At 67.3% G+C, this 460316-nt stretch carries 417 protein-coding genes, 7 tRNA genes, 1 other RNA gene and 13 pseudogenes (2 of these 438 cut by a window edge); 225 read left to right on the forward strand and 213 right to left on the reverse strand.

The genetic code is table 11. The features are described from left to right. A protein-coding gene (locus tag BN2156_RS21960; RefSeq protein ID WP_090517008.1) for a CPBP family intramembrane glutamic endopeptidase crosses the window boundary here: on the reverse strand, window positions 1-209 show its 5' end (the start). 556 nt of this gene lie to the left of the window's left edge; 209 of the gene's 765 nt are visible here — the first part of the coding sequence; it begins with the start codon at window positions 207-209; the stop codon falls past the left edge of the window. Window positions 210-255: 46 nt separating this feature from the next. Continuing rightward, on the reverse strand, window positions 256-1050 hold the full coding sequence (locus BN2156_RS21965) for a DUF2470 domain-containing protein (RefSeq protein WP_090517009.1): 795 nt from the start codon (window positions 1048-1050) through the stop codon (window positions 256-258). Between the two features lie 145 nt (window positions 1051-1195). Here BN2156_RS21965 and BN2156_RS21970 point away from each other — a divergent pair. Further along, a pseudogene (locus BN2156_RS21970) lies at window positions 1196-2067 on the forward strand (prephenate dehydratase). Next, window positions 2064-2753, forward strand: coding sequence for a histidine phosphatase family protein (locus BN2156_RS21975; protein ID WP_090517010.1), 690 nt, complete (start codon window positions 2064-2066; stop codon window positions 2751-2753). Before BN2156_RS21970 ends, BN2156_RS21975 begins: the two are co-directional and overlap by 4 nt. On the opposite strand, the gene BN2156_RS21980 is transcribed toward BN2156_RS21975, so the two are convergent. From BN2156_RS21980 to BN2156_RS21990, 3 genes are read right to left on the reverse strand one after another with little or no spacing between them, the layout of a single operon-like run. Then, entirely contained in the window at window positions 2750-2953 is a 204-nt protein-coding gene (locus tag BN2156_RS21980) for a hypothetical protein (protein WP_090517011.1), read from the reverse strand. The genes BN2156_RS21975 and BN2156_RS21980 overlap by 4 nt on opposite strands. A gap of 45 nt (window positions 2954-2998) precedes the next feature. Beyond that, window positions 2999-3349: a metallopeptidase family protein gene (locus BN2156_RS21985; RefSeq protein WP_162490913.1), complete on the reverse strand. Its 351-nt coding sequence runs from the start codon at window positions 3347-3349 to the stop codon at window positions 2999-3001. 3 nt (window positions 3350-3352) lie between these two features. Beyond that, window positions 3353-4768 carry a septum formation family protein gene (locus tag BN2156_RS21990; protein WP_090517012.1) on the reverse strand — a complete coding sequence of 472 codons (1416 nt, stop codon included), beginning with the start codon at window positions 4766-4768 and terminating at the stop codon, window positions 3353-3355. A gap of 155 nt (window positions 4769-4923) precedes the next feature. On the opposite strand from BN2156_RS21990, the gene serS reads away from it, so the two are divergent. Genes serS through BN2156_RS31235 form a run of 3 tightly spaced genes read left to right on the forward strand, consistent with a single transcriptional unit; the run spans window position 4924 to window position 9515 of the window. Next, a complete protein-coding gene (gene serS, locus BN2156_RS21995; RefSeq protein WP_090517013.1) occupies window positions 4924-6180 on the forward strand; it encodes a serine--tRNA ligase in 1257 nt (418 codons plus the stop codon). 33 nt (window positions 6181-6213) lie between these two features. Next, on the forward strand, window positions 6214-7713 hold the full coding sequence (locus BN2156_RS31230) for an AfsR/SARP family transcriptional regulator (RefSeq protein WP_235625437.1): 1500 nt from the start codon (window positions 6214-6216) through the stop codon (window positions 7711-7713). Next, window positions 7656-9515: an ATP-binding protein gene (locus BN2156_RS31235; RefSeq protein ID WP_235625438.1), complete on the forward strand. Its 1860-nt coding sequence runs from the start codon at window positions 7656-7658 to the stop codon at window positions 9513-9515. The genes BN2156_RS31230 and BN2156_RS31235 overlap by 58 nt, the downstream gene beginning before the upstream one ends. On the opposite strand, the gene BN2156_RS22005 is transcribed toward BN2156_RS31235, so the two are convergent. Then, window positions 9505-10194 (reverse strand): hemerythrin domain-containing protein, encoded by a 690-nt coding sequence (locus BN2156_RS22005; RefSeq protein WP_090517014.1) that lies wholly within the window; start codon window positions 10192-10194, stop codon window positions 9505-9507. The genes BN2156_RS31235 and BN2156_RS22005 overlap by 11 nt on opposite strands. Window positions 10195-10316: 122 nt before the next feature. On the opposite strand from BN2156_RS22005, the gene BN2156_RS22010 reads away from it, so the two are divergent. Continuing rightward, window positions 10317-11132 carry a DUF5718 family protein gene (locus BN2156_RS22010; protein ID WP_090517015.1) on the forward strand — a complete coding sequence of 272 codons (816 nt, stop codon included), beginning with the start codon at window positions 10317-10319 and terminating at the stop codon, window positions 11130-11132. Here BN2156_RS22010 and BN2156_RS22015 read toward each other — a convergent pair. Both BN2156_RS22015 and BN2156_RS22020 read right to left on the reverse strand, forming a co-directional pair. After that, a complete protein-coding gene (locus BN2156_RS22015) occupies window positions 11129-11464 on the reverse strand; it encodes a hypothetical protein (RefSeq protein ID WP_090517016.1) in 336 nt (111 codons plus the stop codon). The genes BN2156_RS22010 and BN2156_RS22015 overlap by 4 nt on opposite strands. Beyond that, a complete protein-coding gene (locus tag BN2156_RS22020; protein WP_090517017.1) occupies window positions 11461-13017 on the reverse strand; it encodes a Rieske 2Fe-2S domain-containing protein in 1557 nt (518 codons plus the stop codon). The genes BN2156_RS22015 and BN2156_RS22020 overlap by 4 nt, the downstream gene beginning before the upstream one ends. 90 nt (window positions 13018-13107) lie before the next feature. On the opposite strand from BN2156_RS22020, the gene BN2156_RS22025 reads away from it, so the two are divergent. From BN2156_RS22025 to BN2156_RS22035, 3 genes are read left to right on the forward strand one after another with little or no spacing between them, the layout of a single operon-like run. Next, entirely contained in the window at window positions 13108-13860 is a 753-nt protein-coding gene (locus tag BN2156_RS22025; protein ID WP_090517018.1) for a lysophospholipid acyltransferase family protein, read from the forward strand. A gap of 7 nt (window positions 13861-13867) precedes the next feature. Further along, a complete protein-coding gene (locus BN2156_RS22030; protein ID WP_090517019.1) occupies window positions 13868-14629 on the forward strand; it encodes a lysophospholipid acyltransferase family protein in 762 nt (253 codons plus the stop codon). Continuing rightward, window positions 14626-15450: an HAD family hydrolase gene (locus BN2156_RS22035; protein ID WP_090517020.1), complete on the forward strand. Its 825-nt coding sequence runs from the start codon at window positions 14626-14628 to the stop codon at window positions 15448-15450. Before BN2156_RS22030 ends, BN2156_RS22035 begins: the two co-directional genes overlap by 4 nt. Window positions 15451-15462: 12 nt before the next feature. On the opposite strand, the gene BN2156_RS22040 is transcribed toward BN2156_RS22035, so the two are convergent. Continuing rightward, window positions 15463-17067, reverse strand: a complete 1605-nt coding sequence (locus BN2156_RS22040; RefSeq protein ID WP_090517021.1) for an N-acetylmuramoyl-L-alanine amidase — start codon at window positions 17065-17067, stop codon at window positions 15463-15465. A 129-nt stretch (window positions 17068-17196) separates the two neighbouring features. Continuing rightward, window positions 17197-18141, reverse strand: coding sequence for a hypothetical protein (locus BN2156_RS22045; protein WP_090517022.1), 945 nt, complete (start codon window positions 18139-18141; stop codon window positions 17197-17199). 241 nt (window positions 18142-18382) lie between these two features. On the opposite strand from BN2156_RS22045, the gene glf reads away from it, so the two are divergent. The 14 genes from glf to BN2156_RS22115 all read left to right on the forward strand — a co-directional run bounded on the left by glf (window position 18383) and on the right by BN2156_RS22115 (window position 40709). Beyond that, window positions 18383-19621 carry a UDP-galactopyranose mutase gene (glf, locus tag BN2156_RS22050; RefSeq protein WP_090517023.1) on the forward strand — a complete coding sequence of 413 codons (1239 nt, stop codon included), beginning with the start codon at window positions 18383-18385 and terminating at the stop codon, window positions 19619-19621. Then, window positions 19618-21555 (forward strand): glycosyltransferase, encoded by a 1938-nt coding sequence (locus BN2156_RS22055; protein ID WP_090517024.1) that lies wholly within the window; start codon window positions 19618-19620, stop codon window positions 21553-21555. Before glf ends, BN2156_RS22055 begins: the two co-directional genes overlap by 4 nt. Window position 21556: 1 nt before the next feature. Further along, a complete protein-coding gene (locus BN2156_RS22060; protein ID WP_090517025.1) occupies window positions 21557-22090 on the forward strand; it encodes a phosphatase PAP2 family protein in 534 nt (177 codons plus the stop codon). Next, window positions 22087-23028, forward strand: coding sequence for a decaprenyl-phosphate phosphoribosyltransferase (locus BN2156_RS22065; RefSeq protein WP_090517026.1), 942 nt, complete (start codon window positions 22087-22089; stop codon window positions 23026-23028). Before BN2156_RS22060 ends, BN2156_RS22065 begins: the two co-directional genes overlap by 4 nt. Continuing rightward, window positions 23006-25051, forward strand: a complete 2046-nt coding sequence (gene zomB, locus BN2156_RS22070) for a terminal beta-(1->2)-arabinofuranosyltransferase (protein ID WP_407661737.1) — start codon at window positions 23006-23008, stop codon at window positions 25049-25051. The genes BN2156_RS22065 and zomB overlap by 23 nt, the downstream gene beginning before the upstream one ends. A 97-nt stretch (window positions 25052-25148) precedes the next feature. Beyond that, window positions 25149-26126 carry an alpha/beta hydrolase gene (locus BN2156_RS22075; RefSeq protein ID WP_090517568.1) on the forward strand — a complete coding sequence of 326 codons (978 nt, stop codon included), beginning with the start codon at window positions 25149-25151 and terminating at the stop codon, window positions 26124-26126. Between the two features lie 135 nt (window positions 26127-26261). After that, complete coding sequence (locus BN2156_RS22080; RefSeq protein WP_090517027.1) at window positions 26262-27269, forward strand: esterase family protein; 1008 nt, start codon at window positions 26262-26264, stop codon at window positions 27267-27269. A 170-nt stretch (window positions 27270-27439) separates the two neighbouring features. Beyond that, on the forward strand, window positions 27440-28351 hold the full coding sequence (locus BN2156_RS22085) for an alpha/beta hydrolase-fold protein (RefSeq protein WP_090517028.1): 912 nt from the start codon (window positions 27440-27442) through the stop codon (window positions 28349-28351). A gap of 76 nt (window positions 28352-28427) precedes the next feature. Continuing rightward, on the forward strand, window positions 28428-28877 hold the full coding sequence (locus tag BN2156_RS22090; protein ID WP_090517569.1) for a hypothetical protein: 450 nt from the start codon (window positions 28428-28430) through the stop codon (window positions 28875-28877). Between the two features lie 40 nt (window positions 28878-28917). After that, window positions 28918-29931 (forward strand): carboxylesterase Culp6, encoded by a 1014-nt coding sequence (gene culp6 / locus BN2156_RS22095; RefSeq protein WP_090517029.1) that lies wholly within the window; start codon window positions 28918-28920, stop codon window positions 29929-29931. Between the two features lie 242 nt (window positions 29932-30173). Beyond that, complete coding sequence (gene fadD32, locus BN2156_RS22100; protein ID WP_090517030.1) at window positions 30174-32066, forward strand: long-chain-fatty-acid--AMP ligase FadD32; 1893 nt, start codon at window positions 30174-30176, stop codon at window positions 32064-32066. 61 nt (window positions 32067-32127) lie between these two features. Beyond that, window positions 32128-37545: a polyketide synthase Pks13 gene (gene pks13, locus BN2156_RS22105; RefSeq protein WP_162490914.1), complete on the forward strand. Its 5418-nt coding sequence runs from the start codon at window positions 32128-32130 to the stop codon at window positions 37543-37545. After that, complete coding sequence (locus BN2156_RS22110; RefSeq protein WP_090517031.1) at window positions 37542-39095, forward strand: acyl-CoA carboxylase subunit beta; 1554 nt, start codon at window positions 37542-37544, stop codon at window positions 39093-39095. Before pks13 ends, BN2156_RS22110 begins: the two co-directional genes overlap by 4 nt. A gap of 201 nt (window positions 39096-39296) precedes the next feature. Further along, window positions 39297-40709, forward strand: a complete 1413-nt coding sequence (locus tag BN2156_RS22115) for a phytoene desaturase family protein (RefSeq protein ID WP_090517032.1) — start codon at window positions 39297-39299, stop codon at window positions 40707-40709. A gap of 14 nt (window positions 40710-40723) precedes the next feature. Here BN2156_RS22115 and BN2156_RS22120 read toward each other — a convergent pair whose 3' ends face one another. Further along, window positions 40724-41332: a TetR/AcrR family transcriptional regulator gene (locus tag BN2156_RS22120; RefSeq protein WP_090517033.1), complete on the reverse strand. Its 609-nt coding sequence runs from the start codon at window positions 41330-41332 to the stop codon at window positions 40724-40726. A gap of 40 nt (window positions 41333-41372) precedes the next feature. Between BN2156_RS22120 and BN2156_RS22125 the strand changes: the two genes are divergently transcribed. Further along, window positions 41373-41816, forward strand: a complete 444-nt coding sequence (locus tag BN2156_RS22125) for an SRPBCC family protein (RefSeq protein ID WP_159402860.1) — start codon at window positions 41373-41375, stop codon at window positions 41814-41816. 97 nt (window positions 41817-41913) lie between these two features. Here BN2156_RS22125 and BN2156_RS22130 read toward each other — a convergent pair whose 3' ends face one another. From BN2156_RS22130 to BN2156_RS22150, 5 genes are all read right to left on the reverse strand, one after another. Next, on the reverse strand, window positions 41914-45108 hold the full coding sequence (locus BN2156_RS22130; RefSeq protein WP_090517035.1) for an arabinosyltransferase domain-containing protein: 3195 nt from the start codon (window positions 45106-45108) through the stop codon (window positions 41914-41916). Then, window positions 45105-48371: an arabinosyltransferase domain-containing protein gene (locus tag BN2156_RS22135; RefSeq protein ID WP_235625439.1), complete on the reverse strand. Its 3267-nt coding sequence runs from the start codon at window positions 48369-48371 to the stop codon at window positions 45105-45107. Before BN2156_RS22135 ends, BN2156_RS22130 begins: the two co-directional genes overlap by 4 nt. Window positions 48372-48439: 68 nt before the next feature. After that, on the reverse strand, window positions 48440-51718 hold the full coding sequence (locus tag BN2156_RS22140; RefSeq protein WP_407661738.1) for an arabinosyltransferase domain-containing protein: 3279 nt from the start codon (window positions 51716-51718) through the stop codon (window positions 48440-48442). Then, on the reverse strand, window positions 51708-53579 hold the full coding sequence (locus BN2156_RS22145) for a galactan 5-O-arabinofuranosyltransferase (protein WP_090517038.1): 1872 nt from the start codon (window positions 53577-53579) through the stop codon (window positions 51708-51710). The genes BN2156_RS22140 and BN2156_RS22145 overlap by 11 nt, the downstream gene beginning before the upstream one ends. Next, window positions 53579-54343 (reverse strand): decaprenylphospho-beta-D-erythro-pentofuranosid-2-ulose 2-reductase, encoded by a 765-nt coding sequence (locus BN2156_RS22150; RefSeq protein WP_090517039.1) that lies wholly within the window; start codon window positions 54341-54343, stop codon window positions 53579-53581. The genes BN2156_RS22145 and BN2156_RS22150 overlap by 1 nt, the downstream gene beginning before the upstream one ends. Window positions 54344-54490: 147 nt before the next feature. Between BN2156_RS22150 and BN2156_RS22155 the strand changes: the two genes are divergently transcribed. Genes BN2156_RS22155 through BN2156_RS22165 form a run of 3 tightly spaced genes read left to right on the forward strand, consistent with a single transcriptional unit; the run spans window position 54491 to window position 56426 of the window. After that, window positions 54491-55573 carry an oxygenase MpaB family protein gene (locus BN2156_RS22155; RefSeq protein ID WP_090517040.1) on the forward strand — a complete coding sequence of 361 codons (1083 nt, stop codon included), beginning with the start codon at window positions 54491-54493 and terminating at the stop codon, window positions 55571-55573. Between the two features lie 3 nt (window positions 55574-55576). Then, window positions 55577-55792 (forward strand): hypothetical protein, encoded by a 216-nt coding sequence (locus tag BN2156_RS22160; protein WP_162839242.1) that lies wholly within the window; start codon window positions 55577-55579, stop codon window positions 55790-55792. Between the two features lie 10 nt (window positions 55793-55802). Next, a complete protein-coding gene (locus BN2156_RS22165; protein ID WP_090517041.1) occupies window positions 55803-56426 on the forward strand; it encodes a TetR/AcrR family transcriptional regulator in 624 nt (207 codons plus the stop codon). A gap of 59 nt (window positions 56427-56485) precedes the next feature. On the opposite strand, the gene katG is transcribed toward BN2156_RS22165, so the two are convergent. The 4 genes from katG to BN2156_RS22185 all read right to left on the reverse strand — a co-directional run bounded on the left by katG (window position 56486) and on the right by BN2156_RS22185 (window position 61054). Further along, window positions 56486-58693 carry a catalase/peroxidase HPI gene (gene katG, locus BN2156_RS22170; protein ID WP_090517042.1) on the reverse strand — a complete coding sequence of 736 codons (2208 nt, stop codon included), beginning with the start codon at window positions 58691-58693 and terminating at the stop codon, window positions 56486-56488. A 34-nt stretch (window positions 58694-58727) separates the two neighbouring features. Then, the gene (locus BN2156_RS22175) at window positions 58728-59132 is read right to left on the reverse strand and encodes a Fur family transcriptional regulator (RefSeq protein ID WP_162490943.1); all 405 of its coding nucleotides are present in this window, start codon (window positions 59130-59132) and stop codon (window positions 58728-58730) included. 102 nt (window positions 59133-59234) lie between these two features. Beyond that, complete coding sequence (locus tag BN2156_RS22180; protein ID WP_090517044.1) at window positions 59235-60617, reverse strand: decaprenylphosphoryl-beta-D-ribose oxidase; 1383 nt, start codon at window positions 60615-60617, stop codon at window positions 59235-59237. Window positions 60618-60655: 38 nt separating this feature from the next. Continuing rightward, window positions 60656-61054, reverse strand: coding sequence for a GtrA family protein (locus BN2156_RS22185; RefSeq protein ID WP_090517045.1), 399 nt, complete (start codon window positions 61052-61054; stop codon window positions 60656-60658). A gap of 48 nt (window positions 61055-61102) precedes the next feature. On the opposite strand from BN2156_RS22185, the gene BN2156_RS22190 reads away from it, so the two are divergent. Next, a complete protein-coding gene (locus tag BN2156_RS22190; protein WP_090517046.1) occupies window positions 61103-61729 on the forward strand; it encodes a trimeric intracellular cation channel family protein in 627 nt (208 codons plus the stop codon). Here the strand turns inward: BN2156_RS22190 and pdxR (BN2156_RS22195) are convergent. Next, window positions 61726-63144 (reverse strand): MocR-like pyridoxine biosynthesis transcription factor PdxR, encoded by a 1419-nt coding sequence (gene pdxR, locus BN2156_RS22195; protein ID WP_235625440.1) that lies wholly within the window; start codon window positions 63142-63144, stop codon window positions 61726-61728. The two genes, BN2156_RS22190 and pdxR (BN2156_RS22195), sit on opposite strands and share 4 nt — an antisense overlap. Before the next feature lie 43 nt (window positions 63145-63187). On the opposite strand from pdxR (BN2156_RS22195), the gene BN2156_RS22200 reads away from it, so the two are divergent. Together BN2156_RS22200 and BN2156_RS22205 are read left to right on the forward strand one after the other, a co-directional pair. Next, the gene (locus tag BN2156_RS22200; protein WP_090517047.1) at window positions 63188-63658 is read left to right on the forward strand and encodes a carboxymuconolactone decarboxylase family protein; all 471 of its coding nucleotides are present in this window, start codon (window positions 63188-63190) and stop codon (window positions 63656-63658) included. Then, the gene (locus tag BN2156_RS22205) at window positions 63610-64458 is read left to right on the forward strand and encodes a phosphotransferase family protein (RefSeq protein WP_328287100.1); all 849 of its coding nucleotides are present in this window, start codon (window positions 63610-63612) and stop codon (window positions 64456-64458) included. The genes BN2156_RS22200 and BN2156_RS22205 overlap by 49 nt, the downstream gene beginning before the upstream one ends. On the opposite strand, the gene BN2156_RS22210 is transcribed toward BN2156_RS22205, so the two are convergent. Then, window positions 64416-64754 (reverse strand): TFIIB-type zinc ribbon-containing protein, encoded by a 339-nt coding sequence (locus BN2156_RS22210; protein ID WP_090517048.1) that lies wholly within the window; start codon window positions 64752-64754, stop codon window positions 64416-64418. The genes BN2156_RS22205 and BN2156_RS22210 overlap by 43 nt on opposite strands. 643 nt (window positions 64755-65397) lie before the next feature. Between BN2156_RS22210 and BN2156_RS31045 the strand changes: the two are divergent. The 3 genes and pseudogenes from BN2156_RS31045 to BN2156_RS22220 all read left to right on the forward strand — a co-directional run. After that, a pseudogene (locus BN2156_RS31045) lies at window positions 65398-66003 on the forward strand (MspA family porin); the annotation flags it as partial. Next, window positions 66001-66477, forward strand: a pseudogene (locus BN2156_RS31050) (MspA family porin); the annotation flags it as partial. The pseudogenes BN2156_RS31045 and BN2156_RS31050, both read left to right, overlap by 3 nt. A gap of 93 nt (window positions 66478-66570) precedes the next feature. Further along, window positions 66571-66990: a pyridoxamine 5'-phosphate oxidase family protein gene (locus tag BN2156_RS22220; RefSeq protein WP_090517050.1), complete on the forward strand. Its 420-nt coding sequence runs from the start codon at window positions 66571-66573 to the stop codon at window positions 66988-66990. A 4-nt stretch (window positions 66991-66994) separates the two neighbouring features. On the opposite strand, the gene wzm is transcribed toward BN2156_RS22220, so the two are convergent. The 5 genes and pseudogenes from wzm to BN2156_RS22245 all read right to left on the reverse strand — a co-directional run bounded on the left by wzm (window position 66995) and on the right by BN2156_RS22245 (window position 72027). Continuing rightward, window positions 66995-67825, reverse strand: coding sequence for a galactan export ABC transporter permease subunit Wzm/RfbD (gene wzm, locus BN2156_RS22225; RefSeq protein ID WP_090517051.1), 831 nt, complete (start codon window positions 67823-67825; stop codon window positions 66995-66997). After that, entirely contained in the window at window positions 67822-68754 is a 933-nt protein-coding gene (gene glfT1, locus BN2156_RS22230) for a galactofuranosyltransferase GlfT1 (protein WP_235625441.1), read from the reverse strand. Before glfT1 ends, wzm begins: the two co-directional genes overlap by 4 nt. After that, a complete protein-coding gene (wzt, locus tag BN2156_RS22235) occupies window positions 68747-69541 on the reverse strand; it encodes a galactan export ABC transporter ATP-binding subunit Wzt/RfbE (protein ID WP_090517052.1) in 795 nt (264 codons plus the stop codon). The genes glfT1 and wzt overlap by 8 nt, the downstream gene beginning before the upstream one ends. A 7-nt stretch (window positions 69542-69548) precedes the next feature. Next, on the reverse strand, window positions 69549-70064 hold the full coding sequence (locus BN2156_RS22240; RefSeq protein ID WP_090517053.1) for a bacterial proteasome activator family protein: 516 nt from the start codon (window positions 70062-70064) through the stop codon (window positions 69549-69551). Continuing rightward, a pseudogene (locus BN2156_RS22245) lies at window positions 70061-72027 on the reverse strand (DUF6541 family protein). The gene BN2156_RS22240 and the pseudogene BN2156_RS22245 overlap by 4 nt, the downstream one beginning before the upstream one ends. Window positions 72028-72152: 125 nt before the next feature. Here BN2156_RS22245 and BN2156_RS22250 point away from each other — a divergent pair. Beyond that, on the forward strand, window positions 72153-73349 hold the full coding sequence (locus BN2156_RS22250; protein ID WP_090517054.1) for a cysteine desulfurase-like protein: 1197 nt from the start codon (window positions 72153-72155) through the stop codon (window positions 73347-73349). A 5-nt stretch (window positions 73350-73354) separates the two neighbouring features. Here BN2156_RS22250 and BN2156_RS22255 read toward each other — a convergent pair whose 3' ends face one another. After that, window positions 73355-74332: an NAD(P)H-quinone oxidoreductase gene (locus tag BN2156_RS22255; RefSeq protein ID WP_090517575.1), complete on the reverse strand. Its 978-nt coding sequence runs from the start codon at window positions 74330-74332 to the stop codon at window positions 73355-73357. Between the two features lie 67 nt (window positions 74333-74399). Between BN2156_RS22255 and BN2156_RS22260 the strand changes: the two genes are divergently transcribed. The 6 genes from BN2156_RS22260 (at window position 74400) to BN2156_RS31245 (ending at window position 78919) form a co-directional block, all read left to right on the forward strand. After that, the gene (locus tag BN2156_RS22260) at window positions 74400-74912 is read left to right on the forward strand and encodes a MarR family winged helix-turn-helix transcriptional regulator (RefSeq protein ID WP_090517055.1); all 513 of its coding nucleotides are present in this window, start codon (window positions 74400-74402) and stop codon (window positions 74910-74912) included. 19 nt (window positions 74913-74931) lie between these two features. Beyond that, window positions 74932-75018: transfer RNA gene (locus tag BN2156_RS22265), tRNA-Ser, on the forward strand. Between the two features lie 354 nt (window positions 75019-75372). Further along, the gene (locus tag BN2156_RS30745) at window positions 75373-75993 is read left to right on the forward strand and encodes a site-specific integrase (RefSeq protein ID WP_090517056.1); all 621 of its coding nucleotides are present in this window, start codon (window positions 75373-75375) and stop codon (window positions 75991-75993) included. A 249-nt stretch (window positions 75994-76242) separates the two neighbouring features. Then, window positions 76243-76581: a hypothetical protein gene (locus BN2156_RS22275; protein WP_090517057.1), complete on the forward strand. Its 339-nt coding sequence runs from the start codon at window positions 76243-76245 to the stop codon at window positions 76579-76581. Between the two features lie 70 nt (window positions 76582-76651). Next, window positions 76652-76891 carry a hypothetical protein gene (locus tag BN2156_RS22280; protein ID WP_090517058.1) on the forward strand — a complete coding sequence of 80 codons (240 nt, stop codon included), beginning with the start codon at window positions 76652-76654 and terminating at the stop codon, window positions 76889-76891. Window positions 76892-76981: 90 nt separating this feature from the next. After that, complete coding sequence (locus tag BN2156_RS31245) at window positions 76982-78919, forward strand: serine/threonine-protein kinase (protein WP_235625444.1); 1938 nt, start codon at window positions 76982-76984, stop codon at window positions 78917-78919. 151 nt (window positions 78920-79070) lie between these two features. Here the strand turns inward: BN2156_RS31245 and BN2156_RS22290 are convergent, their stop codons facing one another. From BN2156_RS22290 to BN2156_RS30600, 5 genes are all read right to left on the reverse strand, one after another. After that, window positions 79071-80126, reverse strand: a complete 1056-nt coding sequence (locus BN2156_RS22290; RefSeq protein WP_090517059.1) for a hypothetical protein — start codon at window positions 80124-80126, stop codon at window positions 79071-79073. 57 nt (window positions 80127-80183) lie between these two features. Continuing rightward, window positions 80184-81467 carry a hypothetical protein gene (locus tag BN2156_RS31055; protein WP_210436691.1) on the reverse strand — a complete coding sequence of 428 codons (1284 nt, stop codon included), beginning with the start codon at window positions 81465-81467 and terminating at the stop codon, window positions 80184-80186. Continuing rightward, on the reverse strand, window positions 81464-81745 hold the full coding sequence (locus BN2156_RS22300; RefSeq protein ID WP_090517060.1) for a hypothetical protein: 282 nt from the start codon (window positions 81743-81745) through the stop codon (window positions 81464-81466). Before BN2156_RS22300 ends, BN2156_RS31055 begins: the two co-directional genes overlap by 4 nt. A 220-nt stretch (window positions 81746-81965) precedes the next feature. Then, window positions 81966-82211 (reverse strand): hypothetical protein, encoded by a 246-nt coding sequence (locus BN2156_RS22305; RefSeq protein WP_131725191.1) that lies wholly within the window; start codon window positions 82209-82211, stop codon window positions 81966-81968. Window positions 82212-82576: 365 nt separating this feature from the next. Then, a complete protein-coding gene (locus tag BN2156_RS30600; RefSeq protein ID WP_131725192.1) occupies window positions 82577-82771 on the reverse strand; it encodes a hypothetical protein in 195 nt (64 codons plus the stop codon). 518 nt (window positions 82772-83289) lie between these two features. On the opposite strand from BN2156_RS30600, the pseudogene BN2156_RS22320 reads away from it, so the two are divergent. Further along, window positions 83290-83695, forward strand: a pseudogene (locus BN2156_RS22320) (hypothetical protein); the annotation flags it as partial. Window positions 83696-84245: 550 nt separating this feature from the next. Further along, window positions 84246-84884: a helix-turn-helix domain-containing protein gene (locus BN2156_RS22325; RefSeq protein ID WP_235625445.1), complete on the forward strand. Its 639-nt coding sequence runs from the start codon at window positions 84246-84248 to the stop codon at window positions 84882-84884. A 31-nt stretch (window positions 84885-84915) separates the two neighbouring features. On the opposite strand, the gene BN2156_RS22330 is transcribed toward BN2156_RS22325, so the two are convergent. From BN2156_RS22330 to BN2156_RS22365, 8 genes and pseudogenes are all read right to left on the reverse strand, one after another. Continuing rightward, window positions 84916-85857: a DUF8686 domain-containing protein gene (locus BN2156_RS22330; RefSeq protein WP_235625446.1), complete on the reverse strand. Its 942-nt coding sequence runs from the start codon at window positions 85855-85857 to the stop codon at window positions 84916-84918. Further along, window positions 85854-86303: a hypothetical protein gene (locus BN2156_RS22335; RefSeq protein WP_090517065.1), complete on the reverse strand. Its 450-nt coding sequence runs from the start codon at window positions 86301-86303 to the stop codon at window positions 85854-85856. The genes BN2156_RS22330 and BN2156_RS22335 overlap by 4 nt, the downstream gene beginning before the upstream one ends. A 32-nt stretch (window positions 86304-86335) precedes the next feature. Further along, entirely contained in the window at window positions 86336-86599 is a 264-nt protein-coding gene (locus BN2156_RS22340) for a hypothetical protein (RefSeq protein WP_235625447.1), read from the reverse strand. A 192-nt stretch (window positions 86600-86791) separates the two neighbouring features. Continuing rightward, a complete protein-coding gene (locus BN2156_RS22345) occupies window positions 86792-87070 on the reverse strand; it encodes a hypothetical protein (protein ID WP_090517066.1) in 279 nt (92 codons plus the stop codon). Window positions 87071-87191: 121 nt separating this feature from the next. Further along, the gene (locus BN2156_RS22350) at window positions 87192-87824 is read right to left on the reverse strand and encodes a hypothetical protein (protein ID WP_090517067.1); all 633 of its coding nucleotides are present in this window, start codon (window positions 87822-87824) and stop codon (window positions 87192-87194) included. Further along, window positions 87821-88177: pseudogene (locus tag BN2156_RS22355) on the reverse strand (hypothetical protein); the annotation flags it as partial. The pseudogene BN2156_RS22355 and the gene BN2156_RS22350, both read right to left, overlap by 4 nt. Window positions 88178-88233: 56 nt before the next feature. Further along, complete coding sequence (locus tag BN2156_RS22360) at window positions 88234-88581, reverse strand: DUF2200 domain-containing protein (protein ID WP_090517068.1); 348 nt, start codon at window positions 88579-88581, stop codon at window positions 88234-88236. A 25-nt stretch (window positions 88582-88606) separates the two neighbouring features. Further along, complete coding sequence (locus tag BN2156_RS22365; RefSeq protein WP_090517069.1) at window positions 88607-89632, reverse strand: bile salt hydrolase; 1026 nt, start codon at window positions 89630-89632, stop codon at window positions 88607-88609. A gap of 229 nt (window positions 89633-89861) precedes the next feature. Between BN2156_RS22365 and BN2156_RS22370 the strand changes: the two genes are divergently transcribed. The 3 genes from BN2156_RS22370 (at window position 89862) to BN2156_RS30750 (ending at window position 91853) form a co-directional block, all read left to right on the forward strand. Continuing rightward, on the forward strand, window positions 89862-90779 hold the full coding sequence (locus BN2156_RS22370) for an acyl-ACP desaturase (RefSeq protein WP_090517070.1): 918 nt from the start codon (window positions 89862-89864) through the stop codon (window positions 90777-90779). A 140-nt stretch (window positions 90780-90919) separates the two neighbouring features. Continuing rightward, a complete protein-coding gene (locus tag BN2156_RS22375; RefSeq protein ID WP_090517071.1) occupies window positions 90920-91645 on the forward strand; it encodes a cutinase family protein in 726 nt (241 codons plus the stop codon). Window positions 91646-91703: 58 nt separating this feature from the next. Beyond that, window positions 91704-91853, forward strand: a complete 150-nt coding sequence (locus BN2156_RS30750; RefSeq protein ID WP_159402861.1) for a hypothetical protein — start codon at window positions 91704-91706, stop codon at window positions 91851-91853. A gap of 13 nt (window positions 91854-91866) precedes the next feature. Here the strand turns inward: BN2156_RS30750 and pdxR (BN2156_RS22380) are convergent, their stop codons facing one another. Beyond that, the gene (gene pdxR / locus BN2156_RS22380; protein ID WP_090517072.1) at window positions 91867-93264 is read right to left on the reverse strand and encodes a MocR-like pyridoxine biosynthesis transcription factor PdxR; all 1398 of its coding nucleotides are present in this window, start codon (window positions 93262-93264) and stop codon (window positions 91867-91869) included. Between the two features lie 46 nt (window positions 93265-93310). On the opposite strand from pdxR (BN2156_RS22380), the gene BN2156_RS22385 reads away from it, so the two are divergent. Together BN2156_RS22385 and BN2156_RS22390 are read left to right on the forward strand one after the other, a co-directional pair. Further along, window positions 93311-93733, forward strand: coding sequence for a hypothetical protein (locus BN2156_RS22385; RefSeq protein WP_090517073.1), 423 nt, complete (start codon window positions 93311-93313; stop codon window positions 93731-93733). Then, a complete protein-coding gene (locus tag BN2156_RS22390; protein ID WP_090517074.1) occupies window positions 93734-94642 on the forward strand; it encodes an NAD-dependent epimerase/dehydratase family protein in 909 nt (302 codons plus the stop codon). Here the strand turns inward: BN2156_RS22390 and BN2156_RS22395 are convergent. Then, a complete protein-coding gene (locus BN2156_RS22395) occupies window positions 94629-95444 on the reverse strand; it encodes a crotonase/enoyl-CoA hydratase family protein (protein ID WP_090517075.1) in 816 nt (271 codons plus the stop codon). The genes BN2156_RS22390 and BN2156_RS22395 overlap by 14 nt on opposite strands. Before the next feature lie 19 nt (window positions 95445-95463). Between BN2156_RS22395 and BN2156_RS22400 the strand changes: the two genes are divergently transcribed. Then, window positions 95464-96009, forward strand: a complete 546-nt coding sequence (locus BN2156_RS22400; protein ID WP_090517076.1) for a TIGR03086 family metal-binding protein — start codon at window positions 95464-95466, stop codon at window positions 96007-96009. Here the strand turns inward: BN2156_RS22400 and BN2156_RS22405 are convergent. Both BN2156_RS22405 and hisC read right to left on the reverse strand, forming a co-directional pair. Then, window positions 96006-96467, reverse strand: a complete 462-nt coding sequence (locus BN2156_RS22405) for a DUF4334 domain-containing protein (RefSeq protein ID WP_090517077.1) — start codon at window positions 96465-96467, stop codon at window positions 96006-96008. The genes BN2156_RS22400 and BN2156_RS22405 overlap by 4 nt on opposite strands. Next, window positions 96464-97546, reverse strand: a complete 1083-nt coding sequence (gene hisC / locus BN2156_RS22410) for a histidinol-phosphate transaminase (RefSeq protein ID WP_090517078.1) — start codon at window positions 97544-97546, stop codon at window positions 96464-96466. Before hisC ends, BN2156_RS22405 begins: the two co-directional genes overlap by 4 nt. Before the next feature lie 88 nt (window positions 97547-97634). Between hisC and BN2156_RS22415 the strand changes: the two genes are divergently transcribed. Both BN2156_RS22415 and BN2156_RS22420 read left to right on the forward strand, forming a co-directional pair. Beyond that, window positions 97635-97726: transfer RNA gene (locus BN2156_RS22415), tRNA-Ser, on the forward strand. 37 nt (window positions 97727-97763) lie between these two features. Continuing rightward, window positions 97764-97836: transfer RNA gene (locus BN2156_RS22420), tRNA-Arg, on the forward strand. Between the two features lie 58 nt (window positions 97837-97894). Here BN2156_RS22420 and BN2156_RS22425 read toward each other — a convergent pair. Further along, window positions 97895-98266, reverse strand: coding sequence for a hypothetical protein (locus BN2156_RS22425; protein WP_235625448.1), 372 nt, complete (start codon window positions 98264-98266; stop codon window positions 97895-97897). Window positions 98267-98367: 101 nt separating this feature from the next. Then, entirely contained in the window at window positions 98368-98724 is a 357-nt protein-coding gene (locus BN2156_RS22430) for a Fe-S protein (protein WP_090517578.1), read from the reverse strand. Between the two features lie 93 nt (window positions 98725-98817). Here BN2156_RS22430 and BN2156_RS22435 point away from each other — a divergent pair. Continuing rightward, a pseudogene (locus tag BN2156_RS22435) lies at window positions 98818-99326 on the forward strand (metallophosphoesterase family protein). On the opposite strand, the gene BN2156_RS22440 reads toward BN2156_RS22435, so the two are convergent. After that, window positions 99323-99661, reverse strand: a complete 339-nt coding sequence (locus tag BN2156_RS22440; protein WP_090517080.1) for a winged helix-turn-helix transcriptional regulator — start codon at window positions 99659-99661, stop codon at window positions 99323-99325. The pseudogene BN2156_RS22435 and the gene BN2156_RS22440 sit on opposite strands and share 4 nt — an antisense overlap. A 102-nt stretch (window positions 99662-99763) precedes the next feature. Between BN2156_RS22440 and BN2156_RS22445 the strand changes: the two genes are divergently transcribed. From BN2156_RS22445 to BN2156_RS22470, 6 genes are all read left to right on the forward strand, one after another. Next, the gene (locus BN2156_RS22445; RefSeq protein WP_090517081.1) at window positions 99764-100639 is read left to right on the forward strand and encodes an NAD(P)-dependent oxidoreductase; all 876 of its coding nucleotides are present in this window, start codon (window positions 99764-99766) and stop codon (window positions 100637-100639) included. Beyond that, window positions 100636-101508, forward strand: a complete 873-nt coding sequence (locus BN2156_RS22450; RefSeq protein ID WP_090517082.1) for an NAD(P)-dependent oxidoreductase — start codon at window positions 100636-100638, stop codon at window positions 101506-101508. The genes BN2156_RS22445 and BN2156_RS22450 overlap by 4 nt, the downstream gene beginning before the upstream one ends. A gap of 17 nt (window positions 101509-101525) precedes the next feature. Next, window positions 101526-103403 (forward strand): alkyl/aryl-sulfatase, encoded by a 1878-nt coding sequence (locus BN2156_RS22455; protein WP_090517083.1) that lies wholly within the window; start codon window positions 101526-101528, stop codon window positions 103401-103403. 89 nt (window positions 103404-103492) lie between these two features. After that, window positions 103493-104632, forward strand: a complete 1140-nt coding sequence (locus tag BN2156_RS22460; RefSeq protein ID WP_090517084.1) for a TIGR03364 family FAD-dependent oxidoreductase — start codon at window positions 103493-103495, stop codon at window positions 104630-104632. A 27-nt stretch (window positions 104633-104659) separates the two neighbouring features. Then, a complete protein-coding gene (locus BN2156_RS22465; protein ID WP_090517085.1) occupies window positions 104660-105358 on the forward strand; it encodes a phosphonatase-like hydrolase in 699 nt (232 codons plus the stop codon). 181 nt (window positions 105359-105539) lie between these two features. Continuing rightward, window positions 105540-106874, forward strand: coding sequence for an MFS transporter (locus tag BN2156_RS22470; RefSeq protein WP_090517086.1), 1335 nt, complete (start codon window positions 105540-105542; stop codon window positions 106872-106874). Between the two features lie 73 nt (window positions 106875-106947). Here the strand turns inward: BN2156_RS22470 and BN2156_RS22475 are convergent, their stop codons facing one another. Then, window positions 106948-107688 (reverse strand): GntR family transcriptional regulator, encoded by a 741-nt coding sequence (locus BN2156_RS22475; RefSeq protein ID WP_090517579.1) that lies wholly within the window; start codon window positions 107686-107688, stop codon window positions 106948-106950. A 65-nt stretch (window positions 107689-107753) separates the two neighbouring features. Further along, entirely contained in the window at window positions 107754-108509 is a 756-nt protein-coding gene (locus BN2156_RS22480) for an SDR family NAD(P)-dependent oxidoreductase (RefSeq protein ID WP_090517087.1), read from the reverse strand. A gap of 48 nt (window positions 108510-108557) precedes the next feature. On the opposite strand from BN2156_RS22480, the gene BN2156_RS22485 reads away from it, so the two are divergent. Then, the gene (locus BN2156_RS22485) at window positions 108558-109166 is read left to right on the forward strand and encodes a histidine phosphatase family protein (RefSeq protein ID WP_090517088.1); all 609 of its coding nucleotides are present in this window, start codon (window positions 108558-108560) and stop codon (window positions 109164-109166) included. Window positions 109167-109175: 9 nt separating this feature from the next. Continuing rightward, on the forward strand, window positions 109176-110198 hold the full coding sequence (locus tag BN2156_RS22490) for a phosphotransferase family protein (protein ID WP_090517580.1): 1023 nt from the start codon (window positions 109176-109178) through the stop codon (window positions 110196-110198). 3 nt (window positions 110199-110201) lie between these two features. Here BN2156_RS22490 and BN2156_RS22495 read toward each other — a convergent pair whose 3' ends face one another. After that, the gene (locus BN2156_RS22495; protein ID WP_090517089.1) at window positions 110202-110597 is read right to left on the reverse strand and encodes a LapA family protein; all 396 of its coding nucleotides are present in this window, start codon (window positions 110595-110597) and stop codon (window positions 110202-110204) included. 155 nt (window positions 110598-110752) lie between these two features. Here BN2156_RS22495 and BN2156_RS22500 point away from each other — a divergent pair, with 155 nt between their 5' ends. The 5 genes from BN2156_RS22500 to BN2156_RS22520 are packed head-to-tail and all read left to right on the forward strand — an operon-like array spanning window position 110753 to window position 114843. After that, window positions 110753-111667 carry an ABC transporter substrate-binding protein gene (locus BN2156_RS22500; protein WP_090517581.1) on the forward strand — a complete coding sequence of 305 codons (915 nt, stop codon included), beginning with the start codon at window positions 110753-110755 and terminating at the stop codon, window positions 111665-111667. A gap of 28 nt (window positions 111668-111695) precedes the next feature. Beyond that, the gene (locus tag BN2156_RS22505) at window positions 111696-112802 is read left to right on the forward strand and encodes an ABC transporter ATP-binding protein (RefSeq protein ID WP_090517582.1); all 1107 of its coding nucleotides are present in this window, start codon (window positions 111696-111698) and stop codon (window positions 112800-112802) included. A 3-nt stretch (window positions 112803-112805) separates the two neighbouring features. Then, window positions 112806-113477: an ABC transporter permease gene (locus BN2156_RS22510; RefSeq protein WP_090517090.1), complete on the forward strand. Its 672-nt coding sequence runs from the start codon at window positions 112806-112808 to the stop codon at window positions 113475-113477. Further along, window positions 113474-114256, forward strand: a complete 783-nt coding sequence (locus tag BN2156_RS22515) for an ABC transporter permease (protein WP_090517091.1) — start codon at window positions 113474-113476, stop codon at window positions 114254-114256. The genes BN2156_RS22510 and BN2156_RS22515 overlap by 4 nt, the downstream gene beginning before the upstream one ends. Continuing rightward, complete coding sequence (locus tag BN2156_RS22520; protein ID WP_090517092.1) at window positions 114253-114843, forward strand: putative glycolipid-binding domain-containing protein; 591 nt, start codon at window positions 114253-114255, stop codon at window positions 114841-114843. Before BN2156_RS22515 ends, BN2156_RS22520 begins: the two co-directional genes overlap by 4 nt. Here the strand turns inward: BN2156_RS22520 and BN2156_RS22525 are convergent. Further along, complete coding sequence (locus BN2156_RS22525; RefSeq protein WP_090517583.1) at window positions 114806-115750, reverse strand: prephenate dehydrogenase; 945 nt, start codon at window positions 115748-115750, stop codon at window positions 114806-114808. The two genes, BN2156_RS22520 and BN2156_RS22525, sit on opposite strands and share 38 nt — an antisense overlap. A 98-nt stretch (window positions 115751-115848) precedes the next feature. Between BN2156_RS22525 and BN2156_RS22530 the strand changes: the two genes are divergently transcribed. The 3 genes from BN2156_RS22530 (at window position 115849) to BN2156_RS22540 (ending at window position 117059) form a co-directional block, all read left to right on the forward strand. Beyond that, a complete protein-coding gene (locus BN2156_RS22530) occupies window positions 115849-116355 on the forward strand; it encodes a tRNA adenosine deaminase-associated protein (protein ID WP_090517093.1) in 507 nt (168 codons plus the stop codon). Next, a complete protein-coding gene (locus BN2156_RS22535) occupies window positions 116352-116807 on the forward strand; it encodes a nucleoside deaminase (RefSeq protein ID WP_090517094.1) in 456 nt (151 codons plus the stop codon). Before BN2156_RS22530 ends, BN2156_RS22535 begins: the two co-directional genes overlap by 4 nt. A 161-nt stretch (window positions 116808-116968) precedes the next feature. Beyond that, window positions 116969-117059: transfer RNA gene (locus tag BN2156_RS22540), tRNA-Ser, on the forward strand. A gap of 22 nt (window positions 117060-117081) precedes the next feature. On the opposite strand, the gene BN2156_RS22545 is transcribed toward BN2156_RS22540, so the two are convergent. The 6 genes from BN2156_RS22545 to BN2156_RS22570 are packed head-to-tail and all read right to left on the reverse strand — an operon-like array spanning window position 117082 to window position 122976. After that, window positions 117082-117588, reverse strand: coding sequence for a DoxX family membrane protein (locus BN2156_RS22545; protein WP_090517095.1), 507 nt, complete (start codon window positions 117586-117588; stop codon window positions 117082-117084). Beyond that, window positions 117585-119000 carry a Dyp-type peroxidase gene (locus BN2156_RS22550; protein WP_090517096.1) on the reverse strand — a complete coding sequence of 472 codons (1416 nt, stop codon included), beginning with the start codon at window positions 118998-119000 and terminating at the stop codon, window positions 117585-117587. Before BN2156_RS22550 ends, BN2156_RS22545 begins: the two co-directional genes overlap by 4 nt. Further along, a complete protein-coding gene (locus BN2156_RS22555; protein ID WP_159402862.1) occupies window positions 118985-120397 on the reverse strand; it encodes a hypothetical protein in 1413 nt (470 codons plus the stop codon). Before BN2156_RS22555 ends, BN2156_RS22550 begins: the two co-directional genes overlap by 16 nt. Continuing rightward, on the reverse strand, window positions 120352-120801 hold the full coding sequence (locus BN2156_RS22560; protein WP_090517098.1) for a hypothetical protein: 450 nt from the start codon (window positions 120799-120801) through the stop codon (window positions 120352-120354). Before BN2156_RS22560 ends, BN2156_RS22555 begins: the two co-directional genes overlap by 46 nt. Continuing rightward, the gene (locus BN2156_RS22565; RefSeq protein ID WP_090517099.1) at window positions 120798-122612 is read right to left on the reverse strand and encodes a peroxidase family protein; all 1815 of its coding nucleotides are present in this window, start codon (window positions 122610-122612) and stop codon (window positions 120798-120800) included. Before BN2156_RS22565 ends, BN2156_RS22560 begins: the two co-directional genes overlap by 4 nt. Beyond that, entirely contained in the window at window positions 122572-122976 is a 405-nt protein-coding gene (locus BN2156_RS22570) for a hypothetical protein (RefSeq protein WP_090517100.1), read from the reverse strand. Before BN2156_RS22570 ends, BN2156_RS22565 begins: the two co-directional genes overlap by 41 nt. Window positions 122977-123077: 101 nt before the next feature. Here BN2156_RS22570 and BN2156_RS22575 point away from each other — a divergent pair, with 101 nt between their 5' ends. The 4 genes from BN2156_RS22575 (at window position 123078) to BN2156_RS22590 (ending at window position 128797) form a co-directional block, all read left to right on the forward strand. Continuing rightward, on the forward strand, window positions 123078-124433 hold the full coding sequence (locus BN2156_RS22575; protein ID WP_090517101.1) for a WS/DGAT/MGAT family O-acyltransferase: 1356 nt from the start codon (window positions 123078-123080) through the stop codon (window positions 124431-124433). An 88-nt stretch (window positions 124434-124521) separates the two neighbouring features. Then, window positions 124522-126741 (forward strand): propanediol/glycerol family dehydratase large subunit, encoded by a 2220-nt coding sequence (locus BN2156_RS22580; protein WP_090517584.1) that lies wholly within the window; start codon window positions 124522-124524, stop codon window positions 126739-126741. After that, window positions 126738-127070, forward strand: a complete 333-nt coding sequence (locus BN2156_RS22585; protein ID WP_090517102.1) for a diol dehydratase small subunit — start codon at window positions 126738-126740, stop codon at window positions 127068-127070. The genes BN2156_RS22580 and BN2156_RS22585 overlap by 4 nt, the downstream gene beginning before the upstream one ends. Further along, window positions 127067-128797 carry a diol dehydratase reactivase ATPase-like domain-containing protein gene (locus tag BN2156_RS22590; protein WP_090517103.1) on the forward strand — a complete coding sequence of 577 codons (1731 nt, stop codon included), beginning with the start codon at window positions 127067-127069 and terminating at the stop codon, window positions 128795-128797. The genes BN2156_RS22585 and BN2156_RS22590 overlap by 4 nt, the downstream gene beginning before the upstream one ends. Here BN2156_RS22590 and BN2156_RS22595 read toward each other — a convergent pair. The 3 genes from BN2156_RS22595 to BN2156_RS22605 all read right to left on the reverse strand — a co-directional run bounded on the left by BN2156_RS22595 (window position 128794) and on the right by BN2156_RS22605 (window position 132501). Further along, window positions 128794-130560 carry a penicillin-binding transpeptidase domain-containing protein gene (locus tag BN2156_RS22595; protein WP_090517104.1) on the reverse strand — a complete coding sequence of 589 codons (1767 nt, stop codon included), beginning with the start codon at window positions 130558-130560 and terminating at the stop codon, window positions 128794-128796. The genes BN2156_RS22590 and BN2156_RS22595 overlap by 4 nt on opposite strands. Before the next feature lie 22 nt (window positions 130561-130582). Next, window positions 130583-131893 (reverse strand): PE-PPE domain-containing protein, encoded by a 1311-nt coding sequence (locus tag BN2156_RS22600; protein WP_090517105.1) that lies wholly within the window; start codon window positions 131891-131893, stop codon window positions 130583-130585. A gap of 107 nt (window positions 131894-132000) precedes the next feature. Beyond that, window positions 132001-132501, reverse strand: coding sequence for a lipoprotein LpqH (locus tag BN2156_RS22605; RefSeq protein WP_090517585.1), 501 nt, complete (start codon window positions 132499-132501; stop codon window positions 132001-132003). Between the two features lie 136 nt (window positions 132502-132637). On the opposite strand from BN2156_RS22605, the gene BN2156_RS22610 reads away from it, so the two are divergent. Further along, a complete protein-coding gene (locus BN2156_RS22610) occupies window positions 132638-133561 on the forward strand; it encodes a haloalkane dehalogenase (protein WP_090517106.1) in 924 nt (307 codons plus the stop codon). On the opposite strand, the gene BN2156_RS22615 is transcribed toward BN2156_RS22610, so the two are convergent. Further along, the gene (locus BN2156_RS22615) at window positions 133548-133997 is read right to left on the reverse strand and encodes a lipoprotein LpqH (protein ID WP_090517107.1); all 450 of its coding nucleotides are present in this window, start codon (window positions 133995-133997) and stop codon (window positions 133548-133550) included. The genes BN2156_RS22610 and BN2156_RS22615 overlap by 14 nt on opposite strands. Window positions 133998-134063: 66 nt before the next feature. Between BN2156_RS22615 and tgt the strand changes: the two genes are divergently transcribed. Both tgt and BN2156_RS22625 read left to right on the forward strand, forming a co-directional pair. Continuing rightward, the gene (tgt, locus tag BN2156_RS22620) at window positions 134064-135308 is read left to right on the forward strand and encodes a tRNA guanosine(34) transglycosylase Tgt (protein ID WP_090517108.1); all 1245 of its coding nucleotides are present in this window, start codon (window positions 134064-134066) and stop codon (window positions 135306-135308) included. A gap of 34 nt (window positions 135309-135342) precedes the next feature. After that, window positions 135343-136584: a cytochrome P450 gene (locus BN2156_RS22625; RefSeq protein WP_090517109.1), complete on the forward strand. Its 1242-nt coding sequence runs from the start codon at window positions 135343-135345 to the stop codon at window positions 136582-136584. Here BN2156_RS22625 and BN2156_RS22630 read toward each other — a convergent pair. Then, entirely contained in the window at window positions 136478-137683 is a 1206-nt protein-coding gene (locus BN2156_RS22630; RefSeq protein WP_090517586.1) for an MFS transporter, read from the reverse strand. The genes BN2156_RS22625 and BN2156_RS22630 overlap by 107 nt on opposite strands. A 128-nt stretch (window positions 137684-137811) precedes the next feature. On the opposite strand from BN2156_RS22630, the gene BN2156_RS22635 reads away from it, so the two are divergent. The 4 genes from BN2156_RS22635 to BN2156_RS22650 all read left to right on the forward strand — a co-directional run bounded on the left by BN2156_RS22635 (window position 137812) and on the right by BN2156_RS22650 (window position 142516). Beyond that, window positions 137812-139125: an acetyl-CoA hydrolase/transferase family protein gene (locus BN2156_RS22635; protein ID WP_090517587.1), complete on the forward strand. Its 1314-nt coding sequence runs from the start codon at window positions 137812-137814 to the stop codon at window positions 139123-139125. A gap of 62 nt (window positions 139126-139187) precedes the next feature. Beyond that, window positions 139188-140537, forward strand: a complete 1350-nt coding sequence (gene hpnE, locus BN2156_RS22640) for a hydroxysqualene dehydroxylase HpnE (protein WP_090517110.1) — start codon at window positions 139188-139190, stop codon at window positions 140535-140537. Next, window positions 140534-141112 (forward strand): TetR/AcrR family transcriptional regulator, encoded by a 579-nt coding sequence (locus BN2156_RS22645; RefSeq protein ID WP_090517111.1) that lies wholly within the window; start codon window positions 140534-140536, stop codon window positions 141110-141112. Before hpnE ends, BN2156_RS22645 begins: the two co-directional genes overlap by 4 nt. Window positions 141113-141139: 27 nt before the next feature. Next, the gene (locus tag BN2156_RS22650; protein ID WP_235625449.1) at window positions 141140-142516 is read left to right on the forward strand and encodes an aldehyde dehydrogenase family protein; all 1377 of its coding nucleotides are present in this window, start codon (window positions 141140-141142) and stop codon (window positions 142514-142516) included. Here the strand turns inward: BN2156_RS22650 and BN2156_RS22655 are convergent. The 7 genes from BN2156_RS22655 to BN2156_RS22685 all read right to left on the reverse strand — a co-directional run bounded on the left by BN2156_RS22655 (window position 142511) and on the right by BN2156_RS22685 (window position 149323). Further along, a complete protein-coding gene (locus BN2156_RS22655; RefSeq protein WP_090517112.1) occupies window positions 142511-143476 on the reverse strand; it encodes an IS481 family transposase in 966 nt (321 codons plus the stop codon). The genes BN2156_RS22650 and BN2156_RS22655 overlap by 6 nt on opposite strands. Before the next feature lie 104 nt (window positions 143477-143580). Next, a complete protein-coding gene (locus BN2156_RS22660) occupies window positions 143581-144345 on the reverse strand; it encodes an amino acid ABC transporter ATP-binding protein (protein ID WP_090517113.1) in 765 nt (254 codons plus the stop codon). Further along, window positions 144342-145757: an ABC transporter permease subunit gene (locus tag BN2156_RS22665; protein WP_167346318.1), complete on the reverse strand. Its 1416-nt coding sequence runs from the start codon at window positions 145755-145757 to the stop codon at window positions 144342-144344. The genes BN2156_RS22660 and BN2156_RS22665 overlap by 4 nt, the downstream gene beginning before the upstream one ends. 98 nt (window positions 145758-145855) lie before the next feature. Continuing rightward, window positions 145856-146737, reverse strand: coding sequence for a tRNA glutamyl-Q(34) synthetase GluQRS (gene gluQRS, locus BN2156_RS22670; RefSeq protein ID WP_090517115.1), 882 nt, complete (start codon window positions 146735-146737; stop codon window positions 145856-145858). Between the two features lie 13 nt (window positions 146738-146750). Next, a complete protein-coding gene (locus BN2156_RS22675; protein WP_090517589.1) occupies window positions 146751-147119 on the reverse strand; it encodes a hypothetical protein in 369 nt (122 codons plus the stop codon). A gap of 42 nt (window positions 147120-147161) precedes the next feature. Then, window positions 147162-148154: an ATP-grasp domain-containing protein gene (locus BN2156_RS22680; protein ID WP_090517116.1), complete on the reverse strand. Its 993-nt coding sequence runs from the start codon at window positions 148152-148154 to the stop codon at window positions 147162-147164. Further along, complete coding sequence (locus tag BN2156_RS22685; RefSeq protein WP_090517117.1) at window positions 148151-149323, reverse strand: peptidase MATCAP family protein; 1173 nt, start codon at window positions 149321-149323, stop codon at window positions 148151-148153. The genes BN2156_RS22680 and BN2156_RS22685 overlap by 4 nt, the downstream gene beginning before the upstream one ends. 69 nt (window positions 149324-149392) lie before the next feature. On the opposite strand from BN2156_RS22685, the gene BN2156_RS22690 reads away from it, so the two are divergent. Next, window positions 149393-150694 (forward strand): carboxylesterase family protein, encoded by a 1302-nt coding sequence (locus BN2156_RS22690; protein ID WP_090517118.1) that lies wholly within the window; start codon window positions 149393-149395, stop codon window positions 150692-150694. On the opposite strand, the gene BN2156_RS22695 is transcribed toward BN2156_RS22690, so the two are convergent. After that, complete coding sequence (locus tag BN2156_RS22695; RefSeq protein ID WP_131725193.1) at window positions 150691-150993, reverse strand: hypothetical protein; 303 nt, start codon at window positions 150991-150993, stop codon at window positions 150691-150693. The genes BN2156_RS22690 and BN2156_RS22695 overlap by 4 nt on opposite strands. 238 nt (window positions 150994-151231) lie before the next feature. On the opposite strand from BN2156_RS22695, the gene BN2156_RS22700 reads away from it, so the two are divergent. Both BN2156_RS22700 and BN2156_RS22705 read left to right on the forward strand, forming a co-directional pair. Next, the gene (locus tag BN2156_RS22700) at window positions 151232-154036 is read left to right on the forward strand and encodes a helix-turn-helix transcriptional regulator (RefSeq protein WP_090517120.1); all 2805 of its coding nucleotides are present in this window, start codon (window positions 151232-151234) and stop codon (window positions 154034-154036) included. A gap of 53 nt (window positions 154037-154089) precedes the next feature. Next, on the forward strand, window positions 154090-154941 hold the full coding sequence (locus BN2156_RS22705) for a hypothetical protein (protein ID WP_210436692.1): 852 nt from the start codon (window positions 154090-154092) through the stop codon (window positions 154939-154941). Here BN2156_RS22705 and BN2156_RS22710 read toward each other — a convergent pair. Together BN2156_RS22710 and BN2156_RS22715 are read right to left on the reverse strand one after the other, a co-directional pair. Continuing rightward, a complete protein-coding gene (locus BN2156_RS22710) occupies window positions 154938-156011 on the reverse strand; it encodes an ATP-dependent DNA ligase (protein WP_090517121.1) in 1074 nt (357 codons plus the stop codon). The two genes, BN2156_RS22705 and BN2156_RS22710, sit on opposite strands and share 4 nt — an antisense overlap. A 21-nt stretch (window positions 156012-156032) precedes the next feature. Continuing rightward, entirely contained in the window at window positions 156033-157073 is a 1041-nt protein-coding gene (locus BN2156_RS22715) for a hypothetical protein (protein WP_220096221.1), read from the reverse strand. Window positions 157074-157175: 102 nt separating this feature from the next. On the opposite strand from BN2156_RS22715, the gene BN2156_RS22720 reads away from it, so the two are divergent. Then, a complete protein-coding gene (locus BN2156_RS22720; protein WP_162490915.1) occupies window positions 157176-158234 on the forward strand; it encodes an ATP-dependent DNA ligase in 1059 nt (352 codons plus the stop codon). Between the two features lies 1 nt (window position 158235). After that, entirely contained in the window at window positions 158236-159279 is a 1044-nt protein-coding gene (ligD, locus tag BN2156_RS22725; protein WP_090517123.1) for a non-homologous end-joining DNA ligase, read from the forward strand. A gap of 5 nt (window positions 159280-159284) precedes the next feature. Here the strand turns inward: ligD and BN2156_RS22730 are convergent, their stop codons facing one another. The 8 genes from BN2156_RS22730 to BN2156_RS22765 all read right to left on the reverse strand — a co-directional run bounded on the left by BN2156_RS22730 (window position 159285) and on the right by BN2156_RS22765 (window position 167016). Then, the gene (locus BN2156_RS22730; RefSeq protein ID WP_235625450.1) at window positions 159285-160871 is read right to left on the reverse strand and encodes an alpha/beta hydrolase; all 1587 of its coding nucleotides are present in this window, start codon (window positions 160869-160871) and stop codon (window positions 159285-159287) included. 169 nt (window positions 160872-161040) lie between these two features. After that, window positions 161041-161607, reverse strand: a complete 567-nt coding sequence (locus BN2156_RS22735; protein ID WP_090517125.1) for a TetR/AcrR family transcriptional regulator — start codon at window positions 161605-161607, stop codon at window positions 161041-161043. 25 nt (window positions 161608-161632) lie between these two features. Next, on the reverse strand, window positions 161633-162097 hold the full coding sequence (locus BN2156_RS22740; protein ID WP_090517126.1) for a GreA/GreB family elongation factor: 465 nt from the start codon (window positions 162095-162097) through the stop codon (window positions 161633-161635). A gap of 98 nt (window positions 162098-162195) precedes the next feature. Next, window positions 162196-163446, reverse strand: coding sequence for an NAD(P)/FAD-dependent oxidoreductase (locus BN2156_RS22745; protein ID WP_090517127.1), 1251 nt, complete (start codon window positions 163444-163446; stop codon window positions 162196-162198). Between the two features lie 75 nt (window positions 163447-163521). After that, entirely contained in the window at window positions 163522-165054 is a 1533-nt protein-coding gene (locus BN2156_RS22750; protein ID WP_090517128.1) for a PucR family transcriptional regulator, read from the reverse strand. A gap of 3 nt (window positions 165055-165057) precedes the next feature. Further along, on the reverse strand, window positions 165058-166080 hold the full coding sequence (locus tag BN2156_RS22755; RefSeq protein WP_090517129.1) for a S1C family serine protease: 1023 nt from the start codon (window positions 166078-166080) through the stop codon (window positions 165058-165060). A 50-nt stretch (window positions 166081-166130) separates the two neighbouring features. Continuing rightward, window positions 166131-166859, reverse strand: a complete 729-nt coding sequence (locus BN2156_RS22760) for a lipid uptake coordinator LucA (protein ID WP_090517130.1) — start codon at window positions 166857-166859, stop codon at window positions 166131-166133. A 71-nt stretch (window positions 166860-166930) separates the two neighbouring features. Then, a tRNA-Ser gene (locus BN2156_RS22765) sits at window positions 166931-167016 on the reverse strand. A 69-nt stretch (window positions 167017-167085) separates the two neighbouring features. Between BN2156_RS22765 and ffs the strand changes: the two genes are divergently transcribed. The 3 genes from ffs (at window position 167086) to BN2156_RS22780 (ending at window position 170411) form a co-directional block, all read left to right on the forward strand. After that, an RNA gene (ffs, locus tag BN2156_RS22770) (signal recognition particle sRNA small type) lies at window positions 167086-167180 on the forward strand. Window positions 167181-167211: 31 nt separating this feature from the next. After that, window positions 167212-168486 carry an aspartate aminotransferase type Ic gene (locus BN2156_RS22775; RefSeq protein ID WP_090517131.1) on the forward strand — a complete coding sequence of 425 codons (1275 nt, stop codon included), beginning with the start codon at window positions 167212-167214 and terminating at the stop codon, window positions 168484-168486. Window positions 168487-168512: 26 nt separating this feature from the next. Further along, complete coding sequence (locus tag BN2156_RS22780) at window positions 168513-170411, forward strand: DNA polymerase III subunits gamma/tau (protein WP_090517132.1); 1899 nt, start codon at window positions 168513-168515, stop codon at window positions 170409-170411. 17 nt (window positions 170412-170428) lie between these two features. Here BN2156_RS22780 and BN2156_RS22785 read toward each other — a convergent pair whose 3' ends face one another. Next, window positions 170429-171742 carry a class I SAM-dependent methyltransferase gene (locus BN2156_RS22785; RefSeq protein WP_090517133.1) on the reverse strand — a complete coding sequence of 438 codons (1314 nt, stop codon included), beginning with the start codon at window positions 171740-171742 and terminating at the stop codon, window positions 170429-170431. A 13-nt stretch (window positions 171743-171755) separates the two neighbouring features. After that, window positions 171756-173147 carry an FAD-binding oxidoreductase gene (locus BN2156_RS22790; RefSeq protein WP_090517134.1) on the reverse strand — a complete coding sequence of 464 codons (1392 nt, stop codon included), beginning with the start codon at window positions 173145-173147 and terminating at the stop codon, window positions 171756-171758. 65 nt (window positions 173148-173212) lie between these two features. Here BN2156_RS22790 and BN2156_RS22795 point away from each other — a divergent pair, with 65 nt between their 5' ends. Beyond that, window positions 173213-173650 (forward strand): SRPBCC family protein, encoded by a 438-nt coding sequence (locus BN2156_RS22795; RefSeq protein ID WP_090517135.1) that lies wholly within the window; start codon window positions 173213-173215, stop codon window positions 173648-173650. On the opposite strand, the gene BN2156_RS22800 is transcribed toward BN2156_RS22795, so the two are convergent. Further along, window positions 173647-174396, reverse strand: a complete 750-nt coding sequence (locus BN2156_RS22800) for an Rv3717 family N-acetylmuramoyl-L-alanine amidase (RefSeq protein WP_162839254.1) — start codon at window positions 174394-174396, stop codon at window positions 173647-173649. The two genes, BN2156_RS22795 and BN2156_RS22800, sit on opposite strands and share 4 nt — an antisense overlap. A 148-nt stretch (window positions 174397-174544) precedes the next feature. Between BN2156_RS22800 and BN2156_RS22805 the strand changes: the two genes are divergently transcribed. From BN2156_RS22805 to BN2156_RS22815, 3 genes are all read left to right on the forward strand, one after another. Then, window positions 174545-174877, forward strand: coding sequence for a YbaB/EbfC family nucleoid-associated protein (locus BN2156_RS22805; RefSeq protein ID WP_029108512.1), 333 nt, complete (start codon window positions 174545-174547; stop codon window positions 174875-174877). Then, window positions 174878-175489, forward strand: a complete 612-nt coding sequence (gene recR / locus BN2156_RS22810) for a recombination mediator RecR (protein ID WP_075923608.1) — start codon at window positions 174878-174880, stop codon at window positions 175487-175489. A 103-nt stretch (window positions 175490-175592) separates the two neighbouring features. Then, a complete protein-coding gene (locus tag BN2156_RS22815; RefSeq protein ID WP_090517137.1) occupies window positions 175593-176480 on the forward strand; it encodes a type IV toxin-antitoxin system AbiEi family antitoxin in 888 nt (295 codons plus the stop codon). A 45-nt stretch (window positions 176481-176525) separates the two neighbouring features. Here BN2156_RS22815 and BN2156_RS22820 read toward each other — a convergent pair whose 3' ends face one another. Then, on the reverse strand, window positions 176526-177821 hold the full coding sequence (locus BN2156_RS22820; RefSeq protein ID WP_131725194.1) for a hypothetical protein: 1296 nt from the start codon (window positions 177819-177821) through the stop codon (window positions 176526-176528). Window positions 177822-178346: 525 nt separating this feature from the next. Between BN2156_RS22820 and BN2156_RS22825 the strand changes: the two genes are divergently transcribed. Beyond that, complete coding sequence (locus tag BN2156_RS22825) at window positions 178347-179057, forward strand: MBL fold metallo-hydrolase (RefSeq protein WP_090517139.1); 711 nt, start codon at window positions 178347-178349, stop codon at window positions 179055-179057. Between the two features lie 65 nt (window positions 179058-179122). Here BN2156_RS22825 and BN2156_RS22830 read toward each other — a convergent pair whose 3' ends face one another. Both BN2156_RS22830 and BN2156_RS22835 read right to left on the reverse strand, forming a co-directional pair. Continuing rightward, window positions 179123-179830, reverse strand: a complete 708-nt coding sequence (locus BN2156_RS22830) for a type 1 glutamine amidotransferase (RefSeq protein WP_090517140.1) — start codon at window positions 179828-179830, stop codon at window positions 179123-179125. Beyond that, a complete protein-coding gene (locus tag BN2156_RS22835) occupies window positions 179827-181047 on the reverse strand; it encodes a Mur ligase family protein (RefSeq protein WP_090517141.1) in 1221 nt (406 codons plus the stop codon). The genes BN2156_RS22830 and BN2156_RS22835 overlap by 4 nt, the downstream gene beginning before the upstream one ends. A 74-nt stretch (window positions 181048-181121) precedes the next feature. On the opposite strand from BN2156_RS22835, the gene BN2156_RS22840 reads away from it, so the two are divergent. Further along, window positions 181122-182111, forward strand: coding sequence for a DEDDh family exonuclease (locus BN2156_RS22840; protein WP_090517142.1), 990 nt, complete (start codon window positions 181122-181124; stop codon window positions 182109-182111). Window positions 182112-182120: 9 nt separating this feature from the next. Here the strand turns inward: BN2156_RS22840 and BN2156_RS22845 are convergent, their stop codons facing one another. Further along, window positions 182121-182507, reverse strand: a complete 387-nt coding sequence (locus BN2156_RS22845; protein ID WP_090517143.1) for an SHOCT domain-containing protein — start codon at window positions 182505-182507, stop codon at window positions 182121-182123. A gap of 50 nt (window positions 182508-182557) precedes the next feature. Beyond that, the gene (leuA, locus tag BN2156_RS22850; RefSeq protein ID WP_090517144.1) at window positions 182558-184387 is read right to left on the reverse strand and encodes a 2-isopropylmalate synthase; all 1830 of its coding nucleotides are present in this window, start codon (window positions 184385-184387) and stop codon (window positions 182558-182560) included. 319 nt (window positions 184388-184706) lie between these two features. Between leuA and BN2156_RS22855 the strand changes: the two genes are divergently transcribed. After that, a complete protein-coding gene (locus BN2156_RS22855) occupies window positions 184707-184925 on the forward strand; it encodes a hypothetical protein (RefSeq protein ID WP_090517145.1) in 219 nt (72 codons plus the stop codon). Window positions 184926-184938: 13 nt separating this feature from the next. Here the strand turns inward: BN2156_RS22855 and BN2156_RS22860 are convergent, their stop codons facing one another. The 7 genes from BN2156_RS22860 to BN2156_RS22890 form a co-directional block, all read right to left on the reverse strand. Then, entirely contained in the window at window positions 184939-185583 is a 645-nt protein-coding gene (locus BN2156_RS22860) for a type II toxin-antitoxin system RelB family anti-toxin (protein WP_090517146.1), read from the reverse strand. An 11-nt stretch (window positions 185584-185594) separates the two neighbouring features. Next, window positions 185595-186809, reverse strand: coding sequence for an NAD(P)/FAD-dependent oxidoreductase (locus BN2156_RS22865; protein WP_090517147.1), 1215 nt, complete (start codon window positions 186807-186809; stop codon window positions 185595-185597). Then, complete coding sequence (locus BN2156_RS22870; RefSeq protein ID WP_090517148.1) at window positions 186806-188098, reverse strand: FMN-binding glutamate synthase family protein; 1293 nt, start codon at window positions 188096-188098, stop codon at window positions 186806-186808. The genes BN2156_RS22865 and BN2156_RS22870 overlap by 4 nt, the downstream gene beginning before the upstream one ends. Further along, window positions 188098-188781, reverse strand: a complete 684-nt coding sequence (locus BN2156_RS22875; RefSeq protein ID WP_090517149.1) for a GltB/FmdC/FwdC-like GXGXG domain-containing protein — start codon at window positions 188779-188781, stop codon at window positions 188098-188100. Before BN2156_RS22875 ends, BN2156_RS22870 begins: the two co-directional genes overlap by 1 nt. Then, on the reverse strand, window positions 188769-189638 hold the full coding sequence (locus tag BN2156_RS22880) for a class II glutamine amidotransferase domain-containing protein (protein WP_090517150.1): 870 nt from the start codon (window positions 189636-189638) through the stop codon (window positions 188769-188771). The genes BN2156_RS22875 and BN2156_RS22880 overlap by 13 nt, the downstream gene beginning before the upstream one ends. Before the next feature lie 14 nt (window positions 189639-189652). Next, window positions 189653-190957 (reverse strand): type III glutamate--ammonia ligase, encoded by a 1305-nt coding sequence (glnT, locus tag BN2156_RS22885; protein ID WP_090517151.1) that lies wholly within the window; start codon window positions 190955-190957, stop codon window positions 189653-189655. Window positions 190958-191089: 132 nt separating this feature from the next. After that, complete coding sequence (locus tag BN2156_RS22890) at window positions 191090-192343, reverse strand: ammonium transporter (RefSeq protein WP_090517592.1); 1254 nt, start codon at window positions 192341-192343, stop codon at window positions 191090-191092. Between the two features lie 188 nt (window positions 192344-192531). On the opposite strand from BN2156_RS22890, the gene BN2156_RS22895 reads away from it, so the two are divergent. The 3 genes from BN2156_RS22895 to BN2156_RS22905 are packed head-to-tail and all read left to right on the forward strand — an operon-like array spanning window position 192532 to window position 195238. After that, window positions 192532-193833: a cytosine permease gene (locus tag BN2156_RS22895; protein ID WP_090517152.1), complete on the forward strand. Its 1302-nt coding sequence runs from the start codon at window positions 192532-192534 to the stop codon at window positions 193831-193833. Further along, window positions 193830-194519, forward strand: a complete 690-nt coding sequence (gene biuH / locus BN2156_RS22900) for a biuret amidohydrolase (RefSeq protein WP_090517153.1) — start codon at window positions 193830-193832, stop codon at window positions 194517-194519. The genes BN2156_RS22895 and biuH overlap by 4 nt, the downstream gene beginning before the upstream one ends. Next, window positions 194516-195238 carry a GntR family transcriptional regulator gene (locus BN2156_RS22905; protein ID WP_090517154.1) on the forward strand — a complete coding sequence of 241 codons (723 nt, stop codon included), beginning with the start codon at window positions 194516-194518 and terminating at the stop codon, window positions 195236-195238. The genes biuH and BN2156_RS22905 overlap by 4 nt, the downstream gene beginning before the upstream one ends. 7 nt (window positions 195239-195245) lie before the next feature. Here the strand turns inward: BN2156_RS22905 and BN2156_RS22910 are convergent, their stop codons facing one another. From BN2156_RS22910 to BN2156_RS22920, 3 genes are read right to left on the reverse strand one after another with little or no spacing between them, the layout of a single operon-like run. Continuing rightward, window positions 195246-196616 (reverse strand): alpha/beta hydrolase, encoded by a 1371-nt coding sequence (locus BN2156_RS22910; protein ID WP_090517155.1) that lies wholly within the window; start codon window positions 196614-196616, stop codon window positions 195246-195248. Beyond that, on the reverse strand, window positions 196613-197560 hold the full coding sequence (locus BN2156_RS22915; RefSeq protein ID WP_090517156.1) for a UTP--glucose-1-phosphate uridylyltransferase: 948 nt from the start codon (window positions 197558-197560) through the stop codon (window positions 196613-196615). The genes BN2156_RS22910 and BN2156_RS22915 overlap by 4 nt, the downstream gene beginning before the upstream one ends. Window positions 197561-197604: 44 nt before the next feature. Next, entirely contained in the window at window positions 197605-198180 is a 576-nt protein-coding gene (locus tag BN2156_RS22920) for a nitroreductase family protein (RefSeq protein WP_235625484.1), read from the reverse strand. Window positions 198181-198291: 111 nt separating this feature from the next. On the opposite strand from BN2156_RS22920, the gene BN2156_RS22925 reads away from it, so the two are divergent. From BN2156_RS22925 to BN2156_RS22985, 12 genes are all read left to right on the forward strand, one after another. Then, window positions 198292-199557: an aspartate kinase gene (locus tag BN2156_RS22925; RefSeq protein ID WP_065462884.1), complete on the forward strand. Its 1266-nt coding sequence runs from the start codon at window positions 198292-198294 to the stop codon at window positions 199555-199557. 1 nt (window position 199558) lies between these two features. Continuing rightward, a complete protein-coding gene (locus tag BN2156_RS22930; RefSeq protein WP_090517158.1) occupies window positions 199559-200605 on the forward strand; it encodes an aspartate-semialdehyde dehydrogenase in 1047 nt (348 codons plus the stop codon). Window positions 200606-200628: 23 nt separating this feature from the next. After that, complete coding sequence (locus BN2156_RS22935) at window positions 200629-201744, forward strand: DUF4185 domain-containing protein (RefSeq protein ID WP_407661746.1); 1116 nt, start codon at window positions 200629-200631, stop codon at window positions 201742-201744. Between the two features lie 74 nt (window positions 201745-201818). Beyond that, window positions 201819-202253, forward strand: a complete 435-nt coding sequence (locus BN2156_RS30755) for a hypothetical protein (protein WP_159402863.1) — start codon at window positions 201819-201821, stop codon at window positions 202251-202253. Between the two features lie 50 nt (window positions 202254-202303). Further along, window positions 202304-202741: a Fur family transcriptional regulator gene (locus BN2156_RS22950; RefSeq protein ID WP_090517162.1), complete on the forward strand. Its 438-nt coding sequence runs from the start codon at window positions 202304-202306 to the stop codon at window positions 202739-202741. A gap of 124 nt (window positions 202742-202865) precedes the next feature. Continuing rightward, the gene (locus BN2156_RS22955; protein ID WP_162490916.1) at window positions 202866-203393 is read left to right on the forward strand and encodes a hypothetical protein; all 528 of its coding nucleotides are present in this window, start codon (window positions 202866-202868) and stop codon (window positions 203391-203393) included. A 17-nt stretch (window positions 203394-203410) separates the two neighbouring features. Then, a complete protein-coding gene (locus BN2156_RS22960; RefSeq protein WP_235625451.1) occupies window positions 203411-204052 on the forward strand; it encodes a sensor domain-containing protein in 642 nt (213 codons plus the stop codon). Window positions 204053-204128: 76 nt separating this feature from the next. Then, window positions 204129-205400, forward strand: a complete 1272-nt coding sequence (egtA, locus tag BN2156_RS22965; protein WP_090517594.1) for an ergothioneine biosynthesis glutamate--cysteine ligase EgtA — start codon at window positions 204129-204131, stop codon at window positions 205398-205400. Next, entirely contained in the window at window positions 205397-206671 is a 1275-nt protein-coding gene (egtB, locus tag BN2156_RS22970) for an ergothioneine biosynthesis protein EgtB (protein ID WP_090517164.1), read from the forward strand. The genes egtA and egtB overlap by 4 nt, the downstream gene beginning before the upstream one ends. Beyond that, a complete protein-coding gene (gene egtC / locus BN2156_RS22975) occupies window positions 206671-207363 on the forward strand; it encodes an ergothioneine biosynthesis protein EgtC (RefSeq protein ID WP_090517165.1) in 693 nt (230 codons plus the stop codon). The genes egtB and egtC overlap by 1 nt, the downstream gene beginning before the upstream one ends. Beyond that, window positions 207360-208325 carry an L-histidine N(alpha)-methyltransferase gene (gene egtD / locus BN2156_RS22980; RefSeq protein WP_090517166.1) on the forward strand — a complete coding sequence of 322 codons (966 nt, stop codon included), beginning with the start codon at window positions 207360-207362 and terminating at the stop codon, window positions 208323-208325. Before egtC ends, egtD begins: the two co-directional genes overlap by 4 nt. Beyond that, on the forward strand, window positions 208322-209221 hold the full coding sequence (locus tag BN2156_RS22985; protein ID WP_090517167.1) for an aminotransferase class V-fold PLP-dependent enzyme: 900 nt from the start codon (window positions 208322-208324) through the stop codon (window positions 209219-209221). The genes egtD and BN2156_RS22985 overlap by 4 nt, the downstream gene beginning before the upstream one ends. Here the strand turns inward: BN2156_RS22985 and BN2156_RS22990 are convergent. Further along, on the reverse strand, window positions 209218-209775 hold the full coding sequence (locus tag BN2156_RS22990; RefSeq protein ID WP_407661739.1) for a TetR/AcrR family transcriptional regulator: 558 nt from the start codon (window positions 209773-209775) through the stop codon (window positions 209218-209220). The two genes, BN2156_RS22985 and BN2156_RS22990, sit on opposite strands and share 4 nt — an antisense overlap. A gap of 79 nt (window positions 209776-209854) precedes the next feature. On the opposite strand from BN2156_RS22990, the gene BN2156_RS22995 reads away from it, so the two are divergent. Further along, window positions 209855-210328 carry a nuclear transport factor 2 family protein gene (locus BN2156_RS22995; protein ID WP_090517168.1) on the forward strand — a complete coding sequence of 158 codons (474 nt, stop codon included), beginning with the start codon at window positions 209855-209857 and terminating at the stop codon, window positions 210326-210328. 36 nt (window positions 210329-210364) lie between these two features. Next, complete coding sequence (locus BN2156_RS23000) at window positions 210365-211945, forward strand: HNH endonuclease signature motif containing protein (RefSeq protein ID WP_090517169.1); 1581 nt, start codon at window positions 210365-210367, stop codon at window positions 211943-211945. Window positions 211946-211955: 10 nt separating this feature from the next. Here BN2156_RS23000 and BN2156_RS23005 read toward each other — a convergent pair whose 3' ends face one another. Both BN2156_RS23005 and BN2156_RS23010 read right to left on the reverse strand, forming a co-directional pair. After that, window positions 211956-212639, reverse strand: a complete 684-nt coding sequence (locus tag BN2156_RS23005; RefSeq protein WP_090517170.1) for a class I SAM-dependent methyltransferase — start codon at window positions 212637-212639, stop codon at window positions 211956-211958. 18 nt (window positions 212640-212657) lie between these two features. After that, window positions 212658-214127 carry a glutamate-cysteine ligase family protein gene (locus tag BN2156_RS23010; protein ID WP_090517171.1) on the reverse strand — a complete coding sequence of 490 codons (1470 nt, stop codon included), beginning with the start codon at window positions 214125-214127 and terminating at the stop codon, window positions 212658-212660. A gap of 48 nt (window positions 214128-214175) precedes the next feature. Here BN2156_RS23010 and BN2156_RS23015 point away from each other — a divergent pair, with 48 nt between their 5' ends. Continuing rightward, on the forward strand, window positions 214176-215309 hold the full coding sequence (locus BN2156_RS23015) for an acyltransferase family protein (RefSeq protein ID WP_090517596.1): 1134 nt from the start codon (window positions 214176-214178) through the stop codon (window positions 215307-215309). Here BN2156_RS23015 and BN2156_RS23020 read toward each other — a convergent pair. Next, complete coding sequence (locus BN2156_RS23020) at window positions 215283-216011, reverse strand: DUF5336 domain-containing protein (RefSeq protein WP_131725195.1); 729 nt, start codon at window positions 216009-216011, stop codon at window positions 215283-215285. The two genes, BN2156_RS23015 and BN2156_RS23020, sit on opposite strands and share 27 nt — an antisense overlap. Window positions 216012-216026: 15 nt before the next feature. Next, window positions 216027-217721, reverse strand: a complete 1695-nt coding sequence (eccE, locus tag BN2156_RS23025) for a type VII secretion protein EccE (RefSeq protein WP_090517173.1) — start codon at window positions 217719-217721, stop codon at window positions 216027-216029. A 65-nt stretch (window positions 217722-217786) separates the two neighbouring features. Here eccE and eccB point away from each other — a divergent pair, with 65 nt between their 5' ends. After that, a complete protein-coding gene (gene eccB, locus BN2156_RS23030) occupies window positions 217787-219286 on the forward strand; it encodes a type VII secretion protein EccB (protein ID WP_090517174.1) in 1500 nt (499 codons plus the stop codon). 4 nt (window positions 219287-219290) lie between these two features. Here eccB and eccD read toward each other — a convergent pair whose 3' ends face one another. After that, entirely contained in the window at window positions 219291-220832 is a 1542-nt protein-coding gene (gene eccD / locus BN2156_RS23035; protein ID WP_268872692.1) for a type VII secretion integral membrane protein EccD, read from the reverse strand. 46 nt (window positions 220833-220878) lie between these two features. On the opposite strand from eccD, the gene eccCa reads away from it, so the two are divergent. From eccCa to BN2156_RS23100, 13 genes and pseudogenes are all read left to right on the forward strand, one after another. Continuing rightward, window positions 220879-224877 carry a type VII secretion protein EccCa gene (gene eccCa, locus BN2156_RS23040; protein WP_162490917.1) on the forward strand — a complete coding sequence of 1333 codons (3999 nt, stop codon included), beginning with the start codon at window positions 220879-220881 and terminating at the stop codon, window positions 224875-224877. Further along, the gene (locus BN2156_RS23045) at window positions 224874-225482 is read left to right on the forward strand and encodes an EsaB/YukD family protein (RefSeq protein WP_235625453.1); all 609 of its coding nucleotides are present in this window, start codon (window positions 224874-224876) and stop codon (window positions 225480-225482) included. Before eccCa ends, BN2156_RS23045 begins: the two co-directional genes overlap by 4 nt. A 1-nt stretch (window position 225483) precedes the next feature. After that, a complete protein-coding gene (gene mycP, locus BN2156_RS23050) occupies window positions 225484-226809 on the forward strand; it encodes a type VII secretion-associated serine protease mycosin (protein ID WP_090517599.1) in 1326 nt (441 codons plus the stop codon). Window positions 226810-226887: 78 nt separating this feature from the next. Beyond that, window positions 226888-228312, forward strand: a pseudogene (locus BN2156_RS23055) (nucleotide-binding protein); the annotation flags it as partial. Between the two features lie 248 nt (window positions 228313-228560). Next, window positions 228561-229025, forward strand: coding sequence for a YbaB/EbfC family nucleoid-associated protein (locus BN2156_RS23060; protein WP_090517177.1), 465 nt, complete (start codon window positions 228561-228563; stop codon window positions 229023-229025). 4 nt (window positions 229026-229029) lie between these two features. Continuing rightward, window positions 229030-229326 carry a hypothetical protein gene (locus BN2156_RS23065; RefSeq protein ID WP_090517178.1) on the forward strand — a complete coding sequence of 99 codons (297 nt, stop codon included), beginning with the start codon at window positions 229030-229032 and terminating at the stop codon, window positions 229324-229326. A gap of 55 nt (window positions 229327-229381) precedes the next feature. Continuing rightward, entirely contained in the window at window positions 229382-247300 is a 17919-nt protein-coding gene (locus tag BN2156_RS23070) for a toxin glutamine deamidase domain-containing protein (protein WP_090517179.1), read from the forward strand. After that, window positions 247297-247557 carry a DUF7161 family protein gene (locus tag BN2156_RS23075; protein WP_090517180.1) on the forward strand — a complete coding sequence of 87 codons (261 nt, stop codon included), beginning with the start codon at window positions 247297-247299 and terminating at the stop codon, window positions 247555-247557. The genes BN2156_RS23070 and BN2156_RS23075 overlap by 4 nt, the downstream gene beginning before the upstream one ends. A 2-nt stretch (window positions 247558-247559) precedes the next feature. Continuing rightward, entirely contained in the window at window positions 247560-247790 is a 231-nt protein-coding gene (locus tag BN2156_RS23080; protein ID WP_090517181.1) for a hypothetical protein, read from the forward strand. A 32-nt stretch (window positions 247791-247822) separates the two neighbouring features. Beyond that, a complete protein-coding gene (locus BN2156_RS23085) occupies window positions 247823-249325 on the forward strand; it encodes a hypothetical protein (protein WP_131725196.1) in 1503 nt (500 codons plus the stop codon). A 150-nt stretch (window positions 249326-249475) separates the two neighbouring features. Further along, window positions 249476-250429 carry a WXG100-like domain-containing protein gene (locus tag BN2156_RS23090; RefSeq protein WP_090517183.1) on the forward strand — a complete coding sequence of 318 codons (954 nt, stop codon included), beginning with the start codon at window positions 249476-249478 and terminating at the stop codon, window positions 250427-250429. Between the two features lie 2 nt (window positions 250430-250431). Then, window positions 250432-250878 (forward strand): YbaB/EbfC family nucleoid-associated protein, encoded by a 447-nt coding sequence (locus BN2156_RS23095; protein WP_090517184.1) that lies wholly within the window; start codon window positions 250432-250434, stop codon window positions 250876-250878. Further along, window positions 250875-251171 carry a hypothetical protein gene (locus BN2156_RS23100; RefSeq protein WP_090517185.1) on the forward strand — a complete coding sequence of 99 codons (297 nt, stop codon included), beginning with the start codon at window positions 250875-250877 and terminating at the stop codon, window positions 251169-251171. The genes BN2156_RS23095 and BN2156_RS23100 overlap by 4 nt, the downstream gene beginning before the upstream one ends. 4 nt (window positions 251172-251175) lie before the next feature. On the opposite strand, the gene BN2156_RS23105 is transcribed toward BN2156_RS23100, so the two are convergent. From BN2156_RS23105 to BN2156_RS23150, 10 genes are all read right to left on the reverse strand, one after another. Then, entirely contained in the window at window positions 251176-252933 is a 1758-nt protein-coding gene (locus BN2156_RS23105; protein ID WP_090517186.1) for a hypothetical protein, read from the reverse strand. A 32-nt stretch (window positions 252934-252965) separates the two neighbouring features. Then, entirely contained in the window at window positions 252966-253286 is a 321-nt protein-coding gene (locus BN2156_RS23110; protein ID WP_090517187.1) for a hypothetical protein, read from the reverse strand. A 39-nt stretch (window positions 253287-253325) separates the two neighbouring features. Next, on the reverse strand, window positions 253326-254318 hold the full coding sequence (locus BN2156_RS23115) for a 3-oxoacyl-[acyl-carrier-protein] synthase III C-terminal domain-containing protein (RefSeq protein ID WP_159402864.1): 993 nt from the start codon (window positions 254316-254318) through the stop codon (window positions 253326-253328). A 10-nt stretch (window positions 254319-254328) separates the two neighbouring features. Then, entirely contained in the window at window positions 254329-255108 is a 780-nt protein-coding gene (locus BN2156_RS23120) for an ESX secretion-associated protein EspG (protein WP_090517189.1), read from the reverse strand. 95 nt (window positions 255109-255203) lie between these two features. Continuing rightward, entirely contained in the window at window positions 255204-255494 is a 291-nt protein-coding gene (locus BN2156_RS23125) for a hypothetical protein (RefSeq protein ID WP_090517190.1), read from the reverse strand. Between the two features lie 19 nt (window positions 255495-255513). Continuing rightward, window positions 255514-255783 carry a WXG100 family type VII secretion target gene (locus tag BN2156_RS23130; RefSeq protein ID WP_090517191.1) on the reverse strand — a complete coding sequence of 90 codons (270 nt, stop codon included), beginning with the start codon at window positions 255781-255783 and terminating at the stop codon, window positions 255514-255516. A gap of 77 nt (window positions 255784-255860) precedes the next feature. Further along, window positions 255861-256673, reverse strand: a complete 813-nt coding sequence (locus BN2156_RS23135) for an ESX secretion-associated protein EspG (protein ID WP_090517192.1) — start codon at window positions 256671-256673, stop codon at window positions 255861-255863. Then, entirely contained in the window at window positions 256670-257752 is a 1083-nt protein-coding gene (locus BN2156_RS23140) for a PPE domain-containing protein (protein ID WP_090517193.1), read from the reverse strand. The genes BN2156_RS23135 and BN2156_RS23140 overlap by 4 nt, the downstream gene beginning before the upstream one ends. A gap of 49 nt (window positions 257753-257801) precedes the next feature. Then, a complete protein-coding gene (locus tag BN2156_RS23145) occupies window positions 257802-258095 on the reverse strand; it encodes a PE domain-containing protein (protein ID WP_090517194.1) in 294 nt (97 codons plus the stop codon). A 24-nt stretch (window positions 258096-258119) separates the two neighbouring features. Next, a complete protein-coding gene (locus BN2156_RS23150) occupies window positions 258120-258467 on the reverse strand; it encodes a hypothetical protein (RefSeq protein WP_131725197.1) in 348 nt (115 codons plus the stop codon). Window positions 258468-258508: 41 nt separating this feature from the next. On the opposite strand from BN2156_RS23150, the gene BN2156_RS23155 reads away from it, so the two are divergent. After that, window positions 258509-259213 carry a hypothetical protein gene (locus BN2156_RS23155; RefSeq protein WP_090517196.1) on the forward strand — a complete coding sequence of 235 codons (705 nt, stop codon included), beginning with the start codon at window positions 258509-258511 and terminating at the stop codon, window positions 259211-259213. Window positions 259214-259398: 185 nt separating this feature from the next. Here the strand turns inward: BN2156_RS23155 and BN2156_RS23160 are convergent, their stop codons facing one another. From BN2156_RS23160 to BN2156_RS23170, 3 genes are all read right to left on the reverse strand, one after another. Next, a complete protein-coding gene (locus tag BN2156_RS23160; protein ID WP_090517197.1) occupies window positions 259399-259683 on the reverse strand; it encodes a hypothetical protein in 285 nt (94 codons plus the stop codon). A 268-nt stretch (window positions 259684-259951) separates the two neighbouring features. Then, window positions 259952-260305 carry a YbaB/EbfC family nucleoid-associated protein gene (locus tag BN2156_RS23165; protein ID WP_090517198.1) on the reverse strand — a complete coding sequence of 118 codons (354 nt, stop codon included), beginning with the start codon at window positions 260303-260305 and terminating at the stop codon, window positions 259952-259954. Continuing rightward, window positions 260302-260619, reverse strand: a complete 318-nt coding sequence (locus tag BN2156_RS23170; protein ID WP_090517199.1) for a hypothetical protein — start codon at window positions 260617-260619, stop codon at window positions 260302-260304. Before BN2156_RS23170 ends, BN2156_RS23165 begins: the two co-directional genes overlap by 4 nt. Window positions 260620-260686: 67 nt before the next feature. On the opposite strand from BN2156_RS23170, the gene eccA reads away from it, so the two are divergent. Continuing rightward, window positions 260687-262492, forward strand: coding sequence for a type VII secretion AAA-ATPase EccA (gene eccA / locus BN2156_RS23175; protein WP_090517200.1), 1806 nt, complete (start codon window positions 260687-260689; stop codon window positions 262490-262492). 129 nt (window positions 262493-262621) lie between these two features. Further along, window positions 262622-263536: pseudogene (locus BN2156_RS23180) on the forward strand (AAA family ATPase); the annotation flags it as partial. Between the two features lie 6 nt (window positions 263537-263542). On the opposite strand, the gene BN2156_RS23185 reads toward BN2156_RS23180, so the two are convergent. Further along, window positions 263543-264307: a class I SAM-dependent methyltransferase gene (locus BN2156_RS23185; RefSeq protein ID WP_090517202.1), complete on the reverse strand. Its 765-nt coding sequence runs from the start codon at window positions 264305-264307 to the stop codon at window positions 263543-263545. Window positions 264308-264316: 9 nt separating this feature from the next. On the opposite strand from BN2156_RS23185, the gene glpK reads away from it, so the two are divergent. Beyond that, the gene (gene glpK / locus BN2156_RS23190) at window positions 264317-265834 is read left to right on the forward strand and encodes a glycerol kinase GlpK (RefSeq protein ID WP_090517203.1); all 1518 of its coding nucleotides are present in this window, start codon (window positions 264317-264319) and stop codon (window positions 265832-265834) included. Here the strand turns inward: glpK and BN2156_RS23195 are convergent. The 3 genes from BN2156_RS23195 to BN2156_RS23205 form a co-directional block, all read right to left on the reverse strand. Then, window positions 265831-266514 (reverse strand): hypothetical protein, encoded by a 684-nt coding sequence (locus BN2156_RS23195; protein WP_090517204.1) that lies wholly within the window; start codon window positions 266512-266514, stop codon window positions 265831-265833. The genes glpK and BN2156_RS23195 overlap by 4 nt on opposite strands. Before the next feature lie 19 nt (window positions 266515-266533). Then, the gene (locus tag BN2156_RS23200; protein ID WP_090517205.1) at window positions 266534-267250 is read right to left on the reverse strand and encodes a PadR family transcriptional regulator; all 717 of its coding nucleotides are present in this window, start codon (window positions 267248-267250) and stop codon (window positions 266534-266536) included. Window positions 267251-267321: 71 nt separating this feature from the next. After that, the gene (locus BN2156_RS23205; protein ID WP_090517206.1) at window positions 267322-267840 is read right to left on the reverse strand and encodes a PadR family transcriptional regulator; all 519 of its coding nucleotides are present in this window, start codon (window positions 267838-267840) and stop codon (window positions 267322-267324) included. 58 nt (window positions 267841-267898) lie between these two features. On the opposite strand from BN2156_RS23205, the gene BN2156_RS23210 reads away from it, so the two are divergent. Continuing rightward, a complete protein-coding gene (locus BN2156_RS23210) occupies window positions 267899-269209 on the forward strand; it encodes a carotenoid oxygenase family protein (RefSeq protein ID WP_090517207.1) in 1311 nt (436 codons plus the stop codon). Between the two features lie 31 nt (window positions 269210-269240). On the opposite strand, the gene BN2156_RS23215 is transcribed toward BN2156_RS23210, so the two are convergent. Both BN2156_RS23215 and BN2156_RS23220 read right to left on the reverse strand, forming a co-directional pair. Next, window positions 269241-270167 (reverse strand): AraC family transcriptional regulator, encoded by a 927-nt coding sequence (locus tag BN2156_RS23215; protein WP_090517208.1) that lies wholly within the window; start codon window positions 270165-270167, stop codon window positions 269241-269243. A gap of 16 nt (window positions 270168-270183) precedes the next feature. Next, on the reverse strand, window positions 270184-270936 hold the full coding sequence (locus BN2156_RS23220; RefSeq protein ID WP_090517209.1) for a methyltransferase domain-containing protein: 753 nt from the start codon (window positions 270934-270936) through the stop codon (window positions 270184-270186). Window positions 270937-271023: 87 nt separating this feature from the next. Between BN2156_RS23220 and BN2156_RS23225 the strand changes: the two genes are divergently transcribed. Then, window positions 271024-271503: an anthrone oxygenase family protein gene (locus tag BN2156_RS23225; protein WP_090517600.1), complete on the forward strand. Its 480-nt coding sequence runs from the start codon at window positions 271024-271026 to the stop codon at window positions 271501-271503. Here the strand turns inward: BN2156_RS23225 and lfrA are convergent. Genes lfrA through BN2156_RS23240 form a run of 3 tightly spaced genes read right to left on the reverse strand, consistent with a single transcriptional unit; the run spans window position 271494 to window position 274513 of the window. Next, entirely contained in the window at window positions 271494-273020 is a 1527-nt protein-coding gene (lfrA, locus tag BN2156_RS23230; RefSeq protein WP_090517210.1) for an efflux MFS transporter LfrA, read from the reverse strand. The two genes, BN2156_RS23225 and lfrA, sit on opposite strands and share 10 nt — an antisense overlap. A gap of 31 nt (window positions 273021-273051) precedes the next feature. Next, window positions 273052-273627, reverse strand: coding sequence for a TetR/AcrR family transcriptional regulator (locus tag BN2156_RS23235; RefSeq protein WP_090517211.1), 576 nt, complete (start codon window positions 273625-273627; stop codon window positions 273052-273054). Window positions 273628-273679: 52 nt separating this feature from the next. Beyond that, window positions 273680-274513 (reverse strand): RDD family protein, encoded by an 834-nt coding sequence (locus BN2156_RS23240; RefSeq protein WP_090517212.1) that lies wholly within the window; start codon window positions 274511-274513, stop codon window positions 273680-273682. 32 nt (window positions 274514-274545) lie between these two features. Between BN2156_RS23240 and BN2156_RS23245 the strand changes: the two genes are divergently transcribed. Beyond that, window positions 274546-275538 (forward strand): stage II sporulation protein M, encoded by a 993-nt coding sequence (locus BN2156_RS23245; RefSeq protein ID WP_090517213.1) that lies wholly within the window; start codon window positions 274546-274548, stop codon window positions 275536-275538. Here the strand turns inward: BN2156_RS23245 and BN2156_RS23250 are convergent. From BN2156_RS23250 to BN2156_RS23270, 5 genes and pseudogenes are all read right to left on the reverse strand, one after another. Continuing rightward, window positions 275535-276857 (reverse strand): DUF58 domain-containing protein, encoded by a 1323-nt coding sequence (locus BN2156_RS23250; RefSeq protein WP_090517214.1) that lies wholly within the window; start codon window positions 276855-276857, stop codon window positions 275535-275537. The two genes, BN2156_RS23245 and BN2156_RS23250, sit on opposite strands and share 4 nt — an antisense overlap. Next, window positions 276857-277816, reverse strand: coding sequence for an AAA family ATPase (locus BN2156_RS23255; protein ID WP_090517215.1), 960 nt, complete (start codon window positions 277814-277816; stop codon window positions 276857-276859). The genes BN2156_RS23250 and BN2156_RS23255 overlap by 1 nt, the downstream gene beginning before the upstream one ends. After that, window positions 277813-278893: pseudogene (locus BN2156_RS23260) on the reverse strand (DUF4350 domain-containing protein). Before BN2156_RS23260 ends, BN2156_RS23255 begins: the two are co-directional and overlap by 4 nt. Further along, entirely contained in the window at window positions 278890-279480 is a 591-nt protein-coding gene (locus tag BN2156_RS23265; protein WP_090517216.1) for a DUF4129 domain-containing protein, read from the reverse strand. Before BN2156_RS23265 ends, BN2156_RS23260 begins: the two are co-directional and overlap by 4 nt. A 1-nt stretch (window position 279481) precedes the next feature. After that, window positions 279482-280468: a DUF7847 domain-containing protein gene (locus BN2156_RS23270; protein ID WP_090517601.1), complete on the reverse strand. Its 987-nt coding sequence runs from the start codon at window positions 280466-280468 to the stop codon at window positions 279482-279484. Window positions 280469-280584: 116 nt separating this feature from the next. Between BN2156_RS23270 and BN2156_RS23275 the strand changes: the two genes are divergently transcribed. Next, complete coding sequence (locus tag BN2156_RS23275) at window positions 280585-281049, forward strand: GatB/YqeY domain-containing protein (RefSeq protein WP_090517217.1); 465 nt, start codon at window positions 280585-280587, stop codon at window positions 281047-281049. An 82-nt stretch (window positions 281050-281131) separates the two neighbouring features. After that, complete coding sequence (locus BN2156_RS23280; protein WP_090517218.1) at window positions 281132-282025, forward strand: manganese catalase family protein; 894 nt, start codon at window positions 281132-281134, stop codon at window positions 282023-282025. Window positions 282026-282077: 52 nt separating this feature from the next. Here BN2156_RS23280 and BN2156_RS23285 read toward each other — a convergent pair whose 3' ends face one another. Further along, a complete protein-coding gene (locus BN2156_RS23285) occupies window positions 282078-282662 on the reverse strand; it encodes a hemerythrin domain-containing protein (RefSeq protein ID WP_090517219.1) in 585 nt (194 codons plus the stop codon). Window positions 282663-282746: 84 nt separating this feature from the next. Between BN2156_RS23285 and BN2156_RS30920 the strand changes: the two genes are divergently transcribed. Continuing rightward, complete coding sequence (locus BN2156_RS30920; protein WP_090517602.1) at window positions 282747-282905, forward strand: hypothetical protein; 159 nt, start codon at window positions 282747-282749, stop codon at window positions 282903-282905. Window positions 282906-282923: 18 nt separating this feature from the next. On the opposite strand, the gene BN2156_RS23295 is transcribed toward BN2156_RS30920, so the two are convergent. From BN2156_RS23295 to BN2156_RS23305, 3 genes are read right to left on the reverse strand one after another with little or no spacing between them, the layout of a single operon-like run. Next, window positions 282924-283586, reverse strand: a complete 663-nt coding sequence (locus BN2156_RS23295) for a phosphodiesterase (protein WP_090517220.1) — start codon at window positions 283584-283586, stop codon at window positions 282924-282926. Window positions 283587-283629: 43 nt separating this feature from the next. After that, complete coding sequence (locus BN2156_RS23300; RefSeq protein WP_090517221.1) at window positions 283630-284418, reverse strand: acyl-CoA thioesterase; 789 nt, start codon at window positions 284416-284418, stop codon at window positions 283630-283632. A 36-nt stretch (window positions 284419-284454) separates the two neighbouring features. Then, complete coding sequence (locus tag BN2156_RS23305) at window positions 284455-284952, reverse strand: SRPBCC family protein (RefSeq protein WP_090517222.1); 498 nt, start codon at window positions 284950-284952, stop codon at window positions 284455-284457. Between the two features lie 77 nt (window positions 284953-285029). Here BN2156_RS23305 and BN2156_RS23310 point away from each other — a divergent pair, with 77 nt between their 5' ends. Next, a complete protein-coding gene (locus BN2156_RS23310) occupies window positions 285030-286169 on the forward strand; it encodes a serine/threonine-protein kinase (RefSeq protein ID WP_090517223.1) in 1140 nt (379 codons plus the stop codon). 64 nt (window positions 286170-286233) lie between these two features. Here BN2156_RS23310 and BN2156_RS23315 read toward each other — a convergent pair. From BN2156_RS23315 to ponA2, 4 genes are all read right to left on the reverse strand, one after another. Beyond that, a tRNA-Pro gene (locus tag BN2156_RS23315) sits at window positions 286234-286307 on the reverse strand. 198 nt (window positions 286308-286505) lie between these two features. Then, window positions 286506-287612, reverse strand: coding sequence for an L-cysteine desulfhydrase Cds1 (cds1, locus tag BN2156_RS23320; RefSeq protein ID WP_090517224.1), 1107 nt, complete (start codon window positions 287610-287612; stop codon window positions 286506-286508). Beyond that, a complete protein-coding gene (locus BN2156_RS23325) occupies window positions 287609-288553 on the reverse strand; it encodes a metallophosphoesterase (RefSeq protein WP_090517225.1) in 945 nt (314 codons plus the stop codon). Before BN2156_RS23325 ends, cds1 begins: the two co-directional genes overlap by 4 nt. 27 nt (window positions 288554-288580) lie before the next feature. Beyond that, a complete protein-coding gene (gene ponA2, locus BN2156_RS23330; protein WP_159402865.1) occupies window positions 288581-291031 on the reverse strand; it encodes a transglycosylase/D,D-transpeptidase PonA2 in 2451 nt (816 codons plus the stop codon). 326 nt (window positions 291032-291357) lie between these two features. Here ponA2 and BN2156_RS23335 point away from each other — a divergent pair, with 326 nt between their 5' ends. The 5 genes from BN2156_RS23335 to BN2156_RS23355 all read left to right on the forward strand — a co-directional run bounded on the left by BN2156_RS23335 (window position 291358) and on the right by BN2156_RS23355 (window position 297185). Next, entirely contained in the window at window positions 291358-291687 is a 330-nt protein-coding gene (locus tag BN2156_RS23335) for a WhiB family transcriptional regulator (RefSeq protein ID WP_003883813.1), read from the forward strand. A gap of 94 nt (window positions 291688-291781) precedes the next feature. After that, entirely contained in the window at window positions 291782-293398 is a 1617-nt protein-coding gene (locus tag BN2156_RS23340) for a PucR family transcriptional regulator (RefSeq protein WP_090517226.1), read from the forward strand. Window positions 293399-293521: 123 nt separating this feature from the next. Then, the gene (locus BN2156_RS23345) at window positions 293522-294889 is read left to right on the forward strand and encodes a type III PLP-dependent enzyme domain-containing protein (RefSeq protein WP_090517227.1); all 1368 of its coding nucleotides are present in this window, start codon (window positions 293522-293524) and stop codon (window positions 294887-294889) included. Between the two features lie 26 nt (window positions 294890-294915). Then, window positions 294916-296328, forward strand: coding sequence for an amino acid permease (locus BN2156_RS23350; RefSeq protein WP_090517228.1), 1413 nt, complete (start codon window positions 294916-294918; stop codon window positions 296326-296328). After that, the gene (locus BN2156_RS23355; RefSeq protein WP_090517229.1) at window positions 296325-297185 is read left to right on the forward strand and encodes a serine hydrolase; all 861 of its coding nucleotides are present in this window, start codon (window positions 296325-296327) and stop codon (window positions 297183-297185) included. Before BN2156_RS23350 ends, BN2156_RS23355 begins: the two co-directional genes overlap by 4 nt. Here BN2156_RS23355 and BN2156_RS23360 read toward each other — a convergent pair. Together BN2156_RS23360 and BN2156_RS23365 are read right to left on the reverse strand one after the other, a co-directional pair. After that, the gene (locus tag BN2156_RS23360) at window positions 297152-298285 is read right to left on the reverse strand and encodes an ATPase BagB (protein ID WP_090517230.1); all 1134 of its coding nucleotides are present in this window, start codon (window positions 298283-298285) and stop codon (window positions 297152-297154) included. The two genes, BN2156_RS23355 and BN2156_RS23360, sit on opposite strands and share 34 nt — an antisense overlap. Then, window positions 298285-299316, reverse strand: coding sequence for an ATPase BagA (locus tag BN2156_RS23365; RefSeq protein WP_210436709.1), 1032 nt, complete (start codon window positions 299314-299316; stop codon window positions 298285-298287). Before BN2156_RS23365 ends, BN2156_RS23360 begins: the two co-directional genes overlap by 1 nt. 70 nt (window positions 299317-299386) lie before the next feature. Here BN2156_RS23365 and BN2156_RS23370 point away from each other — a divergent pair, with 70 nt between their 5' ends. From BN2156_RS23370 to BN2156_RS23380, 3 genes are read left to right on the forward strand one after another with little or no spacing between them, the layout of a single operon-like run. Then, window positions 299387-299548 (forward strand): Sp36 family protein, encoded by a 162-nt coding sequence (locus tag BN2156_RS23370; RefSeq protein ID WP_090517604.1) that lies wholly within the window; start codon window positions 299387-299389, stop codon window positions 299546-299548. Beyond that, the gene (locus tag BN2156_RS23375) at window positions 299545-300000 is read left to right on the forward strand and encodes a RidA family protein (protein WP_090517232.1); all 456 of its coding nucleotides are present in this window, start codon (window positions 299545-299547) and stop codon (window positions 299998-300000) included. Before BN2156_RS23370 ends, BN2156_RS23375 begins: the two co-directional genes overlap by 4 nt. A gap of 48 nt (window positions 300001-300048) precedes the next feature. Further along, window positions 300049-300849 (forward strand): MBL fold metallo-hydrolase, encoded by an 801-nt coding sequence (locus BN2156_RS23380; RefSeq protein ID WP_090517233.1) that lies wholly within the window; start codon window positions 300049-300051, stop codon window positions 300847-300849. Here the strand turns inward: BN2156_RS23380 and crp are convergent. Then, window positions 300846-301520, reverse strand: coding sequence for a cAMP-activated global transcriptional regulator CRP (gene crp, locus BN2156_RS23385; RefSeq protein ID WP_003883807.1), 675 nt, complete (start codon window positions 301518-301520; stop codon window positions 300846-300848). The genes BN2156_RS23380 and crp overlap by 4 nt on opposite strands. Window positions 301521-301937: 417 nt before the next feature. Here crp and nth point away from each other — a divergent pair, with 417 nt between their 5' ends. From nth to marP, 4 genes are read left to right on the forward strand one after another with little or no spacing between them, the layout of a single operon-like run. Then, window positions 301938-302711 carry an endonuclease III gene (gene nth, locus BN2156_RS23395; protein ID WP_090517605.1) on the forward strand — a complete coding sequence of 258 codons (774 nt, stop codon included), beginning with the start codon at window positions 301938-301940 and terminating at the stop codon, window positions 302709-302711. Between the two features lie 6 nt (window positions 302712-302717). Next, the gene (locus BN2156_RS23400) at window positions 302718-303365 is read left to right on the forward strand and encodes a TlpA family protein disulfide reductase (protein WP_090517235.1); all 648 of its coding nucleotides are present in this window, start codon (window positions 302718-302720) and stop codon (window positions 303363-303365) included. A gap of 11 nt (window positions 303366-303376) precedes the next feature. Continuing rightward, entirely contained in the window at window positions 303377-304153 is a 777-nt protein-coding gene (locus tag BN2156_RS23405) for an NUDIX hydrolase (protein WP_090517236.1), read from the forward strand. A gap of 11 nt (window positions 304154-304164) precedes the next feature. Continuing rightward, window positions 304165-305355: an acid resistance serine protease MarP gene (marP, locus tag BN2156_RS23410; RefSeq protein ID WP_090517237.1), complete on the forward strand. Its 1191-nt coding sequence runs from the start codon at window positions 304165-304167 to the stop codon at window positions 305353-305355. On the opposite strand, the gene BN2156_RS23415 is transcribed toward marP, so the two are convergent. Next, window positions 305356-306291 carry an alpha/beta fold hydrolase gene (locus BN2156_RS23415; protein ID WP_090517238.1) on the reverse strand — a complete coding sequence of 312 codons (936 nt, stop codon included), beginning with the start codon at window positions 306289-306291 and terminating at the stop codon, window positions 305356-305358. Further along, on the reverse strand, window positions 306291-306797 hold the full coding sequence (locus BN2156_RS23420; RefSeq protein ID WP_090517606.1) for a phage holin family protein: 507 nt from the start codon (window positions 306795-306797) through the stop codon (window positions 306291-306293). The genes BN2156_RS23415 and BN2156_RS23420 overlap by 1 nt, the downstream gene beginning before the upstream one ends. A 156-nt stretch (window positions 306798-306953) precedes the next feature. Between BN2156_RS23420 and BN2156_RS23425 the strand changes: the two genes are divergently transcribed. After that, the gene (locus BN2156_RS23425; RefSeq protein ID WP_090517239.1) at window positions 306954-307607 is read left to right on the forward strand and encodes a S1 family peptidase; all 654 of its coding nucleotides are present in this window, start codon (window positions 306954-306956) and stop codon (window positions 307605-307607) included. Window positions 307608-307615: 8 nt separating this feature from the next. Here BN2156_RS23425 and acs read toward each other — a convergent pair whose 3' ends face one another. Then, window positions 307616-309577 (reverse strand): acetate--CoA ligase, encoded by a 1962-nt coding sequence (acs, locus tag BN2156_RS23430; protein ID WP_090517240.1) that lies wholly within the window; start codon window positions 309575-309577, stop codon window positions 307616-307618. Between the two features lie 127 nt (window positions 309578-309704). On the opposite strand from acs, the gene BN2156_RS23435 reads away from it, so the two are divergent. Further along, entirely contained in the window at window positions 309705-310448 is a 744-nt protein-coding gene (locus BN2156_RS23435; RefSeq protein WP_090517241.1) for a Fic family protein, read from the forward strand. A 425-nt stretch (window positions 310449-310873) separates the two neighbouring features. On the opposite strand, the gene BN2156_RS23445 is transcribed toward BN2156_RS23435, so the two are convergent. Continuing rightward, complete coding sequence (locus BN2156_RS23445) at window positions 310874-311743, reverse strand: HAD-IB family hydrolase (RefSeq protein ID WP_090517242.1); 870 nt, start codon at window positions 311741-311743, stop codon at window positions 310874-310876. Between the two features lie 408 nt (window positions 311744-312151). Here BN2156_RS23445 and ssd point away from each other — a divergent pair, with 408 nt between their 5' ends. Further along, window positions 312152-313888, forward strand: coding sequence for a septum site-determining protein Ssd (ssd, locus tag BN2156_RS31400; protein ID WP_090517244.1), 1737 nt, complete (start codon window positions 312152-312154; stop codon window positions 313886-313888). A 99-nt stretch (window positions 313889-313987) separates the two neighbouring features. Here the strand turns inward: ssd and BN2156_RS23460 are convergent, their stop codons facing one another. From BN2156_RS23460 to BN2156_RS23475, 4 genes and pseudogenes are all read right to left on the reverse strand, one after another. Then, on the reverse strand, window positions 313988-317074 hold the full coding sequence (locus BN2156_RS23460; protein ID WP_003882619.1) for an MMPL/RND family transporter: 3087 nt from the start codon (window positions 317072-317074) through the stop codon (window positions 313988-313990). 124 nt (window positions 317075-317198) lie between these two features. After that, window positions 317199-317624, reverse strand: coding sequence for a DUF6188 family protein (locus BN2156_RS23465; RefSeq protein ID WP_003882618.1), 426 nt, complete (start codon window positions 317622-317624; stop codon window positions 317199-317201). A gap of 73 nt (window positions 317625-317697) precedes the next feature. After that, entirely contained in the window at window positions 317698-318105 is a 408-nt protein-coding gene (locus BN2156_RS23470) for a TetR/AcrR family transcriptional regulator (RefSeq protein WP_235625487.1), read from the reverse strand. A gap of 197 nt (window positions 318106-318302) precedes the next feature. Beyond that, window positions 318303-318812 (reverse strand): annotated as a pseudogene (locus tag BN2156_RS23475) (PaaI family thioesterase); the annotation flags it as partial. Window positions 318813-318955: 143 nt separating this feature from the next. Between BN2156_RS23475 and BN2156_RS23480 the strand changes: the two are divergent. Continuing rightward, entirely contained in the window at window positions 318956-319615 is a 660-nt protein-coding gene (locus tag BN2156_RS23480) for a TetR/AcrR family transcriptional regulator (RefSeq protein ID WP_003882615.1), read from the forward strand. Here the strand turns inward: BN2156_RS23480 and BN2156_RS23485 are convergent. The 5 genes from BN2156_RS23485 to BN2156_RS23505 all read right to left on the reverse strand — a co-directional run bounded on the left by BN2156_RS23485 (window position 319612) and on the right by BN2156_RS23505 (window position 325472). Further along, a complete protein-coding gene (locus tag BN2156_RS23485; protein ID WP_003882614.1) occupies window positions 319612-320022 on the reverse strand; it encodes a DUF6262 family protein in 411 nt (136 codons plus the stop codon). The genes BN2156_RS23480 and BN2156_RS23485 overlap by 4 nt on opposite strands. Next, entirely contained in the window at window positions 320019-322250 is a 2232-nt protein-coding gene (locus tag BN2156_RS23490) for a site-specific integrase (RefSeq protein WP_003882613.1), read from the reverse strand. Before BN2156_RS23490 ends, BN2156_RS23485 begins: the two co-directional genes overlap by 4 nt. Next, complete coding sequence (locus BN2156_RS23495) at window positions 322237-323439, reverse strand: tyrosine-type recombinase/integrase (protein WP_021269098.1); 1203 nt, start codon at window positions 323437-323439, stop codon at window positions 322237-322239. Before BN2156_RS23495 ends, BN2156_RS23490 begins: the two co-directional genes overlap by 14 nt. 16 nt (window positions 323440-323455) lie before the next feature. Then, window positions 323456-324700, reverse strand: a complete 1245-nt coding sequence (locus BN2156_RS23500) for an ImmA/IrrE family metallo-endopeptidase (RefSeq protein WP_003882611.1) — start codon at window positions 324698-324700, stop codon at window positions 323456-323458. 61 nt (window positions 324701-324761) lie between these two features. Continuing rightward, complete coding sequence (locus tag BN2156_RS23505; RefSeq protein WP_003882610.1) at window positions 324762-325472, reverse strand: hypothetical protein; 711 nt, start codon at window positions 325470-325472, stop codon at window positions 324762-324764. Between the two features lie 347 nt (window positions 325473-325819). Here BN2156_RS23505 and BN2156_RS23515 point away from each other — a divergent pair, with 347 nt between their 5' ends. Genes BN2156_RS23515 through BN2156_RS31455 form a run of 4 tightly spaced genes read left to right on the forward strand, consistent with a single transcriptional unit; the run spans window position 325820 to window position 328046 of the window. Continuing rightward, on the forward strand, window positions 325820-326605 hold the full coding sequence (locus BN2156_RS23515; RefSeq protein ID WP_090517246.1) for a type II secretion system F family protein: 786 nt from the start codon (window positions 325820-325822) through the stop codon (window positions 326603-326605). After that, window positions 326602-327183 carry a type II secretion system F family protein gene (locus BN2156_RS23520; RefSeq protein ID WP_090517247.1) on the forward strand — a complete coding sequence of 194 codons (582 nt, stop codon included), beginning with the start codon at window positions 326602-326604 and terminating at the stop codon, window positions 327181-327183. The genes BN2156_RS23515 and BN2156_RS23520 overlap by 4 nt, the downstream gene beginning before the upstream one ends. A gap of 27 nt (window positions 327184-327210) precedes the next feature. Beyond that, on the forward strand, window positions 327211-327414 hold the full coding sequence (locus BN2156_RS23525) for a DUF4244 domain-containing protein (RefSeq protein ID WP_090517248.1): 204 nt from the start codon (window positions 327211-327213) through the stop codon (window positions 327412-327414). 50 nt (window positions 327415-327464) lie between these two features. Further along, window positions 327465-328046 carry an Rv3654c family TadE-like protein gene (locus BN2156_RS31455; RefSeq protein ID WP_328287102.1) on the forward strand — a complete coding sequence of 194 codons (582 nt, stop codon included), beginning with the start codon at window positions 327465-327467 and terminating at the stop codon, window positions 328044-328046. Here BN2156_RS31455 and BN2156_RS23535 read toward each other — a convergent pair. Together BN2156_RS23535 and BN2156_RS23540 are read right to left on the reverse strand one after the other, a co-directional pair. Further along, the gene (locus BN2156_RS23535; protein WP_090517249.1) at window positions 328043-329068 is read right to left on the reverse strand and encodes a PAS domain-containing protein; all 1026 of its coding nucleotides are present in this window, start codon (window positions 329066-329068) and stop codon (window positions 328043-328045) included. The two genes, BN2156_RS31455 and BN2156_RS23535, sit on opposite strands and share 4 nt — an antisense overlap. A 295-nt stretch (window positions 329069-329363) precedes the next feature. Then, the gene (locus BN2156_RS23540) at window positions 329364-331703 is read right to left on the reverse strand and encodes a DNA 3'-5' helicase SftH (protein ID WP_090517250.1); all 2340 of its coding nucleotides are present in this window, start codon (window positions 331701-331703) and stop codon (window positions 329364-329366) included. Between the two features lie 297 nt (window positions 331704-332000). On the opposite strand from BN2156_RS23540, the gene BN2156_RS23545 reads away from it, so the two are divergent. The 3 genes from BN2156_RS23545 to topA all read left to right on the forward strand — a co-directional run bounded on the left by BN2156_RS23545 (window position 332001) and on the right by topA (window position 335824). Then, the gene (locus BN2156_RS23545; RefSeq protein ID WP_003882601.1) at window positions 332001-332204 is read left to right on the forward strand and encodes a cold-shock protein; all 204 of its coding nucleotides are present in this window, start codon (window positions 332001-332003) and stop codon (window positions 332202-332204) included. 97 nt (window positions 332205-332301) lie between these two features. Beyond that, window positions 332302-332895, forward strand: coding sequence for a hypothetical protein (locus tag BN2156_RS23550; RefSeq protein WP_090517251.1), 594 nt, complete (start codon window positions 332302-332304; stop codon window positions 332893-332895). A 103-nt stretch (window positions 332896-332998) separates the two neighbouring features. Continuing rightward, complete coding sequence (gene topA / locus BN2156_RS23555; protein WP_090517252.1) at window positions 332999-335824, forward strand: type I DNA topoisomerase; 2826 nt, start codon at window positions 332999-333001, stop codon at window positions 335822-335824. A 5-nt stretch (window positions 335825-335829) separates the two neighbouring features. On the opposite strand, the gene BN2156_RS23560 is transcribed toward topA, so the two are convergent. Then, the gene (locus BN2156_RS23560; RefSeq protein ID WP_090517253.1) at window positions 335830-337434 is read right to left on the reverse strand and encodes an adenylate/guanylate cyclase domain-containing protein; all 1605 of its coding nucleotides are present in this window, start codon (window positions 337432-337434) and stop codon (window positions 335830-335832) included. Window positions 337435-337516: 82 nt separating this feature from the next. Here BN2156_RS23560 and BN2156_RS23565 point away from each other — a divergent pair, with 82 nt between their 5' ends. Further along, entirely contained in the window at window positions 337517-338725 is a 1209-nt protein-coding gene (locus BN2156_RS23565) for a DNA polymerase III subunit delta' (RefSeq protein WP_090517254.1), read from the forward strand. A 56-nt stretch (window positions 338726-338781) separates the two neighbouring features. Beyond that, window positions 338782-338857 (forward strand) — tRNA-Thr (locus BN2156_RS23570). Between the two features lie 9 nt (window positions 338858-338866). Here the strand turns inward: BN2156_RS23570 and BN2156_RS23575 are convergent. The 6 genes from BN2156_RS23575 to BN2156_RS23600 form a co-directional block, all read right to left on the reverse strand. Beyond that, entirely contained in the window at window positions 338867-339739 is an 873-nt protein-coding gene (locus BN2156_RS23575) for an alpha/beta fold hydrolase (RefSeq protein WP_090517255.1), read from the reverse strand. Continuing rightward, complete coding sequence (locus BN2156_RS23580; protein WP_090517256.1) at window positions 339736-340104, reverse strand: carboxymuconolactone decarboxylase family protein; 369 nt, start codon at window positions 340102-340104, stop codon at window positions 339736-339738. The genes BN2156_RS23575 and BN2156_RS23580 overlap by 4 nt, the downstream gene beginning before the upstream one ends. Before the next feature lie 25 nt (window positions 340105-340129). Then, complete coding sequence (locus BN2156_RS23585) at window positions 340130-340918, reverse strand: hypothetical protein (protein WP_235625455.1); 789 nt, start codon at window positions 340916-340918, stop codon at window positions 340130-340132. Window positions 340919-341174: 256 nt separating this feature from the next. Next, complete coding sequence (locus tag BN2156_RS30605; protein ID WP_131725198.1) at window positions 341175-342032, reverse strand: hypothetical protein; 858 nt, start codon at window positions 342030-342032, stop codon at window positions 341175-341177. A gap of 129 nt (window positions 342033-342161) precedes the next feature. Beyond that, a complete protein-coding gene (locus BN2156_RS23595) occupies window positions 342162-344408 on the reverse strand; it encodes a TPR repeat domain-containing protein (RefSeq protein WP_090517258.1) in 2247 nt (748 codons plus the stop codon). A 57-nt stretch (window positions 344409-344465) separates the two neighbouring features. After that, window positions 344466-346223, reverse strand: a complete 1758-nt coding sequence (locus BN2156_RS23600) for a hypothetical protein (protein WP_090517259.1) — start codon at window positions 346221-346223, stop codon at window positions 344466-344468. Between the two features lie 56 nt (window positions 346224-346279). On the opposite strand from BN2156_RS23600, the gene BN2156_RS23605 reads away from it, so the two are divergent. The 3 genes from BN2156_RS23605 to BN2156_RS23615 are packed head-to-tail and all read left to right on the forward strand — an operon-like array spanning window position 346280 to window position 349625. Then, window positions 346280-347221 (forward strand): GDP-mannose 4,6-dehydratase, encoded by a 942-nt coding sequence (locus tag BN2156_RS23605; RefSeq protein ID WP_210436696.1) that lies wholly within the window; start codon window positions 346280-346282, stop codon window positions 347219-347221. A 39-nt stretch (window positions 347222-347260) separates the two neighbouring features. Then, window positions 347261-349042: an N-acyl-D-amino-acid deacylase family protein gene (locus BN2156_RS23610; RefSeq protein WP_090517261.1), complete on the forward strand. Its 1782-nt coding sequence runs from the start codon at window positions 347261-347263 to the stop codon at window positions 349040-349042. Between the two features lies 1 nt (window position 349043). Next, window positions 349044-349625 (forward strand): TetR/AcrR family transcriptional regulator, encoded by a 582-nt coding sequence (locus BN2156_RS23615; protein WP_090517262.1) that lies wholly within the window; start codon window positions 349044-349046, stop codon window positions 349623-349625. Here BN2156_RS23615 and BN2156_RS23620 read toward each other — a convergent pair. Genes BN2156_RS23620 through BN2156_RS23640 form a run of 5 tightly spaced genes read right to left on the reverse strand, consistent with a single transcriptional unit; the run spans window position 349622 to window position 357166 of the window. Continuing rightward, window positions 349622-349963: a DUF2304 domain-containing protein gene (locus BN2156_RS23620; protein WP_090517263.1), complete on the reverse strand. Its 342-nt coding sequence runs from the start codon at window positions 349961-349963 to the stop codon at window positions 349622-349624. The genes BN2156_RS23615 and BN2156_RS23620 overlap by 4 nt on opposite strands. Continuing rightward, window positions 349960-350658: a polyprenyl-phospho-N-acetylgalactosaminyl synthase PpgS gene (locus tag BN2156_RS23625; protein WP_090517264.1), complete on the reverse strand. Its 699-nt coding sequence runs from the start codon at window positions 350656-350658 to the stop codon at window positions 349960-349962. The genes BN2156_RS23620 and BN2156_RS23625 overlap by 4 nt, the downstream gene beginning before the upstream one ends. Before the next feature lie 24 nt (window positions 350659-350682). Further along, entirely contained in the window at window positions 350683-351903 is a 1221-nt protein-coding gene (locus tag BN2156_RS23630) for a lipopolysaccharide biosynthesis protein (RefSeq protein WP_090517265.1), read from the reverse strand. Next, entirely contained in the window at window positions 351900-353237 is a 1338-nt protein-coding gene (locus BN2156_RS23635; protein ID WP_090517266.1) for a M1 family metallopeptidase, read from the reverse strand. Before BN2156_RS23635 ends, BN2156_RS23630 begins: the two co-directional genes overlap by 4 nt. Beyond that, window positions 353234-357166, reverse strand: a complete 3933-nt coding sequence (locus tag BN2156_RS23640; protein ID WP_090517267.1) for a Pls/PosA family non-ribosomal peptide synthetase — start codon at window positions 357164-357166, stop codon at window positions 353234-353236. Before BN2156_RS23640 ends, BN2156_RS23635 begins: the two co-directional genes overlap by 4 nt. Before the next feature lie 239 nt (window positions 357167-357405). Between BN2156_RS23640 and BN2156_RS23645 the strand changes: the two genes are divergently transcribed. The 5 genes from BN2156_RS23645 to BN2156_RS23665 all read left to right on the forward strand — a co-directional run bounded on the left by BN2156_RS23645 (window position 357406) and on the right by BN2156_RS23665 (window position 362197). Beyond that, window positions 357406-358383: a TerC family protein gene (locus tag BN2156_RS23645; protein ID WP_090517608.1), complete on the forward strand. Its 978-nt coding sequence runs from the start codon at window positions 357406-357408 to the stop codon at window positions 358381-358383. 63 nt (window positions 358384-358446) lie between these two features. Then, window positions 358447-358845, forward strand: a complete 399-nt coding sequence (locus BN2156_RS23650) for a hypothetical protein (protein WP_235625456.1) — start codon at window positions 358447-358449, stop codon at window positions 358843-358845. A gap of 126 nt (window positions 358846-358971) precedes the next feature. After that, entirely contained in the window at window positions 358972-360183 is a 1212-nt protein-coding gene (locus tag BN2156_RS23655; RefSeq protein ID WP_090517268.1) for a PP2C family protein-serine/threonine phosphatase, read from the forward strand. Next, window positions 360180-361757, forward strand: coding sequence for a sensor histidine kinase (locus tag BN2156_RS23660; RefSeq protein ID WP_090517269.1), 1578 nt, complete (start codon window positions 360180-360182; stop codon window positions 361755-361757). The genes BN2156_RS23655 and BN2156_RS23660 overlap by 4 nt, the downstream gene beginning before the upstream one ends. Next, entirely contained in the window at window positions 361754-362197 is a 444-nt protein-coding gene (locus tag BN2156_RS23665; protein WP_090517270.1) for a response regulator, read from the forward strand. Before BN2156_RS23660 ends, BN2156_RS23665 begins: the two co-directional genes overlap by 4 nt. Here BN2156_RS23665 and BN2156_RS23670 read toward each other — a convergent pair. The 3 genes from BN2156_RS23670 to BN2156_RS23680 form a co-directional block, all read right to left on the reverse strand. Next, a complete protein-coding gene (locus tag BN2156_RS23670) occupies window positions 362170-362613 on the reverse strand; it encodes an ATP-binding protein (RefSeq protein ID WP_090517271.1) in 444 nt (147 codons plus the stop codon). The two genes, BN2156_RS23665 and BN2156_RS23670, sit on opposite strands and share 28 nt — an antisense overlap. A gap of 33 nt (window positions 362614-362646) precedes the next feature. After that, window positions 362647-363009, reverse strand: a complete 363-nt coding sequence (locus tag BN2156_RS23675) for an STAS domain-containing protein (protein WP_090517272.1) — start codon at window positions 363007-363009, stop codon at window positions 362647-362649. Between the two features lie 85 nt (window positions 363010-363094). After that, window positions 363095-364234 (reverse strand): serine hydrolase domain-containing protein, encoded by a 1140-nt coding sequence (locus tag BN2156_RS23680; protein WP_090517610.1) that lies wholly within the window; start codon window positions 364232-364234, stop codon window positions 363095-363097. Window positions 364235-364354: 120 nt separating this feature from the next. On the opposite strand from BN2156_RS23680, the gene BN2156_RS23685 reads away from it, so the two are divergent. From BN2156_RS23685 to BN2156_RS23700, 4 genes are read left to right on the forward strand one after another with little or no spacing between them, the layout of a single operon-like run. After that, window positions 364355-365950, forward strand: coding sequence for an aldehyde dehydrogenase (NADP(+)) (locus tag BN2156_RS23685; protein ID WP_090517273.1), 1596 nt, complete (start codon window positions 364355-364357; stop codon window positions 365948-365950). 24 nt (window positions 365951-365974) lie between these two features. Further along, complete coding sequence (locus BN2156_RS23690; RefSeq protein WP_090517274.1) at window positions 365975-366898, forward strand: 5-dehydro-4-deoxyglucarate dehydratase; 924 nt, start codon at window positions 365975-365977, stop codon at window positions 366896-366898. Then, window positions 366898-368157: a glucarate dehydratase family protein gene (locus BN2156_RS23695; RefSeq protein WP_090517275.1), complete on the forward strand. Its 1260-nt coding sequence runs from the start codon at window positions 366898-366900 to the stop codon at window positions 368155-368157. Before BN2156_RS23690 ends, BN2156_RS23695 begins: the two co-directional genes overlap by 1 nt. Window positions 368158-368172: 15 nt before the next feature. Beyond that, the gene (locus BN2156_RS23700; protein WP_407661740.1) at window positions 368173-368559 is read left to right on the forward strand and encodes a DUF6632 domain-containing protein; all 387 of its coding nucleotides are present in this window, start codon (window positions 368173-368175) and stop codon (window positions 368557-368559) included. Here BN2156_RS23700 and BN2156_RS23705 read toward each other — a convergent pair. Continuing rightward, window positions 368556-370112, reverse strand: coding sequence for an HNH endonuclease signature motif containing protein (locus tag BN2156_RS23705; RefSeq protein ID WP_090517277.1), 1557 nt, complete (start codon window positions 370110-370112; stop codon window positions 368556-368558). The two genes, BN2156_RS23700 and BN2156_RS23705, sit on opposite strands and share 4 nt — an antisense overlap. Window positions 370113-370258: 146 nt before the next feature. Between BN2156_RS23705 and BN2156_RS23710 the strand changes: the two genes are divergently transcribed. Further along, complete coding sequence (locus BN2156_RS23710) at window positions 370259-371185, forward strand: LysR family transcriptional regulator (protein WP_090517278.1); 927 nt, start codon at window positions 370259-370261, stop codon at window positions 371183-371185. Here BN2156_RS23710 and BN2156_RS23715 read toward each other — a convergent pair. Beyond that, a complete protein-coding gene (locus BN2156_RS23715) occupies window positions 371182-372162 on the reverse strand; it encodes a 2-hydroxyacid dehydrogenase (RefSeq protein WP_090517279.1) in 981 nt (326 codons plus the stop codon). The genes BN2156_RS23710 and BN2156_RS23715 overlap by 4 nt on opposite strands. A gap of 317 nt (window positions 372163-372479) precedes the next feature. Here BN2156_RS23715 and BN2156_RS23720 point away from each other — a divergent pair, with 317 nt between their 5' ends. Genes BN2156_RS23720 through BN2156_RS23760 form a run of 9 tightly spaced genes read left to right on the forward strand, consistent with a single transcriptional unit; the run spans window position 372480 to window position 381877 of the window. Then, entirely contained in the window at window positions 372480-374033 is a 1554-nt protein-coding gene (locus tag BN2156_RS23720) for an ABC transporter substrate-binding protein (RefSeq protein WP_090517280.1), read from the forward strand. 4 nt (window positions 374034-374037) lie between these two features. Further along, window positions 374038-374967 (forward strand): ABC transporter permease, encoded by a 930-nt coding sequence (locus BN2156_RS23725; RefSeq protein WP_090517281.1) that lies wholly within the window; start codon window positions 374038-374040, stop codon window positions 374965-374967. Between the two features lie 11 nt (window positions 374968-374978). Then, window positions 374979-375965 (forward strand): ABC transporter permease, encoded by a 987-nt coding sequence (locus BN2156_RS23730; RefSeq protein ID WP_090517282.1) that lies wholly within the window; start codon window positions 374979-374981, stop codon window positions 375963-375965. Beyond that, complete coding sequence (locus BN2156_RS23735; protein ID WP_090517283.1) at window positions 375962-377020, forward strand: ABC transporter ATP-binding protein; 1059 nt, start codon at window positions 375962-375964, stop codon at window positions 377018-377020. The genes BN2156_RS23730 and BN2156_RS23735 overlap by 4 nt, the downstream gene beginning before the upstream one ends. After that, window positions 377013-377996, forward strand: a complete 984-nt coding sequence (locus tag BN2156_RS23740; protein WP_090517284.1) for an ABC transporter ATP-binding protein — start codon at window positions 377013-377015, stop codon at window positions 377994-377996. Before BN2156_RS23735 ends, BN2156_RS23740 begins: the two co-directional genes overlap by 8 nt. Next, window positions 377993-378715, forward strand: coding sequence for a sulfite exporter TauE/SafE family protein (locus tag BN2156_RS23745; RefSeq protein ID WP_090517285.1), 723 nt, complete (start codon window positions 377993-377995; stop codon window positions 378713-378715). The genes BN2156_RS23740 and BN2156_RS23745 overlap by 4 nt, the downstream gene beginning before the upstream one ends. Then, window positions 378716-379519, forward strand: a complete 804-nt coding sequence (locus BN2156_RS23750; protein WP_090517286.1) for an IclR family transcriptional regulator — start codon at window positions 378716-378718, stop codon at window positions 379517-379519. A 26-nt stretch (window positions 379520-379545) separates the two neighbouring features. Next, window positions 379546-380895, forward strand: a complete 1350-nt coding sequence (locus BN2156_RS23755; protein ID WP_090517287.1) for an enolase C-terminal domain-like protein — start codon at window positions 379546-379548, stop codon at window positions 380893-380895. Between the two features lie 10 nt (window positions 380896-380905). Continuing rightward, the gene (locus BN2156_RS23760) at window positions 380906-381877 is read left to right on the forward strand and encodes a 2-hydroxyacid dehydrogenase (RefSeq protein WP_090517288.1); all 972 of its coding nucleotides are present in this window, start codon (window positions 380906-380908) and stop codon (window positions 381875-381877) included. Window positions 381878-381884: 7 nt separating this feature from the next. Here BN2156_RS23760 and BN2156_RS23765 read toward each other — a convergent pair whose 3' ends face one another. Further along, complete coding sequence (locus BN2156_RS23765; RefSeq protein ID WP_162490947.1) at window positions 381885-382400, reverse strand: 2-oxo-4-hydroxy-4-carboxy-5-ureidoimidazoline decarboxylase; 516 nt, start codon at window positions 382398-382400, stop codon at window positions 381885-381887. Between the two features lie 93 nt (window positions 382401-382493). Then, complete coding sequence (locus BN2156_RS23770) at window positions 382494-382982, reverse strand: inorganic diphosphatase (protein WP_090517290.1); 489 nt, start codon at window positions 382980-382982, stop codon at window positions 382494-382496. Window positions 382983-383109: 127 nt separating this feature from the next. Between BN2156_RS23770 and dacB the strand changes: the two genes are divergently transcribed. The 5 genes from dacB to BN2156_RS23795 are packed head-to-tail and all read left to right on the forward strand — an operon-like array spanning window position 383110 to window position 389388. Continuing rightward, on the forward strand, window positions 383110-384489 hold the full coding sequence (dacB, locus tag BN2156_RS23775; protein ID WP_090517291.1) for a D-alanyl-D-alanine carboxypeptidase/D-alanyl-D-alanine endopeptidase: 1380 nt from the start codon (window positions 383110-383112) through the stop codon (window positions 384487-384489). Then, complete coding sequence (locus BN2156_RS23780) at window positions 384486-385553, forward strand: Rv3626c family coenzyme F420 biosynthesis-associated protein (RefSeq protein WP_162490918.1); 1068 nt, start codon at window positions 384486-384488, stop codon at window positions 385551-385553. Before dacB ends, BN2156_RS23780 begins: the two co-directional genes overlap by 4 nt. After that, window positions 385532-386491 carry a tRNA lysidine(34) synthetase TilS gene (gene tilS / locus BN2156_RS23785; RefSeq protein WP_090517292.1) on the forward strand — a complete coding sequence of 320 codons (960 nt, stop codon included), beginning with the start codon at window positions 385532-385534 and terminating at the stop codon, window positions 386489-386491. Before BN2156_RS23780 ends, tilS begins: the two co-directional genes overlap by 22 nt. Window positions 386492-386537: 46 nt before the next feature. Next, window positions 386538-387116 carry a hypoxanthine phosphoribosyltransferase gene (gene hpt / locus BN2156_RS23790; protein WP_090517293.1) on the forward strand — a complete coding sequence of 193 codons (579 nt, stop codon included), beginning with the start codon at window positions 386538-386540 and terminating at the stop codon, window positions 387114-387116. Window positions 387117-387162: 46 nt separating this feature from the next. Beyond that, window positions 387163-389388, forward strand: coding sequence for a molybdopterin oxidoreductase family protein (locus BN2156_RS23795; protein ID WP_090517294.1), 2226 nt, complete (start codon window positions 387163-387165; stop codon window positions 389386-389388). Window positions 389389-389393: 5 nt separating this feature from the next. Here BN2156_RS23795 and BN2156_RS23800 read toward each other — a convergent pair whose 3' ends face one another. From BN2156_RS23800 to BN2156_RS23815, 4 genes are read right to left on the reverse strand one after another with little or no spacing between them, the layout of a single operon-like run. Beyond that, on the reverse strand, window positions 389394-390119 hold the full coding sequence (locus tag BN2156_RS23800) for an SIMPL domain-containing protein (protein WP_090517295.1): 726 nt from the start codon (window positions 390117-390119) through the stop codon (window positions 389394-389396). A 21-nt stretch (window positions 390120-390140) separates the two neighbouring features. Further along, window positions 390141-391151 (reverse strand): zinc-binding dehydrogenase, encoded by a 1011-nt coding sequence (locus tag BN2156_RS23805; protein ID WP_090517296.1) that lies wholly within the window; start codon window positions 391149-391151, stop codon window positions 390141-390143. Further along, window positions 391151-392326, reverse strand: coding sequence for an LLM class flavin-dependent oxidoreductase (locus BN2156_RS23810; protein ID WP_090517297.1), 1176 nt, complete (start codon window positions 392324-392326; stop codon window positions 391151-391153). Before BN2156_RS23810 ends, BN2156_RS23805 begins: the two co-directional genes overlap by 1 nt. After that, window positions 392323-393246: an alpha/beta fold hydrolase gene (locus BN2156_RS23815; protein WP_210436697.1), complete on the reverse strand. Its 924-nt coding sequence runs from the start codon at window positions 393244-393246 to the stop codon at window positions 392323-392325. Before BN2156_RS23815 ends, BN2156_RS23810 begins: the two co-directional genes overlap by 4 nt. Window positions 393247-393380: 134 nt before the next feature. Between BN2156_RS23815 and ftsH the strand changes: the two genes are divergently transcribed. The 8 genes and pseudogenes from ftsH to BN2156_RS23855 all read left to right on the forward strand — a co-directional run. Further along, on the forward strand, window positions 393381-395705 hold the full coding sequence (gene ftsH, locus BN2156_RS23820; protein ID WP_090517299.1) for an ATP-dependent zinc metalloprotease FtsH: 2325 nt from the start codon (window positions 393381-393383) through the stop codon (window positions 395703-395705). Between the two features lie 20 nt (window positions 395706-395725). Then, window positions 395726-396343 carry a GTP cyclohydrolase I FolE gene (gene folE, locus BN2156_RS23825; RefSeq protein WP_090517300.1) on the forward strand — a complete coding sequence of 206 codons (618 nt, stop codon included), beginning with the start codon at window positions 395726-395728 and terminating at the stop codon, window positions 396341-396343. Beyond that, complete coding sequence (folP, locus tag BN2156_RS23830) at window positions 396340-397173, forward strand: dihydropteroate synthase (RefSeq protein WP_235625457.1); 834 nt, start codon at window positions 396340-396342, stop codon at window positions 397171-397173. Before folE ends, folP begins: the two co-directional genes overlap by 4 nt. Next, window positions 397166-397540 (forward strand): dihydroneopterin aldolase, encoded by a 375-nt coding sequence (gene folB, locus BN2156_RS23835; RefSeq protein WP_090517301.1) that lies wholly within the window; start codon window positions 397166-397168, stop codon window positions 397538-397540. The genes folP and folB overlap by 8 nt, the downstream gene beginning before the upstream one ends. Further along, the gene (gene folK, locus BN2156_RS23840) at window positions 397537-398073 is read left to right on the forward strand and encodes a 2-amino-4-hydroxy-6-hydroxymethyldihydropteridine diphosphokinase (protein ID WP_090517302.1); all 537 of its coding nucleotides are present in this window, start codon (window positions 397537-397539) and stop codon (window positions 398071-398073) included. The genes folB and folK overlap by 4 nt, the downstream gene beginning before the upstream one ends. After that, the gene (locus BN2156_RS23845) at window positions 398073-398549 is read left to right on the forward strand and encodes a DUF3180 domain-containing protein (protein ID WP_090517303.1); all 477 of its coding nucleotides are present in this window, start codon (window positions 398073-398075) and stop codon (window positions 398547-398549) included. Before folK ends, BN2156_RS23845 begins: the two co-directional genes overlap by 1 nt. Window positions 398550-398626: 77 nt before the next feature. Next, window positions 398627-399301: pseudogene (locus BN2156_RS23850) on the forward strand (DUF6779 domain-containing protein); the annotation flags it as partial. An 18-nt stretch (window positions 399302-399319) separates the two neighbouring features. Beyond that, window positions 399320-400327: pseudogene (locus tag BN2156_RS23855) on the forward strand (NAD(P)H-dependent flavin oxidoreductase); the annotation flags it as partial. A 23-nt stretch (window positions 400328-400350) separates the two neighbouring features. Here the strand turns inward: BN2156_RS23855 and BN2156_RS23860 are convergent. Genes BN2156_RS23860 through BN2156_RS23875 form a run of 4 tightly spaced genes read right to left on the reverse strand, consistent with a single transcriptional unit; the run spans window position 400351 to window position 404499 of the window. Next, on the reverse strand, window positions 400351-400815 hold the full coding sequence (locus tag BN2156_RS23860) for a DUF5078 domain-containing protein (RefSeq protein WP_090517304.1): 465 nt from the start codon (window positions 400813-400815) through the stop codon (window positions 400351-400353). 14 nt (window positions 400816-400829) lie between these two features. Then, entirely contained in the window at window positions 400830-401159 is a 330-nt protein-coding gene (locus BN2156_RS23865) for a DUF732 domain-containing protein (protein WP_090517305.1), read from the reverse strand. Next, the gene (locus tag BN2156_RS23870) at window positions 401159-404077 is read right to left on the reverse strand and encodes an MMPL/RND family transporter (RefSeq protein ID WP_090517306.1); all 2919 of its coding nucleotides are present in this window, start codon (window positions 404075-404077) and stop codon (window positions 401159-401161) included. The genes BN2156_RS23865 and BN2156_RS23870 overlap by 1 nt, the downstream gene beginning before the upstream one ends. Then, window positions 404074-404499, reverse strand: a complete 426-nt coding sequence (locus tag BN2156_RS23875; RefSeq protein WP_090517307.1) for an MmpS family transport accessory protein — start codon at window positions 404497-404499, stop codon at window positions 404074-404076. Before BN2156_RS23875 ends, BN2156_RS23870 begins: the two co-directional genes overlap by 4 nt. 186 nt (window positions 404500-404685) lie before the next feature. Between BN2156_RS23875 and BN2156_RS23880 the strand changes: the two genes are divergently transcribed. Beyond that, window positions 404686-405366, forward strand: coding sequence for a TetR/AcrR family transcriptional regulator (locus BN2156_RS23880; RefSeq protein ID WP_090517308.1), 681 nt, complete (start codon window positions 404686-404688; stop codon window positions 405364-405366). A 35-nt stretch (window positions 405367-405401) separates the two neighbouring features. Then, window positions 405402-406262 (forward strand): GNAT family N-acetyltransferase, encoded by an 861-nt coding sequence (locus BN2156_RS23885; RefSeq protein WP_090517309.1) that lies wholly within the window; start codon window positions 405402-405404, stop codon window positions 406260-406262. Here the strand turns inward: BN2156_RS23885 and BN2156_RS23890 are convergent. From BN2156_RS23890 to BN2156_RS23900, 3 genes are all read right to left on the reverse strand, one after another. Continuing rightward, window positions 406256-406870, reverse strand: coding sequence for a pyridoxamine 5'-phosphate oxidase family protein (locus BN2156_RS23890; RefSeq protein WP_090517310.1), 615 nt, complete (start codon window positions 406868-406870; stop codon window positions 406256-406258). The two genes, BN2156_RS23885 and BN2156_RS23890, sit on opposite strands and share 7 nt — an antisense overlap. A gap of 133 nt (window positions 406871-407003) precedes the next feature. Beyond that, a complete protein-coding gene (gene menE / locus BN2156_RS23895) occupies window positions 407004-408098 on the reverse strand; it encodes an o-succinylbenzoate--CoA ligase (RefSeq protein WP_235625458.1) in 1095 nt (364 codons plus the stop codon). Between the two features lie 41 nt (window positions 408099-408139). Then, entirely contained in the window at window positions 408140-408493 is a 354-nt protein-coding gene (locus BN2156_RS23900; RefSeq protein ID WP_090517312.1) for a DUF3349 domain-containing protein, read from the reverse strand. A 265-nt stretch (window positions 408494-408758) separates the two neighbouring features. On the opposite strand from BN2156_RS23900, the gene BN2156_RS23905 reads away from it, so the two are divergent. Genes BN2156_RS23905 through BN2156_RS23915 form a run of 3 tightly spaced genes read left to right on the forward strand, consistent with a single transcriptional unit; the run spans window position 408759 to window position 410670 of the window. Continuing rightward, window positions 408759-410030, forward strand: a complete 1272-nt coding sequence (locus BN2156_RS23905; RefSeq protein WP_090517313.1) for an inorganic phosphate transporter — start codon at window positions 408759-408761, stop codon at window positions 410028-410030. Window positions 410031-410066: 36 nt separating this feature from the next. After that, window positions 410067-410351: a hypothetical protein gene (locus BN2156_RS23910; RefSeq protein WP_090517314.1), complete on the forward strand. Its 285-nt coding sequence runs from the start codon at window positions 410067-410069 to the stop codon at window positions 410349-410351. A gap of 10 nt (window positions 410352-410361) precedes the next feature. Next, window positions 410362-410670 carry a DUF3349 domain-containing protein gene (locus BN2156_RS23915; RefSeq protein ID WP_090517315.1) on the forward strand — a complete coding sequence of 103 codons (309 nt, stop codon included), beginning with the start codon at window positions 410362-410364 and terminating at the stop codon, window positions 410668-410670. Between the two features lie 8 nt (window positions 410671-410678). Here BN2156_RS23915 and BN2156_RS23920 read toward each other — a convergent pair whose 3' ends face one another. Both BN2156_RS23920 and BN2156_RS23925 read right to left on the reverse strand, forming a co-directional pair. Further along, window positions 410679-411062: a VOC family protein gene (locus BN2156_RS23920; protein ID WP_090517316.1), complete on the reverse strand. Its 384-nt coding sequence runs from the start codon at window positions 411060-411062 to the stop codon at window positions 410679-410681. Between the two features lie 44 nt (window positions 411063-411106). Then, on the reverse strand, window positions 411107-411976 hold the full coding sequence (locus BN2156_RS23925) for an SDR family oxidoreductase (protein ID WP_090517317.1): 870 nt from the start codon (window positions 411974-411976) through the stop codon (window positions 411107-411109). A 65-nt stretch (window positions 411977-412041) separates the two neighbouring features. Here BN2156_RS23925 and BN2156_RS23930 point away from each other — a divergent pair, with 65 nt between their 5' ends. Continuing rightward, window positions 412042-412536: a pyridoxamine 5'-phosphate oxidase family protein gene (locus BN2156_RS23930; protein WP_090517318.1), complete on the forward strand. Its 495-nt coding sequence runs from the start codon at window positions 412042-412044 to the stop codon at window positions 412534-412536. 57 nt (window positions 412537-412593) lie between these two features. Here the strand turns inward: BN2156_RS23930 and BN2156_RS23935 are convergent, their stop codons facing one another. Next, window positions 412594-413511, reverse strand: a complete 918-nt coding sequence (locus tag BN2156_RS23935) for a 1,4-dihydroxy-2-naphthoyl-CoA synthase (RefSeq protein WP_090517319.1) — start codon at window positions 413509-413511, stop codon at window positions 412594-412596. Between the two features lie 110 nt (window positions 413512-413621). Here BN2156_RS23935 and BN2156_RS23940 point away from each other — a divergent pair, with 110 nt between their 5' ends. Then, window positions 413622-413900, forward strand: coding sequence for a hypothetical protein (locus tag BN2156_RS23940; protein ID WP_019344506.1), 279 nt, complete (start codon window positions 413622-413624; stop codon window positions 413898-413900). A 6-nt stretch (window positions 413901-413906) separates the two neighbouring features. Here the strand turns inward: BN2156_RS23940 and BN2156_RS23945 are convergent, their stop codons facing one another. From BN2156_RS23945 to BN2156_RS23965, 5 genes are all read right to left on the reverse strand, one after another. Beyond that, window positions 413907-414356: a nitroreductase family deazaflavin-dependent oxidoreductase gene (locus BN2156_RS23945; RefSeq protein ID WP_090517320.1), complete on the reverse strand. Its 450-nt coding sequence runs from the start codon at window positions 414354-414356 to the stop codon at window positions 413907-413909. Window positions 414357-414365: 9 nt separating this feature from the next. Further along, entirely contained in the window at window positions 414366-415055 is a 690-nt protein-coding gene (locus tag BN2156_RS23950) for an HAD family hydrolase (RefSeq protein WP_090517613.1), read from the reverse strand. Between the two features lie 22 nt (window positions 415056-415077). After that, a complete protein-coding gene (locus BN2156_RS23955; protein ID WP_090517614.1) occupies window positions 415078-416304 on the reverse strand; it encodes an RNA polymerase sigma factor in 1227 nt (408 codons plus the stop codon). Window positions 416305-416422: 118 nt separating this feature from the next. Next, window positions 416423-418033 (reverse strand): fatty-acid--CoA ligase FadD8, encoded by a 1611-nt coding sequence (gene fadD8, locus BN2156_RS23960; protein ID WP_090517321.1) that lies wholly within the window; start codon window positions 418031-418033, stop codon window positions 416423-416425. 196 nt (window positions 418034-418229) lie between these two features. After that, window positions 418230-418688, reverse strand: coding sequence for a YciI family protein (locus tag BN2156_RS23965; protein WP_090517322.1), 459 nt, complete (start codon window positions 418686-418688; stop codon window positions 418230-418232). Between the two features lie 146 nt (window positions 418689-418834). Here BN2156_RS23965 and BN2156_RS23970 point away from each other — a divergent pair, with 146 nt between their 5' ends. From BN2156_RS23970 to BN2156_RS24020, 11 genes are all read left to right on the forward strand, one after another. Next, complete coding sequence (locus BN2156_RS23970) at window positions 418835-420445, forward strand: amidohydrolase (protein ID WP_090517323.1); 1611 nt, start codon at window positions 418835-418837, stop codon at window positions 420443-420445. Window positions 420446-420474: 29 nt separating this feature from the next. Continuing rightward, window positions 420475-422040, forward strand: coding sequence for a long-chain-fatty-acid--CoA ligase (locus BN2156_RS23975; RefSeq protein ID WP_090517324.1), 1566 nt, complete (start codon window positions 420475-420477; stop codon window positions 422038-422040). 88 nt (window positions 422041-422128) lie between these two features. After that, the gene (locus BN2156_RS23980) at window positions 422129-423100 is read left to right on the forward strand and encodes an esterase family protein (RefSeq protein WP_090517615.1); all 972 of its coding nucleotides are present in this window, start codon (window positions 422129-422131) and stop codon (window positions 423098-423100) included. 22 nt (window positions 423101-423122) lie between these two features. Continuing rightward, entirely contained in the window at window positions 423123-424094 is a 972-nt protein-coding gene (locus BN2156_RS23985; protein WP_090517325.1) for an o-succinylbenzoate synthase, read from the forward strand. Between the two features lie 45 nt (window positions 424095-424139). Further along, a complete protein-coding gene (locus tag BN2156_RS23990; protein ID WP_090517326.1) occupies window positions 424140-425285 on the forward strand; it encodes an LLM class flavin-dependent oxidoreductase in 1146 nt (381 codons plus the stop codon). A gap of 171 nt (window positions 425286-425456) precedes the next feature. Beyond that, entirely contained in the window at window positions 425457-425639 is a 183-nt protein-coding gene (locus BN2156_RS23995; RefSeq protein WP_090517327.1) for a hypothetical protein, read from the forward strand. Between the two features lie 72 nt (window positions 425640-425711). After that, entirely contained in the window at window positions 425712-426707 is a 996-nt protein-coding gene (locus BN2156_RS24000) for a GlxA family transcriptional regulator (RefSeq protein WP_210436698.1), read from the forward strand. Between the two features lie 14 nt (window positions 426708-426721). Beyond that, window positions 426722-427447, forward strand: a complete 726-nt coding sequence (locus BN2156_RS24005) for a DJ-1/PfpI family protein (protein ID WP_090517329.1) — start codon at window positions 426722-426724, stop codon at window positions 427445-427447. A 37-nt stretch (window positions 427448-427484) separates the two neighbouring features. Continuing rightward, window positions 427485-428285, forward strand: coding sequence for an alpha/beta fold hydrolase (locus BN2156_RS24010; protein ID WP_090517330.1), 801 nt, complete (start codon window positions 427485-427487; stop codon window positions 428283-428285). Window positions 428286-428301: 16 nt separating this feature from the next. Then, window positions 428302-429939, forward strand: coding sequence for a 2-succinyl-5-enolpyruvyl-6-hydroxy-3-cyclohexene-1-carboxylic-acid synthase (menD, locus tag BN2156_RS24015; protein ID WP_162490919.1), 1638 nt, complete (start codon window positions 428302-428304; stop codon window positions 429937-429939). Between the two features lie 32 nt (window positions 429940-429971). Next, entirely contained in the window at window positions 429972-430457 is a 486-nt protein-coding gene (locus BN2156_RS24020) for a DUF3592 domain-containing protein (protein ID WP_090517616.1), read from the forward strand. Here the strand turns inward: BN2156_RS24020 and BN2156_RS24025 are convergent. Next, window positions 430441-431133: a DsbA family protein gene (locus tag BN2156_RS24025; RefSeq protein WP_235625459.1), complete on the reverse strand. Its 693-nt coding sequence runs from the start codon at window positions 431131-431133 to the stop codon at window positions 430441-430443. The two genes, BN2156_RS24020 and BN2156_RS24025, sit on opposite strands and share 17 nt — an antisense overlap. Window positions 431134-431222: 89 nt before the next feature. Between BN2156_RS24025 and BN2156_RS24030 the strand changes: the two genes are divergently transcribed. Further along, on the forward strand, window positions 431223-432350 hold the full coding sequence (locus tag BN2156_RS24030; protein ID WP_090517333.1) for a glycosyltransferase family 4 protein: 1128 nt from the start codon (window positions 431223-431225) through the stop codon (window positions 432348-432350). Between the two features lie 23 nt (window positions 432351-432373). Here BN2156_RS24030 and BN2156_RS24035 read toward each other — a convergent pair whose 3' ends face one another. From BN2156_RS24035 to BN2156_RS24045, 3 genes are read right to left on the reverse strand one after another with little or no spacing between them, the layout of a single operon-like run. Then, on the reverse strand, window positions 432374-433210 hold the full coding sequence (locus tag BN2156_RS24035; RefSeq protein WP_090517334.1) for an alpha/beta fold hydrolase: 837 nt from the start codon (window positions 433208-433210) through the stop codon (window positions 432374-432376). Window positions 433211-433258: 48 nt separating this feature from the next. Then, the gene (locus BN2156_RS24040) at window positions 433259-435214 is read right to left on the reverse strand and encodes an aconitate hydratase (protein ID WP_090517335.1); all 1956 of its coding nucleotides are present in this window, start codon (window positions 435212-435214) and stop codon (window positions 433259-433261) included. Window positions 435215-435253: 39 nt separating this feature from the next. Continuing rightward, complete coding sequence (locus tag BN2156_RS24045; protein WP_090517617.1) at window positions 435254-436078, reverse strand: SDR family oxidoreductase; 825 nt, start codon at window positions 436076-436078, stop codon at window positions 435254-435256. 82 nt (window positions 436079-436160) lie between these two features. Here BN2156_RS24045 and BN2156_RS24050 point away from each other — a divergent pair, with 82 nt between their 5' ends. Continuing rightward, window positions 436161-436871: a demethylmenaquinone methyltransferase gene (locus BN2156_RS24050; protein ID WP_090517336.1), complete on the forward strand. Its 711-nt coding sequence runs from the start codon at window positions 436161-436163 to the stop codon at window positions 436869-436871. A gap of 181 nt (window positions 436872-437052) precedes the next feature. Continuing rightward, a complete protein-coding gene (locus tag BN2156_RS24055) occupies window positions 437053-437562 on the forward strand; it encodes a hypothetical protein (RefSeq protein WP_090517337.1) in 510 nt (169 codons plus the stop codon). Between the two features lie 4 nt (window positions 437563-437566). On the opposite strand, the gene BN2156_RS24060 is transcribed toward BN2156_RS24055, so the two are convergent. From BN2156_RS24060 to BN2156_RS24110, 11 genes are read right to left on the reverse strand one after another with little or no spacing between them, the layout of a single operon-like run. Then, window positions 437567-438238, reverse strand: coding sequence for a sensor domain-containing protein (locus tag BN2156_RS24060; RefSeq protein WP_131725199.1), 672 nt, complete (start codon window positions 438236-438238; stop codon window positions 437567-437569). Window positions 438239-438278: 40 nt separating this feature from the next. Continuing rightward, window positions 438279-438977: an oxygenase MpaB family protein gene (locus BN2156_RS24065; RefSeq protein WP_090517339.1), complete on the reverse strand. Its 699-nt coding sequence runs from the start codon at window positions 438975-438977 to the stop codon at window positions 438279-438281. A gap of 5 nt (window positions 438978-438982) precedes the next feature. Beyond that, window positions 438983-439888 (reverse strand): oxygenase MpaB family protein, encoded by a 906-nt coding sequence (locus BN2156_RS24070; RefSeq protein WP_090517340.1) that lies wholly within the window; start codon window positions 439886-439888, stop codon window positions 438983-438985. 36 nt (window positions 439889-439924) lie between these two features. Further along, window positions 439925-440521 carry an Rv1363c family protein gene (locus BN2156_RS24075; RefSeq protein ID WP_090517341.1) on the reverse strand — a complete coding sequence of 199 codons (597 nt, stop codon included), beginning with the start codon at window positions 440519-440521 and terminating at the stop codon, window positions 439925-439927. Continuing rightward, entirely contained in the window at window positions 440518-441741 is a 1224-nt protein-coding gene (locus BN2156_RS24080; RefSeq protein ID WP_090517342.1) for an MlaD family protein, read from the reverse strand. The genes BN2156_RS24075 and BN2156_RS24080 overlap by 4 nt, the downstream gene beginning before the upstream one ends. Beyond that, a complete protein-coding gene (locus BN2156_RS24085; protein WP_090517343.1) occupies window positions 441738-442808 on the reverse strand; it encodes an MlaD family protein in 1071 nt (356 codons plus the stop codon). The genes BN2156_RS24080 and BN2156_RS24085 overlap by 4 nt, the downstream gene beginning before the upstream one ends. Window positions 442809-442814: 6 nt before the next feature. Beyond that, window positions 442815-443900, reverse strand: coding sequence for an MCE family protein (locus BN2156_RS24090; RefSeq protein ID WP_235625460.1), 1086 nt, complete (start codon window positions 443898-443900; stop codon window positions 442815-442817). Between the two features lie 14 nt (window positions 443901-443914). Next, complete coding sequence (locus BN2156_RS24095) at window positions 443915-444973, reverse strand: MCE family protein (protein ID WP_308208257.1); 1059 nt, start codon at window positions 444971-444973, stop codon at window positions 443915-443917. Beyond that, window positions 444973-447420 (reverse strand): MCE family protein, encoded by a 2448-nt coding sequence (locus tag BN2156_RS24100; RefSeq protein WP_159402866.1) that lies wholly within the window; start codon window positions 447418-447420, stop codon window positions 444973-444975. The genes BN2156_RS24095 and BN2156_RS24100 overlap by 1 nt, the downstream gene beginning before the upstream one ends. Continuing rightward, the gene (locus tag BN2156_RS24105) at window positions 447417-448274 is read right to left on the reverse strand and encodes an MlaE family ABC transporter permease (RefSeq protein ID WP_090517345.1); all 858 of its coding nucleotides are present in this window, start codon (window positions 448272-448274) and stop codon (window positions 447417-447419) included. The genes BN2156_RS24100 and BN2156_RS24105 overlap by 4 nt, the downstream gene beginning before the upstream one ends. Next, a complete protein-coding gene (locus tag BN2156_RS24110; protein ID WP_090517346.1) occupies window positions 448274-449083 on the reverse strand; it encodes an MlaE family ABC transporter permease in 810 nt (269 codons plus the stop codon). The genes BN2156_RS24105 and BN2156_RS24110 overlap by 1 nt, the downstream gene beginning before the upstream one ends. A gap of 316 nt (window positions 449084-449399) precedes the next feature. On the opposite strand from BN2156_RS24110, the gene BN2156_RS24115 reads away from it, so the two are divergent. The 4 genes from BN2156_RS24115 (at window position 449400) to BN2156_RS24130 (ending at window position 453043) form a co-directional block, all read left to right on the forward strand. After that, window positions 449400-451184 carry a hydroxysqualene dehydroxylase gene (locus BN2156_RS24115; protein ID WP_090517347.1) on the forward strand — a complete coding sequence of 595 codons (1785 nt, stop codon included), beginning with the start codon at window positions 449400-449402 and terminating at the stop codon, window positions 451182-451184. 44 nt (window positions 451185-451228) lie between these two features. Beyond that, window positions 451229-452167 carry a CobW family GTP-binding protein gene (locus BN2156_RS24120; RefSeq protein ID WP_162490920.1) on the forward strand — a complete coding sequence of 313 codons (939 nt, stop codon included), beginning with the start codon at window positions 451229-451231 and terminating at the stop codon, window positions 452165-452167. 61 nt (window positions 452168-452228) lie between these two features. Continuing rightward, window positions 452229-452510, forward strand: a complete 282-nt coding sequence (gene ppnP / locus BN2156_RS24125) for a pyrimidine/purine nucleoside phosphorylase (RefSeq protein ID WP_090517348.1) — start codon at window positions 452229-452231, stop codon at window positions 452508-452510. 50 nt (window positions 452511-452560) lie between these two features. After that, entirely contained in the window at window positions 452561-453043 is a 483-nt protein-coding gene (locus BN2156_RS24130; protein WP_090517349.1) for a TspO/MBR family protein, read from the forward strand. 6 nt (window positions 453044-453049) lie between these two features. Here BN2156_RS24130 and menJ read toward each other — a convergent pair whose 3' ends face one another. Further along, window positions 453050-454270 (reverse strand): menaquinone reductase MenJ, encoded by a 1221-nt coding sequence (gene menJ / locus BN2156_RS24135; RefSeq protein ID WP_090517350.1) that lies wholly within the window; start codon window positions 454268-454270, stop codon window positions 453050-453052. A 21-nt stretch (window positions 454271-454291) separates the two neighbouring features. On the opposite strand from menJ, the gene grcC1 reads away from it, so the two are divergent. Both grcC1 and htpX read left to right on the forward strand, forming a co-directional pair. After that, window positions 454292-455299, forward strand: coding sequence for a nonaprenyl/(2E,6E)-farnesyl/geranylgeranyl diphosphat synthase (grcC1, locus tag BN2156_RS24140; RefSeq protein ID WP_162839243.1), 1008 nt, complete (start codon window positions 454292-454294; stop codon window positions 455297-455299). Window positions 455300-455374: 75 nt separating this feature from the next. Further along, entirely contained in the window at window positions 455375-456250 is an 876-nt protein-coding gene (gene htpX / locus BN2156_RS24145) for a zinc metalloprotease HtpX (protein WP_090517352.1), read from the forward strand. A 330-nt stretch (window positions 456251-456580) separates the two neighbouring features. Here htpX and BN2156_RS24150 read toward each other — a convergent pair whose 3' ends face one another. Beyond that, window positions 456581-458746 (reverse strand): SulP family inorganic anion transporter, encoded by a 2166-nt coding sequence (locus BN2156_RS24150; protein ID WP_090517353.1) that lies wholly within the window; start codon window positions 458744-458746, stop codon window positions 456581-456583. 476 nt (window positions 458747-459222) lie between these two features. On the opposite strand from BN2156_RS24150, the gene BN2156_RS24155 reads away from it, so the two are divergent. Both BN2156_RS24155 and BN2156_RS24160 read left to right on the forward strand, forming a co-directional pair. Then, window positions 459223-459996 (forward strand): response regulator transcription factor, encoded by a 774-nt coding sequence (locus BN2156_RS24155; protein WP_090517354.1) that lies wholly within the window; start codon window positions 459223-459225, stop codon window positions 459994-459996. Between the two features lie 7 nt (window positions 459997-460003). Further along, a protein-coding gene (locus BN2156_RS24160) for a sensor histidine kinase (protein WP_090517355.1) crosses the window boundary here: on the forward strand, window positions 460004-460316 show its start. The gene runs 1208 nt beyond the window's last position; the window shows 313 of its 1521 coding nt (coding positions 1-313); it begins with the start codon at window positions 460004-460006; its stop codon lies beyond the right edge, outside the window.

Consider the following 460316-nt stretch of genomic DNA (forward strand, 5'->3'; position numbering starts at 1 on the left):
GCCAGGTGCAGGCCGAGGTCGATCAGGTCGAACGGGGAGCGCTTCGGGTTGAGTGCGACGGTCTTCCCCGACAGGCCCAGCAGGACCGCTTCGATGAGCCGCAGGATCGCGGTATAGGCGCTGAGCCCGAACGTCACCGCGAGTACGACGGCGATCTCGATCTTGAGCGTGCGGCGCTGCGGCTCGAGTTGGTCGTGGGGCCCGGTCACCGGAGCTACGGTAGCGGCGCCCGGGCGACGGGGCGGCTCGTGCGGGTCAGATCCGACGGGCGCGCAGGCCGTTGAGGAACGGGCAGCCCATCAACACCCGGATGGCCTGGCTCAGGCCGCTGACGTCGTCGACGGGTTTGGGGAAGGGCAGCCGCACGTCGTGGTCGCCGTGCTCGTTCTCCACCCGCAACTGCACGCCGTAACGGTCCAGGCCCAGCGGGCGGACCCGGCCCTGGCGCAGGGCCATCGGCAGCCGGGTGGCCAGGCGCTCCACCACGTCGCGGTGGGAGGACTCCATGTGCTGCAGCCACCCGGATTCCATCGCGCAGAACGGATCGGGGCGGGCCTTGAGCAGTGCCCCGAGGCCGACCGACTCGGCACCGGTGGAATCGGCCACCACCACCGACTCGATTTCCAGCCGCATCAAGGTGTAGCTGTCGTCGTCCGGTCCGGCATCCGACTGACCGCGTGAGTTCACTTGCAGCAGGGCCGGATTCGGGTTCTCGGCAGCGACGATGTCGAGCAGGGCCGTCACCTCGGCACCGGGTACATGCTGCAGGCGGCCGCGGATCCACACCAGGGAGCGCACCGGTTCGCGCAGCGGCAGCGGGGCGTAGTCCGTCATCTCCAGCACGGCCTGGATCCCGGCCGAGCCGGACGACATCGCCATGCCGGCCAGCGGACTGGCCTCGGGGACCGTGATCGCGAAAGACCCGTCGTCGAGCAGGTGGTGAACGGGTGAGGCGACCGGCTCGATGCCCTCGACCGCGAGCATGGCACCGCCGCCTCGTGCGCACGCGCTGCGGATCCGCTCGGCTGTCGTCGGTGTCGCTATGGCCATCTCGCCGCCTTCGAAACTAGGTGAGGTGATTAGGTGAGGTAAGCCTAACTTAACTGCGCGCGGCGACGCGGGCAAGGCTTTCGTGAAACACCGGCGGCGGGCTCATCAACCGATCGCGCAGTCGTTCACCCGATAGGGTTGGGACGTGCCGCGCATCGCCTACCTCGGACCGGAGGGGACCTTTACCGAGTTGGCGTTACTGCAGATGGTGGCGCACGAGATGGTGCCCGGACTGCAGTCGGCACCCGGTGACGGCAAAGACCGATTCACGCCCGTGCTCACCGACAGCACCCCCGGCGCACTGGCCGCGGTCCGCGACGGCCGCGCCGACTACGCCTGCGTGCCGATCGAGAACTCGATCGAGGGATCGGTGCTGCCGACGCTGGACAGCCTGGCGGTCGGGCAACCGCTGCAGATCTATGCCGAGCTGACGCTCGACGTCGCCTTCACGATCGTCATCCGGCCCGGGCACAGCGGGCCGGTGCGGACCGTGGCCGCCTTCCCGGTGGCGCTGGCACAGGTGCGCCGATGGCTGGCCGCCAACCTGCCCGATGCCGCGATCGTGCCGGCCACGTCCAATGCCGCGGCCGCCCATGAGGTCGCAGAAGGCAACGCCGAGCCAACGCCCGAACCCGCTTCGTCCTGGTCGGCCCTCCCGGCGTACCGCCCCCGGCCACCGGCGCCGACCGCACCTCGGTGGTGCTGCGACTGGACAACACCCCGGGCGCCCTGGTCACGGCGATGACGGAATTCTCGATCCGCGACATCGACCTCACCCGCATCGAATCCCGGCCCACCAGAACCGAGCTGGGCACGTACATGTTCTTCCTGGACTGCGTGGGACACATCGACGACGATTCGGTGGCCGAGGCACTCAAAGCGCTCCACCGACGTTGTACCGATGTGCGATATCTGGGTTCCTGGCCGACCGGAGCGAGCGCGGGTGCGCCCCCGCCTCCTCTGGACGAGGCCACACGGTGGTTGGAAGGTTTGCGTGACGGGACGGGCGGCTCATGAGCGGACGGTTGATCCTCGTCCGCCACGGACAGTCCCACGGCAACGTCGCCCGGCGTCTGGACACCCGGCCGCCCGGTGCCGAGCTGACCGACGTCGGCCACGACCAGGCCCGGCGCTTCGCCGGAACGCTGAGTCAGCCCCCGTCGATCCTGGCGCACTCGGTGGCTCGGCGCGCCGCGCAGACCGCGGCCGGTATCGGTTACGAAACCGGCCTGGTCCCATTCGAATTCGAAGGGGTCCACGAAGTTCAGGTCGGTGAGCTTGAGGATCGCAGCGACGACGACGCCGTCGCCGAGTTCAACCGAATCTACGAACGCTGGCACCGCGGCGAGCTGGACGTGCCGATGCCCGGCGGCGAGAGCGCCGATGCGGTCCTGGCCCGGTACGTGCCGGTGCTGACCGAACTCCGGTTGCGCTACCTCGACGACCACGACTTCAACAGCGACATCGTGCTGGTGAGCCACGGTGCGGCGATCAGGTTGGTGGCCGCCGTCCTGGCCGGTGTCGACGGCAGCTTCGCCCTCGACCATCACCTGGCCAACACCGAATCGATTGTGCTGGCACCGATCACCGACGGGCGCTGGAGCTGTGTGCAGTGGGCGGCGAAGACCCCGCCGTTCTATCCGGAGCCCGCAGCCACACCGGTTCTGGACGCGGTGACGTCCGAAACCGACCCGATGGGCTAGGCGTACCGACGGATCGAGAGCACGCCCTCATCGGCACATGTGCACCCGACCGCCTCGCAGTCGATGCTGAAGGTGTGCGCTGCTTCCGGGGTGGTGCAGCCGGCGTCCGTGCACTCCACGCGGTACCGGACATGGTGGATCACGGTGCCGTGGCAATGCTCCAGACCGGCTGCGCACTCCCGGCACTGGATGGTGGTCATAGCCCGTTGATAGCACTGCGGGCCGACAAAACGCGGTTGCCGCGCCTAGCCCCAGCCCAGTTCGTGGAGCCGCTCGTCATCGATCCCGAAATGGTGTGCGATCTCGTGGATCACCGTGATCGCCACCTCGTCGACCACGTCGGCCTCGCTCTCGCAGAAATCCAGCAGGGCCTCGCGATAGATCGTGATGGTGTCCGGCAGTGATCCGGCGTACCAGGAATCCCGCTCGGTCAATGCCACACCCCGGTACAGGCCCAGGATCTCGGGCTCGTCGGGATCGCGATCCTCGACCAGGATCACGACGTTGTCGATCGCGGCGGCCAACTGCGGCGGGATCAGGTCGAGTGCGTCGGATACCAGCTCGTCGAATCGCTGCGAGCTCATCCGCACCGGCACGGGCTAGGGCCCCGGTGGTACGGGGACCGGCTCACCCGGCGGCGGTCCCGCGGGCGGTGCCCCGGCGTCGGGGGCGGGTGCCGGTGCCGGTGCCTGCTCGGGCGGCGGCGGGTTGAAGGTGTTGCCCTGCGGGGGAGCCGGCGCCGCCGTGGTGGTGGCCTGCGGCATGTGCTGGCCGCCCGATGACGAGCCCGACGAGCTCGACGAACCCGAGGAGCCGGACGAACCCGACGAGCTCGACGACGAACCCGAGCTCGAGGAACCCGAACCCGACGAGCCGGATGAGGACGAGGACCCCGAGGAACTCGACGACGACGACGAGTCGTCGACATCGGGCATCGGGATGGGCTCCATGTTGAGCCGCTCCTCCGGAATGTCGGGCGGTGCGACCGGCGGCTGCCCGTTGATCATCAGCGGTCCCTTGGCGCTGTTGACCAGGGTCGACCACCCGCCGTTGCCCAGGGTGGCGCCGATGCTGCAGGACACCTGGTGGCTGCCGGCCGACCAGCTGGGCAGCGAGATCGTGCTGTAGCTCAGGGCCAGTGTGGTGGTGCGCAATTGGACCGGGGCCAGGTAGGCGTCGGTCTGCGCGGTGCAGGCGTCCTTGATGAAGTTGTCCTGGTCGCCCTCCGAGGGCAGCCCGCCGGGGAACTTCTCGGCGAGGTTGACCGCGCCGGTGACCTCCATGGCGTGCGGTGCCGCGCAGTCGACCGGGACATCGGTGGGCTGGTTGGTGGCGGCGTCGATGCCGAGGCACGTGCCTGCGGGCCACACCTTCGATTGATCGACTTCGGAGACCTTGCCCGCCGATTCCAGCTGACTGTCGCCGGGGCCGAGCAGCTGAAGGCCGCACAGCATGCGCCGCTCACCGGACTGCTTCCAGGCTTTTTCACCCGACCACAGCAGGCCGATCGTGTACTTGCCGTTCGGGTCGTACTTGGGACCCAGATATCCGCGCACCGACGGGGTGCACTGCTCCTGGCTGATCTGCTTGATCCGGTCCACCGACGGAGGCGGGGCGCCCGGGCCGTACTCGCTGCCGGGGAACGTGCGCATGTCGACTGCCTGGGCGACCTCGAAGCGGTGGTTGTCCTTGCAGTCGACGATGTGCGCGGCGTCAGGGTTGCGGCCGGGCCAGTTCAGGCAGTCGCCACGCTTGACGTGATTGAAGGTGTCGTTGCCGCGCGGGCCGAGGGCGATCGCGCCCGGTCCGGAGTTGGATCCCTCGCTGCGGGGCAAGGCGGTGATCAGGCCGGCGATGAGCAGGGCGCCGAGTGCGGTCAACAGCAGCGCACGTCGCGTCGACGCGGCTGCCAGACTCTGCCACCAGGGTTCCCTCGCGGGTCGTTCGTCCGGCTGAGGTTCGGTGAGCAGGCCCCCGCTCTCGGGGTGTTCGGGGTGCTCGGGTGCTTCCAACATTGCCTCCCATTGTGACAGGCGTGTCAGCCTCTGTGACAAGTGATGCGGTTGTAATGTTGCGAGGTTGTGCCCGGCGGCCGTCACCCTCGACCGGTGCCGCGGCAACGACCACCTCAGATGTACGTCGCCGCACTTCAAAAAGTAGGGTTGCGCCCGTGATCGACCTCAAGCTGCTGCGCGACAATCCCGACACCGTCCGTGCATCGCAACGGGCTCGCGGGGAGGACCCGGCGCGTGTCGACGCGCTGTTGCAGGCCGATACGGCGCGGCGGGCCGCGATTTCCACGGCCGACAACCTGCGCGCCGAACAGAAGGCCGCCAGCAAGCTGGTGGGCAAGGCGACGCCTGAGGAGCGTCCGGCCCTGCTCCAGCAGGCGAAGGACCTCGCCGAACAGGTCAAGGCCGCCGAGGCGGCCCAGGCCGAGGCCGAGAACGCCTTCACCGCCGCGCACATGGCGATCGGCAACGTGATCATCGACGGCGTGCCGGCCGGCGGCGAGGACGACTTCGTGCTGCTCGACACCGTCGGCGAGCCCCGGGCGATCGAGAACCCCAAGGATCATCTCGAACTGGGTGAGACGCTCGGGCTGATCGACATGGAACGCGGCGCCAAGGTGTCGGGTTCGCGGTTCTACTTCCTCACCGGGCACGGTGCGCTGCTGCAACTGGGCCTGCTGCAGCTGGCCACCCAGGTGGCCGTGAAGAACGGCTTCACGCTGATGATCCCGCCGGTGCTGGTGCGCCCAGAAGTCATGGCGGGCACCGGATTCCTCGGCGCGCACGCCGACGAGATCTACCGGCTGGAAGCCGACGACATGTATTTGGTCGGCACCTCGGAGGTGCCGCTCGCCGGCTACCACTCAGGCGAGATCCTGGATCTGTCCGGCGGACCGCTTCGGTATGCCGGGTGGTCGTCGTGCTTCCGGCGCGAGGCCGGCAGCTACGGCAAGGACACCAGGGGCATCATCCGGGTGCACCAGTTCGACAAGGTCGAGGGCTTCATCTACTGCAAGCCCGAAGACGCCGAGGCCGAGCACCAGAAGCTGCTCGGCTGGCAGCGTGAGATGCTGGCCGCCATCGAGGTGCCCTACCGGGTGATCGACGTCGCCGCAGGCGATCTCGGCTCGTCGGCGGCGCGCAAGTACGACTGCGAGGCGTGGGTCCCGACCCAGCAGACCTACCGCGAGCTCACCTCCACCTCGAACTGCACGACGTTCCAGGCCCGGCGGTTGGCCACCCGCTACCGCGACGAGAACGGAAAGCCGCAGATCGCCGCGACCCTCAACGGGACGCTGGCCACCACCCGCTGGCTGGTGGCGATCCTGGAGAACCATCAGCAACCCGATGGCAGTGTGAGGGTCCCCGACGCGCTGGTGCCCTTCGTCGGCACTCCGGTGCTGGAACCCCGGTAAACCTCCACACCGCGGCCCAGTAGTACTGCGGACATGACGGGGGACAGCCCGGTACGGGTGAGGGTGCTCGGCCCGGTACAGGCCTGGGTCGGCGAGGATCCGGTGGATCTGGGGGCACGTTTGCAGCGCGCGCTGCTGGCGCGGTTGGTGGCCGCACACGGCCACACGGTGTCCGTCGACCGGTTGATCGACGACCTGTGGGAGGGCGAACCGCCGCCCAAGGCGTTGTCGGCGCTGCAGGTCTATGTCTCGCATCTACGGCGCGCGCTCGAGCCGGGGCGGCAGCGTCGGGCCCCGGCCCGCGTCCTGGTCAGTGCCGCGCCCGGCTACTGCCTGCGGTTGCCGGTCGACGCCGTCGACTCCTGGCAGTTCGAAGCCAAAGTCACTGCGGCATACGAAGAATCAGACCCACAGCAGCGGGTGCGCCGACTGGAACAGGCGCTGGCCGGTTGGTCGGGAGATCCGTTCGCCGGGGCCGGCGACGCGCTGTGGGCCGCACCGGAAGTGGCCCGGCTGACCGAACTTCGGCTGACCGCGGTCGAGGCCCAGGCCGCCGCGCAGGTCGAACTCGGCCGGTACGGCACCGCCGTCGCCGCACTGGAACGGCATGTCCGCGAACGGCCCGGCCGGGAAGGCGCCGCGGCCGTGCTGGCCACGGCGCTGTACCGGACCGGACGTCAGACCGACGCGCTGGAGGTGTTGCGGCGCACCAGGGACCACCTGCTGGATCAGCTGGGGCTGGAACCCGGCCGGGCGCTGCGCGACCTTGAACGCGACATCCTGCGCCAGGCCGACCATCTGGAGCCGTCCCGCCCGCTGCCGCAGCCGTCGATCCCCGAGATCGCATCAACTGACCGGGTGGAGGCGACCGCCTACGGTCGCGCCGAGGAGCTCGCGGAGATCGACAATGCCGCCCGCGCGGTCACCGCGGGCGGCAGCACGGTGCTGTGGATCGCGGGAGAGGCCGGCTCGGGCAAGACCACCCTGGCCGCCACCGCGACGAGCCGGTTGCGCGCGGCGGGTTGGCGGACCGTGCACGGCCGTTGCCCGGAAGTGCACGGCGCGCCGGCCGGCTGGGCGTGGACGGAGGTGCTGCGGGACCTGCTCGACCCGGCGGATCCGCCGGGCAGCAGACAGGCGCTGGCGCCACTGCTGCACGACGTCCCCGCGGTCGAACCCGGCACGTTCTGGCTGGGCCACGCCGTCGCCGACGTGCTGAGCGGGGTCGCCGAGCACCAGCCGCTGGCCGTCGTACTCGACGACCTGCACCGGACCGACGGGCTGACGTTGGAGCTGCTGCGCCTGGTGGCCGACCGGATCAAAGACCTTCCGGTACTCGTCATCGGCACCTACCGCCCCTCGGAGGACCGCGGCGAGCTGGAGGTGGCCCGGGCGGCGCTGACCGTGCACACCGCGGCCCACCTGATGCTCGGTGGGCTGGACGCGGCCGCGCCGCCACCGGCGAGGCCCTCCGGTTGCTGCGCGAGCGGACCGGCGGCAATCCGCTGTTCGTCCGGGAACTGGCCCGGCTGATGGCGGCCGAAGGGTCCGACGCGGTCTGGGCCTCGGTGCCGGTTGGCGTCCGAGATGTGTTGCGCCGCAGGCTGGCCCGGCTTCCCGGCCAGACCGTGACCGCGCTGCGCCATGCCGCCGTGCTGGGCCGCGACATCGACGTCGACCTGCTGGCCGAACTGGGTCGCAGCGATCCCGATGACCTGCTCGACGCGCTGGAGCCCGCCGTTTTGCTGGGTCTGCTCGACGAGCCCGAGCCGGGACGGTTGCGGTTCGCCCATGCGTTGGTCCGCGACACCCTGTACGAGGACACCTCGAAGCTGCGCCGCTCCCGGTTGCACGGCGCGGCGCTGGAACTGCTCCGTGCGCCCGGGCGGACGGTCGACGCCGCCGCCCTGGCGCACCACGCTGTCGCCGCCGCTACCGCCGAAACATCTTTGGCCGCTGCGGTTTTCGCGACCGAAGCGGCGCGGGAGGCCGATTCGGTCGGTGCCCATGCCGAAGCCGCCAGGCAGTGGCGGGCCGCCGTTCAGATGCTCGAACTTGCGGCCGGCCGACGGCTGGTGCCCCGCGCCGACGCACTGGACGACGAGATCGCCGCCCGGTGCGGGCTGATCTCGGCGCTGGCCCAGTCCGGGGATGCCGTCGCGGCGCGCATCGAGATGAAGGCCGCGCTGCAACTGCTGACCGGTACGTCGCGGGACGACCTGACGGTTCGCGTGCTCACCGCATGGGACACCCCGCTGGTGTGGCGGGACCGGGAATACGACGAGTCCGACGCCCAGATGATCGGGCTGCTGCGCCGGGTACTGGCCGGGAATGGAGGCGGACAGCCCGCCGGACTCACTGTGGCCGACCGGATCCGGCTGCTCAAGGCGCTGTACGTGGAGCTGGAGGGCACAGATCCGGAGGGGGCGCTGGCCGCCAGCACGGAACTGCTCGAGTTGGCGCGGCAGGCTTACGCAGAGGATCCCGGATCGTCGGGCCGGCTGTTGTGCACGGCGCTGAACGTGCGGGCCTACTGCGCGCTGGGGCCCGATCTCGACGCCGAGCGTGACGCGACCGCCGCCGAACTGCTGCGGACCGCGGAGGCCACTGAGCAGGCCGACTATCAAGCGGTGGCGCACTGGCTGCTGTCGCTGGCGGCCGGTCACCGGTCCGATCTGGCCACGGCCAAACGGCACGTCGACATCGCGGTGGCCCGGGCCGGCACCGGCCAGCTCGTCCACCTCCTCGGAGTGCTTGGCCTGTTCCGCGCCCGGATGTACCTGCTGGCCGGGAAGTTGGACGAGGCGGTGAGCGCCTACACCGATCTGGCGGCGCGCATGGTGGAGAACGGTGCTGCCAACGGGGCCAAGCTGGCGATGGTGGGCCGGGTGACGGGCGAGTTCTGCCTCGGGGACCTCGGTCTGCTGGCCGACGAGCTGGTGTTCTTCTACCGCGAGGTGTCGGTGGCCGCGCTGGACGCCGCGGTCCTGGCGCTGATCGCACAGGGGCGTGAGGCCGAGGCAAGGGAGCTGTGGCGAGACCGCCAACCGATCGAGCGGGCGTACTTCTGGCTGCCGTTCACCGTGCTGCGCGTCAATGCGGCGGTGGCGCTGGCCGACCTCGAGGAGGCCGAGGCCCGCGCGGCCGACCTCGACTCATACACCGGGCGGATCGCCGGGCTCGGTGTCGACGGGCTGATGGTGGGCCCGGTCGACGAGGCACTGGCCGCCGCCGCCGACGCGCTGGGCCGGCCGGATCAGGCACGTGGCTATCGTGAGGCCGCCGCTCTGCTGCGGGACCGGCTGGCGGCTGAGGCCCGGTGCTTCATCGACTGACGCCGAAGACCGCCCGCTCCCGCCGCCGGTGCACCAGCCGTAACGCAACCAGCATGAGGCGCAGGGCGATCCCCGTCTGCTGTGCCATCGCTGCGTGCTCGTCGTCGGTCATCACCGCCAGCGACCGCGGGCCGTCGAACGACATGCGGCTGCCATCGCGGGCGGCGCTCTCCACCGACTCCCAGTCGGCCACCGAGACGTGCTCGGTGATCAGCGGGAACACCTCCAACTCCTCGTCGTTGATGTGATCGGTCAGCAGCGCCGACAGCTCGGCCAGCTCGATGGCCATGAGACCGGCGATCTGGCGGTCACCCATCGACAGCCGGAACGCCGCGGCGCGGGCCCGCAGCTGGTCCAGCCGCGGGTCGAGGGCGGCGTGGTCGTCGGTCAGCTCACTGAGGTCCACGTGATCGCCCACGCTGGCCTGGATCACCGGCCACAGCACGGTGTCCTCGGTGGTGTGGTGATGGTGGATGGAATCGCACAACCACTCGATGTACCGCGAGATGGCTCGGGCGCGGCCCGGGGTGCAGATCACATCCCGGTCGCGCACCGCCGTCGCCAGGTCGGTCAGGCGGAGCAGATCGGCCAGCATGGCGCGGTGCGCCAGGGTGATACCCAGCAGGTCGGGTGCGGGATCGCCTTCGCTGCGGGGTGCGACGGTGACGGTGGTCGGCACGGCGGGCTCCTCGGGTCAAGCCGATCCCGGTGGCGGATCGGAAGTCTTGGAGCACAGCTTGCTGGGGCCGACTTAAGAGCGACTTGTATCCGGCTTGTCGCGGCCACAGTAGGGTTGCAGCCATGATCGATATCGACCTCGGCGAAGTGCGTAACTGGTTCGGCTTCGGCGTCGCCGGTAACTTCGCCGGTCACCTCGAACAAGCAGGGGAGGCCGGGGATTTCGTCAAGGTGGTGACCGAAGGGTATGCACCCAAAGGTATCTTCCCGTGGTATGCGCCCGGGCGCGAGGACTTTCTGGGCGAGTTCCCGCTGTCCACCGATGCCATCCTGTTGCCCGAGCCCGGTGAGGTGGACGGTCCACTGAACCTGCAGATCGAACCCGAGGTCGGGGTGGCCTGCCACGTGGTGTGGAACGGCGACACCGTGGTGCGGCTGGAGCCGTTCGCCCTTGGCGCCTTCAACGACTGCTCGATCCGCCGGCCCGGCGCACCGAAGATCAGCTACAAGAAGAACTGGGGTCCGGCCTCCAAAGGGGTTGCGCCGCAATTCTTCGAGATCAGTGACCTCACCCCCGACGGCCCGACCGCGAATATGCGGCTCGTCTGCTACCTGAGCGAGAACGACGGTGAGCAGCACGCCTACGGGGTGGATTCACCGCTGGTCGGCTACTCGTACTACGGCGAGGTGCTGCTGGACTGGATCGTCGAACGGCTGGCCAACCAGAAGGGTTCGGCCGATACCCCGTTGGAGGATGTCGGCGCCTTGATGGTGGCCAGCGGCCATCCCGAGAACGTGTTGATCGGCATCGGCGCCACCCGCTACACGCCGCTGGGTGAGTCGACCTATCTCAAGCCGGGGGACGAGGCGATCGTCCGGGTATACGACAGCGCCTCCAGCGCGGCTTCCGAACTGCGGCAGGTGGTCTCGGCCCGTTAGCGGCCGAGCAGCTCGTCGAGGCTGGCGACGAACTCGTCGGGGCGGGCCGGGGTGAACGCCGGCCTGGGGTAGGTGCCCGGCACGTCGAGGGTGATCAGCGTCGACCGCAGCGGCCGGTGCACATCCAGCGGCAGCCAGCGGCGCAGGTCGGTGCTGCCCCACAGCCGGAAGCGCTGCATCCACAGCCCGAGTGACTCGGCCTTGTAGGAGCGGATGTCCCGCAGCGGGATCACCTTGGATGTTCCCGACGGGAAGTGGTAGCGCCGCAACGTGATCGCCTCGCGATCCAGCTGGATCAGGCCGTCGTCGTAGTACTGGCGCGGGGCGGTCATGACTTGCTGCACCGCAGTTCGTGGCCCTTGGTGGTCAGGCATTTGCCGTTGTCCAGGTTCCACTGCCAGCCGTGCAGGTTGCAGGTGAGGGTGTTGCCCTCCACCACACCGAATTTGGACAGGTCGGCTTTCAGGTGTGGGCATCGGCGCTGGATCTGGTAGCCGTCCAGGGTGATCGACGAGGAATCGTCGTGGGCCTCGGCGAACCAGCCGTCGGCGTAGGCGATGCGTTCATCGGTCAGGCACTTGAAGAAGGTGTACAGGTACTCGTTGTAGCCGCCGACGCGCCAGGCTTTGAACCGGGTGGACAGGAAGATGGTGTTGACCCAGTCCGGCTCGTTGTCGCGCAGCACGGTGCGCACCAGCTCGGGCGGGATGGCGAATCCGTAGCGGAACTTCTCGTCCGCGATAGGTTCGCGCACAAGACGTTTCGGGAAATCCAGGACCACGGTCTCGGTGTGGTCGGGCCCGGACAGGCGCAGTTCCACCGGGTAACCGATACCGTCGCAGATCTGGTCGGTCTGGCTCATGATCGGCTCGAACAACGCCCGCAGCCCGGGCAGCAGGGATTCCCCGGCCGCGGGCGCCCATGACGCCTTCTGCGCGGCCAGCACCGGGGCCATCCGCGCGGCGTACTCTTCGATGTAGGCGGCTTTGCCGGTGGTGAAGATCGTCTCCGGATCCGGCACCGGATGCGTCAGCGAATCCAGTTGCGAGCCGGTGAAATCCGCGGTGCTGCCCGGGATCATCAGCAGGCCGCCGTCATGGCCGTGGCGCCGCATCTGATCGAGGAACACCACCTGGTCGGGGAAGATGTTGGCCGGGTCGCCGTGGTCGTCGTTGAGATCACGCAGCTCGGCATCCAAAAAGCACGGCGGCCCGGCCGACGGGATCACCCACGTCGCACCGACCTGCGCGATGTACTGGCGGCACCGGTCCATCTGGCGCTGGCGCTTTTGGACGCCGAAGGCCTCCTTGGCGCGGGCCGGCATGTCATAGACCATCGGATACCAGATGGCGCCCGAGTACTGCAGCATGTGCACGTCGATCTGACCGAAATCGGTGTGCAGCATGTCCAGATCCACTGGGCGCGCGTCGTTCATGTTGAAGGCGACGGTTTGGCCGTCGTCGATGACCAGGCCCGAATCGCCGATCGGTCCGTCGGCCGGTGCGCGCAGGGCGATGATCATCACGTCCAGCTCGCCCTTGGGGCCGCGCACGGTGTGCTTGACCGAATCGGTGGTCTCGAAGAACCGGTGAAAGCCCAGCGCCTGCAGTTCGCGCTGCAAATCCGGCACCGGGAAGTCGGGCAGTAGCACCACCGCGTCCTTGTTGACGTGGCGGCTCAGGTTCTGCGGGTCGAAGTGATCCTTGTGCAGGTGCGACACGTAGAGGTAGTCGACGTCGCCGAGGGTGTCCCAGTCCAGTCCGCTGTTGTCGGGGAACGGGAACCACGAGGCAAAATAGGCGGGGTTGACCCAGGGGTCGCACAGAATGCTGCCAGCCTTGGTCTCGATCAGGAAGCCGGCATGCCCGACGCTGGTGACCTGCACAAACAGCCTTTCGATGGAGTACTTCGATGCCCGCCCAGCCTAGCCCGAGTTGGGTGACGCGCAGATACGGGCTGGGATTAGGCTGGCTGCGTGGAACCGGTGTACGGGACTGTCATACAAATGGCTCGGCTGGCCTGGCGCCTGCAGGGGCTGAAGTTCACCGTGACCGGGGTGGAGAACCTCCCGGTCACCGGTGGTGCGGTGGTGGCCATCAACCACACCAGCTACTTCGACTTCACCTTCGCCGGCTTGCCTGCCTATCAGCAGAAGCGGGGCCGCAAGGTGCGCTTCATGGCGAAGAAGGAAGTCTTCGACAACAAGGTCACCGGGCCGATCATGCGCAGCCTGCGTCACATCGAGGTGGATCGTGACAGCGGAGCGGCGTCGTTCGAGGCGGCGGTCGACTACCTCAAGGCCGGTGAGCTGGTCGGGGTGTATCCGGAGGCGACCATCAGCCGCAGCTTCGAGATCAAGGACTTCAAGTCCGGTGCGGCGCGGATGGCGATCGAGGCGGGAGTGCCGATCGTGCCGCACATCGTGTGGGGTGCGCAGCGCATCTGGACCAAGGGTCACCCGAAGAACCTGTACCGGCCCAAGGTGCCGATCTCGATCGCCGTCGGTGAGCCGATCCAGCCGACGCTGCCCGCGGCCGAACTGACCGCGCTGCTGCATTCCCGCATGCAGCATCTGCTCGCCCAGGTGCAGGACGCCTACGGGCCGTACCCGCCGGGTGAGTTCTGGGTGCCGCACCGCCTGGGTGGTTCGGCGCCGACGCTGGCCGAGGCCAACCGGATGGACGCCGAGGAGGCCGCCGCCAAGGCGGCAAAGCGAGCCTCGGGGTAAGTCGCGTATGGAACCGGTTTTCCGAAGTTTGGAGATTGCCGCCAGGCTCGCGGTCCGGGCGACCGGGACCCGGATCACCTTCGGCGGGTTGGAGAATCTGCCCGCCACGGGCGGCGCTGTGGTGGCGATCAACCACACCAGTTACGTCGACTTCCTGCCTGCCGGTCTGGCGGCCACCGAGCGTGGGCGGCGGATGCGGTTCATGATCAAGGCGGAGATGGACCAGGTGAAGCCCGTCCATTACCTGATCAAGCACACCGGGACGATCCCGGTGGACCGCACGGCCGGGGCCGGGGCCTACGCCGTGGCGGTGGACGCGTTGCGCCATGGCGAGCTGGTCGGGGTGTACCCGGAGGCGACCATCAGCCGCAGCTTCGAACTCAAGGACTTCAAGACCGGTGCGGCCCGGATGGCGCTGGAGGCCGACGTCCCGATCGTTCCGCTGATCGTCTGGGGCGTGCACCGCATCTGGACCAAGGATCATCCGAGAGCATTGGGGCGCAAGAAAATTCCAGTTTCTGTTCATGTCGGCCAACCGATCGCGCCGAGGGGCACGGTCACCCAGCTCGATGAGGCCCTGCGGGCCGGCATGTCGTCGGTGCTGGCTGAGATCCAGCGGGACTACCCGGCGCCGGCCGGGGCGTACTGGGTGCCGCGCCGGCTGGGCGGTGGTGCGCCGACGCCGCAAGAGGCCAAGCGGCTCGACGAGGCCGAGTTGGCCGAACGCGCGCGCAAGCGGGCCGAGCGCGAAGCGAAGAGCAGCCGGTGAGCGCCGACCGGGCGCCGGGGCTGATCGCCACCGACGTGGACGGAACGCTGCTCGACGAGGACGAGAAGGTCACCCCGCGCACCCGGGCGGCGGTGCAGGCCGCGGTCGAGTCGGGGGCGACGTTCGTCCTGGCCACCGGACGGCCGCCGCGCTGGATCGCACCGGTGGTCGACGGTCTGGGCCTGGCGCCGATGGCAGTGTGCGCCAACGGCGCGGTGATCTACGACCCGGCCACCGACCGGATCATCTCTGCCCACACGCTGTCGACCGACGTGCTGGGCGAGCTCGCCGAGATCGCCACCCGGGTGATCCCGGGCGCCGGGCTGGCCGTCGAACGGGTGGGGCGCTCGGCGCACGACGCGGCGACCCCGCAGTTCGTCAGCTCGCCGGGATACGAGCACGCGTGGCTCAACCCGGACAACACCGAGGTGTCGGTCGAGGATCTGCTCAGTGCCCCCGCGGTCAAGCTGCTCATCCGAAAGGCCGGCGCCCGCAGTGCGGACATGGCCGCCGAACTGCTCAAACACATTGGCTTGCAAGGTGATATCACCTACTCGACCAACAACGGTCTGATCGAGGTGGTACCGCTGGGCATCAGCAAGGCCACCGGTGTCGAGGAGTTGGCCGCCCCGCTGGGGCTGGCCGCCGCCGACATCGTGACGTTCGGTGACATGCCCAACGACATACCGATGCTGAGCTGGGCCGGGCGCGGGGTCGCGATGGGCAACGCCCATCCGGACGCGGTGGACGCCGCCGACGAGGTCACGGTGACCAACACCGAGGACGGGGTGGCCCGCGTGCTGGAACGCTGGTGGTCCTGAACCCGGCCGATGTCAGGTGATCGGGGTGAAGCGCTCCAGCTGGACCGGCTGCTGATCGGGTGAGGGCGGGGGCAGTTCCACCGGGACGCCGTCGACCACGCGGGTGACGGTGCCCTTCTCGCGGTCGAAGTTCAGCGTGCCGTGCTGGAAGTTCTGCACGATCCACTGCGGCTCGGGGATCTCGGAACTGGTCGGCAGGCCCAGGACGCCCCGCTCGAATCCGAGCGATCCCCAGGCGTCGTAGATCGCGCCGGTGACCGGTTCGGCGCCGCTGTCCGGTGACCAGTACACGGCGCCGTGCTCGAAGGTCGCGTAGCGGGCGGTGCCCTCGCCGGTGGTCTCGGGCGAAGTCGGGTTGCCCAGTCGGCCCGCCGGTCCGCCTTCGGCCTGCCAGCGGGCGTAGATCGCGCCACCGCGCATCTGTTCGGCCAGGTCCTCGGGGCCGGGCGGCTGGTTGAACCGGGCGGCGATGTCGCGGATGCGGTCCATCTGGGCGTAGGCCGCGTTGCCGGGGCAGTCGGTGATGCCGACGTCGCGGTGGGTGAAGATCGCCGGCAGGGTGGGGGTGGCGCCGCGCGGGAAGTGGGTGAACGACCCACCGGCCGAGGTGAGTACGACGGTGCCGCGCGGGTTGATGTGGTCGAGGCCGAGTCGCCAGCCCAGCAGCCGGCCGGTGTTGCGCACCTGGATCTCGGTGGGTGGCACGACGTTGAAGTCGCCCATCATCGCCACGCCCCAGGTGTCGATGTTGAAGCCGCCGGTGTGGGAGCCCTCGACCGGCTTGTCCATGCCGCCGGCGCGACCCTCGAACACCTGGCCGTACTTGTCGACCATGGCGTTGTAGGCGATGTCGCACCAGCCCAGTTCACGGGTGTGGTACTCGTAGATCGACCGGACGATGCCTGCCGAATCCTCGGGTGCGTAATCGTTGCTGCCGGCCGTGTGGTGCACGATGCCGGCCCGGATTCCCTTGTCGTACACGGTGTTTCCGCAGCGCATCGACTCGTTGGCGCCCCACTGTGCCCGGTTGATGATGGTCGGCGGTTGACCGGGGTTGATGGCGGCGACCGGTAGCGGTCCGACGTCGACGGGGGCCTTGGGCGGGGTGATCAGCACTGCCGTGACGTTCTGGCCGATGGGCGCCTCGACGTTGGCCGGTACGTAGCCGAGCGCGGGCTTGGCCTGGGGAGCTCTCCCGGGCGGGGGCCCAGCCGGCTGTGCGCGGGTGACCGCGATCTGCACCGTGGTGGTGCGCCCGACGAACACCGGTTCGGTGCCGCGTGGGCCGGGGGTGTCGGCGCCGACGCCGTCGAGGTTCTCGGCCTGGTACCACGGGCCCCAGCTGCCGTCGTCCTTGCGGGCCCGCACCCGGGCGGAAGTGCCGCGCAGGTCCGGCGAGGTGAGCGCGACCATCGAGAACGGGGTGTCCTGATGGATCTCGCGGATGCTCTCCCCGACGGCGAGGTTGTCGAGTGGTTGCTGTGTGAGCTGTGGTGCAGCGCTGGATGGGTCGATTTGTTCGCTGGAATCGGTTCCGGAGATCGCCCACGGCACGATCACGACCGTCGCCGCAAGTGCGGTGAAGAGAATCGACGGCGCGGAGCGGCGGGACTGCACGGACTGATGTTACGTATGAGTCTGGTGTTACCAATGATTCGACACGGTCGGCGGGTCGTGTTTCCGACACAACGGCACCGCAGAGCCGGATGGCTTCTGCGGTGCCGTTCTTCTAACCGGGCCTTGTATCTAGGGGGTCGGCGGTGCGGGGACCGGAGCCGGCGGCGCGGGCACCGGCGGCTTCATCGCCGAGGTGATCGCCGGCATGACCATGCCCTTGAGCAGGTCGATGGCCTGGCCGGCGCCGAGCTGGTTGGCCGCGCTGGTCAGGTCTCCGAAGAGGCCGCCGCCACCGGTGCTGGTGGCGGGCATCGCGGCCAGCGACGGATCGGCGCCCAGCAGCGGGTAGGTGCCCGCACTCGGATCCAGGCCGATGGGAGCCGAGATCGGCACCTCACCCGGGGCGGGCAGCCCGCCCGAAAGTGACGGGTCAAGGCCCACTGGCGAGGTGGTCAGGCCGGTACCGCCCAGCGACGTCGGCGAGGTGGTCAGCCCGCCCGGCGCGCCGACCGGGGTGAGGGCCGGGTTGGTGAGCGATCCGGCCGGGTTGGTGAGTGAACCCGTGGCCGGCGGGGTGAGCGCCGGGTTGGTCAGCCCGCCGGTCGCCGGCGTCAGTGCCGGATCGGTGAGCGACCCGGTTGCCGACGGCAGGGTGCCCGCGGCGCCAGGCAGGCCGGTGGGGCTGGTCAGCGTCGGGTCCGCCCCCGGCAGTCCGGTCGCGGTCAGTCCCTGGTCGGGCAGCCCGGTGCCGGTCAGGCCCGGAGCGGTCAGGCCCGGCGAGGCCAGGCCGGGTGAGGTCAGGGTCGGCGAGCCCAGGGTCGGCGTCGGCGACGAGCCGGTCAGCAGGCTGTTCGGCATCGGCGGCAGGTTGATGCCGAACTGGGACAGGCCCTGTGACAGGGCGGACATCAGTTCACCGGGGAGGTCCGTGACCAGGGCGGCCTGGGTGAACTCGCGCTCCTGGGGCGCGGGGGAAAGCTGCGACATGGCAACTAGTGCGACTGGACTTGCGACGGCCACTGCGGCGACTGCGCTCATGGCTGTCGAGAGCTTGCGTCGACGGCGGTTCGGCACGGAAGTCTCCTCAATATGTTTGCAGCCAAGGGCTGCACTTCGGATTGCAGTTGGGGTGCTCTCCTCTTGCTTCATCGGTATTCCGGACCAGGTGCGGTGAAGCCCATGAGTACCAACGAGATCGATGTTAAGGCTGTGACTCGTGGGTCTGGAGTGACGATATTGAATCGTGAGCGAATTGCGACCTGGGCCCTTTGTCGAATTCGGGGCAGCGGGGCGCGGTCGGATACCCTGGCTGCCGATGACGTCCTTATCTCCCCGGGTCGCTACAGACCAGTCCAGCGGACATTTCGACTTATTCGTCGTCGGTTCCGGTTTCTTCGGTCTGACGATCGCTGAGCGCGTGGCGACGCAACTGGGCAAGCGTGTCCTTGTTATAGAACGCCGCCCGCATATCGGCGGCAATGCCTACTCGGAAGCCGAACCGCAGACCGGTATCGAGGTCCACAAGTACGGCGCACACCTGTTCCACACCTCCAACCAGCGGGTGTGGGACTACGTGCGGCAGTTCACCGACTTCACCGGCTATCAGCACCGGGTCTTCGCGATGCACAACGGCCAGGCCTACCAGTTCCCGATGGGCCTCGGCCTGGTCTCGCAGTTCTTCGGTCGTTACTTCACCCCGGACGAGGCCCGCGCCCTGATCGCCGATCAGGCCAGCGAGATCGCCGGGCACGAGGCGGCCAACTTCGAGGAGAAGGCCATCTCGCTGATCGGGCGCCCGCTCTACGAGGCGTTCGTCAAGGCCTACACCGCCAAGCAGTGGCAGACCGACCCGAAGGAACTGCCCGCCGCCAACATCACGCGGCTGCCGGTGCGCTACACGTTCGACAATCGCTACTTCAACGACAAGTACGAGGGCCTTCCGGTCGACGGGTACACCGCCTGGCTGGAGAACATGGCCGCCGACGACCGCATCGAGGTGCGGTTGGACACCGACTGGTTCGACGTCCGTGACGACCTGCGCGCGGCCAACCCGGACGCCCCGGTGGTCTACACCGGCCCGCTCGACCGCTACTTCGACTACTCCGAAGGCCGGTTGGGCTGGCGCACATTGGATTTCGAACTCGAGGTGCTCGGAACCGGAGATTTCCAGGGCACCCCGGTGATGAACTACAACGACGCCGACGTGGACTACACCCGGATCCACGAGTTCCGTCATTTCCACCCGGAGCGGGACTACCCGGCCGACAAGACCGTGATCATGCGGGAATACTCGCGGTTCGCCAAAGAGGACGACGAGCCGTACTACCCGATCAACACCGAATCCGACCGCGCCCTGCTGGCCTCCTACCGGGCCCGCGCCAAGGCCGAGACCGCCACGGCAAAGGTGCTTTTCGGCGGCCGGTTGGGCACCTACCAGTACCTCGACATGCACATGGCCATCGCCAGCGCACTGAACATGTACGACAACACCCTGGCACCGCACCTGTCCGACGGTGCGCCGCTGGCTACCGAAGAGGAAAGCAGCAAAGCATGAGTGACATCCCATCCGGCGCACTCGACGCCGGGGAATCGCGGGCCGTCAGTCTGCTGGCCCGCGTCATCCTGCCGCGACCGGGCGAGCCGCTGGACGTCCGCAAGCTCTACCTCATCGAAGACTCGACCAATGCCCGCCGGGCACATGCGCCGACCCGCACGACCCTGGAGATCGGCACCGAGTCCGGGATTTCGTTCGCGACCTACTTCAACGCGTTCCCGGCCAGCTACTGGCGCCGGTGGTCGACCCTGCAGTCGGTGGTCCTGCGAGTCGAGCTGACCGGCACGGCCCGCGTCGACGTCTACCGCTCCAAGGCCACGGGTGCCCGCATCACCGTCGGCGGCGCCCCCGTCTCCAGCGGGGACTCGTCCGAGCCTGCCGTGGTCGAATTCGAGATCGACCTGGCGCCGTTCGAGGACGGCGGCTGGATCTGGTTCGACATCACCTCCGACACCGCGGTACGGGTGCACAGCGCCGGCTGGTACGCCCCGACACCCGCGCCCGGCCGGGCCAACGTCGCCGTCGGTATCCCTACCTTCAACCGCCCCTCGGACTGTGTGAACGCCCTGGCCGCGCTGACCTCGGATCCGTTGGTGGACGAGGTGATCAGTGCGGTCATCGTGTCCGACCAGGGCACCAGCAAGGCCAAGGACCATCCCGGCTTCGAGGCCGCCGCGGCGGGATTGGGTGACCGCCTCTCCATTCACAACCAGCCCAACCTCGGCGGGTCCGGTGGTTACAGCCGGGTGATGTACGAGGCCCTGAAGAACACCGACTGTGAGCAGATCCTGTTCATGGACGACGACATCCGCATCGAGCCCGATTCGATCCTGCGGGCCCTGGCCATGAACCGGTTCGCCAAGGAGCCGATGCTGGTCGGCGGCCAGATGCTCAACCTGCAGGAGCCGTCACACCTGCACATCATGGGCGAGATGGTGGACCGCACCAACTTCATGTGGTCGGCGGCGCCAAACGCCGAATACGACCACGACTTCTCCAAGCACGCGCTCGACGACACCGACTCGAACCGGAGCAAGCTGCTGCACCGCCGGATCGACGTGGACTTCAACGGCTGGTGGATGTGCATGATCCCGCGGCAGGTGGCCGAGGAACTCGGCCAGCCGCTGCCGTTGTTCATCAAGTGGGACGACGTCGAATACGGCCTGCGCGCGGCCGAGCACGGGTACCGCACGGTCACCCTGCCCGGTGCCGCGATCTGGCACATGGCCTGGAGCGACAAGGACGACGCGATCGACTGGCAGGCCTACTTCCACCTGCGTAACCGGTTGGTGGTCTCCGCTCTGCACTGGGACGGCGACGCCCGCGGGCTGCTGGCCAGCCATCTCAAGGCGACGTTCAAACACCTTCTGTGCCTTGAGTATTCGACGGTCGCCATCCAGAACCGGGCCATGGAGGACTTTCTGGCCGGACCGGAGCACATCTTCTCGATCCTGGAATCGGCGCTGCCCGACATCCGCGCGATGCGCCAGCAGTTCCCCGATGCCGTCGTACTGCCCGGTGCCACCGAACTGCCGGCGGCCTCGGACCTCAAGCGCAAGAAGATCGGCATCCCGGTGTCCAAGCCGGCCATCCTGGTGAACCTGGCCCGCGGCGTCGTCCACCAGCTGCGCCAGCACGATCCGGAGACCCATGTCCGGCCGCAGATCAATGTGGCCACCCAGGATGCCCGCTGGTTCTCGCTGTGCCGGGTCGACGGGGTCACCGTCACCACCGCCGACGGACGCGGGGTGGTGTACCGGCAGCGGGACCGCGCCAAGATGTTCGCGTTGCTGCGTGCCTCGCTGCGCCAGCAGTTGCGCGTGGTCCGTCAGTTCGACCGGATGCGCAAGGTCTATCGTGAGGCGCTGCCGGTGCTGACCAGCACCCAGAAGTGGGAGACGGTGTTGCTGACAGAGTCGGCGGAGAAAAACTGACATGACCGATGCCCCGCGCGGCGAGGACGCCGTGTTGGTCGCCGTGCAGTCTGCCCTGGCCACCCGGCCGGGCGTGCTGAGCGGCGCGCGTGCGCTGTCGCACTTCGGTGAGCACAGTCTGGGTTGGCTCGCGCTCGCGGCCGCCGGTGCACTGGCCCAGCCGGCCAAGCGCAAGTCATGGTTGGCGGTGGGCGCCGGGGCGTTCTCGGCCCATGCCGCGGCCGTCCTGATCAAGCGCGTGGTGCGCCGTGAGCGGCCGCATCACCCCGATATCGCCGTGAACGTCGGCACACCGAGCCGGCTGAGTTTCCCGTCGGCACATGCCACCTCGACCGCCGCGGCCGCCGTGCTGCTGGCGCGGACGACGGGTCTGCCGCTGCGTGCCGCGCTGGTGGTGCCGATGGCGCTGTCGCGCCTGGTATTGGGCGTGCACTATCCCACCGACGTACTCACCGGCGTGGCTGTCGGGACACTCGTGGGTTCTGTGGTCGGAAAAACTGCCGGTGTCGGGCCGAAGGAGACTGTGGCCAAATGAGTGAGGAAGCGCAGCCGGAGGCCGGTCCGCCCAAGAATCTGGCGACCGGCCTGATCAAGGCGGTCCGTCCGCGCCAGTGGATCAAGAACCTGCTCGTGCTGGCCGCACCGCTGGCTGCCGTCGGCAGCGGTATCGAGTACAACTACGCCGACCTCGCCTACAAGGTGTCGATCGCGTTCGTGGTGTTCTGTCTGGCCGCGTCGTCGATCTACCTGATCAACGACGCGCGCGACGTCGAGGCCGACCGGGCCCACCCGACGAAGCGGTTCCGGCCCATCGCCGCAGGCGTCGTCCCGGAGTCGCTGGCCTATGTGCTGGCCGTCGTGCTCGCGCTGGCCTCGCTGATCATCTCGTGGTTGCTCACCCCGAATCTGGCCTTGGTGATGGCGGTGTACATCGCCGTCCAGCTGGCGTACTGCTTCGGGCTCAAGCACCAGGCGGTGCTGGACATCTGCATCGTGTCCTCGGGCTTCCTGCTCCGCGCGATCGCCGGCGGTGTGGCCGCCGACATCCCGCTGTCACAGTGGTTCCTGCTGGTGATGGCCTTCGGCTCACTGTTCATGGCCGCCGGAAAGCGGTTCGCCGAGCTGCAATTGGCCGAGCGCACCGGAGCCAAGATCCGTAAGTCGCTTGAGCGCTACACGAGCAGCTACCTGCGTTTCGTATGGACGTTGTCGGCCACCGCCGTGGTGATCTGCTACGGCCTGTGGGCATTCGGGCGCGACAGCGCCAACGACGCCCTTGGCCTCGACGGCCAGGACGCCTCGTGGTACGCGATCACGATGGTGCCCTGGACGATCGCGATCCTGCGCTATGCGGTTGACATCGATGGTGGCATCGCCGGTGAGCCAGAGGAGATCGCTCTGAAAGACCGAGTTCTGCAGATCCTGTTCCTGGCGTGGATCGGAACCATCGGTGCAGCTATCTACTTCAGCTGACCGAATCACGCTGCGCCGCCTGGCTGGCGGCGTGGGTGACCGGTTGGCGGCGCGCTGGCCGGTGTTTCCGTACGACGCCACGGTGCGGATCAGCCTGTGGGTGAGCGTGGTCGTGGTGGCCGGGCTGTTCGGCTGGGGTGCCTGGCAGCGCCGCTGGATCGCCGACGACGGCCTGATCGTGCTGCGCACGGTGCGGAACCTGTTGGCGGGCAACGGCCCGGTCTTCAACGCGGGTGAGCGCATCGAGGCCAACACCTCCACCGCGTGGACCTACCTGGTGACGCTGGGTGCCTGGCTCGGCGGCTCGGTCCGGATGGAGTACGTGGTGCTGGCGCTCGCGCTGGGCCTCAGCGTGCTCGGCGTGGTCCTGGCGATGCTCGGCACCGGTCGGCTGTACGCCCCGAGCCTTCAGGGTCGCCGGGCCCTGCTGCTGCCCGCAGGCGCACTGGTCTACATCGCGGTGCCGCCGGCCCGTGACTTCGCCACCTCCGGACTCGAAAACGGTTTGGTGCTGGCCTATTTGGGTCTGCTGTGGTGGATGATGGTGTGCTGGTCGCAGGCCCTGCGCGCGGCTCCCGCCGCCGGTCGCGGGACGTCAAGGGATGCGCCGAACCCGGTGTCGGGCCGGTTCTTCGAGGGTGCGCTGGCCGCTGTGGCCGGTCTGAGCGTGCTGATCCGCCCCGAGCTGGCTTTGATCGGTGTCGGCGCCCTGGTGATGATGCTGATCGCGGCGCGAGGCTGGCGCCGCCGCCTGCTGATCGTGGTGGCCGGTGGGCTGCTGCCCGTCGCCTACCAGATCTTCCGGATGGGTTACTACGGACTGCTGGTGCCGGGCACCGCGGTGGCCAAGGACGCCTCGGGATCCAAGTGGTCCCAGGGCCTGACCTACCTCTCCAACTTCAACCAGCCGTACCTGCTGTGGGTGCCGGTGATGCTGCTGGCCGCGCTCGGTGCGGTTCTGCTGACCACAAGGACGCGGCCGTGGTGGGTGCGCCATCAGGTGCCCCGTGGCTACGGCTGGCTGGCCCGGACCGTCCAAAGTCCGGCTGCCGTAGTGCTTTTCATGTTCGCCAGCGGGTTGCTGCAGGCGATCTACTGGGTCCGGCAGGGCGGTGACTTCATGCACGGCCGGGTGTTGCTGACCCCGCTGTTCTGCCTGCTGATGCCCGTCGCGGTGATCCCCGTCGTGCTGCCGGACGGCACCAAGTTCACCCGAGAAACGGGTTACCTGCTGGCCGCGGCCACCAGCGTGCTGTGGGCCGCGGTGGTGGGCTGGTCGATCTGGGCCGCCAACTCGTCAGGCCTGGGTGCCGACGGGACCCGGGTCACCTACACGGGCATCGTCGACGAGCGCCGGTTCTACTCGCAGGCCACCGGCCACGCGCACCCGTTGACCGCCGCCGATTACCTGGACTACCCGCGCATGCGGGCGGTGCTGACCGCGATCAACAACACCCCCGACGGAGCACTGCTGTTGCCGTCGGGCAACTACGACCAATGGGACGTCGTCCCCGCCTATCCGCCGCCGCCCGATCTGTCCCCGGCCGAGCGGCGGGCGCTGAAGACGCCGCACACCGTGTTCTTCACCAACATGGGCATGCTCGGTATGAACGTGGGACTCGACGTGCGGGTCATCGATCAGATCGGACTGACGAATCCGCTGGCGATGCACACCGAGCGGCTGACCGACGGGCGTATCGGCCACGACAAGAACCTGTTCCCGGACTGGGCGGTGGCCGAGGGGCCGTTCCTCAAGACCCGCCCCTGGATCCCGCCCTACCTCGACGAGGAGTGGATCGCCCAGGCCGAGGCCGCACTGGCCTGCCCGGCAACCGAATCGATGCTCAATTCGGTGCGCGGGGAGATGACCCCGCGGCGGTTCCTGTCCAACCTGATGCACGCGTACGAATTCACCAAGTACCGGATCGACCGGGTGCCGCTCTATGAGCTCAAGCGGTGCGGTCTTCCGGTGCCGGAGCCCAAGAACCCGCCCTATACCGGGATGCCCGCGACCGGTCCGTAACGCTCGGGGCGCCGGCGTCGATACCCAGACGAGCCTGCGTGATCGATCTTGAACGGACGGTACGAAGAAACCGATGCTGACCTCTGGTGTCTCCGGCATGCGCCGATGGGGCCGGCGCCTGCTGACGGCCACGGCCGCGATCGCGATGTGGCATGCTCTCGGGGCGATCGCCGCCGCGCCGCCCGCCGGGGCGTTCTCCCGCGAGGGCCTGCCCGTCGAGTACCTCGACGTGTATTCGCCGTCGATGGGCCGCAGTATCCGCGTGCAGTTCCAAGGTCCGGCAACCGAGCCCGGCGGGCCCAGCAAGGCCGTCTATCTGCTCGACGGCATGCGCGCCCAGGATGACTTCAGCGGCTGGGACATCAACACCCCGGCCTTCGAGTGGTTCTACGGTTCCGGGATCTCCACGGTGATGCCGGTCGGCGGGCAGTCCAGCTTCTACAGCGACTGGTATTCGCCGTCGAGTCTGAACAAGCAGACCTATACCTATAAATGGGAGACGTTCCTCACACAGGAGCTACCGGCCTACCTGGCCGCCAACAAGCAGGTCTCCACGTCCGGCAATGCCGTGGTCGGTCTGTCCATGTCGGGCAGCGCCGCGCTGATCCTGTCGGCCTACCACCCAGGTCAGTTCAGGTACGCCGCGTCGTTGTCAGGATTCCTCAACCCGTCGTCTCTGGTCATGCAGCAGGCGATCCGGGTGGCCATGATCGACGCCGGGCGCTACAACGTCGACAACATGTGGGGTCTGCCCTGGGACGGGGCCTGGAAGCGCAACGACCCGGTCAAACAGGTGGCGAAGATCGTGGCAAACGGCACCCGGCTGTGGGTGTACTGCGCGCCCGGCGGCGCCACCGACCTCGACCAGGGCTCCGACCCGAATCTCGCGATGAGCGCCAGCAGCCTGGAGACGCTGGCGATCAAGAGCAACAAGGACTTTCAGGATGCCTATGCGAAAGCGGGCGGCGGCAATGCGAGCTTCCACTTCCCGGCGGCGGGTAACCATGCCTGGCCGTATTGGGCGGCTCAGTTGCAGGCCCTGAAACCAGACCTGATCGCGACCATCAACGGCTGAGGGGCGACCAGGGACGACAACTGCTGCAGAGAAGCACCACGCGTTCGTGTGGTTGACTACACGGGCACGTGAGCCGCTTACGTCGGTGTGAATCGATGTGCGGAATACGAAGATGAGATCAGATAAGGGAGCGGTATGAAGTTCGTTGGGAAGATGCGCGGCGCAGCGGCAGGCCTGTCGCGCCGGCTGACGGTTGCGGTCGCCGCTGCGGCCGTACTGCCTGGCCTGGTTGGCGTCGTCGGCGGCTCGGCGACCGCAGGAGCCTGGTCTCGACCTGGCCTGCCGGTCGAGTATCTCGACGTTCCGTCGGCAGCGATGGGACGCAATATCCGGGTTGAGTTCCAGAGTGGTGGGCCGGGTGCACCCGCGCTGTACCTGCTCGACGGCATGCGCGCCCGTGAGGACAACAACGGTTGGGACATCGAACTGCCGACGTTCGAGTGGTTCCTGAACTCGGGCATCTCTGTTGTGATGCCGGTCGGTGGCCAGTCCAGCTTCTACACCGACTGGTACAAGCCGGCGTGTGGCACCAAGGACGGCGGCTGCAAGACCTACAAGTGGGAGACCTTCCTGACGCAGGAGCTGCCGCAGTGGCTGGCAGCCAACCGCGACGTGAAGGCGACCGGCAGCGCCGTGGTCGGTCTGTCGATGGCCGGTTCGTCGGCGCTGATGCTGGCGGCCCGCCACCCGGATCAGTTCATCTACGCCTCCTCGCTGTCGGGCACGTTGAACCCGTCCGAGGGCTGGTGGCCCATGCTGATCGGTGTCTCGATGGGTGACGCCGGTGGCTACAAGGCCGACGACATGTGGGGCAAGACCGGTGACCCGGGCAACGCCTGGAAGGCCAACGACCCGACCGAGAACGTCGCGACGCTGGCGAACAACGGCACCCGGATCTGGGTCTACTGCGGTAACGGCAAGCCGGGCGAGCTGGGTGGCACCGACATCCCCGCCAAGTTCCTCGAGGGCTTCGTCTGCCGCACCAACTCCACGTTCCAGGAGAAGTACATCGCGGCCGGTGGCAAGAACGGCGTGTTCAACTTCCCGCAGAGCGGTACCCACGCCTGGGCCTACTGGGGCCAGCAGCTGCAGGCCATGAAGCCTGACCTGCAGCGGGTCCTGGGCGCCACCCCGACCGCCTGAGCGGACGGCAGGTAGCGATCTAACGCACGACCGGACGACGGCGGCGATCCCCATGGGATCGCCGCCGTCAGCCGTTTCCGGGCCCCGGCTGTGGTTGGGATGTGGTTCACTACAACGCGGGTTACGTGTGCGGGGGCACTTCGAGCGACCGGCAGCAGGAGAGGTTGATGATGAGACGTGCGTTGAGTCTGATGCGGGCGATGCTGCCGGCCCTGTTGGCCCCGGTGCTCGGTGCTGCCCTCTGGGCCGCGTCGGCGACGACGGCCGCGCCCGCCCGGGCCGACGGTGTGGAGTACCTGATGGTCCCGTCGGCGGCGATGGGACGCGACATCCCGGTGGCCTTCCAGGGCGGTGGCCCGCACGCGGTGTTCCTGCTCGACGCGTTCAACGCCGCTCCTGACGTGAGCAACTGGGTCAACGCCGGCCATGCGATGTCGACCCTGGCCGGCCGCGGTATCTCGGTGGCCGCCCCAGCGGGCGGTGCGTGGAGCCTGTACACGAACTGGGAGCAGGACGGCAGCAAGCAGTGGGAGACCTTCCTGTCCGCCGAGCTGCCGGACTGGCTGGCCGCCAACAAGGGTCTGGCCCCGGGCGGGCATGGGATCGTGGGCGCCTCGCAGGGCGGTACCGGCGCGCTGACGCTGGCCGCGTTCCACCCCGACCGGTTCCGCTTCGCCGGATCGTTGTCGGGCTTTTTGACCCCGTCGGCCACGACCCTCAACGGCGCGATCACCGCCGGGCTGGCGCAGTACGGCGGTGTGGACAGCTACGGCATGTGGGGTGCCCCACAACTGGGCCGCTGGAAGTGGCATGACCCCGACGTGCACGTGCAGTTGCTGGCCGACGCCAACACCCGGCTGTGGGTGTACAGCCCGGGCACGCTCACATGCAGCGACCCGGCCGCGATGATCGGTGTCTGCGATCTGGCGCAGGGCAGCAACCGGTCGTTCTACCAGCACTACCGCTCCGTCGGCGGCAGCAACGGGCACTTCGACATGCCCGCCGGAGGCCAGCACGACTGGGGCAGCTGGGCCCCGCAGCTGGCACAGATGTCGGGCGAACTGGTCGCGACCATCAAGTAGACGGCCGGTGCGGCCCGCCGTAATGGCCAGAATCAGCTGCGCCTGGGCACTTTTCACCAGCCGGTACGGTGGAAGCGTGCAGCACTCGGTACGGTCGGCCACCCTGGTGGTAGCGGTGTCGGCTGCGTCGTTGCTCACGGCATGCGATGCGGGCGGCGACATCATGGCGCCGCTGGCTCTGCCCACGTCTCAGGTGAACGGCGCGCAGCCGCAGGCGGTGTCCGCGCAGCCTGTCCCACGTCGCAACGGTGAGCTGGCCATCACGTCGCAGCAGCACACCTACCTCGACGAACTCAAGGCGGCCGGGATCACCCCGTCCAGTGAGCTGCTGGCGCTGTCGATCGGGTCTTATGTGTGCCAGGGCCGTGCCGCCAAGCAGAATGACCAGGCCGTGCGCGATTTCGTCCTGCCGTTGGTGCGCAGCGATGTCCGGGCGGCTCGTTCGGGTCAGGAAAGCCCGACACCCGAAGAGATCGACACCGCCGCCACCGACTACATCCGCACCGCCACAGAACATCTCTGCTAGCGCAGATCACCGCACCGCACGCGAGGAGCCCGAGTAACCCATGGCAAAAAACGCCGGCCGCAGGAAGCGTCACCGCATCCTGGCCTTGATCGCCGCCGCGGCGATGGCACTCGTCGTGGTGCTGGTGGTGACGATCGTGGTGATCGTGATGCGTCGTCCCGAGACCCCGTCGGCCCCGCCGACGGCGCAGCCCCCGGCCGGGGTGCCGGGCCAGCCGACGCCGCGTAAGCCGCGCCCGGAATTCCAGTCGGCCGACTGCCCCGACGTGATGCTCGTTTCGATTCCCGGCACGTGGGAGTCCTCGCCATTGGACGACCCGTTCAACCCGACGCAGTTCCCGCTGTCGCTGATGACCAACGTGAGCCGGCCGATGGCCGAGCAGTTCGGCCGGGACCGTCTCGAGGTCTACACGGTGCCCTACACCGCGCAGTTCCATAACCCGTTCTCCGCCGACAACCAGATGTCCTACAACGACAGTCGCGCCGAGGGTAAGCGCACCGCGGTCAAGGCGATGACGGACATGAACGACCGGTGTCCGCTGACCAGCTACGTGATCGCCGGCTTCTCGCAGGGTGCGGTGATCGGCGGTGACCTGGCCAGCGACATCGGCAACGGCCGCGGCCCGGTCGACGAGGACCTGGTGCTCGGTGTGACGTTGATCGCCGACGGACGCCGTCAGCTCGGCGTCGGGCAGGACATCGGCCCGAACCCGCCCGGCCAGGGCGCCGAGATCACGTTGCACGAGGTGCCGGTGCTGTCCGAGATGGGCCTGACGATGACGGGCCCGCGGCAGGGCGGCTTCGGGGCGCTCAACGAGCGGACCAATCAGATCTGCGGCAAGGGGGATCTGATCTGCTCGGCGCCCGAGGAGGCGTTCTCGATCTTCAACCTGCCCAAGACACTGGAGACACTGACCGGCAGCGCGGCCGGGCCGGTGCACGCCCTGTACAACACCCCGCAGTTCTGGGTGGAGAACGGGGAGACCGCCACGCAGTGGACGCTGAGCTGGGCCAAGAACCTGGTGGAGAACGCGCCTCATCCCAAGCATGGATAAGCGACGCGCCCTCGTGCGCGGCGGATTTGGCCGGGACCGTCACGGTCCCTTAACATTAAGAGAAAAATAAGAGCTTCGTCCGCGCGTGGTTGGTTGACTAGAGCCGTCGGCTGACTCGTAGGCGTGGTCGGCACGCCCGGTACGATCGTCCGGGTTTGGGTACGTACGGCCGCCGAGTGGCTGCGACGCACCGCCAGTGACGTGCGACAACGCGACGAGTACGGCTCTGACAGGAGAGTTAAATGGCGTTCATCAATCCGTTCATCAAGGACGGTCAGATCAAGTTCCCGGACGGCGCCAGCATCGTCGAGCACGTCGAGCGTTGGGCCAGGGTTCGCGGCGACAAGCTGGCGTACCGCTTCCTGGACTTCTCCACCGAACGCGACGGCGTCGCCCGCGACCTGACCTGGTCGCAGTTCAGCGCCCGCAACAAGGCGGTTGCCGCCCGCCTTCAGCAGGTCACCCAAGAAGGTGACCGCGTCGCCATCCTGTGCCCGCAGAACCTCGATTACCTCGTCGCCTTCTTCGGCGCGCTCTACGCCGGCCGCATCGCGGTGCCGCTGTTCGACCCGTCCGAGCCCGGCCACGTCGGCCGCCTGCACGCGGTATTGGACAACTGCCACCCGTCAGCGGTGCTCACCACCACCGACGCCGCCGAGGGCGTCCGCAAGTTCTTCCGCAGCCGGCCGGCCAACCAGCGTCCCCGCGTCATCGCGGTCGATGCGGTGCCTGACGATGTCGCCGCCACCTGGGCTCATCCGGAGGGACCGGACGAGACCACCATCGCGTACCTGCAGTACACCTCCGGCTCGACCCGGATCCCGACCGGTGTGCAGATCACCCACCTGAACATGGCCACCAACATCGTCCAGATCGTGGAGGCGCTCGAAGGCGAGGAGGGCGACCGTGGTCTGTCCTGGCTGCCGTTCTTCCACGACATGGGTCTGGTCACGGCGCTGATCGCCCCGATGATCGGTCACTACTTCACCTTCATGACCCCGGCCGCGTTCGTGCGCCGTCCCGAGCGCTGGATCCGGGAGATGGCCCGCAAGGAAGGCGACACCGGCGGCGTCATCTCGGTGGCCCCGAACTTTGCCTTCGACCACGCCGCCGCCCGGGGTGTCCCCAAAGAAGGGGAGTCGGCGATCGATCTCTCCAACGTCAAGGCCGTGCTCAACGGCAGCGAGCCGATCTCGGCGGCCACCGTGCGCCGGTTCAACGAGGCGTTCAACCCGTTCGGCTTCCCGCCCAAGGCGATCAAGCCGTCCTACGGCCTGGCCGAAGCCACGTTGATGGTGTCGACCACGCCGGCCGCCGAAGAGCCCAAGATCATCTACGTCGACCGGGACGAGCTGAACACCGGCCGGATCGTCGAGGTCGACGGTGAGTCGCCCAAGGCGGTCGCCCAGGCCTCGGCCGGCAAGGTCGGCGTCTCGGAGTGGGCGGTCATCGTCGATGCCGAGAGCGCCACCGAGCTGCCCGACGGCCAGGTCGGCGAGATCTGGATCAGCGGCCAGAACATGGGCACCGGCTACTGGGGGAAGACGGAAGAGTCTGCCGACGTCTTCCGCAACACCCTCAAGTCGCGCACCAGCCCGTCGCATGCCGAGGGCGCTGCCGACGATGCCACCTGGGTCCGCACCGGCGACTACGGCGCCTTCTACGACGGCGACCTCTACATCACCGGCCGCGTCAAGGACCTGGTGATCATCGATGGTCGCAACCACTACCCGCAGGACCTGGAGTACTCGGCACAGGAAGCCAGCAAGGCCCTGCGAACCGGGTACGTCGCGGCCTTCTCGGTGCCGGCCAACCAGCTGCCCGACGAGGTGTTCGAGAACGCCCACGCGGGCCTGCACCGCGATGACGACGACAGCTCCGAGCAGCTGGTCATCGTCGCCGAACGCGCACCCGGCTCCCACAAGCTCGAAGTCGGCCCCATCACCGACGACATCCGGGCCGCGATCGCCGTACGGCACGGCGTGACCGTCCGCGATGTGCTGCTGACCGCGGCCGGCGCCATCCCGCGTACCTCCAGCGGCAAGATCGGCCGCCGGGCCTGCCGCTCGGCGTACCTGGACGGGACGCTGCGGTCCGGGAAGATCGCGAACGCGTTCCCGGACGAGACGGACTGATCGAAACATTCCAGCCAACCGGCCGGCTTGCGCCGTCGACGAGCTTAAAGGTGACCTGAATATGGATGAAACACAAAGCAATTCGAATCTTCCAGAGGGCACCCAGCCCGCCGGGGCACCGGCGTCGCGGCCGGACCTCACCGTCGCGGAGATGCGCGAGTGGCTGCGCAAGGCGGTGGCCAACGCCACCAGTCAGTCGCCTGACGCGATCGACGAGACCACCCCGCTGATCGAGCTGGGCCTGTCCTCGCGCGACGCGGTGGCCATGGCCAGCGACATCGAGGACCTCACCGGGGTCACGCTGACGGCGACGGTGCTGTTCCGGCACCCGACCATCGAATCGCTGGCGACGGTGATCATCGAGGGCGAGCCCGAGCCGGAGAACACCGACGACGAGGACTGGTCGCGCAGCCGCGACGTGGACGACATCGCGATCGTCGGTGTGTCCACGCGTTTCCCGGGTGACCTGAACACTCCCGACCAGATGTGGGAGGCCCTGCTCGCCGGCAAGGACTGCATCACCGACCTGCCCGAGGGCCGGTGGGAGGAGTTCCTCGCCGAGCCCCGGATCGCCGAACGAGTTGCCAAGGCCCGCACCCGCGGCGGCTACTTGTCCGACATCAAGGGTTTCGACTCCGAGTTCTTCGCACTGTCGAAGATGGAAGCCGACAACATCGACCCGCAGCAGCGCATGGCGCTGGAGCTGACTTGGGAGGCGTTGGAGCACGCCCGGATTCCCGCCTCGAGCCTGCGGGGCGGCAGCGTCGCGGTCTACATCGGCAGTTCCAACAACGATTACACCTACCTGTCGCTGGCCGACCCGACGGTCACCCACCCGTACGCCATCACCGGCAACCAGACCGCGATCATCGCCAACCGGGTGTCCTACTTCTTCGACTTCCGCGGCCCGTCGGTGTCGGTCGACACCGCGTGCTCGAGCTCGCTGGTCGCCGCGCACCAGGGTGTGCAGGCCCTGCGCTCGGGTGAGGCGGACGTGGCGCTGGTCGGCGGCGTCAACGCGCTGATCACCCCGCTGGTGACGATCGGCTTCGATGAGGTCGGCGGGGTCCTGGCGCCGGACGGCCGGATCAAGTCGTTCTCGTCGGACGCCGACGGCTATGCCCGGTCCGAGGGCGGCGGCATGCTGGTGCTCAAGCGCGTCTCCGATGCCCGCCGCGATGGCGACCAGATCCTGGCCGTCATCGCCGGCAGCGCGGTCAACCACGACGGCCGGTCCAATGGCCTGCTGGCGCCCAATCCCGATGCGCAGGAAGAGGTGTTGCGCCGGGCCTACAAGGACGCCGGGATCAACCCGCGCACCGTCGACTACATCGAGGCGCACGGTACCGGCACCATCCTGGGCGACCCGATCGAGGCCGATGCGCTGGGCCGGGTCATCGGCCGCGGCCGTGACGCCGACAAGCCCGCCCTGCTGGGCGCGGTGAAATCCAATGTGGGACACCTGGAATCGGCGGCCGGTGCAGCGAGCCTGGCCAAGATGACGCTGTCGCTGGCCAACGACAAGTTGCCCGCGTCGATCAACTATGCCGGGCCCAACCCGTACATCGACTTCGACAAGGAACACCTCAAGGTCAACGACACCGTCTCGGAGTGGCCGCGCTACAGCGGACACGCCATCGCCGGTGTGTCCGGATTCGGCTTCGGCGGCGCCAACGCGCACCTGGTGTTGCGCGAGGTGCTGCCCTCGGATCTGGTCGAGCCCGAGCCGGAGGCCGAAGCGAACAAGGATGCCGCTGCCGATGCTTCAGAAGCCAACGCCGTGTACGTCGGTGGCGTGCGGATGGACGAGTACGGCGAGTTCATCCACGATGAGCCGGAAGCCGACGAGTACCCGGCCTACGACGAGGCGACCCACGAGCTGCCCGGCCTGACCGATGAGGCCAAGCGCCTGATCGAGGCGGCCCGCGAGGAACTCGCCGCCTCCGAAGCCGCCGAGCCCGTCAAGAAGATTGTGCCGCTTGCCGTCTCGGCGTTCCTGACCTCACGCAAGAAGGTCGCCGCAGCCGAACTGGCGGACTGGATCGACAGCCCTGAGGGCCGCGAGGCCTCGCTGGAGTCCATCGGACGGTCGCTGTCGCGCCGCAACCACGGCCGCTCCCGCGCCATCGTGCTGGCCCACGATCATGACGAGGCGATCAAGGGCCTGCGGGCCGTCGCCGAGGGCAAGCAGCACCCGAGCGTGATCTCGGCCGACGGCCCGGTCACCAACGGCCCGGTGTGGGTGCTGGCCGGATTCGGTGCGCAGCATCGCAAGATGGGCAAGGAGCTGTACCTGCGCGAGCCGGTCTTCGCGGAGTGGATCAACAAGGTCGACGCCTACATCCAGGATGAGCGCGGCTATTCCGTCGTCGAGCTGATCCTCGACGACGCGATCGACTACACCAACGAGACCTGCGAATACCCCATCGAAGTGGTCCAGACGGTTATCTTCGCCATCCAGATCGCGCTCGGTGAATTCCTCAAGTCCCACGGTGCGAAACCCGGTGCGGTAGTGGGACAATCGCTCGGTGAGGCGGCTGCCGCCTACTTCTCCGGCGGCCTGAGCCTGGCCGATGCCACCCGTACCATCTGCTCGCGTGCCCACCTGATGGGTGAGGGCGAGGCGATGCTGTTCGGCGAGTACATCCGGCTGATGGCGCTGGTCGAATACTCGGCCGACGAGATCAAGACGGTGTTCGCCGACTACCCGGGCCTTGAGGTGTGCGTCTATGCCGCCCCGACCCAGACCGTCATCGGCGGCCCGCCCGAGCAGATCGACGCGATCATCGCCCGGGCCGAGGCCGAGGGCAAGTTCGCCCGCAAGCTGCAGACCAAGGGCGCCAGCCACACCCAGCAGATGGATCCGCTGCTCGGTGAACTGTCCGCCGAGATCCAGGGCATCGAACCGCATCCGCTGAGCACCGGTTACTTCTCGACCGTGCACGAGGGCAAGTTCATCCGGGCCGGCGCCGAGCCGATCCACGATGTGGAGTACTGGAAGAAGGGCCTGCGGCACAGCGTCTACTTCACCCACGGCATCCGTAATGCGGTGGACAACGGTCACACCACGTTCCTGGAGCTGGCGCCGAACCCGGTGGCACTCATGCAGGTTGGGCTGACCACGGCATCGGCCGGGCTGCACGACGCCCAGTTGATCGCGACGCTGGCCCGCAAGCAGGACGAGGTGACCTCGATGGTCACGGCCATGGCTCACCTGTTCGTCCACGGACACGACCTGGACCTGCGGACCCTGTTCCCGCGCAAGTCGACCGGCCTGGCCGGCGCGCTCGACTTCGCCAACATCCCGCCGACCCGGTTCAAGCGCAAGCAGCACTGGCTGGACGCGCACTTCACCGGCGACAGCTCCGCGGTGATGCCGGGCAACCACGTCGCCACACCGGACGGCAAGCACGTCTGGGAGTACGTGTCGAAGGGCACCGCGGATCTCGCCGCACTGGTGAAAGCCGCTGCCGCGCAGGTGCTTCCGGATGCCCGGCTGACCGCGTCGGAACAGCGTGCGGTGCCCGCCGAGGGATCGCGCCTGGTCACCACCCTGACCCGGCATCCAGGTGGCGCCTCGGTGCAGGTGCATGCCCGGCTGGATGAGTCGTTCACCCTGGTCTACGACGCGATCGTGACCCGCGGTGGTGCGGCGACCACATTGCCGACCGCGGTGGGCGCCGGTGTTGTCGCCGAACAGGTTTCGGCTGCCCCGGCCCCGGCCCTGGCCGAACCTGAGCCTGAAGACGATGCCGAGATCCTGACCGACAACCTGACCCAGGGCGCCAACCTCGGTGCGGGTTTCGCCAAGTGGTCTCCGGATTCGGGTGAGACCGTCGCGGACCGGCTTGGCACGATCGTCGGCGGCGCCATGGGCTATGAGCCCGAGGACCTGCCGTGGGAGGTGCCGCTGATCGAGCTGGGCTTGGATTCCCTGATGGCGGTGCGGATCAAGAACCGCGTCGAGTACGACTTCGATCTGCCGCCCATCCAGCTGACCGCGGTTCGCGACGCCAACCTGTACAACGTCGAGGAGCTCATCAAGTACGCGATCGAGCACCGCGACGAGGTCGATCAGATCGCCGAGTCCCAGAAGGGCAAGACGGCCGAGGAGATCGCCGCCGAGCAGTCCGAACTCCTGGGTGGTGCCTCCACGGTCGCCGAGCTCGAGGCCAAGCTGGCCGAATCGGGACATCCGTTGGCGGACAAGGCCGAGGAATCCACCGGGGTGGACCCGGTTGCCGAGGCCGCCGCCATCGAGGGCCTGGAGATCCCGCCGCCGCCGAGCGATCCGTCGGGTCCGGCCGTTCCGCCGCCGCCGTCGGATCCGTCCGGCCCGGCCGCGGCCGCGGCCAAGGTGCTCACCCAGGAGGCGGTCACCGAGGCGCTCGGCGCCGACGTGCCCCCGCGTGACGCCGCAGAGCGGGTCACCTTCGCCACGTGGGCGATCGTCACCGGCAAGTCGCCGGGCGGCATCTTCAACGAGCTGCCGTTCGTCGACGTCGAGACGGCGACGAAGCTGTCCGAGCGGCTCTCCGAGCGCGCCGAGGGCACCGTCACGGTCGATCAGGTCCGTGCCGCCAAGACCATCGAAGAGCTGTCGACGATCGTGCGCGATCAGCTCGAAGAGGGTGTGGTGGACGGATTCGTCCGGACTCTCCGGCCTCCGAAAGACACGGCAGGAGGGGCCTCGAAGGTCCCGCTGTTCGTGTTCCACCCGGCCGGCGGATCCACCGTCGTCTACGAGCCGCTGATCAAGCGCCTGCCCGCCGACACCCCGGTGTACGGCATCGAGCGGGTCGAGGGCTCCATCGAGGAGCGTGCCGCCGAGTACGTGCCCAAGCTGCTGGAGATGCACAAGGGTCCGTTCCTCCTGGCCGGCTGGTCTCTGGGCGGGGCGCTGGCCTACGCGTGTGCGATCGGCCTGAAGCAGGCCGGTGCCGATGTCCGCTTCGTCGGGCTGATCGACTGCGTGCGTCCCGGTGAGCCGATCGACCAGAGCCAGGCCGGGATGCGGGCCCGGTGGGACCGCTACGCGCGGTTCGCCGAGCGCACGTTCAACGTCGAAGTTCCGGCCATCCCGTACGAAGAGCTGGAGAAGCTCGACGACGAGGGCCAAGTGAAGTTCGTGCTGGAGGTCGTCGCGCAGAGCGGTGTGCAGATCCCCGGCGGGATCATCGAGCACCAGCGCACGTCGTACCTGGACAATCGCGCGTTGGACACCATCGAGATCCAGCCGTACGACGGTCACGTCACGCTCTACATGGCCGACCGCTACCACGATGACGCGATCGTTTTCGAGCCCGCGTACGCCACCCGGCAGCCCGACGGCGGCTGGGGCGAAGCGGCCTCGGATCTGGAGGTCGTGCACATCGGGGGCGAGCACATTCAGGCCATCGACGAGCCGTACATTGCCAAAGTGGGTGCTCACATGAGCGAGGCGATCAACCGTATCGAAGCGGAGAGCGAGAGCAAGTGACGAACAAGACCACGGCTGAACTGCTGGCCGAGCTCCGCGAAAAGCTGGAACTGGCCGCCGATCCGGGCGATGAGAAGGCCAAGGCCCGCCGCGACAAGAAGGGCATCCCGAGCGCCCGCGCCCGCATTCACGCGCTGCTCGATCCGGGCAGCTTCCTGGAGATCGGTGCGCTGGCGCGCACTCCCGGTGACCCCAACGCGCTCTTCGGGGATGGCGTCGTCACCGGTCACGGCACCATCAACGGCCGCCCGGTCGGTGTGTTCAGCCACGACCAGACGGTGTTCCAGGGTTCGGTCGGTGAGATGTTCGGCCGCAAGGTGGCCAAGCTGATGGAGTGGGTGGCCATGGTTGGCTGCCCGATCATCGGCATCAACGACTCGGCCGGTGCCCGCATCCAGGACGCGGTGACCTCACTGGCCTGGTACGCCGAACTGGGCCGCCGCCACGAGATGCTGCGTGGTCTGGTGCCGGAGATCTCGATCATCCTGGGCAAGTGCGCCGGCGGCGCGGTGTACTCGCCGATCCAGACGGATCTGCTGGTGGCGGTGCGCGATCAGGGCTACATGTTCATCACCGGACCCGACGTGATCAAGGACGTCACCGGTGAGGACGTGACTTTCGACGAACTCGGTGGTGCCGACATACAGGCCCAGCGCGGCAACATCCACAAGGTTGTCGAGGACGAGGCGGCCGCGTTCCAGTACGTGCGCGACTACCTTTCGTTCCTGCCCTCCAACCACTTCGACGACGCGCCGATCATCAACCCGGGGCTGGAGCCCGAGATCACCCCGCACGATCTGGAACTGGACTCGATCGTGCCGGATTCGGACAACATGTCCTACGACATGCACGAGATCCTGCTGCGGATCTTCGACGACGGCGACATCTTCGAGATCGCGGAGAAGCGCGGCCCGGCGATGATCACCGCGTTCGCCCGGGTGGACGGGCGTCCGGTCGGCGTGATCGCCAATCAGCCCATGCACCTGTCCGGTGTGGTGGACACGGATGCCTCCGACAAGGCCGCCAGCTTCATCCGGTTCTGCGACTCCTTCAACCTGCCTTTGGTTTTCGTCGTGGACACCCCCGGCGCCATGCCGGGCTTCGCCGAGGAGGAGAAGGGCATCATCAAGCGCGGTGGCCGGTTCTTCAACGCGATCGTCGAGGCCGACGTGCCGAAGGTGACCATCATCATCCGCAAGGCGTACGGCGGCGGGTATGCGGTGATGGGCTCCAAGCAGTTGTCCGCGGACCTGAACTTCGCCTGGCCGACTGCCCGTATCGCCGTGATCGGTGCCGAAGGCGCGGCGCAGCTGCTGGTCAAGCGGTTCCCGGATCCGACCGCACCCGAGGTGCAGAAGATCCGCGCCGACTTCATCGAGGGCTACAACCTCAACCTGGCGACGCCGTGGATCGCGGCTGAGCGCGGCTACATCGACGGCGTGATCCAGCCGCACGAGACCCGGCTGCTGCTGCGCAAGTCCCTGCATCTGTTGCGGGACAAGCAGAACATGCCGAAGGTGCAGCGCAAGCACGGCCTGACCCCGATCTAGTCCGGCCGGGCAGGCCCAGGATGTCCCAGTTTGCGGTGAGCGGCCGGCGCACAGCCTTACTCACAAGCGTGTAATTCAAAAACACCGCCTGTGATCAGGTATGACGCCGCGCTCACCGGAATCTATCCACAAGTTATCCACAGGAAGCCTGTGTTGGCTGGATGCTCGGCTGGTTAGTCTGGTGGCGAAGGGGGACCGGCTATGAGCACCGCTGTCGTCGTGGGGGGTGGGCCCAACGGGCTTGCGGCCGCCATCGTGCTGGCCCGGGCCGGCCATGAGGTCACCGTGCTCGAAGCCGCCGACGAGATCGGTGGCGGTGTGCGCTCGGGAACCGTCGACGGCGTCGTGGTGGACCATTGCGCGGCGATCCATCCGATGGCGGTGGGGTCGGCGTTTCTGACCGGCCTGGATCTCGAGCGGCACGGATTGCGTTGGCGCTGGCCGGAAATCGACTGTGCCCACCCGCTCGATGACGGCACCGCCGGCCTGCTGTACCGCAGCGTCGAGGAGACGGCGGACGGGCTGGGCGCCGACGGCGGCCGCTGGCGCGCTCTGTTCGGCGGCCCGTCGGCCCGTTTCGACGCGCTCTCGCAGGACATCATGGGCCCGTTGCTGCGGGTTCCCGCACATCCGTTGGCGCTGGCCCGGTTCGGTGCACCCACGGTGCTGCCGGCCTCGGTGCTGGCCCGGCTCTTCCGCACGCCGGCCGCCCGTGCGTTGTTCGGAGGTGTTGCCGCGCATACCTTCCGGCCGCTGCACTATCCGATGACCTCGGCGATCGGGTTGGGCATCCTGACGGCGGGGCACCGGCACGGATGGCCTGTCGCCGAAGGCGGGTCTCAGGCGATCACCGATGCGCTGGCTTCGGTGCTGGCCGGCTTGGGCGGCAAGGTACACACCGGGACACGGATCACCACGGCCTCCCAGTTGCCGCCGGCCGATATCACGATGTTCGACCTGTCACCGACCGCCGTCGCCGACATCCTGGGTAACCGGCTGCCGCGGCGGGCCGCCCGGGGTTTCCGTCGGTTCCGTTACGGCCCAGGCGCATTCAAGGTCGACTTCGCGGTGCGCGGCCCGGTGCCATGGACCAATCCGCTCGTGGGTCGGGCCGGGACGGTGCATCTGGGTGGTGACTTCGACGAGATCGCGACCACCGAACGCGAGATTCATGCCGGACGCATGCCACGCCGCCCGTTCGTTCTGGTGGGTCAGCAGTACCTGGCCGACCCGGGCCGCTCGGCCGGGGAGATCAATCCGATCTACGCGTATGCCCATGTGCCGCACGGATACACCGGTGACGCCACCGAGGCCGTCATCGCGCAGTTCGAGCGGTTCGCGCCGGGCTTCGCCGCCCGGATCGTCGGCACGGCAGTGCGCTCGACCACCGAGATGCCGCTGTACAACCTGAACTACGTCGGCGGAGATATCTGCACGGGCGCCAAGGACATCCGGCAGTTGGTGTTCGGGCCACGACCCACCCTGGTGCCCTACGACGTCGGGATCCCGGGGATGTACATCTGCTCGGCGGCTACCCCGCCGGGGCCGGGTGCCCATGGCATGTGCGGCGCCAATGCCGCGACCCGTGCGCTCGCGCATCTGCGGAGTCGTTGAATTCCGCTCGGGCCTCAGGGTTTCAGGCCTGCGATGAAGATCTGGAGCAGCCCGCCCACGGTGGATTCGAAATCGGTCACCATGGCGTTGTGTCCACCAGCCTCTGGCGCCGTCCAGGCCCAGGTCGTCCCGGTGAATGCGTGGACCGCCGCGGTCAACGATGCCACCTGCGCATCGGACATCGGAAGTGACTGTCGCAGAGCGGAACCGAGTCGCCACTGCGCATCCTGGCCCTGCGCCACTAGCGCGTCGTGGTCATCGGGCCCGAGCCGGCCGATGAGTACGGGTGAGGCCGCGATGAGATCGCACAGCACCGGGCGCGCGGCCAGGGTGTGGGCCAGTGCGGCCGCCGGAGGGGTGGTGCGTAGTTCCTCGGCCAGGGCGTCGATCCAGGCCAGGTGCTCCTCGTACATCACCCGCAGCAGCAGTGCCTCGCGTGAGCCGACGTAGCGCAGGATGCCCGACTTGGCCAGCCCGGCGGCAGCGGCGACATGACCCAACGTCAATGTCGCGGCCGGGGTCTGTGTCAAACACTCACGCGTCGCGGTCAGCAACCGGGACAACCGGTCCTGACGCTGTGCCTGACTGCGTGCGCGGGTGAACGGTGGGGCGGATTCCGGCATTCCGCGATAATAGAACACTGTTCTGTTAAAGTCGCGAACCGTGAACCGCTATGAATGCGTCGTCCGCCGCCGGAGCACCGCATCGCCCGCAACCCTGTTCGCCATCGTGTCCGACGGGTCCCGCTGGTCCGAGTGGGCCAAACCCCTGATCGCCTACTCGGCGTGGGAGACGCGGGGCCCGGCTGACGACGGCGGGGTCGGGGCGATCCGGGCCGTGGGCGTGCGCCAGAGGCCGACCCGGGAGATGACCACCATCCATGAACCGGGCCGCAGGCACGGCTACACCATGCTGACGGACGGCCCGATCCGCGACTATCAGGCCGAGGTGTCGTTCACCGCGGATGCCGACGCCACGCAGGTGACGTGGCGCGGTAGTTACGAGACCCGTTGGCGGGTGGTCGGGTTGGGCTATTGGCTCGTCCTGCGGGTGGTGCTCGGGACGCTGTCGCGCAAGCTTGTCAGTGCGGCCGAGCGGCACGGATAGCCCGCCTGACGGCCACGAGCGTGCGCAAACTGTTGCCCGTCAACGGTGTGTCGGGCAGCAGACGCGCACGCTCGCGGTGCAGAGGCCAGGGCAACGGCTACGGCTTGATGCGGATCCGCCCCGGCTTGTAAAGCCCGGAATGCGTCGCTGTGCCGAGCTCGACCTCCGCCGGAACCGCATCGACGATGGTGTCGAACCTGCGCAGCGAACCCCAGTCGCGGCCCCAGTCCTTGTTCAGATAGGTGGCCATCACATGCTGGCGCAGCAGCAGGTCACTGATGCCCAGCAGGCCGCCGTTGATGCCGTCCTCCCAAGTGTCGGTGTCCTTCATCTTGGCGTTGTAGTCCGGGGTGATCCGGAACTTCGGCACCTCGGTGACACCGTTGGCGTGCAGCATCGGCTGCTGGCACGGGAATGCCATGCCCACGGCCCAGTCCATCAGCACCGGCTGCTGTGATCCGACGTACTCCTGCACGGTCTTGACCTCGGGGACCCGGGGCGGGGTGACCGCGATCCAGTCTCCGGGGCTCAGCGACAGGTCGTCGGCGATGACCCGGACGAACGTGGCGTCGGCGGGAATCTCGCTGCGGTCGAAGCGCAGGTTGCGCCATGACGGGATCGGCCCGAGGTCATACGGCACCACCCGTCCGGCCGGCACGGCAGCGCCGTCGGGCCCGGGCCGGCCGTACTCCAGCTCGACCGTCTGGCCTTCGGTGCGGCCGTTGAAGATGCTGTTGCCGGTGATGGTTCCGGCCGCGGTGACGACCACCAGCGGGTGGGCGGCGTCAGGCGCGGGCAGTTGGTACCAGGCCGAGGCGAGCTTGCTCACCTGCTGGGCAGGGCCTGCGGCGTAGCTGCCGGCCAGCGGGACCCGGGCCGGGTCCAGCCCGTAGGGCAGCGGCACCGTCGAGCCGTTGATGCCCGGGGTGTCCAGCTTGGCGTCAGCATTCCAGTCTGCGTCGATGCCGGGCATCGGCACGGTGATCCGGATCGCTTCGGCGACGATATGGTCGGGCACACCGTTGGGGGTGAACCCGGTCGGCGCGGTGCCGCCCAGCGGCCCCAGTGGGCCGTACTCGCCCGGTACCGGGGTGAGGAACCCGTCGTTGGTGTCCGGTTCGACCAGCACGTCGTCGGCCAGACCGCAGCCGCCGGCGAACGCGCGCAGGTTCGACGATGCATTGGAGTAGGTGCCGTCCTGACGCACCACGCCGTAGAGCATCGAACCGACGAACACCACCACCATGAACCCGGCCGCGAGCGGCACCGGTGCGGTGGTCAGCGCCCGCACCAACCGGCCCTCGGCCGATGGCCGCAGGTGCAGCCAGAACGCCCACAGGGCGGTGATGGCGAACAGCGCGAAGAAGATGGCGCTCACGGTGATTCCGCCGATGTTGGGCTTGTCGTTGTTGAACGGCACGCCGTAGCTGGACACGTACCACCAGCCGTTGGTGCTGGCGAAGCACAGCGCGAGCACGAACAGCACCGCAGACGTGAAGGCCATGCGGTTGCGCGCCGAGCGCAGCACCGCCGGCCCGGCCAGCACCGTCACCACCGCGGCCATCGCGGCACCCACCGCGGCGAACAGGCCGAAGTGGTGGACCCACTTGGTCGGAGCGAACTGCAGAAAGAAGATCGTGGCGAAGATGATGCCCATCAGGCGCCATACCGGTCCGCGGGCCACACCGGGAACCCGCTTGCGCCGCAACATGATGAACAATGAGGCGAACAGGCTCAGCGCGGTGATCATGAAGCCGAACCGGCGCGACAGCGAGCCGTCCACGGTCGGCAGGATCAGGTAGTAGTAGCGCAGGTTCTCGGTGTACCACTCCTGTGCGGGCCCGATCGCGGTGCGAATTCTGGTGGCTTCCATCACCGTTGCCAATGTCTGGTCGGCGAACACCACGGTCAGGATCACTGTGCCCGCCGCGAGCAGCGGCAACACCAGCGGCCACACGCCGAGAACGCGGCGGCGGCGCACCAGGATGCGCAGCAGCGGACGGCCACCGGCCACCAGTGCGGCGACGGCGATCAGGCCGGTCGGCTGGATGCCGAGGGTGAAGGCCGCCGAGATGATCGCCATGGCGGCGGGGGTGAGCCGGCCGGAGATGATGGCCCGCTCGATGAGCACGTAGGTGATCAGTGCGCCGGTGGCGATCTGGCCTTCGGGGCGCAGTCCGTTGTTGAACGGCATCCAGGCCGCCAGCAGCACCATGCCCGCCGCCCACAGTGCGGGCCTGGACGCGATCACCGCGGGCCCGAGCCGGGGCAGCACCTCGCGAGACAGCAACAGCCAGCACACGATTCCGCATAGCAGGTCGGGTAGCCGCATCCAGATGCTGGCGTCGCTGACATGGGTCATCAGGGCCAGCAGGTTGTAGTACCAGCCGAAGGGGTCTTCGGGGCTGCCGAACCAGCGGAAGTAGTTGGACATGTAGCCGGCGTGGTCGGCCACCCGCGCCATCTGGAGCTGATAGCCGTCGTCGGACGAGTTCGCGCCGATGATGTGCCACAGCAGGAATCCGCCGACCACCACCACATCGACGGCGCTGAACGTACGCCAGCGTGACGGGATCAGGTGGTGCATCCGCCGGCCGTCGAGGCGGTCCAGCCGCCAGAGCGCCAGCACCGCGACCACGGTGGCGGCGATCCCGAGCAGCATCGCCGCCAGTTTGAGGCCGGTGGGCTTGGAGGTGAACCGGGTGTCGATCGTGGCCGAGAGGGAAAGGCCTTGCGGGGCAGGCCCGCTCAGCTCGGTGAAGACACCGACGATCTGGGGACGCAGGTTCGGGTCGGCGAAGCCGGTGCGCAGCTCCTTGCCGTCGGTTCCGGTGAGCCCGACGAACGTGGCGAAGGTGCCCGCATCCGACGAGGTGATCTCGACGTGTGAGCAGCCTGCGGCCTTCTCGCGCGGGACGCTGGCGATCACCACGTTGCGGTCGGTGATGTCGACGCGCTTGCTGTTGACGTTGACGAACAACGCGTTGAGCGCGGCCTGCCTGCCCTCCTTGGGCGCGGTACCCAGCACCATGCCGCCCTCGGGCGGCATCGAGCGGATCAGGTCACACGGCACCGTCACCGACATGGTGACCGGGGTCTGGGTGATCAGCGGTGCGGTGACGTTGTTCAGCTGGCCGCCCTGGGGCCAGTTCAGCGTGGCGGTGGTCTGCACCACCGGCAGCAGCGGTGTGGCCACCGCGCACAGGAAGCCGATCAGGCCGGCGATCATCGCGACCCAGCGGGTCAGCTGAACGTTCTTGTCAGCGCTGTGTTCGCGCAGGGTCACGCTCATGGCAGGGCCCGGATCGGTCCGGGCCGGCTGAAGCCGAACACTCGCTGAGTTCCTTGATCGATGTTGGCCACGGGCGCCTGCCCGGCCGGTACCACCGGGTCGTATTTCTCGATCGAGCCCCAGTCTCGGTACCAGTCGTCACGCAGATACGTCGGAATGGTCGACGTGCGCAGCAGCGCCTGGATGAAGAGGAAGGGACCACCCTTTTGGGCGGACTGCCACATGTTCGACGACACCACCACTTGCTTGACGTTGGGAAGGATGCGGTATTCCGGCAGCTCGGCCACGCCGAGGCGTTCGGAGAACGGGCGCTGGCAGGGGAAATTCGCGGCGGTCGCGATGTCCATCAGCACCGGGGTCTGCGAGCCGAGGAACTCACTTGCGGTCTTCAGGGTCGGCACCCGCGGCGGGGTGAAGCCGAACCACTGGTCCTCGGACAGGTTCGGATCGTCGGCGACGATCCGCGCCACGTTGGCCTCCGGCGGTGCCCAGGCCAGCGGGAAACGCAGGTTGCGCCAGGCGTATTGGGCGAACACGTCGATCGGCTGCACGGCGTCGAGGGCCTGGAAGCTGCCGTCGGGACGGTGCACGCCCCACTGCAGTTTCAGGGACTGGCCGTAGTGGAACTCGTGCTCTTCGTCGTAGTACCAGATGGCGCCGGCGGCGGCGACGGTCACCAGCGGCCGGTCCGCGGTGCGGGGCGGCAGTTGGTACCAGGCCGAGGTGGCCTTGGCGGCGACGGTGTTCTCCTTGTAGCTGCCCATCACCGGGGTACGGGCCGGGTCGAGGCCGAACGGCAGGTACACGCGGGAGCCGTTGACGCCGACGGGTCCGTAGCCGCCACCGGTGCCCGCGGCGTAGGCGATGCCGACGTTGGGCTTGTTGGGCGAGCCGTCGGAGTTGACCGTGCCGGGGTTGGCGACGACGGGCTTCGGCGGTTCGAGGGTGTCGCTGATTCCGTTGGGGGTGAAGCCGACGGGGTTCTCGCCGCCCAGCGGGCCGTACTCGCCGTAGGTCTGGCCGGGTACCGGCTGCAGCATGCCCGCGTTGGTGTCGGCCTCGACCAGAACGTCGTCGGCCATGGCGCAGCTGTTCGAGGACAGGCCCGAGGTCAGCGCCGACAGGTTGGCCTTGGCGGTGCTGTAGACGGGGTAGCGCTGGACGAAGCCCTTGGTCATCGACCCGACTTCGAGCAGCACCATGATGACCGCGACCACGAGCAGCGGCGTCGAGGCCAGGACCCGGTTGCGCCGGGTGTTGGCCACCTCGGTGTGCCCGGCGTAGTCGATGCGGAAGTGCAGCCAGCCGGCCAGCACTGCGGTGATGATCGCCAGGGCCAGGAACATGGTGGTCACCGGATAGCCGGCGATCACGGGTTGGCGGTCGAACCAGGGCACGCCGTAGTTGCCGACGTAGAACCAGCCGTTGATGCCCGAGGTGGCCCAGGCGAGCACGAACAGCAGTGCGGTGACGTAGAGGGCCAGGTTGCGTCGGCTGTGCAGGCCCACGAGGGCGAAGGCGAACGCGGTCAGTGCGCCGAGTGCGGCGGCCAACCCGGCGAAGGCACCGAACTGTACGGCCCATTTGGTCGGGGTGAAGTGCAGCAGGAGCAGGCCGATCGCGGTGGTGCCGAGCAGTCGCCAGACGGGGCCGCTGGCGATGCCGGGCACGTGACCCTTGCGCAGCAGCAGGGCGATCATGCCGAACAGGCACAGCATCATGGCCAGCACCGCGAAGCGTCGAGTGAGTGACGAGTCCACCGAATCTTCCACGGTCAGGAAGTAGTAGCGCAGGAATTCCTGGTACCAGGAGATGGTCGGGCCGACGGTGTACTTGATCCGGGCTGATTCGGCCACGGTGGCCAGGGTCTGGTCGCGGAACACGACGACGAAGATCAGCGCGGCCGAGCCGGCGAGTGCGGCCAGTGCGGGCAGGGCCAGGCGGCGCGACTTGATGATCCGGATGACGCTGCGGGCACCGACCAGCAGCGGGGCAACGGCGATGATTCCCTGCGGGGCCAGGGTCACGCTGAACGCCGCGACGATGATCGCCAGGGCGGTGGGCCAGATCCGGTGGGTGGCGATCGTATTCTCGACGAGGGCCCACACCGCGAGCACGCCGAACGCGATCAGCGGTTCGGGACGTAGGCCGTTGTTGAACGGGAACCAGGCGGCCAGGAAGACCGCACCCGCTGTCCACATGGTGACCCGGTTGAGGGCGACGCGCCGGCCGAGGCGGGGAAGCACCCAGCGGCTCAGCAGCAGCCAGGTGCCGATGCCGGCCAGGGTGGCGGGCAGGCGCATCCAGACCCCGGCCGTGCTGATCGCCGCGAACTGGGCCAGCACCGACTGGTACCAGTCGAACGGGGCCTCGGTGGCGCCGAAGTAGCGGAAGTAGTTGGCGGTGTACCCGGCGTCGGCCGACACTCGCGCGATGGTCAGGTTGTACCCGTCGTCCGACGAGATGGCGCCGATGACATGCCACAGCAGCAGGCCGCCGATGACTCCGATGTCGGCGATCCAGGTGGCAAGCGGAACCTTGATGAAGCGGTGCCAGGCGCTGCGGATCCGGTGGCTGCCCTGGCGGTCGAGCACGGCCAGCGCGATGATCGAGGCCACCACGCACACCACGCCGAGCGCCATCACGAGCAGTTTCAGGGCGGTCGGTGCGGTGATGAACCGGGTGTCGACGTCGACGCGGGCGCTCAACCCGGGTTGCGGTGCCACCTTCATGTCGGTGAACAGGCCGGCGACCTGAGGTTTCTTCTCCACCGCCGCGGTGCCGGTGGCACCGGGGATGCCGACGAAGTCCGCGCCGACCCCGCCGAGGTTCGCCCACAGGTGCAGCGCGCTGCAGCCGCCGGCGTTGATCGCCGCGCGGGGGGCGACGGCGGCCACCGAGTCGCGGAACGCCACCACCACGGTTTCGGTGTTGGCCCGCACGAACAGCCCGTTGCGGCTGGCGTCGATGCCGCCCGAGGGAATGGTGGAGAACACCAGGCCGCCCTCGGCGGGCAGCGTCGCGATCGCCGAGCACGGGATCGACACGTCGAGGGACTGTGGGGCACCCGACACCAGCGGGGCCGTCACCGCGGTGACGTTCCCCGCCGCGTCGGTGCCCTGCGGCCACTGGATGGTCGCGGTGGTCTGTTTGACGGGCAGCAGCGGCACCAGCGCGCACAGCACCACACCCGCGATGCCCGCGACGATGGCGATCAGGCGTGCGATGCCCACAACACGTTCGGTTGGCTCATCGGAAGGCACGAGGCTCGATGTTATGCGACCCGTATGTGAGCCCCGGTCCGCCCTGCCGCGTGCTCAGGAGCTGTGTCCTAGCTGTGTCGTAGCGGTGCCGGGCTCCACAGTCCGCTGCGGATCGCGGTGCCCAGGTCCAGACGGGCCGTTGTGGCGTCGGGGTACCACGGCGTCAGTCGCTGCAGTGAGCCCCAGTCCCGGAACCAGTCGTCGCGCAGATAGGTCGGCACACTCGACGGCCGCAGCAACAGTTCGGAGATGCCCAGCGGGCCGCCGCCCAGGTAGTCCATCACCGGGGAGTTGGCCTCGGCGCCGAAGCGGTCCGGCAGGATCCGCCACTTGGGTACCTCGGTGACGCCGTACTGGTGCCCGAACGGCCGCTGGCACGGGAAGGCCAGGCCCACCAGCCAGTCCAGCAGCACCGGGTCCTGTGACCCGACCACGTCCTGCAGGGTGCGCAGCTGCGGGATGCGCGGCGGGGTCACCGCGATCCAGTGCTGCGGGGCCAGGTCGTCGTCGGAGGCGACCAGGCGGATCTGGGTGGCTTCGCGGGGAATGGCTGCCATCGGGGCCCGCAGGTTGCGCCAGGCCGGGGCGGCGCCCACGTCGGCGAATCCGATGCCGCCGCCGGGCTTGTTCTCGGCGGCCTGCGCATCGGTGGCCCACTGCACCACGACCTCGCCGGGATCGAAGCGGCCCGCGGCCGAGACGACCAGCAGCGGGCCGGCCTGATCCCGGTCGGGCAGTCGGTACCACGCCGAGCGCATGATCGCGGGCTGCTGAGTGCCGGCGCGCCAGCTGCCCAGCACCGGGGTGGTGGCCGGGTCCAGCCCGTAGGGCAGCCGGGCCCGAGATCCGTTGACCCCGGCGGCGGCGGTGGTCCCACCTTCGGTGCCCACCTCGCTGCCGGTCACGGTGCCGGAGTCGGTGTCGGCGAAGTTGCCTGCGCCGGGCTGTTCCATCACCGGGTCGGCCGAGACGTCCGACGGGATGCCGTTAGGGCCGAAGCCCTGGGCGATGACCGCGCCGAGCGCCTGCCCGGGTGGCTCGCTGATCGGGGACAGAAGGCCGGCGTTCGCGTTCTCCTCGACCATCACGTCGCTGGCCAGCCCGCAGGTCTTGCCGGTGAGCGCCTCCAGATTGGAGCGTCCCACCGACCAGGCCGGGTACTGGTTGATCATCGCCAAGGTCAGCGACACCACCTCGAACATCACCAGCAGCCACGCGGCGACGGCAAGTGGTGACTGCACGATCCGCTGCCAGCGGCGCTGTGGCCCGTCCGGGGATTTGTCGCGGCCGCTGAAATGGAACCAGGCCGCCAACAGCAAGGTGAGGACCGAGAACCCGAGCAGGATGGTGGTGAAGCCGAACTTGAACTCGGGGAACGAGTTGGACCACGGCACACCGAAGTTGGAGACGTACCACCAGCCGTTGACGGTCGCGAACGACAGCGCCACGACGAACAGCACGAGTGCGGCGAACATCGACCGGTTGCGCCGCGACTTCATCGCCGCGGCCGTGACCGCCACCGCGGCCAGGGCACCGAGGGATCCGGCCAGGCCGGCGAACACACCGAAGTGGTGGGTCCACTTGGTCGGGGTGAACATCATCGCCAGGAACGAGATGATCGTGATGCCGATGATGCGCCGGCTCGGGCCCGCGGCGGTGCCGGGGATGCGGCCCTTGCGCAGCGTCATCGCCACCGACACCGCCAGCGCCACCAGCAGCGTCAGCACCGCGAAGCGCCGCGCCACCGAGCCGTCCGGGCTCGAGGTGAACAACCGCGAGTAGCGGATGTGCTCGTCGAACCAGGCCAGGCTGGGGCCGACGGCGGATTTGAACGTGCTGGCCTGCAGTTCGCCGGCCAGGGTCTGGTCGCGGAAGATCAGGATGATCGTCACCGTGCAGGCGGCCAGGATCGGGGCCAGCAGTGGCAGATGGCCGAAGCGCGAAGTATGGCGGGCCACAATGGTTTTCAGCGGTCCCACGGCGACCAGCAGGGCGCCGACGGCAGCGATGCCGGTGGGTCCGGAGAACAGGGTGAGCGCGCCGATGATGATGGCGATGGCCACCGGCAGCATGCGGTTGGTGGCCACCCCGCGTTCCACCGAGCACCAGGTCAGCAGGATGCCGAGGGCGATGATCGGCTCGGGGCGCAGGCCGTTGTTGAGCGGCAGCCAGAACGCCAGGAACATGCCGGCGGCGGTCCAGGCCGCGGCGCGGTTGGTCTTGACCGCCCGGCCCAGTCGCGGCAGCACCTCGCGGCTGATCACCCACCAGCAGGCGAGCGCCATCAGCAGGGTGGGTAGCCGCATCCAGACGCTGTTGGTGGACACATGTGCCCACAGCGCCAGCAGGTCGTAGTACCAGCCGAACGGTGCCTCGGGGGTGCCGAACCAGCGGTAGTAGTTGGCCATGTAGCCGGCGTGTTCGGACACCCGGGCCATGGTCAGGATGTAGCCGTCGTCGGAGGTGTTGGCCCCGACGAAGTGCCACCACACCAGAACTGCGGTGACCAGTCCGTCCAACGGCGTCATGGACCACCAGCGGGGCGGCAGGAAGCGCCGGTGCCGGACTCCGTCGGCGGTGTCCAGGCGGTGGAGCGCGCCCAGGGCGATGACGGTCATCGCGACGCCGATGATCATGGCCAGCAGCTTGAGCAGTGTCGGGGCGCTGCTGTAGCGCGAGTCGATCGTGGCCGAGAACTTCAGGCCCTCGGGGGTGGGGCCGGACAGGTCGGTGAAGACGCCGACGATCTGCGGCCGGAAGTCGTAGCCGCCGCGCTCGCCGCGTAGCGGCGCGGTGGGGTCGTCGGCGTTCTCGCCGGCGTCGGCCTGGGTGAGCCCGACGAACTCACCGGTCACCTTGTCGGCGTGCGCGGTGAAGGTGAGGGACTGGCAGGCCGGGCTGAGCACCGCGTCCAGTGGAGCGCTGACCACCGGGGTGTTGCGCACGATGACCAGCACGTCGTTGTTGACCCGCTCGATCAGCAGGCCGCGGTCAATGGCCTTGGGTGCCTGCTTGGGCACCGTGGACAAAAGGACGGTGCGGCCGCGGTTCTCAGGGCCGGCCAGTCCGGCGGCGGCCTGGCACGGCACGGTGATGGTGAGGTCGGTGGCGACGTACCCGATCAGTGGCGCGTTGACGCTCTGCCAGGTGCCGTCCTGCGGCCAGTTCAGTTGAGCGGTCGTCTGCTTGACCGGAAGCAGCGGAGTTGCCACCGCCATCAGTACGCCGAGCAAACCGGCGACGATCGCGATGAGCCGCACCGTCCGGTGGTTGCTGCCGGCGGTTCCCTGCGGTCCCGTCACGGGCTCTGATGCTATCGGCGCATCTGCGCCGGAATTAATGGCCATCGGGAGTTGGCTTTCTGATCGCCAGGACGAACGGTCCGATGTCGGTCACCTCGAAACGTGGATCTTTGAACAGGGCCGAGTCGAGCGCCACGTGGTAGCGGCGCACGTTCGGCTGGTTGGGGTAGACGTCGGAGGCCAGGCGCAGCGTGTAGGTGTCGTTCGCGCCGTGGCGCATCAGGAACACGGTCGGCGCCTTCCAGGGCATTTCGTCGAGTGCCTTCACGAACTGGTCGGCCTTGGTCAGCGTGGCCCAGCCCTCGATGGCCTTGGCGCGCTTGTCGAATTCGGCCAGCGGGTTGGCGTAGTGCGACGTCAGTCCCTGGAACCCGTAGTAGGGGTAGTAGGACAGGAAGCTGTAGTCCGCGGTGAGCACCACGGTCTGGTTCCGTGGCACGCCGGTGACCTCGGCGATCTTGGCATCGATCTCGCGGTAGTAGCGCTCGGCACCCGGTGCCCGGCGGTCGGCCCGCTGCCCGGTGCCGTCGGTGTCGGTGTAGGCCACGTTGATGTCGGGGCGCAGCACGTCGGGGATGTCCTGGCTGAACGTGATGGCGCCGATCGATCCCACGGCAGCCGCCGCGGCGACCACGCGCCGCGCGGTGTCCGGTTGATAGCGCCGGGCGATCGCCTGCGTCGTCTCGATGAACCCGAACGCGCCGGCGGTGGTGAGCAGCACGGTCAGGGCGGGCTGCAACCGGAAGGACAGCAGGGTGGTGCCGGCCAGCGTGGTCAGCATGGACAGCAGTGACCAGGCGTAGACGGCGAGCACCGCGATGGCCAGCGCGCCGGCCCGGGTCGAGGTGCGGGCCCGGACCACCAGCCACAGCGTGCCCAACATGCACAGCGCGCCGAGCAGGGTGAAGCTCAGCATCGGGAAGGTCAGCTGGGCGCCGGCGTCGGGCAGGTAGTGCTGGGCGGTGCCCTTCTCCGCGGGTTCACCGCGCAACGACGCCAGCAGGTACGGGGCCCAGGTGATCAGCGCGATGGCCCCGGAGATCACGGCCACGACCGCCAGGCGCAGCAACGGGTCGATGCTGCGGCGGGCGACGGCCAGCACCAGCGCCATCAGGGCCAGGGTGAACGCGCAGTAGGCCAGCAGCAGCGTGTAGAAGAGGGCGGCGAAGCCGAGGAAGATCCCGACGCCGATGACGGCGGCCCAGCCGCCGTTGCGTGTCTTGCCCCGCAATCCCGACCAGGCCAGCACGAACACCGGCGGCAGCAGCACGGTGATGATGGCCGCATACGGCTCGGTGGAGGAGTAGGCCAGCATCGCGGCGGTGCTCGCGGTGGTGACGATCAGCGCGTACTCGAACCGAATCATGGTTGCCCACAACACGAATGCGAGTGCCACGGCGATGGTGATCGAGACGATCGACCAGGGTTTGAACATCTCCCAGGCCGGAGTGCCGGTCGCCGCGGCGATGCGCCCGCCCATCCAGAACCAGCCGGCCGGGTAGTACGGCGGGAGCCCGAAGTACGTCATGTCGTGCAGGCCGGGGGTGTCGGCCAGCCGGGTCAGGTACTCGGTGCGGAACTGCTGGTCGACCGAGACGCCGAACAGGTACAGCTTGGTCGCGCCCAGCGGCATCGCGAGGGTGACCACCGAGAACGCCGACAGGAAGATCAGCGCGGCCAGCCGGGCCAGGGTGCGCCGGCCCCGGCGCCAGATCAGACCGGCGGCGAAGATTCCGGCCAGGGCGCCCACCTGACCCACCGTGGTGAGCGCGTGCAGCTGGTTGGAGGTGTTGTAGGCCGGCCATTGAACCTGCGCGATCGCGGCGATCGACACCCCGGCCACCGCCGAGGCGAGCATCAGGGCGATCACCATCTGTCCGATGACCCTGGCCGGACGCGCCTGCATCAGATGGGAAGCTTGCGGAAGATGGGCCGCGGGATGTGCCGCAGAACCATCATCACGTAGCGGAACGCGCCCGGCGCCCAGACCAGTTCCTTGCCCTTGGCCGACGCGGTGACGGCCAGATCGGCGACGTATTCCTTGTCGACGGTCAGCGGGGCTTCCTTGACGTGCGCGCTCATCCGGGTGCGCACCTGTCCGGGCCGGATCACCAGCACCCGCACACCGAACTCGCGCAGTGCCTCGCCGAGGCCGAGGTAGAAGCCGTCGAGTCCGGCCTTGGTGGAGCCGTAGACGAAGTTGGACCGGCGCACCCGCTCACCGGCGGCCGAGCTCATCGCGATGATCTGGCCGTAGCCCTGGGCCCGCATCTTCTCGCCGACCAGGACACCGACGGAAACGGCTGCGGTGTAATTGATTTCGGCGATCTGCACGGCCTTGCGCTGGTTCTGCCACAGCTCTTCGGCGTCGCCGAGCAGGCCGAACGCGACAATCGCCACGTCCACATCGCCGGCGGCGAACGCCTTGTCGATCACGTCGGGGTGGCTGGCGGTGTCCACCGCGTCGAAGTCGATGACCTCCACCGAACTGGCCCCGGCATTGCGCAGCTGCGCCACCGCGTCGTCGCGGCCCGGATCGCCCGGCAGGGCGGCCAGCACGATGCGGGCAGAGGCGTCGCGCAGATAGCGCTCACAGATCGCCAGCCCGATCTCTGAAGTGCCGCCGAGCAGCAGAATCGTCTGGGGGTTACCTACGGCGTCGAACACCATCTAGCGCAGCTCCAAGCCTCGGGGGACATCGTGACGAGGGTACCGTGCGGTTTCCCCTGGGCAGTTCGAGCAATCCGGAGCCATCTGAGCGCCGGGTCTTGACCGCATTTCCTACACGACGTAGCTTTTTTCTACACCGTGTAGGAAATGGGGGAGATCATGACGATCCGGGACTGGCTGACGTTGCCCGAGACGGAACCGGGGGAGGACTACGGTTTCTTCGGCCCCGATTCGGTGACCTGGAAGGTGTGGAGCTATCCCACCTCGCTGTCGATCGGGTTCCAGCGCGCCGTCGTCATCGAGGAGCTCGACCCCGCGCTCGTCGCGGCGGTCGACAAGACCCATGAGATCTATTCGCGGCCACGCACCCGGTACGACCGGACGTTGCGCTACTTCGCGATGGTGGCGTTCGACGACAGCCGCGCCACCACCAAGGCCGCCGACGTACTGGTCAAGATCCACTCCAAGGCCATCGGCACCGACCCGGTCACCGGAAAGACCTATGACGCCAACAATCCCGACTCGCAGTTGTGGATTCACCTGACCGCCTGGCATTCCATCCTGGTGGCCTACGAGAAGTACGGACCGGGCCGGCTGTCACCGGAAGATGAGCTGCAGTACTGGCGGGAATGCGCGATCGCCGCCGAACTCCAGACCTGCGACCCGTCCGACGTTCCCCTGACCCGCGAGGGCATCCGGGAGTACTTCGAGAAGATGCGGCCCGAACTGATCGGCTCGGATATCGCCCGTCAGGCGATGAATCACCTGCTGGGCGCCGAGGTGATGTTGCCCGAGATGCCGCTGCTGTTGCGTCCCGGTACCCGGCTGATCACTGCGTTCCTGCGTCGCGGCACCCTGGCGACGATGCCGCGCTGGATGCGGGAGATGGCCGGGCTCAGCACATCCCGGGTTCTCGACGCGCTGGTGGTGCCGCCGTTGAGTGCCTCATTCACGGTGATCGCCATGAGTAAGCGGCTCCAGCTGATTCTGCTTCGCCTGCTGTCCCCGGCGACGCTGCCGATCGGCGCGCGGGTTCTGCTGTCGGTGCCGGCCAAGGACCCGGTCACGACGACACCGCGCGAGGCCCAGCGCCGTTACGGCTATGCGGCACCGAGCCAGGCGCACTTCGAGTTCCGGGAGAAGCAGGCGGTCCGGGTGTTCGGTGAGGGCATCGCACCCAGCGATGAGGGAATCGTGGAGTCGCAGCCGATCCTCGGCCGGATCGGCTGACTCGTGATCAAGAGTCTTCTCGACTTCCGACTGAGCATCCGGCAACTCCTCTACCTCGCGATCGTGGTGGGTCTGCCGTACTTGGTGATCGGCATGGTCTGGGCCTTGGCCCACAGCGATCACATCGTCGGGCTCACGGGTCCGGACAAGGTGTTCTCGCTGTTGGGTGAGATCGTCGCGTGGCCGGTGCTGATAATCGCTGATGTCACGCTGACATGAGCGGAGCGAAGTGAACGAAGCAGCAATCGCCAACCGGGCCCGCGCCGAGCATCTGGGCCCGGACCGGCGCCGGCCGCAGGTCCTGGACACCGCGTTGGAGATCGCCGCGCAGGAGGGCCTGGCGGACGTGACGATGGGAAACATCGCACGCCGCATGGGGGTCACCCGCCCGGTGGTATACGCCTGCTATCCCGGTCGCGGGGAAGTGCTTGCCGCGCTGCTGGATCGGGAAACCGACGAAGTCATGGCCAGCCTGTTCGAACTGTTGCCGCCGCAGCGCACCGGGTCAATCGAGCAGTTGTTCGTCGACGGGTTCCGGGCGCTGGGCAGCACCGTGCGCGAGCGTCCGGACTCGTGGCGCATCATGTTCGGTGCCGACCCCGATCCGGTGCTTACCGCGGCGATCGTCGCCGGCCGCGAGCGCATCCGAGGACAGCTCGCCACGGCGATGCGCCCCCTGCTGCAGCGCTGGCAGGTCGCCGACGTCGACGCCACGCTGCCCATGCTGGTCGAGGTGTTCCTGGCGATCTGCGAAACCGCCGTCCGCAAGATGCTCGCCGATGACGGCGAGCCGGAGTTGGTGGCCGAGACCTTCGGCAAGGCGGCCTATCGGGCCATGCGCGCAAAGCCCTAGGGCCACCACGCAAACACCCCGCGAGCTGCAAGCCCGCGGGGTGTTGCGTCACCTGTCGATCAGGCGTCCAGATCGAACCGGTCGGCGTTCATCACCTTGGTCCACGCCGCGACGAAGTCCTTGACGAACTTCTCCTTGGAGTCGTCCTCGGCGTACACCTCGGCCAGCGCCCGCAGTTGCGAGTTCGAGCCGAACAGCAGATCGACGCGGCTGGCGGTCCACTTCGGGGAACCGCTGGCGCGGTCGGTGCCGACGTAGGTGCCGTCATCGGCCGGTGCCGGTGCCCACTTGGTGGCCATGTCGGTGAGGTTGACGAAGTAGTCGTTGGTCAGCTGACCCGACTTGTCCGTCAACACACCGAGGTCCGAGCCACCGTGGTTGGCGCCCAGCACACGCAGGCCACCGATCAGCACGGTCATCTCGGGCGCCGAGAGACCGAGCAGGTTGGCCCGGTCGATCAGGCGGTACTCGGCCGGCAGGCTGTCGCCCTTGGCCACGAAGTTGCGGAAACCGTCACCCTTGGGCTCCAGGTAGGCGAACGACTCGACGTCGGTCTGGTCCTGGGTGGCGTCCCCACGGCCCGAGGTGAACGGCACCGCGACGTCGAAACCGGCGTCCTTGATCGCCTTTTCGAGGCCGACGACACCGCCGAGGACCACCAGGTCGGCGAAGGACACCCCGGTGTCAGACGACTGCTGGATCTCCTCGAGCTTGGCGATCACCGGGGCCAGCTCCTCGGGCTCGTTGACCTCCCAGCCCAGCTGCGGCTGCAGCCGGATGCGGCCACCGTTCGCGCCACCACGCATGTCGCTGGAGCGGTACGAGGCCGCCGCCTTCCACGCGGTGGCCACCAGCTGCTGGGTGGTCAGACCCGAGTCCGCGATGGCGGACTTCAGGGTGGCGACGTCCGCATCGGACAGCTGCTTGCCGGCCGGGGTGACGTCCTGCCACAGCCAGGTCTGCTTCGGCACCAGCGGACCGAGGTAGCGCACCACCGGGCCCATGTCGCGGTGCAGCAGCTTGAACCAGGCCTTGGCGTACTCCTCGGCCAGCTCCTCGGGGTGATCGAGCCAGCGGCGGGTGATCTCGCCGTAGATCGGGTCGAACCGCATCGACAGGTCGGTGGTCAGCATCGACGGGTGCGTCTTGCCGCTGCCCTGGGCCATCGGCACCGAGTTGGCCCAGCCGTTGTCCTTGGGCTTCCACTGGTTGGCGCCCGCGGGGCTCTTGGTCAGCTCCCACTCGTTGCTGTAGAGGATCTCCAGGAAGCTGTTGTCCCACTTGGTGGGGGTGTGCGTCCAGGTCACCTCGATGCCGCTGCTGACGGTGTCGTTGCCGACGCCGGGGTTGGCCCAGCCCAGGCCCATCTGCTCCAGCGGCGCGGCCTCGGGCTCGACACCGTTCTCGATGTCGGTGGCGCCGTGGGTCTTGCCGAAGGTGTGGCCACCGACGATCAGCGCTGCGGTCTCGACGTCGTTCATCGCCATCCGGCCGAACGTCTCACGGATGTCGACGGCGGCGGCCAGGTAATCCGGGTTGCCTTCGGGCCCTTCCGGATTGACGTAGATCAGACCCATGTGGCTGGCGCCGAGCGGGTTCTCCAGCTTGGTGCGGTCACCGCCCGAACCGGCGTAGCGATCCTGCGAGCCCAGCCACTCGTGCTCGGCACCCCAGTAGATGTCCTCCTCGGGCTCCCAGAAGTCCGGGCGGCCGAACGCGAAGCCCGCGGTCTTGAAGCCCATGTGCTCCATGGCCCGGTTGCCGGCGTAGACGATGAGGTCGGACCACGAGATCTTCTTGCCGTACTTCTTCTTCAGCGGCCACAACAGGCGTCGGGCCTTGTCCAGGCTCACGTTGTCGGGCCAGCTGTTGAGCGGGGCGAAGCGCTGCATACCGCGACCGCCGCCACCGCGGCCGTCCTCGACCCGGTAGGTACCTGCGGCGTGCCAGGACATGCGGACGAACAGCGGGCCGTAGTGCCCGAAGTCGGCGGGCCACCAGTCCTGCGAATTCGTCAGCAGCTCATCGAAATCGCGCTCGAAGGCCTCGAAGTCGAGGGTCTTGACGGCCTCGCGGTAGTCGTAGCCCTCATCCGTCGGGTCGATGGCGGGCGGATTCTTCTGCAGGACCTTGAGATTGACCGCATTGGGCCACCAGTCGCGGTTGCTGCCGCCCTCGACGGGAGGCTTGATGCGCATGGGACAACCGCTTTCGGCGGGTTCAGTCTGCGACTCACCGATTGGGGGATGGGTTTCGGCTTCAGCCATGACAAATCCTTTCCGGGGCTGGCGGGTGAAGGGGTTATCTACTTGGAGCAACGGAACATTCGGGGCAAGTGCCCCAATAGATGACCTCGGCTTCATCGATCTCGAAGCCGTGGTTATCTGACGCGGTCAGGCATGGGGCCGACCCGGCCGCGCAGTCCACGTCGGCGATTGCGCCACACGACCGGCACACGACGTGGTGGTGGTTGTCGCCGATACGGGACTCGTATCGGGCGACCGAACCGGAGGGTTGGATGCGACGCACCAGCGCGGCTGCGGTCAGTGCGTGCAACGAGTCGTAAACGGCCTGGTGGGAGACCTCGGGCAGGTCTTCACGCACCGAACGGATGATCGTGTCCGTGTCGGCGTGCGGGTGCGCATGGACCGCGTGCAGCACCGCCACCCGGGGGCGGGTCACACGCAAGTCGGCGCTTCGCAGCATCTGCTGGAAGTCCGCGGTTGTCGCCACGGACCGAAGTCTTATCCCTTTTCTGGAATTAGTCAAGAATAAAATTCTCGCCGATCCACAAGGGCGAGGTGAGGGCTAGACGAGCTCCAGCCGGCGGGCCATGTCCGAGACGAACAGACCTTCCGGGTCGACCCGGCGCCGTACCGCCAGCCACTCATCGATGCGTGGGTACATCGCGTGGAACGTCTCCGCTGTGGTGCGGGAATCCTTGGCGGTGTAGAGGCGGCCGCCGAATTCCAGTACGCGACGGTCGAGTTCGGTGACGAACTCGTTCAGCCCGGCCTTGATCGGGAAGTCGACGCACACGTTCCAGCCGGGGATCGGGAAGCTCAGCGGCGCCTGGTTTCCGGGGCCGAACAACTTGAACACGTTGAGGAACGAGTAGTGCCCGGAGCGCTGGATGTCGAGGATGATGGCCTTGAATTCCTCGACCGCCTCGGTCGGCACCACGAACTGGTACTGCAGGAAACCCGACGGACCGTAGGCGCGGTTCCATTCCCCGAACATGTCCAGCGGGTGATAGAACTGCGTCAGGTTCTGCACTTTGTTGCGGTACGTGCCCGACTTCAAGTACCACAATTCGCCGATGGGCATGAAGGTGAACTTGTTTGCCAGTCCGTTCGGGAACACGTCCGGCAGCGTAAGTAGTTGCGGCGCATCGAATTTGAGCGGATCCTTCTGCAGCTTCGGCGGCAGCTGGTCCAGGGTGGCCAGCGACCCTCGCGAAATGGCGGCGCGGCCGAGTTTCGGCGGCTTGCTGATCGCGTCGAACCAGGCCGACGAATAGGTGTAGTTGGATTCGCTGCCGTCGCTGTGGAACTCGATGGTCTCGTCGAGCGTCCTGGTCACGTCACCGTCGGCGATGAAATACGCGGTCTCCGTTGGTGTCATCTCGATCGTGGCCCGCAGGATGATGCCAGTCAGGCCGTTGCCGCCGACCGTGGCCCAGAAGATGTCGGCGTTGTCGCCTTCGGGGGTCAGGTGCAGCACTTCACCGTTGGCGGTCAGTAGCTCCATCGAGCGCACGTGGTTGCCGAAACTGCCGGCGCTGTGGTGGTTCTTGCCGTGGATGTCACAGCCGATGGCGCCGCCGATGGTCACCTGCCGGGTGCCCGGCAGCACCGGGACCCACAGCCCGTGCGGCAGTGCGGCCCGCATCAGCTGGTCGAGGTTCACCCCGCCGTCGACGTCGACCAGCTTGGTGGCGGCATCGATCGAGTGGATCCGGTTGAGCGCCGACATGTCGATGACGAGCCCGCCACCGTTCTGCGCGTTATCGCCGTACGACCGGCCCAGGCCGCGGGCGATCACACCCCGGCCCTTGTGCTCGGCGGCCTGCGTCACGGCCCTGACGATGACCTCGGGATCGCTGGGAGAGAGCACCTGTGCCACGGTCGGTGCGGTCCGGCCCCAGCCTGTCAGGCGCTTGGGAGTGGTCGGCAAATCGGTAGTCGACATCGCAGAGAAGCGTACCCGGCGGTACCCGGTACCGGACCTCAGTGCAGTTTGAAGATCACCGCGCGCTGCACGATGAAGTTGATCACCGTGGCGGTGCCCTGGGCGATCACGAATGCCATCGGCACGGCCCATGCCCGGTAATCGGCCAGGTGGAGCACCAGGTGGTTCAGTCCGACCTGCACGGCGAATGTGACCAGGTAGAGCGCCCACACCGCGATGAACCGGGCGGTGCTCGGCGGCGCCTGGAAGGTCCAGCGCCGGTTGATCAGGTAGGCGGTCGTGGTTCCGGCGATGAAGCCGATCGTCTTGGCCAGGTCGACCTGGACCCCGAAGGCCTTGTAGAGCAGGACGTAGAGGCCGAAGTCCACGATCGCCGACAACCCGCCGGTCACGATGAACCGGAACGCCTGCGTTTTGAGGTCAAGGGTCGGCGACATTACTGGCTCAGCCACTCAGGCAGCTTAGCGAGGCCGTACGGTGCAGTCGTGCTGCAGACGGTGCTCAACGACCTCGGTATCGCGGTGTTCGCGTCATCGGGGGCGATGGTGGCGATCCGCAAGGGCTTCGACCTGTTCGGTATCGCGGCGCTGGGCGTGCTGACCGGTGTGAGTGGCGGCGTGATCCGTGACGTGTTCCTCGGTGTCCACCCGCCCACCTCCATCCAGCACTGGCCCAACATCACCGTCGCGGTGGCGGCGACGGCCGTGGCCACCCTCACGGCCAAGCACCTGATCCGGTTCAACCACATCGTGTTGCCGTTGGACGCGATCGGCATGGGCTTCTTCGCGACCTCGGGGGCGGCGTTCGCCGTCGACCACGGGGCCAGCTGGTTTGCCGCGGTGCTGATCGGCATGACCACCGCGATCGGCGGCGGCATCATCCGCGACGTGTTGGTCCGTGAGATCCCGATGTTGATGCGGCCGGACGATCTGTATGCCGTCCCGGCGATGATCGGCGCGACGGCGTACGCGGTCATCGATTACCTCGGCCCGCAATGGGTCGGACTGGTGGTGGGCACGGTGCTGGCGACCACGCTGCGCTTGGCCGCTCTGGTGTTCCGTTGGCGGCTGCCCACCGGGCCCAGGGATCTGATCGTCGGCGATGACACTTAACGCAGCGTGGCCGCCAGCACGCCGCACAGCGCGTCGACCGCAGACCCGAAGGCGTGGTCGGCGGGCGCCCCGAACCCGATGATGACCCCGTCGGGGTCAGGGTTGTCCGGCCCGGCCTGCGGGTGCCGCATGATCGACAACCCGGACAACAAGATCCCGGCCTCACCGGCCCGGCGCAGCACTTCGGGTTCGCTCCCGTCGGGCAGGGTCAGCAGCATATTCACCCCGGCCGCCAATCCGCCGATGCCGAGGTCGAATCCGGCCAGTGCGTCGACCAGGGCGTCGCGTCGCCGCCGGTAGCGGTTCCGCATCCGCCGGATGTGCCGGTCGTAGCCCCCGCTGCGGATGAAGTCGGCCAAGGTCAGCGCGGTGAGCGCGTCGACGTGGTACTGCGCCCCGCCTGCTGCCGCGATCACCGGATCGATCAGGGCGTCGGGCAGCACCATCCAGCCGACCCGCAGCACTTGGGCCAGGCTCTTGCTGGCCGACCCCAGGTAGACGACGCGTTCGGGGTTCAGCGACTGCAGGGCCCCGACGGGTTGGCGGTCGTACCGGAATTCGCCGTCGTAGTCGTCGTCCACCACATATCCGCCGGTGCGCTGTGCCCAATCGATCACCGCGGTGCGCCGGGCCGGGTGCAGTGCCATCCCGAACGGGCTCTGATGTGCGGGGGTCAGCATCACCGCCGGGGTGTCGAGGCCGTCCAGTTGGCCGATCACCGCGCCGTGTTCGTCGATGCCGATCGGAGTCGTCGGCACGCCGAGCGCCGCGAGTGCGTCGCGGAAGATGTACAGCCCGTGGGCCTCCACCGCGATGGGTCGCCGGCCGCCGAGTACGCGGCCCATCAGATCGATGCCATCGCGCACCCCGGAGCAGATCACGATCGAGTCGGGGGTGGCGCGCACGCCTCGCACGCGGCCCAGATACTCGGTGAGTGCCTCGCGCAGCGGCAGCGGTCCGCGCGGATCGCCCATCCGCAGTGCCGCGACCGGCGCGCTGGTGACGGCTCTGCGCGCCGATGTCAGCCAGGCCGAACGGGGGAACTCCGACACGTCGGGGGAGCCGGGCATCAGATTGTGCCGAGGGACGGCGGGAATGCGGCGCGGGCGCGGTGCCGGCCGCGGGGCGGCGCTGCGAGCGACCCACGTGCCCGCACCCTGGCGAGATGCCAGCCAGCCTTCGGCGACCAGTTCGGCGTAGGCCTCGGCGACGGTGTTGCGGGCCAATCCCAGATCGGAGGCCAGGCTGCGCGACGGCGGCAGTCGCGTGTCGGTGCTCAGCCTGCCGCTGCGAATTCCGTCCCGAAGGGCGGCGATCAGCTGCTCCCGGGCGGTGCGGCTGCCGGGCTCGATCATCGCGCGCAGTTCGAGATGAAGGTCCCGGCTGCCCGAATTGGCCCGCGAATTCACTGCCATATTGAACCATCTGGGCGGTCTTTTCCGATCTAGCGTTGATGGCATGACACAGACACTCGAACCCACCAAGACCGTCGACCGGCTCAAGATCTACAAGGCGTCGCCCGAGCTCTACGACGCGATGATGGCGCTCTCCAACGCCGCGGCCAAGGACGTCGACCCGACCATCGGCGAGCTGATCAAGATCCGTGCCTCGCAGATCAACCACTGCGCGTTCTGCCTCGACATGCACACCCGCGATGCCCGTAAGCAGGGTGAGACCGAGCAGCGGCTGGCCCTCGTCGCGGCCTGGGAGGAGGCGGGGGATCTGTTCACCGAACGTGAGCAGGCCGCGCTGGCCCTGACCGAGGCCATCACCGAGCTCGACCACGGCCACGTGCCCGATGCGGTGTATGCCCGCGCTGCCGCCGCGTTCACCGAACGTGAGCTCGGCCAGGTGATCGCGGCGGCCGTCACCATCAACGCGTGGAACCGGATCAACGTCACCGTGCGGATGCCGGTTCCGCGGCGCTGATCTCGCGGGAAACTGGAGATGTGCAAACCCGGTCCGGTGCAGACATCACGGTGTACGGCGCGGTCGTACACAAGCGGCACCGGCCGGGTACCGATCCACGTGGACTGCGGTCCCGGCTCCGCGCGGCCGCCCGCATCGATGCCTTGGTGAGCCCGCTGTCCGACGTGCCGGATGCGGTGGACGGGCGCTGGCTGACTCGTTGGCCTCGCGTGGAAACCCTTGCCGTGCAACCTGAATCCGTGCCATGGGCCGACATCGGGCGGCTGCTGGCGGCTTTGCACACCGAACCGGTCACCGAGCGGCTGCCACCGCACGGCTGGCCGGCGCGGCTGCGGCGCGCGGTAGAGCGGGCCCGGCGGCACGGCGACGAGGTGGTGATCCGGGCCGCGGCGGGCCTACCCGACGAGGCGTGGCGGCCGGGCTCGGATCGTCGGCCGCTCACCCTCGTGCACGGCGACTTCCACCTGGGCCAGGTGGGGCGGCGTGACGGGAGCTGGCAGCTCATCGATGTCGATGACCTCGGACTGGGTGATCCGGCGTGGGATTTGGCGCGCCCCGCCGGATTCTGGGCGGCCGGCCTCATTCCTGACCCCGATTGGACCCGCTTCCTCGGCGGTTACCGGGCGGCCGGCGGGCCGGCCTTACCTGCGCCCGACCCGTGGCCGGTGCTGGAGCCGTTGGCGCGGGCCGCCGTCATCCAGGCCGCCGCCAACGATCCCGACGACGAACTGCTGGCGGCGGCCTGCGCGCGGATGCCTCAGCTGGAGAAGAACAGCCGGCCGAAGCCCTGCTTGCGGTAGTGCTTGTTGCCGCGGTGGCCCCAACCCGGCCCATAGTCCGAGTAGCCCTGTTGGTAGCCCGAGTGCGGCTGCGGAGCGGGAGGCGGCGGCGCCTGGACGAATCGGTTCTCCATCTGTGTCAGCGCCTCGAGCTCGCCGAAATCCAGGAAGATGCCGCGGCAGGTGTCGCATTGCTCGAGGTGGATGCCGTTGCGCTCATAGGTCTTCATGACCCCGGCGCACTTCGGACACAACAAGGTATTGCCCACGCCGGGCGATGCGGGAGACTTCGGGGGCTCATATGGCGGAATGCTCATATGGCCATAACGTGCGAGCCCGCTGTGAAGTGCCTGTGAGCTGTGAGCCGGCCTCAGAAGGTGATTCAGAGCGCCGTAGTTGTGATGTCAGTCACAAATCGGAATATCAACCGAGAACCTCTTGAATCGATCCGCGGCCTTTCAGTTAATCCGGGCGTTCGGCGCTGCGTAACGGAACGTTTACACAGCAAGCGCAAACTCGGGCCTGCCGACGGGTCGCGCCGGGTTATTGACGGTGCCGACGGCAATCCTTCCGCTCAGCGTGATTGCCCGGCCGGTCCTTTGTGAAATGGGAGAAAGGCCAGTTCCGCCGCCTCGACGCAGCCATTCCCGGGTGGCTTGACGCCGCCTTGGAGTGGCTGCGGCCGCCGGCGCTCACAGGTGGGGGACGGCCGGACTGTGACGCAGTCCGGTGCGGATCTAGCAAACTTTGTACCAATCTTTGTCCGCCCGATGGCCGGAAACCGTTCCCGTTGCTGCCCCCGTGCCGCCCGGTTACGTTTCCTCCTGCCAATCATGAGCAAGGCATGAGAGCCGGATGTGACCTCCCTAATCGGGCAGCAGATCGCCGATGGATCTCTTGGGGTGGGGACCCTGGTTGGTGAACGCACGACATCGGATCACCGACACAGCTAGGGAGAACATGAAGGCATTCAGTCGGGTGCTGGTCGCATTGGTGACCGCAATGGCCGGGGTCCTCGCGGGCCTCTTCATAGGCACGGGCACCTCTCATGCGGGTCTGGACAATGAACTGAGCCTGGTTGATGGTCAGGATCGGACCCTGACCGTTCAGCAGTGGGACACCTTCCTCAACGGTGTGTTCCCTCTGGACCGCAACCGGTTGACCCGTGAGTGGTTCCATTCCGGCCGGGCCAAGTACGTGGTGGCCGGCCCGGGTGCCGATGAGTTCGAGGGCACCTTGGAGCTGGGCTATCAGATCGGCTTCCCGTGGTCGCTGGGTGTGGGGATCAACTTCTCCTACACCACCCCGAACATCCTGATCGACGATGGTGACATCACCGGCCCGCCCTTCGGCCTGGAGTCGGTCATCACCCCGAACCTGTTCCCGGGTGTGTCGATCAGTGCCGACCTGGGCAACGGCCCCGGTATCCAGGAAGTGGCCACCTTCTCGGTGGACGTCAAGGGTGCCGCCGGCGGTGTGGCGGTGTCCAACGCGCACGGCACCGTGACCGGTGCGGCCGGTGGCGTGCTGCTGCGTCCGTTCGCCCGGCTGATCGCCTCGACCGGTGTGTTCCCTCTGGACCGCAACCGGTTGACCCGTGAGTGGTTCCATTCCGGCCGGGCCAAGTACGTGGTGGCCGGCCCGGGTGCCGATGAGTTCGAGGGCACCTTGGAGCTGGGCTATCAGATCGGCTTCCCGTGGTCGCTGGGTGTGGGGATCAACTTCTCCTACACCACCCCGAACATCCTGATCGACGATGGTGACATCACCGGCCCGCCCTTCGGCCTGGAGTCGGTCATCACCCCGAACCTGTTCCCGGGTGTGTCGATCAGTGCCGACCTGGGCAACGGCCCCGGTATCCAGGAAGTGGCCACCTTCTCGGTGGACGTCAAGGGTGCCGCCGGCGGTGTGGCGGTGTCCAACGCGCACGGCACCGTGACCGGTGCGGCCGGTGGCGTGCTGCTGCGTCCGTTCGCCCGGCTGATCGCCTCGACCGGTGACAGCGTCACCACCTACGGCGAGCCCTGGAACATGAACTAAGGGCAAGTAACCAGATCGTCCCGATCGGCGCGTCCAGCTTCTTCGTCAGAAGCAGGGCGCGCCGATTGCTGTTTCGGCGGTTACGGTGGCCTCATGACGCCGCAGAGCCCGGTTTCAGTGCTCGGGGAGGACGAATGCTGGCAGCTGCTGTCCAGCGTGACCCTGGGACGCCTCGTCTCAACCATCGGCACCCGGCTGGAGATTTTCCCGGTCAACTTCATCGTTCAGCGCCGCACGGTGCTGTTCCGGACGGCCGAGGGCACCAAGTTGATCAGCGCCCTGCTCAATGACCGGGTGCTGTTCGAGGCTGACGATCACACCGTGGTCGGCGGGTGGAGTGTGATCGTGCGCGGTGTCCCAGCGCTTCTGGAGAGCGCGGACGAGATCGCCGAGGCCGAGCGTGGCCAGTTGTTGTCGTGGATCTCCACCACGAAACGCCGGTATATCCGGATCCGGCCGAAAGAGATCTCGGGACGACGGTTCGTGTTCGGCGCCGTGCCGGGGGATGTGTAGCGGCTCAGACCCAGTACGGGACGCGCGCGCGGTACTGGCGCATGGCCATCGCGGCCAGGATCCAGCCGATGGTCGTGAGGACCAGTACCACCAGCCAGTGCCTCAGCTCCTGGTCGGCACCCAGCAGCGGCGCGCGCACGATGTCCAGGTAGTGCAGCAACGGGTTGATCTCGACGATCTTGGCCCACGACCCGGCGCCCTGCTGCTGCAGTGTCGACTCGTTCCAGATGATCGGCGTCATGAAGAAAAGCAGCTGCACCACCGAGGCCAGCAGCGGCCCGATGTCGCGGTAGCGGGTGGCCAGGATGCCGAAACAGATTGACACCCATACACAATTCAGCACGATCAGGCCCAGTGCCGGGATGACCGCCAGATCGGTCCACTTCCACGGTTTGGGATAGATGATCGCGATGACCACGAAGATGACGATGTTGTGGCCGAACAGGATCAACTGCCGCCACACCAGCCGGTAGACGTGCACCGACAACGGCGTCGGAAGTTGTTTGATCAGACCTTCGTTGGCGATGAAGACGTCGGCGCCTTCGAGAATCGAGGCGTTGATCAGGTTCCAGATGATCAGGCCGAGCGTGACGTAGGGCAGGTGCTCCTCGAGCGGCAGCTTGAACAGCTTCGAGTACAACAGGCCCATCGCCACCGCGGTGGTGCCGGTGGCGATGGTGATCCAGAACGGGCCGAGCACACTGCGCCGATAGCGCTGCTTGATGTCCTGCCAGCCCAGGTGCAGCCACAGTTCGCGCTTGCCGAAGCCTTCGGAGAGATCGCGTATCGCCCGGGTCATCGTCTTGGACTCGGATGCCGCGTCGGTGAACGTCATCGTTGGAACCTTTCGCTCCTGCCCAACCGCCGCAGGCGGATCCATTCCCGCAGACCCGCGGGGTCGCGGCGGGATACCAGGAAGTACCAGCCGAACCGCAGCCACTCCTGCGGCAGCAGTTTGCGCAACCCGGGCTGGGACAGCAGATAGCCGCGGTTGCGGTAGGTGAAGAACCGTTTGGTCTCGTCGTCGGGGTACTGCGTGTGCATCCGGCCGCCGAGGATCGGCTTGAACTCGTCGGTGCCGCACGGGTGCAGATAGCTTGCGGTCAAACAGGTTCCGAACGGCAGGCCGGACCGGACCAGTCGCCGGTGCAACTCGACCTCGTCGCCGCGGACGAACAGGCGCAGATCCGGGACGCCGACTGATTCCACGGTGGCGGCCCGGAACAGGGCACCGTTGAACAATGATGCGATCCCGGGCAGCACATCGCCCTCACCCTCGGTGCGCAATTCGCTGACCAGTCGCCGCCACGCCAGCCCGCGGCGCAGTGGGAAGGCCAGCCGCTGTGGATCGTCGAGGTTGCACACCATGGGTGAGACCTCGGCCAGGGTGTACTGCTCGGCACAAGCCAGCAGGGTGGACAGCACGGTGTTGTCGGCGGGGCGGCCGTCGTCGTCGGCCAGCCAGATCCAGTCCGCCCCCTGCGCCAGCGCGTGCAGCATGCCGAGTGCGAAACCGCCAGCGCCGCCGAGGTTTCGGCGTGATCCGAGGTAGGTCGCCGGTACCGGCTGGCCGAGCACCAGCTCGCGGACGACCTCATCGTCGTCGTTGTCGACCACGATCAGGTGGTCGGGTCTGCGGTCCTGGCCCACCACCGCGGCGAGGGACTTGGCGAGCAACTCCCGGCGCCGGTGCGTGACGATCACCGCGATGACGGATTCAGGCGCTCTGCTTGCCGCCTCCTCGCGCAAGCGCTCGTCAGCCACGAGCCGTCTCCTCCAACACCTCGCGCACATGCCGCGCGGCGTCCGGGCCTTCGTAGGCGCCGACGACCTCTTCGATCCCGCCGGACATCTTGATGGTGCCGTGGTCGATCCACATCGCGGTCTTGCAGAGCCGGGCCAGGAATTCGTTGGAATGGCTCGCGAACACCAAGATTCCGGACCGCTCCACCAGGCTCTGCAGCCGTGACTGCGCTTTCTTGAGGAACTCCGCGTCGACGGCGCCGATGCCCTCGTCGAGCAGCAGGATCTCGGGGTCGATGCTGGTGACCACGCCCATCGCCAGACGCACGCGCATACCGGTCGAGTAGGTGCGCAGCGGCATCGACAGGTACTCGCCGAGTTCGGTGAATTCGGCGATCTCGTCGACCTTGGCCAGCATCTGCTTGCGGGTCTGCCCGAGGAACAGTCCGCGGATGATGATGTTCTCGAAGCCCGATATCTCCGGGTCCATGCCGACGCCGAGGTCGAACACCGGGGCCACCCGACCACTCACCGTTGCCGAGCCCCGGGTCGGCTCATAGATGCCCGAAAGCAGCCGCAGCAGTGTGGATTTGCCCGCACCGTTGTGGCCGACCAGCCCGACCCGGTCACCCATCTTGAGAGACATCGTGATGTCGCGCAGCGCTTCGATGACGACGACGTTGGACTCGTTCCGGCCGATGGCGCCGCCGGCCTTGCCGAGGAACGCCTTCTTCAGCGAGCGAGTCTTCGCGTCGAAGATGGGGAACTCGACCCATGCGTCGCGCGTCGAGATGTAGGGATCAGACAACTCAGACCTACAGGTACTGGCCGGTGCCGGGATGCGACGGGCCACCGCGCTGTCCGCCCGGAACCTGTAGTCCCGGCGGCAGGGCGCCCTGGCGCATCTGCTCGAGCTGGGCGCGGGCGGCCATCTGCTGGGCGAACAACGCCGTCTGGATGCCGTGGAACAGGCCCTCCAGCCAGCCGACCAGCTGGGCCTGCGCGATCCGCAGCTCGGCGTCGGACGGCACGCTGTCCTCGGTGAAGGGCAGGGTCAGCCGCTCGAGTTCTTCGCGCAGTTCGGGGGCCAGACCGTCCTCGAGCTCGCGGATGCTGGTCCGGTGGATGTCGCGCAGCCGGTTGCGGCTGGCGTCGTCGAGCGGGGCCGCGCGCACCTCTTCCAGCAGTTGCTTGATCATCGTGCCGATCCGCATGACCTTCGCCGGCTGTTCGACGAGATCGGTCAGCGACTTGCCGTCAGCGTCGGCATCGGTCTCGTCCGCCGTGCTGGCCAGGATCTCGATGTTGTCATCGTCGGGGTTGATGGTCATGGCCTTCCTGTCTCGTGATGGTTGGTCGTCTTGGTGGCCGCGTTCTCTCCGTGCCAGCGGTAGATGCGGTCCTCACCGTTGTCGTAGATCTTCTCCCACGACCTTGAGCTGTCTAGCGACACTAGTCCGTCGGGCATGACGAACCCTCGAACCACCGGTGTGCTGGTGAGCACGTAGCGGATGTTGAGCGCCTCGACCGCCTCGGCAACCCGGGGATCGGTGTCGGCATCGTCTGCGTATGCCCAAAAGATGAACCGGTGATACCCGGGGCCCTGCTGCACCGGGTAGTCGTAGTGCGTCCACAGTGGGTGCAGCCCCGAAACCGCGTACATCCAGGCGGTGCCGTCGGTGTTGGCGTCCCCGATCAGCGTGGTGCGGGCGTCGGGCAACTGGGCCAGATAGGCGAAGGCCTCCAGGTCTTTGGCGCCGACCATCACCGAGTCGTACTTCTGCCCGAACAGGTATTTGTGCCGCGGGAAGTAGTGCCAGGCCAGGCCCACCGTGGTCGCGATCAGTGCGACGGCTGCCGTCGCGCGGATCCAGGCCGGGCGGGCGCCGGCCCGCCCAGCAGGACCAGGGCGACAAGGCCGATCGCCGCCATCGGTGCGTAGAGCATCGTGACCACGGCCGACAGGCGTCGCGGGTCGCTGTAGAAGAGGTCGCTGAACTTGCCGGTGATGACGCCCAGCGGTCCGCCGAACGGCGCCCCGGAATGCACGATGGACGCGATGAGGATCAGCCAGACCGCCAGCGGCCACCAGATCTTCTTGACCAGCATGACCAGTCCGCCGATGCCGGCCAGCGCGATGAGTGCGTTCTGGATCGGGAAGTCGTTGAGGTGGCGGGTGTGCTGGACGACCGCCGCAAACAGGGAGTACTTCTTGCCGAGGTGGTTGACGAAGGCGTGCCCGACGATGATGTCGGCTTGCTGAAGGACCCCGAGGAACTGCGGCAGCATGATCAGCAGGGTCGGCACCGCGACGGCCGCCAGCGCCAGGAAGTCCGGCACCCGGCCGCGCACCGGCCGCCACAGTGCTTCGGCCAGCCACCAGATGGCCACCAGCAGCGCGGTCACCACACCGCCGGTGAGGTGCACCGAGAAGACGCCGACGGTGGCCAGCACGGCCAGGCCGATGCGGTCGCGGTGTGCCGGCGTCGAGATGATCAGGGCGAACACCGGCACGGCCAGCCCGTAGGCGACCAGGTTGGGCATGGCCGCCACGTCGAATTCCACGTAGGGCACCGCGGTGAACGATGCCGTGAGCGCAGCCGCGGTGGCCGCTGCCACGGCGGTGCGCATCTCGCAGGTGCGCGGGCGGACCATCTTCCACGTCAGGACCGCAGCGCTGACCGGGAACAGCCACACCGCCGCGGTGACCGAACTCACGGTGTAGGCGGTGGTCGCGGCGGCACCGGTGAGCTGGCAGTAGACGGCGGCCAGGGCATGGAAGGCCGACGGGTAGTAGAGCGCCTCGTGGGTTTCGACGTTGCGCAGCTCGCCCATGTGGGTGGGCGAGGCCTGGCCGGTGTCGAGGATCCAGCGGATGGTGTTGGCGTGCCACACCGAGTCCCAGGTGCTGGGGATCGATTGCCAGTGCGGCAGGCCGGCGATCGCCGCGGCGGCGATCAGCGCGGCGCCCAGCAGCACGCCGGCCGCAACCACCATGGCCGGCCGTGTGCCCGCGCCGAATGTTTCGGCGTCGCGGTCACGGTAGCGGGCCAGCACCCTCCGCAACCCGGCCGCAATGGCCGCAACGACCGCCACAGCAAACAACGCCGTCCACGCGTTCCAGGGCACACCGATGGCCCCGAGCGGAACGATCGTCAGCGCGACGGTGCCGTAGGTCAAGGCTGGACCCACTGCGACCGCCGTCCATGCGGTCAGTCCGCCTGCCCTGGCTATCAGCGCCCCGGGTATAACCAGCAACAACAGTGCAATTAGCACTCCGAACCCGAAGCCCACTGGACTAGTATGGCTGCCCAGGGTGACCCGGTCCGAGCATGGTCTGTTCAAGTGCAAACGTGCGGTCGGGCACTCACCAAATCGTGTCGGTTTGTGATATTTGCGGACGCTCTAAGGTGGCTGGCATGGCATACGACGTCGCCCGGGTGCGTGGCTTGCATCCGTCATTGGGCGATGGGTGGGTTCACTTCGATGCCCAGAACGGCATGTTGGTGCCCGATTCGGTCGCGACGACGGTTTCTACCGCCTTCCGCGGCTCGATGCCCACCGCTGTTGGACCGCACCCATCGGCACGCCGCAGCGCGGCTGTCCTCACCGCAGCCCGTCAAGCTGTCGCAGACCTGGTCAACGCCGATCCGCGGGGCGTGGTCCTGGGTGCCGACCGGGCCCAGCTGCTGACCGCCCTGGCCGAGGCCTCCTCGAGCCGGGTCGGACTGGGCTACGAGGTGGTGGTCACCCGTCTGGATGACGAGGCGAACATCGCGCCGTGGTTGCGGGCGGCGAATCGCTATGGCGCCAAGGTCAAGTGGGCCGAGGTCGACATCGAGACCGGTGAGCTGCCGTCCTGGCAGTGGGAAGGGCTGATCGACAAGCCGACCCGCCTGGTGGCCATCGCGTCGGCGTCATCGACTCTGGGAACCGTCACCGATCTGAGTGAGGTGACGAAGCTCACCCATGAGGTCGGTGGCATGGTCGTCGTCGACCACTCGGCGGCGGCTCCGTACCGGCTCATCGACATCAACGAGATCGACGCCGACGTCGTCGCCCTCAACGCGGTGCCCTGGGGCGGCCCCCCGATCGGCGCCCTGGTCTTCCGGGACCCTTCGGCGATCGATGCCTTGGCCTCGGTGTCCTTGAACCCGCACGCGACGGGTCCGGCCCGCCTGGAGGTGGGCGCACACCAATACGGCCTGCTGGGCGGCGTGGTGGCCAGCATCGAGTACCTGTCCAACCTCGAAGAGACGGCCAGCGGCTCACGGCGTGAACGGCTGGCGGTGTCGATGCAGTCGGCGGGCGCGTACCTGGACCGGTTGTTCGAGTACCTGGTGGCCTCGCTGCGGTCCCTGCCGCTCGTGATGGTCATCGGCAGGCCGGAGTCCCAGATTCCGGTGCTCAGCTTCGTGGTGCGCGACATCCCGGCCGAGCGCGTTGTGCAACGGTTGGCAGACAACGGCATCCTGGCGATCTCGAATGCCAGCTCCCGCGTGCTCGACGTGATCGGCGTCAACGACATCGGCGGCGCCGTGACGGTCGGGCTGTCGCATTACTCGACCGGCGCCGAGGTCGACCAGCTCGTGCGGGCCCTGGCCTCCCTCGGCTGACCGGACTAGACCGTCAGCAGGATCTTTCCCGACACCTCACCGGAGGCCAGCAGTTCGTGGGCCCGTTGGGCCTCGGCGATGGGCAGTTCGGCGCCGATGATGGGCCGCACCCGTCCGTCGCCGATCATCGGCCAGACGTGGTCGAGCACCGCCCGCACGATCTCGCCCTTGCCGCCGGGTCCTTCGACCGGCCGGGGACGCAGTGAGGTGGCGATCACCCCGGCCCGCTTGCCGAGCAGCTTGGCGATGTTCAGTTCGGCCTTGATGCCGCCCTGCATGCCGATGATCACCAGGCGCCCGCCGATGGCCAGGGCATCGACATTGCGGTCCAGGTAGGCCGCACCCATGATGTCGAGGATCACGTCGGCCCCGGCACCGTCGGTCTCGGCCCGCATCCGTTCGACGAAGTCCTCGTCGCGATAGTTGATGGTGATGTCGGCGCCCAGGTCGCGGCACAGCGCGAGCTTGTCCGCCGAACCGGCTGTCACCGCGACCCGGGCGCCGAGCGCGCGGGCGACCTGAGTCGCGTGGGTGCCGATGCCGCTGGCGCCGCCGTGCAACAGGACGAGCTGACCGGCCGTCAAACCCGCCGTCATGACCAGATTCGACCACACCGTGCAGGCCACCTCAGGCAGTCCCGCGGCCTCGCTGAGAGCAACGCCATCGGGTAATGGCAGTACCTGTGCGGCCGGTACGGCCACGTATTCGGCGTACCCGCCGCCGGCGAGCAATGCGCACACGGGTTGCCCAACTGACCAGTCGGTAACATTCGCGCCGAGGGCGGCAACGGTGCCCGAAACCTCCAATCCGATCACCTCACTGGCGCCTGGCGGGGGCGGATACTTGCCCGCCGCCTGCAGCAGATCGGCGCGATTGACGCCCGCGGCGTGGACCCGGATCAAAATCTCGTCGTTTGCTGGTTCGATATCAGCGACGTTTTCCCAGGTCAGATGGCCATCGGCGGAGGCGGCAATTGCATGCATTTTTTCCACGCTACAAGCCTTCTATTTCCCAAGCGCAGCAATACTGACGTCCCTTACGATTGCGCCCATGGCGGGGATGATTGCGGGGCGCACGGCTGGAGACATGCCGGGCCTGGACATCGCCGAGCAGAGGTCATGGCAGAACTACCTCGACTCGGCGTTGCGAATGTATGCGACCTTGAACCGGTCGCTGGTGGATGCGCATCATCTGACCCTCAATGATGTGCGCCTGCTCGATATCTTGGACAAGTCGTCGACCGGCTCGGCGCGGATGGGTGACCTGGCCGAACGGCTGATGTCGCTGCCCAGTCGCGTGACCCGGCAGATCCGGCGGCTGGAAGTTCAGAACCTGGTGACCAGGTGTGCCAGTCCCGACGATGGTCGCGGGGTGGTGGCTTCGATCACCGAAGAGGGCAGGGCCGCCGTCCGTGAGGCGATGGTGACGTACGGGCAGGGTGTCCGTTCGCACTTTCTCGGTAGGCTCTCGCGTCCGCAGATCGCGGCGATGGGGGAGAACTGCCGCCGGATCAGCGTCGCACTGAAGAACGGAGCGCCGCCCGCTCACATCGGTCGGGTGTGAAGCCCGTACTCTTGTCGGCGGTGGCGTGGCAGAGCGGCCTAATGCACTCGCCTTGAAAGCGAGAGACGGCTAACACCGTCCGGGGGTTCAAATCCCTCCGCCACCGCTCTTACCAGCGCCGACGCTCGGGTCGCGGGTCCGCCCGCGGATTACCTCCCGGTTGATGTGACACAAGGTGACACATGAGCCCCGGTATCGGTCTCGGCGTCTCGTTCGACGCGGCTGGTCTCACCGAATTTCTACGGTGAGGTAGGACGCATGAAGATCCCGAGTTACGTGACGGGTGCGCGAGTTCGATTCCGGTCGCCGTTACGAGGTGCGGCTCGAGTGACCGGTCCCGACGGAGTACGCCAGCAACAGCGGCGGCGGTTTCGCACGTTGAAGGAAGCCGTTGACGCGTACGCGAAGGTGACCTCGGAGAAGAGCGTCCGGAACGTTCACCGCGCCGTCGGAACTCACGGTGAAGACGGCGTGCGAGACCTGGCTGGCCGGCAAGCTGATCAAGCCCACGACGCACAGCGCGTACTCCGCCGCGCTCGCCCCGATCATCGAGAAGTACAGCGACCGCCCCGTGCAGGAGATCGTCAAGGCCGACGTGGAGAAGCTCGTGGTGGAGCTGCGTGACGGTACCGGTCCGCGCGGCGTGTGGGCGCGCACCTCGATCAACCCGATGCTCGCGCGGTGGCGCAGCGTGTGGAAAGACCTTCAGGCTCAAGGCATCTTGCCGAGGGACGTGATCGGCTTGGTCGAGCCGCTGCGGCGGCCGTCAGGCGCACAGGATCTGAAACTCGACGACGTGCTTTCCGAGGCGGAGGTGGAGCAGCTGATCGACGCCCACGCGGTGTCCGCACCGGCTGCCGACGCCGACTCGAAGATGGTGCGCGAGATGTTCGTGCACCTGGCGCTGCTGGGTCTGCGGCGCGGTGAACTGGCTGGGCTCCGGTGCGTCTTTCCCATCCGGGTGAGGACGATGTTCAACTCGATGTCGAGTTCGCCATCGCGGTTCCGCCGGAGCCGCGCGTTGTCAACACCAGGTTCGGATCCATCGACGCTCCGGGCAGCATCCATACCGACTTCCTGATCCACCCCAGAGGCTGGACCATCGATTCCAGTAGCGAGGGAACACGTTTCACCAACATCGCGACCGGCAGAGGCATGTTCGTCAGCATCGAGAACGTGTACGCATTCTGAGTGACCCCGTGCGTTGCGCCTAGAACCGTCCGCGCACGGCGGGAAGCCAACGAGCTGCCTGTCACCCGCCGCGTACCTTCACGCTGTGCGCCATTCCACGTCACCGCCCGGTCCGTCGGTCCCTGCTAGCGTCACCGGCATGAGCGGTGAGGAACGCAGTGACGCCGCCCCGGAGGAACGCGGCCGGCTGATCGGCGCACGTGTCCTGGTCGGCGTCACCTACCGTGACGGAGAGCGGAGTTCCTCGATTCAGCTGTACGGCACCGTCACTCGTTGCGACGATGAGGTGGTCGAAATCGAGGGCCCCGGCGGCGAGACCTTCACACTTCCGCCGGCACCCGAGTCGTTCAGCCCCGCTCCACCGGGCGAATACCGGTTGCGGTCCACCGGGGTGGTCATCACAGACCCCGACTACCTGGCGACGTGGACGGTGGACGGTCAGGAACACGATCCCTACCCGTACCGCCCGCGAACCTGACTACGGCACAAAGAAGCGGACGAGGAAGTAGTCCCACCGCCCTGTCACTCACCGCGCGTAGCCTCCCGCCGTGGGTATCACCCGGCACGCCGTCCGTATCCACCTCAGCACCCGGATCACGCCGGCCGGCTCGACCGAGTGGACCGTCGAGTTCACCGTCACTGAGCACGGCCGGGAGAGCTCCTTCGTCACGCACCACGCTGCCGAGGCCGAGGCCCGGCAGTTGGTACAGAAACTCTTGGCGGATCGGCTACCCGGTCTCACCGTCGAGGAGGTCTATTTGGAGGAATTGGGCGCTCAACCTCGTTGACGAGGTGCACGAGGCCGGGCGCGCTCTTTCCCCGGGTGAACCAGCTCCGGATCTGGTCCCACGCGGCAACTCACCTGCCACACTCACAGCGTGCAAATCACCGCGATCGCGGGGTACCGCGTCATCCGGCAGCTCGGTGCGGGCGGGATGGGGCAGGTCTTCCTTGTGCAGCACCCGCGCCTACCGCGGCAGGATGCGCTGAAGCTGCTCGACGCCGGGGTCTCCCGCAACGATGACTTCAAGGTGCGGTTCCAACGCGAGGCGGACCTGCTCGCCCAGCTGAGCCACCCGAACATCGTCACGTTGCACGACCGCGGCGAGTTCGAGGGCCGGCTGTGGATCACGATGGAGTACATCGACGGCACGGATGCCTCGGAACTGGTCAAGGCAGACGGTCCCCTCGACCCCGACCTTGCGGTCCAGCTGGTAGGTGCCGCGGCCGCGGCGTTGGACTACGCCTGGCGCAAGCAACGCGTGACGCACCGCGATGTGAAGCCCGCGAACATCTTGGCTGGCATCGACGAGACCGACAGCGGCCCACAGATCGAGTCGGTGAAGCTCGCCGACTTCGGCATCGCCAAGGCGGCCGGTGAGTCCACCTCGTTGACGTCCACCGGGATGACCATCGGGACGATGCAGTACATCTCGCCGGAGGCGATCGAGGGCGAGGAGGTCGACAACCGGTCCGACATCTACTCCCTGGGCTGCACCGCGTTCCACCTACTCACCGGGCAGCCGCCGTTCACGGGAACCTCGATCGCCGCGACGATGTCTGCGCACCTGACCAAGCCGGTGCCGTCCGTCAGCACGGTCAACCCGCGCCTGCCGGAGGGCATGGACGCGGTCTTCGAACGGGTGCTGGCCAAGAGCCCCGACGACCGGTACCAGTCCTGTGCGGAGTTCGTCACCGCGCTGCAGGAGGCAACCGGCGGGGAGGTGCACTATCCGGCGTCCGCACAGACGCTCGCCGCGGCGACGTTGGCGAACTCCGGCGCCGGGGACCCGGACGCGCCGACGAAGCTGCGGAAGGGCGAGGCGAAACCAGCGGGACCGTCGAAACCTCGGACGGTGCCGATCGCTGCGGCGGTGGTGGTGACGGTAGCGGTCGCTGCGACGGCGGTCGGCATCTACGTCACCCGTGGTGGGAGCGATGAAGCCGCGGCGCCCGCGGTCAGCACGGCGGAGACTTCGACAACGGCAACCGTGACCCCTCCGGCAGCGGGGCAGGCCGCGCCGCTGCCCGACAACCCATCACCAAACGCAGGCTGCCCAGGCACCGCCACTGCTCACCACGACCTCGAGCATCCCTATCTGGGCCGGATGCGGGTTTTCGTCATCCCGCAGACACCGTCGTACGGCGCCGCGGTCGGTAACGGCGCCTGCATCTCAGCTGTGACCGCTGCCGGCTCGGTTCTCATGCCGATTCCCGTCAAGTTCGGCTACAGATTCGAGTTGGCCGAGCCAGCGACCGATCTCACCGGCAATCTCTTCATTCGCTACCACGGCGGCGGAGCTCACGACCCTGCAATGGTTCTGGTGTTGGTCCCGACCGCACAGGGGTTCAGGACCATCGGTGAGGACATGCTCGACACCGAGCTGATCGGTCCCGGCGTCGACGGACGCTACGTGCTTCGCGAACACCAGAACGACTGCACACCCTCGTGTGCCGACGGGACATGGACCGACAAGGACTTGCATTGGGACGGAAGCGGTTACGTCGGGGAGGACAAGCCGGCAACGCCCGCGGTCACTTCGACCCGCACCGTGGTGACGACGACCACTGGAGCTCCCCTCCTGTACGAAGGCAAGCCGTGCACCCCGGCTGAGTCCGGCGATGTATCACCCGATGGCACGCTGTACTGCAGCATGGAGACCGGTTCGTGGAGAGACAAGACCCACCAGAGTCGGCCGGCGGTCCAGGTCGGGTCGGCGTGCAGCGAGCCCGGGGCGCGCGCTCGTGTCGTGCAGACCGATGGGATCGCCACCTGCAAGGCAGACCTGAACGGCGACTTGGTGTGGGGCTGGTGAACACCCAGCCCGAGCCGTCGCGGTACATGTAGCCGACCGGGCTGCCGTCCACCAGGATTCGGTCGGTCGCCATGCAGCCGTCGCCTGGAGCGAGGCCCGGCATGATGTCTTCGGCTGGCAAGTAGAACTTCTTGTTCGCCACCCCTATCCGCTAACGACCGTCGGCGTCCCCGCGCGGGAACACGAGCGCCGGGTCGACCGTACGGGCCAGTGCTCGCTGTATAGACCGCAGCAGCGCCAGGGCTTCCGGGTCGGTGAACGGGCTGACCAACTCGAATTCCACCCCGGCGCCGAACATGTCGCTGGCCCAACTGATCTCGGCGAGGAACTGGATACGGGACCAGTCCCTTGTCGACAGCTCCGGCCTGTCACGGCCCAGCTGGTCCCGGAGCCGGGCTAGATCGGCGTCGAAGTCGGCCCTGCCGGTGTAGCCGAGTGCTTCGATAGGCAGCGGCCGCCCAGAAGCGATCCCACCCCACACCGACAACGCGGTGGCCAGGAACCGCTTCTGCTCCCTGGACAACACCGGGCCGGCAGCAGCCTCGCGTCGCAGCTGCTCGCCGTGGTCGGCGACCGCCGCCGCGACTTCATCCGGCGTGGACCCGATGTGTGCGATGAACGCGTCGCTGGTGGCTGTGGTCAGCGCACCGATCCCCGGACCGAGCCGCATCCGTGTTCCGGCGGCCGCCGCGAAGATCTGCTCGACCACCAGCCCCTTACCGGGTTCGGCCGAGCCCCGAAGGTGCGTGCAGTACTCGACCCACAACGACTCGTTGCTCAACGTGATGTAACCGCTGGACCGCACTCCGGACAGTCCCGGCAGCTTCGGCAGCACGATCTCGCTGGTCCGGATTCCCTCGGCGTTCCAGTCTCGAAGGCTCTTGTCCGCGTGGGTGACCAGTTGAGCGGGGTCCGGCACACCGGTGAACCGGAACGCGCTCAGCGCCTGCAGTCCCGCCCATCCGGGTCGGCCCTCGACCGTCGTTCCCACGACTCGCAGCGGCGTCGCGGCGTCATCAGCGATCGTCAACGCCCGCCACCCGGCAGGTACTGGGGTGTCGGTCAGCCATGACGCCTCCGCGGGGGCTAACGGAGCCCACCCACGCACCTGCGCCGAGATGAAGTCCAGCAGCGAGGACTCACCCAGGACACGGCCCCACGGGGACTGGCCCCCATGTCGGTCCCCGAACGCGGCGGTCTCACTCATCGCGCATCACCCCGATCCCAGGTTCCAACATCCGCATCTCCTTCACGACCATCACACTCAGCCCGGCGACAACAGCAGAAACGCCAGTATCCCGGCAAGACCCAGGCCGCCCACCGCCGCCGCAGGGGCGCTCACCTGACCCGGGCTCAGATCCACACCCGGGCCGGGCATCAGTGGGGTGTTCGGGAGGATGAGCGGTCCCACCGGCGACGCCGGCAAGGGAGGAGCCGAGGGGTTGGCCAGCCACGGCGGCAGCCCATTCGGATCTGCGGGCAGCGGCGGCGGTAGTGGAGCGGGGACGTGCGGAGCGGGTGCCGGCACAGGGGCCTCCACCGGGTGCGGCACCGTAGGCGGCAGGTTCGGGGGCGCGCTGATGATGGGAGCCGCCCCGGCGCCGCCGATCAGCCGCAAGAACTCGTCGAACCCTCCGGCCGGCCGGTAGACGGTGCCCCCGTCCGCGGTCAGCGGGTCGTGGATAACCACGATCCCGTCCTTGTAGATGGCGGTCGATGATCGTCCCGGGATCTGACCCACGTGCAGCGACGGATCGGATAGTGGGTTGCCGGTGAGCATGTCGTGCACCACTTTGGCCAGCTGATCTTGCGTCATCCCCTTGAAGTCGCTGAGGTGCTTCTGCCAGGCGTGGCCGTAGGCGATGCGCTGTGCGTCCTCCATGACGGGGTCGTTGCTCCACCCGCCGGGTGGCTGGGGCAGACCCGGATCAGATGGTGGTGGGTCCAGCTTGAAGTGGTGGTCCACCAGCTGCACGTCATTCGATTCGGCGCCATGGCCACCCTCGCCGTCGAAGCGGATCCCTTCCAGATCAGCCGCTTTCGCCTGCAGGCGGTCGCCGACAAGCCTGTCGGCCTGCGCGAGCTGCTCAGCGGCCCAACGGATGTCCTCGGCGTGCTCCTTCGCGGCGCGGTTCCGCTCGACGATCGTGGTGATGTCGTAGCGGCGCCCGTCTGTCACCGAGAGGTCGTCGGCGACGTTGAACCCGTCGTCCGCGGCTGCGGTGATCGCCTGCACGGCCTTGTCTCTCGCGGACTTGATGTCGAAGGCGCCATTCTCGGCGAGGGTGGCGGCCTCGCGCAGCACACCGCCCTGCCGGCCGACCACCGAGACGTCCGCGGTTACCCGGTCCAGAGCGGCGTCCTTCGCCACGCCCTCCCAGGTGGTGCCACCCGGCGAGTCGATGTTGCGGCGGTGCTGATCGAAGGCGTCCTCGCTGGCTGTGGCCGCGGTCCGCCAGTTGGTGGCCGCGGTGTCCAGGTAGGAGGTGTCCCAGTTCTCGATCTCCGCCCTCGTGGGCAGCGGAGCGGGTGCAGCCGCTGGGCTCACACGGACACCGTGGCGTTGATGGAGTCGCGGCCGTCGGAGTCGGCGCTGTCGTAGCGGGCGCTGCTTACCGAGAGGTCACCGGCCTGGCCGGTCATCCGTGCCGACTGGCGGCTCTGCGTGGACGCGAGCGCGGCGTTCATCGCGGCCACACCGCCCGCACTCGGCTGGGAGGAGGTCGGGTTGCTGGCCGCGGGGCTGGTCAGGCCAGCGACGACGCCGGTGCTGCTGTTCGCAGCCCTACGCAGACCAGCCGCGTCGACCTGAAGTTCGTTTGCCATGCCAATCCCCCAACCGGCGTACACCTGCTCGTGAGCCTAACTCAGGATTTGCGCCCACCCGTGCGCGAGATCGGTCATGGGACGGACTGAAACTCGGTGGAACCGATCGCCGCCAGGGTTGTCTCGCCTTGTTCTGGTCCGGCGGACCCGGCGCGCCACCTCCGCGGAGGAGATTCCGCGCCACCTCCGCGGAGGAGATTCCGCACCGCCGCTCGTCGGATCAGGCGGCGGCCTCCGTAGCCAGCTCGTGCAGGCTGTCGAGGCTCCGCCGGCCGTAGAGCCGGAGCCACCGCGCCTTCGCCTGCGCCTGACCGCCCGCGTACGCCACAGCGGCGCATCCCTCACCTTCCTGGTAGGCCAGGTGCTCCGCTGCGCGCCGGTACGCGTCGGCACCGGCCGGGATCGCGGGGAACAGATCCTCGAGCGAGTCGAGCTCGTCCAGCACCGCGCCCGCGTCCGCGATCAACGTTGTGTGCCGGCAGCAGCCACGCGACCATGGGGCCCCGGGCCTCAGTCGACACCTCGGACAGCGCGGCCTGCAGTACCGGATCGTCGGAGAAGCCGTCGACCTCGGCTTCCCCGCCTAGCAGGTGGCCGAGCGTCCGGACCAGGCCGCCGTACACCGACACCGTCGCAGCCCCGTGGGCGTCGACCAGCGCCTGATCCTGCACAGCTCGGGCCACCGCTGCGGTGCTCGGGGCGTTCGCCCCACCTCGCTCACACTCGGTCATCGCAGGGCCTCCCGCCGTGCCCGCCACGCGTGCAGGAGCTTGCGCCACCACGGGATGTGGGGGTGCTGGGCGGGGCCCTTGTACTGCTCGTTCTCAGCCATCAGTTCTCCTTCGGGTTGGGGCGGGTCCAGCGCCAGATCCGGTCGCGGAACCTCGACAGCCACGTGGACATCGGGTACTGCGCCGGGAGCTTGCGGGCCGGCTTGGTGACGACGACGGTGCTTACGCCCGCACCCGCGCCCCCAGTGAGATCGGGGTCTGCCCAGATGTCGTCGTACTCTGTCCAACCGGTCACCTCGCGCGCGCAGACGCAGAGGGAGCCGCCCCGCCAGGTCGCGGCGCCGCAGGTGCAGACCCGGCGCGTCAGTTCGGCGGTGAGCCTCTTGGTGCTGTTCCACCACGCACAGTGGTATCGGAGCCCTGCGCTGCCGATACAGTTCGCGCTCCCTGATCGGCCCGTTGCGACACATCGTCATGCCCGGGAGTTGGGATCGGTAGCGCCGCCGCGTGTGGTCCGCTGCGTCCCGTAACGACGTGGACGACACAGAAGGACGAGATCATGCGGTGGATGATTCCGGTGGCGGTCATCGCGTTCGACATTGCACTCTTCGCGATCTTCGCCACCGTCGGCCGGCGGCGGCTTCGTGGGCTTGGGAACGGCCGGAGGCTCGGGAAGTTCGGGCCTGTTTCCGGCGCCGGCGGAGCTGCCATCTGGGTGACCGGTGCTGACTTCGGTTGCGGCGGTGGCGGACACGGGGGTGATTCGGGTTGCGGCGGTGGCAGTAGCTGTGGCGGGGGCGGCGGAGGTTGCTGATGATCACGCTGCGAAAGGCCAGCGCCCGACGTGCCGCCGGGCAGGTGATCGCCGATCTGAAACTGCCGGAAGCGGTGTTCAAGACCTGCCCCTGGCAGCCGCGTGAACTCGTCGAAACCGGCCTGCGACAGTGGTTTCGGTGCTGCGCGGTAGCGCTGCGCGACGGTCAGACCATCGGAATGCCCTCGCATGCAGTCGATGAAGCCTGGCATGGCCTGATCCGGTGCGCCGTCCGCGGCGGGCGGTGAGTGCATGGATGGACAGTTGCGCCGCACCGTCATCGCTTGGTCCATGGTCGCCGAGCCGGGTGAGCGTTGCGTCCTAGGGGATCTGGACTCTCGTCTCGGGCTCGATGAGCCATGGTGCATCAGTGCGCAACGGGTCGCGGACATCGATGCGGCACTGACCGTCCGCCCAGGTCGGCTTCCGCACATGTCATCCTGCAGGCACGAATCGGCAAACTCTGACTCGGGGACCCCGCCATCGGTTTTTGGAAAGTCCCCTCGTGGATTCCGAAAGCGCGGTGAATCCGCGGCCGGTTATTGTCGCTGTGCGTCATACGAATAGGCGACGTTGACGTGTGATCCGGTTGCCGCTGAAACTTCGCGGCAACCGGATCTTCTATCTCCATTGAGACGGCTGTCGAGATTTTTTCCGCTGGCAGGCGTTAATATCACCGTGTGTTAGCTGAACCGTCGTGCCACCTTATGTCGTGACAGAGCAACGGCAAGTCGGCGACGGCGGGCGCACACAGCGTAGCCCCAGAGGCAGGGTTCAACTGGGCAACGGCACGGTGTTGGGGATTGGCGTCAAGTGCGTTACTCAACAGTTCGCTGACTCGGTTCATTGGTCGTTTTCTGAGTCGGACCACAAGGTGCTTGTTTGGCGCCGAGGACACGCGAGTTCCAAGGAAGTCGAGTTTGAGGGTGGGCGCGGCGGTCAGGTAATTCCGCGAGTGGGCAATGTCTGGGTGATTCCAGCAGACCATCGATCAGCGGCATTGGCGACGGAAACGGAATGTAGTTTCGTTCAACTCACGATTCCGGCCAAGGTGATTGGGCGCGACACGCTGCGCCCGGCGGCTGGCGGGCGGGATCCCTTGTTGCACCACTTGATTGAGCGCATCGTGGGCCTGGACGGGCGCAGTGATATCGCGGCGCAGTTACTGCAGGAGACCCTCGCCGATGCGCTGCGTCTACATGTGCGCGATCGCTACGGAGAGGCCGGACCGCAGGCGCGGAGACAGGGTCGGGAGCTGAGCCGATCTGAGCAGCAGCGGCTGGTTGAGTTCATCCGCGACGGTCTGAGCTCGGAAGTCGACCTGCCGACGCTGGCCGGGATCGTCGGTATGAAGCTCGACGAGTTTCGTCATGCGTTCGCAAGAGCGTTTCACATGACGCCTTACCAATTCGTGCTGGACCAACGCATTGCCGACGCGAAGCTATTGCTGGAATCTGGGCCCATGTCGATGACCGAGATCAGCGGACTGGTGGGGTTTTCCACGCCCAGCCATTTCGCCACGACGTTCAAGCAGCGTGTCGGGGTGACGCCGACAGCTTACCGGCGAGCCTTGGGGCCGACTCGCGAGGCTTAGTGCTTGGAAGTCGGCGTGATCGTATTGCGGCTCAGCATTTTTGGGGAAAGGGATCGGGTTCGGTTTTGACAGCTGATACGTCAGCGGCCCGTTCGTTGGTGATTTCGTAGCGGTACCCGACCACCACCGACGCGATCAGCGCCACCGCGATCACGGTCTCGGCGATGAAGAACGAAGCGAAGTCGATCACGGAACCGATCGGCGGGTTGCCCGGCACTGCGTTGCGGAACGGGATCAGCGCGAACAGCAGGGCAGCCATCATCGAGCAGGCGGGGAACAGCAGCCCCCGGCGCCACCGCAGGATGTAGTAGCTCGCCGTAACCGCCGCGGCAGCCAGGCCCAGCATCAGCACCATGACGAAGACCGCGAAGACCATCGTCGGTGTGGAGCGTGTCGACGTCAGGCTGATGGCCGTGCCGTGGCCCGCAGCGTCCGCCTGCGCGGCTGCAGCAGGGGTGTTTCGGAAGAACGGGTCGCTGCTCCAGACAGAGACCGCGATGGGCAGCACCGCGCCCGCGGTGTCGGTGGCGTCGAAGGTCAGCAGGGAGCTGTATCTGTCGAACGGGTAGTCGGTGATGGTCCCGTTGACCGCGAACCGGCGCTCGGTGTCCGTGCCGGTGTCGTGTTGCTTCACCGTGAGGGGCGCCCCGAACGCTGAGGTGTTCAAGACGATGTCGCGCCGGAATCCGCCGTCCGGGTCGGCCAGTGCACCGCTGGGCGTGACAGACGTGATCTCGACGTCGAGCGTCTCGCTGGTGGTGTCGAGCCGGCTGATCCAGACCTGAACGTTCACCCGGTCGATCGTGTCGAGAGCGCCGAAGTCCTCCGTGTAGTTCGAATCACGTTGCAGCAGATACAGTTCCATGCTGGCCGCGATCACCAGGACCAGCACCACAGCGACTACCGCCGTTCGCCGCACCCTCAATGCGGCGGGAGCACCGTCGCTGTCCCGCAAGGATTCTCGCGTACTCACATCTGTCCGAGCGAGTGCACGTCGGTGACGCTCACCCAGAAGCCCTCGTTGGTCCGGTTGTTGGTGAACCGGGTTCCATCGTTGAACGCCTCAACTGCCCAGCCATTGGCGATGTAGGTCTGGTCGTAGCGGATCAGGCGCGGCGGGTCGATCACTCCGAGGTCGGCGGCCAGGTAGGTGAAGGTGCCGTTCTGGTTGAGCGACACCGAGTTTGCGACGTCGCCCGTGCTGGCCAGCGGTGGATTGACAAACTGCACGGTGCAGTTCACGTGATCGCCCTCGACACCGCACAGGGTGCGTCCCGACTCAGTTCTGATGTAGGTGACCCCGGTCGGCCCCACCGGCAGGATCTCGTCTGCCGCGGCGACACCCGGGTCGGCCAGCGATCCGCTCAGGATCGCACCTACCACTGCGGCGACGATCAATGCCCGTCCACGGACGCTCATCACCTGCTCCTCACGTTGCGCGCCATCGCCCGCTAATTCGGGGTGTCGGAGTTCCACAGGTACCAGTGGACGGTGTCGCCCCGGTCGTCGCCGATGCGGCAGTACCAGTACGGGTATGCGCGGTCGTTGATCTGCAGGTGGACGTTCGGTCCGTCCTCCCGGCACTCCGCCTCGGTGTTGTAGTACTCCTCGACGCCGTCATAACCCACAACCAGAATGTCGTCAGCATGTGCGACGGCGGTGGTGTTGGCGCACACGGCGCCCAGGGCCAGCGCGCCGGCCACAGCAAACTTCATCAACACGGTATCTCCTTGCACTCGACGGGCCGGATGGGTCATGAGCAAATCGAGTGCACCGTACACAGCGAACGTCGGGTTCGCTTTCAGAAAACTCGCAGACTTGCGAGAAACGTGCAGCTCGCCCAAACACCGATCAGTCGGTGTCGTGCCGCGCACACCCTGCAAAGGGTCGGTGCGCTCGGGTGGCAGTCAGATTGCGTCGCCGGGAACGTTGGTGCCGACCTGGAGGCCACCTTCGTTGATCCCGCCGCCACCGTGATATTCGTTGAGGTACTCCCCGTGCCATCGCGGCCAGTCCAGGTAAACGGCGCCCGTGACGGCACGGTAGCGCCGGTACTGGCCACGTGCCGTGCGCAGCGAACGCCGGGCCTCGCGCGCAGCTCGCCGGGCTGCGTTTCTGGCCGAGGACTCTTGTGCGGAGGTCAACGCGACTGGCGAGTCCCGGAAGATCTGTCGGTTGCTGAACATGACGCCAAGCCTAAGTCTGTGCACCTAGTTGTGCACGATGAGCGTGGTTTCGGCGTTGCTGACTGGGCTCTTATCCCATCTCCGACGCCGTCCTGGGTGACCTGGCCGAGCCCCGGCCCGGTCAACACCAACACCCGCCGAAGGACGAGGTGTGCTCATCGGTCTCGATCGACTCCTCGTGCACCACGGTGGAACCGCCCCGTGGGTCGAAGTGCAGTACCGAGCTGACGGGGTCGTGCCGGATCCACACCGCCACCGACAACGGATGCCTCGGGCGGAAAATGTAGGAGACGAGTTCGATTTCACCGGGCCTACCGAGAGAGCGGACATCGGACACCGCTGCCCGTATCCGCTGCCCCGACAGATCGGCAGCCGTGAACGCGGTCTCGCCCGCGTGCAGGTCGGCAATAGAGTCCATGTCTTCCACCTCTCCGTCACGCACCCAATACAGGTGCAGCTGACCGTCGCGGGCGACGGCCTCGACCGAGATCAAGTTGGACGTGACGTCCACTCGGCGCATCGGCAGGTCGCCGAGCTGCGCGCGTACCAGGTCAAGTTCTTGGTCCAGCTGCGGTGAGGCGAACAGCTCCTCGTCCGTGACACCGCCCAGCGCGCGGGTGATTCGGCCGGGAACGTCGACGACGACCATGATCACCGCTGCGATGGCCACTACGACGGACACAGCGATGACTACGACGTACTTGACCCGGTGGTTCGGTCGTGGTGCGTCGGGCTCGGGTTCCGTCCTGCTCATGGCCGAATGTTTCCACAGCCGGTCAGTGCCACGTCGATTTGCGCGACTCGGTGCGCCGCGATGCCCCATGGCTCATCGAGTCCGAGGCGAGAATCGAGATCCCACAGGACGCACCGTTCACCCGGCTCGGCGGCCATGGACCAGGAGATGACGGTGCGGCGCAACTGTTCGTCCATGCACTCGCCGGCCGCTGCGGCTGCGGGCGGCGCGCCGCCCTCGGGATGGTGGTGCAGGAACCTCCCGTAGGCGGCGTCACAGAATGCCGCGTAGCGGACGGTGCACAGGATCAGACCATGCCACGCTTCATCGACTGCACGCGAGGGCATTCCGATGACCTGACCGTCGCGCAGTGCTAGTTGCTACCGATCCCAATTCCGGTGTCGTACCGGCCGGTATCGTCGGCGCCCGGCTACGCGGTGCGCAGCACCTTGTTCATCGGCTTTCCGCGCGCGAGCTCGTCGACGAGCTTGTCGAGGTAGCGAATCTTCCGCATCAGCGGATCCTCGATCTCCTGGACCTTGACCCCGCACACGACGCCGGTGATGAGCGTGGCGTTCGGGTTCAGTGAGGCGTCGGCGAAGAAGTCCGCGAACGTGGTCTCGTCGTCGAGGTGGCCCCGCAGCGTCGTCTCGTCGAACCCGGTCAGCCAGCAGATGGCCTCGTCGAGTTCGGCCTGAGTGCGGCCCTTGCGCTCCATTTTCGCCAGGTAGTGCGGGTACACCGCGGCCACTGCGGTGCCGAAAATCCGGTGCTCCATGCATCGAGGCTACGGCGTGGTGGCGTCAGGCCTGGTGCTTCCCGGCGGCCTCCAGCGCTTCCATGATCTTCAGCGAGAGGAAGGTCATGGGGCCCTTGTCCGCGAACTTGTCGGCCACGTTGCCTGCGATGCCACCTTGTACGGCGAGCTCGCCGATCAGGTCGAGCTTGAGTTGCGGGCTGCCCGCGGCGAAGTCGAGATCGGCCAGGTCCACCCAGACGATGTTGGGCCGGGTGGTGGATTCGTAGACATAGCGCTTGTTGGTGAGGTCGAGCACCACCTGCCAAATGGTCTGTGAGGCATCGGGTTTACCCGGGTCGGGGATGCGGAAGGGCTGCGCGGCGTTGCGGATCACCGAGAACATGCCGGCGATGGCCTGGACCTGGGTGGCCGGTTTGGGCAGTCGGCCGGCGTAATAGCTGGCCCGGGCGAAGCGGTCGCTGGCCACAGTGGACCCCGGGATCGGCTGGTCGCCGCCGAGGCCGGTGAACGATTTCACCAGCTCCAATTGCTCGTCGAAGGTCGGTGAATTGGTCATGACCCGGTAGTCCTTCGAGTGATAGACCCGGGCGTGGCCGTCGACGTACTCGATGATCGCCGAGTCTCCGGTCGCATCGTCGAGCGCCAGGTGCAGTCCGGGCCGGACGCCGCCGGTGGGATCGTCCATCTGGACCACCTGCACATCCGTCTCGGCGATCCAGGCGACAGCCTCGGCGACGGTGGAGAAGTTGTCCAGGAAGTACTGCAGCCAGACGGCCTGGCCGAGCTGGGTGCGCGAGGCATCGGGCTCGCCGTAGGTGGATTCGGCCAGCCACAGGATGTGCCCGGCCAGGCCTGCCTCGTTCATTCCGTCCACGGAGGTGATGTCGAAGGCGGTCGCGACCACGCTGCCGTACTTCGAGGTCCAGGTGAGCTTGCCCGAAACCGCGTCGTCCCGTTCGACACCGCGGGGCTGCTTCCACAGGTTTGTCATCAAGTCCCTGTGGAAATCCATGTTCCTGCCGACCAGAACCGCACCGCCCGCTTCGGGCCAGATGACTCGCGTACACATGTCGGCGAGCCTAGTGTGGGCCTCTGCGAGCGGGGCGTTGTCGACGAAACATCAAGTGTGGAAGGAATTTTCGTCCGTGATGTGCCCGGCATCGCTCGGCGCGTGTGGTGGCCGCAGCCTGAGGAGCATTCTTACCGAAAATTAACCTACGGTACCGTAACCTACGCTACCGTAGGTTGCGGGCGGCGCGCAGACGCCCTGCGCCGCCGGACATGATGGGAGGACAGGAATGGACACCCAGAGCGAAGTGCTCCACGAACTGGAACCAGTTGTCGCAAGCAACCTTGACCGGCATCTTTCGATGGCGCGGGAGTGGTTCCCACACGACTACGTTCCGTGGAGCAGGGGACGCGATTTCAGCTTCCTGGGTGGGGAGGACTGGCGTCCGGAGGACTCGCCGTTGGACCCCGTCGCCAAGGTGGCAATGACGGTCAACCTGCTGACCGAGGACAACCTGCCCTCCTATCACCGTGAGATCGCCACGCGGTTCTCCCGCGACGGCGCGTGGGGTAGCTGGGTCGGGCAGTGGACGGCCGAAGAGGGCCGCCACAGCATCGCGTTGCGCGATTACCTCGTGGTCACCCGCGGGGTGGATCCCGTTGCCCTGGAACGTCTTCGCATGCAGCACACGGTCGCCGGGTACGACTCGGGTGACAAGACGCCGCTGGCGGCGATGGCCTATGTGTCGTTCCAGGAGCTGGCCACCCGGGTATCGCATCGCAACACCGGGCGGGCGTCCGGCTGCCCGATCGCCGATCAGCTGCTCGGGCGGATCGCCGCCGACGAGAACCTGCACATGGTGTTCTACCGCAACCTCATGGCAGCGGCGCTGGACATCGCGCCCGATGCCTCGATGAAGGCCATCCGCGATGAGGTGGTGAACTTCGCGATGCCGGGTCAGGGGATGGCGGACTTCGCGCAGAACGCGATCACCATCGCCAAGGCCGGCATCTACGACCTCCGTGTCCACCACGACGACGTGGTGCAGCCGGTGCTGCGCTTCTGGCGGATTTTCGACCGGACGGATTTCGGGCCCGACGGCGAGAAGGCTCGCGAGGAGCTAGCTCAGTTCCTGAGCATGGTTGATGAACGGGCCCGGTTCTACGAGGAGAAACGCGAACGGGAGCACGTCGGCGCGGCGTCGTAGCAACTTCGGCGTCCCACCCCGGCCCGGTAAACGTGTCGTACATCACACCCGTGCGGAGATTCGCCCTGCGTTGATCTTGGGTATCGAGGAGTAGTTGGCACGAAAAGTTGTCGCGGGTCGGAACGAGTGTGGGGTCGAAAATGAACCGGATCGGTCGTTGGTTGAGTGCGGTCGCATCGGGAGTGTTTCTGGCGGGCGGGTGCATCGCCGTCGCCGGTCAGGCTTCTGCGGATCCTTGTGCGGACGTCCAGGTGGTGTTCGCGCGGGGCACGTTCGAGCCGCCCGGCGTCGGCGGGGTCGGGGACGCGTTCGTGAACGCGCTGCGGTCCCGGACCGGCGGGAAGTCCGTCGATGTCTACGCGGTGAATTACCCTGCGTCACTTGATTTCGCGACTGCGGCCGACGGTGTCGCCGACGCGAGCAACAAGGTCAGGGCCACGGTCGCGGCCTGTCCTGACACCAAGATCGTGCTGGGCGGTTTCTCGCAGGGTGCGGCGGTGGCCGCCTACATCACCGCGGACTCGGTGCCGCAGGGGTTCGTGTTGCCGCCGAGCATCAGCGGCCCGCTTCCCGCGGACGTGGCCGACCACGTCGCCGCCGTGGCGCTGTTCGGCAAGCCGTCGAGCGGCTTCCTGCAGATGATCTACACCGGTGCGCCGCCGATCACGGTCGGCTCGCGGTACGTCGCCAAGACCGATGACTTGTGCATTCCGGAGGATCCGGTCTGCTCGCCCACCGGTGGCGACAACAATGCGCACAACTTGTATGCGGTGAACGGGTTGACGGATCAGGCGGCGGACTACGTGGTCGGCAAGCTGGGCGTCAAGCCGACGGACCGCAGTGTCGACCAGGCCTCCGGGCGGTAGGAGCTCCCGAGGGGACGCACGCTAGTGTTCGGTCACGTTCTCGGATAGGGGAGATTCAGTGACGGAACAAGAGCAGCAGCTGACGTTTGGCCAGAAGGCCAAGCTGTACCTTCAAGCCGCAGGTGCATTTGCGCGTAATCCGAAGGCGCTGGTCGCTCTCGTGAAGTACCAGCTGGCTCAGCGGAAGTCGGCCAAAGAAGCAGGCTGACAAGGTGTTCCGGTCAGGTCGCCCCCAACTGGCGGGCGGCCTGACCGAGTGTCTCCACGCCGGAGGCGATCTGGGATTCGGTCAGGTTGGCGTAGCCCAGGATCAGTCCCGGCGGCGCGGTGTCGGGTTCGGCGTAGCACGGGGCCAGGGCTTCCAGCCGGATGCGTGCCTCGGTGGCCCGCCGCGTCAGCTCGTCGATGGGGAAGCCGACCGGGAACCGCACGGTCAGGTGTACGCCGGCGGCCGCGCCGAGCACCTCGGCCTGCGGGAGGTGGCGCGCCAGCGCGTCGAGTAGTGCCTTGCGCCTGCCCGGGTAGCGGCGACGCATCTGACGCAGGTGACGGTCGTAGCCGCCGGAGGTGAGGAACTGGCTGAACGCGATCTGGTCCATCACCGAACTGCCGGTGTCGGCAAGGCTTTTGGCGGTTCTGACCCGCTCGATCAGGTGGGCGGGCAACACCATCCAGCCGATCCGAAGTCCGGGTGCCAGGGTCTTGCTGGTCGAGCCGAGATACACCACCCGATCCGGTGCGACCCCCTGCAGGGCGCCCACCGGGGCCCGGTCGTAGCGGTACTCGGCGTCGTAGTCGTCCTCGATGATCAACCGTCCGGATTGTGCCCACTCCAGCAGTTCGGTGCGTCGGACAGCCGAGAGCACCACACCGGTCGGGGACTGGTGGGCCGGGGTGGTCAGCACCGTGGTGGCTCCGCTGGCGCTCAGTGCGCCGACGTCGATGCCGTTGGTGTCCACCGGGATCGGTAGTGGGTCGATGGCGTTGTGCCGCAGGACCATTCGATGTAGCCAGAATCCCGGATCCTCCATCGCCACCGGACCGTCCATGCACCGCGCCAGGAGTGCGACGGCCTGTGTCGCGCCCGAACACAACACGATCAGGCGCGGATCGGCCACCACGCCGCGGGTACGCCGCAGGTAGTCGGCCACCGCGGCGCGGGCGGCCGGCAGCCCGTGCGGGGCCGCGTAGCCGAATGCGCTGGATTCGATCTCGGCCAGGCCCCCTCGCATGGCGCGCAACCAGGCCTGGCGCGGGAAGCTGGTGAGATCCGGTGAGCCGGGGGTGAAGTCGACGTCGAAGCGGGGTCGGGCGCGGTCTGACTGAGCGCGGCCGGTCGGGGCGGTGTCCACGGCTGCGACGCGGGTGCTGCCGCCTTGATTGCTGTGCAGGAACCCTTCGGCGGTCAGCTGGCCGTAGGCCTCGACCACCAGCCGGCGCGACACCCCGAGGTCGGCGGACAGCACTCGGGTGGACGGAAGCCGGGAGCCGGGAGTCAACCGGCCGGACCGGATGGCGTCGCGCAGGCCGTCGGCGAGCTGGCGGTGTAACGGGCACGTGCTGTCCCGGTCCAGTTCGACCAGCAGTTCCGGGGCCGAACTGGTACCCGAAGTTGCCATGAAATTGGAGCCTACTCGGAGACCACTGTGGCGTTAGCGTGATGACATGGCCAACGCCGCGGGCCCGGTGACTCACACCCGGCGCTACCCAGAAGTGGTCCTCGCCGTGTTCGGCGTCTACTCGGTGGCCCTGGGTTTGTTCATGCTGCTGGCGCCGGGCACGTTCTTCGACACACTCGGCGCCTTCGGCGTGCGTAACGACCACTACATCCTCGACAACGCGTCCTTCGAGTTACCGCTTGGGCTGATGATGCTGGCTGCGCTGAGGTGGCCGCGGTGGCGGGTGCCCACGCTGGCCTTCGCCACCGTGCACTGGGCCCTGCATTCGTTGAGTCACCTGATTGATACGCACCACGCCGCGGGCAGCTGGGTCGGGTGGCTGGAAGCCGCTGGTCTGGTGCTGACCACCGTTCTGTTGGCAATCGCATTGCGTATCAGCATGTCCGACGACAAGGTAGGAGAACCCTAGATGCGTGTCCTGGTGGCCGGTGCAACCAGTGTCCCCGGCATCCCGCTACTGCGGGAGCTCAGCAGGCGCGGCCACGAGGTGATCGGGGTGACGCGGTCTTCGGGCAAGACCGACCAGATCTCGGCGGCCGGGGCCAAGCCGGTGGTGGCCGACGTGTTCGACGTGGGCCAGATCGACGCCGTGATGGCCGAGTTCGCCCCCGAGGCAGTGGTGAGCCTGTTGACCACATTGCCGAAGTGGGGGCCGAAGCGGCCCAAGGACTTCGGCCCCGCGACGGAGTTGTGGAGCCGAGGGGCCCCGAACCTGGTGGCCGCGGCCCAGCGCGCCGGTGTGCGCCGGGTGGTCGCGGAATCGGTCATCTTCGCCTACGGCTATGGCTCGAGCGGACCGGCGCTCATCGACGAGAGTGATCCCTATCCCGGGCCGCCGCCGCCGCACGGGGCCGGATTCCTGGAGGCGCTGCGGGGCATGGAACGCACCGTGCTGGCCTCGGGCGAACATAGTGGCACCGAGGGAATCGTCTTGCGCTACGGCGTTTTCTACGGGCCCGGGGTGATCCATGACGAACTGTTCACCCGGCTCGCGAAATGGTGGGCGCTACCGGCGCTGACCGGTACCGGGATCCTGTCGTGGGTGCACATCGACGATGTCGCCCGGGCCACCGCGGACGCGCTCGAGAAGGGCCGCGGAGGCCAGATCTACAACATCGTCGACGACCGGCCGCAGTCTTTCGGTGATTACGTCCGGGAACTGAACCGCAAGCTGAACCGGCCCCGGCCGGTGCCGATCTCGCATCGACTGGTCGGGCTGGTCGCCTCGTACCCGGCCACCGCGTTCGGCCAGGCCTGGCTTCCGCTGTCGAACGCGAAGGCCAAGGCCGAACTCGGCTGGACGCCTATTCCCCGGTGAACTGTGGCGGGCGCTTCTGGAACATCGCGGTGACGGCCTCGGCCAGATCCTTCGACGGCAGGAAGGCCGAGTTCCACGCCGCCACGTAACGCAGGCTCTCGGACACCCTGGCGGTGCGCTGCTGGTCGAGCACGTCCTTGACCCCGGCGACGGTCAGCGGCGGGTTGGCGGCGATCTCAGCGGCCGTGGCGTGCGCGGCCGCCAACGAGGCGTCGGCGTCGTCGTACACGTCGTTGACCAAACCGATGCGCGCGGCATGCGATGCGTCCACGTCTTTGCCGGTCAGCACCAGCTCCCGCAGGTGCCCGTCGGACAGGATCAGCGGCAGCCGGGCCAGGCTGCCCACGTCGGCGACGATGGCCAGTTTGGTCTCGCGCACCGAGAACTTGGCGTCGGTGCTGGCGTAGCGGATGTCCACCGCACTGATCAGGTCGACGCCGCCGCCGATGCACCAGCCGTGGATCGAGGCGATGGTCGGGGTGCGGCAGTCGGCGACGGCGGTGATGGCGCCCTGCATCTTCTGCAGCCGCTTGTGGAAGCCGGCACGGGCACCGGCTCCGGCGTCGAGGCCGGGCAGTTCGGCGCCCATGGCCGGCAGGTCGAGGCCGTAGCTGAAGTTCTTGCCCGAGCCGGTCAGCACGATCGCGCGGACGTCCGGGTCGGCGTCGAGGGTTTCGAACACGTCCGGCATCTCGGCCCAGAACGCCGGGCCCATCGCGTTGCCCTTGCCGGGACCCAGCAGCGTCACCTGGGCGACGTGGTCTTTGATCTCGACGGAAACGGACTCGTACGTGTCAGACATGGGGTGGACACTACCGAGTATGGATGAACTCGATAGCGCCGAGGCCACGCTCGACGTGCTGCAACGCGTGCTGCACGGCGTCACCGCGGATGATCTGTCCCGTCCGACACCGTGTCGAGAGTTCGACGTGGCGGGGCTGACGGACCACCTGCTGAACTCGATCGCCGTGATCGGCTCGGCGGCCGGTGCGCAGATTCCCGACCGCGACCCCGACACCTCGGTGCAGGACCAGGTGCTCAACGCGGCGCGCCCGGCGGTGGCGGCGTGGCGACGGCGCGGGGTGGACGGCACGGTGCCGTTCGGTCCGGGCGAGGCCCCGGCTCAGATGATGGCGCGGATCCTGTCGCTCGAATTCCTGGTGCACGCCTGGGATTACGCCGCGGCCACGGGCCAGACGCTCGACGTGCCGGATCAGCAGCCGGAGTGCGTCCTGGGGTGGGCCCGCGAGATCATCACCCCGGAGGGGCGGGTGCGGGCGGGTTTCGACGACCCGGTGGAGATCGGGGCGGACGCACAGCCACTCGACCGCCTGCTGGCCTTCACGGGCCGCCGGCCGACGGGCTAGACGCGCTGCAGGTAGAAGTACAGGTAGCGGCCGTCCACCACCGCGCCCTTGCCGTTCATGATGCCCATCACGGTGTTGTCGTCGACCACCTTGAAGTGGTCGTGCACGGGGCGGCCGTCGTAGACCATGGTCGCGGTCACCTCGCCGCGGAACTCCTCCAGCCACAGGCTGGCCTCGCCGTTCATGGCCTCGGTGTTGGAGAACTTGTTGCCATCGGCGTCCAGGCAGACCAGCGGCTTGGCATCGGCCGACGAGTGGAACGTCTTGCCGAACCAATTGAGCCGCTTCATGAATCCGTTGGCCTTGTGGCCGGTCTGGAATTCGCCGCCCTTCCACTCGCCGAGCATGAACTCGATGCCGGCGGGCCGCAGCAGCGCCCAAAACGCGTCGAGTTCGGCGTCGGGGATCTCCCCCTCGCGGCTGACGAATCCGTCGAACGTGCCGCGCACACCGTTCACTTGGTCTCTCCTGTCCGAGTCCCGGTGTCACCCGCGATCCAGCGTTGGGCGAACTCCAGAAAGGCGTCGTTCTCGTGCGGGGCCCCGATGGTGACCCGCACGCCGTCCTCACCGTACGGGCGCACGATGAGACGGTTGTCGGCGGCCCTGGCCACGAAGTCCAGCGTGCGTTCGGCCAACGGCAGCCAGACGAAGTTCGACTGCGACGGTGGGAGCTCGAATCCGGCGTCGCGCAGCGCGGCGCTGACCCGAACGCGTTCGGCGACGACGGCGTCGGTGCGGGCCAGGAGCTCGTCGGCGGCCTCGAGGCTGGCGATGGCGGCGGCCTGGGACACGCTCGTCGCGCTGAACGGCACGTAGACCTTGCCCAGCGCGGTGACGATCTCCGGATCGGCGACGGCGTATCCGACGCGCAGGCCGGCCAGCCCGTAGGCCTTCGAGAAGGTGCGCAGAACAACCACATTGCGGTGCGAGCGGACCAGTCCCAGGCTGTCGGGCACCAAGCCGTCGCGGATGTACTCCACGTAGGCCTCGTCGAGGACGATCAGGATGTCGTCGGGGACCGCCGCCACGAACCGGGCCAGCGCCTCGGGCTCGACCACCGTGGAGGTCGGGTTGTTCGGGTTGCAGACGAACACCAGCCGGGTGCGGTCGGTGATCGCCGCGAGCATGGCGTCGAGATCGTGAGTCTCGTCACGCAGGGGTACCGGGACGCCTGTCGCGCCGGCCGTGCGGATCTGCAGCGGATAGATCTCGAAACTGCGCCATCCGTAGACGACTTCGTCGCCGGCGGCGGATGTGATTTGTATCAACTGCTGGCACAGGCTCACCGAACCACAGCCGACGGCGATGTTCTCCGGCGCGAACCCGACGTGTTTGGCGAGATGTTCGCGCAGGTCAAGGTACCCGTTGTCGGGGTAGCGGTTGATGTTCTCGGTGGCTTTCAGGATCGCCTCGCGCACGCTGGGCAACGGAGGAAACACGGTTTCGTTGCTCGCGATCTTGATTGCGCCCGGAACTGTTTTGCCTGGTGCGTACGCCGGGAGGTCGGCCATTTCGGGGCGCAGACGGATACTCACTTGGCCAGAATAGGGGAGGCTGTGTACTGTGTGCCCTCGGCGGTTTCGGGCGACAGGACGGAGTCCGGTACCCTCACAGAAGTTCAAAGGAGGCGTGCCAGAGCGGCCGAATGGGACTCACTGCTAATGAGTTGTCCCCCTTACAGGGGACCGGAGGTTCAAATCCTCTCGCCTCCGCCAGGGTTGACTTGTCAACCGCACAACTGAATAACGCTAGGCGCCCGTAGCTCAACGGATAGAGCATCTGACTACGGATCAGAAGGTTAGGGGTTCGAATCCCTTCGGGCGCACTCAAAAAAATCGAGGCGTGGTCTTCCGGACCGCGCCTCGATTTGATTCATCTCGGCGCTACTCCGAGGAGACGGCCGTGGCGATGTCGATCGCGATCTCCCGCAGGACGTCGTCGGTCACGTACTGACGCGCGGTCTGGCGGTTGAGCCGCAGCACCGAGACCAGGAGCTCGATGTGCCCGGCCACCTGGACCCGGGCCAGCTCCGGCGGTAGGTGCAGGCCGTGCAGATCGGCCAGGAAGCCGCGCAGCACGGTGACACGGTCGTTCATCCACGGTGACCGGCCGGCCACCGTGGATGTCGAGGTCTTCAGCTGATGGGTCTGCCGCGGGGACGCCGCTGGGCGCTGCCTCGCCCGGACACGGATGTCACCGTGCGGTGAACCGCATCCGGTGAATGCCGCCGTGCGCATGACCTTGGCGGTTGCCATGGCGTGTCTGTGACCCATTGTTCCCGTACCTGCCGACAAAAGTTGTTTGCCAGTTAACTTTACGGGAACGTCTCAGGTTCGGCTCAGGTTCGGCCCTCGCCTCAGTTCCACATCACCGCGATAGCCGACGCGAGCAGGGGCAGCACGCCGGCGGCGACGAACAGCGGCATGACCGGCTGGCCGCCCGCGCGACGCTGGCGGGCCGTGCCGATGCCCAGTACCGCGCCGAGCGCCACCAGGATGACCAGCTTGGTGCCGATCTTGGGGTAGTTGAGGACGATGCCGGCCGGCCAGGGCGCGGCCAGGGCCAGGCCGGTGACGAGTGACAGCGTCATGCCCCAGGTCATCACCGGGGTGATCAGGAAGCGTCGAGCCGCTGCCTCGGCGATCCAGGCGCCGACCATGACCGCGAAACCGAGCAGATGTGCATATACAACTACGTTGCGTAGTAGATCCATGCCCGGAGTGTAGGCGGCGCGGCGGCGCGGCATGGCCGAACCCGCCGAAGAGCTTCCCGGGCGGGCCGGCGTCGGTCACGTAGGCTCGGCTGGATGCGGCTGCTTCTGATCGCCGACACCCATATACCCAAGCGCGCCAAGGATCTCCCGGCTCAGGTGTGGGACGAGGTGGACCATGCGGATGTCGTTGTCCACGCCGGAGATTGGGTCGACCCCGCCCTGCTCGACGCGCTCACTGCGCGTGCTGCCCACCTGATCGGCTGCTGGGGCAACAACGACGGCGCAGAGCTGCGCAGGCGGTTGCCCGAGCGCGCGGACGTGACGCTGGACGGGCTGAGGTTGACCGTCGTGCACGAGACCGGTGCGGCCACCGGGCGGGAGGCCAGGATGGCCAGGGATTACCCGGGCAGCGATGTCCTGGTCTTCGGTCACAGCCACATCCCATGGGATACCACCGCGAAAACCGGTCTGCGCCTGCTGAACCCGGGATCGCCGACCGACCGTCGCCGCCAGCCGTACTGCACGTCATGACCGCGCGTATCACCGCCGGCGTGCTGGCCGACGTCACGCTGCACACGCTGGACCGGCCCACAACGGGTTAGCTGGCCTCGCCCGCGCAGATCAGGGAGATGTGCTTGGTGGCCCAATCGCCCAGCGGCTCAAGGGAGTCCAGCAATTCCTGGCCGGCAGGTGTCATGGAGTACTCCACCCGCGGCGGCACCTCGTGGTAGCTCTCCCGGTGCACCACGCCGTGCGCTTGTAGTTCCTTGAGGTGTTGGGTCAGCATCTTCTGGGATACCCCGGGCAGGCTGCGGTGCAGCGCGTTGAAACGCTTCGGCCCTTCCTGGAGCTCCCAGAGGATCAACGGCTTCCACTTCCCGTCCACCACGGCGAACGCCGCATCGAGTCCACAGGTGAACCTGCCGAGTTGGGCCATCGAATATCCTTGCTGCTCAGGGCCAATAGTTTCGAAAAAGTAAGTATCGCACTAAAAAGTGGGTACTTGTTCTGAGGTTAGCGCGGCTTCCACGATGGTGGCATGACAACCACTCACCAATCGATCAGCTTCCTCGGCCTGGGTGCGATGGGCTCGCAGCTGGCCCGCATCGCGTTGAAGGCGGGCCACCCGACCGTCGTCTGGAACCGCACCGCCGAGCGGGCCGCCGTCCTCGTCGAGGAGGGCGCCACCGCGGCGGCCACCGTGGTGCACGCTCTCGACGCGGATCTCATCGTGGTCTGCCTGTTCGATCAGGCTTCGGTGCATGAGGTTCTCGACCCGGTGGCCGACAAGCTGGCCGGGCGCCGTCTGGTCAACCTGACCACCACGTCGCCGAACGGTGCGCGGGAGCTGGCTCGCTGGGCTGCCGGCCACGGTGCCGAATACCTCGACGGCGGCATCATGGCGACGCCGGAGATGATCGCGACCCCGCAGTCGGCGATCCTCTACAGCGGCTCGGCCGCGCTGTTCGACGAGTCCCGCGAGATCCTCGAACTGTGGGGCAGCACTGAGTACTTCGGTGACGATGCCGGCCTGGCATCGCTGTACGACCTGGCCCTGCTCTCGGCGATGTACGTGATGTTCGCGGGCTTCGCCCACGGCGCGGCCATGGTGGGCGCGGCCGGGGTTTCGGCGAAGGAGTTCGCCGCCCGCACCGCCGCGTGGCTGCCGGCGCTGATGCCGGCGATCGCCGAATATGCGACGGTCATCGACGGCGGCGACTACTCGGTGCCCGGCCAGCAGAGCCTGTACTTCTCCGATCTCAGTGACATCGTCAACGCCAGCCGGGACCAGGGGATCAGCACCGAAGCCGTCGACATGGTGCAGCGGTTGATCCACCGGCAGATCGATGCGGGCCACGGCGACGACGGCTTCGCCCGGATCATCGAGAGCATCAAAGACGGGGCCGCCGCATGACCGCGAGCGTGAGCGTGCTCGGTCTCGGACCGATGGGGCAGGCACTCGCAGGCGCACTGGTGACGGCGAAATACCGCACGACGGTGTGGAACCGGACGCCGGCCAAGGCCGACGCGCTGCGGGCCCGCGGAGCGGCGTGGGCGGAAACGCCGGCCGCCGCAGCCGCGGCCAGTGACCTCATTCTCGTCAACGTCGTCGACCAGGCCGCCGCGGATGCGGTGCTGGCCGCTGCGGGTGACGCACTCGCCGGCCGGGTGGTCGTCGGGCTGTCCTCCGACATACCCGATTCCGCGCACCGGACGGCCGAACTGGTGACCGCCCGCGGCGGCCGCTACCTGGACGGGGCCATCATGACGCCGACCGACACCATCGGGACGCGCAGCGCCAGCATCCTTTTCGCCGGGCCGCGGGAGCTGTTCGACACCCACCAGCCGGTGTTCGAGGCGCTGGCGACCTCCAGCTGGGTCGGCACGGACGTGGGCCGGGCGGCGGCGTTCGACATGGCGCTGCTGGACCTGTTCTGGACCTCGGTCAGCGGATTTGTCCACGCACTGTCGATGGCCCGCGCACACGGCATCGAACCCACCGAGCTGTTGGGGCATGCCAACAACATCGCGGCCATCCTGCCGCCGATCTTCGGTGAGATCGCCGAGCGTGTCGAAACCGATCGACACAGCGACGCCAGTGCCTCGGTGTCGTCGGTGGCCGCGTCGGTTCGGCATCTGATCGCGGCCTCGGCTTCGGCGGGACTGGATGCCGGCGCGCTGGAAGCGTTCCGGGGTTATGTGGACGCCGCGGTCGACGCCGGTCACGGGGCCGACGAGATCAGCCGGATCATTCCGACAAGCGTGACCGTCCCGTCACCCTGAGATGGCACGCTCGTGGGATGGAGCAAAAGCAGCCCGCCGCCGTCATCGAGGCAGCTCACCGTGCGCAACTGAGGAAGCTGCCCTTTGCGGACACCCGTGATTTCGAGGACGCCGACCGCGGCTTCATCGCCGCGCTCGAACCGTGCGTGGTGAGGTCCGCCGACGGAAGGGTGGTGTGGGACAACGACGCCTACGGCTTCCTTTCTGGGGAGGCGCCGGCATCGGTGCATCCGAGCCTGTGGCGCCAGTCGCAACTGTGCGCCAAACAGGGCCTGTACGAGGTGGTCCCGGGGATCTATCAGGTGCGTGGACTCGATATCTCGAACATCAGCTTCATCGAGGGCGACACCGGTGTGATCGTCATCGATCCGTTGATCTCGACTGAGGTGGCCTCGGCGGCGTTCGGGCTGTACCGCGAGCACCGTGGGGACCGGCCGGTGGTCGCCGTCATCTACACGCACAGCCACGGCGACCACTTCGGCGGTGTCCTCGGCGTCACCTCGCAGGCCGACGTCGATGCGGGCAAGGTCGCGGTGCTGGCACCCGAGGGGTTCGTCGAACACGCGGTGCAGGAGAACGTCTACGCCGGCACGGCGATGACCCGTCGCGCCACCTACATGTACGGCACGCAGCTCGACCGCGGTCCTGCGGGGCAGGTGGGGTGCGGCCTCGGCCAGACCACGTCCACGGGTGAGGTGGCGCTCATCGTGCCCACCATCGACATCCGCCGTACCGGTGAGACCCACACCATCGACGGGGTCGATATCGAGTTCCAGATGGCGCCCGGGACCGAGGCGCCCGCAGAGATGCACTTCTACTTTCCCCAATTCCGCGCGCTGTGCATGGCCGAGAACGCCACCCACAATCTGCACAACCTGCTGACCCTGCGCGGTGCGCTGGTGCGTGATCCGCATGGCTGGGCGGGCTACCTCACCGAGGCCATCGACACCTTCGCCGACCGCGCCGACGTGGTCTTCGCCTCGCACCACTGGCCCACCTGGGGCCGCGAGCGGATCGTGGAATTCCTGTCACTGCAACGGGATCTGTACGCCTATCTGCATGACCAGACCCTGCGCCAGCTCAACCAGGGCTACACCGGGGTCGAGATCGCCGAGGGGTTCCAGCTGCCGCCCGCGCTGGAGCAGGCCTGGCATGCCCACGGTTACTACGGATCGGTCAACCACAACGTCAAGGCCATCTACCAGCGCTACATGGGCTGGTTCGACGGGAACCCGGGCCGGTTGTGGCCGCATCCTCCCGAGGCGCTCGGACCGCGTTACGTCGCGGCGATGGGAGGGGTCGACCGCGTGGTCGAGCTGGCCGGCAAGGCATTCGAAGAAGGTGATTACCGCTGGGCGGCAACACTTCTGGATCACGTGATGTTCACCGATGCCGATCATGGGCCGGCGCGTGAACTCTACGCCGACACTTTCGAGCAGCTGGCCTACGGTGCGGAGAACGCCACCTGGCGCAACTTCTTCCTGTCGGGTGCCACTGAATTGCGCGTGGGTAAGTTCGGTACCGCCGGACAGGTCACCGCGCCGACGATGCTGGCGCAACTGAGCCCCGAGCAGATGTTCGACGTCCTGGCGATCAGCATCAACGGACCGCGGGCGTGGGATTTGGACCTGGCCATCGACGTGACCTTCCTCGACACGGCCGTCAACTATCGGCTCACCGTGCGCAACGGGGTCCTGGTCTACCGCAAGGCCGATCCGGACGAGGCCAGTGCGAATGCCACCGTGAAGCTCGCGAACAAGTTGCGACTGCTGGCCGTCGCGGCGGGGGATACCGATTCGCCCGGTCTGGAAGTCACCGGCGATGCCGACGCACTGCCGTCGCTGCTGGCGGCGCTGGACCGGCCCGACCCGAACTTCGACATCGTCACGCCATGAGGTGAACGCGGCATTAACTTATATAGACAGGTAGTAAAAACTCAAAACTTGTATTGACAAGTTGTGGTGATGTGGACCACAGTATCCGCATGGGAATTCATCACAGCTACGACGTCGTGGTGGTCGGCGCAGGCATCGTCGGCCTGGCGCACGCCTATCACGCGCAGCAGCGGGGGCTCAGCGTCGCCGTTGTCGATCACGCCGACGGCGTCGTCGGCGCCTCGGTCCAGAACTTCGGCCACGCCTGCATCACCGCCCAGTCGGGCGTCGCCCGGGACTACGGCCGCAACGGACGTGAGCACTGGCTCGACCTGTCCCGCAAGGCGGGCTTCTGGTCCGCGGAGTCGGGCACGTTCTGCGTCGCGCGCCACGACGACGAGCTCGCGGTGATGGATGAGTTCGCCGCCGCACGCGGAGACGGCGAGGTGCGCCTGCTCAGCCGCGAGCAGATCCTCGAGCAGATCCCGGTGGTGGCCTCCGGAGTCACCGGCGGCATGTACCTGCCCAACGACCTGCAGGTCGACCCGCGCACGGCCGCCCCGTCGATCGCGCGGTGGCTGGAATCGCATGGTGTCGACTTCCATTGGCGCACCGCGGCATCCGGTTTCCAGCCCGGGGTGGTGCACACCTCACGCGGCCCGTTGCGCGCGGGTACGACGTTCGTCACGGTCAACTGCGACGTCGACCGGCTGTTCCCCGAGCTGGCTGAACGCGACGGTCTGCTGCGCTGCCGGCTGCACATGCTGCGGGCCCGGCTGCCGCTGGCCTTCACGCTGCCCGCACCCCTGTTCACCGGATGGTCACTGCTGAGGTACTCGGGATTCGAAGAACTTCCGAGCACCGAGGCGGTGGCCGCCCGGTTGCGTGCCGAACATCCCGACTACGTCGCGATCGACCTGCACCAGATGTACACCCCGCAGCCCGACGGCTCCCTGCTGATCGGCGACACCCACTACCGCGACATCTCCGCGCCACCGTTCCAGACCGAGGAGGGCTTCGCCGTCCTCCTGGAGGAAGCCCGGAACCTGTTCGGGGTCAAAGAAATCGAGGTGAGCGAGCGCTGGCAGGGCGTCTACACCTCCGCACCCGATCAGGAGTTCCTGATCGAACAGCCCATCGAGGGCACCCACGTCGTCACCGTCACCACCGGTATCGGCATGACCACCAGCATGGGCCTCGCCCACGACAGTGTCGGCAACGCGCTGGACCGACTCGTCGCAACCGTCTGAACGATCCGATTCTGAAGGGATAAACCAATGGGCACCAATACAACTGATCCGATCAGCCTGGTCGTGTTCGACATGGCCGGAACCACCGTCGAGGACACCGGACTGGTTCAGCAGTCCTTCCTCGCGGCCGACAGCCACGCCGGTCTGTCGAAAACCGACGCCGACCGTGAGGAGATGCTGCGCTACGTCACCGACACCATGGGCCAGTCCAAGATCGTGGTGTTCCGCCACCTGGCCAAGGGCAACGAGGAGCAGGCACAGGCCGCGAACAAGGAGTTCGAGCGCTGCTATGCCCAACTGGTCTCCGAGGGCAACTGCAGCCCTATCCCCGGCGCCGAAGATGTCATTACATCTTTGCGCTCAAGCGGCATCAAGACCGCGCTGACCACTGGGTTCGCCCGGGAGACGCAGACGGCCATCATCGACGCCCTGGGCTGGCAGAACCTCGCCGATGTGGTGTTGTGCCCGGCACCGGGCATGCGTGGCCGGCCCTACCCGGACATGCCGCTGACCGCGCTGATGCAGACCGAAACCGATTCGGTGCGTTCGATGATCGTGCTGGGCGACACCTCCTCCGACGTCATCAGCGGGCTGCGCGCCGGTGCGCGGGCCTCGATCGGCGTGCTGACCGGAGCCCACAACCGGGCCCAGCTGTCCGACGCCGGTGCCACCCACATCCTCGACAGCGTCGCCGACCTCCCTGCCCTGGTGGCCGCCCTCCGATAGTCCGCCCACCGCTGCCGCTCCGCGGCGGTCGGTCGCAGGCCTCGCCTCCCGACCGCCGCACCTTCTCCGCACCCGTTCTCGCAAGAGAAACCTGCCTTTGACGTTCGGCCACCCTCGCTCGGCAATCTGCCCCGGCCCGTCAGCACACCGTCTGTGCCACGCCCACCAGAGGTGCACTCTCATGACCCAAACCGCGCTGTCCACCCCCACAACGATCGTTCCGCGCTACAAGCGCTGGCGCATCCAGATCTTCGCCGTCACCTGGATCGCCTACGCCGGTTTCTATTTCACCCGTCAGGCCTTCTCGGTCGCCAAGCTCGGCATCCTCGAAGACCCGATCCTGTCCACCAGTCTGACCAAGAGCACCCTGGCCAACCTTGATGCCGCCTACCTCGCGGCCTACGCGGCGGGCCAGTTCGTCTGGGGCCAGGTGTCCGATCGGTACGGCCCGCGGGTGGTGATTCTCGGCGGCCTCGCCATCTCGGCCGTCGCCACCGTCTTCATGGGGCTGCTGCCCGCGCTGGTGTTCCTGCTGCCGCTGATGATCGTGCAGGGGCTGGCCCAGTCCACCGGCTGGTCCCCGACGTTGAGCAACATGGCCCAGTTCTTCTCGATCGGGGAGCGGGGCCGCGTCCTCGGATTGTGGAGCACTAACTACGCGTTCGGCGGTCTGGTGGCCGCGCCGATTCTGGGTTGGGCCGCCTACGACGTGTTCGGCTCGTGGCGGGCGGCGTTCTTCACCGGGGCCGCAATCGTGGTCGGGGTGTTCGTGCTCGTGCTGCTGTTCCAGCGCAACCGGCCCCAGGACGTCGGGTTGCCGCCGATCGAGGAGTACCGGGCCTCTAAGGACGCACGAGAAGGTGTCGAACTCGACGCGTCGCCCGAGGCCGAGGCGGTTGCCGAGCCGACCCCGTCGTGGCGGGAATCGCTGAAGGTGGTGCTGGGCGACAGTATGGTGAGAACCCTTGGCGCGTCGTATTTCCTGCTCAAGCCGGCCCGGTACGCGATCCTGTTGTGGGGCCCGGTGATCGTCGCGGAACGGCTGGTCGACGGTGACAAGTTCCAGGCCGTGACCATCCCGGTGGCATTCGGTGTGGCAGGTGTGCTCGCCCCGATCCTGCTCGGCCGGATCTCCGATCGGGTGTTCAGTGCGCGCCGGGTGCCGGCCTGTGTGATCAGCCTGGGGATCCTGGTGGCGGTGCTGGCGCTGTTCGGTCCGCTCACCGCGACGGGCAGTCCCTGGATCATGGTGCTGGTGCTCGGCGTGATCGGCCTGAGTGTCTATGGCGCGGACGCGATGATCTCCTGTGTCGCCGCGGTGGACTTCGGTACCTCCAAACACGCGGGGACCGCGGCCGGCTTCATCAACTGTTGCGGTTCGGTCGGCGCGATCCTCGGTGGGTTGTTGCCCGGATATCTCAACACGTCCACGTTGTTCTACGGATTCGCCGGGGCGGCACTGCTTTCCATGTTGCTGCTCATCCCGCACTGGAACCGGATGCCCGCGGCTGACTGATCCTCACGAGCAGTCGCCCGCAAGCGGGAGGGCCCCAGTGGAAGCATCCCAAATCACCAGGTTTGGGATGCTTTCACGTCTGTTCGGCGGAGGAGAACTTGGTGCGGGCGTTGACGATGCTGAACGTGACCACGTCGGGCCGGTAGCGGTCGTCGGCGCACTCGAAGGCCACGCCGTGCTGATCACGCGAGACGCGGCGCTCTCGCAGCAGCGGACTGCCCGGCGCGATCCCGAGATTGGCGGCGTCGTCCGGACCGGCGGCCACCGCGTCGAGCACGTGCTCCATCGAGTCGAAGTACACGCCGCGACCGGCCAGGTAGTCGGTCATCGAGCCCGAGTCGGTGTCGAAGTCGAACAGCAGGGACCCCACGGAGTCGATGAATGTGCTGCGCTCGATCATCGCCGGTTCACCGTCGAGCAGTCGCACCCGCAGTACCTCAACCACGAAGTCGTCGGCCGTCAAACCCAGTGCCTCGATGGCCGTTTCGGAAGCGCGTCGCCGAGCCACCTCGATCGTTCGGTTACCCGCGGTCCGCCCGACGCGCTCGGCCCACTGCGTGAACGGGGTGAAGGTGTCCAGCGTCTGGGTGGCGTCATGACTGCGGACCTCCGCGGGCTTGCCGCGCGAGACCCGGATCAGACCCTCGTTCTTGAGGGTGGCCAGGGCCTGGCGGACCGGGCCGCGGGACACGTCGAACTCCGCGCACAGCGCACTCTCGGTGGGCAGCGCCTGACCGATGGCGTATTCGCGGCGGGTGATGCGCTGACGCAGTTCGGCGGCGACGTGCTCATGGCGCGAACGGGGCCCCGCCATCCGCATCACCTTCCGGTCAGGTTGTCATGACAAGTTTGCCACTGGGTTACATTACCGTGCCCGGGTCAGGGCAAGCCGCCGTCCACCCGCAGGATCGATCCGGTGGTGAAGCTGGACGCGTCCGACATCAGAAACAGTGCGGCGCCGACGATCTCAGGCGGATTGCCGGCCCGTTTCAGGGCCAGGTGGCCGAACGGGTCGCCGGCCATGTCCCAGGCCTTGCTGACATCGGTGAGGAACGGCCCGGCCATCAGGGTGTTGACGCGCACGGTCGGGCCGAACGCCTTGGCCAGGCCCTCGGTCATCGCGTTGAGTCCGGCCTTGGCCGCGGCGTAGGGGAGCATGTACTGGTCGGGCCGCAGCGATCCGGATGAGCTGACGTTGATGATGGCGCCGCCGCCGTCGGCGACCATGCGCTCACCGAGCAGGGCCGAAAGCCGGAACGGCCCTTTGAGATTCAGGTTGAAGACCGAGTCGAACAGTTTCTCGGTGACCGAGCCCAGCGATTCGTACAACGGCGACATGCCGGCGTTGTTGACCAGCACGTCCACCTTGCCGAACCGCTCGTACACCGCCTCGACCAGCCCGTCGAGTTGATCCCACCGGCCCACGTGCACCTGATACGCCCACGCGGCGCGACCGGTGGCCGCGGTGATCTCGTCGGCCGTCGCCACACAGGAGTCCAGGTTGCGGCTGGCGATGACCACGTCGGCGCCGCACCGCGCGGCGCCCATCGCGATCTCGCGACCCAGTCCGCGGCTGCCGCCGGTGACCAGCACGACCCGGTCGGTGAGATCGAACAACTCGTCCGCATAGCCCATGTCGCAGCCCTCTCCGGCCGGCTTACACCGCGGCCCTATGGTGACACGGTGCAACTGCTTCTCGTCCGACATGCTCTACCGCTCCGCAGCGAGCCCGGTCAAGGGTCTGACCCCGACCTGTCCGCCGACGGCATCGCCCAGGCGCAGCGGCTGCCCGCGGCCCTGGCCCGCTTTCCCGTCCGCCGGCTCGTCAGCAGCCCGCAGCGGCGCGCGATCCAGACCGCGGAACCGCTCGCCAAGGAGCTGGGGCTGCAGGTCGATGTCGACGACCGGCTCGCCGAGTACGACCGCGACATGTCGCACTACGTGCCGATCGAGGACATCGCCAAGGAGAACCCCGAGGAGCTGGCCCGGTTGGTGAGCGGTCACCTGCCCAGCAGCGTGGACGAGAACGCGTTCATGGCACGGATCAATGCCGCCGTCGAGGACCTGGTGGCCACCGGCGACCATGACGGCACCGTCGCGGTGTTCAGCCACGGCGGCGTGATCAATGTGCTGCTGCACCAGATCCTGGGCACCGAGCGGCTGCTGTCCTTCCACGTCGACTACGCCTCGGTCACCCGGCTGCTGTCCTCACGTTCGGGCAAGCTGGCCGTCGCCTCGGTCAACGGCACCGAACACGTATGGGACCTGCTGCCGCGAAATGTCCGGTGGTAAACAGTGACGGTGACGAATCTGGAGGGCCTCGACCTCACCGCGCTGGACCGGCACCTGCGTTCCGAGGGCGTTGCCCGCAGCGGGGAGCTGCGTGCTGAACTCATCGCCGGTGGCCGCTCGAACCTGACCTTCCGGGTGTGCGACGACGCATCGGCATGGGTGCTGCGACGTCCGCCGCTGCACGGTCTGACCCCGTCCGCGCACGATATGGCGCGCGAGTACAAGGTGGTCGCGGCGCTGGCCGGCACCGCGGTACCGGTCGCGCGTGCGGTGACGATGAGCAACGACGACTCCGTGCTGGGGGCGCCGTTCCAGATGGTCGAGAACGTGGACGGCCTGGTGGTGCGCAGCGCCTCGGAGCTCGCCCGACTGGGCGACGAAAGCGTGATCAGCGACAGCGTCGACGCCCTGATCCGGGTGCTGGCCGATCTGCACGCGGTGGATCCCGAGGCGGTCGGTCTCGGCGACTTCGGCAAGCCGGCAGGCTACCTGGAACGTCAGGTGCGGCGTTGGGGTTCGCAGTGGGACCTGGTGCGCCTTCCCGACGATCCTCGCGACGACGACGTCAAACGTCTGCATCAGGCGCTGGCCGATTCGGTCCCGGCGCAGAGCCGCAACTCGATCGTGCACGGCGACTACCGCATCGACAACACGATCCTCGACGCGCAGGACCCGACGAAGGTCCTCGCGGTGCTGGACTGGGAGCTCTCCACGCTGGGCGACCCGCTGAGCGACGCCGCGCTGATGTGCGTGTACCGCGACCCGATGTTCAACCTGATCCTGAGCATGGAAGCGGCGTGGAGTTCGCCGCAGATGCCGTCGGCCGAGGATCTGGCCAACCGGTATTCGGTGCAGTCCGGCCAGGAGCTGGCGCACTGGGATTTCTACATGGCGCTGGCGTATTTCAAGGCCGCCATCATCGCCGCGGGCATCGACTTCCGCGCACGCCAGGGGTCCGAGGCGCCGGGGAGCACGAGCGTCGGTGCCGCCGTGGCCCCGGCCATCGCCTCGGGTCTGCGCGCCATCAGCTGACTGTCAGCTGCGCTGGGCGGCCTTGAAGTTCTTCTTGGCCGTGCGGCGCAGCTGGAAGATCCGTGCCGATCCGGCGGCGACGGTCAGCAGCCCTCCGGCCACCGCGGCACCGAGGATTGCCACACCCGTCGGCAACGACCAGTGCCAGCCCAGGAAGGTCATCGGGACCGGCTCGGTGTTCTGCGCGATGAAGATCAGCAGCACGATCAGCACCAGGAAACCCAGGATCAATGCTGACCACAGCGCCCCGGCACGGGTGAGTTTGGGCTCGGCAGCCTTGCCCGTCTTGGCGGGGGGCTTGCCGGCATCGGGGGCTTTGCCTGGGTCGGGAGAGGGTGTCACCGGCACATTCGGCGTCGGCTCAGGCAAATCGGGCGATACAGACGGATCGCTGGTCATACTGACATCTTTGCCCGTCACGGCCTCAAAGCAAACCACCATGAGATAAAGCGCGGCGGCATGTCGGGTGTGCCGTTAGGGTCGTCAGAGGCTGATCGTCCAGCCGCCGTCGCCGAAAGGATGCGCCTGTGCAGCGCAAAACCCTGGCAATCGCGATGTCCCTGCTCGCCCTGATCGTGCCGCTGGCGGTGGCCTGCGGAAGCTCCAATCCGCTGGGCGGTGGACCCATCTCGGGTGACCTGAAATCGATCACGGTCGGATCCGCTGACTTCCCGGAGTCCAAGATCATCGCCGAGATCTATGCCCAGGCTCTGGAGGCCAATGACTTTCAGATCCGCAGACAGTTCGGCATCGGCAGCCGCGAGACGTATGTGCCTGCCGTGCAGGACCACTCGATCGACCTGATCCCGGAATACACCGGAAATCTGCTGCAGTACTTCGACGCGGAGGCGACCGCCACGACGTCCGATCAGGTGCTGATCGCGCTGCTGAAGGCCCTCCCCGGGGACCTGTCGATCCTGTACCCCTCACCGGCCGAGGACAAGGACACCCTGGCGGTGACCGCGGCGACCGCCCAGCGCTGGAACCTCAAGACCGTCGCGGACCTGGCCGCGCACTCGGCTGAGGTGAAAGTCGGTGCACCATCGGAGTTTCAGACCCGTCAGACGGGTCTGGTCGGCCTGAAGTCCCGGTACGGCCTGGACATCGCACCGGCCAACTTCGTCGCGATCAGTGACGGTGGCGGCCCGGCCACCGTGCAAGCGCTGAACAGCGGCGCCGTCACGGCCGCGAACATCTTCAGCACCTCGCCCGCGATCGAGCAGTACCACCTGGTGCCCCTGGAGGATCCCAAGAACGTCTTCCTCGCCGCCAATGTCGTTCCGCTGGTGGCCTCGCAGAAGATGTCCGACGAACTCAAGACCGTGCTCGACGCGGTGTCGGCCAAGCTCACCACCGAGGCCCTGATCGAGTTGAACACCGCGGTGGAGGGCAATGCCGGCGTCGACCCCGACGAGGCGGCCGAAAAGTGGATCAGAGACAACGGATTCGACAAGCGGGTGCCGCGATGAGCGCTTGCGCGAAGAGCGGAGGGACGCGGTGATCACCTTCGAGAGCGTCACCAAGCAGTACCCGGACGGCACTGTCGCCGTCGACAACCTCGATCTGGAAGTGCCACAGGGCACGCTGACGGTGTTCGTCGGTCCGTCGGGCTGCGGCAAGACCACCTCGATGCGGATGATCAACCGGATGATCGATCCCACCTCGGGCACCCTCACGGTCAACGGGGAGGACATCAGCAAGGTCGACCCGGTCAAGCTGCGGCTCGGCATCGGTTACGTCATCCAGAGCGCCGGCCTGATGCCGCACCTGCGGGTGGTCGACAACGTCGCGACGGTGCCGGTGTTGCGCGGGGAATCCCGGCGCAGCGCCCGCAAGGCCGCGATCGGGGTTATGGAGCGGGTGGGGCTGGACCCGAAGCTGGCCGACCGCTATCCGGCGCAGCTTTCAGGCGGGCAACAGCAGCGCGTCGGGGTGGCCCGCGCGTTGGCCGCCGACCCGCCGATCCTGTTGATGGACGAGCCGTTCAGTGCGGTCGACCCGGTGGTCCGCGAGGATCTGCAGGCCGAAATCCTGCGATTGCAAAGCGAATTGCGCAAGACGATCGTGTTCGTCACCCACGACATCGACGAGGCGGTCAAGCTCGGGGACAAGGTCGCGGTGTTCGGCCGGGGCGGGACCCTGTTGCAATACGCCGATCCAGCGTTCGTCCTGTCGAATCCGGCCGACGAGCGTGTGTCGGAATTCGTCGGCGCCGACCGGGGGTATCGCGGGCTGCAGTTCTTCCACACCAGCGGGTTGCCGTTACATGAGATCAAGCACGTCGACGAGAGCGACATCGACGCGCTGAACCTGAGCCCGGGACAGTGGCGGCTGGTAACCAAGGACGGCCTGCCGTTCGCGTGGATCAACGCCGAAGGCGTCGAGGTGCACCGCAAGGGCAACCGGCTTTACGACAGCACCATCGGTGGCGGGTCCTTCTTTCCACCCGACGGCAGCCTGCGCCAAGCACTGGACGCCGCCCTGTCGTCACCGAGCGGGCTGGGGGTGGCGATCGACGGAGAGGGAAAGCTCCTGGGCGGTGTGCGCGCCGACGACGTGCTCGACGCCCTCAAGGAGCAGCGCCGCGTCCCGGAGCTGGGCTAGCCGATGCGGTATCTACTGAACCATCTCGACGACCTGTGGGTGCTGACCGTCGTGCACCTGCGGTTGTCGTTGGTGCCGATCGTGCTGGGCTTGCTCATCGCAGTCCCACTGGGCGCGGCTGTCCAGCGCACCACCGCCCTGCGCCGGATGACCACACTCACGGCGAGCATCATCTTCACCATCCCGTCGCTGGCCTTGTTCGTCGTACTGCCGCTGATCATCCCCACCCGCATCCTGGACGAGGCCAATGTCATTGTGGCCCTGACCCTTTACACCACAGCACTGTTGGTGCGGGCGGTGCCCGAGGCGCTCGACGCGGTGCCCGAGCAGGTGCGTGACGCCGCGACGGCGATCGGGTACCGGCCGTGGGTGCGGATGCTCAAGGTCGAACTCCCGCTGGCCATCCCGGTGTTGGTGGCGGGGCTGCGGGTCGTCGCGGTCACCAACATCTCGATGGTGTCGGTGGGCTCGGTGATCGGCATCGGCGGCCTGGGCACGTGGTTCACCGAGGGCTACCAGTCCAACAAGAGTGACCAGATCATCGCCGGGATCATCGCGATCTTCGTGCTGGCCGTCGTCATCGACACCCTGATCATGTTGGCCGGCCGGGCCATCACGCCCTGGACCCGGGTGACGCGGGCGCCCCGGGCCACGCGCACCAAGGCGGCGGCATGAACTTCCTGCAGCAGGCACTCGACTTCATCTTCACCGCCGCCAACTGGGGCGGGCCGGCCGGGCTGGCCGCCCGCATCGTCGAACACCTGCAGTACACCGTCGTCGCGGTGGCGGCCTCTGCGCTCATCGCGATCCCGGTCGGCCTGATCATCGGACACACCGGGCGCGGCACCTTCCTGGTCGTCACCGGGGTCAACGCACTGCGCGCCCTGCCCACGCTCGGCGTCTTGCTCCTGGGAGTGCTGTTGTGGGGGCTGGGCCTGGTGCCGCCGACGGTGGCTCTGATGCTGCTGGGCATCCCGCCGCTGCTGGCCGGGACCTACGCCGGAATCGCGAACGTCGATCCCGCCGTGGTCGACGCGGCCCGGTCGATGGGCATGACCGAGCGCCGGGTCCTGCTCGGGGTCGAGGTGCCCAACGCGCTGCCGCTGATCGTGGGTGGGCTGCGTACCGCGACGCTGCAGATCGTGGCGACGGCGACGGTCGCGGCGTACGCGAGTCTCGGTGGGCTGGGCCGGTATCTGATCGACGGCATCAAGGTGCGCCAGTTCCACATCGCGTTGGTGGGTGCGCTCATGGTGACCGCCCTGGCCCTGATTCTCGATGCCGCGTTGGCCTTCGCGGTGTGGTTGTCGGTACCCGGTAGTGGCCGGTTGCGAGGCCGGCGACGGATTCCGCAGCCGTTGCTCGGGGACGAGGTGGCACTGGAGTCACGCGGGGCGGGGAGTTCCGGACTCGGCTACGAAGGCCGCGCGTCGTCGCATACGGTAGAAGGGTGAGTGACCAGAAGGACCGTGCCTGGCCAGCAGTGTTGACGTGGCGGGCGCACGATGTATCCCGGATGGAGTCTGTTCGGGTTCAGCTGTCGGGCAAGCGAATCAAGGCCTACGGCCGGATCGTGGCTGCCGCCACCGACTCCCACCCGGCATTCTCGGCCTCCTACGACCTGGTCACCGATGAGACGGGCGCCACCAAGCGACTGTCACTGACCGTCACACTCGCCGAGCGGGAACGCCAGCTCTCCATCGCCCGCGATGAGGAGAACATGTGGCTGGTGCAGGATCACACCCAGACCAAGCGCTCCGACTTCGGCGGCGCGCTCGATGTCGACGTCGTGTTCAGCCCGTTCTTCAATGCGCTGCCGATCCGGCGGACCGGCTTGCACGAGCGGGCCGAGTCGATGACGCTGCCGGTCGTCTACGTCCGGTTGCCGGAATTCTCGGTGGAGACCGCCAACATCAGCTACAGCAGCGCCGGGCCGGCCGGGCCCGGGGTGAAGCTCCACTCGCCGGTCGCCGACACTACGATCACGGTGGATTCCGACGGCTTCATCCTTGATTACCCAGGACTGGCAGAGCGGATCTGATCACTCCGCCGGCTCGTCCGGCGGCCGCCAGTTCGGCCCGCCAGTTGTCCGTGCCCACCACCGTGGTGATGATCTCGGGGCGGCTGAAGCTGTCGTAGCGCATCCGCGCGGCGTGGCCGGTCTCGACCAGCTCGGCCACCGAACCCGTGGCGGCCAGGGTCTCCTTGGCGCGGGTCAGCAGTTCGATGCCGTGCTCGAGGGCGGGCAGCAGTTGATCGGCGTTGGCCTCACACATGGCTCGCACCAGGTCGGGTGCGGTGGCCGCGACCCGGGTGCCGTCGCGGAACGATCCGGCCGCCAGGGCGAAGGCCAGCGGCACCTCGCCGGCGTTCACGGCCAGGGCCTCGGCGAACAGGTGCGGCAGGTGGGAGATGGCGGCCGCGGCAGCGTCATGCTCGTCGGAGCGGGCCGGTACCACGACGGCGTGGCAGTCCAGGGCCAGCTGGGTGACCAGTGACCAGACGTCCGCGTCGACGTGATCGTCCACGCTGACCACCCACGGGGCGCCGGTGAACAGGGCGGCGTCCCCGGCCGACCAGCCCGAGTGTGCGGTCCCCGCCATCGGATGACCACCGACGAAGTTTCGCAAGAGGCCGAACTTGCCGACTTCGTCGAGCACCGCGCCCTTGACGCTGGTGACGTCGGTCAGCGGGCAGCGTGGTGCGGTGTCGCGGATGTGGTCGAGCATCTGCGGCAGGGCGGGCATGGGCACCGCCAGCACGATCAACGCGTTGCAATCGGCGGCGCGGCGCAGTGCCTCGTCGAGATTCTCCGTGGCGTCGAACCCGTCGAACTTTGCGGCTGCCACGGCCTCCATCGACCGGTTGTAGCCGAAGACCTCACGGCCGGCCCCGGCGGCGGCACGGATCAGCGAGCCGCCGATCAGGCCAAGGCCCACCACGCACACGGGTGTGTTCGTCACGCATCAAGATTGGCATACCGGCCGAGCCGGAGCCGAGGGTGATCCCTGTCAAAATTGCTGGTCGGCGACTACCGTAGGCGGGCATGGAGGCACAGCGTGCGGCGGCAGACCTGCCCGATGGCTTCGGGGTGGCCGTTGTCCGGGAGGAAGGGAAGTGGCGGTGCGCCCCCATGCGGTCGTCCTCGTTGAAGAGCCTGACCGCGGCCGAGACGGAGCTTCGTGAGCTGCGCAGTGCCGGGGCGGTCTTCGGGCTGCTCGATGTGGACGACGAATTCTTCGTGATCGTGCGGCCGGCACCGGCGGGAACGCGGCTGCTGCTGTCGGATGCCACCGCTGCGCTCGACTACGACATCGCGGCCGAGGCGCTGGAGAATCTGGACGCTGACCTGGAAGAAGAGGATCTCGAAGATTCGGATCCGTTCGAGGAGGGCGACCTGTCGGTGCTGTCCGACATCGGCCTGCACGAGGATGTGCTCGGCGTGATCCTTTCCGAGACCGACCTGTACGCCGACGAGCAGATCGGCCGGATCGCTCGCGAGATGGGCTTTGCCGACGAGCTGTCGGCGGTGCTCGACCGGCTCGGTCGGTGAGTGCCTCAGACCAAGCGCTGATCCGCGCGGCGCTCGAGGCTGCCCGGACGGCCGGGCCCCGTGACGTGCCGATCGGCGCGGTGGTGTTCGCCGCCGACGGCACCGAGCTGGCGCGGGCCGCCAATGTGCGTGAGGCGACCGGGGATCCTGCCGGGCATGCCGAGATCGTGGCGATGCGTGAGGCCGCCCGGGTGCTCGGCGACGGCTGGCGGCTCGCAGGTGCGACGCTGGCCGTGACCGTCGAGCCGTGCACGATGTGCGCGGGCGCGCTGGTGCTGGCCCGGGTGGCCCGGGTGGTGTTCGGGGCGTGGGAACCCAAGACCGGGGCGGTCGGCTCGCTGTGGGACGTGGTCCGTGATCGCCGCCTCAACCATCGGCCCGAGGTGGTCGGCGGAGTGCTGGCCGACGAGTGCGCGGCCCTGCTCGAGGAGTTCTTCGCCGCCCAGCGGTAGTTCCGGTGCTGCGCCGCGTCGAGTGTGCATCCTGGGCGCCGAGTGTGCGGCAGCATTGACTCTCCGCTCGATCTACCGCCGTGCGCGCACACTCAGGGCTGCTGGGGCGCCCGGTTCGATGCGATTAGGGCCTACGGCGCGCGCCCGGTAAGCTGCCACACGGTGGCGTGTCCGAGCGGCCTAAGGAGCACGCCTCGAAAGCGTGTGACGGGTAACCCCCGTCCGAGGGTTCAAATCCCTCCGCCACCGCCAACAGAAACACCCTCTCGCCTGCTCAGGTGAGAGGGTGTTCTGGTTTTTCGGGGGCGCTGTTCGGTCTCGCGGTCCCCGTGATCCACGGTCCACGTCGCCACGAAGTCGGGTCGACGACGGTCTCACCGGCCAGTGTGAGCGGACCGGGTCCACTGAGCAGCAGGCTGAGCAGACCCGCCAGGATCAGCAGTGCCTCACGGAAGCCGGGCAGCGGATCACCGCCGGGCAGCGGCGCGGGGATGCCGCCCGCGACGAAGCCGAGCACCAGGAGGCCCGCGACGTTGAGTGCGTTCACCACCGTGGCGAGCCGGAAGAAGACGCCGAGCAGGATGCCGATACCGCCACCGAACTCGATGACGCCCACCAGCCAGCCGACCGCGTCGGCGAACGGCACCCCGAGTTGCCCCACCAGATAGGCGATGTTGGCGTGGCCGCCGGACGCGAACAGTTTGATGCCGCCGTGCAGGATCAGCCCGCCGCCGAGGAACAGCCGCAGAGGCAGCGGAGCCCACTGCTGCCAGGCCGTCATGGCAGGGCCGCGAGATAGCGGGTGGCGGCCACACCGGGCATGAAGAAGTAGGCGCCGCCGACGGTGTGGACGAAGCGGGGCAGGCCGGTGACGCGCCGGCGGATCGGTTCCTGCTGGACCGTGAAAGCCCCGTGCCCGTTGCCGTTTCCGTTGCCGCGGGCGCCGGTGATCGGATCGTCCTCGGCGTAGCCGCCGTCGAACTTGGAGCTGTTGACCCAGGTGTGCTGGATGAACTCGAACTGCCGCCCGAGTTGGGTGTTGAAACAGATGAAATGCAGGCCGCGTTCGATGCCGTCGTCACTCGCCCCGATCAGGTCGGCGGGATCCATGGACGGCGCCAAGGGTGGACCGTAGGCCCGGCCGCGACGAATGATGCGGTGGCGCTTGCCCACATCGATCGACCGGTCGGATCCCGGCACGGGGTCGAGCGCATCACGTGGATTGGACCGCCGCAGGTGCGAGCCGATCGGGCACTTCAGGCCGTCGGGATCCTCGGACCGGAAGTACATGAAGTCGTTGTCGTCGGCGAGCGCGGGATCGTCGGCGGTCGGCGCCTTCACCAGCGGCGCGCCACTCGGCCAGCGGCCGACCATCTTGGCCGCCAGCCCGACACATGCCGGCACCGGGTCGAGCACGTCGGTGGATCGCTCGGCCAGGCTGTTCCAGAACCCCGCCACATCCTGTTCGAGCTGCCGGAAGACGAGGTAGCTGCCGTCCTTGCCGAAGTCGTGCAGCGGCGGCGCATCGGCCGCGACGGACAACAGATTTCGCGGATCGGCGGACGGATCCACCAGCGGCCGGTCGGTGTACTGCCCGTACGCGTTGGGGTACCCGAGCACGAACTCGCCCGCAGCCACGGTGTTGCCCGCCGGTCCGCCCTCGTCGTAGCCGTCGACCAGGGGTTGCGATATCCCGTCGCGAAAACCGAAGTGCTCCTTGCGTCCCGGGAGTGTCAGCGAGTCGAGCCGCCTGAGGACGCGCATCCCGGAGCCGGGCAGGTCGTGGCTGTTCTCAAGCTCGGTGACCGCGGCCGCGTCACGCGCGTAGAGCAGCAACAGCGCGTGGATGTCGTCGCCGTTCCAACGCCAATTCGACGGGCAGCTGGCGCCGTGGTCACCGAGGATGCGACGACGGTGCTCGGTGCCCGACATGCCCTCGCGGAACTCGCCGGCCAGCATTGCGAGGTGCTCGGGTGACAGCCCCAGCCGCGTCAGACCCGACGACGTGAAGGCGATGTTGGTGCAGGTGTCGGTGATCTCAGGCCGGACGGCGCTGTCGCGCAACTCCACCCCGGACAGCCATCGCTTGGCTGCCGCGGCGTCCTCGATCGTCAGGAGTAGGAATGCCGCGTCGTCCAGGGCGCCGTAGCCGTGCAGGATGACGCCCTGGATGTCGTCTAGTTGGAGAGCCATAGCCGGTCCCAGGGAATGCTGTCGAGCTTTCGCGCCGCCCAGTTGGATTCGGGAAGGTCGTTGCCGCAACCGAATCGGCGCAGCCAGCGCCGCGTCTGGGCATCGTCCATCTTGGTCGAGAGGCCGTGGCGGATCGCCTCGTTGTTGGCGATGTTCTTGGTGGTCAGATGTGGGTAGGCGCTGTACCAGACATTGCTCGGGGCCTGCCGGGTGGGCAGCAGCTTCTTGTAGGCCTTCTCGTCGGTGATGCCGCCGAAGAACAGGAAGCGGGTGCGCGGGAAGCCGTCGCCGTTGCTGAAGATGGCGTTGAGCCCCCAGAACGCCTTGTCGATGAAGTCGTTCATGTAGCTCTCCAGGCTGCCGTCGTAGTTGCTGGAGAAGAACAGGCCGCGGTTGCCGTTCATCCGCACCCACCGGGCGAAATGAATGGTGTTGAGCCCGGAAAGGGTTCCGCGGTTGTAGATGTGGCGGGTGGCGTAGTCGGTGAGGAACAGGATCGCGGTCGTGGTCAACCGGCGGAACGATCCGGGCTTGAGGAATCCGACGGCGACGATCTGGTTGTGTGCCCAGTAATCCTCGTCATCGCGGTATGCCCGGACCGCGTCGGGTGCGGCGGCACGGGTGTCGGGCTGGTCGTGCTTTTCGTGGTAACGGAGTACGAGCGCGAACAATCCGAGGCCGAGCACCACGAGCGGCAGGAACGCCACCGTGACCACGGCCAGTGCGACGATCCAGAAGTACTTGTGCAGAGCCTCTTTGGCGCGCCACAGCAAGGATGGCCCCTCGGCCGGTTCCAGGGCCCAGGTGAGGTCTTCGCGGTCGCGGACGAAGTCCACGATCGCGCTCTTGATCTTCCCCGGATCCAGCGACCCGAGGTCGCCACCGTCCAGGAACGTGTTGATCTCGCGCTGCAGCCGATCCTCCTGCCGGATCTGGCTCACCGAACGGCCGCGCCGGTTGATGTGCGCCGCGGCGGCTTTGACCTGATGAGCCAGCAGGAACGCTCGCCGTTCCGACATCGATGCCGTGCCCGGGTAGCCGACGCAGTGGGAGAACACCGCGTCGATCCCGTCACCGCCGATCGTCGCGAGTTCGTCGAGATGTGCACGCAGCGGTGCGTCGACGTCGGTCATCAGCGCCACCTGGGCGGGTACGGGGTGGCCGTCGAGGTCTCGTGTCGGGTCGAACAGGACGAGCCTGGCGAAGTGCAGACCACTCAACTTCTCGAACGGCAGCACGTCCCACCGCTCGACGTGGTCGGGGATGCGTCCGAGCAGCTTCCGCAGTGATGCCAGCCGGCCTTCACTGACCTCGGCGAGCACGGTCAACGCTTCCTGGTGCGGCATCGGGATCACCCGGTCGAGCGGATGGTGAACCACCCGATGCGTTTCCGCCACAGCCATACGACCCCGAGGTAGAGGCCGGGACCGACCTGACGGATCTCGTCGCGCACCATGCGGGCCAGAAACGACGTAGTGGAGTAGTCGATGAGCACACAGTCACCGTTGTCCACCCAGCTCGATGCGATCGAGAGCCGGGCTTTGACGAGCCGCAACCCGAACGGGGTCAGCTTGTTGCGCAGCACCCCTTCTCGACGGTCGAGCACCTTGCCCTGCCAGATGAGGACCCGCACCAGCCAGGCCAGCGGCTTGGTCACCGACGTACCCGGCCAGCCCAGCAGCGTGCCCCTGGTGTCCCCGTCCGGGATGGGGCCGGAGGCTGACTGCCGGAACAGGATGTCGAGCATGCTGTTGCTGTAGCCGAGCAGGGCCGACTCGTCGATGGGCTCGGTGCGTGTCATGGCGTGGCCTTGCCGATGCGCGGCCACGGCGCGAAGGCATTGCGCTGCTCGCGCAGCACCGGTTCGAGCTCGGGGTAGTGCCGGATCAGCACCGAGCACATGTCGTTCTCGTCGATCCAGGCCATGCCTTCCGGGGTGTAGACGCGAGGGGTGAAGTCGACGGTGAAGAAGCGGTCGCTCTTCAGGCGCCGGGTCGCCATCAGGACGAAGATGCGGAAAGCGGTGTCGCTGAATCCGAATCCCTTCGGCAGCTTCTCGCCGTACATCCCGACCATGGCGTCGACCTTTTCGATGTCCCCGCCGTAGATCTCCCGCATCTTCGCCGCGGTCTCCTTCGAGCCGCCGCTGATCTCGTCGAACGAGGTTGCCGGTTTCAGCCGCAGCTGCCGGCGGAACTCGTTGTAGCGCGGCACGCCCCGCTCACGCGAGCGGATGATGTCGGTGGAGATCATGTCGATGACGTGGCCGTCGGTGCGGTCGAAGCGGCGCATGAAGTTTGGGCTGTTGTGCAGGGTGACCGCGCCGGGGTGTGCGACGCCGAGGGAATACAGGCAGTTGCCCACCCCCACGCTCTTGAGCACACCGCGGGAATTCGCTCCACCGTGGATGCTGTCGAACGAGAGCTCCTGCGGCGCAGCCGCTCCGGCCAGGTTGAGGAATTCGTACTTGTCGGGCACCAGTGGGTGCATGCGATAGACGGTGACGAAATCCTCGGTGATGGAGTACGGCGCCGCGTGGTGCTCGGTCGCCGATCCGAGGACGCCGCTGATCGCCTCGCTTGAGCTCACCCGCCCGATCAACTCCTTGACCCGCTCGCCGGCCAGGCCGAACCAGTTGGCCCGCATACCGATCTGCAGCGTCGGGTGTCCGAGAATCGCGGGCGTCCACTCGATGGTGTGGATCTTGGCGATCAGGGCCGCGTTGATCATCCGGGCCTTGTGGAAGATCTGATCGCCCGACCACGTCGGGTAGGCGGCCTTCAGCCGATCGCAGATGGCGTTGTGTTCACGCAGGAAGATCGTGCCCATGAGCTCCAGGCCGAGCCACCAGCCGTCGGCCCCGCCGGACTCGCCCAGCAGCTTCGGGTCGAGTTCGATGAACCCGTCGGCGTCGATGCGTACCTTGCCGTCGTTGGCTTCCTTGGGGGTGCGGATCGCGTCCTGGAACAGCTGATTGCTGCCGTAGATCTGCGAGGCGTCCCACCAGTGGGTCTCGGTGTTGAGGAACGTCGTTTCCCCCGGCGTCGGATTCGGGTCGGCGGGGGTCGACGGGATCTGGATGGCGGGGCCGTCCTCTTTGATGTCCCAGTCCGTCTCGCCCTCGGGCAGCGGAATTTCGATCATCTTGCTCGGGTCGGTGTCGTGGCTGAACCAGTCGCGGGTCTCGAACTGCAGCCAGGCCGCCGCCAGCACGTTGAGGGTGATCGCCGGTTTGAAATCGTCGCCGCGTTGCAGCAGTTCGTTGCCGATCAGGCGCGGGTTGGGATCCATCAGGTGGGGCGGCTGCTCGGCATGCCCCTTGTCCAATGACACGTTGCGCCCGAACCGGGTACCCGCCATGCCCATCGACGGTGCGGACAGGTCGTTGTACGACCCGTCGACCGTGCGCACGGTCAGGTAGTCGGCGGGCGCGTGATGCGGTGCGGGAGGCGGATTCCCGCCGTAGGTGTCCTTGAGGTTGTATTCGCGTAACGCGTCCCGAATCCCGATCAGCACCGAGAGTCCGAGCCACGGCGGGAGCTTGTCCCAGCCGATCCGGCGGTCGACGACCTCAGTGACCTTGATGAAGATTCTCGTCGGCAGTGATGGCATCCTGCCCTCCTTTCCAAGCGGCGAGCGCGAGTGCGGTGTTGATCGAGGAGATGACGATCGCCACCAGGCCCTGTTTGCGCGGCAGATCGCCGCGGGCTGCGGTGACGGCGGCAGAAACAGTGTCGGTGGCATGGATCAGGACGGCGAGCTTTTCGGCACGGCGGAGTTCGGCTCCGCGGAGCAGCAACAGGTCCAGGCCGATGAGCACGGTTCGGATGCCGAACATCCGGAACGGGTAGGTGCCCGCCCGGTCGGTGGTCGGGTCCACCCCGAGGCGGATCAGCAGCTTCTCGGGGGCCAGCAGCCCGGCCGCCCCGTTGAAGATTCTGATCAGCGCCAACAGCTTGCGCGCCACGTTCGCCATGTACAGATCTTGCGGGCTCGTCGGGGCGGGGGAACGCGTAGTGGGCTACCTGTTTTGCCGGGTTTGTTCCGGGGTTGGTCGCACCCGCGTTGAATGGGTTCATGGAGTTGATGTCGCCGACCGATTCGATGTTTCTGATCGCCGAGACACGGGAGCACCCGTTCCACGTCGGCGGCCTCGCGCTCTATGAGCCTCCGGCCGGTGCGGGCAGCGACTTCGTGCGCGAGTTGTACGAGGACATGGTGGCCCACACCGAGGTTCAGCCCGTGTTCCGCAAGCATCCGGCGACCATCCTGGGCGGCATCGCCAACGTCGGCTGGACCTACGACAACGACGTCGACCTCGACTATCACCTGCGCCGCTCGGGCCTGCCGTCACCGGGCCGGGTCCGCGACCTGCTCGAGCTCACCTCGCGCCTGCACGGCGGCCTGCTCGACCGGCACCGTCCGCTGTGGGAGGCCCACCTGATCGAGGGGCTGGCCGACGGCCGGTTCGCGGTCTACACGAAGATGCACCATTCACTGATCGACGGGGTGTCGGCACTCAAGCTGCTGATGCGCACGCTGTCGGAGGACCCGGACGACACCGAGGTGCGGGTGCCGTGGGCGCTGCCGCGCCGGAAGCGGCCGGACCACGGTTCGTCGTTGTTGCGGACGGTCACCGATGTGGCCGGATCCGCCGCGGGACTGGCGCCATCGACGCTGCGGCTTGCTCGTTCGGCACTGGTGGAGCAGCAGCTCACGTTGCCGTTCGCGGCACCCAAGACGATGTTCAACGTGAAGATCGGTGGGGCCCGCCGGGTCGCGGCGCAGTCCTGGCCGCTGGAGCGGTTCAAGCGGATCTCGCGGGCCGCCGGCTCGACGGTCAACGATGTGGTGCTGGCGGTGTGCTCCGGCGCGCTGCGCACCTATCTGCTGGAGCAGGACGCGTTGCCGGACCGGCCGCTGATCGCCATGGTGCCGGTGAGCCTGCGCGCCGAGCACGAGGCCGACGCCGGGGGCAACCTGGTCGGCTCGGTGTTGTGCAATCTGGGTACCGACCTGGACGATCCCGCCGAGCGGCTGTCGGTCATCGGGGAGTCGATGCGGGGCAACAAGAAGGTGTTCTCCGAGCTGCCGCGGGTGCAGGCCCTGGCGCTGTCGGCGATGATGATCGCCCCGCTGGGCCTGGCTGCGGTGCCCGGCTTCGTCAAGGCCACATCGCCGCCGTTCAACCTGGTCATCTCGAATGTGCCCGGGCCGCGACATCCGTTGTACTGGAAGGGCGCTCGGCTGGACGGCAACTATCCGCTGTCGATCGCGCTGGATGGGCAGGCCATGAACATCACCCTGGCCAACAACGCCGACAACCTGGACTTCGGGCTGGTCGGCTGCCGGCGCAGTGTGCCGCATCTGCAGCGGATGCTCAGCCATCTGGAGGACTCGCTCAAGGCGCTGGAGGTGGCGTCCGGGGCCTGACACCAAAAGGCGTAATGGGTAGACCAAATAGTGTTCGTCACGCAAAATGGTCGGCGTGGCGGATGACGGCGGTGCCTACCTCGGCAGGATGCGGATTCTCGATGCGAAGCCGGTGAACCTCGACGGGTTCAGCGTGGCCAATCCGGACCTGGGCCTGGTTGCGATGCGCAGTCCGCACGATCCGGAACCGTCGCTGGTGCTGCGTGAGGGTCAGGTCGTCGAGATGGACGGCAAGGCCGCGGCCGACTTCGATGTGATCGACGAGTTCATCGCCCGCTACGGACTTGACCTCGACGTCGCGGCCGAGGCCATGGCGTGCAGCGATGTCGAGCTGGCCCGCAAGACCGTGGATCTCAATGTGCCACGCGCCGAGGTGGTCCGGCTGATCGGCGGCACCACCCCGGCCAAGCTCGCGCGGGTCATCGCCCTGCTGACGCCGGTCGAGATGCAGATGGCGATGGCCAAGATGCGGGTCCGCCGCACCCCGAGCAATCAGGCCCACGTCACCAACCAGCTGGACGATCCGATGCTGATCGCCGCCGACGCGGCCAGCGCGGTGGCCTACGGGTTCCGCGAGGTCGAGACGACGGTGCCGGTCCTGGGCGATGCATCCTCGAATGCCGTTGCGCTGCTGATCGGTTCGCAGGTGGGGACACCGGGCGCGATGGCGCAGTGCGCGATCGAGGAGGCGCTGGAATTGCGGCTGGGGATGCGGGGGCTGACCAGTTACGCCGAGACCATTTCCATCTACGGCACCGAGCAGGTGTTCGTCGACGGTGACGACACCCCGTTCTCCAAGGCGATCCTGACGAGCGCCTACGCGTCACGTGGGTTGAAGATGCGGGTCACCAGCGGCGGCGGCGCCGAGGTGCTGATGGGCGCGGCCGAGAGATGCTCGATCCTCTACCTGGAATCGCGCTGCGTCTCGCTGGCCCGGGCGCTGGGATCGCAGGGAGTCCAGAACGGCGGCATCGACGGGGTCGGTGTGGTGGCCTCGGTGCCCGACGGCATGAAGGAATTGCTCGCCGAGAACCTGATGGTGATGATGCGCGATCTGGAGTCGTGCGCGGGCAATGACAACCTGATCTCGGAATCCGACATTCGCCGCAGCGCGCACACCCTGCCGGTGCTGCTGGCCGGTGCGGATTTCATCTTCTCCGGGTTCGGCTCGATCCCGCGCTACGACAACGCGTTCGCGCTGTCCAACTTCAACTCCGACGACATGGACGATTTCCTGGTCCTGCAACGGGATTGGGGGGCCGACGGCGGACTGCGCACGGTGTCACCCGAGCGTCAGGCCGCGGTCCGGCGGCGGGCCGCGACGGCGGTGCAGGCGGTGTATCGCGATCTGGGCCTGGCCGATTTCGACGACAGCCACGTCGAGGAGGGGGTGGTCGCCAACGGGTCACGCGATCTGCCGCCCGGCGACCCGAAGGTCGTCGCGGAAGCGGCCAACGCGATCGAGGCCAAGCAGCTCACCGTGTTCGACGTGGTCGCCTCCCTGAAGCGCACCGGTTACGACGACGAGGCCGAGGCCATCATGCGGCTGACGGCGGAACGCCTGCGCGGTGACCAGCTGCAGACCTCGGCGATCTTCGACGAGCAGTTCCGGGTGCTGTCCAAGATCACCGACCCGAACGATTACACAGGTCCCGGAACGGGTTACACGCTGACCGAGGAGCGCCGGGCCGAGATCGACAACATCCGCCAGCAGCGCAACTCCGCCGAACTCACCACCGACCAGGTCGAGCATGCCGGCCACATCACCGTCACCGAGATCGAACCCGCCCGGCAGGGCAGCGATCCGCGCGAGGTGTGCATCGGGTTGTCGCCGGCGCTGGGGCGCAGTGTGTGGCTGAGCCTGTGTGGGCTGCCGATCGGCGAGGTGATCCGCCAGCTGTCCGCCGGGCTGGAGGAGGAGGGCTGCGTGCCACGCTTCGTGCGGGTGCGTTCGACCATCGACGTCGGGTTGATCGGCCTGACCGCGGCCAAACTGTCCGGATCGGGGATCGGAATCGGCTTGCAGGGCAAAGGTACTGCGCTCATCCACCGCCGGGATCTGGCGCCGCTGGCCAACCTGGAGCTGTTCAGTGTGGCCCCGTTGCTGACCGCGAGGAACTACCGCGAGCTGGGCCGCAATGCCGCCCGCCACGCCAAGGGCATGGCGCCGGTGCCGATCCTGACCGGCGGTACCGACGAGTCGATCTCGGCGCGATATCACGCGCGCGCGGTGGCACTCGTCGCGTTGGAACGTGAGGCCAGTGAACCGGGCCAGGCGCCCGTGACGGTGGAGGTGCGCAGAGCATGACCGGCAGATTCACCGTCGCGGCCGCTGTCGACGGCAAGCTGGACCTGTCCGACCTGCGGATGGATCCCGCGACCCTGGCCCACCAGGCTGTGGTTGCCGAGGAGAACGGCAACCCTCAGCTGGCCGAGAATTTCCTGCGCGCAGCGGAATTGGCCACCATCGACGATGAAGAGGTGATGGGCCTGTACGAGGCACTGCGCCCACACCGCTCCACCGCCGCCGAACTCGACGCGCTGCAGGCGTCGCTGGAGAACCGTGGTGCCGTGCGTTGCGCGGAACTGGTGCGTCAGGCCGCCGCGGTGTACGCCCGGCGGGGCTTGTTGCGGTGACGCCCCGTGGCCGTATTGTCGCCGGGATCGACGTCGGCAATCACACCACCGAGATCGTCCTGGCCCGTGTGGACAACGGTGCTGCCGATGGCTCCGTACTCCCCATCACCCACGGACAGGCGCCGACCCGGGGCCGCAAGGGATCCCAGGATTCGTTGGAGGGCGCGGCCGCGCTGTTGCACCGCATCGAGGTCGACGCCGGGGTGCGCGCGGATGAGCTGGTGCTCTCGGCGATCCGGCCGGTCGACACCGAGACCGCCCCGCTGGCACCGGCGCCCTCGCCGCGCTCCCCGGTGCGCAGCCTGCGCAAGCCCGATGCCAGCACCCCGGCCGGCACGGGGTACGCGGTGGGCCGGCATGTACCGCTGGGTGACCTGATCGGTGCACCGTGCGATGGTCCGGTGATCGTCTCGGTCGACGGGGACACCGATTTCGAGGTGGCCGCGGCGGCCGTCACCACCGCGGTCGGGAACGGTTGGGCGATCGCCGGCGTGCTGGCCGCCCAGGACGATGCGGTGTTGATCCGCAACCGGATTCCCCTCGACGTCCCCGTGGTCGACGAGGTGATGCTCGACGGGTTGGCGCCGGGGGCGCTGGTGGCGCTGGAGGTGGTGGCCGAGGGCCGCGCCTACCGCGCGCTGGCCGATCCGATCGCGCTGTGCGCGGCCCTGGAACTGGGCCATGACCAGATTCATGAGGTCGCCGAATTCACCAGGGAACTCTCGGATTCCCCGGCCATCGCCGTGACCGCGCGCACCGAGGCGCCGGAGCCGCCCGCGGTGGACGAGGATTACGTCGAGTTGCAGATCGACGGGGCGGTGGTCAGGTACTCACCCGCCCAGGCCCACGCCATCCTGCGGCGGGAACTGCCGGGCAGCGTGGTGCGGATCCGGCTGCGCTCCATCCCGACCGCCGATCATGAGATCGCGGTCGACGACGCCTTTTTCACCGACCTCGCGGCACTGGACAGCGGCACCTGGCTGCGCCGCGGGGTGGCCGACGCACGTGGCACGGTGGTGGCGCTGCTGGCTGCCGACCACGTAGAGGATGCCGCCACCACGCTCGCCGAGCTGACCGGACGTCCGGCGCGCACCCTCGCAGGAGAGCCGGAGGCCGCGGCACGGGGTGCCCGCACCACGCCGGGCTTGCCACCGGATTCGGTGGTGTGCGATATCGGTGGCGGCACCATCGACCTGATCGGGCCGGGCCGCACCGTGACGGCCGCCGGCGCGGGGGAGACCATCACCGTCGCGGTGGCACGCATGCTGAACATCCCGCGGGCCCTGGCCGAGCGGGTCAAACGCACCCCGGCGATCCGGGTCGAAGGCCCGCACGTGGCACACGAGGAGGACGGGCGACGGCTGTTCCTGGATGCTCCGGCGCCGGCCGACGCCATCGGCCGGCTGTGCACCCGCGGTAGCGCCGGCCTGGTGCCGTTCTCCACCAAGCTGGCCGCTGAGGAATGGCGCAGCCTGCGGCTGGCGATCAAGCAGGAGACCGTGGCCGCCAACATCGCCCGCTGCCTGGCCGCGTTCGAGAAAGCCCCGACCGCGTTGGTGCTCGCCGGCGGCGGGGCGCTCGATGACGAACTACTGCGCACGGTCGGTGAATCCCTGCGCGGTGCGGGAGTTGTGGTGGGGCGGGCCAACATCGACGGAGTACACGGACCGCGGTTCGCGGTCGCCTCGGGCTTGGTGCACCTGGCCGCCGGATCCGGCGCCGGTTAACCGGCAGAGCGCAGGAAATCGCCCGAGATCTTCACCGCGGGCGCCGACGAGTCGCCGCCCACCACCAGGGTCGCGAACGCGATGTCGCCGGCGATCCCGGCGAACCATCCGTGGGAGTGCGTGTTGTCGCCGAACTCGGCGGTCCCGGTTTTGCCGCCGAGGTCGGGAATGTCGCTCAATTGGCTTGCGGTGCCCTCGGTCACGGTCTTGCGCATCATGTCCCGCAGTGCCCCGGTGACGGCGGGCGGCAGCGGCTGCGAGGCGGAATCAGCGGTCACCTTGTCGCCGTCGACCAGGTTGGGCAGGACGGTCGAGCCGTGCGCCAGGCTGGCCTCGGCCACCGCGAGGCCGAACGGGCTGACGGTCACGGTGCCCTGGCCGATCCCGTTCTCCACCCGCTTGGCGGCGGTGTCGGCGTTCGGCACCCGGCCGGTCACCGTGGTGAGCCCGGGGATGGTGAAGTCCACCCCGATGCCGAACGCGCGGGCGGTCTTGGTCAGCGCGTCAGCGGGCAGCTTGTCGGACAGCGCGGCCATGCTGGTGTTGCACGAATGGGAGAATGCCGACGTCAACGGCACCGTGCCCAGGTCGAAGTCGTCGTCATTGGGAATGGTGCGGTTCTCGATCGTCAACCGGCCGGGGCAGGGCAGCGGGCTGTCCGGGGTGGCCAGGCCGGCCTCCAGCGCGGCCGCGGTGGTGATGGTCTTGAACGTCGACCCTGGCGGGTAGAGGCCGGAAAAGGCAATGGCACCTTGCGGATCCGCGGCCGTGTTCTGCGCGGCGGCCAGGATGCCGCCCGTCGAACCGGAGATCGCCACCACCACGGCGGGCCGGCCCTCCTGGGCCACGGCCTGTTGAGCGAGCAGTTGCAGCCGCAGATCCAGCGTGGTGCGCATCGGCTCGGTCGGCGCGGGCGGCTGTGCGGTCAATCGCTGGGCCGGGGCACCGTCGCCGTCGACCAGATAGACCGACCATCCGGCAGCCTTGGTGATCCGGTCGTGCCACAGCTCGGCCAGACCGCCGATCGCCGGTGAGGACAACTGGCGGTCGGCGGTCAGCAGGTCGCCCTGCTCGGCCACGGCGACACCGGGAACCTGGGCCAGTTGGTCACGCACCGAGGTGAGGTCGTCTTCGCGCAGTTTCATCACCGTCACCCGATCGTCGGCGTTCGACGCGAACTGGGCGCTGATGGATTCCGCGGTGGTGGTGGGATCGAAGGGGGCCAGCAGCGCGGCCAGCGGGCCGGCGGAATCCAGGTGGCCGCGGTCCAGCGAGATCACCCCGACGGTCTGCCATGTCATCAACGGCTGGCCGGTCCGGTCGAGCACCGGGGTCTGCAGATCGCTGTCGGTGCTGTACTGAAACTTCAAGCCGTCACGCAGATCTCGGTGCAGCAGTGCCGGTGTCCAGGAGATGCGCCAGTCGTCACCGGACTTGGTCGCGGTCCCGGCGGTGTCATAGCCGAAGTCCCGGCCGTCACCCCAGGTCCACTGGTACTTGAGCGTCGCGCCGGACTCGTTGCCGTCCTCCGGTTCGGCGGCGACCTTGACCGTGGCGGCCTCTCCCATGCCCTCGAACATCGAGGTGATCACCGGCTCTGCCGCCGCGGGGTCGGTGGTCTGAGCGGCTGCACCGTGAGCGTCTTTGCGCTGCAACGCATCGGCGAACGCGGCGAAGCTGTCTGCCGGATCAGGGGACGAGGAGCATCCCACGATCGGAAGGAACAGGCACAGCAACAAGAACCAGGCGCGCCGTCGAGTCATGGTCCCAGCATGACATCAGAAGCTAGGCAGCCTTGTCTGTGTCCGATTCACTCGCGGGCTTGGCATCGGGTTTCGGCTTACGCGGCTTGAGCGTGTCCTTGACGTTCTTCGCGAGGTCGGACATCGCGTTGCGGACGTCGTCGCGGCGGTGCGCGGGATTTCGCTTGACCGGCTTGTCGGGGGCGTCGGCCGCGTCTGTCGGGGCAACGACCTTGGGAGCTTTCTTCTTCAGCGTGTTGCGGTCGGTGGGCCCCGACGTCGTCGAGGGCGATGCCGGAGAAGGTGATCCGCCGTTGAAGTTCTCCGCGCCTTCCTGGATCGCGCCCGGGAGTGCGTTCACGGTTTCGATGATCCGTTTGGGCGGCGTGATCAACGAGAAACGGGTTGGCGTAGCGGGATCGGAGTAGTCCCGGTCGGTGTAGCCCATGTCGACGCCGAGCCGCAGGGTCGGCTCGATCGCGCCGAGCACCGGCTCGGTGTATGCCGTGGCGTTGAGCGCGGTCGAGAAGTCCCGGAACGGCTGCAGCAGCGGCAGGTGCTCGGTCTTGACCAGGATGTAGGTGTCAGTGCCTCCGCCTTCCTTGTCGACCGGTGTCACGATGATCGCGTCCGGATCGTTCAGGTCGGTGGCGTCCGGTGTCGGGTCACCGTGCAGATAGATGAAGCCGGCGGCGGCGTTGGCCAGTGACAGCGGGTTGGCGTAGGCCGGGAAGTCGCCGACTGGGTCGTACTCGACGGTGATGAAGGTCTGGTCGTAGGCCGTGGGGGCGGCCGCGCCGGTGCTGGTGAATCCGAGCAGCGCCAGTGGTCCCGTGTTCGGGAAGCGGGCGTAGATGCCGCCGTTGGGAACGGTCGGCGCCGCGATGTACACGAATTCGACGTTGCCGCCCGGGGGCGGGGCCGTTCCGGCGGTGAGTTCGCGCTTGTACTTCTCGGCGACGATGGTCCCCTCGGAGTAACTCACGATGTAGATCGTGCCGTCCGGGCCGACCGCCGTGCGGGCTTCGGCGACCTGGGCGATCAACGGCGCACGACCGGTGGCCACACTCGAATCGATCGGCAATGTGGCCGAATAGTGGACGGGGTAGTAGCGATCGGCCGCCGGTCCGGCGAACTCGCCGTTGTACGGCACGTAGTTGCCGTCGAACTTGTTCGGGATCCGCGCACTCAAGGTGTCGTCTTTCCCACCCACCCCGACCACGGCATAGCTGCCCGGCAGGGTCGCGGCCAGCGCGTCGGCGACGTACCCGAATGTGAGGACGGCGGTCATGCCGGCGGTGGCGCCGGCCACCACGACCGCCGATGCCTGTGCGTGCTTTCGGTGACTGGCCACGGTGCACCTCCGGGTCGTGCTGGTGAAAACGACTGAGAACGGAGTGTGGGCCCGGGTCAGTCCGGGCCCACACTATGCCAGATGTTTGCTAGATGTGACGTGTTTGGTTAAGGGCAGGAGATTTCGAGCTCGAATGGCTTGGTCACCTGGTTCATCCCGTCCACGCCGGTGGCATCGCCCTTGATCGTGTAGTTGTTGCCATCTTTGGTGGCTTCCGCGCTGCCGCCGGGCACGCCGGGGGTGTAGCCGAGGCTGACGCCGTCGATGTTGCCCAGCGCCACAGCGGTCACCGACGGCTTGTCGCCCTCGCTGAGCGTGGCGCTGACTGCGCTCATGCCCTGGCCGACGGTCAGGCTGACATTGCCCGCGACCGTGGCGCACACGACCGTGCCCTCGACCTTGTGCTCCTTGCCGTCGATCACGGCCCGGGCGGTGCCCGCGCCGGTCGTCGCCTTGGCGTCGCCGGCTTCGACCGAGGCCGTCGCTGACGCCGTCGCCGTGGCCTTCGTGTCGCTGGAGGTGTCTTTCTCGTCGCTCGACGAACAGCCGGACAGGCCGGCGACGACGATCGCGGCGCCGCCGATGGCTACCAGGAACTCACGCTTCACCACTGCTCTCCTCACGGTTGTGCAGCCGCCAGAGCGGCGGGCTGTCAGGCAGAAGTATTGGGGTTCGCGCAGGTGGTGGAGATGGGATTGACCGAATTGTTCGCCACGGCCACGGGTCGGTCGTAAGTTCACCATCATGCGGACGATGCGCACACCGGAGGACCGCTTCCGCGATCTGCCCGAATTCGACTATGCGCCAGAGTATTCCGAAATCGATGATGCCGAAGGTGGCCGATTACGGGTGGCCTGGGTGCAGGACGGGCCGTCCGAGGCCGATCCGGTGCTGTTGTTGCATGGGGAACCATCGTGGTCGTTTCTGTACCGGCGGATGATCCCGATACTGACCGCGGCGGGCCACCGCGTCGTCTGCCCCGACCTGGTCGGTTTCGGTCGCTCCGACAAGCCCACCCGCATCGAGGACCACAGCTATGCGCGGCACGTCGAGTGGATGCGGGCGCTGCTCTTCGACGTCCTGGATCTGCGGCGGGTGACCCTGGTCGGTCAGGACTGGGGTGGCTTGATCGGGCTGCGCTTGGCCGCCGAACACCCCGACCGGTTCGCCAACATCGTGGTCGCCAACACCGGGCTGCCCACCGGCGACATCCCGATGCCCGAGATCTGGTGGCAGTTCCGCACCGCGATCCGGAGTGCACCCACGATCGAAGTCGGCCGGTTCGTGGCGTCGGGGTGCCGCCGCTCGGTCAGCGATGAGGTTCGCGCGGCCTACGACGCCCCGTTTCCCGACGACTCCTACTGTGCGGGCCCGCGGGCGATGCCGGGCCTGGTGCCCACCGCACCCGAGGACCCGGCGTCGGCCGCCAACCGGTCGGCGTGGAAAGTGTTGGCGGCGAGCCCGACTCCGATGCTGGTGGCGTTCAGTGACGGTGACCCGATCACCGGTGGGATGGCGCCGATCTTCAAGCGGGAGATGCGCGGTGCGCAGCGGATCGACCACCCGGTGATCGGCGACGCCGGTCATTTCCTGCAGGAGGATGCCGGCGAGGAACTCGCCGAGGCGATCGTGGAGTTCCTCGCCGACGCTGCGACTAGGGGCAGGTGACCGCGATGTCGAAGGGCATGTCCACCGGCGTGCCCGGATCGTTGGGGTCGATGCCCATGCCGGTGCCGGTGATCGTGTAGCCCTTGCCGTCGCGCGCGGCCACCACCGGTGCTCCGGACAGGCCGGAGAGATAGGTCAGCGATGCACCCTCGCCGTTGACGTCACCGATGTTCACCGACTGCACCGCCGGGGCCTCGCCGTCGGTCAGTGCCACGGAGGCCGGCATCTTGCCCTCGATGCCGATCGTGGTCAGCCCGTCCTTGGTCTCGCAGGTGACGCTGGTGACGGGACCGGCGTCGTTGGGACCGAAGGTGACCCGGCCCTGGCCGGACTTACCTGACGAACCCGATTCCTGCGACGAGCATCCGGCGACTGCAGCCAGACACACAGCAAATCCGGTGGCAATGACAATGGGGCGGCGCATGACCAAGTTCACGACCGCAGTATGGTCGCGTCCGCCCCCGTGACGGAAATCGGACGCGCATCCGGTTGAATACCTGGTGTGGACCAGCCGTATTTCACCGTGGAGGCCGAGCTGCCCGGCCGACTCGGCCGGGTCGGCACCATCCACACGCCGCACGGCGATATCCACACCCCGGCGTTCATCGCCGTCGGCACCGCGGCCACCGTCAAATCGGTGCTTCCCGAGACCATGAAAGAGCTTGGCGCCCAAGCAGTCCTGGCCAACGCGTATCACCTGTACCTGCAGCCGGGCCCGGACATCGTGGCCGAGGCCGGCGGGCTCGGGGCATTCATGAACTGGCCGGGACCGACCTTCACCGACAGCGGCGGCTTCCAGGTGATGTCACTGGGCGTCGGGTTCAAGAAGGTCCTGGCCATGGACACCGAGCGGCTGCAGACCGACGACATCATCGCCAAGGGCAAGGAACGGCTGGCCGTCGTGGACGACGACGGCGTCACGTTCCGCTCGCATCTGGACGGCTCGAAACACCGGTTCACCCCCGAGGTCTCGATCGGCATCCAGAACAAGCTCGGCGCCGACATCATCTTCGCGTTCGACGAGCTCACCACCCTGGTCAACACCCGCGCCTACCAGGAGAGCTCGGTGCAGCGCACCCACGAGTGGGCCCTGCGGTGCCTGGCCGAGCACCACCGGCTGCAGGCGCTGTCACCGGAACGCCCGCGGCAGGCGCTGTTCGGTGTGGTGCAGGGCGCCCAGTACGAGGACCTGCGCCGGCAGGCCGCGCGGGGTCTGGCCACCATCGGGCAGGAGGCCGGGCCCGCCGAGGGGCTGAGCTTCGATGGCTACGGCATCGGCGGCGCGCTGGAGAAGCAGAATCTGGCCACCATCGTCGGCTGGGTCAGCAGTGAGCTGCCGGCGGACAAGCCCCGGCACCTGCTCGGGATCAGCGAGCCCGACGATCTGTTCGACGCGGTGGCCGCCGGGGCGGACACCTTCGACTGTGTGTCGCCGTCGCGGGTGGCGCGCAATGCCGCGGTGTACTCGGCGACCGGACGGTTCAACATCACCGGTGCCCGGTACAAACGGGACTTCACCCCGATCGACGCTGAGTGCGATTGCTACACCTGCGCCAATTACTCGCGCGCCTACATCCGGCATCTGTTCAAGGCCAAGGAGATGCTGTCGGCGACGTTGTGCACGATTCACAACGAGCGGTTCGTGATCCGGCTGGTCGACCAGATCCGGGCGTCGATCGTGGCCGGTGAGTTCGATGAGCTGCGGGCGCACGTGTTGGGCCGGTACTACGGCGTGCCCATAAGCTGACCTGGAGCTTCTTCTACGCGTGCACAATAAGTAGATGGCGACCGTCACCGACGACCAAGCCCCGCAGGCCCTGCTTCTGCAACTGCTCGACCCGGCCTGCCGGGCCGATCCCTACCCGTCGTTCGAGCGGATCCGCGAGCTCGGGCCGCTGTACCTGCCCGAGTCCAACCTGACGGTGTTCTCGTCCTTCGGCGACTGTGACGAGGTGCTGCGGCATCCGGCGTCGCGCAGCGACCGGTCCAACTCCACCATCGCCCGGCGCCAGCTCGAGGCCGAGCCGTCCGAGCGTCCCCGCGGCCCGGCCAACTTCCTGTTCCTCGACCCGCCCGATCACACCCGGCTGCGCAAGCTGGTCAGCAAGGCGTTCGTGCCGAAGGTGATCAAGGCGCTGGAACCCGACATCGCCGCGCTCGTCGACGGGCTGTTGGACGACGTCGAGCGTCGTGGCAGCCTGGACGTCATCGGCGGTCTGGCCTACCCGCTGCCGGTGGCGGTGATCTGCCGGCTGCTCGGGGTGCCCGTCGAGGATGAGCCCAAGTTCAGCGACGCCTCGGCGCTGCTGGCCGCGGCGCTGGACCCGTTCCTGGCGCTGACCGGGCACACCTCCGATCGGTTCGCCGAGCAGATGGCGGCCGGCATCTGGCTCAACGACTATCTGCGTGAGCTGATCGACGCCCGCCGCAGCGCGCCCGGCGAGGACCTGATGTCGGGGCTGATCGCGGTGGAGGAGTCGGGGGATCAGCTCACCGAGGACGAGATCGTCGCGACGTGCAATCTGCTGCTGATCGCCGGGCACGAGACAACGGTGAACCTGATCGCCAATGCGTCGCTGGCGATGTTGCGTCATCCGGCCCAGTGGGCGGCGCTCGGTGCCGATGCCTCCCGGGCCTCGGCGGTTATCGAGGAGACCATGCGGTACGACCCGCCGGTGCAGCTGGTCGGTCGAATTGCCGGTGAAGACATGACAATTGGCGACATCACGATCCCGGCCGGCGACACCATGCTGCTGTTGCTGGCCGCCGCCCACCGCGACCCGGCCGTCAACGAGCGGCCCGACGAGTTCGACCCGGACCGCGCGAGCATCCGCCACATCGGATTCGGCAAGGGGCCGCATTTCTGCCTGGGTGCACCGTTGGCCAGATTGGAGGCCTCGGTGGCGTTGTCGGCGCTCACCGCGCGGTTCCCGCAGGCGCGTCTGGCTGACGACCCGGTGTACAAGGCGAACCTGACATTGCGGGGAATGTCGACGCTGCCGGTCGAGATCGCGCCCCGCTGAGCAGTATCGCCAAACCGATCACCCCGGCGGTGACGGCGGCAGTCGCCGGCCAACCCAGCCATCCGACGGCCGCAGCGCCGAATGCGGTACCCAGGCTGCCGCCCACGAAGTACACCACCATGTAGGCACTGTTGAACCGTGCGGGCGCGGCCGGGTCGAGGGCCAGCACCGTGCTCTGATTGGCCACTTGGGCGGCGAACAATCCGGCGTCGAACACGGCCAGGCAGACCAGGGTGGCGACGGGATTCGACAGGCAGCCCGCAAGAACGACCGCAGCCACCGCGGCGACGACCAGGCCGGTCACCATGACGCGTCGCGCACCGACGCGATCGGTCCACACACCGGCGATGCGGGTGGCGACGATGCCCAGCAGACCGGCGAGCGCGTACAGGCCGATCCGTTCGGCGGAATAGGAGTACGGCGGCTGGGCCAGCGCGACGGCCAGGCCGGCCCACACCGCGCAGAAGGCGAAGAACCACAGCGCGCCGCGTATCGCGGCGATGCGCAACACCGGGAATCGCAGGAACAGGCCCGGCAGGCCGCGCAGCGTCGCCAGGTAGCCGTCCGTCGCCGAGCCGGCCGTGGCCGGCAGCATCCGCAATGCGACGAATGCTGCTACGGCACATGCGATTGCGAACACGAGCAGGCCACCTCGCCATCCCAACGTCTCCGTCAGCCAGCCACCGGCGATGCGGCCCGCGATGATCCCGGCTGAGATACCCGCCGTCACCACGCCCAGGGCAGTGGCCCGGCCACCGTCGGGGACGAAGCGTGCGGTGATCGAACTCAACTGGGCGCCGACGGTGGAACAGGCGCCGATCACCCCGATCGTCAGCCCCAGCGTCCACAGCGATCCGGCGGTGGCATTGGCCGCCAACGCTGCTGCCAGTGCGCCGAACTGGGCGGCGAGTACGTTTTTCGGCGGGAATCGGTCGACGAGCGGAACGAGCGTCGCGAGCCCTACCAGGTACCCGACGGGCCCGCATGCGAGCGCGATGCCGACCTGGGCGATCGAGATGTCGAGGCCGTCAGCGACATCGGAGACCGCCGGTTGCAGTGGATAGATCGCGGCGGTACCGAGGGCGGCGGCAATCGCCATGAACCACACTGTGATTCGGCCTATTCGAGGCTGGGGTGTCATGCCCGTGACGCTATGAGGCCCGGCAGCGGGATGCTGGCGGAAATCGGACCATGCGGTGTGCAGATGCGGTGTGGAAGAGTGACAGCATGCCGGAAGAGCTCACGGCCCAACAGGCCGCTGCGCGCCTGGGCGCCGCCGACACGCTCGGGATCCCGCTGGGGCCAGGGCAGCCGCCGGCATTCCTGCGGGCCCTTGGCGAGCGCGTGGATTGGACGGATCTGCGCGTCTACGGCGCGCTGCTCGGGGTCGGTACCGAGCTGTTCACCCGACCCGGCGTCCATTACCTGTCGGGTTTCTACGGTCCGTTCGAGCGGGTGCTCCGGGAGATGGGCGCCAACGTCGAATTCGCGCCCGCGGACTTCCGCAGGTTCGCTCCGCTGCTCGAACGCCAGGCGCCGCGCGTGATGACGACGGTCGCGACGCCTCCTGACGCCGACGGCTGGTGTTCGCTGTCCCTGCACGCGGGCGCCACGCTCGGCGAATTACGCCGGGCGGGCGCCGATCCGCAGCGGCTCCTGGTCGTCGAAGTGTCCGACGGCTATCCGCGAGCGTTCGGGTTCGGCGCGTACCGTCATGCGCTGCATGTCGACGAGATCGACGTCCTGGTGCACTCGACGGACGCACCGCTCGCGGTGCCGGGCACACCACCCACCGACGTCGACCGGGCGATCGCGCGGCACGCCGTCGAGTACATCCCGTCCGGCGCGACACTGCAGACCGGGATCGGCTCGATTCCCAGCCAGATCGCGACGCTGCTGGCCGAGGGGGACGGCGGCGGCTACGGGCTGCACAGCGAGATGTTCACCGATGGTTGTATGCAGCTGCACCGCGCCGGCAAGGTCACCAACACCGGTAAAGGCCTGTACGACGGGGTGAGCGTGACGACGTTCGCCTTCGGGTCGGCCGAGCTCTATGCGTGGCTGGACGGCAACCGCGACGTCGCGTTCCTTCCGGTGGAGATCGTCAACGCCCCGGAAGTGATCGGCGCCAACAACGACATGGTGACGATCAACGGTGCGCTCGGGGTCGACGTCCACGGCCAGGTCGTGGCCGACACGATCTCCGGCGACCAGTTCAGCGGGGTCGGTGGCGCCGAGGACTTCGTCGCCGGCGTCGGGCTCGAGCTGTCGGACCGCTCGCTGATCTGCCTGCCCTCGACGTTCGAGAAGGACGGTGTGCGCCAGTCGCGGATTGTGCCGTGGTTCGGGCCCGGCACGGTGATCACGACGCCGCGCCATCAGGTCGACGTGATCGTCACCGAGTACGGCGCAGCCGAATTGGAGGGCAAGACGGTGCGTGAGCGCGGCGAGGCGCTGGCCGCGATCGCCCATCCGGAGTTCCGCGACGCGTTGTCGGCGGCCGCGCAGCGTGCGGCGAAGGGTTGCTCGCCCGTTCAATAAGCACCCGCGCGCTCCGTCGATTAACTTACAATTCGTAAGTTAATCGACGGAGAGGCCGAAGCATGGGTGAACGCTACGTGGTGGTCGGCGGTGGCCTGGCCGGGCTGGCTGCCGCGGTGTGGCTGAGTGAGGCGGGCAAGAACGTCACCTTGCTGGAGCGTCGCGGCCGACTCGGTGGCCGCACCCACGCGATGCGGGCCGAGGAGGTGGACGATGTCCCCGACAACGGCCAGCACGTGATCGCCAGTGGTTACCAGCACCTCTACCGCTACCTGACCAGCATCGGTACCAGGCAGCACATCGCCTTCCCGAAATCCTCGACGCTGCGGTGGCCCGACGGCCGCAAGGTCACCATGCAGACCACCGGCACCGGCGCGATCCGCACCCTGCTGGGGGTCCATCCCGACGCCAGCTGGGCCGACCGACTGCGCGCAGCGCGCGCCACATTGCGGCTGGGGTGGCAGGCACTGCACCAACCGGCAGACTTGGCCGACCTCACCACCGAACAGTGGTTCGAGCGTGTCGGCATGCCGGCCCCGGCGCGGGAAGCCTTGTGGGACTGGCTTGCTCTGGGCATCGCCGCCGAGCCGGTCGCCCGCGAATCCGCCAAGGTGTTCGCCAACGTGATGGCCACCGGCATCAGGCTCGGGATCAAGCACCGAACCCCGGTCACCATCGGCTACCCCACCGTCGACCTCGACACTCTCTACGTCGACGGAGCGTTGAAGGTGTTCGCCGCACGCGGCGTCGAGGTGCGCTACCGCGCCGTCGCGCGACGGATCCGCATCGAGAACGGCGCCGTCACCGGGGTACTGCTCGCCGACGGTACCGAGATACCCGCCGACGCCGTGGTCTGTGCGGTGCCGAACTCCAGCATCGGTGGGCTGCTCGACGATCTGCCCGAGCATCCCGAGATCTATGCGGCTGCCGACAAATTGGGGTACACACCGATCGTCAGCACCAACCTCTACCTCGACCGGCCGCTGGGCACCGAATCGGCCTTCGAAGGACTGATCGGCGGGACCGGGGTGATCGACGAGGTCTTCGACCGGCAGATCATGCACGGCCGCAACACCGACCGGGCCTGGCTGTACTGCCTGACCACCAGCGGCGCCTACGAGCAGATCCACAAGAGCAACGACGAGATCGTCGAGGAGCAGATGTCGTTGTTGCGCCGGTACTACCCGGCGGCACGGGACGCGAACGTGCTTCAGGCACAGGTGGTCAAGATGCCGAAGGCCACCTTCTCGCAGGTGGTGGGGACCGACGCCCTGCGTCCGCCGCAACGGACCTCGGTGGGGTCGCTGGTGCTGGCCGGTGACTGGACCGCGACCGACTGGTCGGCGACCATGGAAAGCGCCGTGCAGAGCGCCGCGAATGCGGTAGCCCTGCTACTGGAACACCGGCAATGACCCGGCGGCGGCTCAGCGGCACCGAACGGAGGGCGCAACTGCTCGACGCCGCGCGTGACATCGTCGCCGACGGTGGTTACCCCGCATTGACCATCGAGCAGGTTGCGAGCCGGTCGGGTGTCACCAGAACCGTTGTCTACCAACAGTTCACCGATCTCTCAGGTCTGACCACCGCGCTGTTGGACCGGGAGTCGGCGATCGCGTTCGCGGGAATGAGCACCGTGGACCGGCCCGGCCTCGATCCTGAGCAACTCGGCATAGGCATCCTCGCCTACCTGCATGCGGCGCCGACGAGCTGGCGCATCATCTTGCGTCCTCCGGACGGTGCACCACCGCAGGTGCGCGAGCGCATCGAGCTGGGTCGCCGGTACGCCAGGAAGGTCGCGGCCCGCCCCCTGTCGGTCGCCGCGGGCGTGGACATCGACCCGGACGGCACCACGGTGCGAATCCTCTTGTCGGCCATCGAGGAACTCGCCCGGGTGCATCTGGAGGACCCGGTAGCCCACCCTGACGAGGAGGTGCTGACCCATCTGCGGTCGCTCGTCGCGTGGGCCGTCAACGTACTGATGGTGTAGGTCTGCCTCCGTCGGGTACCCGAAGGTGTGACTGCGACACCTGAACTGACGATTCACAACCCACGCACCGGTGACCTGGTAGGCCGCGTGCCCATCGCCGGCCCCGCGGAATGTGGTGCGGCGATCGAGCGGGCGTGTGCTGCGGCGAAGAGTTGGTCCCGGATGCCGTCGGCGGAACGGGCCTCGGCGTTGCGCGCGGCCGCCGGGTCGGTGGGAGCCGCCGCCGAAGAACTCGCCGAACTCAACGTCCGTGAGACCGGCAAGTTGCGGCAGGACGCCATGGGCGGCGTGGAAGCGGGTATGGGGACACTCTCTCAGTACGCCGAACTCGGGCCGCTGCACGGCGGCCGGACGCTGCAGGGCAACTGGTCGGCCACCGATCTGATGATCCCCCAACCCCGCGGGGTGGTGGCCGTGCTGACGCCGTGGAACGACCCGGTGGCGGTGGCGGCCGGATTGCTCGGCGCCGCGCTCGTGACCGGTAACACCGTTGTGCACAAGCCGAGCGAGCGCTGCCCGCGAACCGGTCGCAGGTTCGCCGAGTTACTGGCCGAACAGCTGCCCGACGGCGTGCTGGAAATCGTCGACGGCGACGGCACCGTCGGGGCTCGCCTGGCCGGCGATGAGCACATCGACGTCGTGGCGCATGTCGGTAGCAGTGTGACAGGCCGGGCCATCGCCCAGGCATGTGCCGAACGGGGCGCGAAGGCGTTGCTGGAGAACGGGGGTAACGATGCCCTCATCGTCGACGCGGGAACGGATCCCGCGTGGGCGGCGCAGCAGGCCGCACTCGGCGCGTTCGCCAACGCCGGCCAGATCTGTGTCTCGGTCGAGCGCATTTTCGCGGTGGCGTCGGTGGCCGACGCGTTCACACGGGCACTGGTGGAGGAAGCGCGCACGTGGGCCGACCGGATCGGACCCGTCGTCGACGAGCGGCAACGGGCCCAGGTGCACCGGCAGGTGACGGACGCCGTCAACCGCGGGGCGCGGGTGCTGATCGGGGGCGAACCGGGTACCGGCCCCGGCACCTCTTATCCACCAACGGTTTTGAGTGATTGCACTCAGGACATGGTGGTGTTCTCCGAGGAGACCTTCGGGCCGGTCGCTCCGATCCGAACCGTGCCCGACTTCGATACCGCTCTCGCCGAGGCCGCCGATGACCGCTACGGTTTGGCCGCCACCGTGTTGACCCCCGACATGGCCCACGCGCAGGAAGCGTGGCGCGCACTGCCGGTGGGCACGGTCAAGGTCAACGACGTGTTCGGCGGTGCCCCCGGCGGTGCATCGCAGCCCCGGCGGGCCAGCGGCAGCGGCTTCGGGTTCGGGCCCGAGCTGCTCGATGAGATGACGGCGGTCAAGGTCGTGCACTTGGCGCCGCCCCCGGCTAGATGTACTGAGTCATGAGGTTGGTGTCAGTCGGCTGATCGGTGGGAGGCCGCCGAGTGCGCTGTGACGTCGTTGAGTGTTGTAGTCCTTGAGCCAGGGCGCAAGGGCTGCAGCGCGGTCGGCGTTGGAAGCGAACACACGCTTGTAGGCCCATTCGGTCTGCAAGGTCCGGTTGAGGCGCTCGACCTTGCCGTTCTGCCACGGGCAGTGCGGCTTGATGAACACTTGCCGTGCGCCCAGCTGCGCGCACACGTCGCGGATTGAGTGGCGGTAAGCCCAGGCGTTGTCGGTCATCACCGCTTCGATGACCTCGATTCCGTAGGAGCGGAAGTTCAGGGCCGCCCGACGTAAAAATGCCGCACAGGTCGGTCCTTTCTCGTCAGGCAAGATTTCGGAATAGGCAAGACGCGAATGGTCATCGACTAGCGAATGCACATAGTCGAATCCGCTTCCGTTCCTGCGACTTCGATTGCCGCCACCCTGTCGGCCGTGCGCCCGCCAACCGCCACCGTCGGGAATTCGTCCCAGTTTCTTGACGTCCATGTGGACCAGTTCGCCGGGGCGGAGTCGTTCGTAGCGCACGGCTGTGGCCTTCGAGGCGCGGATGACCTGCCCGGTCATCGGGTCCAGGTCGCGTAGATAGGGCATCTGACGGCGGTTGAGCACCCGCGACACTGTTCGTGGGCACACCCCCAACTTGGCGCTGATCTCGTCAGGGCCGCACTGGTGGCGTTTGCGCCATGCAACGATCTGGTTTTCCAGCCGGCGCGGAGTTCGGGCCGGCATCGAGTGCGGACGTGACGACCGGTCGGCCAGGCCGGCCTGGCCCTCGGCTTCAAACCGGCTGATCCAGGTATGCACGCACTTGCGTGACACCCCCATTGCCGCGGCGATATGAGCCTTGGGCCAGCCAGCTTGATAGCGGCGCACCATCAGCAGGCGACCATGAAACGTCGTGCGGGCATTACGGTGGGACACGAGAACCTCCGGCGGGAAATGGACCTAGACAATCCACACCTCACCCGGAGGTTCTCCTCACATCAAGCCAACACGCCTGCTACCAACGTCCTGTCCAAGTACAGCTAGAGCGGGTTGAGGATCCGCTGCAGGAACTGGCGGGTGCGTTCTTCCTTCGGATCGCCGATCACCGCGGCGGGCGGTCCCTGCTCGAGGATCACCCCGCGGTCGGTGAACAGCACCTGATCGGAAACCTGTCGGGCGAACTGGATTTCGTGTGTGACGATCACCAGCGTCCAGCCTTCGACGGCCAGGTCCCGGATCACCGCGAGCACCTCGCCGACCAGTTCCGGGTCCAGTGCCGAGGTCGGCTCGTCGAACAGCACCACCTTTGGTTTCAGTGCCAGGGCCCGGGCGATGCCGACGCGCTGCTGCTGGCCGCCCGAGAGCTGATACGGATACTTGTCCTGTTTGTCGGCCAAGCCCACCTGGCTCAACAGTTCCGCGGCCTCGGCCAGTACCTCCTCGCGTGGGCGCTTCTGCACCACCAGCGGGCCCTCGGTGACGTTCTGCAACACCGTTCTGTGCGGAAAGAGGTTGTGGGACTGGAACACAAAGCCGCTCTGCGCCCGGTAGCGGCGCAGCTGGTCCTTGGGCACCGGCTTGGAGAAGTCCAGCTCCGTGTCACCGACGCGGATCACGCCCGAGTCGGCGACATCGAGGGCGTTCAGCGTGCGCAGCAGCGTGGTCTTGCCGGAACCCGACGGGCCGATCACCGTGGTCGCGGTGCCCTGCGGCACCGTGAAGGACAAGCCCTTGAGCACCTGGAAGTCGCCGAACGCCTTGTGCACGTCGGTGGCGACGATCCGGTCTTCGCGTTCTGTGGTCATCGCGCAACGTGCCTTTCCAATCGGCGTTCCAGGCGACTCTGGCCGAACGACAGCACCAGGCAGATCACCCAGTAGTAGATCGCGGCCGTGCCGTAGAGCGCGAAGAATTCGAACGTCGGCGCCGCGACGATCTGGGCCTGCCGTAGCAGCTCGGTCACCAAGATCGTCGACGCCAGTGAGGTGTCCTTGACCAGGGAGATGAGGGTGTTCGACAACGGCGGCACCGCCACCCGGGCCGCCTGCGGCAGGATGATGCGCCGCAGCGTGCCGGTGTAGTTCAGCCCGATCGTCTCGGCGGCCTCCCACTGTCCCTTCGGGATGCTCTGGATGGCCGAGCGGATGATCTCCGCGGCATAGCCGCCGACGTTGAGACTGAACGCGATCACCGCGGCCGGGAACGGGTCGATCTTCACCCCGAACTCGGGTAGCGCGAAGAAGACGATGAACAACTGCACCAGCAGCGGGGTTCCGCGGATGATCGAGATGTAGAAGCGGGCGAGGTTGCTCAGCACCACATTCGACGACAGCCGGGCCAGGGCCACGGCCAGTGCGATGACCAGGCCGATGGCGAAGCTGATGATCGTCAGCGGAATGGTCATGGTCAGGGCGGCTTTGGCCAGCGGCCACAGATTGTCGGCGATGAGCTGCCAGGTGGAGCGGGTGACGGGCGCGCCCGACGACGGTGCACCGGACGCGTCGGCCTTCAGGTATTTCTGCGATATGTCGGCCAGGGTGCCGTCGGCCCGCAACTCGTCGAGGGCCTGGTTGAGTTCGGGCAGCAGGCCGCTGTCCTTGCGTGCGGCGAAGCCCTGTTCGCTCTTCTCGCCCACGGTGCCCGCGATCTTCACCGACTTGTCGTTCGTCTCGGCCAGATACGCGTAGACGGCGATGCTGTCGTTGACCACGACATCGACCCGGCCCTGGTTGAGGAGCTTGATGGCCTGGGTGAAGCCTTCGACCGCCTCAACGCGCGCTCCGGCGTTGCGGGCGATCTCCGACCAGTTGCTGGTGGCGTTCTCGGCGGCGACCTTGCCTTTCAGGTCCGCAAGGGTCTTGATCGAATTGTCGTCCGACCGTGTGACGATCACGCCTTCGCCGACCGAATACGGTTCGGAGAGGTCGTATTTGGCTTGTCGTTCGGGTGTGATCGTGACTTCGTTGGCCACCACGTCGAACCGGTTGGCTTCGAGTGCGGCGAAGATCGAATCCCATGGTGTCTCGACGAATTCGAGGTTGACGCCGATCTTCTCGGCGACCGCGCGGGCCACGTCGACGTCATAGCCGACGAGTTGTCCGGTGGTGGCGTCGTGGTAGCTGAACGGCGTGTACACACCCTCGGTGCCCACCCGCAGCACACCGGCCGACTTCAGCGGTTCGTCGCTGTCGCCGGACTTCGTCCCGCAGGCGGCCATCAGAACCGCGAGGATCAGCAGAAGTCCCAGCAGTGGTATTCGTCGGGAGCGCACGGCCGGACGCTAACAGGGGTACGAGTGGTTCTGCAGGTTTCTGCTCAGCCCGGCTGATATATCCAGGGATGGCGCGGCAGCGCAGCCGGGTCGAACCGGGCCAGCATGCCGTCGACATCGCACGCCGGCCATCCCAGCGACGCGCTGATCTGTTCCAGCGCCCGCTCGACGCCGATCTCGGCCAGGGTGACCGCTCCGTCTCGTTTGGCCAGCCGGGCCCCGTCCTCGTTGAGCACCAGTGGCACGTGCGCATAGACCGGTTCCGGATAGCCCAGGAGCCGCGCCAGGTAGGCCTGGCGCGGGGATGAGCTCAGCAGGTCGTCGCCGCGCACCACCTGGTCGATGCCTCCGGCGGCGTCGTCGACCACGACGGCCAGGTTGTATGCGGGCACGCCGTCGCCGCGGCGCACCACGAAGTCGTCGATGATCCCGGTGTAGCTGCCGTGCAGCAGGTCGTTGACGGTGCCGACGAAGGTGTCGGTCCGCAGCCGGAGTGCCGGTGGGCGGCCGGTTTCGGCGCGACGCTCGGTGCGCTCGGCCTCGGTCAGGTCACGGCAGGTCCCCGGGTACGCGCCCTCGGGGGCGTGCGGTGCTCGGGGCGCATGGGCGATATCCCTTCGGCTGCAAAAGCATTCGTACAACAGTCCACGCTCGAACAACTCGCCGATCACCACGTCGTAGCGGTCTTCATGGCCGGTCTGCCATTGCACCGGCTCATCCCAGGTCAGCCCGATCGCAGCCAGGTCCGCCACTTGGCGTTCGCCGATTTCGGGGAATGTCCTGTCGTCGAGGTCCTCGACGCGCAGCAGGAACCGCCGCCCGGTGGACCGGGCGAACAACCAGGCCAGCACCGCGGTGCGCAGGTTGCCGATGTGCAGGTCGGCCGACGGGCTCGGCGCGAACCGCCCGGCGGGCGTGAGGGTCACGCCCGCAATCTAGCTAACGGCGGTCCCAGGGCGCGGTTTCGCCCATCTTCTTGTAGTACTTCGCCAGGTGGCTCTTCACCCGGTCGATGTCGTCCTTCGGGAGGTCGATGCCACCGCGGGCGCCATCCATGATCCCGCCGGCGGCCATCACGCCACGGGGCACGGCTTCGAGCTTGCCGCCGACCACATCGGCGATCAGCAGCTTGTACGCGGTGAAGTTGTCCTTCTGGTCCTTGTCGTACCAGACGTGGGCGTCGCGGTACTTCTGGTTGGGTTCGTCCTGCGCATCGGCCCATTTGCGGACCCGTTTGTCGGCGGCGTCGCCGTCCCACTCGCGGTCCCGGTCGGCCAAGGGCAGATCCTGAAAAGCGGTTACGGACATATTGGTGGCGTGCCCGAACCGGGCGGCCGGTAAACCCGCCACTCACGCACTACTCCGGCGCTCCAGCGCTTCGATGACGGCCGGGCAGATGTCGACGCCGTACAGATGCTCCATCGCCTGCAGGCCGCCCGGACTCTCGGCGTTGATCTCGATGACCTTGTCGCCGATCATGTCGATGCCGACGAAGAACATCCCATCTTGCGCGAGCTTGTCGTGCATCGCCTCGATCACCGTGCGCTGCTTCTCGGTGACCTCTTCGGGCTGAACTCTGCCGCCCTTGCAGATGTTGGCTCGCGGATCGTTCCCCTCCGGCACCCGCCGGAAAGCGGAGGGATGTCCGTCGACACCGATGAGCTCTCCGTCGAGCAGAAAGATCCGCATGTCGCCGTCCTCGGCGCCATCGACGTATCCCTGGGCGTATATGTAGCCGTCTTCCAGCACCGACTCCATCATCTGGTTCAAGTTGGGCTCGTCGTCTCCGACGATCATGAACACGTTGCGTCCCTGCGCGCCGCACAGCGGTTTGATGATGGAGCGGCCCTCGGACGCGATGAAGTTCCGGACGTCATCCACGTCTTGCGTCACCAGGGATCTCGGCCGGATCTGCGCCGGAAACTCGTCGAGGTACACCTTCAACGCCGCACGCGTGAGCACCGCTGGGTCGTTGACCACGGTGACGCCGTGCGCCACGAGTAGCTGACCGAACATGGAACCCAAGCTGCTGGCCCACGGCCGATCATGTCGATCCTCGACGGAGTCGTTCCTCAGAAACACCGCGTCGAGTTCGTTCATGCGGATGTGCTCGGCCGAACTCTCCTTCATGCGATCGATGAACTCGGTGAGGGTGTCCTTGTCCCTGGCGATGCCGGGACGTGCACGCGCCCCGATCTCACCGTCGGGCTCGCCGATACTGACGTCGCCCAGCCCGACATACCAGACCTCGTGGCCCATGAGCGCGGCCGCTTTCGCGAGGCGGGTGGTCGCGTACTCGTCGACCTCGGTCTCCGCGCGGTTGACCAGAAATGCAATCCTCATGCGGCCACATCCATTCCGAGCAGGTCGGCGGCGCTCATCCCGCCACGCATGTGTTCGAGCCGCACTTCTGCCCCGGGCGCGGACAGCCAGCGTGGGCGCGCCCGCGGAGGTTCGAGAATTCCTTGCCGAATCAATTCCTCCACCAGCGGCACGTGGTCGAGTGAGAGCTTGCCGGCGAGTAAGGGATCGATGCTGCGTCCTTGGGCGAAGTATCCGAGGACTCCTTCGATACCGCGCAGATAGATGATGTCCTTTGTCGAGCCTCCGCCGTATGTCACGCGGCTCGTCACCGACCACGCGGTGCGAGGTGCGAACGCATGAGTCTCGGTCAGGTGTTTGAAGATCTCGACGAAATCCGCGTGAGCCAACATCATCGATGCGGCCTCGACTCTTGCGGCGAGGACGCGCATGCGGCGGGGATCGAGCCCACCTACGACGTACTCGGCCAGCACTGCCAGGCCTTCCTGTGTCTCCTCGTACAGCGGTAGCCCGACGGACAGCAGACCCAAGGGCTGCGCCTCGCCGTTGCGGTAGGTGAGCACGTGGGTCCCGACCTCGTGCTGGATCAGCGGCTGTACCCGGTTCGCGCGGAAGGTGGCAGTGGCAGGAATGTAGAGCCTTCCGAACGACACCATCAGATCGGCGACGTCGTCGCGCACTTCGACCGCTACGGGAAACTGTGGATAGGCCGACTCCAGTTCCGCGCGCGCCGTCTGCGCGAATGCCGTGGCGGTGACGCTCGTCGGCGTGACCGGTGGCGGATCGATGAGCTCGAGCAGTGACCGGGCCGTCGTGCACAGTGAGTCACCCGGTTCTCCGTAGAGCTGCAGCGCACCGTACCTGAACCGCGATGTGTCCCGGTCCTCGAGCAAGGTGATCTGCCGGCCGATCTCGTCGCGTTTTGCCCGGAAGAGGGAGTTGAGCGCCGGGTTGTCCACCAGCTCGATCTGTACGTCGTAAAGGTCGCGCTTGACCAGATCCGGGTCGAAGTCCAGCGATCTGGACTGCAGGGTGGGTGATGACTCGAACCCCGAGCGCGCGAAATCCCGCCACGCCTCGGCTCCATTGACCGGAGTGACGTTGAGCAGGAAGTTGAGCTCGCGCTCGATCTCCGTCAGGCGTTCATCGACGGTCAAGACTTCCTGCGCAAGGGGCGAAGTGCGACCCACCCGCTATCGGTACCCAATTGTCGCCGTCGTCAACCGGTGCTCGAGGCTGTTGCGGCTAACGTTGCGCAGATGGCAGAGCGGAGAATCGCCGGCGGCACGATCCGGGTTGAGCATCAGGACGGACTGGTTCGCGCGCGGGGTGTGCGCTACGGCACCGCCAGACGGTTCGCGGTAGCCGAAGCGCCTCCGGCCTGGTCGGGGGTTCGGGATGCGACCCAGTCGGGTCCGGCCTGCCCGCAGCGGCCGTCGCGGCTGGGTTGGGTGACGGGCGACGTTCTCGAGGGCCTGTCGATGGACGAGAACTGTCTGGTGCTGACCGTCACGGCTCCGGCCGACGCGCGTCGGCTCCCGGTCATGGTGTGGTTCCACGGCGGTGCGTACGTCGCGGGCAGCGGTGAGTCGGCCAAGTACGACGCCGGCGCGCTGGCCCGCACCGGCAATGTGGTGGTGGTCAACGTCAGTTACCGGCTCGGCATCTTCGGTTATCTGGCGCCCCCTGGTACCGGCGAGGACAACCTGGGCCTGCGTGATCAGATCCTGGCGCTGCGATGGGTGCGGGACAACATCGCGGCCTTCGGCGGCGACGCGGCCAACGTCACCGCATTCGGCCAGTCGGCGGGCGCGCATTCGGTCATGTCTCTGATGTTGTGCGAGGACGCCGCGGGGCTCTTCCACCGCGCGATCCTGCAGAGCGCCCCGCTGGAGCTCGATGCCGGGCGCGACGACATGGCGCGCGACATGCTCGCGGCGATGGCCACTTCCCTCGGCGGTGCCGATCCGGCCGAGGCGACGGCGGATCGGCTGCTTGCCGCAGAGGCTGCCGCGGTCGCGGCAGCACAGGGGTTCGGCCTTCTCGGTGGACTGGCGTTCTCACCGCGGCTCGGCCGGAAACCGCTGCCGGCTCCCGCGGACGTACCCGGGGCCGTCGCCGAGGCCGCGGGCCGGATCGAGTTGCTCATCGGCTACACGAAGGACGACGGCGCGCCGTTCGTGGCGATGGACGCCCGGGCGGCCCGGCTCAACCGGGTGCCGGCCCTGGGACGCCTCGCGGTCCGGGCGGGTTCGGCCTCGATCACCAAAAAGGCGTTCGCCGGCCCCGCCGAGCGCCTGGCCGAGGCCTGGCGCACCCACGGCGGCCGGGTGGGTACCTATCGCTTCGACTGGACTCCGGATGGGGCGCCCCTGGGGGCGTGCCACTGCATGGAATTGCCGTTCCTGTTCGGGTCACCGCAAACCTGGGCGGATGCCCCGATGCTCGGTCCCGGGCGGGCGATCGATACCCAGCTCTCCGCCGAGATGCGTACCCGCTGGGCGCAATTCGCGCACCATGGCGTCGACTCACTGCCGGCGCCGTCGCTGCGGTTCGGCTAGCGCGGTGCCATTCCCGGACTGACCACCTGGGGTCCAGGCGGCGCGACGGACGTCTTGCCGGTGGGCGGGGGAGCGTCTTTCTCGATGTCGATGGTGCCCGTGTACTCGCCGTCGGTGTACTGATCGCTGTGCCAGCCACCGTCGATGTCCTTGTAGTCGCAGCTGGAGTACTGGTGCCCGTTGACCGACGAGGTGTTGTAGGTGCCGCCGGCATCCTTGCATTCGGCCTTGATGGTGCCTTCCGGGATCGCATTCGCCGGCGGTGCGCCGAGCATGAATGCGCCCACCATGACAGGCATCGCGGCCCATCGGAGACGAGTTTGCTTGCTCTTGCAAAAAGCGCCCGGTCCAGACATGGTCGCCGCCTTCCGGCTTGTTACCTAACTGCGCAAACAGACCGCCATCCGGCGTTGCGGCGCAGATAACCAACTATCGCACTGAATTTGCTCGGTGTTACCGGCGGATCGCTCGTCGGCCAGATCGGGGAACGTCGGGTCCCTTGATAGGGTTTCGGCAAAATTCGGACGCGGTGGTGTGATGGCGATTATGGGCGACGCTGGCCCGTCTCTATGTGGCCGCGACGGCGAATGCGCGGCACTTCGAACGCTGGTATCGGGTGGTCGTTCGGGCGGCAGCGGGGTGCTGGTGGTTCGTGGCGAGGCGGGCGTCGGGAAGACGGCGCTGCTGGACTACGTCGTCGAACACGCGCCGGGGTTCCAGGTGACCCAGGTGGCCGGTGTCGAATCCGACATGGAACTGGCCTTCGCCGGATTGCATCAGCTGTGCGCACCACTGCTCGATCACCTCGACAAGCTTCCCGAACCGCAGCGCGACGCGCTGGCGGTGGCCTTCGGTCGTGGCGTCGGACCGGTGCCCGATCGCTTTCTGGTCGGTCTGGCGGTGCTCAGCCTGTTGGCTGCCGCTGCAGGCAGGAAGCCACTGCTGTGTGTGATCGACGATGCGCAGTGGCTCGATCAGGTGTCGGTACAGACCCTTGGTTTCGTGGCACGGCGGCTGCTGGCCGAGCCGGTCGTCCTGGTCTTCGCCGTCCGGGACAATCACGACGGCACGGCGGCGGACATCCTGCCCGGCCTGCCCGAACTGCGGCTCGAGGGGCTTTCGGACAGCGATGCCAGGGACCTGCTGGACTCCGTGGTTGTGGGCCGGCTCGATGAGCGGGTCCGCGACCGGCTCATCGCCGAAAGTCGGGGCAATCCGCTTGCGCTGTTGGAAGTACCGCGCAATGTCGCGGCCGCCGAGCGCGCCGGTGGCTTCTGGATTGCCGGGACGCGGCCATCGGTCGGCGAGGTAGAGGAGGGCTTCGTCCGCCGAATCCAGTCGCTGCCCGCGGACACTCGTCGGTTGGCGCTACTCGCGGCGGCGGATCCGGTCGGTGATCCGGTGGTGTTCGCCCGTGCCGCAGGATATCTGGGTATCGGAATGGATGCACTGGCGCCGGCAGAGGCCGCTGGGGTGATCGAGTTCGGCCCCCGCATGCGGTTCCGCCACCCGCTGGTCCGGTCGGCCGCCTATCGGGCGGCAGACATGGCCGACCGCCGGGAAGTGCACCGCGCCTTGGCCATTGCCACCGATCCCGAACTCGATCCCGACCGCCGGGCCTGGCATGCGGCAAACGCCGCGGCCGGTCCCGACGACGCGGTGGCCGCCGAGTTGGAAGCCTCCGCATGGCGGGCCCAGAGCCGGGGCGGAATCGCCGCCGCGGCCACGTTCCTCGAGCGCGCGGCGGTCCTGACCGCGGATCCGGCCCTGCGCAGTTCCCGGGCCATCGCGGCGGCCTCGGCCAAGCGGGAAGCAGCCGCACCCAATGCCGCATACGAGCTGCTCTCCCTGGCTGAACTGAGCCCGTTGACCGAATTGCAGCGGGCCCAGATTGCCCGGCTGCGCGCCCAGATGGAATTCACGCGCAGCCGGGGTGGCCTGCCCGGGGCGCCGCCGGTTCGTCATGCCGCAGCACTGCTGCTCGAGGCGGCCAGGCGGCTGGAGAACCTCGACGACGAGCTGGCCCGGGAGACCCATATCGAGGCGCTGGCCGCCGCGATGTACACCTCGCGCAGCCAGCCGGAGGCCCTGGTGAATGCGGCAGAGGCCGCGCGTGCGGCGGTTTCCGGGATCACCGCGCCGACGCGGCCCGTCGATTTTCTGCTCATCGGTATGGCGAAGCTGGTCACCGAAGGGCTGCCCGCCGCGGCCGACTACCTGCGCACCGCACTTCAGTTGTGGGCTGAACAGGCGCGGAGCCACGACGGCAGGGCGCTGCACCGGTTGGCATTGGCCTTCCCGGTCATGCACGAGTCGGTGGCCGATGAGATGTGGGATTCCGAGTCGAACGATCAGCTGGCCACCGCCATGATCGACTACGCCCGCACCACCGGAGCCCTCGCGATTCTGCCGTCGGCCATCGCCTACAAGGCGGGCGTTCATGTCCGGCAAGGTGAATTCCTCACGGCGGCAAGGCTTATGGAAGAGGCCGACACGATCTCTACTGCCATCGGCCACCACCCGATGAAGTACCACAAAGTGGAGCTGGCAGCCATGCGCGGAGATCTCGCCGAAGCGGGTGACCTCATGGAGGCAGGCATGGCCGAGGGCACCGCCAAGGGTGAAGGTCGGCTGCTGGGGGTCAGCGGGTATGCCGCAGCGGTGCTCTACAACGGCCTGGGCCGCTATGAAGAAGCACTGGCGGCAGCCCGGAAGGCCTGCGAATACCACGATCTCGGGTTTTACGGTTGGACCCTTCTCGAGCTGACAGAGGCCGCCGTGCGCGTCGGCGAGCGGGATGTCGCCGAGGATGCCGTGCGCCGCTTGCAGGTCGGTGCGGGTGCCAGCGGGACCGACTGGGGGCTGGGCGTATTGGCCGCGGCACGGGCTCTTGTGGCCGACGACACCGAGGCCGACGTGCTGTTCAAGGAGTCGGTCGAGCGCCTGAGCCGCACGCGCGCCGGCGTGCAATTGGCCCGGGCCCATCTGCGCTACGGGGAATGGCTGCGCCGCCAGAAGCTGCGCACAAGTGCCCGTGAACACCTCAACGCCGCGCACGACATGTTCACCAAGATGGGCGCGCAGGCGTTCGCCGAGCGGGCCCGCCGAGAGCTGACCGCCACCGGTGAGAAGGTGCGTAAACAGCCGCTGTCCTCGGGCGACGAACTGACCGCGCAGGAGGCGCAGATCGCGCAGTTGGCTCGCGACGGGCTGACAAATCAGGAGATCGGTGCGCAGCTGTTCATCAGCACCCACACCGTCGAATGGCACTTGCGCAAGGTCTTCGTCAAGCTCGGTGTCCGGTCGCGCAGGCAGCTGCGCTCTGTTTCGTGGACCAGCTGAACCACGGGTTTTCAAGGGTCCCAGCCCCCAGCGCGTCGGCGAGGCTGGATCGCATGGCGACGATCCTGTTGCAGTCCACGATTACGGCGAATCCCGACGATTGGGATGTCAGCCGGTTCTCGATGCTGGCTGCTGAGCTCCGTGCGGACGGGCACGATGTGCTGGCGCGCAACCGGATCGACGGTGCCCAGGATCCGGTGCTCAGCAATCTCGACAAGCTCGGGTTCGACCAGTTGTGGTTGATGGCGGTCGACGTCGGCAACGGTTTGACGCCCGGCGAATGTGCGGCGATCGGCAGGTTCCGCGGGCTCGGCGGCGGGGTGCTCACCGCGCGGGACCATCAGGACCTGGGCAGCTGTCTGCGCGGGCTGGGTTCGTTGGGGCAGGTCAACGAGTTCCACGACGCCGGCTTGGACCCGGTCCCGCGGTGCGACGACCAGGACAATCCGGACATCTCATGGCCCAACTACCACTCGGGCGCCAACGGTGACTACCAGCCGGTGCTGGCCGAGGAGCCGGTGCACCAGCTGCTGCGCACCAGCCGCACCGCCAGTGGCCGCATCGAGTGGTTCCCGGCTCATCCCCACGAGGGACTGGTGTCGGCCCGGGTGCCGTGCGCGACGGTGGTGGCCCAGGGGCGCAGCACCGCGACGGGTCGACAGTTCAACCTCGCGGTGGCGCTCGACGGGGAGCGGACGGCGGACGGCAGGCTGATGGGCCGGGCGGTGGCCGAATCGACCTTCCACCATTTCGCCGATTACAACTGGGATCTGGACTGTGGCGCACCGTCATTCGTCACCGATCGGCCCGGATGGCAGATAAGGGCCGATCCGTCGCTGCTGGGGGTGTTCAAGGACTACGTCCGCAACATCGCCACCTGGTTGCAGCCGCCGGATCGCTACTAGTGGTGCCCCAGGCCCGGAACGATGTCGGTGAGCCTGAAGGTGACCGGCTGGTCCAGTTGGGCGTAGGTGCACGAGCGCGGTTCGCGGTCGGGCCGCCAGCGGTTGAACTGGGCGGTGTGCCGGAACCGCCTGCCCTCCATGTGGTCGTAGCGGACCTCGACCACCCGCTCGGGTCGTAGCGGGACGAACGAGAGGTCCTTCCCGGCGTTCCAGCGTGACCCGCCGCCGTACCTGCGTGCCAGGTCCGGGTCCGCGGCCACCTGTGCGGCCCAGTTCCATGGATGGTTCTCGAAACTGGTGACCAGTGGCTGCAATTCGGTGAACAGGGCACGGCGCCGTTGCATCGAGAAGGCGCCGATGACCCCGACCGACGCCAGCTCACCGTCGTCGGTGTACAGCCCGAGCAGCAGCGACCCGACCGCATCCGGGCCCGACTTGTGGAGTCGATAGCCGGCGACCACACAGTCGGCGGTCCGCTGATGCTTGATCTTCACCATGACCCGTTTGTCGGGCTGATAGGTGAGGGTGAGGGGTTTGGCGATCAGTCCGTCGAGCCCGGCGCCCTCGAATTCGTCGAACCAGCGCCGCGCCGTCACCGGATCAGTGGTGGCCGGGGTGACGTGGAACGACGGCCCTGAACCCAGGGCGTCGACGAGGGCGGCGCGACGCTCACTGAACGGCCGTTCCATGAGGTCGTCGTCGCCGAGCGCGAGCAGGTCGAACGCGATGAAGCATGCCGGGGTCTGTTCGGCCAGCAGGCGCACTCGGGACGCCGCCGGGTGCAGACGCAGTTGCAGGGCCTCGAAATCCAGGCCGCCGTCGGTGGGTAGGACGATCTCGCCGTCGACCACGCACCGCGGCGGGAGTTCTGCCTTGGCTGCCTCGACGAGTTCGGGGAAGTACCGGGTCATCGGGCGCTCGTTGCGGCTGCCCAACTCGACTTCGTCCCCGTCGCGGAACACCAGAGCCCGGAAGCCGTCCCACTTGGGCTCGTAGGAGGCGTCCGGGGGGATCACCGTGGCCGGTTTGGCCAGCATCGGCGAGACGGGCGGCATCACGGGCAGCAGCATGGGTGCGGATCTCCGGTGTCGCTAGGCGAATCGATTACTCGGTACCGGACCGGGCGAATGAACCATGTCCCTCGGGCCGGTGAGCCAGTGGCCACCGACCGCACTCGCCAACCCGGTGAGCACCTCATCGGGGTCCGGCGGGGCGTCGTCGTCAGATTCGAAGGAATCCGGTGCCGTGGCGAGGATCTCGTCGGCCAGCTCGTTCTCGGCACGGTCATCCGCGGCGACGGTCTCCGGCTCGCCGTCCGGGGAGACGGTCATTCGCCGGTCCCATGGTGACTGGGAGAACTGGTGCAGGACGCCGACGGCATCGGCGCTCACCGCCGGAGGGTCGGTCCAGCAGGACGAATGCTCGAACAGGACCTGGCCGTCGACACGCTCAAGCAGGCTGTCCGGCTCGGTCTCGCTCAGGCTGTAGGCAACGACGAGCGCATCAGGACGCCGCGGATCGAACGGCTCGGCGGGAAGCCCGAACAGCTGCGCTGCCGCCAGGCCGAGGATCCGGCTGGAGCGATCCGGCAACAGGCCGACCGACGTCGGGCGTCGTCCGGTCACCTCCAGAACCCGCCGCAACCGGTCGAGGCTGCGACGACACATCGCGAAGCTGTCGGACATGAACGCGAACCGGCCGGTCATGCCGTCGTGGAAACCGTATGGCGAGATGGACATCAGCAGGCCACCGGTCAGCGCGAAATGCCATCCCCGCAGGTCCGTGTCGTCGAGGGGACTGACACCCTGTGCCGCGCGCGCCCGGGCGATCATTCTTGCCAGCCGGTCCGCTGCGGAACGCCATTCTGCAGCGGGTGCGGGAAGCTGCTCAGATGCCCGCTCGGCCCGGCCGATATCGCCTGCCAGCAGCGCGTTATAGGCCAGCAGGTAGCGCGCGGGCCAAGGGGCCAGCGCCGCCGCGGCGTCGCGCAAGTCATCGAACCCGCTCAGGGCCGCCGCATCCGCCACGAGCTGTGCAACCTCGGCCAATTCCATGCCGTCCGAGTTGAACCGAAGATGCCGGATCAGTCCGGCGACGTCGCCGCTGTCCAACAATGCCCGTGCTTCGCTCACCGCGGTCACGGTACCGCCGGCTGCCTGTGGGCTCGATGCAATTTTCGCGATGACTTTGCGGCGGCGCGGCGGTCTAGATCCATGTCGCCCCGATGATCCAGGATGGAGCCCGTGGACCTACCCGTAGTGCCGCCGATCGAACCGATGCTCGCCAAGGCCCAGGTGAAAGTGCCCGACGAGGCCGGGGTGTGGTCGTACGAACCGAAATGGGACGGATTCCGGGCGCTTGCCTTCCGCGACGGCGACGAGGTGGTGCTGCAGTCGCGCAGTGGCAAGGAGTTGGGACGCTACTTCCCCGAGTTGCTCGACGCGCTGCGTGACGAGCTCGCCGACCGCTGTGTCCTCGACGGCGAGGTCGTGGTGCCGCGCCCGGTCGACGGCCGGGTCCGCCTGGACTGGGAGTCGTTGTCGCAGCGCATCCATCCCGCCGAGTCGCGGGTGCGGATGCTCGCCGAACAGACCCCGGCGCACTTCATCGGCTTCGACGCGCTGGCCACCGGTGACCGCTCGCTGCTCGCACAGCCCTTCCGGGTGCGTCGCGAGGCACTGATCGAGGCCGTCAAGGTCAAACAGTGGTGCCATGTCACGCGGACCACCACCGATCCCGAACTCGGCGCACAGTGGTTGCAGACGTTCGAGGGTGCCGGGCTCGACGGGGTGATCGCCAAGAAGCTCGACGGGCCCTATCTGCCAGGCAAGCGGGAGATGGTCAAGGTCAAGCACCATCGCGACGCCGACTGTGTGGCCATCGGTTATCGCATCCACAAGAGCGGCGAGGGCATCGGCTCGATCCTGCTCGGCCTCTACCGCGCTGACGGTGAGCTGCAGATGGTCGGCGGCGCAGCCTCGTTCAGCGTCAAGGACCGGCTCAAGCTGCTGGCCGACCTGGAGCCGCTGCGGGAGGGCGATGAGGTCCGCGAGGGTGACCCGAGCCGCTGGAACTCGGCGGCCGACAAGCGCTGGATTCCGGTGCGCCCCGAGCGGGTATGCGAGGTGGCGTATGACCAGATGGAGGGCAACACGGTGCACGGGCGGCGCTTTCGGCATGCGGTGAAGTTCTTGCGCTGGCGCCCGGACCGGGAGCCGTCGAGTTGTACGTTCGACCAGCTCGATGTGCCGCTGAACTACGACCTGTACGACGTCCTGGCGAAGGAAGGTTGAAATGGCGACACCAGCAACCGAACTCGACGTCGACGGGATCAAGGTCCGCTTCACCAACCCGGACAAGGTGTACTACCCGAAGCTCGGCACGGGCGGCACCAAGGGCAAGCTGATGCAGTACTACCTCAGTGTCGCCGACCGCATGGTGGCGCTGTTGAAAGACCGGCCCACGCACTTGCAACGCTTCCCCGACGGCATCGAGGGCGAGGAGATCTATCAGAAGCGGGTGCCGCAGAAGCATCCCGACTATCTGGAGACCTGCGTCGTCACCTTCCCGTCCGGCCGAACCGCCGATGCCCTCAAAGTGACACACCCGGCGGCGATCGCTTGGGCCGCGCAGATGGGCACGATCACGTTGCATCCCTGGCAGGTTCGGTGCCCGGACACCGAACATCCCGATGAACTGCGGATCGACCTGGACCCGCAGCCCGGCACCGGGTTCACCGAGGCCGCCTCGGTGGCCTGTGATGTGCTCAAGCCGCTGCTCGACGAGCTGGGCCTGGTCGGCTATCCCAAAACCTCGGGCGGCCGTGGCGTGCACGTCTTTCTGCGCATCAAGACCGACTGGGATTTCACCGAGGTGCGCCGGGCCGGGATCGCGTTGGCCCGCGAGGTGGAACGTCGTGCCCCCGAGGCGGTGACCACGTCGTGGTGGAAGGAGGAGCGAGGCCAGCGGTTGTTCATCGACTACAACCAGAATGCCCGCGACCGCACTTTCGCCTCGGCCTATTCAGCCCGCAAGACCCCGATCGCGACCGTGTCGACGCCGTTGTCCTGGGAGGAACTGCGCACCGCCAACCCCGATGACTACACCATCGCCACGGTGCCGGATTTCCTTGCCGGACGGGATGATCCGTGGGCCGGCATCGACGAGAAGAAGCAGTCCCTGAAGCCACTGCTGGATCTGGTGGCCGCCGATGAGGAGCGCGGCCTGGGGGATCTGCCGTATCCGCCGAGCTATCCGAAGATGCCGGGTGAGCCGCCGCGCGTGCAGCCCAGCAAGAAGGTCGCCGAGAACTGGGATGAGGACGGCAACCGGCGTTGACGCGGTCAGCGCAGACGGAGCATGTCGCCATCTGACGGCGGCCGGATTGCCACCAGGGCGGTGGCGAGCATCGGCTGAAATTCGGTGGTCACCGTCGGCGCGGCTGATCCGCCGATCACGACCGCGCTGGTGGATCCGGCCGGTGTCGGTAGATCGAGGGTCTGCCCCGGTTCGCCGTAGATGCCCGAGCAGTCAACTCCTTCACAGGCTCCCGTGGACGCGTCGATTCGGCCCGCGAACATGTCGTCGACCCAGCCGGTGATGAGGGTCTGTGAGGCTGCCTTGTTCGGCGCTGTCGAAAAACCGTAGAACAGGTACGACAGGAGTTGGATGGCTCGGCTCCCGCCTTGCATGGCATCCAGGTGTTGGCCATCGGTCAGGACCACGCCGTTGAACTTGTCCGGCCGGTGTTCGAGCAGCGCCGCATCGACCCGGCGAAATTCTTTGGGCGCACCGAGTTCCAGAATGGGGACGTAGGTGCCGAGCCCGTCCAGTTTGTCCAGCGCGTCGGGCAGCACAGCTTCCGGCGGTGCCCCGTCGAGCAGCACCACCCCGGCCAGATGGTTTTCTGCCCCAGTCGATTTGATCGCATCCGCGTAGTAACCCGCGGCGCCGGCCACCACACCCGCACCCAGCGAGTGCCCGACCAGGACGAATGTCGCTGGGAGGGGAACGTCGGCACCGTACTTCTCGGCGTAACCAGCTGCCTGCGCGCTGGCGGTCAACGCCGCGCGGTCACCGAGGAACAGCTCAGCTGTTGCGCGATAGACCTGATCGTCGCCCAACCAGAACCCGTCGCGGACAAAGCGATTCGAAGAGTAGGTCGGCACCACCACGACGCTGTTCGTATGCTCGGCCAGGTTTGACGCGGTGTAGCTGTACATCGCGCTCACCCCGAGGAAACCATGCTGAAGCAGGATGATCCGCTCCGGCGGTTCATCGCCTTCCGGGTAGTACCAATCGGCCGGTACGGTGCGGCCCTGTGTGATCTCCAATGAGGAACTTCGCACCGTCACGTCGCTCCCGGCAGGAACCACGGGGGGACCGGCGATGGCCGTGACGGCCACCCCGACGAAGTCGAAGACCAAAGACTGGATCTGCTCCGGCAGTGACAGCGTTGGCGCCGCGGTGGCCAATACCGGCGACGCCGCCACTTGCGGATCAGGTGCTGCTGCCGAGGCTGCGGCGCGTTTGGAGATGCGCCGCTGGACTGGTGGCGTGGCTGGCTGCACGTCGGTCTCGACCGACCTGACGGGTGCGGCGGGCGCAGCGCTCCGTACCTTCGAGATGAAGTCGGCGACGGCACTCTTGTATTGCGAGGCAAGGGTTTCGCGTCGACTTTCGCCAGGTTCGGCTGCCCGTCCGGGCTTGGACACCTGGGATATCTTCGCCGACCTGGTCGCCTTCTTACCCGTGTCGTCCTGATCGGCGGCCGGTGGCTGAGCTGAGTGACGTTTGCGGTTGGGGCTGCGGTGCGGGCCGGCCCGGTTGCCCTTGCGCGACGGGCCTGCGCTTGCCGCGGACTCCGATGCCTTCGAGCCGTCCGAACCCGATGCGGTGTCAGCGCTCGCAACATCGGCTCCGGCAACCATGGCCGCAGATACGCCGGCCGCAATCGCTCCCGCCCCAAGCCAAACCGATAGTCGCGCCACGGTGTCTCCTGCTCCGAGAAGCTCGTTTCTTCTCGAACGTCAATTTAAGACACGCGCATGCCGCAGTAGACAGCTTTCGGGATCTGCGCACCGCCGAAATCGGTGCTTCTCAGCTCCCCAACATCAGGTCCAGGAATCGTTCACTGCGGTCGGCGGTGGTGAGGGCATCGGTCGAGTCCATGAGGTGCAGCACCCCGATCCCGGTCGCGAAGGTGGTCTGGCCGCGCAGAGCCGCGTCCTCGGGGCTGAATCCGTAATCGAGGTAGGCCTTGGTGACGGCGACCAGCACGCGGTGATCGGCCGCGCGCACATTGGCCGCGGCGATGTCGTCGGAGCGGGCCCATTCGCGCATCGCGCGTTCCAGGGTCCAGTGCTGCGGGCTGAGCAGCTGCTGCATCATGCGTGACAGCCGTTCCCGCGGCGGCAGGTCCTCAAGTTCGGCCAGGGAGCGCCGATCCTGCTCCAGGAACGCATTCCAGGACGCCACCAGCGCGGCCCGGTAGCCCTTCATGTCGGTGAAGTGCCAGTAGAAGCTGCCGCGGGTGGCGCCGATCTGCTCACAGAGCCGCTCGATCTTCAGCGCCCGCATGCCGTCGGAGGCCAGCAGGGCGTACCCCGCCTGTATCCAGTCGTCGGCGGTCAAGCTCCCGGGCGTGCCCTTGCGTTCGCCTGCCATTCACTCAGGGTAAAGCGGACGCGACTCACCCCACCGCCGGCAGGTGCATCCCGAACGGCACCGCGCCGAGCAGCGTGACAGGCACGGCCTCGCCGCTGGGCACCGGATAGTGGCGCTGCTCGCCGGGACGCGCGCCGACGATCGCCTCGCCCAGCGGGGAGTTCACCGAATAGACCTCGAGGTCGCCGTATTCGGCGCCGCGGATGCCCAGCAGGAACGTCTCGATCTCGCCGGTCCGGTCGTAACGCACGGTCAGCACCATGCCGGGTTCGGCCACCCCGTCGTCGGGCGGATCCTCGCCGACGACGGCGTTGAGCAGCAGGTCGTGGATCTGCTGGATGCGGGTTTGGCGGGCCCGCTGGATGGCGACCTGGTTCTCGTCGGAATCCTCAGCTGCCTCGGTCGAGATCAGATCGCGCAGCGTCGACAGCTCGGTCTGCAGTCTCTCGTAAGCCTGCGGAGACAACCAAATGCGTTGGCTGACAGTCATTGTGGCTTCCTTCCGATGATGCGAAGTTGCCGTCAGGGGCGGGTTTCGTGCGCCGCCCCTGACGGCTGGTCAGCCCGTCAGGGCAATGTCGTGAATCGTCAGCGGAGAGGGTCGAATTCCCGCAGAACGTCGGGTTGCTTTCCGGTGGTGATGTATTCGGCGAGCACGCGGCCGGTGACCGGGCCGTGCGCCAGACCCCACATGCCGTGACCGCCCGCCACGTAAATGCGCTGTGCCACTTCGCCGATCAGCGGGCGACCGTCCGGCGTGACCGGTCGTGGGCCCACCCACACATCGGTGCGGGCATCCCAGTCCACACCGTCGAGCAGTGGGGCGGCCGACGCGATGATCGCGTCGACGCGCGGCGGCTGCACCGGATCGTCGGGGGAGCGGAACTCCATGGTCCCGGCCACCCGAAGCCCGCCCTGGTACGGCGTGCAGGCGACGCGGGCGTCGGGCAGGTAGACCGGCCCGAGGACCGGGCGGTGCACCGGCACCGTGAACGAGTATCCGCGCCCGGCCTGCACCGGCGTGCGGACCCACGGCTTGGCGAGCTTCGACAACCATGCGCCGGTGGCGATCACCGCGGTGTCGGCGTTCAGGGACCGGTCGGCCAGATCCACCGTGACCCCGGCACCCTCGGCCCGAACGTCGGTGACCTCGCCGATCACCAGTTGCGCGCCGCGGGCCGCGACGGCGTCGCCGAGGGCCTGCACGAAGCGGCCCGGATCGACGAAGCGCTGGCCCTCCACGCTGATGCCGGCGGTGATCGCCGTCGACGCCAGCGGGACGTGCTCGCGCAGCGTCTCACCGGACAGGCCGGTGACGGTCACGGTCTGGCCGACCGCGGCCATCCGGCGCAGTTCGGTCATCAGATGTTCGGCCTGCTGCGCGGTTTCGAACAGCGCCGTGATCGGTCCGTCGGTGGTCGGGACCGAAACCCCGTTGGCGGTCAGTACGTCGTAGGCCTCGAGGCACTCCTCGTTGAAGGGCACGTTGGCCTTGGCGGCCCGGGTCCACGTCGAGAGCCGGCAGTTCATGGCGAACCGGGCCAGGAACGCCAGTAGGCGGGGGCCCGACGTGAACGGGATGTGCAGGGGTGCGGCCGGATCGAACAGCGACCGCAGGCCGTAGCGCAGCACAGCCGGGTCGTTCAGCGGGATGGTCAGCGTCGGCGAGATCCAGCCGGCATTGCCCCATGACGCACCCGCGGCCACCCCGCGGCGGTCGACCACGGTGACCTCGACGCCACGCTCCTGAAGAAACCATGCCGTGGACAGGCCGACAATGCCTGCACCCACGACCACCGCCGTCCGCGGTCCGCCGTCAATGCGCTCGACCCCATTCATGCTCCCCATGGTGGGGCCGGTCAAGTCACCTGTGTTTGCGCCATCCCGACAATCTGTATGGGCGCGATTGTCGAATCACGACAACTCCTCACCCGCGGCCAGTTCGATCATCATCGCCAGTCGCTTGCGCGCATCAGTCAGGTCGAGCTGCGTCATCTCGGCCATCTTGCGCAGCCGGTAGCGCACGGTGTTCTCGTGCACGCCGAGCACCCGCCCGGCCCCGGCCAGATCGCCCTGGGCCTCCAGCCAGGCCCGCAGCGTCGCCGCGTACTGCGTGCCGTTGACCTGATCGTGGGCCCTCAACTCGGCGACCGGTCCTCGCTGCGGGGCCCGGCCGGAGCGGGCCGCGATCCGCAGGCGTTGCAGCAGGATCTCGTCCCAGGCCTCGTCGTAGACCGGGGCGGCGCCATCGCGACGCACCTCGTGCAGGGCCAGGCATTCGTCGGCCTCGCTGCGCGCCAGCGCCAGCTCGGCAGCGGTGGCCGGACCGCTGATCCCGGCCAGCACGGTCACCGGCTCGGGCAGCGCGGCGCGCAATCCCGTCACCCAGCCGCTCGCGGCGTCGGCGCCGGCGCCGGGCAGCACGGTGTAGACGGTGTTGCCGGCCAGGGCGCTGCGTCCGGGACGTGACCAGCCGAAGCCCGCGGTCGCCCGATCGAACGCCAGCAGCAGTGCGGCATGCCGCTCGTCGGCGGTCTGGGCCCGCAGCGCGATCACCCGCAGCGGCGTCTGCGGCAGCCCGAGCCGGCTGGCCGCCGTGGTGGCATCGGCGGCGCCCTCGAGCAGACGGATCACCAGCTCCGATTCCACCTGGCGTTCCAGATCGGCGCTGGCGCGTGAGCGCAGCAGGTGCAGTGCGACCATCCGGGCACCGTCGGCCAGCGCGGCCCGGCGCGCGTCGGGCAACGGGCCGGCACACGTCACCCAGATCGAGCCGAGCAGTTCGCGTCCGGCTCGGGCGGCCACCACCATCCGCCCGGTCAGACCGCGTTCGTCGTCGCCCTCGACGAACATCGGCTCATCGGATTCGGCCAGGTGCCGGAACACCCCGCGGTCTTCGAACAGGGCGCGCAGCCGTTCGGGTGCCCCGCGGCTCAGGATCGTCTCGACGCGGGCCGGGTCGGCGTGCTGCTGCAGCCGCGAGTACGCCAGCACCGCGCTGCGCCGGTCCTCGATGGTGACCGAACCGCCCACCGCATCGGCGAGGCTGTCGGCCAGTGCGAACAAATCGGTTGGGCCGCGCCCGGATTCGGTTTCCCGGCCCTCCAGGACGACGCCGTACACCACGGCCGCCAGCTCACTCCAGGAGACTTCGGGCTCGACCGTCATCACCGCGATGCGGTCATCGGTCACCGGTTCGTCGTCGGGACTGTGGGCGCCGCGGACCAGCACCACCACGGCACGTGCGGCAGCCGCCCACTGCACCGCTTCGGCGATCGAGGTGGCCCCGACGGCCAGCAGCACGTCGCCGATCACCTGGCCGGGTTCGTGCATCACGACGCTGCGCAGTTCGGTCGAGCGTGACGCCGGACCGGGTCCGTGGGCCGGGGCGCGCAGCCGGACCCCGTAGCCGCCCAGGACGTTGATCAGGCGGTCCAGAGTGACCACGGACTACGGTCCGGCGGCCAGCGTGGCCTTGCCGGTGTGCTGCTGACCGGCCTGGTCGAGCCAGGTCAGGCCGATGACATCGCCCGGGTAATGCCGATCAAGGACCAGTGTCAGCGTGCGGGCCGAATCCAGCCGGGCCCCCTCGATGCTGGTGAGCAGATCGCCCGGGATCAGCCCGGCCGCTTCTGCGGGTCCGCCGGGGATGACGTCCTGGACGATCACGCCGCCGTTCTGACGCTGCGCGGTGCGCACTCCGACGCCGAGCATGGTGGGCGGTCCGATGTGCACCGAGGGCGACGGCGTGCGGGCGCGGATCTGTCCGGCGATGCCCATGGCGTCATTGATAGGGATCGCGAATCCCTTACCGCCGGGGCCCATTCGGAAGTTCACCGACGCCGCCGTCGTCATACCCACAACCTGGCCGGCGTCGTTGACCACCGGCCCGCCCGAATCACCGGCACGTACCGGTGCGGCGAACTCGAACAGGCCGTTGATTTCATCGCTGGTACCGGTCAGCTCGTCCTCGGCGTTCACGGTCCGGTTGAATGCGCTCACGGTGCCGACCTCGTGGGTCAGCGGCGCGCCGCTGCCCCCGGCGTTACCGAGTGCGACCACGGGATGGCCCGGGGCCAGCGTGGCCGAATCGCCGATCGGTGCCGGCGCCAGGCCGGACGCTCCGTGCAGTTGCAACACGGCGATGTCGTTCTGCCGGTCATAACCGATCAGGTCGGCGGGGTACCGCTGGCCGCTGACGGTGGCGCTGATCGAGTTGGCGCCCTGCACGACGTGGTAGTTGGTCAGCACCTCGCCGCCGGGGGACAAGACGATGCCCGTCCCGATGCCGTAGGCCTGCTGGTAGTCGACCACCGTGTCGATGCGCGCGACGGACGGCTCGACCTGAGCGGCCACCGACTCGGGGTCACCAGGTGCGGCGCCGGCGGGCGCTGACGGGACGACGACGGCAACCGCGGCGGTCAGTGCCGCCGCGAGAATCATTTTGAACGGACGTGAGCCCACTTTGCTCATATACCCATCTTGGCTGGGCAAGAACCCGATGTCGACGCGATTGGGCTGCGTCAGTCTTCGGCGGTGACTTCGCCGCGCGAACGCCAGCCTCTGCGCTTGGTGCCGCTCTTGCTCGACGGCCGCTTGTTTCGCAGGGAAGTACCGGCCGACTTCTCGTCCGCGGCTTCCTCGGCAGGCTCGTCGGCCTCGTCGGACTCGGGCTCTGACTTCTCGTCCTCGGCTTCGGTCGCCTCAGCCTCAGCCGCGGGCTCGGTCTCAGCGGCTTCTTCGGCCTCGGCGGCTTCTTCGGTGACGGCCTTCTTGCGTCCGCGGCGCTCGGTCTTCTCGCGGGTCTTGACCGGCTTCGGCGGCGGGGGCGGCAACTCGGCCACGAAAGCCAGGTAGAAGCCGAAGATGCCGAGCAGGGCGATCGCGGCGGCGGCGCCGTAGATGCCGAACAGCCACGGCCCGAAGCTGTCCAGCGACAGCCAGATCTCGGAGATCGCGGCGCCGACGATCAGCACGGCGGCCGCCACGTGCAGGGAAATCGAGGCGGTCCGCAGGCGCAGCGCCAGCTCCGGGGTGGCCAGCTCGGGACGCTTGGTCCGCTGCAGCGTGAACACCACCGGCAGGGCCGCCAGACCGATCAGCACGCCGGTGACGATCCGCAGGATCAGCCCGAGCGTCGGCGAGGTCTCGCCGGTGAGTTCGGGCCAGCGGGGAAGGACGAAAAAGAAGTAGAGGCCGGCGGCCACGATCGAAAACGACACGTGCCAGATCACCGCGACGGTGCGGCCCATACTCCTCCTCGGGTACTTAATGGGCCGGGGTGCGACTGCTGATTCAGCAGGTCGCACCCCGGACCCGAGCGCGGAGGATAGGGGATTTGAACCCCTGAGGGCTGTTAACCCAACCCGCGTTCCAGGCGAGCGCCATAGGCCACTAGGCGAATCCTCCGTCGGCAATCGTAACCGACGCCCGAACCAGTCCCGTAAACGCCGGGGAAGGCGCGGGTATTACACTCGCTGTGGACCCCGCGCGGCGTCCATCCTGTGAACTCCCCCAGGGCCGGAAGGCAGCAAGGGTCAACGGGCTCTGGCGGGTGCGCGGGGTCCCCTTACGTTCAGGCTCTTTTTCCGTGAAAGGCGCGCGGTGTCGTTCCAGTCTCTCGGCCGCGACGATCTGCTCGCGCAGCACGAAATCCAGCAGCGCAACTACGCGGAGTTGCAGGCCAAGAAGCTGAGCCTCGACCTGACGCGCGGCAAGCCGGCCCCCGAGCAGCTGGACCTGTCCAACGCGCTGCTCTCATTGCCCGGCGACGATTATCGCGACCGTGCCGGCACCGACACCCGCAATTACGGCGGCCTGCACGGGCTCCCCGAACTGCGGGAGATCTTCGGTGAGCTGCTCGGCATCCCGGTGCAGAACCTGATCGCGGGTAACAACGCGAGCCTGGAGATGATGCACGACGTCATCGTGTTCTCGCTGCTGCACGGCGGCGTGGATTCGGTGCGGCCCTGGGCGCAGGAGCCGAAAGTGAAATTCCTGTGCCCGTCGCCGGGTTACGACCGGCACTTCGCGATCACCGAGTCCTTCGGCATCGAGATGGTCGCGGTGCCGATGCGCGAGGACGGGCCCGACGTCGACCTGATCGAAGAACTCGTCGCGGCCGATCCGGCGATCAAGGGCATGTGGTGCGTGCCGGTGTACGGCAACCCGACCGGGGTCACCTATTCCTGGGAGGTTGTCCGGCGTCTCGTCCAAATGCGTACGGCGGCAAACGATTTCCGGTTGATGTGGGACAACGCCTACGCGGTGCACACCCTGACCGACGAATTCATCCGACAGGTCGATGTGCTGGGGCTGGCCGAGGCGGCGGGCAACCCGAACCGTCCCCTGGTTTTCGCCTCGACCTCCAAGATCACCTTCGCCGGGGCGGGCGTGAGCTTCTTGGGCGGTTCGCTGGGCAACATCGCCTGGTACCTGCAGCACGCGGGCAAGAAGACGATCGGGCCGGACAAGGTCAACCAGCTGCGGCACAGCCGCTTCTTCGGCGACGCCGACGGTGTCCGGCTGCAGATGCAACGCCACCGGCAGCTGATCGCCCCCAAGTTCGCGCTGGTCGCCGAGATCCTCGAAGACCGGCTTGGGGAGTCGAAGATCGCGTCGTGGACCGACCCCAAGGGCGGCTACTTCGTGAGTTTCGACGTGTGGCCCGGCACCGCCAAGCGGACCGTCGCGCTGGCCAAGGACGCCGGGATCGCGGTGACCGAGGCGGGCTCGGCATTCCCGTACCGCAAGGACCCGGAGGACAAGAACATCCGCATCGCGCCGACGTTCCCGTCGCTGCCCGATGTGCGTGAGGCGATCGACGGCCTGGCCACCTGCGCCCTGCTGGCGGCGACCGAGTCACTGCTCGAGTCCTAGTCGGACCGGATCGGTAGCCTTCTTCCGTGGCTCTTTACCGCAAATACCGGCCGGCAAGCTTCGCGGAAGTCGTTGGCCAGGAACATGTCACCGAGCCGCTATCTACTGCGCTGACCGCGGGCCGGATCAACCACGCCTATCTGTTCTCCGGGCCGCGCGGCTGCGGTAAGACATCCTCGGCGCGCATCCTGGCCCGCTCGCTCAACTGTGAGCAGGGGCCCACGCCCACGCCGTGCGGCGTGTGCCCTTCCTGCGTCGCGCTGGCCCCCAACGGCCCGGGCAACCTGGACGTCACCGAACTCGACGCGGCCAGCCACGGCGGTGTGGACGACACCCGCGAGCTGCGCGATCGTGCGTTCTTCACCCCCGCTCAGTCGCGGTACCGCATCTTCATCATCGACGAAGCGCACATGGTCACCACGGCCGGTTTCAACGCGCTGCTCAAGATCGTCGAGGAGCCCCCCGAGCACCTGATCTTCGTCTTCGCCACCACCGAACCGGAGAAGGTGTTGCCGACCATCCGGTCGCGCACGCACCACTACCCGTTCCGGCTGCTGGCCCCCCGCACGATGCGCCCGCTGCTGGAGCGCATCTGCGCCGAGGAGAACGTCAACGTCGACGACGCGGTGTACCCGCTGGTCATCCGGGCCGGCGGCGGCTCACCTCGCGACACGCTCTCGGTGCTCGACCAGCTGCTGGCCGGGTCCGAGCAAAGTGCCGGCGGCAGCCACATCACCTATCAGCGGGCGCTGGCCCTGCTCGGCGCCACCGATATGGCGCTCATCGACGACGCCGTCGAGGCATTGGCTGCCGGGGATGCGGCCGCGTTGTTCGGTGCCGTGGAGGCGGTCATCGACGCCGGTCATGACCCGCGGCGGTTCGCCACCGATCTGCTGGAACGCTTCCGCGACCTGATCGTGCTGCAGGCCGTTCCCGACGCGGTCACCCGCGGTGTCGTCGACGCGCCGGCCGACGTGCTGGAACGCATGCGCGAGCAGGCCGCCAAGCTGGGTGCGGGCACGCTGACCCGCTATGCCGAGGTGGTGCACGCCGGTCTCGGCGAGATGCGCGGTGCCACCGCGCCGCGGTTGCTGCTGGAAGTGGTGTGCGCCCGGCTGCTGCTTCCCTCGGCACACGACACCGAATCGGCGCTGCTGCAGCGCATCGAACGCATCGAGACCCGGCTCGACCTGTCGATCCCCGCCGGTGAGGCCGCGGCATCGGCTGGTATCGGAGATGGTGGACGCACATCCGGACGGCACCGCGGATTTCGTCGAAGAAGTGGCATCACCGCTGCCGCTTCAGATCATCTGCGACATTATGGGCGTGCCGGACGAGAGCCCGACTTCGAGCCCGAGCCCGCCCCGGAACCCGAACCTGAGCCCGAGCCCGCTCCGGCACCCGCGGCGGTCACCCCCGGTGGTGAACCCAACGCCGCCGCCGTCCGCTCGATGTGGACGACGGTGCGCGAGAAGGTGCGTGAGCGCAGCCGCACCACCGAGGTGATGCTGTCCGGGGCGATTGTGCGCGCAGTCGAGGACAAAACTCTTGTGCTGTCCCATGACTCGCCACCGCTGGCCAAGCGGTTGACCGAGTCGCGCAATGCCGATGTGATCCGGGATGCGTTGAAGGACGCACTCGGGGTGGATTGGCAGATCCGCTGTGAGGTCGGCACCGCGGAGGCGGCCCCGCCGCCCCCACCGAAGGCCGCCAAGCCTCCGCCACGGGTGCCCACGCGACCGGGCCGGGTCATTCCCGAACCCGAGGCGGTGCCGGATCCGGAACCCCCGCCCTCTCCGGAGCAGGAAGAAGCAGAGATGCTCGCCGAAGCTTCACAGACCGAGGCCGGCCCGCGTCGTGACCCAGAAGAGGTCGCCCTGGAACTGCTGCAGAACGAGCTGGGCGCGCGAAAAATCGAGAGCTGACCTGTCGGCAGCCCGGTCTAGGGCGTCCACCACGGCCGCAGCGGCAGGCCGCCGTCGTTGCCGCGGTCATCGAGCTTGACGGCCAGAACTTGGTGTAGCTGAACCACATTCGTCTCGAAGCCCAGCCGTGAGCCGGCCATGTACAGGCCCCAGACCTTGGCGGTGGGCAGCCCGACTTCGGCCACCGCCTCGTCCCAGTGCTCGACGAGGTTGGCGCACCAGTCGCGCAGCGTCATCGCGTAGTGGTTGCGCAGGTTCTCCTCGTGCATCACCTCGAGGCCGACGTCCTGGACCTCGGTGATGATGCGCCCGGAGCCGGTGAGCTCCCCGTCGGGGAACACGTACCGGTCTATGAAGCCGCCCGCGGCCGCTCCGCTTCGGTTGTCGTGGCGGGTGATGCAGTGGTTGAGCAGCAGCGCGCCGGGACGCATCCTCGACTTCAGGAAGCCGAAGTACGACGGGTAGTTGTGCACTCCGATGTGCTCGGTCAGGCCGATCGATGACACCGCGTCGAACCCGGTCTCGGTGATGTCGCGGTAATCGGCGTGACGCACCTCGGCCAGGTCGCTGAGCCCCTCCTTGGCGATGGCCTCCTGGGCCCACCGCGCCTGCTCCTTGGACAGCGTCACCCCGAGGGCATTGACGCCGTGGCGCGCGGCGTAGCGCACCATGCCGCCCCACCCGCAACCGACGTCGAGCAGGCGGTCGCCGGGCTGCAGCCGCAGCTTCTCGAACACCAGCCGGTACTTGTTGTCCTGCGCGGTTTCCAGGCTGGCGTCGGCATCCGGGTAGCACGCGCAGGTGTAGGTCATCGACGGTCCGAGCACCCATTCGTAGAAGGTGTTCGACACGTCGTAGTGATGATGGATCGCCTCGGCGTCACGGGATTTGCTGTGCCGCAACCCTTCCACCACTCGCCGCCACCGCGGCAGCGCCTCCTGGGGAGGCGGCGCGATCGGCTTGAGGTGCTCGATGCCGATGGAGCGGACGATGTTGGCCAACACCAGGGCGGGCGGACGCTTGAAGGCCATCTTCTCGGCCAGTGCGCACAGTAGTGGGTACGGGTCGCCGGGATGTACCCCGTGCAGCTCAAGGTCACCGGACACATAGGCACGGGCCAGGCCCAGATCCCCTGGGGCGGTGGCCAGATAAGTGGTGCCGCGTGGCGTCTTGAGGTCGAGACCGAGGGTCGCGTCCGGGCGGCCCGCGGTGCTCCCGTCGTAGGCGGTGAACTTCAGCGGCTGCGAGCCCGACGCGAAGATCTCCAGGATCTCGGCCAGCTTGAGCTTGTGATCGGTTGCGTGCGTCGAGTGTTCTTTGAAGGTGGTCATCGCTGTTCTCCGTTCATCGGCGCAAGACGGCTTTCGAGTACAGGTCAAACAGACGCGAATCGGGGTCGTAGGACTTCTTGACGGTCTTGTAGGTCTCGCCGCCGTATAGCTGGTCGAAATCCTCACGCGGATAGTAGGAATCGGAATACAGGGATTTGTGGCCGTCGAGTTCGCTGACCTTGGCCTCGATCAGCTTGTTCGTGTGGCCCTCCACCGGGCCCACCGGTACCGAGGACCAGAAGCCGACGTTGACGTAGGTGTGGTGGGCGCGAAGGGGATACAAGGGCCAGCCGGCGCCGCTGCGGTCGTCCTCACGTAGCCGCAGCGGGCACAGCCAGATGGGCTCGATCGGCACGTTGTCCAGGAACCAGGTGAGGAACTGCGCGCACCGTTCGATGGGCACCTCGACGTCCTGCACCACCCGCTCCCGGGGTGGGCGTCCGTAGTGCGTCTCGATCCGGTCGGCGATGTTGAACCGCTGGTCGTAGCCCACCAGCTTCCAGTAGAAACTGCTGCGCCGCAGCCGGCGTGGCCAGAACCGCCGGATCATCGGGTTCTGTGCGCCGAATGCCCGCGAGCACCAGAACCAGTCGGTGTCCCACCGCCACAGGTAGTCGTGAATCGTCAGCCGGTCGTGCTTCTCACCTTCTGGGTGCTGGATCGACCGGTAGTAGATGTTCTGGCCGGTGTAGTCGCTGACCGGGCCCGGCGTGGTCGTCTTGAAACCGACGCACAGGTAGCTCTCGTCGGCGCTGAACACCACGCCGTCGAGGTAATCGACCGGCTCGCCGTCGAGCCCACCGGTCTCGATGATGCGATCCATGGCCGCGACGAGGTCGGCCAGCGAGTGAAATCGTAGGTGGCGCAAGGCGACAAACGGCGCGACGGGTTCCAGCTCGATCCGCAGCCGGGTCGAATAACCCAGCGTGCCATAGGAGTTGGGGAATGTGCGGAACAGATCGGCGTGCTGATCCGCAGATGCGGTGACGATCTCACCGGCTCCGGTGAGAATGTCCATCTCCAGCACAGATTCGTGCGGCAGGCCGTTGCGAAATGACGTCGACTCGATGCCCAGTCCGGTGACCGCGCCGCCCAGCGTGATGGTCTTGAGCTGTGGCACCACCAGCGGCGCCAGGCCGTGCGGCAGCGTCGCCGCCACCAGATCCTCATAGGTGCACATACCCGCCACATCGGCGGTTCGGGCTTCGGCGTCGACCGCGATCACCTTGGTCAGCCCCGATACGTCCAGACCCTTGGTATTGCTGCGATCTCGCGCACGGAAGAGGTTCGACGTGGGCTTGGCAAGCCGCACCGTCGAATTGGGCGGTATGGCGCGGTAACTGTCCAGTAGGCGCTGCACGCCCATGGCATGGACAGCTTGTGCGTCAGTCGTAACAACGGACACACATATACGCTAGTCGGAGGTTGCCGACGATGCGACCGCAGACACGAGTTAAAGGAGTTTCAGTCATGGGACAGGTCAGTGCGGTCAGCACGGTTCTGATCAACGCCGAGCCGGCCGCTGTGTTCGCCGCGATCGCGGACTACCAGACCGTGCGCCCGAAGATCCTTTCCTCGCACTACCGCGATTACCAGGTGCTCGAGGGTGGTCAGGGCGCCGGCACCGTGGCCGGCTGGAAGCTGCAGGCCACCGAGTCCCGCGTGCGTGACATCAAGGCATCGGTGGACGTGGCCGGCCACACGGTGATCGAGAAGGACGCCAACTCCAGCCTGGTGACCAACTGGACCGTGGCCCCGGCGGGCAACGGATCGTCGGTCAATCTCAAGACCAGCTGGACCGGTGCCGGCGGCATCAAGGGTTTCTTCGAGAAGACCTTCGCGCCGCTGGGCCTGCGCAAGATCCAGGACGAGGTGCTGGCCAACCTGAAGAAGGAACTCGAGAGCTAGCGCGCCGGAGCCGGGGCAGCGACCGCCTGGCTGCCCAGGTAGGCCGTGACACCCCGGACGATGGCCTCGGCGTACTTCTGCCGGCCCTCCGGGGTCTTCATCAGGCTGGAGTCGACCGGGTTCTTCATGTTGCCGCACTCGACGAGGATCGACGGGAACTGCGCCAGGTTCAGCCCGGCGATGTCGGAGCGGGCGTCCAGACCACCTGAGCCGATGTAGGTGGCGGGCGGGATGCCCGACGCGGACAGCTGATCCCGCATGGTCTTGGCGAACTGGACCGACGGTCCGGCCTGCACATTGTTCAGCGGCGGCGACGAGTAGAGCACGTGGAAGCCGCGGCCGTTGGCCGGGCCGCCGTCGGCGTGGATGGACACGATGGCGTTGGGTCGCAGGGCGTTGGCCATCGAGGCCCGCTCATCGACGCATGGTCCCAGCGCGTTGTCGTTGCCGCGCGACATCGCGGTACGCACGCCCATCTGGTTCAGCAGGGCGCGGACCCGCAGCGTGGTGTCCCAGGTGAAGGTGTGCTCGGGGAAGCCGTCCTCGGTGGAGGTGCCGCTGGCCTGGCAGTCCTTGGTGCCGCCGCGGCCGGTGGGCACCTGACGGCTGATCGACGCGTCGTTGGCGCCGTTGTGGCCGGGATCGAGGAACACGATCATGCCGGCGATGTTGGCGGGGGCGGCGTTGGCGTGGGGAGCGTCGACGACGGCGGGGACGGCCGCAGCGACGATGACGCTGCTGACCATGGCGGTGCCGACACGCACACAGGCTGGGACTCGCACGGGCGCCACGCTAGCCCGCACGCCGACTAGGCTGAAAGTCCGAATCGCCGCCGACAGGCGAGAGCAACCAAGTCGAGACCAAGACTTAATCAACACGGCAAGGGGACCACTCATGCAACCCGGAGGCACGCCCGACATGTCGGCCCTGCTGGCGCAGGCGCAGCAGGTACAGCAGCAGCTCATGGAGGCGCAGGAGGCGCTGGCCAACTCAGAGGTGCACGGCCAGGCCGGCGGCGGGCTCGTCCAGGTCACGGTCAAGGGCAGCGGGGAGGTGGTCGCGGTGGCGATCGATCCCAAGGTCGTCGACCCTGAGGATGTCGAGACCCTGCAGGACCTCATCGTCGGGGCCCTTGCCGATGCCTCCAATCAGGTGACCACCCTGGCGCAGAGCCGTCTGGGCCCGCTGGCCGGCGGGCTGGGCGGGTTCGGACTTCCGGGGCTGTAAGTGTTCGAAGGCCCGGTTCAGGATCTGATCGACGAGCTCGGCAAGCTGCCCGGTATCGGGCCCAAGAGCGCGCAGCGGATCGCTTTCCACCTGCTGAGCGTCGAGCCGCCGGACATCGATCGGCTGACCGCGGTACTGGGCCGCATCCGTGACGGCGTCACCTTCTGCGCGGTGTGCGGCAACGTCTCCGATGAGGAACGCTGCCGGATCTGTAAGGATCCCCGCCGCGACGCCTCACTTGTGTGCGTGGTCGAGGAGCCCAAGGACGTGCAGGCCGTCGAGCGCACCCGCGAATTCCGCGGTCGCTACCACGTGCTGGGCGGCGCGTTGGATCCGTTGTCCGGCATCGGGCCCGACCAATTGCGCATCCGGGAGCTGCTCAACCGGATCGGTGAACGTGTCGACGGCGTCGACGTGGCTGAGGTGATCATCGCCACCGACCCCAACACCGAGGGTGAGGCGACGGCCACCTATCTGGTGCGGATGCTGCGCGACATCCCGGGCCTGACCGTCACCCGCATCGCCTCAGGCCTGCCGATGGGCGGCGATCTGGAGTTCGCAGACGAGCTCACCCTGGGCCGGGCTTTGGCCGGCCGTCGCGCGATGGCTTAGCCCCTTTCCGCCGAAACGGCATTCCAGCAGGCCTCTACCCGCACTTTTCCTGCTGGAATGCGGTTTCGGCGGACATGTCATACCCAAGGGCAAGCATCTGCCCATGGGGGAGATATTCATCGGCACTGAGGCGGTTGCCGGCGGCCTCGTCACGAGGCATGAACTGCAGCGTTGGTACCGGCCGATCTTTCGGAACGTCCACGTGCCGAAGGGCCAGTCGTTGTCGCTTCGAGATCGCACCACCGCGGCTTTTCTGTGGACGCGGCGCGAGGGCATCGTGACAGGCGTTGCGGCCTCGGCGCTGCACGGCGCAGAGTGGGTGGACGACGACGTCGCAGTCGAGCTGATCTGGGACTACATCCGGTCGCCATCGGGCATCGTCGCCCGGCACGAGCGGATCGCGGACGACGAGATCACCTGCGTTGCAGGCATTCCGGTGACGACGCCGGCGCGCACGGCTTTCGATCTCGGCCGATTCTTACCACGCAAAAAGGCCCTCGAACGCCTGGATGCGTTGATGCGCGCGTGTCCGTTTTCCGTCGAGGACGTGCTCTTGCTGGCCAAACGCTATCGAGGTGCCCGCGGGGTGGCGAAGCTCAAGGCTGTGCTGCCGCTGGTGGACGGTGGCGCGGCGTCACCTCCGGAGACTCGGCTGCGGCTGCTCTACATCGATGCCGGGCTGCCGCGGCCGGCGACCCAGATCGCCATCGTCGACGAGTGGGGGCGCGTCGTTCGCACAGTCGACATGGGCTGGGAGGAGTTTCAGGTCGCCTCGGAGTATGACGGTGGCCAGCACCAGACGGACCGTGCTCAGTACGTCAAGGATCTGAAGGTGTTGCCGAAACTGGCCCAGCTCGGATGGGACGTCATGCGGGTCATCAAGGAGGATCACGAAACTGAGGTCATCCAACGGGCCTTCCGTGCATTGACCGCCCGCGGGTGGGACCCCAGACACCGCGAAACCGCATTCCAGCAGGCAAAGTTCAAGTAGAGGCCTGCTGGAATGCGGTTTCGGCGGAACTTTCAGGATCAGTGGCTAGTCCTTGTGGGCGCCACCGCTCTTGTGGCCGGCCTTGCCGGTGGCGGAGTGGCCCTTGTCCGCACCCGAGCTACCCGCAGCGCTGGAGCTGTCGGTGGTCTTCCCCGCCAACCGCTGAGTGGCCTTCTTGATGTTGTCGCGGATCTGCTTCGCCGGGTTCGCGGTGACGTCCGGCTTCTTGACCGCCGTCTTGACCGACACCGACGTTTTGGCCGGTGCCTTGGTCGAGGTCGAATCCGAGGTCGAGGTCGAATCCGAGGTCGAGTCGTCCGCGTGGGATGTCGCCACGGGGCTGACTGCTGTGGTCTCCGCATCCGAAGCTGTTGCCGGATCGGTCTCGGCGGCAGGAGCGCTGAGCGTGACGGTACGCGCCGGGACGCCGCTGCTGAGTGCGTTGACGGGTGTGCCGGCCAGCTTGGCGGAGCGGACTGCCGTCGACGAGGTGGCCGGTGCCAGTGGGTTCGGGTCGAGCACGTCGGCGATGGTCTTGGGCAGATCGAGCAGGGATGCGATGGGTCCGCTGCCCAGGACGCCGAGCGGGGACGACGGAGACAACAGTCCTGGGACCGGGATGATCCCCAGAATCGTGCCCTTGCCGTTGAGGAATGCGTCCGTGAGGGTCGCCGGTGCGTTGATCAGCGCGCTGGCGGCAGCTTCCGTATCTCCGGCGTTGACAGCCTTGACGACTTCTTCGGCGGTTGCGGCCAGTCCGTTCACCACCGACAGGATCGGGAAGGCGGCCGGCAGTGCCACCGCGGTCACGATGTTCGGCACCTGTTTGATCACGTTCACGACGTTTTGCGCCGTGGTGTTGACCGCGGACCACGTGTTGTTCGTGACGTCGAGCAGGCCGAGGATCGCCGGAAGGAGGCTCAAGGTCAGGCCGTCTACGGCGGCCGTGATCTCGCCCTGGGAGATCAGGTCGGAAGCCGTCTGCAAGGCCTCGGGTAGGCCCTGAAGCGTGGTCGTGAGGCTCTCCGCATAGGCCTGAAGCGTGTTGCCGACGACCGTTGCGTTGCCGATCTGATTGCTGATGATGGTCCGCAACACCGGGAAGTCGTTGGCCAGCAGTTGCTCGCCGAGCGCCTGCAGGTTGGTACCCGCGTTGGACAGGGTCTGTGCCCACGCATCCAGCGGGTTGGTCAGAGCATTAAGCGTCACTGCTGCCGATGACGCATGAATGGCGGGCAGTTGAATGTCCGTCGGGGTTGGCGCGACCGGGCTGACGGCAATGACGCCCGCGCCGGCCAGGGCCACACCGGCAGTCAGGTATGAGCGAACAGCGGTTTGCATCAATCTATTCCTTTGCTTGCTCCTTAAGGCGGAGCTGATACTTACTTGAAAGTAATAACAGATTGAACACATATCGCCACGTCAAGTCCATAGTTAGTTCACATAATGAGACGGCCTAGGCTTCTGGGGATGCATCGATTCGTTTGCCAAGGCATTCGAATGGAGATCCCGACCCCCGGGCTATGGCAAACAACTCGACGGCCCGGCTTCGCACCCTGAATCAGGGGTCGGGGCCGATGTGGCGGGGCCCGTCACTGGTTTGCCCAATGGGCCATCAATGGTCTACTAAATGGTCCTACTGGCCGGTAGCTTTGGCTGAAGGTGACGCGTCGCAATTTGCGGCGATGATGTGAGGAAGGCGACTATTCGGATCGGTGCGGGCCTGGATCACGCCTTCGCCGAACCGACGCCGGCAATCATAGGGTTTACACAGGTAGCAATTTTGTCCGGTTCGCGGACACAGCGTGAAGATCTGTCGTCAAAGCCGGCGACGGGCTTCTCGTCGCGAGCAACTAGCGTCGTGTCATGCCCGATCTACTCTTGATGGCGCCCTCGCTGTACCGACTGCGGATCCCCGGCGGCCAGGCTCATCTGCTCAACAGCTACCTGTGGACCGAGCCCGACGGTGTGACGCTGATCGACACCGGCTGGTCCGACAGTGCGGAGTTGATCGCCGATGCGCTCGCCGAACTGCGCCTGCGACGGATTCACGTCAAGCGCATCGTGCTCACCCATTTTCACGAAGACCACTGCGGTGCGGCCGCCGAAATCGCCGACTGGTCTGACGTGGAGGTCATAGCAGGCAAGGGTGACGCCGAGTTCGTCCGCGGGTGCGAACCCGGGCCGTTGCCGGTGCTGACCGACGCGGAGCGCACGCTCCGTCCGGATTTCGACGCCTCGCCGCATGGCCCGGCCTGCCGGGTGGACGCGGTGGTGGGCGACGGTGACGTGTTGGATTTCGCCGGCGGGGCCCAGGTGATCGGAGTGCCCGGCCACACGCCGGGCAGCATCGCGCTCTATCTCCCGGCGGCCGACGCAGTGCTCACCGGCGACGTGGTTGCCGAGTTCAACGGCCAGGTGATCCTCGGTGTCTTCAACACCGACCGCGCCGAGCTCGCGGACTCGGTGGCCAAGCTTGCCGCTACGGGCGCGCAGATCGCTGGATTCGGCCATGGCGAGCCGATTCTGGCCGATGCCGCGGCCAAGATCGCCGCGGCCGCCGACGTCTTCGCCTAGCTCGTCGAAATGGCATTCCAGCAGAGAAAGTGCGAGTAGGCCCCTGCTGGAATGCGGTTTCGGCGCTAGACCCGGCGCGGGGCGGCCAGACGTTCGCGGCGCAACAGGTCGACCTCGGGCAGCTGCAGCGGCGGCAGCTCACCCACCACTCGCGACAACAGGTGGTCCGCCAGTTCCGGATTGCGGGCCAGGCACGGCCCGTGCAGATAGGTGGCCACCACGCTGCCTTGCACGGCACCGTCGTAGCCGTCGCCCAGGCGGTTGCCTGCACCTTTCGTGACGGCGGCCAGCGGCTTGGCGTCGGGGCCCAGAATGGTTCCGCCACGGTGATTTTCGAAACCGGTCAGCGGCTGGGTGAGCCCGTCGAGCAGGGGAGTGGAGGCCACCTCGCCGATGGTGCGGGCCTCCTGCGGCGACGTGGTGACGTCGAGCAGCCCGACACCTTCCACCCGCTCACCGGCCGAGGTCTCGTACCAGTGGCCGAGGACCTGGATCGCCGCGCAGATCGCGAGCACCGGCGCACCGCGCGAAACTGCTTGTTGCAGACCGGGATACCGGATCAGGTGTTTGGTGGCCAACCGCTGCGCGTAGTCCTCGGCGCCGCCGAGGGTGTACAGGTCCAGCGAGTCGGGCACCGGGTCGGCCAGCGTGATCTCCACGATCTCGGCCTCGATACCGCGCAGCCGCAAGCGCTGTTGCAGCACCACGGCATTGCCGCTGTCTCCGTAGGTTCCCATCACGTCGGGCAGCACGAGCCCGATCTGAACTGTCACGAGATCCGCCGATTCAGTTGCAGGAACGCGGTGTAGTTGGCGATCACCTCGACGTGCCCGGGCGGGCAGGAGTCGATCGCGGCGATGGTGTCGTGCACCAGTGAATGCTCGACGCCGGCGTACCCGAGTCGCACCGCCAGATCGGTGCCGCGCTCACCGGCGGCCACCACCTGGGTGTCGTCGAAGTGTTCGAACCGCACGTCCCACAGCCACGACAGGTCCTCACCGTCAGGCACCTGCCCGTTGACCGAGATGACGACGCCGGCGCCGTGCTTGTCAACCATGGACAGCGCCTCCTGCCAGCCGGCCGGGTTCTTGGCCAGCAGGATCCGCGCGGTGTGGGCGCCGATCTGCACGGTGCGATACCGCCCGGCCACCTCGTCGACGGTCGATACCGCGGCCACCGCTGCGGCCGGGTCGGCACCCAGCGCCACCGCGGCCGCGACCGCCTGGGTGGCGTTGCCACGGTTGACGGCACCGGGCAGGGCCAGCGTCATCGGCAACACGAGGCCGTCGGGTCCGTAGATGTGGGTGTCGTCGAACCACCACTGCGGGCTGGGGCGTTTGAAGTCGCTGCCGGTCGAGTACCAGTCCCGTCCGTTGCGCTCGATGATCTCGCCGGATCGCGGGCAGCTCACCGAGTCGCCGGACCAGCTGCCGCCGGCGGCCACCCACACCACGTTGGGGCTGTCGTAGGCGGCCGAGGTCATCAGGACGTCGTCGCAGTTGGCCACGATCACCGCGTCGCGATGGCGGGCCAGCCCGCCGCGCAGGGTCCGTTCGATGTGGTTGATCTCACCGACCCGGTCCAGCTGGTCGCGGGACAGATTCAGCAGCACGATGACCGACGGGTTCACCGCGTCGCTGACGTGCGGGACGTGCATCTCGTCGACTTCCAGGGCGGCCAGCGTGGCGTCGCGCGCTGAGGCCAGCGCCGCCACCAGCCCGGCGTCCATGTTGGCGCCTTCGGAGTTACTGGCCACCGGCCCGAGTGTGGCCAGCGCGGCCGCGATCATCCGGGTGGTGGTCGACTTGCCGTTGGTGCCGGTCACGACGACGCTGCGGCGGCCCTGGCCCAGTTGGCGCAGGATCGAGCGGTCCAGGGTCATCGCCACCAGCCCGCCGATCATCGCGCCCGCGCCGCGTCCGGTGACCCGCGACGCCCAGCGCGCGGTGGATCCGGCGGCCAGTGCGGCGCGCCCGCGAAGGGTCAGCATTCCGGCGATTTTAGGGGCACGACACGCAGGCGCGCCGGGCGACTCTGTCGGGCCTGCGTGCCATCCTGGCGAATATGAGCAGCGCGTGGGGCAGGCCGGCGGAAGAGCCGGGAGCGGGCTGGGCGGTCGTCGACGTGGAGACCACGGGATTCCGGCCCGGGCAGGCTCGCATCGTCAGCGTCGCCGCACTGGCACTCGGGGACGACGGCAACGTCGAGCGCAGCGTGGCCTCCCTGCTGAACCCGGGGGTGGATCCCGGGCCCACCCATGTCCACGGGCTGACCGCCGAGATGCTGGAGGGCCAGCCGACCTTCGGCGACGTCGTCGGTGAGTTGAGCGCGATCCTGCGCGGACGCACGCTGGTCGCGCACAACGTGGGCTTCGACTACAGCTTCCTGACCGCCGAGGCCGAGCTGGTCGGTGCCGAGCTGCCGATCGACAGTGTGATGTGCACCGTCGAGCTGGCCCGCCGGCTGGCCCTGGGCACCGAGAATCTGCGGTTGGAGACGCTGGCCGCGCACTGGGGCGTGAGCCAGATGAAACCTCACGATGCCCTCGACGACGCGTTGGTGCTGGCCCAGATCCTGAAACCGACCCTGGCCCGGGCCCGTGACCGCAAGGTCTGGCTGCCGCTGCGGGAGGTGAGCCGTCGCCGCTGGCCCAACGGCCACATCACCCATGAGGAGTTGCGGCCGTTGAAGGTGCTGGCCTCGCGGCTGCCGTGCGAGTACGCCAACCCGGGTGTCTACGTGCCGGGGCGGCCACTCGTTCAGGGCATGCGGGTGGCGCTCTCGGCGGAGGTGGCCCGCACCCATGAGGAGCTGATCGAGCGCATCCTGCACGCCGGGCTGGCCTACACGGACCTGGTGGACCAGCAGACTTCGCTGGTCCTGTGCAACGAGCCCGCCCCCGACCAGGGCAAGGGCTACCAGGCAGCCGAGTTGGGCGTGCCACTGCTCGACGACGAGACGTTCATGGGCCTGCTGGCCCATGTCGTCGGTGGCGCCAATGTCGAGGAGTTCATCGACACCGCGCCCGAGAGCGATCAGTACACGCTCTTCTGAGCCGACGGCTCAGCTCAGCGCCTTGGCCTTCAGCCCGTCGAACTCGGCCTGGGTGATCGTGCCGGCGTCCAGCAGCGCCTTGGCGTCGGCGATCTCCTGCGCCGGGGACCGGCCGGCCGCCTCGCGGATGTAGGCGTCGGTCTCCTGCTTGGCCGCCTGCGCTGCCGCCTGTGCCCGCTCCGACATGCCCTTACCGCGGGCGATGAGGTAGATCAGCGCGGTGATCCACGGGAACACGATCAGGAAGACCACCCATACGGCCTTGATCCAGCCGGAGGTCTTGTGATCACGCCAGAACAGGTCCGTGAGGATCTGGAACAGGACCAGCAGGTAGGCGATCCAGGCGAAGATGATCAGGAAATGCCACAGGAAATCCCATGTCGGACCCCAGTCCATGGGTCACTCCTTGTAGTTGACGTCGGCGTAGGGATCTACGCCGACGTCAGCTAAGCACGCGCGGCGCGGTTGACGGCAGATACGACCGCGCGAAGTGATGCAGTTGTGATCGAAGTCGCGATGCCGACGCCCCAGACGGTCCGGCCACCGATCGACGCCTCGACGTAGGCCGCGGCCTGCGCCTGTTCACCCGAGGACATGGCGTGTTCGGAGTAGTCCAGCACGTTGATGTCGTAGCCGATGGCGCCCAGGGCGTCGACGAATGCCGCCAGCGGGCCGTTACCGGCGCCGATGATCTCGCGCTCGACACCGTCGATCTTCACGATCGCGGTGATGGTGTCGGTGCCGCCGTCCACCTCGGAGGCGACCACCTTCTGGCGGATGCGCTCCAGCGGGGTGATCGGGGCCAGGTACTCCTCGGAGAACGCGCCCCAGATCTCCTTGGGGGACACCTCGCCGCCCTCGCCGTCGGTGATCTGCTGGATGGCCTGGCTGAACTCGATTTGCAGCCGGCGTGGCAGCACCAGGCCGTGGTCGGCCTTCATGATGTAGGCCACGCCGCCCTTGCCGGACTGCGAGTTCACCCGGATCACGGCCTCGTAGGTGCGGCCGACGTCCTTGGGGTCGATCGGCAGGTAGGGCACCTGCCACAGGAGATCATCAACATCGACGTCAGCTTCGTCGGCATCGAACTTCATCTGGTCCAGGCCCTTGTTGATGGCGTCCTGGTGGCTGCCGGAGAAGGCGGTGTAGACCAGGTCGCCGCCGTAGGGGTGACGTTCGTGTACGGGCAGCTGGTTGCAGTACTCGACCGTGCGACGGATCTCGTCGATGTTGGAGAAATCGATCTGCGGATCGACCCCGCGGCTGAACATGTTCAGCCCCAGCGTCACCAGGCAGACATTGCCGGTGCGCTCGCCGTTGCCGAACAGGCAGCCCTCGATGCGGTCGGCGCCGGCCTGGTAGCCCAATTCGGCTGCGGCAACGCCGGTTCCACGGTCGTTGTGCGGGTGCAGGCTCAGGATGATCGAGTCGCGTGGGGCCAGGTGCCGGCTCATCCACTCGATGGAATCGGCGTAGACGTTCGGGGTGGCCATCTCGACAGTGGCGGGCAGGTTGACGATCAGCGGCCACTCGGGCGTGGGCTTGACGATATCGGCGACGGCGTTGCACACCTCGACCGCGTACTCCAGCTCGGTGCCGGTGTAGGACTCGGGGGAGTACTCGAAGCGCCAGCGGGTCTGGGGGTACTTCTTGGCCTCTTCGACGCACATCGTGGCGCCGTCGGTGGCGATCTTCTTGACGGCCGCGCGGTCGGCGCGGAACACCACGCGGCGCTGCAGGATGGACGTCGAGTTGTAGAAGTGCACGATGGCCTGGGGTGCACCCGCGCAGGCCTCGAAGGTGCGCTCGATCAGCTCGGGCCGGCACTGGGTCAGCACCTGGATGGTGACGTCGTCCGGGATCGCGCCGTCCTCGATGATCTCCCGGACGAAGTCGTAGTCGGTCTGGCTCGCGGACGGGAAGCCGACCTCGATCTCCTTGTAGCCCATCCGTACCAGCAGGTCGAACATGCGGCGCTTGCGCGCCGGGCTCATGGGGTCGATCAGGGCCTGGTTGCCGTCACGCAGGTCGACCGCGCACCACATGGGTGCCTTGTCGATGACGCGGTCCGGCCAGGTGCGGTCGAACGGGACGCCGGTGCCGAAGGCCGGGCTGCCGCCGGGGACCTCTTCGGCGAAGCTGCGGTAGCGGCTGACCGGCATGGAGGAGCCGCGCTGGGTGTTCCAGACGGGTTGTCCGGGGTTGGGGGCGCCGGCCGGCGTCTTGATCTCGCGAACCGAGCTGAAGGCATCTGCAGAGATGTCGGGGGTGGTCATGGTTTTTGCTCCGGGAGTTGATAGGGGACCCGACCGGCGCATCGCAAAAACCCGCGACAGGAAGCCGGTCTGGTCAGACCCCGTCGCGGCGTCCGAGAAGGAGCACCCGCTGCACGCGCTCAACTGTACTCCGCGCGATTCGCTGGCCAAAACCCGCGGTTGACGTGCGCTTCCCCCGATCGGGGGAACGCATCTTCACCAGCCGCACCGGCCGATTGCCCGACAGACCCGAAGCCGTTCGGATCGCATTCTTGTCTCAGTGGTTCAACGAGCCGCAACTGAAAACGAAAACTCAACTGAGACAGAAGGATTCACGATCATGACGAAGTTCTCCAAGGCTCTGGCACTGCCCATCCTGTCCGCGGGTGTCTTCGGCGCCGTGGCGCTCGGCCTGGCCGGTACGGCCGCCGCGCAGGAGCCACAGGGCCCGGGCAACCTCTACAGCCCCGACACCTACGCGACCCCGGCCCCCGGCATGAAGCCCGGCTGGCACAACCACCACGGCCCGCAGCGGATCATGAGCATCTACGAGCAGTGACCGCGAGGGTGAGTCACACCTGCGAATCGGGGAAGGCGATCACCGACAGGAATCGGATCGGCAGTTCGATCAGGTCAACCGGTCCGTGCGCGCCTTCCCCGTCTATCTGCAGCGAGTCGCCGGGCTGCAACCGATAGACCGAACGGCTGTGGCTGTAGTCCATGACGCCGGCGAGCATGTAGATGAACTCGGTGCCGGGATGCTGGAACAGCGGGTAGGTCTGACTCTTCTCCGTCAGCGTGACGTGCAGGCATTCCAGCCGCTTGTGCTCCCCGCGCAGCGAGCTGAGCAGCTGATACTCGTGCCCCTGCTTGGTGCCGTTGCGCACGATCTCCGGACCGGTGCCCGCCTTGACGAACGCCGCCGGGCGTTCGACGTCGGCCCCGCGGAACAAGCTGGTCACCGGGACGTCGAGCCCCTTGGCGAGCAACGCCAGGGTGGACAGGCTGCACGAGGTCTGGGCGTTCTCGATCTTGGACAGCATGGCCTTGGAGATGCCCACCCGGGCGGCCATGTCGGCGACGGTGAGCCCGTGCTGCTGGCGCAGTTGACGGACATTGCGCCCGATCGCCGCTTCGAACTCCAGCTCCTCGACCGGTTCGTGCGGGTCGCGTTCGCGGGCGGTGCCCGCATTGCGGAGCAGGGGCAGGTCGCTCACGGCACTCCTGTCTAGCGCATCTCCCCGGCACCGACGTACGGATACCGGCTTGTGAGCAAATTGTCCTCCGCAAACCGGGTCAGCCGGAAATCCGACTCGGGGATCCGCGGGTCGCAGCTGCGTCCCTCGGTCACCAGGTCGGCGACCAGCCTGCCGACCGCCGGCGCGATCTTGAACCCGTGCCCGCTGAAGCCGGCCGCCACCAGCAGGCCGTCGATGCCGGTTGCGGAGATGACGGGGTTCCAGTCCGGCGTGACGTCGTAGCAACCGGCATAGCTGCCGGCGATCGCCGCGTCGGAGAAGCCGGGGAACCGGGTGCCCACCTTCTCCACGGTCAGGTCGATGAAGCCGTCGGTCGCCCGATTCAGATAGTCGTCGGGATCGGCGCTCTCCAGCTCGCCCAGATCGGAGTTTCCGAACAGCAGCTCTCCGTTGGGTTCGGGCCGGATGTACTGCAACGACACCAGGTCGGAGAAGACCGGCACGGGGCCCGTGTCCAGCCCGGGCTTGATCATCACGATCTGTTCCCGGTGCACGCGGATCGGTATGTCGAGGCCGTAGGGCTCCAGGAACGGACGGGTCCAGGCCCCGGTGGCGACGACGACGGTGCCTGCCGACACGTGCGTGCCGTCGGCCAGCCGTACGCCGGTGACCCGGTCCCCGTCGAGCGACAGCTCGGTCACGTTGGCGCCCTGGCGGATTCGCACCCCGGCGGCCCTGGCCGACACCGCGAAAGCCTGCGCGGTCTGGTAGGCGTCGCCGTAGCCGCCACGGGCCTCCCAGCCGAAGGCCGCGAACGGTTCCAGATCGGCCCACGGCCACAGCTTCGCCACCTCGGCGGCGTCGATCTCCTCGGTCTGCACCCCGACCTCGCGCTGGGCGGCCAGGCTCTTGCGAAGGTTCTCGACGTTGGGTTCGCCGACGCCGACGACGTAGCCGGTCTGCCGGAATCCGATATCGGTGCCGAAGTACTGCTCGGCCTTCTCGAACACCTCGAGCCCGACGGTGGCCATGGCGGCAAGTGAGCTCACCCCGTAGTGGCAGCGCACGATGCCGCTGGATTTCCCGGTCATCCCGGAACCGACGGTATTGCGCTCCAGCACAAGCACATCGGTGACACCGCGTTGACTCAACGCCCAGGCGGCCGCGGTCCCTTCCAGCCCGCCGCCGACGATCACGACGTCGGCGTTCACGCTGTGCTGTCTGCTCTTCGCGCGAGCGCTCATCGGCCGGGAATCCAGTTCGTGCCGGCCAGCGGAACCCGTGCCATCGCGGCAGCCTCGATGGTCACCGCCACCAGGTCCTCGGGCTCCAGGTGGCACACATGCGCCTTGCCACAGGCCCGGGCGATGGTCTGGGCTTCCATCGTCAGCACCCGCAGATAGTTGGCCAGCCGCCGGCCACCCTCGACCGGGTCGAACCGAGCCGCCAGCTGCGGGTCCTGGGTGGTGATGCCGGCCGGGTCGCGCCCGTCCTGGAAGTCGTCGTAGAAGCCGGCCGCGCTGCCGAGCTTCTCGTACTCGGCGGCGTGGCGGGGGTGGTTGTCGCCCAGCGCGATCAGGGCGGCAGTGCCGATCGCGACGGCATCGGCGCCGAGCGCGAGTGCCTTGGCGACGTCGGCCCCGGTGCGGATGCCGCCGGACACGATCAACTGGACCTGTCTGTGGACCCCCAGTTCCTGCAGCGCCTGCACGGCCTGCGGCACCGCGGCCAGGGTCGGGATGCCGACGTGTTCGATGAACACCTCCTGGGTGGCGGCGGTACCGCCCTGCATGCCGTCGACCACCACCACGTCGGCGCCGGCGTGCACGGCGAGCTTCACGTCGTAGTACGTGCGGGTGGCCCCGACCTTGACGTAGATGGGCTTCTCCCAGTCGGTGATCTCCCGCAGCTCGTTGATCTTGATGGTCAGATCGTCGGGGCCGGTCCAGTCCGGGTGCCGGCAGGCGCTGCGCTGGTCGATGCCCTCGGGCAGCGTGCGCATCTGGGCGACGCGCGGGGAGATCTTCTGGCCCAACAACATTCCGCCGCCACCGGGTTTGGCGCCCTGGCCGAGCACCACCTCGATGGCATCGGCCTTGCGCAGGTCGTCGGGGTTCATCCCGTAGCGCGAAGGCAGGTACTGGTAGACCAGGTGCTTGCTCTGTCCACGCTCTTCGGGCGTCATACCGCCGTCGCCGGTGGTGGTCGAGGTGCCGGCCTCGCTGGCCCCGCGGCCGAGGGCCTCCTTGGCCGGGCCGGACAGCGCGCCGAAGCTCATGCCCGCGATGGTGACCGGGATATCCAGGTGTAGAGGATGTTTGGCGTGCCGGTCACCGAGCACCACGTCGGTGCCGCAGCGCTCGCGGTAGCCCTCCAGTGGGTACCGGGACATCGACGCGCCCAGGAACAGCAGGTCATCGAAGTGCGGGAGGCGCCGCTTGGCGCCCCAGCCGCGAATGTCATAGATGCCGGTCTCGGCGGCTCGCTGGATGTCGGCGATCGTGGATCGGTCGAAGGTGGCGGATTCGCGCATCAGTACTCGCTCGCGTTGTCGACGTGGAAGTGGTACAGGTTTCGAGCCGAGCCGTAACGGGTGTAGGCCGCGGTGTCGTCGTCAAAACCCGCTTTTGCCAACAACTCCGCGAGCTCGGCGTGGTGCTCGGGCCGCATCGGCTTGGCGACGCAGTCGGCTCCCAGCGAGGCCACCTCGCCGCGCACGTAGATGCGGGCCTCGTAGATCGAGTCGCCCAGCGCCTCCCCGGCGTCGCCGCGCACCACGAGCCGGCCGGCCTGGGCCATGAACGCGCTCATGTGGCCGATGTTGCCGCCCACCACGATGTCGACGCCCTTCATCGAGATGCCGCAGCGCGCGGCGGCGTCTCCTTCGATGACCAGCAGCCCGCCGTGTGCGGTGGCACCCGCCGACTGCGAGGCATTTCCGGTCACGCGCACCGTGCCGCTCATCATGTTCTCGGCCACGCCGGTTCCGGCGTTGCCGTTGATCGTCACGTCGGCGAGCTGGTTCATGCCCGCCGCGTAGTAGCCGACGTGGCCTTCGACGGTCACCCGCACCGGCGCGTTGAGGCCGACAGCCACGTTGTGGGCACCGTCGGGATGGGCGATGACGAAGTCTCCCTCGACATCTGGCTGATGCAGCGCGGCGTTGACCTCACGCAGCGGCGTGGTGCCCAAATCGAATCCAACTAACGTTTCCATGCGTAGACCACCTCCGGTTCCGGTTCCCAAATACGTGCCTGCTCGACTCCGGGCAGCCCGGCCAGGGCGCGGTATTCGCTGGCCATCGCCACCCAGTCGGCGGTCTCGGCGATCACCGCGGGCTTGCAGGCGATCGCGTCACGGACCACGGCGAACGAGTCGTGGTCGGAGACCAGCAGTGTGTAGAAGCCGTCAAAGGTGGCGCAGAGCTCTTTCAGCGCGATCGCCACATCGCGGCCCGCGGCCAGCTGTTCGGCGACGAACCGGGCGCCCACCTCGGTGTCGTTCTCACTGTCGAACACCACTCCGGCGCGGCGCAGTTCGCGGCGGATCGTGGCGTGATTGGCGAAGGATCCGTTGTGCACCAGGCACTGTCCGGGCCCGACGGTGTAGGGGTGGCAGCCCGACGGCGTCACCGCGGACTCGGTGGCCATCCGGGTGTGCCCGACTCCTTGCCAGCCCTGCGCCTTGGCCAGGCCCCAGGCCTCGGTGAGAGCACGGGGATGACCCACGCCTTTGAGCACCGCCAGATCGGCGCCGAACCCGGAGATGAGCGCCGACGGGTAGGCGGCGCGCACCAGGCCGAGCAGTTGTTCGGATTCCATGTCGGCCGACAGCAGGTAGGTCGAATCAACCTGCACCACATCCACATCCGGACCGAGGTCGGGTTTCTCCGCGACGTCGGTCACCGAGACGCAGCCCTGCCCGTACGGCGACCACTCCGGGTCTCCGTACACCGCGATGCCTGCCGAATCGGCTCCGCGGTCGGACATCTCGCCCAGCATTGCGCTGAGCAGTTCGCCCAGGCGCGGGTACAGCTCCGGTGTGCGCAGGTGTAGCCCCACGATCCCGCACATATGTTGTCTCCCTTCTAGAACGCAGTCAGGTATTGGTCGATTTCCCACGGGGTGACCGAGCCGTGGTAGGCGAAGAACTCGTCGCGTTTGATGCCGGCGAAGTAGGAGGCGACACCGTCGCCGGCGACGTCGAGCACGCCGTTGACGATCGGGTCGGTCTCCAGTGACTCGATCGCGTGCAGCAGGGTGGGCGGCAGTGCTGCCGGTCCCTTGGCGCCCACGTCCCCCGGGTCGAGGCTGCGTTTGACGCCGTCCAGCCCGGCGCCCAGCGCGGCGGCGATCGCCAGGTACGGGTTGGCCGAGCCGTCGCCGCCGCGCAATTCGATGCGTTGACTGTCGGGGACGCGGATGTAGTGGGTGCGATCGTTTCCGCCGTAGCTGGGCTTGCGCGGCGCCCACGATGCGCCGGATGCCGTCGACGTGGCGCCGGTGCGCTTGTAGGAGTTGACGGTGGGCGCGACGATGGACTGCAACGCGCAGGCGTGGTCCAGGATGCCGCCGATGAACCCGTAGGCCGTCTCGGACAAGCCCAGGCCGCGGGAGTCGGAGTCGGTGGGGAACACCGGGTTTCCACCGCTGGTGAGTGACATGTGCAGGTGCAGACCGCTGCCGGTACGGTCGGCGAACGGCTTGGGCATGAAGGTGGCCACCATGTCGCGTTCGGCGGCGATCATCGACAGCAGGTAGCGCAGGGTGATCACCCGGTCGGCGGTGGTCAATGCGTCGGAGAACTCGAAGTTCTGCTCGAACTGCCCGTTGCCGTCCTCGTGGTCGTTGGCGTAGTTGGACCAGCCCAGCGCGTTCATCGCCGTCGAGATCGCGGTGAGGTGGTCGTACATCCGGGTCACACCGCGCGCGTCGTAACAGGGTTGGGCTGCGGTGTCCGCGGCATCGGCGGTGACAAGGTTGCCATCGTCGTTGCGCCGCAACAGGAAGTACTCGACCTCGGCGCCCACCCAGGGTTCGAAACCGGCATCGGCAGCCTGCTGGATCATCCCTTTGAGGATCACCCGCGGCGCGTACGGCCATGGCTCACCCTCGACATGTGGATCGCAGTGCACGAGGGCCAGCCCATCCTTGATGAAGGGGACCGGGGTGAACGAGGCCGGATCGGGGATGGCGATCAGATCGGGATCTTTGGGTTCCTGCCCCATGGCGCCGACGGCGTAGCCGGCGAAACCGACGCCCTCGGTGGCCAGCTGGTCGACGGATTGGACGGGAACCAGTTTGGCGCAAGGCTTTCCGCGCAGGTCTACGAACAGCGCGAGGATGAACTTGGTGCCGGACTGCTCGGCGAGGGTGGCGAGATCGGTGGGCATAGCGTTCACGCTTTCATCTCTTGGTGGGAATCAAGGTATCACAGGAGGAAACTTCTGCGAGCCGAGAAAACCCGGTCACCGGCTGCCGTGAGAGCGGTCCACGGCAGCCGGGCCGGGGAATCGGACTGACTGTCAGGCGAATTCGAGCTCGTAGGCCGAATCCCGGTGGAACGTGGTATCGATGCCCTTCTCCTCTTCCTCGGAAGAGATGCGGATGCCGATGGTCTTCTTGAGAACGAACGCGATGGCGAACGCGACCGCGAATGAATAGGCCATCACCGCACCGGCAGCGACCGCCTGCTTCCACAGCTGGTCGAAGCCGCCGCCGTAGAACAGGCCGTTGGTGGCGTTGGGCATGCCCTCGCTGGCGAAGAAGCCGATCAGCAGGGTGCCGACCACGCCGCCGACCAGGTGCACGCCGACCACGTCGAGCGAGTCGTCATATCCCAGCTTCTCCTTGAAGCCGACGGCGTAGACACAGATCGCCCCGGCTATGGCACCGACGAAGATTGCGCCGATCGGGGTGACCGCGCCGCAGGCCGGGGTGATGGCCACCAGGCCGGTGATCGCTCCCGAGGCGGCACCCACGCCGGTGACGTGGCCGTCCTTGAGCTTCTCGACGCCGATCCAGGCCAGGGTGGCCGCGCAGGTGGCGACGAACGTGGTCACCATGACGATGGCCGCGGAATTGCCTGCGGCCAGGGCGGACCCGCCGTTGAAGGCATACCAGCCGGCCCACAGCATGCCCGCACCCAGCAGGGTCAGCGGAACATTGTGCGGCTTGCGCAGCTGGCCGAACATGGCGGATTTGCCGAGGACGATGGCCACGGCCAGGGCGGCCGCGCCGGCGTTGATGTGCACGGCGGTACCGCCGGCGAAGTCGATGGCGTGCAGTTTGTTGGCGATCCAGCCGCCGACCGAGTTCTCGGTGACGACACCGTCGAAGGCGAACACCCAGTGGGCGACCGGGAAGTACACCAGCACCGCCCAGGCGGCGGCGAAGATCATCCACGCGCCGAATTTCATCCGGTCGGCCACCGCGCCCGAGATCAGTGCCACCGTGATGGCCGCGAACAGGGCCTGGAAGATGGAGAACAAGCTGACCGGAAGACCAGCGACCGTGGTCATCGGTTCCATGAGGTCTTTCATGCCGGCGAATTCGGTGAAGCTGCCGACGAACCCGCCGTAGGACGTCCCGAACACCATCGAGAATCCGAACAGCACCCACAGCACGCCGACCAGGGCGACTGCGCCGAACGTCATCATCATCATGTTCGTCGAGCTCTTGACCGAGACCATGCCGCCGTAGAACAGGGCAAGACCCGGAATCATCAGCGTGAGGCCGATGATGCAACACAGCATGAATGCCGTGGTTCCTGTATCCATCAACATCTCCTGGGGGTGGCGGCCCGGACGGGCCGATCACTGGGAGTTGACGACGTTTCTGTTACGTGGACCTACGCGTTGTGTTGCGTATGCGTAAACCGTTGGGACGCATGGCGGTGAGGACCTCGTAACCGGAGCTTTATGCGGTGAAACGCCGGAGAAATCCGTATACCGCACCGTATACAGCCATGGATACAGCGCCCTCCGCCCTCGGCGAGGAGTACGAGAACGAACCGGTCCCTCTGTCTGCCCGCAAGTCGCTGTTCTCGGTGTCGGCGGTCTGGGTGGGTTTCCCGATGATCATGACCTCGGCCGTGTTCGCCGGCATCGTGGTCTACAACCTGGGCTTCGGCACCGGGATGGCCGCCATCCTGGTCGGAGACCTGGTCCTGATGGCCTATGTCGGCACGCTGAGCTATCTGGCCGGGCGTTCCGGTAAGAACTTCGCGCTCACGGCGGCAGACACCTTCGGAACCAAGGGCTTTCGTGTGGTGTCGGCCTTCCTGTCGGCGTTGGTGATCGGTTGGTTCGCGTTCCAGACCGGCATGGTGGGGTCCACGCTCAACCTGTCGATGGGCTGGAGTGCACCGTGGATCACGTTGCTGGCCGGCGTCCTGTTCGTGGCCCTCACCTTCGTGGGGATCCGGGCGATCTCGTGGATCGGGGTGGTGGCCTCGGCGCTGTTCATCCCGTTGGGCGTGGTTGCCGTGGCGCTGGCGGCCGCCGACGGCGGTATCGGCTCGGCACTGTCCTACGGCGGTGGCGCCGGGGCGGGTGCGTTCAGTTTCGGCGTCGCCGTGACGATGGTGTTCGCCTGCTTCGCCGACTCGGGCACCATGACAGCGGATTTCACCCGGTGGGCCCGCAACGGCAAGGAGGGCGCGCTGGCCGCGTTCGCGGCATTCCCGGTCGCCTACTTCATCGCCCAGCTCGTCGGCGCACTCGTCGTCGCATTGGGAGCCGCCGCCGCGGCGGACACCGCGGGCGGCGATTTCCTGCACGTCCTGGTCAGCGCCGGGGGCATCCTGGTACCGCTGGCGATCGTGTTCGTATTCGTCAACCTGGGCAGCGTGTGTGCGCACTGCCTGTACAACGGCGCGGTCGGCTTCGGCAACATCACCGGAAAAACCATGCGGCAGTTGACGATCGTCCTAGGTGTGGTGGGCACGGTCGCCGCCGTCGCGGGCATCTGGTCGTACTTCGCGACGTGGCTCAACATCCTCGGCGTACTGGTGCCGCCCATCGGCATCGTGCTCATCCTCGACCAGTTGGTGTTCGCCGGCCGGCGTGTCGCCTCCGGCGCCGGGATGTACTGGAAACCGTTCGCGGCGTGGGCGATCGGGGCCGGGGGAGCACTGCTGACGCACTTCTACGCGCCCCAGCTGTCCGACGCGGTCGTCGCGATGGTCGTCGGCGGCCTTGCGTTCACCGCCCTGGCCTACCTTCCGGTGCGCGCCGCACAACCCGTCCTGGTCGGAGAAACCGCATGACCGTGACCATCGATGCCGACCCATACGTGTGGCCCTACGACGGGGACATCCCCGCCGGGCGCACCGCATTGATCAACATCGACTGGCAGGTCGACTTCTGCGGTGAAGGCGGATACGTCGACACGATGGGTTACGACCTGTCCCTGGTGCGGACTCCGCTGGGCCCCGCGCAGGAGGTGCTGGCCGCGGCACGGGCGGCCGGGTTGTCCGTCCTCCACACCCGCGAAGGTCACCGTCCTGACCTGTCCGACCTGCCCGCCAACAAGCGCTGGCGCTCGGGTCGGATCGGTGCCGAGATCGGGTCGGCCGGGCCGTGCGGACGGATCCTCACCCGCGGTGAGCCAGGCTGGCAGCTGGTCCCCGAGATGGCGGCTCTGCCAGGTGAACCCGTGATCGACAAGCCCGGGAAGGGCAGCTTCTACGCGACCGATCTCGACCTGGTGCTGCGCACCCGCGGTATCACCCACATCATCTTCACCGGCATCACCACCGACGTGTGCGTGCACACCACGATGCGCGACGCCAACGACCGCGGCTACGAATGCCTGGTGGTCTCGGATGCCACCGGCGCCACCGACTACGCCAATCATGTTGCGGCGCTGAACATGATCACCATGCAGGGCGGGGTGTTCGGGGCGCATGCCACCAGCTCGGATGTGGTGGCAGCGCTGAAGGGCCTGCAGTGACCGCGGCCCGGCTCACCGACCAGGTCTCCCTGCGCGACCGGGTGTACCTCGAGCTCGGCAAGAAGCTCATGGTCGGTGAGATCGACCATCGCACCCGGCTGGTCGAGTCCCAGTTGTGCGAGACGCTCAACGTCAGCCGGACCCCGCTGCGCGAGGCGCTGGTCCGGCTGCACGCCGACGGCATGCTCGAACGCCGGACCGACGGGTACTACCCGGTCGCGCTGGACATCCCGGGCGTGCGCGATCTCTATGAGCTGCGCATCACCATCGAACTGCGTGGCATCACGCGGATCCTGGAAACCGATGAGCTGCAGTATGACAAGAACCGGCTCGTGGCGTTGCGTGGGCAGTGGCTGGAACTGAGGGCCGGCCCGCCCCCGCCGGACGGCGACATGGTGCTGCGGGATGAGTCGTTCCATGTCGAACTGTGCGCGGCGTCGGGGAACAAGGCGATGGTCGCCACGCTCGACAACGTCAACCGGCGGATCCGGTTGATCCGGATGTACGACTTCGTCACCGAGGAACGGGTGATCGCCACCATCGACGAGCACCTCCAGATCGTCGAGTTGCTCCTCGATGATCAGCTCGACGCCGGCCGCACCGCCTTGCACGAGCATGTGGGAGCGAGTTTCGAGGTGGTCGAGCGGCGTGCACTGCGAGCGCTGAGCGCACGTGCCCTCGGTCAATCGGTGACCTCGCTGGAGGCACTCTGGAAGTAGTCGTCCGCTACTTCTCGCCCGCCCCGGGCAGGGCCCTCTCCCGCACATTCGGGGTGCCGAGCCGCCAGGCCAACCAGGGCAACGCCGCGTCGAAAGCCGTACTGGCTGCCTGGAAGTCGTGCCCACCCTGGTAGCCCACCACGGAGCATTCGACGTTGTAACCGCTCAGCAGGGCACACAGCTTGTTGGCGTTGGAGGCGTGCTCCTCGGAGAACGTGTCCCAGCCGGCGATCGCCTCCTCGGGCGGCGGAGTGGTGGTGGCGTCGCGATGCACGGTCGGGGTGCTCTCGCCGACGCCGAGCCACGCCGCCATGGTGTCGTACGGGCCGTGCCGGGTGATCACCGTCTTGGGGTCGAATGCCTCCCAGGCCGCTCGGTCGCCGCCGAAGAGTCGCGCGACGGTTTGGTCCTTGGTGCCCGCATTGGGGCCGAGGGTGCCGTCGAGCCAGACGAAGGCGCTGAACATCTCGGGATTGCGGACCGCGGTGTTCAGGGCGCACGTCGCGCCCGAAGACCACCCGGCCAGACCCCAGTTCTCGGCCTTCGGGCTGACCCCGAAACGCGAGATCAAGTAGGGCACCAGGTCTTTGGTCAGATGGGACGCGGCGTTGCCGCGGGTGCCGTCGACGCATTCGGTGTCGTTGCTGAACTTGCCTGCGATGTCGGGGAATACGATGACCGGCGCGTTGCCGTGGTGGAGCGCGGCGAAGTCGTCGAGCGTCTGCAGGGCACCGGTCGATTGCAGCCAGTCGTTGGGATGGTTGAACTCGCCGCCCATCAAGATGACCGCGGGCAGTTGTGGCGGCGGGTCGCTGGAGAACCAGGCCGGCGGAAGGTAGACCACCTCGGTCCGATGCGCGAAACCCGATGCGTCTGCCGGTATGTTCACTCGCACCACGGTGCCGCGTGTCGGGATCTCACCGGACTGCGCGAGTGCGGCGAGCTGGGATTCATCGATCCACTGTTCGGGCTCGGTCTGAGTCAACCGCAGCCAGGCGGCCCGGACGGTGGGGAAGTAGCCGGTCGCGGTGTTGAGTGCGGCAAGCCCGCACACCACCATCAACACCACCGAGACCACGGACACCAAGCGGCGCCACCATGCACTGCCGGGCCAACCGCCGATCAACACCGTCGCGGCGAATCCGAACATCGCCGTCCAGAACACGGTGCCGAACGAGATGGCCTCGGCGGACCAGCCCTGGTCCCGGACGAACAGCCGCGCTGCGGCTGCCAGGCCCACACCGACGAGTACGGCGGCGAGCAGCCAGCGCCTCATCCACTCACGAGACCGACCGCGACCGATTGCCACCACGATCGCGACCAGGGCGAGCAATTGCAGCGCCATCGGGATCAGGCCGTTGGTCAGGGACAGGTTCATGTGGATCCGCTCTCCCCGATCTCCCGCGAAAGCTTGTGTAGCAGTGGGCCCTCCAACTCGTCGGCCAATCGCCGCAGCACGGGACCGTATTCGGGATGGGCCAGGGCGAACGCGAACTGTGCGACCAGGTAGTCGGCCGGATTGCCGGTGTCATACCAGTGCCCCTGGATCACCTGGCCGTAGACGGCATGGTCTCCGGCGTAGGCGTTGATCGCGTCGGTCAGGTAGATCTCGCCGGACAGAGACTGCTCGTACCAGCGTTTCGTCTGCTCACGAAGCTCGTCGATGATGCCGGGTGTGATGACGTAGCCACCGATTGCGGCGTACTCGGAGCGAGCCTCGTGCGGCTGAGGTTTCTCGACGATTCCGCTGATCCGCAGCAGACCACCGTCCAACTTCTCATCGATGATCGGCACGCCGTACCGGCGTGAATTCTCGGGTGCCATCGGCATCAACGCCAGCACCGGGGATGAGGTCTGTTCGTACGCCCGCATCAGTTGTTGGGCACGCGGTACCTCGGCGACGAAGACATCGTCGGGCCAGAGCACCAGCACCGGTTCGTCACCGAACGACCGTGAGGCATTGAGTACCGGGGTGCCGTTGCCGTACGGACCGTGCTGATGGAGATAGGTGATGTGGCCACGCGCGGACAGCTCGCCGACCTCCTCGACAGCGTCGGCGTACCCGGTCTTCCCGTCCGCGCGCAGCTGCTCGACCAGCGTCGTATTCGGTCGAAAGTGCTCCTCTATCAAGTTCTTTCCGCCGGAAACGACGATGGTGATGTCGGTGATTCCGGAGCTGACCAGCTCGCGCACCGTGTGCTCGATGACCGGCTTGTCGCCGACCGGAAGCATCTCTTTGGGGGTGGCCTTGGTCAGCGGCAGGAGGCGCGAACCGATACCCGCGGCGGGGATGACGGCTTTGCGGATGGCCTGTCGTGCCATGTGTTCCTCTCCCGGTGCTCCACCAAAACTAGCCGGTGCACCGGTCAGCCGAGTGGAATTCCCCAGCGCTCACCAAATGCGATCTGCTCCAGCGGCAGCCGCTCGCGTGGCCTGCTGTCGCGTTCCACGACGGCCTCGTCGGCCTTCGAGTAGTCACCCAGTGTGCCGACAGCGATGACGGCCAGTGGCCGCACACCGTCCGGAACCCCGAACGCCGCTCGGGCGCCGTCGACGTCGAAGCCGGCCATCGGATGCACGATCAGTCCGCGGGACACCGCCTCGACGGTCAGCTGGGCGATGGCCGCCCCGGCGTCGACGCCGGCGTAGCGCGCGGTGCGCTCATCCTCGCCTTCGTCGGCGCACACCAGGATCAGCGCCGAGGCCGCATGCGCGTAGCTGTTGCCGCGTTTGAGCAGGCCGGCCAATGTAACGAAGGTCTCATCCGGTCGCCGTCCCACGAGGAACCGCACCGGCTGACGGTGTCCCCAGCTGGCCGCCCAGCGTGCCGCCTCGAGCAGCGCGGTGAGCTGGTCAGCGATAATGACGGCATCGGGATCGAACGCCCGGGGGCTCCAGCGGGCGGCCAGATCGGGATGGATCGGCACACTGGTGGTGGCCATTCGACCGCTCGGCGTGTCAGGCACGTCAGCCAAGCTACCGGCGGGGGAAAACGCGAGCGCGCCTCCCTTATCCTGTTTGGGACTCATTCCCGAAGCTCGAAGGGTTAGATAGTGGCGCTCGTCGTACAGAAGTACGGCGGATCCTCGGTATCGGATGCCGATCGGATCCGTCGCGTGGCCGAGCGCATCGTCGAGACGAAGAAGGCCGGCAACGACGTCGTCGTGGTGGTCTCGGCGATGGGCGATACCACCGACGACCTGCTCGACCTGGCCCGTCAGGTCTCCCCGGCCCCGCCGGCGCGCGAGATGGACATGCTGCTGACCGCCGGTGAGCGCATCTCCAACGCCCTGGTCGCGATGGCCATCGAGTCTCTCGGCGCGCAGGCCCGCTCGTTCACCGGATCACAGGCCGGCATCGTCACCACCGGCACCCACGGCAACGCCAAGATCATCGACGTCACGCCCGGCCGCCTGCGCGACGCGCTGGACGAGGGCGTCATCGTGCTGGTCGCCGGGTTCCAGGGCGTCAGCCAGGACAGCAAGGACGTCACCACTATGGGCCGCGGCGGCTCGGACACCACCGCCGTCGCGTTGGCCGCCGCGCTCAAGGCCGACGTCTGCGAGATCTACACCGACGTCGACGGCATCTTCACCGCCGACCCGCGCATCGTGCCCAATGCCCGCCACCTCGACACCGTCTCCTTCGAGGAGATGCTCGAGATGGCCGCGTGCGGCGCCAAGGTGCTGATGCTGCGCTGCGTCGAATACGCCCGCCGTTACAACGTGCCGATTCACGTGCGTTCGTCGTACACCGACAAGCCCGGCACCATCGTCAAAGGATCGATCGAGGACATCCCCATGGAAGACGCCCTGCTGACCGGAGTAGCCCACGACCGCGGGGAGGCCAAGGTCACCGTTGTCGGTGTCCCGGACGTACCCGGCTATGCCGCCCGGGTGTTCCGCGCGGTCGCCGACGCCGACGTGAACATCGACATGGTGCTGCAGAACATCTCGAAGGTCGAGGACGGCAAGACCGACATCACCTTCACCTGCCCGATGGACAACGGCCCGACGGCCGTGGAGAAGCTGACCGGGCTCAAGGATGAGATCGGCTTCAGCCAGGTGCTCTACGACGATCACATCGGCAAGGTGTCGCTGGTCGGTGCGGGCATGCGCAGCCATCCCGGCGTCACGGCCAAGTTCTGCGAGTCGCTGGCCGAGGCCGGGGTGAACATCGACTTGATCTCGACATCGGAGATCCGGATCTCGGTTCTGGTCAAGGACACCGAGCTGGACACCGCTGTCCGCGCGCTGCACGAGGCCTTCGACCTTGGTGGCGACGACGAGGCCGTGGTCTACGGCGGAACGGGGCGCTGACATGGTGAACATCGGTGTAGTCGGTGCGACCGGCCAGGTCGGTCAGGTCATGCGCACCCTGCTGGAGCAGCGGAACTTTCCGGCCAGCTCGGTCCGGTTCTTCGCCTCGGCGCGGTCCGAAGGCAAGAAGCTGACGTACCGCGGCCAGGAGATCGAGGTCGAGAACAGCGAAACGGCCGACCCGTCCGGGTTGGACATCGCGCTGTTCTCCGCCGGCGCGACGATGTCGCGCGTGCAGGCCCCGCGGTTCGCCGCGGCCGGTGCCGTCGTCGTCGACAACTCGTCGGCCTGGCGCAAGGACCCCGACGTGCCCCTGGTCGTCAGCGAGGTGAACTTCAAGAGAGATGTCGCGAACCGTGCTCGGTCTCTCTCAAAGGGCATCATCGCCAACCCGAACTGCACCACCATGGCCGCCATGCCGGTGCTGCGTCCGCTGCACGAGGAAGCCGGGCTGACCCGCCTGATCGTGTCGAGCTACCAGGCCGTGTCGGGCAGTGGCCTGGCCGGTGTCGAGGAGCTCGCATCGCAGACGCGCGCGGTGGTCGAGGGCGCCGAGCAGCTGGTGCACGACGGATCGGCCCTGAACTTCCCCGAGCCGGTGAAATACGTTGCGCCCATTGCATTCAACGTTATTCCGCTCGCCGGCGCACTCGTTGATGACGGCTCCGGCGAGACCGACGAGGACCAAAAGCTGCGCAACGAGAGCCGCAAGATTCTCGGCATCCCCGATCTCGCGGTGAGCGGCACCTGCGTGCGCGTTCCGGTGTTCACCGGACACTCGCTGTCGATCAATGCCGAGTTCGCCCAGCCGCTTTCGCCTGAGCGTGCCAAGGAACTGCTTGCCGGAGCCCCCGGCGTGAAGCTGGTCGACGTGCCGACCCCGCTGGCCGCCGCCGGCGTCGACGAATCGCTGGTCGGCCGGATCCGGCAGGATCCGGGTGTGCCACAGGGGCGTGGTCTTGCCCTGTTCGTGTCCGGTGACAACCTGCGAAAAGGTGCTGCGCTGAACACGATTCAAATCGCTGAGCTGCTGGCCGCCGAGCTCTAACCACCCCCTTGCGCCGAAACCGCATTCCAGCAGGCGTTCTCTCGGCTTTTCTCTGCTGGAATGCCATTTCGGCGGTTCCGGCGGCGAGCGCCAACCCGCCATTCGGCGATCCGGTGATACCCCCGCTGGCGCCCGGTCAGGTGCTGCGGATCGGGCCGAGCGCCGGGACGGGTACTCCCACCCGTGATTACGGCATCGGCGCCACCGATCTGTGTGAGTTCATGGAGTTTCCGAGCCGAGTGCTCCAGGTTTGCGGTGACAGTTTCGCCGGGCAGGCCGTCGGCTTCGGCGGCTGGTACTCCCCGGTGGCTCTGCATGTCGATCCCGATTCGATCGACGATCCGGCCGGTGTGCGCTACCGGGGCGTGACCGGAGTGGACAAGCCGTTGCTGGCGGATCTGGCGCCGGCCGGCTCGTCGCAGCTGCCCGCCGGTGTCATCTCCGTCAACCGCGAGAACTACATGTTGGTGACCACCACCTACAACCTGAAGCCGTACAGCTCGCGGTTGGTGAAAGCCGATGCGGCCCGGCCGAAGTGGCCGACGGTGCCCGGTTCGGTACGTGAGGCCGCCTACCAGGGCGGCGCCCAGTCGCAGATCACCGGCTACTACGACCCGATCCCGGCTCCGGATTCACCCGGCGGGTGGGTGTACATCCTGGCCAACAATTTCGACCGCAGCAGCCCGCCGTTCCTGTACCGGGCCAACCCGAAGACCTTCACCGACCGGGCGAGCTGGCAGGGCTGGTCGCCCGCGGGTTGGGGCAAGCCGCCGACCCCGTTGTTCTCCGACCGGGTGGGGGAGATGAGCATCCGGCAGATCGACGGCAAGCCGGTGCTGTCGTACTTCAATGCCACCACCGGGAACATGGAGGTGCGGGTCGCCTACGATCCCACCGGCCTGGGCACCGCCCCCGTGACCACGGTGGTGTTCGCCAGTGCTTGGCCGGATCCGGTCGACTCGCTGCCACCGCCGGAGGTCAATCAGCTGGCCCAGCCTTACGGCGGCTACATCTCACCGGGGTCGACGCTGGACCGGGTCCGGGTTTTCGTCAGCCAGTGGAACACCATGGCCCGCGGCGGCACCCCGTACCGGGTGATCCAGTACGCCGTGAACCCGATCAAGCCCTGGGAGCAGTAATTCCCCGGGCCTTTCACAGCTGATTCATAGCCAATTCTTGATCAGCACCTCAGCAGCGCTCGCATGCTCGTGTCATGACTGAAACACCCCCTTCGCCCGAACCTGCGACCGAGCCGGTGGCCGCAACGCCCGCCCCGGTGGTGGCTGCGCCCGCCGAGAACAAACCGAGCCGCCTGCTGCAGGCGCTCGCCTGGGTGGGCATCGCCGCCGGCAGCGTCTTCATCGTGGCCGTGGTCTTCGGCACCGGCTTCTTCCTCGGCGCGCACTCCGGTGGCGACGGCCATCACCACCGCGGCGGCCACGACCGTGGCGGCATGATGATGTTCCATCGTGGCGGGCCCGACGGCGGACCGGGCCGGATGGGACCGCCGCACCTGATGCCGCCGTTCGGCCCCGGCGGGCCCGGCGCATTCGGTCCCGGCGGTCCCGGCTGGGGTCCCGGTGGTCCGGGCAGCGGCTCGGAACGTCCTGAGACGCCGACGACACCGGCACCGCCCGCGCGACCATAATCACAGTCCGCTCTTTTGGACTGACTCCAAAGAGCGCGCATACTGGAGCCGTGACCACGGTGCATGACCACGATCCCAAGGCCCTGTTGCGGGCTGCCGGGCTGCGTGTGACCGCACCGCGGGTCGCGGTTCTCCAGGCGCTGGCCGACCATCCGCATTCGACTGCAGACGATGTGGCCGGCCTGGCCCGCGAGAACCTCGGCTCGGTGTCGACCCAGGCGGTCTACGACGTCCTGCGCGCCTGCGTGACCGCGGGCCTGGTGCGTCGGATCGAACCCGCCGGATCCTCGGCGCGCTACGAGACCCGCGCCGGCGACAACCACCATCACCTGGTCTGCCGGGTGTGCGGTGTGGTCGCCGACGTCGATTGCGCGGTGGGCGAGGCTCCGTGCCTGGAACCGTCTGACCTGGCCGGCTTCGCGGTTGACGAAGCCGAGGTCGTGTTCTGGGGAGTCTGCGCGGACTGCCAGGCGGCCGCCCCCCACTAGACCACTCTGCAGCCCAATGGACGCCCCGGCCACTTCCCCTTGGTGGCCGGGGCGCCTGGCTTTTCACCCCCGGTAAGGCCAAGCAGTGGGTGGGGTCCGGCGAATCGTGAGATTCTCGCTAACCATGACGCGCAATCGGCTCGTGGCTGCGGCTCTGCTCGCGGTGCCGGTGCTGGCCGCCGGCTGCAATGCGGGCGCCCAACCCGAACGCGGCGCGGCAATGGTCTTCGCGGTCGGCGATTGCGTGAGTGTCCCGGCCACCACGCCGGCCGCCCCCGAAGTGGCCCGCGCCGGCAAGGTGTCGTGCAGCGTCGACCCCAGCTATACCGTCGGGGCCATCGCCGACAGCACCGGAACGTGCCCGAGCGCCGAGTACCAGCACCTGCCCGCCGAACTGGCCGATCCGTCGACCGCGAGGCTGTGCCTGGTGCCCAATCTGGTGGCCAACCACTGCTATGAACTCGGCATGCCCGCGGGCATGGTCGAGCTGGCCGACTGCACCGCACGCACCGATCGCGGCCCGGGCGTGACGGTTCAGGTCACCCGACGCCTGGACGTACGCGACGGCTCGGCCTGCCCTGCCGAAACCGGGCACTACGCCTGGCCTTATCCCTCGCCGGCACGAACCTATTGCACGCGGACGGTCCACTAACTGGCATGATCGAGGCCATGCGTGCCCTGACTGTCGGTTTCGGGCTGGCCGGTCTCGCACTGGCATTGGCTGCACCTGCGGGTGCGCGTCCCTCGGATCCCGGTGTCGTGTCCTACGCCGTCATGCCCAAGGGTTCGGTGGGCAACATCATCGGAGCCCCGATGACTTGGGAGTCCCAGTTCACCGCCCCGTTCCAGGCGTTCTCGGTGGAGAACCCGGTGTGCAACAACTGGGCCGACATCGGTCTGCCCGAGGTGTTCAACGACCCGGATCTCGCGTCGTTCAACGGCGCCACCACCCAGACCGCGGCCGACGACCAGAACCATTACGTCAAGCAGGCGATCGGGGTGTTCGCGACGCCGGAGGCCGCCGACCGTGCCTTCCACCGCGTGGTGGACCGCACCAACGGCTGCTCGGGCCAGACCACCGCGATGCACCTGGACAACTTCGTCACCCAGGTGTGGACCTTCACCGGCGGCGCCGCGAGCGCCACCGACGCGGATTGGGTGAAGCAGGAGGCCGGCACGGATCGCCGCTGTTTCAACACCACCCGCAAACGGGAAAACGTGCTGCTACAAGCCAAGGTGTGCCAGTCCGGCAACGCCGGCCCAGCGGTCAACGTACTGGCCGGCGCCATGCAGAACACGCTGGGGCAGTAGAACATGTCGGTCCGATCTGGATGATGGAACAGAGCCGAGCCGTTTGATCCGGTGAGGACCGGGAGGGGTGGATGCGATGGCAGTACCCGTCAGGACTGATGCGGCCCGTCTACCCCTCGTCGAATTCACGAGCGCCGAGCACGCCGCGGCGTTCATCGAAGCCAACTGCCTGCATGACGGGCCGGTCGGGCAGGTCGGCCTGGAGATCGAGGCGCACTGTTTCGACCTCGACGATCCACTGCGGCGCCCGGGTTGGGACGAACTCTCCGACATCATCGCCTCGGTGCCCGCATTGCCCGGTGGCAGCCGCATCACCGTCGAGCCGGGGGGCGCGGTCGAGCTGTCCGGTCCGCCGGTCGACGGACCGTCAGCGGCGATCACCGCACTGCTGGCCGATCGGGCGGTGCTGCGTGCGGAGTTCGACCGCCGCGGTCTGGGCCTGGTGCTGCTGGGCGCCGACCCGTTGCGGCCCACTCGACGGGTGAACCCCGGGCCGCGCTATCAGGCCATGGAAACGTTCTTCGCGGCCAGCGGGTCCGCCGAACCCGGCGCGGCGATGATGACGTCGACCGCCTCGGTTCAGGTCAACCTCGACGCCGGGCCGCGCGACGGCTGGGCCCAACGCGTGCGATTGGCGCATGCCCTCGGTCCGACGATGATCGCCATCACGGCGAATTCGCCGATGCTCGGCGGACGGTTCACCGGCTGGAAGTCCTCGCGTCAAAGGGTCTGGGGCCAGCTGGATTCCGCGCGTTGCGGCCCGGTGCTCGGCGCCGACGGCGACGACCCGGCCAGTGACTGGGCGCGCTACGCGCTGCGGGCCCCCGTGATGCTGGTCAACACTCCGGATGCGGTCCCGGTGACGAATTGGGTCCCGTTCGCCGATTGGGCCGACGGACGCGCGGTGCTCGGTGGCCGGCGCCCCACCGAAGCCGACCTCGAATACCACCTCACCACGCTGTTCCCGCCGGTCCGTCCGCGCCGCTGGCTGGAGATCCGTTACCTCGACAGCGTGCCCGACGCGCTGTGGCCCGCGGTGGTGTTTATGACGACGACTCTCCTGGATGATCCGGGGGCCGCCGCGATCGCCACCGAGGCGACGGCCCCGGTGGCCACGGCATGGGACCGGGCCGCCCGGATCGGTCTGACGGATCGACGGCTGCGGGAAGCGGCGGTCGCTTGCGTGTCTGCCGCCGCGGACCGGGCGCCGGCGGAGCTTTCGGAATCGATGGCGCAGTTGACGCGTTCGGTTCAGGAGGGCCGCTGCCCGGCCGATGAATTCGCCGATCGGGTGGTGGGCCACGGAATCGCTTCTGCGATGAGCCAACTGGTGAAGGGCGAGCTTTGACCACACGCGAGACGCTGGCACAGCAGCTCACCCGGGCGCGGGACCGGACCTTGCGCCTGGTCGACTTCGACGATGCCGAACTGCATCGCCAGTACAGCCCGTTGATGAGCCCGCTGGTCTGGGATCTCGCCCACATCGGTCAGCAGGAAGAGCTGTGGCTGCTGCGCGGCGGCAATTCCGACCGTCCCGGCATGCTGGCTCCGGAGGTGGACCGGCTCTACGACGCCTTCGTGCATTCCCGAGCCAGCCGCGTCGACCTGCCGCTGCTACCGCCCACCGATGCGCGCGCCTACTGCGCGACGGTGCGGTCCCGCGCGCTCGACGCCCTCGATGCTCTGGACACCGATGACTCGGGCTTCAACTTCGGACTCGTGATCAGCCACGAGAACCAACATGACGAGACCATGCTGCAGGCCCTGAACCTGCGGGCCGGGCCACCGCTGCTCGACACCGGTAATGCCCTGCCCACCGGCCGGCCCGGGCTGGCCGGCACCTCGGTGCTGATCCCGGGCGGGCCGTTCGTGCTCGGGGTGGACGAACTCACCGAACCGCATTCACTGGACAACGAGCGTCCGGCGCACGAGGTGGACGTGGCTTCCTTCCGCATCGGGCGGGTGCCGGTCACCAATCGCGAATGGCGCGAGTTCATCGACGACGGGGGCTATCAGCAGCCGCGGTGGTGGTCGGAACGCGGTTGGTCGCATCGCCAGAAGGCGGGTCTGACCGCACCCCAATTCTGGAACCATGACGGCACCCGCACCCGGTTCGGCCACATCGAGACGATCCCGGCCGACGAACCCGTCCAGCACGTCGGGTTCTTCGAAGCCGAGGCCTACGCCGCCTGGGCGGGGGCGCGGCTGCCCACGGAGGTGGAATGGGAGAAGGCCTGCGCCTGGGATCCGGTGGTCGGCGCCCGGCGCCGATTCCCCTGGGGCACTTCCGAACCCACGGACGCCCTGGCAAACCTCGGCGGCGACGCGCGGCGGCCCGCCCCGGTGGGGGCGTATCCGGCAGGCGCATCGGCCTACGGAGTCGAACAGATGCTGGGCGACGTCTGGGAGTGGACCACCTCCCCGCTGCGGCCATGGCCAGGCTTCACCCCGATGGTGTATGACCGCTACACCGAGCCGTTCATCGACGGTGACTACCGGGTCCTGCGGGGCGGTTCGTGGGCGGTGGCCGCTGACATCCTGCGGCCGAGCTTCCGCAATTGGGACCATCCGATCCGGCGCCAGATCTTCTCCGGTGTCAGATTGGCCTGGGACGCCTGATGTGCCGGCATATCGGGTGGCTGGGCGCACCGCGATCGGTGGCAGCACTGGTGCTGGAGCCGCCGCAGGGCCTACTGGTGCAATCCTATGCCCCGCGCCGGCAGAAGCACGGGCTGATGAACGCCGACGGTTGGGGCGCAGGGTTTTTCGACAATGGTGTGCCGCGTCGCTGGCGCAGCGACAAGCCACTGTGGGGCGATGCCTCGTTCGCGTCGGTGGCGCCGGCGTTGAGCAGCGGGTGTGTGGTCGCGGCGGTGCGTTCGGCGACCATCGGCATGCCGATCGAACCCTCGGCCTCAGCGCCCTTCAGCGACGGGCAGTGGCTGCTGTCGCACAACGGGATAGTGGACCGGGCGGTTCTGCCGCTGACCGGGGTCGCTGAATCCACCGTGGACAGTGCGGTGCTGGCCGCGCTGATCTTCGAGCGCGGTATGGACGCGCTCGGACAGACGATCGTCGAGGTGGGCGCCCTGGATCCGAATGCCCGGCTGAACATCTTGGCCGCCAACGGTTCTCGTATGGTGGCTACCACGTGGGGTGACACCTTGTCGATGTTGCGGCTGCCGGACGGCGTCGTGCTCGCCAGTGAGCCCTACGACGACGATCCCGGCTGGGCCGATATCCCGGACCGGCATCTGGTCACCGTGGCCGGCTCTGACGTCGAGCTCACACCTCTGAAAGGTTCGGTATGACGCTCACCCTGTCCAACTATCTGGCCGCCGACTCGGCCGCCACGGCACTGCGCCGCGATGTGCACGAGGGGCTGACGCAGTCTCCGAAGATGCTGCCGCCCAAGTGGTTCTACGATTCGGTTGGCAGCGATCTGTTCGACCAGATCACCCGGCTGCCCGAGTACTATCCGACGCGGACCGAGGCGCAGATCCTCACGCACCGCTCGCCGGAGATCGTGGCGGCTGCCGGTGCCGACACCCTCGTGGAGCTGGGCAGCGGCACCTCGGAGAAGACCAGGATGCTGCTCGACGCCATGCGCGACGGTGGACAGTTGCGCCGGTTCATCCCGTTCGATGTCGACGCCGGTGTGCTGCGGGCTGCCGGCGCTGCTATCGGCCAGGAGTACCCCGGCATCGAAATCGACGCGGTGTGCGGTGATTTCGAGGAGCATCTGGGCAAGATCCCGGCGGTCGGTCGCCGTCTGGTGGCCTTTCTCGGTTCGACGATCGGCAATCTGACGCCCGGTCCGCGGGCGGATTTCCTGGCCTCGCTGGCCGAGACCCTGCAGCCCGGTGACAGCGTGCTGTTGGGCACCGACCTGGTCAAGGACACCGGCCGGTTGGTCAGCGCCTACGACGACAGTGCCGGTGTGACCGCGGCGTTCAACCGCAATGTGCTGTCGGTGGTGAACCGTGAGCTCGACGCCGATTTCGACCTCGACGCCTTCGCACATGTGGCGAAGTGGAATGCCGAGGAGGAGCGGATCGAGATGTGGCTGCGGGCGGATGCGCCGCAGCAGGTCCGGATCGCCGGGCTGGATCTCGATGTCGCATTCGGTGCCGGTGAAGAGATGCTGACCGAGGTGTCGTGCAAGTTCCGGGCCGACGGCGTCGCTGATGAGCTGGCGAAAGCCGGTCTGCGTCAGACCCATTGGTGGACCGACGAAGCCGGTGACTTCGGCCTGTCGCTGGCGGTGAAATGAGCCTCGCGCTGCAGTGGGCTGATGCCCGCCCCAAGGTCGCCGGTCTGCATCTCGACAGTGGCGCCTGCTCGCGGCAGAGTCTCGCGGTGATCGATGCCGTGGCCGCGCACGCCCGTCATGAGGCCGAGGTCGGCGGTTATGTCGCTGCCGAGGCGGCGGCGCCGGTGCTGGCGGTCGTCGACGAGGCCGCCGCCATGCTGGCCACCGATCCGCCGGCGCTGGTGCATTTCACCGCGCTGGCCAGCCATCGCGGGGTGGCCCAGCCATTGGCCGAGATGGTTGCGGTGTGCCGCGAGGCCGGTGTGCCGATCGTGGTCGACGGCGCACAGGCATTCGGTCATCTGGACTGCAACGTCGGCGCCGACGCGATCTACTCGTCGTCGCGCAAATGGCTGGCCGGGCCCCGCGGCGTCGGGTTCCTGGCGGTGCGGCCGGAACTGGTGGCGCGGTTGCAGCGCCGCCTGCCGCCGGCATCCTGGGATGTGCCGGTGACGGTGCTGCAGAGCTTCGAACACGGTGAGCACAATGCCGCGACCCGCATCGGATATTCGGTCGCACTGGGTGAGCACCTCGCCGCCGGAGCAGAACTCGTCCGCGACCGGCTTGCCGAGGTGGGCCGCACGGCGCGGCAGGTGTTGGCCGACGTGCCCGGATGGCGAGTGGTGGAACGCGTCGATGAACCCACTGCGATCACGACTTTGGAACCCACCGATGGTGCCGATCCGGTCGCAGTGCGGGCCTGGTTGATCGCCGAGCGCGGCATCGTCACCACCGCATGCGAACTTGCGCGGGCGCCGTTTGAGATGACCAAGCCGGTGCTGCGGGTGTCCCCGCATGTCGACACCACGGCCGAGGACCTGGAGCAGTTCGCCGAGGTGCTGCGGACCGCGCCCTAGCGTCGCATCAGTGCCAGTGCGGCGTCGCGAGCCCGGTGTGCGGTATCGGGCGTACCGAAGATCGCCGCCGTGACGATCGCTCCCTCGGCCAGGAGCGCGACCTGCTGGCCCAGCTCCCCGGCGTTTGCCGTGCTTTCCACCAAACCGGTGAGGTAGTCGTGGAACGCCTTCTTGTGGTGGCGGGCTTGTTCGGCGACATCGGGTGAAATGGCCCCGAGTTCGCCGAACGAGTTGATGAAAGCGCAACCGCGGTAACCGGGTTCGGAGAACCAGCCGTGGAGCCAGTCGAACACCGCGGCAATTCGCTCATGAGTGTCTGTGCGCGTGTTCACATACGCCTCAAGGGCCTGCTGCCAACGTGAATCACGTTGGCGCAGAAACTCGATGACAAGCTGGTCTTTCGAGGGAAACAGTTGGTACAGCCGTTTGAGTGAGACGCCTGAGGCATTGCGTACGGCGTCCATGCCGACCGCTTGTATGCCCCGGCTGTAAAACAGCTCCTCGGCCGCGTCGAGCACCTTCTCTCGTGCCGCTGTCTCGTCCAACTTGCTCACCTTCTTGCGCGGAGAACCAACGTTCTCTAGTGTAGCAACCAGCAGAGAACGATCGTTCTCCAACCGGAAGGAGTCAGAGATGTCCGAAGGCAACCGCCCACCCTTGCCACCGTTCACCCTGGAGAGCGCGATCGAGAAGGTCCGCCTCGCCGAGGATGGTTGGAACACCCGCAACCCTCACAAAGTGGCGCTCGCCTACACCGTGGACTCCCGTTGGCGTAATCGAGCCGAGTTCGTCACGGGCCGGGATCAGATCGTGGCGTTCCTGACGCGCAAGTGGGCCACCGAACTCGAATACCGCCTCATCAAAGAACTCTGGGCTCACGACGGCAATCGGATCGCCGTGCGGTTCGCCTACGAGCACCGCGACGACTCCGGCAACTGGTTCCGGTCCTACGGCAACGAGAACTGGGAGTTCGGCGAGCACGGCTTGATGTATGCGCGCCACGCGTCGATCAACACCGCGCCGATCGCCGAATCCGAGCGCAAGTTCTTCTGGCCACTCGGCCGCCGGCCCGACGATCATCCGGGCCTCAGTGATTTCGGATTCTGACGGCGAGTGTCAGTGCCGTGACCTAGACTCGAACACATGTTCGACACCGAGTTCGACCCGGCAGCGCCGGCCCGGCTCGTTGGTGACCTCACTGACACCGCTCGTGCCGAAGCGCGGTTGATGGCAGCGCGGACGGCGGCTGTGGCGGATCTGTTGGCGCAGCGGACCGCCGAGTTGAATGTCGAGGGTGTGCACCCGAACTACATGATCCTCACCGGGTTCGCGCGTACCAGCGCCGAAGTAGGTGCGGCGTTGAACCTCACTCCGGGCGCAGCCAGTCGGCTCGTCGGGCAGGCCGAGGCCCTGCGCGATCGCTTGCCACGATTGGCCGGGTTGTTGGCCAACGCGCAGACTGATTGGCGCACTGTCGAAATCGTGATCGCGCGTACCCGGTTCGTCGCCCCGAGGGTGATGGTTCAGATCGATTCCGAACTGGCCGAGGAAATCGGCGAGTGGCAGTGCTGGTCCGACGGGCGTATCACCACCACGGTTGATGCCAAGGTGACGTTGCTGAATCCGGACGCGATCGCCCAACGCGAACATGCCATCGACCGGCGCCGAGTCAATGTGAAGCCGTTGGGTGACGGCACGGCCAAGATCGACGCCATCGTCACGACTCGCGCCGGATTGACCTTTGACGCGAAGCTCTCGGAGATGTCGGCCGGGTTGTGCGCGAAAGACCCGCGCAGTAAGGACCAGCGCCGCTCCGATGCGATCGAAGCCCTGGCCCAAGGGCGGGAGCTGTCGTGTGAATGTGGCACTGCTGACTGTCCGGCACGGTCGACAGCCGAGCCGCCGGAACCGGTCAAGGTCGTGGTCAACGTGATAGCCGAGCGTGACACTGTGGTGAGCGACGGTGCGGCCTCAGGGTACGTGTGTGGCTTCGGTGTGATCGACGCCGAGCAGGTTCGAGAGTTTGCCGACCAGGGCACCATGCGGTTGGTGACCGAACCGAAGGTCGACGCGGCGGCCGCGCTGCGCTACCAGCCGACGGTGTCAGTGCAGCGCTGGGTCCGTTGCCGCGACCTGACGTGCCGCTTCCCCGGATGCGAGCAATCGGCCGAGGATTGCGACCTCGACCATACGGTGCCTTTCGACCACAATGCCCCGGCGCACGGCGGCCTGACCGTGCCGGAGAACCTGAAGTGTCTGTGCCGTTTTCATCACCGGCTCAAGACTTTCGGCGGTTGGCATGACGAGCAGTATCCGGACGGCACCGTCATATGGACCTCACCGAGCGGCCGAGAATATCGGACCACGCCGGGTGGGGCGGATCTGTTCAACAGCTTCCGACCCGCACCGTGTCGCGCGCCCGCACCTGCCCCGGCTCCCAAGCTCAGCCGCGCAGCACGACTCGGACAGAGCCGGGCCAAGAACCGGCGACTCCGTCCCGTCAACGAGGCCTACCGCTACACCCAGAAGGCGCGGCGGCGGGAACTCGACCGGCGTCGCAACCGAAACCGGATGCGGGTCACCCTGAAACTCTTCAAAGGCGACGAGCCCAGCACCAGCCCGTACTGCACGTGGATCAACGATCCATTCGACCCCGAAGAACTCCCCCCGGATTGGCAACCGCCTCCACCGCCACCTCCGGACCCGCAGGACCCACCGTTCTGATGCGGCGGGGTCAGTCCGCCTTGTGCGCGGTCAGCAGGAACGCCGGGAACTTGATGCGGCCCTTCTCGTCGAAGTCGTGCTGAGGCATTTCGACGGAGGCATCCACAGGCAATCCAGCGGCATTGGCATGGATGAACGCCGGCCGGATCTCGTCGACCTCCCAGTACTTCGCGACCGCTGCCCGCAGCTCGTCCTCGTCGACCTCGTTGGGCTTGGTCTCCAACTCGGCCGGGAACGCGCCCTTGGCGAACACGAGCACGTAGTAGTGCGCACCCGGCGCCGAGGCCCGGTGGATGGATCGCAGATATCCGTCGCGGCCTTCGACCGGCAGGGAATGGAACAGGGTCGAGTCGATCACCGTGTTGAACCGGCCGTCATAACCGGTGAACGACGTGATGTCGGCCTGGGCGAAGCTGGCCGTGGACAGCCCGCGCACCTGAGCGGCGTTGTTGGCCGCGGCGATCGCCGTCGGGCTCAGATCCAGCCCCACAACGGTGAGGCCATCGGAGGCCAGGGCCAGCGACAACTCGGCATGTCCGCAGCCGGCGTCGAGGACATCGCTCTCGAACTTCCCGGCCCGGTGCAGCGCGGCAAGCTCGGGCTGTGGCTCACCGATGTTCCACGGCGGCGGACCCTCGAAACCTGCTTCCCCCTTGTACGCGCCATCCCAGTCCAAGACCTGTCCAGATGTCATGACTCCAACGTACGCGTCTCAATCCCAGGTATGGACCGGCTCGTTACTGTGCATCCGCTGGACATACTCTCGCAACATCTCGGCCAGCGCTTCAGGTCTGGTCAAGCCCTTGGACTGCAGTTTCTGCACGGTTGCGACCTGCCAGGTCGATCCGGTCTGTGCGGTCTTCGCGCGACCTTCGATGACCCCGAGATAGCGGTCGCACACTTCGCCGGCCACCCCCCAGCGGCGCAGCCCGTCGTGCGCCATCGGCAGCAGCCGGCGCAGCACCAACTCGTCGGGCGTGACCTCACCCAGCCCGGGCCAGTACAGCCGGGCGTCCAGACCGTGCTGGGCCCCCTCGACGAAGTTGTGGTGGGCCGCCGCGAAGCTCATCTTCGTCCACAGCGGCCGGTCTTCTTCGGACAGCGTCCGCAGCAGGCCGTAGTAGAACGCGGCGTTGGCAAGCATGTCCACCACGGTCGGGCCGGCGGGCAGGACGCGGTTCTCGACACGCAGATGCGGGACACCGTCGACGACGTCATAGACCGGACGGTTCCACCGGTAGATGGTCCCGTTGTGCAGCCGCAGCTCGGCCAGGTGGGGCGCCCGGCCCGCCGCGAGCTCGGCGACCGGATCCTCGTCGGAGAGCTCCGGCAGCAGTGACGGGAAGTACCGGACGTTCTCCTCGAACAGGTCGAAGATCGAGGTGATCCAGCGCTCGCCGAACCAGACCCGCGGCCGAACCCCCTGTGCCTTGAGTTCATCGGGACGGGTGTCGGTGGACTGGGTGAACAGTTCGATGCGGGTCTCGGCCCACAGCTGATGACCGAAGAAGTACGGCGAGTTGGCGCCGACCGCGAGCTGCGGCCCGGCCAGTATCTGGGCGGCGTTCCAGTTGCGGGCGAAGTCGGCCGGGGAGACCTGCAGATGCAACTGCATGCTGGTGCACGCCGACTCCGGGGCGATGGACGCCGATTGCAGGCTCAGCCGCTCCGGGCCGGAGATGTCGATGGGCATGTCCTCGCCGCGGGCGGTGAAGATCGAGTCGTTGAGCGCCTGGTACCGCGTCGACTCGCTCATCCATCCGTCCGAGAGGTGCTCGGGCATCAGGGTGGGCAGGATGCCCACCATCACGATGTGCGCGCCGTCCTCGTTGGCCTTGATCTCGGCGGCGTTGAGGCTGCGGCGTACCTCATCTTCGAGATCCAGAGCGGACCGGCCGGGCAGCGGACGCGGCGGAACGTTGAATTCGATGTTGTAGGCGCCCAATTCGGTCTGATACGCCGGATCGGCGATGGAGGCCAGCACCTCCTGATTGGTCATCGCGGGTTGGTACTCGTTGTCGACGAGGTTGCACTCGATCTCCATCCCGGTGAGCGGACGGGAGAACTCGAAGCTCGATTGGGCCAGCATGGTTTCGAACACGTCCAGGCACAGCTGCACCTTGCGCCGGTACTCCTGCCGGTGCGCGCGGCTGAACTCGGTGTTCTTGACCTCTTCACCCACACCGCGATGCAACAACGCGGAGGCCTCCCGCGCAAGCAGAATGGCAAAATGACCTCAGAGGTGGAGGACGATCAGGGCGGACTGGAGCAGGTCTCGCACGCGGATCGCGTCTCCGCGCTCACCGGGGTCCGCGCGGTGGCCGCCCTGACCGTGATGGGAACGCACGCGGCGTATGGCACGGGCCTGCTCTCGCAGGGGTATCTGGGCCTGATGAGTGCGCGCCTGGAGGTCGGGGTGGCGATCTTCTTCGTCCTGTCCGGGCTGCTGCTGTTCCGGCCCTGGGTGCAGGCCGCCGCCTCGGGGGCCGACGCGCCGAGCACCCGACGCTACGCGCGAAATCGGTTTCGCCGCATCATGCCCGCCTATGTCGTCACGGTCCTGATCGTCTACGGCATCTACGAACTTCGCCCCGTGCAACCGAATCCCGGGCACACCTGGACGGGCCTGATACGGAATCTCACGCTGACCCAGATCTACAGCGACAACTACTTCACCGAGTATCTGCACCAGGGTCTCACCCAGATGTGGAGTCTGGCGGTGGAGGTCGCGTTCTACGCCGTGCTGCCGCTGTTGGCCTATCTGCTGTTGGTGGTGTTGGGCCGCAGGCGTTTTCGCCCGGTGCTGCTGCTTGCCGGGTTGACTGTCCTGGCCGCGGTCAGCCCGGTGTGGCTGGTGTTGCTGCACAACACCGACTGGCTGCCGGTGGGTGGTGGTGCCTGGTTGCCGCACTACCTGGCCTGGTTCGTGGGCGGGATGATGCTGGCCGTCCTGTCGACGATGGGCGTGCGCTGCTATGCGATGGCGACGCTGCCGCTGGCGCTGGCCTGCTACCTGGTGGTCTCGACCCCAATTGCGGGGGTCGTAACGGCGCCTGCCCTCGGCTTGACCGAGGACCTGGCCAAGACGATGTTCTACGCGCTCATCGCGGCGCTCGTGGTGGCCCCGCTGGCACTGGGCGGCAACGGTCTCTACGCGCGCATGATGGGCAGCAGACCGATGGTGGCCCTCGGGGAGATCTCCTATGAGATCTTCCTGCTGCACGTGGTCGCGATGGACCTGGTGATGGAGTTCGTGCTGGGCTGGAACGTCTACACCGGTTCGGCCACCGTGCTGTTCCTCGTCACCTTGGTGGTCACGGCGCCGTTCGCCTGGCTGCTACATCGGTTCACCCGGCCGCGCTGATTCGTCAGCGCGCACGTGCGGGGCCGGTGCCTGTGCCGGGCCGGCCCCGGCCCGCCCGGGCGGAGTCAGGGCCCCACCGGTCTGGGCCGGGGCCGCGGTGGCCGACCGGCCGTAATCCTGTTGCGGGGAAAGTAGATCGGCGTAATCGCCGTATTGGGGCGCCTGTTGCGTCGCGCGCGCAGCACCCGCACCGGTGGCCGGCGCCTGAGCCTGTGACTGGCCGTAGGCCTGGGCATAGGCCTGTCCGTACGCGCTGCGCTGCGGTGAATCCGGTTGTGCCGCCGCGGTCTGCTGGTAGTACTGCTGCACGGCCTGGTTGTAGTAGTCGAGGTAGGCCTCGTAGCCGCCGGCGGCACCCGCCGCCGCCGGCGTCTCCGGGGCCAGCCACAGCGCCACGCCCGCCGCCACCGCCTGTAGCCCGGTGAGCACCGCGATCGTGGTCAACACCCATCCCGACGAGGTGGTCAGCACGCTCGACAACGCGTCGAGGAAACCCGCGGCAGCGAGGAGGGCGGGAAGCCACGGGCGGGCAGTCTGCTTGGGGAACAAGCCGATTGCCGCGACCAGGGCGGCCAGCACGGCGAAGCGGACGTGCCAGTCGTTGCCCCCGCCGGCGGCCGTCGGCCCGAAACTGACGCAGTAGCCGGCCAGACCGAGAACCACGACCGCGATCGACAGGTTGCGGTGCAGCGAATTGTCCACGATCACTCCTTCACATCAGTCGATGCTGTTGGCCGAGGCCCGCAGATATCTCATCTCGTCGTCGGTGGCCACCATCGTGACCACCGCCGAGCCGGCCTGGGTGCTGACCTTCACGGTGTCATGTTCGAGCGAGATCAGGTCGAGGACAACGTCGGCCTGATCCGATGGTCGCGTGTTCGGCGGGGCCAGCACCATGGCGGTGACCCCGATCCGGACCGACTGCTCCGGAACACCGTCGAACATCTCGACGGTGTAGTTGCGCTCCGCACCGGCCTGGATGGCGCGGCGGTTGAAGTCCGCAACCCACAGCAGGTCGTTACGCCCGACGACCTCGACCATGTCGCGCCAGAACGCCGGACGCCGGCTGTGCACCAGCACCCGTGCGCCCAATGCCAGCGAGCGCAGCACCACCTGCTGAGCCAGGTGCAGGGTGCCGACGATCTCGACGCGGCGGATCTGCGGGCCGAACAGCGGCAGTGCCACCGCGCGCCCCTCCTGATCCGCACCGATCACCTGACCGCAGCCCGAGGCGGGCAGGGCCAACTCGCTCAGCGCGTCGCCGCGAAGGCCCGAGGCCCAGTGCTCGATCTGACCGGATCCTGGCACCGCCGGGATCGGCAGAGTGGCCGCCAATGCGGAGAATTGCTGACCGTGCAGCGGAGTGAGACCGCGCAGCTCGGTGGGGACGCGCACGTCGCTGTCGAAGCGGGCCAGCCCACGGACCTCGATGAGATCCTCGTCGGCGGCTTCCCGCAGCGACAGGCACACCGTGGTGGAGTAGCTCGGCACCGTCCACAGCAGCCCGAGGCCCGCCGTGGTCAGCATGTGCGGCTGCACGGCGAAGCTGGACAACCGGAAGTGGCCTTCCCGGCAGTCCTCCCACGTTTCCTCGACGGTGCCGAGATTTACGCCGTCGCTGAGCTGGTTTGTCGCCGCCGCGATGCCGCTCGCGGAGAGGAACTGGGGCTGCAGGCCGGCCTCGGCCAGCCGATTGGCGACGCGCCGGGTCGCGGTCGTCGCGGCGCGCAGGATGCCGTCGCGGTCGCCTCCACGGCGCCGGACCGCCTCTGCGCACCGTGACGGGTTGAACCGCACGGCAATCCACACGGTGCGCTGGGCGATCGCAGGCAGCGGCCCCAGCACGGAGTCATAGACCGCGGCGACGTCGGTGTGGCCGGCCGAGCGAGCGCCCTGGCTGATGACGTCGATGGACTCGAGCGTGATGTCGAACTGGCGCAGGCAGTCGAGCAGGGCCTGCACCGGAACCATCTCGCCGGACACCGTGACCCCCGGCTCCAAAACGGTCAGAGCCCTGGGATTTTCGTCGATCTTGAGCAGTGACAGCAAAGTCGTGCCGTTCCAACGGAATCCGATCTGCAGACCGTCGGGTGTCGGAACGTCGAACGGCTCGGCGGGCAAGGAAGCGGGCCCGGACTTGCCGGCACGCCGACGCCGATTACGGAGAAATCTGCCGCGCACGGCGAGTGCCCGCGGTGCCGTGGTGCCTTTGACGATCGGGGCGACCAGCAGCAACCCCGCCACCAGGCCCACGGCGGCGCCCTGCCAGCCGGGCCGGTCCAGTTGCTGGGCGACGATGATGCCGGCCACGACAAGTGTTTGCAGAGCGATCAGATCGACCAAGGGGACGAGCCGCTGTAGGCCGGTATCGCCGGCGGTGGTGAGCTTTGCTGCGAAAGTCAATGGACGCATCGCTTTTCGAATAAGAGTCGCTCGGCTGTCATGTCGAGGTGGTGCGGACGTGCTATACCCTACGCATGCCAGCGCAAGTTACCACTCGCGCACAGGTGAACGGCTACCGTTTCCTGATCCGCCGGCTTGAGCACGCCCTCATCCGCGGGGATTCGCGGATGATCCACGATCCGATGCGCGGCCAGATGCGGGCCCTGATCGTGGGGGCGGTGATCGCCGTCCTGATCACCGGCGCCTCGGCCGTGATGGCGTTCTTCAAGCCCACCCCCAACATCGGGGACGCACAGATCGTGCTGAGCAAGTCCAGCGGCGCGCCGTTCGTCCGGATCGGCGAACAGATCCATCCCGTGCTGAACCTGGCCTCGGCCCGCTTGATCATCGGCAAGAACGACAGCCCCAAAGAGGTCGACGACAAATTCCTCGACGTCGTCCCACGCGGACCCATGGTCGGCATCATCGGCGCCCCGGCGAGCATCAACCGCGGCGACGACATGGCGACGTCGTCGTGGACGGTCTGCGACAACCTGCTGATGCCCGCGGTCACCGAAACCACCGGCACGGCCAGCCTGCAGACCACGGTGCTGGCCAACAACCCGGTGCTCGACACCGGTATCCGCGCCGTCGATTCCACCGAGGCGATCCTCACCGAGACCGGCGGCACCACCTACCTGGTCTACCGCGGCGTACGCGCCCCGATCGACGTGTCAGATCCGGTTCTGATCAACGGACTTCACCTGCAGGGCGCGACCACCAGGCCGATGTCGTTGGCCCTGCTCAACACTTTCCCGCTGGTCGACCCGATCACGCCGGTGATGATTCCGGGCTCAGGAGAGCCCGGCCCGCTGAGCCCGGACCACCCAGTCGGCGCCATCGTCAAATCCGTGGACTCCCGCGGTGAGCAGCTCTACGTCGTGTTGCGCGAAGGGCTGCAACCCGTCTCGCAGGCCACCGCCGACATCATCCGCTATGGCGCGTCCGGTGAGGTGACCACCGGGCAGGCCGCCGAGATCTCGCCCGCAACGCTGGCCGATGTGCCGACGGTGCACCGGCTTCCGATCGACCACTATCCGCTGGTGTCGCCCCGGATCGTGCCGCCCAACCCGGACCGGGTGGTGTGTATGGGCTGGCAGCGATCCAACACCGACGCCAACGCGAACGTCCGGTTGCTCGTCGGGCACCGCCTGCCGACCGCCGAGGGTGCCCAGATGGTCCGGCTGGCCAGTGCCGACGGCAGCGGACCCGGCGCGGACTCGGTCTACCTGACCCCGGGCGCCGGTGAGTACGTGCAGGCCACGGGCAACGATCCAGACAGCCGCTCGACGGGCCAGCTGTTCTACGTCTCGGATACCGGAGTGCGGTACCACATCAAAGATCTGCCGACGGCCGAGGTGCTCGGGGTGAGCGGCGTCAAGATTCCCGACGGCCCGGCCAACGCCCCGCAGTGGGCGCCGTGGCCGGTGCTGTCGCTGTTGCCGCCCGGACCGGAGCTGTCCCAGGAGGCGGCCCTGGTTGCGCATGACGGCATGGCAGCCGACCCGGAGAGCGTCAAGATTTCGGCGGGCTAGCGGTCTACAGACGCATCTCGCGGAAGAACGCGTACAGCCGGATGATCCAGAAGCACAGTGGGAACAGCGATCCCACGGCGATGTATTCGAGTATCTCGACCTGACGTCGCGCCACGGGCGAGAACTCGCGCAGGGGAGCGACCAGCCCGCATGCCAGGATCAGCACCATCAGCGCGAGCAGCACGATCACGGCACGCACCTGCCAGTCCGCTACGTACAGCGCGGTCTTGAGGACCACGGCCACGGCGATCGTCAGCCCGCTGCCGATCAGCGTCGCCGATTGCACCAGGTCATGGTGGCCGCGGCCGCGCAGGCACAGCACCGTCGCCACCATGATCGCGAAAACGGTGCCCTGCCAGTAGAACCCGTTACTGACGTCCACCGCCAGATAGCAGCCGATCAGGGCCGCGAGAGCGGCCGCGACGAGAATCCCGGTGAGGTGCTGATTGGCTCGCCGGACCCGGCTGATCAGGTCTTCCTCGGTCGGGATGATCTGCTTGCCGATCGCGTTGACGCCCTCGACAGTTGGGCCGCCCTGGGTTTCGATGTCGTCGAGCGGTTCTCCTGCCGTCGGCACCCGGGGGATCGGCAGTTTCGACAGCCCGATCGTCACCCGCGGGGCGAGGTAGACGACGATAACGGCCACGGTCGCGAGCAAAGCTCCCACCGTCCGAATCGGCGGTTCCCACAGCAACATCGCCGTGGAACTGACGCCACCGAAAACGCACGCCGCGATGATCGCGGTGTACACGGCCGATCCGCTACCCGAAACCAGGAGCACCAGTAGCGCCCCGAACGCGGTGAGGGCGAACGCCATCGGCAGCGATGTCGCGCCGGACCCGTCGGGCACCACGTACAACGAGCCCGCGAACAGCAACGGCGTCGACACCGCCGCGATCCAGGCGGCCGCCGGGTTGGCCACCGGCCGGTGTGACACCAGACAGGCCAGCACCACCCCCATCACGCCCAGGGCCAGCACCGCGGCGGGCACGGCAGGCTGGGCCGCCCAATGTGCCAGCACACCGGCCAACGTGAAAGCGGCCGCCGCGGTGACACCGAAACCGGCCAAGGCGTTGGCGTTGTCGGCGAACCATCCCCGCACGGTGCCTGCGCCGGCATCGGTGGTGTGTGTGTCGTCGACGTCGTCGAACAGCAATGGGCTGACCGGCTGGCCCACCGCGCAGATCATCAACAGGTCGCCGTCGTGGACGCCGGACTCGCCGAGGGACAGATGCGGGGCGATGGGTTCGCCGCCGAGCGGGGCCAGGGTCCACTGCCCGTCGGCCGCGTCGAACGCGATGATCGCGTCCGTCGAGGTGATCTGCTCATTCGCGATATCGATGACATCGGGGATGTATTGGGCGATGCTGACGTGTGCAGGTAGCCCCACGTCGATGCGCAGTTCGCCGACTACCAGGGTCAGTCGGCTCAGCTCAGGTTCGGTTTCAAGATCAAGCTCCGACTCAAGGCTTGACTCGAGCCGTGCTAACGAGGGCGGTAGGGTCACAATCCAGTCGGCCTCCTGCGCAATGGGATTGCTCGACACGAACAATACCCAGCATCCGGCTCGAGCAGCTTCCGGGGAGGGAAGGTTGAGTACGCAGGGGTTTGTCCGCCGCCTCCGGGTCGCGCCGCCGCGGATGCCCGGTGGCGAGGTCAACCTGGCCGCGCCGCCTGAGGTGCCGCGGGCCATCCCGGGCAACCTGTTCATCCGGCTGATGCCGTTCGTGATGCTGGTCGCGGTGATCGGGATGATCGCGCTGCTGATCACGGTCGGCGGCCGGGACATGGCGAGAAACCCGATGTTCCTGCTCTTCCCGATGATGATGATCATGTCGATGGTCGGCATGTTCATGGGCGGCGGCAACCGTAATGGCAAAGCCGCCGCCGAGCTGAACGAGGAACGCAAGGACTACTTCAGTTATCTGGCCAATCTTCGCGAGGAGGCCGACACCACCGGTGCAGAACAGCGCACTGCACTGGAATGGAGCCACCCCGATCCGCGCGCGCTGAGCGACGTCGTGGGCACCCGGCGCATGTGGGAGCGGCGACCCAGCGATGCCGACTACTGCCACATCCGCGTCGGCATCGGGACACACCGGTTGGCGACGCGGTTGATGGCGCCCGAGACCGGGCCGCCCGAGGACCTGGAACCGGTGTCGACGGTGGCGTTGCGCCGGTTCGTCAAGACCCATTCGGTGGTGCATGCACTCCCGACGGCGGTGTCACTGCGCGCGTTTCCCACCATCACCTTCGAAGGGGAACGCAAGCTCGCCCAGCAGCTGGTGCGGTCGATGGTGTTGGAACTGTGCACCTTTCACGGACCCGACCACGTGCAGGTGGCGATCGTGACGGCCAACCCCGACGGGGAGAACTGGAGCTGGGTCAAATGGCTGCCCCACGCCCAGCACGCGTCGACCCGCGACGGTATGGGTTCGATGCGGCTGTTGTTCCCCACGCTGGAGCTGATGGAGACCGCGCTCTCGGCCGAGCTGGCCGAACGCGGCCGGTTCACCCGAAACGCGCAGCCGACGCAGGGGCTCAAACAGCTCGTCGTGGTGCTCGATGACGGATTCGTCACCGGCGACGAGCAGTTGATCACCGATGCCGGCTTGGACAGCGTGACGCTGCTGGACCTGAACGGCCTGCGCGCCGGTGCGTCGGCCCGGCGCAGCCTGCAACTGGTGGTCGAGGGCGACGACGTGGCCGCGCGTACAGCGGTGGGCGTCGAACGGTTCGCCACCCCGGACACGATCACGATCGCCGAGGCCGAGACCACGGCCCGGCGGATCGGGCGCTACCGCCCGGCGAACGCCGCGCACATCGTCAGCCTGGAGGCCGATTCGAGGGCGGTCGATCCGGGCCTGATGTCACTGCTGAAGATTCCCGACGCCGCAGGCATTGTGCCCGAACAAGTATGGCGGCAGCGATCCCCGCGGGAGCGGTTGCGGGTGCCGATCGGGATCACCCCGAACGGTCAGCCCATCGAACTCGACATCAAGGAGGCCGCCGAGGGCGGCATGGGTCCGCACGGGCTGTGTATCGGCGCGACCGGATCGGGAAAGTCGGAATTCCTGCGGACCCTGGTGTTGTCGATGATCACCTCGCACTCACCCGAGCAACTCAACCTGGTGCTCGTCGACTTCAAGGGCGGGGCGACGTTCCTGGGCCTGGACGGGATCGCCCACATCGCGGCCATCATCACCAACCTCGAAGACGAACTGACCATGGTGGACCGCATGCGGGACGCGCTGGCCGGTGAGATGAACCGCCGCCAGGAGCTGCTGCGCGCGGCCGGAAACTTCCCGAACGTCACCGAGTACGAGCGCGCCCGCGCCGCCGGCGCCGACCTCGAACCACTGCCCGCACTGTTCGTCGTGGTCGACGAGTTCTCCGAACTGCTGTCCCAGAAACCGGATTTCGCGGAGTTGTTCGTGATGATCGGCCGGCTGGGCCGATCGCTGCACATGCATCTGCTGCTGGCCTCGCAACGGCTGGAGGAAGGCAAGCTGCGGGGCCTGGACTCGCACCTGTCCTACCGGATCGGCCTCAAGACGTTCTCGGCCGGTGAGTCGCGCAGCGTGCTCGGTGTGCCCGACGCCTATCACCTGCCCAGCGTTCCCGGTTCGGCGTTCCTGAAATGCGATGCCTCCGAACCGATCCGGTTCAACTCGTGCTATGTGTCGGGCGAGTACGTCAAGCCGAGGATCTCGGCACGTACCGGGCGGGTGACCCAGTTGGGGGCGCTGGCGCCGAAGCTGTTCACCGCGACGCCGGTCAAGAAGGACCCGGTGCCCGCGCGGGCGCCGTTGCCGCACGATCTTCCCGAGGCCGAGCCGGTCAGTTCGGGTCCCACCAAGACCACGCTGCTCGACATGGTGGTCAGCCGGCTGCGCGGTCACGGCAGGCCCGCCCACGAAGTGTGGCTGCCGCCGCTGGACGACAGCCCGGCGGTGAACGAGCTTCTGCCGGAAGCGGACTGGTCGGCACCGCAGAACCTCAACGGCCGGCTGTGGATGCCGATGGGTGTGGTGGACCGGCCCTACGATCAGCGCCGCGATGTGCTGATGGTCGATCTGTCCGGAGCCCAGGGCAACGTCGCGGTTGTCGGCGGGCCACAGTCGGGCAAGTCCACCACGCTGCGCACGCTGATCATGTCGGCGGCCGCCACCCACACTCCCGAGCAGTTGCAGTTCTACTGCCTGGACTTCGGCGGCGGCACGCTGACCAGCCTGGCGAAGTTGCCGCACGTCGGCGGGGTGGCCGGCCGTATGGACGCCGACGCGATCCGGCGCACCGTGGCCGAGGTGGCAGGGGTGCTGCGCAGCCGCGAGCAGCTGTTCCGGGAGCTCGGCATCGAATCCATGCGCGACTTCCGTCAGCGCAAGGCCAAAGGCGAGGTGAGCCAGGACAACTTCGGTGATGTGGTGCTGGTGATCGATGGTTGGGCGTCGATCAAGAGCGACTTCGAATCGCTCGACCAGGTGATCCAGTCGCTGGCCATCCAGGGCCTGTCCTACGGAGTGCACCTGGCGATTTCCGCATCGCGGTGGATGGAGATCCGCCCGGCGGTCAAGGACATGCTCGGCACCCGCATCGAGCTGCGTCTCGGCGATCCGATCGACAGCGAGGTGGCCCGCCGGTCCGCCGAACTGGTGCCGATCGGGCGGCCCGGCCGCGGCATCAACTCCGAGCGGCTGCACATCCTGATCGGGTTGCCGCGACTCGATTCCAGCTCGTCGGTGGAGGATCTGCCCGCCGGGGTGGCCGGGGCCGTCGAGGCGGTTCGCACCCACTACCAGGACCGTGAGGCGCCGAGGGTGCGGATGCTGCCGCACGACGTGAACCGCGACGACGTCATCCGGGCGGCCCGCGATGCCGGCCAGCTGAGCAAGGCCCGGATCGCCATCGGCATCAACGAGGAAGAGCTGGCCCCGGTGGTTCTCGATTTCGACGCCCAGCCGCACCTGGTGGCCTTCGCCGATACCGAATGTGGAAAGACCGGCTTGCTGCGCAACATTGCGGCCGGTGTGATGGAGAACGCCACTCCGGTCGAGGCCAAGATCATCCTGGTCGACTTCCGGCGCTCGATGCTGGGCGTCGTCCCCGATGAATACCTCGGTGGCTACGCCACCGCCCCGCAGTCGTGCACCGACCTGATGACCGCCCTGGCCGGTGCTCTCAGAGATCGCCTGCCGCCCAACGACATCACCCAGCAGCAGCTCAAGGAGCGGTCGTGGTGGTCGGGGCCGGATCTGTTCGTGATGATCGACGACTACGACCTGATCCCCGGGGGTTCGCTGAGCCATCCGCTCGGGCCTTTGGTCGAGTATCTGCCACAGGCCCGTGACATCGGCCTGCGCGTCGTCATCGCCCGGCGGAGCGGCGGTGCCGGGCGGGCGATGATGGATCCGATCGTCGGCCGTCTGAAAGACCTGTCCTGCAACGGTTTGGTGATGAGCGGAAGCAGGGACGAGGGCGGATTGTTCGGTGGATACAAGGCGTCGGCGATGCCTCCCGGCCGCGGCATGCTGGTCTCGCGGACCACTCGTAGCGGCGTGGTTCAACTGTCCCGGATGCCTGACCTGTGACCGGCGTCGAGGAGCTTCGCCCGGTCCACGTGGTGTCCGCGGCGCCCGACGCGATCAGGGTGTCCGTGGTCGGCGGACGGACCCAACTCGATGTCGCGCTACCGGCCGACGTCCCCGTCGCGGCGTTCCTTCCGGAGCTCGCCCGGCTGATCAAGTCCCGCGACGACGAGCGCAGTGACGACCTGGCCGATCGTGACGAGCGGCGGACGTTCTGGGAGCTCAGCCGCGATGGGCGCGGCGCCGGTGCGCTGGCACCCGATCAGACCCTGCGTGAGGCCGGGGTGGAAAACGGTGCCCTGCTGCGCCTCTCGGCTCGCCGGGCGTTGTCGCCGCCCACGCTCTACGACGACGTGGTGGACGCGGCGGCCCGGCTGAACCGGGCCTCATACGCGGCCTGGACGGCCACTGCCGCCGGGACCATGGCCTTCGCCGGGTTGTGGTTGAGCGCGGCGGTGTGGGTGGTGCTCCTGCTCGCCCCGCCATTGTCGGCGCACCGGCCGGCGATCATGGTCGCCGCGGCGTTGATGCTGGTGGCGTTGGTCGGTGGGGCGGCACTCGTGCGGCGCGTGCTCGGCAGGTCCGACGTCGCCGCGGCGGCTTGGTGAAATCGGTGCCGGGGAGCACGCCGGTGCGGTGACGCCGCCCGTCGTCGAACCTGGTCCACCGCCGACCGGGCCCGTCGCACCGGCGCACCCGACCGAGCAGAAGTCGATCTGCGGCATCCCCACCGGCGTGCTCCCCGGCACCGATTTCACCAAGCAGACCAGTGCCGAGGCGATGCTCGAATACCGCAAGGCCTGGCGCTTTTCCCGTGGCGCCGGGCAGAAGGTGGCGGTGATCGACACGGGCGTCAACCGGCATCCGCGGCTTCCCGCACTCGAGCCGGGCGGTGACTATGTGTCGAACAGCGACGGCCTGGTCGACTGCGATGCGCACGGCACCCTCGTCGCCGGCATCATCGGGGCGGCTCCGGCCGATGGCGACAGTTTCGCCGGGGTCGCGCCCGAGGCCACGATCCTGTCGATCCGGCAGAACAGCGGGGCCTACAGCATCGCCGGCACGAGCAGCGGCCAGAACGACGATCCCAATGCCACGTCGGTCGGCTACGGCAATACGCACACACTGGCGCTGGCGATCGCCCGCGCGGTGGATCTCGGTGCCACGGTGATCAACCTGTCGGAGGTGGCCTGTGCGCCCGTTTCGGCCGGGATGGACGATCGGGAGCTCGGGCGTGCGGTGCGGTACGCCTACGAACGGAATGTCGTGGTGGTGGCGGCCGCCGGCAACTTCAACTCCCAGAGCATGTGCAAGGCGCAGAACAACATGAACGATCCGAACCAGCCCCTGCACGCCGGCTGGAACAGCGTCAGCACCATCGCCAGCCCGGCCTGGTTCGCCGACTATGTGCTGACCGTCGGCGCCGTGACCACCTCGGCCACCCCGGCCGATTTCAGCCTGCACGGGCCGTGGGTGGCGGTGGCGGCCCCGGGGGAGCGGGTCACCTCGTTGGACGCCGGCGGGCCGGGTCTGAGCAACGCGCAGCTCGGCCAGCAGGGGATGGCCCCGTTGAACGGCACGAGCTTCGCGGCGCCGTTCGTGTCCGGTGTGGTGGCGTTGATCCGGTCGCGCTACCCCGACATGACCGCCGGTGAGGTCAAAGATCTGGTGGAACGGACGGCCCGCACACCGGGGAATGGACCCAACCAGGCCACGGGTTATGGAGTCGTGGATCCGGTTGCGGCACTGACCTACCAGCTCCCACCTGGGACTGACGGGCGTGACGTCACTGCGGCTTCACCGATCAGCGGGCCACCGCAACCTGATCCGGGTAATGTGCGGGCGCGCAGGATCGTCTTCACCGTCACCGCGACGTGTCTTGCGTTGATGGTGGCGACGGTGGCGGTGGCTGCTGCCCGGCGGCGGTCCAGGTGAGTTAGGGGAATGATGCCGGACGAGAATCGGCCGATCGGCGAGCCCACATCGCTCGACGACCTGGCCCCTGGTGAGTTGGACGAGGTGGAGGCCCGGGCAGCTGCGTTGCTGGAACAGATTGCAGCGCAACGGGCAGCCCGGCAGATCCATACCGCCTCGTCTCCGGCCGATGACACGACCGACGCGTTCGTGGTGCCTCCGCCGCCCGCGCCTGAACCCGCGCCGGCACCGGTTCGTCGGCTTGCCCCGCCCCCGTGGCAGATGCAGAGCACGATCGGGTCGAGGGAGTTCGCCGAGCGGTTCGACCTCGACGAACCGGAGCCGACGCCACCGGTTCCCGAACACCAGCAACCACCGAATGGTCTGATCCCGATTCCGCCGTTGCCCAGACATGCGCTGCAGCCGGATGAGGCCCCGGAGATGCCCGCGCCTCCGCCACCGGCGGCTCCGCAGATGCCGGTGCCACCGCCTCCGCTACCTCCACTGCCGTTGCCGCCGCCGGGATTCATGCCGCCGCTCCTGCCGCCGCCGGCGGGCGCACCGGCACCGGCGCAGTATTCGCCAGTGCCCCCGTCGCTCGATGACGCCGGGATTCTCAACCGCTCACGTACCGCACCCCATTCGGGATGGCGCCGGGCCGTGCACCTGGCGAGCGCGGGCCGCGTCAGTCCGGGGGAATCGCGCAAGGAGCGGGAGCGGGAGGACCTGCTGGCCCAGATCCGTCAGCCGATCGCCGGCGACTTCCGTATCGCCGTGTTGTCGATCAAGGGTGGTGTCGGCAAGACCACCACCACGCTGGGCTTGGGATCGGCGCTGGCCATGATGCGCAACGACCGCGTGATCGCGGTGGACGCCAACCCGGACCGCGGAACGCTGGCCGAACGGGTACGGGATACGTCGAGTCAGTCCACTGTGCGAGACCTGCTGTCGGATCCAGACATCGAGCGTTATGCCGACGTACGCAGCCACACCCGCATGGCGGGCAGTCGCCTGGAGGTTCTGGCCAGCGAGCAGGAACCCGCGGTGTCGGAGGTGTTCGGCGAATCCGACTACCGCCGCACCGTCAGCATCCTGCGTCGCTACTACAACATCATCCTCACCGACTGCGGCACCGGCATCATGCATTCCGCGATGGCGGGCGTGCTCGACCTGGCCCATGCGATCGTGCTGGTCAGCTCACCGGCGATCGATGCGGCCCGCAGTGCGTCGGCGACCCTGGACTGGCTGATGCAGCACGGGCATTCCGCGCTGGTCCGCGAAGCGCATGTGGTGCTCAGTGCCTCACGGCCCGGGTCGGCGAAGCTCAAACTGGACAAGGTCTACGAACATTTCGAAGCCCGCTGCCGCTCGGTGCACATGATCCCGTTCGATCCGCACCTGGCCGAGGGTGCCGATGTCGACTTCGACCTGCTTGACCCGGCCACGCTGCAGGCATACCTGGAACTGGCTGCAGCAGTGGCGGAAAAGTTTCCCCGGCTACGAGGTGCGCCCCAGTACCGGTGACAAACCCGATCCGCGCGCAGGCAAAGAATGCGCGGTGCGGGTCAGGGTATGCGAGCTACCGGTGCTTGGTGCGGACCTTCCCGTTGATCTCGGTTGTTGCCGGCAGTCGGCAAATTGACGCGCGAGTCGCATTGCAGCGATGGCTATTTCACCTCGCTTAATTGTCTGAGCACTCAAATATGGTCAGCCAGAATCGAATTCAGCAAAGTGCGTGGCGGTGAGTTTGCCGATCTGGAACACTGGCTCGAATGAGTAACGATGCCCTCCGGCATCAGATGACCGAGGTGCTTGCCTTGGTCCAAGAGCAGATGGCCGACATTGCTGCGGTGCAGCGCCAACAGGCGCAGCTGACCGCGAGCGCCGCCGCGGCCGACGGCTTGGTCGAGGTCACGGTCGACGCACGTGGTCATGTCATCGAGACCGTGATCGATGAGTCGTACCTCGAGGAGTTCGAACTCGACGAGCTCGGCGATCACGTCACGTCGGCCGCACAGTCCGCGGCGCAGCTCGTCGCTCAGCGGGCGGCTGCGCTGATGACGCCGATCGGGGAGCGGCGCCGGATGTTGCCGTCAATGTCCGAGATCGTCGATGGCGCGCCCGATCTGCGCGATCTGACCAGCGCCGTATTCGGCCATGAGGATCCGGACGTCCCACAGCGCGAACCCGAGGACGACGACCGGAACGGAACTGCGTTCCCCACCGTGAGGAGCTGAACCGATGGCTGACGAACTCGGTGTTGGACCATCTGAGCTGCGAGCGACGTCGAAGGATCTGAACGACGTCAGCGTCAGGATGAAGAACGTGCTGTCATCCCTGCAGGCCAACCTGGCCGCCGAAGGCGCCGCGTGGGGCGACGACAAGATGGGTGACGGATTCGCGAAAGGCAGTTCAGGGCATCTGGCGCAAAGGGATTGGGTCGACGGATCCGTGGCGGCCAAGACCGATCTGCTCGACTACTACTCGGATGGTTTGAAGGGCGCCGCGGACTCCTTCGAACACAACGACCAGGCGTAGGGCCAATACCATGGGGCGGCGCGCCGCATAGGACGGCTGCCGCACCGATTCGCTTATGGACATCGAGATCCCGCCCGACCTCCAATGGGTGTCATACCTCGCCGGTGGTGAGTGGCCGCAGGGCAGCGAAACCCGCACCCGCCGAATCGGCGAGCACTATCAAGCTGCGGCCGAGGCCATGCAGGAACTCATTCCGGAACTGAGCAGGGTTCGCGGAGAGACCATGTCGGTTCTGTTCGGTGACACTGCCGAGGCCGCGGAGCGCCAGTTCGCCATGCTGTTCGACGGCGACTACACGGTGGACAAACTCGCCGAGGGCGTCTCGGGAATGGGAGAGGGTGCCACCAACTTCGGCACCGAGATCGAATACAGCAAGCTCTCGATCATCGTCGGACTGGCATTGGCCGCCGCCGAGATCTCGTACTGCCTGTCAATGTCGGGTCCCACCTACGGGGCGTCGACCGCGGCGATACCGGTCATCGAGCAGACCACCGTCATCACGATCCGCCAGATCGTGCTGGCAGCGCTACGGCGCGTCGCCGCCAAGATGGGCGAACTGCTGACCAAGACGATGATGAAGAGGCTCCTGCACGAAACCGGGCAGGAAGCTGTCGAGGAGTTGGCGCAGGGCCTGCTCCAAGAGGGGATCGTCCAGGGCATCCAGGCCAACGAAGGGCACGCCGACTACCGTTGGGACCGGTTCAAGCAGACGGCGATTGCCTCGACGGTCGGTGGTGGCGCCGGTGGGGCGTCTGCGGTGCCCATGGGCCATGCGCTGGGACCGGCCCGCAACCGGATTTCCGCAGCGGGCAAGGGCGCAACGGTCATGTTCACCGCCGGGGTGGTCGGCAACGTGGCAGGCACCATGTCTGTCGGTGGCGAGTTCGACACATTGGCGATCCTCGCCGGTTCGACCTCGACCAGCATCGGCGGGCTCAAGGGCGCTGGACTCGGCCATCACCCCACCCAGAACAACACCAACCCGGCGGCGGCGTCATCGGAACCCGGTCCTACCGCGCCGACCGGAGAGCTGACCGGGCTCGACCCGGATGGTCCGTCCGATCTCCAGACCGCGGCAAAACCCGATGCCGACAGTGAAACCGCTCCTGCTGACGACAAGACCAGCAGTGCAGCGACAGCTCCCGCTGCCCCGAAGGCCGCGCCGTCGAACACCGCCAACAATGGATCGAAAAATGGGGTAGCACAACATGAGTCGGCGCCAAAGCAGAGCTCCGCGGGCAAGTCGAGCACCGAGGATCGTACGGGCGACGAACACAGGGCCGAGGAGGAAACGGCCGAATCGGATAACGACCAGTCGCAGGTCGACGACGACACACCGGCCACCGACAAGACCGATGCCACCGACAATGACCAGACGGCCGAACCGATCTCCGGTCACGACCAAGCTCAGCAAGGGCCCGAACCTGACACCGGCACGACCCAGAACGCGCAACTCTCGGAGGAACACGACAGCGCAGCAGCTCCGATGCCGGTGGCGCAGACTGCGGAGTCCCCGGTAACGACCGATACCGCACAGACCATCGATACCGCACAGGCCATCGATACCGGCCAGGCCACCGATTCGGTGCAGGCTGAGACCAGCCAACCAGACCTCGCTCAGCCCGACCCGGTTCAGGCTGAGACCGCGGCTCCGGTCCCGCAGGCAGGGCCGCCGACCACATCGCAGACGCCGGCATCCACCGGACGCACCGAGGCACAAACTGCGACTCCGGCCGCGAAGACGTCCACTCCTGATGTTCGCGAAGAGAATTCGAAGTCACCGACGCCGCAGGCACAGACGGACAAATCGACGCCGACATCCTCGGCGGTGAGTTCCGATGCGGCGGGCGTGCCAGCCGCGCGCGTTCAGGACACAGTCGCCACAGCCAACCAGGCCAGTTCGCAGCAGCAGGAAGTGCAGGCCCCGGCGGCCGACAGTCGGACCGAGGACTCCGACGATTGCGCGGACCGGGTTGCGCAGGCGTTGTCGGACAGGTATGGCCGCCAGATCCGCCTGGCGCCCTTCACATCAGCTCGCGGCAGGCCCGGCGTCCAATTGTTCGAGGCCACCGGTTCGGCAGCCCAGTTCGCGTCCTACGCCGATGTGAACAGTGTGCTGGGGCAGATGGCTCCCGGGTCGTCGGCTGTTCTGGTGTCCGCGTGGTCAGGCGGCCCGAACCAGGGTGGCCACGCCTACCTCGCCGTCAACGACAATGGACAGCTCTTCCTTGAGGATCCGAACACCGGGCGCCGTACTCCATGGCCGCCCGGATGGGGTCAAGACGCCGTATTGCGCACAGCCGTAGGCTATCTCGATCCGAACGGGCAAGCCGTCGACCCTTTTCAGGGCCGTCCGCAACAGTTGGTCGCCGCTGCCGCCGTCGGTGACGTGCAGGGTCATCCGCCACAGGGCGATCCGACTCCGGACGCGCACAACGACGGCGACACGTCGCCAGGCGAGCGGTGGCGCAATGTGGTGCCCCAGAGCATGGTGGCCGATTCCGCGTTGGCACGGCGTATCCCGCCGGTTCAGATCGACGGATTGCGCAACCCGCTGGGCCTGATGGAGGCGGCCGACGCCCGGGCACGCAGCAACGCCGCATGGTGGTCACAGCTGACCGGAGCAGAGCAGCTCGCCCTGATCGAGGCCTACCCTCAGCACATCGGCAACGCCGAAGGCATCCCGGCATCGGCCCGGCACAAGGCCAACACCATCTCGTTGAGCGAAAGCCGCAGCCAGCTGAAGTCGTTGCGGGACAGTGGGCATCGGCTCACGCGCAGTCAGAGCAAGTTGCTCGCCCGCCTCGATCAGATAGACGCCGCCCTGACCCGAGCCGGGCAGTTGGCCCAGCAGTCCGATCTCGGCGGTCCCCAACTCCTGTCGTTCGACCACACGGCATTCGGCGGTGACGGCCGCGCGGTGGTCAGCTTCGGCGCCGATCCCTACCGGGCGGATTCGGTGTCCTGGCATGTGCCAGGCCAGGGCATCACGATCGACCAGCTCGGCGCCTTCATGGGTGATGCGCTCAACCACCTGCAGTCGACCACCCAGGAGAATCCGGAGGTCAGCGCTGCCTCGATCGCATGGATCGGCTACGACACCCCGAGTGGTCTGAGCAGTTGGCGCGCTGCCGGTCAGACGCTCGCCCGCGAGGGTGGCGCGATCCTCTACAGCGATATCCGCGCGTTCAACGCTGCCCGCGACACCATGGCCGGCGACGGCAGCCATTTCAGCGGAAACCACGTATTCGCCCACTCTTACGGCACCACCGCGACCAGCTACGCGGGCCGCGACGGAAGACTGGCCAATGACGTTCGAACCATCTCTCTGATCGGCTCACCGGGCACCGGTCCGGTGCGTGCGGCGGCCGATTTCGGTATCGGAGACAACGTCTTCGTCGCCTCGTCCTCGCGGGATCCGTTCACCGCACTAGGTGGCCGCGACCCCGGTTCGGCCGGGCGCGTCTTCGGTCTCGGGCTCGGTGTCGATCCGGCCATGAATACTTTTGGTGGCCAACGCGTCACGGCTGAGTTCTCCTCGGACATGGACCGGGCCCGCAGCCGGGGCACCCACAACTCCTACTACCGCTACGCCGACCGCGCCGCCGGGGTACGCAGCGAATCACTGGCCAACTTCGGCCGGATCGCTGCCGGGCATGCCGATCGGATCGACACCGACCGGCATCGAACGGTCGATAGACAGCCGCGGAGATACTTCGGTACGCGGGAACGTACGGTGGAGCCCGCGGCAGGCAGGCCGCTGCGGCTCGACGGTGAGACCAGTACCCAGGGCGACCGCGAAACCCGCCGCCCATGGAATCCACGGTGGCAGTCCGAGGTGCAGGCCACCGGTGAACTGGACACTCGCACGAAGCGCGAGATCGCCAACGACGCGCTGGATGAGCTGGGCGTCAAGCCCAAGGACATCATGAGCCCGGCCGATCACCGGGTCTCGGTGGATCGCGCGGTGGATCGGGCGCGGACGAATGCGCACTGGTGGGCCGGGTTGTCGGACGCGCAGCGGCAGGCGTTGATCGAGACGTATCCGTTCGAGGTGGGTAACGCCGAGGGCATCCCGCCGATGGCGCGTCACCGGGCGAACTCGATCATGCTGGAGCGCAACGCCGCCCGGCGCGACCTGATGGTGTCGCAGCGTGACAACGGGATCGCCCTCACCGAAGCGCAGGAAAAGTTCATCAAGCTGATGGACGACATCGAGTCCGCGCTGCGCACCGCCGAGCGGAACGCCGTCCGGCACGGAATCGGCGGGCCGTACCTGCTGGCACTGGACCCGGACGCGTTCGGCGGGGTCGGCCGCGCGATCGTCAGTTTCGGCGCCGATCCGTATACCGCGCAGTCGGTGTCCTGGTACGTGCCGGGGATGACGACCACGATCGAGCGGCTCGGCACCATCATGCGCCGCGCGTTCAACCAGCTGCGCTCGACGCAGCAGGAGAACCCGGACCTGTCAGCAGCCTCGATCACCTACCTCGGCTACCAGCCCCCCGGCAGTTGGGATCCGCGGGTCGGGTTCCAGCGGATGGCACGGAATGGCGGGCAGATCTTCGCCAGCGATATCGCGTCGTTCAACGTCGGGCGGGATGTATTTACCGGGGATGGAAGCCATTTCAGTGGCAACCACGTGTTCGCGCACTCGTATGGGTCGACGACGGTCAGCCACGCGGGGCACGGCCGCCGACTGGCCGATCACGTGCAGACCATCACGCTGATCGGTTCGCCCGGGGCCGGGCCGTTGCGGACCGCGGCTGATTTCGGTATCGGGGACAACGTGTTTGTGGCGGCGTCGTCACGGGACCGCACCACCGGGCTCGGCGGTGAACATGCCGGCGACCGCGGCCGCACGATTCGGCGCATGGGTCAGGGCATCGATCCGGCGATGGATATCTTCGGCGCGCGCCGCATCACCTCGGAATTCCCGGTTGCCCTTGACCATCGGGGAGCCGGGTCGCGGATGACCCACAGCCTGTACTGGGCTTACATGGATCCCGGCACTTTGCAGGTGCGCAGCGAATCGCTGGCCAACTTCGGCAGAATCGCGGCCGGCCGCGCAGACCAGGTGCACACCGAAGGGCATCGCACCCTGCACCAACGAAACCGACGGCTGTTCGGTGGTACCCGGGAGCAGACAGTCGAACCCGCGACCGGACGTCCGTTACGGCTGACCGACGACCCGACCTCCAACCACTCGGTGGAGGGTCGGCACTTCTGGAATCCGCGCTTCCGGAATTCACCCGCCGAGGTCTCCGAAGCCCAGGTGCCCGTGGACAACACGACGGACGTCGCTCGCGCGGCGCAAGAACTGCCGGCAGCGGAGTCCAGCGATGTCGAACAGACGGCCGTGCCGGACCGGGTGGTGGCCGATGTGGCATTGGCGGAGAGAGGAATCAAAGCCGCTGATCTGATGAGCCCGGCCGATCACAAGGTGCCGGTGGATCAGGCGGTGGATCGGGCGCGGGCCAACGCGCATTGGTGGGCCGGGTTGTCGGAGACTCAGCAGCAGGCGTTGATCAAGACCTATCCCCATGAGGTGGGTAACGCCGAGGGCATTCCCCCGAAGGCCAGGCACGACGCGAATTCGAAGATGCTGCGCCGGTACCTGGACCACCGTGACCTCCTGTTGTCGCGCCGCGAGAACGGAGTTGCGCTCAACAAGTTCGAGTCGAACTACATCGATCTGATGCACGACATCGAGTCGGGTCTGCGTTCGGCGCAACGCAATGCCACCAGGCTCAACGTCGACGGACCGTTCCTTTTGGCACTGGATCCGCAGGCCTTCGGCGGGGTCGGGCGCGCGATCGTCAGCTTTGGTGCGGATCCGTATACCGCGCAGTCGGTCTCCTGGTACGTGCCGGGGATGACGACCACGATCGGCAAGCTGCGGGCGATGACCATGCGCGCGGCCAACCTCCTGCAGTCCACCCTGCAGGAGAACCCGGGCCTGTCTGCGGCCGCGATCACCTACATCGGCTACCAGGCCCCGGGCAGTTGGGATCCGCGGGTCGGATTCCAGCGGATGGCGCAGAACGGTGGACAGATCTTCGCCAGTGACATCGCCGCGTTCAACGTCGGACGGGACGTATTCACCGGCGACGGCAGTCATTTCAGCGGAAACCACATCTTTGCGCATTCCTACGGTTCAACGACGGTCAGTCACGCCGGGTACGGCCGCCGACTGGCCGGTCAGGTTGAGACCATCACGCTGATCGGTTCGCCCGGCGCGGGACCCCTGCGCACCGCGGCTGATTTCGGTATCGGGGACAACGTGTTCGTGGCGGCGTCCTCGCGGGACCGCACCACGGGGCTCGGGGGCGAGCGCCGGGGCGACCGCGGCCGCACGATTCGGCAGATGGGTCAGGGCATCGACCCGGCGATGGACATCTTCGAGGCCCGCCGGATCACCGCCGAATTCCCCGCGGCACGCGACCACATGGGGGCCGGGTCGCGGATGACCCACAGCCTGTACTGGTCCTACCTGGACCCGGGCACCCTCCAGATCCGCAGCGAATCGCTGACCAACTTCGGAAGGATCGCCGCCGGTCACGCGAACCAGGTCGACACCGAGGGCCGCCGCACCCTGGACGAACGCCGCCGGCCGTTGGTGGGCGGAATGCGACAGCAGACCGTAGAGCCGGCGCTCGGGCGCCCGCTGCAGCTGGCCGACGATCCTGGCGCCCATCACTCAGTGCATGGCCGCAACCGCTGGAACCCGAACTTCTTGCGCAGCACCAACTGCGCCTACGCCGTCGCCGAGGAGCTGTCGGTCCGCTACGGGCGTGACATCACCGTCGAGGCTCCGCTGTCGCCGCGAGGGGTGCCTGCCCGGAGCTTGTTCGAGGCGGTCGGGTCGGCCGCCCGGTTCAGTTCCTACGCCGAGGTCGAGGCCGCCCTTCGACGGTTGGGCCCGGGCTCGTCGGCAGTACTGGCGTCCCGTTGGCGCGGCCGGGGGCAGGGCGGCCACGCCTATCTCGCGGTCAACGACGGCGGCACCATCTACCTGCTCGACCCGCACAGCGGTCAACGCTCGGGATGGCCGCCGCACTGGGGCCGGGACGCGGTCGGACGCACCGCCGTCGGGTACCTCGATGCCGACGGCGTCGCCGTCAACCCGCTGGACGGCAATATCAGGAGGCAACTGCTCGACGCCGATGCCGTAGGACACGTGCAGGGTGACCACACCACAACCGCTGACGAGGCTATCGCGAAGGACGCCCTGAGACAGCGGACACCGGCAGTGCAGCCGGACGAACTGCGCAATCCGCTCGGGGTGCCCGAGGAGGCCGCTGCCCGTGCCCGAAACAACGCGACCTGGTGGGCCGGTTTGTCCGAGACTCAAAAGCAGGCACTGATCGAAACGTATCCCGAGCACATCGGAAACGCGGAAGGGATTCCGGCGGCAGCCCGTGATGCCGCCAATCGCAATGTCCTGCAGGAACTTCGCGATCGCGCGGACCTCGTCCAGACCAAGATCGACCAGTTCGAGCGGCCCTCCCGCGCTGAACGGAAGTTCCTGGCGAAGGTCAACCAGCTGGACCGCGCGCTGGACAAGGCCCGCGCCGACGCCGAACGCGCCGGGGAAGACGGCCCCCTGCTGCTGGCCTTCGACCCTCAGGAGTTCGGCGGTGACGGACGTGTCCTGCTGAGCTTCGGCCACGACCCGTACTCGGCGGACTCGGTGTCCTGGCACGTGCCCGGTGTGCAGACGACGATGCACTCGCTGCTCGGTTTCTACAGTCACTCGGCGCTCAACCATCTGCAGTCGGTGCGGGCGGAGAACCCCGGGCTCAAGGCCGCATCGATCGCGTGGATCGGATACGACGCGCCCAGCGGCCGGAAGATGTGGCGCGCTGCGGGCCACGGATTCGCGCGCACCGGTGGTGACATCCTCCACAGCGACATCACCGCGTTCAATGCGGTACACGAATCCAGCAGTAATGGAACGGTTTTCGCCGGCAATCACGTCTTCGGTTATTCGTACGGGTCGACCACGACGGGTTACGCCGGCCGTGACGGGCGGCTCGGGGATCACGTCAGCACCGTCACGCTGGTCGGGTCGCCTGGGGCCGGCCCGATCACCCACGCATCCGAATTCGGGCTCGGGGACAACGTCTTCGCGGCGTCCTCGTCGCGGGATGTGGTCACCGCGCTCGGCGGCCGCACACCTGAATCTTCCGGCCGGATTCTGGGCGTCGGTCTCGGTGTCGATCCGGCAATGCATGCCTTCGGGGCGGTGCGCGTGACCGCAGAGTTCCCGGCAGGGATGAATCACCTGCACACCGGTGGCACGCATCACGCCTACTTCCTGCACGCGAATTCGACGGGACGCAGCGAATCGCTGGTCAATCTAGGCCGGATCGCCGCGGGCCGTTCCGACCGGGTCGCGATCGAGCCGCACCGTACCGCCGAGGGCCGCCACACCGTGGAGCCCGCTGCCGGGTCCTCGGTGCGTCGAATCTGGAACTTGCCGTGGCGATCCGGCCAAAACTGCGCACAAGGAGTCGCGCAGGAGTTGTCGGCGATGTACGGCCGCGAAGTCCAGCTCGCCACGCAGCCGACGCGAACCGGCGTCCCAGCCCGCGCGTTGTTCGAAGCGGTCGGGACCGATGCGACATTCGCCACGTACGCCGAGGTCGAGCAGCGCCTGCGCGAACTCGGTGACGGAGCGTCGGCTGTCCTGGCGTCGCGGTGGAGCGGCGGGCGCGGTGGCGGGCATGCTTATCTCGCGGTGAACGTGGGCGGGGACATCCGGCTCGTCGATCCGCACCGGGGACGTTCGGGATGGCCGCCGCACTGGGGACAAGACGCGGTGAGCCGGACCGCGGTGGGGTACCTCGACCCCACCGGTAATCCGGTGGGGCGCAGCGCTGTCGACGCTCCGCTGAGGCTCACGGCCGCCGATGAGGTCGGCCATGTGCGCGGGCACCGAGACAATCCCGATTTCGGGCGGCGTCAAGCCGAATACCGTTCGCAGGATCCCGCCAACCGGCCGGTGGACAGCCGATACGCCCAGGCGTTGGACGAGGTCGTCGACAGCCGCGATCCGGGCGCGGTACGTCAACTGGCCCAGGATCTTTCGGGTAACTACGGACCGCACCGGGTCCAGCTCCAGGGCGAGATCGTCGGCGGCGAGGTCATCCTCACCGGCAAGATCTTCCACGGCGACACCGAGATCGGCACGGTCCAGCGCAGGTTCGAACGCGACAGCGACGGCAATCTCGTCGCCTATCACACCGGGCTGGTGATCAAAGAGGAGTTCGAGCACCTGCGTGGTCAGGGCTTCTCGAAGGCGGTGACTGCTGAGCTCGAGCGTTACTACGTGGACTCCGGCGTCGACCGGATCGAGCTGAAATCCCACGACACCGGAAGCAATGCGTGGGCGCGGAGAGGATTCACCTGGGATCCGGACCCCCGCCGGCTGGCCGAATCGCTCGGCAGCATCAAGAGCGCGGCCGGCCGGCTGGCGCCGAGGCTCAGCCCGGAGGGACGCGCTGCGCTGGCGGACATGGTGGCCCGGCTCGAACCCGGTCACCCACGTCTGCCGGAGCCTGTCGAGGTGGCCACCCTGGCCACTGCGGCCGAGCCGAAATTGGGCCGAGACCTGTTGCAGGACACCGGGGTCAACTTCGTCCGGCACATGCCCGTTGCCGAGGATCGGGTTCAGCCGGATACCGGATTGATCTCCCGGGTACAACGCTGGCTCGGACTTGGCGGACAGCAGTCCTCGACGCAGAACTGTGCGCACGGCGTTGCCGCGGAGCTGACGCAGCGGTATGAGCGGCCCTACCGAGTGGATGTACAGGCTTCGCGCACAGGCGTTCCGGCCTGGGCGCTGTTCCGGGCGGTCGGATCAACCGCCCAGTTCACGAGCTACGACGACGTGACCGCGACACTGCAAGATCTCGGCGACGGCTCGTCGGCGGTACTGGCGTCGCGCTGGGCCGGCGACCGTCAGGGCGGCCATGCATATCTCGCGGTCAACGACGGCGGTCAGATCTATCTGGTCGATCCACACACCGGAAAGCGGTCAGGATGGCCACCCCACTGGGGTCAGCAGGCGGTGGACCGCACCGCCGTCGGATATCTCGATGCCGACGGCGCTGCGGTTCGTCCGCTTCAGCAGGCGCCGCTGCACGTTTCGCTGGGTGTCGCCGACGGCATCGGGGACGTGCGGGGCCACGCCGCGGACAACGATTTCCCGGCCAGACAACAGGCGTACCGCGCCCAGGATCCGGCCACCAGGCAGGTGGACGCCACCTACGCCGAACCGCTCGGCGAAATCGTCGACAGTCTCGATGCCGCTCAGGTCCGCCAATTCGGCGACGACCTTTCGGGCGTCTATGGCCCGTACCGCCTCGACGTCTTCAGGGCCATAGCCGATCAGGACACCGGTGAGGTCATCATCGGCGGTCTGATCTTCAGCGGAGACCAGGAGGTCGGCTTCACCCAGCAGACCTACATCCGCGACCGTGACGGCAACCTGGTCGCCCAGCAGAATGTGGTGGACATTCCGGATCCGGCGTTCCGCGGCCAGGGCTTCTCCAAGGCCCTGCGAGCCCAGCTGGAGCCGTATTACGCAGCTTCTGGCGTCGACCGGGTCGAGCTGCGCACCGAGCAGGACGGCGGCTATGCGTGGGCCCGCCAGGGGTTCGGCTGGAACCCCGATCCGGCGAAGCTGCAGGCATCGTTGAACAACGTCAGGAATTCCGCTGTCCGACTGCGTGATCACGTCAGCCCGGAGGCGCAGGCGCTCCTCGATGACGTCATCGGGCGCCTGCACCCGGGCCGGTCCGACCTACCGGAACCCATCGATCTGGCAGCGCTCACCACAAGTCAGGAACCACATCTCGGCCGGGATCTGCTCACCGACACCTTCTGGAGCGGCGTCAAGTACTTCGGCGCCGCCGACGCGATCGGCGACGTGCAGGGCCTGCCCGAATACCGCGATCAGGATCCCGCCACCCGAACCGCTGACACCCGCTACGCTGAGCCGCTGGGTGACGTGATCACCGAGACCGGGGACCAGGTCCAAGCGCAGCGATTCGCCAAGGACCTGTCAGGCGCGTACGGACCGTACCGGGTGCAGTTCAAGGCGGAGGCACTGCCCAGCGCCGTCCAGCTGAATGGCGAGATCTTCCACGGAGACAAGCGGATCGGTGAGATCGAACGGATCTTCATCCGAGACGACACCGGACAACTGGTCGCGCACCACAACGAGATCAAGATCGAGAACAAGGAGCTGAGGGGGAAGGGCTTCTCCAAGGCGTTCCTGTCCGAGTTCGACCAGTACTACGCCCGCTCCGGGGTCGACCGCATCGAGCTGCTGGCTGTATGGGACGGCGCCTATGCCTGGGCCAGGCGAGGTTTCAGCTGGGATCTACGCACCGATGAGCTACAAGAATCGCTCGACTCGGTCAAGGTCGCCGCACAGCGGCTGCTGCGCTCGGCCAACAGCGAGGCCCGCGTCGTTCTCGAAGAGGTCATCGGGCGGCTGGAGCCAGGGCATCCCCGGTTGCCGGAGCCCGTGGACCTCGCGAACCTCACCGCACCCGGCCACCCCGAGCTGGGACGCGAGATGCTGCGCCGCACGTCCTGGTACGGGGTCAAGTACGTCGACGAGACGCCGCGTTACCGGTCGCCCGATGACGTGGAGCTCGCCGGATTCTGGGATCGGATCGGGCAATTGGATCAGGGAGCGCTGTCGGCCGAGGCGCTCGCCGATGCGGTCTATCGCTCGGTGGCGATGGATACGGTCACCGGTTTCTACGAAGGCCGAGTGTCGGGATTCAAGACCTCAGAGGTCCTCCGTGCGCAACAACACGTCGCCGACACAAACGACAGTGCGTTCTTCGTATCCGCCGATATCGCCAACCTGCGGGGCCTCAATCAAGCGTCGGCCGACCGGACGGAGGCGAACGCGCACTTCTCCGGTCTGTCGGCGGCATTCCTTGCCGCACTTGAGGAATCCGGAGCCGACGTGGTGCCGATGCGGATCGGTGGCGACGAGTTGGGCGCGGTCGTGGTCGGCGACATCGACGAGATGGCCATCGAATCGGCCATCGCCGAGGTCCGCGCCAGAGCACAGCAGTACGCACAGCAGCACGGTCTGGCTGACATCCCGCATCCGAAGCATCCGGGACAGCCCGAGTACAACGGAGTGGGACTACACGTTGGATATGCGGCGATTCAGCCCGATCTCGATGTGCGCGATATCTTCGATGACGCAGATCTCGGCGTGGACCGCAGCAAGACGAGGAGGTCGGATGTCACAGGAGGACCGCGACGAGCGGCTGGGGTTGACGGGTCTGAGCCCGGAGGAGAGGCAGCGCCGGGTCGAGGAGATGGAACGCGAACTGGCCCGCAAGCAGCGGGAGGTGAAGGCCAAGTTGCAGGCCGCGCGAGCGCGGAAGGCCAACCCGGACAACGGCTGAGCGACCGCACCCGTTATCAGCAGCCTGAAGAAGTCAAGCGGGACTCCTTTCTGGCCCGGGCGACCCAGCTCGGCGCCGAGGGCCGCAGCGGGCTTCAAGGCCTGTACGAACCGCTGGGGCGCGACGAGGTTTCGGGCTTCTATGACGGCCGAGCTTCGGAGTTCAAGACCGGCGAAGTCGCGCGGGCACGTCAGTGGGTCGCTGAGACCGGTGGATCCGGCGTTCTCATTTCGGCTCAGCTGGAGAACCTGTCCGGCCTCAATGCGCACGTTCAGAACCGCGCCGAGGTGGCCAACGCCCACTACCGGGCCATCACACAGATCTTCCGCACCGAAATCGAGGCGACGGGTGCAACGGTGGTCCCGATGCGCACCAGCGGCGATCGGTTCGACGCCGTGGTTATCGGCGCGGTCGATGTCACTGATATCGACGCTGCGCTCGCCCGGATCGACAGCCGCACCGCGGCCTACGCTCAGGCCGAAGGTCTGTCAGACATCACGAACCCGTCGAATGCCGGCCGGCCGGGCGTGCGGCTGTTCTTCGGATCCTCGGACCTCACGGTGCACGGCTCTGTCGACGAGGTGATCCAAGCCGCCGAGCGGCAGATGTTCGGCCGCCAGGACGCGGGGGACCCCCGGCGAGTACCAGAGCCCGATGTCGACATCCCCAGCCCGCGCCGGCCGCACACGGCAGCCGACTCGGTCGGCGATGTCCAGGGGCTTCCGAACGACAGCGAATTCGTGGCCCGGCAACAGGAATACCGGGACCAGGACCCCGTCACCAGGCAGGCGGACAGCCGTTACGCCGAACCGGTGGGCGACGTGGTGGACAATGCGTCCGACCCGCAGCGGGTGCAGCAGTTGGCCAAGGATCTCTCCGGGGTCTACGGCCCCTTCCGCGTCGAACTGCAGCGGGTTCCAGACGAGGCCACCGGTATCGCCGGGTACATCCGGAGCGACGGTAAACAAGTCGGAATCATCTACTGGTCGTATCACCGCGACGCTACGGGCAACCTGGTCGCCTTCCACGGGATGATCGAGATCACCAGTGCCTCCCATCGGGGCAAGGGATTCTCCAAAGCTCTGGCCAAACAGTTGGAGCCCTATTACGCGTACTCAGGCGTCGACCGGATCGAGATGGAAGCGGCCTGGGACGGCGCGTATGCCTGGGCCAGCTGGGGTTTCAGCTGGGCGCCGGACCCGGCGAAACTACAGGACTCGCTCAACAGCATCAAGAGCTCGGCCCAGAGGTTGCGGGCACAGGTCGGCCCCGAAGCGCAGGTCGTTCTCGATGAGGTCATACAGCGGCTGGACCCAGACCATCCGCGCCTACCAGAGCCCATCGATCTGGCACGTCTCACCGCTCCCGGTCATCCCGACCTGGGGCAGCGGCTACTCACCAACACCAACTGGCATGCCGTCAGATACCTCGACAACGATGGCCGCGAAGCTATCGGGGACGTACGAGGGCACCCGGGGGGTAATGAAACTCCGGCCGCGGCCGGCCAAGAGCTACCAGCACCGGCGCAGAACTGCGCACACGGTGTCGCCGACGCGCTGTCTGAACGGTATGGACGCGAATTCCGCGTTGCCGCAGAACCTTCCCGCACCGGGGTGCCGGCCCGGGCACTGTACGAGGCCGTCGGCTCGGCTTCGCGTTTTGCCACCTACGATCAGGTGGCAGAGACGTTGCGCCAACTCGGTGACGGCTCGTCGGCGGTCCTCGCCTCGAGGTGGCGCGGCGGGCGCAGCGGCGGCCACGCCTATCTGGCGGTCAACGACGGCGGAGAGATCTATCTGCTCGACCCGACGACCGGAGAGCGCACGGGCTGGCCGCCGCACTGGGGTCAGGCCGCGGTGGACCGCACCGCGGTGGGCTATCTCGACGCAGACGGTGATGCCGTCAACCCATTGCACGACGTTCCGCTTCGTCTCGGCACGGCAGAATCTGTCGGTGACGTCCAGGGCCTTCCAGCTGAAGCGTCATCCCCAGAGCAGATCGCCCGTGAGGCACTGGCGCAACGGAATCCGGCAGTAGAGGCCGCGGAGTTGGTCCGCCCCACCGGCGACGGGCCATTGGCGGTCGAACGTGCCCAGGCAAATGCGGTGTGGTGGAAGGGGCTGAGCGTCGATCAGCAGCAGGCGTTGATCGAGACGTACCCGGGGCAGATCGGCAACGCCGAAGGCATTCCGCCGATGACCGCCCATGAGGCGAACAGCCGTGCCATGCAGGATTGGCTGGCCAAGGGTCGTGAGATGCAGTCCAAACTGGACAACGGTGTCCGGTTGGGCTGGGAGAAGCACTTGGAGATGCTCCGCGCCAAGGCGGTCGGGGACGCTCTGGAACGGGCCACGCAGGCCGCGCGGCGCGCCGGTATCGACGGTCCCTACTTGCTGCGGTTCGACCCCGATGCACATCGCGGTGCCGGTGTCGCGGTCGTCGGATTCGGCGTCGACCCCTATCTTGCGGAAGCAGTTTCGTGGCACATCCCAGGTAGAGGCATGACTATCCAGGAACTCGGCCCGGCCATGGGATCGGCTCTCAACCATGCGATGTCGGTCGTGCTCGAGAGCCCCACCGCATCAGCGGCGTCGATGGCCTGGATCGGGTACGACACGATGGCCGACGATGCACCCCAGGCCGGCGGCGAGAACTTCCACAGCGACGTCAGCGGATTCAACGCCGCGCGCGACGCCTGGTCGGGCGGAGAGCGGTTCAGCAACAATCACGTCTTCGGGCATTGTCAGGGGTCAGCCGTCGCCGGTTACGCCGGCGAGGGAGGCCGATTGAGCGGTGAAGTCCGTACGGTCACCCTCTTCGGATCGCCCGGGCTGGGTCCGATGAACCACGCCGGGGAATTCGGGCGCGGAGTCGACGTCTACGTCGCGTCGTCGTCCACCGACGTGTTCACCTGGCGCGGGGGCGCCACGCCCGGCTCGACCGGAAGCCCAGACGGCGGTTACGGTGTCGACCCCGCGATGGATTTCTTTGGTGCACAACGAATCGCCGCGGAGTTTCCGCTGGTCGTGATGACCCAAGCGGGCGACTACGACATCCACAACTTCTATTACAAGTTCGTCGACAAGGCCGCTGGTGTGCGCAACGAGTCGCTCGCCAACTTCGGTCGGATCGCCACCGGGCACTCCGAGCGCGTCGGACTCGAAGGCCACCGCAGTGTGGTGTCGGAGGGGGGTCAGGAGACAAAGGTTCGGGATCCGGCCGCCGCGCGCTCGGTGCGACTCGAGGATCTGCGGTTGCCTGACGCGGACCCCGCGGACAATTGTGCCTACGGCGTCGCGCATGTGGTTTCGCAGCGGTACGGGCGGGACGTTCGAATCGACACTCCTGTCACCGCGACCGGGGTGCCGGCGCGTTCATTGTTCGAGGCGGTCGGATCGCGCGCCGATTTCGCAACCTATGCGGAGGTGTCCGACAGGTTGGCGCAGCTGGGCCCGGGCTCGTCGGCGGTGCTCACGTCTCGCTGGGCCGGTGTGCGGCAGGGCGGACATGCCTACCTCGCCGTCAATGACGGCGGTGAGATCTATCTGATCGACAGCCGCACCGGGCAGCGATCAGGCTGGCCGCCGCACTGGGGACAGACAGCCGTGGACCGCACCGCGGTGGGCTATCTGGATGAACACGGCCACGCGGTTGCTCCACTCGGCGATCCATCGTCACAGCTCGCACACGCAGATGACGTCGGCGATGTGCGGGGTCTGCCGGATCCGGAATTCCTTCAGAGACAACAGGAATATCGAGATCAGCGCTCCGACACCCGCGAGGTCGATGCCCGTTACGCCGAACCACTCGCAGAACTGGTGGACGACCCGGATCCTGCGCGCGGTCAACGGTTCGCCGATGACCTGTCGGGTGTGTACGGGCGTTTCCGAGTCGAGCTCGAGGCCTCGGCGGTACCGGGTAGCGACATGGTCGCTATATCGGGTGTGATCTTCGACGGTGACACCGAAGTCGGGGCGCTTGACTGGTCATTCAGCCGAGATGAGGACGGCAAACTGGTCGCGTACAACGGCCTGGTGAGCCTCGACGAGGAGTACCGGGGCCGCGGGTTCTCCAAGGCGGTGCTGGCCCAGTTCGAGCCGTACTTCGTCCGCAGCGGCGTCGACCGAATCGAACTGACTTCGGACTGGCAGGGCAGCAATGCCTGGGCGCGCCGCGGCTTCACCTGGGCACCCGATCTCTACCGCCTCCAAGGCGCGTTGGACCAGATCAAGATTCGCGCTCAGGATTTGCGGCAGCAGGTGAGCGCCGAGGGTGAGGTTGAGCTCGACGAGATGGTGGAGCGCTTGGAGATCGGTCACCCCAGGTTTCCTGAGCCCGTCGACCTGGCAATCCTGGCCACAGAGGAAGAGCCAGATCTGGGCCGTCAGCTACTCGAGAACACCTCGATCGACTTCGTAAAGTATCTGCCGTCGGCGCCCGTTGATCCGCTCGCCCCGTTGGGACTCCCACCCCATCAGCCGGGCACCCTGTCCGACGGACAGGCGATCACGGCATTCGCCGACGGCGAAGTCCGGCTGCGTGAGCTCAATGAAGAACTCGTTCGCAACGGTGCCACCGCAGAGGAACGTGCACGGCAACTGGCCGAGGCTCGGAATGTCCTGCGCTCGTGGGCATATGACTTGATGAGCAACCGCATTGCTGCTGAGTGGCTCTCGACCAACACGGCCAACCCGACATTCGATGAATTGGTTGCCCGCAATGAGGAGCGGGGCATGACCGGCGATGCGGTGTACGACGCGATCGTCGAGACCGCCACCCACAGCCGACTCGTCCCCGGCAGCCTCTCCGACATCGAGACCGGCGCGGTGTACTCGCAGTTCGAACTCGGAATGCGGGCGCTCAACGAGCAGATGATCCGCGACGAGGTCAGCGCCGAGGACCGGGCCAGGACCCTGTCCGGCCTGCGCAGCTCCCTGCGAGCCTGGACCCGTGAGCTGATGGAGAACCGGCCGGCCGCCGACTGGCTGTCTGCCAACGAGAGTGCGCCGACATTCGAGGATCTGACTGCCCGCTACGAGGCCAAGGGACTTACCGGCGACGACGTCTACCAAGCCATCATCGACGGCGCCACTCATAGCCATTACGCTGCTGGGACCCTGTCCGACGAAGAGACGCGCACCGTCTACACGACGTTCGAACTTCGGATGCGGGAGCTCCGGGAACAGCTGCTGCGGGACGGCGTCGGGGCCGAGGAGCGAGCCAGGATCTTGTACGGGATGCGGGCCACCATCCGCAGCTGGACCCGGTCTCTGATGGAGGACCGGCGACTGGCCGAATGGCTGAACGACAATGAACCCAACCCCACATTTGACGAGCTCGTGGCGAAAAACCGCGCGAAGGGACTGGAGGGGGACGAGATCTATGAGGCCATCGTTGCCAGCTCCACGCGCAGCCGTGGCAGTGTGAACGCAGAGCTCGGTATCGACCCCGACAACCCGCCCGAGTTGCCCCCGATGAGGGGCCCGACCGACCTGCCGCTCCCAGGTGCCGAGGAGGACAGCCCATGACCGAGGACCAGCGGTACACGCCGCTGCGCCACAACCAGTCCGGACTGCGCGGCAAGCGCGCCCGGGTGCTGGTCGAGGAGCCCACCGACGAGATCGACTGGCCGGCCAACCTCCCGGCCGGGATCAAGACGGTGATCATCGTCGATGATGCACCGAATCCTCACCACACCCTGCGGGTGCACCCGACCGATGATCCAGACCGGGTGGCCTTGGTGGTTTTCGACCAGTTGGCGCTGTACGACGGCGAAGAGGAGTAGGCATGGACCCGCGACGGATTGAGCTCAACCGCAAGCACAGCAGGGAGATGGGTGCGCTGTTCAACCAGTTCCTCGATCTTCATCCGACCATCGAGTCCGAGGTCAACGGTGCCCAGATGACGCCGGAGCAGGACGCGGCGTGGACCACCTTCAGCGCCCAGTTGCTGGCCCGTCAACAGGCGGAGCGCTCCGCGCTCGCCGATGTCATCGAAGCTGAACGAGAGGGAAAGTAGACGCAATGGAAGCGGCACAGGCAATCTCGTTGGTGACTGACTGGATCAGGTCGCGGGGGCTCGACTACCCGACTGAGGGTTTGGCGGCCGATCGCTTCGACTCCGGATGGAGTGTGTACGCGCCGGTCGAGGTCGACGAAAGCGACCCGATGGCTTTCCTGGACATTCCGGTGGGACGGTCGACCTTCCTGGTCGGCGACTCAGGTCGCATCGAAGAGGTGTCCTCCTCGATCCCGCCCCAGCAGGCCCGCGACCAGTTCAGCGCCACAGAGCGCACCGCGGCTCCGGCCTCCGGCCTTGCCGACGAGGCCGCCTTCATGGCGGAGTTCGAGAAGCAGTTCAACACGGCAGCCGGTGATGGTCCGGCCGCGATCGCAGATTTCACCCTCGTCGACCCGCCACAGCCGGAGTCGCCGTCTGCCGCAGGCGCTCCCTCGGGGGATGAAGCCGTCGCCGAGGAGGCCTCGCGACTGCTGGAGCCCATCGCCCAGCAACTGGCCTCGCTCGGCCCCGCGGGCTGGGAGGAATACACCGCCGAATTTGCCTTCACGGTGTCTTCACAGATCGCGCAGCTGCAGTTCTATGCGGCCGACCGGGCAGGCCTGGTACCGGTGCCGCAGGCGATCGCCGAGTTGGTGCAAAGGCAACGTGAGGTCTCGGCGCGCATGAGTGCCGGTCCTTGGTGGCGGCTGCTGCTGAACGTCACCAACCGCGGCGAGATGGCGGTCAACTATGACTACGGCGACGAGCCGTTCCCCGAGGACCAATTGGTCACCCCGGAGTACTACCGCGACGATCTGGAAGCCTATCCACGGAGCCACCTGCCGGTCTGGCTCGCCGCATATGTCGCCGGGCCCGAGGCACAGGGGCGAGATCCGCGCACCGCCGCCCAGGCGGCCGCCGCGGACAGTGCCGCCGGGCGCACCGCGGTCGCCACTGACGAGATCCCCCCGCTGCCCGAGCTGCTCGCCCGTTGGGCGACGCTGTCGGCCGCCTATGCCGGCGCCGGATCGGACTGGGGACCACGGATCTTTCCTGGCTACGCTTGGTTCGAAAGTGACCGCCGCAGCGGAGCCACGTTGTACCTGCTGCCCGGTGACCGAGCGGTGCTCTCAGGTGGGAAGTGGAACTCCGCACTGCTCGATGCCGCTTACAACGGTGGGAAGCCGCTGCCGGATCTGTACTCCGGGGCGCCCGCCTGGGTGAACGACAGCGTGCTGAACACCCGAAACCGCAACGGCTTGTTGAGCTTCTGCTTCTGGTGGGCCAACGGCCGGTGGTATCGCGGAGGCAGCGACACCTCCGGCGAGCTCGAAGCGGCGCTGCCCGCGATCTGGACTCCGGACGCGACTGCTGCGGCGATGGCAGCTCAAACCGGTTCGGTCGCAACGGATCAATGCCGCGCCCTGTTGGCCGCCGCGACCAGGGGAAGCGTGAGCTTCGATGATGTGTCCCCGCTGTTCGCCGACCTGCCGGAAGCCGAGTTGGATGTTGCGGTAAACCAACTCAGTCTGGCCGGATTGCTCGCCGGATGATGTCTTAATACATTGGGGTGCAACAACTTCGGCCTGGTCAACAACGAACTGGCCGGTAGCTGAACTCTTGGCGAACAAGGCTGCGCCGAATGGCGCAAGCCGATAGCGGGCCATAGCGTCGATCAAGATGCTGCATGGAACATTTCGCCGATGGGGGTACGCGTGACCCTGCAGATACCCGCGGCGCTCCAATGGGTCTCCTACCTGGTCGGCTCGCAATGGCCGAAAGGCGACGAGGACGCCATGTACCGCATCGGCGGGGAATGGGGGGACCGCGCCGAACAATTGAGGGCGCTGATACCCGAACTGAACCGCATGCGGGCGAGCACCAGTGCTGTCCTGCAGGGTGTGACCGCCGGCGCCGCCGACGGGCAGTTCGCGTTGTTGTTCGACGGTGACGCATCCGTCGACAAGCTCGCCGATGCGATGGCCGCGCTCGGCACGCTGTCCGAAAGCACCGGCAAGAACATCGAATACACCAAGTTGCAGATCCTGACATCGCTGGCGATCGCAGCCTTCGAGATCTCGTGGGCTCTGGCTCAGACCTCGGTGACCTTCGGTGCATCGGCGGCCCAGATCCCCCTCATCGAGGGGACTACCACCGCAGCCATCCGTCAGATGGTGGCGGTCCTGCTCAAAGATGTCATGACCGACCTTGGCAAGGCCATGACGAAGACGACGGTGCATCGGATCATCAAGAAGTCCGGCGTCGAGGCGGCCGAGGCCCTTGGGCAGGAGCTGTTCATTCAGGGCGTGCAACAGTCCAAGGGCCATCAGAACGGGGTCGACTGGAACCGCCTGGGAACCGTCGCAGTGGCCAACTCCGTCGGCGGCGCCGCCCAGGGCACGGTCAGCATCTACGGTCAGCGAGCCCTTGGCAATTCGGCTCTCAAGGGTGCGGCCGTCGGATACGTCGCCGGCATGTCCAAGAAGGTGACCGGTGCCCTGGCCACCGGTCAGGCCATCGATCCCGTATCCGTACTCGGATCGGTGCCCACGGCCGTCACCGGCGGGGTGCGGGGTAGAGCGGCGGCGCACAGCACCAAGGCGTCGACTGCGGACGGCGGCGGTGCCGCCGCGGCCGGCGGGGGAGACGGGGACTAGACGTGGACAACGACGCTGCTCGGCATGAGCTGATCGATGCGCTGGCCCTCGTACAGGAGCAGTTCGCCGATCTCGCTGTGGTCGAACAGGAGCGAGCAGCGTTGTCGGCCACAGCCGCCAGCGCCGACGGGACCGTCACGGTGACCGTGGACTCCGATGGTGTGGTCATCCAGACGGCGGTCAGCGAATCCTATTTGGATGAACATGATCTGGCAGATCTCGGATGGCACATCACCGCCGCGGCCCAGGACGCCGTCCACGCCGTCCAGTTGATGGTGGCGGAACTCCTTGCCCCGCTGGCGCAGCGGCGTGAGCAGATGCCCTCGCTGTCGGACATCGTCGAGGGCGCCCCTGACATCAGAGACCTGCTGTCGACCGTGGCGCCGATTCCGCACACCGAAGGCGAAGAAGAGCCAGACGACTATCCCACCGTGAGGAGTGCGCGATGACCGTACCGCTGGGCGTTACGCCGGCCGACCTGCGGGGCACCGCACGATATCTGGCCTATGTCAGTAACGACATGAAAGCCGTCCAGTCGGCGCTGATGCAGATGCTCAGCGGTGAAGGCGAAGCGTGGGGGCACGACAAGATCGGCAAGCAGTTCGCCGACGGCGCCAAAGGCTATAAGGCACAACGGGACTGGGTTGACGGGTCGATCACCGCGAAGACCGACCTACTCGACTACTACGCCGCCGGCCTGCACATCACCGCAGACGCTCTGGAACAACAAGACAAGCCCTGACGCTTCACTCCGAGCGCCCCGGCGCGAACTGTTGTCCACGGGCCGGACGCGCCGGTCCGGTCTGGACAGCCGAATCGGGCTGCCAGGTGGTGCCGCGCTGCGGAATGCGGCGCCGGGGCTCTTGGCTGTCGGCCGGCATTCTCTCCTGCTGCTCGGCTTCCTCGTCGGCGCCGACCACCGGTACCGCTGCCTCGGCGTCCCCGATGACGTCTTTGCCGTTCTTCTTGCGCCGCAAAGCCTTGTTGACCTGGTGGCCCTTCCCGTTCTGATCGCCCCGCTGGCCCGCGGCTGGGGCGCCCGCACCCGGGCTGCCCGCTCCGGCGCCAAGGCCGGCTCCGGCCCCGGCCGCCCCGGCAGGCATCTTCGCCGCTGCGGTTGCGGGCGTTCCCGTCGCAAGTCCGCTCGGCATGCCGCGCAACGGAACCCCGCCACCGGCACCGCCTGCGCCCTTGCCCGCACCGGCACCGCCGAGTCCCTGTGGCCCCAGGCCGAGTACACCCTCGGGCGGGCCTCCCAGGCCCTGTCCCAGCGGGTTCTGCCCGGCCGCATTCTTGGCGGCATCCATCGCCTGGCCGATCGCGTCCTTGGCGGCGTTGGTCGCCGTGTCGATCGCCGACTTGACCGGATCCTTGAGACTGTCGAGGGCATCCTTGGTGGGATCGGTCGTGGAATCCTTTTGGTCGATCGGCTTTTGGTCGATTGGTTTGTATTTCTCGAAGTCGGTCGGTTTGTCGGTTTTCAGCTTGTCGAAGGCCGACTTGTCGAAAGGCTTGGTGCCTCCACCGCCACCCGGGGTGAACGGCTTGCCACCGCCGCCGGGACCGGTTGGGTCGCCGCCCGGACCCCCGGGGCCGGTGGGATCCCCGTACTTCATGTTCGGCGGGGTCGGCAGGTTGGGGAAGTTCTTCGTGACCGCCTCGACGGTCGGGTTGTAGATGTTCTGAAACAGCTGGACTGCCTTCTGGTAGGCGTCGATGGAGCGGTTGATCTCGTCCAGCTGCTTGAGTGCGTCGGCCGCGGTCACGTATCCGTCATCGTTGTTGCGCAGGTAGCCACTGCCGTCGATGTGGTACTTGGAATTGAAATCGGCGATCTTCGCGTCGAGCTTCGCCTTGTCGAAATCACCATCTTCGATCAACTGGTCGTTGGCATAGGTCGGGAACTGGTCCCGAAGGCTGGTGAACGCATCGTGGAGCACGGTGAGCCGGTCGGCTATCGCGTCGGAAGCCAAGGTGAAATCGTAGATCGAGGTCTTGGTCACCTGCTTGGACGCCGCTTCGGCTGCTGCTGCACTGTCACCGGACCACTTTCCCTCGATCGTCTTGTTGACGGTCTCCTTGAAATCCTTGGAGGTCGTCTTCAGAGTCTCGCCGTGTTCCGTCCAGTCCTTGCCCAGCTGTTCAATCTTGCCCGGATTCAGCGAATCCCTCTCCTTGCGCATGAAGATGAAGGATTTGCCCTCCCAGTTCAGCGACTCGGGACCGGAGAGTTTGTCCTGCACCTCCAGATACGTGCTGTTGTCCGATATCAATCCTGGGACTTCGCCGAGGAGATCGCTGTTCGGCTGGTACTTGGCGACCTTGTTCTCATCCTGCAAATCCGAGTCCAGTTGGATGAACTTGCCATCCTCGCCGATCAGCGCAGCGCGTTTGGGGTAGTTGGAATTGGTGACGAAGGCGTTGTCATAGATGGCGCCACTTTTGCCCTCTTCGTTGGTGCTCGTGCCCAGCGTGGCGCCGAGGTGATTGCCGAAGCCGCTCATAGTGTTTCTACGCCGTCCCGTTGGTACTGTGGCTAGTCGTTCTCGGCGGTCCGCATGGCTTCCGCCGCGTCGCGTGCAGTCTTGACGAAGCCCTGCGTCTGCGTCAACTGCTCCTTCAGATAATCGGTCAATTGCTTGCCGCGGTCATCGAATACCTTCTGAACAAGAACTGCCAGAGGGTTTTCCGGCGTCCCGAAGTATCCCGTCGTCTCATCGAGCGAATCACCGATGAGGGTCTCAAGGCTTTCCTCATACGGCTCGAACACCCGGTTTACTTCCGAGATGACAGTCGGGTCGAGATAGAGCTTCTTGTTGACGGCGTCGGCGTCCAGGCCGCCCCATGGGTTGGTCATGATTCTCCTCTGCGGTGATCGGTCATGCGAAACTCGGTGTCACGCCGGCATATTGAATGGCAGGGTCACCTCTTTCTCAATCCGCAGGAGGACGGCAGCGCAGTTGACGAAATTCCCGGCTGCGAACAGCAGCACCAGGTCTCCCACCTTGGCGATCTTGTTGTTCGTCAGATAGGCGAGGTTCACCCCGAAATCCGAGACGGTCAGATGCCCGAATTGTGCGGCGAACTCGTATAGGCCGGGCGCGGGCTGCAGGAACGTCTGTTTGGCGAGCATGTCGGTGACGTAGCTCGGTTCGATGAAGGACGGGGCGAACCAATCGATGTCGTCGGGCTTCAGGCCCGCGCGTTCATAGCATTCCGTCACGGTTCTGACGGCAACCCGAAAGCTGGCTATTGCGTTGTCCCTCACCGTGCCCGGACCGCGGCGGTCATAGTTCTCCCACCGGTCGATCCAATCTGCCAACGTCGGGAACGTCGGATCGTCGATGGCGCCGTCGGGCCTGCCGTGCATCATGCCTTCAGACGGATTGTGCGAGCGTGCGGCGGCAGACACGATTCGCGCGAACCCGTCCGTGCGGTTCAGGAGCGCGCAGAAACCGCTGTCGCCCAGCAGCGAACCCTCGGTGGCGGGACTGGCCGCATACTCGTGCCGGTCGAAGTAGAAGATGCTGTCGCCGCCGGTCACCATCGCATAGTCGCCGGCCCAGCCCGCCTGCAGCACAGCATCGGCGAGCATCACGCCGTACAGGCCACCCGAGCAGAACTGACGGATCTCCGTCGCCGAACCAGCGGAGGTCCTGCCCAACACGGACTGCTGGATCGAGTTCTGGATCGGCCAGAAATGTTCGCCCTGATACAGGGTGCCGCAATGAAAAGATGCCGCCATGCTGTCCGCTGCCGCCGACAGCGCGGAACCGTCGATCCGACGCGCTGCGTTCTCCACCATCTCGTGGACCGACTGCATCTCCGATGCTGCCGTCGCGAGATGTTTCGGGCGGCCCTGACTGTCCGTGCCCTCGGGCACGTACACGGAAACGGTGTCAAGGTAGGGCATCGAACTCCCGGTCCGCCTGTGCGGCAGAGAGCTTCTCCGCCAGCGCTTCTGATTGCCGCTTCTCGATCTTCTTGAAGACCTGCATGAGATTGGGGACCGTCGCCGGGATGATCTGAAATGCCTTCGTGCCCTCGTTCACCACGTAGGCACCGTCGTCGGCGACGTTGATCAGGGTCAGGTGGTCGGCGTTGAGGAGTTGGTAGTCCATGGTGAACTCGGGCGAGCCGCTGAGCACAATCGATCCGGTGATCTTCGCGTCCCGCAGGGCCGAGGCGGGCGTCTCGTCCTCGAGCAGCTCTTCCTTGCGAGGCCGGGTGCCGGGCTGGTATGCCGGGAGCGCTTCCAGGACGACCTGGGGGAAGTCGATGTTCACGCAGCCGATGATCTGAACGTCTTCGCCGAAGATGAGTTGCTCGCTGGGGTCCTGCGTGATGACCGCGCAATAACCCGTCGTGCCGATCACGCCGAGCAGCCGATAGACCTCGCCGGACTCGATCTGGCCGAATCCCTGCAGGAGGTATGCCGGGTACCGCAACGCCTCAAGGATACGAACCCGATTCGGGTTCAGGCTGGCCCGCAACCGAGCCAGCACGGTGGCGCGATCGGCCTCGACCTCGGACATGTAGGTCCGCCCGCGGTGGCGGTAGGACAGCGGGGACGGCAGATTGTCGAGGCCCAGTGCCTCCCAGACACAGCGGAACGCGAAACCGCTCATGAACCATGGTTCGACGTCATGGCGCAGCGGGGCCACGTTGTCGGTGATCATGGTGAGCCCCTTCCTCTCTGGCAGCCGGCAACGAACGCATAAGCGGGCTCGGTCGCGATGAAGCCGACAACCGAGCCCGCCGACAAAACTACGCCTCAGAAGCCGCCGGCAAGATGTGCGTCGAGCGCTGCGGCATCCTCTTGCGACTGATTGCCCCCGGTGCGGGTCTGGGTGATCTCGTTGAGGATCGCGTCCATCTGCCCCAGGATCTGAATCTGCTTCTGGTTCAGCGTCTCTGCGGCCTGGCCCTCGTACACGCCCTGCAGCGCAGCGAAGACCTGGCTGACTTCCTCGCGCATTGCCTGCGCGTTGTTCGTCGCTCCCTGGATGTCGTCCAGGGACGCGTAGTTGGCTCCGTACTGGTACCGAATGCTATCCGTGTCCATTGATCAAACCTTTCGATTTCTAGTCGGCGTCGTGGGTGACAAGGGCGTTGATGTCAGACTTCCCCTTGTCGACGATCTGCTGCAGGTTGTTGATGACGTAGTTGAAGTCTTCGTGATGCTGCGTCATGATGCCGCGAAACTTCGCCGCCTTGCCGCCGGTCCACGAACTGGCGGTCATGGATTCGGTCTGGTCGAGGATCTGGGCGGCCAGCCGCCGGACATCCATCATCTGTTTGTCGATGTTCTCGATCTTCTGCTGAGCTTCCGCGGGCGTCAGATGAAGCGTCATGCCTTACCTCTCTTTGTCATAACCGGCGCCAATCGCCGGACGGTGGTTGAGAATTCGCTAGTGAACACGGAGCGGATCTAGCAGTCCCCCCATCTGTAGCCGGACAGCTCGACGAGTTGGCCGATGGCCTGCTTGATCGTGTGGTCCGACCCCGGCTTGAGGGTGGTCCACAACTGGCCGCTGGGCGATGCGCTGGTGGCGCCCACGATCCGACCGCGCTTGGTGTAGAAGACGCCGACCGCTCCGGCGGACCGCGAGATGCGGTCCACGTCGTCATCGAGTGCGTAGTAGACGATCTCGGCGAACGCCAACCGTGCGGCCAGTGCCGAACCCAGCGTCATCGCAGAGCGTGGGTCGGCCCCCAGCGCGCGGATCCGGTCGGACAACACCGTGGCGTCATGGGTGTCCGACAATGCCTGGCTGACATCGTCGAGGGGAGCACCGACCGGGCTGATCTCGGCCGGTGCGGATGCCGGGAGGCGACGCAGCAGGGCACCCGCGGCGCTGGACAGGTTCGCGCCGTCGTCGATCAGCTCCAAGGTGATGTCATCACCCACCCGGCAGGCCGAGATGCATTGCGCGCCATACCGCACAACCGTGACGCGGGCCAGCCCGTCGGGGGTGACCAGCCGCATGGCCAGCTCGCGATCGGGCCGCTGCAACGACTGCACCACCGCGGCGAGTTCAGTGCCCACCTCGCCGGCCGACAGCAATCCGCGCTCGGTCAGGCTCCTGGTGGCGTGCCTGACGGCCTCAGTCCGTGCGGTCCCGGTGGGGTGCCGCTGTCGTAGGTCCAGCACCAGCGGTAGCGCCTGGACCCCGAGACACGATGCCAGGACGTGCAGTTCGTCGTCGGTGACGACGAACTGTGGCGTCAGCGATGTCGTCATAGGTTCAGCCCCCGGTCGACACCTATCACCGGGGGAGTGACCCAGCGGCTGTCCACCTGCTCGAGAGTGCGCTCCGGCTCATCGGCGAAGCCCTCACCGGCGGGCACATCGGGCGCGGCGAGTTCGTCGAACACCGCGGTGTCGGGACCCCAACTGACGTTCGACACCATGAACGGTGCGTCGTTCTGCTGGGCCGCGGGAAGCCAGGCCTGCCCGGCGTCCGACACCCCGGCACCCGGCTCGCCCGCGCCATCCAGGGTCGCGGCGGGCTGTACCGATTCGTAGTCGCGGTTCTGGTCGCCGCGTCCCATCGCAGCCATCGGCGCATAGGGGGCGCCACTCATTCCGCTGCCCGAGCCGCCGCCGGTGCCGGCGAATCCCGTCTTCTGCAACGCCTTCGGGTCGGCGCTCGACTTGACGCCCGGTGCGAACATGGGCGACAGCGGTGGTGGTGGTATCGCGGCGGCGCCACCGGACGCTCCGCCGGCGCCGCCGGACGCTGCGTCGGCTCCCTGTTCGGCCTTGAGCGCATTGCCGTTCGACACCTGCGGAGGCACGGGTTGCTCCCACGGCTGGGCCAGGGGAGCCACGGCCTCCTCGTACTGCTGCATGACGGCCGCGGCGTTGGCCTGATCGGCGGTGGCGGCCGCGTCGAACTCGGCGAACGTGCCGGTCAGCACGGCCCCGTTGTAGGCGGCCAGCGAGGCCATCATGTCCTGGGCGGTCTTGGCCTCGACCGCTTCGGACACGCTGGGCATCGCCAGCACCGCCACGGTGTTGGCCACCGCGGCTTCTTCGGCGCGTTGCCCGTTGGCTGCCGCGCTGAGGCTTATCGCCTGCAACCACTTGCCGAACTCCTCGAGGCGGTGTGCCGCGGCATCGGAGGCCTGGCTGTCCCAGGCAGTCCGCAGGCGCGCCAGCACCTTGTCGAATTCGACGGAGACATTTGCCAATTCATTGGCAACCCGGATCCAGGCCGCGCCCGCTCCACCGACAGATGCCGGTCCGGGCCCCTCGGTGAGGTCGCGAGCCAGCTGCTCGGTGCTGCGTGACTCCCACGCAACGTCGGTGAACCCCACGCCCGGAAACCTCCCCTCGTCGAAAAGAACTCAGATGGTCGTGCCGATGTCAGCCGGCGAAGTCCTCGGCCGCCGCGATATTGGACGAATGCCCGCGCAGCGTCGCCGCGATCTCGTGGATCTCAGTCGAGCCCTGATCGGCGGAGGTGCCGAACGAGGCGTGAACCTCGTTGAGTGTCTGGGCAACTCGTTGAGACACCTCGTCGCGGGCGGACGGGGTCACCGTCAGGTTCGGCGCCTCGTCGGCCATCACCCGCTGGACGCGGTTGGCGAGTTCGTCGAGTTGACGGCTGACTTCCTGCACCTCTGCGGGCTGGATGGACATACCGGCGTTGTCGGCCATGGCGCTTCTCCTTGGTTGGGATGACTAGATCCGAAGTTCGACGTCCGGAGCCTGATACGGATCGGCCTCCCCGAGGACCGGGGGTGCCGCGGTACCGAGATCGCCGACGATCTCGCTGCCTTGGTCGGTGGTGTGCAAGAACGATGCCGACGTGTGGTTGTTGCTCGCCGACGCGTTGGCGCCCTGACCGGCTCCCATGGGCCCGTAGGGTGCGCCGCCCATCATTCCCGGCGAGCCGACACCGCCCACCCGGGGCGCAGCTGATTGTGCTGGGGCACTGGCGCTTTCCGCCTGCAGCATCGACGTCATCGGGAGTGAGCGGGGAGGCAATGCGCCTGCGCCGATACCACCGCCGCCCGCGCCGGCACCCATCCCGGCGCCGCCGACCGGGAGCCCGTCTCCGGCTGGGATCGATGGCGGGATTCGCGGCGGACTGGCTGGCCGCCGACGCCGCGCCGGTGCCTGCCTGCACGCCGGCCTCGGCGCCTTTGAGTGCCATCGGCATCAGCGGGGCCAGGCCGGCCAGCGACGAAGCCTCGGGAGCGGCGGTGATCCCCACCGGCGCGCCGGCCGTGGTGACCTGGGCAGCCTGGGTGGCCAGTGACGTCTGCAGTTCGGTCATCACCTCGGCGGTGGTGGCAATCGCCTTGTTGGCGGCCGCGATTGCCGCTGCCCAGCCCCACGGGAAGATGATCATCGGTCCGATGGCTGCGATCGTGGCGGCGAACTCGCTGATGATGGCGATGAGCCGCACCCGGGCCTGGCCGACGTTGGCGGCCGCCGTGGTCAAACTGTTGCTCAGCGCGTCGGATTGGGCACCGACCTTGGCACCGTCGGAAACGGCGGCGGTGGTCTTGGCCGCCGCGGCGGTGCCGGAGGCACCCTGCCACGCGTCGCCCACCGAGCTGACCGACTTCTGCATCGAGCCGCCGGTGGAGTCGAGCGTCTTCGAAATGGCCTGGAGCATCGTCGTGGGATCGACGCCGTCGAACATGCCGCTGCCCAAGGTGCCGAGTGCATCGGTGACGGGGCTGATCAGTGCGCTCGGATCCATGGGATTGGCGGGTGGCTGCTGTTCGGGCTGCCCCTCGGGCGGCGGTTCTTCTGCCGGCTTTTGATCCGCAATTGGTGGCAAACCGAGACGCTCAAGTATTTGTCGTACTGGCAAATTCAGAAAGTCTTGCAGATTCTGTTCTTGAGCAGCGATAACCGGGGTGGGATCGTAGCCGGGAACCTGCTGAGCCAACTGGTCAACAGGGGTTACCGGCCGGGGAGGCAAAACTGTGGGCATGGCGCGGCGGGCCTAGGCGTCTTCGTTGGACAGGACGGCGGCGCGGGACACGCTGGTGGCGGCGCCGGTAGCGGTATGCACCCCGCCCACCAGGAGCGTCCCGGCCAAATTGTTGGCTTGAGCTGGGCCGAATGCTGCGAGATAGACCGCTCCGATCGGTCCGAGGGCGGCCGCGGCGGACATCAGCATCGCCGCCGAGTCGGCGGATCCGGCTGCGGATATCGCCGATCCGGCCGCCTCGTTCGCGGCGGAGAAAGTAGCCATCCCGGATGGTTGGGCGGCGAAAAGATCGCTCATCGTGCTAATACCTTTCCAGCTGGTAAGCGGGGGCTGTGTGGGCACGAGACCAATAAACTATAGCCGCGCCGACCGGACTCAGCTAACTGAATTTTTCGCGAATAATGCTTGTAGATCGTTTGTTTTGGTAATTAGCGGAACAGAAAAAATTGCTGGAATACCAGTTATCGTGTGCGTTGTACGGGCGTGACGACGGCTGCGTCGCAGTTCAGGGGTCCATCGCTGGGCAGGCTTCGCCGGGCCGCGCTCGGTTTGCCCAGCGAAGTCGCTAACGCTCAGGTTCGAAAGTGCTGCCGTCCCAACGGGTCAACGGAGCCTGGTTCAGTTCTTCCATCCGCTGCGCGAATTCCTGGGACAGAAACTGCTGCCGCGCCGTCGCGACCTGCGCGGCAGCACCGGCAGTTTCGACGATGAGCTTGGCCAGCGCGTCCGCGCCCAGCTTGTGTGCGGCGGGCCCGAGCCAGAGTCCGGTCATCGTCCCCATGCCGTCGACCTCGGCACTGACGTTCCCGTCACGGCTGGTGACGCGCGCCGAAATCGATTGGCAGTGCTCGTCCATCGCTTGCATCAGGTCGCGCTGCTTGCGGATGCGGGCCATCAAGGAGTCGGCGAGACCGCTCATACCGACCTGCCCCAGGTCGTCGGGAGGTCGTCCTCTTCGTCGAGCACGGCGTCTTCGGCGCGGGCCAACTCGTCCTCCGTGGCCAGCCGCAGGGGTTCGACAACTGATGCGCTGTAACCCTTTTCGGCCAGGTCGCGCCTGCGTTCGACCTGAGCGCGGGCCGCTGACAGGCGACACAGTGCCATGATCTCCTCGGCCAGTTGGTCCGGGGGCTTCTTCAACTCGACGGGGTCGAGGCGTAGCGCGACGGGCAGACCGCGTTCGGTGGTGTGTACCGAGATCGTTCCGCCAGCTGACTGCACCGGCTGTGCCATTCTGCTCAACTTAGTACACTCGCGGTCGAATCGCGGCTGACCGCAGTGAGGAGATGTGTCACCTCCGATGAATGGATCCACCGATGCGCAGCGGGTTTTCGATGCCGGAGTGCTGTCGCTCGGCATTCCCATCGACGGCTTGGAGACCGAACGTGACCTGCCGTACGCGGCGTTGGCGTTCCGCCGGGCCACGGAATACGACCCGGACATGTGCGATGCGTGGTTGGGCCGCGCGGCTACCGGTGATACCAGTCCCGAGGTCATCTATCACCTGTACCGAACCAGCACACTGTCGTTGTTCCGTGAACAGCGCCGACTCGGGCTGCCGCAACGCGCATTGAGTGGGCGCTTCCAAACCGGCCTTTATCTCGATTACCCGTTGAGCACCAAGACCGAGATGTGGCTGGCATATGCCGCCAGCATGATCGGCGCCAAGGATTTCGACGAGGCCGAGCAGGTGCTCGACAAACTGGACCAGACCACGACGTCGGACGGCGACACCGGAGAGATCCGGGCGTACATCCGTGGGGTACTGCACTTCACCACGCAGCGCTGGCCCGACGTCCTCACCGCGCTGAGCAAGTCGGGAGCGTTCACCGACAACTACATCGGCGCCGGTGCCGATCTGATGGTCGGCTCGGCCTGCGCACAGATGGGCCTGTTCGGCGAAGGTATCCGCCGGCTCGACCGGGCCATCGAGGGTCCGGTTCCGGGAGCGCGGCGGGCGGCGGAATTCTGCAAGGGGCTGACCCTGCGCGAGATGGGCGAAGAGCAGGACGCCAGGGTGATCTTCGAACGGATCTACAGCGAGGACCCTGGATTCGAGGCGAACGCCGCCGCGCTGGCCGATCCGAAGTACCGCCTGGTGATCACCTCGAAGGAGCTCGTCGACGCGCGCACCGACCGGTGGGACCCGACCAGCGTGCCGTCGGCGGAAGACCTCATGGCCGAGGATCTGTCCGAGCGCGGCAACGAATATCTGCGGGCGGCGCAGGCGGAGCTGGACCGGCAGATCGGCTTGTCAGAGGTCAAACTTCAAGTCGCCAAACTGAAATCGGCGGCGATGCTGGCAAAGGTGCGCGGGGACAAGGGGCTCAGCTCGGCGGCGCGCAGCCTGCATTTGGCGTTCACCGGCCCGCCCGGAACCGGCAAGACCACGATCGCCCGGGTGGTGGCGCAGACCTACTGCGGGCTGGGGTTGCTGCGGACGCCCAACATCGTGGAGGCCAAGCGCCACGACTTCGTCGGCCAGCATCTCGGTAGCACCGCGATCAAGACGACGGCGCTGATCGACTCGGCGATGGATGGCGTGCTGTTCATCGACGAGGCATACACGCTGATCCAGACCGGGTTGTCCGGCGGCGACGCCTTCGGCCGTGAGGCGGTCGACACTCTGCTGGCCCGCATGGAGAACGATCGAGACCGCCTGGTCGTGATCATTGCCGGCTACGACGCCGAGATCGACCGCTTCCTGGCCTCCAACGACGGTCTGGCATCGCGGTTCACCAAACGGATCCGGTTCGGCTCGTACGGTCCGACCGAACTCGGGGAGATCGGAAAACTGGTCGCACGCACCAGGGATTCGGAATTGTCGGAGGCCGCCCACGAGGAACTCGTCACCTCCTGCATCGCACTTTGTCAGAGCGAGGCGATCGATCAGTCGGGGCAACTACGTCCTGGCATCGACCTGGCCGGCAACGGCCGCTTCGTGCGCAACGTGATCGAGGCCGCCGAGGAGGAACGTGAATACCGGCTCAGCGAGATGCACGGGACGAACCTGGCGGAACTCGACGAAAAGCAGCTGATGCGGATCGAACTGGCCGACATGCAGGCGGCACTCAAACAGGTGCTCGGCATGACGGCATCGAGTTGACGGAAGGAAGCAGCGATGACCGACAGCGATGACCAGCGGCTCACGGTCGGGCCGCCGGAGCCGACTCCGTTCACGTCGATCAGGCCGGGGGCCGCGGAGAACCAGCGCCACTCGGTGGTGCTGAGCAATGGCGACCTCGGTCTAATCCGTACCGCGCCCACGCCGAAGTCGGGCTGGCGCAAGGCCGTCTACCGGGCCACGGGCATCAACCCGGGTGTCTCGGAGCAGGAGGCCCGCCGCAAGTCGCTCCTCGACCGGGTCAACCAGCCCGTGGTCGGCGGACCGTTCAACATCGCCCTGCTGTCCCAGAAGGGCGGGGTCGGCAAGACCACCACCACCGTCGGGCTGGGGGCCACCCTGGCGGCGACGCGTGGTGACCGGGTGATCGCGGTGGACGCCAACCCGGACTTCGGAACGCTGGCGCAGCGCGGACCCAACGAATGCGATTCAACGGTGCGCGACGTGCTCCTCGATGACGGCATCTCGCGTTACTCCGACATCCGCCGCCACACCTCCCAGAGCACGAGCCGTCTGGAGATCTTGGCGTCCGAGCGCGATCCGGCCACCTCGGAAGCCTTCTCGGAGTACGACTATCGCGGCGTGCTCAGTGTGCTGCAGCGCTTCTACAACATCATCCTGACCGACTGCGGCACCGGGTTGGTGCACTCGGCGATGGCGGGCGTGCTCGACGTCGCGGACATGATCGTGATCGTGGCATCGCCTGCCATCGATTCGGCACGAAGTGCCCTCGCCACATTGGATTGGCTTGAGCGCAACGGCTATTCGCACCTGGTACCGAAGGCGGTCGTGGTGGTCAGCGCATCGCGGCCGGGCGCACTCGGGCTCGACATGGGTCAGCTGTCCAACCACTTCCTGCCCAGGGTGCGCGCACTGCACGTGATCCCGTTCGACGATCACCTGGCCGAGGGGGCCGAGGTGGACCTGGGCTTCCTCAGCGGGCCGACACGCCAGGCCTTCCTGGAGCTGGCCTCCACCGTGGCGGACCTCTTCTCGGTGGCGCCGCAGGTCAAACGGCGCGCCTGAGGCGAATCACCTTGCGCGCCTCGCGATCACGATCTGCGGCAGGTTCAGCCCGCTGCGCAGCGTGAGCTCGATCGACGGGTCCGCGTGGCGGGCCAGGCTGCGCAACGCCGAAGGGCTGTAGCTGCGCAGTGAGCTGATGACACCGTCGTGCACGAACGGGAGCAGCACGGCCGCCGGGAGCATTGTCGCCAGCCGCAGCAGGTGCAGCGGGGCGGGCGGGCGCGGCAGGTCGATGATCAGCAGCGTGTCGGCAACCCGGGTACCTTCGGCGAACACCCGTGCGGCCTGTGCCGGGCGCAGGTGATGGAACGACAAGGCGAACAGCGCCAGGTCGTAACTGCCGTCGGCGCCGTCGATGGCGGTGGCGTCCATCTGGCGGACCTCGGCGCGAGGGTGGCTGCCCAGGTCGCTCGCGGCGATGCGGGCCACCGACTCCGCGTCGACGTCGGTGACCGTGACGCGGGCCGACGGATGATCGGCCAGCAGCTGGCGTGACACCCCGCCGTGCCCCGCGCCCAACTCCAGGATCCGCGGATCGGGCACATCGGCGACCAGATCGAGGGCGATCGCGGCGAACCGCTCGTGGTTCTTGAAGAACCGGCCGGTCCAGTCCAGCGCCCCGATCACCTGCCGCTTGGTCGATTCGTCGACGTCGTCGCGGTCCAGGTACTCCAGCCGGTCCGTCTGCAGCAGCCGGTCCAGGCACGAGGCCCGGAACCCGCCCCGTGGCATCCGGTCGATATCTGTGGGGTCGGCAGCCATGTAAGCCATGATGGACCAATGCCGGCCGACTTCGTAGCTGCAATCGACCAGGGCACCACGAGCACCCGATGCATGATCTTCGATCACTCCGGTGCCGAGGTGGGCCGTCATCAGCTTGAGCACCAGCAGATCCTGCCCAAGGCGGGGTGGGTGGAACACAACCCGGTGGAGATCTGGGAACGCACCTCCGCGGCGATCATGACAGCGCTGAACAAGACCGATCTCGTGGCCGGGGACCTTGCGGCGCTGGGCATTACCAATCAGCGCGAGACCACGCTGGTCTGGAACCGGCACACCGGCCGGCCGTACCACAACGCCATCGTCTGGCAGGACACCCGCACCGACCGCATCGCCGCGGCGCTGGATCGGGACGGCCGCGGTGACGTGATCCGCCGCAAGGCGGGGCTGCCGCCAGCGACGTACTTCTCGGGCGGCAAGATCCAGTGGATCCTCGACAACGTCGAGGGCGTCCGGCGCGATGCGGAGAACGGTGACGCGATCTTCGGTACGCCCGACAGCTGGGTGACCTGGAACCTCACCGGCGGCTACCGCGGCGGCGTGCACGTCACCGATGTCACCAACGCCAGCCGCACCATGTTGATGAACCTGGAAACCCTGGACTGGGACGACGAACTGTTGTCGTTCTTCTCGATTCCGCGCCAGATGCTGCCCGAGATCAGGCCGTCGTCGTACCCGTCCTCGTTCGGGATCACCCGCGACGACGGGCCGCTGGCCGGGCAGGTGCCGGTGACCGGGATCCTGGGCGACCAGCAGGCCGCGATGGTGGGTCAGGTGTGCCTGGAGCCCGGTGAGGCCAAGAACACCTACGGCACGGGTAATTTCCTGCTGCTCAACACCGGCGAGAAGATCGTCCGTTCGGAGAACGGGCTGCTCACCACGGTGTGCTACCAGTTCGGCGACGCGAAACCCGTTTACGCCCTTGAGGGTTCGATCGCGGTGACCGGCTCGGCCGTGCAGTGGCTGCGCGATCAGCTGGGCATCATCAGCGGCGCGGCACAGAGCGAGGCGCTGGCGCGGCAAGTGGCCGACAACGGCGGCGTCTATTTCGTTCCGGCGTTCTCGGGATTGTTCGCGCCGTACTGGCGTTCCGACGCCCGAGGCGTCATCGTCGGGCTGTCGCGCTTCAACACCAACGCCCACCTGGCGCGGGCCACCCTGGAGGCGATCTGTTACCAGAGCCGCGACGTGGTGGAGGCCATGGAAGCAGATTCCGGTGTGCACCTTGAGGTTCTGAAAGTCGACGGCGGTATCACCGCCAACGCGCTGTGCATGCAGATTCAGGCCGACGTCCTCGGAGTCGACGTGGTCAAGCCTGTCGTGGCCGAGACCACGGCGCTGGGCGCGGCGTACGCGGCCGGGCTCGCGGTGGGATTCTGGGACAGCGCCGAGGACCTACGGGCCAACTGGCAGGAAGGCCAGCGCTGGAGCGCGCAGTGGGATGACGAACAGCGTTCGGGTGGCTACACCGGCTGGAAGAAGGCGGTGGAGCGCACCCTGGACTGGGTGGAGATCTAGCGGGACACCGAGATCTGGCACCGCTTCAGGATGGGCCGGAGTTCGTCCTCGTACTGCTTGCCGAGCAATACGTGCTGGGCTTTGTCGTTGGTCCTGACGGAGTCGGCGATCTGCCCCGCCAGCTCACCCATTCGGTGCGCATGCTGAGCCACCTCACCGTCGGTGACCTGATCGGCCTGCTCGCCGATGATCTTGGCCCACTCGGCGAAGTCACCGGCGGTCGGGCCCTGGTTCGCATCGAGCGTCGGCATGAGTGCGCCCCAACTGTCGAGGCTGGATTGCACCAGAGGATCGACCTGACGGCAGCCCTTGTCGCCGGTGTAGGTCAGCGCGGTCGTCCCGGCGATCACCAGGACCGCGCAGGCGGCCGCCGTCGTGGCGATCGCGACGTTGCGAGGCTCGGCATCGGGGACGCGTCGGCGCCACATCGCATGGGCGACGACCACGGCGGCGACGGCGACCACCGCCATGATGGTGGCTTCCAGCAGGTTTCCGACACCGGATGCCGAGCCGATCGCCCCCAGCGTCGCGGCTGCGGCAAGCAGGACCAGAAGCCACTGCCAGATGCCGCGCCGGCGCGCATAGGCGTCGACATCGCGGAATTCGATTCCGATGACCGCGCCGGCCGCGGTCAGTACTGCGACGACGGCCGGCGCGATGGTTGTGACAAGGCTGCTCACGAGGGCAGCCTACGGGCTGCTACTCCTCGCCGAGGATCTGGTAGATCTCGCGGCGGGCCGTGTTGACGACGTCGAGGATGCGTTGCCGCTGGTCGTCGCCGGCGGCGTAGGCCGACTGGCCGACCGCAGCCATCAGCTGGCTGGCGGCCGAGTGCAGGTTGAGAGCACCGGGATCAGCGTCATCGGCGATCTGGTCCCACGGCGGGGTTTCGATCTGGGCGGCGGCCTGGCGGCCCTCCTCGGTCAGCTCGAAGGTCTTCTTGCTGCCCTCGGATTCGGCCGGGATGATCAGTCCCTCGTCGACCAGCAGTTGCAGCGTCGGATACACCGAGCCGGGGCTGGGCTTCCACAGGTTGTTGCTGCGGGTCGCGATCTCCTGCGTCATCTCATAGCCGTGCATGGGCCGTTCGGCCAGCAAGGTCAGGATGGCGGCACGCACATCGCCGCGTCGTCCGCGTCGCCCGCCGCGGCCACGGTGTCCGCCGAAAGGTCCGCCGCCGGGCCGGCCGAACGGTCCCGGCCCGAAGCCGAAACCGAGTCCGCCGCCGGGGTTGAAATTGAACCCGGTCTGGCAGTTGGCATCCGTGCCGTGCTCACGCGCCGCGCGCGCCTGGGCACGCATCTGCTCACGCATGTCGCGGCGTGCGGTGCGGACCTGATCGAACATGATGCGGGCTTCTTCCCGTCCGAGGGGGACAAATCCGAAGCCGCTGGATGGATTGAATGGGTTGGTCATTGGAGTAAATCCTTCGTTGTCGTTGGGGAGCGCTGAACCGCGCGTCCGATGCGTCAACGATATATCGGAATCTATCGGTTGTCGATAGTCTTCTTGAGCCAGCGCGCCCACTCCGCCTGCATGGCGTTGAAGCGCAGCCCGTATTCCAAGGCTGCGTGCCCGTACAGGTCGTCATCGGCATCGGACCAGCGGATGGAGGCCTCCAGTTCTTGGAGTCGCGCCACCTCGGCCTCGGAGTGGGCGGCGAGTGCGGCCAAGTGGTCGCGGGCCTGGTCGCGAGGCAATTCGCCGAGCAAGAACACCCGCAACAGCCCAGCGCTGCGCTCGGGTGGGTCGTCGGCGGGATTGGTGATCCAGCGCTGCAGTTCGGTGCGGCCGGCGGGAGTGATGCGGTACTCCTTGCGTCCGCGCGGGCCGATCGCCGACACCTCGATCAGCCCGGTGCCGGCCAGTTTGTTGAGCTCGCCGTAGAGCTGGCTCTGGGTGGCCGGCCACACGTTGGCCATCGATTTCTCGAACCGCTTGAGCAGGTCGTACCCACTGCCGGGGTGCTGTGCCAACAGGCCAAGTGCCGCCATGCGCAGACTCATGCCGCCAGTCTACCGTTCACTATTGACATGTCAGTTGTGGAATGTCACCGTTGGATGCATGACCTCAGCCCTGCCGATCGGCGAACGAGACTTCTTCCGGTACGGGAACTACGCGCCGGTCGCCGACGAACTCACCGAATCCGACCTGCCGGTTGACGGCGCCATCCCCGCCGAACTCAACGGCTGGTACCTGCGCAACGGGCCCAACCCGCGTCAGGCGACCGCGCACTGGTTCACCGGCGACGGCATGATCCACGGTGTCCGCATCGAGAACGGTGCGGCCAAGTGGTACCGCAACCGCTGGGTGCGCACCGACAGCTTCATCAAGGACTTTCCGCTCTACAACAAGGACGGCACCCGAAACCTGCGGTCGGCCGTCGCCAACACCCACGTGGTCAACCACGCGGGCAAGACCCTGGCACTCGTGGAATCCTCGCTGCCCTACGAGATCACCAACGACCTCGAAACCGTGGGTGCCTACGACTTCGGCGGCAAGCTGGTCGACTCGATGACCGCGCACCCCAAGATCTGCCCGACGACCGGGGAGCTGCATTTCTTCGGCTACGGCAGCATCTTCGAGCCCTACGTCACCTATCACCGTGCCGACGCCAACGGCGAGCTGACCATCAACCGGCCCGTAGATGTCAAGGCGCACACCATGATGCACGACTTCGCGATGACCGCCCGACACGTCATCTTCATGGACCTGCCGATCGTGTTCGACCTGGAAAAGGCGGTCAAGGACGACGGCGACATGCCCTACCACTGGAGCGATACCTACGGTGCCCGGTTCGGCGTGCTACGCCGCGACGACGCCGACGCACCGATCCGCTGGTTCGACGTCGACCCGTGCTACGTGTTCCATGTCGCCAACGCACACGACGACGGTGATTCGATTGTGCTGCAGGCGGTTCGATATCCCGAACTGTGGCGCAACGACGGCGGGTTCGACGTCGAAGGCGTGCTCTGGGAATGGACCATCGACCTGGCAAGCGGAGCGGTCCGCGAACGCCAGCTCGACGATCTCGGGGTGGAGTTCCCGCGCATCGACGATCGCCTGGCCGGCCTGCCGGCACGATACGCGGTGTCGGTCACCGACAACGCCTGGATCCGCTACGACCTGACCAGCGGTACCGGTGTGCGCCATGAACTCGGCGCCGGGGGACCGGGCGAGGCGGTGTTCGTCCCCGGTTCAGGTCCGGCCGACGAGAGCAACGGGTGGTACCTCGGCTACGTCTACAACCCCGAACGTGACGGCAGCGACCTCGTGATCCTGGATGCGTCGGACTTCGGCGGAACGCCCGTCGCCACCATCAAACTGCCGCAACGCGTTCCCTACGGCTTCCACGGGAACTGGATCAGCGCCTGAGGTGGTGGCTGGCTGTCACCCACCTTCGCGATCAAACTGCCCGATGCTCATTCGGGCTGACTCCGTACGACCGCTTGAACGCGCTGCTCAACGCGAACGGTGTGGAGTAGCCGACCTGCCGGGCCACGGCGGCGATCGTGGTGTCGCTGGCGCGCAACAAGTCGGCCGCCAATGCCAGGCGCCAGCCGGTCAGGAACGCGATCGGCGGCTCGCCGACCTGATCGCTGAACCGGCGGGCGAACACCGCACGTGAACAACCCACCGCCGCTGCGAGATTGGCCACCGTCCACGGATGGGCCGGATTGTTGTAGATCAGCTTGAGCGCAGGCCCGACGACCGGATCATGTTCGGCCTGCCACCACGCGGGTGCATTCCCGTCCCGGTCGAACCACGTGCGCAGCACGGCGATCAGCAGCAGGTCGAGCAGGCGGTCCAGGTAGGCCTCCTGACCCGGGCCGTCGCGGCCCGCCTCGAGTGAGAGCAGATCGACCAGCGGGGTGTCCCATTCGCGGGCGCGCAGTACCAGGACGGTGGGCAACGCGTCGAGCAGGCGTGCGCTGACCTCGCTGCGGCCCTCATAGGCGCACACGATCGACTCCGCGGCACCCGTCGCGCTGTTTCCCCAGCTGCGCAGGCCCAGCGACATCTCGAAATGCAGATCCTCGCCGGACAGAGTCGTGCAGTGCTGCCCGGGATTGATGACGACACTCGGCGAGGTGGCCGGATCGTCTGCGTAGACATAGTTTTCGGTACCGCGAGTCAGCGCGACATCGCCCTGGCCTAGCGTGAACGTGCCGCTGCGCGTACCGACGATCACCGCCTCACCGCGGGTCTGACAGATCAGTGCCAACGGTGCTTCGTCGCGGATGGCCAGAGACCAGGGCGGATCCATGCGCAGCCGCAACACGAACGCGCCCCGCGCACGGACCCCGTCGAGCAATCCGACCAGGGCGTCCACGACCGTAGGGTAACGCTCAGCCCGGCTTGCGGGCTTCGATCAGGTGCCGTGACGAGTGCGCGACAAACGCGCCGTCGGTCTGGATCCGCCGGTGCAACGCGACGAGCCGGTCGCGGTAGATGTCAACCGTGAAGCCGGGCACGATCCAGATGACCTTGCGCAGGAAGTACACCACGGCGCCGATGTCGAAGAACTCCATCCGTAGCCGCTCGGCACGCAGGTCGACGATGTCCAGCCCTGCGGCCCGCGCACCCGCGGACTCGAGTTCTGGATCGCGTGCCCTGCGGGCTTCCGGTTGCGGCCCGAGGAAGAACTCGGTCAGCTCGAAAACGCTTGCCGGTCCGACATGTTGGGCCAGATACGTACCGCCCGGCGCGAGAACCCTGGCGATCTCGTCCCACCAGACCGTGGCTGGATGCCGGCTCAGAACGAGTTCGAATGCCGCATCGGCGAACGGCAACGGCGGCTGGTCGGGATCGGCGACCACGACGACACCGCGAGGCCCGAGCAGCCGGGTCGCGCGGTCGAGGTTGGGCGGCCAGGATTCGGTGGCCGCCATGGCCGGCGGGAAGGCGGCAGCCCCGGCGAGCACCTCACCGCCGCCGGTCTGGATGTCCAGCGCCGAGGTCACCGAGGCCAGCCGCTCGCTCATCAGGCGCTGATAGCCCCATGACGGTCGGGCCTCGGTGGCCCTGCCGTCGAGCCAGGAGAAATCCCAGCCGTCGACCGGCGCGGCGTCGGCTTCGGCCACGAACTCGTCAAACGTCATCGACCTATCCTCGCAGTGAGACGATCGCGTATGGAATCGGGATTCTTACCGATGGAGCGTCTCGCTTCGGCATCGTTGACTGAAGCCATGACCATCAGCCCAGTCGTCGTCCTCACCGCAGCCGCCGCCCTCGGAAGTGCCGCCGCCGGAGGAATCTTCTACGCGTTCTCCACCTTCGTGATGCGCGGCCTCGACCGCACCGGCCCGGTCGAGGCGGTCACCGCCATGCGCGGCATGAACGCCGAGGCCAACACCAACGCGCCGTTCCTGCTGTTCTTGTTCGGCTCGGCGTTGCTGTCGCTGATCGTCGGCGGGACGGCGGTGGCCCAGATCGGCCGGCCCGGCAGTTGGATCCTGCTGGCCGGAGCGATCTTCGGGGTCCTCGGTGTGGTGATCACGATCGCGTTCAACGTGCCGCTCAACAACCACCTCGACCGGATCGACCTGGCCGATGCGGCCGCCGAATGGCAGAACTACCTCACCAGTTGGACGGCATGGAACCACGTGCGCACCGCCTCGGGGTTCATCGGCGCCGTCCTGCTGCTGATCAGCCTGCGTTACCGCTGAGCCTGCCTGCGGAACGCCGCCGCCACGATCGCGGCCGCCGTCAGCGCCAGCGTGGCCGCGATGACCGCCGTCGGAGCGATGCCGGAGTCGAAGGCCGTGCGGGCCGAATCCAGCAGGCGCTCGGCGATTTCCGTGGGAAGGTCCGCGGCCACCGACGTCGCCCCGCCGATGCTCTCACCGGCGTCGGCGGCCTGCGCCGGCGTCAGTCCGGCCGGCACCTCGATGTTGTTGCGGTAGAACGCCGTGAAGATCGTGCCCAGCGTCGCGGTGCCGACCACCGCGCCGAGCTCGTACGCGGTCTCCGAGACCGCCGATGCCGCACCGGCCTTCGCAGCGGGCACTGACGCCACGATGGTGTCGTTGGACACCGTCTGCGAGACACCGACACCCAGCTCCAGCACCACGAACGACGCGATCACCGCGGCCACCGACAGATCGTGGCGGAAGGCCAGGATCAGGACGAACCCGGCCGCGACGAACACCAGGCCGAAGATCATCAGCTTGTCGGGGGCAAACCGCTTGGCAGCCTTGACCACCGCCAGGCCGGCGATCATCGACACCACCGCACCCGGCAGCGTCACCAGGCCGGCCGCCAGCGGCGACAGGCCGAGGACCAACTGCAGGTGCTGCGAGATGAAGAAGATGAACCCGATCAGGCCCACGATCGACAGGAAATTGGCCAGGATCGACGCGCTGAACGGCGCGTAGGAGAACAGCCCCATGTCGAGCATCGGTGTGGCACTGCGATTCTGGCGCCGCACGAACAGCACACCCGAGGCGATGCCGAGCGCGAACGCCGCGACGACACTGCCCGAGAAGCCGTCGTGGGCCGCGGTCTTGATCGCCCACACGAACGGCAGCATCGCGGTGAACGACAGCGTCACGCTCAGCAGATCCAGCGGGCCCGGATTCGGGTCACGCGATTCGGGCACCAGCCTGGGGCCCAGCACCAGCAGGGGCAGCAGGATCGGCACGGCCACGAGGAACACCGAGCCCCAATGGAAATGCTGCAGCAGGGCGCCGCCGACGATCGGGCCCAGCGTCGAGCCCGCCGTGAAACACGAGGCCCAGATGGCGATCGCGAGCCGTCGTGCCGAGGCGTCGACGAAGATGTTGCGGATCAGCGACAGCGTCGACGGCATCAGCATCGCGCCGAACACGCCGAGCGCCGCCCGCGCGGCAACCAGGTAGGCCGCGCTCGGCGCGAAAGCCGCGGCGGCCGAGACGACCGCGAAGCCTGTCGCGCCGATCAGCAGCAGACGGCGCCGGCCGAACCGGTCACCGAGCCCACCCATGGCGACCAGCAGTGCGGCCAGCACCAGTGAGTAGACGTCGACGATCCACAGCTGGGTGGACGCCGCGGGACGGAAATCCTCGGCGATCGCAGGCAACGCAAAGGCCAGGACGGTGTTGTCGATGGCGATCAGCAGCACCGGCAGCATCAATACGGCCAGTGCCACCCACGCGCGTTTGGGCGTTGAAGTCACCGACGGGCTGCCTTCGAGACAGGTGGACATGGGGTTGGCTCCAAGAACTTGAAAGAGGAGATCAGCCGCGCGGGAGTTGAATGGTGCCCGCGGTCAGGCTGGTCATGATGGCGTCGACGATTTGGTGGCGGGGTGTGCCGTCCTGCTTGGCGGCTTCGTAGCCGGCGTCAAGCAGGGCCCAGAACACTCGCCGGGCCCATCCTGGGGGGTATTCGGGCCTGTCGACAGAGGCGCGGTTCAGTACTTCGACGATCGCCTCGTCACCGGTGTCCAGGTGGGCCGCCAACTCGCGATCGGCCAGGATCGTGGGCTCGCTGTAGACGAACAGCACGATGGGCCCCAGGTCGAGTTGGCTCTCCACCACCCGGCGCAGCGCCGCGTCCACGGGACCGTGCATCGGGTCCGCGCGATCGATCGCGGCGATGGTGAGGTCGTGCACATGCCGGGCCAGGGCGCGCAAAAGGTCGGTGCGCTCCGGGTAGTACCGGTGCACCGTGCTGCGGCCGACGTCGGCGGCGGCCGCGATATCGGAGAGCGAGGCGGTCGCGTTGTCGGCCAGGACCGTCATCGCGGCATCGAGGATCGCTTTGCGGGTGCGCTCACGCGGCCCGCTGTGCGTCGACGCCGAACTGGTCATGAATCAAAATGTAGCACGATAGGGTCAAAATGGGACAGTAATGTCCCACACCCTAGCTGGGTGGAGTGAACCCGCTGGTCGGCGGCGGTGGCAGCGAGCCGGGGTACGGCGCCGGGAACGTCGCGACCCGGGCTTGGGGCATCAGCCGGGCCAGCGCGCGCCGATGCCGCTCGGCCAAAACCGCGGCCAGCACGTACTCGGCCGGTACGCCCGGAGGAGGCGGAGGTGAGATGCGCGAGGCCACCTCACCGAAGATGCGGTGCCCCATCTCATGGCGGATCCGCGGATCGAGTTGAGCCGACCGGGACAGGAACTGCCGGGCCAACTCGGCCTGCTCGGGGCCCAGGCCGGACAGTTCCAGAGTGGCGGCCCACCACGCCAGCGCCGGCGGCATCACCGGAGGCGGGTTCAGCTTGGGTCCGCGCTCACTGATCACCACCGTGCCCGCGAAGATGTCGCCGAGCCGTTTGCCCTTGGCCGACAACAGGCTGCAGATCACCGCGGGCCCACCGGTGAGCATCCAGATCTCGATGAACCCCGCCAGCCCGCGAAACAACGCCTGGCGGAAGCGCTCCGGGCTGCCGTCCTCGGCCACCACCCGCAGGCCCAACGCCATCTTGCCCAGCGACCGGCCACGCGTCGCGGTCTCCATCACCACCGGATAACCCACCAGGGTCAGCACCGTGAAGATGATCAGGATCGCCGCCGACAACGCCTCGTCGAGTTGGGTCAGGGTGATCGACCACAGCACCAGCCCCACCACGTACCCGATGGCGATCACCACGATGTCGATCAGGGCGGCCAGGGTGCGTACCGGCAACTGGGCAATTGCAACGTCGAGGACGACGGCGTCCCCGGTCACCACCGGTGCGGGCTGCCAAACCATACCGACACACGCTACCGACTACGCTTTGCCAGGTGGATGTCGATGCGTTCGTCGTGGCCCATCGCCCCACCTGGGACCGGTTGGAGCAGTTGGTAAAACGGCGCCGACGGTTGACCGGTGCAGAGGTCGACGAGCTCGTCGACCTGTATCAGCGGGTGTCCACGCACCTGTCGATGGTGCGGTCGGCCTCGCAGGACTCGGTGCTGGTGGGACGGCTGTCCGGGCTCGTAGCCCGGGCGCGGGCCGCGGTGACCGGTGCGCACGCCCCGCTGTGGCGCGAATTCCTCCGGTTCTGGACCGTGTCGTTCCCGGTCGTGGCCTACCGGTCCTGGCGCTGGTGGCTGGGATCGGCGGTGGCGTTCTTCGTCGTCGCGGCGGCAATGGCGTTGTGGATAGCGGGCAACCCCGAGGTGCACGCGGCCATCGGAACGCCAAGCGAGATCGATGAATTGGTCAACCACGACTTCGAGTCGTATTACAGCGAGCACCCGGCCGCCTCCTTTGCCCTGCAGGTCTGGGTGAACAACTCCTGGGTCGCCGCGCAGTGCATCGCCTTCGCGATCCTGCTCGGACTGCCCATCCCGTACGTGCTGTTCCAGAACGCGGCGAACCTCGGCGCGAACGCCGGGCTGATGTTCGGCGCGGGCAAAGGCGATCTGTTCCTCGGCCTGATCACCCCGCACGGACTGCTCGAGCTGACCGCGGTGTTCCTGGCCGCCGCGGTCGGGATGCGGCTGGGCTGGACGGTGATCGCGCCAGGCAACCGGCCCCGGGCGCAGGTGCTGGCCGAGCAGGGCCGGGCCGTGGTTGCGGCCGCGATCGGACTGGCCGTCGTGCTGCTCGTGTCCGGTCTGATCGAGGCCCTGGTGACCCCGTCGCCGCTGCCCACCTGGATGCGGATCGGCATCGGCATCGCGGCCGAACTGGCCTTCCTGGCCTACGTGTTCCACTTCGGGCGCAAGGCCGCCCGGGCAGGGGAGAGCGGCGACCTGGAGGATGCGCCCGACGTGCTGCCGACTGCCTAGAGCTTGCCCGCCGCCTTCATCGCCAGGTAGTGGTCGGCGAGCGCGGGCGCCAGATCTTCGGGGCGGGCATCGACCACATCGACACCATGTCCGCGCAGCCGTGACGCGATGGCCCGGCGGTCGTTGCGGGCGCGTTCGGCAGCGGCGGCGTCATATACCTGTGCGGCATCGGACCGGCCGGCCGCAAGCTGGTCCACCCGCGGATCGGACACCGCGGCCAGCAGCACCTGATGGCGCGCCGAGAGCTGCGGCAGCACCGTCATCAAGCCCTCGTCGAGCGCCGAGGCATTCAGATCGGTCAGCAGCACGATCAGTGCCCGGCCGCGTACCCGGCGCAATACCGCCGAAACCATCGCGGTGGCATCGGATTCCACCAGTGCCGGCTGTAACGGCGCCATCGCCGCGACGACCGAGGCCAGCAGCTCGGTCCGCGAGGCGCCCCACACCCCGGCGCGGGGCGTGCGGTCGATGGCCAGGAAGTCGACATGGTCACCGGCCCGCGAAGCCAAGGCCGCCAGCAGCAGCGCCGCGTCCATCGACCAGTCCAGGCGCGGCCACCCGCCCGGATCCAGCGCGGTCGGATCCACGCCGACCCGGCCTGCCGAGGTACGTCCGGTGTCGAGCACGATCACGACCCGGCGGTCACGCTCCGGCCGCCAGGTACGCACCACCACGTCGGCGCGCCGCGCCGTGGCACGCCAGTCGATCGAGCGGACGTCATCGCCGACCACATACTCCCGCAGCGAATCGAATTCGGTGCCCTGGCCGCGGATCAGCACCGGGATCGCGCCGTCCAGTTGCCGCAGCCTGGCCAGCCGGGACGGCAGGTGCTTACGGGACAGGAACGGCGGCAGGATCCGTACCTGTCCTGGTAACCGCTGCGAACGTTGCCGCCCGGCCAACCCCAGCGGCCCGATCGAGCGCACCGTGACCAGCTCGCTGTGCTGGTCACCTCGGCGGACCGGGTGCAACCTGGTGGCCAGGGAAACTTGTTGGCCGGCATCGATATTCACCTGATGTGCGCGCGGTTGCGCGGTGGCGCTGGGCGGCCACGCATCGCGAATCGTGCCGCGGACCCGGCGGCGCCCGGTGTTGTGCACGCTGAGCATTGCGTCGACGGTCTTACCCAGGCGGGCGGTGGACTCGCCACCACGGGACAGCCGCAGCCCGCCGATGCGGCCGGCCAGCACGACGTCGGTCGCCACGGCCACGGCCAACAACGCCGCCAGGGCGACGAAAGCCGTTGCCGGCCAAGGGGCCAACGCAATCGGCAGCACGCACACAAGTGCCACCAGACCGGCGCGGCCGGTGAGGACCATCAGCGCGGCACCGGAACAGCAGCCAGGATGCCGTCCAGCACTCCGTCGGAGGTGGCGCCCTCCAGCTCGGCCTCCGGGCGCAACGCCACCCGGTGTCGCAGCGTCGACCGGGCCATCGCCTTGACGTCGTCCGGGGTCACGTAGTTGCGGCCGGACAGCCAGGCCCAGGACCGCGATGTGGCCAGCAGCGCGGTCGCGCCGCGCGGGGATACGCCGAGCTGCAAGGACGGGGAATGCCGGGTGGCCCCGACGATGTCGACGATGTAGCCCAGCACCTCATCACCGACGAGCACCTGGCGCACCGCGTCGCGTCCGGCTGCCAGCTCGGCCGCACCGGCCACCGGCTGGACAGAGGACAGGTCACGTGGATCGAAGCCGTGCGCGTGCCGTCCCAGGATCGCGATCTCCTGATCCCGCGGCGGCAGCGGCACCGTGAGCTTGAGCAGGAAGCGGTCCAGCTGAGCCTCGGGCAGCTGATAGGTGCCCTCGTACTCGATCGGGTTCTGGGTGGCCGCCACGATGAACGGATCGGGCAGCGGTCGGGGGGTCCCGTCGACGCTGACCTGGCGCTCCTCCATGGCCTCCAGCAGCGCCGCCTGGGTTTTCGGCGGGGTCCGGTTGATCTCGTCGGCCAGCAGCAGATTCGTGAACACCGGCCCGGCACGGAACTCGAACTCGGCGGTGCGCGCGTCGTACACCAGCGAGCCCGTGACATCACCGGGCATCAGGTCCGGGGTGAACTGCACGCGCTTGAAATCCAGCTGCAGCGCCGCGGCCAGGGTGCGCACCAACAGGGTCTTGGCCACCCCGGGCACACCCTCGAGCAGCACATGGCCCCGGCACAGCAGCGCCACCACCAGGCCGCTGATCACCGCATCCTGACCGACCACCACCTTGGCGATCTCGTTGCGCAGGGCCAGCAGGGCTTCACGGGCTGGGTCGGGGGAGGGCTGAGTCACGACTGTGCGACCTGCCTTTCGATGTCGTCGAGTTGGTGTGCGAGGTGGACGAGTTCGGCGTCGGTGGCCGGGGGCGGGCCGAACAGAATGTGGCCGGCCGAGTTGGCGGCGGTGCCGCAGCGGGCGGCGACGGCGGCCGCCCAGCCGCAGCAGCAGCCGGCCCAGCGCCGCGGCGCGTAATGCGTCGGCGGCGCGGTCACGCGCCCGGCGGGAGCGGTACAGCCGCCCGCGGCCCTCGACGGTTTCCGAGGCGCGGACCACGACCGGCAGTGACTCGGCGACCAACGGGCCGAGACGCCGGCCCTGTGCGACCGCGAGCAGCGCCACCACCAGGCACAGCTGCAGGACGATCCACCGGATCTGCACGGGCAGCAGATCCGACAGGCTGCGCTCACCGGTGGAGCTGGCCTCGAAATGCTGTGGCGCATACCAGATCACCCGCGGTGCGGCGCCGGCCAGATTCATCGCCAGCGCGGCATTGCCCTCTTTCAGCAGCCGTGAGTTCGTCATGAAGTCACCCGTGCCGACCACGGTGACGGTACGTTCCCCGTCGTGGTAGCGGGCCAGTGCACCGCCGTAGCAGAGGGTCACCGGCGCACTGTCGGCGGCGGTGTAGGTGTCGGTGGTGCCCAACTGGGTCGTGCCGGCCCGGTTCGCCTCGGCCAGTTCGCAATCGGGCTCACCGCCGCCGAACTGTGTTGGCTCGTCCAGCCGGATCTGCGGGGCCAGCTTCTCCCGGGTGAGTGCCACGGGCGCCACCAGCAGCAGGTCGCCGGGCAGATCGGTCAACCTGCCAACCGTCTTCTCGCTGGACAAGAACATCGTCTGCGCCACCACCAGCAAGGTGCCGGGACGGGCGGCGCGCTGCACCTCGTCGACATCGGCGGCGACGATCACCTCGACGCCGTGATCGCGCAACAGGCTGACCAGCGCGTGCGTCCCCTGCGGTGAGGTCGAGGCCGGATCCATCGCCCCACCCGGGCGCGGCGCGGTCAGATAGACCGTCGCGACAGCCACCGCGACGATGACCGCGAATGCGAGCAGCACCCATCGTGCCGTACGGAGGCGCTCTCTCATACGGGAATGACCTCGTCGTCAAGGGCCGCGATCGCCCGGTAGGCCGACTCGGTACCCGGCCGCTCACCGTAGGTGACGTCGTTGAATGTGGTTGCCGCGATGGACAACTCTGATGCCCTCGCGGGCAGGGCCGCGCCGGCGTCGCGAGCGAGTTCGGTGGCGGTACGGCCCGGGACGGCGTCCAGGACGCCGGCCTCCTCAAGATGACGGGCCAGCGCGCGCACCCGATTACGAATCGCGGCCGACCAATCGCCTTGTGCGGCATATTGTTCGGCAATCGATCGGTGTTGCGCGGCGCTGAGTTCCTGGCGGTCGAACAGGGCCTGGGCCCCGGCGCGGGCGGTACGCATGGTGCGTCGCGCAATGCGCACCGCCACCACGACGGCGACCACGACCAGGATCACCAGCACTGAGATGGTGAACCAGCCACCCGGAATCGTGGAGCCGGCGGCGGTGATCCGGTACAGCAGATCGTTGAGCCACTCGCTGATCTGATCGGTCGGTGACGCCCGGGGGTAGATCGGTTTGGCCAATTCGTTCTGCGCGGCGTCGTGCGCGGCGTCACGGTCGATGTCGATGTTCGTCACCTCAGATGTACCGGGGCAGCCATAGTTGGTCCGCAGTCTCGACCGGCGCATCCGCACCGGTCTGCAGCATCAGATCGAACGCCTCGGCCCGGAACCGGCGGTCGGCGTACAGCAGCACCACCACGCCCGCGCTGAACGGCGCGGTGACGATCTGGCCGATGGCGGCGCCCACGGCGGTCAGTATCAGGGCCGGCACCGTGGGTCCCTCGTCGACCATCGACATGATCTGCCCGGCCACGTTGAACGGCGCACCCACACCCCAGCCGATCACCCCGGCCACGATGGTGGCCAGCAGCCAGATGCCGAACACACGCCAGAAATCCTTGTTGACCAAAACGAATGAACGCTTGACCGCCGCGATGATGCCGCGCTGCTCCAACACGATCACCGCGGGGGAGAACAGCAGAACCGTCGACGCGTAGAGCACTGCGACCAGGGCCAGCGGTACCGACACCGCCCCGATCGCGAACGCGGCCAGCCCACCGCCGAGTGCGTCCGCCCCGACGATCAGCACAGTCACACCGGCAGCGACCAGGATCAACGCTATGGCCTGCAACACGGTCAGCCCGATCAGCGCCGGCAACCGGCCACGCAGCCGCTGCCAGGCTTCGCCGACCGTGATGCTGCCACCGAACACCGAGCGACCGATCACCACCGTGAGCATGCCGCTGAGCAGAAGTGAGGACAGGGTCGTGACGACGATTCCGGTGAACACGCCGCCGGCGAACACCACGATCGTCCCGGCTGAGGGAGCCTCGCCCTGCACGGTGGAGTCGAATTCGCCCAGCGCGGACAGCGGCCCGACCTGCAATGCGAGCGAGATGATCTGCGAGGCCAGCACCACCACGGTGGCCAGCCCCAGCGTCGCTCTCGGATTGGTGCGGATGTAGGCGACGGCGCCATTGAAGATGTCGGTGAGGCTCAGTGGACGAAGCGGGATCACGCTCCCTGCCGAAAAGTGGGCAAGGTGTGGCCGACCGCTCGTCATGGGTTCCATCCTGACCTCCCGGGTTGCCGGTCAGCAACTACGGTGCGGATCCACCGAACGTCGTTCTATCCGAAATTCGATGCGGGCCAGGACTGATCGCAGCGTAGGTTGGCGCTATGGCCGAGCTCAAGGACAAGCTGCGCGCGGATCTCACCGGCGCGATGAAGTCGCAGGACAAGTTGCGCACCGCCACCCTGCGCATGGTGCTGGCCGCGATCCAGAGCGAGGAGGTCTCGGGCAAGCAGGCCAGGGAACTGTCTGACGCCGAGGTGATCGCGGTACTGGCCCGCGAATCGAAGAAGCGCGGCGAGGCGGCCGAGATCTACACCCAGAACGGGCGCGGCGAACTGGCCGCCAACGAGCACGCCGAGGCCCGCGTCATCGACGAATACCTGCCCACCCCGCTGACCGACGCCGAACTCGCCGACGTCGCCGACACCGCCATCGCACAGGTCGCCGAACAGATCGGGGAACGTCCCGGCATGCGGCAGATGGGCCAGGTGATGAAGGCCGCCACGACCATCGCCGCCGGCAAGGCCGACGGCGCCCGGCTGTCCGCGGCGGTCAAAGCGCGACTGTAGGGCCCTCCAGGGAGTTTGACGCGGCCGTCGCCGGGTACCCGCCCGGCATCCCTAGCCGTCGATAGCCCTGGAGGTACCCGATATGTTTGTTCACAACAAGGATCTGCAATTCGAGGTTCGGGTCACCGAGCCAGACCCACGCTTCGCCACCCTGCTCCAGGAGCAATTCGGCGGCGCCAACGGCGAATTGAAGGCCGCCATGCAGTACTTCACCCAGGCATTCGTGCTGCGGGAGAAGAGCCCGAAGATGTACGACCTCATGATGGACATCGCGACCGAGGAACTGTCCCACCTGGAGATGGTCGGCTCGATGATCACCATGCTGCTCGACGGGCTCAACGACGACCTCAAGATCGCCAACGAACGCTGCGACTGGATGCCCGCAGTGGGAAGCACAGACGGCCGCGACGAGATCGTGCACAGTGTGGCGGCCAACCCGCTGCACTTCGCCCTGACCGGCGGTGGGCCCGATGTCAGCAACTCCGCCGGGGTGCCGTGGAGTGGCGCCTACGTCAACTCGAACGGTGATCCGTCTGTGGACCTGCGCAGCAATCTGGCCGCCGAATCACGGGCCAAGATCGTCTACGAGTATCTCAAGCAGTTCACCGACGATCCAGGTGTGCAGGACACCCTGACCTTCCTGATGACCCGTGAGGTGGCCCACTTCCAGCAGTTCACCGCGGCGCTCAACGAACTGCCGGTGAACTTCCCGCCGGGGCAGTTGCCGGGCGATGACCGGTTCCAGAACGTCGCCTTCAACATGTCCAATGGCGCCGGTGATGCGCGCGGTCCGTGGAACCAGGGGCAGGGCCCGTGGCCCGAGGGCATGAAGTGGAAGTACGTCAGCAAGCCGCAGGAAGAATGGCTCGGCGGCAGGTTGCGTCAGAATCAGGGCGCGAAGAAGAACCCCGAAGGCAGTCCTGCCGTGGACAGCGAGAAGCCGTTCACCCACGAACAACACAGCGCAGTCATGTAATTCGGATGACGACGGCCGGCGCCCCCTGGGGACGCCGGCCGTCGGTGGCTGTTCAGTGGGTCTGCGGGTCGGGCGGATTTTCCTCGTCGCGACTGGTCGCCGCGTCCCGGACGCGGTCGACGATGGCGGCCGCGGTGCCCGCCGTTTTCTGGGCCGTTGAGCTCGATGGGGTGTCCGGATGCGGACGGGTAGGGGCGAGCTTCTTGGCCAGTTCCAGCTTGGCGCCGAGCTTCTCGCGCTCCTCGGGATCGACGGCGGCTTCGAACCTGGGCCACACCACGTCCTCTTCGTATGCGATGTGCTCGCGGCCCACCTTGACGAATTCCCTTAGTGCATCGTGATATTCGGGCTCACCGGGCGAGCCGTCCTCGAGCCGCTGCAAGAGCTTCTTTCCGGCCTGCTCCTGTTCAAGCGCCTCATCGGCGAGTTCGTCACCGTCGTCGAGTACATCGCGCACCATCGGCCAGAACAGTTGTTCCTCGATGGCTTCATGCTGCGATTCGGCGATGACGAGGTTGGTCACCATGGTGCCCAATCCGCTGGTGTGGGCACCCGGACCGGTCGGTGCGCCGTCGAGTACTTCGAGCATGCCCAGGACGCTCTTGTGGTCCTGACGCAGAAATGTAAGTGCATCCATGTTCGTTGCCCTTCCTGGTGAGTTCGGGTGCGCATACCCGGGGCCATCGGGTTGAAACTCGGCGGCTACGGGTATTTCAGGCACATGCCAACCGGTAAGGGGATCTACGACGAACAGCACCGCGACGATGAACGCGGTGCCAACGGTGCCGCCGCCGACAAGCGGAATCGGGCCAAGAACGTCCCGGAGGACACCCCCGACGTCGATACCACCGAGAGCACCAGCCAGGAACCGCCCGACTGAGTGCAGCGCCGTGTCGGATTATTCGGCGTCACGCCCGACGCGGCTGCTGTGATAGGCGCCGCGGCGGATATCGGCAAGCCAACCGGGAGCCAGACGGACCCCGTCAGCCTCGTGAAGCGCGGGGTCGAAGGAGACGTCGCGCCCGTGCGGAAGCTTCTCACGCAGTGACAGCCTGCCCAGTGGTTCGAATTCGCCGGTCGGTGGGCATTGTTCGATGTCGAACTGGATTCCACCGCGTTCCAACTGACCGTTCACGCTGTCGAGGGAGAGTCCGGCGCCGTCGAACTCGGTACGGAGGCGAGCCCGCAGCCACCACAGCGCGCCGTCGAATCTCAGCGGCATCACGCTCGAGAAGGTGATACCTGTCCAGGAATTGGCCGGCCACAACACAAATCGGTTGCCGGCCAGTGTGGAGGCGAGCAGCACATCCCAGGGCGTGCCGGACAGTTGCGGTGGCATCCGCCAGGCCAGACCGGCGATGTCCGGCACGGACCCTGGCGTCCCGAGGCCCTTCGACAATCTGCCGACGACATCGCACGAGTAGAGCGGCAGGCCTCTGGTGGGCGGGGCGGTGCGTTCCAGGCTGCCACGTGCCAGCACGCCGTTCGGGTGGAACAGACGGCGGTGGCGCACCGCGGCACCGAACTCGACCGGCCAGGCTGCGACATCGGAGATCTTCATGGCCACCGACTGCCCACCATGAGGGCTGGGCAAACGCGCCCGGCTAGATCCGCCAGAGGGCTTCCTGGCTGACGCTGGCGACCAGCGTGCCCGCGGTGTCGTAGAGCGAGCCGCGGGCCAGCCCGCGGGAGTCGTTGTGATTCGCCGACCGGAGCTCGTAGCGGTGCCAGCCGTGGGGCCGGAACGGCCGGTGGAACCAGATCGAGTGGTCGAGGCTGGCGGCGAAACCCAGATCGGACCGCAGCGGGACCGTCGGCGGTAGTGCCGCAGGCACCGGCCCGAGGTCGGACAGGAATGTCAGGGTGCAGGCCCGGATCAGTGGATCGTCCTCGATCTCGTCTTGCGTGCGGATCCAGAACGGCGAGATCGCGAACTCGGTGTGGTCCGTGGGCATGGTGCGCAGGTCGAATTTGTCCCCGAAGTCCATGACGTCGACCTTGGGGACCGCCGCGTCGAACTCCAGGGCGGGCGTGATCTCGGGGGACCAGTCCAGGCCCGGCTCTGGCTCGTGGAACGAGGCCATCATCTCCAGGATCACGGCGCCGTTCTGGCTGGCGGTGACGTGACGGGTGGCGAATGCGCGTCCGTCGCGGATGCGGTCGACGTGGAACTCGACCTCGGCGTCGTAGCGGCCGCCGCGGACGAAGTAGGCGTGCAGCGACTGCGGAAGCTTGCCGTCGTCGACGGTGGCCCCGGCCGCACCCAACGACTGCGCCGCGATCAGGCCGCCGAACAACCGCTCGGCTGCGCCGCGGCGGGGTTCTCGAATACAGAAGTCATCGCCGTCGCGGTCGAACTGCAACAGTTGGGCGATCCAGCTCAGCGCTGCCATCGGCCGAGGCTATCAACTGCTTGGTTGGGACTTCGGTCACACCTGCTCGGCGAAATACCGCTGGCCGTCGGAGGCCAGCCGCCCGAACGCCGCCTTGACCACCGGCGCCAGCGCCTTGAACGGAATCGCGAACAACGGCTTCGGCTCGATCGCCACGATCCAGGTGAACTGAGTCTGGCCGTCGCCGGCCGGTTCGACCAGATAGTCCTCGGCAAATCGGCGCAGCGACGGGATGCTGGCGTGATCGACGGTGAACGAGTATCGACGCCCCTCCTCCCAGCGGAAGAACGTCTCGTGCACCCGGGCCACGCCCGGCGCCAGCGTGACCTCGCGAGAGGTGCCGACGCCGAAGGGCCTCGGCGTCAACCAGTTCACCTTGGTGATCGACGGCCCCCAGGCGGCCAGGGACTCATCCGACACCAGGGACTCCCACACCCGTTCGGGCGGTGCCGCGAACCGCTTCTCATAGGTGAAGATGTGCGGTGCCGTCGTGAAGAAATCGGCGTCGGCGGATTCCAGTGTGAACCGGGGCATGGTGCCAGCATGCCCCAGCAGGGCATGACGGGCACTGCGGAATACTCGGATACAAGACCATTCCGGAGAGGGGACCTATGACGGCGGCGCTCGGCGGCCGCTACGAGCTGCGCGGCCTGCTCGGCCGCGGCGGCATGGCCGAGGTACACGACGGCTGGGACAACAGGTTGTCGCGTCCGGTCGCGATCAAACTGCTCTATCCGGCCCTGGCCGCCGACGAGGTGACGCGTCGGCGGTTCGAGAACGAGGCGCGGGCCGCCGCCGCCCTCAATCACCCGAACATCGTCGCGGTCCACGACAGCGGTGAGGACAACGGGACGCCGTACATCGTGATGGAACGGCTGCCCGGCCCCACCCTGGCCGAGGAGATCGCCGCCGGACCGCTGTCGGCCGACCGTGTGCGCTGGGTGCTCGCCGACCTGCTCAGTGCGCTGACCGCCGCACACGACGCAGGCATCCTGCATCGCGACATCAAGCCCGGCAACGTCCTGATCACCCGCTCCGGTGCCGCCAAGCTCGCCGACTTCGGAATCGCCAAGACCGACGGGGCCGCCCACACCCGCGTCGGAATGGTGTTCGGTACCGCCAACTACCTGAGCCCGCAACGGATTACCGGGAAGCCGGCGTCACCGTCGGACGATCTGTATGCCCTCGGAGTCCTCGGCTACGAGGCATTGACCCGGCGTCTTCCGTTCGAGCGCGAGAGCCCGGTGGCCACCATGCGGGCCGTGCTCGATGAGCCGCTGACACCGATCGCGGTGCTGCGTCCCGACGTCGACCCCGCTCTGGTCCGCGTGCTGGAACGGGCCATGTCTCGGGATCCGGCCTACCGCTTCACCGACGCCGCCGAGATGCGGGCCGCCCTCCAGGGAGCGCCGCCCGCTCGACCCGCGCCGCCGGCTCCTCCGGCGACCCTGATGCTGCCCCCGGCGATGCTGCCCGGACACTCCCGCTCGCGCATCCGGATCCTGCTCGCCGCCGCCGCCGCCATGGTGGCCGTCGTGCTCGGGGCGATCCTGCTGATCTCCGACCCGCCGCCGCAGCGCACGCCGATCACACCGGTGACCACTTCCATCGAGCCGACGGTGCCCGCCGCCACCAGCGAGCCCACGTTCATCCCGCCCCCACCCGAGGACGAGCAGGATCGGGGCCCGGGCATCGGCAACGGGAACGGCCACGGCAAGGGGCACGGCAAGAAGGGGCATCCGCACGACTGAGGCGGTTCTCTACAAAAAGCAAGGCCCAGACCGGATTTCTGTGGTCTGGGCCTTGCTTGCACTGTCGGGGTGGCGGGATTCGAACCCACGACCTCTTCGTCCCGAACGAAGCGCGCTACCAAGCTGCGCCACACCCCGCGTGAAGCTTCGACAGCCTATCGCACCGGGTACCTCGAAAGCCAAACGGCCACCCCTGCGCGGTTTCCTACCGCGGACAACGGGAAGCATTTGGCGTGCCGGCGACGTTATACGCTGCATGACCGTCTTGGGAGCCTTCATCTACCTGGGGTTCTTTGCCCTGGCAGCGTTGTGGCTGTTCCTGACGGCCGAGACCGATCAGGACCAGCTGCCCGAGCGCTCGAACTCCGAGAGCACCTCCGCGGACGCGGAGGTGTCCAGCCCCTGGGCGCTGAGCCAGTCCGCATCGAAGTAGGTGTCCGCGTAGCGGTCCCCGCTGTCGGCCAGCAGGGTCACCACCGACCCGCTGCGGCCGTGCGCGATCATTTCGGCCAGCAGACCGAACGCGCCCCACAAATTGGTGCCCGTCGACGGACCGACGCGGCGGCCCAGCACCCGGCTCGCGTGATGAGCCGCGGCCACCGACCCGCTGTCGGGCACGGCGATCATGCGGTCGACGACGCCGGGCAGGAACGACGGCTCCACCCGCGGCCTGCCGATGCCCTCGATGCGTGACGACGCGCCCGTGACGACGTCGTCGCGGCCCTGTGCGTAACCAGGGAAGAACGCCGAATTCTCCGGGTCGACGACACACAACTGCGTGGCATGCCTGCGGTAGCGGATGTAGCGGCCGATCGTCGCGCTGGTGCCGCCGGTGCCCGCCCCCACCACGATCCACTCCGGGACCGGATGGTGTTCCAGGCGCATCTGCTCGTAGATCGACTCGGCGATGTTGTTGTTGCCGCGCCAGTCGGTGGCCCGCTCGGCGTTGGTGAACTGGTCCAGATAGTGCCCGCCGGTCTCCTCGGCCAACCGGTGCGCCTCGGCATACACCTGCGATGACTCGGCGACGAAATGGCAACGGCCGCCTTGGGCTTCGATCAGCGCGATCTTCGAGCCACTGGTCGAGGCGGGCACCACCGCGATGAACGGCAGACCCAGCAGCGCCGCGAAGTAGGCCTCGGACACCGCCGTCGACCCCGAGGACGCCTCGATGATCGTGGTGCCCTCACCGATCCAGCCGTTGCACAACCCGTACAGGAACAGGGAACGCGCCAGACGGTGCTTGAGGCTGCCGGTGATGTGGGTGGACTCGTCTTTGAGATACAGCTGGACGTCGACGCCATTGCTCCAGGCCGTCGGCAGCGGGTACCGCAGCAGATGAGTGTCGGCGCTGCGTTTGGAATCAGCTTCGATCAGCCGCACCGCATCGTCCACCCACCGGCGTGGCCGGGGGCGTGAGGCGGTATCGGCCGGTTGGCTCACCGGGCCGAGACGGTCGGGCTGGATTGCCCGGCCCTGGTCCCGACGTGTCCGCCACCGGTCGGCGCTGCCACCAGCGTCAGCAGGGTGGCCTCCGGACGGCAGCAGAACCGCACCGGCGCGAACGGCGATGTGCCGATGCCCGCCGACACGTGCAGCTGCATGTGCGAGCCCCACTTCGAAGCGCCCTTGGCCCGGGACCGGTCCAGCTCGCAGTTGGTCACGATGGCCCCGTAGAACGGCAGGCACAGCTGCCCGCCGTGGGTGTGCCCGGCCAGCACCAGCTGATAGCCGTCGGCGGCGAAGCGGTCCAGCACCCGCGGCTCGGGGGAGTGCGTGAGCCCCAGTGTCAGGTTCGCCGCGCCGTTGGCCCGGCCGGCGATGGTGTCGTAGCGGTCGCGCTTGAGGTGTGGATCGTCGACGCCGGCCACCGAGATGTGCAGCCCGGCCACCTCGACGTCGCGACGGAGGTGGGTCATGTCGAGCCAGCCGCGCTCGGTGAAGGCGGCACGCAGGTCCTGCCACGGCAGCGGCTCACCGTGCGACCGGTGCTGCGGATTGGTGACGTAGTTCAGCGGGTTCTTCAGCCGCGGCGCGAAGTAGTCGTTGCTGCCGAACACGAACAGTCCGGGCGCCGACAGCAGCTCACTGAGGGATTGCACGACGGCGGGCACGGCCTTCGGGTGGGCCAGGTTGTCACCGGTGTTGACCACCAGGTCGGGTTCCAGGCGGGCCAGATCACGCAGCCAGGCCTGCTTGCGGCGCTGGTTGGGGCGCATGTGTAGATCGGACAGATGCAGGACGCGCAGGGGCGAGGAGCCCGGGGCCAGCACCGGCATGGTCGCTTCCCGCAGCACGAACGCGTTGCGCTCGATCAGGGACGCGTAGCCGATCCCGGCGACCAACGAACCGGCGGTGACGGCAGCTGCCTTCTTCACTGACATGCAGGCAAGCCTACTGCGAACCGGTGCTCACGGGGGTGGTGGAGGCCCGAGCACCGGAACGGTGATCGGAGGCAGGCCCGGAATCTCGACCACGGTCTGGCCGATCTCGGGCGGTGGGCCACCCGGCATCGGGAACGCGATCGGGGGCGGCGGCGGAGCCGGCGGGATCCCGTTGCTGATCTGGATCGTGACGATCGAGCCCGGAATCGTCTGCCCGCTGGGGGCGGTGCCGACCACGGTGCCGTAGCGCGCACTGCTGTTGACCGAGGCGGCGCCGTCGGCCACCTGGAATCCGGCCTCCTTGAGCCGCTGCCGCGCAGCCGTCTCGTCCAGTCCGCTCACGGTGGGCACCACCGAGCCGGGTCCGCCGTCGACATAGCGCGGGTCGGTCGGCGGCATGACCACCGGACCGAAGTTGTTGGCGATCGGCTTCAGCGCGGTGAACCAGGTGCGGGCCGGCTCGTTACCGCCGAACAGGTCACCGTCGCCGCACTGGCGCAGCGGGAACGAGCACAGCTCACCGGGGCTCGTGGAGTCGTCGTAGATGTAGTTGGCCGCGGCGTACTGGTTGGTGAAACCGAGGAAGCCCGACGAGCGGTGCGCCTCGGTGGTGCCGGTCTTGCCCGACATCGGCAGATCCCAGCCCACCGAACCGGCCGACCCGGCGGCGGTACCGCCGGCCTGGTCGTCCTTGCTCATCGCATTGGCCAGGGTGTTGGCCAGCCCCTCGGGCACCGCCTGATCGCACGTCTCGGTGGTCACCGACACCTCATTGCCGTGCCGGTCGAGCACCTGCGCGATCGGGTTGGGCGGGCACCAGGTTCCGCCGGAGGCCAAGGTGGCCGCCACGTTGGACAACTCGAGGGCATTGACCTCGATGGGTCCCAGGGTGAACGAGCCGATGTTCTGGCGCTTGACGAAATCGGCCAGGCTCTCGTTGCTCTCCGGGTCATAGTCGCGGGCGGTGCCGGGCAGCGCGTAGGACCGCAGCCCCAGCCGCACCGCCATATCGACCGACCGCTGCACGCCGATCTGCGAGATGAGCTTGGCGAACGCGGTATTCGGCGAGGTGGCCAGGGCGTCGGTGACGCTCATCGTGCCGCGGTAGCCGCCGGCGTTCTTCACACACCAGGTTTCCTTCGGGCATCCCGGGGTGTCGCTGCTGCCCAGCCCCTTGGCCTGGAAGAAACCCGGCACCGCGAGCTGGGTGTTGATGCCCATCCCCATATCCATGGCCGCGGCCGTGGTGAAGATCTTGAAGATGGACCCGGCGCCGTCGCCGACGAGGGAGAACGGCTGCGGCTGCATGGTCTCGCCGGCATCGGTGTTCAGGCCGTACGTCCGATTGCTGCCCATCGCCAGGACCGGATGGGATTCCTTACCCGGCTTGATCACGCTCATGACGCTGGCGATGCCGGGGGCATCCGGGCGGGCGATGCTGTCGATCGCCGACTTCACCGAGCCCTGCACGTCGGGATCCAGTGTGGTCTTGATCAGATAGCCGCCCTTGGCCACCTGCTCCTTGCTCAGGCCGGCGCGGGCCAGGTATTCCAGTGCGTAATCGCAGAAGAATGCGCGGTCACCGGCGGCGATGCAGCCCCGGGGCAGCTCGTTGGGCTGCGGCAGGATGCCCAGCGGCTGCTGCTTGGCGGCCCGCAGCGCCTCGGCCTCCTGCGGGATGTTGTCGATCATGGTGTCCAGCACCAGGTTCCGCCGGGCCAGGGCGCCGTCGGGATTGGTGTAGGGATTGAGTGCGCTGGTGGACTGCACCATGCCGGCCAACAGGGCGGCCTGCTGCCAGTTCAACTCGGAGGCGTTGATGCCGAAGTACGTCTGTGCGGCGTCCTGAACGCCGAACGCGCCATTGCCGAACGAGACCAGGTTCAGATAGCGGGTCAGGATCTCCGGCTTGGTGAACGTCTTGTCCAGCGTCAGGGCCATCCGGATCTCCCGCAACTTACGGGCCGGTGTGGTCTCGATCGCGGCGCGGCGCTCGGCGTCGGTCTGGGCGACGACGAGCAGCTGGTAGTTCTTCACATACTGCTGCTCGATCGTCGAACCGCCGCGGGTGTCCGCGTCGCCGCGCATGTATCCGGTCAGACCGGTCAGCGTGCCCTGCCAGTCCACACCGTTGTGTTCGGCGAACCGCTTGTCCTCGATGGAGACCAGCGCGAGCTTCATGGTGTTGGCGATCTGATCGCTGGGCACCTCGAAGCGGCGCTGTGAATACAGCCACGCGATGGTGTTGCCCTTGGCGTCGACCATGGTCGAGACCTGCGGAACCTCACCGTCGACCAGGGCGGCCGAACCGTTGGCCACCACGTCGGAGGCCCGGTTGGACATCAGGCCGAATCCACCCACGACAGGGAACATGAGCGTGGCCACCAGCACGCTGGCCAGCAGGCAGCACCAGGCCAGTTTGATGATGGTGACCGCTTGGGGTGGCTGCGCGGGCGGTCGTGTCGGCTGCTCCGGCATGCGTACAGAGTAGCTATCTCGCTGAAGCGGGCTTCCCGCGAGCGGGGCCCACCGGCATATCGCGCTTGCCTGCAGAAACACCGCGTTGCATCCAGGTGGCGGTCAGACGGCACGGCCGTCCCAAAAAAGTGGTTCGCAAACTGTTGCGTAAATACCCTCTGACCACCTAGCTTGGACACACAGTGCGATCCAGGTAACACAGGCTGGCGCAATGTGGCGTAGATCGCAACGGCGTTCTATACCGGAAGGTTCAACGCCCGCCATCTGGGGAGATGGCTGGAACGAAGGGATCGCTGGTGTCAGGTACACGAACTGTCGCAGACAAGATGAACGCTTCCGCCCCAGCCGCCAACCTGGTCCATCGAGGCGAGGGCGAAGCACGGATCGCCTGGGTTTCGCAGGCGCGCTGCCGTCAGGCCGATCCGGACGAGTTGTTCGTACGCGGTGCCGCACAACGCAAAGCCGCGGTGATCTGCAGGCACTGCCCGGTGATCCTCGAATGCGGTGCCGATGCACTGGACAATCGCGTGGAATTCGGAGTCTGGGGCGGGATGACCGAACGTCAGCGTCGTGCGCTGCTCAAGCAGCATCCCGAAGTCATCTCCTGGGCCGAGTTCTTCGCCGCCCAGCGTAAGCACCACCGCAGCGCGGTCTAATCTCGATGCCCTTACGCGGGCTCACCCGGCCCGCGCGCGCCAAAATTCAGCCGACGGTAGTGTATTCGGTTGTGGCACATGGTAATCAGCGGCAGTGAGTGAACCTGCCAGCGTTGTCCCGTTGTCGGCGATGGTTTCTGGTGCCGCCGGCATGTTGATGCCGCTACCCGCGGCCGAAACCGGCGACGATCCGTTGTTGACTGACGTTGCTCTGCATGAGCCGGGAGCCCCGGGGACGGACTACAGCGGCGCCATCGTATTGGTCAGCACTCGCGTCGACGATCGCTTCGCGCTCGGGTCGTTGCTCGATGAGGTGGGAACCGCTGCGGCCGTTGTGCTTCCACCCGACGCGACGACCGACGTATCGATGTTGCCCAGCCACTCCACCAGGTTGTTCCGGCGTTCGCCATGGGTGGGCTGGAGCGAGCTGTTCCGGGTCCTGGTACGCCTGCTCGGTGCGGGCCGCATCGTCAGCCCGGACCCGCAGGTGGACAACTTGCAGGCCCTGGCCCGTTGGATCAGCAGCCAGACCGGCGCTGCGGTGACCATCGAGGATCTGGAGTCCCGAGTCCTGGCGTATGCCGTGGTCGGGCCGGGTGTCGATCCGATCCGAAACCAGACGATCCTGGGTGGCGCGGTACCTGCCTGGCGGGTCGAGCGGCTGATGTCCACCGGGTTCTTGCCTGCGGTCTGGCGATCGGATGACGTGGTCGTGCGCAACGCCGAGGATGACGACCCGGCCCGCATGGTCGTCGCGATGAAGTCCGGCGCCGAAACGCTCGGCACCATCTGGGCCGCGTTGGACGACGACACCGATCGAGAAGAACTACGACAGCTGCTGCTGCAGGTACGGCATACCGCCGCGGCGATGATGCTGCGCGAAGTCCACCGCGACCAATACGAACGCCGTCTCCAGGAGTCGGCCCTGGTCGACCTGCTCTCGCGTGGGATGGACCCCGGAGTCCCGGCAGCGCTGCTCGGGCTGCAACCGGATACCAGACATGCCGTCGTCGCGCTGGGCTCCGACACGCCCGCGTCGCGCTCCCTGATGTTCCATGTTCAGGCGTTGCGGGCCGGTGCCAGGACGGCGCGGGTCGGGGAGGATCTGCTCGCCGTGCTGCCGGTGCTGGACGACGAGTCCGGCGAGGCGGATCTGGCGCAGTGCCTGTCGAGGCACTTGACACGGGTTGCCGCTGCGCACGCCGGTCCGGTAGCGGTCGGCCCCGTCGTCGACACCATTGCCTACTTGCAGAATTCCGCGATCGTCGCGCGTCAGGTCCTCGACGCGGCCGCACTCAGCGTCGCGCATCAGCCGCGTGACCCGCGGCCGGTCCTCACCGCTGCCGACGTGCAGGACGCGCTGACCTTGGTCAGGGCAGCCGATCTGCTCGGTCCGGTGGCCGACGCGATCACTGAACCGCTGTGGGCACTGCGCCGGCATGACACCGACCACGGCACGGCGTTCATCGACACAGTCGCGGCCGTGCTCGACCACCCGGGCAATCTGAGCGAAGCGGCCCGCGATTTGGGCATCCACGCCAATTCCCTGAGGTATCGACTGGATCGGATCCGCGTCGTCTCCAGTATCGATCTGCACTCGCAGGCAGCCCGCCTCCGCGCGTCCCTGGGCCTACTGGTGTGGGAACGATCCGGTGAGGTCCGCCCCGGCCCCGCACCCGTCGACATCGACAAGAATCGCGGATCCGATTAGTGCATTTCGGAGAGACCGCCATCAACGCCTCGGGGACCTCCTCCGAATCCGACGACAATTTGCGCGGAATTCCTCAGCCCCTATGGCTCTCACCACCGATGGCTGCGTTCATAGGGTTTATCTGTGATTGATGCACCACTGCGTACCGGGCAATCGCTGCCGGGCCCAGACACACTCCTTGACCGGCGCGGCGAAATCGTCGCCGGTGCGGTTCGGCAGGGATTCATCGACGATCTGCACCCGCTGTGCGGAGTCGTCGACCTGGACACCCTCGATGAACTGATGCGGTCACTGACCGAGGCCTATCCGCCGAGCATGCCGGCACTGCACACCATCGCCGCCAAGGCGATCACCCTGCGCCCGGTGCTCGCGCGTTTCGCCCAGGCGGGCTTCGGATGCGAGGTGGCCAGCCCCGGTGAGCTCGAACTTGCGCTGGCCGCGGGTTTTTCGGCAGAACGCATCGTCTTCGACTCCCCGGCCAAGACCACGACGGAGATAGAGAGAGCGCTCGCGCTGGGGGTGTCGTTCAACATCGACAACTTCGAGGAACTGGCACGGGTCGATCAGGCGATCGCCCGGGTGGGCCGGCACCGGGCGGTGATCGGGATGCGGCTCAATCCCCAGACCGGCGCAGGCGCCATCGGCGCGATGAGCACGGCCACTGCCACCTCCAAGTTCGGAATCGGGCTGGCCGACCACCGCGACGACATCATCGACGCCTTCGCGGTCCGGCCGTGGTTGACCCAGTTGCACGTACACAGTGGCTCCCAGGGCCTGAGCCTCGAACATGCCGCCGAGGGCGTCCGCCTCATCGACGAGCTCGCCCGGCAGATCACCGCCCGCGTCGGTCATCAGCAGGTGCGGCGAATCGACATCGGCGGGGGACTGCCGGTCAACTTCGGCTCCGACGACATCACCCCGTCCTTCGCCGATCACCGCGCCGTCCTGGAAGGTGTGGCGCCCGAATTATTCGACGGCACATACGGTTTGGTCACCGAATTCGGCCGGGCGCTCACCGCAAAGGCCGGCACCATCGTCGCCCGGGTGGAATACACGAAGGTCACCGGTGGACGGCCGATCGCCATCACCCATGCCGGCGTGCAGGTCGCCACCCGCACGATATTCGGATCGGCGGAGTGGCCGCTGCGGATCGAGGTCTACGACGGGCAGGGACGGCGCCGGGTCGAGCAGCCGCAGGTGCAGGATGTCGCAGGCCCGGCTTGCTTCACCGGTGACATGCTGGCAGTCGGCCGCGATCTACCCTTCGTGCGTGCCGGCGACCTGGTGGCCGTGCCCGACACCGGCGGCTACTACTTCTCCACCCACTTCTCGTACAACGCGCTGCCCAGGCCCGCCGTGTACACCGTGGGGACCGACTCCGAGGGCGACCGACGCTGGTCGCTGGCCCGTCGGGCCCAAACGACCGAAGAGATCGTCGCCGAGGCCGGCGAACCGTCTCTTGTGCCGTTACCTCTGTTCCCGTCCGCCTGACCCTCCGACTGATTGCGACCGCCTACATGCTCGAATCCAAATCCCAGTTGTCCTCGGCCGACGAACCCCGCTCCGGCCTGGCCAGGTCGCTGAAAACGCGGCACATGACCATGATCGCGATCGGCGGGGCGATCGGTGCCGGGCTGTTCGTGGGCAGCGGCGCGGTCATCAAGACTGCCGGTCCCGCCGCGATCCTGTCCTACGTTCTGGCCGGTGCGCTGGTGCTGTGCACCCTGCGCATGCTGGGCGAGATGGTGGTCGCAAAGCCGCGGACCGGTGCATTCGCCGACTACGCCAGGATGGGAATCGGACCGTGGGCGGGCTTCACGCTCGGCTGGTTGTACTGGTACTACTACGTGATCATCATCGCGGTGGAAGCCGTTGCGGGAGCCAAGATCCTGTCCGTCTGGGTCGGGTTGCCGCTGTGGATCATGGCCATGCTGTTGATGGCCGTGATGACCGTGACCAACCTGATCTCGGTGCGCTGGTTCGGCGAATTCGAGTTCTGGTTCTCCGGCATCAAGGTCGCCGCCATCGTGTCCTTCATCGTGCTGGGCCTGTTGTGGATATCGGGAGTGTGGCCGGGCGACACCAGCGGGCTGAGCAATCTGGTGTCCCACGGCGGGTTCGCGCCCAACGGCGTCGGGTCGATCCTGGGCGCCGTCGTGGTGGTGATCTTCGCGTTCGGCGGAGCCGAGATCGTCACCATCGCCGCCGCCGAGAGCGCCGAGCCGGCCAAGTCGGTGGCCAGGGCCACCACCGGGGTCATCTGGCGGATCATCCTCTTCTACGTCGGGTCCATCTTCCTGGTCGTGTGCATCCTGCCGTGGAACGACGCATCCGTGCTGTCCAGCCCGTACGTCGCCGCCCTGGACAAACTGCACATCCCCGGTGCCGGCGTGATCATGAACTTCGTCATCCTCACCGCGGTGCTCTCGGTGCTGAACTCGTCGATCTACACGTCCTCACGCATGCTGCGGGTGCTGGCATCGCACGGTGACGCACCAGAGTGGTTGGTACGCACCAACTCCCGCGGGGTCCCGACCCGGGCCGTGCTGGCCAGTACGGTCATCGGCTGGATCTCGGTGGTGCTCGCCTACATCGCCCCCGATTCGCTGTTCCTGTTCCTGGTGAACTCCTGCGGCGTGGTGGCGATCTTCATGTACGTGATGATCGGCGTCTCCGAACTGCGGGTACGACGGTCCATCGAACGCGAAGACCCGTCCAAGCTGACGCTGAAGATGTGGTTCTTCCCGTATCTGACCATCGTGGTGATCGCGTGTTTCGTACTGGTCCTGGTTGCCATGCTGTTCGACGTCGATCAGCGGGTCCAGCTGTTGGCCAGCGTGCTCAGCCTCGTTGTGGTCGTGGTGGCCTACGTTCTGCGCAAGCGGTTCGGGCGGGTACCCGTCGACTCCGAAGTCGCCGAAGTGGCATGAGCGGCTTCTTCTCCCGGGCCTCGTCTTGGCTGGCCGAGGCGGCGACCTGGTCGGCCCGCATCACCGACCTGAGTACCGGCCGGACCCTGTGGGAGCACGCGCCGGACCGCGTGCTCAAGACGGCCAGTGTGGGGAAGGTCTTCCTACTGGCCGAGGTGGCGCGCCGGTTCGACGACGTGACCCTGGACCCGGGTGAAGTCGTCGCCGCGACCGCCGAGGACCAGGTGGCCGATTCCGGCATCCTCTACCTGTTGCGGCAGCAGGACCAACGGATCGACGACTTGTGCATGCTGATCGGTGCGGTCAGCGACAACATGGCCACCAACATGCTGCTTCGCCGGCTCGGGCTCGACGAGGTGCAACGCGCCACCGTCGACCTCGGGTTCACCGCGAGTGGATTGCGGGACCGGGTGCGGCTGAACCGGTCCCAGGATGATCCCCTCACCCTCTCGACGGGCAGCGCGGCTGAACTGTGCGACTTCGTCGCACGTCTGCACGCTGGTGACATCCACGGCGCCGCGGCGTCCGAGCGGGTGCGGCGATGGCTCAGCGTCAACACCGATCTGTCGATGGTGGCGGGGGCCTTCGGCCTGGACCCACTGGCCCACACCGAGCTCGACGCGGGTTTCGAACTCTGGAACAAGACCGGGACCATCGCCGATGCGCGCATCGACATCGGATGCGTCGGACACCCTTCCGGCGGACACCGGGTGGGATACGCCGTGCTGGCGAACTGGACCTGGGGGGAGGACCATCGCGATCCGTGTCTGGAGGCGATGGGCCTGCTGGGCGGCGAGATCCGCCGATATCTGGAGAGCGCCGGTCAGGCGGCGTCGGCCGCCTCTCCGGTGATCTGATCGGCGATCGCGCGCAGCGCGTCGAGATCTGACACATCGAACGGCAGCGACGGCACGCCGACGATCGCCACATGCGGGTTGGCGCCGGTGAATCGGGACAACAACCGAACCTCGCGCTTGGCGGTGTGTGCCCGATCGGCATGGATGCGCAACACCGCGGCAGCCAGCGATTCGGGATCCTCGGCCGCCAATTCGTCGGCGGCTTCTTCGGCCTTCTCTGCGTGCAGATCGCACAGCGTGGGGTGGGTGCGGTTCAGGATCAGCCCGGCCAGCGGCATGTGCTCATTCGACAGCCGGTCGACGAAGAACGACGCCTCGCGCAAGGCGTCGGGCTCGGCCGCCGATACCACCACGAACTGGGTGCCGCGCCGCTTGAGCAATTCGTAGGTCCGGTCGGCCTTCTCGCGGAACCCGCCGAAGGTGGCATCCAGTGACTGCACGAAACCTGCTGCGTCGGAGAGCATCTGCGACCCCAGCACAGTGGACAGGGCCTTCATGGCCAGTCCGACGGCGCCGGTGACCAACCGCCCGATCCCGCGGCCCGGCGCCAGCAGCATCCGCCACAGCCGGCTGTCCATGAAGCTGCCCAACCGCTTTGGCGCGTCGAGGAAGTCCAGAGCGTTGCGTGACGGCGGGGTGTCCACCACCACCAGATCCCACTTGTCCTCGGCCAGCAGCTGGCCGAGCTTCTCCATCGCCATGTACTCCTGCGTGCCGGCCAGCGACGTCGCCACAGTTTGGTAGAACTGGTTCTCCAAAATGGAATCGGCGCGGTCCGGGCCGGAGTATTGCACCACCATCTCGTCGAATGTGCGGCGCATGTCCAGCATCATCGCGTGCAGCTCACCGGTGACCTCAGGGGCCAGCGGAACCCGCTGCGGGGTGTTCCCCAGATCCTTGATGCCCAGCGCCTGGGCCAGCCGCTTGGCCGGGTCGATCGTCAGCACCACCACGGTGCGGCCGTATTCGGCGGCCCGCAGCGCCATCGCCGCGGCAGTGGTGGTCTTGCCGACTCCGCCTGCGCCGCAACAGACTACGACGCGGTTGGCGGTGTCGGACAGGATGGAATGCATGTCAAGGGCGGGCGGTTTGCTGCTCACTATCGGACCCCCTGCTGTTCGAGTGCTTCGGCGAGTTCATACAGGCTGCCCAGATCGACACCGTCGGCCAGCGCAGGCAGCTCGAGACGCGGTACGTCGATCGCATCGAGCAGTTCGGCGCTCTCGGCGCGGGCCGCGATCCGGGTGGCGTGCTGGATCGACTCGGTGAGCAGACCGGCGAAATCATTGTCCGGCAAGGTGATTCCCGCCTTGGCCAAGCCGGCACGGACCGCGTCGGCGTCGATGTCACCCTCGGCAGCCTTGGCCAGAGCCTCGACGGGCAGGTACGCCGGGATGTTGCGGTTGACGATGACGCTGCCGATCGGCAGCCCCATCTCGGTGAGTTCCTCGATGGCCTCCAGCGTCTCCTGGATCGGCAGTGCCTCCAGCAGCGTCACCAGGTGAATGGCGGTCTGCTCGGAGTGCAGAAGCTTGACCACGCCATCGGCCTGGGAGTGCACGGGGCCGCCCTTGGCCAGGTCGGACACCGCCTTGGTGACGTCGAGGAACCGCGAAATACGGCCGGTGGGAGGGGAATCCACCACCACGGCGTCGTAGACGCCACGCTTGCCCTTGGCATCTTTGGCGGTGCGGGTCACGATCTCTTTGATCTTGCCGGTGAGCAGCACGTCACGCAGACCGGGCGCGATGGTGGTGGCGAACTCGATGGCCCCGATGCGGCGCATCGCCCGGCCGGCCAGGCCGAGGTTGTAGAACATGTCGAGGTATTCCAGGAACGCGGCCTCGATGTCGATCGCGAGCGCATTGACCTGACCGCCGCCATCGGCCGTGGCCACCTTGACTTCCTCATACGGCAGCGGTGGCACGTCGAACAGCTGCGCGATGCCCTGGCGCTCCTCGACCTCGACCAGCAGCACCTTGCGACCCCCGGCGGCCAGGGCCAAGGCCAGGGCCGCGGCGACGGTGGACTTGCCGGTGCCGCCCTTGCCCGATACGAAGTGCAGTCGGGCTTTGGTCAGCCGCGACGGCCAGCCGACATGTTTGGCGCCGCTCTCAGTGGTTGCCACCAGTGCATGCTAACCAAGGCTGAGGGTCCGACCGATAAGCTCGGCCCATGAGCGAAGGAACTAGGTGGGCGGCGTGAGCGAAGCGAACAAATGGGAATACGCCACGGTGCCGTTGTTGACCCATGCCACCAAACAGATTCTCGACCAGTGGGGACAGGACGGCTGGGAGCTCGTCTCAGTGCTCCCCGGCCCGACCGGCGAGCAGCACGTCGCCTACCTGAAGCGGCCGAAATGAGCGTGAGCGCACGGCTGACCGAACTGGGCATCGAACTGCCCGACGTGGTCGCACCGCTGGCCGCCTACGTGCCCGCGGTGCGGACCGGAAACCTGGTCTACACCGCTGGTCAGCTTCCGATCCAGGCCGCCGAGCTGCAGGCGACCGGCAAGGTCGGCGCCGAGGTCAGCCCCGAGCAGGGCAATGAACTCGCCCGGATCTGCGGTCTCAACGCGCTGGCCGCCGTGCACGCGCTGGTGGGCATCGACTCCGTCGTCCGGATCGTCAAGGTGGTCGGCTTCGTGGCCTCCGCCCCCGGATTCAGCGGGCAGCCAGGCGTTATCAACGGTGCCTCGGAGTTGTTCGGTGAGATCTTCGGCGAGGCCGGCGCTCATGCCCGGTCGGCCGTCGGCGTGTCGGAGCTGCCGCGTAATGCGCCCGTTGAGGTCGAGATCATCGTCGAGGTCGCGTGAGCGACTATCGGGCGGAGGTCGCGTGAGCGACTATCGGGCGGAGGTCGCGTGACCTCTGCGGCGAGCCTGGAGCACCCGGCCTACGGGCTGCTCCGGCCCGTCGTCGAATCGGACACGGTGTCGGCTTCGGTACTGCTGTGCGACAACCCGGGCCTGATGACGCTGGAGGGCACCAACACCTGGGTGCTGCGCGGCCCGGGCAGCGACGAGATCGTCGTCGTCGATCCCGGTCCCGACGATGCGGCGCACATCGCCCGCATCGCCGAACTGGGGACCGTCGCGTTGGTGTTGATCAGCCACAAGCATGAGGACCACACCGGCGGAATCGACAAACTCGTGGAGTTGACCGGTGCCACCGTCCGTTCGGTGGGCAGCGGCTTCCTGCGGGGGCTGGGTGGCCCGCTGACCGACGGCGAGGTGATCGACGCGGCCGGTCTGCGGATCAAGGTGATGGCCACTCCCGGCCACACCGTGGACTCCCTGTCGTTCGTCCTCGATGACGCGGTGCTGACCGCCGATACCGTGCTGGGCCGCGGCACCACCGTCATCGACACCGAGGACGGCAGCCTGCGCGACTATCTGGAATCCCTGCACCGGCTGCAAGGCCTGGGCGCCCGCACGGTGCTTCCCGGGCACGGGCCGGACCTTCCCGATCTGCAAGCGGTGACCGCGATGTACCTGGCCCACCGCGAGGAGCGGTTGGACCAGGTACGGGCGGCACTACGGGAACTCGGCGAAGACGCCTCGGCCCGCAAGGTCGTCGAACACGTCTATACCGATGTCGACCAGAAACTCTGGGACGCCGCCGAGAAGAGCGTGCAGGCCCAGCTGGACTACCTACGCGACTAGCGCGCTCGCCGTGCCAGCCGCTCGCTGTCGCTGATCAGAACGCTCTTGCCCTCCAGCCGGATCCAGCCGCGGTGGGCGAAATCGGCCAGTGCCTTGTTGACGGTCTCGCGGGACGCACCGACGAGCTGGGCGATCTCTTCCTGCGTGAGGTCGTGCGTGACGCGCAGCGCCCCGCCCTCCTGCGTTCCGAACCGCTGGGCCAGCTGAAGCAGCTGCTTGGCCACCCGGCCGGGCACGTCGGTGAAGATCAGGTCGGCCAGGTTGTTGTTGGTCCGACGCAGACGACGGGCGAGAACGCGCAGCAGCTGCTCGGCGATCTCGGGACGGTCGGCGATCCACGCGCGCAGCGCGTCACGGTCCATCGACACGGCGCGCACCTCGGTGATGGTGGTGGCGCTCGAGGTGCGGGGCCCCGGGTCGAAGATCGACAGTTCACCGAACATGTCCGACGGACCCATGATGGTCAGCAGGTTCTCGCGGCCGTCCGGCGAACGGCGGCCGATCTTGACCTTGCCGGAAATGATGATGTACAGGCGGTCGCCGGGCTCGCCCTCGGCGAAGACTGTATGCCCGCGCGGGAAGTCGACGGGCTGCAACTGCTTCGTCAGCGCCGAAACGGCGGTCGGTTCGACGCCCTGGAAGATTCCGGCCCTGGCCAGGATCTCGTCCACGTTGCCCCTTAAGCTATTGGGTGTGTTGTCCTCTTACTGATACTTCCTGCTCAGTCTAGAGGTACGCGGTTTCGCGACTAGCCCACGCTACACACGATTGACATGTCGAGACGCAGGAAACCCGGTATTTATGGTCTGCGGCTCGTAGTACCGCGTCGGCAAACGCTCACCATCGAGGTCGATCATGAGCGGTTTGACCCGAGGCAGGACGGCCGTCGCGGCTGGGGCGGGTTCTCTGTCCAACCCCGACTCGAGCCGCTCGAGCCCGAACGCCGCCAGCATGAGCAACCCCGGAATGAGCGCTACCAGCAACCACGACACAAGGCAGTAGTTAACACGGCGTAGGTCTCAGTGGGGTCACGAATCATCACCGGTCCGCGCAGTCGAATGTCCGTCGAGGTCAGTACGCTGACTGACGTGACTGCGTCTGCCGCCCCAACTGGGAAAACGCGCCGGTCCAAGAAGTGGGACACCGAAACCCACCTGGGCCTGGTTCGCCGGGCCCGACGGATGAATCGTGAACTGGCCCGGGCATTTCCACATGTCTACTGCGAGCTGGATTTCACCAATCCGCTGGAGCTGGCGGTGGCGACCATTCTTTCGGCGCAGAGCACCGACAAACGGGTGAACCTGACGACGCCGGCGTTGTTCCTCAAATACCGCACCGCGCTGGACTACGCGCAGGCCGATCGCACCGAGATGGAGGAGCTGATCCGGCCGACGGGCTTCTACCGGAACAAGGCCAACTCACTGATCCGGCTGGGCCAGGAGCTGGTGGCCCGGTTCGACGGCGAGGTGCCCGACAACATCGAAGACCTGGTGACCCTGCCCGGGGTGGGCCGCAAGACCGCCAACGTCATCTTGGGTAACGCCTTCGACATCCCCGGCATCACCGTCGATACGCACTTCGGGCGGCTCGTGCGGCGCTGGCGCTGGACCGCCGAGGAAGATCCGGTCAAGGTCGAGTTCGCGATCGGCGAGCTCATCGAACGCAAGGAATGGACCTTGCTCAGTCACCGGGTGATCTTCCACGGCCGCCGGGTCTGCCATGCCCGCAAGCCCGCGTGCGGCGTGTGCGTCCTGGCGAAGGACTGCCCGTCGTTCGGGCTCGGCCCGACCGACCCGGAAACGGCTGCCGCGCTGGTCAAAGGTCCCGAGACCGAGCATCTGCTGGCGCTGGCCGGGCTGTGACGCGCGATGACTAGATCGGCCCGCTGGACCGTGGCGGTCCTGGTGGTCCTGGTGGCGCTGGGCACCGCGTTCTGGATGGAGCTGCGCGACGAGCCCGCCCCGCAGGCCGGGCCGGCGCAGTCCACCTCCCGCGATCACCGTGACGCCGACACCCCCGAGGCGCTCGCCGGCCCCCGTGCCCGTGCGGATCTGCCGCCGTGCCCAGCCCCCGGGAAGGGGCCGGGATCCGAAGCGTTGCGCGGCATCACCCTGGACTGCGCCGGAGACGGGAAACCTGTCGACGTGGCGTCCGCGCTCGCGGGCCGGACCGTGGTGCTCAACCTGTGGGCTTACTGGTGCGGTCCATGCGCTGACGAGCTGCCCGCGATGGCCGAATACCAGCGCCGGGTCGGCGACGATGTGCTGGTGGTGACCGTGCACCAGGACGAGAACGAGACCGCGGCGTTGGTGCGCCTGGCCGAACTGGGGGTCCGGTTGCCGACGCTGCAGGACGGCCGGCGACTGGTCGCGGCCGCGCTCAAGGTGCCCAACGTCATGCCTGCGACGGTGGTACTGCGCCCGGACGGTAGCGTGGCCGGGACCCTGCCCCGCTCCTTCGTCAGCGCCGACGAGATCGCGGCGGCGGTCGACGAGAAGATCCGCTCTAGCCGATAGGAGCACCCGGGGTGAGATCGACGCGCGACGGGCTGTTCCCGGATGCCGCCCCGGCCTGGCTCAAGCCGCTGGTAGACAACCTCGACCAGGTGCCCGACGCCTACCGCAGGCGGGTCCCCCCGGAAGTTTTGGCCGGCATCGTCGAAGCCAACCATCAAGCCGCCCAGGCCGGCGCCCGCCGTGACGCCGCGGTGCTGGTGCTGTTCTCCGGACCGACCGAAGGCGACCCCGCGCTGCTACCCGAAGATGCCGACCTGCTGGTCACGGTCCGCGCCTCGACCCTGCGCCACCACGCCGGTCAGGCCGCATTTCCCGGCGGCGCCACCGATCCCGGCGACCAGGGTCCGGTGGGCACGGCGTTCCGGGAGGCGTGGGAGGAGACCGGCATCGACACCAACCGGCTGTACCCGCTGGCCACGCTGGAGAAGATGTTCATCCCGCCGTCGGGGTTCCACGTCGTCCCGGTGCTGGCGTATTCGCCCGACCCGGGGCCGGTGGCCGTCGTCAACGAATCGGAGACCGCGGTCGTCGCCCGGGTTCCGGTACGCGCCTTCATCAACCCGGAAAACCGGCTCATGGTGTACCGCGAGGCCAACACCAGCCGGTTCGCCGGGCCGGCATTCCTGCTCAACGAGATGCTGGTGTGGGGTTTCACCGGCCAGGTCATCTCGGCGATCCTCGACGTCGCGGGCTGGGCCAAGCCGTGGAACACCGAGGACGTCCGCGGACTCGATGACGCAATGGCCCTCGTCGGGCATGACAACGGTTACGGTGAAGCCCCATGTTGAAGTGGATATAGATGACACCCTCGGTCTGGCTCGATTTCGCAATCCTCGGCATCGGCTTCGTCGCAGCCATCTCAGGCTGGCGCTCCGGCGCGCTCGGCTCTCTGCTGTCGTTTATCGGCGTCGTGCTCGGCGCCGTGGCGGGCGTGCTGCTGGCGCCGCACGTGATCCCGCACGTCAGCGGTGACCGCACCAAGCTGTTCGCCACGCTGTTCCTGATCCTCGCGCTCGTGGTGATCGGTGAGATCGCCGGTGTGGTGCTGGGCCGTGCCGTGCGCGGCACCATCCGCAACCCGTTCTTCCGGGTGCTGGACTCGGTGGTCGGGGTGAGCCTGATGCTGGTCGCGGTCCTGGTCGCGTCATGGCTGCTGGGTAGCTTGCTGACATCCTCCGATCAGCCGAATCTGGCTGCCGCCGTGAAGAATTCGCGGGTGTTGAGCGAGGTCGACAAGGTGGCGCCGACCTGGATGCGCTCGGTGCCCAACCGGTTGTCGGCCCTGCTGGACACCTCGGGCCTGCCCGACGTGCTCGAACCGTTCGGCCGGACCCCGATCGTCAACGTCGATGCCCCGGACGCCGCGCTGGCCACCGATCCCATCGTGACGACGAGCCGGCCCGCCGTGGTCAAGATCCGTGGCGTCGCGCCGAGCTGCCAGAAGGTGCTGGAGGGCAGCGGGTTCGTGGTCGCACCCAACCGCGTGATGTCCAACGCCCACGTGGTGGCCGGTGCCGACAGCGTCACCATCGAGGCCGACGGCAAGACCTACGACGCGGGCGTGGTGTCCTACGACCCCAACGCCGACATCTCGATCCTCGACGTGCCGGATCTGCCGATCACGCCTTTGCAGTTCGCCGAACAACCGGCGCCCAAGGGCACCGACGCCGTGGTGATGGGTTACCCGGGTGGCGGCGATTTCCTGGCCACCCCGGCACGCGTCCGCGAGATCATCGAGCTCAACGGGCCCGACATCTACCGGAGCACCACCGTCACCCGCGAGGTCTACACGGTCAGGGGCACGGTGCGGCAAGGCAATTCGGGCGGGCCGATGATCAACCGCGCGGGCAAGGTGCTCGGTGTGGTGTTCGGTGCGGCAGTCGACGACGCCGACACCGGATTCGTGCTGACCGCCAAGGAAGTCGAGCACCAGCTGGCCAAGGTCGGCAACACCCAGCGGGTCCCAACCGGGACGTGCATCAACTCCTGATCAGGTGGCGCGCAGCTGGGCCAGGAAACGGCCCAGCTGCTCGTTGACCGCCTCGGGTTGTTCTTCATGGGCGAAATGCCCGGCACCAGTGATGGATACGTATCGGCCGTGCGGCGCATAGCGTTGAGTCCGGTGCACCGGGTCGGTCAGCACATACGGATCGGCGTCACCGCGCATGTGCAGCACCGGGACGCTGATCGGACGTTTCATCGACCGCATGAACCGCAGGCCCTCACTTCGCAGCTGGCTGCGCACCGCCCACCGCTGATACTCCAGCGCGCAGTGCGCGGCACCCGGTATCTGGATGGCCTGGCGCAGATGGCCCATGGTGTGGGAGAAGTCTTGACTGGTCTGCCATTTGGCCCCGGCCCGGCTGCGGAACAGACGCTCCAACTCGGCGCCGTCGTGCCGGGTCAGCATGCGTTCAGGCCACGCGGGCAGCTGGTAGCGCAGCATGGACGGCAACAGGGCGCGGCCCTGGTCCCGGCGGGTCAGGGTAGAGGCCCGCAGGGCCACCGGGTGCGGTGAGCTGACCAGTGCGATCGCGTTCACCACGCGGGGGTGCAGCACGGCCGTCGCCCAGCACACCAGGCCGCCGTCGGCATGCCCGACCAGCGTCGCGGTCTTGTGCCCCAGGGCGCGTACCAGCCCGGCGGTGTCCCCGGCCAGGGTCCAGCCGTCGTAACCGCGGGGTGGTTTGTCGCTGTCGCCGTAACCGCGCAGATCGACCGCCACGATCCGCGCGCCGGTCAGCCCGGTCAGTTGGTGACGCCAGGACCACCAGAATGAGCCGAACCCGTGCAACAAGATGACCAGTGGACGGTCGGGCTGCGAACTCTCGCCCTCCACCACATGGAAGCGGATGCCATTGGCGTGCACCTGCAGATGCCGCCATGGCCCCTCGATCCTGGTGATCGACGGGTCGGGTGGGGGCATTACCAGCCTGACGGGTCGGTGGCCGGCCTGGTCGGGACGGCGGGCAGCCCACCCTTGTCGTGGCCGGGTGTCAGCGCCTCGCGCGTCTCCTTGACCGATTCGATTGTCTGCTGCGGACCCTTGATCCGTCGCACCTTCAGGAAGCCGAACAGCGCGAGCGCGCCGGTGGTCAGCACCATGAGGCCGAACACGATCAGGAAGGCCACCCAGCGCCAGAGCCAAGTATCGAGCAGCTCGGCCAGGAAGAAGAAGAAAAAGAAGGTCGAGTAGAACAGCACCACCAGCGCCGCGATGAAGAACACGCTGCCGGTCAGGCCCTTCTTCACATCCCGGGTGATCTCGGCCTTGGCCAGCTCGACCTCGGCGCGCAACAGGGTGGAGACCTGCGCGGTGGCGTCCTTGACCAGGTCGCCGATCGAGGGGTCGGGCTTGGGGGCATGCGGGTCGACGAGCGGAATCGAGGTCACCGTCGTCGGAACGCCGTCCCTGCGGTCGCCTGTGCTCATGGCGTTCATGTTGCCATGCGGCGAACCCGTTAACGATCCCGGCCGACATCCTGGCCTTAGTACACTGAACCCATTCTTGAGTTGCGCGGGTCGGGCGCGTCGATCGGAGGACACTTGACGAGCAGACACCGCTGGCAGTCACTCATCGGTGCACCGATGATCGCCCTCGTTGCGATGCTCACTCCGGCCCTTGCCCATGCCGAACCGCCGGTGGTGCTCGGCGGCGGCTCGGGCATCGTGGTCAACGGCGAGTCGTTCTGCACACTCACCGCGATCGGGCACGACAACGCCGGCCGGCTCATCGGCTTCACCTCGGCGCACTGCGGAGGGCCGGGTGCCGTGGTGTCGGCCGAAGGCGCCAACGGCGCCGGGGTGCTCGGCAAGATGGTGGCCGGCAACGAGTTGCTCGATTACGCGGTGATCGAATTCGATCCCGCGAAGGTCACCCCGACCAACAACGTCAACGGTTTCCAGATCGACGGGCTCGGACCCGATCCGGTGTTCGGCGACGTGGCCTGCAAGCTGGGCCGCACCACCGGCTATTCGTGCGGCGTCACCTGGGGCCCGGGCCAAGACCCCGGCACCATCGTCAATCAGGTGTGCGGGCAGCCGGGGGACTCGGGTGCGCCGGTCACCGTCAACAACCGGCTGGTCGGCATGATCCACGGCGCCTACACCGAGGAACTGCCGACCTGTGTGGTGAAGTTCGTGCCGCTGCACACGCCGGCGGTGACGATGTCGTTCAACACTCAGCTGGCCGACATCACCGCCAAGAACCGACCGGGAACGGGATTCGTCCCGGTCGGCTAGGCGCTCTCCTACTTACTGGCGCGGATCGCCTCGAACACGCTCGGGTCGACCAGGGTCGAGGTGTCGCCGAGCTCGCGGCCCTCGGCGACGTCACGCAGCAGCCGGCGCATGATCTTGCCGCTGCGGGTCTTGGGCAGCTCGGGCACCACGTGGATCTCGCGCGGCTTGGCGATCGGGGAGATCTCGGTGGCCACCTGGGCACGCAGCTCGTCGATCATGTTCTCGGCACCGCCGTGCGCGGAGGCCTTGAGGATGACGAACGCGCAGATGGCCTGGCCGGTGGTGTCGTCGCTGGCGCCGACCACGGCAGCCTCGGCCACGCCGGAGTGGCCGACCAGGGCCGACTCCACCTCGGCGGTCGAGATGCGGTGCCCGGAGATGTTCATGACGTCGTCGATGCGGCCCAGCACCCAGATGTTGCCGTCCGAGTCATAGCGGGCGCCGTCACCGGCGAAGTACCAGCCCTGCTCGGCGAACCGCGACCAGTAGGTCTCCTTGAACCGCTCCGGATCGCCCCAGATGCCGCGCAGCATTGACGGCCACGGCTGGTCCAGCACCAGGTAACCGGTGACGTGCTCGGCTTCGTCGGCGCCTGGAACCAGCTCGTTGCCTTCGTCGTCGACGATCTTGGCCGAGATGCCGGGCAGCGGAGTCATCGCCGAGCCGGGCTTGGCCGCGGTGACGCCGGGCAGCGGCGAGATCATGATCGCCCCGGTCTCGGTCTGCCACCAGGTGTCCACGATCGGAGTCTTGTTGGCGCCGATGGCTTCCCGGTACCAGCGCCAGGCCTCGGGGTTGATCGGTTCGCCCACCGAACCCAGCAGCCGCAGGCTGGACAGGTTGTGCGCGGCCGGGATCTGGCGGCCCAGCTTCATGAAGGTACGGATCAGCGTGGGCGCGGTGTAATAGATTGTGACGCCGTACTTTTCGATGATCTCGAAGTGGCGGTGCTCGGTCGGGGAGGTGGGGGTGCCCTCGTAGACCACCTGCGTGGCGCCGTTGGCCAGTGGGCCGTAGGTGATGTAGGTGTGCCCGGTGACCCAGCCGATGTCGGCGGTGCACCAGTACACGTCGGTCTCGGGTTTGAGGTCGAAGACGTTGTAGTGGGTGTAGGCCGCCTGGGTGAGGTAGCCACCGGAGGTGTGCACGATGCCCTTGGGCTTGCCGGTGGTTCCCGAGGTGTAGAGCAGGAACAGCGGCTGCTCGGAGTCGAAGGCTTCCGGATCATGCTGCACCGACTGGGTTTCTACGGTCTCGTGCCACCACAGGTCGCGGCCGTCGGTCCAGTTCACGTCGATGCCGGTGCGGCGCACCACCAGCACGTGCTCGACGGACGGCTGGTCGGAGACGGCTTCGTCGACCGCATCTTTGAGCGAGGCTGCCTTGCCGCGCCGGTACTGGCCGTCGGTGGTGATGACGAGCTTGGCCGCCGCATCCTCGACGCGCGCCCGCAGCGCCGACGCGGAGAAACCGGCGAAGACGACCGAGTGCATGGCGCCCAGCCGGGCGCAGGCCAGCATCGCCACGATCGCCTCGGGCACCATCGGCATGTAGATGGCGACGCGGTCGCCGGCAGTCAGACCGAGGGCGGCCAGCGCATTGGCGGCTTGGGAGACCTCGTCCTTGAGCTGGGCGTAGGTGATGTCACGGGCGTCTCCGACGGGCTCGCCCTCCCAATGGATGGCGACGCGGTCGCCGTTGCCCGCCTCGACGTGGCGGTCCACGCAGTTGTAGGCGACGTTGAGCTTGCCGCCGACGAACCACTTGGCGAACGGTGCCTCCGACCAGTCGAGAACCTCGCTGAACGGGGTCTGCCAGCTCAGCCGGTTGGCTTGGGCGGCCCAGAACGCCAGCCGGTCCTTCTCGGCCTCGGCGTACAACTCGCCCGTCGCGTTGGCGTTGGCCGCGAAATCGGCAGGCGGCGGATAGGCTGACGGAACTTCGGTAGACGTCGTTGGCGCGTTTGACATGGGTGTGAGCCTAGTCACCAAAGGTTGCAGCGGCGTTGGGACCTCACAAGGCGGGCTGCCGGGCGGCTGTCGTTCTGCGCCCAACGGTCGGCGAGACGGCGTTCAGCGGTCGGCTAGCGTTTCTCGTATGACCGATCCACTCGCACCGCTGGTCGACCTGCCCGGTGTTTCTGCGGCCAGCGACGAGGCGCGTGAGGCCCTGGGCCGGGCGCATCGACACAAGTTCAATCTGCGCGGCTGGCCACAGACCGCGGCCGAGGCCGCTCTGCGTGCGGCCCGGGCCTCGGCTGTTCTCGACGGCGGGGCACTCCAGTTGTCGGCCGACGGTGAACCCGATCCGGTGACCGCGGGCGCCATCCGCGTCGCCGAAGCGCTCGAAGGGGGAGCCACTGCACTGGTAGGGGTGTGGCAGCGGGCCCCGATGCAGGCGCTGGCCCGGCTGCACGCGTTGGCCGCCGCGGACCTCACCGACGATGAGCACCTGGGCCGGCCGCGCACCGACGATCCCGACGTCGGCCGCCGCCTCGAGCTGCTCACCGAGATCCTGGCCGGCGGGTCAAAGGTTCCCGCTCCCGTGCTGGCTGCCGTCGCCCACGGCGAACTACTCAGCCTGGCTCCGTTCGGCACCGCCGACGGAGTGGTGGCCCGCGCGGTGTCACGCCTCGTGACGATCGCCACCGGGCTGGACCCGCACGGTCTCGGAGTTCCCGAAGTGCACTGGATGCGGAAGTCGGGGGAGTACCGGGGTGCCGCACGGGGATTCGCCTCGGGTACGGCCGAGGGGCTGACTGCATGGCTGCTGCTGAGCAGTGAAGCCCTGAAGGGCGGCGCGCGGGAAGCTCTGCAGATCGCGCAGGCGGCGGCCGGCTGAGGTCCCCGACGCGGGGCTTTCAGCAAACGAAAGCGGGCGACGGTCCGAACTGAGTTCGGCTCGCCGCCCGCTAGCACGGATACCGGTTACCAAGCGTGCCAACGTGGGTTGCGTGGGTGGCCTCGGCGTCCTTGCAATGCGCTTCGGCTGCAACCCTACCCAAAGGGCCGTCGTAGCCGTCCGCTCTTTGCAATCACGCAGGCCCGCAACACTTTTGCCTATTCCGCGGCATGTGCTCCGCGTGGGTACCGGGACCCGTGCTGGGGAGCCTGGTTCGGGAGATCTAGCCTTCTCTTCCGGCTAGCTCTTGGCCTCATCCAAGCTTCCGTGGTTCCTTTGTACTACGTGACCACGGTCACAGCAAGGGTGAAATGCACCCGACTTCTGATCGTTACGACAGGGTGTCAGCTACTACATCCGGTAGGTCAGGAAGTGAAGCGGCGCAACAGGGAATACGTCAACGCGCCGGCTGCCAGAGCGCTGATGCCGACGGCGGCCGTGGTCGCCACCGCGGCCCCCGACGGGGCCGGAATCCGGTCACGCAACGACACCGGCCTGGTGAACGTCAGCACCGGCCAGCCGCGGGAGGCAGCCTCCTTGCGCAGTCCCCGGTCCGGGTTGACCGCGGTCGGATGGCCCACGGATTCGAGCATCGGAATGTCGGTGATCGAATCGGAGTAGGCGTAGCAGTGGTCCAGCGCGTAGCCCTCGCGGGCGGCCAGGGCGCGGATCGCCTCGACCTTGCCCTCGCCGAAGCAGTAGAACGCGATCTCTCCGGTGTAGCGGCCGTCTTCGACCACCATGCGGGTGGCCATCGCGTGGGTGGCGCCGAGCGCCCTGGCGATCGGCGCGACGATCTCCTCGCCCGAGGCCGACACCACCACCACGTCGCGGCCGCACAGCTTGTGGTCGGCGATCAACTCGGCCGCCTCGGCGAACACGAGCGGGTCGACGATGTCGTGCAACGTCTCGCCGACGATCGACTTGACCTGTTCGACATCCCAGCCGGTGCACATGTTGGTGATGTAGCTGCGCATCCGGTCCATCTGGTCGTGGTCGGCGCCCGACATCAGGAACAGAAACTGGGCATACGTGGACTTGAGGACGGTGCGCCGGTTCAGCAGACCCTGATTGAAGAAAGGTTTGCTGAAAGCAAGCGTGCTGGACTTGGCGATGACGGTTTTGTCGAGGTCAAAGAACGCTGCCGTGCGCACCGGCTGACCGTCGTGCGGCCCGGATTGCTGTGCGATCGACTCCCCGGCAGCACGATCGGAAGCGGTCACAGGCGCCAGCATAGAGGCAGGCGCACCCTCCTATCCGACTGCCAGTGCAAAATGGCAGTTCACGACACATTCTTTCGAACGCGACCGGGGAATCCCGCTCGGTAGCCCGTAGCGGCGTCTCTTGCATGTTTTGGCAGTTCCGTGTGTATAGTGAGCATTACTCGGCTTATGCCGAGGGTGTATCAGCCCGACCCCCCGGGGCTGATACACGACGACCTCCGCCTCCTCCCCCCCTGGCGGGGGTCGTCCCTTTTCTGGGGTAAAAATCCCCGGCCGTTCGGCCCCGTACGTTGCGGAACCGTATTTTCAGTGCGTCGCCGGGTGTGTTCTCGGCCCGGAATTGATCCACAGGCCCGACTTCATCCACAATCCGCGAATTGGTGATGGTGCCCGCCCCGGGGTTGCCCGCAGGGTGGGCATATGGCCATCTCGCGCAGCGCGCGCACCCCGACCGGCACCGTGCTGGCCCTTATCGGCGACCCACTGCTGCGCGAGGACGTATCCCGGGTGGCCGCTGCCGCCGGCGTCGGTCTCGTCCTGGTCGACGAACCTTCGGGGCGCAAGGCCTGGATGGCGGCGGCCGCGGTGCTGCTCGATGCCCCGGCCGCGCAGCAATGCGCCGGCCGGGCGCTGCCCCGGCGCGCCCGGGTGATCCTGATCGGGCATGACGATCCGTGCTCGGCCGACTGGCAGGCCGCGATCTGCGTCGGCGCGCAGCAGGTGGTGACGCTACCCGCGCAGGATGCCGACCTCGTGGCGGCGCTGTCGGAAGCCGCCTGCCACGACGATGCGGGCAGGGGGCCGGCGGTGGCGGTAATCGGAGCCAGGGGAGGTGCTGGGGCCACGGTGTTCGCGGTGGCACTGGCGCAGTCGGCCCCGGATGCGCTGCTCGTCGAGGCCGATCCGTGGAGCGGCGGGATCGACCTGGTGGTGGGCAGTGAGGATGTGGCCGGCCTGCGCTGGCCGGATCTGGCGCTGCAGGGCGGCCGGGTGGGTTACCCGGCGTTGCGCGACGCGCTGCCCCGGCGCGACGGGGTCAGCGTGCTGTCCAGCGGACGGTCCGGTGCCGACATCGAGGCGGGGCCGCTGGGCGCGGTGATCGACGCGGGGTGCCGTGGCGGCGTCACCGTCGTGTGCGACGTGCCCCGGCGCGCCACTGCAGCCGCCGAAACCGCTTTGGACGCAGCCGATCTGGTGGTCCTGGTGACGCCTGCCGACGTGCGGTCATGCACCGCGGCGGCAGCTGCGCGGCCGTGGGTGCTGGCCTGTAATCCGAACACCGGCGTGGTGGTGCGTGGTCCATCGCCCGGTGGGCTGCGGGCAGCCGAGGTGGCCCGCATCGTGGACCTTCCGCTGCTTGCCGCGATGCGACCACACTCCGGCCTCGCCGAGGTCCTGGAGCGTGGCGGGTTGCTGGCGGGGCGCCGGCTCGACGAGGCTCAGCCCTGGGTGGACGGCCAGCTCACCGGTATCGGTCCGTTCACGGTGCGTCTGCACGCGGTACTGCCTCCGGTCGCGGCCGCGGGCACCTGCCTGTCGCTGCGGGTGTTGCGTCCGGCCGGCCATGATCTCGACGCCCTCATCCGGTCCGGCACGATCCCGCCGCAGGCCGCGGACCTGGTGCGCGCGGTCATCCGGGCCAGGCTGGCCTTCCTGATCTCGGGCGGCACCGGGTGCGGCAAGACCACTCTGCTGGCTGCGGCGCTCGGGGCAGTCGACGCACACGAACGCATCGTGTGTGTCGAGGACGCCGCCGAACTGGCCCCGCCGCACCCACATCTGGTCAAGCTGGTGGCCCGGGGTGCCAACGTCGAAGGTGTCGGTGAGGTCACCGTGCGCGACCTGGTCCGGCAGGCGCTGCGCATGCGGCCCGACCGCATCGTCGTCGGCGAGGTTCGCGGGGCCGAGGTGGTCGACCTGCTGGCCGCGCTCAACACCGGTCATGACGGCGGTGCGGGCACCGTGCACGCCAACAGCCCGGCGGAGGTGCCGGCCCGGTTGGAGGCGCTCGGCGCGCTGGGCGGTTTGGACCGCGCCGCATTGATCAGTCAGCTGGCGGCGGCCGTGTTATCTGTAGGTCGGTTGCGGGTGTCCTCGACTGTCGCTGACGGTGATCGGGATGGTGTTTGCGACCGTGGGCGACATGCTTATCTGTAGTGCTGTACTCGATGATCTGCGCTCTGCGGGGCGGGTTTTGGCGGATCGGTGTGAATCGGGAATGCCGCGTGTGACTGTGGTTGAAATTTCTTAGCGCTGTCAGGTTGTGGCGGTGGCTGGTTGTGGTGTTGGTGTGGGGTGTGTTGTGGGTGTGGTGGGGCGTTGTGGCCACCAGCTGGCTTGGCGGAGCAGGGTGGCGATGGCTGGGACGGTGAGGGTGCGTACGAGGAAGGTGTCCAGCAGTAGTCCGCAGCCGATGATGAGTCCGGTTTGGATCATGATGGCTACCGATCCGATCATCAGGCCGAACATGCTGGCTGCGAAGATGAGGCCGGCGGAGGTGATGACTGAGCCGGTGGTGGCTACGGTGCGCAGCACGCCGACGCGGATGTTGTGGGTGGATTCTTCGCGGAGTCGGGATACGAGCAGCATGTTGTAGTCGGCGCCGACGGCGACGAGGATGATGAACGCTAGTAGTGGTACGGGCCAAGCGATTTGGTGGCCGAGGATCCATTGGAAGACGATGACTCCGATACCGAGTGAGGCCAGGTAGTTCAGCACGACGGTGCCCAGCAGATATAGCGGGGCGATCAGGGCGCGTAGCAGGGCGATGAGGATGAGTCCGACAATGACCAGGGTGGCGATGGCCAGTTGGGTGAAGTCGGATGAGAGCAGGCGTTGGATGTCGGAGTTGACGGCGGGGAATCCGGCGACCGAGACGGTGGCGTGGTCCAGGGAGGTGTTGGGGCGTGCGGTGTTGGCGACGTCGGTGATCTGGCGGGCCAGGTTCATCGCCTCGCCGCTGTAGGGGTCGGTGTTGGTGTCGATGGCGAAGCGGGCGGTTTTGCCGTCGGGTGAGAGGAAGTGTTTGGCGACGTCGGCGAATTGGCGGTTGTCGAAGGCTTCGGGGGGCAGGTAGAAGCCGGTGGCGGCATCGGATCCGGCGGTGGCGCGGGCGGAGTTTTGCAGTTGGGCCGCGATTTGACTCATCCCGGACAGCATTTGGATGTTGCTGTCGGCCAGGGTGTGCACGCCGGTGGCCAGGGCGCGTGCGCCGGAGGCCAGTTGGCTGATGCCGTGTTGGAGTCGGCCGATGTTGGCGGTCAGGTTTTCGGGGTTGCCGAGGGTTTTGAAGGCGTTGTTCATGGTGGCCACGGTGTGTTGCACTTCGGTGAGGGTGCCGGTGACGGTGGCGTTGGTGGCCGGGTTGTACTGGTCGCCCAGGGTGGCGAGTTGGGTGAAGAATCCGTTGTCGCGCAGGGTGGTCAGGATACTGACCTGGTCGCGGATCTGGGTGCATTGCGGGGTGGTGATACACCACGGTGAGGTGTTGAGTGCGGTGACGAGCGGGTCGAGGGCGGCGATGGCGGTCTGGGCGCGTTCGGCCAGGGGTCGGATGCCGGGGCCGGCTTGGATGGCGGTGTCGACCTCGGGTGCGGTGGCTGAGAGTTGTTGCAGCAGCGGGCCGAAGCGCTGCATGTTCTCACCGGCGGCGCCGGCTTGGGTGAGTACACCGCCCAGGGGGGTGAGCGCGGTGCGCACGGTGGTGTCGAGTTGGGCCAGGCCGTCGGCGAGTTGGTCGGCGCCGTGGGTGAGCTTGTCCAGGTCGGTGCGCCGGTCGTTGCCCTGGGCGACCGAGTCGGCCATCTTGTCGCCGATTTGTCCGTTCTGCCAGGACAGTTGGGCTTGGTCGAGGCGTTGCCCGGCCGGTCGGGTGATCCCGGAAACACGTGTCACGGCCGGGATTTGGGCGATGCGTGAGGCCATCTCGTCGAGGTCGGCCAGGCCTTTGCCGGTGCGCATGTCGGTCGGGTTTTCCACGACGAGGAATTCGGTGATGACGACGTCTTTGGGGAAATGGCGGTCCAGCAGCTGATAGCCCTGGTTGCTGGCGGTGGTGGGGGGTTGTCCTTGGCGGTCGTCGTAGCTGATGGTCATGGTCGCCGCGGCCGCTGACAGTGCCACCAGGATGGTCAGGCTGATGACCAGCAGCGGCACCGGGCGACGCACCACGGCCACGGCCACGCTGTTCCAGTAGCGGCGGGTGCGGTCGGGTTTGGGTTCGCCGATGCCGCGGGTGGCCGCCAGCGCCAGCACCGGCGGCAGCAGGGTCACGGTGGCGGCGAATCCGACTGCCACGGCGACCGCGCAGGCCGGACCGAGGCCGGCGAACACACTCAAGGTGGCGAACACCATGGCCAGAAAGGCCAGGGCCACGGTGCCCGCCGAGGCCAGGATGACTCGGCCGATGCTGGCGGTGGCCGCGATGACCGCCTGCTCGGCGGGCACCTGGGCGCGGCGTTGTTCGTGGTAGCGGCTGATCAGAAACACGGTGTAGTCGGTGCCGGCGCCGAGCAGGATCGCGGTCATGAACGCCACGGTGAACTGCGAGACCGGCATGCCGATTTCCCCCAGGGCAGAGAGCACCCCACGCCCGACGGCCAGGCTGATCCCGATCACCAGCAGCGGCAGCAGCGCGGTGAACACCGACCGGTACACGATCAGCAGGATCAGCGCGATCAGCCCGGCGGTGGCGATCGAAATGAACACCAGGTCGTGCTCGGCTGAGGCGATCTGATCGGCGAACGTGGCCGGTGGCCCTGTCACATAGGCCGTGGTGGACGTGTTGGCGAATGCCGTGTCGGTGAGATCGCGCACGGCTTGCACGGATTCGGCCGCGGTGGGATCACCGAGCGTGCCGGCCACCCCGACCGGCAGATACCAGGCCTTGCCGTCACCGCTGACCGCCTGGGTTCTGGTGACCGGGTCGGCCAGCAGATCCTGGACCAGCAGGACATGGTCGTGATCGGCGCGCAACCGCCCCACCAGATCCTGATAGCGCAGCTGATTATCGGGGGTCAGACCGGCCGGGTCTTGCATCGCGACGAACAGCATCGTCTTGGAGCCCTGCTCACCGAACGCCTCACTCATGCGGTCCACGGTCTGAAACGAGGGCACATCACGCGGGATCAGATCGACCGACTGTTGGCGCACCACCGTCTCCAGCTGCGGGAACAGCAGCGCCAGCACCACCGCGGCCGCGATCCATCCACCGATCACCAATGCCTTGTGGCCCACCGTGAACGCCGCGAGCCGACCCAACCGGGCGCTGTATTCCGAAGATCCGGACAGATCGACGCCGCGCCGGCCACGGGAAGGCCCAGCATCTCCGGTTCGATCGCCCATCCCCACGCCTCCCAAGAAACGAAACTATCGGTATCGCTACGATACTAATAGTCCCACACGAGGATCGGAAGGGCCGCGCCGACCTTTCGGGCCATGGTTGCGGCTGGGCGCGGTGGGGGGTGAATTAACTTGCGGTGTCCTCAGATTCGTCGTCGGGCAGGTCGTGGCGCACCACCCGCACCCGCCCGCGGGGCAGGCATGCCATGTAGCCGTGGCGTTTGCCGTAGAGCTCCCAGGAGGTCGCGGCCTCCTGGGGGGCGACATCGATGCGATGCCCGCGGGAAAAACCCAGGTGCAACCCGCCGCCCTCGTCGCACCACGCCCCCGTGCACACCGCGCCGGCCAGGTCCAGCAACGGACGCTGCTGGACCGAGACGTTGCCCGGGTCGATGAGGACCTGCTCTTCGGGATAAGACGATCCGATCGGCGGCAGGGTCAGCCGGATCGGGGTGGCGATCACCAATTCGTTGTAATCGTCGAGGTCGAGCACCAATCCGTCGCGCAACGAGACACGCTGAACGGTGCACCGCTCGATCCAGGGGGTATGCATGCCCGGCTCCCTTCGACACGTCGTTGTGTCGCTTTATGGTACTGGGAGTAGCGCAGCGATACTACTAGTATCGCTAAGTGGTGGTGTGGGTGCCGTGCACCAGCTGTCGGGTTGTGCGGTCGATGCGTTCGCGGGCCAGGTCCGCATCGATCCGGCCGCCGATGACGGCGATCAGGTTGGCCAGCCACACGTCGGCGATCAGGCTGGCCACGTCCCGGTCATGTGCGCTGGGTGTGGGCCCGCCCAGGGCGCGGGCCAGCATGTCCTCGATCACCGCGACAGCGTGCTCGATCGCGCTGGTGGCCTCGGTGTCGGCCACGACGAACGCACGCACCATCGCCTCGGTCAGGTGCGGGTTGGCCTGCCAGGCTGTGTGCAGGTGGGTGGTCAACCGCCCCAGCCGGGCCTGCGGCGCCAGTTCACCGGTACTCCAGACGAATTCGGTGTCGAGACGTTCGAATTCGCGGGCCAGCACCGTCACCAGCAGATGGCTTTTGGATCGGAAATGCCGATACAGCGAGCTGGCGGCAATGCCGGCCTGCGCGGCCACCGCACGCATCTGCACACCGTCAAAACCGTGTGCTGAGGCCACCGTCCACGCGGCATCCAGGATCGCCTCGCGACGCGCCCACACCGAGGCCGCCGGCCGGCGCGGGCGCCGCACCCGGTCCCGGGGCACCGCGACCCCGCGTCGGGGCCGGCGCCACCGTAGCGGGCCAGCTCGGCGAACAACTCCCCGAAACCGCTGATGTCACCGTGGGCGGCGAAATGGGCCGCATCCACCGTGATGAACACCGCCGAGGCGGTGAACCGGGTGACACCGTCCACGCCGACCCCCACCCCGTCCACATGCAACGCCCGGCCCTCGCGGGTGGCGATCCGCGCGGTCAGCCGATGCGTACATCCCAACGGCACCGGCTGCAGATAGTCCACCGTCAAACGGCGCGTCACCGCCGGGGTGGCCGCGATCCACAACGAAAACCCCAGCACGTCATCACAGGCCGCGGCGATCGCGCCACCGTGTGCGAGCCCCGGCGCACCGATATGACGCTCATCGAACACCAGATCAGCGAACACCTCATCGCCGCACCGAAACACCTCCAGCTGCAAACCGTGCGGATTGTCCGGCCCGCAGCCCATGCAGGTCGGCGTGTGTGACGGCAACCGCTGCGGCTGATCAGCACCCATCACGGCCTCCTCACACCCGGGCAGCCCCGCCACCGCGTCCCGACCCGGGACCGCCGGTACTAGCAGTTTCGCTGCGCTACTATCGGTACCATAACCGGGAGAGCGGGGGCAACGCACCGGCGATCGGAACACCAGGAGGTCAGGTGGGGACAGAACCCGCGGCGGCACCCGACGACGAGGACGACGTCGACCCGCGCCGCACCCGATCGCGCACCCGACTGCTCGACGCCGCGGCCAACCTGCTCAAAACCGGTGGGATCGAAGCCGTCACCATCGACGCGGTCACTAAAGCCTCCAAGGTCGCCCGCACCACCCTCTACCGCCACTTCAACAGTTCCTCACAACTGCTCGCGGCCACCTTCGAACGCCTTCTGCCCCAAGTCATCCCGCCCGCCCCGACCAGCGGCACCCTGCGTGAGCGGCTCATCGAACTGCTCTCGCGCCAAGCCGACCTGTTCGCCGAAGCGCCGCTGCACGTCACCACCTTGGCCTGGGCCGCGTTGGGCCCCACCGAAACGCACGACAGCGACAGCGATACCGGCCAACACGCCACCGCCAGCATGCTGCGCACCCGGGTGATCGAGCAGTACCGGCGGCCTTTCGACGAAATCCTGCACAGCCCCGAAACCTTCGACCAACTCGGCGAACTCGACATCGAACTGGCACTGTGCCAACTGGTCGGCCCCCTGGTCTTCGCCAGAATGACCGGCCTACGCGCCATCGGCCACCACGACTGCACCCGCATCGTCGACGACTTCATCACCGCGCAAACCACGCAGCGACCCGCACAACCAGCCAGCTAGGAGTTGGTGTCCGGGTGGGGTTTGCCGGCCAGTTGCCCGTGCAGGGTCGCGATGATGTGGTCGCGTTCGCGCAGTTGGGCTTTCAGGTCGGCGATCTGGGCGTCTCGTGCCTTCAGGCGGGTCCGTAGCGCGGTGATGATGCTGCTCTCGGTGTCGGTAGCCGGTGGTGGCGGTGGATCGGGGGCGGCGGCCAGCGGCTGGGTGGTGCGGATCTGTTCTCGCAGTTGGGGGCGGCGGTGGATGACGCTGCGTGACACTCCGGCGTGGCGGGCCAGGCTGCTGACGTTGATGTCGAGGCCCTGCTTGCGCATCTTCTTCAGGGCCCGATCGATACGGGCCTCGACGTCGGCGCTGCGTTTGCGGGCGCTGGCCTCAAGGGCGGTGAGGGAGGCGGGGGTGACGGTCATGCGGGTGTGTGAGGATCGGCTTTGCGCAGTGCTGAATCGTGCGCACCGCGGGTGGCCACAGGTTGCAGCGGGATGCGGTTGGCCGTCCCGGCCCCGGCGATCGCCTCCTGATGGGTGCGTTGATCTGCGGTCAGGCGGTCCAGGATGGCTTGCAGGGAATGCAATTCGCGCAGGCGTTGGGCGACCCATACGTTGTCATCGGTGAGTTCGCGGCCGGTGCGCTGGCGGTACTGCTGACGTCTGATCTCGACCAGCGCCGTGGTCTTGGCGTGCTGATCTTTGAGTTCGTCGAGGTGGGTGGCGTCGGTGGCGAAATGCCCGCACGACAGACAGGCGTTGCCCTTGTCGCAGGTTTTCAGTGGCGGCAGCAGGCACACCCCGTTGGGCAAGACCCGGTCGGTGCGCACTGAGAGCTGGGTCATGTCCAACATGTCAGACGGGCTGATTCCGATGTCGGTGCCGTGAGCGCCGATCTTCTTGTGTTTGAGGAACTCCGCTTCGGCGGTCGCGGCCAGTGTCGCGGCATAACGCATGGTCATCTCGGGGCTCTTGTGGCCCAGGTAGCGCTGGACGACGTGGATCGGCACGCCGTCGTTGAGCAGTTCGGTGGCCCGGGTGTGGCGCAGCCGATGCGTTTGGGTGAACCGCAACGGGTTTCCCGCAGCATCGCTGAGACCATGGATGGCATCGAGCTTGTCCAGGGAGGCCCGATACGTTGCATACGGGCGGGGCCGGCGCCCGGCCAGGTTTTGTTTGACCGCGATGAACAGGTATTTCGGGGTGAGGCTGGGGTGGGTGTCGGCGAGCCAGCGCTGTTGCTCGGCGATGACGTTGACCACGGCCTGCTCGACCAGGATGGTGGGGATGACCCCGTCGACTTTGGTCTGTTGGTAGCGCAGTTTGGCCACGAACACATCGGGGTCATCGGTGGCGGTGGGCCGCGCCGCGCCGGGGATCGCTTCGAGCGGGTGGTGATCGAGCATGAGAATTTCTGAGGCCCGCCGCCCAGTCAGTGCTTGCAGCAGCCAGATCCGGGCGGCCTGGGGGTCGCCGAGGCCTTTGATCAGCGACACGGTGCCATCGGGATGGGTCACCGACACCAGGGCGCCCCGTTGGGCGGCGAGCACGTCGAGGTAGGCCAGCATCTGCTGCAGTTCTCCAGTGGAGTACCAGGTCAATTCCCGGGTGCGGTGGGCGCGGCGGGTGCGAAACGCCGGCCCCCACAACCGGGTGTGCGCCGCGGACAGGTTCTCCCAACGCGCATCGCCGGTGGCTGCCGCGGCCTCGGGTGCATGGTCGAGCATGAACGTGTAGAAGCTCTGGATCTGAGATTGGCTGTCGCCGATCGCCGTGGCAGACAACGGCTTGTCAGGTCGGGCAGCCGCGGCTGGGGAGCGCAGGTATTCGTTGTAGGTAGTGAAAATCAGGCGTAGCTGCGCCGGGTCATCGGATAAGACGGGATCGGTGTAGCCACGCGCGATCACGAATTCACCGAAATGGCGCGCCATCTCGCGGGCACGATCGACTGCCGATGACCAGCGCAGCAACTCCGCATCCAGGCAGGTGCGCAGCCAAAACCGCACCCCTTCGCGCAGCCACGCTGGTTCGATCGCGCCGATGCGCACCGTCTTCTCGTGGCACGGTTCGTGTTCGCGTTGCGGGATCCGTGGATCGGCCCGCAGATCCCAGGTGTCATAGGCCCACCAGTCGATGGCGCTGGCCCGCACCGACACAAACAGGTGCAGATGCTCGATCAGGCCCACAATATTGCGGCGTGTGCCGCCGGCGGGCAGCCGCGCATTGCGCCGCTCGAACACCACGACCGCGTGGCGCACCATGTCGTTGACCGCCAGGTCGGTGATGCTCACCGGGTGGCGGCCGTGCGCACTGCGGTACTCGGCCGCGGCGGCGCTGATGGCCTGGGTGGCCCAGCGCAGCAGGGAATGCTCGATCTTGCGCAGCCCCTCGTGGTAGCACACCCACACCCACCAGGCGATCTCGTCGGCGAACCGCGCCGGTGTGGCCTGCGGGGTGAAGTCGTACACCCCAGCGGTCGCAGCGGGCGGCAGATCGTTCTTGCGGGACAGGAACACCCGATCTGCCGGGGGCAGATGCACCTGATAGGCCGGGCGGCGCCATTCGGCGGGTACCTGGGCCCACTGCGCCTGCCACGCCACCGCACCGAGGTCGCCTACCGGTGTGGTCAGGCGGCCCTCATTGCTGGCCATCGTGAAGTCCTTTCCATCCGGCGACATAGTTTTTCCACTCGGCCAGTGAACGCATCGCCGCGTCCTGGGTGACCCAGCCGTAGGTGGACAGAGTGGTCTGCACATCGGCGTGGCCCAGACGCCGCATCACCACATGCTCAGGCACCCCCGCCAGCAGCAACGCGGTGGCGTGAGTGTGGCGCAGCCAGTGCGGTGACCAATCCGGCGGCAGACTCCGATGCGCTGTGCGCAGCCCGCGCACCTTCTCGTAGATGTTCTCCTGGCGCATCGGCGAAAAACGCGGTCCCCGTTGCAGATTGACGAACACGAAATGATTCGACAGATCATCGACCACCTGGTCGGCGTTCATCGCGACCAACTGCCACACATACTCTGAATACAGTGCCTCCAGGTCATCACCGACATAGATCCGCCGCGGCCCGGTCTTGACCCGAGCACCATGGGGATGATCTTGGCGCTCCACAATGTCGATCCACGGGGTCGCACCGGCGCCGATATGAAAATCGTTGTGCCGCAGTGATAAGGCCTCGCCCAGACGCATTCCCGTTTCGGCCAGTACTGCGAAAAACAATCGGTTGCGCACCGCGGCGGCCCCGCCGGTCCAGTCCCCGTCGCGCTGCACCGAGCAGCCATCGAGGATCGTGGCCACCTGGGCAGGCGACAAGACAGGGGTAGCCGATCGCCGCGGGGTGCGCACCGGGTAGATCGGGTGCTCGCCGTCGCGGTGGGGCCCGACGCCGTCGAGGAACCCGACGTAGCGGTTGTGGCGCCGCCAGCTGCCCCGCTGAGTGACCAAACGCCGATAAGGCACCTCGGTGGTGCCGGCATCAGCGTGATAGCGATACATCGACAACACCGCAGCCGCCCGCGGCTGCAAAGAACTGGTCACCATCTTGGTCTCGGGGGCACCCAGGCGCGGTGTCCCGGGCAGATCCCCAGTCCGCAGATACTGCAAGTACTGCCCGAACAGGGTGGTGGGGAAGTCATCCCAGCGATGGCCGGTGTGCTCGAGCATCGTGAACCACCGCGCCAACCCCGCGGCGTAGCCACGCACCGTGTGCGGGGACGCGCCCCCCTCACGCAGAAACCTCAGATACTCCGCAGCCGGGGCCACCGGCAGATGATCGGCGCCAACGACCGTGTAGGTGACAGGCTGGTCGGCAAAGATCACCCGCTGCACTCGCGCCACCGGCCCCCCTTGTGTTCTAGCCGCGCCGGCTTCGCTGCCGCAACGGAATCACATTGCTGCCCGTACTGGGCGCCGATGACCCGGGTCCGACCGTCGCTCTGCCGCTGCCGGCGGCCACCCGCACCGCCGCCGCGCCCGGGGCGGCCCGCTGCCCGGCCATGAAGTCCTCCAGCAGATCCTGCGGCCACACCAAGTCATAGGGGGCCAGCATCGCCGCCGAACGCGCCGAAAACGCCATCTCCAGCCACTTGCTGATCAATCGTGGCCGCTCCACCTCACGGTCATTCCAGCCCGGCTCCACCCGACCCCACGTCGTATCGGTATCCGGATTGACCCGGGTGTAGAGCTGGCGGCGCAACGCCTCAAACCGCGCCCCAGTCAACAACTGCGAGGTATGCAGATGCTTGATCAACGCCCCCAGCGACACACCCCACTTTGCTTTCACCGGCAACAACTCCGCCAGCGACGGAGCCCGCGACACGTCCTTGGCCAGCACCGCCGCCGGCGCCAACAACTCCGAGGCGAACTGCGACGCCTGCTCCTCGCAGGCCTCGGTGACGCTGCCCGAGGCATGCAACACCAGATGACCCACCTCATGAGCCAGCGTCCAGCGGGTCCGTTCCCACGAATTCGATTGCCGCACAACGATCAACGGCCGGGTATTGAACTCCCCGACACGCACCGAATAACCCAAATGCTTGTCGATCTTGCCGGTGGAATCCCCGTCACCCAGGATCCGCCGTGACGAGGAGGTCAGCAAGCGGCGCACCACGACCACCACACCGCTGCGCTCGATCTCATGCGTCAGGTACTCGATCGGCTGATCGTGCTCCAACCCCCAACTGGCACGCACCGCCGCAGCGGCCTGGGTCACTGCGGTGTCGATCGGAAGTATCGGCAACTTCACCGCAGGTAACTGAGTGCGGCCATTGAGCTCGTCGAGAAACTCCCCAGCCAATGCCGCGAACTGCGCCAAATACTCCCGCTCGGTCGCCGTGATCGACCGCGGCGCACGGAACAACAGATCCGACTGGTGCACCCGCGACGTCGGAGCGGTGGTGAAAAATTTCGCCGGGAACCGCAACACCGCCACCAGCCGGTCGAAATCCTTGATCGGCAACGCCGTCGTGGTCGACTTCTCCAACCGGTTCAGCCGAGAATGCTTCCAGCCCAACGCTTCCATCACCGCAGTGGCAGTCATCGCGCGCATGACCCGGGCCTGGTTGACCCGCAACCCATACACGTCCACGGTCGTCGTCATTGCGACCTCGATTCAACAGCCACCCGCCGACATTCGCATCGACCCCCGACACCACGACCCCTTAAGCCGGCTCCTCGGGATCCTCGCCCGTCCCCAGCGCCGGCGGCTCGTACTCGCCGAAGTCGTCCCTGGGCCCCTGACCCTGCGCCGACGGAGTCACCAGCGGAGAGTCGGTGACTGGAGGCAGCGGCTCGGTTGCCAAAATCTGCACCCGCGACGCATTGTCCACATCCACCACGAACGCCAACACCGCCTCCGACAATCCCCACCCATCGTCGGTCGGCCACCACAGGGCGAAGATATCCGGTGTACCGGCCGGAGTCACAATCGGCGACGGAAACAACTGCGCCGGCTCGTCCTCGTCCAACAACATCTGCTCGTCGACCTGAGCCTTCGGCGGCCGCAGCACCCGAAGATCGCCGCCCGTCGGATGCGTCACCACCCGAACTCGCTCCCCGTGCAACACCTTCGACGGCCACCGTCGCGCACGAAAATCCATCCCCCGCGAATCGGCGATCTGCACCGACAACCCACTGCCACGAGAAGTCAACAACGTGTCCCCAGGGATCGGCTTGCGAAGCTCGCGCATCCTCAACACCATCTGGCGCACACACGTACAAAACGCCTGACCATGAATATCCAACGGATCCTCGAACAACGGCTGCCACATCTGGCCAACCTTGGGGATCACCACCTCCAAGTCGTAACGCAGAGTCGCCAACGACGGCCCATGATCCGACACCGCCTTGCGCAACCGCTCTTGTAGGTTCACACGGCGAATTTCGCACACAAAAACAGAGAGCGCAAGCAACACGCCGCATCGGCGTGGCGAGAGGGTTGATATTGCTACGCACACTCTTAGAGTACATGTACCCGACGATAAATACGCAGTTCAACACGCATTGTGCGCCCACATTGTGTAGTTAACTACTGATAACCAGCGCAGGTCCTGCTGCACGTCGGACGGGACAACGCCGGGCGGCGCAGGCTCGCCGAGATCGCGGTCTTGCACCGCGCTACGCGCGGTGACCTCGAGGTGGTGACGGCGTGGCATGCCGATACCGGTTTGGGTTGTGGTGCAGAGACTCTCAATGCCCTTGTGCAACGGCGGGGCTCGCCGTGACGGTGAGCGCACTGGCGTTGGCAGCGGCGCTCCTGCTGTGGCCGGCCACACCCCGACGAACGGTCGCGCTGCGGCGGATGGATACACCGGGCCCGCGCCGGGTGCCTGTTGCACGGGTGGTGGTGATACTCGGCGCCGTTCTGGTCTGGCTGGTGCCGGTGCCAGTCGCGTTGGCCACTGCGGTGGTTGCCGGCACGGTGGCGATCCGGCGCAGGCGTCGCGCTGCCCGGAGGCAGCGGCAACAGGAATCCGCGGCGCTGCAGGCCGCGCTGGACGTGTTGGTCGGTGAGCTGCGCACCGGGGTGCATCCGGTCACCGCCTTCGGCACCGCGGCCGGCGAGGTGTCCGGGCCGGTCCACGCGGGCATGTCCGCGGTCGCCGCGCGGGCGCGCCTGGGTGCCGATGTGGCGGCCGGCTTGGAGGATGCTGCGGCAGCGTCCCAACTGCCGATGCACTGGGAACGGCTCGCCGCGTGTTGGTGCCTGGCCCACGCGTACGGACTGTCGATCGCGACCCTGATGCGCACCGCCCAGCGCGACATCGTTGAGCGCGAACGCTTTTCCGCACATGTCGAAGCGGCGATGGCAGGGCCGCGGGCAACCGCGGCGGTCCTCGCCGGCCTGCCGGTGGCCGGGATAGCGCTGGGCCAATTGATCGGTGCACGGCCGCTGGCGTTCTTGTGCGGCGCCGGCGTGGGCGGGTGGCTGCTGGTGATCGGAGTTCTACTGGCCTGCGCCGGCCTGATGTGGTCTGACCGGATCACCGAATGGGCGCTGAAATGAGCTGGGCTGCGGTGCTTCTCGCGTTTGCCCTCCTGGTCGGAGCGGATCCGGCCCGCGTGCGGACCCGCGCTGCGCCCCCGCCGGCGGCGTCGGTAAGCCGCTCACCGGGACGGGCCGACGACCCGCTCGCCGCTGCGTCGACGTTCGACCTGTTCGCTGCTTGTCTGTCCGCCGGGATGGCGGTATCGACGGCGGCTGCCGCCGTCGCCCCGTCGGCTCCCGCGTCGCTGGCGCCGCTGCTCCGCCGTGCGGCTGAACTCCTGGCACTCGGGGCGGATCCGGTGAGAGCCTGGGCGGCGGCCAATACCACTGCAGCCCAGGATAAGAACGCCGAGGCGCTACTGCGACTGGCCCGTCGCTCGGCCGCCTCGGGAAGTGCCCTGGCCGACGGCGTCGCCGAGTTGGCCGTGCAGACCCGGCACGACGCGGCCACCTCGGCCGACGCGGTGGCAGAGCGGGCCTCGGTGCTGGTAGCCGGTCCGCTGGGACTCTGCTACCTGCCGGCGTTTCTCTGCCTGGGCGTCATACCTGTGGTCGCCGGCCTGGCCACTGACGTGCTGGGTTCCGGTTTGTTGTGAATACACATCGCAAAGGGAGGAAAAGTCATGGGAAGAAACATGATTCGGCGGGCGAACGCCAAGGCGACGTTGTTGTTGCTCGACGAGTCAGGCATGTCCACCGTCGAGTACGCAATCGGGACCATCGCCGCGGCGGCGTTCGGGGCGATCCTCTACACCGTGGTCACCGGCGATTCGATCGTGAGTGCGCTGACCAACATCATCAGCCGGGCTTTGAACACCAACGTCTAGATGACCGGGGTGCGGTCACTGTCGAGGCCGCGTTCGCGATCGCGTCATTGGTGGCCGTCTTGGCGCTGTGCGTCGGTGGCCTCAGCGCGGTGGGCATGCAGGTGCGCTGTATCGACGCGGCCCGGGAAGCCGCGCGCCTGGCGGCTCGCGGCGAGGGCCGCCGGGTGCGGTCGTGCACGTCGGTCAGGACGGCGGTTTGGTGGTCGCGCGGGTCAGCGCCGCCACGGTACTACCGGGGTTCACGGTATCCGCCGAGGCGGCAGCGGCCGCCGAACCCGGCGTCGGGTGAGCGGGGATCGGCCACCCTGCTGTCCGCGGCGATGATCGCGATGCTGATCGCCTTCGCGGCCGGCGGCGCCTACCTGGGTGCTGCGGTAACCGCGCGGCACCGTGCCCAGGCCGCCGCGGATCTCGCCGCGCTGGGCGCTGCCGGGGCCGTGGTGTCCGGCCCGGACGCGGCGTGCCGGCAGGCCACCCAGATCGCGGCCCGGATGCGCTCGGTCATCGCCGACTGCCGCGTCGACGGGCTCGACGTGGTGCTCGAGGTCGCGACACCGGTGCGGCTCGGTCGCTGGGGAGTCGGTCCGGCCCGGGCGGTTGCGCGCGCGGGACCGGTTGACTTCGTGGCCTAGTCGAGTTCGTCGAGATCGGCGGCGGCGATCTCGTCGTCGGTCGGCAGCCGAAGCGCGATCAGGCCCGCGAAGGTGTCCTCGTCGAGTTCGATGCGGTTGATCGTCATGTGCACCGGGCGCCAGCCGCCGTCCTCGGCGCGCATCCGCAGCACCGCGGTGGTGACTCCGTCGGTGAAATCCGTGGTCATGCGGGCCATGTGCCGGGCGTCGGCCGGGTGGATGCGGGCCGGCCCGCCGTCGCGGTGACGCCAGTCGAAGAACGGTGCGGGCTCGTCGAGCCACTTCAGCAGTTTCCAGTCGTCGAGGCCGACCAGGGCCCGGTGCACGCCGGGTTGGGCCAGCCCGTCGAGGATGCGTTGGGCCAAGTTGTCGGGGCGCACCGCGGGTTTCTCGCGCTCGCTGCGCCAGTTCATCGCCCGGCAGATCAGCCGGTCGGAGCCGTCCTCGTGGGGTTCCAGCATGACCCGGGCCACGAATCCCACGGTGATGAGGTCGCCTTGGTGGTCGGTGACATCCCAGGTGGTGCACAACGTGTTGCCCACCACGGGCTTGATCGTCATGGCCAGCACTTTGGCCTCACTGCCGTTGAGATCTCTGGCGGGCAGGTCATCGGCGAACGTCCGGTCGTGGGTGGCTTCGGTCTCCGGGTTCATGCCGCTGTTGTGCAGCGATTCGGCGGTATCGGTTGCCACGCCCCTCGTCAGGTCCCACACCAGCGGACCGGGAACGGGTCGTTCCGGCGGCTCGGCATCGGCCGGCCCGATCCAGACATGCACTCCGTGGATGTTTCCGTCGGACATCCGAACCACCTCGGTGCGGATCACGCGGTCATTCTTGGGGGTGATGCTGCTGAGCCCTTGGCCGGCCTGCACGGTTTCCCTGATGGCGCTCTGGATCGCCATCAGGTGCGGATTTCGGCGCAGAAACACACTGATCGGGACGAGGTTCTTCGTTTGCAGACCTCGTGCGACCACAACAGGCTCGCTACCCAGTGTCTCCACGAGCAGCCAGTCGTGGGTCATGCGGGGCATTTTACCGGCGGGGTCGTGGCCGCTCTCGCCTCTGATGGCGACGGAATCCGCAGCGGACAACTGCGGATTCCGGTCGCGGGTTTTCGGAAGTAGCGTCTGCCGGGTTGCAAACATGAGTGAGTTCACGTAATTTGCCACTGCGCCCGGCCTCCGGGATTGGGAACGGATCGCGTTGTCCGACCGTTCGTCGCAACGTCTGTGTGTTCGGCGTGGCCGAATGCAGCCACGTAGTTGTCGATCCGTGTAGTCGGCCGTCGAGGGGTCGGCCGTCAACGCGGTCGGGGGATCACGCTGAGGAAGTACTCAGCGCGCCGAGCACCAGGCGGAGCACTTTCACTGCGCCCGTTTTGTCCAACGGGTCGTTGCCGTTGCCGCACTTCGGTGACTGCACGCACGAGGGGCAACCCTGCGGGCACTCGCAGGCCTCGATCGCGTCGGCCGTCGCGCCCCACCACGTACTCAACCTACGGAATCCGCGGTCGGCGAAGCCCGCACCGCCCGGATAGCCGTCGTAGACGAAGATCGACGGCAGCCCGTCCACCGGCCCCACGGCCGTCGATACCCCACCGATGTCGCCCCGGTCGCAGCTGGCCACCAACGGCAACAGCCCGATCGACGCGTGTTCGGCGGCGTGCAAGCTGCCCGGTACGGCGAGCGGGTCAATGCCACTGTCCTGCAATGCCTCCGGGGTGATGGTGCACATCACCGCCATGGTGTCCAGGGTGCTCGGCGGCATGTCAAGCTCCACGAAATCGATGACCTCGCCGTCCATCCGCCGGCGCAGGTAGCCGACGACGGTGTTGGTGACCGACACCGGAACCAGCCCGACGGTCACCGGACCGAACGTCTTGCGTTCGCCGGGACCGGTGACCGAGATGTCGGTCAGCTCCCTGGCGAAGGTGGTGTAGCCGGGGTCAGCCGCGTACACGAACGCCACACCGTCCTCGAAGGACAGCGAGTCCACCAGATAGGTCTCGCCCTGATGCAGATACACCGCGCCGGGATGCAGCGCGGCCGGCGCCTGGCCGGCGCCGGTGCTGCCCAGCATCCGGCCGGTGTCGGCCTCCAGGATCGCGATCTGGCCGCCGCTGGAGCCGCGGATGTCGACGGCCGGGTGTGGATCCACCCCGGGCGCGGGGAAGTAGCCGCCCGGACGCTTTCGCAGCAAGCCGTCGTCGACCAGGGTCCCGGCCACCGCCTCGGCGTTCCACAGTCGGACCTCGGCCTCGGTCAGGGGCAATTCGGCGGCGGCGCAGAGCAATTGCGGACCGAGCACGTGCGGATTGGTCGGATCGATCACCACCCGCTCGATCGGCTTGTCCAGCAGCGCCGCCGGGTGGTGCACGAGGTAGGTGTCCAGCGGATCGTCGCGGGCGATCAACACGATCAGCGCGCCTTGCCCACGCCGGCCGGACCGGCCGGCCTGCTGCCAGAACGAGGTGACGGTGCCGGGAAACCCGGCCATCACCACCGCATCCAGCCCGGCGATGTCGATGCCGAGCTCCAGGGCGTTCGTGGTCGCCAGCCCGCGCAGCCGTCCGTCGGAGAGCGCGTTCTCCAGTTCACGGCGGTCCTCGGACAAATAACCGGCACGGTAGGAGGCCACCTTGTCAGCCAGCTCAGGTGCGGTGTCCTCCAACCGGGCCCGGGTTCCCAGCGCCGTGAGCTCGGCTCCGCGCCGGGAGCGGACGAACGTCAGGGTGCGCGCGCCCTCGGTCATCAGGTCGGCCATCACCCGTGCGGCCTCGGCGCCTGCCGACCGCCGCACCGGCGCGCCGTTCTCACCGGTGAGGTCGTCGAGCAGGGCCGGCTCCCACAGCGCGATCGTGCGGGCACCCTGAGGAGAACCGTCCTCGGTCACCTCGGCGACCGTCTGCCCGATCAGTTCGGCGGCGGTCTCGGCCGGTGAGGCTGTGGTGGCGCTGGCGAAGATCACCGTCGGCCCCGAACCTTCAGGAGAGTAGCGCTCACACAACCGGAGCAGCCGCCGCAGCACCATGGCCACGTTCGAACCGAAAATGCCCCGGTAGTAATGGCATTCGTCGACGACGATGAACTTGAGGTGGCGCAGGAACACGGCCCAGCGGGCATGGTTGCGCAGCAGCGACAGATGGATCATGTCCGGGTTGGAGAAAATCCACCGCGACCGCTCCCGGGCGAACCGGCGCACTTCGGTGGCGCTGTCGCCGTCATACGGTGCGGGCGCGACGTCGCGCAGTGCGGCCACGGTCTCGGACAGATTCTGTGCGGTGCGCAGCTGGTCGTGTCCGAGCGCCTTCGTCGGGGACAGGTAGAGCACTCGCGCCCGCGGATCGTCGGCCAGTGCCGACAGGATCGGCAGCTGATAGGCCAGAGATTTGCCCGACGCGGTGCCGGTGGACACCACCACGTGCCGACCGGAATGGGCCAACTCGGCGGCGGCGAGTTGATGCGACCACGGGGCGGTGATTCCGCGGTCCCGCAACGCCTGCACGACCTCCGGATGGGCCCATTGCGGCCACTCATTCGGTTTGCCGTGTCGGGGCGGTATATCCGCAACATGGCGTAGCGGATCTTCGCCGGCCGGGGTGCCATCGACAGCGCAAGCGAGCAGCTCACGGCCGAAATCTGACCCCTGGTCCAGCACTGTTCTTCCTCCTGCGATCTACCCCGCCGACGTCGGCCCGGATTTGTAAACGAATTGTTCACCACGCGCCGCACGCCAAGACTGTCGCAGCCGACCCGAACATGGTTGACTGATCACGGTCGCAGCTTCTGTGTTTGTACTCGCACTCGCAGGATCGTCGTTGCGATCGCGGTTCCTGCGAGGGTTGTAGGTCGGGTCAGTTCCGGGCGACTCCACGAAGGATGGCGGTCGGAACGGGCCCGGTACATCGGAAGTCGGTGGACCGCACCCGGTTGAAAGAGAAGGAAAGAACAAAAGATGCCACAGGGAACTGTGAAGTGGTTCAACGCGGAAAAGGGCTTCGGCTTCATTGCTCCGGAGGACGGCTCTGCCGACGTGTTTGTCCACTACACGGAAATTCAGGGCAGCGGATTCCGCACCCTGGAGGAGAACCAGAAGGTTGAGTTCGAGGTTGGCCAGAGCCCCAAGGGGCCGCAGGCCACGGGTGTTCGGGCCATCTGAGCCAAACAAACCCAACGAGACACCCCCGTGTGAGTCCAGACCGGACACCACGGGGGTGTTCTCGTTTTTGCGGCCCGCGCTGGCCTAGTGTCGATTCGTGAGCCAGCTGTCCTTCTTCTCGGCTGAGTCGGTGCCGCCTGCGGTGGCCGACCTGACCGGGATGCTCGCTGGGCCGGGACAGGTGGTGCTGGCGGGCAACGGCGACCGGCAGGCGGCCCGGATCTCGGTCGTCGTCGACGAGCTGTGGCGCGCCCAAGGGCTGGCCCAGATGATCAGTGAGGTCGGGCTGGTGCCTGAGATTTCGCGGACCGACGAGAACAACCCACTGGTCCGCACCGCGCTGGACCCGCAGTTGATGCTGATCGCGGGTGAGTGGACCAGGGGCGCGGTGAAGACGGTGCCGGCCGGCTGGCTGCCCGGCGCCCGCGAGCTCCGGGCCTGGACACTGGCGGCAGGCACGCCGGAGGCCGACGACCGCTATCTGCTCGGGCTGGACCCGCATGCCCCCGACACCCACCCGGTGCTGGCCGCGGCCATGATGCGGGTCGGGATCGCCCCGACATTGATCGGAACCCGCGGATCGCATCCGGCCCTGCGGATCAGTGGGCGGCGACGCCTGTCCCGCCTGGTAGAGAACGTCGGGGAACCACCCGGGGACGCCGCGGCGTTGGCGCATTGGCCCCGTATTTAATGGTGGACACACGGAGAGCCGGTTTGCGTAGGCTCGCGCGTAATGCGAAATTGTCAGTTGCCGGGCGTGGCGCGGCAACTATAGAAGTGGAGCGTAGGCACAGTTGGCTGGCGATAGCGGCAGCGGTAGCAAGGGAAATGTCCGGCGACTCGTGATTGTCGAGTCGCCGACAAAAGCGCGCAAGATAGCTGGCTACCTGGGCTCCAATTATGTGGTCGAATCCTCCCGCGGTCATATTCGTGACCTGCCGCGCAATGCCGCTGACGTGCCCGCCAAGTACAAATCCGAGCCGTGGGCCCGCCTCGGGGTTAATGTCGACGACAACTTCGAGCCGCTCTACATCGTCAGCCCGGACAAGAAGGGCACCGTCACCGAGCTCAAAGACCTGCTCAAGGGTGTCGACGAGCTCTACCTCGCCACGGACGGTGACCGCGAGGGTGAGGCGATCGCCTGGCATCTGCTGGAGACGTTGAAGCCCAAGGTGCCGGTCCGGCGGATGGTGTTCCACGAGATCACCGAGCCGGCCATCCGCGCAGCCGCGGAAAACCCGCGTGACCTGGACATCGCCCTGGTCGACGCGCAGGAAACCCGCCGCATCCTCGACCGGCTCTACGGCTACGAGGTTTCGCCCGTGCTGTGGAAGAAGGTCGCGCCGAAGCTGTCGGCAGGCCGGGTGCAGTCGGTGGCCACGCGCATCATCGTGCAGCGCGAGCGGGAGCGCATGGCGTTCCGCAGCGCCGGCTACTGGGACGTCAGCGCCGAGCTGGACGCCAGCGTTTCCGACCCGCAGGCCACCCCGCCGCGGTTCACCGCCAAGCTCAACACCGTCGACGGCCGCCGTGTGGCCGCCGGACGTGACTTCGACTCGCTGGGGCAACTGAAGAAGCCCGACGAGGTGCTGGTGCTCGACGAGGCCAGTGCCGGGGCGCTGGCCGCCGGTCTGCGCGGCGCCCAGTTGGCCGTCAGCTCCGTCGAGCAGAAGCCGTACACCCGTCGTCCCTACGCGCCGTTCATGACGTCGACGCTGCAGCAGGAAGCTGCCCGCAAGCTGCGGTTCTCCTCCGAGCGCACCATGAGCATCGCGCAGCGGCTGTACGAGAACGGCTACATCACCTACATGCGTACCGACTCGACGACGCTGTCGGCCAGCGCGATCGATGCTGCCCGCAACCAGGCGCAGCAGCTCTACGGCGCCGAGTACGTGCATCCGTCGCCGCGGCAGTACACCCGCAAGGTCAAGAACGCCCAGGAGGCGCACGAGGCGATCCGCCCCGCCGGTGACGTGTTCCAGACCCCCGGCCAGCTGCACGCGCAGCTGGACACCGACGAGTTCCGGCTCTACGAGCTGATCTGGCAGCGCACCGTGGCCTCGCAGATGGCCGACGCGCGCGGCACCACGCTGTCACTGCGGATCGCCGGTACGGCTGCCGGCGGCGAGCAGGTCGTCTTCAACGCGTCGGGCCGCACCATCACGTTCCCCGGCTTCCTCAAGGCCTACGTCGAGAGCATCGACGAGCTGGCCGGCGGTGAGTCCGACGACGCCGAGAGCCGCCTGCCGAACCTGACCCAGGGGCAGCGCGTCGACGCCGCCGATCTGACCGCCGACGGCCACCAGACCAGCCCGCCGGCCCGCTACACCGAGGCGTCGCTGATCAAGGCCCTCGAAGAGCTGGGCATCGGCCGCCCGTCGACCTACAGCTCGATCATCAAGACCATCCAGGACCGCGGCTACGTCCAGAAGAAGGGCAGCGCCCTGGTGCCGTCCTGGGTCGCCTTCGCCGTCGTGGGCCTGCTGGAACAGCACTTCGGCCGGTTGGTGGACTACGACTTCACCGCGGCCATGGAGGACGAGCTCGACGAGATCGCCAACGGTCAGGAGCAGCGCACCAACTGGCTGTCGAACTTCTACTTCGGCGGTGAGCACGGGGTCGAGGGCTCGATCGCCCGGTCCGGTGGCCTCAAGCACCTCGTCGGCGGAAACCTCGAAGGCATCGACGCGCGAGAAGTCAACTCCATCAAGCTCTTTGACGACGACGAAGGCCGCGCAATCGTGGTCCGCGTCGGACGCAACGGGCCGTACCTGGAGCGCATGATCGCCGATCCGGACAATCCGGGTGAGCTCAAGCCTCAGCGCGCCAACCTCAAGGAGGACCTGACTCCTGACGAGCTGACCCTCGAGCTGGCCGAAAAGCTTTTCGCCACACCGCAAGAGGGCCGCGTGCTGGGTGTCGATCCGGTGTCGGGACACGAAATCGTGGCCAAGGACGGACGATTCGGGCCTTACGTCACCGAGATTCTCCCGGAACCCCCGGAAGATCCCGAGGCGGGAACGACGGCCAAGAAGGGCAAGAAGCCGACCGGGCCCAAGCCGCGGACCGGATCGCTCTTGCGCTCAATGGATCTGGAGACGGTGACACTCGACGACGCGCTCAAGCTGCTGTCGTTGCCGCGCGTGGTGGGTGTCGACCCGTCGAACAACGAGGAGATCACCGCGCAGAACGGCCGGTACGGCCCATACCTCAAGCGCGGCACCGACTCTCGCTCGCTGGCCACCGAGGAACAGATGTTCACCATCACCCTCGACGAGGCGCTGAAGATCTACGCCGAGCCGAAACGCCGTGGGCGTCAGGCCGCGGCCGCCCCGCCGCTGCGTGAGCTGGGCACCGACCCGGCCTCGGGCAAGCCGATGGTGATCAAGGACGGCCGCTTCGGCCCGTATGTCACCGACGGCGAGACCAATGCCAGCCTGCGTAAGGGTGATGACGTGCAGTCGATCACCGATGAGCGCGCCTCCGAGCTGTTGGCCGATCGTCGGGCCCGTGGGCCGGTGAAGAAGGCCGCGAAGAAGGCTCCGGCGAAGAAGGCTGCCGCCAAGAAAACCGCTGCCAAGAAGGCCCCGGCGAAGAAGGCCGCCGCCAAGAAGGCCTGAGCCTTCTAGCTGGAGACGTCGCTCTCGGTTTGGCGCTCCAGATCGCGGGGCAGCACCAGGTTCATCGGGCGGGCCAGCTGGGTCGGCACCGTGCGGCCGCGCAGTTCCACGATCTCGCCGACGTCCCAGCTCAGCGCCTCGGCGTCGAGTGCGCCGCTGACCGCGATCGCCGAGGCCAGCACATGGCCCTCCTCCAGCTTGGCGAGTTCGGTGAGGCGGGCCGCCTCGTTGACCGGGTCGCCGATCACGGTGTATTCGAAACGGGCCTGAGCGCCGATGTGGCCGGCGATCGCGCGCCCCGCCGAGACCCCGATACCGAACTCGATGTCGCTGCCGAGCACGCTGAGCAGCTCGTCGTGCAGTTCCCGGGACGCGGCCAGCGCACCGCCGGATGCGTCGGGATGCTCGATGGGGGCGCCGAAGATGGCCAGCGCTGCGTCACCCTGGAACTTGTTGACGAACCCGCCGTGCCGGTTGACGGTGTCGACGATGACCCGGAAGAACTCGTTGAGCAGGTTCACCACGTCACCGGCCGGGATGGTCGAGGCCAGATGCGTCGACCCCACCAGGTCCACGAACAGCACAGCTACGTCGCGTTCCTGGCCGCCCAGCTCGGTGCCGCGCTCCAGGGCGCGGCGCGCGACGTCCTCACCCACGTACCGGCCGAACAGGTCACGAAGGCGTTGCCGCTCGGCCAGCTCGCGCACCATGTCGTTGAAGCCGGCCTGCAGCAGGCCCAGCTCGCTGGCGTCGTAGATCTGCATGTGGGCGTTGTAGTTTCCGCGCTGCACCTCGCCGAGCGCCCAGCGCAGCTGCCGCAGCGGGTCGGCGATCGACATCGCCACCAGCACGGTGCCGGACAGCCCGATCACCAAGGCCGCGATGGCCAGCAGCAACAGCGGGGTGGTCAGCCGGTCGGCCGATGCGGTGAGGATCGAGAACTTGCTGGCCACCAAGGCCAGCACGATTGCCAGGACCGGCACGCCGGTCGAGAGAACCCACGTCAGCACCTGACGCAGGATCACGCCCGGGGCGCGGAAGTTCTCCGGCACGCCGCCGCGCAGCGCGGCCACCGCGACCGGCCGCAACACGCGCTCGGACTGCAGGTAGCCGATGATCGCCGTCGCGGTCGCGCCCAGGGCGGTGGCGACCAGGACGACGGGCGCGGACTTACTGGCCACCGGCCAGCTGGCCACGATGAACACGATGGATCCGAGGAACCAGTTCGTGACGCTGATCAGGGTGCGATAGAAGGGCATCTTCAGCGCACGTACGCGGGCCAGCTCGGTGATGGCCGGGTCCGACTTGGACAGCAGAGTGTCGCGGCGCTGCCACCGGATCACCGGGATCAGCAGCCGCAGGGCCAGGTAGGCGCCGATGGTGAACGACACGAACAGGTAGCCCAGGAAGATCGCCAGGTTGAACACCGGCAGATCCTGGAGCTGGATGCGATCCTCGGGCGGCAGACCGAAACGCAGGAAGCCGAGCACGAACAGCGCACCGATGATGTCGGCCTGCAGCATGCCCAGCGTGAACACCGGCCACGGGGTGCGCGCCACCCATCGCGCGAATGCACCGATTCGCGCGATAGGTATGGGCTCCGTGGTCACCCGTTCACCGTATCGGGCCGCAGGGACGTTGAGCGCCTGCTGTGACGTGGTTGTGTCGGCTTGACCACTACTGTTGGGGACGATGAGCGGGGTTTTTTCGCGGCTGGTGGGCCAGCATGCTGTGGAACAGGAGCTGGTGGCGGCCGCCTTGGCGGCCCGAGGTGATTCGCCACACAGTGGCACCGCCGTCGGGACCATGACACATGCCTGGCTGATCACCGGCCCGCCCGGATCGGGGCGTTCGGTGGCGGCGCTGTGCTTCGCGGCGGCCCTGCAGTGCACGTCGGACGGTCTTCCCGGGTGCGGCGAGTGCCGGGCGTGCACGACGACGATGGCCGGGACCCACGCCGACGTGCGCCGTATCGTGCCCGAGGGGCTGTCGATCGCGGTCAAGGAGATGCGCGAGATCGTCCAGATCGCGTCACGCCGCCCCGGGACCGGCCGGTGGCAGATCGTGGTGATCGAAGATGCCGACCGGCTCACCGAAGGTGCGGCGAACGCCCTCCTCAAGGTGGTGGAGGAGCCGCCGCCATCGACGGTGTTCCTGCTGTGCGCGCCGTCGGTCGACCCTGAGGACATCGCCATCACGCTGCGCTCACGGTGCCGGCACATCGCGCTGACCACGCCGTCGGTGGATGCCATCGCCGACGTGCTGATCTCCGGCGACGGCCTGCCCGAGGCGGATGCTCGCTGGGCCGCCTCGGTCAGCGGCGGACATGTGGGCCGGGCCCGACGCCTGGCGACCGATCCCGAGGCCCGGGAGCGCCGCAAACGCGCGTTGGGGCTGGCGAGGGACGCCGCGACACCGGCCCGGGCCTTTGCGGCCGCTGAAGAGATGGTGGCCGTCGCCGAGGCCGAGGCGCTGGCATTGACCGCCGGACGCAACGAGACCGAGACCGAGGAGCTCAAGACGGCCCTCGGGGCCGGTGGCACCGGAAAAGGCACCGCCGCCACCACCCGCGGCACAGCCGGTGCGCTCAAAGAACTGGAGCGGCGGCAGAAATCCCGGCAGACCCGGGCCTCCCGCGATGCGCTCGACCGGGCCCTGATCGACCTCGCCACGTACTTCCGTGACGCCCTGCTGGTGTCGTCGGGAGCCTCGTCGGTGACCGCCAACCACCCGGACATGGCCGAGAAAGTGCAGGCCATGGCCGACCACGTGCCCCCGGACCGGCTGCTGCGCTGCATCGAGGCAGTGCTGGAATGCCGCGAGGCGCTGGCCATCAACGTCAAGCCCAAGTTCGCCGTCGACGCCATGGTGGCGACCATCGGACAGGCGTTGCGCGGGTGACTTTGGAGGCTCGGGCATGACTGCCGTAGACTCGTGCCGCCCGGTTCGCCGAGCGCGCCACCCTAGCTCAGTCGGTAGAGCAATTCACTCGTAATGAATAGGTCAGGGGTTCGATTCCCCTGGGTGGCTCCATTTCTTTTTTCAGTTGGCGTAGGCCGTCGTCAGGAACTCGTCGATCAACGGAACCACTTCGTCAAGGTGGGTTTCCAGCAGCCAGTGACCGCCGCCGAGCAGGTGGATCGGCACGTCGGGCAGATCGCGTCGATATGCCTGTGCGGATTTCGCCGGCATATAGCCGTCATGCGGACCCCACACGATCAATGCCGGCGGCTGGTGCTCCCGCAGGTAAGCCTGTTCCCCGGCGAACCAGTCCAGCGTGGTGGGTTGATCCTCCAGGAGCCGGATCAGATTGGCGATGCGCTCCGGTGTGGACATCAGTGACCAGTGCAGCGTCCACAGGTCGGGGCTGATCCGGTCGGCGAGGTAGTCGGGAAGTTCACCGCGGAACTCGGTTTCGAACCCGTGCAGGGTCACGTGTTGGGCGATCCTGCGTCGCGACGCGGGCCCGGGGTTGTTCCACGATTCCTTGAGGAAGTCGTACTTTGGGCCGAAGGCGTCTTCGTAGATGTCGCCATTCTGAATGACAAGGCCCGCAACGCGTTCCGGCTTGGCGATGGCCAGCTGAAAACCGAACTGAGAACCGTAGTCGTGCAACCAGATCACGTAGCGGCTGAGATCCATCGTGTCGACGAGGGACTGCAGAAAGCGGCTGTAGGCGGCAAAGGTGTAGTCGAAGTCTTCGGGAGAAGGTGTTGCGCTGTAACCGAATCCGGGAAGATCCGGCGCGATCGACCGCCACCGGTCGCCCAGGCGTGCCATGAGGTTGCGATAGACGTAGGACGAGGCGGGGTAGCCGTGGGGGAGCAGAAGGACCGGGGCGTCGACGGGGCCGGCCGCACGGTAGAAAGTGTCGACGCCGTCGACGGTGGTCCGGTGATGGGTTACTGCGGTCACGAACCTTTGAGTACCCGTTTGGCCACGTTCATTGCCGTGTTGGCGTTGGGGAAGCCCGCGTAGCCGCTCGAGTGATAGATGACCTCGGCGATCTCGTCCTCGGTGAGGCCGTTTCGCAGGCCGATCCTGACATGCGACTCGAACTCCTCGGTGGCTCGTAGGGCGATGAGGATGCCCATGGTGACCAGGCTGCGGTCACGGCGGCTCAGCCCTTCGCGGCTCCAGAGCCGACCGAAGACATTGTCGACCCCGATGGCCATCATCTCGTCGCCGAAGGAACCGTCGGGCTCGACGACACCTGCCGGCAGGTGCGGAACCATCTCCTGGAGGACCCGCAGGCCCTGTTCACGTACGTCGTCAGTCATGCCTGCCAGCTTGGCACGGGAACCGTTACGACTCCGGCCAACCCGGGTCGGGCGGCAGCGTCGGCAGCGGCTCAGGTTGGACGAAATAGTCGTTTGGGGCGCCCGGTGGTGTACCTGGAGCGAGTGTGCTGCTGCACTGGGGCAGATCGGTGTCGGCGCCGAGAACTTTGTAATCCGTGATTACCCAGGTGCCGAACACGTTGACTTTAGGGGTCCGCCGTGGGCCTCGCTGGTTTGAGGGCGGTGCAACCTGCTGGGTGCCGGGCAGAGCCTGATCAGGCCCGAACGTGATCCATCTGGCACTTCCTGCCGGGAGCTGGCGTCCCGAACTCCGGTAACCGCCGCCGTATTCCTTCGCGGCGACCATCGACCCGTAGGCGCAGACTCCCGCAGTAACGAGGTCGCCGTTGCGGTGCGTTGCGACCACTTCCCAGTACATTGTCCCAACCTGATCACGGTCTTTGCCTCCAGGGAGTCCGAATATATCGGGATCTTTCACATTGTTGAAGGCGTGAGAGAATCCGGGATAGCCAGCATCTTCAATTGCTTTGATTCCGCTGCCTCGACCATATCCGACACGGTCGAGTGATTCCACTGCGGCTCTGACGAATGTCCCTTCTGGTGACATTAGGTCGATGTTTGGATTTTGAATCCATCGGTTGGAGTATTGCAAGATGTCGTCAGCTGTCGGGACGCTCGAGGTCGTTGAGCTGGTATTGGGTGCGGAGGGTTCTGGCTGCGTACAACCGGTGGTGATAACTGTCAGAGCCAACAGCCCCGAAAATGCGCGGCCTATTGTTGAAGTTGTGAGCATCAATAACTCCAGTTGTCATTCCTCGTTGCTAAATGCGGTATCCAAGACGCTGCTGAGGAGATAAACCCCGGCCGGCAGGACCTGTCTGTACGTTCTGGAGGTTTGGTTGCTCACTTGTCGCTGCGAATGCATTTTTGACCGTAGCCCATCTGCTGTTGCCGGTTCGAGTTCGATGATCGCTTCGATCGTGCGCCTGCGGTAAGGCGCGAAAACCTTGGGCGCCCTCGGCTGGCGTCAACAAATTAAGAATTCGTCCTCACCGACGAGCGATTATCGCCATTGTCTGAGAGAAAAGCGACGAAAACGCCCTTAGCTCGTCCGACCTCGCCACATACCTGCTAAGCATTCCAGAATATTCGTCCCATGCGGCCTCGCCAAACTCTTGACGCACCTTCTCTGGCTCTATCAGTGCATTGTCCCGGAAGTATTTTGCGTCGATATCTTCATTCATTGGATTAGCAGACGTGAGCGCAAGCGCGTAGTTGAGCTCGGTTTCCGCTATTTCTGCATTGAAGATCAGTGGGGACGAATCTGGGGATTGGATCCCGGTGGCCATAGCGAGCCCCAACAGCTGTGCTGCACGGCGAACGTCTGTGTTGACGCTTTCAACTGATATTGGATAAGCCTTCAGTGCGGCCGATACCTGGTCCAAATACTGTTCGGAAAGATTGACTATTGCTGCACCGAGCTCGCGTGAGCTGGTGGCGTCGCTGCCCAACACGCTGAAGATTGCGTAGCTTCTGGGCATGGGCCCATCGAGAGCGTCGAGTGGCTCGAATGCAGAGGTCTCGCTCGTATCGCCCACCATGGCTGCCAAGAAAGGGGTGATAGCTTGGGTGTACGAACTAACAATATTTGGATTGACCTCGCCGACGGTTATACGTGGATCATCGTCCTTGGAGTCGGAGTTAAGATTTAGCAATTTGGAAGACTTATCGGCTAGAAATACTGCTATAGCGTGTGCAGTTTCTCCTGCCATTTCTTCATTTTCGGGAATCTTCGAATTGGCCCACTCCGGTATCCATGCAAACAGTCTTGCGGCGCGCTCGCCGTGGTCTTTCCATCGGTACTCGGTTATTTCAGACAGGGTCGCCTGACCTGTATCGGAAGTCACCAACTGATGTACTTCCGAAGGACTCGAATTTTCTGGGATGACGGGCTCGGAAGACGTGCACGATAACAGGGTCAAGGACAGCGGTATCCAGGATACGGCGGCTATGAGTCGTGATGTTATCGCCATCAATTAGTCTTCTCTTTCTGGGAGATTGGTATTGGGGGCGGTGTATTGCGATTGGAAATCGCTTATCGCGAATCCAAGTGAAGGATGAGTGTTTGCGAAATATCGGCTGAGTTGGCTGCGGTAATCTTCCCAGCCTGATTCGCCGTAGCGGGCGCGGACCTCTGCGGGGGTCATTAGTGCGTCACCGTTGAAATACTGCGCCACTATGTCATTATTCGGGCCGTGCACCAAGCCGGCCGCGATTGAGTATGCAGCGTGCGTCGCCCCATTGCCCAACTGCCGATCGTCATTGTGCACCCCCACGTTCGTCGAGGTGGTGCCTTCCGGGAAATCAGACTCCACCGGCTCAGGCCCGATCATCCCTTGCTCTAAAGCTGCGTGAAGACGATCTACGACGGGAATATTTTCCCCAACTACATCCCACCCCGCCTTCTTGATATCCCATGCATCTTTGGCGTGGTCGTACGCGCTTTGTTGAATATTCTCGTTGTGATTCGCAGTCTCGATGTAAGCGCCGGCGTCTATTAGGCCCAATAGTCGACCCGCTTTGGCCAGATCGCCGTGGTGAGGGTTGCTGCCGGGTACTGATGGGTCACTTTTAGCGGCATCTGCGAAAGCATCCTGGTAGTCTTTGACGCTCTTGTATGCCTCACTGTTGAAGTACTTTGCAGCGTCCGGGTCCGAATCGAGGACTGCAAATAGATTTCGAGTGTTAGTCATATTCGTTCCCAGGCTGTCCAGGGGATCGAATCCGTTGACGTTCTTCTCGCCGACCATTGCCTCCTGATATGGAGCCAACCCGTGGGCGAATGATTGCACTAGGTTAGGATTACGGTCGCCTAGGCTCTCATGTCCTGGCAGGTCGAGTAATTTCTCGCCGTAAACCCCGAGGTATTTCCCGTACACTTCCGCTGTCTCGGCCGCAATTTTGCTATCCGGTCCAGTTGTGTCCTTTGTCCACTCAAAAAGTGCCCCTGCGGCCGTTCCTTTATCTGACCACGCGTGGTTGTTTATGTCGTGCAGAAAGTCTTGACCTTTTCCGCCCACCAAGTGGTCCCGCACAACTTCGTGATCATCATCGACGGCTGCAAAAATATCGGAGACGGCCGGATCGAAGAATGGATCTCGTCCGAAATCTTCTCCTTGGCTTGCGCGGTCTTTTTCCCACGGGGGCGTGTCCATGATTGCATCTGCTTTATTAAGCAATGCGCGATCAAGTTCAGTGCCCCGTTGGAGTGATTTATCACCAGTATCAACGATATTCGCAATTGCCTGGGCATGTTCGGTATACGAGGTGCCGGAAGTTTGTAGTGGATCAATCACGCTATTGGGGAGTTTTTCTGAGCCGCCCCTGGTCAAATTGTTGGGATCGTCTAATGCTTCTGGTTTTGTCGCGGTGGTCGGAAATTCTACATCTTTATTGCTCATGAGCTGCCAGGAATTAGGAAGAATATCTCCATGCTCGCCTAGCTTTTTATGCACTTCTTCGAGCCGTTCTAGCGACATTCCCTTTTGTTGCGCTTGCATTTGGCTGAGGTAGGCACCTTGGGTCTCGGTCAGCTTCTGGCCGGGGGTGATACCGGTTAGCGCCTCATCAACGCGGGCGGCTGCTTCCTTGTTTCCGCTGAGCGCATCTTGGACATCTTGCTCAGCCCGCTTATGTACATCTTCTTCGTCCGGCTTGCCGTCACCGTCCTTGTCGGTGAGGCCTTCGGCGTCGCCCTTCTTCTCTCCCGGCGCGAATTTCTGATTCGTCAGTGCATCGAACTCGCCCCTGAGGCCCGTGAAGCGCCCGGCAATGGTGTTCATGTCCTTATTGGCGTTCTCGACAGTGTTGTTGACCTGGGTGATGCCTTGATTGGCAATCGGGATCAGGCTCTTCTCGCGGGCTTGGGCGCTGAGTGAACTAGGCAGTGCGTTGACCGCGCTGTCGACCCAGGACTTAGTCGTGTCGAGTTGATTGCGCCCGTTGGTGACGACGTTCGCGGCGTTGGTGACTTCGGCGGCCATCTTCTTGTCGAGGTCCGCCAGCTTTTCGTAGACGCCGGCGTGTTCCTTGTTGGCCGCGGCGTAGGCCTCTGAGCCCTTGCCTTGCCAGCGGTCGTCAGGCTGGGCCGATTCGATAGAGGACTTCATCTTCAGCAGCTGCGAGCTGCTTCCGTTGTACTGGCTGCCGTCGGTGGGGGTGCCTACGCCGAACGTGTCCTTGGCTTTGTTCCACGTCGAATAGAAGCCATCAAGCACGCCCACAGATCGTCCCCCTCGGCAGGATCCCGCAAATCAACCCTCAGTATCTCAGCACCCGGACTACCTCGGTGCCAGGAATCCGACGGGTCCGGGGGAGATGCAGACCGACAGTGCGGCGGTGTTGGCGTGCACGGTGATGGACTGGCCGGCTCCGGGCAGTCGGACGAAGACACGGTTCAGTCCAGGGCGCACTGGCACCTTCACCTCGGGCCCTTCGGCCAGGGCCATGGTCAGGGATCCGTCGCTGTTGGCCAGGTAGTTGATCTCGGTGGTCCAGTCGGCCGGCAGGAGTGGCCCGTCCAGGGGCATGACGACGGGTTCGTCGGGCTGCACCAGGAATCCGCATTTGGGTGCTGGGCCCTCGACGATGGTGCGCACCCAGGTCACCTTGGCATCGACCAACTTGCCGGTCCGGTCGAACATGCGTAGATCGGTTGTGGCCGAGGCGAACTCGGGCCGGGGCGACGCCAGGGCGAACATGTGGCTGGCCAGGTTCTCGGGTGCGGCCACGCGCTGCAGGATCAGCGGGTCGACCTCTTGATCGAGGAGAGGAGCGGCCGATGAGGTGGACGCCAGCGACGCCCGGGCGTTGTTCAGATAGGCCGGCACCGGGTTGTCCTGCCATACCTTCAAGAAGGTGAAGGTCGAGTACAGGCTGCTGGTCACGAAAAGCGCTGCGACACTGACACATACGGCAGTGCGGGCCCGCGACGCTGAAAGCAGGCCGGAAGACGGCCGGTTCGGCGCACAGAATCCCACCGCTGCCAACAGCGCCAGCACCACCACCAGATCCGGCAGGTAACGCAGCGTCTGCGCCAGTTCCAAAGCGGTGAACCGGGACGAGCGCATCAGATAGATAGGGATCTGGCAGGCCACGGCATAACCGAGAGCCACGGCCAGCACTGGCCAGATCCGTTGCTTGCGCACCAGCACCACCGCCACGGCGACGATCAAGACCACCCACCCCAGCACCATCACCGAGACGGGCGGGGTGGCCCACGGGGAGGCGGGCGCCCATCGCTGCCAGGACCAGGGCCCGCCCACAATCCCGGGCACGATGCCGTGGGTGAAGGAGCGGCTCAGCAGGTCCCAGGTCATCGCGACGTCGAAGCTCCACCGCTTCTGATCGACGACGAGTAGGTACACCCCGATCCACGCCACCAAGAGCGCCAGGCACCCGACCCATAGCCGAAGACCGCGCCGCCAGACCTCGCGCAAGCCATGGGTCCCCGTCACATACCCGAGCAGCGCCACCACCGCGAACGCCACGAACGGGATCACCGCTGCCTTCTCGAAGAACAGCAGCCCGCCCAGAAAGACGAGCACACCAACAACCGCATGCCGGGAAGCCCCGGTCCGCACGAGCAGCACGGCTTCGCCAACCACCCAGGCCAGCGCGGCCTGCATCGGCAGGGTGTTCAGGCCGGCCGCCCACCAGGCGAACCCGGGCAACGCCAGCGGCGTGAACAACGCAAAGGTCAGCGGTATGAGCAGCACCGGCCGCCAGCCCAGGATCACCCACAGCGCCCGCAGTAGCGCCAGGGACGCCAGCAGCTGCATCACGACCAGGCTCACCGCGGCGAGCACCCAGGAGAACGGCGCCAACCGGGTGACCGCGCCGGACACCAGGAACGCCGCTGGCATGACATGGCCGTCGTGGTCGTCGAACAGGAAGGACGGCGACAGCAGATTCTGGGTCCCGGCCCGGCCGATCAGGATCAAATCGTCCCAGTAGAAGTAGCCGCCGAACGCGAGTATCGCCCGGACCACCAGATGCAGCGCGATCAGCGCGGCGGCGATGCGGGCGACCTTGTTCACTCTTGCCGACTGTACGGACACAGCGGGGCCATAGTTGCCGTCGGTATGGTGTGCCCGTGCGAACACTGGTGACAGGAGCTGCAGGTTTCATCGGATCGACGCTGGTCGACCGGCTGCTGGCGGACGGGCACAGCGTCGTCGGCCTCGACGACCTGAGCTCCGGGCGGGCAGAGAACCTGAGCAGCGCCGACAACAGCGACAACTTCGAGTTCGTCAAGGCGGACATCGTCGACGCGGACCTGCTGGGGCTGCTCAAGGACACCCAGCCCGAGGTGATCTTCCACCTGGCCGCCCAGATCTCGGTGAAGCGTTCGGTGGACGACCCGCAACTGGACTCCACGGTGAATGTGGTGGGTGTGGTCCGGTTGGCCGAGGCGGCCCGTCAGGCCGGCGTGCGCAAGGTGGTGCACACGTCCTCGGGTGGTTCGGTGTACGGCACCCCGCCGTCTTATCCGACGAGTGAGGATGCGCCGACGAATCCGGCATCGCCGTATGCGGCGAGCAAGGTGGCCGGCGAGGTCTACTTCAACATGTTCCGCAATCTGTACAACCTGGATTGCTCACACATCGCCCCGGCCAACGTCTACGGCCCGCGGCAGGATCCACATGGTGAGGCCGGTGTGGTGGCAATTTTCGCCCAGGCGCTGCTGGCCGGGCGGCCCACCAAGATCTTCGGCGACGGCACCGACACCCGCGACTATGTGTATGTCGACGACGTGGTCGACGCCTTCGTGAAGGCCTCCGGCACCGCGGGCGGTGGCCAGCGGTTCAACGTCGGCACCGGGGTGGATACCTCGACCCGTGAGATGCACACCGCGATCGCCTTGGCCGTCGGAGCTGCGGACGAACCGGAGATGCACCCGGCGCGGCTCGGTGACCTGCGTCGTTCCCAGCTCGACATCACCCGGGCCCGCGAGGTGCTGGGCTGGCGCCCGCAGGTGGATCTGGCCGCGGGTATCCCCAAGACGGTCGAATACTTCAGGAGTAATTCTCACTAAAAGATTGTGAGTACTCACTTTCTCGTTTAGCGTTGCGCCATGTCCTACGACGTCATCGTTCGCAACGGCTTGTGGTTCGACGGCACCGGCGCCCCGCCGCAGGTCCGTACGCTGGGGATTCGTGATGGGGTAGTGGTCGCGGTGTCGGCCACCCCGCTGGATGAGACCGACTGCCCCGACGTCATCAATGCCGGTGGCAAGTGGGTGCTCCCCGGCTTCGTCGACGTGCACACCCACTACGACGCCGAGGTCCTGCTCGATCCGGGCCTGCGGGAGTCGGTGCGACACGGGGTGACCACGGTCCTGCTCGGCATGTGTTCGCTCTCGACGGTGTACTCCGACACCGAGGACGCCGCCGACCTGTTCAGCCGCGTCGAGGCGGTCCCGCGTCAGTTCGTGGTGGGCGCCCTGGAACAGCACAAGACCTGGTCGGGGCCGGCCGAGTACGTGAAGGCCATCGACGAGCTGCCGCTGGGCCCGAACATCGCGTCGCTGCTGGGGCATTCGGATCTGCGGGCCTCGGTGCTGGGGCTGGATCGGGCGACCACGCGCGGGGTCACCCCGACCGACGCCGAGCTGGAGACCATGGCGGCCAAGCTCGACGAGGCTCTCGAGGCGGGCATGCTCGGCCTGTCGGGGATGGACGCGGCGATCGACAAGTTGGACGGTGACCGCTTCCGGTCCCGCGCCTTGCCGTCGACGTTCGCGACGTGGCGTGAGCGCCGGCGTCTGATCAAGGTGCTGCGCAAGCGTGGACGGATGCTGCAGAGCGCGCCGAATGTGGCCAAAGTGCATGAGGCACTGAACTTCTTCCTGGAGAGCAGCGGTCTGTTCGGCCATCGCCGGGACGTGCGGATGAGCCTGCTGGTGTCGGCCGACGCCAAGTCCTCGCCCGGTGCGGTGCGGGTGCTCGGGCCGGGTGTCCGGTTGCTCAACCGGGTGCTGGGGTCCAAGGTGCGGTTCCAGCACCTGCCGGTGCCATTCGAATTGTATTCGGACGGAATCGATCTGCCGGTGTTCGAGGAGTTCGGCGCCGGAACGGCCGCGCTGCACCTCAAAGATCAGTTCGAGCGCAACAAGCTGCTCGCCGATCCCGAGTACCGCCGCCGGTTCCGCAAGTCCTTCGACCGGCGCGTGCTCGGACCCACCCTGTGGCACCGCGACTTCCACGACGCCACGATCGTCGAATGCCCCGACAAGTCGCTGATCGGCAAGAGCTTCGGTCAGATCGCCGACGAGCGCGGCATCCACCCGCTCGATGCCTTCCTCGATGTGCTGGTCGACAACGGTGAGCGCAACGTTCGCTGGACCACCATCGTGGCCAACGACCGGCCCAAGTTCCTCGACAAGCTGGCCAAGGAACCGTCGGTGCACATGGGTTTCTCGGATGCCGGTGCGCACCTGCGCAACATGGCGTTCTACAACTACCCGGTGAAGCTGCTGAAGCGGGTACGCGACGCTCAGCTGGCCGGGCGGCCGTTCATGACCACCGAACATGCCGTGCACCGGCTGACCGCCGAGGTCGCCGACTGGTTCGGCGTCTCGGCCGGCACGCTGCGCCAAGGCGACCGCGCCGACTTCGTGGTGATCGATCCCGCCGGCCTCAACGAGACGGTCGAGGCGTACCACGAGGAATCGGTCCCGTTCTACGGCGGCCTGAGTCGGATGGTGAACCGCAGCGACGACGCTGTCGTCGCGACGGCGGTCAACGGTGCCGTGGTGTTCCGCAACGGTCAGTTCCGGGACGGCTACGGTGAATCGGTGAAATCAGGGCGCTACCTGCGGGCCGGTGCTGAGAAGCTGGACCATACGCCGGTCTGATATGGCCAGAACCCAGCAGCAGCGCCGCGAGGAAACCGTCGCACGACTACTCGACGCCGCCATCGACACCATCATCGAGGTCGGTTATGCCAAGGCCTCGGCGGCGGTGATCGCCAAGCGGGCCAAGGTTTCCGACGGCGCGCTGTTCCGGCATTTCCCGACCATGAGTGACTTCATGGCGGCCACGGCCCAGGAGGTGGCGCGCCGTCAGCTGGAGTTGGGCGGCAAGCTGGTCGCGGAGATCCCCGCCGAGCAGCCGCCGCTGCCGGCCGTGCTGACGATCCTGCGCGACATCGCAGGCAGTGAAACCAACACCGTGTGGCACGAGCTGATGATGGCGGCCCGCACCGACGAAAAGCTGCGGGGCCCATTGCAGACGGTGCTCGCCGAGTACATCGACAACATCTACGAAACCGCCAAGAGCACACCTGGCGTCGATCAGATTCCCGAGGATGTGTTCGCCGTACTGCTGACCATCGTGATCAACACGTTCGACGGCGCAGCGATGGTGCGACGCGTGCTGCCGATGCCGGAACTCGAGGAGGCACGGATCGCGATGTTGGCGGAGTTGCTCAGCCGCTAGCTTTCCTCCGGCACCCGTACGTTCTGCAGGGCGACGGCGCGGGCCAGTCGGGCATAGCGCAGCTCGAGGTCTTTGATGCGCAGGTACGTCGAGAGCGTGACGAACACGAACGCGATGATGAGCACGTACTCCATCAGGTCCGTACCGCGGTCCACCCCAAGCCAATTGGCCACCACGGTGGTGTCGTCGGGACGCAGGATCGCGTAGATGCCGGCGACGACGAACAGCACGAAGCCGACCTTCACCCACGCTTTGGATCGCGCACTGCGCCGTGACCCCAGCAGGTACGCCAACAGCACGAGCACCGAGATGATCAGCAGCGCCTGAATCCAGTTCATCGGGACAGCCTCCTGCGCAACAGCCCGTCGAAGATGATGTTCACCCCGTTGAGCAGCGGTTGCCCCTTCGACTTCGAGTAGTCGGTGTAGAGGATCTCGACGGGCTCCTCGACCACGCGCCAACGGTTTTCGTACGCCAGCGAGATGAACTCACCGGCGTGGCTCATGCCGTTCATGGTGAGGTCGAGTTCGTCGGCCACCAACTTGTCGAACACCCGCAGGCCGTTGTGGGCGTCGGTGAGTCCGAGCGCCCGGCTCTGCGGGCTCAAGAACGCCGCCGCGCGCAGGATGATCCGCTTCAGCGGCGGCGTATGCGTCACCGCGTGGGCGTCGGGGTTGGCGAACCGGGTCCCCACCACCAGATCGGCGCCGTCGGTGTCGAGCCGGTCGATCATCCGCACGACGTCCTTGACCTGATGCTGGCCGTCAGCGTCGAAGGTGGCGAACACCCGGGCCCCGGGCCGGCTGCGGGCGTATACGACGCCGGTCTGGATGGCCGCTCCCTGGCCGAGGTTGACCGGATGCGGGACGACGTGTGCGCCGGCCTGCAGTGCCTGCTCGGCGGTGCCGTCACGGCTGCCATCGTCGACACAGATCACGTTAGGGAAAACCGAGCGCACGTCGGAGATGACGTCGCCGATGATGCTCGCCTCGTTGAAGGCGGGGATGATGATCCAAACGTCGTGGAAGCGCATGTCGATGGGCACCAAACTACACGGTCATTTCCGGGCCGCACGCGCCAGCGCGCCCAGGTGAACCGCGATTCCCACCAGTGGTCCGCACAGCAGAGCGATGATGGTGCGCGCCTCCAAACCGACCGGCAGCAGCAGTAGCGCCACCGCGGCGACCGTGGCGATGATCCAGCCGAGCGCATAGGCCCGGTGCATGGCCGCCGCCACCGTCGCGGCGCCGGTCAGGGTGAGCATCGCGATGGCCACGGCAGCCGCGGTCAGCCAGGCCAGCAGGGGGCCCCCGGCGCGGTACTCGTCGCCGAAGCCCACCCGCAGCAGCCAGGGTCCCAGCAGTCCGGCCGCCGCCACACCCGGGGCCAGCAGTGCCCGCAGCCGTTTGTCGCGCTGATCGACGAAGTGCGCGATCAGATTGCCCTGCATCGCGGTGAGCGGAACCAGCAGTGGTGCGCGGGTCAGCGTCACGGCCAGGATCACCACGCCGCCGGCCGCACCCAGATCACCGGAGGTGGCCTTGAGTAGCACCGGGAAGCCCATCACGAGGATCGCGCTGGCACCGGCCGCGGCGATAGAGTGCGCGGCCCCCCGCAGGAACGTCGCAGGGTTGCCCGCTGTCAGCAACCCGGCGGCCATCCGTGCCGCCGGTGCGGCGATCAGCATGATCAGCCAGGCCACGGCTCCGGCCACGGTGGCCCACAGGAACCCGGCCAGGCCCCAGCCGAGCACGAACGTCGCCGCGGCCACGGCCACCCGGATTCCGGCGTCGGTGACCATCAGGGCCCCGTACTCGGTCCAGCGGTTCACCCCGGCGAGCATGCCGAGCAGTGTTGCGTGCAGGCAGAATCCGGCCAGCCCGATGCTGAGCAGAACCACACTCAGCGCCCGGGACTCGGCGAATACGTGCGAGCTCCACAGCGGTGAGCTGAGCGCGATCACCATGGCCGCGACGATGCCGACCAGCCCCGCGATCCGCATCGGGTGGGTGCTGGGACTTCCGGAGAGGTCACGGTGCCGCGATGAGCGCACCTCACGGGTGGCCTCTTGCAGCAGGCCGTTGGCGGCCCCGGTCACCAGGCCGAACGCGCCCCAGAACACGCTGAAGATCGAGAAGCCGGCGGGCTCGAGGTCGCGCGCGGCCAGGTACAGCACGGCGTAACCGCACAGCGCACTGATCGCCGTCGCCAACCCGACGCGGGCGACGCTGCTGCGCGTGATGGGGCCGGTTGCCGGGGCGGCGCCGCCGTCGGTCACAGGTCCGGCAGCTCTTTCGAATACAGCCAGGCCTGCCACAGCGGCTGTAGCGGCACGTCGGTGTAGCCGGCGGCCAGCCCGGTGAAGTCACTGGTGAAGGCCGTGCTGTGGCGGTAGCGGGCGGTCCAATCCCGCAGGAGCGCAAAGAAACTGTGGTCACCGATCAGGGTGCGTAGCGCGTGCAGGGTCAGGGCGCCGCGCTTGTACACCCGGTCGTCGAACATGTCCTCGGGTCCCGGATCGGACAGCAGAAGGTCCTGGGGCTTGTCGCGCAGCCGTTCGTAGTAGTGCTCGGCCCACTCCGCGGCCGTGCGGCCGCCGCTGTGTTCGGACCACAGCCATTCCGCGTAGCAGGCGAATCCCTCGTGCAGCCAGATGTCGCGCCAGCGTCGCGCCGTCACCGAGTTGCCGAACCACTGGTGGGCCAGCTCGTGGGCGATCAGGCGCTCGGCGCCGCGATGCCCGTCGCAGTGGTTGGCCCCGAAGATCGAGATGCCCTGGGCCTCCAGCGGGATCTCGAGATCGTCGTCGGTGATCACCACGGTGTAGCCGCTGGCCAGTGGATACGGGCCGAACAGTTTGATGAACAGCTTCATCATCTGCGGTTGATACTCGAAGTCGTGGTCGAACTCGCGGCGCAACCGCGCGGGCAGCACCGCGTGCATCGGTACCGGTGTCTTGGTCAGCCGCTGGCTCTCGTACTGGCCGATCTGCAGGGTGATCAGGTAGCTCGACGTCGGCTCGGCCTGCTCGTAGGTCCATACCGTGTGCCCGGCGCGGGCCTTGCGTGAGATCAGTTCACCGTTGGCCAGGGCGTAGTACGGGCTGTCCGTGCTGATCTGGATGCGGTAGCTGGCCTTGGAACTCGGATGGTCGTCGCACGGGAACCAGGAGGCCGCCCCGTTGGGCTGGCCGGCCACCAGGGCCCCGTTCGACAGTTCCTCGAAACCGACGTCACCCCAATAGGATTCGATGGGGCGCGGGGTTCCGTTGTAGCGGACGACGACGGTCATCGCGGCCCCGGCCGGCAATGCCGAGGGCAGGGTGACCGACAACTTCCCGCCCGAACATCGGAACTGGGCCGGGCGGCGGCCGTTCACCGAGACCCGCGACACCGCCAGGGCGTCGGACAGGTCGAGGGTGAAGTTGCGCAGCGCGGCCAGGGTCACCGCGGTGATCGTGGCGGTCCCGGCCAGTCGGTTGATCGCCACCTTGTACTCGAGATCGAGTTCATAGCGCGACACCCGGTACCCGAAGTTGCCGTTGCGCGGCAGATAAGGGTCGATAACAGGTGCGGGCGCAAGTTTCTTCGCGGCTTTCTTCGATCGGGTCACGCGGCGGGGTCTTCTGTCTTCTTGGCGGGCTTTTCGGCGGGCTTTTCGGCCGCACGCTTCTTGCCGAACATGTTCCACGGTGCGATCGGGTTGCCTTGCCAGCGCGTCGACGGCGGTACCTCGTCGCCGCGCATCACCAGTGAGCCGGGCCCGACGGTGGCGCCGGCACCGAGCCGGGCCGCGGGCAGCGCCACGCAGTGCGGCCCCAACGTCGAACCTTCTTCGAGTACAACGCTGTCCAACCGCATGATGCGATCGTGGAACAGGTGGGTCTGCACGACACAGCCGCGGTTGACCGTGGCGCCGGTGCCCAGTGCCACCAGATCGGCTTCGGGCAGCCAATAGGTTTCGCACCACACGCCGCGGCCGATCGAGGCGCCCAGCCCGCGCAGCCACAGGTTCATCACCGGGGTACCGCTGGCCGCCCGGGCGAACCAGGGGGCGGCGACGGTTTCGACGAAGGTGTCCGACACCTCGTTGCGCCACACGAACGACGACCACAGCGGGTGTTCGACCGCGCGAATCCGGCCGACCACCAACCACTTCGCGATCACTGCGATGGTCCCGGCCACCACGCCGGCGATCAGCAGGACCACGCCGCCGGTCAGCGCAGCCCACAGGAAGCCGAACCGCATCGTCACGGCCTGCAGCGCACCGAGCACGGCGACGCCGATCGCGAACGTGACGATCACCGGGATCAACCGGCAGGTCTCCACGGCCGAGCGCATGATCTTGAGCCGGAGCGACGGATGGAAGGTGCGCAGCGTGTCGGCGGCGGTGGCGTTGCGGCGCAACCGAACCGGCGGACTGCCCAGCCACGATGAGCCGGCCTTTGCCTTGTGCGGAGTGGCCGACAGCACGGCCACCAGGCCGTCATTGGGCACCTTGCGGCCCGGCTGGGTGATGCCCGAGTTGCCGAGGAAGGCGCGCTTGCCGATGGTGGCCTTGGCCACGTGGATCCAGCCGCCGCCCAGCTCGTAGGACGCCACCATGGTGTCGTCGGCCAGGAATGCCCCGTCCTGTACCTCGGTGAACTTCGGGGTGAACAGGGCGGTCGAGATCTCGGTGTCTTTACCGACTTTCGCGCCGAGCAGGCGCAGCCACCACGGCGTGAGCAGGCTGGCGTAGATCGGGAACAGATAGTTGCGGGCCGCGTCCATCAACCGTTCGGTGGTCCACAGCTGCCAGCCCACCCGGCTGCGCACGGGGTGGTAACCCTCCGAGAGCCGCACCGAGAGGATGCGCACCCCGATCACGGTCAGTGCGGCGTAGGTCAACAGCGCGACGGCGGCCGCGGCCGGGGTCCACGCCAGCGCGGGCAGCAGCGCCTCGGCCGGAGCGGCGGTGTTGTGCACACCCCACACGATCACCGCGAGGCCGGCGGCCAGGGCCAGCAGCGGCAGGCCGGCCAGCAGCAGCGAGGACACGCCGTACACCGCGACCCACACCGGTGCGCGCCCCGGCCGGTGATCGGGCCACGGGTGACGGGCCTTGCCGGACTTCACGGCGGGCGAGCCCTTCCAGTACTGGCCGTTCTTGACCTTGCCGGTCACGGCGGAACCGGGGGCGACGTCGGCGTTCTTGCCGACGCTCGCGCCGGGCAGCAGCGTGGTGCGGGCGCCGATCGTGGCGTCGTTGCCGATCGTCACCGGCCCGACGTGGAACAGGTCGCCGTCGATCCAGTGCCCGGTCAGGTCCACCTCGGGCTCGACCGAGGCGCGGTGGCCGATCTTGAGCATGCCGGTCACCGGGGGTGCCGAATGCATGTCGACGCCTTTGCCGACGCTGTTGCCCAGGGCGCGGGCGTAGTAGACCATCCACGGCGCACCGGCCAGGTTCTCCGCGCCGCTGGCGTCGGCCAGCCGCTCGGCGATCCAGACCCGCAGGTGCACCGGGCCGCCGCGGCGATAGGTGCCGGGCTCAAGTCCGGTCAGCAGCATCCGGGCGAACAGCACCGCGATACTCATGCGGCCCAGTGGGGTGACGAACAGCAGGAACCCGGCCAGCACCCACCACCAGCTGAGCGGATGCGCCCACGACACGACGCCGGTCACCGCCGCCACGTTGTTCAGCACCGCGAGCCAGACCACCCATTGCATGCCGGTGAGGGTGGCCAACGGCAGGGACAGGGCCACCTGCGCGGCCTGGGTGAGCAGCGGGGTCGGTTTGACCTCGCGGGTGTGGATCTGCGGCGGCGGTTTGAGTTCGTCGAGGTAGCCGGCCAGGGAGCCGAGCCGGGGGTGGTCGTAGAGGTCGGCGACGGTCACCAGCGGGTAGCGCTGGCGCAGTGCGGCAACCAGCTGCGCGGCGGACAGCGATCCGCCGCCGAGTGCGATGAAGTCCGCCTCGGGACCCTCGACGGGTGTGCCGAGCACGTCGCGCCACAATCCGGCCAGCCAGCCCATGGTGCCGTCGAGTTGTGGGGCGTCCTGATCGGCATCTCCGGGTGGCGGCCACGGCAGTGCGTTGCGGTCCACCTTGCCCGATGTGCGGGTGGGTAGTTCATCGAGCAATACCAGCCGGGGCACGAGGGCGGCCGGCAGCGACTCGGACAGTGCGGTACGCGCGGCGGCCAGGTCGAAATCGGGATCGGTGCTGGCGATGTAGCCGACCAGCAAGGGGGTGCCGCTGGCGGTCTTGCGCACCGCGGCCGCACCGCCACTGACACCTGGCAGGTGCACGAGGGCGTTGTCGACCTCACCCAGTTCGATGCGGCGCCCGCCGACCTTGACCTGATCGTCGGCGCGGCCCTGGAAATAGAGGCCGTCAGCTTCCAGACGCACCAGGTCACCGCTGCGGTAGGCCCGGTTCCAGCCCAGCGTCGGCATGGGTGCGTACTTCTCGGCGTCCTTCTCGGGGTCTAGGTAGCGGGCCAGGCCCACCCCGCCGATCACCAGCTCGCCGACGTCGCCGACAGCCACCGGCAGGCCATCCTTGTCCACCACCGCCAGGTCCCAGCCGGCCAGTGGCAGGCCGATGCTGACCGGGCCCTGGCCGTCCAGCTGCGCGGCGCAGGCCACCACGGTCGCCTCGGTGGGGCCATAGGTGTTCCACACCTCGCGGCCGTCGACCGCCAGCCGGGCCGCCAGCTCGGGCGGGCAGGCCTCGCCACCGAAGATCAACAGCCGTACGGCCTCCAGGGCCTCGGCCGGCCACAGCGCGGCCAGCGTCGGCACGGTGGACACCACGGTGATGTCGCGGCTGACCAACCACGGACCCAGGTCCATGCCGCTGCGCACCAGCGATCGCGGGGCGGGCACCAGGCACGCGCCGTGCCGCCAGGCCAGCCACATCTCTTCACATGACGCGTCGAAGGCCACCGACAAGCCGGCCAGCACCCGGTCCCCGGGCCCGATCGGATTGTCCTGCAAGAACATCCGCGCTTCGGCGTCGACGAACGCCGCGGCGCTGCGATGGGTGACGGCAACACCTTTCGGGGTGCCCGTCGAGCCCGAGGTGAAGATGATCCAGGCGTCATCGCGTCCCAGCGGGGCGGCCGCGCGCCAGCCGCGGGACGAACCGGGTCCGCGGACCAGGCCGGCCTCGGTGATCACGCCGACCACATTGGCTTCGCCGAACACCAGCTCGGCCCGTTCGTCGGGGTCGTCGGCGTCGACCGGGACGTAGGCCGCGCCGCAGGCCAGCACCGACAGGATCGCCACATACAGCGCATAGCTTCCCGAGGGCATCCGGATGCCGAGCTTGTCGCCGCGGCCGATGCCGCGCGCCGCCAGCCAGGACACGCTGTCGGCGACGTCGGCGATCAGCTCGGAGTAGGTGAGCTGGACGGTGCCGTCGTCGAGGGCGGGTGCATCGGGAAAACGCCGGGCCGTGTCGTTGAGGATGTCGACGAGGGTGCGGGGCTCAGGTGCCAGTGGGGATAGCACGTACTGCGGGGGAATCTCGTGCGCACCGGCGGCAGCTGTCACGAGTACAAACTACTAAGCCCCCGCCACGACGGCCCAGTGGCGCACGGCGGGTCGGTCCGGCGTGGCGGTCCGATTTTGGGGTCGTGCGATCCGTCAGGCAGACTGGTCGCCGGAGGGGAGTATTCCTTCGCTGCGATGTCGTCATCACGTCGGTCGTCTATGGATCGATCGGTGTCGCGGGCCGGTGCGTGGCACCGGTGGAAGAGACCTCCGGCGCTTTGACGACCGGAGGATTGTTGATGCAGGTAACCCAGCTGGAATGGATTGTCACCCTCGCAGTGACGATCGCCGTTCTGCTGTTCGACGTCGTCGTGATCGGGCGACGCCCACACGAACCCACCACGCGGGAGACCGCGACATACCTGTCGATCTACATCGGCATGGCGGTGGCCTTCGGGGTCTGGGTGTGGTACTTCCACGGCAGCCAGTTCGGGCTGGAGTTCTTCGCCGGCTGGCTCACCGAATATTCACTCTCGGTGGACAACCTGTTCATCTTCTTGATCATCATGGCCAGCTTCAAGGTGCCGAGGATCTATCAGCAGCAGGCCCTGTTGGTCGGCATCATCCTGGCGCTGATCTTCCGCGGCATCTTCATCGCGCTCGGCGCGGTGGCCATCAACCAGTTCTCCTGGGTGTTCTATATCTTCGGCGCGTTCCTGGTGTACACCGCGATCAACCTGGTCCGCGATACCGACCATGACGACGACGGCGACAACGGTGTGGTGCGCTTCGCCCGTAAGCACCTGCGCACCACGGACCAGTGGGACGGCCTGAAGCTGTGGATCAGGGACAGCAGCGCGAACGGCGCGAAACTCATGACGCCGATGTTCCTGGTGATCGTCGCGCTCGGCACCACCGACCTGCTGTTCGCGCTGGACTCGATCCCGGCCATCTACGGGCTGACCCAGGAGCCCTACCTGGTGTTCACCGCCAACGTGTTCGCCCTGATGGGCCTGCGGCAGCTGTACTTCCTGCTCGGCGACCTGCTGAAGCGGCTCGTCTACCTGTCGCAGGGGCTGGCGTTCATCCTGGCCTTCATCGGCGTGAAGCTCGTGCTGCACGCGCTGCACGAGAACGAGGTGCCGTTCATCAACGGCGGCGAGCCGGTGCATGTCCCGGAGATCCCGACACTGGCCAGCCTGGGCGTGATCATCGTGACCCTGGCCGTCACCACCGTCGCGAGCCTGTACAAGACCCGGGTGCGCGACGCGCGGTAATCCCTTGGATTCGGAGTGAGTGCAACTCTGTGCAGGTGCGGTATTTGCACTTAACGTGACCGGGTGCGGATATTCGTGGCAGATGCCGAGGCCTGGACCGAGCTGACCGACGGTGACGAGCCGACGGCGCGAATCTCCGCGTCTGACCTGGCTCAGGCGCGCCGGATCCGGTCCGGCCTCAAGTCCGAGGACGACGCTGTATCGGTGATCCTCGACGTCACGGTGGCCGTGGCCGGGGATTACCGGTCGGCGCGCTGCAGCCTGACGGTGGCCGGCCCCGACGCGCAGGTGCGCTACGTGGGCACGGTCGATGGGCTGACCGGTCTGATCGCCGACATCGAGGCCGCCGAGGTGGCCGACGGCGTCACCCTGATCGCGGCCGCGGAGGGCCAGGACCCGCGCGGTCTCGGGGCCGATGTGCTGCGCAGGCTGGAGTTGCGCTCACAGGCCCGGGCCTCCTGATCCCGAGCGCCCAAATACTCGACCGACGGGGAATTGACGCCTGCGCATAGGTATTCTCGACGACGTCGTCACTAAAGCAGAGGTCAGCGCGACCGGGTGGCCTCAGTGAGTGAAGGACGTGATCCCATGCGCGCGGAACAGCCGTATCCCTCTGCCACCCTCGCCGGTCCCGGTCTGGGGCGGCGGTTGTCTCTGCTGCTGGTCGAGGACGACCGTGGCGACGCGCTGTTGGTCGAAGAGCAGATCGCCGATGTGGCCGACACCGCCGACATCGACCTGACCTGGGTGCAGTCCATAGCGGCTGCCGAGCGGGCATTGCTCGAATCCCGCCCCGACTGCGTTCTGCTCGACTTGAATCTCCCCGACGCCGACGGCATCGATGCCCTGCACCGGTTGGGCCTGCTCGATCCGGCGGTCCCGATCATCGTGCTCACCGGGCTGAACGACGAGCACTTCGGCGCCTCGGCGGTCGCCTCGGGCGCGCAGGACTATCTGGTGAAGGGCCGTGTCGACCCGGAGATGCTGCGGCGGGCCGTCGTGTACTCGATCGAGCGCAAACGTGCCGAGCTGACGGCGGTGGACCTGCACGCCAGCCGGCTGCGGGAACGGGAGAACGCCCGACTTGAGCGTGGCCTGCTGCCGTCACCGCTGCTCCTGGACGATCCGGGCGTCGAGGTCGTCGCGCGGTCGCTGCCGAGCCGCCGCGATGCCTTGCTCGGCGGCGACTTCTACGACATCGTGCAGACACCGGACCGGACCGTGCACGTCATGATGGGAGACGTGGCCGGACATGGACCGGATGAGGCCGCGTTGGGCGTGGCTCTGCGCATCGGTTGGCGCGCACTGACATTCGCCGGCCTACGGGGGAACGAGCGGATGCGTCAACTGGACCGCGTGCTCACCACCGAGCGTCCCGGCCCGGGGATCTTCGCAACATTGCTGAGCGTGGCGCTCGATCCCGACAGCGGGGAGTACGACGTGGTCCGCGCCGGCCACCCCGGCCTGCTCGCGCACGGTCCCGACGCCGTGCAGTGGATCGAGCCGAAGGCGGGTTCGGCGCTCGGCCTCGGCGCCAAGGAGTGGCCAGTCAACCGACTGGCACTGCCAGAAGGGCACGGACTGCTGCTGATCACCGACGGCTTGTTCGAGGGACATGCCGGCCCCGGCGGCGCACGTCTCGGCGAAGAAGGCCTGCTCGATTTGGCCAACTCGCTTGCGCAGCTGCCCGGGCGCGACTTCGTCGGTGCATTGATCGGAGAAGTCGAATCCCGCGCGCGACTGCACGGCGGCCTCAGCGATGACATCGCGCTGATCAGAGTGGAGCGGTCATCGGCATGAAGCTCACGGTGCAAGGCTGGCAGAACCTGCTGGTTTCGGTGATGTGTGTGATCGTCCTTACCGGTGCGGTCGCCGGTATCGCGCTGGTGGGCCGCACCGATGCGGTATCGCGAGAGTTGATCGACAACATTCAGCCCGCTCGCGTCGCGGCGTATCAACTGCAGGCCGCCCTGCGGGACCAGGAGACGGCCGTGCGCGGGTACGCCATCGCCGCAGACCCTCGGTTCCTGGAGCCCTACGGTGACGGGCAGAGTGCCGAAGCGGCTGCGGCAGCGGACATCCGTGGTTACCTGGCCGGCCACGACGACCTGCTGGCGGATCTGGAGTCGATCGAGACCGCGGCGGCGGCGTGGCGGGCCAACTATGCGGAGCCGCTCATCGCCGGCGTTCAGGTGGGTCGGCCTGCGGTCGTCGACACCCGTACCGCAGATCGCGGCAGGGCTGAATTCGACGGACTGCGTCAGCTTTTCGATGTGCAGAACGCCAACCTCAGTCAGGCCAGGCAGGCCAGCGTCGATGAGCTGGGCCGCGTTCGGGCCTGGCGCGACGGCGTGGTGATCGCGATGATCGCGGCGTTCTTCATCATGGCGGTGTTGTTGACCGTGCTGGTGCGCAGCGCCGTCACCCGGCCCCTGGCCGCCCTGGCCGCCTCGTGCCGCCGGATCACCGAGGGCAACTTCGCGCAACGCATCGTTCCCCAGGGCCCCAAGGACATTCGGGCGATCGCGGCTGACGTCGAGGATATGCGGCAGCGGGTGGTCGAAGAACTCGATGCGTCGCGGTCTGCTGAGGAGACCTTGGACCAGCAGGCAGATGAATTGCGTCGATCCAATGCCGAACTGGAGCAGTTCGCCTACGTCGCATCGCATGATCTGCAGGAGCCGCTGCGGAAGGTCGCCTCGTTCTGTCAGCTGCTGGAGAAGCGCTACAGCGACAAACTGGACGAGCGGGGCCTCGAGTACATCGGCTTCGCCGTCGACGGCGCCAAGCGCATGCAAGTGCTGATCAACGACCTGCTGACGTTCTCGCGGGTGGGCCGGCTCAACGCCACCCATACCGAGGTGAACCTCGATGACGCTCTCGACAGTGCGTTGAAGAACCTGGCCACCGCGGTCGGGGAGTCGGGCGCCGAGATCGAGCGACCGGATGAGCCGTTGCCGCAGATAGACGGCGATCCCACGCTGATGACGATGCTGTGGCAGAACCTGATCGGCAATGCGGTGAAATTCCGTGGCGAGGGGGTTGTGCCCCGGATCGTCATCGACTGCCGGGCCGGTACCGGTGAACTGGCCGAGAACTGGGTATTCAGTGTTTCGGACAATGGGATCGGCATCAGCGAGGAGTTCGTGGACAAGGTGTTCGTCATATTTCAACGCCTGCACGGACGCGACACCTTCGGCGGCACCGGTATCGGACTGGCGCTGTGCAAGAAGATCGTCGAGCACCACGGTGGATCCATCTGGATCGACACGTCGTACTCGCCCGGCACCCGGTTCATGTTCACCCTGCCCGAGACACCCACGACAGTGCCCGACGTCGTGCCGCAAGCCCAGTTGGAAGGAAGTCCGCAGTGACCTCATCGGTCAACCGAGCCATTGACATCCTGTTGGTCGAGGATGATCCCGGTGACGAGCTCATCACCCGGGAAGCCTTCGAGCACAACAAGATCAAGAACAACCTGCACGTCGCCCGCGACGGCGAGGAAGGCTTGGACTTTCTGTATCGGCGCGGCGCCTTCGAAGACGCGCCGCGCCCGGATCTGATCCTGCTCGATCTGAATCTGCCGAAATACGACGGCAGGCAGTTGCTGGAGAAGATCAAGTCGGACGTCGAACTGTGCCACATCCCGATCGTGGTGCTGACCACGTCGTCAGCTGAAGAGGACATCCTCCGCAGCTACAAGCTGCATGCCAACGCCTACGTCACCAAGCCCGTCGACCTCGACCAGTTCATGAGTGCGGTCCGTCAGATCGACGAGTTCTTCGTTCAGGTGGTGCGGTTGCCGCAGTTCTGATCGAGCCGATCCCACTGCAGGCGAACTTCGGTGCCTGCGTGGTCTGAGTCGATCACGGCGCGGTCGGTGAGAGCGCGCATCAACGGGATCCCCCGTCCGCGGGCCGGGTTCTTGTGATCGGTCTCGGCGATCCGCCACGCGCCGTCATCGCTGATGGTGACGGTGAGCACCGACGCGTCCCCGTCGTAGTCGGCGCGCACGTGCATCAACCCGGGTGCCGGGGCGTCGACGTACGCGAACTCCGCGGCGTTGGCCAGAGCCTCGTTCACGGCCAGCACCACATCGCTGGCCTTGGTGGGGTCGAGTGTCAGATGCGTGCTCAGCCAACTGGAGAACTCACGGCGTATCTGCGCCGCATCCTCCGGTGCGGCCCTGACATGCTTCGTGAACTGAGCTGACTGGCCTGCGTCTGTCATGTCGCCCTGCTGGCTACCCCGTTGTGGCCGGTGTTACGTCTTCAATGCGTCCAGTGCTTCGTCGAGCGTCGCGAACAGATCCACGACCTCGGCGATTCCGACAAGTTTGAGCGGCCGGCTGGTGGCCGGTCCATCGGCGACGACGGCGAACCGTGCCGCGTCGCCCAGTTGTTCGTGTGCGGCCACCAGTACGCCCATGCCGGCCGAGGCCAGGAACTCCACGGCACTCAAGTCGACGACGACGGCAGAAGGTGAGTTCTTGGCCGCGGTGTTGATCGCTTCCTCGAGCTTGGGCGCAGTGAGCATGTCGACCGTTCCGGCCACTGCCACCACGCTGACCTCGCCGACGCGGCTCTCTTCTACTGAGCAGCCTGCCGGGTCCGGTTGGATGGTCATCCGGTTACCTCCGACGTTTCTCTTGCATCCATGGAGACGGTATCCAAGGAGGCGTCGACAAATACTAACGGTGTGGCCAGTGATCTCAGGCCACGGCCTCATAGAACAGGTTGAGATAGCGGGCGGTACGTGCCGATCCTTCGACCCCCGGCCCCATCTTGTTCATCACGTAGGCGACGGTGGCGCGCTGCTCGGGGTTGCAGGTTTCCCACGAGCCGCCCCAGCCACCCCAGAAGCAGATCTTGCCCTCGGGGACGTAGGGCACGGTTTGGGTCTGCGGCAGCCCGAAGCCCAGTCCCCATCGCAGCGGGTGGCCGAGCAGCACCACGTCGGGGCTCTCGAGCTGCGGCTCGAAGATCGTGTCGACGGTCTCGGGCTGCAGTAGCTTCACTCCGTCGACCGTGCCGCCCAGCGAGATCGCCGAGAGGATCCGGACCAGTGACCGGGCATTGCCGTGGCCGTTGGCCGCGCCGATGTCGGCGGCGCGCCAGCCCGCCGTGTTGGCGATCGCCGGGGGCGGGGCGCCCATGAACGTCTTGAGTGCGACCTCGGACAGCTGGTCCATCGGCAGGTCGAACGGTTCGTCGGGCGGGATGACCTCGGCGATGCGGTGCTGGTCGGCGGTGGCGGCCCCGATCTGGAAGTCAGCGCGCAGCGGTGCCGCGATCTCGTCGCGGACGAATTCTTTGAGCGTCTTGCCGGTGACACGCCGCAGCACCTCACCGATCAGGTGGCCATGCGTCAGCGCGTGGTAACCCGATGCGGTACCCGGCTCCCACCACGGCGTCTGGGCCGCCAATGCCGCCGTCGATTTCTCCCAGTCGTAGATGTCCTCGATCGCGAACGGCTGTTCCCACCCCGACAGTCCCGAGCTGTGCGTCAACAGGTGGCGAAACTCGATGTCCTGCTTACCGTTTGCCGCGAACTCCGGCCAATAGTCGGCCACCCGTGCGTCGGCGGTGATCAGGCCGCGGTCGATCAGCATCAGCGCGGCCAGTGCGGTCACGGTCTTGGTCGACGACCAGACGTTGACGATGGTGTCCCGTTCCCACGCGGCGGTGCGGGCCGCGTCGGCATGTCCGCCCCACATGTCGACGACGAGTTCACCGTCGATGTCGACGGCGATCGCGGCGCCGGTTTCCTCTCCATTGGCAATCGCATCCGCCAATGCGTCGCGTAACGCGTGAAAGCGGGCGTCGCAGTGGCCGTGCACGAGGTCATCCATCGGCACATCATCGCTGGACTCGGGGCCTGCGCAGGAGGAAACCAACTAATACAACAAGTGCATGATTAACCGGTAAATTTGACTTGGACAAGTATTTATAGGGCTCGTACCGTGCCAGGTATGACCTCAACGGCGACGCTGGACCTGACCGGACGGATGCTGATCGCGGGAACACCGGTGCGCGGTACCGGCAAGGAGATCCGGGGTATCGATCCGCACACCGGTAACGCCATCGAACCCGCGTATCCGTATGGCGACCGGTCCCATGTCGACGAAGCCTGTGCTGCCGCCGTCGAGGCGTTCCCGGCGTACCGGTCGGCCCCGATCGAGACCAGGGCCCGATTCCTGGAAGCGATCGCGACCAACCTCGAGTCGATCGCTGATGCCCTCGTGGACCGTGCCCATTCCGAGACCGGCCTGCCCCGGCCACGGCTGACCGGCGAGGTCGGTCGCACCGCGGGCCAACTGCGGTTGTTCGCATCGGTTCTGCGTGAGGGCAGCTGGAATCAAGCCCGGATCGATCCTGCGCAACCCGACCGAAGCCCGTTGCCGCGCCCCGATATTCGTCAGCGCAGCGTGCCACTCGGCCCGGTCGCGGTGTTCGGTGCCAGCAACTTCCCGCTGGCGTTCTCGGTGGCCGGCGGCGACACCGCGTCCGCACTGGCTGCCGGCTGCCCCGTTGTGGTCAAGGCCCACGATGCCCACCCCGGCACCTCCGAGCTCGTCGGACGTGCCATCGCCGACGCCGTCGCCGCGAGCGGGCTGCCCGCCGGAACGTTCTCACTCCTCTACGGATTCGGCCCGGAACTGGGTACCGCCCTGGTCACCGATCCCCGGATCAAGGCGGTCGGGTTCACCGGCTCCCGTGCCGGTGGCATGGCCCTGGTCGCCGCCGCCGCGGCGCGACCCGAACCGATCCCGGTGTACGCCGAGATGAGTGCGGTCAACCCGGTGTTCCTGCTCGGCGGCGCGCTGGCCGACCGAGGTGCCGAGCTGGGCCGGGCGTTCGTCGGATCGCTGACGCTGGGCTCCGGACAGTTCTGCACCAATCCCGGTTTGGTCGTCGCGATCGACGGTCCCGGACTGGACACCTTCGTCGCCGCCGCCGGTGAAGCGGTCGCGGCGAGTGCGCCGACCGTGATGCTGACACCGGGCATCGCCGACAACTTCCGAAACGGCGTTGACGCACTGGAGGACGAGGCAATGCTGATCGCGCGCGGTTCCGAGATCGACGCCCCCGCCGCCGGATGCCGTGCCGCCCTGTTCGCCACCGACGCCCCCACCTTCCTGGCCTCAGAGGCATTGCAGGCGGAGGTTTTCGGCGCCGCGGGCGTTCTGGTGAGGTGCGCCGATGCCGCTGAGATGCTGCGCCTCGCCCAGAGCCTGGAGGGCCAGTTGACCGCGACGATCCACGCCGAGGAGTCCGACCACGGTCAGGCGGGCGAACTGCTGGATGTTCTCGAGCTCAAGGCGGGTCGAATCCTGTTCAACGGCTGGCCGACCGGTGTCGAGGTGGGTCATGCCATGGTGCACGGCGGGCCGTTCCCGGCAACGTCCGATTCGCGCACCACATCGGTGGGTGCCCGATCCATCGAGCGGTTCCTGCGGCCGGTGTGCTACCAGGACGCCCCTAAATCTTTGCTGCCCAGTGCCATTGCCGACGGAAACCCGGACGGCCTGTGGCGGCGTATCGACGGCCAACTGACCAAAGACTGACTTTAGAAAACACAAGGAGTAGACATGCTCGACGGCGTCCTTTTCTTCCCGGTAACCCCGCTCACCACCGCTGGTGACATCGACGTGGACCTGCTCGCGCAGCACATCTCCAAGGGCGTGGACGCCGGGCCCGGTGGGGTGTTCATCGGTTGCGGGACAGGAGAATTCCACGCGCTGGATCCCGAGGAGATGCGCACGGTGGTGCGTACCGCCGTGGAGACGGTCGGCGGACGGGTTCCGGTGTACGCGGGGGCGGGCGGTTCGATCGCCTCGGCCAAGGCTTTCGCCAGGGTAGCTGCCGACGCCGGTGCCGACGGGCTGTTGTTGCTGCCGCCGTACCTGGTGGAGATGCCGCAGGCCGGGCTCGTGGAGTACACCCGCGAGGTCAGCGCGGTCACCGACCTTCCCGTGGTCGTCTACAACCGCAACAACGCGCGCTATACCGAGGAGTCCGCGGTCGAGGCTGCGCTGATCCCCAATGTGGTCGGATTCAAGGACGGCACAGGCGATCTCGACCGGGTATCGCGAATCGTGCGTGCTGTCACCGACGCACTGGAGCCGCTCGGCAAGCCGTTCCAGTTCTTCAACGGACTTCCCACCGCCGAGGTGTCGCAGCAGGCGTACCGCGCGATCGGCGTGACCTTGTACTCGTCGGCGACCTTCGCGTTCGCCCCCGACGTCGCACTCGCCTTCTACCAAGCTCTGGAGACGGGCAACGAACCGCTGATCGCAGCTCTGACGCGCGAGTTCTACCATCCGCTGGTGCGGCTGCGCGACACCGTTCCCGGCTATGCGGTCTCGCTGATCAAGGCCGGCGTCACCTTGGAGGGAATCCCCGCCGGACCGGTCCGCCCGCCACTGATCGATGCCAGGCCCGACGATGTCGCCGAGCTGCAACGCATCCTGGCCGCCGGACGTGCAGTGCTCGACAACGCCCTGGTGCACTGATGCAGCCGGTTCGTATCACCGGCGCGCGCATCACACCGGTCGCGTTCGCCGACCCACCGCTGCTCAACACCGTCGGCGTGCACCAACCGTTCGCGCTGCGCGCGATCATCCAGCTGGACACCGACGCAGGGCTGACCGGGCTCGGCGAGACCTACGCCGACACCCGGCATCTGGAGCGCCTCAGCGCCGCGGCAGGCGCGATCGTCGGGCAGGATGTGTTTGCGCTCAACGCCATCCGTGCGGCGATCGCCCGGGTGCTGCAGGGGGACACAGCCGCTGTTGGGACCGCCGGCATGATCACCACCGCCAGTGCGGTCGACCAGGTCTTCTCGCCGTTTGAGGTGGCCTGCCTCGATGTCGCGGGTCAGGCCACCGGCAGGCCGGTATCGGACCTGCTCGGCGGCGCAGTGCGTGACGCGGTGCCGTTCAGCGCCTATCTGTTCTACAAGTGGGCCGGCCACCCTGGCGCCGAGCCATACGGTTGGGGCGAGGCGCTGGACCCCGACGGAATCGTTGCTCAGGCCCGCCGCATCGTTGACGAGTACGGTTTCACCGCGATCAAACTCAAGGGCGGCGTGTTCGCGCCCGAGGAAGAGGCCACCGCGATCGAGGCGTTGCGGGACGCATTCCCCGGCCATCCGCTGCGGCTGGACCCGAACGCCGCCTGGACACCCGAGACATCGCTGAAGGTGGCCGCGCGGTTGTCCGGCGTATTGGAGTACCTGGAGGACCCGACACCGGGGTTGGACGGCATGGCCGAGGTGGCCGCACAGGCGCCCATGCCGTTGGCCACCAACATGTGTGTGGTGGCGTTCGATCAACTCGGGCCTGCCGTCGCCAAAAGTTCAGTGGGCGTGGTGCTTTCCGATCACCACTACTGGGGCGGCTTGCAGCGGTCCCGCCTGCTGGCCGGAATCTGCGACACCTTCGGTTTGGGGTTGTCCATGCACTCCAACTCGCACCTGGGCATCAGCCTGGCCGCCATGGTCCACCTGGCCGCGGCCACGCCCAACCTCACCTACGCCTGCGACACTCACTGGCCGTGGAAGACCGAAGACGTCGTGCGACCCGGCGCCCTCGAATTCCGCTCTGGGGCAGTGCCGGTGCCGACCGGTCCCGGCCTCGGTGTCCAGATCGACGACGACGCCCTGGCCGCCTTGCACGAGCAGTACGTGCGGTGCGGGATCACCGACCGCGACGACACCGGCTATATGCGCACGGTGGATCCGTCATTCGAGGCCATCAGTCCGCGCTGGTAGGTAATGTGGCGGGCCATGGCATACCGGCTTCTGCGGATCGCTCTCGTGGTCTTCGGTGCGGTGATGGTCCTGCTCTATCCGCTGGCCGTGGTCTGGCCGGCGGGGTGGGCCTGGCATCACGGCGCGCCGTACGAGTCGAACTACTTCATGATGATTGTCGGCGTCTACGCGACACTGGGCCTGTTCCTGCTGAACGCGGCGCGACGGCCCGAAGCGAACATCAGCCTGATCTGGTTCACCGTCGTCTCCAGCGTCGTGCACGCGGTGATCATGGCGGTCCAATCGTTCGGCAACGGCCACCACATGGGCCATCTGTGGGGTGACGTTCCCGCTCTGCTCATCGCCGCCGTCGTGCTGGCGGCCCTGGTCCGGGCATCCGGAATCGGCCGCACGCCAGCCTAGAAGGGCGGTACGTCGGGTCCGGGGTCCGGCGGCGGAGGAGGTCGCCAGTCGGCGGGCAGGGATTCGGGTTCGTAGGGGTCATTGATCCAAGCGGCGAATGGGCTTGTGCTGGGGCGGTTTCCCTTGAACAAGGTCAGGGTGGCGCGCATCCGATTGTGTTCGACGCGGCGACGGATCTCGGCAGTGCGGGCTTTCCGGACACGGCGCGCCTCGGCATTGATCGGACGCAACCGGTGGTTCTTCGCCCGCTGCTGAGCAATTCGGACAGCGCGAGGCGTGGCCTTGGTGCGCCGCGGCGCGCGGCGCATCCTCAGCTCCGGGAAGACCTCAACGGCACCTGGACTGGTGGTATAGGTCCGGCCGCTCGGCGCGGTCCACACGATGGTGCCGTCGGGGAGTTGTTGGTCGCGCCAGCCGTCATGGAACGTCTTGAGCCGATGATGTTGCCGGCACAGGCATTTCAGGTTCCATGGCACTGTGAGCCCGCCCCGTTCGGGCTTGGCGTGATTGAACGGGACCGTATGGTCGACATCGCAGAGCTCAGCGGGCCGGTCACAACCCGGAAACCGGCAGGTGATGTCACGGCACCGGATCCAGCGCGCCAGCGCGGCTGATACCTGGTACCGCAACGCCTCAGCTGTCGCTACCGCAGGAGCTTGCACCACCCGCAGGACGGCATGCTCTGCCAGCTCTCGCAGCTTCTCGGCGTCTATCACGCCGTACCCGGCGAGGTACCCGGGCTGGTTCCCTCCGGTGAGGGCGCTCTGCGGGGCGATCACGTTCATCACCACCCGGACTGCGGGTGGCTCGGCCGGTTCGGCGTGCGGGCACTCGGGCCGCCCGCACAGGCAGACCAAGGCTCGGTTCTCGGACATGGCTTCGACAGCGTCGGCTCGGCGCTGGCCCAGTGTGCGCGGATCCTCGGCACACACTCCGTTGGCCAGCTGAGTAACGCGCTGGTCGAAGCTCGAACCTGCTTTCGCAGTCAACGTCCCTTCCAGTCGTGCGGTGCCGTCGGGCCCGGGCCGTACCCGCACGTCACGGCGCCGCTCAGCCTGTTCGCGTTCGTGGATGGCATCGGGGTCCATCTCACGCACCGCAGCATCGACGGCGTTGATGACCCGCTGCCGCGACCACGACTTCCAGCCGGAGATCCGGCCGGCCAAATCGGTATCCAGCCGGGTGATGATCCCGTGGTCGGTGACCAGTTGTGTCCGTTCGATGATGACCGCCACCGTTGCCCAGTCGATCTGCCCGCGTCGCAGGACTTGCGCCACCTGGGGCAGTCGATCGGTCAATGCCTCCGCTTGTGAGACGACCAATGTGGCGACTTTGGGGGAGATGTTCATGGCCGCGCCTACTTCGGCGACGGTGCGGGAAAACCCGGTCACCAACATGTAACCCGGGTCAGAATCCTCGGTCTCGACCTCGTCGATCCGGCGGGCCAGTAGCTCCCCGATCATCGACATCCGGGATGCCATCAACATGGCCTCCTCGCTGACCGAATCGCCGATGCACAGGACCAGCTCCCACGATGCATCAGACTCGAACATACGTTCGATTATGCTACGAGAATTCATGACTGGCAAGGAAATTGGCAAATCCAGCGGTTGTTTGATGCATTCCTGCTCCGGCGATTCAACGCGTCGATTCATGCCGTTCGGGCATTTATCGCGGCGAGTGTCGATAGGCTGCACCGGTGTTCTCGCTGTCGAGGCTGTCTTGCTTCATCGCCGTCGCCGAGGAACTGCATTTCGGCCGCGCCGCCGAGCGGCTGCACATGACCCAGCCGCCGCTGAGCCGTCAGATCCAGCAGCTGGAAAGCGAGCTCGGGGTGCACCTGATCGACCGCACCACCCGGTCGGTGACGCTGACCCCCGCCGGAGTGGCGTTCCTGCCCGATGCCCGCCGCATCCTGCAATTGGCCGAAGGTGCGGCGCTCAATGTAAAACGCGTTCCCGCAGGGGATCTCGGGACCGTGGTAATCGGATTCACCGCGGCTTCGGCGCATCCGGTGTTGCCCAGGCTGTTCGACGCCGCACGGCGGCAGCTGCCGGACGTGAAGCTCGAGTTGCGGGAGATGGTGACGGCCGTGCAGATCGAAGCGCTCATGACGGGCGAGCTGGATCTCGGGATGGCGCGCCCACCGCTCAAACGGCCCGGCCTGGTATCCCGGCCGCTGCTGCATGAACAGCTCATCGCCGCACTGCCGGCCGCGCATCCGCTGGTCGAGGTGCGCCGTCAGCTCACGCTCAACGATCTCGACGGCCAGGACATGGTGATGTACTCACCGGTGCAGGCCCGGTACTTCAACGAGCTGCTGATCAGCACGTTCACGATCGCCGGCGCCACGCCCCGCTATGTCCAGTACGTCACCCAGGTGCACACCATGCTGGTGCTGGTCCGCTCCGGGATCGGCATCGCGCTCGTGCCCGCATCCACGGCCACCCTGCATCCAGAAGGGGTGGTGTTCCGCTCGATCGGCGCGTTCCGGGAGCGTCCGGTCGAACTGGACGCCGTCTGGCGCGGGGACAGCACAAACCCTGCGCTGCTGCGGCTGCTGCGAGACGTCCTGCCACCGCGTGAGTGGACCACCGACGATCTCGTCGAGGATTTCGTCGGTTAGCTACGTGCGGCAGGAGCCGGCATGGGCACCGGCGTGACGAGCTCGCCGGACTCCAGGAACTTGTCCAAGTTGGCCAGGGTCAGCGCCTCCATGGCGGCCCGGGTCTCGACGGTTCCACTTCCGACGTGGGGCAGCAGCACCACGGTGTCCAACGACAGCAGTGCCTCGGGCACGTTCGGCTCGTCGGTGAACACGTCGAGTCCAGCACCTGCCAGCCTGCCTTCGCTCAGCGCCTCGACGAGGGCTTCCTCGTCCACGACGCTGCCGCGGGCGATGTTGATCAGGTAGCCGTCGGGCCCGAGCGCGTCGAGCACATCCCGGTCGACCAGGTGCCGTGTCCCGCTGCCGCCGGCCGCGGCGACGATCAGGACGTCGACCTGCCTGGCGAGCTCGATGGCGGACGTGACGTATTCGTAAGGGCTGCCCGCGACCTCACGCCGGTTGTGATAGCTGATCGTGCAACCGAACGCGACCAGCCGGGTGGCGATCGCCTGCCCGATGCGGCCGAGGCCGATGATGCCGACCCGGGCTCCCGAAACCTTGTGGGTCAGTGGGTAATTGCCTTCCGCCACCCAGCGGCCGGCCCGCAGGTATCGGTCGGCGGCCGAGAACTGCCGCATCGTGTCGATCAGCAATCCGACGGCAGTGTCGGCCACACAGTCACTGAGCACGTCGGGGGTGTTGCTGACCACGACGTTTCGCGCCGCGGCCGCCTCGATGTCCGTGGTGTCATAGCCGACCCCGAAGTTGACCACCGCACCCAGATTGGGCAGTGCCGCCATCAGCTCGGCGTCGACGCCGGTGCGCCCCGAGGTCACCACCGCGGCGATCGTGGCGCCGTGCTCGGCGAGGAATGTCGCGCGTTCAGGGCCACCGGGCAAAACCTGGGCGTCGTAGCTGGTCCGCAGTGTCTCGGCGAGTGAAGGCTTGAGCGGACCCACCTGCAGGACGCGGCGGCTGGAATCGGATTCGGGCACACGTACTCCTCGGTCGGGATGCAGCTACGGTAAGCCTGCGTGCAAATACCCGTCCAACACGGAAATAGCATGGGTTGATACGCAAGCTGCATAATTCCCCCCGCGGCATTGCTGCGGACGTATCGATGGCCGGCCTCCGCACTCAAAAGCGCAGTTCAAGTGCTGTTTTTAGCGGGCGTGACGGCTTGTCCAGGACGTTCGGTTCATCCCATTTCGGCTGATTTCAGTGGGTTGACGGGTGGAGTGGGCCGTTCTTAGCGTGTGTCTGCGGTCACAACCGGCATCCACATACGTGGACATCACACCCTGGAGGATCCATGAGGCGAGTTCTCGCCGCTCCGGCAGTCGCTCTGGCCGCCTGCACGTTCGTCGCCGGGTGCACCGTTGCCAATACCGCGCACGGCGGCTATGACCCCGACACCCTGCGGATAGTCATCTCCCAGGAACCGCCGACGCTGGAGCCCTGCGAGAGCTCGCTGACCTCGACCGGCATCGTGGTGCGGTCCAACATCACCGAACCGCTCATCGAGCGCGATCCCGATACCGGCGACCTGCAGCCGCTGCTGTCCACCGCATGGCGCCAAACCGCGCCCAACCAATGGGCTTTCGACATCCGCAAAGGCGTCACCTTCTCCGACGGTGCGCCCTTCACCGCCAAGGACGCGGCCTTCTCGATCGACCGGGCAGTGAACTCCGATCTGCAGTGCAACGTCGACGGCTACGTTTTCGGTGACGCGTTGCTCGATGTCAGAGCTCCTGACGACAATACGGTCGTCATCGGCACAACGAATCCGGATCCGATTCTGCCGCTGCGTATCTCGTTCGTGGAGATCGTGCCGTCGGGCACCAGTACCACCGAGAAGGTCCGTGAGCCCATCGGCACCGGACCGTATGCCATCTCCGACTGGGAGTACGGCCAGAAGCTGCTGCTCAAGCGCAACGACCGTTACTGGGGCGCCAAGCCGGCCTTCGCCCGCGCCGAATACCAGTGGCGCAGCGAGGGCAGCGTGCGTGCCGCCATGATCACCAACGACGAGGCCGACATCGCCACCTCGCTCGGGCCCGAGGACGGGGCCGGCGACCGCGGGGTTCCGTTCCAGAACAACGAGACCACCGCGCTGCGCATGCAGGCGACAGAGGCGCCGCTCGACGACATCCGCGTCCGGCAGGCCATCAACTACTCGGTCAACCGGACCGGCATCGTAAAAGCACTGTTCCGCGGGCTCGGCGAACCGGCGTCCCAGCTCATCCCGTCCGGTGTCGTCGGATACAACGACCAGCTTCCGTTGTGGCCCCACGATCTCGACAAGGCCAAGGCACTCATCGCCGAGGCGAAGGCGGACGGGGTCCCGGTGGACCGGCAGATCCGGCTGATCGGCCGTACCGCCCAGTTCCCCAAGATCTCCGAGACCATCGAGGTGCTGCAGAGCGAGTTCGCCGAGATCGGCCTCAACGTGAAGATCGAGATGATGGACACCGCCGGCCAGCTGCAGTATCAGTTGCGCCCGTTCCCGGCGGACACCGGTCCGTACCTCCTGATGATCATGCACGGGAACCAGGCCGGTGACGCCGCGTTCACCATGGACCAGTACATGCTCTCCGAGGGGCCGCAGAGCGCATACGGCACAACGGAATTCGACAGTTCGATCCGAGCCGCGGAAGCCCTCACGGGTCAGGGCCGTCAGGATGCGTTCGCCAAACTGTTCGCCGAGGAACCGCAGCAGATCATGCAGTTCGCCTACATCGCCCACATGAAGGGCATTCTCGGCAAGTCGCCGCGTATCGATTACACCCCCAACTCCGCCACCGGCGACGAGATGCGGCTGTCGGAGATGACTCCCGCTTCGACCGACCGCACCGACAGGAGCTGAGCCGATGTTCCCTTTTGTCCGGCGCCGCATGTACACCAGCGCCATCCCGCTGATCATCGTGCTGCTCGGCGTGTTCCTGCTCGCCCGGCTCACCGGTGATCCGACCAATCTGTACCTGCCCGAATCCGCCACCGCCGACCAGCGCGAGGCCTTCGCCCACCAGCACGGGTTCGACCGGCCGCTCATCGCCCAGCTGGTGGACTACTTCAAGGGCGTGATCCACCTCGACTTCGGAACCTCGCTCCGCACAGGCGAATCCGCTGCGTCGATGGCACTGCGAGCCTTCCCGGCCACGCTGCAACTCGCCTTCACCACCATGCTTCTCGCGATCATCGGAGCGGTCATCGTCGGCTGCTGGGCCGCTTACCGGCCCAACTCGCTGGCCGACCGGTTCTCCAGCCTGTTGTCGATGACCGCCGCCAGCATCCCCGACTTCTGGTTCGCCATCACCGGAGTCTGGCTGTTCTCCGTACTACTGGGCGTGCTGCCCACCTCGGGCACCGACGACGGTGTGCTGTCCTGGATTCTGCCGATCGCCACACTGATGATCCGTCCCCTCGGCGTGCTCACTCAGGTCGTCCGAGGCGCCATGGTCTCGGCACTGTCGGCGCCCTACATCCGGCTGGCCCGCAGCAAGGGCGCCGGCGATCTCCGGGTGGTCAGCCACCACGCGCTGCGCAATGCGGCCGCGCCGGCACTCACGGTCGCGGGTGATCTTGCGGTCGGCCTGATCAACGGTGCCGTCGTGGTGGAGGCCATCTTCGGCTGGCCCGGCATCGGCAAGCTCATGATCGACGCCATCCTGCAACGCGACTTCGCCGTCCTGCAGGCCGCCGTCCTGCTCACCGCGGTGAGCATCTTCGTGCTGAACATCATCATCGACGCCTGCTACGCGCTGCTGGACGCACGCGTGCGGGAACCGGCAAAGGTCTAGGGGTAGGCATCGTGAGCACGCAAATCGACCTGGTACCAGTCAAACCCACCACCGCGATCGTCGGTGAACCGGAGGGAGAGCCGACCAGGAAGCGCTCGGTGTGGTTCCGGCTGCTGGTCAACGACCGGGTGGCGGCCGGTGCCGCCGTGGTGCTCGGCCTGGTGATCCTCACCGCCGTGTTCGGCCCCATGCTGGTCGGCAACCTCGCCACCCACATCGACCTGGACAACTCGAATCAGGCACCGTTCACCCTCGCCCACGGCTGGGCCAACGTGCTCGGGACCGACCCGCTGGGACGCAGCATGCTGGCCCGGCTCATCGTCGCCTGCCGCACCACACTGTCGGTGGCCATCCCGGCCGTGGTGATCTCGGCGGTGGTCGGTTCGCTCATCGGCATGTGGGCCGGCTACTACCGTGGCTGGCGGGAAACGCTGGCCATGCGGGTAGCCGACGTGATCATGAGCTTCCCCTCACTGCTGCTGGCAGTGGTGGTGCTCTACGTGTTCTCCCCGAGCGCGGCCAATATCATTGCCGTGCTGGCGATCACGCGTATCCCGGTGTACCTGCGCACCGCCCGCGCCGAGTCGGCCGAACTGTCCAGCCGGGTGTTCGTCGATGCGGCCCGCACCTTCGGGGCCAGTGGACGGTCCATCATCATGCGGCACGTGGTGCCGATCGTGCTGCCCACCCTGCTGACCGTGGCCACGCTGGACTTCTGCTACGTCATGCTGGCCGAATCCTCGCTCAGCTTCCTGGGTATCGGGATCCAGCCGCCGGATGTCAGCTGGGGCCTGATGGTTTCGCAGGGTCGCACCTACCTGCACACCGCCTGGTGGCTCTCCTTCTTCCCGGGCGTGGCCATCGTCATCACCACGGTGTCGGCCACCATCCTGGCCGCCTGGGCCCGGATCGCCACCGATCCCGGTCAGCGCTGGCGGCTCACCGTCCCGCAGAAACGCCTGTCCCGCTTCACCAAGACCGGAAAGGCCCTCGGATGACCTCCCAGTTGAGCAGCAGCGTCGCGGAACAGCCGACCAGGTCCGAGCACCTCGACGCCGATCCCGCTCTGGTGGTGGACGGGCTCACCGTCGACATCCGCACCATCACCGGAACCGTGCGCGCGGTCGACCATGTCAGCTTCGCGGCACACCGCGGCCAGACCCTGGCGCTGCTGGGCGAATCCGGTTGCGGCAAGTCCATGACCGCCACCGCGCTGGTCGGTCTGCTCGAACCGGTCGCCGAGGTGGTCGACGGCACCGCGACGCTGGCCGACGTGGACATCCTGGCCGCCGACCGCAAGACGCGGCGCAAGCTGGCCGGACCGGAGCTGGCCATCGTGTTCCAGGACGCACTGACCGCGCTCAACCCGCTCTATACCGTCGGCACCCAGTTGGCCGAACCGTTCCGCATCCATCGCGGGATGAGTGCCAAGGATGCCAAGCGTAAAGCGGTGGAACTAATGGCGCGGGTGGGTATTTCGCAGCCAGAGGAACGGATGAAGTCCTATCCGCACCAGTTCTCCGGAGGTATGCGGCAACGGCTGTTGATCGCGATGGCCGTCGCGCTGAACCCGCGGGTGCTGATCGCCGACGAACCGACGACCGCACTGGACGTCACGGTGCAGGCGCAGATCATGGCGCTGCTCAAGAGCTTGCGCAGCGAGTACGACATGGCCGTCGTGCTGATCACCCATGATCTGGCGCTGGTGGCCGAGGAAGCCGATCAGGTCGCGGTGATGTACGCCGGCCAGGTCGTCGAAACCGGGCCGGTGGCTGAGGTTTTCGCCAGTCCCCGGCACCCGTACACCAAGGGTCTGCTCGACTCGGTCCCGGTGAGTGCGGTGCGCGGCGAGGCCCTCAAGTCCATCGGCGGAGCCCCGCCGGACCTGCACTCGATCCCGGCCGGATGCGTCTACCAGGACCGTTGCCCGCTGGCCCGCGACATCTGCGTCACCACCAGACCGGTGCTCGACGGCGACGGCCGGCGCAGCGCCTGCCACTTCCCCGAAGAGGTTGAGACCCGCATGCGAGGAGGAGAAACAGCAGATGTCTGAAAACCTGCTCACCGTCCGCGATCTGCGCAAGTCGTTCCGCGTGGGCAAGAGCCGCCTGTCCGCCCTCGACGGCATCAACCTCGACCTCGGTCGCGGCGAAACGCTCGGCCTGGTCGGTGAATCGGGATGCGGCAAGTCCACACTGGCGCGGACCCTGATGATGCTCGAGCGCCCGGACTCGGGCAGCGTGACCTTCGACGGCATCGACCCGTTCAGCTTGCGCGGTGCGGAGCTGCTGAAGTTCCGACGCCGCGTCCAGATGGTGTTCCAGGATCCTTACGCATCACTGAACTCCCGCATGACGGCGGGCGACATCATCGCCGAGCCCTGGCGCACCCACAAGACCCTGCACCCGAACCGCAAGGACCGGGAGATGCGGGTGCGTGGCCTGCTCGACATGGTCGGCCTGGGGCCCAAGGCCGTCAACAAGTACCCGCAGGAGTTCTCCGGCGGTCAGCGGCAACGCATCGGCATCGCCAGGGCGTTGGCACTCAACCCCGATGTCATCATCTGCGACGAGCCGGTATCGGCACTGGACCTCTCGGTCCAGGCCCAGGTACTCAACCTGCTCAACGATCTGCAGCAGGAGCTCGGCATCGCCTACGTCTTCATCTCGCACGACCTGTCGGTGGTCCGCCACGTCGCCGACCGCGTCACGGTGATGTACCTGGGCCACATGATCGAGAGCGGACGCACCGAGGACGTCTACCGCAACCCGCGACATCCCTATACCGCGGCACTGATGTCGGCGGCACCGAAACTCGATGCGGCCCAGCGCAACAACCGGATCCTGCTGAAGGGTGAGGTGCCGTCGCCGCTGAATCCGCCGTCGGGCTGCCGGTTCCGGACACGGTGCCCGAAGGCCACCGAAATCTGCGCGACGCAGGCGCCGGTGGCCACCGCGGACCCGGACGTCGATGGCCACATCTCCGAATGCCATCATCCGCTGGAGCCCGCCGTGCCGGTGTCGGCGTGAGCATCGCCGGCTACGGGGTCGTCGCCGCCGCAATCGTGCTGGCGTCATGCATGCAGGCCTCCATCGGGTTCGGCATGGGGATGCTGGCGGCACCGATCGTCGCGATCGTGGACCCCGGGCTGATCCCGGGCACGCTCATCATGCTGGCCACGATGGTCACCCTCATGGTGGTGGTGCGCGAACGTGAGGACATCGACCTGGCCGGCACCGGATGGGCCTTGGCCGGAAGGGTTCCGGGCACCGTCGCGGGGGCGCTGCTGCTGGTCGTCATGCCCGCGGAACTGCTGGCGTATGCGTTGGCCGCCGTGGTGCTCGGCGGTGTGGTCCTGACGAGCATGGGCTGGATCCCCTCGCCGCGCCGTCGCAATCTGGTGCTGGCCGACGCCACCTCCGGCCTGCTCGGCACCGCGACCTCCATCGGAGGTCCGCCGATGGCGCTGGTGTGGCAGAACAACACCGGCGCCCGGCTGCGCGGAACGATGAGCGGGTTCTTCCTGGTCGGGTCGGCACTATCGCTTGTGCTGCTCGCGCTCACGGGTTCCATCGACCACCACACCGTCGTGGTGTTCGCGATGCTCATCCCCGCGTGCGTGCTCGGTTATGCGTTGTCCCGGTGGGTCAACCGTCACCTGGACCGGCAGCGTCAGCGGTGGTCGGCCATCGCGATATCCACCGTCGGCGCGGTGGTGCTGATCGTCCGTCAGTTGATGGGAGGGTGAATGACCACCGACAGTGACAGTGTTTCGGTGCGCAAGGTGAAATCCGCGGTGCGCACGGTCGAACTGCTGGAGTTCCTGGCGGCCCGGCCCGATGAGCCGACCCGTATCCGGGAAATCTGTGCGGCACTTGACATGCCACGCAGCTCAACGCACGCGCTGCTGCGCACTCTGGTGGCCCAGGGCTGGGTGCGGTCCGACGATACGGGCACCCAGTACAGCATCGGCATGCGGGCGTTGCTGGTCGGGACCAGCTATCTCGACGCCGACCCGTACCTGCCGATCATCGCGCCGTTCCTCGAAGACCTGCGCGGCCAGCTCGACGAGACGTTCCACCTCGGCAGGCTCGATGGGCACGACGTCGTGTACCTGGCCACCCGGGAGTCCCGTCAGTACGCGCGCACCGCCAGCAAGGTGGGGCGGCGGTTGCCCGCTTACGCCACCGCGCTCGGCAAGGCGCTGCTCGCCGAGCGGTTCGGCGCCGAACTCGACGCGCACATCCCGGAAACGCTGACACCGCTGACTTCTCGCACGCTCACCGACCGTGGCGGTCTCGACGCGGCGCTGGATCAGGTGCGGGTTCGGGGTTACGCCACCGAGGACGAGGAAAATACGTCGGGCATCAAGTGTTTCGCGGTCACGCTGCGGTACCGGCATCCCGCGCAGGACGCGATCAGCGCGTCGGTCCCGTTGTCGCGGCTGACCCCCGAGCGGGAACGGGAGATCATCGACGTCCTGCGCCTGGTGTGCGACAAGGTGTCCCGGGTGGTCCGCCCGGTTGCCAACGGGGACAAGTGGTTCGCATGAGTTTCGCCCATGAGATTGGAGTACCGATGAGTGCACAGAACGCGACTCCTGTCGTGACCGAGATGATCGCGATACCGATCGCGGGCCATGACAGCATGCTGCTCAACCTCAGCGGCGCGCACGGCCCGTACTTCACCCGAAACCTGTTGATCGTCAAAGATTCCGATGGGAACACCGGGGTGGGGGAGGTGCCGGGCGGTGAGGCCATCCGCAGGACCCTCGACGATGCCAGGCCGCTGGTGGTCGGCCGCTCCCTCGGCGGTTACCACGCCATCCTGGCGAGCATCCGGCGTGAGTTCGCTTCCCGGGACAGCGCCGGGCGCGGTGCGCAGACTTTCGATCTGCGGGTCATGGTGCACGCCGTCACCGCCGTGGAGTCGGCGCTGCTGGATCTGTTGGGCAAGCATCTGGGTGTACCGGTGGCCGCGTTGCTCGGCGACGGCCAGCAGCGCAACCGCGTCCAGGCGCTGGGCTATCTGTTCTTCATCGGCGACCGCAACCGCACCGACCTGGATTACCGGTCGGCGGCCGATGAGCCTGTTGACGCCGATGAGTGGTTCCGGATCCGCCACGACGAGGCGCTTTCGCCCGAGGCGGTCGTCCGCCTCGCCGAGGCCGCCCGAGCCCGCTACGGGTTCCGCGACTTCAAGCTCAAAGGCGGCGTACTGCCCGCGGCCGACGAGGCCAAGGCCGTCACCGCGCTGGCCGAACGATTTCCCGACGCGCGGATCACGCTTGATCCCAACGGCGGCTGGCTGCTGGCCGACGCCGTCGAGACCTGCCGTGAGCTCACCGATGTGCTTGCCTATGCCGAGGATCCGGTCGGGCCGGAGGGCGCATTCTCCGGTCGCGAGGTGATGGCCGAATTCAAACGGGTTACCGGGCTGCCGACCGCCACCAACATGATCGCCACCGACTGGCGCGAGCTGGGGCACGCGATCCGGGCCGGCGCCGTCGACATCCCGCTGGCCGATCCGCATTTCTGGACGATGAGCGGCTCGGTGCGGGTTGCGCAGCTCTGCGACGCCTGGGGTCTGACCTGGGGTTCGCACTCCAACAACCACTTCGACGTATCGCTGGCGATGTTCACCCACGTCGCCGCGGCAGCGCCGGGCGACATCACGGCGATCGACACGCACTGGATCTGGCAGGACGGCCAGCGGATCACCAAGGACCCGTTCCGGATCGTCGACGGCTACCTTGATGTGCCCGCGACCCCGGGCCTGGGGGTTCAGCTCGACGAGGACCGGGTCGCGGCGGCTCACGAGCTGTATCTGGCCAAAGGGCTGGGCGCCCGCGATGATGCGGTGGCGATGCAGTACCTCATTCCCGGCTGGAAGTTCGACAGCAAACGGCCTGCACTGCAGCGGGATTGAGAGGGACGCCTTGAAGATCGTCGTAGCCGACTCGTACCTGATCGCCCACCGTGACCGCCTGGAAGCCGCGTTGCCCGAGCGTGCGGCCGTGAGCTGGCATGTCCCCGGCGACAGTCGGATCGTGGACGACCTGCGGGATGCCGAGGTGTTCGTGGGCAGCCGCTTCACGGCTGAGATGGCTGCTGTGGCAGACCGATTGCGCCTGGTGCACGTCAACGGGGCCGGCACGGACAAGATCGACTTCGACGGCCTCGGGTCAGAGGTCATGGTCGCCAACACGTTCAACCATGAGCAGTCCATCGCGGAGTACATCGCCGGCGCCGCGGTGATGCTGCGACGACATCTCCTGGAGCAGGACCGGGCGCTGCGGACGGGACGCTGGGCGAGCCCGGGCTATGACCGCACGATCGGGCAGTCGAGCTCGTTGCAGGGCGCCTGCGTCGGCTTCGTGGGATTCGGGCACATCGGCCGCAGCAGCTGGAATCTGCTGCGCGCCTTCGGAGCCGACGGTGCGGCAGTCACCGGCAGCGGGAACCTCGACGCCACCGCCGAAGGATTGCGCTGGGCCGCCGGCAGCGGCGGACTCGACCAGCTGATGGCCGAGTCGGAACTGGTCGTGGTGTGCGCGCCGCTGACCGAGCAGACCGTGGGCATGATAGGTGCGCCGCAGCTCGGTGCGCTCGGTGCCTCCGGTGTCCTGATCAATGTCGGGCGCGGCCCGCTGGTGGTGGAATCGGCCCTCTACGAAGCATTGTCGACCGGCGTGATCGCCGCGGCGGCGATCGACGTGTGGTACCGCTATCCGGATGCCACCGGTTACGGCGAGCCGGCCGAATTGCCGTTCCATACGCTGCCGAACGTGTTGATGACCCCGCACGTATCCGGGGTGACGGCCAATACGTTCGCCGCCAGGGCCGACGACATCGCCGTCAACATCGGCCGGCTCGAACGCGGTGAGCCGCTGAACAACCTGGTCCGGTGACGACCGGTTACCAGTTGTAGTAGCCCCCCTCGGGGCCGAGCATGCGTTCCAGCCGGGCCCGGTTGATGCGGGCCAACTCGTTGCGGACGACCTTGCGTTCGGTGTCACGGTCGTTGTGCAACCGATCGACGACCCCGGTCATGGCCCGGTGCGCGCAGCAGTCCTCGACGAACATCACGAAGCCGAACCCGAACCGCTCGGCGTAGTGCTGGACCTCGGCGTTGAGCTGTGCCATCACCGCGGGATCGTCGTCCCACACCGAGCACTGTTCGCACACCGACTTCGGGCTGCGCGGCCGTCTGCCGATGTGCGGATAGGCCTGCAGCACGCGGTCGATGGAATCCTCACCGAGGCTGAACAGCAGGGCGTCGGCCTGGCGGAACAGCGAGTCGTGGTCGGCGAACGGCCGTCCTCCGGCCAGGTCGGTGGACAGGACCACGCTGTAACAGCACTCGTACACGGCGTGCACCGCACGCCGCAGGGGCAATGCGTTGTACGCCTCAAGTCCCATGCCCTGATGCATCAACACCTGGTCAATCATGGAAGGCGCAGGGCACAGGGGAGTTACCCCATGTTACAGCGAGGCTAAATCAGTGGCCGTCGATCGGCGGGCCGATCAGTGTCCTTCGGTCTTGAACCGCTCGATCGAGCGCTGCAGTTCGGCCTCGGCCTCTTCGCGGCCCACCCAGTCGGCGGTCTTGACGAACTTGCCCGGCTCCAGGTCCTTGTAGTGCACGAAGAAGTGCTTGATGGCGTCGAGCTCGAACTGCGACACATCGCCGAGGTCCTGGATGTGGTCCCAGCGCGGATCCCCGGCGGGCACGCACAGCAACTTGTCGTCGCCGCCGGCCTCATCGGTCATCTTGAACATCGCGACGGGGCGGGCCTCGACGGTGCAGCCGGGGAACACCGACTCGGGCAGCAGGACCAGCGCGTCCAGCGGATCGCCGTCCTCGCCGAGGGTGTTCTCGAAGAACCCGTAGTCGGTCGGGTAACCGAACGAGGTGTAGAGGTAGCGGTCGAGCTTGACCCGGCCGGTCTCGTGGTCAACCTCGTACTTGTTGCGCGAACCCTTCGGGATCTCGATGACGACGTCGAACTTCACCGTCGCGGCTCCTTCGCATCTGCGGTCAGGCGTTGGTCGTCGGGCGACGACGCGGGTCAACCCTAATGGAGCGATAGTCTGGCCTAAACGGGTGGCTCGTCCCCACCACCGGCAGAGCAGGAGAAATATGCGGCCCACACGGTGGCGGCAGTCCACCCATGTGGCGGTTGGCGTCGTGGTCCTGGTGCTGGTCGCCGCTGTTGTGGCGGTTGCTGCCGTACTCACCGGGCACCGCTCCAGCGAAGCCGAGGCCGTCGCGCCTGCGCCCGCGGCGGCGACCGCGAGCCCGGGCATCGTCCCGGTGGACATGTCGGCGCCGATGCCGACGGTGAGTGGGCTGGCGGCCGCGCTGGCACCGGCTCTGGCGAATCCCGATCTGGGCGACGTGACCGGGCGGATCACCGACGCCGAGACCGGAGCCGAACTGTGGGAACAGAATTCCGGGGTGCCGATGCAGCCGGCCTCGGTCAACAAGGTGCTGACGACGGCTGCCGCGTTGCTGACTCTGGACCGCAATGCCCGGTTGGCCACCACGGTCCTGGCCGTGGACTCGCAGCCGGGTCTGGTGGTGCTCAAGGGCGGCGGGGACACCACGTTGTCGGCGGCGCCCGAGGACACCGATACCTGGTACAAGGGGGCGGCCCGGATCAGTGACCTGGCCGATCAGGTGCGCAGCAGCGGCATCACGGTGACCGCGGTGCGGGTGGACACCAGCGAGTACAGCGGTCCGACGATGGCGCCGGGCTGGGATCCCGCCGACATCGAGGGCGGCGACATCGCCCCGATGGAACCGGTGATGCTCGACGGCGGCCGCATCCAGCCGACGACGGTCGAATCCCGGCGGTCGACGACACCGGCCCTCGATGCGGGCCGGGCCCTGGCGGTCGCGCTCAAGGTCGATCCCGCGTCGGTGACGGTGCTGCCAAGCGCGGTTTCGGGCAAGCAGATCGCCGCCGTGCAGTCGGCGCCGCTGATCGAGCGGCTGCGCCAGATGATGAACGAGTCCGACAACGTGATGGCCGAGTCGATCGCCCGCGAGGTTGCCGCCCAGATGCACCGGCCGCAGAGCTTCGACGGCGGGGTCGACGCGGTGCTGAGCCAACTCGAAGGCATCGGCATCGACATGTCGGCCGCCAAGCTGGTCGATTCCAGCGGCCTGTCGGTCGATGACCGGCTGAGCGCCCGGATTCTCGACGAGGTGGTCAACGTCGCGGCAGGCAACACCGAACCGGCCATGCGGCCGTTGGTGGACCTGCTTCCCATCGCCGGCGGCAGCGGCACGCTGTCCAACCGCTACCTGGACACCGACGCCGGCCGTGACGCCGCGGGCTGGCTGCGGGCCAAGACGGGGTCGTTGACCGGGACCAACGCCCTGGCCGGCATCGTCACCGACGACAGCGGGCGGGTGCTGACGTTCGCGCTGATCTCCAACAATGCCGGGCCCACCGGGCGCACCGCGATCGACGAGCTGGCCGCCGTGCTGCGGTCCTGCGGGTGTGGCACGTGAACGATCGGGTCGCCGTGACCGCGGGACGCGCGGTGGACTGGGATTTCGCCGCCGCGGTCGGGGCGAAGCTGGTCCGGCCGGCCCCGGCTACCACCGACTACACCCGCAACCAGCTGATCGAGCAGCTCTCGGAGAGTTCGAAGTCCGCTGAGCTGCCGGTGCGTGAGGTGACCGGTTTGAACGAGGGCGCGGAGGTGCCCGAGGCCCGCGTGGTGGACCGTCCGCAGTGGATCCGGGCGGCCACACGTTCGATGCGGGTGATGACCACCGGCGTCCAGCCTGGTGACGAAAGCGACACGCAGAAGCCGGGATTCATCACCGGACGGGTCACCGGGGCGCAGACCGGTGCGGTGCTGGCGTTCATCTCCTCAGGCATCCTCGGGCAATACGACCCGTTCGGTCCCGACGGCGGCGAGCTGTTGCTGGTGTATCCCAACGTCATCGCGGTGGAACGCCAATTACGGGTCAGCCCGGCTGATTTCCGGCTCTGGGTGTGTCTGCACGAGGTCACGCACCGGGTGCAGTTCCGCGCCAATCCCTGGCTGACCGACCACATGTCGCAGGCCCTGGCAGTGCTCACCCAGGACGCGGGTGAGGATGTCGCCGAGGTGGCGGGCCGGCTCGCCCAGTTCGTCCGCAATCAGCGCAACGGGTCGGAGCCGGACCCGAATTCGAAGGGTGTGCTGGGCCTGATGCGCGCCGTGCAGGCCGAGCCGCAGCGCCGCGCGCTGGACCAGCTGCTGGTGCTGGGCACGCTGCTGGAGGGCCATGCCGATCACGTGATGGACGCCGTCGGCCCCGCGGTGGTGCCGACGGTCTCCACCATCCGGCGCCGCTTCGACGACCGCAGGCAGCGGAAGCAGCCTCCGCTGCAGCGCGTGGTCCGCACGCTGCTGGGATTCGACGCCAAGCTGAGTCAGTACACGCGGGGCAAGGCGTTCGTCGACCATGTGGTGGGCGCCGTCGGGATGGCCCGGTTCAACACGATCTGGTCCGGTCCCGACACCCTGCCGCAGCCCGAAGAGATCGACGAACCGCAACGATGGATCGATCGGGTGCTGTAGCCGCGCTGCGGCAATCGGTGGCGGCCGACGCCGGGGGCATCGACGGCTCCACCTGGTGCGTCGCACTGTCGGGCGGTCCGGACTCCCTGGCGCTGACCGCGGTCGCGGCGAACCTGCGGCCCACCACCGCGCTGATCGTCGACCACGGGCTGCAGTCCGGATCCGACACGGTCGCCGACGCCGCGCGCCGACAGGCGCTGGCTCTGGGATGCGTTGCAGCGCAGGTGATTACCGTCGAGGTCGGCCGTGCCGGCGGCCCGGAGGCGGCGGCGCGTCAGGCCCGTTACGCCGCACTGGATGCGGCACGTGACGGCGCACCGGTACTGCTGGGCCACACCCTCGACGATCAGGCCGAGACGGTGCTGCTGGGGTTGGGCCGCGGATCGGGCGCCCGCTCGATCGCGGGGATGCGGCCGCACGACCCGCCGTGGCACCGGCCGCTGCTGGGCGTGCGGCGCACGCTGACCCACGCGGTCTGCGACCAACTCGGCCTCACCCCGTGGCAGGACCCGCACAATGCCGACCGCCGGTTCACCCGGGTCCGGTTGCGCCACGAGGTGCTGCCGCTGCTGGAGGACGTGCTCGGCGGCGGAGTGGCCGAGGCGCTGGCCCGCACCGCCACCGCGCTGCGGGAGGACACCGAGACACTCGATGCCCTCGCCGGCGAGGCCCTGGCCGGGGCGCGCACCGGGCCCGGCGGTCTGGACACCGCCCGGTTGGCGGCACTGCCCGGCGCGTTGCGGCGCCGCGTGATCCGGGTCTGGTTGCTGGACGGCGGCGCGTGTGATCTGACCGACATCCAGATCCGTGCGGTCGACCGGTTGGTGACGGCCTGGCGCGGGCAGGGCGGCGTGGCCGTCGGTTCCGGGCTGCGCAAACAGCGGTTGTTCGCGGCGCGGCATGGCGGAGCGCTGAAGTTGCACACCGAACCGGTGTAGCGATCCGCGTTGGAAAGCGGCCCCCTCACGTGGCACGCTGTTCGGTGTGGCTGTCGACTCTGCCGAGCTGTATGCGGGAGACATCAAATCGGTGCTGTTGTCCGAAGAGCAGATCCGGACCCGCACCGTCGAACTCGCCGAGATGATTGCCGAGGAGTACCGAGACAATCTGGGCAACGACGACCTGCTGTTGGTCACCGTGCTCAAGGGCGCGGTCATGTTCGTCACCGATCTGGCCCGCACCATCCCGTTGCCCACGCAGCTGGAGTTCATGGCGGTCAGCTCGTACGGCTCGTCCACCTCTTCCTCGGGCGTGGTGCGGATCCTCAAAGATCTCGACCGCGACATCAATGACCGCGACGTGCTGATCGTCGAGGACATCATCGACTCCGGCCTCACGCTGTCCTGGTTGCTGCGCAACCTGGCCACCCGTCGTCCCCGCTCGCTGCGGGTGTGCACGCTGCTGCGTAAGCCCGAGGCGGTACGCACCGAACTCGACGTGGCCTACGTGGGCTTCGACATCCCCAACGAGTTCGTCGTCGGCTACGGCCTGGACTTCGCCGAGCGATACCGCGACCTGCCCTACATCGGCACCCTCGAACCAAAGGTGTACGAAACGCCCTGAGCCGGAGGCTTACAAAAAGGCGGGGTCCGGCGCAGAATCTTGAGGCATGGCTGATACCCGTACGGCCCTTCGGATCTGCCCCTTCTGCGAGGCCACCTGCGGCCTGACGCTGACCATCGACGACGGCGTGGTGACCGCCGCCCGCGGCGACCGCGATGACGTGTTCAGCGCCGGTTTCATCTGCCCCAAAGGCGCCAGCTTCGGGGAGCTCGACAACGATCCGGACCGGCTGACCCAGCCCTTGATCCGCCGTGACGGCGTGCTGACCGAGGCCACCTGGGATGAGGCGTATGCCGTCGTCACCGAGCGGCTCGGCGCGGTGATCGGTGCGCACGGCGGATCCTCGGTGGGGGTGTACCTCGGCAACCCGAACGCGCACACCATCGCGGGCAGCCTTTACGCCCCGCTGATCATCCGGGGCCTGGGCACCCGGCAGGTGTTCAGTGCCAGCACCCTGGACCAGATGCCCAAACATGTGGCGCTGGGTCTGATGTTCGGAAGCGCGGTCGCGTTCACCGTGCCCGATCTGGACCGCACCGACTACCTGGTGATCATCGGCGCAAATCCGCTGGTGTCCAACGGCAGCCTGGCGACCGCCGCCGATTTCCCTGGCAAGCTGCGGGCGCTGCACAAGCGTGGCGGCAAGCTCGTCGTCATCGACCCCGCCCGCACCCAGACAGCCAAACTCGCCGACCGGCACCTCGCGCCCCGGCCGGGCACCGATGCGGCCCTGCTGTTCGCCATCGTGCACGTGCTGTTCGAGGAGGATCTCGTCGACCTCGGCCGGCTCGCCGAGCACGTCACCGGCGTCGAGCAGGTCCGTGCGCTGGCCGATGAGTTCTCGCCCGAGGCTGTCGCCCCGGCGTGCGGCGTCGGCGCCGACGAGATCAGAGAACTGGCCCGCGAGCTCGCGGCAGCCCCGACGGCAGCCGTCTACGGCCGCATCGGCACCTCCACGGTTGAATTCGGGACCATCGGCAGCTGGCTCGTCGACGTCATCAACATCCTCACCGGCAACCTCGACCGGCCCGGCGGGGCGATGTTCGCGCTCGGAGCTGCCGCGCCCGCACCGCGTCCGCCGAGACCGGGCCGTGGCTTCAAGACCGGCCGGTGGGCCAGCCGGGTATCGGGCTATCCCGAAGCGCTGTCCGAACTGCCGGCGGCCGCGCTCGCCGAGGAGATCGACACCGCGGGCGAGGGACAGATCAAGGCGATGATCACGATCGCGGGCAACCCGGTGCTGTCCGCACCCGACGGCGACCGGCTCGACCGGGCGCTGGACAGCGTGGAATTCATGTTGTCCGTCGACCCGTATCTCAACGAGACCACCCGCCACGCCGACGTCATCCTGCCGCCGCCCCCGCCGGCTCGCAGCGCGCATTTCGACGTCGCGCTGAACAACCTCGCGGTACGCAACAACGTGCGGTACTCCTCGCCGGCGTTGCCGCTCGACGGTCGGCCCGACGAGCCCGAGATCCTGTCCCGGCTCGCGCTGATCCTCTACGGCATCGGGGCCGACGGGGACCCGGCGCTCGTCGACGCGCAGGTGATCGCCACGACGCTGGCCAAGGAGACCGCCGACCCCTGTTCGCCGGTGGCCGGGCGAGACGTCGACGAGCTCACCGCGATGCTCTATCCGGGGCCGGGCTACGAGCGCCGCCTCGACATGATGCTGCGGCTCGGCCCCTACGGCGACGCGTTCGGCGCCAGGCCCGACGGGCTGACCATGGAGCGGTTGAAGGCCAGCCCGCACGGTATCGACCTCGGGCCGCTGCAACCACGGATTCCGGAGATACTTCGAACCCCAAGTGGGCGAATCGAACTCGCGCCGGAGCCGATCGTCGCCGACGTGGCGCGGCTGCGCGACGCGCTCGGCCGCACGGCAGGAGGGTTCCTGCTGATCGGCAGGCGCCACCTGCGGTCCAACAACAGCTGGATGCACAATCTGCCTGCGCTGTCGGGCGGCTCCAACCGGTGCACCCTGCAGATCCATCCCGACGACGCGGCCGATCTGGGGCTGACCGACATCGCCGTGATCAAGGGCCCGGGCGGTGAACTGCTCGCCCCGGTCGAGGTGAACGACGGCATGCGCCGCGGCGTGGTCTCGCTACCGCACGGCTGGGGTCATGACCGCGGCGGAACCGGTCAGCAACTCGCGGCCAGCCGGCCCGGCGCCAACGTCAATCAGCTCAACGACGGTACCCATCTCGACCCGTTGTCGGGCACCGCGGTGCTCAACGGCATCCCCGTCGACATCGCGCCTGCGGGCTGAGCCGGCTAGGTGAGCTCCCAGACCACCGTCACCGAGAAGTCCACCGTCTGCTGACCGGGTTCCAGCGGAACGGCCTGCATCGCGGCGCGCGGCATCGGGGTGGGCGGGGGCGGGGTCGAGCCACCGGGCTGTTCAGAAATCGAGATCACCTTGCCCAGGTGCAGTCCGGACAACCCGGCGTACTGCTCGGCTCGGTTCTTGGCGTCGTCGAAGGCTCGGGCGCGGGCGTCGCGCACCAGGTCCGAATCGTCCTCGATCGAGTAGTCGACCGAGTTGATACGGGTGGCGTCGCCTCCGGTGCTCGCGATCAGGGCCAGGGTCTGTGAGGCCTTGGCGGTGTCGCGGATCTTGACCTTGACCGCATTGCTGGCGCGGTACCCCGAGATCGTGTTGTCGTTGAACTGCGGCTGCACGCTGACCTGTGTGGTGCTGATGTCCTTGCGGTCGATGCCCGATCCGACCAGCGCATCGATCACGGCCTGCTGCCGCTGACTCGACTGATTGAGCGCGCCCGACACGTCGGGGGCGCTGAACTCCATCGCCACGTCCGCGGTCAGGGTGTCCGGTACGCCCTGCACCTGGCCGGACCCGACGACGGTCACCTGCCGGGCGCCGTCGGGTGCGCCCCCTGCGGGGCCTGAGGTGGTATCGCAGGCGCTTGCACTGACGGCGATCAATCCCGCCGCGGCAACGCCGAGGACCCGTAACTTCGCATTCCCAGCGATCGGCATGAGGCGAACCCTACCGGGACATCACGGCGTCACCAGGACTTTGCAGTGCCGGTCCGGCGAGGCGAGGTCACCGAAAGCGGCGCCCACCTCTTCGAGGCCCACGGTCCCGGTGATCATCGGCGCCACGTCGATCTCGCCTTCGGCGATGGCGCGCAGCGAGGACGCGAATTCGCTCGCGTCGTAACCGAAGACGAACTGGATGCTGATCTGCTTGGTGATCGCGTAGAACGGGTGCACGGTGTCGGGCTGCATGCAGACCCCGGCCACCACCAGCCGGATGCCCGCCGGTGCGCGGCGCAGCACGTCATCGATGATCCCGGGTGCGCCGACCGCCTCGAACACCACCGAGGGTCGGCACTGATGGAACGGTGAATCCACGGCCGGGTCCAGCGTGGTGTGGGCGCCCATGGTGACGGCGAGCTCGCGCCGGGTGGGGGAGAAGTCAGACGCCACAATCGTTTCCACGCCACCTAGTTTCAGCGCGGCGATGATGGCGATACCGACGGGGCCGCAGCCGACGACGAGTGCGGCCTCGCCGGGTTCGATGCGGGACGCGTTGACCGCATGCAAGCCGACGGCCATCGGTTCGGTGAGCGCGGCATGGGTGGCGCTCAGGCCGTTGGGCACGGGCAGCAGGAGCGGCGCCGACAGCAGCATCTTCTCGGCGTAGCCGCCGACGGTGCTGTTGCTGTACACGATCGGCGCGATCCCGCCCTCGGAGATCAGGACCGGTACCGAGGTGACCAGCGTCCCGGCGGCGGGGGCTTCGGTTCCCGGTCCGGCGTCGAGGATCTCGGCGCTGAACTCGTGGCCCATGTAGACATCACCGGCCAGGTCGATGTCCATGTCGGGTACGCCTTCGAGTTCGGCGCCGGCGGCCAGCATGTCTGCGCCGTGGGTGGCGAAATGCAGGTCCGACCCGCAGATTCCGCAGGCCTTCACCTCGACCAGCACCTGCCCGGGGCCGGGCACCGGCTCGGGCACGTCGTCGCGGACGATCATCCGTCCGTCGCGCAGGACCGCGGCGCGCATCAGTTCTTCCCCTCGGTGGTTGCTTCGGTGATCGCGTTGACGATCGCCTGCCCGGCGCGGCCGAACAGCTGATCCCGCATGCCCTTGGCCCAGTCGTGAGACGCCCGCGCCGCCGTGAGCTGGCCCTTGAAGTGCGGGATCACCTCGCGGGCGAACAGTTCGTAGGAGTGGAAGGTGGCGGCCGGTGGTGCCCAGTCGTGGCCCAGGAGCAGGAAGGTGCCGAACCCGCCGGAGCGGTCCAGCAGATCCTGGATGTAGGCGATCGCGTCGGCGGAGGTGCCGATACAGCAATTGCCGCCTGCCGCATAGTTTTCCACGAACTCGTAGGCCGAACCGGTGTCCTCGGTCTTCTCGGACAGCGGCACGAAGCCCGCCGCGCCGAAATAGTTGGCGAAATCCTGCAGGCCGTATGTGCAGTCCTCGATGGCCTGTTCGCGGGTGTCGGCGAGATGGATGATGCCGAGCACCCGCCAGTCTTTCCGGTCCGGTTCGGGCCGGTCGGATTTGGCGGCCTGATCGCGCACGGTGTCCCAGGTGGTCTCGATGGCCGCGTAACCGCCGGGTACCGACATCGACAGGGAAAGGAGCGACGTGCCCAGCGCCCCGGCCAGGCGCGGTCCGGACGGGGAAACCATTGCTGCGGTGGAGATCTCCGGATGCGGCCAGGTGTAGGGACGAATGTGCAGCGCGGCATCCTGCAGGGTGAACCAGTCGGTCTTGCGGCTGATCCGCTCGTCGGGGGCGGCGCGGAACAACGCCAGGATGGCTTCGAGGGACTCCTGCATCATCGGTCGCTGATCCACCGGGTCGATGCCCATCATGTAGGCATCCGACGGCAGTGCGCCCGGTCCGGTCCCGAACATCACCCGGCCGCGGGTGAGGTGGTCGAGCAGAACCCACCGGTCGGCCACCATGAGGGGGTGGTGATACGGCAGCGACACCACGCCGGTGCCCAGCCGGATGTGCCTGGTCCGTTCGGCCGCGGCGGCGATGAACACCTCGGGACAGGCGATGAGTTCGTAACCACCGGAATGGTGTTCGCCGAACCAGGCCTCGTCATAGCCCAGCCGGTCCAGGGCCTCGACCCGATCCATGTCGTATTGCAGTGCGGTAGTGGGGGATTGGCCGACGGGATGGAACGGCGTGATGAAGACGCCGAAGTTCAACGGAGTCATTTGAGGCCCTCCAAGAAGTCCAACAGCACCTTGTTGACCTCCTCGGGGCGTTCCTGCTGCAGCCAGTGCCCGGCGCCGTCGATCAGCACCTCGTGGTAATCGCCGGCCACCACGTCACGCACCCGGTCACGCGGGGTGAAGCCGAGCACCGGGTCGCCGGTGCCGGCCAGGAACAACGTGGGCGCCGTGATGGTCCGGGCCGGAGTGCTCTCGGTGAGCTCCCAGTTCCGGTCGAAGTTGCGGTACCAGTTGAGCGGCCCGGTGAAACCGGTCTCGGTGAACGCCTGCACGTAGGGCTCGAATTCGTCGGCGCTGATCCAGTCCGGCAGCGGCGGCACCGGTCGGTCGGCCAGTTGCTCGGGGGGTGCGCTGACGCCTTCCATCGTCATCATGCGACGCATCGACTCCCGGACATCGGCGCCCAGCGCGGCATCGGCGACGCCCGGTTCCTGGAAGTAGAGGATGTAGAAGAAGTTGTCGCCGACGATCCGGCGCCAGATCTGCGTCGGCGGAGCGGACGCCCGAGGTACCGGGGGCACGCTCAGGGCGGCCACCGCGCGGACCCGGTCCGGGAAGAACAGTGGGAAGTTGGTGACGACGGGCGAGCCCCAGTCGTGTCCGATGAACACTGCGCTGTCGACGCCGACGTCGTCGAGCAACCCGGCGAGGTCGGCGGTCAGCGCCACGATGTCGTAGTCCTCGATGGCCGACGGACGCGAGGAGCCTCCGTATCCACGCTGGTCAGGAGCCAGGACGTGATAGCCGGCCGCTGCGAGCACCGGGATCTGGTGGCGCCACGAATGGGCCAGCTCGGGGAATCCGTGGGCCAGCACCACCACCGGATTTCCGCGCTCACCCGCCTCGATCACCCGCAATGTCACGCCATTGGTTTCGACTAACCGTTCGGTCGATGTGAGCACGATCTCACCCAAGCACAATGCCTCCGCCGTCGGCCAGATACCGTCGGGAACTGCCGAACGTTGGTCTAGCGGTAGCCTTGAATGTCTCAACTGCGCACGTTGGAAGGACCGGGCCGAACTCGGCCGAGTGATCGATGAACCGCAAAAATGTGATCCGCACGCTGACCGTCATCGCGGTCGTGCTGCTGCTGGGCTGGTCGTTTTTCTATTTCAGCGACGACACCCGCGGCTACAAACCCGTCGACACCTCGGTGGCGGTAGCCCAGATCAACGCTGACAACGTCAACAGCGCCCAGATCGACGACCGCGAGCAGCAGCTGCGACTCGATCTGAAGAGCGGCAAAGAAGAGACCGAGAACTCCGACAAGGTCATCACCAAATACCCGACCGGCTATGCCGTCAAGCTTGTCGACCAACTCGACGCCAAGAACGTCAAGTTCGGTACGACGGTCAACCAGGGCAGCTTCCTCGGCTCGATGCTGATCTACATGCTGCCGCTGTTGTTGCTGGTGGCCCTGTTCGTGATGTTCTCCCGCATGCAGGGCGGCGGCCGGATGGGCTTCGGCTTCGGCAAGTCGAAGGCCAAGCAGCTGGGCAAGGACATGCCCAAGACCACGTTCGCCGACGTTGCCGGTGTCGACGAGGCGGTCGAGGAGCTCTACGAGATCAAGGACTTCCTGCAGAACCCGTCGCGCTATCAGGCGCTGGGCGCCAAGATCCCCAAGGGCGTGCTGCTCTACGGCCCGCCCGGCACCGGTAAGACGCTGCTGGCCCGCGCCGTCGCAGGCGAGGCCGGGGTGCCGTTCTTCACCATCTCCGGTTCGGACTTCGTCGAGATGTTCGTCGGTGTCGGTGCCTCGCGCGTCCGCGACATGTTCGAGCAGGCCAAGGCGAACAGCCCGTGCATCATCTTCGTCGACGAGATCGACGCCGTAGGTCGGCAGCGCGGTGCCGGCATGGGCGGCGGTCACGACGAGCGTGAGCAGACGCTGAACCAGTTGCTGGTCGAGATGGACGGCTTCGGCGACCGCCAGGGCGTCATCCTCATCGCGGCCACCAACCGCCCCGACATCCTCGACCCGGCCCTGCTGCGGCCCGGCCGCTTCGACCGTCAGATCCCGGTGTCCAATCCCGACCTGGCCGGACGCCGCGCCGTGCTCAAGGTGCACTCGGCCGGCAAGCCGATCGCCCCCGATGCCGACCTGGACGGGCTGGCCAAGCGCACCGTCGGTATGTCCGGTGCGGACCTGGCCAACGTCATCAACGAAGCCGCGCTGCTCACCGCGCGCGAGAACGGCACCGTCATCACCGGTGCGGCGCTGGAAGAAGCCGTAGACCGCGTCGTGGGCGGCCCGCGCCGCAAGGGCCGCATCATCAGCGAGCAGGAAAAGAAGATCACCGCCTACCACGAGGGCGGACACACCCTGGCCGCGTGGGCGATGCCCGACATCGAGCCGATCTACAAGGTGACGATCCTGGCCCGTGGCCGCACCGGCGGCCACGCCGTCGCGGTGCCCGAGGACGACAAGGGCCTGATGACCCGCTCGGAGATGATTGCGCGCCTGGTGTTCGCCATGGGCGGCCGCGCCGCCGAGGAACTCGTCTTCCGCGAGCCCACCACGGGTGCGGTGTCCGACATCGAGCAGGCCACCAAGATCGCCCGCGCCATGGTCACCGAGTACGGCATGAGCTCCAAGCTGGGCGCGGTGCGCTACGGCACCGAGCACGGCGACCCGTTCCTGGGCCGCACCATGGGCACCCAAGCCGACTTCGGTCACGAGGTCGCCCGCGACATCGACGACGAGGTGCGCAAGCTCATCGAGGCCGCGCACACCGAGGCGTGGGAAATCCTCACCGAGTACCGCGATGTGCTCGACACGCTGGCCGGCGAGCTCCTGGAGAAGGAGACGCTGCACCGTGCCGAGCTGGAGGCCATCTTCGGTGACGTCAAGAAGCGTCCCCGGCTGACCATGTTCGACGACTTCGGTGGCCGTGTGCCGTCGGACAAGCCGCCGATCAAGACCCCGGGCGAGATCGCCATCGAGCGCGGTGAGCCGTGGCCGCCGCCGGTGCCAGAGCCGGCCTTCAAGGCCGCCATCGCCGCCGCCAGCCGGGAAGCCGAGCGGGCCAACGAGACCAACGGGGTGGGGGCCAACGGTGCCCCGCCGAACGGGACCAACCAGAACGGTTCGACCCAGCCTGACTACGGCGCACCGGCCGGCTGGCACGCCCCGGGCTGGCCGCCCGCGCCGTCGCAGCCCGGTTACCAGCCGCCCCAGCAACAGCAGGGTTACTGGTACCCGCCGCCGCATCCGTCGGGATGGCAGCAGCCCCAGCCGTATCCTTATCAGCCTTATCCTCATCCGGGTCAGCCCGCACCCAATGAGGACGCGGGTCAGGACCGTGCCCCTGAGCGGACCGACCGTTCCGACCGGTCCAACCCACCGGCCCACGGCTGATCGGAAGAACGGAGGCTTCGATGTCGCAGTCGTTGCGCGAGCATCACAACAACACCGATACGGCCACGCGGGTGTTCGACCAACCGCGTGCCGAGGCGGCCGTACGTGAGTTGTTGATCGCCATCGGTGAGGACCCCGATCGTCAGGGTCTGATGGATACCCCGGCTCGCGTGGCACGTGCATACAAGGAGCTGATGGCCGGTCTGTACACGGACCCGGACGCGGTGCTCAACACCACCTTCGACGAGGAGCACGACGAGCTCGTGCTGGTCAAGGAAATCCCGATGTACTCGACCTGCGAGCACCACCTGGTGTCGTTCCACGGGGTGGCCCATGTCGGGTACATCCCCGGGGTCGACGGCCGGGTGACCGGGCTGTCGAAGATCGCCCGCCTGGTCGACCTGTACTCGAAGCGCCCGCAGGTGCAGGAACGGCTGACCGCCCAGATCGCCGATGCGCTGATGCGAAAGCTCGACCCGCGCGGGGCCATCGTGGTGATCGAGGCCGAACACCTCTGCATGGCCATGCGCGGTGTCCGCAAACCCGGCGCGGTCACCACCACGTCCGCGGTACGCGGCCAGTTCAAGACCGACAAGGCATCCCGGGCCGAGGCGCTGGAACTTATCCTGCGGAAGTGAACCCCACCCGTTTGCAGGTCATGGGAGTTGTGAACGTCACCGACGATTCCTTCTCCGACGGCGGCAAGTTCATCGACCGCGACCGTGCCGTCGAACACGGGTTGGAGCTCGCTGCCGCGGGTGCGGCGATCATCGACGTGGGCGGGGAATCGACCCGTCCCGGCGCGGTGCGGGTCGACCCCGCGGTGGAGGCGGCCCGCGTCGCTCCCGTAATCGAAGCGCTTGCCTCCCAAGGTATTACGGTCAGCATCGACACGATGCACGCCGAGGTGGCCAAGGTGGCCCTGGAACGCGGAGCGCAGATCGTCAACGACGTGTCCGGCGGCCTGGCCGACCCGAACATGGCGCCACTGCTGGCCGACGCGAAAGTGCCGTGGATCCTGATGCACTGGCGCTCGGTCAGCGCCGAGCAGCCGCACCACGCTCCGGGTTACGGCGACGTGGTGGCCGAGGTCCGGGCCGAGCTGCTCGGTGCGGTCGACGCCGCTGTCGCCGCGGGGGTCGACCCGCAACGGCTGATCATCGACCCTGGCCTGGGTTTCGCCAAGACCGCGCAGGACAACTGGGCCCTGCTGCATGCACTGCCCGAGTTCATCGACACCGGGATCCCGGTGCTGGTCGGCGCCTCACGTAAACGCTTCCTGGGAACGTTGCTGGCCGGGGCGGACGGGACACCGCGGCCACCGGACGGCCGGGAGACCGCCACCGCCGCGATCTCGATGCTGGCCGCCCAGCACGGCGCCTGGGGAGTTCGGGTGCATGATGTGGTGGCCTCCGTCGACGCGCTCGCCGTGCTGGAAGCCTGGGAATCTGGAGGTCGGGTTGGCTGATCGAATCGAGTTGCGCGGCTTGCGGGTTCGGGGCAACCACGGTGTCTTCGACCATGAGCGGCGCGACGGCCAGGAGTTCGTCGTCGACATCACGGCCTGGGTGGACCTGCGCCGGGCGGCGGCCACCGATGATCTCGCCGACACCCTCGACTACGGCGCGCTGGCGCAGCGGGCAGCGGACATCGTCGCGGGCCCACCACGCAATCTGATCGAGACGGTCTCCGCCGAGATCGCCGACGCCATCATGGCCGACGAACGCCTGCACGCGGTCGAGGTCGTGGTGCACAAGCCCAGCGCCCCGATTCCGCTGACCTTCGACGACGTCGCGGTGGTGGCCCGGCGGTCCAGACGGGGGGCCACCGCGTGACGTCGACTGTCCTTTCGATCGGATCGAACGTCGGTGACCGGTTGGCCCGGCTGCAATCGGTGGTCGACGGCCTGGGGACGGCGGTGCGCGCGGTGTCGCCGGTGTTCGAGACCGACGCCTGGGGCGGCGTGGAGCAGGGGCCGTTCCTCAACGCGGTCCTGATCGCCGACGATCCGGACGTGGACTGCCACGGCTGGCTGCGACGCGGCCAGCAACTCGAGCAGGCGGCCGACCGGGTCCGGGAGCAGAAGTGGGGCCCGCGCACCCTCGATGTCGACCTCGTCACCTGCCACGACCGTGATGTCGAGGTGCTCTCCCGGGACGAGGACCTGACGTTGCCGCACCCGCTGGCGCACCTGCGGGCATTCGTGCTGATCCCGTGGTTGGCCGTGGACCCGGACGCCACGCTGACCGTGGTCGGCCGGTCGCGGCGGGTGGCGCACCTGCTGGAGGAGATCGACCCGGCCGAACGGGCCGGGGTCCGGCGTACCGACCTGGCGCTGATATTCCACACCGAACCCTTGGCGGACTGATGGGGCCGACCCGTAAGCGTGACCTGGCCGGCGCGGTCGCCGTCGTCGCGATCGTCGGCTACGTGCTGGTCGGAATCCTCTACCGGTGGTTCCCGCCGTTGACCGTCTGGACGGGGCTTTCGTTGCTGGCGGTCGCGATCGCCGAGGCGGGCTGGGCGTTCTATGTGCGGGCCAAGATCAATGACGGGCAGATCGGCGTCGACGCCGGCCGGCTGCACCCGCTGACCGTGGCCCGGTCGGTGGTGGTCGCCAAGGCCTCGGCCTGGGTCGGCGCCATCACCGCCGGCTGGTGGATCGGTGTGCTGGTCTATCTGCTGCCCAGGCGCGGCGAACTACGCGTGGCCGGCGAGGACACACCCGGCGCGGTGGTGGCGGCGATCAGTGCCCTGGCGCTTGCTGCCGCGGCGGTGTGGCTGCAGCACTGCTGCAAGTCTCCAGAGGAACCGCCGGACAACGGGGACACTGCGCCCGAGTGACCGATTGTCGGAGGTAGTTGGCCGAATCGCCGCAGCGGTCGACGAGCTAGATGACCGGTGACGGGTACAGTCGGCGCATGACCGTTCTGCCCCGCGGTGGTCGGCCACGGCGCGGCGGCCGAAGGCCGGGCTGGCTCCTCTTAACGGTATTGCTGGTGCTCGCGATTCTGGCCAGCTCCGCATTGGTGTTCACCGATCGCGTCGAGTTGCTGAAGCTCGCCGTCATCCTGGCCCTGTGGGCTGCCGTGGTGGCGGCCTTCGTCTCTGTCATCTACCGGCGTCAGAGCGACCTGGACCAGGCCAAGGCCCGGGATCTGAAGTTCGTCTACGACCTGCAGCTGGATCGGGAGATCTCGGCGCGGCGCGAGTACGAGCTGACCGTCGAGACCCAGCTGCGCCGAGAGCTGGCTTCGGAGCTGCGCGCCCAGGCCGCCGACGAGGTCGCCGCGCTGCGCTCCGAGCTGGCCGCACTGCGCGCCAACCTGGAAATCCTGTTCGACACCGACCTGGTGCACCGGCCGGCCATCGAGACCGACAAGAGTGCGGTGCGCACCGCGGGCCGGGTGACCGCCAGCCGTCTGGACATACCGGCGGTCGAGGTCACCGACATCCGGTCGTCGCGTACCGAGGAAAGCCCCATCATCGATGTACCGGCCGAGCCGCATCCGCCGGAGAACGACTGGGCCACCTCCGGCGGTGCGCATCGCCTCCCATCGCGCCCGGTTCCGGCAGGTGAACCGCCCCGTCGCCGCCGTCGCCAGCAGGAGGCTGCACGCCAGCCCGAGCAGCTGGACCAGGAGCTGTCCTGGATCGATGAGCAGGTCGGCGGCAAGCCGTACGGTGCCGACATCATCGTGCCGGCGAAGTTCGAAGGTAAGGGCGAGAACCTGTCGCGGGGACAGCTCACCGACCGCATCCCCGCCGAGTACCGCGAGTTCGTGGCGCAACTGCTGGCCGATCACGATATCGAGCCCGAGACCAAGCAGCGGTTCGGTGGGTCCTCGTTGTCCGGTGACACCGGCCGCGAGTTGCTGGACGTCGCCATGAGCCATCCGATCAGGCTGATCGCCAACGCGCTCGGGGTGCCGCCGGATTACATGATCGAGGCCGGACGAGAGCGCGGTGTCCCGGTCGCGGCGCTGGTGGGTGCCCGCGAACACGCCCTCAAGCAGGTGCAGGCGGGCGTGGATCTGATTGTCGCGCAAGGCACCGAGGCAGGCGGGCACTGTGGTGAGGTGTCGACGCTGGTGCTCGTGCCCGAAGTGATCGAAGCGCTCGAGGCTGCCGGCAGCGACATCCCGGTGCTGGCCGCCGGTGGCATCGTCACGGGCCGGCAGATGGCCGCGGCCGTGGCGATGGGTGCGGCCGGAGCCTGGACCGGATCGGTGTGGCTGACCACCGAGGAGGCCGAGACCGCGCCGCACACCGTGCAGAAGATGTTGGAGGCGACCTCGCGGGACACGGTGCGATCGACCGGGCGGACCGGCAAGCCGGCCCGCCAGCTCCGCTCGGATTGGACCGACGCCTGGCAGCCGAATCCCGGCGGCCACCAGACCCTTCCGCTGCCGTTGCAGAACATGCTGGCCGAGCCGGTCATCCGTCGCGTGGATGTGCTTGCCGCCCAGGGGCATCCGGGCGCACAGGCGCTGGCCACCTACTTCGTCGGGCAGGGTGTGGGTTTGATGAACAAGGTCAAGCCGGCCCGCGAGGTGGTCCGCGAGTTCATCGAGGATTACCTCGCGGCCACCGAGCGGTTGAGCAACTCACTGCCGGACTGAGCCGGACCGGCCTCAGCCCGTGGTCAGTGCCAGTTCCAGACGGACATGTCGTTGGGCGGGTAGTTCATGCAGATGTCGGTGGTGTTGGCCGCGACGCCCTTGTTGTTGAAGAACAGCTTGGCCCAGTTCGGCCAGCGCCAGGACATGTTCTCGAAGAACGCGTTGGTGGCCGTGTTCTCGGAGTACTGGCGGCGGCCCGCGTAGTCCATCGAGAAGAACCAGTGGATCCGGTCTTGCGCGCCCTGCTGATCGGCGACCGGCTTGTTGTTGTAGTCGATCATGTAGCGCTCGTAGTAGACGGGCTCGACGTCGCGGGCGGCGGCCATGATCTGCTCGGCCGTGCACGGCGTCCGCAGGATCCGGTTGGGGATCGGGTAGTCGTCGGTGGCGTCGGCGCTTGCGATGCCGGCGCCGGCCAGGGCCCCGGCGACGGTACATGCCGCCACGCCGGTGCGGATCAGGTTGGTGACACTCTTACGGTTCAACATGGCTCCAAAGTCGTTCAGTGCGCTGCTTGTTCGTAGATGAAGCGCTGATCGGGGCAGTAGTAGTTGATGGCGGTACCCAGGAACTGCCACGACTGTGCGTCGGTGCTGTCCTTGGCCAATTGCTTCTTCACGAAACCGACCGAGTCCTGGGCATTGTGGTCGACGCCGTTGTGCAATCGCTTGCACATGATCTTGCCGATCCAGGCGTTGTAGTCCTTCTGCCCATAGATCCCGAAGGTGTGGAGCTCGTTCGCGAAATCGGTGTCCGGATCGGCATGTGCCGGTGCCGAGACAGCCAGAGCCGTTGCCGCGCTGAACATCAGGGCGATGAGTACGCGTTTCATCAGACCACAGCCTCCTGGGGTTCTCGTTGGATCGGTTTCGGCCAGGGCGCCGGAAGCGGACGCTGCCGGACCCGTTGCGGCCACCAGAACCAGCGGCCGAGCAGCGTGGCGATCGACGGAGTCATCAGCGACCGGACCACGAGCGTGTCGAACAGCAGGCCGAGGCCGATGGTGGTGCCCACCTGGCCGATCACGATCAGGCTGCTGACCGCCATCGATGCCATGGTGAAGGCGAAGACCAGGCCCGCGGAGGTGACCACGGCACCGGTGCCGACCATCGCCCGGATGATTCCGGTCTTCAGCCCGGCGTGGATCTCCTCCTTTATTCGGGAGACGAGCAGCAGGTTGTAGTCCGCGCCCACGGCCAGCAGGACGATGACCGACATCGGCATCACCATCCAGTGCAACGGGATTCCCACGATGTGCTGCCAGAGCAGTACCGACAGGCCGAAGGCCGAGGCAAGGCTCAGCACCACCGTGCCGACGATCACCGCGGAGGCCACCACCGCACGGGTGAGCACCAACATGATGATGAAGATCAGGATCAGTGCCGCCGCGGCGACGATGATCAGGTCGTAGTCGGCGCCCTGCTGCATGTCGTTGAACGTCGCCGAGCTGCCGCCGAGGTAGATCTTCGATCCCTCGAGCGGGGTGCCCTTGATGGCGTCGGCCGCTGCGACCTTGAGCGGTGCGATGCGTGCGGTCCCCTCAGGGGTCAGCGGATCACCCTGGTGAATGATGGTGAACCGCACCGCATGTCCGTCAGGCGACATGAACAGCTTGATGCCTCGCTGGAAGTCCTCGGTTTCGAAGGCCTCCGGCGGCAGGTAGAACGAATCGTCGTTCTTGGCGGCATCGAACGCTTCGCTCATGGCGGTGGCGGTGTTCTGCATCGCCATCGTCTGATCCTGCTGTGCCTTCTGCACCTGGTACTGGTTCAGCAGTATCTGCTTCTGGTTCTTCATGGTCTGGATCTGCGCCGGCAACACCGCGACCATCCGCGGCATCAGATCGGCCATGCGCTGCATCTCGGGGACCAGATCCTGGAAGTCGTCGGACATCGTGTTGATGCCGTCGAGGCTTTCGAAGATCGACCGCATGGACCAGCAGACCGGGATGTCGAAGCAGTGCGGCTCCCAGTAGAAGTAATTGCGGATCGGCCGGAAGAAATCGTCGAAATCTGCCAGATGGTCCCGGACTTCGGACATGTCGCCCGACGTCGTCTTCATCTTGTCGGCCATCCGCTGCGACACCGCGGCCAGCTCGGTCTGGATGCTCATCATCTCGGTCATCGAGTCGATGCTGGTCTGCAGATCGTTGGCTTGATTGAGCAGATTCTGCAGATTGGTCTGCGCGTAATCGTTGTTCATCAGCTGGGTCGTGCCGCTCTGGCCCAGCGTGTACGGGATCGTCGAGTGCTTGATCGGATCGCCGTCGGGACGCGTGATGGTCTGCACCTGGGCGATGCCGTGAACGCTCTTGAGAGCCTTGGCGATCTTGTCGATGACCAGGAAGTCGGCCGGGTTCCGCAGATCGCGGTCGGACTCGATCATCATCAGGTCCGGGTTCATCTTGGCCTGGGAGAAGTGCCGGAACGCGGCGTCGTATCCGATGTTCGTCCCGACGTCCTCAGGCAGGAAGATGCGGTCGTTGTAGGTGGTGTGATAGCCGGGCAGAGCGAGCAGGCCGACCAGCGCAGCCACGATGGCGCACACCAGGATTGCGCCCGGCCAGCGGACGGTCGCGGTGCCGACCCGGTGCCATCCGCGAGATTGCGAGTGTCGCTTGGGCTCGAGAATCTTGCCGAATCGGCTGAGCACCGAGATGGTGGCCGGACCCAGCGTCAGCGCCATGGCGACCACGACCACCATTCCGACCGCCAGGGGGATTCCCATGGTCTGGAAGTACGGCAGGCGGGTGAAGTGCAGGCACAGCGTGGCGCCGGCAATCGTCAGGCCCGAGGCCAGCACCACATGTGCTGTCCCGTGGAACATGTCGTAGTAGGCCTCTTCGCGGTCCTTACCGGAGCGCCGGGCTTCGTGATATCGGCCGATCAGGAAGATCGCGTAGTCGGTGGCCGCGGCGATGGCCAACGTCACCAGCATGTTGGTCGCGAACGTCGTGAGACCGAAGAAGTTGTGATAGCCCAGTAGCGCGACCAGGCCACGCGCACCGGACAATTCGAGCACGACCATGGCGAGCACGATCAGCGTGGTGATGATCGAGCGATAGACGCCCAGCAGCATCACCGCGATGACGGCGAAGGTGACGAGCTCGATCATCTGCATGCTCTCGTCACCGACGATGTTCTGGTCGGTGCTGGATGCCGCGGACCCTGTCACGTACGCCTTGACGCCGTCGGGTGCGGGGGTTTCGGTGGCGATGCGCCGCACCGCCTCGACCGACTCGTTGGCGAGTGTCTCACCCTGGTCGCCGGCGATGTAGACCTGTACGTAGGCGGCTTTACCGTCGCGGCTCTGGGCGCCTTTGGCGGTCAGGGTGTCGCCCCAGAAGTCCTGAACGTGCTGCACGTGGGTGGTGTCGGCACGGAGGTCGCGAACCATCTGGTCGTAGAACATGTGCGCTTCGAGGCCCAGCGGCTTGTCGCCTTCGAGCACGACCATCACCGAGCTGCTGGTGTCGTACTCCTGGAACTTCTTGCCGACCTCTTTGATGGCGATCATCGACGGTGCGTCGTTGGGACTCATCGACACCGCGCGCATCTTGCCGACGACCTCGAGTTGCGGCACGACGGTGTTGAGCAGTGCGACGATCACGATCCAGATCAGGATGATCGGCAGGGCGAATGCCCGGATGAAGCGTGGGATCAGTGGGCGCGGAGGTGCTGCGTGGCGCCCCGTTGCGATGGCGTCGGTCGGCGTCTCGTCCGTCTGGGTTTCTTCCTCGCGGCCGATCATGCTGCCTTCACAAAGCAGAAGGTTTGTGCGTTCAATCCAGTAGCCGTTCTCTCTTCTTTGACCTCGTCATCGACGGTGACTCGGCAACTGATGCTGTCCCCGTCGCCCTGCGCCATGATGTTGGGCTGCACCGACGGCAACGTGGTCTGCAGTGTCAAAGTCCATGGCAGCGGCACAGTTCCGGTGCGCTGCGGTTTGCCTTCGAGGTCCATGTAGTTGATGACGGCGGTGCCGCCGGTGCCATAGATCTCGTACTTCACGAACTTGGGGTTGAAGTCCTCGGCGTTGTCCGAGGTGTTCTCGGTGATGATCACGGGATGTGCGCCGAAGACCTTGCGCACGTTCATCACGATCAGCACGCCGGCCCCCATGGCGATGATGATCAGGACGGGAAGCCAGATCCGGCGGATCGCGCCGATCACCGGGGTTGTCCCGGGGGAAAGGCCACTGCGGGCGTAGCGTTTACGGCTGTCAATGTGGCCTCCCGACGTTCGATGCTTCGCGACTACCAGGCTGTTAGGCGGCCTACGCAGTTCGAAGGGTAAAGTTAGCCGAATAAGTGGATAGGATCAATCCACTTATGATGCCGATCACTTAAGCTGGGAGATATGACCGAGGGAACACGCCGCGTACTGCGCAAAGACGCAGAGCGCAATAGACAGCGTGTGCTCGATGCTGCCCGGGAACTGTTCGCCGAAAAGGGCCTCGAGGCGACCCTCAACGACGTGGCGCGTTACGCCAACGTCGGCGTCGGCACGGTCTACCGGCGGTTCGCCACAAAGGAAGAGCTCATCGAGGCGATCTTCGTGGACGGCATGGAGCAACTCACCGCCCTGGCTGAAACCGCACTGCAACACGAAGATTCGTGGCAAGGGTTCGCGTGGTACGTCGAGAAGATGTGCGAGATCACCGCTACCGACCGCGGACTGCGCGAGATCGCGTTCAGCAAGTCCTACGGCGGTGACCGGGTGAAGGCCTGTCAGGAGGGGCTCGTCCCGGTGCTGGGAAAACTCGTCGAGCGGGCGCAGTCCGACGGTTACCTACGTCCGGAGCTGTCCTCCACGGACATGCCGCTTTTCGGGCTGCTGTCAGGCACGGTGAGCGAATTCGCCGGTCACGTCGACCCCGAGCTGTGGCGCCGCTATGTGGCGATGCTCTTGGACGGCATGCGCTATCACGATGGCCAGTCGCCGATTCCGGTGAAGGCGCTCGACGAGGATTCGCTCGATGCGGCGATGCGCACCTGGGAGCCCGCGGGGCCGCCCTGCCGGCCGGCCTCAGAGGCCTGACGTTTCGGAAATGCCTGTGCGGGCACAATATCGACGTGGCTATCAACGGTGAGGCAGACGTGAGCTCGGATCCAGTGTTCTGCGGTGTCGATCTGGCCAGGCGTATCGAGAAGGCGGAGGCGGACCTGATCGCTGCGGCGACCCATGCTGCCGGACAGCGGGGCGCCGATGGCCTGGTCCTCCCGCTCGCCGGTGGATACGCCTGTTTCGCCGAGCCGGATTCGCCGATGAACAAGGTGGTCGGTCTCGGCTTCGACGGGGTGCCCGACGAAGCGGTGCTGGGTGAGGTCGAGCGGGCTTTCGCCGCACGCGGCGCCGCCACCCGCGTGGAGTTGTCGAACCTGGCGGATCCGGAGATCACGGCCCTGTTGTCCGGACGGGGATATCGGCTCGTCGAGTTCGAGAACGTGCTCGGCAGGCCGGTGGGTGACGAGCGCACGCCGGCGACCGACGTGCAGGTGCACCGGGCCGACGATCTCACCGCGTGGGTGAACGTCGTGGTGGAAGGCTTCGCCCATCCCGACGGTGAAGGCCCGGTCAGTCACGAGGACTTCCCTGCCGACATCATCGAGCGGGCCGAGCGCGACATGGAAAAGGCCGGGGCCACAGCGTATATCGCGTTGTGCGACGGTGTGGTCGCCGGTGGCGGGATGATGCGGCTTACCGATGGGATCGCTCAGCTGGCCGGGGCTGCGACGGCTCCGGCCTACCGGCGCCGCGGGGTGCAGGCCGCGCTGCTGGCGACGAGGCTGGCCGAGGCGGCCGACGCCGGAAGCGAGATCGCCGTGGTGACGACGGCGCCGGGCTCGAAGTCCCAGCACAATGTGCAGCGTCGCGGTTTCCAGTTGCTCTACACGCGGGCGGTCCTGGTGAAACCTGCCGAAGCGGCTCAGTAGAGGATCTTGCGCAGGTTGTCCTCGCTGTAATACGCGTCGAGTTCCTCCTGGCTCTGGTCGGGCTTGAACGCCTTGGCCATCTGTGCCACCGAAGGCACCGCCGTCGGATCCCAGGTCTCGGGCTTCCAGGTGTCCGAGCGCAGGAATGCCTTGGGGCAGTGGAAGAACACTTCTTCCACGGCGATCTCCAGCGCCAGGATCGGCCGCTTGCCGTCAACCACCATGGCATCGAAATAGTCTGCGTCGGCCAGGATCCGGGCGGTGCCGTTGATCCGCAGCGTGTCACCGCGGCCGGGGATCACGAACACCGTGCCCACGTGCGGGCGCTGCAGCACGTTGAGGAAACCGTCGACCCGCCGGTTGCCGGGGCGTTCCGGGATCGCGATCGTGGTGTCGTCGATGATCTGGACGAAACCCGGCGGGTCACCCTTGGGGGAGACGTCGACGCGGCCGTGTGCATCGGTGGTCGCCACGAAGCCCAGCGGTGACTGCTTGAGCCAGCGCTGCTGCGCTTCGGACAGGCGGCCGGTCACTTTCTTGGCGACGGCGGCGGTGGGTTGGCCGACGATGGCACGCAGCTCATCCGCGGAGGTCACTTCACGGCTCATGTCTCCATCATGCCCAAGCCGACAACTGAGATTTCGGGTCGCGGGTCCGGCGACGCTCCCGCGAGAACAGCGCCGCGGTCGTCATCGGTGGCGCGGAACAGCCATTGCGTTGCTTTGGACGCGGTTGCGCTGCTCAGTTTGCGTAGCGGGCGGCCAGCGTGCGCCGGTCGAGCTTGCCGATGCCGCGGCGGGGCAACTCGTCGACGATGTGCACCTCGCGCGGTGCGGCGGTGGCGTCCAGGGTCTGCGCCACATGGGCGCGCAACTCCGCCACGTCGGGGGCCGACGAACCCGGGGTCAGCACGAGCGCGGCCACCACCCGCTGACCGAGCCGCGCGTCGGGGACACCGAACACCGCGCACTCAGCGATCGCCGGATGGTCGGCCAGTGCCGATTCGACCAGCTGCGGCAGCACCGTCAAACCGCCGGTGCTGACCGCGTCGTCGATCCGGCCCAGAACGCGCAATACCCCTGAATCATCCACGGTGCCAAGGTCGTCGGTGCGGAACCAGCCAGGCTCGGCAAAGGGGTCGGGGCTGGTCGGGTTGCGGTAGCCGCGGGCCACCGTCGCCCCGCCCAGCACGATGCGCGAATTGTCGATGCGCACCTTCACGCCGTCGAGTGCCACCCCGTCATACACGCAGCCGCCCGCAGTCTCGCTCATCCCGTAGGTGCGCACCACGTTCACCCCGGCCGCTTCGGCACGTTCGGCCACGCCGTCCGGCATCGGGCCGCCGCCGATCAGCACGGCGTCGAGGTCGGCCAATGCCGCCCCGGCGGCCGGGTCGCGCAGGGCCTTGTCCAGCTGTACCGCGACGAGTGAGGCGTAACGGCGTCCACTGCCCAAAGCCGCTACCGCAGAAGGCAACTCGCCGGGATCGAAGGAGGCCGCGACGGCGACGGGCGTGGTCCCGGCAAGGACACTGCGCACCAGGACCTGCAAACCCGCGATGTGATGGGCGGGCAGGGCGAGCAGCCACCGGCCGGCGCCGCCCAGCCGAGTGTGGGTGGACTCGGCGCCGGCCCGCAACGCGGCCGCGGTCAGTTGCGCGCCCTTGGGTTCGCCGGTGGTACCCGATGTCGAGATCACCACCGCGACGTCGTCGTCGATTTCCTCGCCGGCACGCAAAGTGGTTGCCAGCAAGGAGCTCTGACGTTCGTCACCGGCCGGGACCGGCAGGATGGCGTGCCCTCGTCCGGTCAGGACGTCATCGAGGACCGTCAGCAACTGCTCCGTCGCGGATCCGACGGCGACGGGGCGCAGGACGGCTATGCCGGGCCCCCTGGCTCTTTCGGGTCGTCGCCGGTGTTGGTTCCGGCGTCGCCGGCATCCTCGGCGTCGCGCGGATCGTCCAGCGGCCAGCCCTTTGCTGCCAGTCGTTCCCGCACGCGCTCGACGTCCTCGGCCCGCGGCAGCTCGTCGGTGATCTGGGTGATGAGAACGCCGATGTCGATGTGATCGAAATCACCGCGATCGATGAGATCCCGTGCGACGGCCTTGACTTCGTCGTTGGTGAGGCGCCGGGTCAACAGCGCCAACAACGGCACCCGGTCTGGTCCGGGCACCCCCTCGGGGTACCCGGCGTTGAGCCAGGCCGCGATCTTCGCGAGAAAAGCGTTCACTGTGCCTACTCCTGATGCACCCGAGCGAGGTTCCACCGGACATACGAGTTTGAGTCGGAGGACCGCATTGATGGTAGTGCCGTCCACCGACTCAGGCTCGCAGTGAACTTATAGCCCGCTCGGGGATCGGCAAACCGCCCCGGCGAACAATCCGGGGTGGGCAGATGAACACTAGGTGAACTCATTCGGATCGTATTCGAATTCCCAGCTCAGCGAGGTGTTTCCGGCTGGTCAAAAACGCCCGCGGTCCGACAGAATTACCGCCATGAGCGCTGAGCTGATCGTCCTGGTGCTGTTGATAGCAACGGCACTGGCTTTTGACTTCACAAATGGCTTTCACGACACCGGCAACGCCATGGCCACCTCGATCGCCACCCGCGCTCTCAAGCCGAAGACGGCGGTGTTGCTGGCCGGCGTGCTGAACCTCGTGGGTGCATTCCTCTCCGTCGAGGTCGCCATCACCGTCACCAGTTCGGTGCTCAAGATCCAGGACTCCAAGACCGGGGCGCTGATTCCGTCGATCGATGCCTCAACCGGGCTGACGATCATCTTCGCCGGCCTGATCGGCGGCATCCTGTGGAACCTGCTGACGTGGCTGTTCGGCATCCCGTCGAGCTCGTCGCACGCACTGTTCGGCGGTCTTATCGGCGCCGGCCTGGCGGCGATCGGCCTGGCCGGGGTGAACTGGACCGGCGTCACCCAGAAGGTGCTCATCCCGGCGGTGGCCGCTCCGGTGATCGCCTGCCTGGTCGCCGGCTGCGGAACCTGGCTCGTCTACCGCATCACCCGCAACGTCGCGCAGAAGCGCCGTGAAGCGGGCTTCCGCTGGGGACAGATCGCCACCGCCTCGCTCGTCGCGCTCTCGCACGGCACCAACGATGCGCAGAAGACCATGGGCGTCATCGCGCTGGCCCTGATCACCACCGGCCACCTCAGCGGGGACGTGAAGAACAACGGGCTGCCGTTCTGGATCATCGCCTCCTGCGCGCTGGCCATCGGCCTGGGCACCTACATCGGCGGCTGGCGCGTCATCCGCACCCTGGGCAAGGGCCTGGTCGAGATCGAGTCTCCGCAGGGGCTGGCCGCCGAGGCGTCCTCGGCCGCGATCATCCTGAGCTCCAGCGCGGCCGGCATGGCCCTGTCGACCACCCACGTGGCCACCGGTTCGATCCTGGGCAGCGGTGTCGGTAAGCCGGGCGCCGAGGTGCGCTGGGCGGTCGCCGGACGCATGGCCGTGGCCTGGCTGGTGACCCTGCCCGCCGCCGGCATCGTCGGCGCGCTGGCGTTCTGGCTGTCCCACGGCATCGAGTCGCTGACTTCCTCGGCGCTCGCCGGTGACGGCGTGATCTTCCTGGTCCTGGTCGCCCTTTCGGGGTACATGTGGTGGCGCGCCCAGCAGCAGAAGGTCGACCACAGCAACGTCAACGCCGATTGGGACCACTCCACCAACTCGGTGGTGCCCGCCGAGCTGCGTGAGGCAGGCAAGCCCGGCTCTCCCAGCGCCGAGAAGCCCGGCGCCGACAAAGCCAGCGTCTGATCACCCCGGTCACACAAGCGGACACAAGGAATCGCAATGACTTATCTCGAAGCCATTTTGAAGGTGCTCGTGGTCGGACTGATCCTCGGCGCCGGTCTGCCTGCGGTGTTCGCCGCGGGGCTCGTGGCCTACTCCAACGGTGAGGGCGGCGTCAATGCCGACGGCACCACCCACGCTCCCAACCCCGTCCTGAAGTTCCTCGGGCTGACGTTGTTCGTCTTGGTGGGCCTGGTGATCCTGGTCGCCATCGCGTGGATCACGCGCACCACGATCATCCACCACACCGGCGTCGACCTGTTCCCGTTCCTGCCCAAGAAGTGAGCTGAGCGACGTGACCGAGACGACGAGCTTCCTGGACAACGTCCTCAACTGGCTGCGCGCGGGTTACCCAGAGGGCGTGCCGCACACCGACCAGTTCGCCCTGCTGGCGCTGCTGACCCGGTCGCTGTCCGAGGACGAGGTGGTCCAGGCCACCCACGACATCTTGAAGTCGAGCAGCGGCGACAGCCCGGTCACCGACGACGAGATCCGGCTGGCCGTGCGCAATGTCATCGACAAGGACCCGAACCCGGAAGAGATCAACCAGGTCGCCGCGCGGCTGGCCTCGGTGGGTTGGCCGCTGTCGACCCCGGTGCGCTGAGGCGGGGTCTAGCCGCGGGTGTCCCGGCGCAGCGGATGCGTCTCGGGCACCTGCACGAAAATCAGCGTGATGCCGTCGGGATCGGTCACGTGCATCTCGTGCAGTCCCCACGGCTCCTCGGCCGCGGCCCGGGCGATTGCCACTCCGCGACCTTCCAGTTCAGCCTGGGTGGCGTAGACGTCGCGTACCTGTAACCACAACGCCCCCGGGAACGTCCCGGATTCGGTGGGGCTGTGGTGACCGGCCAATTCGATCAGTGACTGTCCGGCGTAAAACACTGTGCCTGCACCGTATTCGCGGGCGATGGCCAGGCCGATCCCGTCGCGGTAGAACGCCACCGACTTCGGGTAGTCGACCGGCCGGATCAGCATCCGGCTGGCCAGGATTTCCATCTCCCTTGTCTACCACCGCGGCCGGACGCCCGCGGGGCGACACGTCAGACCGGCTGGACCCGTTGCCGTTTCATCACGGCGTCGACCAGTCCGGGCGCGACGGTGTTGAGTGCCTTGGCGGTGACGGCCATACGCGGGGCGATCTGCACCGGGCGAGTGCGTGCCGCGGTCAGCATCCAGTCGGCGGCCTCGCCGGCCGACAGCCCGGGCAGCCCGTCGTAGGCCCGGGTGGGGGCGATCATCGGGGTCTTCACCAACGGGTAGTACAGCGTCGTGGAATGCACACCGTCGGCGGCCCATTCGGTTTCGACGACCCGGCTGACCGCGGCCAGCGCAGCCTTGGAGGCGTTGTAAACGGCGAACAGTGGCGAGGATTCGTTCATCACGCCCCAGGTGGCGACGTTGATGATGTGCCCGTCGCGGCGGTCGCGCATGCCGGGGGCCAGGCCGCGGATGAGCCGCAGCGGTGAGTAGTAGTTGAGCGTCATGGTGCGCTCGACGTCGTGCCAGCGGTCCAGCGATTCGGCCAGCGGACGCCGAATCGAGCGGCCGGCGTTGTTGATCAGGATGTCGACGCCGCCGAGGTCGCGTTCGACGGTGGCGACCAGCTCGTCGATGGCATCCATGTCGGACAGGTCCACCGCGTGGGCGCGGGCGTCGCCGCCCTTGGCGGTGATCCGGCCGACCAGGTCGTCGAGCAGTTCCTGACGGCGCGCCACCGCGATCACGCTGGCCCCCTTCGCGGCGAACTTCTCTGCCGCCGCTTCGCCGATGCCCGACGAAGCACCGGTCAGCAAGATCCGCTTGCCTGCGACGTCGATGTCACCTCGGGCCTGCAGCCGTTCGGTCAATGGCGGGCGCATGCTGGTCAGCAGCAGCTGTTCGGACAGCCGGCGCAGCGGGCTCTTGCTCATGCGCCGAGTTTAGGTGTCCTAGCTTTCCGCGATGATTTGTGGGCCTTTGCCGGGTCGATACCGCTATGACGATCATCGGCAAGCTCGACCAGCGTTTCAGCGAGGCGACCGAAGCAACCGACTGGGACACCGCTGCCGGGGCACTCGCTGCTGCCGGGTTGTACTGGCTCACGACGGTGCGGGGCGATGGGCGCCCGCACGTCACACCGTTGGTAGGCGTGTGGACCGACGATGCGTTCGTGTTCTGCACCGGGCCGTCGGAGCAGAAGGCACGCAACCTGCAGGTCGGTGCGGCCGTCGTCGTCACCACCGGTACCAACGCCTGGAACGCCGGCCTCGACGTCGTCGTGGAGGGCGTCGCGGCACGGGTGACCGGCCGTCAGCGGCTCACCGCCCTGACCGATGCCTATCGGGCCAAATACGGCGATGACTGGAATTTCGATTGCAACGACGAGGTTTTCGACCCGGAGGGCGAAGCCGCGATCGTTTACGAGGTGACCCCGGCCAAGGTGCTCGCATTCGCGAAATCACCCCACGGGCAGACCAGCTTCCGTTTCTGACCGGGTGATTTGTGCACGATTACCGACGGTCAGCGCGGGTAATCGTGCACAAGTCGCTCAGAAGTAGCGCGGGAAACCACTCCAGTCCGGATCGCGCTTCTCCAGGAACGCGTCACGGCCTTCGACGGCTTCGTCGGTCATGTAGGCCAGGCGGGTGGCCTCCCCGGCGAACACCTGCTGGCCCACCAGGCCGTCGTCGATCAGGTTGAACGAGAACTTCAGCATCCGGATCGCCTGGGGTGACTTGCCGTTGATCTCGGCGGCCCACTGCAGACCGACGGACTCCAGCTCGGCGTGGTCGACGACCTCGTTCACCGCGCCCATCTGGTACATGGTCTCGGCGTCGTAGGCGCGGCCCAGGAAGAAGATCTCGCGGGCGAACTTCTGCCCGGTCTGGCGGGCCAGGTAGGCGCTGCCGAACCCGCCGTCGAAGCTGCCCACATCGGCGTCGGTCTGCTTGAACCGGGCGTGCTGGCGGCTGGCCAGGGTCAGGTCGCAGGTGACGTGCAGGCTGTGCCCGCCGCCGGCGGCCCACCCGTTGACCAGGCAGATCACCACCTTCGGCATGAACCGGATCAGCCGCTGCACCTCGAGGATGTGCAGCCGCCCGGCCCGCGCCGGATCCACGGTCTCGGCGGTTTCGCCTGCCGCGTACTGGTAGCCGGACCGGCCGCGGATGCGCTGATCCCCGCCGGAGCAGAACGCCCAGCCGCCGTCCTTGGCCGATGGGCCGTTGCCGGTCAGCAACACCACGCCGACGTCGGGGGACATCCGGGCGTGGTCGAGGACGCGGTACAGCTCGTCGACCGTGTGCGGCCGGAAGGCGTTGCGTACCTCGGGCCGGTCGAATGCGACTCGCACCGTCGGTTGTTTGGTGCCGTCGGCGACATGACGGTGATAGGTGATGTCGGTCAGATCGTCGAAGCCGGGCACCGGCTCCCAGGCTGTGGGATCGAACGGGTTGTCTGCGCTCACGTGCTCGACTGTAGAGCGAACGTCTCCAGAGGTTTCACAGGTACCGCTACGGGGTACCAACCTCGGCGCGATGATGCGTACCGCGCATCACCAGAGGAGAGAGGGCCACGATGAAGAAGTTGGCGAGTGTGTTGATGTCGGGTTTGGCCGCGGGCGTGGTGCTCGTGGGATGCACACCCGAGGTGACCGGCGGTGACACGAAGTGCAAGGACTTCATCGGGCAGGACGAGAAGACGCAGAACGACGCGGTGGCCAAGATGCTCAAGGACGAGAAGGGCACCGATGCCGCGCAGCTGGAGATCACCGGCACCCGGTTGGCGGTGCAGACCTTCTGTCAGACGACGGGCAAGCAGGACTCCAAGATCAAGGAGGCCCCGCACCTGAGCTGATGCCGGCTAGACCGGGTCCAGCCGGAACACCGGGCACCGCCCGGCCAGGGCCTCGAACTCGTCGGGGTTGGGCCCGGTCACCAGGCCGGCGTTGCGCATGAAGCCGACGCCGGTCGGTACCAGGACCGGAAACTGGCGCAACAGCGGCCGGGCCTGCTCGGCGGGAATTTCAACCACACGCACGCGCTGGTCGTGCCGGCCCTGGCGCACAGTGGCCTCGCCCGCGGCGCGGGCGTTGGCCGCCCAGTCACCACCGGGTAGTCCGCCGACGACGTAGCGGTGGCCGTCGACGGTCATCGGGGTGACGGGTGTGGACCGTGGTTTCCCGGTCTTGCGGCCCGGCACGGTCAGCACCACGGGTCCCTTGTCACCGCCGACGCCGAACTTGTTGAGCCCGATCATCACCTTGTTGACGTACTTCAGCCACCACGGTGGCTTGATGCGGTCGTCAGCCATGGCTCCACCCTAGGCGCGGATACCGACACCCTGCAGGGCCGTGATCAGTCCGTCGGGGCGCTCGGCGGTGGGGAGCGGGTCGACGAGTGCGAATCGGCACCCCACCGCGCGGGCGCCGCCGTCGGCCTCCTCGCTGTCGCCGACCATGAGCGTGTCGGCAGGGGCGACGCCGAGGCGGTCCAGCGCGGTGGTGAAGATCGCCGGGTCTGGCTTGACCGCACCGACTTCGAAGGACAGCACGAACTCGTCGACGTGCTCGGTGGCGCCGATCGTCGTGAAGGCCGGGCGTACGTCGAACGCGATGTTGGAGACGACGGCTGTCCGGATGCCTTGTGCGTTCAGGTTTTTGAACACCCGCGCGGTATCGGGATAGGCGGTCCAGCTCGCCGGGTCGATCACCCGGTTGTAGAGCGCCTCGGCGTGGTGGTCGGCCAGCCCGGATTCCCGCAGCACGTGCAGGTAGGCCTCTCGGTGCAGATGCGGAGCCAGGTCGCGGTTGGCCCAGGCCCGGTACTGCTCGTCGGTCATCGCCACGGATCGTCCGGTCGGGGCGGTCAGGCGGCGCATCAATTCGGTCTGGACGTGGCCGTCGACCTCGCGTTCGTCGACGGCCATCCCGGCGAACCAGCTGTCCTGTTCCTCGAGGCGGAACAGGGTCCCGGAGAAGTCGAACAACACGGCCGACACCATGTCCGCCATCGTGCCATGGCCCCGGCGGTTGTCAGCCATGCTCGCGGGTTGCCTTGCCGGTCAGTACCTCTCGCTCACGTTCATTGTCGGTGAGTGCGGCCGCCCGGGTGAACTCCTGGGCCGCCTCCCGGTGCCGGCCCAGCCGGGACAGCAGTTCGCCGCGCACGCTGGGCAGCAGGTATGAGCCGTCCAGGCCTTCGATACCGTCGACGATGGCCAGCGCTTCCCGCGGGCCCGAGTGCATCGCGACGGCCACCGCGCGGTTGAGCTGCACCACGGGCGACGGCGTGATCTGCAGGAGTGCGTCGTAGAGCGCGACGATGCGGCTCCAGTCGGTGTCGGCGGCGGTCGGGGCCACCGCGTGGCATTCGGCGAGCGCGGCCTGCAGTGCGTACGGGCCCCAACCTCGTTGCTGCCGTGCGGCACTGGAGCGTTGCAGGGCTGCGACACCGCGCTGAATCTGGGCGCGGTCCCATCGTGCGCGGTTCTGGTCTTCCAACAGGATGGGCCGGCCCTGCGCGTCGGTGCGGGCCGCAAAGCGTGAAGACTGGAACTCCATCAGTGCCAGGAGGCCGTGGACCTCGGGTTCGTCGGGTACCAGGGCGGCCAGTACGCGGCCCAATCGCAATGCCTCGGCACACAATTCGTCACGGATCCAGCGTTGTCCGAACGACGCCGAGTAGCCCTCGTTGTAGATCAGGTAGATGACCGACAGCACTGCCGACAGCCGCTGCGGGTATTCGTCGCGGGGTGGCACCTCGAAAGGCGGGTTGGCTTGGGTCAGGCTCTTTTTGGCCCGGGTGATGCGGGCGGCCGCGGTGGCCGTGGAGATCAGGAAAGCCCGGGCGATCTCGTCGGTGCTCAATCCGCCGATCATCCGCAGGGTCAGCGCCACCTGGGCCTCGCGGGACAACACCGGGTGGGCGGCGATGAAGATCAGCCGCAGCACATCGTCGTCGATCCGGTCGGGATCCCATGACTCTTCGACATGCTCGGCCAGATCGCGGGCCAGCACCGCGTACTTGGCGTCGAGGTTCTCCGCGCGCCGCCAGTGATCGATGGCCTTGCGTTTGGCCACCGTGGTCAGCCAGGCGCCGGGGTTGCGCGGCACCCCGGACTGCGGCCATTGCGTGAGCGCGTCGAGCAGGGCGTCGGAGGCCAGATCCTCGGCGAGGGCGACGTCGCCGACCGTGCGGGTCAGCGTGGCCAGGATCTTGGCCGCCTCCATCCGCCACACCGCGTCGAGCGTGGCCCGCATGTCGGTGCCGGCCGCTGGGTCGTCTGCCACGCCGCCATTCTGCCGAGTGTCACGCTGGAGTGGCGCTCAAGCTCGAGCGCCACTCCAGCGTGACAAAGCGGGCAACCGGGCTGGGAACTCAGCCGATCGCGCGGGCCGCGCCCTCCCAGAACTGGGCCCGCACGGCCTTCTTGTCGGGCTTGCCGAGTGCGGTCACCGGCACGGAGTCCACGACGATCACCTGCTTGGGCGATTGCACCGAGCCCTTGCGGTCCTTGACCGCGGCCTGGATCTCGGCGGTCACCGTGGCCACCGCTTCGTCGCTGGAGTCTGCGTCTGGACGTAGCACGATCACCGCGGTGACGGCTTCGCCCCACTTCTCGTCGGGGGTGCCGATCACGCACACCTGCGCGACCGAAGGATGTTCGGCCACAACGTCTTCGACCTCGCGCGGGAACACGTTGAACCCACCGGTGACGATCATGTCCTTGACCCGGTCGACGATGAACCAGTAGCCGTCCTCGTCCTCACGGGCCATGTCGCCGGTGTGCAGCCAGCCGTCCTTGAACGTGTCGGCGGTGGCCTCGGGCAGCTTCCAGTAGCCGCCGGCCAGCAGCGGGCCGGACACGCAGATCTCGCCGACCTCGCCCCGCGGCACGGGGTTGCCCTCGGCGTCCAGCAGCGCGGTCCGCGCGAACAGCGTGGGCCGGCCGCAGGAGGTCAGCCGCTTCTCGTCGTGGTCCTTCTTGCCCAGGTACGAGATCACCATCGGGGCCTCGGACTGGCCGTAGTACTGCGCGAAGATCGGCCCGAAGCGCTTGAGCGCCTCGGCCAGCCGCACCGGGTTCATCGCGGAGGCGCCGTAGTACACCGTCTCCAGCGAGGACAGATCCCGGGTGTGCGAGTCGGGATGGTCCATCAGTGCGTAGATCATCGACGGCACCAGCATGGTCGCGGTGATGCGGCGCTCCTCGATGACCCGCAACACCTCGGCCGGGTCGAACTTGGTCAGCACCACCAGTTCGCCGCCCTTGACGATGGTCGGCGTGAAGAAGGCCGCGCCCGCATGCGACAGCGGGGTGCACATCAGGAAGCGCGGGTTCTCGGGCCACTCCCATTCGGCGAGCTGAATGGTGGTCATCGTGGAGATGGACCGGACAGTGCCCATCACGCCCTTGGGCTTACCGGTGGTGCCACCGGTGTAGGTGAGCCCGCCGACGTGATCGGGGTCGAGTTCGGCGGCCACCAGCGGGACGGGGGAGTACTTGGCGGCCTCGGCCGTGAGGTCGGTGACCGACGCGTTGGAGGCGGCCAGCGCCTCGGGCACGGGGCCGATGGTCAGGATCTGGCGCAGCGACGGCACTTTTTCCAGCAACCCGAGGGCCCGCTCCACGAAGGCGGGCGTGGGGTCGATGATGAGGGTGGTCACCTCGGCGTCGGACAGCACGTAGGCGTGGTCGTCCAGCGAACCGAGAGGGTGTAGTGCGGTGCGACGGTATCCCTGGGTCTGGCCGGCACCGATGATCATCAGCACCTCGGGCCGGTTCAGCGACAGCAGGCCGACGCCTTCGCCGGTGCCCGCCCCGAGGGCCTCGAAGGCCTGAATGTACTGGCTGATGCGTTCCGCGAGCTCGCCACCGGTCAGTGTGGTGTCGCCGAGGAACAGCACGGGTTTGTCTTTGTTGCGCTTGAGCGCGCCGACCGTGAGGTGGCCGGAATGGATCGGATGGTGCAGCAGCGCATCACTCATGGGTTCCAGATTAGAACGTGTTCCAGAAATTGCGGAGCCGATCCCCCGATGTCGGCGTAACACGAGGTCCTTGCGGACCGAAACACAGGTAGCGCGCTACTCGTGTCGTCGCGGTCGGCGCTGCTTAATGTCACTGATGTGGGGGTGGGGAGCCAGGCCCCGGCGGGTTAGGGACCGCCGGGGCCTGTGCCTCTGATCAGCGGTTGGCGGCCGCGCGGGCCTGCTGGGCGAGCTTCTCGGCCACCTCGGCCTTCCACTGGATCTCTTTCTGGATCCATTCGTTGTCCTGCGGGAACTCGTCGGTCTCGCTGACCCGGCGGACCTCCAGCTTCACACCGCATCCCAGCGGGCACTTCCGCGCCCACTGCTTGGCCTCCTCCTTGGACGAGACATCGAGGATCCAGAAGCCGTTGAACAGTTCCTTTGCCTCGGTGTAGGGCCCGTCGGTGACCACCGGGGGATCGGCGTTGAAATCGACGACGAATCCTTCGTCGGGGTCGGTCAGTCCCTCACCGGCCAGCAGAACGCCGGCCTTGATCAGCTCTTCGTTGTAGCGGCCCATCGACGCGATGATCTCGTCGAAGTCGATGTTCTGCTCGGCCATGGCGACCTCAGCCTCGGGGGTGGACCGCATGATCAGCATGTAGCGCGACATTGTGTGTCTCCTTCTGGTGTCGGGAAGGGGCCTGACCATTGTGGTTCAAGTGGCCCTCGCTACTACGTCGAACGGCACCGGGGCGAAATCGACACGGCACCCAGAATTTCTTCCGGGGGGACTTCAGCACCCCTACCATCGCGAGCATGACCAGCCCGGCTGATCTCGTCCTCTACGGAAACGTCCTCACCGTCAACGCCGCGCAACCGACCGCAGAGGCGATCGCGGTGTCCGACGGCCGCATCGTGGCGGTCGGGCCCCGGACCGAGGTTGCAGCCTGGGTGGGGCCCGGCACCGACGTCCGTGAGGTCGACGGTTGTGTCATGCCGGGTTTCGTCGAGGCGCACGGTCATCCGTTGATGGAGGCGATGACCTTGTCGGGGCGCATCGTCGACATCCGTCCGGTCACCCTGCCCGACGCCGATGCGGTGGTCGGCGCGATCCGCGCCGAGGTGGCAAACCGGGGCGCCGACGGTGCCTTTCTGAACGGCTGGGACCCGTTGCTGCAGCACGGATTGCCCGAACCCACGCTGGCCTGGCTCGACACGGTCGCCCCGCAGACCCCACTGGTGATCGTGCACAACTCGGGCCACAAGGCGTACTTCAACTCCTCGGCAGCGCGCCGCGCCGGGCTGACGAAAGACACCCCGGATCCCAAGGGTGCCAAGTACGGCCGCGACGGCAACGGTGAGCTCGACGGCACGGCTGAGGAGACCGGGGCGGTGTTCCCGCTGCTGGGCGATGCCATCTCGGTCAGCGACTATCCGGCGATGCTGGCCGCCGAATGTGCGCGTCTGAACCGCGCCGGCTTGACCACCTGCTCGGAGATGGCGTTCGATCCGATGTTCCGGCCGCTGCTCGCGCAGATGCGCGAGCAGTTGACGGTGCGGCTGCGCACCTACGAGATGTCCACCGCGGCGCTACACACCGATGCCACGCCGTTCGAGGGCGACGATGCCGTGCGCCAGGTCGGGATCAAGATCTGGGTCGACGGGTCGCCGTGGATCGGCAACATCGACCTGACGTTCCCGTATCTGGATACCGACGCGACCCGAACCATCGGGGTGGTGCCCGGCTCCTGCGGGCACGCCAATTACACGAAGGAGCAGCTCGCCGAGATCGTCGGGACGTTCTTTCCGCAGGGCTGGCAGTTGGCCTGCCACGTGCACGGCGACGCCGGGGTGGACACCATTTTGGACGTCTACCAGGAAGCACTGGGGCGCTGGCCACGAGAAGATCACCGGCTACGGCTGGAACACGTCGGTGCCATCACGCCCCAGCAGTTGCAGCGGGCGCACGCCCTCGGGGTCACGTGCAGCCTGTTCGTCGACCACCTGCACTACTGGGGCGACGTGCTCGTCGACGGGTTGTTCGGCCCTGAGCACGGTGGCCGGTGGATGCCCGCGGGGTCGGCGGTCGCGACCGGCATGCGGATCTCCCTGCACAACGATCCGCCGGTCACCCCGGAGGAGCCGCTGCGCAATATCAGTGTGGCCGTCACGCGGACCGCGCCGAGCGGCCGAGTGTTGGCACCCGAAGAACGGCTCACCGTCGAGCAGGGGATTCGGGCACAGACGATCGATGCGGCGTGGCAGTTGTTCGCCGACAACGTGATCGGATCGCTCGAGGTCGGCAAGTACGCCGACCTGGTGATCGTGTCGGCGGACCCGCGGGATACCGCCCCGGAGAGCATCGCCGACCTGGAGGTACGGGCCACGTTCCTGGCCGGGCGCCAGGTTTACCCGAAAGCCGGTTGACGGCTCACGGGTCGTGGCACGCTCGGGGCATGTCAGATTTGCCGGCCCCGAAGTTTCTCGACGAACGCGTAGCCCACTGGGCAGCGACGAAACCCGACGAGGAGGCGGTCACGTATCTGAGTCGCACGTGGACCTGGTCGCAGTGGTACGACCGGATCCAGCGGCTGGCCGGTGCGCTGAGCGCGTGGGGTGTCGGCCGCGGCGACGTGGTGGCATTCCTCGACAAGAACCACCCGGCCTGTGTGGAGATGACGCTGGCTGCCGCGTCACTCGGGGCGGCCAACGCCATCATCAACTTCCGGCTTGCCGCCGACGAGCTGGATTACGTGCTCAACGACTGCGGCGCCAAGGTTTTGGTGGTCGGCGAGGAGCTCCGGGGTGGCATCGACGCGATCGCCGACCGGCTGACGTCCGTCGAGCACATCGTCACCGTGACCCCCGAGGGCGGTGACGGGGACGAGTACGAGGCGCTGCTCGCCGCCGCGTCGCCCGTCGGCCATTCGCCGGACGCCCAGCCTGACGACACGGCCATCATCATGTATTCCTCGGGCACAACGGGCCGGCCCAAAGGTATTGCGCTCACCAACACCAACGTCATCGCCCACACGCTGAACGCTTTCGAAGGCTGGACGCTCAGCGAAGGGGACAAGAGCCTGGTGGCCATGCCGCTGTTCCATGTCGGTGGTTCGTCGTACATGCAGTGGGGCCTGCACCACGGCGCGCCGACGTACATGACGCGTGAGGTGGACGGGATGGCGCTGGCCGGCGGAATTCTGGCCGGAGCCAACCGGACGTTCCTCGTGCCTGCGGTGCTGGCCAAGGTGTTCGACACCGGCGAGGACGCGGTGAAGCTGTTCGGCGCGCTCAAGACCTTCGCCTACGGTGCGTCGCCAATGCCGTTGCCGCTGTTGCGTTCTGCGTTGCAGGCGTGGCCGGAGACGGAGTTCATCCAGGTGTACGGGCTCACGGAGGTGTCCGGCGCGATCAGCCGCCTGGGCCCCGACGACCACCGCGCGGCCAGCGAAGCGCGGCTGATGAGTGCGGGCACGGTGGTCCCCGGCGGCGAGGTCAAGGTGGTCGACCCCGACACCGGCGCCGAGGTTCCCGTCGGTGAGCAGGGTGAATTATGGTTCCGCACACCGCAGTTGATGAAGGGATATCTCAACCGTCCGGAAGCGACGGCCGAGTCGATCACACCTGAGGGCTGGTTCCGCACCGGCGACATCGGCCGCATCGACGACGGTGGCTACATCTTCGTCGAGGACCGGCTCAAGGACATGATCATCTCCGGTGGCGAGAACATCTATTCGATCGAGGTCGAGCGTGTGCTGGCCGAACATCCCGCGGTCACCGAGGTCGCCGTGATCGGCGTTCCCGACGAGAAATGGGGCGAGTCGGTGAAAGCTGTTGTGACACTTGACGGGGACGTCACCGAACGGGATCTGATCGCCTTCGCCCGGGAACATCTAGCGGCCTACAAGTGTCCCAAGTCGGTCGACATCGTCGACGAGTTGCCCCGCAATCCCACCGGCAAGATTCTCAAGAAGGATCTGCGCAAGCCGTACTGGGAGGGCCGCGATCGTGCCACCGTGTAGGAATTGATCGCCCCGCATCTCTGTATTTCCCGTTCGGAGCGGAGTATTTTCGGCTCCATACGTGTGCACGAGGATGCGGGGTGCGGACATGGTGCACGGTCGTACTTTGGTGAAAATATCTGGATACCGTCGCGGGACAGTACTTCTGGCAGTCCTGGCGGTGGTGGTGAGTATCGGTCTCCTCGGGCCACCGCAGACGGCAAGTGCCTGGTCAAGGGCGGGTCTTCCGGTCGAGATGCTCTCGGTGCCGTCCGGGGCCATGGGACGTGACGTCAAGATCCAGTTCCAGGGCGGCGGGCCGCACGCGGTCTACCTGTTGGACGGGCTGCGGGCCCGCGACGATTTCAACGGCTGGGACATCGAGACGCCGGCGTTCGAGTGGTTCTACCAATCCGGGCTGTCGGTGGTCATGCCGGTCGGCGGCATGTCGAGCTTCTACACCGACTGGTACCAGCCCGCAGCGGGCAACGGCGGGGTTTGGACGTACAAGTGGGAGACGTTCCTGACCCACGAGTTACCGCAGTGGCTGGCGGCGAACCGGAAGGTGTCCGCGTCCGGCAATGCGGTCGTCGGGCTGTCGATGTCGGGTAATTCGGCGATGATCCTGGCGGCCTACTACCCCCAGCAGTTCAAGTACGCCGCGTCGTTGTCGGCGTTCTTGAATCCGTCGGCCGGCCCGTGGCCCGGGCTGATCGGACTTGCCATGGGCGATGCGGGCGGTTTCAGCCCGGGGCCGATGTGGGGTCCGCCGGGTGATCCGGCGTGGGCGCGCAACGATCCGACGGTGCAGGTGGGGCGGTTGGTGTCGAACAACACGCGGTTGTGGGTCTACTGCGGTTCCGGGACGCCGGGAGAGTTGGGCGGCGGCGACGTCGCGTCGACGTTCCTGGAAAACACCGCGCTGCAGAGCAATTTCAATTTCCGCGACCAGTACGTCGCCGCCGGAGGCAACAACGCGGTGTTCAACTTCCCGCCGACCGGTACCCACACCTGGGGTTACTGGGGTGCGCAGCTGAACCAGATGAAGCCCGACATCCAGCGGGTGCTCGGCGCCTCCTGACCGGTTGGGCATCATTGACGACGTGACTGACGCCGCGCCGGCCCTCGACGACCTCCTCGAGCGTCTGCACGTCGTCGCCCTTCCGATGCGGGTGCGATTTCGTGGCATCACGGTTCGAGAGGTGGCGCTGATCGACGGCCCCGCCGGCTGGGGTGAGTTCGGTGCCTTCCCCGAATACGAGGCGCCCGAGGCCGCGGCCTGGCTGGCCGCCGGAATCGAGGCCGCCTACCGGCCCGCGCCGGCGCTACATCGCGATCGGATCGCGATCAACGCCACCGTGCCCGCCGTACCGGCCGCGCAGGTGCCCGAGGTCCTGGCCCGGTTCCCGGGGGCACGCACGGCCAAGGTCAAGGTCGCCGAGCCTGGGCAGACGCTGGCCGACGACGTCGCGCGGGTCAATGCCGTGCGGGCGCAGGTTCCGGTGGTGCGGGTGGACGCCAACGGTGGCTGGACGGTGCCGCAGGCCGTGGCCGCCGCAGCGGCGCTGACCGCCGACGGACCGGTGGAGTACCTGGAGCAGCCGTGCGCGACGGTCGACGAGCTGGCGGCGTTGCGCCGAGCGGTGACGGTGCCGATCGCGGCTGACGAGTCGATCCGTAAGGCCTCGGATCCGCTGCGGGTGGTGCGGGCCCGCGCCGCCGACGTCGCGGTGCTCAAGGTGGCGCCGCTGGGCGGGGTGGCGCGGATGCTCGACATCGCCGCGCAGATCGACATCCCCATCGTGGTATCCAGCGCACTGGATTCCGCGGTGGGGATTGCCCGCGGATTGCTGGCCGCCGCGGCACTGCCCGCGCTGGAACACGCGTGCGGGCTGGGTACGGGCGGGTTCTTCGTGGAGGACGTGGCCGAGGTGCCTGCGCCGGTCGACGGATACCTGCCGGTCGAGACGGTCGTGCCGGATCCCTCCCGGCTGTCGGAACTGGCCGCGACCCCGCAACGGCGGCAATGGTGGATCGACCGGGTGCAGGCGTGCTATGCACGGATATTCGAGTAGGCCCTTACTCTAAGCAAATCGACGTGGACGTTCGACACTCACTGCATGACTCGATTCCGCGTCGGCATCATGGACCCCACGATCGCCGCCCGTCCCGCTGTGGACACCTTCACCCGGGCCAATTACCTGAGTGCCGTCGCCGGAGGCGTCGACTCGTTCTGGGTGCCTGACCACCTCAACGCACTGTTCCCGCGGTCGTTGTGGCAGCCGAAGTTCTGCGGTGGCGCCAGGATGCTGCCATCGGCGGATGCATACCTGGAGCCGTGGACGATGCTGGGCAATCTCGCTGCCCGCAACCGGGTTGCCCGCCTTCGTCTGGGAGTCGGAGTGACCGATACCGGACGGCGCAACCCCGCTGTCACTGCGCAGGGCGCGGCGACGATGAACCTGCTCACGAAAGGCCGGTTCATCCTGGGCATCGGCGCCGGGGAGCGTGAGGGCAACGAACCCTACGGCGTCGACTGGACCAAACCGGTGGCCCGGTTCGAGGAGGCAATGGCCACCATCCGTGCGCTGTGGGATTCGAATGGTGAATTGGTCAACCGTGATTCGCCGTTTTTCCCGCTGCGCAACGCGATCTTCGACCTGCCCGCCTACCGCGGACGCTGGCCCGAGATCTGGATCGCCGCCCATGGTCCGCGGATGCTACGTGCAGCAGGCCGTTACGCCGACGGGTTCTTTCCCGCATTCCCTCATGCGCCGCAGGAGTATGCCCAGCGCCTCGAGGTCGTACGGTCAGCAGCCTCCGACGCCGGACGCGATCCGATGGCCGTCACACCTGCCCTCTGGCTGATGGTGGTGCCGGGGCGGACGCCCGATGATCTCGAGGAGGCATTGGATTCCGTGGTACTGAAGGCCGGTGCGCTGAACGCGCCCGATGATTTCTATGCCCGCCACGGCGCTCAGCACCCCTTGGGAGTCGGATTCTCGGGTGCGCAGGACATCCTGCCCCAAGACTGGGATGAGGAGACTGCGCTGTCTTATGTCAAGGCCGTTCCGACTTCGTTGCTCCGGGAGATGTATCTGTGCGGGACGGTGGACGAGATCGTGGAGCAGGCGGCGGAGTGGCGCCATCACGGCGTCCGGTACCTGGTGCTGGCGAATGTCGGCCCGTTGCAAGGCAAGCTTCGCAAGGGTCTGACATCTCAACTGCTGTACAGCCAGGTGATCCGCAAGCTCAAGAAGTTCTGATCCCGATGGGCGAAATGCAGGTCGGCGTGCTGCCGCGTCCGACGAGTTTTTCGCGCAGCGCGGAGCGCAACACCCGCTGGGAGTGGGTTCTCCGGTGGGCAGGACATCCTGCCCCAGGATTGGGACGAGGAGACCGCGCTCGCGCACATCAAAGGCATCACGCCTGACCTGATGCGGGACATGGGCCTGATCGGCACCCCCGCCGAGATTCTGGACCGGGTGGCCGAGTGGCGGGATTGCGGGGTGCGTCACCTGGTGATGACCAATGCCGGGCTCATGCAGCGCAGTCTGCGCCGCGGCGTGGCGACGGTGCCGTCGTTTTACCGGGTGGTGCGCGGGATCAAGAAGCTCTAGCAACACCGCCATGTCCTGATCTGTGGGGTACATGGCATAGACGCCATCGCCGAGGTCGCGAACACTGAAGACGTGACGCGATCGGTGGTGATCCTGGGCTATGCCGGGGTGCAGGCCCTGGACATGGTGGGGCCCTTCGACGTGTTCTCCACCGCCACGCTGGCCCTTGCCGGTCAGGGCAGATCCGATGCCGGTTATGCCGTCGCCCTGACCTCCGTGGACGGGCAGCCCGTCAGCACGCTCACCGGGTTGGAGTTCGTCGCCGCGCCCCTGCCCGATCCGAACATTCCGATCGACACGATCGTCATCCCCGGCGGTATCGGTGCCGACGCCGCGCGGGCAAATCCGGCGGTGGTCGACTGGATCAGCACCGCCGCCCAGCGCGCCCGTCGCGTCGTCAGCGTGTGCACAGGAGCGTTCCTGGCTGCCCAGGCCGGATTGCTCGACGGGTGCCCGGCCACCACGCACTGGTCCTCGGCTCGCCGGATGGCAGACGAATTCCCTTCGGTGGCAGTGGATCCCGAGCCGATTTTCGTGAGAAGCTCCGAGCGGGTGTGGACGGCGGCCGGTGTCACCGCGGGCATCGACCTGGCGCTGTCACTGGTCGAAGACGACTACGGCACCGACCTCGCCCAGACCGTCGCCCGCTACCTGGTGCTCTACCTGCGCCGGCCCGGCGGCCAGACACAGTTCGCCGCCCCGGTCTGGATGCCGCGGGCCAAACGCGCCCCGATCCGCGAGGTCCAGGAGTTCATCGAAGTCGAACCCGGTGGTGCGCACAGTATTTCCGAACTGGCCCGCCGGGCGGCGATGAGTCCGCGCCATTTCACCCGGGTGTTCACCGACGAGGTGGGTGAGGCGCCCGGCGCCTACGTGGAACGCATCCGCACCGATGCCGCACGGCGCCAGCTCGAGGAATCCGATGACACCGTCACCGTCATCGCCGCCCGCTGCGGATTCGGCACCGCCGAGACCATGCGGCGCAACTTCGTTCGCCGTCTTGGCATTTCGCCTGACCAGTACCGCAAGATTTCTGCCCACGCGAGGAGCAGGGATTTAACCGCTTGAAAGGAACATCAAACATGCAGATAGCGATCGTGTTGTACCCCAGCTTCACCGCACTCGACTTCATCGGGCCCTACGAGGTGCTGCGCAACCTGCCCGACGCCCAAGTGCGGTTCGTCTGGCACGAGCCGGGCCCCGTCACCGCCGACTCGGGTGTGCTGTTGGTGGGGGCGACCCACAGTTTCGACGAAACCCCTTCCCCCGACGTGGTGCTGGTGCCGGGCGGGCCGGGCACCACGATGGCGGCCCGCGACGACAAGGTCCTCGACTGGCTGCGTCAGGTGTATCCGGGCACCACCTGGATGGCGTCGGTGTGCTCGGGTTCGGTGGTGCTGGCCGCGGCGGGTCTGCTCGACGGGAAGCGGGCCACCTCGCACTGGTCGGTGCTCAGCGGATTGAAGCTGATGGGCGCGACACCGGTGGGGGATCAGCGCATCGTGCGTGCCGACCCGGACGGCAAGGTGATCACCGCGGCGGGTGTCTCGGCTGGTATCGACCTGGCCGTGTGGTTGGCCGGTCAGATCGGCGGCGAGGCGAAGGCCAAGGCCATCCAGCTGATGATCGAGTACGACCCGCAGCCGCCGTTCGATTCCGGTCATATGTCGAAGGCGAGCGCGGCCACCAAGGCCGGGGCCACAGCGCTGCTGAGCAAGGACATGATCAAACCCGAACCGCTCAAGGCCGGGGTACTGCTGGCGTGGGATCAGGCGATCCGGAAGGTGCGGGGTCGGCGCACCGCGTGATCTGTTGCACTGTTGGTCATCAAGTAGCGTCGGCCGGGTGAACTTGGCTTATGACGACCGAGGCAAGGGTCAGGCGGTGGTGTTCATCGCCGGCCGCGGCGGGGCCGGCCGGACCTGGCACCTCCATCAGGTCCCGGCGCTGCAACGGGCCGGCTACCGCGTCATCACCTTCGACAATCGCGGGGTCGGTGCGACGGAGAACGCCGCGGGGTTCGGCACCGCGCAGATGGTGGCCGACACCGCCGAGCTGATCGAGAGCCTGGGGGCGGCACCTGCACACGTCGTGGGTGTGTCGATGGGCTCCTTCATCGCCCAGGAGCTGATGCTGGCCCGCCCTGACCTGGTGCGCTCGGCGGTTCTGATGGCTACCCGCGGCCGTCACGACCGGGCGCGTGAGTTCTTCCGCGACGCCGAGCGGGACTTCGCGACCTCGGGTGTTCAACTGCCGCCGAAGTTCGACGCCAAGATGCGGATGCTGGAGAGCTTCTCGCCCAAGACGCTCAATGACGACCGCCTGGTGCGCGACTGGGCCGAGATGTTCACGATGTGGCCCACCAAACAGACCCCGGGACTGCTCACGCAGCTCGATGTCGGGCCCGAGGACAACCGGCTTCCGGCCTATCGGTCCATCACCACGCCGGTGCTGGTCATCGGCTTCGCCGACGACGTGGTGTTGCCCACCCACCTGGGGCGCGAGGTCGCCGACGCGATTCCCACCGCCCGATACCTGGAGATCGCCGACACCGGTCACCTCGGCTTCATCGAGAAGCCCGAGGAGGTCAACGCCGCGCTGCTCGAGTTTCTCGCCGGTCAGGCCGGTCAAATCGGTCAGTACTGACGAATAAGGTGGAGTGGTGAACCCCTCGACGGCACAGGCGCGCGTAGTCGTCGACGAACTCATCCGCGGCGGTGTCCGCGACGTCGTACTGTGCCCGGGCTCGCGCAACGCCCCGCTGGCGTTCGCGCTGTCCGCCGCCGACCGGGCCGGACGCATCCGCCTGCACGTCCGCATCGATGAGCGCACGGCCGGGTATCTGGCCGTCGGACTCGCGGTGGCCGAGCGGGCGCCGGTGTGTATCGCGATGACCTCGGGTACGGCGGTGGCCAACCTCGGCCCCGCGGTCGTCGAGGCCAACTACGCCCGGGTGCCGCTGATCGTGCTGAGCGCCAACCGGCCCTATGAAATGTTGGGCACCGGTGCCAACCAGACCTTCGAGCAGTTGGGTTATTTCGGTACCCAGGTGCGGGCCAACATCAGTCTGGGCCTTGCCCCCGATCTGACCGGTGGCCAGCCGGGCGAGCTGGACACCCTGAATGCCCAGTGGCGTTCGGCGACCTGCCGGGTGCTGGCCGCGGCCACCGGATCGCGCACCGCCAACGCCGGCCCGGTGCAGTTCGACATCCCGTTGCGCGAGCCGTTGGTTCCCGATAGTGCCCACGGGGACGCGTCGATCCCGGCCGGCCGGCCGGGCGGCAAACCGTGGACCTACACCCCCCCGGTGAGCTTCGACCAGCCGCTGGAGATCGACCTCACGCCCGACACCGTGGTGATCGCCGGGCACGGCGCCGGTGTCCATCCCAACCTGGCGGATTTGCCGACGGTGGCCGAGCCCACCGCGCCGCGGCCGCGGAATCCGCTGCATCCGCTGGCGCTGCGCCTCGTGCATCCCAAGCAGGTCATCATGCTGGGCCGGCCGACCCTGCACCGGCCGGTCTCGGCGCTGCTGGCCGATCCGGCGGTGCCGGTCTACGCCCTGACCACCGGCCCGCGCTGGCCCGACGTCTCGGGCAATTCGATGGCCACCGGCACCCGGGCGGTGACCACTGGCACCCCGGACCCGGCCTGGCTGGCCCGCTGCGCCGAGCTCAACGAGCACGCCGTGACAGCGGTGCGCCAGCAGCTCGCCTCGCATCCGCTGACCACCGGTCTGCACGTGGCCGCGGTGGTCGCCGATGCCCTGCGCCCGGGCGATCAGCTGGTGCTCGGGGCTTCCAACCCGGTGCGCGACGCCGCGCTGGTCGGGCTGGGCACCGAGGGCATCAAGGTGCGGTCCAACCGGGGGGTGGCCGGGATCGACGGCACGGTGTCGACGGCCATCGGCGCGGCCCTGGCGCATGACGGCCGGACCGTGGCGCTGATCGGGGATCTGACCTTCGTGCACGACAGCTCGGGCCTGCTGATCGGGCCCACCGAGCCCACCCCGCGCAACCTGACCATCGTGGTGTCCAACGACAACGGCGGCGGCATCTTCGAACTGCTCGAGCAGGGGGACCCACGGTTCTCCGACGTGTCGTCGCGCATCTTCGGCACCCCGCACGACGTGGACATCGCGGCGCTGTGCCGCGCCTATCACGTGGACAGCAGGCAGATGGAGGTCGGCGACCTTGCCGCGGCACTCGCCGAGCCCTTCGACGGCATGCGGGTGCTGGAGGTGAAGGCCGACCGGTCGTCGTTGCGTGCCCTGCACGCGTCGATCAAGGCGGCCCTGTGAAGCCCACCCAGATCGCGGCGCGGCTGCGGGCGATGGTGCAGCCGCTGATCCCGCACCTGTACGGCGAACCAGGGGAGACGCGGTCGCAGCGGATCATCCGGCGGGTGCGGATCGGGGTGGTGATCGCCGCCTGCCTGGTCACGTTGCAGTCGGTGCTGCTGGTGCTGGGCGCCTGGCGCAACGACCAGCAGATCGAGCGCAACATGGGGGTGGCCGCCGCCGAGGTGCTCAGTGCCGGGCCGCGGCGCTCGACGATCGAGTTCGTCACCCCTGACCGTGTGACCTACCGGCCCGAGCTGGGCGTGCTGTACCCCTCCGAACTCGACACCGGGATGCGGATCTACGTCGAGTACGACAAGCACAATCCGGATCTGGTCCGGGTGCGCGACCGCAACGCCTCGCTGGCGATCATCCCGGCCGGGTCGACCGCGGTGGTGGGCTGGTTGGTCGCGGCCGCGGCGCTGACGGTGTTGGCGTTGCTGCAGCGCCGGCTGAGCCGGGTCAGCTCTTCGGCGTAGCCAGCAGTTTGGCCAGCCAATCCGGGTCGCTGGTGTCGATCACCTGCTCGCCCACGAGGTCGTAGACCGCCGGGGTGGACACCTCGTACTGGGTTTCGCTGAGCAGTTCGGCGTTGGCGTCGTTGAGTTCGATGGAGTCGATGATCTGCTCGCCGGCGGCGATCTTGTCGGTCTGCTCGGCGCCGACGCCGCTGTCGGAGGCCATCGTGGCCAAGTCGTCGTCGGTCGGACCGGGCGAGCCCTCGGGTTCCTGGTGGCCCCAGAGGTCCTGGACGAACGCCTGGAACGCCGCCCCGGTCGTTTCCGGGCCCGCCGCCAGGAACATGGCATTGGCCACGTGGGCCGAGTACTCGGTGAGCGACTGGTCCAGGAAGGTCAGCGGCCGGTACGTCACCGCCAGCCGGCCCTGGGCGACGGCGTCGGCGATGGCGTCACCGGACTCGTGTTGCAGGTGCGCGCACGCCGGGCACTGCGGTTCGGTGAACAACTCGATCTGGGCGGGCGCGTCGGGAAATCCGATTTGGATGCCCCAGCCGTCCTCGGTGATCTCGCTGCCGGGTTTGTTTCCGTCGGCCTGCGCCCAGCCGTCGACCAGCCGGGTGCAGGCCGTGGTGGACCCCGCAACGCCCAGGGCCAGCACGGCCAGCATCGCTGCAGCAAGGCGGGACAATCGCATGCCGCAACAGTAGACCCGAGCATCAGGTTTTAGCGTGTCGTATCCCCGGACGCTACCTCGGGGACAGGTGCCGCTGAGAATATCCAGGTGTGCGCGTTGCGATCGTTGCAGAGTCCTTCCTCCCGAATGTCAACGGCGTCACCAACTCGGTGCTTCGGGTGATCGAGCATCTCCGCCGCACCGGCCACGAGGTACTCGTCATCGCCCCGGACACCCCGCGGGGCCGGCCGCCGGCCGAACGTGTGCATGACGGTGTGCGGGTGCACCGGGTGCCGTCACGGATGTTTCCCAAGGTGACCTCACTGCCACTGGGTGTGCCGCGGCCCCGGATGGTGAACGTGCTGCGCGGCTTCGACCCGGACGTCGTGCATCTGGCCTCACCGGCGTTGCTGGGCTGGGGCGGCGTGCACGCTGCCCGTTACCTGGGGGTGCCGACGGTGGCGGTGTTCCAGACCGATGTCGCCGGTTTCGCCGAGAGCTACGGCGTCGGCATCCTGTCGCGGGCCTCGTGGGCGTGGACACGCCGCCTGCACAGCAAGGCCGACCGCACCCTGGCGCCGTCCACCTCGGCGATGGAAAACCTTGAGGCCCACCGGATTCCCCGCGTATTCAAATGGGGGCGCGGGGTCGACATCACCGGATTCGCGCCGTCGGCCCGTGATGAGCAACTGCGGGCGACGTGGTCCCCGCAGGGCCGCCCGATCGTCGGGTTCGTCGGGCGGTTGGCGCCGGAGAAGCACGTGGAGCGGCTGGCCGCGCTGGCCATGCACGACGACGTGCAGCTCGTGGTGGTGGGCGACGGGGTGGACCGTGCCAAGCTCGAAAACGTCTTGCCGACCGCGGTTTTCACCGGTGAACTGCACGGTGAGGCACTGGCTGCGGCCTACGCCAGCATGGACGTCTTTGTCCACCCCGGCGAGCATGAGACGTTCTGCCAGGCCGTGCAGGAGGCGATGGCCTCCGGTCTGCCGGTGATCGCACCCGATGCCGGCGGGCCGCGGGATCTGGTGGCACCGTACCGCACCGGGATGCTGCTTCCGGTCGCGGAATTCGAGTCGGCCCTGCCCGCATCCGTCGAGCATTTGATCGCCGAGCGGGCGCGCTACTCGGTGGCCGCGCGGCGCAGCGTACTGGGCCGCACCTGGCCGGCGATCTGCGACGAGCTGATCGGGCATTACGAGGCCGTGCAGGGCCTGCGCCGGCTACGCGCCGCCTGAGTGCCCCTGCAGCACAACCGGTATCAGGAGCGCAGCCACTCCAGCAGATCGGCCATGATCGTCTCGGCCTGGGTGGTCGGCATGCCGTGCGGGAAACCGGGGTAGCTCTTGAGGGTCCCGTTGGGCAGCAACTCCGCCGACAGCGGACCGGAATCCGCGTACGGCACGATCTGGTCGTCTTCGCCGTGCATTACCAGTGAGGGCAAGGTGATCTTCTTGAGGTCCTCGGTGAAATCGGTCTGGGAGAAGGCCACGATGCCGTCGTAGTGGGCCTTGGGGTCGCCCATCATGCCCTGACGCCACCAGTTGGCGATGATCGCCTCGCGGGCAGGCTGCGGGGTCTTCTCCTGGTCCCGGTTGAACCCGTAGAACGGACCCGACGGCAGGGCGCGGTAGAACACCGAGCGGTTGGCCGCCAACTGCGCCTGCAGGTCGTCGAACACCGACTTGGGCAGGCCGCCCGGGTTGGCATCGGTCTTGACCATCAGTGGCGGCACCGAGCTGATCAGGACCGCATGAGCGGCCCGGTCCAGTCCGTGCCGCGCCAGATAGTGCACCAGCTCGCCGCCGCCGGTCGAGTGCCCGACGTGGATGGCGTCGTGCAGGTCCAGGTGGTGGACCACGGCGGCCAGATCGTCCGCGTAGTGGTGCATGTCGTGACCATCGGCCACATGGGACGAGCGTCCGTGCCCGCGGCGGTCATGGGCGATGACACGGTAACCCTGCTGCAGGAAGTACAGCATGAACGTGTCCCAGTCGTCGGCGGACAACGGCCACCCGTGGCTGAACACGATGGGCTGGCCCGAACCCCAATCCCGGTAGAAAATCTCGACATTGTCAGAAGTCGTGATCGTCGGCATGGGCTCAACGGTACGCCCGCGCGCGCTTTGCTGGTCGGGGTTCGAGGCCTAGTTTTTCTGCTGAGCGGCCAGCCACGGAATGAGGCCGCCGGCGAGTACATGCCGGATCTGCCGTGGTGAAAGGCGGTGGCGCACCGCGAAGGTGGTGGCGCGCGTGGTGTTGGTCACCGTGATCGGCTCTGCGCCGCCCAATGCCCGGCGCAGATCGTTGAGGACGAGTTGATCGCCGGGCGCCACCGCGTCGTAGTCGGCGGGATCGGTGAATTCCAGTGCGAGCACCCCGAAGTTGGCGAGGTTCTGCCAATGGATGCGGGCGAACGACTTGGCGATCACCGCCTGCAGGCCGAGGTAGCGGGGTGCGATCGCGGCGTGTTCACGTGACGAGCCCTGGCCGTAGTTCTCTCCGCCGACGATGATGTGGCCGGATGGAGTGGATTGGGCTCGTTGCGGATACGTCTCGTCGATCTGGGTGAAGCTGAACATGGCGAGTTTGGGGATGTTCGACCGGAACGGCAGCGCACGCGCACCAGCCGGTGAGATCTCGTCGGTGGAGATGTTGTCACCGACTTTGAGCAGGACCGGTGCCTCGATCACATCGGGCAGCGGCGTGAGCTCGGGGAGGCTGGAAATGTTGGGGCCTTTCACGACTTCCACGGCGCGAGCCTGCTCGGGTGCGGCGGGGGCGACCAGCATGGCGGTGTTGACGCTGAAGTGCGTGGGCAGGTCGAGCTCCGGGTATTCGATCCCGTTGTCGGCCGCCCACTGCCGCGGATCGGTGATGACGCCCGTGATCGCCGATGCCGCAGCGGTTTCCGGCGAGCACAGCCACACCGAATCCTCCTTGGTGCCGGACCGGCCGGGGAAGTTGCGCGGCATGGTCCGCAGTGAGTTGCGGCCGGTGGCCGGGGCCTGGCCCATTCCGATGCAACCCATGCAGCCGGCCTGGTGGATACGCGCACCGTTGATGACGAGTTCGGTGGTGGCACCCATCCTGGTCAGGTCGGTGAGGATCTCGCGGGAGGTGGGGTTGACGTCGAAACTGACGCCCGGCGACGTCTGACGGCCGTGCACCATGGCCGCGGCGATCGCGAAGTCGCGTAATCCGGGGTTCGCGCTGGAGCCGATCACGACCTGGGCCACCGGTTCGCCGGCCACCTCGGCCACCGGGACTACGTTGCCGGGTGAGGACGGTTTGGCGATCAGCGGTTCGAGCGCCGACAGGTCGATGACCTCGTCGATGTCGTAGTGCGCGCCGTCGTCGGCGACCAGTTCGACCCAGTCGTCGCCGCGGTCCTCGCCGGTGAGGAACTCCCGCACCGCGTCGTCGCTGGGAAACACCGTCGTGGTGGCCCCGAGTTCGGCACCCATGTTGGCGATGACGTGGCGATCCATGGCCGACAAGCCCGCCAGGCCGGGGCCGTAGTACTCGATGATGCGGTTGACGCCGCCTTTGACGTCATGGCGCCGCAGCATCTCCAGGATCACATCTTTGGCCGAACACCATTGCGGGAGTTCGCCTTCCAGCCGGACACCCCAGATTTCAGGTGCACGTAGGTGCAGCGGTTCGCCGGCGATGGCCAAAGCCACTTCGAGCCCGCCGACACCGATCGCCAGCATCCCAAGCGATCCGGCCGCCGGGGTGTGGGAGTCCGAGCCCACCATCGTCTTGCCGGGTATGCCGAAGCGCTGCATGTGGGTCGGGTGCGAGACCCCGTTGCCGGGCTTGGAGAACCACAGTCCGAAGTGTTGCGCCGCGGTCCGCAGATACTCGTGGTCCTCGGCGTTCTTCTCGTCGGTCTGCAGCAGGTTGTGGTCGACGTACTGGACGCTGACCTCGGTGCGGGCCCGGTCGAGCCCGAGCGCCTCGAGCTCCTGCATCACCAACGTTCCGGTGGCGTCCTGGGTCAGCGTCTGGTCGATCCGGATCGCGATCTCGTCCCCGGGTGTCATCGACCCGGAGACGAGATGCGACCCGATCAATTTCTGTGTCACGCTCTCCGGCATCTATCCAGGCTTCCCCGGGTATTGCCGGATGAAACGCCGCTAGCCCTGCGCGAGCACCGACACCGGCTGCCACTGCTCCCACGTCGCCAGCCGGCTCTCGTAATCGGCCTTGGCCAGCTGCAGCGGGAGCTCACCGAAGAACACCCGCAGCGGCGGGTTCTCGGCGTCGACGATCTTGAGCACCGCCGCGGCCGAGGCCTTGGGGTCACCGGGCTTGGCGCTGCGCTGGGCCCGCGCGCGTTGCGCGGCATCCCGGGCCTCGTCGTAATCGGCAAGCGGGACAGCATGTCTGGCCGAGGAGCCGGCCCAGTCGGTGGAGAACCCGCCCGGCTCGATCAGCGTCACGTGGACACCGAACGGTGCGACCTCGGCGGCCAGGGACTGCGAGAACCCTTCCAGCGCCCACTTGGATGCGTGGTACATGCCGACCAGGGGGAACGCGGTGATGCCGCCGATCGAGGACACCTGGATGATGTGCCCGCTGCGCTGCGCCCGCAGGTACGGCAGCGCGGCCTGGGTGACCCACAGCGCCCCGAACACATTCGTCTCGATCTGGTCGCGGGCGTCGGCCTCCGACAGCTCCTCGATGAACCCGAACTGGCCGTAGCCCGCGTTGTTGACCACGACATCCAGCCGGCCGAACCGGTCATGGGCCTCTTTGACGGCGGCGAAGTCCGCCTCGCGGTCGGTGACGTCCAGCCGGATCGGCAGCAGCGCGTCGCCGTACTTGTCGGCCAGATCGGCCAGCGTCGCCGTATCGCGTGCGGTGGCGGCCACCTTGTCGCCCCGCTCCAGGGCCGCGATCGCCCATTCCCGGCCGAAGCCCCGTGAAGCACCGGTGATGAACCACACTTTTTCACTCATGATCGGGTTCAAGTCGACCCGGTGAGCGCCAATTCCCGGTCGCAGGAAGTTCACAGGGATGACTACGGGTACCGTCGGCGGCGTGAGTCGAGCGAGCCTGGAGAAGAACCCCCACGAAGTGGCGTCGATGTTCGATGCCGTGGCGCGGCGCTACGACCTGACCAACACCGTGCTCTCGCTCGGACAGGACCGGTTCTGGCGTCGGCAGACGCGTGCGGCGCTGGGCATCGGCCCCGGCGACAAGGTGCTGGACCTGGCCGCGGGCACCGCGGTGTCGACGGTCGAGTTGGCGACCTCGGGCGCCTGGTGCGTGGCTGCCGACTTCTCGGTGGGCATGCTGGCTGCGGGGGCGTCCCGCCCGGTGCCCAAGGTCGGCGCCGACGCCACCCGGCTGCCGTTCGCCGACGGGGTGTTCGACGCGGTGACGATCAGCTTCGGGTTGCGCAACGTCGTCGACCATGTGGCGGGTCTGCGGGAGATGGCGCGGGTGACCCGGCCCGGCGGCCGCTTGGTGGTGTGCGAGTTCTCCACGCCGACCAACGGAGCGTTCGCCACGCTGTACAAGGAGTACCTGATGCAGGCGCTGCCGCGGATGGCCACCGCGGTGTCGAGCAACCCGGACGCCTACGTGTATCTGGCCGAGTCGATCCGGGCCTGGCCGGATCAGGCCGAGCTGGCCCGGCGCATCGGCGAGGCCGGCTGGTCGCAGGTCAAGTGGCGCAACCTGACCGGTGGCATCGTGGCGCTGCACGCCGCGACGAAGCCTTCCTCCTCAGGCCCTTCCTCTTCTTAACCCCCCCAGCACCGCGAGCGTGCGTGTCTGCTGCCCGGCACTCCGTGAACTGCCGACAAACTGCGCACGCTCGCGCCCCGCGAGGTAACCCGCCGGGCGGAAAATGAGGTACTCGACTACCCCAGCTTTTTCGGCTGCGCGCGCCATACCCTTCGATCACATCCGCGAAGGGGGAGGCACGATGGCAGGAATCATTACGCCGGAATCGTTTGAGACCGAAGAGAACATGAACATTCCGGTGGCGAGCAGCGGCACCCTGTGTCGGGTCATCTCCGGCTATGCGAACTTCATGGACAAGGACATCACCAATGTGTACGGCGCGCCGATCGGGCTCGGACCGCCGCCGGGCAGCGACGTCCTGGATCCGCTTCCGCTCAGCGGCGACTTCTACCCGAACGACGACGACGAGACGTGGCGAGCGTTCGAGGTGCACATGGAGGTCGGTCCGCCATGGCGCAGCGTGCGGGATGTTTCGCCGATCGTCGCCGTGGCCGGATTCTCGTTCCAGGACAACGATTCGGCCAACGCGTCGGGAACCGAGATTCGCAGCTGCACATGGGACACCGTCGGGCTGACCGGCGACCAGATCGACATGGAACGCATCCGCCTCAAGGTCGACGTGCGCATGTGCGGTGGCGCAGACTACTCGATCATCAAACTCGCGTATCACCTGGTGGCGGTGGGGCGTTGATTGCTCAGCGAGCGTTGGCGACCAGCTTGTGGACGATGGTGGCCGCTTGATCCTTCACGTTGCGGCCGCACACCTTGGCCTCGACGGACATGTTCGCCACCGTAGCGGCGGCGTGCTGGCAGGCCCATCCGTCGGGGCCCTCCCGGGTGGCGGTCTGTTTGATCAGGTCATCGCCGAGCACGAGATCGCCGATGGTCCAGACCTCCAGGCCGTGCTCCTCGTGGATCGGGATCGCGGATCCGGTGCATTCGCCCCACACCTTCGCCGAGATCTGGTGCATCTTTCGGGCTTCGTCCTCCGAGGTGTAGAGGACCGCGGCCTGTTGCACCCAGTGCTGGTGGTCTGAGTCGGAATCCTGGGCGGTCTGGGTGCGTACCGCGGTCCAGTACGTGAACCGGTAGTCCATGTCTTCGGCGGGATAGAGTGCGGCCAGGCACGTTTCGCCGCGGACCTTCGGGAAGTTGTTGTTCATGTCCCCGGAGTTGCCGGTCAACACCATGTTCGGGGCCCCGACGATCGCCTTGAGCTCCTCGACCGGCAACATGATCTGCTCGAGCTTGTCCTCCTGCGGCGACGGAGTCCGTTTCCCGGCGGTGCCGGACACGGTGCTGGTGCACCCGGTGAGGACGATCAGTACCGCCGCGACAACGGCACACCACACCAGATTTCTGCGCACCCGGTGATTCTTGCCGACGAAGAGTGCAGCCCGTCAACCTTCAGGACAGCATCCTTCCGGCGACCGCGAACCGTCGCAACGAACGCCGATCGCGGGCGCTCACCGACGTCCCCGTCAACTCGGCCGCGCGCGGATGCTGCATGGCCCGGATCGCCCGGCGCGGCACGGCCCGCGGCCACCAGTCCGTCGGCGCGAACATCTGCCTGCGGAACGGCTCGAAATGCCCACCCGCGGACAACTGGGTGGCGCAGGAATCCTCGAAGTACTCGCAGAACTCGTCCCAGCTCGCCGGCATCGGCCGGGTGGAGATGCCGTAGCGCCGGTACCACGCGCAGCACTGCTGATACAGCAGCTCGTGTTCGGCTTGATCCAGCTTCGCGATGAACGTATTGACCATCATCACAAGGCTTTCCACATAGGTGGCGTGCTGAAAGTGGAAGACCTCGGGGTTGAGCGCGTGGTATTTCTGCCCGGCCGGGTCGCGGCCCTTGACCTCTTCGTGCGCGAACCGGATGTATGGGCGCATGTCGACGTCGGTGAAGGCGATCCTGATCGCCTGGGTCACTGTGCGCTTGTGGTGCAGCCAGACGCGTCGGTGCAGCAGGGCATGTTGCGAGATCCCCGTGGCGATCGTCGGATGCAGTGACTGCAGGCATACCGCCCTCGGCAGGACGAACAGGAACCGCCGGTCCCGCAGATAGCGCGACAGCATGGTGTCCGGGCCGAGCGCGGCCGCCACGGAGGTCAGATCAGCGCCTTCTTGCGGCGGATCCGGCGGCGCAGGTCCTTCAGCAGCACCGCGTAGTTGCCGTTGCGGAGGGACTTGGGCAGGAAGCGGTTGACGAACGCCACGAACAGGAAGAGATGTTCGAAGCGGCGCCGGTCGGTGTCGGACCATTCCAGTTCCATCGCGTCGCGGAACACCGGCGCCAAAAAGCCGATGGTCAAGAACCGCAACAGCGGTGCCAGCATCTTCCGCATCGGCCAGTTGATCATCCGCAGCTCCACCAGAACCATGAGGTAATCCCGTACGAACGGCGTCATCTCGACGCGCTCGCACGCGGTGTTCCAGTACGCGTCGAAGTCGGCCCGAGTCGCCGGCCACATCTCCTCGAGCACCTGCAGCGTGGTGCCGATCGTCATGGCGCTCTGGTAGAAGCCTTCGGCCTGCTCGTCGGTCATCGTGCCGTAGAGCAGCTGATGGGTGTCCTCGTAGAAGATGAAGAGGCAGGCCGCGACCCACAACTGCAGTTCGCGGTTGAATGCGTTGTACTTGACCGGGCTGTCCTCGGTGGACCGGACCTGCCGGTGCGCGACGTTGACCGCCTCGCGGTAGGCGTTCCGCTCCTCATCGGTGCCGAGGATCGCCACGGTCAGATACTGCGCGGTGGTGCGCAGCCGCTTCCACGGATGGTGCACCAAACTGCCTGATTCCACTCGGCTTTCGGCCACGCCGTAGCCGACTTCGGGCCAGCTCATCTGCATGATGACGTTGGCCGCCGCACCGGCGGCGGACCAGAAGTCCAGCGCGTCGGACAGGTCGACGTCCTTCTTCCGGATCCATCGCGGCACACGCTGCGTCACGGTGATCCGGGTCTCGGCGGTGGTCAGGCGCGGCTCGGCGGCCAGATCCACGTATGTCGCTGGCATGGGACTCCTCTCGGGAAAACTGTGGCGGAACAGGTATTACACGGTCTGCACGTCGTCGACGATCCAGCGGTCGTCGCTGCGCACCAGCTTGACCACCATCCGGTATTTCTGGTTACTGCCCTGTGGCGCAGTCACATTGGTGACGTGTTGATCGACGAACGCGACGACGGTGGCGGTACCTCCGTCGAGCGAGTCGACGACGACGTGATCGGCGGTGGCAGTCGCGACGCCCTTGCTGGTCACCACGATGTCGCGGAGCGCCTTGACCATCTCGTCGTATTTGGCCGCGAACCCGGGGGATGAGTTGGCGACGATGTGGTCACGGTTGGCGTCCATCTTCTGGTAGTCGAAGGCGGCCATCGCCACCAGATAGTCGCGTGACACCGCGACGGCCTCACCACGCCGTGCGTCGTCCTGCCGGTGGTGGTACTCGCCGAGCGACAGCACCACCAGTGCCGCGGCAGCGGCGACGGCCACGAGCGCGAGCAGGCCCGCCATCAGCCGGCGCTTGAGCCGGCTGGGTTCGGGCTCGGTTTCCACCTCGGTCTCGAGCTCGTCGACTTCGTCTTCGGTGGGATCCTCCAACGTCAGCACCGCCTCGCCGCGCTGGTCGTCATCTTCGGAATTGCTCACTGCGGGCCACCTTTCAGGATGCTGCGCCACTTGTAGGCCAGCTGGGCCAGGGTCGGGATCTGCACCGGGTCGTTGACCACCTCGGGCCCGATCGGATATCCGGGGGTCTGCGAGTTCTGCAGGCCGAGGTCGTTGGGGCGGGGTGCGTTGACCGCGCCCCGCATCAGCATGTCGGGTGCGGGCGGGCAGTACATCACCAGGTTGGGTTCTTTGGCACTGACGTCCCCGATGGTGCGGCGGTCGACGTCGTAGTTGCATACCGGTCCCTGGGTGGCGATCAACGAGAAATCGGCGCGGGTCTGGCCGGTGGCGTCGACCTTGACGATCGAGGTCAGATCCTGCAGGCCCTTGGGGATCGTCGTCAGCCCGGTCTGCAGCGACTCGGTGCGGTCCCCGATGATCGGGGTGACGGTGGCCAGGTTGGCCAGCGTGGCACCGAATGTGCCCTGGTAGGTGTCCAGGACCCGCTGCAGGGAGGCCAGCGCGGACGGTGAGCGGTCGGTCAGGTACAGGAACGCCGGACCGCTGCCGTCGAGCTGATTGGCCAACCGTGAGCTGGCCGCCATACCCCGCACGAACGGGTCGCCCTGGCCGGCCATGGTGGTGACCAGCTCCGCGGTGCCCTCGATCAGCGGCTGCAGCTGGCCGGTCTGGTTGCGGATGCGGGTGGACACGTCCGCCGCGTTGTCGAACAGCATGGCCAGATCGGGGCCCAGCCCGTCGAAGGCGTTCGCCAGTTCGGTGCCGACGTCCTGAACCGCCCGGGTGTCAACGCCTTTCACCAGTTGTGCGGTGTCGCCCATGATCCGGTCCATCTGGATCGGCTGGCGGTCGGCCGGTGCGGCGATGGTGTCACCGGAGGCCAGGTAGGGGCCGCCGTCGGACTGCGGCATGATGTCCACGCTCTGAATGCCTGCGGCCGTGCCCATCCCGACGGTCAGGATCGCGTCGCGCGGGATCCGGGTGTCCGGGTCGATCGCCAGCCGCACCATGGCGGTGCCGTCGGGGGCCAGCCAGACGTCGTCGACGGTGCCGACCTGCACCCCGCGCACGGTGACGCTGGTCCCGGCGGTCAGGCCGAACGCGTCGGCCATCGTCGCGGTCAGCGTCATCGGTGTCCGAAAGCCCTGCGGCCCGGCCACATAGCGGACCCCGAACGGGATGACGATCGCGGCGATCACCGCGAAGATCGCCAGCTGCACCACTACCAGGCGTCTCATTTCAGACCTCCCGACAAGAACCCTTCGAGCGCCACGTCGCCGGTGATCGGGGTGCCGTTGACGATCAACCCTCCGGTCAGGAGTTTGTCGATGGTGCCCGGAATATCCAGGGCGCCATCGAACATCAGGTAATCGCCGTGCACCGAGTTGCCGAACTTCTCCAGGAACGTGTTCATCGCGGTGAGCATCCCGCCCAGTCGGTCGTTGAAAGTGCCCATCATCCCGACGACGGTGCCTGCGTCGGTGACCATGGCGTTGAGGTCGGTCGACGACAGCACGCTGTTGGCGGTGGCGGCCAGCGCGGTGGTCGAGGAGAACAGTGTCTGTAGCTTGGCGCGCTGCACGTCGAGCATCGCGACCACCTTGGGCACCGCGTCCAGGTAGCCGGCCACCGTCTGCTGCTCATGGCCGAACTGCCCGGTGATGTTGGCGGCCAGGCTCATTGCCTGATCGAACTCGCCCTGGTGTTCGGAGGCCTTGGCGGCCAGCAGCGACATCGAGTCGATCAGCCCGCGTACCTTGTCGGCCCTCCCGGCGAACGCCTTGTCCAGTTCGGTGACGATCGTGGCCAGCTGGTCGACGCCGCTGCGGGACAGCAGGGCGCCGAATGTGGCCAGCGCGCTTTCGATCTGCGGGCCCAGTTCGGTGTGGCTGGGCGGGATGACATCGCCGTCGCGCAGCGCGCGTTGCGGGGCCAGTGTTGCGCTGCTGAGCCGGACGAACGGATTGCCCAGGGCCGATGGCAGTTCCACGCTGGCGACCGTTCCGGAGTCGAGACCTTCGGCGTCGGCCAGGCTCAGCTGCACCGAGGCACCCGAGGCGGCCAGGCTCATCCCGCTGACCCGGCCCACCACCTTCTGCCCGTTGCGGACGTCGGCGCCGATGGTGATGCCGTCGGCGGTGGGCAGCACCACCGTGACGGCCATGGTGTCGGTGGGGGAGGTGCGGCCCAGGGGGAGGTCCTGAATTCCGATATCGCTCAAGGCCCAAACGGCCGCGGCGGCGACCACGAGCGCGCAGCCGGTGGCAGCGCCGGTGAGGGTGGGCTTGGGCAGGGATCTACGCATGACCGGTCACCTCGGGTACTTCGGGTTCGGCGCCGGGGCGTTGCCGGTCACGGCGGACACGATGCCCAGCGGGTCCGAGCGGCTGATCGGGTAGGAGATCGGGTTGGTGATCCCGGCGCCCACACACATCGGCAACATGGTGCGGTCGCAGAAGTTCTGCGCGGCGGCGAACTGGCTGAGCACCGTGGACACGTTGAGCCGGATCCGGCCGCGCCGGTCGGGGCCGACGGTGTTGGACAGGTTCTGCATCATCAGCGGCACCAGGTCCATGAACTCGGCCAGCTGGGGCTGCTTGGCGGTCAGCACATCCCCGACGGCGTTGAGATTGGCCGCGATGGTGCCGAGGTCGTCACCGTGCTGGGTGACGAAGGTGTCGACCTGATCGAGGACCACCTTGAGATCGGCCATGGGCTGGGCGATGTCGACGCCTGTGTCGGCCCAGCTGCCACCGACCTGGCCGAGTTCGTCGACCATCTGGTTCAACGACACCTGCCGCTGGTTGAACGCCGCCATCAGCGTGCTGAGGTTGTCCACCACCGCGCCGATGTCCTCTGCCCGGGCGCCGAGCACCCCGCTGGCCGCACTGAGGTTGCGCATCGCGGAGTTGAAAAGCTTGCCCTGGTCGCGCCATTGGTCGGCACCGCGGGTCAGCACCGCGCCGATGTCGCCCTGCTCGGGGCCGATCGCGGAGGTCAACGTGCTCAGGCTGCCGAGCATGCTGTCGAAGGTGATCGGGGAGTGGCTGCGGTCAGCTCCGATGATGTGCCCGTCGGCCAGGGTGGGCCCGGAACCGTTGTAGGCCGGCCCGAGTTCGACACTGCGGTCGCTGATCAGCGCCGGGCTGACCACATAGGCGTCGGGTTCGGCGGGCAGCATGACATCGTCCGGCAGGGTCATGGTGACCCGCACCGTGGTCCCCTGCGGGGTCACCGCGGTGACGCGTCCCACCGGAACCCCGAGCACGGTGACCTTGCTTCCCGGGTAGATGCCGTTGATGTAGCCGAAGTCGGCGTGCACCGTCCGCGCCCGGTCGGTGCGGCCGAACACGTACCAGCCTCCTACCGCCACGCACACCACTGTCAGGATCGCCATTACGGCTCTACGTGTCATCGGCACTCCCGCTGAACGTTGAGGAAGCACAACAGGTTGTCGGGCATCACCACGGACGGCGAGTTGACGTCGGCCCAATTGCCGTTGCCGGTGGCGTTGGTGACGGCACGGATCGCCGGGGGCATGTTCTGCAGGGTCTGGTCGATCTTGTCCACGTTGGCTTTCAAGGTTCCGGTGACCGCAGTGAGGCCGGCGATCAGACTGCTGAAATCGGCCTGCTTCTCGGTGTAGATCGCGGCCAGCTGCCCTACGATCGCCGTCAGGTTGTGCACGATGTCGGTCAGCGCCTGGCGGCGCGCGGCCAGCGAGGTCACGATGTACTGCGCGTTGGCGGCGGTATCGGCCAGTGAATCCGTCTGGTGGGACAGCATTTCGGCCATGTGCCGGCTGATCCGCAGGATCTCGTCGATCTTGTCGCCGTTGCCGGCGAAGGCCGAGCTGGCCGCGCTGATCCCGGCCAGCGCCTGGCCGAGTTCGGTGCTGTTGCCCGGCATGGTCTCGGCCAGGGTGCTCATCATGGCGGTCAACGGCTGTTGGTCGACATGCTCGGCGGTGTCGGCGGCCTTCCGCCCCACCTCGTCGAGACTGTAGGGAACTGTGGTGCGCGACAACGGGATCACGTTGGAATCCAGGCCGTTGACGGTTCCGGCCGGCATGACATCCAGGAACCGCTTGCCCAGCACGGTCCGCAGTCGCACCGTGACCGTGGTGCGGTTGCCCAGAGCCTGCGCCTTGTCCAGTCGGAAGCCGACGCGGACCCGGTCAACGGCTAGGGCCACGTCTTCCACGCGGCCGGCAGGCACCCCGGCGACATATACCGGGTCACCGCCGGACAGGCCGCTGGCATTGGCGAGTTCGGCGACATGGGCGTTGGTGCGCACGTGGTAGACCGCGCGGGGGATCCCGATCGAGATCACCATGATGGCGACGAGCGTGATGGTTCCGATCATGCCCAGCGCCAACGGGATTGACGGGTTGTGCTTGCGCTGATCCTTGACGAAGAGGAAGATCACCGCCCCGACGAAGAGGTCGATCAGTTTGACGAGGAGCATCATTACAAACACACCTCGGAGTGCCTGCTGCCGAAGATGTTGGCTTCGTGGCTGCGGATCTTGAGGGTGAAGTTGCACAGGTACAGGCTGACGAACCCGCCGTAGCTGGAGGTCCGGTTGATCGCGTCGCCGAACTCGGGGAGCCGGGCCAGCAGGGTGGTGAATTCCTCGGTATTGGGTTGCCAGGTCTGCAACATCGAGTTGAGGTTGGTGATGGTGTCTCCGTAGGCGGCGCTGGAGTTGTTGACCGTGTGGGCCAGGGTGGCCAGCACGGCATTGCCCTGATCGATGAGCATCTCGAATTGCCGGTCGCCGGAGGTCACCGCGGCGCTGAGCCGGTTGAGCCCCTGCAGCATCTGCTCCAGTTGAGGCCGGCGCGTGTTCATGGTCTGCATGAGCGCTGACATGTTGTCGATCAGCTGGGTGAAGATACCCGCGTTATTGCTCAAAGACGATGTCATGGCGGCGATCTGGGTGAGCAGCGTGGTCAAGGTCTGGGCCTGGCCGCTGAAGGTCTCGACGAATCCGCGGGTCAGCGTGTTGACCTGCTCGGGGGCCAGTGCATCGAACAGCGGCTTGAACCCGTTGAGCAGCGCGGTCAGATCCACCGCGGGCGAGGTCTGGGCCAGCGGGATGACGCCGCCGGCGGCCAGGCGGGCCGGGGGCTCGTCGGTGGAGACGTCCATGATCGCGCCGCCCGGATCGGACAGCGCCACATAGCGGGCGCCGAGCATGTCGCCGTAACGCACCGCCGCGGTGACATTGCTCGTCAGGGTGAAATCGGAGTTGACCTCGATGTCGACATCGGCCCGGCTGGTGCCGTCGGCGTCGGGGGCGAACCGGATCGAGTCAACTCGCCCGATCCGAATGCCGTTCATGGTCACCGGGTTTCCGACGTTGAGGCCCTCGACGCTGGTGAACTGCGCCTGATAGGTGACGGTGCTGCCGCGCACCGGCACCGACAGGGTGTTGATCACCAGGACCGCGCTGAGCACCCCGGCCGTGCCGAAGGCGCCCAGCTTGGCCCACGACTGCCACCGACCGTTGCGGTTCATGAGACCTGTACTTCCGTGCCGCGCACCAGCGGGCCGAGCATGAGCACCGTGGCGATGTTGGGTTGGGTCGAGGGCGCGCCGGCCGGCGGGACCAGTTCGTCCTGCAGGACTGCCAGGGCATGGGCCTGGCCGTCGGCGTCGACGACCGCCGAGGCCGGCGCGGCCCCTGGAACGTTCGGTGGGCATCGGCGCCGACTGCGGCAGCCCGGGTCCCGGCGGCAGGTTCGACTGCATGGGCAGGTGCGGCGCCGGCGGAGTGAACGGGTTGACCGGGAGTTCGGCGGCCGGGCGGGCCAGAACGTCCTCCGACAGCGCAGGCACCTCGCCGGAGGGTGCCGATTCAGCGCAGCGGGCACCCTGCGTGGTGCCGTAGACCGGACAGTCCTGCAGCGCGTACGGCATCGGCCCGGCGAACGTCGCCACGGCGGTGATGTTGAACTTGCCCGTCGCGAACACCTTCGCACCGGCCTCGCCGAAGGACTGCGCACCGGCCAGTGTGTCGACCAGTCCGAGCGGCTGGGTGGCGGTGGTGGCCATGATCTTTCCGGCCGAGTCGACGACGGTGATCAGCTGTTCGCGGTGATCGGACATGAACGCGGTGAGCACCGACGAGAACCGGGCGAAGCCGTCGATGGCCGAGGCGAACTTCTTCTGGTCGTCGACCATCCGGTTGGACACCGACGTGGCGGCCGAAAGCGTGGAGATGATGTCGGGGGTTGCGGTGTTCAGTGAGGCCATCACATCTCGGAATTGCGGTGTGGTGTCGAGGAATCGCACCAGTGACGGGGTCAGCACCTCGGCGCTCGCGCTCAGGTTGTCGATCGTCGTGCCCAGTTCGGTGCCGCGGTTGCGCAGCGACTGGCTGATCGCGGTCAGGGCGGTTTGCATGCGCTCGGGTTTGATCTGGGAGAACAGTTCGACGATCTTGGTGAACACGTCGTAGAGCGCCATCGCGTCGGGACTGTCGTCCACCGCAACGGTGTCGCCGGGCTTAAGTCCGGTCGTCGACCGGCTGCCTTGCGGGTCGACGAGTTGCAGGTAGATGTCGCCGAAGAAGGTGCGGGGCACGATCCGTGCGACCGCGGAGGACGGGATGATGCCCAGGCTGCCGGGTTCGATCGCCAGCCGGACCCGCGACGTTCGGGTGCCCGACTCGATGTCGGCGATACGTCCGACGTTGACCCCGTGATAGCGGACCGGGGATCCGCCGGTGATCAACCCGGCCGACACCGGAACACCCACGAACACATCGGCGCTGCGCTCCAGATGCCCCGAGGCCCGGGCCACCAGTACGACCGCCACGGCCGTGGCGACGGCGGCCGCCGCCAGTCCGCGTAGCGCCAGTTTCGCCCGGCTGGGTTCGGCAGGCCTGCGGGATCCCTTGAGGCGCTTCACATTCCCATCCCGGGGATCTCGGGGACCAGGCCCCACAGCGCGAAGGTGAGCAGCACGTCGAGGATGCCGACAGCGAGGATCGCGGTGCGCAGCGCCCGGCCCGCGGCCTGGCCCACGCCGGCAGGTCCGCCCGAGGCGAAGTAACCGTAGGTGCAGTGCACGAGCGCCACCACGATCGCGAAGACGACGGCCTTGATGCCGGAGTAGAGCAGGTCCTGCGGACCGAGGGCCAGATGGAAGAAGTAGTCATAGGTGCCGGGCGAGGCACCGTTGAAGATCACCACCACGGTGCGGGTGGACAGGTAGCTCGCCAGCAGCCCGATCATGTAGATCGGGATGACGCAGACGACCGAGGCCAGCACCCGGGTACCCACCAGGTAGGGGATCGAGCGCAGCGCCATGGCGTCGATCGCATCGATCTCGTCGGAGATTCGCATGGCGCCGATCTGGGCGGTGAAACCCGTTCCGACCTTGGCTGCCAACGCGATTGCCACCACCACCGGCGCCAGTTCACGGGTGTTGGCGATCGCGGCGAGCATGCCCGAGAGCGTGTTCATCCCGACCAGGTCCAGGCCGCGCTGGGTCTCGACGCCGAGCATCATCGCCGCGGCCAGCGACATTGCGAACACGATGCCGATGGTTCCGCCGCCGGACAGCAGCGAGCTGGTGCCGAACGTCACCTCGCCGATCTGGCTCAGCGTGTGCTTGCGGTAGCGCACCAGGGCATACGGCAGCGAGGCGAGAACCTTGGCGTAGAAGGTGACGTGCTGGCCGGCGACGGCAAGGGCGTCGTACCCGGCGAGCGCGGGCCGTGAAACCCGGTGCAGTGCAGCGCTGCTGGTGACCGCGGTCATCAGTAACTGCCCACGGCCGGAACCACCACGGTGTACAGCGCCGACATCGTGGTGTTGAGGATGAACACCAGGGCGAAGGCCAGCACCACCGCCTCGTTCACCGCGTTGGCCACCCCGCCCGCCCCGCCCTTGGCGTGCAGGCCCTTGAAGGTGGCGACCAGGGTGGCGGTCAGTCCGAACACTGCCGATTTGATCAGTGCCATGACGAAATCCGACACCTGGCCGTACTGGCTGAACGTGGCCAGAAACGTTCCGGCGGGCAGGTGCTGCACGCTGATGTGGTAGAGGTAGCAGGCCATCACGCCGCCGAAGGTCACGATCGAGCACAGGGCCAGGGCCACGATCACAGCGGCGACCAGGCGCGGCGCGACCAGGCGCTCGATCACGTCCAGGCCCATGACCTCCATGGCGTCGATCTCCTCGCGAATGGTGCGCGATCCCAGGTCGGTGCAGATCGCCGAGCCCGCCACCCCGGCCATCATCAAGGCGCACACCAGGGCCGCGGCCTGGCCGACGATGATGAACGCCACCACCGCGCCGGAGTAGCCGCCGGCGCCGATACGCCCCGCCAGCTCGCCCACGGACACCGCGATGAACACGCCGATCGGCATCATCAGCAGCAGCGCCGGCCCGGTGCACACGCGGCCGATGAACAGGGTCTGGGTGACGACCTCGTCGAGCACCAGGCGCCGGCGGACCAACGCGGTGACGACGCTGACGAGCGCCTGCACCGAGAAGCCGAGCACGTAGCCGCCCTGGACCAGCACGTCCCGTACGGGGCCCTTGGACGCTGGTAGCTCGTAGGTCATCGAGTTCCTTCCGCGCTTGTTCGTGGCATGCGCGGGGCCGGCCGGTGACCACCGGCTGTGCTGAGCACTGTTTCGACCCCCCGGTCGCTTGTGGAGCATGTCACATTTCGTGACCTCTGCGCAAGAATTAAGTGAATGGCCATTCTCGAGCTGTGGAGACCTGTCTTTAGAGGTACAGAAGCATTCTGATGCCGATTTTGTGACTAGCAGATCGAACGAACGCAGCCCAATTCAACTCGGCGTGTCGGCCGGGTATGAGACAGAACCACGATTAACTTATCGCCCACAGGGGTTGCCGAGCTGAGGTGGTATCGGTATGTCGGGTGGGGTTGGGGAACGTCACATTTCACGGCGGTCGTTTCTGGCCGGCACGGCCACGGCGGGAATGGCCGCGGCGGCGTTGAGCAGGCCGGGAACCGCGCACGCGGCCCCGGGGTCCACCGTCGCGATCTTCGGGGCCGGGGTGGCTGGTCTGACCGCCGCTCACGAACTGGCCGAGCGCGGATACCGCGTCACCGTGTTCGAACGAAAAGCGTTGGGCGGCAAAGCGCGGTCGATCCCCGCACCGAGTCCGTCGGGCAGTCCGCTGCCGGCCGAGCACGGTTTCCGGTTCTTCCCGGGCTTCTACCGCAATGTCACCGACACCATGCGGCGCATCCCGTTCGCCGGCAATACCTTCGGGGTCTGGCAGAACCTGACCCGGGCCACGTCATACCTGCACTCGGGGCTGGGGCGGGCGGATCTCACCATCCCGCTGCCGTTTCCGATCCCGACGCTGCCCAATCCCATCACCCCGAAGGCGTTCACCGAGTCGGTGGCCGCGGTGTTCCAGACACTGTTCCGGTTGCCGCCGCTGGAGGCGGTGTACGCCGCGCAGAAGCTCGCGGTGTACGTCACCAGCTGCGACGAGCGCAAGCTCGGCCAGTGGGACAACATGACGTGGGAGAAGTACATCGGGGCGGACCGCAAGAGCAAGGAATACAACCGGTATCTGGCCGACGGCATCATCCGCAACCTGGCCGCCTCCAAATCCAAAGATGCCAGCGCTCATTCGATCGGGCTCGTCGGTGAGGCCTCGGTGTGGTCGATCCTGTTGTTGGGAAACGACATCGACAACAAGGGTTTCGACCGGGTGCTCAACGGCCCCACCAGCCTGCAGTGGATCGACCCGTGGGTGGCGCACCTGCAGTCACTCGGCGTGACGTTCCGGCTCGGGCAGGCGCTGGCCCGGTTGACCCCCAACGGCCGCCACATCGCCTCGGCCACGGTGGTGGACGGCAACGGGGTCGCTCAGCCGGTGGTGGCCGACTGGTACATCTCGGCGGTGCCGTGCGAAAAGCTCGCGGCGGTGCTCACGCCCGACGTCATCGCCGCCGACCCCAAGCTGGCCGCGGTGGCCGCGCTGCGCACCGAGTGGATGAACGGCCTGATGTTCTTCCTGCGCGAGCGCGTCGACGTCACCAAGGGCCACGTCAACTACGTCGACTCCGGCTGGGGACTCACATCGATCAGTGAAGCCCAGTTCTGGAAGCGACCGCTGACCTCCTATGGCGACGGGACCGTCAAGGACTGCCTCTCGGCGATCCTCTCGGACTGGAGCACCCCGGGGAACTTCAACGGGCTCAGCGCCCGGCAGTGCACGCCGCCGCAGATCGCCGCCGAGGCCTGGGCCCAGATCAAGGCGCACCTCAACGACACCGGAACCGTGCTCACCGACGCGATGCTGCACTCGTGGTTCCTCGATCCGTCGATCATCGATTCGGGCACGCCCAATGTGCGCAACGACGAACCGCTGTTCATCCAGGATCCGGGCTCGTGGGCCCGCCGGCCCGAGGCCACGACCGGGATCGACAACCTGTTCCTGGCCGGCGAGTGGATCAAGACCGACCAGAACGTCACGACGATGGAGGGCGCCAACGAGGGTGGTCGCTATGCCGCCAACGGGGTGCTGCTGGCCTCGGGTTACAACGGCCCGAAGGTCAAGATCGTCGAGCTGTTCCAGGCGCCGTGGTGGGGCCCGTTCAAGGCCGCCGACAAGGCGCGGTACCGGGCCAGGCTGCCCCACGCGCTCGACATCGTCGACACCCGCTGGCCGACCTGACCTGCTCAGATGAAAACCATTGCCAATAACCTTACGATGGCCCGGTGACGACCGGATCGGTACCCGTGCTGGCGGTCGCCGGCCACCTCGGAGCCGGCAAGACCACGTTGCTCAATCACCTGCTGCGCAACGGTCGCGGTGTCCGGATCGGCGCCTTGGTCAACGATTTCGGCGCGGTCAACATCGACGCCATGCTGGTGGCCGGTCAGGTCGACGCGATGGCCTCGTTGTCCAACGGGTGCATCTGCTGTGCGGTCGACGACGACGAGGTCGGTGAGATGCTGGGCAAGCTCGCGGCCGTCAAACCCCGGCTGGATCTGATCGTGGTGGAGGCCAGCGGCGTGGCCGAACCCGCCGCCGTGGCCCGCACAATCATCACCGCCGACGATGCCCGCTTCCACTACGCCGGTCTGGTCCTGGTGCTCGACGGCTTGCAGCCCGAGCTAAGTCATGGGGTGCCGGTCGCCGATCTGGTGGTGCTCAACAAGGCGTCCTCGTGCACCGACATCGACGGCCTGATGACACGGATCCGTGAGCTCAATCCGCGGGTTCCGGTGCTGCCCACCGACTTTGCCCGCATCGACCCAAAGCTGCTGATCGACCCGCCGGAGCGGGCGCCGCAGGCCCAGCTGTCCTTCGACGAACTGCTGCGCGAGCAGCATGATCACGACCATCCCGAGTATCAGAGTGTCGAGTTCCGCACCGACACCGCGGTGAACCCGCGATTGTTCATGGAGTTTCTGCGGGATCGCCCCGAAGGGCTGTACCGCGCGAAGGGTTTCGTCGACTTCGGCGCGCAGCGGTTCCTGCTGCAGCTTGTCGGCAGCTCGCTGCGCTTCGAGAAACGGCGCGCTGGTGGTACCGAGTTGGTGCTGATCGGCACCGGGATGGACACGTCGGCCATGCTGGCCGGGCTGGCGCGCTGCGCCGGTGAGCCGGCAGATGAGAACGCGATGCTCGGGGTGCTCAAGTACGTGGTGTAGCCCCCGGCCGCTGTTCCCCGGCCCGGTATCCTGACCGCTCACTCGAGTTCAAGGAGCTGCATTGTTCAAGGTCAACGAGTACTTCGGTGGCGACGTCGCCTCGATCGGCTTCACCACGCCGGAGGGAACTGCGACCGTGGGCGTCATGGCTGTCGGTGAGTACGAGTTCGGCACCTCGCAGCTCGAGATCATGCGGGTGGTCTCCGGTGCGCTGACGGTCAAGCTGCCCGGTCGCGAGGAGTGGGAAACGTTCGCGGCCGGAGCACAATTCACCGTGCCCGCCGACAGCAAGTTCCAGGTGCGCGTCGAAACCGAGACGGCCTACCTGTGCGAGTACCGCTGACGCGCGGCGCCTACGTGTGCAAACCACCCGATCGGGGTATGTAGGCACGCATGCGACCGATCACCCTGGCCAAGACGGCCACTGCGGCATTGACCACTGCACTCGTCGGCGGCATGGCCAGCCGGCCCGCACAATCCGCGTGGTACGAGTCGCTGCGCAAGCCGTCCTTTCAGCCTCCGCGCCAAGCCTTTCCGATCGTCTGGCCGATCCTGTACGCGGGCATCGCGGTCGTATCGGCTCGCACGATCGACCGGCTGCGTGCCGAGGGCAAGGACGACGAAACCCGGGTCTACACGGTGGCGCTGGCCGGGAACCTGGCCGTCAACGCCGCGTGGTCATGGGTGTTCTTCTCCCGGCGTCAGCTCGGCGCCGCGGCCGTCACGGCCGCCGCGCTGACCGCCAGCAGTGCCGATCTGACCCGTCGCGCGGTACAGGCCCAGGGCGCTCCCGGCGCGGTGCTCACGCCCTACCCGCTGTGGTGTGCCTTTGCGACGGCGTTGTCGACCCGGATCTGGATGCTCAACCGCAAATGAGCGCGATCAGCTGAACGGCTTGCGCTGATCCAGCCGGCGCGAGGCCAGCCCGGCCGTCCGCCATACCCGGGCCACCCAGTCGTGGTCTTCCTCGGTGACCAGGTTGCCCATCACCCGCACCGCGATGTTCATCAGGAACGACGAGCGGATCGCCACCGGGCCGGAGGCCGGCAGGAACCGGGGCAGCGTGAGCAGCAGGGCCAGTCGCCGGGCGATCGAGAACCCCTGCGCGTAGTGGTCCTGCAGCAGGGCCGGCCACACGTGTGAATAGTCGCCGGATCCCAGCAGTTCGGCGGCCAGCCGTCCGGTTTCCAGCCCGTAGTCGATGCCCTCGCCGTTGAGCGGGTTGACGCAGGCTGCCGCGTCGCCGACCAGCATCCAGTTCGGCCCGGCCACCCCGGATACCGCGCCGCCCATCGGCAGCAACGCCGACAGCGCGGCCCGCGGCTCCCCGGAAAATCCCCATTCCTCGCGGCGCAGCTGGGTGTAGTACGACAGCAGCGGCCGCAGGGCGGCGTGAGCGGGTCGTTTGGCCGTCGCGAGCGCGCCCACACCGATGTTCACCTCACCGTTGCCCAGCGGGAAGATCCAGCCGTAGCCGGGCAGCACCTGGCCTTCGGGGGATCGCAGCTCCAGATGCGAGGTGATCCACGGCTCGTCGGCGCGCGGCGTCGCGAGGTAACCGCGGATGGCGGTGCCGTACACGGTTTCCTTGTGCCAGGTGCGGCCCAGCACGCGGCCCAAGGTGGAGCGGGCCCCGTCGGCCACGATCAGATGTGAGCAGCCGATCGTGGCGCCGTCGTCGAGCTGGATGGACTTCACCCGTCCGTGTGAGTCGTAGTCGACCCCAACGGCTTTGACACCCAATCGCATCTTGGCGCCGTCGTCGGCGGCGACCGAGCGGATCCGGTCGTCGAGTTCGGTGCGCGGCACCGCGCTTCCGGTGGACGGGAACGACGGTCCGGGCCACCGCACTTCGACATCGGCGCCGAATCCCGACATCCGCAGGCCGTGGTGCCGGATGCGGGTGTCGAGCCACGGCCCCATGCCGAGCCGTTCCAGCTCGGCAACCGCCCGCGGCGTCAGTCCGTCGCCGCAGGACTTGTCCCGCGGGAACTGGGCCGCGTCGACGACCTGTACGTCGCGACCGGCTCGAGCCGCCCATGCGGCGGCCGCCGACCCGGCCGGTCCGGCGCCGACAACGACCACGTCTGCCTTGGTGTCCATTGCTCCCAGTATGTTGGACGAATGAGGACACCAGCGACTGTGGTGGCAGGCGTTGATTTCGGGGACGCGGCGTTCGCCGCCGATGTCCGGGACAGCGTCGCCAGGATCGAACAACTGATGTCTGATGAGCTGGGCAAAGCCGACGAGCTCATGGCCGAGGCCGTCCAGCACCTGTTCCAGGCCGGCGGAAAACGGTTCCGCCCACTGTTCACCGTGCTCTCGGCGTCACTGGGCCCCCGGCCGGACGATCCAGAGGTCGCGATCGCCGGTGCGGTGATCGAGCTGGTGCACCTGGCCACGCTCTATCACGACGACGTGATGGACGAGGCCCAGATGCGGCGCGGGGCGCCCAGCGCCAATGCCCGCTGGGGCAACAACATCGCCATCCTGGCCGGCGACTACCTGTTCGCCACGGCCTCGCGGCTGGTTTCGCTGCTCGGGCCCGACGCGGTGCGTGTGATTGCTGACACATTCGCCCAGCTGGTGACCGGTCAGATGCGCGAGACCCGCGGCGCGGCCGAGCATGTCGATTCCGTCGACCACTACCTCAAGGTGGTCTACGAGAAGACCGCGTGCCTGATCGCCGCCTCGGGCCGATTCGGCGCGACCTTCTCGGGTGCCGACGCCGACCAGATCGACCGGCTGCACCGGCTCGGCGGCATCGTGGGCACCGCCTTTCAGATCTCCGACGACATCATCGACATCGACAGCGATCCCGATGAATCGGGCAAGGTTCCGGGCACTGACCTGCGGGAGGGCGTGCACACCCTGCCGGTGCTCTACGCGCTGCGCGAGTCGGGCCCGGATTCCGACCGGCTGCGGGAGTTGCTGGCCGGTCCGGTCGAGCGCGACGAGGACGTGGCCGAGGCGCTGACGCTGCTGCGCCGGTCGGCCGGCATGGCGCGGGCCAAGGAAACGGTGGCCGAGTATGCGGCGCAGGCCCGCGACGAGTTGGCGGGCCTCCCGGCCGGGCCGGGGCGCGACGCACTGGCCACTCTTGTGGACTACACGGTGAACCGTCACGGCTGATTTGAGGAACCACGGGCGGTAACTGAGCGTTTAATCAGCGATGGTTGCCGAGTAGTTGCCTAGGAGGAAACTGCGATGACGTGGAACCCGCACGCGAACCGAATCAAGACATTCCTGTTGCTGGTCGGTTTTTCGGCGTTGATCGTGTTCGTCGGTTCGTTGTTCGGCCGCAACGTGATGTACCTGGCGGTGCTGTTCGCCGTCGGCATGAACGTCTACGTGTACTTCAACAGCGACAAGATGGCGCTGCGCGCGATGCACGCCCAGCCGATCACCGAGGTGCAGGCGCCCGAGATCTACCGGATCGTGCGGGAGTTGGCCACCACGGCGCATCAGCCGATGCCGCGCCTGTACATCTCCGACACCGCGAACCCGAACGCGTTCGCCACCGGACGCAACCCCCGCAACGCCGCGGTGTGCTGCACCACCGGCATTCTGCAGATCCTCAACGAGCGTGAGCTGCGTGCGGTTCTCGGCCACGAGCTCTCCCACGTCTACAACCGCGACATCCTGATCTCGTGTGTTGCCGGCGCGATGGCGTCGGTGATCACTGCTCTGGCCAACATGGCGATGTTCGCGGGGATGTTCGGCGGTAACCGCGAGGGTACGAATCCGATTGCCATGCTGCTGGTTTCGCTGCTGGGCCCGATCGCGGCCACCGTGGTCCGGCTGGCGGTGTCCCGCCAGCGGGAGTACCAGGCCGACCAGTCCGGTGCCGAATTGACCGGTGACCCACTGGCATTGGCCTCGGCGCTGCGCAAGATCTCCGGCGGTGTCGAGGCGGCGCCGCTGCCCCCGCAGCCGCAGTTGGCCGATCAGGCGCATCTGATGATCGCCAGCCCGTTCCGGGCCGGCGAGCGCATCGGCAAGCTGTTCTCGACGCATCCGCCGATCGACGACCGCATCCGCCGCCTGGAGGACATGGCCGGCCGCGGCCCCGGCCACTACTGATCTCTCGGCACCTGATCTCTCTGCACCGCGAGCGTGCGTGTCTGCTGCTGGACACGCCGCTCGCGGTTCTTTTTGTCTGCACTTTGCGCACGCTCGCGCGGCGCCAGTGTGCACCCCGGGACAAACGCAGGCGGGTGTGCGGGTGAATCCGCCAGCCTCGTCAGGGATCTGCGCGTTGCTGGAACGTCCCGTTCGGCCGGGGCCCGAGCACTGACAAGACACCGCGAGCGTGCGTGAACTGTTGCCCAAATCCGGTGTGTCGGGCAGCAGACACGCACGCTCGCGGTGCTGGGGTGCGGGGTGCTGGGGTGCGCGGTGCCGAGGGGAGGGTCAGGCGGCGTCGGCCAAGGTCTCGACGTGCGTGGGCGTCACCCGCAACACGGCCGCACTGGCGATGTCGTAGAAGAGGCCGATGACGTTGACCCGGCGCGCCAATGGATGGGCCTGCAGGGTCTGCACCTGTACTGCGATGTTGACCATCGACAGCTGATCGACCACGCCGAAGCCGGCCTCGGCCGCCGACAGGGCCACCGGGTGGCGGCCTTCGTCGAACGCCGAGAGGGACGGATTGCCGTGGGCCAGCCAGGATTCCAGGTGCTTGTCACCCGGATCGGTCTTGCCCAGCATCGCGGTCATCGCACCGCAGCTGGAGTGCCCGCACACCACGATCGAGGAGACGTCGAGCTTGTCGACCGCGAACGCGATGGCCGCCTCGATCGAGGCGTCGGCCTGGCCTGCGGGGACCATGTTGCCGACGTTGCGCACCGTGAACAGGTCACCCGGGCCGCTGCTGGTGATGACGTTGGGCACCACCCGCGAATCGGCGCAGGTGAGGAACAGCGTCTCAGGGCGCTGCGCATGTGCCAGTTCCTGCAGGTGCGGGCGCAGCACCGGGGCGGTGCGACGGTGGTAGGCGGCCAGGCCGTGCAGGACGGACGCCGACTCCTCACGCTGCCAGGAACTCCACGGCACCACACCGGAACGCTTGTCGAACGGGGTGAACCCACGCATCGGCGGACCGGTGACGGCGCTGCCCATCTCGACCGCACCGACATCGTGGATGTCGACGGTGCCGCCGGTGGCCACGTGCTGGCGCTGCCACTCTTCGATCGTCTCGTGGGCGGCGTGGTCGATGAAGTCGACCGACAGCTCGACGGTCACCGACGTGCCCGCGGGCACCCGCGCCAGCGCGCTGGTCAGGGTGGGCAGGGACAGGAAGGTGCAGGAACCTTCGATGGCGACGCGCCAGGTGTCCTCACCGGTGGGCTCGGCGACGATGTTGGTGCGCACCACCCGCCAGACGGTCAGCGCGACCGCCAGGGCCAGGCCGATCAGCACGCCTTCGAGCAGGTTGAGGAACACCACTCCGGCGACGGTCACCGCGTAGACCGCGAGATCGCCGGTGCGCCTGGCGGTTTCGATGTGGGCGCGCTTGACCAGCTGGCAGCCGATGACGATCAGCAGGCCGGCCAGGGCGGCGGTGGGGATCATCTGGGCCAGACCGGCGAACGGCACGGCGAAAATCAGGATCCACACGCCGTGCAGGATGGCGGACGCCCGGGTGCGGGCCCCGGCGGCGACGTTGGTGGAGCTGCGCACGATGACGCCGGTGACGGGCAGGCCGCCGATCGCACCGGAGATCATGTTGGCCGTGCCCTGCCCGATCATCTCGCGGTCGAAGTTGGTCCGCGGGCCGGTGTGCATGCGGTCCACCGACACCGCCGAGAGCAGGCTCTCGACGCTGGCGATCAGGGCGACGGTCAGCACGCCTGCGGCGAACGCGCCCCAATTGCCCTCGGGGAGGCTGGGCAGCGCCAGGGCGTCGAGCAGGGAGCCGTTGATCTGGATGCGGGTGACGTCACTGAACGGTGCCAGCAACGACAGTGCGGTGACGCCGACGATGGCCACCAGGGGCCCGGGGACCTTTTTGACGGCCGCGGGTACCCAGCGCCAGCCGACCAGGATGGCGATCACGAGCCCGCCCAGGATGACCCCGTGGCCGTGCGCGTTGATCAGCTGGCCAGGTAGTTCGGTGACGTTGGCCCAGGCTGAGCTGTTGGAGCTGCCACCGAGCAGCACGTGGACCTGCTGCAGCGCGATGGTGATGCCGATGCCGGCCAGCATCGCGTGCACGACGACCGGGGAGATGGCCAGTGCGGCGCGCGCCACCCGGCTCAGGCCGAACAGCACCTGCAGCACACCCGCGCACACGGTGATGGCACAGGTGACCGCCCAGCCGAATTGCGAGATCAAGCTGGCGACGATCACGGTCAGCCCGGCCGCGGGGCCGCTGACCTGAAGCGGCGATCCGCCCAGGGCACCGGCGACGATGCCGCCGACGATGGCGGCGATGATGCCGGCCAGCACCGGCGCGCCCGAGGCCACGGCGATGCCCAGCGACAAAGGCAGGGCGACCAGGAAGACCACCAGCGAGGCCGGAAGGTCGTAACGCAGAACGGCTCTGGCCCGCTCTGCGAGTTGGGTGGTTTGCTGCATTGCTCGCCTCCGTCTGGAGTTGGTGATGCGCGGGCACGCCTCGTTGCTGCCCGCGCAAAGTTATTGACGTCGTTGTCGGTAAACAACTTCGAAAGGTGTTGGAGCACAGTGCGACACAAGTCGACTTATGGCTCGTGCGTAACTCGGCAACACCCAATTGCTGTGGGCGAGAGTATTTATCGCTGTGAGTAGGCGCAAGGAAGTTTGGGCCATGCATAGAGAACCCAAATGTTTCGCAGAAGTATCAGAAGGCGAATTTGGCTGGTATGCAGGGCAAATCGATCAGGCAAACATATGGCCGGCACCGAGTGTTCACCTAACCGTGTCGAAAACATATGTATTGCAACAATTCTGGGCCGGATCACCATGAGATGTGAAGGTGATGTAGGTCATACAGGCCAGGGGCGGGACAGCATTCCCTTAGAACTCCATATGAACTCCGTGACAACGGTGTGTGTACTGCTCACAATGGAAATATGACCACCATGTCGGTTTCTCCTCGTGCTCAGCAACCGCGGCAGGCCATCCTCGGACAGTTGCCGAAGATCCACCGTGCCGATGGATCGGCCATTCGGGTGTTGCTGGTCGACGATGAACCGGCGCTGACCAACCTCGTGAAGATGGCACTGCACTATGAGGGCTGGGAGGTCGATGTGGCCCACAACGGCCATGACGCGGTCGCCAAGTTCGACGAGATCGAGCCCGACGTCGTGGTGCTCGACATCATGCTGCCCGACATCGATGGCCTGCAGATTCTGCAGCGCGTGCGCGAGGCCGACGGCTACACGCCGACGCTGTTTCTGACGGCCAGGGACTCGGTGCTGGACCGGGTCTCCGGGTTGACTGCCGGCGCCGACGACTACATGACCAAGCCGTTCAGCCTCGAGGAGTTGGTGGCCCGGCTGCGCGGATTGCTGCGCCGGTCCAGTCACACCACGCCACCGTCCGACGAGACGCTCAAAGTCGGGGACATGGTGCTCGACGGTGCCAGCCGCGAGGTCACCCGCGGCGGGGAGCCGATCAATCTCACGGTGACCGAGTTCGAGCTGCTGCGCTACCTGATGCGTAACCCGCGCCGGGCCCTGAGCCGGGCCGAGATCCTCGACCGGGTGTGGAACTACGGGTTCGGCGGGAAGTCCAGCATCGTCGACCTGTACATCTCCTACCTGCGCAAGAAGGTCGACACGGACCGCGAGCCGATGATCCACACCGTGCGCGGTGTGGGTTACATGCTGCGGCCCGCGCCGTGACCCGCTGATGCCGCCGAGAACCAAATGGTGGTGGCCCCGCTCGCTGCGCCGCCAGTTGGTGCTGGGCGTCAGCGCGATCGTCACGGTAGCCCTGGCCGCGGTCGGGGCGCTGTCGGTGTACAGCCTGCACACCTACGTGTCGACGATGAGCGATACCGAGGTGTCGCGGTCGCTGGCGGCCTTCAGCCACTCCTTCGAGAAGTGGCGCGAGGCCCAGGCCGGCCATGAGCTCACCGAGGACGCCGAGGCGCTGACCGCGTTCGTCGGTCAGGCGCCCGGCAACCTGATCGCGGTCCTGCACGACGGCGAGGTGATCCAGT

This window comes from Mycolicibacterium neworleansense (assembly GCF_001245615.1).
GTDB lineage: Bacteria > Actinomycetota > Actinomycetes > Mycobacteriales > Mycobacteriaceae > Mycobacterium > Mycobacterium neworleansense.

Bases quoted from the DNA above. Each gene is read 5' to 3' on its own strand.
- BN2156_RS21965 (WP_090517009.1), bottom strand. From the start codon at position 1,050: ATGGCCATAGCGACACCGACGACAGCCGAGCGGATCCGCAGCGCGTGC.
- BN2156_RS21975 (WP_090517010.1), top strand. From the start codon at position 2,064: ATGAGCGGACGGTTGATCCTCGTCCGCCACGGACAGTCCCACGGCAAC.
- BN2156_RS21980 (WP_090517011.1), bottom strand. From the start codon at position 2,953: ATGACCACCATCCAGTGCCGGGAGTGCGCAGCCGGTCTGGAGCATTGC.
- BN2156_RS21990 (WP_090517012.1), bottom strand. From the start codon at position 4,768: ATGTTGGAAGCACCCGAGCACCCCGAACACCCCGAGAGCGGGGGCCTG.
- BN2156_RS31230 (WP_235625437.1), top strand. From the start codon at position 6,214: ATGACGGGGGACAGCCCGGTACGGGTGAGGGTGCTCGGCCCGGTACAG.
- BN2156_RS22010 (WP_090517015.1), top strand. From the start codon at position 10,317: ATGATCGATATCGACCTCGGCGAAGTGCGTAACTGGTTCGGCTTCGGC.
- BN2156_RS22015 (WP_090517016.1), bottom strand. From the start codon at position 11,464: ATGACCGCCCCGCGCCAGTACTACGACGACGGCCTGATCCAGCTGGAT.
- BN2156_RS22030 (WP_090517019.1), top strand. From the start codon at position 13,868: ATGGAACCGGTTTTCCGAAGTTTGGAGATTGCCGCCAGGCTCGCGGTC.
- glf (WP_090517023.1), top strand. From the start codon at position 18,383: ATGACGTCCTTATCTCCCCGGGTCGCTACAGACCAGTCCAGCGGACAT.
- BN2156_RS22055 (WP_090517024.1), top strand. From the start codon at position 19,618: ATGAGTGACATCCCATCCGGCGCACTCGACGCCGGGGAATCGCGGGCC.
- BN2156_RS22060 (WP_090517025.1), top strand. From the start codon at position 21,557: ATGACCGATGCCCCGCGCGGCGAGGACGCCGTGTTGGTCGCCGTGCAG.
- BN2156_RS22065 (WP_090517026.1), top strand. From the start codon at position 22,087: ATGAGTGAGGAAGCGCAGCCGGAGGCCGGTCCGCCCAAGAATCTGGCG.
- BN2156_RS22075 (WP_090517568.1), top strand. From the start codon at position 25,149: ATGCGCCGATGGGGCCGGCGCCTGCTGACGGCCACGGCCGCGATCGCG.
- BN2156_RS22080 (WP_090517027.1), top strand. From the start codon at position 26,262: ATGAAGTTCGTTGGGAAGATGCGCGGCGCAGCGGCAGGCCTGTCGCGC.
- BN2156_RS22085 (WP_090517028.1), top strand. From the start codon at position 27,440: ATGAGACGTGCGTTGAGTCTGATGCGGGCGATGCTGCCGGCCCTGTTG.
- culp6 (WP_090517029.1), top strand. From the start codon at position 28,918: ATGGCAAAAAACGCCGGCCGCAGGAAGCGTCACCGCATCCTGGCCTTG.
- fadD32 (WP_090517030.1), top strand. From the start codon at position 30,174: ATGGCGTTCATCAATCCGTTCATCAAGGACGGTCAGATCAAGTTCCCG.
- pks13 (WP_162490914.1), top strand. From the start codon at position 32,128: ATGGATGAAACACAAAGCAATTCGAATCTTCCAGAGGGCACCCAGCCC.
- BN2156_RS22115 (WP_090517032.1), top strand. From the start codon at position 39,297: ATGAGCACCGCTGTCGTCGTGGGGGGTGGGCCCAACGGGCTTGCGGCC.
- BN2156_RS22120 (WP_090517033.1), bottom strand. From the start codon at position 41,332: ATGCCGGAATCCGCCCCACCGTTCACCCGCGCACGCAGTCAGGCACAG.
- BN2156_RS22130 (WP_090517035.1), bottom strand. From the start codon at position 45,108: ATGAGCGTGACCCTGCGCGAACACAGCGCTGACAAGAACGTTCAGCTG.
- BN2156_RS22140 (WP_407661738.1), bottom strand. From the start codon at position 51,718: ATGGCCATTAATTCCGGCGCAGATGCGCCGATAGCATCAGAGCCCGTG.
- BN2156_RS22145 (WP_090517038.1), bottom strand. From the start codon at position 53,579: ATGCAGGCGCGTCCGGCCAGGGTCATCGGACAGATGGTGATCGCCCTG.
- BN2156_RS22150 (WP_090517039.1), bottom strand. From the start codon at position 54,343: ATGGTGTTCGACGCCGTAGGTAACCCCCAGACGATTCTGCTGCTCGGC.
- BN2156_RS22155 (WP_090517040.1), top strand. From the start codon at position 54,491: ATGGGGGAGATCATGACGATCCGGGACTGGCTGACGTTGCCCGAGACG.
- katG (WP_090517042.1), bottom strand. From the start codon at position 58,693: ATGGCTGAAGCCGAAACCCATCCCCCAATCGGTGAGTCGCAGACTGAA.
- BN2156_RS22175 (WP_162490943.1), bottom strand. From the start codon at position 59,132: ATGCTGCGAAGCGCCGACTTGCGTGTGACCCGCCCCCGGGTGGCGGTG.
- BN2156_RS22180 (WP_090517044.1), bottom strand. From the start codon at position 60,617: ATGTCGACTACCGATTTGCCGACCACTCCCAAGCGCCTGACAGGCTGG.
- BN2156_RS22185 (WP_090517045.1), bottom strand. From the start codon at position 61,054: ATGTCGCCGACCCTTGACCTCAAAACGCAGGCGTTCCGGTTCATCGTG.
- pdxR (WP_235625440.1), bottom strand. From the start codon at position 63,144: ATGGCAGTGAATTCGCGGGCCAATTCGGGCAGCCGGGACCTTCATCTC.
- BN2156_RS22200 (WP_090517047.1), top strand. From the start codon at position 63,188: ATGACACAGACACTCGAACCCACCAAGACCGTCGACCGGCTCAAGATC.
- BN2156_RS22210 (WP_090517048.1), bottom strand. From the start codon at position 64,754: ATGAGCATTCCGCCATATGAGCCCCCGAAGTCTCCCGCATCGCCCGGC.
- BN2156_RS22220 (WP_090517050.1), top strand. From the start codon at position 66,571: ATGACGCCGCAGAGCCCGGTTTCAGTGCTCGGGGAGGACGAATGCTGG.
- wzm (WP_090517051.1), bottom strand. From the start codon at position 67,825: ATGACGTTCACCGACGCGGCATCCGAGTCCAAGACGATGACCCGGGCG.
- BN2156_RS22240 (WP_090517053.1), bottom strand. From the start codon at position 70,064: ATGACCATCAACCCCGACGATGACAACATCGAGATCCTGGCCAGCACG.
- BN2156_RS22250 (WP_090517054.1), top strand. From the start codon at position 72,153: ATGGCATACGACGTCGCCCGGGTGCGTGGCTTGCATCCGTCATTGGGC.
- BN2156_RS22255 (WP_090517575.1), bottom strand. From the start codon at position 74,332: ATGCATGCAATTGCCGCCTCCGCCGATGGCCATCTGACCTGGGAAAAC.
- BN2156_RS22260 (WP_090517055.1), top strand. From the start codon at position 74,400: ATGGCGGGGATGATTGCGGGGCGCACGGCTGGAGACATGCCGGGCCTG.
- BN2156_RS22275 (WP_090517057.1), top strand. From the start codon at position 76,243: ATGAGCGGTGAGGAACGCAGTGACGCCGCCCCGGAGGAACGCGGCCGG.
- BN2156_RS22290 (WP_090517059.1), bottom strand. From the start codon at position 80,126: ATGAGTGAGACCGCCGCGTTCGGGGACCGACATGGGGGCCAGTCCCCG.
- BN2156_RS22300 (WP_090517060.1), bottom strand. From the start codon at position 81,745: ATGGCAAACGAACTTCAGGTCGACGCGGCTGGTCTGCGTAGGGCTGCG.
- BN2156_RS22335 (WP_090517065.1), bottom strand. From the start codon at position 86,303: ATGAGCGTCCGTGGACGGGCATTGATCGTCGCCGCAGTGGTAGGTGCG.
- BN2156_RS22340 (WP_235625447.1), bottom strand. From the start codon at position 86,599: ATGAAGTTTGCTGTGGCCGGCGCGCTGGCCCTGGGCGCCGTGTGCGCC.
- BN2156_RS22345 (WP_090517066.1), bottom strand. From the start codon at position 87,070: ATGTTCAGCAACCGACAGATCTTCCGGGACTCGCCAGTCGCGTTGACC.
- BN2156_RS22350 (WP_090517067.1), bottom strand. From the start codon at position 87,824: ATGAGCAGGACGGAACCCGAGCCCGACGCACCACGACCGAACCACCGG.
- BN2156_RS22360 (WP_090517068.1), bottom strand. From the start codon at position 88,581: ATGGAGCACCGGATTTTCGGCACCGCAGTGGCCGCGGTGTACCCGCAC.
- BN2156_RS22365 (WP_090517069.1), bottom strand. From the start codon at position 89,632: ATGTGTACGCGAGTCATCTGGCCCGAAGCGGGCGGTGCGGTTCTGGTC.
- BN2156_RS22370 (WP_090517070.1), top strand. From the start codon at position 89,862: ATGGACACCCAGAGCGAAGTGCTCCACGAACTGGAACCAGTTGTCGCA.
- BN2156_RS22375 (WP_090517071.1), top strand. From the start codon at position 90,920: ATGAACCGGATCGGTCGTTGGTTGAGTGCGGTCGCATCGGGAGTGTTT.
- pdxR (WP_090517072.1), bottom strand. From the start codon at position 93,264: ATGGCAACTTCGGGTACCAGTTCGGCCCCGGAACTGCTGGTCGAACTG.
- BN2156_RS22385 (WP_090517073.1), top strand. From the start codon at position 93,311: ATGGCCAACGCCGCGGGCCCGGTGACTCACACCCGGCGCTACCCAGAA.
- BN2156_RS22390 (WP_090517074.1), top strand. From the start codon at position 93,734: ATGCGTGTCCTGGTGGCCGGTGCAACCAGTGTCCCCGGCATCCCGCTA.
- BN2156_RS22395 (WP_090517075.1), bottom strand. From the start codon at position 95,444: ATGTCTGACACGTACGAGTCCGTTTCCGTCGAGATCAAAGACCACGTC.
- BN2156_RS22400 (WP_090517076.1), top strand. From the start codon at position 95,464: ATGGATGAACTCGATAGCGCCGAGGCCACGCTCGACGTGCTGCAACGC.
- BN2156_RS22425 (WP_235625448.1), bottom strand. From the start codon at position 98,266: ATGGCAACCGCCAAGGTCATGCGCACGGCGGCATTCACCGGATGCGGT.
- BN2156_RS22430 (WP_090517578.1), bottom strand. From the start codon at position 98,724: ATGGATCTACTACGCAACGTAGTTGTATATGCACATCTGCTCGGTTTC.
- BN2156_RS22440 (WP_090517080.1), bottom strand. From the start codon at position 99,661: ATGGCCCAACTCGGCAGGTTCACCTGTGGACTCGATGCGGCGTTCGCC.
- BN2156_RS22445 (WP_090517081.1), top strand. From the start codon at position 99,764: ATGACAACCACTCACCAATCGATCAGCTTCCTCGGCCTGGGTGCGATG.
- BN2156_RS22450 (WP_090517082.1), top strand. From the start codon at position 100,636: ATGACCGCGAGCGTGAGCGTGCTCGGTCTCGGACCGATGGGGCAGGCA.
- BN2156_RS22455 (WP_090517083.1), top strand. From the start codon at position 101,526: ATGGAGCAAAAGCAGCCCGCCGCCGTCATCGAGGCAGCTCACCGTGCG.
- BN2156_RS22460 (WP_090517084.1), top strand. From the start codon at position 103,493: ATGGGAATTCATCACAGCTACGACGTCGTGGTGGTCGGCGCAGGCATC.
- BN2156_RS22465 (WP_090517085.1), top strand. From the start codon at position 104,660: ATGGGCACCAATACAACTGATCCGATCAGCCTGGTCGTGTTCGACATG.
- BN2156_RS22470 (WP_090517086.1), top strand. From the start codon at position 105,540: ATGACCCAAACCGCGCTGTCCACCCCCACAACGATCGTTCCGCGCTAC.
- BN2156_RS22475 (WP_090517579.1), bottom strand. From the start codon at position 107,688: ATGGCGGGGCCCCGTTCGCGCCATGAGCACGTCGCCGCCGAACTGCGT.
- BN2156_RS22480 (WP_090517087.1), bottom strand. From the start codon at position 108,509: ATGGGCTATGCGGACGAGTTGTTCGATCTCACCGACCGGGTCGTGCTG.
- BN2156_RS22495 (WP_090517089.1), bottom strand. From the start codon at position 110,597: ATGACCAGCGATCCGTCTGTATCGCCCGATTTGCCTGAGCCGACGCCG.
- BN2156_RS22500 (WP_090517581.1), top strand. From the start codon at position 110,753: ATGTCCCTGCTCGCCCTGATCGTGCCGCTGGCGGTGGCCTGCGGAAGC.
- BN2156_RS22510 (WP_090517090.1), top strand. From the start codon at position 112,806: ATGCGGTATCTACTGAACCATCTCGACGACCTGTGGGTGCTGACCGTC.
- BN2156_RS22515 (WP_090517091.1), top strand. From the start codon at position 113,474: ATGAACTTCCTGCAGCAGGCACTCGACTTCATCTTCACCGCCGCCAAC.
- BN2156_RS22530 (WP_090517093.1), top strand. From the start codon at position 115,849: ATGGAGGCACAGCGTGCGGCGGCAGACCTGCCCGATGGCTTCGGGGTG.
- BN2156_RS22545 (WP_090517095.1), bottom strand. From the start codon at position 117,588: ATGACGGCCTGGCAGCAGTGGGCTCCGCTGCCTCTGCGGCTGTTCCTC.
- BN2156_RS22550 (WP_090517096.1), bottom strand. From the start codon at position 119,000: ATGGCTCTCCAACTAGACGACATCCAGGGCGTCATCCTGCACGGCTAC.
- BN2156_RS22560 (WP_090517098.1), bottom strand. From the start codon at position 120,801: ATGACACGCACCGAGCCCATCGACGAGTCGGCCCTGCTCGGCTACAGC.
- BN2156_RS22565 (WP_090517099.1), bottom strand. From the start codon at position 122,612: ATGCCATCACTGCCGACGAGAATCTTCATCAAGGTCACTGAGGTCGTC.
- BN2156_RS22570 (WP_090517100.1), bottom strand. From the start codon at position 122,976: ATGGCGAACGTGGCGCGCAAGCTGTTGGCGCTGATCAGAATCTTCAAC.
- BN2156_RS22575 (WP_090517101.1), top strand. From the start codon at position 123,078: ATGGAGTTGATGTCGCCGACCGATTCGATGTTTCTGATCGCCGAGACA.
- BN2156_RS22580 (WP_090517584.1), top strand. From the start codon at position 124,522: ATGCGGATTCTCGATGCGAAGCCGGTGAACCTCGACGGGTTCAGCGTG.
- BN2156_RS22585 (WP_090517102.1), top strand. From the start codon at position 126,738: ATGACCGGCAGATTCACCGTCGCGGCCGCTGTCGACGGCAAGCTGGAC.
- BN2156_RS22595 (WP_090517104.1), bottom strand. From the start codon at position 130,560: ATGACTCGACGGCGCGCCTGGTTCTTGTTGCTGTGCCTGTTCCTTCCG.
- BN2156_RS22610 (WP_090517106.1), top strand. From the start codon at position 132,638: ATGCGGACGATGCGCACACCGGAGGACCGCTTCCGCGATCTGCCCGAA.
- BN2156_RS22625 (WP_090517109.1), top strand. From the start codon at position 135,343: ATGGCGACCGTCACCGACGACCAAGCCCCGCAGGCCCTGCTTCTGCAA.
- BN2156_RS22630 (WP_090517586.1), bottom strand. From the start codon at position 137,683: ATGGCGATTGCCGCCGCCCTCGGTACCGCCGCGATCTATCCACTGCAA.
- BN2156_RS22635 (WP_090517587.1), top strand. From the start codon at position 137,812: ATGCCGGAAGAGCTCACGGCCCAACAGGCCGCTGCGCGCCTGGGCGCC.
- hpnE (WP_090517110.1), top strand. From the start codon at position 139,188: ATGGGTGAACGCTACGTGGTGGTCGGCGGTGGCCTGGCCGGGCTGGCT.
- BN2156_RS22645 (WP_090517111.1), top strand. From the start codon at position 140,534: ATGACCCGGCGGCGGCTCAGCGGCACCGAACGGAGGGCGCAACTGCTC.
- BN2156_RS22660 (WP_090517113.1), bottom strand. From the start codon at position 144,345: ATGACCACAGAACGCGAAGACCGGATCGTCGCCACCGACGTGCACAAG.
- BN2156_RS22665 (WP_167346318.1), bottom strand. From the start codon at position 145,757: ATGGCCGCCTGCGGGACGAAGTCCGGCGACAGCGACGAACCGCTGAAG.
- BN2156_RS22675 (WP_090517589.1), bottom strand. From the start codon at position 147,119: ATGTCCGTAACCGCTTTTCAGGATCTGCCCTTGGCCGACCGGGACCGC.
- BN2156_RS22680 (WP_090517116.1), bottom strand. From the start codon at position 148,154: ATGAGGATTGCATTTCTGGTCAACCGCGCGGAGACCGAGGTCGACGAG.
- BN2156_RS22690 (WP_090517118.1), top strand. From the start codon at position 149,393: ATGGCAGAGCGGAGAATCGCCGGCGGCACGATCCGGGTTGAGCATCAG.
- BN2156_RS22695 (WP_131725193.1), bottom strand. From the start codon at position 150,993: ATGCCTGTCATGGTGGGCGCATTCATGCTCGGCGCACCGCCGGCGAAT.
- BN2156_RS22700 (WP_090517120.1), top strand. From the start codon at position 151,232: ATGGCGATTATGGGCGACGCTGGCCCGTCTCTATGTGGCCGCGACGGC.
- BN2156_RS22705 (WP_210436692.1), top strand. From the start codon at position 154,090: ATGGCGACGATCCTGTTGCAGTCCACGATTACGGCGAATCCCGACGAT.
- BN2156_RS22710 (WP_090517121.1), bottom strand. From the start codon at position 156,011: ATGCTGCTGCCCGTGATGCCGCCCGTCTCGCCGATGCTGGCCAAACCG.
- BN2156_RS22720 (WP_162490915.1), top strand. From the start codon at position 157,176: ATGGAGCCCGTGGACCTACCCGTAGTGCCGCCGATCGAACCGATGCTC.
- ligD (WP_090517123.1), top strand. From the start codon at position 158,236: ATGGCGACACCAGCAACCGAACTCGACGTCGACGGGATCAAGGTCCGC.
- BN2156_RS22730 (WP_235625450.1), bottom strand. From the start codon at position 160,871: ATGGTTGCCGGAGCCGATGTTGCGAGCGCTGACACCGCATCGGGTTCG.
- BN2156_RS22735 (WP_090517125.1), bottom strand. From the start codon at position 161,607: ATGGCAGGCGAACGCAAGGGCACGCCCGGGAGCTTGACCGCCGACGAC.
- BN2156_RS22740 (WP_090517126.1), bottom strand. From the start codon at position 162,097: ATGACTGTCAGCCAACGCATTTGGTTGTCTCCGCAGGCTTACGAGAGA.
- BN2156_RS22745 (WP_090517127.1), bottom strand. From the start codon at position 163,446: ATGAATGGGGTCGAGCGCATTGACGGCGGACCGCGGACGGCGGTGGTC.
- BN2156_RS22755 (WP_090517129.1), bottom strand. From the start codon at position 166,080: ATGAGCAAAGTGGGCTCACGTCCGTTCAAAATGATTCTCGCGGCGGCA.
- BN2156_RS22760 (WP_090517130.1), bottom strand. From the start codon at position 166,859: ATGGGCCGCACCGTCGCGGTGATCTGGCACGTGTCGTTTTCGATCGTG.
- BN2156_RS22785 (WP_090517133.1), bottom strand. From the start codon at position 171,742: ATGACCACCTTCAAAGAACACTCGACGCACGCAACCGATCACAAGCTC.
- BN2156_RS22795 (WP_090517135.1), top strand. From the start codon at position 173,213: ATGGGACAGGTCAGTGCGGTCAGCACGGTTCTGATCAACGCCGAGCCG.
- BN2156_RS22800 (WP_162839254.1), bottom strand. From the start codon at position 174,396: ATGGTCAGCAGCGTCATCGTCGCTGCGGCCGTCCCCGCCGTCGTCGAC.
- BN2156_RS22805 (WP_029108512.1), top strand. From the start codon at position 174,545: ATGCAACCCGGAGGCACGCCCGACATGTCGGCCCTGCTGGCGCAGGCG.
- BN2156_RS22815 (WP_090517137.1), top strand. From the start codon at position 175,593: ATGGGGGAGATATTCATCGGCACTGAGGCGGTTGCCGGCGGCCTCGTC.
- BN2156_RS22820 (WP_131725194.1), bottom strand. From the start codon at position 177,821: ATGCAAACCGCTGTTCGCTCATACCTGACTGCCGGTGTGGCCCTGGCC.
- BN2156_RS22825 (WP_090517139.1), top strand. From the start codon at position 178,347: ATGCCCGATCTACTCTTGATGGCGCCCTCGCTGTACCGACTGCGGATC.
- BN2156_RS22835 (WP_090517141.1), bottom strand. From the start codon at position 181,047: ATGCTGACCCTTCGCGGGCGCGCCGCACTGGCCGCCGGATCCACCGCG.
- BN2156_RS22840 (WP_090517142.1), top strand. From the start codon at position 181,122: ATGAGCAGCGCGTGGGGCAGGCCGGCGGAAGAGCCGGGAGCGGGCTGG.
- BN2156_RS22845 (WP_090517143.1), bottom strand. From the start codon at position 182,507: ATGGACTGGGGTCCGACATGGGATTTCCTGTGGCATTTCCTGATCATC.
- leuA (WP_090517144.1), bottom strand. From the start codon at position 184,387: ATGACCACCCCCGACATCTCTGCAGATGCCTTCAGCTCGGTTCGCGAG.
- BN2156_RS22855 (WP_090517145.1), top strand. From the start codon at position 184,707: ATGACGAAGTTCTCCAAGGCTCTGGCACTGCCCATCCTGTCCGCGGGT.
- BN2156_RS22865 (WP_090517147.1), bottom strand. From the start codon at position 186,809: ATGAGCGCTCGCGCGAAGAGCAGACAGCACAGCGTGAACGCCGACGTC.
- BN2156_RS22870 (WP_090517148.1), bottom strand. From the start codon at position 188,098: ATGCGCGAATCCGCCACCTTCGACCGATCCACGATCGCCGACATCCAG.
- BN2156_RS22875 (WP_090517149.1), bottom strand. From the start codon at position 188,781: ATGGAAACGTTAGTTGGATTCGATTTGGGCACCACGCCGCTGCGTGAG.
- BN2156_RS22880 (WP_090517150.1), bottom strand. From the start codon at position 189,638: ATGTGCGGGATCGTGGGGCTACACCTGCGCACACCGGAGCTGTACCCG.
- glnT (WP_090517151.1), bottom strand. From the start codon at position 190,957: ATGCCCACCGATCTCGCCACCCTCGCCGAGCAGTCCGGCACCAAGTTC.
- BN2156_RS22890 (WP_090517592.1), bottom strand. From the start codon at position 192,343: ATGGATACAGGAACCACGGCATTCATGCTGTGTTGCATCATCGGCCTC.
- BN2156_RS22895 (WP_090517152.1), top strand. From the start codon at position 192,532: ATGGATACAGCGCCCTCCGCCCTCGGCGAGGAGTACGAGAACGAACCG.
- biuH (WP_090517153.1), top strand. From the start codon at position 193,830: ATGACCGTGACCATCGATGCCGACCCATACGTGTGGCCCTACGACGGG.
- BN2156_RS22910 (WP_090517155.1), bottom strand. From the start codon at position 196,616: ATGAACCTGTCCCTGACCAACGGCCTGATCCCGATGGCGCTGCAATTG.
- BN2156_RS22915 (WP_090517156.1), bottom strand. From the start codon at position 197,560: ATGGCACGACAGGCCATCCGCAAAGCCGTCATCCCCGCCGCGGGTATC.
- BN2156_RS22920 (WP_235625484.1), bottom strand. From the start codon at position 198,180: ATGGCCACCACCAGTGTGCCGATCCATCCCGATCTGGCCGCCCGCTGG.
- BN2156_RS22930 (WP_090517158.1), top strand. From the start codon at position 199,559: ATGGTGAACATCGGTGTAGTCGGTGCGACCGGCCAGGTCGGTCAGGTC.
- BN2156_RS30755 (WP_159402863.1), top strand. From the start codon at position 201,819: ATGACTGAAACACCCCCTTCGCCCGAACCTGCGACCGAGCCGGTGGCC.
- BN2156_RS22955 (WP_162490916.1), top strand. From the start codon at position 202,866: ATGACGCGCAATCGGCTCGTGGCTGCGGCTCTGCTCGCGGTGCCGGTG.
- BN2156_RS22960 (WP_235625451.1), top strand. From the start codon at position 203,411: ATGCGTGCCCTGACTGTCGGTTTCGGGCTGGCCGGTCTCGCACTGGCA.
- egtA (WP_090517594.1), top strand. From the start codon at position 204,129: ATGGCAGTACCCGTCAGGACTGATGCGGCCCGTCTACCCCTCGTCGAA.
- egtC (WP_090517165.1), top strand. From the start codon at position 206,671: ATGTGCCGGCATATCGGGTGGCTGGGCGCACCGCGATCGGTGGCAGCA.
- egtD (WP_090517166.1), top strand. From the start codon at position 207,360: ATGACGCTCACCCTGTCCAACTATCTGGCCGCCGACTCGGCCGCCACG.
- BN2156_RS22985 (WP_090517167.1), top strand. From the start codon at position 208,322: ATGAGCCTCGCGCTGCAGTGGGCTGATGCCCGCCCCAAGGTCGCCGGT.
- BN2156_RS22995 (WP_090517168.1), top strand. From the start codon at position 209,855: ATGTCCGAAGGCAACCGCCCACCCTTGCCACCGTTCACCCTGGAGAGC.
- BN2156_RS23000 (WP_090517169.1), top strand. From the start codon at position 210,365: ATGTTCGACACCGAGTTCGACCCGGCAGCGCCGGCCCGGCTCGTTGGT.
- BN2156_RS23005 (WP_090517170.1), bottom strand. From the start codon at position 212,639: ATGACATCTGGACAGGTCTTGGACTGGGATGGCGCGTACAAGGGGGAA.
- BN2156_RS23015 (WP_090517596.1), top strand. From the start codon at position 214,176: ATGACCTCAGAGGTGGAGGACGATCAGGGCGGACTGGAGCAGGTCTCG.
- eccE (WP_090517173.1), bottom strand. From the start codon at position 217,721: ATGCGTCCATTGACTTTCGCAGCAAAGCTCACCACCGCCGGCGATACC.
- eccB (WP_090517174.1), top strand. From the start codon at position 217,787: ATGCCAGCGCAAGTTACCACTCGCGCACAGGTGAACGGCTACCGTTTC.
- BN2156_RS23060 (WP_090517177.1), top strand. From the start codon at position 228,561: ATGAGTAACGATGCCCTCCGGCATCAGATGACCGAGGTGCTTGCCTTG.
- BN2156_RS23065 (WP_090517178.1), top strand. From the start codon at position 229,030: ATGGCTGACGAACTCGGTGTTGGACCATCTGAGCTGCGAGCGACGTCG.
- BN2156_RS23070 (WP_090517179.1), top strand. From the start codon at position 229,382: ATGGACATCGAGATCCCGCCCGACCTCCAATGGGTGTCATACCTCGCC.
- BN2156_RS23075 (WP_090517180.1), top strand. From the start codon at position 247,297: ATGACCGAGGACCAGCGGTACACGCCGCTGCGCCACAACCAGTCCGGA.
- BN2156_RS23080 (WP_090517181.1), top strand. From the start codon at position 247,560: ATGGACCCGCGACGGATTGAGCTCAACCGCAAGCACAGCAGGGAGATG.
- BN2156_RS23090 (WP_090517183.1), top strand. From the start codon at position 249,476: ATGGGGGTACGCGTGACCCTGCAGATACCCGCGGCGCTCCAATGGGTC.
- BN2156_RS23100 (WP_090517185.1), top strand. From the start codon at position 250,875: ATGACCGTACCGCTGGGCGTTACGCCGGCCGACCTGCGGGGCACCGCA.
- BN2156_RS23105 (WP_090517186.1), bottom strand. From the start codon at position 252,933: ATGAGCGGCTTCGGCAATCACCTCGGCGCCACGCTGGGCACGAGCACC.
- BN2156_RS23110 (WP_090517187.1), bottom strand. From the start codon at position 253,286: ATGACCAACCCATGGGGCGGCCTGGACGCCGACGCCGTCAACAAGAAG.
- BN2156_RS23120 (WP_090517189.1), bottom strand. From the start codon at position 255,108: ATGATCACCGACAACGTGGCCCCGCTGCGCCATGACGTCGAACCATGG.
- BN2156_RS23125 (WP_090517190.1), bottom strand. From the start codon at position 255,494: ATGGACACGGATAGCATTCGGTACCAGTACGGAGCCAACTACGCGTCC.
- BN2156_RS23130 (WP_090517191.1), bottom strand. From the start codon at position 255,783: ATGACGCTTCATCTGACGCCCGCGGAAGCTCAGCAGAAGATCGAGAAC.
- BN2156_RS23135 (WP_090517192.1), bottom strand. From the start codon at position 256,673: ATGACGACATCGCTGACGCCACAGTTCGTCGTCACCGACGACGAACTG.
- BN2156_RS23145 (WP_090517194.1), bottom strand. From the start codon at position 258,095: ATGGCCGACAACGCCGGTATGTCCATCCAGCCCGCAGAGGTGCAGGAA.
- BN2156_RS23150 (WP_131725197.1), bottom strand. From the start codon at position 258,467: ATGGGTGCCGGCGCGGGCGGCGGTGGTATCGGCGCAGGCGCATTGCCT.
- BN2156_RS23155 (WP_090517196.1), top strand. From the start codon at position 258,509: ATGGCGGGATTCGCGGCGGACTGGCTGGCCGCCGACGCCGCGCCGGTG.
- BN2156_RS23160 (WP_090517197.1), bottom strand. From the start codon at position 259,683: ATGAGCGATCTTTTCGCCGCCCAACCATCCGGGATGGCTACTTTCTCC.
- BN2156_RS23165 (WP_090517198.1), bottom strand. From the start codon at position 260,305: ATGAGCGGTCTCGCCGACTCCTTGATGGCCCGCATCCGCAAGCAGCGC.
- BN2156_RS23170 (WP_090517199.1), bottom strand. From the start codon at position 260,619: ATGGCACAGCCGGTGCAGTCAGCTGGCGGAACGATCTCGGTACACACC.
- eccA (WP_090517200.1), top strand. From the start codon at position 260,687: ATGAATGGATCCACCGATGCGCAGCGGGTTTTCGATGCCGGAGTGCTG.
- BN2156_RS23185 (WP_090517202.1), bottom strand. From the start codon at position 264,307: ATGGCTTACATGGCTGCCGACCCCACAGATATCGACCGGATGCCACGG.
- glpK (WP_090517203.1), top strand. From the start codon at position 264,317: ATGCCGGCCGACTTCGTAGCTGCAATCGACCAGGGCACCACGAGCACC.
- BN2156_RS23200 (WP_090517205.1), bottom strand. From the start codon at position 267,250: ATGACCAACCCATTCAATCCATCCAGCGGCTTCGGATTTGTCCCCCTC.
- BN2156_RS23205 (WP_090517206.1), bottom strand. From the start codon at position 267,840: ATGAGTCTGCGCATGGCGGCACTTGGCCTGTTGGCACAGCACCCCGGC.
- BN2156_RS23210 (WP_090517207.1), top strand. From the start codon at position 267,899: ATGACCTCAGCCCTGCCGATCGGCGAACGAGACTTCTTCCGGTACGGG.
- BN2156_RS23220 (WP_090517209.1), bottom strand. From the start codon at position 270,936: ATGACGTTTGACGAGTTCGTGGCCGAAGCCGACGCCGCGCCGGTCGAC.
- BN2156_RS23225 (WP_090517600.1), top strand. From the start codon at position 271,024: ATGACCATCAGCCCAGTCGTCGTCCTCACCGCAGCCGCCGCCCTCGGA.
- lfrA (WP_090517210.1), bottom strand. From the start codon at position 273,020: ATGTCCACCTGTCTCGAAGGCAGCCCGTCGGTGACTTCAACGCCCAAA.
- BN2156_RS23235 (WP_090517211.1), bottom strand. From the start codon at position 273,627: ATGACCAGTTCGGCGTCGACGCACAGCGGGCCGCGTGAGCGCACCCGC.
- BN2156_RS23240 (WP_090517212.1), bottom strand. From the start codon at position 274,513: ATGGTTTGGCAGCCCGCACCGGTGGTGACCGGGGACGCCGTCGTCCTC.
- BN2156_RS23250 (WP_090517214.1), bottom strand. From the start codon at position 276,857: ATGGTCCTCACCGGCCGCGCCGGTCTGGTGGCACTTGTGTGCGTGCTG.
- BN2156_RS23270 (WP_090517601.1), bottom strand. From the start codon at position 280,468: ATGACGAGCGGTCGGCCACACCTTGCCCACTTTTCGGCAGGGAGCGTG.
- BN2156_RS23275 (WP_090517217.1), top strand. From the start codon at position 280,585: ATGGCCGAGCTCAAGGACAAGCTGCGCGCGGATCTCACCGGCGCGATG.
- BN2156_RS23280 (WP_090517218.1), top strand. From the start codon at position 281,132: ATGTTTGTTCACAACAAGGATCTGCAATTCGAGGTTCGGGTCACCGAG.
- BN2156_RS23285 (WP_090517219.1), bottom strand. From the start codon at position 282,662: ATGGATGCACTTACATTTCTGCGTCAGGACCACAAGAGCGTCCTGGGC.
- BN2156_RS30920 (WP_090517602.1), top strand. From the start codon at position 282,747: ATGCCAACCGGTAAGGGGATCTACGACGAACAGCACCGCGACGATGAA.
- BN2156_RS23295 (WP_090517220.1), bottom strand. From the start codon at position 283,586: ATGAAGATCTCCGATGTCGCAGCCTGGCCGGTCGAGTTCGGTGCCGCG.
- BN2156_RS23300 (WP_090517221.1), bottom strand. From the start codon at position 284,418: ATGGCAGCGCTGAGCTGGATCGCCCAACTGTTGCAGTTCGACCGCGAC.
- BN2156_RS23305 (WP_090517222.1), bottom strand. From the start codon at position 284,952: ATGCCCCGGTTCACACTGGAATCCGCCGACGCCGATTTCTTCACGACG.
- BN2156_RS23310 (WP_090517223.1), top strand. From the start codon at position 285,030: ATGACGGCGGCGCTCGGCGGCCGCTACGAGCTGCGCGGCCTGCTCGGC.
- BN2156_RS23325 (WP_090517225.1), bottom strand. From the start codon at position 288,553: ATGTCAGTGAAGAAGGCAGCTGCCGTCACCGCCGGTTCGTTGGTCGCC.
- ponA2 (WP_159402865.1), bottom strand. From the start codon at position 291,031: ATGCCGGAGCAGCCGACACGACCGCCCGCGCAGCCACCCCAAGCGGTC.
- BN2156_RS23335 (WP_003883813.1), top strand. From the start codon at position 291,358: ATGAACGCTTCCGCCCCAGCCGCCAACCTGGTCCATCGAGGCGAGGGC.
- BN2156_RS23350 (WP_090517228.1), top strand. From the start codon at position 294,916: ATGCTCGAATCCAAATCCCAGTTGTCCTCGGCCGACGAACCCCGCTCC.
- BN2156_RS23355 (WP_090517229.1), top strand. From the start codon at position 296,325: ATGAGCGGCTTCTTCTCCCGGGCCTCGTCTTGGCTGGCCGAGGCGGCG.
- BN2156_RS23375 (WP_090517232.1), top strand. From the start codon at position 299,545: ATGAGCGTGAGCGCACGGCTGACCGAACTGGGCATCGAACTGCCCGAC.
- BN2156_RS23400 (WP_090517235.1), top strand. From the start codon at position 302,718: ATGACTAGATCGGCCCGCTGGACCGTGGCGGTCCTGGTGGTCCTGGTG.
- marP (WP_090517237.1), top strand. From the start codon at position 304,165: ATGACACCCTCGGTCTGGCTCGATTTCGCAATCCTCGGCATCGGCTTC.
- BN2156_RS23415 (WP_090517238.1), bottom strand. From the start codon at position 306,291: ATGCCCCCACCCGACCCGTCGATCACCAGGATCGAGGGGCCATGGCGG.
- BN2156_RS23420 (WP_090517606.1), bottom strand. From the start codon at position 306,797: ATGAGCACAGGCGACCGCAGGGACGGCGTTCCGACGACGGTGACCTCG.
- BN2156_RS23425 (WP_090517239.1), top strand. From the start codon at position 306,954: ATGATCGCCCTCGTTGCGATGCTCACTCCGGCCCTTGCCCATGCCGAA.
- acs (WP_090517240.1), bottom strand. From the start codon at position 309,577: ATGTCAAACGCGCCAACGACGTCTACCGAAGTTCCGTCAGCCTATCCG.
- BN2156_RS23435 (WP_090517241.1), top strand. From the start codon at position 309,705: ATGACCGATCCACTCGCACCGCTGGTCGACCTGCCCGGTGTTTCTGCG.
- BN2156_RS23445 (WP_090517242.1), bottom strand. From the start codon at position 311,743: ATGCTGGCGCCTGTGACCGCTTCCGATCGTGCTGCCGGGGAGTCGATC.
- ssd (WP_090517244.1), top strand. From the start codon at position 312,152: ATGGCCATCTCGCGCAGCGCGCGCACCCCGACCGGCACCGTGCTGGCC.
- BN2156_RS23460 (WP_003882619.1), bottom strand. From the start codon at position 317,074: ATGGGCGATCGAACCGGAGATGCTGGGCCTTCCCGTGGCCGGCGCGGC.
- BN2156_RS23465 (WP_003882618.1), bottom strand. From the start codon at position 317,624: ATGCATACCCCCTGGATCGAGCGGTGCACCGTTCAGCGTGTCTCGTTG.
- BN2156_RS23485 (WP_003882614.1), bottom strand. From the start codon at position 320,022: ATGACCGTCACCCCCGCCTCCCTCACCGCCCTTGAGGCCAGCGCCCGC.
- BN2156_RS23490 (WP_003882613.1), bottom strand. From the start codon at position 322,250: ATGGCCAGCAATGAGGGCCGCCTGACCACACCGGTAGGCGACCTCGGT.
- BN2156_RS23500 (WP_003882611.1), bottom strand. From the start codon at position 324,700: ATGACGACGACCGTGGACGTGTATGGGTTGCGGGTCAACCAGGCCCGG.
- BN2156_RS23520 (WP_090517247.1), top strand. From the start codon at position 326,602: ATGAGCTGGGCTGCGGTGCTTCTCGCGTTTGCCCTCCTGGTCGGAGCG.
- BN2156_RS23525 (WP_090517248.1), top strand. From the start codon at position 327,211: ATGGGAAGAAACATGATTCGGCGGGCGAACGCCAAGGCGACGTTGTTG.
- BN2156_RS23535 (WP_090517249.1), bottom strand. From the start codon at position 329,068: ATGACCCACGACTGGCTGCTCGTGGAGACACTGGGTAGCGAGCCTGTT.
- BN2156_RS23545 (WP_003882601.1), top strand. From the start codon at position 332,001: ATGCCACAGGGAACTGTGAAGTGGTTCAACGCGGAAAAGGGCTTCGGC.
- BN2156_RS23565 (WP_090517254.1), top strand. From the start codon at position 337,517: ATGAGCGGGGTTTTTTCGCGGCTGGTGGGCCAGCATGCTGTGGAACAG.
- BN2156_RS23580 (WP_090517256.1), bottom strand. From the start codon at position 340,104: ATGACTGACGACGTACGTGAACAGGGCCTGCGGGTCCTCCAGGAGATG.
- BN2156_RS23585 (WP_235625455.1), bottom strand. From the start codon at position 340,918: ATGCTCACAACTTCAACAATAGGCCGCGCATTTTCGGGGCTGTTGGCT.
- BN2156_RS23610 (WP_090517261.1), top strand. From the start codon at position 347,261: ATGTCCTACGACGTCATCGTTCGCAACGGCTTGTGGTTCGACGGCACC.
- BN2156_RS23615 (WP_090517262.1), top strand. From the start codon at position 349,044: ATGGCCAGAACCCAGCAGCAGCGCCGCGAGGAAACCGTCGCACGACTA.
- BN2156_RS23620 (WP_090517263.1), bottom strand. From the start codon at position 349,963: ATGAACTGGATTCAGGCGCTGCTGATCATCTCGGTGCTCGTGCTGTTG.
- BN2156_RS23625 (WP_090517264.1), bottom strand. From the start codon at position 350,658: ATGCGCTTCCACGACGTTTGGATCATCATCCCCGCCTTCAACGAGGCG.
- BN2156_RS23645 (WP_090517608.1), top strand. From the start codon at position 357,406: ATGCAGGTAACCCAGCTGGAATGGATTGTCACCCTCGCAGTGACGATC.
- BN2156_RS23655 (WP_090517268.1), top strand. From the start codon at position 358,972: ATGCGCGCGGAACAGCCGTATCCCTCTGCCACCCTCGCCGGTCCCGGT.
- BN2156_RS23660 (WP_090517269.1), top strand. From the start codon at position 360,180: ATGAAGCTCACGGTGCAAGGCTGGCAGAACCTGCTGGTTTCGGTGATG.
- BN2156_RS23670 (WP_090517271.1), bottom strand. From the start codon at position 362,613: ATGACAGACGCAGGCCAGTCAGCTCAGTTCACGAAGCATGTCAGGGCC.
- BN2156_RS23675 (WP_090517272.1), bottom strand. From the start codon at position 363,009: ATGACCATCCAACCGGACCCGGCAGGCTGCTCAGTAGAAGAGAGCCGC.
- BN2156_RS23680 (WP_090517610.1), bottom strand. From the start codon at position 364,234: ATGGATGACCTCGTGCACGGCCACTGCGACGCCCGCTTTCACGCGTTA.
- BN2156_RS23685 (WP_090517273.1), top strand. From the start codon at position 364,355: ATGACCTCAACGGCGACGCTGGACCTGACCGGACGGATGCTGATCGCG.
- BN2156_RS23690 (WP_090517274.1), top strand. From the start codon at position 365,975: ATGCTCGACGGCGTCCTTTTCTTCCCGGTAACCCCGCTCACCACCGCT.
- BN2156_RS23695 (WP_090517275.1), top strand. From the start codon at position 366,898: ATGCAGCCGGTTCGTATCACCGGCGCGCGCATCACACCGGTCGCGTTC.
- BN2156_RS23700 (WP_407661740.1), top strand. From the start codon at position 368,173: ATGGCATACCGGCTTCTGCGGATCGCTCTCGTGGTCTTCGGTGCGGTG.
- BN2156_RS23705 (WP_090517277.1), bottom strand. From the start codon at position 370,112: ATGTTCGAGTCTGATGCATCGTGGGAGCTGGTCCTGTGCATCGGCGAT.
- BN2156_RS23720 (WP_090517280.1), top strand. From the start codon at position 372,480: ATGAGGCGAGTTCTCGCCGCTCCGGCAGTCGCTCTGGCCGCCTGCACG.
- BN2156_RS23725 (WP_090517281.1), top strand. From the start codon at position 374,038: ATGTTCCCTTTTGTCCGGCGCCGCATGTACACCAGCGCCATCCCGCTG.
- BN2156_RS23735 (WP_090517283.1), top strand. From the start codon at position 375,962: ATGACCTCCCAGTTGAGCAGCAGCGTCGCGGAACAGCCGACCAGGTCC.
- BN2156_RS23740 (WP_090517284.1), top strand. From the start codon at position 377,013: ATGTCTGAAAACCTGCTCACCGTCCGCGATCTGCGCAAGTCGTTCCGC.
- BN2156_RS23750 (WP_090517286.1), top strand. From the start codon at position 378,716: ATGACCACCGACAGTGACAGTGTTTCGGTGCGCAAGGTGAAATCCGCG.
- BN2156_RS23755 (WP_090517287.1), top strand. From the start codon at position 379,546: ATGAGTGCACAGAACGCGACTCCTGTCGTGACCGAGATGATCGCGATA.
- BN2156_RS23765 (WP_162490947.1), bottom strand. From the start codon at position 382,400: ATGCATCAGGGCATGGGACTTGAGGCGTACAACGCATTGCCCCTGCGG.
- dacB (WP_090517291.1), top strand. From the start codon at position 383,110: ATGCGGCCCACACGGTGGCGGCAGTCCACCCATGTGGCGGTTGGCGTC.
- tilS (WP_090517292.1), top strand. From the start codon at position 385,532: ATGGATCGATCGGGTGCTGTAGCCGCGCTGCGGCAATCGGTGGCGGCC.
- BN2156_RS23795 (WP_090517294.1), top strand. From the start codon at position 387,163: ATGGCTGATACCCGTACGGCCCTTCGGATCTGCCCCTTCTGCGAGGCC.
- BN2156_RS23800 (WP_090517295.1), bottom strand. From the start codon at position 390,119: ATGCCGATCGCTGGGAATGCGAAGTTACGGGTCCTCGGCGTTGCCGCG.
- BN2156_RS23805 (WP_090517296.1), bottom strand. From the start codon at position 391,151: ATGCGCGCCGCGGTCCTGCGCGACGGACGGATGATCGTCCGCGACGAC.
- BN2156_RS23810 (WP_090517297.1), bottom strand. From the start codon at position 392,326: ATGACTCCGTTGAACTTCGGCGTCTTCATCACGCCGTTCCATCCCGTC.
- ftsH (WP_090517299.1), top strand. From the start codon at position 393,381: ATGAACCGCAAAAATGTGATCCGCACGCTGACCGTCATCGCGGTCGTG.
- folE (WP_090517300.1), top strand. From the start codon at position 395,726: ATGTCGCAGTCGTTGCGCGAGCATCACAACAACACCGATACGGCCACG.
- BN2156_RS23845 (WP_090517303.1), top strand. From the start codon at position 398,073: ATGGGGCCGACCCGTAAGCGTGACCTGGCCGGCGCGGTCGCCGTCGTC.
- BN2156_RS23860 (WP_090517304.1), bottom strand. From the start codon at position 400,815: ATGTTGAACCGTAAGAGTGTCACCAACCTGATCCGCACCGGCGTGGCG.
- BN2156_RS23865 (WP_090517305.1), bottom strand. From the start codon at position 401,159: ATGAAACGCGTACTCATCGCCCTGATGTTCAGCGCGGCAACGGCTCTG.
- BN2156_RS23870 (WP_090517306.1), bottom strand. From the start codon at position 404,077: ATGATCGGCCGCGAGGAAGAAACCCAGACGGACGAGACGCCGACCGAC.
- BN2156_RS23880 (WP_090517308.1), top strand. From the start codon at position 404,686: ATGACCGAGGGAACACGCCGCGTACTGCGCAAAGACGCAGAGCGCAAT.
- BN2156_RS23890 (WP_090517310.1), bottom strand. From the start codon at position 406,870: ATGAGCCGTGAAGTGACCTCCGCGGATGAGCTGCGTGCCATCGTCGGC.
- BN2156_RS23905 (WP_090517313.1), top strand. From the start codon at position 408,759: ATGAGCGCTGAGCTGATCGTCCTGGTGCTGTTGATAGCAACGGCACTG.
- BN2156_RS23910 (WP_090517314.1), top strand. From the start codon at position 410,067: ATGACTTATCTCGAAGCCATTTTGAAGGTGCTCGTGGTCGGACTGATC.
- BN2156_RS23920 (WP_090517316.1), bottom strand. From the start codon at position 411,062: ATGGAAATCCTGGCCAGCCGGATGCTGATCCGGCCGGTCGACTACCCG.
- BN2156_RS23925 (WP_090517317.1), bottom strand. From the start codon at position 411,976: ATGAGCAAGAGCCCGCTGCGCCGGCTGTCCGAACAGCTGCTGCTGACC.
- BN2156_RS23930 (WP_090517318.1), top strand. From the start codon at position 412,042: ATGACGATCATCGGCAAGCTCGACCAGCGTTTCAGCGAGGCGACCGAA.
- BN2156_RS23940 (WP_019344506.1), top strand. From the start codon at position 413,622: ATGAAGAAGTTGGCGAGTGTGTTGATGTCGGGTTTGGCCGCGGGCGTG.
- BN2156_RS23945 (WP_090517320.1), bottom strand. From the start codon at position 414,356: ATGGCTGACGACCGCATCAAGCCACCGTGGTGGCTGAAGTACGTCAAC.
- BN2156_RS23950 (WP_090517613.1), bottom strand. From the start codon at position 415,055: ATGGCGGACATGGTGTCGGCCGTGTTGTTCGACTTCTCCGGGACCCTG.
- BN2156_RS23955 (WP_090517614.1), bottom strand. From the start codon at position 416,304: ATGCGGGCCACGCTCGACGCGGTGTGGCGGATGGAGGCGGCCAAGATC.
- fadD8 (WP_090517321.1), bottom strand. From the start codon at position 418,033: ATGAGTGATGCGCTGCTGCACCATCCGATCCATTCCGGCCACCTCACG.
- BN2156_RS23965 (WP_090517322.1), bottom strand. From the start codon at position 418,688: ATGTCGCGCTACATGCTGATCATGCGGTCCACCCCCGAGGCTGAGGTC.
- BN2156_RS23970 (WP_090517323.1), top strand. From the start codon at position 418,835: ATGACCAGCCCGGCTGATCTCGTCCTCTACGGAAACGTCCTCACCGTC.
- BN2156_RS23975 (WP_090517324.1), top strand. From the start codon at position 420,475: ATGTCAGATTTGCCGGCCCCGAAGTTTCTCGACGAACGCGTAGCCCAC.
- BN2156_RS23980 (WP_090517615.1), top strand. From the start codon at position 422,129: ATGGTGCACGGTCGTACTTTGGTGAAAATATCTGGATACCGTCGCGGG.
- BN2156_RS23990 (WP_090517326.1), top strand. From the start codon at position 424,140: ATGACTCGATTCCGCGTCGGCATCATGGACCCCACGATCGCCGCCCGT.
- BN2156_RS23995 (WP_090517327.1), top strand. From the start codon at position 425,457: ATGCGGGACATGGGCCTGATCGGCACCCCCGCCGAGATTCTGGACCGG.
- BN2156_RS24005 (WP_090517329.1), top strand. From the start codon at position 426,722: ATGCAGATAGCGATCGTGTTGTACCCCAGCTTCACCGCACTCGACTTC.
- BN2156_RS24020 (WP_090517616.1), top strand. From the start codon at position 429,972: ATGGTGCAGCCGCTGATCCCGCACCTGTACGGCGAACCAGGGGAGACG.
- BN2156_RS24025 (WP_235625459.1), bottom strand. From the start codon at position 431,133: ATGCGATTGTCCCGCCTTGCTGCAGCGATGCTGGCCGTGCTGGCCCTG.
- BN2156_RS24035 (WP_090517334.1), bottom strand. From the start codon at position 433,210: ATGCCGACGATCACGACTTCTGACAATGTCGAGATTTTCTACCGGGAT.
- BN2156_RS24040 (WP_090517335.1), bottom strand. From the start codon at position 435,214: ATGCCGGAGAGCGTGACACAGAAATTGATCGGGTCGCATCTCGTCTCC.
- BN2156_RS24045 (WP_090517617.1), bottom strand. From the start codon at position 436,078: ATGAGTGAAAAAGTGTGGTTCATCACCGGTGCTTCACGGGGCTTCGGC.
- BN2156_RS24055 (WP_090517337.1), top strand. From the start codon at position 437,053: ATGGCAGGAATCATTACGCCGGAATCGTTTGAGACCGAAGAGAACATG.
- BN2156_RS24070 (WP_090517340.1), bottom strand. From the start codon at position 439,888: ATGCCAGCGACATACGTGGATCTGGCCGCCGAGCCGCGCCTGACCACC.
- BN2156_RS24080 (WP_090517342.1), bottom strand. From the start codon at position 441,741: ATGAGACGCCTGGTAGTGGTGCAGCTGGCGATCTTCGCGGTGATCGCC.
- BN2156_RS24085 (WP_090517343.1), bottom strand. From the start codon at position 442,808: ATGCGTAGATCCCTGCCCAAGCCCACCCTCACCGGCGCTGCCACCGGC.
- BN2156_RS24090 (WP_235625460.1), bottom strand. From the start codon at position 443,900: ATGGCGATCCTGACAGTGGTGTGCGTGGCGGTAGGAGGCTGGTACGTG.
- BN2156_RS24095 (WP_308208257.1), bottom strand. From the start codon at position 444,973: ATGATGCTCCTCGTCAAACTGATCGACCTCTTCGTCGGGGCGGTGATC.
- BN2156_RS24105 (WP_090517345.1), bottom strand. From the start codon at position 448,274: ATGACCGCGGTCACCAGCAGCGCTGCACTGCACCGGGTTTCACGGCCC.
- BN2156_RS24110 (WP_090517346.1), bottom strand. From the start codon at position 449,083: ATGACCTACGAGCTACCAGCGTCCAAGGGCCCCGTACGGGACGTGCTG.
- BN2156_RS24115 (WP_090517347.1), top strand. From the start codon at position 449,400: ATGTCGGGTGGGGTTGGGGAACGTCACATTTCACGGCGGTCGTTTCTG.
- BN2156_RS24130 (WP_090517349.1), top strand. From the start codon at position 452,561: ATGCGACCGATCACCCTGGCCAAGACGGCCACTGCGGCATTGACCACT.
- menJ (WP_090517350.1), bottom strand. From the start codon at position 454,270: ATGGACACCAAGGCAGACGTGGTCGTTGTCGGCGCCGGACCGGCCGGG.
- grcC1 (WP_162839243.1), top strand. From the start codon at position 454,292: ATGAGGACACCAGCGACTGTGGTGGCAGGCGTTGATTTCGGGGACGCG.
- htpX (WP_090517352.1), top strand. From the start codon at position 455,375: ATGACGTGGAACCCGCACGCGAACCGAATCAAGACATTCCTGTTGCTG.
- BN2156_RS24150 (WP_090517353.1), bottom strand. From the start codon at position 458,746: ATGCAGCAAACCACCCAACTCGCAGAGCGGGCCAGAGCCGTTCTGCGT.
- BN2156_RS24155 (WP_090517354.1), top strand. From the start codon at position 459,223: ATGACCACCATGTCGGTTTCTCCTCGTGCTCAGCAACCGCGGCAGGCC.